Origin of the sequence: Pseudomonas moorei, assembly GCF_042846945.1 — a bacterium.
Classification (GTDB): Bacteria; Pseudomonadota; Gammaproteobacteria; order Pseudomonadales; family Pseudomonadaceae; genus Aquipseudomonas; species Aquipseudomonas moorei.
Genome location: NZ_AP035776.1, coordinates 1,883,164 through 2,344,536, shown reverse-complemented (window position 1 = coordinate 2,344,536; position 461,373 = coordinate 1,883,164). Strand labels below are relative to the sequence as shown.

398 protein-coding genes, 5 tRNA genes, 3 rRNA genes, 1 other RNA gene and 4 pseudogenes (1 of these 411 only partly in view) are annotated in these 461,373 nt (G+C 59.3%); 200 read left to right on the top strand and 211 right to left on the bottom strand.

What is annotated here, in order from left to right:
- Nucleotides 1-235: 235 nt before the first annotated feature.
- The 10 genes from ACGJAX_RS10840 to ACGJAX_RS10795 form a co-directional block, all read right to left on the bottom strand.
- Complete coding sequence (locus ACGJAX_RS10840; protein ID WP_090316378.1) at nt 236-1,036, bottom strand: N-acyl homoserine lactonase family protein; 801 nt, start codon at nt 1,034-1,036, stop codon at nt 236-238.
- Between the two features lie 14 nt (nt 1,037-1,050).
- Nucleotides 1,051-2,010, bottom strand: a complete 960-nt coding sequence (locus tag ACGJAX_RS10835; RefSeq protein ID WP_390958838.1) for a diiron oxygenase — start codon at nt 2,008-2,010, stop codon at nt 1,051-1,053.
- Between the two features lie 66 nt (nt 2,011-2,076).
- A complete protein-coding gene (locus ACGJAX_RS10830; protein WP_390958836.1) occupies nt 2,077-2,835 on the bottom strand; it encodes a TauD/TfdA family dioxygenase in 759 nt (252 codons plus the stop codon).
- A gap of 21 nt (nt 2,836-2,856) precedes the next feature.
- Nucleotides 2,857-3,729, bottom strand: coding sequence for a branched-chain amino acid aminotransferase (locus ACGJAX_RS10825; protein WP_390958834.1), 873 nt, complete (start codon nt 3,727-3,729; stop codon nt 2,857-2,859).
- 31 nt (nt 3,730-3,760) lie between these two features.
- The gene (locus ACGJAX_RS10820) at nt 3,761-5,113 is read right to left on the bottom strand and encodes a KamA family radical SAM protein (protein WP_390958832.1); all 1,353 of its coding nucleotides are present in this window, start codon (nt 5,111-5,113) and stop codon (nt 3,761-3,763) included.
- 30 nt (nt 5,114-5,143) lie between these two features.
- Nucleotides 5,144-5,788, bottom strand: a complete 645-nt coding sequence (yfcF, locus tag ACGJAX_RS10815) for a glutathione transferase (protein ID WP_390958830.1) — start codon at nt 5,786-5,788, stop codon at nt 5,144-5,146.
- A gap of 207 nt (nt 5,789-5,995) precedes the next feature.
- A complete protein-coding gene (locus tag ACGJAX_RS10810; RefSeq protein ID WP_248914396.1) occupies nt 5,996-6,481 on the bottom strand; it encodes a cupin domain-containing protein in 486 nt (161 codons plus the stop codon).
- A gap of 83 nt (nt 6,482-6,564) precedes the next feature.
- Nucleotides 6,565-7,059 carry an Atu1372/SO_1960 family protein gene (locus tag ACGJAX_RS10805; RefSeq protein ID WP_390958828.1) on the bottom strand — a complete coding sequence of 165 codons (495 nt, stop codon included), beginning with the start codon at nt 7,057-7,059 and terminating at the stop codon, nt 6,565-6,567.
- 61 nt (nt 7,060-7,120) lie between these two features.
- Nucleotides 7,121-8,401, bottom strand: a complete 1,281-nt coding sequence (locus ACGJAX_RS10800) for an acetyl-CoA carboxylase biotin carboxylase subunit family protein (RefSeq protein ID WP_247255958.1) — start codon at nt 8,399-8,401, stop codon at nt 7,121-7,123.
- Nucleotides 8,402-8,443: 42 nt separating this feature from the next.
- On the bottom strand, nt 8,444-9,544 hold the full coding sequence (locus ACGJAX_RS10795) for a hypothetical protein (protein WP_390958826.1): 1,101 nt from the start codon (nt 9,542-9,544) through the stop codon (nt 8,444-8,446).
- A 151-nt stretch (nt 9,545-9,695) separates the two neighbouring features.
- On the opposite strand from ACGJAX_RS10795, the gene ACGJAX_RS10790 reads away from it, so the two are divergent.
- Both ACGJAX_RS10790 and ACGJAX_RS10785 read left to right on the top strand, forming a co-directional pair.
- Nucleotides 9,696-11,114 carry a PLP-dependent aminotransferase family protein gene (locus ACGJAX_RS10790; RefSeq protein WP_090316351.1) on the top strand — a complete coding sequence of 473 codons (1,419 nt, stop codon included), beginning with the start codon at nt 9,696-9,698 and terminating at the stop codon, nt 11,112-11,114.
- A gap of 330 nt (nt 11,115-11,444) precedes the next feature.
- Nucleotides 11,445-11,723, top strand: a complete 279-nt coding sequence (locus tag ACGJAX_RS10785) for a DUF3077 domain-containing protein (protein ID WP_390958824.1) — start codon at nt 11,445-11,447, stop codon at nt 11,721-11,723.
- A gap of 99 nt (nt 11,724-11,822) precedes the next feature.
- Here ACGJAX_RS10785 and ACGJAX_RS10780 read toward each other — a convergent pair whose 3' ends face one another.
- The 9 genes from ACGJAX_RS10780 to hmpA all read right to left on the bottom strand — a co-directional run bounded on the left by ACGJAX_RS10780 (nt 11,823) and on the right by hmpA (nt 20,798).
- Nucleotides 11,823-12,275 (bottom strand): hypothetical protein, encoded by a 453-nt coding sequence (locus ACGJAX_RS10780; protein WP_248914393.1) that lies wholly within the window; start codon nt 12,273-12,275, stop codon nt 11,823-11,825.
- Nucleotides 12,259-12,897 (bottom strand): DUF6036 family nucleotidyltransferase, encoded by a 639-nt coding sequence (locus ACGJAX_RS10775; protein ID WP_248914392.1) that lies wholly within the window; start codon nt 12,895-12,897, stop codon nt 12,259-12,261. The genes ACGJAX_RS10780 and ACGJAX_RS10775 overlap by 17 nt, the downstream gene beginning before the upstream one ends.
- A 231-nt stretch (nt 12,898-13,128) precedes the next feature.
- Nucleotides 13,129-14,016, bottom strand: coding sequence for a heme o synthase (cyoE, locus tag ACGJAX_RS10770; protein WP_090316345.1), 888 nt, complete (start codon nt 14,014-14,016; stop codon nt 13,129-13,131).
- An 11-nt stretch (nt 14,017-14,027) separates the two neighbouring features.
- Nucleotides 14,028-14,369 (bottom strand): cytochrome o ubiquinol oxidase subunit IV, encoded by a 342-nt coding sequence (cyoD, locus tag ACGJAX_RS10765; RefSeq protein WP_090316342.1) that lies wholly within the window; start codon nt 14,367-14,369, stop codon nt 14,028-14,030.
- On the bottom strand, nt 14,370-14,996 hold the full coding sequence (locus tag ACGJAX_RS10760) for a cytochrome o ubiquinol oxidase subunit III (protein WP_090316339.1): 627 nt from the start codon (nt 14,994-14,996) through the stop codon (nt 14,370-14,372).
- Between the two features lie 3 nt (nt 14,997-14,999).
- Nucleotides 15,000-17,030: a cytochrome o ubiquinol oxidase subunit I gene (gene cyoB / locus ACGJAX_RS10755; protein WP_090316337.1), complete on the bottom strand. Its 2,031-nt coding sequence runs from the start codon at nt 17,028-17,030 to the stop codon at nt 15,000-15,002.
- Nucleotides 17,031-17,033: 3 nt separating this feature from the next.
- Nucleotides 17,034-17,978, bottom strand: coding sequence for a ubiquinol oxidase subunit II (cyoA, locus tag ACGJAX_RS10750; RefSeq protein WP_090316334.1), 945 nt, complete (start codon nt 17,976-17,978; stop codon nt 17,034-17,036).
- Between the two features lie 840 nt (nt 17,979-18,818).
- On the bottom strand, nt 18,819-19,328 hold the full coding sequence (locus tag ACGJAX_RS10745; protein WP_090316329.1) for a disulfide bond formation protein B: 510 nt from the start codon (nt 19,326-19,328) through the stop codon (nt 18,819-18,821).
- Nucleotides 19,329-19,616: 288 nt separating this feature from the next.
- Nucleotides 19,617-20,798, bottom strand: a complete 1,182-nt coding sequence (gene hmpA / locus ACGJAX_RS10740) for an NO-inducible flavohemoprotein (protein WP_390958821.1) — start codon at nt 20,796-20,798, stop codon at nt 19,617-19,619.
- A gap of 156 nt (nt 20,799-20,954) precedes the next feature.
- On the opposite strand from hmpA, the gene norR reads away from it, so the two are divergent.
- The 5 genes from norR to ACGJAX_RS10715 all read left to right on the top strand — a co-directional run bounded on the left by norR (nt 20,955) and on the right by ACGJAX_RS10715 (nt 25,261).
- Nucleotides 20,955-22,505, top strand: a complete 1,551-nt coding sequence (gene norR, locus ACGJAX_RS10735) for a nitric oxide reductase transcriptional regulator NorR (protein ID WP_090316322.1) — start codon at nt 20,955-20,957, stop codon at nt 22,503-22,505.
- Between the two features lie 150 nt (nt 22,506-22,655).
- Nucleotides 22,656-23,558, top strand: a complete 903-nt coding sequence (locus ACGJAX_RS10730) for a chemotaxis protein CheV (protein WP_090316320.1) — start codon at nt 22,656-22,658, stop codon at nt 23,556-23,558.
- Between the two features lie 27 nt (nt 23,559-23,585).
- Nucleotides 23,586-24,044: a GNAT family N-acetyltransferase gene (locus tag ACGJAX_RS10725; RefSeq protein ID WP_090316317.1), complete on the top strand. Its 459-nt coding sequence runs from the start codon at nt 23,586-23,588 to the stop codon at nt 24,042-24,044.
- Nucleotides 24,045-24,106: 62 nt separating this feature from the next.
- Nucleotides 24,107-24,433 (top strand): hypothetical protein, encoded by a 327-nt coding sequence (locus ACGJAX_RS10720; RefSeq protein ID WP_390958818.1) that lies wholly within the window; start codon nt 24,107-24,109, stop codon nt 24,431-24,433.
- 78 nt (nt 24,434-24,511) lie between these two features.
- Nucleotides 24,512-25,261, top strand: coding sequence for a YkgJ family cysteine cluster protein (locus tag ACGJAX_RS10715; protein ID WP_390958816.1), 750 nt, complete (start codon nt 24,512-24,514; stop codon nt 25,259-25,261).
- A 61-nt stretch (nt 25,262-25,322) separates the two neighbouring features.
- On the opposite strand, the gene ACGJAX_RS10710 is transcribed toward ACGJAX_RS10715, so the two are convergent.
- On the bottom strand, nt 25,323-25,580 hold the full coding sequence (locus tag ACGJAX_RS10710) for a hypothetical protein (protein WP_103405249.1): 258 nt from the start codon (nt 25,578-25,580) through the stop codon (nt 25,323-25,325).
- A gap of 167 nt (nt 25,581-25,747) precedes the next feature.
- On the opposite strand from ACGJAX_RS10710, the gene ACGJAX_RS10705 reads away from it, so the two are divergent.
- The gene (locus ACGJAX_RS10705) at nt 25,748-26,722 is read left to right on the top strand and encodes an NAD(P)-dependent oxidoreductase (protein WP_390958814.1); all 975 of its coding nucleotides are present in this window, start codon (nt 25,748-25,750) and stop codon (nt 26,720-26,722) included.
- A gap of 164 nt (nt 26,723-26,886) precedes the next feature.
- A complete protein-coding gene (locus ACGJAX_RS10700) occupies nt 26,887-27,396 on the top strand; it encodes a DUF2165 family protein (RefSeq protein WP_390958812.1) in 510 nt (169 codons plus the stop codon).
- Between the two features lie 25 nt (nt 27,397-27,421).
- On the opposite strand, the gene ACGJAX_RS10695 is transcribed toward ACGJAX_RS10700, so the two are convergent.
- Nucleotides 27,422-28,324, bottom strand: a complete 903-nt coding sequence (locus ACGJAX_RS10695; RefSeq protein WP_390958810.1) for an EamA family transporter — start codon at nt 28,322-28,324, stop codon at nt 27,422-27,424.
- Nucleotides 28,325-28,462: 138 nt separating this feature from the next.
- On the opposite strand from ACGJAX_RS10695, the gene ACGJAX_RS10690 reads away from it, so the two are divergent.
- Nucleotides 28,463-29,338 carry a helix-turn-helix domain-containing protein gene (locus ACGJAX_RS10690; protein WP_390958808.1) on the top strand — a complete coding sequence of 292 codons (876 nt, stop codon included), beginning with the start codon at nt 28,463-28,465 and terminating at the stop codon, nt 29,336-29,338.
- Nucleotides 29,339-29,468: 130 nt separating this feature from the next.
- Here the strand turns inward: ACGJAX_RS10690 and ACGJAX_RS10685 are convergent, their stop codons facing one another.
- From ACGJAX_RS10685 to ACGJAX_RS10665, 5 genes are all read right to left on the bottom strand, one after another.
- Complete coding sequence (locus ACGJAX_RS10685; RefSeq protein WP_390958806.1) at nt 29,469-31,895, bottom strand: TonB-dependent siderophore receptor; 2,427 nt, start codon at nt 31,893-31,895, stop codon at nt 29,469-29,471.
- 179 nt (nt 31,896-32,074) lie between these two features.
- Entirely contained in the window at nt 32,075-33,064 is a 990-nt protein-coding gene (locus ACGJAX_RS10680; RefSeq protein WP_390958804.1) for a FecR domain-containing protein, read from the bottom strand.
- On the bottom strand, nt 33,061-33,633 hold the full coding sequence (locus ACGJAX_RS10675; RefSeq protein ID WP_390958802.1) for a sigma-70 family RNA polymerase sigma factor: 573 nt from the start codon (nt 33,631-33,633) through the stop codon (nt 33,061-33,063). Before ACGJAX_RS10675 ends, ACGJAX_RS10680 begins: the two co-directional genes overlap by 4 nt.
- Before the next feature lie 331 nt (nt 33,634-33,964).
- Nucleotides 33,965-34,375: an HPF/RaiA family ribosome-associated protein gene (locus ACGJAX_RS10670; protein WP_090316280.1), complete on the bottom strand. Its 411-nt coding sequence runs from the start codon at nt 34,373-34,375 to the stop codon at nt 33,965-33,967.
- 214 nt (nt 34,376-34,589) lie between these two features.
- Entirely contained in the window at nt 34,590-35,537 is a 948-nt protein-coding gene (locus ACGJAX_RS10665) for a LysR substrate-binding domain-containing protein (RefSeq protein WP_090316277.1), read from the bottom strand.
- Nucleotides 35,538-35,672: 135 nt separating this feature from the next.
- On the opposite strand from ACGJAX_RS10665, the gene ACGJAX_RS10660 reads away from it, so the two are divergent.
- Both ACGJAX_RS10660 and ACGJAX_RS10655 read left to right on the top strand, forming a co-directional pair.
- Nucleotides 35,673-37,049 carry an L-serine ammonia-lyase gene (locus ACGJAX_RS10660; protein WP_390958800.1) on the top strand — a complete coding sequence of 459 codons (1,377 nt, stop codon included), beginning with the start codon at nt 35,673-35,675 and terminating at the stop codon, nt 37,047-37,049.
- 327 nt (nt 37,050-37,376) lie between these two features.
- Complete coding sequence (locus tag ACGJAX_RS10655) at nt 37,377-37,694, top strand: DUF3509 domain-containing protein (RefSeq protein ID WP_390958798.1); 318 nt, start codon at nt 37,377-37,379, stop codon at nt 37,692-37,694.
- Here the strand turns inward: ACGJAX_RS10655 and ACGJAX_RS10650 are convergent.
- Nucleotides 37,691-38,191, bottom strand: coding sequence for a phosphate-starvation-inducible protein PsiE (locus ACGJAX_RS10650; RefSeq protein ID WP_090316269.1), 501 nt, complete (start codon nt 38,189-38,191; stop codon nt 37,691-37,693). The genes ACGJAX_RS10655 and ACGJAX_RS10650 overlap by 4 nt on opposite strands.
- A 281-nt stretch (nt 38,192-38,472) precedes the next feature.
- On the opposite strand from ACGJAX_RS10650, the pseudogene ACGJAX_RS10645 reads away from it, so the two are divergent.
- Nucleotides 38,473-38,712: pseudogene (locus ACGJAX_RS10645) on the top strand (YebG family protein); the annotation flags it as partial.
- Between the two features lie 185 nt (nt 38,713-38,897).
- On the opposite strand, the gene ACGJAX_RS10640 reads toward ACGJAX_RS10645, so the two are convergent.
- Nucleotides 38,898-39,917: a Glu/Leu/Phe/Val dehydrogenase dimerization domain-containing protein gene (locus ACGJAX_RS10640; protein WP_090316263.1), complete on the bottom strand. Its 1,020-nt coding sequence runs from the start codon at nt 39,915-39,917 to the stop codon at nt 38,898-38,900.
- Nucleotides 39,918-40,100: 183 nt separating this feature from the next.
- On the opposite strand from ACGJAX_RS10640, the gene ACGJAX_RS10635 reads away from it, so the two are divergent.
- Nucleotides 40,101-40,904, top strand: a complete 804-nt coding sequence (locus tag ACGJAX_RS10635; RefSeq protein WP_090316261.1) for a SirB1 family protein — start codon at nt 40,101-40,103, stop codon at nt 40,902-40,904.
- Between the two features lie 35 nt (nt 40,905-40,939).
- Here the strand turns inward: ACGJAX_RS10635 and maiA are convergent, their stop codons facing one another.
- The 3 genes from maiA to hmgA are packed head-to-tail and all read right to left on the bottom strand — an operon-like array spanning nt 40,940 to nt 44,200.
- Complete coding sequence (maiA, locus tag ACGJAX_RS10630; protein WP_390958796.1) at nt 40,940-41,575, bottom strand: maleylacetoacetate isomerase; 636 nt, start codon at nt 41,573-41,575, stop codon at nt 40,940-40,942.
- Between the two features lie 12 nt (nt 41,576-41,587).
- On the bottom strand, nt 41,588-42,892 hold the full coding sequence (gene fahA / locus ACGJAX_RS10625; RefSeq protein ID WP_390958794.1) for a fumarylacetoacetase: 1,305 nt from the start codon (nt 42,890-42,892) through the stop codon (nt 41,588-41,590).
- A 3-nt stretch (nt 42,893-42,895) separates the two neighbouring features.
- Nucleotides 42,896-44,200 (bottom strand): homogentisate 1,2-dioxygenase, encoded by a 1,305-nt coding sequence (gene hmgA / locus ACGJAX_RS10620; protein ID WP_090316252.1) that lies wholly within the window; start codon nt 44,198-44,200, stop codon nt 42,896-42,898.
- A gap of 166 nt (nt 44,201-44,366) precedes the next feature.
- Between hmgA and ACGJAX_RS10615 the strand changes: the two genes are divergently transcribed.
- On the top strand, nt 44,367-45,182 hold the full coding sequence (locus ACGJAX_RS10615) for an IclR family transcriptional regulator (RefSeq protein ID WP_090316249.1): 816 nt from the start codon (nt 44,367-44,369) through the stop codon (nt 45,180-45,182).
- 33 nt (nt 45,183-45,215) lie between these two features.
- Here ACGJAX_RS10615 and ACGJAX_RS10610 read toward each other — a convergent pair whose 3' ends face one another.
- The 4 genes from ACGJAX_RS10610 to ACGJAX_RS10595 form a co-directional block, all read right to left on the bottom strand.
- Nucleotides 45,216-45,542: a hypothetical protein gene (locus ACGJAX_RS10610; protein ID WP_390958791.1), complete on the bottom strand. Its 327-nt coding sequence runs from the start codon at nt 45,540-45,542 to the stop codon at nt 45,216-45,218.
- A gap of 143 nt (nt 45,543-45,685) precedes the next feature.
- Nucleotides 45,686-48,238 (bottom strand): LuxR C-terminal-related transcriptional regulator, encoded by a 2,553-nt coding sequence (locus ACGJAX_RS10605; RefSeq protein ID WP_390958789.1) that lies wholly within the window; start codon nt 48,236-48,238, stop codon nt 45,686-45,688.
- A 139-nt stretch (nt 48,239-48,377) separates the two neighbouring features.
- Complete coding sequence (locus tag ACGJAX_RS10600; RefSeq protein WP_090316240.1) at nt 48,378-49,745, bottom strand: DUF1329 domain-containing protein; 1,368 nt, start codon at nt 49,743-49,745, stop codon at nt 48,378-48,380.
- A 23-nt stretch (nt 49,746-49,768) separates the two neighbouring features.
- Entirely contained in the window at nt 49,769-51,562 is a 1,794-nt protein-coding gene (locus ACGJAX_RS10595; RefSeq protein WP_390958787.1) for a DUF1302 family protein, read from the bottom strand.
- A gap of 836 nt (nt 51,563-52,398) precedes the next feature.
- Here ACGJAX_RS10595 and ACGJAX_RS10590 point away from each other — a divergent pair.
- The gene (locus tag ACGJAX_RS10590) at nt 52,399-53,169 is read left to right on the top strand and encodes an N-acetylmuramoyl-L-alanine amidase (protein ID WP_390958785.1); all 771 of its coding nucleotides are present in this window, start codon (nt 52,399-52,401) and stop codon (nt 53,167-53,169) included.
- 49 nt (nt 53,170-53,218) lie between these two features.
- Here the strand turns inward: ACGJAX_RS10590 and ACGJAX_RS10585 are convergent, their stop codons facing one another.
- From ACGJAX_RS10585 to ACGJAX_RS10570, 4 genes are all read right to left on the bottom strand, one after another.
- Nucleotides 53,219-54,130, bottom strand: a complete 912-nt coding sequence (locus tag ACGJAX_RS10585) for an SDR family NAD(P)-dependent oxidoreductase (protein ID WP_390958783.1) — start codon at nt 54,128-54,130, stop codon at nt 53,219-53,221.
- Nucleotides 54,131-54,316: 186 nt separating this feature from the next.
- Nucleotides 54,317-55,219, bottom strand: coding sequence for an alpha/beta fold hydrolase (locus tag ACGJAX_RS10580; protein ID WP_390958781.1), 903 nt, complete (start codon nt 55,217-55,219; stop codon nt 54,317-54,319).
- Nucleotides 55,219-56,001 carry a class II aldolase/adducin family protein gene (locus ACGJAX_RS10575; protein ID WP_090316226.1) on the bottom strand — a complete coding sequence of 261 codons (783 nt, stop codon included), beginning with the start codon at nt 55,999-56,001 and terminating at the stop codon, nt 55,219-55,221. Before ACGJAX_RS10575 ends, ACGJAX_RS10580 begins: the two co-directional genes overlap by 1 nt.
- Before the next feature lie 233 nt (nt 56,002-56,234).
- A complete protein-coding gene (locus ACGJAX_RS10570) occupies nt 56,235-56,690 on the bottom strand; it encodes a flavodoxin (protein ID WP_390958779.1) in 456 nt (151 codons plus the stop codon).
- 101 nt (nt 56,691-56,791) lie between these two features.
- Here ACGJAX_RS10570 and ACGJAX_RS10565 point away from each other — a divergent pair, with 101 nt between their 5' ends.
- Both ACGJAX_RS10565 and ACGJAX_RS10560 read left to right on the top strand, forming a co-directional pair.
- Nucleotides 56,792-57,250 carry a PAS domain-containing protein gene (locus ACGJAX_RS10565; protein WP_090316220.1) on the top strand — a complete coding sequence of 153 codons (459 nt, stop codon included), beginning with the start codon at nt 56,792-56,794 and terminating at the stop codon, nt 57,248-57,250.
- A 72-nt stretch (nt 57,251-57,322) separates the two neighbouring features.
- Nucleotides 57,323-57,928, top strand: coding sequence for a hypothetical protein (locus tag ACGJAX_RS10560; RefSeq protein ID WP_090316218.1), 606 nt, complete (start codon nt 57,323-57,325; stop codon nt 57,926-57,928).
- 2 nt (nt 57,929-57,930) lie between these two features.
- Here ACGJAX_RS10560 and ACGJAX_RS10555 read toward each other — a convergent pair whose 3' ends face one another.
- The gene (locus tag ACGJAX_RS10555; protein WP_390959845.1) at nt 57,931-58,890 is read right to left on the bottom strand and encodes a MerR family transcriptional regulator; all 960 of its coding nucleotides are present in this window, start codon (nt 58,888-58,890) and stop codon (nt 57,931-57,933) included.
- 212 nt (nt 58,891-59,102) lie between these two features.
- Between ACGJAX_RS10555 and ACGJAX_RS10550 the strand changes: the two genes are divergently transcribed.
- The 7 genes from ACGJAX_RS10550 (at nt 59,103) to ACGJAX_RS10520 (ending at nt 63,735) form a co-directional block, all read left to right on the top strand.
- Nucleotides 59,103-59,672 carry an antibiotic biosynthesis monooxygenase gene (locus tag ACGJAX_RS10550; protein WP_390958776.1) on the top strand — a complete coding sequence of 190 codons (570 nt, stop codon included), beginning with the start codon at nt 59,103-59,105 and terminating at the stop codon, nt 59,670-59,672.
- Between the two features lie 182 nt (nt 59,673-59,854).
- Complete coding sequence (gene folM / locus ACGJAX_RS10545) at nt 59,855-60,565, top strand: dihydromonapterin reductase (protein ID WP_390958774.1); 711 nt, start codon at nt 59,855-59,857, stop codon at nt 60,563-60,565.
- A gap of 20 nt (nt 60,566-60,585) precedes the next feature.
- A complete protein-coding gene (gene folE, locus ACGJAX_RS10540; protein WP_090316205.1) occupies nt 60,586-61,161 on the top strand; it encodes a GTP cyclohydrolase I FolE in 576 nt (191 codons plus the stop codon).
- 2 nt (nt 61,162-61,163) lie between these two features.
- Nucleotides 61,164-61,535, top strand: coding sequence for a dihydroneopterin triphosphate 2'-epimerase (gene folX, locus ACGJAX_RS10535; protein WP_008026970.1), 372 nt, complete (start codon nt 61,164-61,166; stop codon nt 61,533-61,535).
- Between the two features lie 69 nt (nt 61,536-61,604).
- The gene (locus ACGJAX_RS10530) at nt 61,605-61,901 is read left to right on the top strand and encodes a DUF1244 domain-containing protein (RefSeq protein ID WP_047537806.1); all 297 of its coding nucleotides are present in this window, start codon (nt 61,605-61,607) and stop codon (nt 61,899-61,901) included.
- Nucleotides 61,894-62,232: a HopJ type III effector protein gene (locus ACGJAX_RS10525; protein ID WP_090316202.1), complete on the top strand. Its 339-nt coding sequence runs from the start codon at nt 61,894-61,896 to the stop codon at nt 62,230-62,232. Before ACGJAX_RS10530 ends, ACGJAX_RS10525 begins: the two co-directional genes overlap by 8 nt.
- A gap of 252 nt (nt 62,233-62,484) precedes the next feature.
- On the top strand, nt 62,485-63,735 hold the full coding sequence (locus ACGJAX_RS10520) for an aminotransferase class III-fold pyridoxal phosphate-dependent enzyme (protein ID WP_390958771.1): 1,251 nt from the start codon (nt 62,485-62,487) through the stop codon (nt 63,733-63,735).
- A gap of 178 nt (nt 63,736-63,913) precedes the next feature.
- Here the strand turns inward: ACGJAX_RS10520 and trxB are convergent, their stop codons facing one another.
- Complete coding sequence (gene trxB, locus ACGJAX_RS10515; RefSeq protein ID WP_390958769.1) at nt 63,914-64,870, bottom strand: thioredoxin-disulfide reductase; 957 nt, start codon at nt 64,868-64,870, stop codon at nt 63,914-63,916.
- Between the two features lie 315 nt (nt 64,871-65,185).
- Between trxB and cysZ the strand changes: the two genes are divergently transcribed.
- Together cysZ and ACGJAX_RS10505 are read left to right on the top strand one after the other, a co-directional pair.
- Nucleotides 65,186-65,938 carry a sulfate transporter CysZ gene (cysZ, locus tag ACGJAX_RS10510; protein WP_390958768.1) on the top strand — a complete coding sequence of 251 codons (753 nt, stop codon included), beginning with the start codon at nt 65,186-65,188 and terminating at the stop codon, nt 65,936-65,938.
- Between the two features lie 40 nt (nt 65,939-65,978).
- Nucleotides 65,979-67,178, top strand: coding sequence for a glycosyltransferase (locus ACGJAX_RS10505; protein WP_390958766.1), 1,200 nt, complete (start codon nt 65,979-65,981; stop codon nt 67,176-67,178).
- Between the two features lie 68 nt (nt 67,179-67,246).
- On the opposite strand, the gene ACGJAX_RS10500 is transcribed toward ACGJAX_RS10505, so the two are convergent.
- From ACGJAX_RS10500 to ACGJAX_RS10490, 3 genes are all read right to left on the bottom strand, one after another.
- Nucleotides 67,247-68,350, bottom strand: coding sequence for an NADH:flavin oxidoreductase (locus ACGJAX_RS10500; RefSeq protein ID WP_390958764.1), 1,104 nt, complete (start codon nt 68,348-68,350; stop codon nt 67,247-67,249).
- A gap of 220 nt (nt 68,351-68,570) precedes the next feature.
- A complete protein-coding gene (locus tag ACGJAX_RS10495; protein WP_090316182.1) occupies nt 68,571-69,053 on the bottom strand; it encodes a glutathione peroxidase in 483 nt (160 codons plus the stop codon).
- Between the two features lie 123 nt (nt 69,054-69,176).
- Nucleotides 69,177-69,662 carry a peptidylprolyl isomerase gene (locus ACGJAX_RS10490; RefSeq protein WP_008054392.1) on the bottom strand — a complete coding sequence of 162 codons (486 nt, stop codon included), beginning with the start codon at nt 69,660-69,662 and terminating at the stop codon, nt 69,177-69,179.
- On the opposite strand from ACGJAX_RS10490, the gene ACGJAX_RS10485 reads away from it, so the two are divergent.
- The 3 genes from ACGJAX_RS10485 to ACGJAX_RS10475 all read left to right on the top strand — a co-directional run bounded on the left by ACGJAX_RS10485 (nt 69,631) and on the right by ACGJAX_RS10475 (nt 73,057).
- The gene (locus ACGJAX_RS10485) at nt 69,631-69,957 is read left to right on the top strand and encodes a DUF3565 domain-containing protein (RefSeq protein ID WP_390958761.1); all 327 of its coding nucleotides are present in this window, start codon (nt 69,631-69,633) and stop codon (nt 69,955-69,957) included. The two genes, ACGJAX_RS10490 and ACGJAX_RS10485, sit on opposite strands and share 32 nt — an antisense overlap.
- A gap of 94 nt (nt 69,958-70,051) precedes the next feature.
- Nucleotides 70,052-72,151 (top strand): phosphate acetyltransferase, encoded by a 2,100-nt coding sequence (pta, locus tag ACGJAX_RS10480; RefSeq protein WP_247255989.1) that lies wholly within the window; start codon nt 70,052-70,054, stop codon nt 72,149-72,151.
- Entirely contained in the window at nt 72,152-73,057 is a 906-nt protein-coding gene (locus ACGJAX_RS10475) for an acetyltransferase (RefSeq protein ID WP_390958759.1), read from the top strand.
- A gap of 329 nt (nt 73,058-73,386) precedes the next feature.
- On the opposite strand, the gene ACGJAX_RS10470 is transcribed toward ACGJAX_RS10475, so the two are convergent.
- From ACGJAX_RS10470 to ACGJAX_RS10445, 6 genes are all read right to left on the bottom strand, one after another.
- On the bottom strand, nt 73,387-74,181 hold the full coding sequence (locus tag ACGJAX_RS10470; protein WP_390958757.1) for a hypothetical protein: 795 nt from the start codon (nt 74,179-74,181) through the stop codon (nt 73,387-73,389).
- A gap of 3 nt (nt 74,182-74,184) precedes the next feature.
- Nucleotides 74,185-74,769 carry a 2OG-Fe(II) oxygenase gene (locus ACGJAX_RS10465; protein WP_390958755.1) on the bottom strand — a complete coding sequence of 195 codons (585 nt, stop codon included), beginning with the start codon at nt 74,767-74,769 and terminating at the stop codon, nt 74,185-74,187.
- Nucleotides 74,759-75,301 (bottom strand): hypothetical protein, encoded by a 543-nt coding sequence (locus ACGJAX_RS10460; RefSeq protein WP_390958754.1) that lies wholly within the window; start codon nt 75,299-75,301, stop codon nt 74,759-74,761. The genes ACGJAX_RS10465 and ACGJAX_RS10460 overlap by 11 nt, the downstream gene beginning before the upstream one ends.
- A 396-nt stretch (nt 75,302-75,697) precedes the next feature.
- Nucleotides 75,698-77,596, bottom strand: coding sequence for a sulfate adenylyltransferase subunit CysN (gene cysN, locus ACGJAX_RS10455; protein WP_247255994.1), 1,899 nt, complete (start codon nt 77,594-77,596; stop codon nt 75,698-75,700).
- Between the two features lie 9 nt (nt 77,597-77,605).
- Complete coding sequence (cysD, locus tag ACGJAX_RS10450) at nt 77,606-78,523, bottom strand: sulfate adenylyltransferase subunit CysD (protein ID WP_090316153.1); 918 nt, start codon at nt 78,521-78,523, stop codon at nt 77,606-77,608.
- Between the two features lie 261 nt (nt 78,524-78,784).
- Nucleotides 78,785-79,543 carry a Nif3-like dinuclear metal center hexameric protein gene (locus ACGJAX_RS10445; protein ID WP_090316150.1) on the bottom strand — a complete coding sequence of 253 codons (759 nt, stop codon included), beginning with the start codon at nt 79,541-79,543 and terminating at the stop codon, nt 78,785-78,787.
- Nucleotides 79,544-79,646: 103 nt separating this feature from the next.
- Between ACGJAX_RS10445 and algW the strand changes: the two genes are divergently transcribed.
- Nucleotides 79,647-80,807 carry a Do family serine endopeptidase AlgW gene (gene algW, locus ACGJAX_RS10440; RefSeq protein WP_247255995.1) on the top strand — a complete coding sequence of 387 codons (1,161 nt, stop codon included), beginning with the start codon at nt 79,647-79,649 and terminating at the stop codon, nt 80,805-80,807.
- Nucleotides 80,808-80,920: 113 nt separating this feature from the next.
- On the opposite strand, the gene hisC is transcribed toward algW, so the two are convergent.
- The 10 genes from hisC to ACGJAX_RS10390 form a co-directional block, all read right to left on the bottom strand.
- The gene (hisC, locus tag ACGJAX_RS10435; RefSeq protein WP_390958751.1) at nt 80,921-81,973 is read right to left on the bottom strand and encodes a histidinol-phosphate transaminase; all 1,053 of its coding nucleotides are present in this window, start codon (nt 81,971-81,973) and stop codon (nt 80,921-80,923) included.
- A 2-nt stretch (nt 81,974-81,975) separates the two neighbouring features.
- Nucleotides 81,976-83,301 carry a histidinol dehydrogenase gene (hisD, locus tag ACGJAX_RS10430; protein WP_390958749.1) on the bottom strand — a complete coding sequence of 442 codons (1,326 nt, stop codon included), beginning with the start codon at nt 83,299-83,301 and terminating at the stop codon, nt 81,976-81,978.
- A gap of 125 nt (nt 83,302-83,426) precedes the next feature.
- On the bottom strand, nt 83,427-84,062 hold the full coding sequence (gene hisG, locus ACGJAX_RS10425) for an ATP phosphoribosyltransferase (RefSeq protein WP_008018703.1): 636 nt from the start codon (nt 84,060-84,062) through the stop codon (nt 83,427-83,429).
- Nucleotides 84,063-84,188: 126 nt separating this feature from the next.
- Nucleotides 84,189-85,454 (bottom strand): UDP-N-acetylglucosamine 1-carboxyvinyltransferase, encoded by a 1,266-nt coding sequence (murA, locus tag ACGJAX_RS10420; RefSeq protein WP_390958747.1) that lies wholly within the window; start codon nt 85,452-85,454, stop codon nt 84,189-84,191.
- 22 nt (nt 85,455-85,476) lie between these two features.
- A complete protein-coding gene (locus tag ACGJAX_RS10415) occupies nt 85,477-85,716 on the bottom strand; it encodes a BolA family protein (RefSeq protein ID WP_047537750.1) in 240 nt (79 codons plus the stop codon).
- Nucleotides 85,717-85,830: 114 nt separating this feature from the next.
- Nucleotides 85,831-86,136 (bottom strand): lipid asymmetry maintenance protein MlaB, encoded by a 306-nt coding sequence (locus tag ACGJAX_RS10410; RefSeq protein ID WP_247255997.1) that lies wholly within the window; start codon nt 86,134-86,136, stop codon nt 85,831-85,833.
- Nucleotides 86,133-86,786: a phospholipid-binding protein MlaC gene (locus ACGJAX_RS10405; protein WP_247255998.1), complete on the bottom strand. Its 654-nt coding sequence runs from the start codon at nt 86,784-86,786 to the stop codon at nt 86,133-86,135. The genes ACGJAX_RS10410 and ACGJAX_RS10405 overlap by 4 nt, the downstream gene beginning before the upstream one ends.
- Nucleotides 86,787-86,797: 11 nt before the next feature.
- On the bottom strand, nt 86,798-87,265 hold the full coding sequence (mlaD, locus tag ACGJAX_RS10400) for an outer membrane lipid asymmetry maintenance protein MlaD (protein WP_247255999.1): 468 nt from the start codon (nt 87,263-87,265) through the stop codon (nt 86,798-86,800).
- On the bottom strand, nt 87,265-88,062 hold the full coding sequence (gene mlaE / locus ACGJAX_RS10395) for a lipid asymmetry maintenance ABC transporter permease subunit MlaE (protein ID WP_090316126.1): 798 nt from the start codon (nt 88,060-88,062) through the stop codon (nt 87,265-87,267). Before mlaE ends, mlaD begins: the two co-directional genes overlap by 1 nt.
- Nucleotides 88,062-88,871, bottom strand: coding sequence for an ATP-binding cassette domain-containing protein (locus ACGJAX_RS10390; RefSeq protein WP_090316124.1), 810 nt, complete (start codon nt 88,869-88,871; stop codon nt 88,062-88,064). Before ACGJAX_RS10390 ends, mlaE begins: the two co-directional genes overlap by 1 nt.
- A gap of 273 nt (nt 88,872-89,144) precedes the next feature.
- On the opposite strand from ACGJAX_RS10390, the gene ACGJAX_RS10385 reads away from it, so the two are divergent.
- The 10 genes from ACGJAX_RS10385 (at nt 89,145) to ACGJAX_RS10340 (ending at nt 96,171) form a co-directional block, all read left to right on the top strand.
- Complete coding sequence (locus tag ACGJAX_RS10385; protein WP_390958743.1) at nt 89,145-90,119, top strand: KpsF/GutQ family sugar-phosphate isomerase; 975 nt, start codon at nt 89,145-89,147, stop codon at nt 90,117-90,119.
- Nucleotides 90,119-90,643, top strand: coding sequence for an HAD family hydrolase (locus tag ACGJAX_RS10380; protein ID WP_090316116.1), 525 nt, complete (start codon nt 90,119-90,121; stop codon nt 90,641-90,643). Before ACGJAX_RS10385 ends, ACGJAX_RS10380 begins: the two co-directional genes overlap by 1 nt.
- Before the next feature lie 7 nt (nt 90,644-90,650).
- Entirely contained in the window at nt 90,651-91,223 is a 573-nt protein-coding gene (gene lptC, locus ACGJAX_RS10375; protein ID WP_090316112.1) for an LPS export ABC transporter periplasmic protein LptC, read from the top strand.
- Nucleotides 91,210-91,758, top strand: coding sequence for a lipopolysaccharide transport periplasmic protein LptA (gene lptA, locus ACGJAX_RS10370; RefSeq protein WP_390958741.1), 549 nt, complete (start codon nt 91,210-91,212; stop codon nt 91,756-91,758). The genes lptC and lptA overlap by 14 nt, the downstream gene beginning before the upstream one ends.
- The gene (gene lptB, locus ACGJAX_RS10365; RefSeq protein ID WP_090316106.1) at nt 91,758-92,483 is read left to right on the top strand and encodes an LPS export ABC transporter ATP-binding protein; all 726 of its coding nucleotides are present in this window, start codon (nt 91,758-91,760) and stop codon (nt 92,481-92,483) included. The genes lptA and lptB overlap by 1 nt, the downstream gene beginning before the upstream one ends.
- A gap of 183 nt (nt 92,484-92,666) precedes the next feature.
- Nucleotides 92,667-94,160, top strand: a complete 1,494-nt coding sequence (locus ACGJAX_RS10360; protein ID WP_090316103.1) for an RNA polymerase factor sigma-54 — start codon at nt 92,667-92,669, stop codon at nt 94,158-94,160.
- 74 nt (nt 94,161-94,234) lie between these two features.
- Nucleotides 94,235-94,543, top strand: coding sequence for a ribosome hibernation-promoting factor, HPF/YfiA family (gene hpf, locus ACGJAX_RS10355; protein WP_007941242.1), 309 nt, complete (start codon nt 94,235-94,237; stop codon nt 94,541-94,543).
- 12 nt (nt 94,544-94,555) lie between these two features.
- On the top strand, nt 94,556-95,020 hold the full coding sequence (gene ptsN, locus ACGJAX_RS10350; RefSeq protein ID WP_090316100.1) for a PTS IIA-like nitrogen regulatory protein PtsN: 465 nt from the start codon (nt 94,556-94,558) through the stop codon (nt 95,018-95,020).
- 2 nt (nt 95,021-95,022) lie between these two features.
- Entirely contained in the window at nt 95,023-95,880 is an 858-nt protein-coding gene (rapZ, locus tag ACGJAX_RS10345; protein WP_090316097.1) for an RNase adapter RapZ, read from the top strand.
- Nucleotides 95,881-95,895: 15 nt separating this feature from the next.
- A complete protein-coding gene (locus tag ACGJAX_RS10340; protein WP_248914335.1) occupies nt 95,896-96,171 on the top strand; it encodes an HPr family phosphocarrier protein in 276 nt (91 codons plus the stop codon).
- A gap of 89 nt (nt 96,172-96,260) precedes the next feature.
- Here the strand turns inward: ACGJAX_RS10340 and pmbA are convergent, their stop codons facing one another.
- The gene (pmbA, locus tag ACGJAX_RS10335; protein ID WP_090316094.1) at nt 96,261-97,607 is read right to left on the bottom strand and encodes a metalloprotease PmbA; all 1,347 of its coding nucleotides are present in this window, start codon (nt 97,605-97,607) and stop codon (nt 96,261-96,263) included.
- 108 nt (nt 97,608-97,715) lie between these two features.
- Between pmbA and yjgA the strand changes: the two genes are divergently transcribed.
- Nucleotides 97,716-98,240: a ribosome biogenesis factor YjgA gene (yjgA, locus tag ACGJAX_RS10330; protein WP_090316091.1), complete on the top strand. Its 525-nt coding sequence runs from the start codon at nt 97,716-97,718 to the stop codon at nt 98,238-98,240.
- Nucleotides 98,241-98,288: 48 nt separating this feature from the next.
- Here the strand turns inward: yjgA and tldD are convergent, their stop codons facing one another.
- From tldD to mreB, 8 genes are all read right to left on the bottom strand, one after another.
- On the bottom strand, nt 98,289-99,731 hold the full coding sequence (tldD, locus tag ACGJAX_RS10325; protein WP_247256003.1) for a metalloprotease TldD: 1,443 nt from the start codon (nt 99,729-99,731) through the stop codon (nt 98,289-98,291).
- A gap of 12 nt (nt 99,732-99,743) precedes the next feature.
- Entirely contained in the window at nt 99,744-100,598 is an 855-nt protein-coding gene (locus ACGJAX_RS10320) for a nitrilase-related carbon-nitrogen hydrolase (protein WP_390958736.1), read from the bottom strand.
- A 70-nt stretch (nt 100,599-100,668) separates the two neighbouring features.
- On the bottom strand, nt 100,669-104,472 hold the full coding sequence (locus ACGJAX_RS10315) for a YhdP family protein (RefSeq protein WP_390958734.1): 3,804 nt from the start codon (nt 104,470-104,472) through the stop codon (nt 100,669-100,671).
- 75 nt (nt 104,473-104,547) lie between these two features.
- The gene (rng, locus tag ACGJAX_RS10310; RefSeq protein WP_047537689.1) at nt 104,548-106,005 is read right to left on the bottom strand and encodes a ribonuclease G; all 1,458 of its coding nucleotides are present in this window, start codon (nt 106,003-106,005) and stop codon (nt 104,548-104,550) included.
- Nucleotides 106,006-106,062: 57 nt separating this feature from the next.
- Nucleotides 106,063-106,659 (bottom strand): Maf family nucleotide pyrophosphatase, encoded by a 597-nt coding sequence (locus tag ACGJAX_RS10305; protein ID WP_390958732.1) that lies wholly within the window; start codon nt 106,657-106,659, stop codon nt 106,063-106,065.
- 44 nt (nt 106,660-106,703) lie between these two features.
- Complete coding sequence (mreD, locus tag ACGJAX_RS10300) at nt 106,704-107,195, bottom strand: rod shape-determining protein MreD (RefSeq protein ID WP_090316072.1); 492 nt, start codon at nt 107,193-107,195, stop codon at nt 106,704-106,706.
- Entirely contained in the window at nt 107,195-108,289 is a 1,095-nt protein-coding gene (gene mreC / locus ACGJAX_RS10295; RefSeq protein WP_245706666.1) for a rod shape-determining protein MreC, read from the bottom strand. Before mreC ends, mreD begins: the two co-directional genes overlap by 1 nt.
- Before the next feature lie 178 nt (nt 108,290-108,467).
- Nucleotides 108,468-109,505, bottom strand: coding sequence for a rod shape-determining protein MreB (gene mreB / locus ACGJAX_RS10290; RefSeq protein WP_002555108.1), 1,038 nt, complete (start codon nt 109,503-109,505; stop codon nt 108,468-108,470).
- Nucleotides 109,506-109,716: 211 nt separating this feature from the next.
- On the opposite strand from mreB, the gene gatC reads away from it, so the two are divergent.
- From gatC to ACGJAX_RS10260, 6 genes are all read left to right on the top strand, one after another.
- Nucleotides 109,717-110,004 (top strand): Asp-tRNA(Asn)/Glu-tRNA(Gln) amidotransferase subunit GatC, encoded by a 288-nt coding sequence (gatC, locus tag ACGJAX_RS10285; RefSeq protein WP_047537661.1) that lies wholly within the window; start codon nt 109,717-109,719, stop codon nt 110,002-110,004.
- Nucleotides 110,005-110,020: 16 nt separating this feature from the next.
- The gene (gene gatA / locus ACGJAX_RS10280) at nt 110,021-111,472 is read left to right on the top strand and encodes an Asp-tRNA(Asn)/Glu-tRNA(Gln) amidotransferase subunit GatA (protein ID WP_390958728.1); all 1,452 of its coding nucleotides are present in this window, start codon (nt 110,021-110,023) and stop codon (nt 111,470-111,472) included.
- Between the two features lie 149 nt (nt 111,473-111,621).
- A complete protein-coding gene (gatB, locus tag ACGJAX_RS10275) occupies nt 111,622-113,067 on the top strand; it encodes an Asp-tRNA(Asn)/Glu-tRNA(Gln) amidotransferase subunit GatB (protein WP_090467156.1) in 1,446 nt (481 codons plus the stop codon).
- Between the two features lie 191 nt (nt 113,068-113,258).
- Nucleotides 113,259-113,633, top strand: a complete 375-nt coding sequence (locus tag ACGJAX_RS10270) for a septal ring lytic transglycosylase RlpA family protein (RefSeq protein ID WP_090316063.1) — start codon at nt 113,259-113,261, stop codon at nt 113,631-113,633.
- 50 nt (nt 113,634-113,683) lie between these two features.
- Nucleotides 113,684-114,745: a calcium/sodium antiporter gene (locus ACGJAX_RS10265; RefSeq protein WP_390958725.1), complete on the top strand. Its 1,062-nt coding sequence runs from the start codon at nt 113,684-113,686 to the stop codon at nt 114,743-114,745.
- Entirely contained in the window at nt 114,742-115,122 is a 381-nt protein-coding gene (locus tag ACGJAX_RS10260) for a carboxymuconolactone decarboxylase family protein (RefSeq protein ID WP_047537646.1), read from the top strand. Before ACGJAX_RS10265 ends, ACGJAX_RS10260 begins: the two co-directional genes overlap by 4 nt.
- Before the next feature lie 124 nt (nt 115,123-115,246).
- Here ACGJAX_RS10260 and ACGJAX_RS10255 read toward each other — a convergent pair whose 3' ends face one another.
- The 9 genes from ACGJAX_RS10255 to ACGJAX_RS10215 all read right to left on the bottom strand — a co-directional run bounded on the left by ACGJAX_RS10255 (nt 115,247) and on the right by ACGJAX_RS10215 (nt 126,822).
- Entirely contained in the window at nt 115,247-116,188 is a 942-nt protein-coding gene (locus tag ACGJAX_RS10255) for an AEC family transporter (protein WP_248914330.1), read from the bottom strand.
- 185 nt (nt 116,189-116,373) lie between these two features.
- On the bottom strand, nt 116,374-117,927 hold the full coding sequence (gene garD / locus ACGJAX_RS10250) for a galactarate dehydratase (RefSeq protein WP_390958723.1): 1,554 nt from the start codon (nt 117,925-117,927) through the stop codon (nt 116,374-116,376).
- 11 nt (nt 117,928-117,938) lie between these two features.
- Nucleotides 117,939-119,306 (bottom strand): D-galactonate transporter, encoded by a 1,368-nt coding sequence (locus tag ACGJAX_RS10245; protein ID WP_390958721.1) that lies wholly within the window; start codon nt 119,304-119,306, stop codon nt 117,939-117,941.
- Nucleotides 119,307-119,471: 165 nt separating this feature from the next.
- Nucleotides 119,472-120,917, bottom strand: coding sequence for an aldehyde dehydrogenase family protein (locus ACGJAX_RS10240; protein WP_390958719.1), 1,446 nt, complete (start codon nt 120,915-120,917; stop codon nt 119,472-119,474).
- Between the two features lie 75 nt (nt 120,918-120,992).
- A complete protein-coding gene (gene kdgD / locus ACGJAX_RS10235) occupies nt 120,993-121,904 on the bottom strand; it encodes a 5-dehydro-4-deoxyglucarate dehydratase (RefSeq protein ID WP_247256014.1) in 912 nt (303 codons plus the stop codon).
- 409 nt (nt 121,905-122,313) lie between these two features.
- A complete protein-coding gene (locus tag ACGJAX_RS10230) occupies nt 122,314-123,063 on the bottom strand; it encodes a FadR/GntR family transcriptional regulator (RefSeq protein ID WP_174552465.1) in 750 nt (249 codons plus the stop codon).
- A 118-nt stretch (nt 123,064-123,181) separates the two neighbouring features.
- A complete protein-coding gene (locus ACGJAX_RS10225) occupies nt 123,182-124,909 on the bottom strand; it encodes an ABC transporter ATP-binding protein/permease (RefSeq protein ID WP_090316046.1) in 1,728 nt (575 codons plus the stop codon).
- Nucleotides 124,910-125,006: 97 nt separating this feature from the next.
- Complete coding sequence (locus ACGJAX_RS10220; RefSeq protein ID WP_047537624.1) at nt 125,007-125,567, bottom strand: response regulator transcription factor; 561 nt, start codon at nt 125,565-125,567, stop codon at nt 125,007-125,009.
- Nucleotides 125,560-126,822: an ATP-binding protein gene (locus tag ACGJAX_RS10215; protein ID WP_090316043.1), complete on the bottom strand. Its 1,263-nt coding sequence runs from the start codon at nt 126,820-126,822 to the stop codon at nt 125,560-125,562. The genes ACGJAX_RS10220 and ACGJAX_RS10215 overlap by 8 nt, the downstream gene beginning before the upstream one ends.
- Before the next feature lie 303 nt (nt 126,823-127,125).
- Here ACGJAX_RS10215 and ACGJAX_RS10210 point away from each other — a divergent pair, with 303 nt between their 5' ends.
- The 9 genes from ACGJAX_RS10210 to ACGJAX_RS10170 all read left to right on the top strand — a co-directional run bounded on the left by ACGJAX_RS10210 (nt 127,126) and on the right by ACGJAX_RS10170 (nt 139,105).
- Nucleotides 127,126-127,842, top strand: coding sequence for an SIMPL domain-containing protein (locus ACGJAX_RS10210; RefSeq protein ID WP_247256015.1), 717 nt, complete (start codon nt 127,126-127,128; stop codon nt 127,840-127,842).
- Between the two features lie 471 nt (nt 127,843-128,313).
- The gene (locus tag ACGJAX_RS10205) at nt 128,314-129,939 is read left to right on the top strand and encodes an ABC transporter substrate-binding protein (RefSeq protein ID WP_090316037.1); all 1,626 of its coding nucleotides are present in this window, start codon (nt 128,314-128,316) and stop codon (nt 129,937-129,939) included.
- Nucleotides 129,940-130,243: 304 nt separating this feature from the next.
- On the top strand, nt 130,244-131,845 hold the full coding sequence (locus ACGJAX_RS10200) for an ABC transporter substrate-binding protein (RefSeq protein WP_090316034.1): 1,602 nt from the start codon (nt 130,244-130,246) through the stop codon (nt 131,843-131,845).
- Nucleotides 131,846-132,017: 172 nt separating this feature from the next.
- On the top strand, nt 132,018-133,451 hold the full coding sequence (locus ACGJAX_RS10195) for an OprD family outer membrane porin (RefSeq protein ID WP_390958714.1): 1,434 nt from the start codon (nt 132,018-132,020) through the stop codon (nt 133,449-133,451).
- Nucleotides 133,452-133,528: 77 nt separating this feature from the next.
- Entirely contained in the window at nt 133,529-135,124 is a 1,596-nt protein-coding gene (locus tag ACGJAX_RS10190; protein ID WP_390958712.1) for an ABC transporter substrate-binding protein, read from the top strand.
- A 73-nt stretch (nt 135,125-135,197) separates the two neighbouring features.
- On the top strand, nt 135,198-136,208 hold the full coding sequence (locus tag ACGJAX_RS10185) for an ABC transporter permease subunit (RefSeq protein WP_090316025.1): 1,011 nt from the start codon (nt 135,198-135,200) through the stop codon (nt 136,206-136,208).
- An 11-nt stretch (nt 136,209-136,219) separates the two neighbouring features.
- Nucleotides 136,220-137,146: an ABC transporter permease subunit gene (locus ACGJAX_RS10180; protein ID WP_090316022.1), complete on the top strand. Its 927-nt coding sequence runs from the start codon at nt 136,220-136,222 to the stop codon at nt 137,144-137,146.
- 10 nt (nt 137,147-137,156) lie between these two features.
- Nucleotides 137,157-138,125: an ABC transporter ATP-binding protein gene (locus ACGJAX_RS10175; RefSeq protein WP_047537600.1), complete on the top strand. Its 969-nt coding sequence runs from the start codon at nt 137,157-137,159 to the stop codon at nt 138,123-138,125.
- The gene (locus ACGJAX_RS10170) at nt 138,125-139,105 is read left to right on the top strand and encodes a peptide ABC transporter ATP-binding protein (RefSeq protein ID WP_247256019.1); all 981 of its coding nucleotides are present in this window, start codon (nt 138,125-138,127) and stop codon (nt 139,103-139,105) included. The genes ACGJAX_RS10175 and ACGJAX_RS10170 overlap by 1 nt, the downstream gene beginning before the upstream one ends.
- Nucleotides 139,106-139,294: 189 nt before the next feature.
- Here ACGJAX_RS10170 and ACGJAX_RS10165 read toward each other — a convergent pair whose 3' ends face one another.
- Together ACGJAX_RS10165 and ACGJAX_RS10160 are read right to left on the bottom strand one after the other, a co-directional pair.
- Complete coding sequence (locus ACGJAX_RS10165; RefSeq protein ID WP_090316014.1) at nt 139,295-139,552, bottom strand: hypothetical protein; 258 nt, start codon at nt 139,550-139,552, stop codon at nt 139,295-139,297.
- 323 nt (nt 139,553-139,875) lie between these two features.
- Nucleotides 139,876-141,459 (bottom strand): peptide chain release factor 3, encoded by a 1,584-nt coding sequence (locus tag ACGJAX_RS10160; RefSeq protein WP_090316009.1) that lies wholly within the window; start codon nt 141,457-141,459, stop codon nt 139,876-139,878.
- Nucleotides 141,460-141,928: 469 nt separating this feature from the next.
- Between ACGJAX_RS10160 and ACGJAX_RS10155 the strand changes: the two genes are divergently transcribed.
- From ACGJAX_RS10155 to ACGJAX_RS10140, 4 genes are read left to right on the top strand one after another with little or no spacing between them, the layout of a single operon-like run.
- Nucleotides 141,929-142,645, top strand: a complete 717-nt coding sequence (locus ACGJAX_RS10155) for an ABC transporter permease subunit (RefSeq protein ID WP_390958709.1) — start codon at nt 141,929-141,931, stop codon at nt 142,643-142,645.
- Between the two features lie 20 nt (nt 142,646-142,665).
- Nucleotides 142,666-143,559 (top strand): glycine betaine ABC transporter substrate-binding protein, encoded by an 894-nt coding sequence (locus tag ACGJAX_RS10150; RefSeq protein WP_390958707.1) that lies wholly within the window; start codon nt 142,666-142,668, stop codon nt 143,557-143,559.
- A 13-nt stretch (nt 143,560-143,572) separates the two neighbouring features.
- Nucleotides 143,573-144,226 carry an ABC transporter permease gene (locus ACGJAX_RS10145; protein WP_090316001.1) on the top strand — a complete coding sequence of 218 codons (654 nt, stop codon included), beginning with the start codon at nt 143,573-143,575 and terminating at the stop codon, nt 144,224-144,226.
- The gene (locus ACGJAX_RS10140) at nt 144,223-145,380 is read left to right on the top strand and encodes a betaine/proline/choline family ABC transporter ATP-binding protein (protein ID WP_390958704.1); all 1,158 of its coding nucleotides are present in this window, start codon (nt 144,223-144,225) and stop codon (nt 145,378-145,380) included. The genes ACGJAX_RS10145 and ACGJAX_RS10140 overlap by 4 nt, the downstream gene beginning before the upstream one ends.
- A gap of 88 nt (nt 145,381-145,468) precedes the next feature.
- Here ACGJAX_RS10140 and ACGJAX_RS10135 read toward each other — a convergent pair whose 3' ends face one another.
- A complete protein-coding gene (locus ACGJAX_RS10135) occupies nt 145,469-146,032 on the bottom strand; it encodes a hypothetical protein (RefSeq protein ID WP_247257590.1) in 564 nt (187 codons plus the stop codon).
- Between ACGJAX_RS10135 and ACGJAX_RS10130 the strand changes: the two genes are divergently transcribed.
- A complete protein-coding gene (locus tag ACGJAX_RS10130) occupies nt 146,031-147,194 on the top strand; it encodes a type III PLP-dependent enzyme (RefSeq protein WP_090315995.1) in 1,164 nt (387 codons plus the stop codon). The two genes, ACGJAX_RS10135 and ACGJAX_RS10130, sit on opposite strands and share 2 nt — an antisense overlap.
- A 203-nt stretch (nt 147,195-147,397) precedes the next feature.
- On the opposite strand, the gene ACGJAX_RS10125 is transcribed toward ACGJAX_RS10130, so the two are convergent.
- Together ACGJAX_RS10125 and ACGJAX_RS10120 are read right to left on the bottom strand one after the other, a co-directional pair.
- Entirely contained in the window at nt 147,398-148,099 is a 702-nt protein-coding gene (locus ACGJAX_RS10125; protein WP_390959843.1) for a tetratricopeptide repeat protein, read from the bottom strand.
- A 57-nt stretch (nt 148,100-148,156) separates the two neighbouring features.
- Nucleotides 148,157-148,837: a Fe2+-dependent dioxygenase gene (locus tag ACGJAX_RS10120; RefSeq protein ID WP_390958702.1), complete on the bottom strand. Its 681-nt coding sequence runs from the start codon at nt 148,835-148,837 to the stop codon at nt 148,157-148,159.
- A 207-nt stretch (nt 148,838-149,044) separates the two neighbouring features.
- On the opposite strand from ACGJAX_RS10120, the gene ACGJAX_RS10115 reads away from it, so the two are divergent.
- Both ACGJAX_RS10115 and ACGJAX_RS10110 read left to right on the top strand, forming a co-directional pair.
- The gene (locus tag ACGJAX_RS10115; protein WP_390958700.1) at nt 149,045-151,363 is read left to right on the top strand and encodes a TonB-dependent siderophore receptor; all 2,319 of its coding nucleotides are present in this window, start codon (nt 149,045-149,047) and stop codon (nt 151,361-151,363) included.
- Between the two features lie 259 nt (nt 151,364-151,622).
- Complete coding sequence (locus ACGJAX_RS10110; RefSeq protein ID WP_390958698.1) at nt 151,623-154,151, top strand: PepSY domain-containing protein; 2,529 nt, start codon at nt 151,623-151,625, stop codon at nt 154,149-154,151.
- A gap of 126 nt (nt 154,152-154,277) precedes the next feature.
- Here the strand turns inward: ACGJAX_RS10110 and ACGJAX_RS10105 are convergent, their stop codons facing one another.
- Genes ACGJAX_RS10105 through ptsP form a run of 3 tightly spaced genes read right to left on the bottom strand, consistent with a single transcriptional unit; the run spans nt 154,278 to nt 159,831 of the window.
- Nucleotides 154,278-156,017, bottom strand: coding sequence for a PTS fructose-like transporter subunit IIB (locus ACGJAX_RS10105; RefSeq protein ID WP_090315984.1), 1,740 nt, complete (start codon nt 156,015-156,017; stop codon nt 154,278-154,280).
- Nucleotides 156,018-156,028: 11 nt separating this feature from the next.
- Nucleotides 156,029-156,970, bottom strand: coding sequence for a 1-phosphofructokinase (pfkB, locus tag ACGJAX_RS10100; protein WP_390958695.1), 942 nt, complete (start codon nt 156,968-156,970; stop codon nt 156,029-156,031).
- Nucleotides 156,970-159,831, bottom strand: a complete 2,862-nt coding sequence (ptsP, locus tag ACGJAX_RS10095; protein ID WP_090315978.1) for a phosphoenolpyruvate--protein phosphotransferase — start codon at nt 159,829-159,831, stop codon at nt 156,970-156,972. Before ptsP ends, pfkB begins: the two co-directional genes overlap by 1 nt.
- 293 nt (nt 159,832-160,124) lie before the next feature.
- On the opposite strand from ptsP, the gene cra reads away from it, so the two are divergent.
- Together cra and ACGJAX_RS10085 are read left to right on the top strand one after the other, a co-directional pair.
- Nucleotides 160,125-161,120, top strand: coding sequence for a catabolite repressor/activator (gene cra / locus ACGJAX_RS10090; protein WP_390958693.1), 996 nt, complete (start codon nt 160,125-160,127; stop codon nt 161,118-161,120).
- 3 nt (nt 161,121-161,123) lie between these two features.
- On the top strand, nt 161,124-161,900 hold the full coding sequence (locus ACGJAX_RS10085) for a TatD family hydrolase (RefSeq protein WP_390958691.1): 777 nt from the start codon (nt 161,124-161,126) through the stop codon (nt 161,898-161,900).
- On the opposite strand, the gene ACGJAX_RS10080 is transcribed toward ACGJAX_RS10085, so the two are convergent.
- From ACGJAX_RS10080 to ACGJAX_RS10060, 5 genes are all read right to left on the bottom strand, one after another.
- On the bottom strand, nt 161,901-162,290 hold the full coding sequence (locus ACGJAX_RS10080; RefSeq protein ID WP_090315969.1) for a hypothetical protein: 390 nt from the start codon (nt 162,288-162,290) through the stop codon (nt 161,901-161,903).
- Between the two features lie 231 nt (nt 162,291-162,521).
- Nucleotides 162,522-163,226: a methyl-accepting chemotaxis protein gene (locus tag ACGJAX_RS10075; RefSeq protein WP_390959841.1), complete on the bottom strand. Its 705-nt coding sequence runs from the start codon at nt 163,224-163,226 to the stop codon at nt 162,522-162,524.
- 1,500 nt (nt 163,227-164,726) lie between these two features.
- On the bottom strand, nt 164,727-165,563 hold the full coding sequence (ampE, locus tag ACGJAX_RS10070; RefSeq protein ID WP_090315963.1) for a regulatory signaling modulator protein AmpE: 837 nt from the start codon (nt 165,561-165,563) through the stop codon (nt 164,727-164,729).
- Complete coding sequence (gene ampD / locus ACGJAX_RS10065) at nt 165,560-166,135, bottom strand: 1,6-anhydro-N-acetylmuramyl-L-alanine amidase AmpD (protein ID WP_390958689.1); 576 nt, start codon at nt 166,133-166,135, stop codon at nt 165,560-165,562. Before ampD ends, ampE begins: the two co-directional genes overlap by 4 nt.
- Before the next feature lie 64 nt (nt 166,136-166,199).
- The gene (locus tag ACGJAX_RS10060) at nt 166,200-168,383 is read right to left on the bottom strand and encodes a DUF1631 family protein (RefSeq protein WP_390958687.1); all 2,184 of its coding nucleotides are present in this window, start codon (nt 168,381-168,383) and stop codon (nt 166,200-166,202) included.
- Nucleotides 168,384-168,628: 245 nt separating this feature from the next.
- Here ACGJAX_RS10060 and nadC point away from each other — a divergent pair, with 245 nt between their 5' ends.
- Nucleotides 168,629-169,477, top strand: a complete 849-nt coding sequence (nadC, locus tag ACGJAX_RS10055; protein ID WP_247257600.1) for a carboxylating nicotinate-nucleotide diphosphorylase — start codon at nt 168,629-168,631, stop codon at nt 169,475-169,477.
- Between the two features lie 63 nt (nt 169,478-169,540).
- On the opposite strand, the gene ACGJAX_RS10050 is transcribed toward nadC, so the two are convergent.
- The 17 genes from ACGJAX_RS10050 to rlmE form a co-directional block, all read right to left on the bottom strand.
- The gene (locus tag ACGJAX_RS10050; protein ID WP_090318312.1) at nt 169,541-169,846 is read right to left on the bottom strand and encodes a DUF6388 family protein; all 306 of its coding nucleotides are present in this window, start codon (nt 169,844-169,846) and stop codon (nt 169,541-169,543) included.
- A 337-nt stretch (nt 169,847-170,183) separates the two neighbouring features.
- A tRNA-Thr gene (locus ACGJAX_RS10045) sits at nt 170,184-170,259 on the bottom strand.
- 139 nt (nt 170,260-170,398) lie between these two features.
- Entirely contained in the window at nt 170,399-172,504 is a 2,106-nt protein-coding gene (gene pnp, locus ACGJAX_RS10040; protein WP_090315948.1) for a polyribonucleotide nucleotidyltransferase, read from the bottom strand.
- A 196-nt stretch (nt 172,505-172,700) separates the two neighbouring features.
- On the bottom strand, nt 172,701-172,970 hold the full coding sequence (gene rpsO / locus ACGJAX_RS10035; protein WP_046820615.1) for a 30S ribosomal protein S15: 270 nt from the start codon (nt 172,968-172,970) through the stop codon (nt 172,701-172,703).
- A gap of 117 nt (nt 172,971-173,087) precedes the next feature.
- Nucleotides 173,088-174,005: a tRNA pseudouridine(55) synthase TruB gene (gene truB / locus ACGJAX_RS10030; protein ID WP_047537524.1), complete on the bottom strand. Its 918-nt coding sequence runs from the start codon at nt 174,003-174,005 to the stop codon at nt 173,088-173,090.
- Between the two features lie 3 nt (nt 174,006-174,008).
- The gene (rbfA, locus tag ACGJAX_RS10025; RefSeq protein WP_034148332.1) at nt 174,009-174,410 is read right to left on the bottom strand and encodes a 30S ribosome-binding factor RbfA; all 402 of its coding nucleotides are present in this window, start codon (nt 174,408-174,410) and stop codon (nt 174,009-174,011) included.
- A 159-nt stretch (nt 174,411-174,569) separates the two neighbouring features.
- A complete protein-coding gene (gene infB, locus ACGJAX_RS10020) occupies nt 174,570-177,092 on the bottom strand; it encodes a translation initiation factor IF-2 (RefSeq protein ID WP_090315942.1) in 2,523 nt (840 codons plus the stop codon).
- A gap of 27 nt (nt 177,093-177,119) precedes the next feature.
- On the bottom strand, nt 177,120-178,601 hold the full coding sequence (gene nusA, locus ACGJAX_RS10015) for a transcription termination factor NusA (RefSeq protein WP_047537517.1): 1,482 nt from the start codon (nt 178,599-178,601) through the stop codon (nt 177,120-177,122).
- 47 nt (nt 178,602-178,648) lie between these two features.
- The gene (gene rimP / locus ACGJAX_RS10010) at nt 178,649-179,107 is read right to left on the bottom strand and encodes a ribosome maturation factor RimP (protein ID WP_149972091.1); all 459 of its coding nucleotides are present in this window, start codon (nt 179,105-179,107) and stop codon (nt 178,649-178,651) included.
- A gap of 139 nt (nt 179,108-179,246) precedes the next feature.
- Nucleotides 179,247-179,323: transfer RNA gene (locus ACGJAX_RS10005), tRNA-Met, on the bottom strand.
- 97 nt (nt 179,324-179,420) lie between these two features.
- Nucleotides 179,421-179,506 (bottom strand) — tRNA-Leu (locus ACGJAX_RS10000).
- Between the two features lie 22 nt (nt 179,507-179,528).
- Nucleotides 179,529-179,912 carry a preprotein translocase subunit SecG gene (secG, locus tag ACGJAX_RS09995; RefSeq protein ID WP_047537514.1) on the bottom strand — a complete coding sequence of 128 codons (384 nt, stop codon included), beginning with the start codon at nt 179,910-179,912 and terminating at the stop codon, nt 179,529-179,531.
- A gap of 4 nt (nt 179,913-179,916) precedes the next feature.
- Nucleotides 179,917-180,672 carry a triose-phosphate isomerase gene (gene tpiA / locus ACGJAX_RS09990; protein ID WP_090315936.1) on the bottom strand — a complete coding sequence of 252 codons (756 nt, stop codon included), beginning with the start codon at nt 180,670-180,672 and terminating at the stop codon, nt 179,917-179,919.
- 66 nt (nt 180,673-180,738) lie between these two features.
- Complete coding sequence (gene glmM, locus ACGJAX_RS09985; protein WP_090315935.1) at nt 180,739-182,076, bottom strand: phosphoglucosamine mutase; 1,338 nt, start codon at nt 182,074-182,076, stop codon at nt 180,739-180,741.
- Nucleotides 182,077-182,092: 16 nt separating this feature from the next.
- Nucleotides 182,093-182,944, bottom strand: a complete 852-nt coding sequence (folP, locus tag ACGJAX_RS09980; RefSeq protein ID WP_390958683.1) for a dihydropteroate synthase — start codon at nt 182,942-182,944, stop codon at nt 182,093-182,095.
- Nucleotides 182,945-182,952: 8 nt separating this feature from the next.
- Nucleotides 182,953-184,863 (bottom strand): ATP-dependent zinc metalloprotease FtsH, encoded by a 1,911-nt coding sequence (ftsH, locus tag ACGJAX_RS09975; RefSeq protein WP_390958681.1) that lies wholly within the window; start codon nt 184,861-184,863, stop codon nt 182,953-182,955.
- Between the two features lie 201 nt (nt 184,864-185,064).
- Nucleotides 185,065-185,694 (bottom strand): 23S rRNA (uridine(2552)-2'-O)-methyltransferase RlmE, encoded by a 630-nt coding sequence (gene rlmE, locus ACGJAX_RS09970; RefSeq protein ID WP_390958679.1) that lies wholly within the window; start codon nt 185,692-185,694, stop codon nt 185,065-185,067.
- 101 nt (nt 185,695-185,795) lie between these two features.
- On the opposite strand from rlmE, the gene ACGJAX_RS09965 reads away from it, so the two are divergent.
- Nucleotides 185,796-186,104, top strand: a complete 309-nt coding sequence (locus ACGJAX_RS09965; protein ID WP_020796529.1) for a YhbY family RNA-binding protein — start codon at nt 185,796-185,798, stop codon at nt 186,102-186,104.
- Nucleotides 186,105-186,113: 9 nt separating this feature from the next.
- Here the strand turns inward: ACGJAX_RS09965 and ACGJAX_RS09960 are convergent, their stop codons facing one another.
- From ACGJAX_RS09960 to grpE, 8 genes are all read right to left on the bottom strand, one after another.
- The gene (locus tag ACGJAX_RS09960; RefSeq protein ID WP_390959839.1) at nt 186,114-186,518 is read right to left on the bottom strand and encodes an MFS transporter; all 405 of its coding nucleotides are present in this window, start codon (nt 186,516-186,518) and stop codon (nt 186,114-186,116) included.
- A 34-nt stretch (nt 186,519-186,552) separates the two neighbouring features.
- Nucleotides 186,553-187,029 carry a transcription elongation factor GreA gene (gene greA / locus ACGJAX_RS09955; protein WP_047539307.1) on the bottom strand — a complete coding sequence of 159 codons (477 nt, stop codon included), beginning with the start codon at nt 187,027-187,029 and terminating at the stop codon, nt 186,553-186,555.
- A gap of 2 nt (nt 187,030-187,031) precedes the next feature.
- A complete protein-coding gene (gene carB, locus ACGJAX_RS09950; RefSeq protein WP_090315914.1) occupies nt 187,032-190,253 on the bottom strand; it encodes a carbamoyl-phosphate synthase large subunit in 3,222 nt (1,073 codons plus the stop codon).
- Nucleotides 190,254-190,371: 118 nt separating this feature from the next.
- The gene (carA, locus tag ACGJAX_RS09945) at nt 190,372-191,508 is read right to left on the bottom strand and encodes a glutamine-hydrolyzing carbamoyl-phosphate synthase small subunit (protein ID WP_090315910.1); all 1,137 of its coding nucleotides are present in this window, start codon (nt 191,506-191,508) and stop codon (nt 190,372-190,374) included.
- 259 nt (nt 191,509-191,767) lie between these two features.
- Nucleotides 191,768-192,574 (bottom strand): 4-hydroxy-tetrahydrodipicolinate reductase, encoded by an 807-nt coding sequence (gene dapB, locus ACGJAX_RS09940; protein WP_090315906.1) that lies wholly within the window; start codon nt 192,572-192,574, stop codon nt 191,768-191,770.
- Nucleotides 192,575-192,583: 9 nt separating this feature from the next.
- A complete protein-coding gene (gene dnaJ / locus ACGJAX_RS09935) occupies nt 192,584-193,708 on the bottom strand; it encodes a molecular chaperone DnaJ (protein WP_090315903.1) in 1,125 nt (374 codons plus the stop codon).
- 298 nt (nt 193,709-194,006) lie between these two features.
- A complete protein-coding gene (dnaK, locus tag ACGJAX_RS09930; protein ID WP_090315900.1) occupies nt 194,007-195,923 on the bottom strand; it encodes a molecular chaperone DnaK in 1,917 nt (638 codons plus the stop codon).
- A 102-nt stretch (nt 195,924-196,025) separates the two neighbouring features.
- Nucleotides 196,026-196,592, bottom strand: coding sequence for a nucleotide exchange factor GrpE (gene grpE, locus ACGJAX_RS09925; protein ID WP_090315897.1), 567 nt, complete (start codon nt 196,590-196,592; stop codon nt 196,026-196,028).
- 241 nt (nt 196,593-196,833) lie between these two features.
- Between grpE and recN the strand changes: the two genes are divergently transcribed.
- Nucleotides 196,834-198,507: a DNA repair protein RecN gene (gene recN, locus ACGJAX_RS09920; protein ID WP_390958675.1), complete on the top strand. Its 1,674-nt coding sequence runs from the start codon at nt 196,834-196,836 to the stop codon at nt 198,505-198,507.
- A 75-nt stretch (nt 198,508-198,582) separates the two neighbouring features.
- Here recN and fur read toward each other — a convergent pair whose 3' ends face one another.
- Nucleotides 198,583-198,987: a ferric iron uptake transcriptional regulator gene (gene fur, locus ACGJAX_RS09915; protein ID WP_003197684.1), complete on the bottom strand. Its 405-nt coding sequence runs from the start codon at nt 198,985-198,987 to the stop codon at nt 198,583-198,585.
- Nucleotides 198,988-199,084: 97 nt separating this feature from the next.
- On the opposite strand from fur, the gene ACGJAX_RS09910 reads away from it, so the two are divergent.
- A complete protein-coding gene (locus tag ACGJAX_RS09910; protein WP_247257608.1) occupies nt 199,085-199,618 on the top strand; it encodes an outer membrane protein assembly factor BamE in 534 nt (177 codons plus the stop codon).
- A gap of 59 nt (nt 199,619-199,677) precedes the next feature.
- Here ACGJAX_RS09910 and ACGJAX_RS09905 read toward each other — a convergent pair whose 3' ends face one another.
- Genes ACGJAX_RS09905 through ACGJAX_RS09895 form a run of 3 tightly spaced genes read right to left on the bottom strand, consistent with a single transcriptional unit; the run spans nt 199,678 to nt 201,830 of the window.
- The gene (locus ACGJAX_RS09905; protein WP_248914307.1) at nt 199,678-199,992 is read right to left on the bottom strand and encodes an RnfH family protein; all 315 of its coding nucleotides are present in this window, start codon (nt 199,990-199,992) and stop codon (nt 199,678-199,680) included.
- Nucleotides 199,985-200,419, bottom strand: coding sequence for an SRPBCC family protein (locus tag ACGJAX_RS09900; RefSeq protein WP_390958673.1), 435 nt, complete (start codon nt 200,417-200,419; stop codon nt 199,985-199,987). The genes ACGJAX_RS09905 and ACGJAX_RS09900 overlap by 8 nt, the downstream gene beginning before the upstream one ends.
- 7 nt (nt 200,420-200,426) lie before the next feature.
- The gene (locus tag ACGJAX_RS09895) at nt 200,427-201,830 is read right to left on the bottom strand and encodes a sodium-dependent transporter (protein WP_390958671.1); all 1,404 of its coding nucleotides are present in this window, start codon (nt 201,828-201,830) and stop codon (nt 200,427-200,429) included.
- Between the two features lie 118 nt (nt 201,831-201,948).
- Here ACGJAX_RS09895 and smpB point away from each other — a divergent pair, with 118 nt between their 5' ends.
- Complete coding sequence (smpB, locus tag ACGJAX_RS09890) at nt 201,949-202,431, top strand: SsrA-binding protein SmpB (RefSeq protein ID WP_090315874.1); 483 nt, start codon at nt 201,949-201,951, stop codon at nt 202,429-202,431.
- A gap of 159 nt (nt 202,432-202,590) precedes the next feature.
- Here smpB and ACGJAX_RS09885 read toward each other — a convergent pair whose 3' ends face one another.
- Entirely contained in the window at nt 202,591-203,358 is a 768-nt protein-coding gene (locus ACGJAX_RS09885) for an FCD domain-containing protein (protein WP_090315870.1), read from the bottom strand.
- A 263-nt stretch (nt 203,359-203,621) separates the two neighbouring features.
- Between ACGJAX_RS09885 and ACGJAX_RS09880 the strand changes: the two genes are divergently transcribed.
- The 9 genes from ACGJAX_RS09880 to ACGJAX_RS09840 all read left to right on the top strand — a co-directional run bounded on the left by ACGJAX_RS09880 (nt 203,622) and on the right by ACGJAX_RS09840 (nt 214,198).
- Nucleotides 203,622-205,316 carry a lactate permease LctP family transporter gene (locus tag ACGJAX_RS09880; RefSeq protein WP_248914306.1) on the top strand — a complete coding sequence of 565 codons (1,695 nt, stop codon included), beginning with the start codon at nt 203,622-203,624 and terminating at the stop codon, nt 205,314-205,316.
- A 151-nt stretch (nt 205,317-205,467) separates the two neighbouring features.
- Nucleotides 205,468-206,292 (top strand): heterodisulfide reductase-related iron-sulfur binding cluster, encoded by an 825-nt coding sequence (locus ACGJAX_RS09875; protein ID WP_390958668.1) that lies wholly within the window; start codon nt 205,468-205,470, stop codon nt 206,290-206,292.
- On the top strand, nt 206,289-207,743 hold the full coding sequence (locus ACGJAX_RS09870; RefSeq protein WP_390958667.1) for a LutB/LldF family L-lactate oxidation iron-sulfur protein: 1,455 nt from the start codon (nt 206,289-206,291) through the stop codon (nt 207,741-207,743). The genes ACGJAX_RS09875 and ACGJAX_RS09870 overlap by 4 nt, the downstream gene beginning before the upstream one ends.
- On the top strand, nt 207,743-208,414 hold the full coding sequence (locus ACGJAX_RS09865; RefSeq protein ID WP_390958665.1) for an LUD domain-containing protein: 672 nt from the start codon (nt 207,743-207,745) through the stop codon (nt 208,412-208,414). Before ACGJAX_RS09870 ends, ACGJAX_RS09865 begins: the two co-directional genes overlap by 1 nt.
- Nucleotides 208,411-211,236 (top strand): FAD-linked oxidase C-terminal domain-containing protein, encoded by a 2,826-nt coding sequence (locus tag ACGJAX_RS09860; RefSeq protein ID WP_390958663.1) that lies wholly within the window; start codon nt 208,411-208,413, stop codon nt 211,234-211,236. The genes ACGJAX_RS09865 and ACGJAX_RS09860 overlap by 4 nt, the downstream gene beginning before the upstream one ends.
- Before the next feature lie 190 nt (nt 211,237-211,426).
- On the top strand, nt 211,427-211,702 hold the full coding sequence (locus ACGJAX_RS09855) for a hypothetical protein (protein ID WP_390958661.1): 276 nt from the start codon (nt 211,427-211,429) through the stop codon (nt 211,700-211,702).
- A gap of 293 nt (nt 211,703-211,995) precedes the next feature.
- Nucleotides 211,996-212,247, top strand: coding sequence for a hypothetical protein (locus tag ACGJAX_RS09850; protein ID WP_390958659.1), 252 nt, complete (start codon nt 211,996-211,998; stop codon nt 212,245-212,247).
- A 114-nt stretch (nt 212,248-212,361) separates the two neighbouring features.
- Nucleotides 212,362-212,759: a transfer-messenger RNA gene (gene ssrA / locus ACGJAX_RS09845) on the top strand.
- 185 nt (nt 212,760-212,944) lie between these two features.
- Nucleotides 212,945-214,198 carry an integrase domain-containing protein gene (locus ACGJAX_RS09840; protein ID WP_265069300.1) on the top strand — a complete coding sequence of 418 codons (1,254 nt, stop codon included), beginning with the start codon at nt 212,945-212,947 and terminating at the stop codon, nt 214,196-214,198.
- A gap of 330 nt (nt 214,199-214,528) precedes the next feature.
- Here the strand turns inward: ACGJAX_RS09840 and ACGJAX_RS09835 are convergent, their stop codons facing one another.
- The 3 genes from ACGJAX_RS09835 to ACGJAX_RS09825 are packed head-to-tail and all read right to left on the bottom strand — an operon-like array spanning nt 214,529 to nt 220,448.
- Entirely contained in the window at nt 214,529-217,162 is a 2,634-nt protein-coding gene (locus ACGJAX_RS09835; RefSeq protein WP_390958658.1) for a helicase-related protein, read from the bottom strand.
- Nucleotides 217,159-219,150 (bottom strand): hypothetical protein, encoded by a 1,992-nt coding sequence (locus tag ACGJAX_RS09830; RefSeq protein WP_390958656.1) that lies wholly within the window; start codon nt 219,148-219,150, stop codon nt 217,159-217,161. Before ACGJAX_RS09830 ends, ACGJAX_RS09835 begins: the two co-directional genes overlap by 4 nt.
- A complete protein-coding gene (locus ACGJAX_RS09825) occupies nt 219,147-220,448 on the bottom strand; it encodes a hypothetical protein (protein WP_390958654.1) in 1,302 nt (433 codons plus the stop codon). The genes ACGJAX_RS09830 and ACGJAX_RS09825 overlap by 4 nt, the downstream gene beginning before the upstream one ends.
- Before the next feature lie 432 nt (nt 220,449-220,880).
- Between ACGJAX_RS09825 and ACGJAX_RS09820 the strand changes: the two genes are divergently transcribed.
- The 8 genes from ACGJAX_RS09820 to ACGJAX_RS09785 all read left to right on the top strand — a co-directional run bounded on the left by ACGJAX_RS09820 (nt 220,881) and on the right by ACGJAX_RS09785 (nt 232,652).
- A complete protein-coding gene (locus tag ACGJAX_RS09820; RefSeq protein WP_390958653.1) occupies nt 220,881-221,303 on the top strand; it encodes a hypothetical protein in 423 nt (140 codons plus the stop codon).
- A gap of 71 nt (nt 221,304-221,374) precedes the next feature.
- Nucleotides 221,375-223,132, top strand: coding sequence for a dynamin family protein (locus tag ACGJAX_RS09815; protein ID WP_390958651.1), 1,758 nt, complete (start codon nt 221,375-221,377; stop codon nt 223,130-223,132).
- Nucleotides 223,129-225,366, top strand: a complete 2,238-nt coding sequence (locus ACGJAX_RS09810) for a dynamin family protein (RefSeq protein WP_390958649.1) — start codon at nt 223,129-223,131, stop codon at nt 225,364-225,366. Before ACGJAX_RS09815 ends, ACGJAX_RS09810 begins: the two co-directional genes overlap by 4 nt.
- Nucleotides 225,363-227,936 (top strand): dynamin family protein, encoded by a 2,574-nt coding sequence (locus ACGJAX_RS09805; RefSeq protein WP_390958647.1) that lies wholly within the window; start codon nt 225,363-225,365, stop codon nt 227,934-227,936. The genes ACGJAX_RS09810 and ACGJAX_RS09805 overlap by 4 nt, the downstream gene beginning before the upstream one ends.
- Nucleotides 227,937-228,018: 82 nt before the next feature.
- A complete protein-coding gene (locus ACGJAX_RS09800) occupies nt 228,019-228,357 on the top strand; it encodes a DUF1232 domain-containing protein (protein ID WP_390958645.1) in 339 nt (112 codons plus the stop codon).
- Nucleotides 228,358-228,481: 124 nt separating this feature from the next.
- On the top strand, nt 228,482-229,132 hold the full coding sequence (locus tag ACGJAX_RS09795; protein WP_054920560.1) for a HEPN domain-containing protein: 651 nt from the start codon (nt 228,482-228,484) through the stop codon (nt 229,130-229,132).
- A gap of 302 nt (nt 229,133-229,434) precedes the next feature.
- On the top strand, nt 229,435-231,525 hold the full coding sequence (locus tag ACGJAX_RS09790) for an AAA family ATPase (RefSeq protein WP_390958643.1): 2,091 nt from the start codon (nt 229,435-229,437) through the stop codon (nt 231,523-231,525).
- 95 nt (nt 231,526-231,620) lie between these two features.
- The gene (locus ACGJAX_RS09785) at nt 231,621-232,652 is read left to right on the top strand and encodes a WYL domain-containing protein (RefSeq protein WP_390958641.1); all 1,032 of its coding nucleotides are present in this window, start codon (nt 231,621-231,623) and stop codon (nt 232,650-232,652) included.
- Nucleotides 232,653-233,230: 578 nt separating this feature from the next.
- Here the strand turns inward: ACGJAX_RS09785 and ACGJAX_RS09780 are convergent.
- From ACGJAX_RS09780 to ACGJAX_RS09770, 3 genes are all read right to left on the bottom strand, one after another.
- Nucleotides 233,231-233,791 carry a hypothetical protein gene (locus ACGJAX_RS09780; RefSeq protein ID WP_390958640.1) on the bottom strand — a complete coding sequence of 187 codons (561 nt, stop codon included), beginning with the start codon at nt 233,789-233,791 and terminating at the stop codon, nt 233,231-233,233.
- Nucleotides 233,788-234,303: a hypothetical protein gene (locus tag ACGJAX_RS09775; protein ID WP_390958638.1), complete on the bottom strand. Its 516-nt coding sequence runs from the start codon at nt 234,301-234,303 to the stop codon at nt 233,788-233,790. The genes ACGJAX_RS09780 and ACGJAX_RS09775 overlap by 4 nt, the downstream gene beginning before the upstream one ends.
- 87 nt (nt 234,304-234,390) lie before the next feature.
- The gene (locus ACGJAX_RS09770; RefSeq protein WP_017528827.1) at nt 234,391-234,666 is read right to left on the bottom strand and encodes a hypothetical protein; all 276 of its coding nucleotides are present in this window, start codon (nt 234,664-234,666) and stop codon (nt 234,391-234,393) included.
- Between the two features lie 102 nt (nt 234,667-234,768).
- Here ACGJAX_RS09770 and ACGJAX_RS09765 point away from each other — a divergent pair, with 102 nt between their 5' ends.
- The 3 genes from ACGJAX_RS09765 to ACGJAX_RS09755 all read left to right on the top strand — a co-directional run bounded on the left by ACGJAX_RS09765 (nt 234,769) and on the right by ACGJAX_RS09755 (nt 236,645).
- Nucleotides 234,769-235,644: a WYL domain-containing protein gene (locus tag ACGJAX_RS09765; protein ID WP_390958636.1), complete on the top strand. Its 876-nt coding sequence runs from the start codon at nt 234,769-234,771 to the stop codon at nt 235,642-235,644.
- A 145-nt stretch (nt 235,645-235,789) separates the two neighbouring features.
- A complete protein-coding gene (locus ACGJAX_RS09760) occupies nt 235,790-236,455 on the top strand; it encodes a hypothetical protein (RefSeq protein ID WP_390958634.1) in 666 nt (221 codons plus the stop codon).
- Nucleotides 236,456-236,480: 25 nt separating this feature from the next.
- Nucleotides 236,481-236,645 carry a hypothetical protein gene (locus ACGJAX_RS09755; RefSeq protein WP_017528830.1) on the top strand — a complete coding sequence of 55 codons (165 nt, stop codon included), beginning with the start codon at nt 236,481-236,483 and terminating at the stop codon, nt 236,643-236,645.
- On the opposite strand, the gene recD (ACGJAX_RS09750) is transcribed toward ACGJAX_RS09755, so the two are convergent.
- The 4 genes and pseudogenes from recD (ACGJAX_RS09750) to ACGJAX_RS09735 form a co-directional block, all read right to left on the bottom strand.
- On the bottom strand, nt 236,633-238,726 hold the full coding sequence (gene recD, locus ACGJAX_RS09750) for an exodeoxyribonuclease V subunit alpha (protein ID WP_390958632.1): 2,094 nt from the start codon (nt 238,724-238,726) through the stop codon (nt 236,633-236,635). The genes ACGJAX_RS09755 and recD (ACGJAX_RS09750) overlap by 13 nt on opposite strands.
- Nucleotides 238,723-242,400, bottom strand: coding sequence for an exodeoxyribonuclease V subunit beta (gene recB / locus ACGJAX_RS09745; RefSeq protein ID WP_390958630.1), 3,678 nt, complete (start codon nt 242,398-242,400; stop codon nt 238,723-238,725). The genes recD (ACGJAX_RS09750) and recB (ACGJAX_RS09745) overlap by 4 nt, the downstream gene beginning before the upstream one ends.
- Complete coding sequence (recC, locus tag ACGJAX_RS09740) at nt 242,397-245,879, bottom strand: exodeoxyribonuclease V subunit gamma (protein WP_390958628.1); 3,483 nt, start codon at nt 245,877-245,879, stop codon at nt 242,397-242,399. Before recC (ACGJAX_RS09740) ends, recB (ACGJAX_RS09745) begins: the two co-directional genes overlap by 4 nt.
- A gap of 457 nt (nt 245,880-246,336) precedes the next feature.
- Nucleotides 246,337-246,576 (bottom strand): annotated as a pseudogene (locus tag ACGJAX_RS09735) (ATP-binding domain-containing protein); the annotation flags it as partial.
- Nucleotides 246,577-246,823: 247 nt separating this feature from the next.
- Between ACGJAX_RS09735 and ACGJAX_RS09730 the strand changes: the two are divergent.
- The 5 genes from ACGJAX_RS09730 to radC all read left to right on the top strand — a co-directional run bounded on the left by ACGJAX_RS09730 (nt 246,824) and on the right by radC (nt 250,857).
- A complete protein-coding gene (locus ACGJAX_RS09730; RefSeq protein WP_390958626.1) occupies nt 246,824-247,153 on the top strand; it encodes a hypothetical protein in 330 nt (109 codons plus the stop codon).
- Between the two features lie 71 nt (nt 247,154-247,224).
- Nucleotides 247,225-248,193: a DUF932 domain-containing protein gene (locus ACGJAX_RS09725; RefSeq protein WP_390958624.1), complete on the top strand. Its 969-nt coding sequence runs from the start codon at nt 247,225-247,227 to the stop codon at nt 248,191-248,193.
- Between the two features lie 110 nt (nt 248,194-248,303).
- The gene (locus tag ACGJAX_RS09720; RefSeq protein ID WP_390958622.1) at nt 248,304-249,308 is read left to right on the top strand and encodes a lambda-exonuclease family protein; all 1,005 of its coding nucleotides are present in this window, start codon (nt 248,304-248,306) and stop codon (nt 249,306-249,308) included.
- 79 nt (nt 249,309-249,387) lie between these two features.
- On the top strand, nt 249,388-250,308 hold the full coding sequence (locus ACGJAX_RS09715; RefSeq protein WP_390958620.1) for a hydrolase or metal-binding protein: 921 nt from the start codon (nt 249,388-249,390) through the stop codon (nt 250,306-250,308).
- A gap of 51 nt (nt 250,309-250,359) precedes the next feature.
- Nucleotides 250,360-250,857, top strand: a complete 498-nt coding sequence (radC, locus tag ACGJAX_RS09710; protein WP_390958618.1) for a DNA repair protein RadC — start codon at nt 250,360-250,362, stop codon at nt 250,855-250,857.
- A 182-nt stretch (nt 250,858-251,039) separates the two neighbouring features.
- Here the strand turns inward: radC and ACGJAX_RS09705 are convergent, their stop codons facing one another.
- The 9 genes from ACGJAX_RS09705 to ACGJAX_RS09665 all read right to left on the bottom strand — a co-directional run bounded on the left by ACGJAX_RS09705 (nt 251,040) and on the right by ACGJAX_RS09665 (nt 265,235).
- Nucleotides 251,040-254,183 (bottom strand): DEAD/DEAH box helicase family protein, encoded by a 3,144-nt coding sequence (locus ACGJAX_RS09705; RefSeq protein WP_390958616.1) that lies wholly within the window; start codon nt 254,181-254,183, stop codon nt 251,040-251,042.
- Between the two features lie 10 nt (nt 254,184-254,193).
- Nucleotides 254,194-256,128: a DNA methyltransferase gene (locus ACGJAX_RS09700; protein ID WP_390959836.1), complete on the bottom strand. Its 1,935-nt coding sequence runs from the start codon at nt 256,126-256,128 to the stop codon at nt 254,194-254,196.
- A gap of 93 nt (nt 256,129-256,221) precedes the next feature.
- On the bottom strand, nt 256,222-258,915 hold the full coding sequence (locus tag ACGJAX_RS09695) for an ATP-binding domain-containing protein (RefSeq protein WP_390958614.1): 2,694 nt from the start codon (nt 258,913-258,915) through the stop codon (nt 256,222-256,224).
- Nucleotides 258,912-259,613 carry a DUF4391 domain-containing protein gene (locus ACGJAX_RS09690; protein WP_390958612.1) on the bottom strand — a complete coding sequence of 234 codons (702 nt, stop codon included), beginning with the start codon at nt 259,611-259,613 and terminating at the stop codon, nt 258,912-258,914. The genes ACGJAX_RS09695 and ACGJAX_RS09690 overlap by 4 nt, the downstream gene beginning before the upstream one ends.
- Nucleotides 259,610-262,909: a helicase-related protein gene (locus tag ACGJAX_RS09685; protein WP_390958610.1), complete on the bottom strand. Its 3,300-nt coding sequence runs from the start codon at nt 262,907-262,909 to the stop codon at nt 259,610-259,612. Before ACGJAX_RS09685 ends, ACGJAX_RS09690 begins: the two co-directional genes overlap by 4 nt.
- Nucleotides 262,896-263,105, bottom strand: coding sequence for a hypothetical protein (locus tag ACGJAX_RS09680; protein WP_044268719.1), 210 nt, complete (start codon nt 263,103-263,105; stop codon nt 262,896-262,898). Before ACGJAX_RS09680 ends, ACGJAX_RS09685 begins: the two co-directional genes overlap by 14 nt.
- A gap of 476 nt (nt 263,106-263,581) precedes the next feature.
- Nucleotides 263,582-263,782, bottom strand: a complete 201-nt coding sequence (locus ACGJAX_RS09675) for an AlpA family transcriptional regulator (RefSeq protein ID WP_348130568.1) — start codon at nt 263,780-263,782, stop codon at nt 263,582-263,584.
- A 271-nt stretch (nt 263,783-264,053) separates the two neighbouring features.
- Nucleotides 264,054-264,710 (bottom strand): inovirus-type Gp2 protein, encoded by a 657-nt coding sequence (locus ACGJAX_RS09670; protein WP_390958608.1) that lies wholly within the window; start codon nt 264,708-264,710, stop codon nt 264,054-264,056.
- 363 nt (nt 264,711-265,073) lie between these two features.
- Nucleotides 265,074-265,235 (bottom strand): AlpA family phage regulatory protein, encoded by a 162-nt coding sequence (locus ACGJAX_RS09665; RefSeq protein WP_390959834.1) that lies wholly within the window; start codon nt 265,233-265,235, stop codon nt 265,074-265,076.
- Nucleotides 265,236-265,695: 460 nt separating this feature from the next.
- Between ACGJAX_RS09665 and ACGJAX_RS09660 the strand changes: the two genes are divergently transcribed.
- From ACGJAX_RS09660 to ACGJAX_RS09645, 4 genes are all read left to right on the top strand, one after another.
- The gene (locus tag ACGJAX_RS09660) at nt 265,696-266,562 is read left to right on the top strand and encodes a hypothetical protein (RefSeq protein ID WP_390958606.1); all 867 of its coding nucleotides are present in this window, start codon (nt 265,696-265,698) and stop codon (nt 266,560-266,562) included.
- A gap of 728 nt (nt 266,563-267,290) precedes the next feature.
- Nucleotides 267,291-268,697 carry a DUF2252 family protein gene (locus ACGJAX_RS09655; RefSeq protein ID WP_390958604.1) on the top strand — a complete coding sequence of 469 codons (1,407 nt, stop codon included), beginning with the start codon at nt 267,291-267,293 and terminating at the stop codon, nt 268,695-268,697.
- Between the two features lie 170 nt (nt 268,698-268,867).
- Nucleotides 268,868-269,455: a ribosomal protein S5-alanine N-acetyltransferase gene (rimJ, locus tag ACGJAX_RS09650; RefSeq protein WP_390958602.1), complete on the top strand. Its 588-nt coding sequence runs from the start codon at nt 268,868-268,870 to the stop codon at nt 269,453-269,455.
- Nucleotides 269,456-269,540: 85 nt separating this feature from the next.
- Complete coding sequence (locus tag ACGJAX_RS09645) at nt 269,541-270,980, top strand: phospholipid carrier-dependent glycosyltransferase (protein WP_390958600.1); 1,440 nt, start codon at nt 269,541-269,543, stop codon at nt 270,978-270,980.
- Between the two features lie 52 nt (nt 270,981-271,032).
- Here the strand turns inward: ACGJAX_RS09645 and ACGJAX_RS09640 are convergent, their stop codons facing one another.
- Nucleotides 271,033-271,863 carry a phosphatase PAP2 family protein gene (locus ACGJAX_RS09640; RefSeq protein WP_248914290.1) on the bottom strand — a complete coding sequence of 277 codons (831 nt, stop codon included), beginning with the start codon at nt 271,861-271,863 and terminating at the stop codon, nt 271,033-271,035.
- 26 nt (nt 271,864-271,889) lie between these two features.
- A complete protein-coding gene (locus ACGJAX_RS09635; protein ID WP_390958598.1) occupies nt 271,890-272,561 on the bottom strand; it encodes a histidine phosphatase family protein in 672 nt (223 codons plus the stop codon).
- Nucleotides 272,562-272,817: 256 nt separating this feature from the next.
- Here ACGJAX_RS09635 and ACGJAX_RS09630 point away from each other — a divergent pair.
- Together ACGJAX_RS09630 and ACGJAX_RS09625 are read left to right on the top strand one after the other, a co-directional pair.
- Nucleotides 272,818-273,831, top strand: a pseudogene (locus tag ACGJAX_RS09630) (methyl-accepting chemotaxis protein); the annotation flags it as partial.
- A gap of 42 nt (nt 273,832-273,873) precedes the next feature.
- Nucleotides 273,874-274,737, top strand: a complete 864-nt coding sequence (locus ACGJAX_RS09625) for a methyl-accepting chemotaxis protein (protein WP_390959832.1) — start codon at nt 273,874-273,876, stop codon at nt 274,735-274,737.
- Between the two features lie 92 nt (nt 274,738-274,829).
- On the opposite strand, the gene ACGJAX_RS09620 is transcribed toward ACGJAX_RS09625, so the two are convergent.
- From ACGJAX_RS09620 to ACGJAX_RS09585, 8 genes are all read right to left on the bottom strand, one after another.
- Nucleotides 274,830-275,198 (bottom strand): glyoxalase superfamily protein, encoded by a 369-nt coding sequence (locus ACGJAX_RS09620; RefSeq protein WP_390958596.1) that lies wholly within the window; start codon nt 275,196-275,198, stop codon nt 274,830-274,832.
- A 118-nt stretch (nt 275,199-275,316) separates the two neighbouring features.
- A complete protein-coding gene (locus tag ACGJAX_RS09615; protein ID WP_390958594.1) occupies nt 275,317-276,774 on the bottom strand; it encodes an amidohydrolase family protein in 1,458 nt (485 codons plus the stop codon).
- A 1-nt stretch (nt 276,775) separates the two neighbouring features.
- Nucleotides 276,776-277,636 carry an SIS domain-containing protein gene (locus ACGJAX_RS09610; RefSeq protein ID WP_390958593.1) on the bottom strand — a complete coding sequence of 287 codons (861 nt, stop codon included), beginning with the start codon at nt 277,634-277,636 and terminating at the stop codon, nt 276,776-276,778.
- A 15-nt stretch (nt 277,637-277,651) separates the two neighbouring features.
- Nucleotides 277,652-279,001 carry a GntP family permease gene (locus ACGJAX_RS09605; protein ID WP_090315789.1) on the bottom strand — a complete coding sequence of 450 codons (1,350 nt, stop codon included), beginning with the start codon at nt 278,999-279,001 and terminating at the stop codon, nt 277,652-277,654.
- 188 nt (nt 279,002-279,189) lie between these two features.
- Nucleotides 279,190-280,635, bottom strand: coding sequence for a SulP family inorganic anion transporter (locus tag ACGJAX_RS09600; RefSeq protein ID WP_247257637.1), 1,446 nt, complete (start codon nt 280,633-280,635; stop codon nt 279,190-279,192).
- Nucleotides 280,636-280,832: 197 nt separating this feature from the next.
- The gene (locus ACGJAX_RS09595; RefSeq protein ID WP_390958590.1) at nt 280,833-281,726 is read right to left on the bottom strand and encodes an NAD-dependent epimerase/dehydratase family protein; all 894 of its coding nucleotides are present in this window, start codon (nt 281,724-281,726) and stop codon (nt 280,833-280,835) included.
- Nucleotides 281,727-281,829: 103 nt separating this feature from the next.
- Nucleotides 281,830-282,741, bottom strand: a complete 912-nt coding sequence (locus tag ACGJAX_RS09590) for a LysR family transcriptional regulator (protein ID WP_090315777.1) — start codon at nt 282,739-282,741, stop codon at nt 281,830-281,832.
- Nucleotides 282,742-282,963: 222 nt separating this feature from the next.
- Nucleotides 282,964-283,554 (bottom strand): NAD(P)H-dependent oxidoreductase, encoded by a 591-nt coding sequence (locus ACGJAX_RS09585; protein WP_390958588.1) that lies wholly within the window; start codon nt 283,552-283,554, stop codon nt 282,964-282,966.
- Between the two features lie 164 nt (nt 283,555-283,718).
- On the opposite strand from ACGJAX_RS09585, the gene ACGJAX_RS09580 reads away from it, so the two are divergent.
- The gene (locus ACGJAX_RS09580; RefSeq protein ID WP_247257641.1) at nt 283,719-284,033 is read left to right on the top strand and encodes a putative quinol monooxygenase; all 315 of its coding nucleotides are present in this window, start codon (nt 283,719-283,721) and stop codon (nt 284,031-284,033) included.
- On the opposite strand, the gene ACGJAX_RS09575 is transcribed toward ACGJAX_RS09580, so the two are convergent.
- Nucleotides 284,023-284,787: a TSUP family transporter gene (locus ACGJAX_RS09575; RefSeq protein WP_390958586.1), complete on the bottom strand. Its 765-nt coding sequence runs from the start codon at nt 284,785-284,787 to the stop codon at nt 284,023-284,025. The genes ACGJAX_RS09580 and ACGJAX_RS09575 overlap by 11 nt on opposite strands.
- Before the next feature lie 287 nt (nt 284,788-285,074).
- Between ACGJAX_RS09575 and ACGJAX_RS09570 the strand changes: the two genes are divergently transcribed.
- Nucleotides 285,075-285,959 carry a LysR substrate-binding domain-containing protein gene (locus ACGJAX_RS09570; protein ID WP_390958584.1) on the top strand — a complete coding sequence of 295 codons (885 nt, stop codon included), beginning with the start codon at nt 285,075-285,077 and terminating at the stop codon, nt 285,957-285,959.
- Here ACGJAX_RS09570 and ACGJAX_RS09565 read toward each other — a convergent pair.
- The 3 genes from ACGJAX_RS09565 to kynU all read right to left on the bottom strand — a co-directional run bounded on the left by ACGJAX_RS09565 (nt 285,900) and on the right by kynU (nt 290,090).
- Nucleotides 285,900-287,339: an amino acid permease gene (locus ACGJAX_RS09565; RefSeq protein ID WP_390958582.1), complete on the bottom strand. Its 1,440-nt coding sequence runs from the start codon at nt 287,337-287,339 to the stop codon at nt 285,900-285,902. The genes ACGJAX_RS09570 and ACGJAX_RS09565 overlap by 60 nt on opposite strands.
- A gap of 86 nt (nt 287,340-287,425) precedes the next feature.
- Nucleotides 287,426-288,736 carry an OprD family outer membrane porin gene (locus tag ACGJAX_RS09560; protein ID WP_390958580.1) on the bottom strand — a complete coding sequence of 437 codons (1,311 nt, stop codon included), beginning with the start codon at nt 288,734-288,736 and terminating at the stop codon, nt 287,426-287,428.
- 103 nt (nt 288,737-288,839) lie between these two features.
- Nucleotides 288,840-290,090 carry a kynureninase gene (gene kynU, locus ACGJAX_RS09555; RefSeq protein WP_390958578.1) on the bottom strand — a complete coding sequence of 417 codons (1,251 nt, stop codon included), beginning with the start codon at nt 290,088-290,090 and terminating at the stop codon, nt 288,840-288,842.
- A gap of 175 nt (nt 290,091-290,265) precedes the next feature.
- On the opposite strand from kynU, the gene ACGJAX_RS09550 reads away from it, so the two are divergent.
- Nucleotides 290,266-290,739, top strand: a complete 474-nt coding sequence (locus ACGJAX_RS09550; protein ID WP_090315751.1) for an Lrp/AsnC family transcriptional regulator — start codon at nt 290,266-290,268, stop codon at nt 290,737-290,739.
- Between the two features lie 16 nt (nt 290,740-290,755).
- On the opposite strand, the gene ACGJAX_RS09545 is transcribed toward ACGJAX_RS09550, so the two are convergent.
- Nucleotides 290,756-291,769, bottom strand: a complete 1,014-nt coding sequence (locus ACGJAX_RS09545) for a helix-turn-helix domain-containing protein (protein WP_090318299.1) — start codon at nt 291,767-291,769, stop codon at nt 290,756-290,758.
- A gap of 409 nt (nt 291,770-292,178) precedes the next feature.
- Between ACGJAX_RS09545 and antA the strand changes: the two genes are divergently transcribed.
- The 4 genes from antA to ACGJAX_RS09525 are packed head-to-tail and all read left to right on the top strand — an operon-like array spanning nt 292,179 to nt 296,549.
- Complete coding sequence (gene antA, locus ACGJAX_RS09540; RefSeq protein ID WP_390958575.1) at nt 292,179-293,570, top strand: anthranilate 1,2-dioxygenase large subunit; 1,392 nt, start codon at nt 292,179-292,181, stop codon at nt 293,568-293,570.
- Nucleotides 293,570-294,061, top strand: a complete 492-nt coding sequence (gene antB, locus ACGJAX_RS09535) for an anthranilate 1,2-dioxygenase small subunit (RefSeq protein WP_090315743.1) — start codon at nt 293,570-293,572, stop codon at nt 294,059-294,061. Before antA ends, antB begins: the two co-directional genes overlap by 1 nt.
- A gap of 18 nt (nt 294,062-294,079) precedes the next feature.
- Nucleotides 294,080-295,102, top strand: coding sequence for an anthranilate 1,2-dioxygenase electron transfer component AntC (gene antC / locus ACGJAX_RS09530; protein WP_390958573.1), 1,023 nt, complete (start codon nt 294,080-294,082; stop codon nt 295,100-295,102).
- Between the two features lie 43 nt (nt 295,103-295,145).
- Entirely contained in the window at nt 295,146-296,549 is a 1,404-nt protein-coding gene (locus tag ACGJAX_RS09525; RefSeq protein WP_090315735.1) for an amino acid permease, read from the top strand.
- Between the two features lie 46 nt (nt 296,550-296,595).
- Here ACGJAX_RS09525 and kynB read toward each other — a convergent pair whose 3' ends face one another.
- A complete protein-coding gene (gene kynB, locus ACGJAX_RS09520) occupies nt 296,596-297,240 on the bottom strand; it encodes an arylformamidase (protein ID WP_390958571.1) in 645 nt (214 codons plus the stop codon).
- Nucleotides 297,241-297,527: 287 nt separating this feature from the next.
- Between kynB and ACGJAX_RS09515 the strand changes: the two genes are divergently transcribed.
- On the top strand, nt 297,528-297,872 hold the full coding sequence (locus tag ACGJAX_RS09515) for a cupin domain-containing protein (protein WP_007900627.1): 345 nt from the start codon (nt 297,528-297,530) through the stop codon (nt 297,870-297,872).
- Nucleotides 297,873-298,042: 170 nt separating this feature from the next.
- On the opposite strand, the gene mmsB is transcribed toward ACGJAX_RS09515, so the two are convergent.
- Together mmsB and ACGJAX_RS09505 are read right to left on the bottom strand one after the other, a co-directional pair.
- Nucleotides 298,043-298,930 carry a 3-hydroxyisobutyrate dehydrogenase gene (gene mmsB / locus ACGJAX_RS09510; RefSeq protein WP_390958569.1) on the bottom strand — a complete coding sequence of 296 codons (888 nt, stop codon included), beginning with the start codon at nt 298,928-298,930 and terminating at the stop codon, nt 298,043-298,045.
- Between the two features lie 10 nt (nt 298,931-298,940).
- Nucleotides 298,941-300,467 carry a CoA-acylating methylmalonate-semialdehyde dehydrogenase gene (locus ACGJAX_RS09505; RefSeq protein ID WP_090315715.1) on the bottom strand — a complete coding sequence of 509 codons (1,527 nt, stop codon included), beginning with the start codon at nt 300,465-300,467 and terminating at the stop codon, nt 298,941-298,943.
- Between the two features lie 150 nt (nt 300,468-300,617).
- Between ACGJAX_RS09505 and ACGJAX_RS09500 the strand changes: the two genes are divergently transcribed.
- Nucleotides 300,618-301,565: a LysR family transcriptional regulator gene (locus ACGJAX_RS09500; protein ID WP_090315712.1), complete on the top strand. Its 948-nt coding sequence runs from the start codon at nt 300,618-300,620 to the stop codon at nt 301,563-301,565.
- On the opposite strand, the gene recD (ACGJAX_RS09495) is transcribed toward ACGJAX_RS09500, so the two are convergent.
- The 10 genes from recD (ACGJAX_RS09495) to ACGJAX_RS09450 all read right to left on the bottom strand — a co-directional run bounded on the left by recD (ACGJAX_RS09495) (nt 301,562) and on the right by ACGJAX_RS09450 (nt 319,786).
- On the bottom strand, nt 301,562-303,655 hold the full coding sequence (gene recD, locus ACGJAX_RS09495; protein WP_390958567.1) for an exodeoxyribonuclease V subunit alpha: 2,094 nt from the start codon (nt 303,653-303,655) through the stop codon (nt 301,562-301,564). The genes ACGJAX_RS09500 and recD (ACGJAX_RS09495) overlap by 4 nt on opposite strands.
- A complete protein-coding gene (recB, locus tag ACGJAX_RS09490; RefSeq protein WP_390958565.1) occupies nt 303,652-307,344 on the bottom strand; it encodes an exodeoxyribonuclease V subunit beta in 3,693 nt (1,230 codons plus the stop codon). The genes recD (ACGJAX_RS09495) and recB (ACGJAX_RS09490) overlap by 4 nt, the downstream gene beginning before the upstream one ends.
- Nucleotides 307,341-310,793, bottom strand: coding sequence for an exodeoxyribonuclease V subunit gamma (recC, locus tag ACGJAX_RS09485; RefSeq protein ID WP_390958563.1), 3,453 nt, complete (start codon nt 310,791-310,793; stop codon nt 307,341-307,343). Before recC (ACGJAX_RS09485) ends, recB (ACGJAX_RS09490) begins: the two co-directional genes overlap by 4 nt.
- Before the next feature lie 220 nt (nt 310,794-311,013).
- Nucleotides 311,014-311,129, bottom strand: a 5S ribosomal RNA gene (rrf, locus tag ACGJAX_RS09480).
- A gap of 137 nt (nt 311,130-311,266) precedes the next feature.
- Nucleotides 311,267-314,155 (bottom strand): 23S ribosomal RNA (locus ACGJAX_RS09475).
- A 245-nt stretch (nt 314,156-314,400) separates the two neighbouring features.
- A tRNA-Ala gene (locus tag ACGJAX_RS09470) sits at nt 314,401-314,476 on the bottom strand.
- A gap of 30 nt (nt 314,477-314,506) precedes the next feature.
- Nucleotides 314,507-314,582: transfer RNA gene (locus tag ACGJAX_RS09465), tRNA-OTHER, on the bottom strand.
- 80 nt (nt 314,583-314,662) lie between these two features.
- Nucleotides 314,663-316,198, bottom strand: a 16S ribosomal RNA gene (locus ACGJAX_RS09460).
- The 16S, 23S and 5S rRNA genes sit together here with 2 tRNA genes alongside, the layout of an rRNA operon.
- Nucleotides 316,199-316,766: 568 nt before the next feature.
- Entirely contained in the window at nt 316,767-318,260 is a 1,494-nt protein-coding gene (locus ACGJAX_RS09455) for a CoA-acylating methylmalonate-semialdehyde dehydrogenase (RefSeq protein ID WP_390958561.1), read from the bottom strand.
- A gap of 176 nt (nt 318,261-318,436) precedes the next feature.
- A complete protein-coding gene (locus ACGJAX_RS09450; protein ID WP_390958559.1) occupies nt 318,437-319,786 on the bottom strand; it encodes an aminotransferase class III-fold pyridoxal phosphate-dependent enzyme in 1,350 nt (449 codons plus the stop codon).
- A gap of 139 nt (nt 319,787-319,925) precedes the next feature.
- On the opposite strand from ACGJAX_RS09450, the gene ACGJAX_RS09445 reads away from it, so the two are divergent.
- The 6 genes from ACGJAX_RS09445 to ACGJAX_RS09420 all read left to right on the top strand — a co-directional run bounded on the left by ACGJAX_RS09445 (nt 319,926) and on the right by ACGJAX_RS09420 (nt 326,321).
- A complete protein-coding gene (locus ACGJAX_RS09445) occupies nt 319,926-320,846 on the top strand; it encodes a LysR family transcriptional regulator (protein WP_090328816.1) in 921 nt (306 codons plus the stop codon).
- A gap of 92 nt (nt 320,847-320,938) precedes the next feature.
- Entirely contained in the window at nt 320,939-321,589 is a 651-nt protein-coding gene (locus ACGJAX_RS09440; protein WP_248916864.1) for a TetR/AcrR family transcriptional regulator, read from the top strand.
- A gap of 7 nt (nt 321,590-321,596) precedes the next feature.
- Nucleotides 321,597-322,178 (top strand): YigZ family protein, encoded by a 582-nt coding sequence (locus tag ACGJAX_RS09435; RefSeq protein WP_248916865.1) that lies wholly within the window; start codon nt 321,597-321,599, stop codon nt 322,176-322,178.
- A 533-nt stretch (nt 322,179-322,711) separates the two neighbouring features.
- On the top strand, nt 322,712-324,277 hold the full coding sequence (locus tag ACGJAX_RS09430) for an ATP-binding cassette domain-containing protein (protein WP_390958556.1): 1,566 nt from the start codon (nt 322,712-322,714) through the stop codon (nt 324,275-324,277).
- Nucleotides 324,278-324,288: 11 nt separating this feature from the next.
- Nucleotides 324,289-325,395 (top strand): ABC transporter permease, encoded by a 1,107-nt coding sequence (locus ACGJAX_RS09425; RefSeq protein ID WP_248916867.1) that lies wholly within the window; start codon nt 324,289-324,291, stop codon nt 325,393-325,395.
- Nucleotides 325,395-326,321: an ABC transporter permease gene (locus ACGJAX_RS09420; RefSeq protein WP_390958554.1), complete on the top strand. Its 927-nt coding sequence runs from the start codon at nt 325,395-325,397 to the stop codon at nt 326,319-326,321. The genes ACGJAX_RS09425 and ACGJAX_RS09420 overlap by 1 nt, the downstream gene beginning before the upstream one ends.
- 62 nt (nt 326,322-326,383) lie before the next feature.
- Here ACGJAX_RS09420 and ACGJAX_RS09415 read toward each other — a convergent pair whose 3' ends face one another.
- Nucleotides 326,384-326,836 (bottom strand): hypothetical protein, encoded by a 453-nt coding sequence (locus ACGJAX_RS09415; RefSeq protein WP_390958552.1) that lies wholly within the window; start codon nt 326,834-326,836, stop codon nt 326,384-326,386.
- Between the two features lie 82 nt (nt 326,837-326,918).
- Here ACGJAX_RS09415 and ACGJAX_RS09410 point away from each other — a divergent pair, with 82 nt between their 5' ends.
- The 3 genes from ACGJAX_RS09410 (at nt 326,919) to ACGJAX_RS09400 (ending at nt 329,532) form a co-directional block, all read left to right on the top strand.
- On the top strand, nt 326,919-327,269 hold the full coding sequence (locus tag ACGJAX_RS09410) for a MerR family transcriptional regulator (RefSeq protein ID WP_247258164.1): 351 nt from the start codon (nt 326,919-326,921) through the stop codon (nt 327,267-327,269).
- 23 nt (nt 327,270-327,292) lie between these two features.
- Nucleotides 327,293-327,982: an SDR family oxidoreductase gene (locus tag ACGJAX_RS09405; protein WP_090328802.1), complete on the top strand. Its 690-nt coding sequence runs from the start codon at nt 327,293-327,295 to the stop codon at nt 327,980-327,982.
- A gap of 191 nt (nt 327,983-328,173) precedes the next feature.
- Nucleotides 328,174-329,532 (top strand): 8-oxoguanine deaminase, encoded by a 1,359-nt coding sequence (locus tag ACGJAX_RS09400; RefSeq protein WP_090328800.1) that lies wholly within the window; start codon nt 328,174-328,176, stop codon nt 329,530-329,532.
- A gap of 115 nt (nt 329,533-329,647) precedes the next feature.
- Here the strand turns inward: ACGJAX_RS09400 and ACGJAX_RS09395 are convergent, their stop codons facing one another.
- Complete coding sequence (locus ACGJAX_RS09395; protein ID WP_390958550.1) at nt 329,648-330,739, bottom strand: calcium:proton antiporter; 1,092 nt, start codon at nt 330,737-330,739, stop codon at nt 329,648-329,650.
- A 286-nt stretch (nt 330,740-331,025) separates the two neighbouring features.
- Between ACGJAX_RS09395 and ACGJAX_RS09390 the strand changes: the two genes are divergently transcribed.
- From ACGJAX_RS09390 to ACGJAX_RS09380, 3 genes are all read left to right on the top strand, one after another.
- Nucleotides 331,026-332,108, top strand: coding sequence for a BMP family ABC transporter substrate-binding protein (locus ACGJAX_RS09390; protein WP_090328796.1), 1,083 nt, complete (start codon nt 331,026-331,028; stop codon nt 332,106-332,108).
- Nucleotides 332,109-332,250: 142 nt separating this feature from the next.
- On the top strand, nt 332,251-333,216 hold the full coding sequence (locus ACGJAX_RS09385) for a 2-oxoglutarate and iron-dependent oxygenase domain-containing protein (protein WP_390958548.1): 966 nt from the start codon (nt 332,251-332,253) through the stop codon (nt 333,214-333,216).
- An 81-nt stretch (nt 333,217-333,297) separates the two neighbouring features.
- A complete protein-coding gene (locus ACGJAX_RS09380; RefSeq protein WP_103403227.1) occupies nt 333,298-334,251 on the top strand; it encodes an adenosine deaminase in 954 nt (317 codons plus the stop codon).
- 55 nt (nt 334,252-334,306) lie between these two features.
- On the opposite strand, the gene ACGJAX_RS09375 is transcribed toward ACGJAX_RS09380, so the two are convergent.
- From ACGJAX_RS09375 to ACGJAX_RS09365, 3 genes are all read right to left on the bottom strand, one after another.
- Nucleotides 334,307-335,689 (bottom strand): MFS transporter, encoded by a 1,383-nt coding sequence (locus ACGJAX_RS09375; protein ID WP_247258145.1) that lies wholly within the window; start codon nt 335,687-335,689, stop codon nt 334,307-334,309.
- A gap of 136 nt (nt 335,690-335,825) precedes the next feature.
- Nucleotides 335,826-336,560, bottom strand: a complete 735-nt coding sequence (locus ACGJAX_RS09370) for a helix-turn-helix transcriptional regulator (protein ID WP_247258146.1) — start codon at nt 336,558-336,560, stop codon at nt 335,826-335,828.
- A gap of 315 nt (nt 336,561-336,875) precedes the next feature.
- Nucleotides 336,876-337,805 (bottom strand): LysR family transcriptional regulator, encoded by a 930-nt coding sequence (locus ACGJAX_RS09365; protein ID WP_090328786.1) that lies wholly within the window; start codon nt 337,803-337,805, stop codon nt 336,876-336,878.
- Nucleotides 337,806-337,920: 115 nt separating this feature from the next.
- Between ACGJAX_RS09365 and ACGJAX_RS09360 the strand changes: the two genes are divergently transcribed.
- The 3 genes from ACGJAX_RS09360 to ACGJAX_RS09350 all read left to right on the top strand — a co-directional run bounded on the left by ACGJAX_RS09360 (nt 337,921) and on the right by ACGJAX_RS09350 (nt 339,564).
- On the top strand, nt 337,921-338,214 hold the full coding sequence (locus ACGJAX_RS09360; protein WP_248916872.1) for a putative quinol monooxygenase: 294 nt from the start codon (nt 337,921-337,923) through the stop codon (nt 338,212-338,214).
- Nucleotides 338,215-338,245: 31 nt separating this feature from the next.
- The gene (locus ACGJAX_RS09355) at nt 338,246-339,259 is read left to right on the top strand and encodes a zinc-binding alcohol dehydrogenase family protein (RefSeq protein WP_247258149.1); all 1,014 of its coding nucleotides are present in this window, start codon (nt 338,246-338,248) and stop codon (nt 339,257-339,259) included.
- A gap of 134 nt (nt 339,260-339,393) precedes the next feature.
- Nucleotides 339,394-339,564 (top strand): hypothetical protein, encoded by a 171-nt coding sequence (locus tag ACGJAX_RS09350; protein ID WP_162842403.1) that lies wholly within the window; start codon nt 339,394-339,396, stop codon nt 339,562-339,564.
- An 8-nt stretch (nt 339,565-339,572) separates the two neighbouring features.
- On the opposite strand, the gene ACGJAX_RS09345 is transcribed toward ACGJAX_RS09350, so the two are convergent.
- Complete coding sequence (locus ACGJAX_RS09345) at nt 339,573-340,769, bottom strand: Bcr/CflA family efflux MFS transporter (RefSeq protein ID WP_390958544.1); 1,197 nt, start codon at nt 340,767-340,769, stop codon at nt 339,573-339,575.
- Nucleotides 340,770-340,862: 93 nt separating this feature from the next.
- Nucleotides 340,863-341,060: a heavy-metal-associated domain-containing protein gene (locus ACGJAX_RS09340; RefSeq protein ID WP_090328778.1), complete on the bottom strand. Its 198-nt coding sequence runs from the start codon at nt 341,058-341,060 to the stop codon at nt 340,863-340,865.
- A gap of 161 nt (nt 341,061-341,221) precedes the next feature.
- On the opposite strand from ACGJAX_RS09340, the gene ACGJAX_RS09335 reads away from it, so the two are divergent.
- From ACGJAX_RS09335 to cueR, 3 genes are all read left to right on the top strand, one after another.
- Nucleotides 341,222-341,605: a hypothetical protein gene (locus ACGJAX_RS09335; protein ID WP_390958542.1), complete on the top strand. Its 384-nt coding sequence runs from the start codon at nt 341,222-341,224 to the stop codon at nt 341,603-341,605.
- A 190-nt stretch (nt 341,606-341,795) separates the two neighbouring features.
- Nucleotides 341,796-344,189 (top strand): heavy metal translocating P-type ATPase, encoded by a 2,394-nt coding sequence (locus tag ACGJAX_RS09330; protein ID WP_390958540.1) that lies wholly within the window; start codon nt 341,796-341,798, stop codon nt 344,187-344,189.
- Nucleotides 344,186-344,599 carry a Cu(I)-responsive transcriptional regulator gene (gene cueR, locus ACGJAX_RS09325; RefSeq protein WP_390958538.1) on the top strand — a complete coding sequence of 138 codons (414 nt, stop codon included), beginning with the start codon at nt 344,186-344,188 and terminating at the stop codon, nt 344,597-344,599. The genes ACGJAX_RS09330 and cueR overlap by 4 nt, the downstream gene beginning before the upstream one ends.
- A 120-nt stretch (nt 344,600-344,719) precedes the next feature.
- On the opposite strand, the gene ACGJAX_RS09320 is transcribed toward cueR, so the two are convergent.
- On the bottom strand, nt 344,720-345,613 hold the full coding sequence (locus tag ACGJAX_RS09320; protein WP_090328771.1) for a PA4780 family RIO1-like protein kinase: 894 nt from the start codon (nt 345,611-345,613) through the stop codon (nt 344,720-344,722).
- Nucleotides 345,614-345,958: 345 nt separating this feature from the next.
- On the opposite strand from ACGJAX_RS09320, the pseudogene ACGJAX_RS09315 reads away from it, so the two are divergent.
- Both ACGJAX_RS09315 and ACGJAX_RS09310 read left to right on the top strand, forming a co-directional pair.
- Nucleotides 345,959-347,101 (top strand): annotated as a pseudogene (locus ACGJAX_RS09315) (cache domain-containing protein); the annotation flags it as partial.
- Nucleotides 347,102-347,239: 138 nt separating this feature from the next.
- The gene (locus ACGJAX_RS09310) at nt 347,240-348,007 is read left to right on the top strand and encodes a methyl-accepting chemotaxis protein (RefSeq protein ID WP_390959830.1); all 768 of its coding nucleotides are present in this window, start codon (nt 347,240-347,242) and stop codon (nt 348,005-348,007) included.
- A gap of 90 nt (nt 348,008-348,097) precedes the next feature.
- Here ACGJAX_RS09310 and ACGJAX_RS09305 read toward each other — a convergent pair whose 3' ends face one another.
- Nucleotides 348,098-348,889 (bottom strand): helix-turn-helix transcriptional regulator, encoded by a 792-nt coding sequence (locus ACGJAX_RS09305; RefSeq protein ID WP_090328766.1) that lies wholly within the window; start codon nt 348,887-348,889, stop codon nt 348,098-348,100.
- Nucleotides 348,890-349,080: 191 nt separating this feature from the next.
- Nucleotides 349,081-350,358, bottom strand: a complete 1,278-nt coding sequence (locus ACGJAX_RS09300) for an acetyl-CoA C-acetyltransferase (RefSeq protein WP_090328764.1) — start codon at nt 350,356-350,358, stop codon at nt 349,081-349,083.
- 262 nt (nt 350,359-350,620) lie between these two features.
- Here ACGJAX_RS09300 and ACGJAX_RS09295 point away from each other — a divergent pair, with 262 nt between their 5' ends.
- Complete coding sequence (locus ACGJAX_RS09295) at nt 350,621-351,973, top strand: 3-oxoacyl-ACP reductase (protein ID WP_390958535.1); 1,353 nt, start codon at nt 350,621-350,623, stop codon at nt 351,971-351,973.
- Nucleotides 351,974-351,975: 2 nt separating this feature from the next.
- On the top strand, nt 351,976-352,830 hold the full coding sequence (locus tag ACGJAX_RS09290) for a MaoC/PaaZ C-terminal domain-containing protein (RefSeq protein WP_390958533.1): 855 nt from the start codon (nt 351,976-351,978) through the stop codon (nt 352,828-352,830).
- Between the two features lie 138 nt (nt 352,831-352,968).
- Here ACGJAX_RS09290 and ACGJAX_RS09285 read toward each other — a convergent pair whose 3' ends face one another.
- Nucleotides 352,969-353,382 (bottom strand): response regulator, encoded by a 414-nt coding sequence (locus ACGJAX_RS09285; RefSeq protein ID WP_090328758.1) that lies wholly within the window; start codon nt 353,380-353,382, stop codon nt 352,969-352,971.
- 71 nt (nt 353,383-353,453) lie between these two features.
- Nucleotides 353,454-353,660 (bottom strand): Flp family type IVb pilin, encoded by a 207-nt coding sequence (locus ACGJAX_RS09280; protein WP_247258156.1) that lies wholly within the window; start codon nt 353,658-353,660, stop codon nt 353,454-353,456.
- A 324-nt stretch (nt 353,661-353,984) separates the two neighbouring features.
- On the opposite strand from ACGJAX_RS09280, the gene cpaB reads away from it, so the two are divergent.
- The 9 genes from cpaB to ACGJAX_RS09235 all read left to right on the top strand — a co-directional run bounded on the left by cpaB (nt 353,985) and on the right by ACGJAX_RS09235 (nt 362,546).
- The gene (cpaB, locus tag ACGJAX_RS09275) at nt 353,985-354,938 is read left to right on the top strand and encodes a Flp pilus assembly protein CpaB (protein ID WP_390958531.1); all 954 of its coding nucleotides are present in this window, start codon (nt 353,985-353,987) and stop codon (nt 354,936-354,938) included.
- A gap of 21 nt (nt 354,939-354,959) precedes the next feature.
- Nucleotides 354,960-356,222: a pilus assembly protein N-terminal domain-containing protein gene (locus ACGJAX_RS09270; protein ID WP_390958529.1), complete on the top strand. Its 1,263-nt coding sequence runs from the start codon at nt 354,960-354,962 to the stop codon at nt 356,220-356,222.
- Entirely contained in the window at nt 356,219-357,403 is a 1,185-nt protein-coding gene (locus ACGJAX_RS09265; RefSeq protein ID WP_248916881.1) for a pilus assembly protein, read from the top strand. The genes ACGJAX_RS09270 and ACGJAX_RS09265 overlap by 4 nt, the downstream gene beginning before the upstream one ends.
- A complete protein-coding gene (locus tag ACGJAX_RS09260; RefSeq protein WP_247258159.1) occupies nt 357,403-358,683 on the top strand; it encodes a CpaF family protein in 1,281 nt (426 codons plus the stop codon). The genes ACGJAX_RS09265 and ACGJAX_RS09260 overlap by 1 nt, the downstream gene beginning before the upstream one ends.
- A gap of 10 nt (nt 358,684-358,693) precedes the next feature.
- Nucleotides 358,694-359,578: a type II secretion system F family protein gene (locus tag ACGJAX_RS09255; RefSeq protein WP_390958526.1), complete on the top strand. Its 885-nt coding sequence runs from the start codon at nt 358,694-358,696 to the stop codon at nt 359,576-359,578.
- Complete coding sequence (locus ACGJAX_RS09250; RefSeq protein ID WP_248916884.1) at nt 359,575-360,465, top strand: type II secretion system F family protein; 891 nt, start codon at nt 359,575-359,577, stop codon at nt 360,463-360,465. Before ACGJAX_RS09255 ends, ACGJAX_RS09250 begins: the two co-directional genes overlap by 4 nt.
- Nucleotides 360,466-360,475: 10 nt before the next feature.
- A complete protein-coding gene (locus tag ACGJAX_RS09245; RefSeq protein WP_390958524.1) occupies nt 360,476-361,195 on the top strand; it encodes a tetratricopeptide repeat protein in 720 nt (239 codons plus the stop codon).
- 12 nt (nt 361,196-361,207) lie between these two features.
- Nucleotides 361,208-361,483, top strand: coding sequence for a DUF3613 domain-containing protein (locus ACGJAX_RS09240; RefSeq protein ID WP_090328739.1), 276 nt, complete (start codon nt 361,208-361,210; stop codon nt 361,481-361,483).
- A 193-nt stretch (nt 361,484-361,676) separates the two neighbouring features.
- Entirely contained in the window at nt 361,677-362,546 is an 870-nt protein-coding gene (locus ACGJAX_RS09235) for a hypothetical protein (protein WP_390958522.1), read from the top strand.
- A 188-nt stretch (nt 362,547-362,734) separates the two neighbouring features.
- Here the strand turns inward: ACGJAX_RS09235 and ACGJAX_RS09230 are convergent, their stop codons facing one another.
- Nucleotides 362,735-363,526, bottom strand: a complete 792-nt coding sequence (locus ACGJAX_RS09230) for a response regulator transcription factor (RefSeq protein WP_090328736.1) — start codon at nt 363,524-363,526, stop codon at nt 362,735-362,737.
- A 62-nt stretch (nt 363,527-363,588) separates the two neighbouring features.
- A complete protein-coding gene (locus ACGJAX_RS09225; RefSeq protein WP_090328735.1) occupies nt 363,589-364,098 on the bottom strand; it encodes a prepilin peptidase in 510 nt (169 codons plus the stop codon).
- A 75-nt stretch (nt 364,099-364,173) separates the two neighbouring features.
- On the opposite strand from ACGJAX_RS09225, the gene ACGJAX_RS09220 reads away from it, so the two are divergent.
- The gene (locus ACGJAX_RS09220; protein WP_390958519.1) at nt 364,174-364,614 is read left to right on the top strand and encodes a TadE/TadG family type IV pilus assembly protein; all 441 of its coding nucleotides are present in this window, start codon (nt 364,174-364,176) and stop codon (nt 364,612-364,614) included.
- A complete protein-coding gene (locus ACGJAX_RS09215) occupies nt 364,611-367,352 on the top strand; it encodes an ATP-binding protein (protein ID WP_390958517.1) in 2,742 nt (913 codons plus the stop codon). The genes ACGJAX_RS09220 and ACGJAX_RS09215 overlap by 4 nt, the downstream gene beginning before the upstream one ends.
- Here ACGJAX_RS09215 and ACGJAX_RS09210 read toward each other — a convergent pair.
- From ACGJAX_RS09210 to ACGJAX_RS09190, 5 genes are all read right to left on the bottom strand, one after another.
- Nucleotides 367,349-369,319 carry a pilus assembly protein TadG-related protein gene (locus ACGJAX_RS09210; RefSeq protein WP_390958515.1) on the bottom strand — a complete coding sequence of 657 codons (1,971 nt, stop codon included), beginning with the start codon at nt 369,317-369,319 and terminating at the stop codon, nt 367,349-367,351. The two genes, ACGJAX_RS09215 and ACGJAX_RS09210, sit on opposite strands and share 4 nt — an antisense overlap.
- A gap of 194 nt (nt 369,320-369,513) precedes the next feature.
- Nucleotides 369,514-370,071, bottom strand: coding sequence for a DUF4136 domain-containing protein (locus ACGJAX_RS09205; protein WP_247257136.1), 558 nt, complete (start codon nt 370,069-370,071; stop codon nt 369,514-369,516).
- Nucleotides 370,072-370,125: 54 nt separating this feature from the next.
- A complete protein-coding gene (locus tag ACGJAX_RS09200) occupies nt 370,126-370,743 on the bottom strand; it encodes a DUF4136 domain-containing protein (protein WP_247257137.1) in 618 nt (205 codons plus the stop codon).
- A gap of 12 nt (nt 370,744-370,755) precedes the next feature.
- Complete coding sequence (locus ACGJAX_RS09195) at nt 370,756-371,505, bottom strand: methyltransferase (protein WP_390958513.1); 750 nt, start codon at nt 371,503-371,505, stop codon at nt 370,756-370,758.
- Complete coding sequence (locus tag ACGJAX_RS09190; RefSeq protein ID WP_045060320.1) at nt 371,505-371,807, bottom strand: MazG-like family protein; 303 nt, start codon at nt 371,805-371,807, stop codon at nt 371,505-371,507. Before ACGJAX_RS09190 ends, ACGJAX_RS09195 begins: the two co-directional genes overlap by 1 nt.
- A gap of 194 nt (nt 371,808-372,001) precedes the next feature.
- On the opposite strand from ACGJAX_RS09190, the gene ACGJAX_RS09185 reads away from it, so the two are divergent.
- Together ACGJAX_RS09185 and ACGJAX_RS09180 are read left to right on the top strand one after the other, a co-directional pair.
- Nucleotides 372,002-372,295, top strand: a complete 294-nt coding sequence (locus tag ACGJAX_RS09185) for a hypothetical protein (protein WP_090328721.1) — start codon at nt 372,002-372,004, stop codon at nt 372,293-372,295.
- 165 nt (nt 372,296-372,460) lie between these two features.
- Nucleotides 372,461-373,807, top strand: a complete 1,347-nt coding sequence (locus tag ACGJAX_RS09180; RefSeq protein WP_390958511.1) for an MATE family efflux transporter — start codon at nt 372,461-372,463, stop codon at nt 373,805-373,807.
- Here the strand turns inward: ACGJAX_RS09180 and ACGJAX_RS09175 are convergent.
- From ACGJAX_RS09175 to ACGJAX_RS09145, 7 genes are all read right to left on the bottom strand, one after another.
- Entirely contained in the window at nt 373,801-374,676 is an 876-nt protein-coding gene (locus ACGJAX_RS09175; RefSeq protein WP_390958509.1) for an alpha/beta hydrolase fold domain-containing protein, read from the bottom strand. The genes ACGJAX_RS09180 and ACGJAX_RS09175 overlap by 7 nt on opposite strands.
- A gap of 14 nt (nt 374,677-374,690) precedes the next feature.
- Nucleotides 374,691-375,491 carry a DUF4123 domain-containing protein gene (locus ACGJAX_RS09170; RefSeq protein WP_390958505.1) on the bottom strand — a complete coding sequence of 267 codons (801 nt, stop codon included), beginning with the start codon at nt 375,489-375,491 and terminating at the stop codon, nt 374,691-374,693.
- Nucleotides 375,488-376,810 (bottom strand): contractile injection system protein, VgrG/Pvc8 family, encoded by a 1,323-nt coding sequence (locus tag ACGJAX_RS09165; RefSeq protein WP_390958503.1) that lies wholly within the window; start codon nt 376,808-376,810, stop codon nt 375,488-375,490. The genes ACGJAX_RS09170 and ACGJAX_RS09165 overlap by 4 nt, the downstream gene beginning before the upstream one ends.
- Before the next feature lie 231 nt (nt 376,811-377,041).
- Nucleotides 377,042-378,955, bottom strand: coding sequence for an arginine decarboxylase (gene speA / locus ACGJAX_RS09160; RefSeq protein WP_090328711.1), 1,914 nt, complete (start codon nt 378,953-378,955; stop codon nt 377,042-377,044).
- Nucleotides 378,956-379,173: 218 nt separating this feature from the next.
- Nucleotides 379,174-379,545, bottom strand: coding sequence for a translation initiation factor Sui1 (locus ACGJAX_RS09155; RefSeq protein WP_247257143.1), 372 nt, complete (start codon nt 379,543-379,545; stop codon nt 379,174-379,176).
- A 278-nt stretch (nt 379,546-379,823) separates the two neighbouring features.
- The gene (locus ACGJAX_RS09150; protein WP_390958501.1) at nt 379,824-380,381 is read right to left on the bottom strand and encodes an NUDIX domain-containing protein; all 558 of its coding nucleotides are present in this window, start codon (nt 380,379-380,381) and stop codon (nt 379,824-379,826) included.
- Nucleotides 380,382-380,384: 3 nt separating this feature from the next.
- On the bottom strand, nt 380,385-381,452 hold the full coding sequence (locus ACGJAX_RS09145; RefSeq protein ID WP_390958500.1) for a DUF2333 family protein: 1,068 nt from the start codon (nt 381,450-381,452) through the stop codon (nt 380,385-380,387).
- Nucleotides 381,453-381,967: 515 nt separating this feature from the next.
- Here ACGJAX_RS09145 and gcbA point away from each other — a divergent pair.
- The 14 genes from gcbA to ACGJAX_RS09075 all read left to right on the top strand — a co-directional run bounded on the left by gcbA (nt 381,968) and on the right by ACGJAX_RS09075 (nt 400,629).
- A complete protein-coding gene (gene gcbA / locus ACGJAX_RS09140; protein ID WP_390958498.1) occupies nt 381,968-383,638 on the top strand; it encodes a diguanylate cyclase GcbA in 1,671 nt (556 codons plus the stop codon).
- Between the two features lie 50 nt (nt 383,639-383,688).
- Nucleotides 383,689-385,635 (top strand): methyl-accepting chemotaxis protein, encoded by a 1,947-nt coding sequence (locus ACGJAX_RS09135; protein WP_390958496.1) that lies wholly within the window; start codon nt 383,689-383,691, stop codon nt 385,633-385,635.
- Between the two features lie 165 nt (nt 385,636-385,800).
- A complete protein-coding gene (locus tag ACGJAX_RS09130; protein WP_390958494.1) occupies nt 385,801-387,543 on the top strand; it encodes a protein-disulfide reductase DsbD in 1,743 nt (580 codons plus the stop codon).
- Between the two features lie 132 nt (nt 387,544-387,675).
- Nucleotides 387,676-388,128, top strand: a complete 453-nt coding sequence (gene aroQ / locus ACGJAX_RS09125) for a type II 3-dehydroquinate dehydratase (protein ID WP_090328693.1) — start codon at nt 387,676-387,678, stop codon at nt 388,126-388,128.
- Between the two features lie 48 nt (nt 388,129-388,176).
- Entirely contained in the window at nt 388,177-388,644 is a 468-nt protein-coding gene (gene accB, locus ACGJAX_RS09120; protein ID WP_090328691.1) for an acetyl-CoA carboxylase biotin carboxyl carrier protein, read from the top strand.
- Nucleotides 388,645-388,661: 17 nt separating this feature from the next.
- The gene (gene accC / locus ACGJAX_RS09115; RefSeq protein ID WP_056852463.1) at nt 388,662-390,020 is read left to right on the top strand and encodes an acetyl-CoA carboxylase biotin carboxylase subunit; all 1,359 of its coding nucleotides are present in this window, start codon (nt 388,662-388,664) and stop codon (nt 390,018-390,020) included.
- A gap of 287 nt (nt 390,021-390,307) precedes the next feature.
- A complete protein-coding gene (gene prmA / locus ACGJAX_RS09110) occupies nt 390,308-391,186 on the top strand; it encodes a 50S ribosomal protein L11 methyltransferase (protein WP_247257147.1) in 879 nt (292 codons plus the stop codon).
- A 30-nt stretch (nt 391,187-391,216) separates the two neighbouring features.
- Nucleotides 391,217-392,443, top strand: coding sequence for a DUF3426 domain-containing protein (locus ACGJAX_RS09105; RefSeq protein WP_390958491.1), 1,227 nt, complete (start codon nt 391,217-391,219; stop codon nt 392,441-392,443).
- 185 nt (nt 392,444-392,628) lie between these two features.
- Nucleotides 392,629-393,639, top strand: a complete 1,011-nt coding sequence (gene dusB, locus ACGJAX_RS09100) for a tRNA dihydrouridine synthase DusB (RefSeq protein ID WP_056852460.1) — start codon at nt 392,629-392,631, stop codon at nt 393,637-393,639.
- Nucleotides 393,636-393,956, top strand: coding sequence for a DNA-binding transcriptional regulator Fis (gene fis, locus ACGJAX_RS09095; RefSeq protein ID WP_015093301.1), 321 nt, complete (start codon nt 393,636-393,638; stop codon nt 393,954-393,956). The genes dusB and fis overlap by 4 nt, the downstream gene beginning before the upstream one ends.
- A gap of 81 nt (nt 393,957-394,037) precedes the next feature.
- The gene (gene purH / locus ACGJAX_RS09090) at nt 394,038-395,645 is read left to right on the top strand and encodes a bifunctional phosphoribosylaminoimidazolecarboxamide formyltransferase/IMP cyclohydrolase (RefSeq protein ID WP_248915362.1); all 1,608 of its coding nucleotides are present in this window, start codon (nt 394,038-394,040) and stop codon (nt 395,643-395,645) included.
- A gap of 149 nt (nt 395,646-395,794) precedes the next feature.
- Nucleotides 395,795-397,090: a phosphoribosylamine--glycine ligase gene (purD, locus tag ACGJAX_RS09085; protein ID WP_090328683.1), complete on the top strand. Its 1,296-nt coding sequence runs from the start codon at nt 395,795-395,797 to the stop codon at nt 397,088-397,090.
- A gap of 99 nt (nt 397,091-397,189) precedes the next feature.
- Entirely contained in the window at nt 397,190-399,967 is a 2,778-nt protein-coding gene (locus tag ACGJAX_RS09080; protein WP_390958488.1) for a hybrid sensor histidine kinase/response regulator, read from the top strand.
- Nucleotides 399,968-400,032: 65 nt separating this feature from the next.
- Nucleotides 400,033-400,629, top strand: coding sequence for a MarC family protein (locus ACGJAX_RS09075; protein WP_090328679.1), 597 nt, complete (start codon nt 400,033-400,035; stop codon nt 400,627-400,629).
- Nucleotides 400,630-400,738: 109 nt separating this feature from the next.
- On the opposite strand, the gene ACGJAX_RS09070 is transcribed toward ACGJAX_RS09075, so the two are convergent.
- The 6 genes from ACGJAX_RS09070 to cobG all read right to left on the bottom strand — a co-directional run bounded on the left by ACGJAX_RS09070 (nt 400,739) and on the right by cobG (nt 406,176).
- Complete coding sequence (locus ACGJAX_RS09070) at nt 400,739-401,242, bottom strand: hypothetical protein (RefSeq protein WP_390958486.1); 504 nt, start codon at nt 401,240-401,242, stop codon at nt 400,739-400,741.
- A gap of 45 nt (nt 401,243-401,287) precedes the next feature.
- Entirely contained in the window at nt 401,288-401,554 is a 267-nt protein-coding gene (locus ACGJAX_RS09065) for a hypothetical protein (RefSeq protein WP_390958484.1), read from the bottom strand.
- Between the two features lie 240 nt (nt 401,555-401,794).
- Nucleotides 401,795-403,504, bottom strand: coding sequence for a precorrin-3B C(17)-methyltransferase (gene cobJ / locus ACGJAX_RS09060; RefSeq protein WP_390958482.1), 1,710 nt, complete (start codon nt 403,502-403,504; stop codon nt 401,795-401,797).
- Nucleotides 403,504-404,235: a precorrin-2 C(20)-methyltransferase gene (locus ACGJAX_RS09055; RefSeq protein ID WP_090328675.1), complete on the bottom strand. Its 732-nt coding sequence runs from the start codon at nt 404,233-404,235 to the stop codon at nt 403,504-403,506. The genes cobJ and ACGJAX_RS09055 overlap by 1 nt, the downstream gene beginning before the upstream one ends.
- A complete protein-coding gene (locus tag ACGJAX_RS09050; protein ID WP_247257153.1) occupies nt 404,235-404,861 on the bottom strand; it encodes a precorrin-8X methylmutase in 627 nt (208 codons plus the stop codon). The genes ACGJAX_RS09055 and ACGJAX_RS09050 overlap by 1 nt, the downstream gene beginning before the upstream one ends.
- Complete coding sequence (gene cobG / locus ACGJAX_RS09045; RefSeq protein ID WP_390958480.1) at nt 404,854-406,176, bottom strand: precorrin-3B synthase; 1,323 nt, start codon at nt 406,174-406,176, stop codon at nt 404,854-404,856. Before cobG ends, ACGJAX_RS09050 begins: the two co-directional genes overlap by 8 nt.
- 285 nt (nt 406,177-406,461) lie before the next feature.
- Between cobG and ACGJAX_RS09040 the strand changes: the two genes are divergently transcribed.
- The 27 genes from ACGJAX_RS09040 (at nt 406,462) to ACGJAX_RS08910 (ending at nt 431,318) form a co-directional block, all read left to right on the top strand.
- Entirely contained in the window at nt 406,462-407,112 is a 651-nt protein-coding gene (locus ACGJAX_RS09040; protein WP_390958478.1) for a hypothetical protein, read from the top strand.
- Nucleotides 407,113-407,276: 164 nt separating this feature from the next.
- Nucleotides 407,277-408,488, top strand: coding sequence for a precorrin-6y C5,15-methyltransferase (decarboxylating) subunit CbiE (gene cbiE, locus ACGJAX_RS09035; protein WP_390958476.1), 1,212 nt, complete (start codon nt 407,277-407,279; stop codon nt 408,486-408,488).
- A complete protein-coding gene (locus ACGJAX_RS09030) occupies nt 408,481-409,578 on the top strand; it encodes a cobalt-precorrin-5B (C(1))-methyltransferase (protein WP_090328663.1) in 1,098 nt (365 codons plus the stop codon). Before cbiE ends, ACGJAX_RS09030 begins: the two co-directional genes overlap by 8 nt.
- Nucleotides 409,575-410,303 carry a cobalt-precorrin-6A reductase gene (locus tag ACGJAX_RS09025; protein ID WP_390958474.1) on the top strand — a complete coding sequence of 243 codons (729 nt, stop codon included), beginning with the start codon at nt 409,575-409,577 and terminating at the stop codon, nt 410,301-410,303. Before ACGJAX_RS09030 ends, ACGJAX_RS09025 begins: the two co-directional genes overlap by 4 nt.
- A gap of 194 nt (nt 410,304-410,497) precedes the next feature.
- Nucleotides 410,498-410,800, top strand: coding sequence for a type II toxin-antitoxin system RelE/ParE family toxin (locus tag ACGJAX_RS09020; protein WP_390958472.1), 303 nt, complete (start codon nt 410,498-410,500; stop codon nt 410,798-410,800).
- Between the two features lie 3 nt (nt 410,801-410,803).
- The gene (locus tag ACGJAX_RS09015; protein WP_390958470.1) at nt 410,804-411,094 is read left to right on the top strand and encodes an addiction module antidote protein; all 291 of its coding nucleotides are present in this window, start codon (nt 410,804-410,806) and stop codon (nt 411,092-411,094) included.
- A gap of 100 nt (nt 411,095-411,194) precedes the next feature.
- Nucleotides 411,195-411,593, top strand: a complete 399-nt coding sequence (locus tag ACGJAX_RS09010; protein WP_390958468.1) for a DUF2946 family protein — start codon at nt 411,195-411,197, stop codon at nt 411,591-411,593.
- Between the two features lie 48 nt (nt 411,594-411,641).
- Nucleotides 411,642-412,121, top strand: a complete 480-nt coding sequence (locus ACGJAX_RS09005) for a copper chaperone PCu(A)C (RefSeq protein WP_090328654.1) — start codon at nt 411,642-411,644, stop codon at nt 412,119-412,121.
- Nucleotides 412,122-412,142: 21 nt separating this feature from the next.
- The gene (locus tag ACGJAX_RS09000) at nt 412,143-412,589 is read left to right on the top strand and encodes a DUF2946 family protein (protein ID WP_390958466.1); all 447 of its coding nucleotides are present in this window, start codon (nt 412,143-412,145) and stop codon (nt 412,587-412,589) included.
- 108 nt (nt 412,590-412,697) lie between these two features.
- Nucleotides 412,698-414,815, top strand: a complete 2,118-nt coding sequence (locus ACGJAX_RS08995) for a TonB-dependent copper receptor (protein WP_390958464.1) — start codon at nt 412,698-412,700, stop codon at nt 414,813-414,815.
- A gap of 106 nt (nt 414,816-414,921) precedes the next feature.
- Nucleotides 414,922-416,301 carry a PepSY domain-containing protein gene (locus tag ACGJAX_RS08990; RefSeq protein ID WP_390958462.1) on the top strand — a complete coding sequence of 460 codons (1,380 nt, stop codon included), beginning with the start codon at nt 414,922-414,924 and terminating at the stop codon, nt 416,299-416,301.
- Nucleotides 416,302-416,486: 185 nt separating this feature from the next.
- The gene (locus tag ACGJAX_RS08985) at nt 416,487-417,281 is read left to right on the top strand and encodes an ATP-binding cassette domain-containing protein (protein ID WP_390958460.1); all 795 of its coding nucleotides are present in this window, start codon (nt 416,487-416,489) and stop codon (nt 417,279-417,281) included.
- Nucleotides 417,278-418,237 (top strand): ABC transporter substrate-binding protein, encoded by a 960-nt coding sequence (locus tag ACGJAX_RS08980; protein ID WP_390958458.1) that lies wholly within the window; start codon nt 417,278-417,280, stop codon nt 418,235-418,237. Before ACGJAX_RS08985 ends, ACGJAX_RS08980 begins: the two co-directional genes overlap by 4 nt.
- Entirely contained in the window at nt 418,234-419,244 is a 1,011-nt protein-coding gene (locus ACGJAX_RS08975) for an iron chelate uptake ABC transporter family permease subunit (protein WP_390958456.1), read from the top strand. The genes ACGJAX_RS08980 and ACGJAX_RS08975 overlap by 4 nt, the downstream gene beginning before the upstream one ends.
- 197 nt (nt 419,245-419,441) lie before the next feature.
- Nucleotides 419,442-419,864: a hypothetical protein gene (locus tag ACGJAX_RS08970; protein WP_390958454.1), complete on the top strand. Its 423-nt coding sequence runs from the start codon at nt 419,442-419,444 to the stop codon at nt 419,862-419,864.
- Between the two features lie 281 nt (nt 419,865-420,145).
- Nucleotides 420,146-421,411: an urea ABC transporter substrate-binding protein gene (gene urtA / locus ACGJAX_RS08965; protein ID WP_090328640.1), complete on the top strand. Its 1,266-nt coding sequence runs from the start codon at nt 420,146-420,148 to the stop codon at nt 421,409-421,411.
- Between the two features lie 155 nt (nt 421,412-421,566).
- A complete protein-coding gene (gene urtB, locus ACGJAX_RS08960; RefSeq protein ID WP_390958452.1) occupies nt 421,567-423,069 on the top strand; it encodes an urea ABC transporter permease subunit UrtB in 1,503 nt (500 codons plus the stop codon).
- Nucleotides 423,069-424,148 carry an urea ABC transporter permease subunit UrtC gene (urtC, locus tag ACGJAX_RS08955; protein ID WP_390958450.1) on the top strand — a complete coding sequence of 360 codons (1,080 nt, stop codon included), beginning with the start codon at nt 423,069-423,071 and terminating at the stop codon, nt 424,146-424,148. The genes urtB and urtC overlap by 1 nt, the downstream gene beginning before the upstream one ends.
- The gene (gene urtD, locus ACGJAX_RS08950; protein ID WP_090328634.1) at nt 424,145-425,014 is read left to right on the top strand and encodes an urea ABC transporter ATP-binding protein UrtD; all 870 of its coding nucleotides are present in this window, start codon (nt 424,145-424,147) and stop codon (nt 425,012-425,014) included. Before urtC ends, urtD begins: the two co-directional genes overlap by 4 nt.
- A 133-nt stretch (nt 425,015-425,147) precedes the next feature.
- Complete coding sequence (gene urtE / locus ACGJAX_RS08945; RefSeq protein WP_008031204.1) at nt 425,148-425,846, top strand: urea ABC transporter ATP-binding subunit UrtE; 699 nt, start codon at nt 425,148-425,150, stop codon at nt 425,844-425,846.
- A gap of 30 nt (nt 425,847-425,876) precedes the next feature.
- A complete protein-coding gene (locus ACGJAX_RS08940) occupies nt 425,877-426,713 on the top strand; it encodes an urease accessory protein UreD (protein WP_390958447.1) in 837 nt (278 codons plus the stop codon).
- Between the two features lie 122 nt (nt 426,714-426,835).
- On the top strand, nt 426,836-427,138 hold the full coding sequence (gene ureA, locus ACGJAX_RS08935) for an urease subunit gamma (RefSeq protein WP_007907366.1): 303 nt from the start codon (nt 426,836-426,838) through the stop codon (nt 427,136-427,138).
- Between the two features lie 9 nt (nt 427,139-427,147).
- A complete protein-coding gene (locus ACGJAX_RS08930; RefSeq protein ID WP_390958445.1) occupies nt 427,148-427,681 on the top strand; it encodes a GNAT family N-acetyltransferase in 534 nt (177 codons plus the stop codon).
- Between the two features lie 6 nt (nt 427,682-427,687).
- On the top strand, nt 427,688-428,221 hold the full coding sequence (locus tag ACGJAX_RS08925; protein WP_390958443.1) for a GNAT family N-acetyltransferase: 534 nt from the start codon (nt 427,688-427,690) through the stop codon (nt 428,219-428,221).
- A complete protein-coding gene (locus ACGJAX_RS08920) occupies nt 428,221-428,526 on the top strand; it encodes an urease subunit beta (protein ID WP_247257175.1) in 306 nt (101 codons plus the stop codon). The genes ACGJAX_RS08925 and ACGJAX_RS08920 overlap by 1 nt, the downstream gene beginning before the upstream one ends.
- Nucleotides 428,527-428,665: 139 nt before the next feature.
- The gene (gene ureC / locus ACGJAX_RS08915) at nt 428,666-430,366 is read left to right on the top strand and encodes an urease subunit alpha (protein ID WP_390958441.1); all 1,701 of its coding nucleotides are present in this window, start codon (nt 428,666-428,668) and stop codon (nt 430,364-430,366) included.
- Between the two features lie 592 nt (nt 430,367-430,958).
- Nucleotides 430,959-431,318, top strand: coding sequence for a DUF6124 family protein (locus ACGJAX_RS08910; protein WP_390958439.1), 360 nt, complete (start codon nt 430,959-430,961; stop codon nt 431,316-431,318).
- A gap of 141 nt (nt 431,319-431,459) precedes the next feature.
- Here the strand turns inward: ACGJAX_RS08910 and ACGJAX_RS08905 are convergent, their stop codons facing one another.
- Nucleotides 431,460-436,517, bottom strand: coding sequence for a dermonecrotic toxin domain-containing protein (locus ACGJAX_RS08905; RefSeq protein ID WP_390958437.1), 5,058 nt, complete (start codon nt 436,515-436,517; stop codon nt 431,460-431,462).
- 440 nt (nt 436,518-436,957) lie between these two features.
- Between ACGJAX_RS08905 and ACGJAX_RS08900 the strand changes: the two genes are divergently transcribed.
- Nucleotides 436,958-438,085 (top strand): ATP-binding protein, encoded by a 1,128-nt coding sequence (locus ACGJAX_RS08900; RefSeq protein ID WP_390958435.1) that lies wholly within the window; start codon nt 436,958-436,960, stop codon nt 438,083-438,085.
- Nucleotides 438,086-438,153: 68 nt separating this feature from the next.
- Here ACGJAX_RS08900 and ACGJAX_RS08895 read toward each other — a convergent pair whose 3' ends face one another.
- Complete coding sequence (locus ACGJAX_RS08895) at nt 438,154-438,459, bottom strand: chaperone modulator CbpM (RefSeq protein ID WP_090328616.1); 306 nt, start codon at nt 438,457-438,459, stop codon at nt 438,154-438,156.
- 23 nt (nt 438,460-438,482) lie between these two features.
- Nucleotides 438,483-439,427, bottom strand: a complete 945-nt coding sequence (locus ACGJAX_RS08890; RefSeq protein ID WP_090328614.1) for a DnaJ C-terminal domain-containing protein — start codon at nt 439,425-439,427, stop codon at nt 438,483-438,485.
- Between the two features lie 298 nt (nt 439,428-439,725).
- On the opposite strand from ACGJAX_RS08890, the gene ACGJAX_RS08885 reads away from it, so the two are divergent.
- On the top strand, nt 439,726-441,000 hold the full coding sequence (locus tag ACGJAX_RS08885) for an Hsp70 family protein (RefSeq protein WP_390958433.1): 1,275 nt from the start codon (nt 439,726-439,728) through the stop codon (nt 440,998-441,000).
- A 130-nt stretch (nt 441,001-441,130) separates the two neighbouring features.
- On the opposite strand, the gene ACGJAX_RS08880 is transcribed toward ACGJAX_RS08885, so the two are convergent.
- From ACGJAX_RS08880 to ACGJAX_RS08865, 4 genes are all read right to left on the bottom strand, one after another.
- Nucleotides 441,131-442,144 (bottom strand): AI-2E family transporter, encoded by a 1,014-nt coding sequence (locus ACGJAX_RS08880; RefSeq protein WP_390958431.1) that lies wholly within the window; start codon nt 442,142-442,144, stop codon nt 441,131-441,133.
- Nucleotides 442,145-442,376: 232 nt separating this feature from the next.
- Nucleotides 442,377-442,685: a PsiF family protein gene (locus tag ACGJAX_RS08875; RefSeq protein ID WP_090328606.1), complete on the bottom strand. Its 309-nt coding sequence runs from the start codon at nt 442,683-442,685 to the stop codon at nt 442,377-442,379.
- Nucleotides 442,686-442,775: 90 nt separating this feature from the next.
- The gene (locus ACGJAX_RS08870; RefSeq protein ID WP_390958429.1) at nt 442,776-447,203 is read right to left on the bottom strand and encodes a dermonecrotic toxin domain-containing protein; all 4,428 of its coding nucleotides are present in this window, start codon (nt 447,201-447,203) and stop codon (nt 442,776-442,778) included.
- A 104-nt stretch (nt 447,204-447,307) separates the two neighbouring features.
- Nucleotides 447,308-448,090, bottom strand: coding sequence for a helix-turn-helix transcriptional regulator (locus ACGJAX_RS08865; protein ID WP_090328604.1), 783 nt, complete (start codon nt 448,088-448,090; stop codon nt 447,308-447,310).
- Nucleotides 448,091-448,185: 95 nt separating this feature from the next.
- On the opposite strand from ACGJAX_RS08865, the gene ACGJAX_RS08860 reads away from it, so the two are divergent.
- Nucleotides 448,186-449,073 carry an EamA family transporter gene (locus ACGJAX_RS08860; protein ID WP_390959828.1) on the top strand — a complete coding sequence of 296 codons (888 nt, stop codon included), beginning with the start codon at nt 448,186-448,188 and terminating at the stop codon, nt 449,071-449,073.
- Between the two features lie 74 nt (nt 449,074-449,147).
- Here the strand turns inward: ACGJAX_RS08860 and ACGJAX_RS08855 are convergent, their stop codons facing one another.
- The 3 genes from ACGJAX_RS08855 to ACGJAX_RS08845 form a co-directional block, all read right to left on the bottom strand.
- On the bottom strand, nt 449,148-450,038 hold the full coding sequence (locus ACGJAX_RS08855; RefSeq protein ID WP_090328600.1) for a triacylglycerol lipase: 891 nt from the start codon (nt 450,036-450,038) through the stop codon (nt 449,148-449,150).
- 108 nt (nt 450,039-450,146) lie between these two features.
- Nucleotides 450,147-450,452, bottom strand: coding sequence for a multidrug efflux SMR transporter (locus ACGJAX_RS08850; RefSeq protein ID WP_090328598.1), 306 nt, complete (start codon nt 450,450-450,452; stop codon nt 450,147-450,149).
- Entirely contained in the window at nt 450,453-451,091 is a 639-nt protein-coding gene (locus ACGJAX_RS08845; protein ID WP_090328596.1) for an FMN-dependent NADH-azoreductase, read from the bottom strand. It lies immediately after the preceding gene.
- A 110-nt stretch (nt 451,092-451,201) separates the two neighbouring features.
- Between ACGJAX_RS08845 and ACGJAX_RS08840 the strand changes: the two genes are divergently transcribed.
- The 3 genes from ACGJAX_RS08840 to ACGJAX_RS08830 all read left to right on the top strand — a co-directional run bounded on the left by ACGJAX_RS08840 (nt 451,202) and on the right by ACGJAX_RS08830 (nt 453,858).
- On the top strand, nt 451,202-452,140 hold the full coding sequence (locus ACGJAX_RS08840; protein WP_390958426.1) for a LysR substrate-binding domain-containing protein: 939 nt from the start codon (nt 451,202-451,204) through the stop codon (nt 452,138-452,140).
- Between the two features lie 201 nt (nt 452,141-452,341).
- Nucleotides 452,342-453,112 carry a hypothetical protein gene (locus ACGJAX_RS08835; protein ID WP_390958424.1) on the top strand — a complete coding sequence of 257 codons (771 nt, stop codon included), beginning with the start codon at nt 452,342-452,344 and terminating at the stop codon, nt 453,110-453,112.
- Nucleotides 453,113-453,174: 62 nt separating this feature from the next.
- Complete coding sequence (locus ACGJAX_RS08830; protein ID WP_390958423.1) at nt 453,175-453,858, top strand: hypothetical protein; 684 nt, start codon at nt 453,175-453,177, stop codon at nt 453,856-453,858.
- 73 nt (nt 453,859-453,931) lie between these two features.
- Here the strand turns inward: ACGJAX_RS08830 and ACGJAX_RS08825 are convergent, their stop codons facing one another.
- Nucleotides 453,932-456,001, bottom strand: a complete 2,070-nt coding sequence (locus ACGJAX_RS08825) for an AsmA family protein (RefSeq protein WP_390958422.1) — start codon at nt 455,999-456,001, stop codon at nt 453,932-453,934.
- Between the two features lie 386 nt (nt 456,002-456,387).
- Between ACGJAX_RS08825 and ACGJAX_RS08820 the strand changes: the two genes are divergently transcribed.
- From ACGJAX_RS08820 to ACGJAX_RS08790, 7 genes are all read left to right on the top strand, one after another.
- Nucleotides 456,388-456,882: a hypothetical protein gene (locus tag ACGJAX_RS08820; protein WP_390958421.1), complete on the top strand. Its 495-nt coding sequence runs from the start codon at nt 456,388-456,390 to the stop codon at nt 456,880-456,882.
- 172 nt (nt 456,883-457,054) lie between these two features.
- Nucleotides 457,055-457,687, top strand: coding sequence for a TetR family transcriptional regulator (locus tag ACGJAX_RS08815; RefSeq protein WP_090328584.1), 633 nt, complete (start codon nt 457,055-457,057; stop codon nt 457,685-457,687).
- 249 nt (nt 457,688-457,936) lie between these two features.
- Nucleotides 457,937-458,437, top strand: coding sequence for an urease accessory protein UreE (gene ureE / locus ACGJAX_RS08810; RefSeq protein WP_247257186.1), 501 nt, complete (start codon nt 457,937-457,939; stop codon nt 458,435-458,437).
- Nucleotides 458,434-459,108 (top strand): urease accessory UreF family protein, encoded by a 675-nt coding sequence (locus tag ACGJAX_RS08805; RefSeq protein WP_390958420.1) that lies wholly within the window; start codon nt 458,434-458,436, stop codon nt 459,106-459,108. The genes ureE and ACGJAX_RS08805 overlap by 4 nt, the downstream gene beginning before the upstream one ends.
- 23 nt (nt 459,109-459,131) lie before the next feature.
- Complete coding sequence (gene ureG, locus ACGJAX_RS08800; protein WP_390958419.1) at nt 459,132-459,746, top strand: urease accessory protein UreG; 615 nt, start codon at nt 459,132-459,134, stop codon at nt 459,744-459,746.
- Nucleotides 459,747-459,775: 29 nt separating this feature from the next.
- The gene (locus tag ACGJAX_RS08795) at nt 459,776-460,348 is read left to right on the top strand and encodes a HupE/UreJ family protein (protein ID WP_390958418.1); all 573 of its coding nucleotides are present in this window, start codon (nt 459,776-459,778) and stop codon (nt 460,346-460,348) included.
- A gap of 191 nt (nt 460,349-460,539) precedes the next feature.
- Nucleotides 460,540-461,373 carry the 5' portion of an AGE family epimerase/isomerase gene (locus ACGJAX_RS08790; RefSeq protein ID WP_390958416.1) on the top strand. It continues 300 nt past the right edge of the window, so 834 of the gene's 1,134 nt are visible here — the first part of the coding sequence; it begins with the start codon at nt 460,540-460,542; its stop codon lies off the right edge, out of view.

Genomic DNA, 461,373 nt, shown 5'->3' with positions numbered 1-461,373 from the left:
ACTGGGGGGGCTGGCTTGCCAGCGATGGCGGAGTGTCAGGCGGCATTGATGCTGAATGTGCCGGCCTCATCGCGGGCAAGCCCGCTCCCACAGTGTTCGTGGATGTACGCCGAGTCCGTGAACGGCCCAAATTTCTGTGGGAGCTGGCTTGCCAGCGATGGCGTCGTGTCAGACACATCCATGTTGAATGTGCCGCCATCGCGAGCAAGCTCGCTCCTACTGGTTTGGGTGATCTTCAGGTCGGGGACTGGTGCAGGCTGATGATGTGCGGGTCGTCGTTCCAGTGCGGGAAGCGTTCGGCGATCAGTGGGTCGTGACCGGGAATCACGTGGTCTTCGCTGTCGGCCAGGCGGTCGATTTCGCTGAAGGCTTCAAGGGTCTGCGCCAGGTCGTCGAGGATCGGGAACGGGCTGCGCTCACGGATGTTGACCCACAAATGCGCGGCGTCCGAGGCCAGCACGATCCATCCTCGCGCGGTATTGACCCGCACCACCTGACTGCCGGGCGTATGCCCACCCACCGGGTGCAGCGTCACACCGGGCATCACCTCGACCGTACCGCTGTGCAAGCGCATCCGCCCTTCGAACAACGGCGGCAGCGCCGACATCACATCGTCGACCTCGTAGGTTTTATTCACCGTGCGATGAGCCATTTTCGGCCCGGTGCAGAAGCGCAGTTCCGCTTCCTGCAGATGCACCGTGGCCTTGGGGAACAGCGCGAGATTGCCGGCATGGTCCCAGTGCAGATGCGTCAGGATCAGGTGCTCGACCTGCGCCGGATCGATGTCCAGTTGCCGCAGGGATTCTTCCGGCAGGCGATACATCTGACGATTGCGCCGATCCGCCGTGGCCGGTTGAAAACAGGTGTCGACCACGATCACCTGCTGCTCGTTGCGGATGACCCAGAAGTAGTAATCCAGCGGCATCGGCGCATTGGGATCACCGCAGCAGGCGTCGTAAAGGAAATTCTCCCGTGCGGTGCGCTGGGCATTGGCGCCGACACGGATGGCGAACACTTCGTACACAGGAACTGACATGGGCGCCTCCGGGTTCAGGCCGCTGCGGTGGTTTTGAGGGTCGGACGAAAATCGAAATCGATCTGCTCGCTGATGCCCAGATCCTGCGCCAGACGATGCAGACCGCTGTAGTCGCGCATGATGGTGGCGTTCTTGTTGCTCTCGCGGGTGTCGGCAATGATCTGCGCGGCGTCTTCAACCCCAAGCTGCGTCAGAATCGCCTCCCACATCGAGTAGTCCTGGGCGATAAAGGCACTCAGCGCTTGCGACAAAGTACGAGCGAAAAATGCCCGCTGAGGCGGCTGCATGTTGCCGTACATCACCTTGGCCACTTCGGCCAGCACCTTGCTGTGGGCGTACTCGTCGCGGTTGTGCTGTTCGGCCACGCGACGGTTTTGCGGCTGGATGGTCTGGTCGTCCGCCAGCAGGTCCAGATAGGCGTTGACGCTGATCTCGGCCACCACCGCAAAGGTGATCGCCGCCAGATCCTTCTGCCACGGCTCGGTCAGCGTTTCACGCAGGGCCAGCAGGCGCAGATAAGTGACGGACGGCGGCAAGTCCAGATCCTGATCCAGCGCCCGCTCCAGCCTGGTCCGTTCGATGGCCCGCAGGTGCATCAGCGTGTGGTAATGCTCGTCGATCAGGGTTTGCTGCATCGCCTCGCGAAAATGCCAGTCGTCCTTGCCCAGGTACTGGTTGGCAATGACGCTCAGCGCCGGATTCACGACGTGTTCTTCGGCGGTGACGGTGCGCAGGTTGTAGCCGATCCAGCCCCAGGTCACCACGCGGCTCTTGAGCGCTTCGCTCAAGGCCTGGAATTTGGGGTGATGGAAAAACGGCACCATGCCCTCGGGGTAATCCGGGCGCGCCGGGTCGAACACTTCATCGACCGACCACTTGTCCGGCGAGCAGACGGTGGCGCGCCGGGTCCAGGCCTGATTGAGCCGCACGATCAGTTGATGATCGACCTTGGCGATCTCGATTGCTGTTTGCATGACGCGATACCTGTAAGACGCGTACCCACAAGGGGTACGCCAAAAGAATGAAGGGCGACGGAAAAATCAGGCCAGCCAATAGCGGGTCAGGTGGCGCGCCGGGTCAGTGTAACGGCTGCGGGCGTGGATCATCCGCCAGTTATCCCAAATCAGCATGCACCCGTCGGGTATCAGCACTGGAATGTTGTGCTCGACGAAATACGCCTCGCCGAGTGCTGCAAATCGGGCCAGGGGCGAGGTGCTGTTGGTGACCCTGGATTGCTGCAAGGCTTCCTTGGAAGGATTCACATCGCCGTAGTGAAACTGGTTGTAACTGAAGCGGAAAATGTCGCCCTCCTCTGTCGGCGTGAGGATGTACTCCTTGACCCGGCACTGCGCGGGTTCGCCGGGTTTGGCGGTGGCGACGAACTCCACCGGCGTGTCATTCAACCACTCGCGCAACTCCGGTTCACTGTGTTCCAGGGACTTCAGGAATTCGTAACCGTCCACCAGCCCGGTGTGCCCGCCACCGCAGGTCGCCTGCTTGTGACAATGCAGGGCCAGGTAACGCGGTGGCGGTCCGTATACCGGCGCTTCGGTATGGGGGCCGATGCCGTTCATGCTCTGGGAGTACGGCAAGTCTTCGTAGCCCGGCTTGCGGGTAATGGCAAAGGCCACTTGCCCGTTGAACTGCGGAATGACCGGACCGAACTCATGCAATGTGCCGGTCACGTCATGGGCGAATTCGCCGGGGGTCAGGACAGTCCAGCCACGGGTCGACAATTCTTCATGGCGATGATCGAGTGAGACGTAAGGTTTGGACGCAACAATCCCTTGATTTGGCATGGTGTGATTCCTGGCGGTTGATCAGGCGTTTACGGTTGAGGTGTACGCGGCAATGAACTGGCGACAGGCTTCACCCGGTCGATAGTGCTGCTCATCGATGCTCTGCACGGGGGTGATTTCGGCGGCGGTGCCGGTGAGAAAACACTCATCGAAGTCGCCCAGTTGCGCAGGCAGAATCGTCGCTTCGACTACCTGGTAATCCAGGGCCCTGGCCAGCTCGATCACGGTCTGCCGGGTAATGCCGTTGAGGAAACAGTCGGGCATCGGCGTGTACAGCGTCCGGCCTTTGACGAAGAACACGTTGGCGCTGGTGGCTTCGGCGACGTGGCCGCGCCAGTCGAGCATCAAGGCGTCGTGGTAACCGCTGTTTTCCGCGTCGTGCTTGCTCAGTGTGGCGATCTGGTAATGCCCGGACGCCTTGGCCTCAAAAGGACTGCTGCTCGGCGGTGGACGTCGCCATGTGGCGGTCTTCAAACGGATACCGGCCATGCGCGCCGCCGGATCGAAATAGCTCGGCCATTGCCAGCAAGCGATGGCCACATGCACACGGTTGAAGCGCGCCGAGGTGGAAATCATCTCGCTGCCACGCCAGGCCACGGGTCGCAGGTAACCGTCGCTGACGTTGTTGCGTTGCAGCAGTTCATGGCTGGCCGCTTCCAGTTCGGCCAGTTCGAACGGAATGGCGAAATCCATCAATTGCGCCGAGCGATACAGACGCTCACTGTGTTCGCGCAGCTTGAAGATCTTGCCGTTGTAGACGCGCTCCCCCTCATACACCGTGCTCGCGTAATGCAAGCCGTGACTGAGCACATGCAGGCGCGCTTGCGACCACTCGACGAACTCGCCGTCGAGCCAGATCCATCCTTCGCGTTGATCAAACGGGATACCACTCATGTCCTTGTCTCCCCAGTGTTCAAGATTCGTCCTACGCCGTTTGCAGCAGGACCGGTATCAATTCGGGCGCTGACTCAAGCAACCGCTCAGGCTCGTTCTGAAAGAAAAACCTTCGCTCGCCAAAGGCGGGTTGCAAGTCATCGAACCAGGTCACCTGCGGGTCGAAGCGTGCGTAAAAGGTGCGCAACACCCATTGCGGATCGCGGGCCTGGAGGAACTGCAGGACAAAGACTTTTTCCCCGGCGACGGTCTCGATGCCGTTGATCAGCACCTTGCCGTAGAAGGTGCTCATGGACGGCCCGCGCACCGTGCGCGCCAGGCCCGACACCGTGCGGTACGCGGCCTGGAAGATTTCGAATGCCCGGGCCAGCGGCATCGCGAAGTAATGGCTGGGGCCGGTGTCGCGCTCGACGAACATGTAATAAGGCACCGCCCCGAGCCGAACGCCTTCGGTCCACAGCGCCGCCCAATCGGCAGGGTTTTCGTTGATGTGGCGGATCACCGGCGCCTGCATGCGCAGGGTCGCGCCCGTGGAGCGGATGCGTTCGACAGCCTGACGGGCGATGTCCTGGCGGATCTCCACCGGGTGGTTGTAGTGGCCCATGATCGACAGGTTTTTCCCTGCCGCGACGATCCGTTTGAACAGCGTCAGCAGCTGCGGCGCGTCCTTGTCGCTGACGAATCGTTGCGGCCAATAGGCCACCGACTTGGTACCGATGCGGATGCTTTTCAGGTGGGGCAGTTCCAGCAGTGGCTCGATGTACCCGGCCAGGGATCGGCTGTTCATGATCAGCGGGTCGCCGCCGGTGATCAGCACATCGGTGACCTCGGTGTGCACTCGCAGGTAACTCACCAGTTCCTGGGATTCACGCGCATTGAACTTGAGTTCTTCTTCGCCGATGAACTGCGCCCAACGGAAACAGAAGGTGCAGTACGCATGACACGTCTGACCGGCACCGGGGAAAAACAGCACGGTCTCGCGGTACTTGTGCTGAATGCCCGGCAGGACTTTTCCGTCGAGGGTGACGCCGTTGTGCGTCAGTTGCCCTGCCGGGTGCGGGTTCATGCGCAGCCAGATCGCCTCGATCCTTCGCTTGATGGCCGCGCTGTCGTCCTGCTCGATCAACTGCTTGAGCGATTGGTACTCGTCTGGCAGCAGCATGTCCTTGTGGGGAAAGGTCATGCGGAAAATCGGATCGTCCGGAATGTTGTTCCAGTCGATCAGTGCTCCCAATACGTATTCGTTGGTGCGAAACGGCATGACCCGGGCCACCACGGTCATGGCCTCTTGCAACGCCGGCGTCAGCCGCTGCCAGTAAGGCGTGTCGCGGATGGTGCGGGAATTATAGGGTTTGTATCTTTCGTGCTCCGACAGTCCTTGCATGGCAGCGCTCCTGGTCTGTGCTGGCGGTGGTTACTGGATGGCTGGCGCTTTGCGCTCTATGTCCATCCAGGCCCGGACGCTGTCGCGATCCCATTGGCGCTGCACATACGCCGCCAGGCGCGCCGGGACCGGATCACCATTGGCAACCAGTCGGTTGAGCATGATCGCCAGGTCGGTGTCGGCAATGCTCCAGTCGCCAAACAGGTGCTCGGCGCCCTCCTCCAGCAAGCGGTCCGCCACAAAGAACAACCGGTCGACCGCGGCCCGGGCCTCGTCGGACAGCGGATTGTCTTTTTTGCCGAAGTACACAAGATCGAACGGGCGCTCCCTGCGCACCACGAGCAGATCGCTGCGCAACCAGGCCTGCAGTTGACGGGCCCTGGCGCGTTGCTTGATGTCTTGCGGGTAAACTCTTTTTGAACCTGGAGCGAGCTCCTCCAGATATTCGGCAATGGCTGAAGATTCCGAAAGCGCAAAACCTTCGTGAACAAGCGCAGGGATTTTGCAAGTTAGAGAAAGATTTCTATAACTTTCGAGATAGTTTTCACGCGCCTTTAAATCCAGCGTGATCAAGTCAAATGAAAGTTGCTTCTCCTTTAAAGCCACAAACGCCGACATGGCAAAAGCGCTGACATAATCCGCACCCAGATACAGCTTTAACTTCGTACTTTCCATAGAACGCTCCCTTGCATCAAACACATTAATCCGTTGCATTTGAAGCGATCGTAGTAAGTTGATTAAGCGCTGAACAGATACAGAAATTACCTGTTTCTATCGATACAGAAATCAGCGCACATCAATCGCCAAAGAGCATTTTTGAGGTATACAAACAAAAAAGGGAGTCAGCGTAGGCGGACTCCCTGGTGTGCAACTGAGAAGAAATTACAGCGGGCGAGGTATCAGGCCAACGTTGGCGGCGTGATTGGATAGCAATGCCATCTGCGGCATGTTGCTGAGGTTGAGCATGGCCAGCGGCTCGGTGGTGCTGGTGTTGACGAAGCCGTGACGGGTCCAGGCCGGCACCAGCAATACATCCCCGGGGCCGATGTTTACCTCCTCTGCATCCCCCAGGGACAAGGCGCCGCTGCCGGACTGGATGATAAACAGATGCCACCAGGCATGGACATGGCCATCGAGCGTTGAACCCGGCACCAGCCATTGCATGGACACCGCCATGCCGGGTGTCAGTTGGCAACCTTCGACAGTGTTATCGTGGGCCAGCGCAACAATATCGACGTCGCTGGCCTCAAGGGCCTGACGCATATCGCCAAGTTCAGCACTTTTCCACACACGAGGTTTGATCGGCTGCCGATCCAGACTTTGGCGAAAGTCCTTATATGAAAAAAACGCACCCTGAACGTTATTCATTAGCTGCTTCCAACTTATTCTGCCGAATTGAGTCACCCGACCTTAGGCCAACCCTTCAACAGTGTAAAGCCGGACAACTTCATTTATAACGGCGACGGGCGCAGCGCCACGATCATATCAACTTCAATGGCCGCATTTTTCGGCAATTGATAAACACCGACTGTGGTGCGTGTATGTTTCCCGGCATCACCCAGTACATGACTGAACACATCCGACGCACCGTTGGCGACTTCACTGAGGTCGACAAAATCGGCCGTGGACTTCACATACACTGTTATCCGGATCAAGGATTTGATCTTGTCCAGCGAACCAATGGCATCCACGATCAGCGCCAATCCCCGCATTGCACTGATGCTGGCGGCCGCTTGCGCATCCGCCATGTTGAGATCCAGTCCGACCCGTCCCGGGTAGTGGATTTTGCCGTTCATGCGCGGCACCAGACCGCTGATATACAGTTCATCGTGATGACGAATCAGCGGCGCGTAATGCCCGCCTGCGGTGTTCTCGCCGTAGATGTCGTAGTCGAATTCCCGTGCCAGAGCGATGAAGCGCTCATCACAGGTCATGTGTTCACTCATTGACGTAACCCTCTTGATCAATACTGCAAAAAACATCGATCGCTGCTGCTTGATCCAAGACTCAACCCACAGCCCTTGTCGGCGCTGCCAGGCCGGTGATCCCAACACTTGATTCAATGGCCTCGGCCAGACGTGACAGGTCCAGGCTGAGGCGCTCGTACTGCTCGTTGAACAACACGATGTGGCCGATGAACGAGAAGTTGTCTTTCACCAGTGCACTGACCGAATCACCGATGCGCTTGGTCAGCACCGCTTCCACCAGTTCGATGTTCAGCGACCGGGCCAGCGACTGGATGTCCGGTACATCCCGCAGGATGCCGCCAGCGTTCGCTCGCAACAGGCGTATGCCGCAGTAGCCGCGCGGCACGGGATCATGGCTGTCGACGTGGCCTTCCACGGCCCAGCGGACCCAGCGTTCCCACGGGTCGAAATCGATGAACGCCTTACGTGCCAGGTCCCAGATGTGCATGCCACCCGGGCGCATGTTGGTTTCCACGGCCGAGGTGCGGTGATTGGCCCTGTGGAAGACTTCGTTGTGCCAGGCCCCGTTGTGCTGCGATACCAACCCGGCCATGTGCCGGCCGGCGGCCATCAGCCGAGCCTGCGCGTCCGCCGGCAAAGGCGCGGGCACCACTTGCTGGATCTCGGCGCGGTAGGCGCCGTCGGTGGTGGTTTTCTCGGTGATCCAGGTACTTCCCGCGACATGGTCCCAGCTGTATTCCCGGGCGTTCTGGATCAACTCTTCGAGCACGATGCCGCCCTCGCGATAGGGCTTGAGGGCCTGCCATGCCTCGTCGCACTCGGACGGGTGGCGAATGACCCGGCAACCGCGGCTGGCACCTTCACAGGCAGGCTTGATGAACGCCTTGCCGCCCATTTCGATCACGCGCTGACGCAGTTCCGGAAGGCTTGTGATCCGGGTGGAAACGATCGGCCGATAATCCTCGGGTGCGGCAGTCGCCGTCGCTTCGAGTTGGCGGAAGATCTGTTTGTCCAGGCCCGCCCGCGCCTCGGCCGGGGTGATGCCGGGCAGGCCGAAATGACTGGCCAGCGCCGCACCGAGTACTACACCACGATCGGAAAACGGCAGCACGCCGATGAGTTTCCAACGATCGGCATTCAGGCAACCGACCACCAGTTCGAGAGAGGCCGGAACGTCTTTCTCGGCCAGCGATGTACTGCACACGTGATCGGCGACCTGATCGTCCCCGGGCTGGATCTTCTCGACCAGCAGGATGAGCCGCGCGTTGTACAACGACTTGCACAGTTCGCGCAGCTTCGGGATATCGTGGACCCGACTGCCGTTGTACCCCACCACTACTACGCATGAAGTCGTATTCATAAAATCCCCGACTTGCAAAATGAAAACCGAAACGGCGATGACTCAGTCATGCAGCGACGCGATTGATTTACGGTTGAGCCAGTACCAGACCAGAATCCCGCCCGCGCCGATGGCCGCCAGCACCAGCGCGTTGTAGGGAGGCGGCATGACCCGCATGATCAACACGGTCAACCCGGCGCCGACCCCCAGGGACACTTCCTTGACGAACATGTTGTTCTGCTTGACCGAGAAATAGTCGAGGTGACTGAACGCACATTCGGCGATGGACAGTACCGCCACCCAGACCAGCGCGCCGACCAGGGTTTCGACGTGGAACGCCGCCGGTGAAGACAGCACCGCGAAACCGATGACGATGATGGCGATCACTGTCAGCACCTTGAAGCGTCCGGTGCGCTCGATCAGTTTCATGACCGGCACTTGCGCGAACACCACCACGGCGCTGTTGAGGATCAGCATCAGCCCGTACCAGCCCGGCAGTTCGCCGGTCTTGAGCAGGATCGCTTGCGGCAGGATCGAGAACACGCCAAACAGCTTGATGCCCATGATGACGCCGGCGATGACCCACGGCAGTTTGTTGCGCCAGCCGCTGCCTTCCTGGCCGGCGGGACGGGCCACCACGGGGTCGCAGGTGAAGGTCGCCCCCATGGCGATGGGAAGGCAAAGCAGGACAAAACCGGCGGCGCCGAGGAAAAACATGGCCGGGGTCAGCAGTGGCGACAGCAGGATCAGCCCTGCCAGCAGGCTGCCCATGTTCATGGCAACCCGGTTATAGGCCGCGCCTTCCTTGGTCTGTGCCGCTTCGCTCTTGATCAGGTAACCGGCAATGGCAATGCCGTAGGCAAACAACGCCGCGGCAAACATGACCACGCCCTGGTTGTGGGTGACGGCCAACAGCACCAGGCCGGCGGCAGCGCACAACAGCGTGACGCTCAAGGAACGGCGACCGAGCACCAGTAACGTCAACGGCAGCAGCAGCAACAAGGCCCGATACCCCAGGGCCAGAATGCTGTTGGTGGCGGTGTCGAGCCAGACGTTGGCCTTGCCCAACACCGCGAACAGCGCAACGGCCGTGATGATTCGAACGGTGAACAACCGCAGGTTGATCACCGGTTTCGCTACGACAACGGTTGTTTCCAAACTCATGCAGCACCTCACAAACCTTGGCGACTGAACGACCGGCAACAGGTCGACAATCCGAAAACTCTCCAAAGCGATGGTAGAAAGAGATGCTTGTCTTGATCAGAGCAAGTTCGTATAGAATCAAACGAACTTTACTGCCGGAGAGACCAGTAAAATGCAGGCTCAGCGAGCAGTGATCGCCGCTATCGAGTTCCAGCCAGGTGTGCCGCTGGTCCAGCAAATCGTCGATCAACTAACCGTGGCGATCAGTCAGGGCGGCCTGCCCCACGGCTCCAGGCTGCCGCCGATTCGCGAACTCTCCGACTTGATGCACGTGGGCAAGTCCACGGTGGTCGACGCCCTGGACCGCTTGCGGGCCAAGGGCCTGGTGGTTTCCCGCCAGGGTTCCGGGCACTACGTGCACCGTTCCAGCAGCACCCTGCCAGCCAACGCCGGGCCGGACCTGCTCCCGCAAGACACCCTCAGCGTGGTCCGCCGCGCGGTGCTACTGGACAATGGCAAGCTGCGCCCGGGGGCCGGTTTTCTGCCGTCCTCGTGGTTGCCTGCCGAAGAATTGCTCAAGGCCGTGCGCGGAACGCTGCGCGCGACCAGCTTGCGCATGGGCGAATACGGCAACGCCAGCGGTTACCTGCCACTGCGACAGGCCTTGCGGGTCAAGATGTCGACCTTGGGCATTGAAGCGCCAGTGGAACAGATCATCACCACCGCCAACACCGTCCAGGCCATCGACATGCTGATGCGCCTGCTGGTCAAACCCGGTGACACGGTGCTCCTCGACGACCCGTGTTACTTCACGATGCACACCAATCTGGCCTGGCATGGCGTGAAGGTCATTACCATCCGCCGCGAGTGCGACGGCATGGACCTGGACGCGTTCGAGCAATTGCTGATCACCCATCGTCCCGTGCTCTACATGACCAACAATGCCCTGCATAACCCGACCGGGCACTCGTTCACCTCGGCCCAGGTTTACCGCCTGGTGGAGCTGAGCCATCGCTACAACTTCCACATCCTCGAAGACGATTTGTACTGCGACATGCAGCAACGCCGAACGCCGCGCCTGGCCGCGAGCGGGCTGGACAATGTCTCTTACGTCTCCGGGTTTTCCAAGACCCTGACCGCCAATAGCCGCGTCAGCTTCGCGGTGCTGTCACCGCAACTGGCGGCGCGGATGGTGACGCTGAAAATGGCCTGCGGCGGCATGACCTCGGAGATGGCCGAGCAGATCATCTGCACCATGCTCAGCGATGGCAGCTACGCCAAACACATGCGCCGCACCGTGGACCGGCTCTATGAGTCGAACAGCCGGGTGGCGGCATGGCTGGGCGAAGCCGGGTGTTCGGTGTCGTCGCTGCCGGGGGAAGGGTTGTACATCTGGACCCGATTGCCGGAAGGATTCAAAGCCGAGTGCCTGGCCAGAAAGGGTCTGGAAATTGACTTGGTACTGGCACCGGGAACCATGCTCAGCAAAGCGGCGGATGCCAATCAGTTTCTGCGCTTCAACGTGGCACACAGTGATCATGTGCAGGTGCGGGAGCGGTTTTTCCGGTTGTTGGACATGCCGCACAAGTAACTGACTGTCTTCGATCCTGTGGGAGCGGGCTTGCCCGCGAAAGGGCCGTCACATTCAGTTTCAATGTCGCCTGCCCCACCGCCATCGCGGGCAAGCCCGCTCCCACAGGGATTGCGGTGTCCAATCGCATCGCGGCCAAAACAAGGCCACGATTGTGCAATTCAATATCCACACGCTACCTTCGCCCGTCGCTGCCAATTCAGCGACCGGGCCTGAGAACTCGAACTCGATATGGGCACATTCGGTGTTTTCCTTATGCATGCCAGCTATCCGTTCCAAATTTATGCTTTTGCACTCAACACCTCCCAACCCAACAGGAGGTGAAGCCCAATGACCATTCCACAAGACCTCAAAACCATAGGCCTCACCCCCTTCTCCTACCACGCCAACGCCCCGCTGTTCCGCATTAACGCCGGCGTCCCGGTAATCGCCGCCCTCTCCCACGCTTTCGACCTGCTCCACCTCGCCAAACTCCTCGCCTCAGACGCCACCATGGTCCGCGACTCGGACCGACACGCCTGGGCCTCGCACTTCTTGCAGGACATGAGCAAGGTCATCATCGATGACGTGGTGAAGGTACTTGATGCACCGTGCAACAACCGCGCATAAATGAAAAAGCCCCGCGATTCTTTTGAATGCGGGGCTCTGAAGCAGCGAAACGTTGTCATTGCAGGACGAGTGATGCAGCCGCATTGATGCAAGCTGGGCTCAGGAAAACGTCGCGCGCTGCTCAGCTTCGTAGTGCCGGGTTTGAAAAGGCAGGAGGATTTGGGCTTTCAGGCCAAGACCCTCACTCAATCCCCAAGAGACAGCGAGCTCATCACGACGTCGACGCAGTGGTGTGACGGTTCTTGGGGTCACGGGTTGTCCGCAAGTCCAATGTGCAACAAGTTCGAGGGCGTTGAGGGTTTCTGACACGCGGAGATCGGATACACACGTAAAGCGAGTGAATCGCTCGAGCAGATAGCCGGCACGCCGAACCTCAACCTCGTCAGTGTGACTATTCAAAAAAGCGACTAACTCGCCCTCCAGATCTGAGTTCGAATACCAGACAGCTTTGGCGGCACTCACAAGCGCAACGTCATCCGCTTGATTCAATGGTCTTTTTACCAGCGTGTCCAAAGCGGATGAGAGGACGTGGCCGTCAAGGGGCTTCGTCATCAGTGCTCTCCAGGTAATCGTGCAAAATATTCGTAAGAACGGAGATGGGTGGTTCCTTGTTGCCAACATATACATCAATCGCCTGTAACGCCAGCCGACGGAACTCGCTGGTCAGTATGAAACCAGCCCTGAGAAGTGCCTTGATATCACCGATGTCCTGATCGGTCGCTCTGCCCAGCTTGGAGATAGCAATGTCGACAGGCGCTGCGATATGTACGTGGAGTGGGGACTCAACCGCAAACTCTGCAAAGGGAAGGCTCCGCTCCCAATAGTCCTCATGGATTGGGCCAAAACTGGTGTTGTACTGAAGGTCGTAGTTCAGTTCCATCAATCGACCGGATCGCTCATCAACAAACTGCTCGGGTATTTCTGCCAGCATGGTTTGCAAGTGCAAACCTTCGGGAACATGTGCCTCATAAATCTCGGCATCCACATCAGTGGAAACGCGATGATGGGTATATAGGTGTACTGCGCAGCCGCCGAAAACGATCACTTTGACAGCCCCCGGTCCTGCGCTCTGAAGTTCCAACTCCGCCTCAACAGATTTGAACATCGAAATCAAAGCCTGCCCCAACGCAGTATCCGTTTTAACGCGGGGGGTGATTACCTCTGGCAATTCCATCGTAGATCCTCTGGGATGCTTGTAATAACGGCATCCCGAGGCTAGAGAGACGACTTCCGACCCTCAACCTGAAAACTCCGTGGGAAAATTCAGGTAAATCCTTAAGTATTTTTGCCTGCAAAGTCGCCCCATCCAAGCGAGCGTGCTCGCAATAGCGACACCAGAAAAACCCCCAACAAAAAGCCCCGCGCTTCTCTCGAAGGCGGGGCTTTTCAATTCAGCTTCTGAACCTTAAGGCGCGTACGTCAGCAACAGCTCGGTCGGCACTTTGAAGTCCAGGGACATCATCACGCTCAACGCGGTAATGGTGAAGATCGAGAACACGAACAGCTTGCGTGCCCAGACCGTGTCATCCACTGCCTTGTAGCCGGTCCAGGCCATGTACAGCCAGTACATGCCCATGGCCGCGGCGACGGCGAGGTAGCTCATGCCGGCGTAGCCGCTGAAGGTCAACATCAAGGTCGCCACGAGGAAGGCCAGGATGTAGATCAGGATGTGCTTCTTGGCCACTTCGATTCCGCGCTTGACCGGCAGCACCGGGATCGATGCGGCCAGGTAATCGTTGAAGCGGAAGATCGCGATGGCGTAGGAATGCGGCATCTGCCACAGGCTGAACATCACCAGCAGGGTCAGCGCAGCCATGTCGAAGGTGTTGCTCACGGCCACGTAACCGATTACCGGCGGCATGGCGCCCGACAGACTGCCCACCAGCGTGCCGTGAACCGACTTGCGCTTGAGGTACAGGCTGTAGAAGCCGACGTAGATGACGAAACCGATCACCGCGAACAGCGCAGCCAACGGGTTGGCCACCTTGTACAACAGCGCAACGCCGGCGACACCCAGGACGGTCGCGTAGATCAGGGCCAGTTTCAGGGAGATCAGGCCCTGGACCAGCACCCGGTTCTTGGTGCGTTCCATCTTCAGGTCGATGTCGCGGTCGATGCAGTTGTTGAACACGCAACCGGAGGCGACCACCAGGGACGTGCCGATCATGGCGGCCAGGAAGATGGCCAGATCGACATGCCCTTTGGAGGCCAGGAAAAATCCGCCTGCCACAGAAAGCACGTTACCGAAAATGATCCCCGGTTTGGTGATTTGGATAAAGTGCTTAAAGGACATCCGGACTTACCTCACTTCGCCATCATGAACGTGTGGATGCTGAACATGATCCACAGCGACAGACCTACCAGCAGGACAATCACGATCGCGGCGAAAACAAACGCAATCACGTTGTTACGCTGCGCGGCCGAACGGTCCAGGTGCAGGAAGTACACCAGGTGCACCAGCACCTGGATGACGGCCATGGCGACGACGATCATCAGGGTGATCGACTTCGGCAGCGTCGGGAACATGACCAGACCGAACGGGATCAGGGTCAGGATCACCGACAGGATGAAGCCGATGCCGTAGGACTTGACGCTGCCGTGACCGGCGTCGTCGTGACCATTGTGGGAATGAGCTGCGTTAGCCATTTACATAGTCCCCATCAGATAAACAACCGTGAATACGCAGATCCACACCACGTCCAGGAAGTGCCAGAACAGGCTCAGGCAGCTCAGACGGGTCTTGTTGGTCGCCGTCAGGCCGTTTTTCTGCACCTGATACATCATGATCGCCATCCAGATCAGACCGCTGGTCACGTGCAGACCGTGGGTGCCGACCAGGGTGAAGAACCCGGACAGGAAGCCCGAACGGTTAGGGCCGTAGCCCTCGGAGATCAGCATGTGGAACTCGTTGATCTCCATGCCGATGAAGCCGGCACCGAACAGGAAGGTCATGGCCAGCCAGCCCAGGACCTGCTTCTTGTTGCCACGGAAGAACGCCAGCATGGCGAAGCCGTAGGTGATCGAACTGAACAACAGCAGAGCGGTTTCGCCCAGCACGTATGGCAGTTCGAAGATGTCGTGGCCCGACGGGCCACCCGCTACGTTGTTAACCAGTACCGCGTACGCTGCGAAGATCGACGCAAACAGAATGCAGTCGGTCATCAGGTAGAGCCAGAAACCGAATACGGTCATCTCGCCCGAGTCGTGGTGGTGGTCATCGTGCCCATGGTCATGACCATGGGCGTGTCCAACATTGGTCACTAAGTTCGACATGGTTTAAGCCTGTTCCAACGAGGTTTCAACACGGGTGGCGGTGGCCGGGATTTTCCCTGCCGCTACCAGACGCTTGTGCTGCTCGGCTTCGATGCGTTCGATCACGTCGACCGGCACGTAGTAGCCTTGATCATCACGAGCGGCGTGGATCGCGAAGTAGATCACGGTGCCGGCCAGGCTAGCGATGGCCAGCCACCAGATGTGCCAGATCATTGCGAAACCGAACACGGTCAACAGAGCGCCCATGACCACACCGGTGGCGGTGTTGTTTGGCATGTGGATCGGCTCGTACTTGGCCGTAACCTTGTACGCAGTGCCGTTTTCCTTGGCTTCGGTGAACGGATCGACAACATCGGCCTTCGGCAGCACGGCGAAGTTGTAGAACGGAGGTGGCGACGAAGTCGACCATTCCAGGGTGTGTGCATTCCACGGGTCGCCGTGGTCGCACATGTTTTCCGGCTTGTTGCGGTCACGCACGCTGACGTACAGCTGGATCAACTGGCAAGCGATACCCACGGCGATCATCACCGCACCGAACATGGCGACGTACAGGTACGGCACCCACTCAGGGTTGGTGGTGGCGTTCAGACGACGGGTCATGCCCATGAAGCCCAGTGCATAGAGCGGCATGAACGCGACGAAGAAGCCGCTGATCCAGAACCAGAACGCTGCCTTGCCCCAACCTTCGTGCAGCTTGAAGCCGAACGCTTTAGGGAAGTAGAAGCCGAAGCCGGCGATGTAACCGAATACCGCGCCGCCGATGATCACGTTGTGGAAGTGCGCGATCACGAACAGGCTGTTGTGCAGAACGAAGTCAGCACCCGGGATGGCCAGCAGTACGCCGGTCATGCCGCCGATGGCGAAGGTCACCATGAAGCCCAGGGTCCACAGCACCTGGCTGGTGAAGCGCAGACGGCCCTGGTAGATGGTGAACAGCCAGTTAAACAATTTCACACCCGTCGGGATGGAAATCAGCATCGTCGCCAGACCGAAGAAGGCGTTGACGCTGGCACCCGAACCCATGGTGAAGAAGTGGTGCAGCCAAACCATGAAGCCCAGGATCGAGATCGCGCCCGATGCGTAGATCATCGAGTGGTGGCCGAACAGTTTCTTGCCGGTGAAGGTCGAGATGACTTCGGAGAAGATACCGAATGCCGGCAGGATCAGGATGTACACCTCAGGGTGACCCCAAGCCCAGAACAGGTTGACGTACATCATCGGATTGCCACCAAGTTCATTGGTGAAAATGTGGAAATCCATGTAACGGTCAAGCGTCAGCAGTGCCAGGGTAGCGGTCAGGATCGGGAACGAAGCCACGATCAGGACGTTGGCCCAGGTGCAGGTCCAGGTGAAGATCGGCATGTCCATCAGCTTCATGCCAGGGGTACGCATTTTCAGCACGGTGGCCAGGAAGTTGACCCCCGTTAGCGTCGTACCCAGACCCGATAGCTGTAGCGCCCAGATGTAGTAGTCCATCCCCACGCCAGGGCTGTACTGCAGACCCGACAACGGCGGATAGGCAACCCAACCGGTCTTGGCGAATTCGCCGACGCCCAGGGACAGGTTGATCAGCACCACGCCGGAAACCAGCAGCCAGAAGCTCAGGGAGTTCAGGAACGGGAAGGCAACGTCACGCGCGCCGATCTGCAGCGGCACTGCAAGGTTCATCAGGCCGGTGAAGAATGGCATCGCCATGAAGATGATCATGATCACACCGTGAGCGGTGAAGATCTGGTCATAGTGTTCAGGTGGCAGGTAGCCCGGCGAACCCTCGGTGGCCATGGCCAACTGGGTACGCATCATGATGGCGTCGGCAAAACCGCGCAGCAGCATGACCATGGCGACGATGATGTACATCACGCCGATTTTCTTGTGGTCGACCGACGTCAGCCACTCGGTCCACAGGTAGGTCCACTTCTTGAAGTAGGTGATTGCAGCGAACAACGCCAGACCACCGAGCGCGATCATGGAGATGGTCACCATGACAATCGGCTCGTGGAACGGGATCGCTTCCCAACTTAATTTACCAAACATCGTTTACTCCTCTGCCCCGGCAGCTGAATGCGAACTCGAGTCCATCCCTTCCATTTGGGCCACTTCTTTCTCTTCTTTCTCGTGCTTGACCTTAGGGCCCGGTTTCATGCCTTCGTACTTGTCGACGATGGTCTGGAACAGGTTTGGGGTCACCGAGGCGTAGAGCTCGACTGGGTTGTTCTGGCTTGGCTTGGAAAGGGCTGCGTATTCAGCTTGTTCAAGCTGTTTAGGTGCCTTTTTGACTTCACTTACCCAGGCGTCGAAATCTTCCTGGGAAGTTGCGATCGCTTTGAATTTCATACCGGTGAAACCCGCGCCGCTGTAGTTGGCGGAGATACCGTCCATTTCAGCGTTCTGGTTGGCGATCAGGTGCAGTTTGGTCTGCATGCCCGCCATCGCGTAGATCTGGCCGCCCAGAGCAGGGATGAAGAACGAGTTCATCACGGCGTCGGAAGTGATCTTGAAGTTGATCGGCGTGTGCGCCGGGAACACGATCTTGTTGACCGTGGCGATGCCTTGTTCCGGGTAGATGAACAGCCACTTCCAGTCCAGCGCGACCACTTCGATGGTCACAGGCTTGACGTCGGATTCCAGCGGCTTGTACGGGTCAAGGGCGTGGGTCGACTTGTAGGTGACATAACCCAGGGCAATGATGATCAGAATTGGAACTGCCCACACCGCGATCTCGATCTTGGTGGAGTGGTTCCATTTCGGGGTGTAGGTGGCGTTAGCGTTGGACGCGCGGTATTTCCAGGCGAACAGGAAGGTCATGACGATGACCGGAACCACGACCAACAGCATCAGCAGCGTTGCGGTGATGATCAGGTTTCGCTCGTCCAGACCGACCTGGCCCTTGGGATTGAGCAAGGTCATGTTGCAGCCTGACAGCAACAACGTGCCAATCAGCGGCAATAAGCCTAGTAGTCTGGGGTACCTGTTTTTACTCATCTCACGACCTCTAAAGCAGCTTGCGCAATGCAGTTGGGTTTTGATCGCCAACACTTCACCCTGCCAAGGGTTGGCATTTTTCTTGGATTGAATAAGGGCTGGCCCGTCGTGCGTCAGACGCGTTTCGACAAATCCTGAGCTAGCGTTGAGTTCTTATTCGAATTCGTGGTCAAAGGCCTTGTTACAGACCAATTCCATTTGGTGCGGATAATTGGAGGCACCGACACCAGGGGGTCGCATGAAGCCACCCGGCCTCTCGACACCCGGTTTCTGCTCATCCACCTGAGCCAGGGCGAGCAGAGTCGGGAATTCAGTGCGGGCGATTGTAGATATGTAGCGTTTTATAAACCATGTCTCATCCCGAAATAATTTTTATCCAAACCAGCAACAATCCTTACCGGTTTTCGCAAAAGTGGCGCATCTTATCGAAATTGATTCTCAACAAAAACACCAAAAAAAGTAGGGCTACCACCCGCGATTCAGACAGTATCGGCGCCTCCCAAGACGCCGCCGACCTGGCCCCAGCCCCGATATGACAAGGGTTCTGGCAAATTGCCAGGGTCTGTTAAAACTGCCTGTTCCGGCCTCGCCGATGCAAAACCGCCAGCCCGCCAATCGGGCCAGTTTCGTTGCGTGACGACGCACCAATCCGACGCCCTGGCGACCGCTGCGACACTCAAGATGTGACAACATGTCGCACACGTATCGCACCCCTCCTTGCCATACATCACGGCCTTTTTACAGGCCCACTGAAGCGCACGCTGCAAGACAAAAAAAGCCCCGGCGCCCTCATCGAGGACCGGGGTGTTTTCATGCATCGCGGTGAATGCGCCGCAGAACTCAGCGCAGGCTTTTGCGGTTACGCACGGTCAGCAGCGGCACCAGCACGACGACCAGCACGAAGGCCACCAGCGCCCATTGCGCCAGGGACAGACCGAGGATCGGCGGGTAGGGCGTAGAGCAGAATCCGTCGACCTGGAAGCCCAGGGGGAAGATCTTCGCCAGCGGCAGACCGTCCACAATCGGCTGCAACACATCGATGCCGCAACTGACTGCCGGATAAAACTGCGTGTAGACGTGATGCCCCGCCACCCCGACGCCTGCCAATGCGCAGATCACGACCAGGGTTTCAAACAGGGTGATGCTGCGGCGCGTGCTCATGGCAGCGCCAATGAAGGCGAAGAGCGCGATCAACAGCAGCGCATAGCGTTGCAGGATGCACAATGGGCACGGCGCTTCACCCAGCACGATTTGCATGTACAGAGCGCCGCCGATCAGCGCCAGGCAGATGATGCCCAGCAACACCAGGTAGCGTCGTTCACGGCCCAACCGCATTGTTTCCTCGCTCATCGCGTTTCCCTTGAAGGTTTCGATTGCCCGCCAGTCTACACGCTGCCCTGGTTTTTGAGAGCCTGGCGCGATCCGGAGGGATGTCGGGGGAATAGACGATAAGCGGGTTAAGAAGGGATTAACTTTTATGCGTTATTTCAATTCAAGACTGCGGAGCGGCATTCGCGAGCAGGCTCGCTCCCACAATGGATTTCGGTTGAACACAAATCTTGTGCTCCCCTCGGTCACTGTGGGAGCGAGCCTGCTCGCGAAATAGGCGACTCGATCTCCCGAGTCGCTTGCGGTGACTTACTCCAGCGCCGCAGCCGGCCCGAAGAATTCATAACGGCTTTGCTTCTCCGGCACACCCAAGGCCTTGAGGTGGCGCTTGATCGCCGCCATGAAACCTTTGGGGCCCAGGAAGTAAGCATCCACGTCGCGCTCTTGCGGCAACCACGCGGCCAACTGCTCCTGGCTCAACAACCCGACCTTGTGCGCTGCCGGGCTCACGCCATCGTCTTCGTCGTAGCAATAGAAGCGCTTGAGTTGCGGATGACGCTCGGCCAGACCGTCGATCCAGTCACGGAAGGCGTGAACGCTGCCGTTGCGGGCGCAATGAATGAAGTGCACCGGGCGTTCGGTCTCCAGCGCCGCTTCGAGCATCGCCAGGGTCGGGGTGATGCCGACGCCGCCGCTGATCAACACCAGCGGTTTGTCGCTGGCAGTCAGGGTGAACTCGCCCGATGGCGGGAACAGCTGGATGCTCGCGCCAACTTGCAATTGATCGTGCAGGTGGTTGGAAGCGCGACCGCCGGTTTCCCGCTTGACGCTGATGCGGTACTGACCTTTGTTCGCCAGGGCCGACAGCGAATAGTTACGACGAATTTCTTCGCCGTCGAGGATCAGTTTCATGCCGATGTACTGGCCTGGTTCTGCTGCCAGGATCGGGCCCTTGTCCGCCGGTTCGAAGTAGAACGAGATGATTTCCGCGCTTTCCTCGACCTTGGCCGCCACGATGAATTCCCGCGCCCCGCGCCAGCCGCCCGGTGCCTGTTCTTTCTGATCGTAGATGCTGGTTTCAGCACCGATCAGGATGTCCGCCAGTTGACCGTAAGCCGCCCCCCACGCCGCAATCACTTGCGGGGTGGCGATTTCCTCGCCCAGCACTTCAGCGATTGCGCGCAGCAGGCAGGTGCCAACGATCGGGTAGTGTTCCGGCAGGATTTGCAGGGCTACGTGCTTGTTGATGATCTTGGCCACCAGGTCGCCCAACTGGTCGAGTTGGTCGATGTGGCGGGCGTACATCAGTACGCCGTTAGCCAGGGCGCGTGGCTGGTCACCGCTGGCCTGGTGCGCCTGATTGAACAGCGGGCGCACTTCTGGATACTCGGAGAGCATCATGCGGTAGAAGTGAGTGATCAATGCCTCGCCACCGCTTTCCAGTAGCGGCACAGTGGATTTGACGATGGCACGGTCTTGGGCGCTAAGCATAAAGTGACTCCTGGGCAACAAGGTTTTTTCAACGTTTGCCCTATGCTTATCAGTTTCCATGCCAATATTTATTTCGTTATAAATCAACAAGTTAAATGATCGATAGTCATATCGACACGACCTGCTTTATAGTCATACCGACTACATGGAGTCACTATGACTGCAAAATCCCTTCTGACCGCCCTGCTACCACTGGTCTCGGACCTGTCCCGCGAACTGCCCGAAGGCGAGCGCTATCGGCGCTTGCTGGAAGCCATGCGCGCCCTGCTCCCCTGCGATGCGGCCGCCCTGCTGCGCCTCGATGGCGAATGGCTGGTGCCGCTGGCTGTCGACGGTTTGAGTACCGACACCCTCGGCCGCCGCTTCAAGGTCAGTGAACACCCGCGTTTCGCAGCCTTGCTCAGCGGTTCCGGGCCGACCCGGTTCGCCGCCGACAGCAACCTGCCCGACCCTTACGACGGCTTGGTCGAGGGCCTCGATGACCACCTGGAAGTCCATGACTGCATGGGCTGCCCGCTGTTTATCGACGAGCGCCCGTGGGGCCTGCTGACCCTCGATGCCCTTGATCCGGAACAGTTTCAGCCGATCGAGCTCGATTCACTGGAAGCCTTCGCCAGCCTCGCCGCCGCCACGGTCAATGCCGCCGAGCGCATCGAACGCCTGAACAATCGCGTCGAAGATGAACACCAGCGGGCCGAGGTCTACCGCCAGGCCAGCGGCCAGCAGAACCGCGAGATGATCGGCCAGAGCAAGGCGCACAAACGCCTGGTGGAAGAAATCAACCTGGTGGGCGGCAGCGACCTGACCGTGCTGATCACCGGGGAGACCGGGGTTGGCAAGGAACTGGTGGCGCAGGCCATTCACGCCGCCTCGGCCCGCGCCGACAAACCGATCATCAGCCTCAACTGCGCCGCCTTGCCCGACACACTGGTGGAGAGCGAACTGTTCGGCCATGTGCGCGGTGCCTTTACCGGGGCGTTGAATGATCGGCGCGGCAAATTTGAACTGGCCAATGGCGGCACCCTGTTTCTCGATGAAGTCGGCGAGTTGTCGCTGACCGTACAGGCCAAGTTGCTGCGGGTCCTGCAAAGCGGACAACTGCAGCGACTGGGGTCGGACAAGGAGCATCAGGTCGACGTGCGCCTGATCGCGGCGACCAACCGCGACCTGGCAGAGGAAGTGCGCAGTGGCCGTTACCGCGCCGACTTCTATCACCGCCTCAGCGTTTACCCACTATTAGTACCGGCCCTGCGTGATCGCGGGCGGGACGTTCTGTTGCTCAGCGGCTACTTTCTGGAACAGAACCGTTCGCGCATGGGCCTCAACAGCTTGCGCTTGAGCACCGATGCCCAGGCCGCGTTACTGGCTTACGACTGGCCGGGCAACGTGCGTGAGCTGGAACACTTGATCGGCCGCAGCGCCCTGAAAGCCCTGGGTAACTGCAAGGAACGACCCAAGATTCTCAGCTTGAGCGCGGCGGACCTGGATCTGCCCAATGCCAATGCTGAAGCACCCGTCGCGCCAACGGCCCCGGCCGCCGTGACGCTGGTCACGGGGGATTTGCGCGAGGCCACTGAAAACTATCAGCGCCAGTTGATCGGCGCGTGCCTGGAACGGCATCACAACAACTGGGCGAGTGCCGCGCGTGAACTGGGCCTGGACCGGGCGAATCTGGGGCGCATGGCCAAAAGGCTCGGCATGAAGTGACGCCGGGCTTGCCACCTCACCGCAGGAGTCGTGCTAAAACCAATGGATTGGTATTGGCCCTAAAGCCTGCCCGCAACAAGTCGATAACCCGGCATCGAAGTTGTTGGCGATCCTCGCGATCGCCCATCACCTTTTCCCAAGAAGGTACTTATGTCTTCCACCAAAGCCCGCGCAGATTCACTTTCGCTTTTGCTGTTTACCTTGCGCAGCGGCAAGTTGATGGCAATCAACCTGCTCAAAGTGAGTGAAATCATCCCCTGCCCGCCGCTGACCAAGCTGCCGGAGTCGCACCCTCACGTCAAAGGCATTGCCACGCTGCGTGGCGCGTCGCTGTCGGTGATCGACCTGAGCCGGGCCATCGGCGAACGACCGCTGGAAGACCCGAACGGCGGCTGCCTGATCGTCACCGACGTCAGTCGCTCCAAGCAGGGCCTGCACGTTCAGGCGGTGAGCAAGATCGTTCACTGCCTGACCACCGATATCCGTCCACCGCCCTTCGGCTCTGGCGGCGTGCGCTCGTACATCACCGGCGTGACCTCGGTCGATGGCACCCTGGTGCAGGTACTGGACATCGAAAAGGTCATCCACGGCATCGCCCCGGTGCAGATTGAATCCGCACCGACCGAACTGAGCATGGAAGACGCTGAGTTGTTGGGCAACGCACGGATTCTGGTGGTGGATGACAGTCAGGTGGCCCTGCAGCAATCGGTGCACACATTGCGCAATCTCGGCCTGCAATGCCATACGGCCCGCAGCGCCAAGGAAGCCATCGACTGCCTGCTGGATCTGCAAGGCACCGCCCAACAGATCAACCTGATTGTCTCCGACATCGAAATGTCTGAAATGGACGGCTACGCCTTCACCCGAACCCTGCGCGAAACCCCGGACTTTGCCCACCTCTATGTGCTGCTGCACACCTCACTGGACAGTGCGATGAACAGTGAAAAGGCGCGCCTGGCCGGTGCCAATGCGGTGCTGACCAAGTTCTCCTCGCCAGAACTGACCCAGTGCCTGATCACGGCTGCCAAGGCTGTGGCTGAACAGGGTCATTGAGTCTTGGCCGAGGACTTTTGCTTTTTGATGCGGCGCAACCTCGCCGAGGCTGTGCTGGCCATCCCTTGGCCAAGCGATCTTCAATTGACCCGCTACCGTCCTGAACTCGCCGAAACCGTCCACCAGCTGATGGCGCTGGGTTACCGCGAGGGCGGTGGTCGCGTACCGGAACTGGAGCGCTGGCAACGGCAATTTGAAACCGACCCCGAATACGATCCCGAGCTGTGCTTTATTGCCCAGGATGCCGAAGGCGTGGTTGCCGTGTGCCAGTGCTGGACCAGTGCCTACATCAAAGACCTGGTGGTGCATCCACGGGCTCGACGACAAGGGTTGGGACGCGCCTTGCTGCTGCATGCGTTCACGGTGTTCCAGCAACGCCGCGAGGGCTTTGTGGATTTGAAAGTGCTGGAGGACAACCTGCGCGCGCAGCGGTTGTATGAAAGCGTCGGGATGTATGTGGTGCGCCGGGAAGCGGTTCCAGCCTGACGATCACTCTCAATCATTCAGGCATAATCCGGTCCTTCGCCCTCCAAAAGGATTTCCGGCCCATGAAAAACGCAGCCCTGACCCTGCTCTGCCTCACCGCCCTCGCCACCCAGGCCCACGCTTCCAGCCCCGACGCCTGGGCTGCCTACGACAAAACCGTACTCGTCAGTTGCACCAAGGCCAGTGGGCTGAAGAATGCCAAACCCGTCGGCAACGCCGCGCAGTTCGATGACCGGGTCGGTTACAGCGCGCTTCTGCTGCAAGGTCAGTACCCGCAAAAACACATGAAAGGCGCACAAGGCACCGAACTGTGCCTCTACAACAAAAAAAGCAAAACCGCGTATATCACCGAATGGGACTCGATTCGCCCCGCCGTCCAGGCACAGTGAGTGGCGCATAACTTGCTTCGGCAGCGCACTTCACGGTGACATTCTGTCGCCGCTTCCCTCGACGCGACCGAGCGCCCAATGAATACGACGTTTTCCTGCGTAGGCTGTGGTAAATGCTGCAACGATCACCATGTGCCCCTGACCCTGGCCGAAGCCCGGATGTGGGCGGCCGATGGCGGGCAGGTGATCGTGCTGGTGGAGGCGTTCCTGGGCAACGGCCTGGGCCTGCCCGCACAGCAACGCGACCACGCCGAACGCCGCTCGGCAGTGGTTCACAGTGGCGAATCCAAGGCGTTCGTCGCTATCACCTTTGCCGCCTACAACGTCGGTCCCTGTCGGAATCTTGACGAGGACAACCTCTGCCGCATCTACGAGCGCCGGCCGCTGGTGTGCCGCATTTATCCGATGGAAATCAATCCGCACATTCCCCTAAACCCGGCGATCAAGGAATGCCCGCCCGAATCGTGGGAAAAAGGACCGGACCTGATCGTCGGCGGTGAGTTGGTCGACCGTGAGCTCATGGCGCTGATTCAACGCTCCCGTCAGGCAGATCGCGATGATATTCAGATGAAGGATGCGATTTGCGCGCTATTGGGCATTCGCACGACGGCGCTGAAGGGGGATGGATTTACCGCCTATCTGCCGGACATGGCCGAGTTTGCCACGATCATCGATGACCTGGCCGGGCAGACGCTGCCGCAGTGGGACAGCGAGTGGCTGTTCCATGTGTCTGGTGAGGATATCGCCAGACAGGTCGTGGATGCCGGAGGGCAATTGGCCACGCAGGCGCCGGCGAACTACTCGTTTATTTCGTTGCGGGTGGCTTGAGTCTGGAAAATGTGTCGCCTGCTCGCGATGACGGCAGGCCTGACACCGCAAAGCCTGAAACCTAGCGCTTGCCCATCGAACGCCGCGTCCCCGGCGGTGCCATGCCCGGGGTCTTGGTGTGGCCGTTCTTGGCGCCGTTCTTGTACCACGGCTGATTGGCGTTCTTGGCGCCGGCCAGTTCTCCTGGCTTGAACGGGAACTTGAACGCGGGGATGGCGGCTTTGGTTTCGCTGTCGGCGCTGGAGTCGACGCTGTCTGGCAGCTCTGCCTGCTCGTCGCTCAAGGTGTCGGCGACCGGCGGTTGTTTCGGGGAAGTCATGAAAGCTCCGGGTGGTGCGTAAAGTGTCGGGCCCGGTCAGCGAGCCACGAAAGGCGGCAGTATAACTGGATGAAGCGCTGCAAGCTGCTGTTAAGCGACTCGCACAAATCCCGGGAAGAATGTTAGCGTGCTCAGCATTCTCCACCGCCCAGACGAGCCCTGCGCCCATGAAAAAGACCGTCCTCGCCTTCAGCCGCGTCACGCCTGAAATGGTCGAACGCCTGCAACAAGACTTCGACGTGATCGTGCCGAACCCGAAAAACGGCGACATCAATGCCCAGTTCAACGAAGCCTTGCCCCATGCCCACGGCCTGATTGGTGTCGGTCGTAAACTGGGACGCGCCCAACTGGAGAACGCCGCCAAACTGGAAGTGGTGTCCAGCGTTTCGGTGGGCTACGACAACTACGACGTCGCCTATCTCAATGAGCGCGGGATCATGCTCACCAACACCCCGGATGTGCTCACCGAAAGCACCGCCGACCTGGCGTTCGCGCTGCTGATGAGCAGTGCCCGTCGTGTCGCTGAACTGGATGCCTGGACCAAGGCCGGTCAATGGCAAGCCACTGTTGGCGCACCGTTGTTCGGTTGCGATGTGCATGGCAAGACTCTGGGCATCGTCGGCATGGGCAACATCGGCGCGGCCATCGCTCGCCGTGGGCGCCTGGGTTTCAACATGCCGATTCTCTACAGCGGTAACAGCCGCAAGACCGCGCTGGAACAGGAACTCGGCGCACAATTTCGCAGCCTGGATGAACTGTTGGCCGAAGCCGATTTTGTCTGCCTGGTGGTACCGCTCAGCGAGAAAACCAGACACCTGATCAGCCATCGCGAACTGGCGTTGATGAAGCCAGGCGCAATCCTGGTGAACATTGCTCGCGGCCCGGTGGTCGACGAGCCGGCGCTCATCGAAGCCCTGCAGAACAACCGCATTCGCGGTGCCGGGCTGGATGTGTACGAAAAAGAACCGCTGGCCGAATCGCCATTGTTTCAACTGAAAAACGCGGTGACCCTCCCGCACATTGGCTCGGCCACCCATGAAACCCGCGAAGCCATGGCCAATCGCGCCCTGACCAATCTGCGTAGCGCCCTGCTGGGTGAGCGCCCACAGGATCTGGTCAACCCGCAAGTCTGGAAAGGCTGAATAAAAACGGGCAGGCGTTACAGTCGCCTGCCCGTTCACATTAATACCCACGCATCCAACTTACCGATACATATCCTGCAATTCAGTTCACGGCCAAATAAATAATTCGCCGTATAAACTCCAGACTAAAACACCCCGACAGTTAGTTTTGGAGAACATAGACCTTGAGCCTAATCACAACCAACCACGTCATTAAATTCAGCAAAGCCACACTGATGCTATTCTTCAGTTTCTTCGGCTTGCTGGTGATGTACAGCAATATTACCGACTACGCGACCAACTATGAGTACCTGTCACACATCCTGAGCATGGACACCGTCGACGCAAGCTCCAGGTACAGCAGGCGAGCGATTACCTCCCCCATACTCCAGCACCGGATTTACTGGCTGATCATTACATTTGAAGTCATGTATACGACCTTCTGCATCCTGGGCACTTACAATCTGTACAAAAACATAAACTCCAGCAGCAAGAAATTTCACGAAGCGAAGAAGTTCGCCATTATCGGCTTATTGATTGCACTCTTTCTTTATTACCTCGGCTTCCAGGTCATTGGTGCCGAGTGGTTCAATATGGACCAATCAAAACAATGGAACTACAAAGACTGGGCCCAGCACATTGTCGACTTCATGTTGCCATCGTTGTTGTATCTGGCGATCAGGATCGAGCGCTGAAGACGCACTCGACCCTGATGCAACTTCAAGCCAACTTGCCAACGCCCTGCAGGATCGGCGCCTTGGGTTTACGGAACACCAGGACGTTGCCCAGCATCACCAGCACCAACCCTGCCAGGGCCGGCAACGTCCATTGGTAACCCTCGGCGAACGCCGATACATTCAGCGCCACCACCGGGAACAGCACCGTGCAATAGGCGGCGCGCTCCGGCCCCATGCGCCCGACCAGCGTCAGGTAAGCCGTGAAACCAATCACCGAACCCGGAATGACCAGGTACAGCAGCGAACCGATGTAGCGGGCACTCCATTCCACATCGAATGGAATCCCTTTGACCAGACACCACACCGACAGCATCGCTGCGCCATAGGCCATGCCCCAGGCGTTGGTGGTCAGCGGCTTGAGCCCGGCTTTCTGTTGCAAGCTCGATAGCATGTTGCCCGCCGAGAAACACAGGGTGCCGCACAGGGCCAGGCCCAGACCCAGCAGGGTTTGCGGGCTGGCGGTATGGCCGACCAGTTCCGGCCAGAACAACAGGCCCAGACCGGACAAGCCCAGGGCACCGCCCATCAGCACGTTACGGGCGATTTTCTGGCCGAAGAACACCCGAGCATTCAAGGCATTCCACAGCGTCGCGGTGGAGAACACCACGGCGACCAGACCACTGGGAATCCACTGACTGGCCGTCAGGAAGCACATGAAGTTAACGCAAAACAGGCACAGACCTTGGGCCAGGCATATCAAATGCCCACGACGGTTCATCACCTGTAACCGCCGGCTGAGCAGCAACATCACGAACAGCACCAGCGCGGCGAGCCCAAAGCGATAAACGATCGACACGGGAATCGCCACCACGCCCAACTGCCATTTCAGGGCAATCCAGGTGGTGCCCCAGATCAGCACGGTCAGCAAATACAATGAAAGGTTCATGACAAAGGCTCCTCGATAGGTGCCCAGTGTCCGGCGTCGCGCCGTGGCGCACTTGCATAAACTTGCGCTTTTGTCGCGCCACCGGCTGGCAGGCGAACGCCTACGGAGTAGGATGCAAGGCGTTGGAGAGAACTGATCATGCCCGCACTGGAAACCCTGCAAGTCTTTCAAGCCCTCAACCGCTCGCCCAATGCTCGCCTCGAGCACAGCGCCGAGCTCGGTGACGGCATGGCTGCAGCCTTGTGGAGCAATCATCATGACGCCCAGGATTACGAGGCGCCGAGCCACCACACGCTGTCCTGCTATATCGCCGGCGGCACGGGCACCTTTCGCCGCGATCAGCCCGGCAACAAGGGGGGCCCGGACAAACTGTGCATCCTGCCGGCCGATCATCAGTCCGGCTGGGTGATCAACGGTGATATTCGCCTGGCCCACCTCTATTTCAGCCCCGAACAATTCGCCCTCGGCTGCGTCACGCTGCTGGACCGCGAACCTCGTGAAGTGCAACTGCGTGAAGGCACGTTCCTCGACGATCCACTGCAATCCCGACGCTTTCGGCAGATGATCACGCTCAATTGGGATGAACCCGGCGAACGCCTGCTCACCAGCAGCCTGGCTCATGAAATGCTCAGCCATGCCTTGCTCGGTCAGGTCGGCCTGCGCGACGGATTGCGACTCAAGGGTGGGTTGGCGGCACATCAGCGTCGTCAACTGGTGGAGTACATCGACAGTCAGTTGGCCGAAGCCATCAGCCTGGGACAACTGGCAGCGCTGTGCGCCTTGTCGGAATACCACTTTGCGCGGATGTTCCGCGAAAGCTTCGGCCTGCCGCCGCATCAATATGTGCTGGCACGGCGACTGGGCCGGGCGCGGGAGTTGTTGCGCTCCACGTCGCAGCCGCTGGGGGACATCGCGCTGGCCTGCGGGTTTGCCAGTGCCAGTCACTTCACCAATCGGTTTCGCCAGGTATTGGGTGGGACGCCTGGCGAGTATCGGCAGGCGTTTTTGCGCTAGGTCCGGGATGTTAAGTGGCTGTCAGACCGCCATCGCGAGCAGGCTCGCTCCCACAGGGGACCGCACTCTTTATTGAGAATACGATCAAGTGTGGGAGCTCGCTCGCGAAGAACGATGACGCGGTCTTCCGTTAGAACTCCAGCGTACTGGACAAGGTCACCTGCCGCGAATCGCCCATCGACACAAAGAACCGGCTCGCCGCCGAGGTGTAGTAAGTGCGGTCAAACAGGTTCTTCACGTTGAGCTGAAACTTGACCTTTTGCCCGTCGAGTTGCGTGTCGTAGGTGGCGAACCCATCGGCGACTGTGTAGCCCGGCAGCTCGAAATCGTTCACTGCGTTGCCCTCCCGCTCCCCGACATAACGCGCCCCCGCGCCAACACGCAGTTGATCGCCACCGATGACACTGCCGAAGTCGTACACCGCCGATAGCGAACCGCTGTTGCGGGCCAAGTTTTGCAGTTCATTGCCCTTGTAGTCCGGGTCCTCGGTCACTTCGGCATCGGTGTAGGCGTAACTGCCGATCATGCTCCAGCGGTCACTCAGTTGACCGCTCAGGTCCAATTCAAGACCACGGGAACGCACTTCGCCGGCCGCGCTGTAGATCGTGACCGGGCCTTCAGAGTTGGCCACCAACACGTTGCGTTTCTTGATATCGAACAGGGCGATATTGCCCGTTATCCGCCCCGGCATGTCGAGCTTGGCACCGATTTCCCAGGACTTGGCTTCTTCCGGCGCAACGCTGCCATCAAGCACGGTGCTGCTGCCGCTCAGGGGGGCGATGGTCGAGTTGGGTTTGAAGGATTCGGTGTAGCTGCCGTAGAACGACAGCTCATCGGTGTAGCGATAGACGAGGCCGGCGCGCGGCACCCATTTCTGGCCGTTGCTGTCGGTGTTGGCCTTGAACGGCACACCTTTGCCGGCGTACTGGTCGTACGTCTGGAAACGCCCGCCCGCTACAAGAATCCACTGGTCGGTGAGGTGGATCGAGTCCTGCACAAACACCGAATCGCTGCGCAGCAAATCGGTCTGGGCGCTGTCGGCCGGGCTCACCGCGCTGCCTTCGACTTCACGACCATAGACCGGGTTGAGGTAGTTGAACGTGCTCAGGCTTTTCTGGCGGATCAGGTCGGCGCGATAGATCTTGCGGTACTCGTCATCGATACCGATTACAAGGTCGTGGCGCATGCCCGCAACATCGACCTTGCCTTCAAGACTGGCCGTGGCGAACCGGTCGGTGCTGATCGCATTCTGCGTGCCGTCCATGCTGCGGGTCAGGGTGCCCTTGCTGGTGTCGATGGCGGTGACACGCACTTGACTGGCGTCGTAGGTTTCGCGGTTCCAGCTATAGCCGAAGTGGGCGCTCCAGTTGTCGTCGAGTTCGTGATCGGCCTCGAAGTGATAGAGGTCCGAGCGCCCTTCCATGTCGTTGAACGGCTCGTCGAGGCGCTCATTGCGCGAAATGTCCAGCGGATGGTTGGTGCCTGGATCAATCACCGTGCCACGGTCGAACGGGGTGAGGAATTCACGGTGCTCATAGGCCAGCAGCAGCTTGGTTCGCTCGCCGAACCAGGCCAGCGACGGCGCCACCAGTGTCTCGCGATGCACGCCATAGTTGCGCCAGTAATCTTCGTCTTCGTGGTCCAGCACCATGCGATAGGCCAGCCCGGAAGTGCCCAGGGCGCCGGTGCTGTCGAAGTTGCCGCCGCTGCCGTTCTTGCCGTCGCCGTAAGTCGAGCCACGCAGGGTCAAGGCGTTGTACTGCTCAAGCTCTGGTTTTTTGCTGACCATGTTCACCACACCGCCCGGGTCCTGAATCCCGTAGAGCAACGAAGCCGGCCCTTTGAGCACTTCAACCCGGTCCACCGTGGCGTTCATGCCACGACCCTGCACCAGCGGCATGCCATCGCGCATGATCGAGCCGTTGCGGTTGTCGCCGAAGCCGCGGGTCATGACTGAATCCTGAGTACTGCCCAGCGTATTGCCTTGGGTAATGCCGCTGACATTGGCCAGTGCGTCATCCAGATTACGGGGTGCCTGATCGCGAATGACCTGGGCCGCAACCACGTTGACGGTCTGCGGGATCTCCTGAATCGGCGCGGAGGTGCGCATGACCGAACTGGTGGGGGGCGGCTGGTAGCTGGTGGATTGATCCATCACCGAAGTAATGGTGGTCGCCCCCAGGTTCAAGGCCCCCGCCGTGGGCTGCGGTTCCAGTGCGATGGTGTGATCGTCGGCGCGACGGAAGGTGAAACCTGAACCACTGAGCAAACGCTGCAGGGCCTGTTCAGCAGTCATCTGACCGTTGATCGCCGGGGCATTGAAGCCGTAGGGCGCTTCATCGGTGTAGACCACGCTGATGCCGGTGACACGGCTGAAATCGCTCAGGGCCTGGGGAAGCGGTTTGGCGTCCATCGAAAAACTGAACGGCGCGTATTGCCGGGCACCGATGTCTGCGGCCCTTGCAGCACTCAGCGGCAGCAACGCCAAGGCCGAAAAGCTCAACGCAGAAACACCTAACCATTGTTTGACCGAACCCGATTTTGCCCTGGACTTCATGACTCATGACCTGTGTAGAACCGCAACGGATGCGAATGACTCGCAGTTTCAGTCACTACACGGATGGCATTCGGTTTTACCTCAGTAGAATGTTGAAAATAATCTTAGTGAGGGTGATTGGGTGCCTGAGATCGCGTTTTACCGCATGAACCGGCTTGTCAGCGAAGACGTCATAAAGGTTAGCGCAAAATAATCAAATGCCCCGAAAGCTGGTGCTGTTCAAATCCCAACACGCCCTGCAACGAACTCAACACCGCCTGCGGGTCCTTGCTTGGAAAGCTGCCACTGACCCGGCGCTTGGCCAGTTCATCGTTGAGCAGCACGATTCTACCGGGGTAATAACGCCCGAGATCCCACACCACATCGGCCAACGGCGCCTTGTAGTAATTGAGCCAACCCTGGCGCCACGCCAACTGCGCTTCACTGTCCACCGCGTGGAGTTTCTGCCCCACGCCTTCGCCGTATGCCACTTGCTGGCCGGCGGTGAGTATCTGCTGTGCGGCATTCTTGTCCGCCAACACGCCAACGCGACCGGACAATACCGTGACCTGCGCGCCATGGGATTGCAGGCGCACCTCGAACTGCGTGCCCAGGACCCGAGCCTGGCCCTTCTCGGCGTCCACCATGAACGGCTCGCCGTTGTGGGTCACGCTGAAAAAACCGGCACCGCGCCGCAACTGCACCCGCCGCTCGCCACGACTGAAATCCACCGCGATGGCACTGTCGGCATCGAGGGTGACCTGCGACTGATCGGCCAGTGTGATGGTGCGAATTTCCCCCGGCGCCGATACGTAATCGGCACCCAGGTCGTCGATCCAGCGCGATGGTTGCCAGCCCGCGCCGAGGCTGATCATCAGCAACAGGCACGCCGCCATGGCCAACGCCCCGGACCCGCTCCGAAGGCTGCGGCGGCGTGGGCGGTTCATGGCGTCGAGATAACCTTGCAGGGCCACTGCCTCTTCATCCGCCAGGGTCCGTGCCGGGACTTCGCTCAACTCCCAGACCACCTGCGCTCGGGCATAGGCCTCGGCATGCGCCTGATCGGCCTGCAACCACCGACTGAAAGCAGCCTGATCAGCGCTGTCGGGCTGGTCACGCAGGAGACTCAACCAGGCGAGCGCCGCCTGTTCCTGAGCGGGCGTCGGGATCACGCGTTCGCAGTCTTTCACTTGGCGTGCCCCGCCGCGCGCAGTTGAGGCTCGCGCAGGCTGGCCTTGCAGGCCTCGAGCGCGCGCATCATGTGTTTTTCAACCGCACTTTGGGACAGCCCCATCGCTTTGGCGATCTCGGCGTACTTGCGGCCATGGATGCGATTGAGCAAGAAAATCTGCCGCGTACGTTCGGGCAATGCGCGCAACGCTGCCTCGACATGACGCAAATCATTGCCCGCCTCCAGCGCCGCCTGTGGCTCACTGTCCACGCCGTCCGACGATTCCGCCATCAAGCCTTCACTGGCCCGGACCCGCGTGGCCTCACTGCGCAGATGGTCGATGGCAATGTTGCCGGCGCAGCGCAGCAGGTAGGTGCCGAGTTCTTCGACCTGCACCAGCGGCCGTCGCCAGAACCGCAGGAACAAGTCCTGCACCAGGTCCGCGGCCGTCGCCCGGCAACCGACCCGGCGACTGACCAGCGCTTCCATTTGCGACCGTTGCGAAAGGAACACATGAAGAAAATGCGCACGGTCGCCGCGCAGGTCATCGCGTTGGATTTCGTGGGGCTTGGGAGGAGGAGTGATCATCGAGCCAATGCTGCGTCAATGCGTCCATTGGCCTGGCCAGCCGCCTCATCGCGGCCGGACGCCGGCGATACGGCATCAACATCAGCAGCACCGCGCCGAGCATCAACGGTGAAGCGAGAGAATGTGCTGGTGTTGCCCTTCATGTCGCGACCTGGAAACCGATGAAGCCGCGTGAATGTCACGGGCCTGCAAGGCCGCCAATACTAATGATAAATATTCTCATACGCAAAAATAATGGTTGAGCCCTCACTCCAAAGTCGACAACGCTGAAAACGAAACGGGCCTGCAATGCAGGCCCGTTCAAGTGGGAAGTTAAAAAGTGGATCAAGCTTCAGCCGTTTTGCGCTGCCTGTTCGTTTTCAAGAAACTCTTCCTCCAGCAACTCATCCGCGTGAGCCCTGCGCTCGAACGGCACGACGGCGGCGCGGGGTTTGCCTCGCAATTTGCCGAACAGGTGTTCCAGCGCGTGCTCGAGTTTCTCGGCAGCTCCGTCGATCGCCAGTTCCAGGCTGGCGGCTTTATGGGTAACGGAAATCGGTTGGTGGCCTTTTGGCCGCGCTTCCAGCTGGCAGCGTAGATCGTGGGGACCGGGCTTGTCGCCGTTCTCGTCCCGCAGGTGAACCTCCACTCGGGTCAGGTTCTCCTCATAACGTTCGAGCGTGCTCTCAATGGTAGTACGTACCCACTCCTCCAGTCGGATGCTGCTTTGAATATGGTTATCGCTATTGACTTGGATTTGCATAGTTCATCCCTTATTTCAGCTAGCTCGCGAGAGGCCGGTCAGCTAAGCCCTTGGGCGTCATCACCGTGACCTCTTGATTACACAATCGGTCTGTACGCTGAACAATTCAACCCCTAAAAAAAGATAAAGTTTTAATCGCAAAAAAAGCCGGACAATGGGCAAAAGCGCTGTTAATGTCGGGAGTTGAGTCGCCCCGCGCCTTTGTCATATTTGCTCACATCTGCTGGTCCGCCAGTGGGTGCAGGCTGCGAAAAATCCCCGCCTCCTCCACCAGCCAGTCATGCACCGCCCGCACGCCCGGATGGCTCAGCGCACCTGGTGCATAGAGCAGCATGTAACGCTTGTGATTGGGCACCGCCAGGCCGAACGGCACGATCAATGCGCCGCGCTCCAGCTCGTCGTTGAGCAATGTGCGCCGCGCAATCGCCACGCCCATCCCGGCGATCGCCGCCTCAATGGTCAAATGATTGCGATTGAAGGTGTGCCCGCGCCGGACATCCGCGCCTTCGAAGCCGATGGCATTGAGATAGAACTCCCATTCCGCATATTCGTAGCTGCCACGCCAGGCGGTGATGTCGTGCAACAGCGGAAAATGCATCAGGTCCGCCGGACCATGCAGGGGTGGGCGTCCGCGCAACAAGCCCGGCGCACACACCGGAAAAATCTGTTCGTCGAGCAGGGCTGTGGATAACAGCCCGGGATAACTGCCGTCGTTCAGGTCGATGGCCAGATCGAAGTCGCCCTCGTGCAGTGGCACGCTGCTGTCCTCGGCCACCAGGCGCAATTGAATGTCCGGAAAACGTTGCTGCAATCGCGGCAGGCGTGGGGTCAGCCATTTGCTCAGGAACGAGGGAATCGAACGTACCCGCAACGTCCCGCTGATCATGCCGGCGTCCAGTCGGCGCAATTCCGCATCGATGCTGCCATAGGCCTCGTTGACGGTGATGGCCAGTCGCTGGCCTTCGGCGCTCAATTCCACGCCTCGGGCACGCCGGTGAAACAGGCGAAAACCCAGGCGCTCCTCCAATTGGCGGATCTGCTGACTGACCGCCCCCGGCGTGATGTGCAGTTCCTCGGCACAACGGGTGAACGACAAGTGCCGCGCGGCGCAGGAAAACACCTGCAGCCACACGTAAGTCTGGGCATGCAATTGTCGGCTCATCGTTTAGTCCTGCTAAAGGCTGTCTTAGGAAGTTTCGTTGGTCACGTAGGACCGAGGGAGGCAGTATCGCTGAAAGTGCGCTTGTCCTACAAAAATGGCAGCGATTTATCTTCCATTGCAGGAATAGGCTTTAGCATGGCTATCAGTGTTTTCGATCTCTTCAAAGTCGGCATCGGCCCATCCAGTTCCCATACCGTCGGTCCGATGCGCGCCGCCGCGACCTTCGCCCAGGCGTTGGTCGACCAAGCTTTTCTGCCGGACGTTAGACGAGTGGAAATACGTCTCTACGGCTCTCTGTCGGCGACCGGCGTCGGCCACGCCACCGACCGCGCCTGCATCATGGGCCTGATGGGCGAATGGCCTGACCGAATCGATCCCGCCACCATCGACAGACGAATCCACACCCTGCGTGAAACTGGCGAACTGCTGCTGGCAGGGCAAGTGGCCATCGCCTTCAATTGGTCGCGCGATCTCCTGCTGCTCGACGAAAGTTTGCCCTACCACCCAAACGCCATGTCCTTGACCGCCTTCGGCGAAACCGGTGAGCTGTTCGAGCAGACGTACTACTCGGTCGGCGGCGGTTTCATCATCGAAGCGGCCGAAGCCGAGTCAGGTGTTGCGCCCGCCAGCGATGTGGTGCTGCCGTACGATTTTTCCAGCGCCGTCGAATTGCTCAAGCTCTGTAACGAGCATGGCTTGCGGGTTTCCGAATTGATGATGGCCAACGAACGGGCCTGGCGCAGTGACGCCGACATTCGTCAGGGACTGCTGCACATCTGGTCAGTAATGCGTGAGTGCGTCGAGCAAGGACTGGAACATGAAGGCATCCTGCCCGGCGGTCTGAATGTTCCGCGCCGCGCCGCGAAATTGCACCGCAGCCTGTTGGAAATCGGCAAGCCGAACGTCATCACCTCGACCCTGTCGGCCATGGAATGGGTGAACCTGTTCGCCCTCGCCGTGAACGAAGAGAATGCGGCAGGCGGGCGCATGGTCACGGCGCCGACCAACGGCGCGGCGGGGATCATCCCGGCGGTCCTGCACTACTACATGAAATTCAATCCGGACGCGTCTGACGATGACGTGGTTTCGTTCTTTCTGGGCGCGGCAGCGGTTGGCATTCTGTGCAAGAAAAACGCCTCGATCTCCGGCGCCGAAGTCGGCTGTCAGGGCGAAGTGGGTTCGGCCTGCGCCATGGCCGCCGCCGGCCTGGCCGAGGTGCTGGGCGCCACGCCGGAGCAACTGGAAAACGCCGCCGAAATTGGCCTGGAACACAATCTGGGCCTGACCTGCGACCCGGTCGGCGGGCTGGTGCAAGTGCCGTGCATCGAGCGCAACGCGATTGCCGCCGTGAAGGCGATCAACGCCACGCAAATGGCCCTGCGCGGTGACGGCAAGCACTTCATTTCCCTGGATCGGGTGATCCGCACCATGCGCGATACCGGTGCCGACATGCACGATAAATACAAGGAAACATCACGGGGCGGCCTGGCGGTGAATTGGGTCGAATGCTGACCGCTTTGGAGGCATACCCGGATTTATTGCCCTGAAACGGGCAGAAAAATAAACACGGTCCCTGTAGGAGCGAGCTCGCTCGCGAAAACCCCACCAGCACCGCGAAACAGCTGGTTAGACGCGTGATCATTCACGTCCATCGCGAGCAGGGCTCGCTCCTGCATGCTGTAAATATTGTCCGACAATCTTTACGGCATGCCCCTTGCTACACCCCCTGTTGCAAGCATTGATGGCGATGTGGCCATGAAGGCCGATGGTCCGGTGTTGCGAACTAATCCCGATATCGACCGGTCAACAACTGCACGTTCAATCAGGCGGTGACGCATCATGGACAACCCTTTCCAGCTCATTACCGATGCTTTTGCAGCGGATTATCAGATCAACCTGAGCATTCAGGGACTCGATGGCAGCATCATGCTGACCCTGTCCAATAACGGCCATGTGGTGGCCAAACGCATGATCAGTGCTGACCAGCGCAACGACCCTGAACGCCTCAAACGCCTGGTGCAAAGCATTCAATTCGGTATCGCCATCGAACAGGGCCACAGCGCTGTGGCAATCCTCGAAGCCATGACCGATGGCGACACCCGCAACCTGCCACCTCCACCCGCCAAAGGCCGGCCTCGACCCGCCATGAGGTTTTAAAGCTCGCCCTTCTCCACTTCCGGGTGCTCACTGGAGCCCGCGCCGGTCTTGCGGTGCGGGTTTTCGATTTTCACCGATGGGAATTGCGACGAGGCGTAGCGCACCACCAGAATCGAAAACGCCAGCAGCAGAATCCCGCCACACAGGTAGATGATCCCGATGTCCGGCGGGTTGTGGTGCGAGACGTTGGAAATCAGCAACCGAGTCAGCGCTGTGATCGCCACGTAGATCAGGAAACGCACCGGCATGTGGTTGGTCTTGAAGTAAATCCCGACCATCGCCCCCAGTTCCAGGTAGATGAACAGCAGCAAGATGTCATCGATCTTGATGTGCCCCTGTTCGATCATCCCGAGAAATTCCATCACCGCGGCCCATGCGGTCACCGCACCAATGGCGAACAGCGCCATGTAGTGGAAGGTTTCGACGAACAGGTTGCCCAGGGACTCGGCCAGTTCATGCACGTTCTGCCGCAGGTTTTCTGCCCAGTTGATTTTCACGATGATGCTTCCTTAGGTCGGCTCGACCGGATAATGCGGGTTGGACATGACGATTGTTCTGCATGCAGAAACAAGGCCACGCCATGATGGCCGGGCGCTCTGGAACGCGCTCCGTGGCGTTTGGTCGCACCCACCTGTCTTGTCAGGGCCTGACAAACCCTGTTTTCGGTCTAGATTAAAAAGCCACTACCCAAACCCCTGGGTTTCGCTTATCCTTTTCGCTGTATATAGATACAGTAGTCGAATCAGACAACCAAATGTGAAGGCATGTGAGGTGGTGAATGGCCGTCGAAGTGGTATACCGCAGCAGCCGAGATCTGGAGCGCTTGTTCATGGATAAAGCCGAAGCTGACCGTCATGACAAAATGCTCGAACTGGCCGAGTTGCTGGCGGAAGTGTTGCAAAAAGCCGTTCCGTCCCTGACCGAGCAGCAAGTGGAAGAAGCCGGGATCTACATGGCGAAGAATCGCGATGTGTTTGCCAAGGCGTTCAAGAGCCAGCCGGACGCCTTGTCCGAATTGCTCAGCGCACCTGTCGAAGTCGCGGAACCGGTTGAAGTGGAGACGCCCGTCGAGGAGCCAGTTGCCGAGCCGATCGCCCCGGCGAAGCCAGCCAAGGCCGCCAAAGCCGCAAAGTAAGCAACGCCCGAATTGAACAGGCCCTGAGTCCGATGGAGTCAGGGCCTTTTTCATGCCGGGAAATCCGCTCAGCGATACAAGACTTTCTCCGCCAATTCATCCGCCACCCGGGCCGGCGAACGTTTTTCCGCCTGGGCATGGGCGAAGACCTCCGTCAGGCGCGAGCTGATTTTTGACAGGTGGGCCGTGATGGTCGGCAGCTCTTCACCACGGTGTTTGAGCGAAACGTAGATCAGCCCGCCGGCATTGATCACGTAATCCGGCGCATACAGAATGCCCCGCCGCTCCAACTGATCGGCGACATCCAGATGAGTCAACTGATTATTCGCCGAACCGGCCACGGCCGAGCAGCGCAGTTGCGTCACGCTGTGGCTGTTGAGCACACCGCCCAGACCGCACGGGGCGAGTATGTCGCATGGGGTGCTGAGCAATGCATCGTTAGCGATCGGGTGCGCGCCGAGTTGCTCCATGGCCAGTTGCACCTTGCCGTGGTCGATGTCGCTGACCAACAGTTCTGCACCCGCAGCGTGCAGTTGTTCGGCCAGCGCAAACCCGACATTGCCCAGGCCTTGGATGGCCACCCGTAAACCCTCGAGGTTATCGCTGCCCAGTCGCGCCATCGCGGTGCTGCGGATGCCGGTAAAAACCCCCATCGCCGCATGGGGCGCAGGGTCGCCCGCCGAGGTGGTGCTGGTGACATGTTGGGTCTGCTGGGCGATGCAATCCATATCCGCTACCGACGTGCCGCTGTCGATGGCGGTGATGTAACGGCCGTCGAGCTGCTCGATGCAGCGCCCAAAGGCCTCGAACAGCGCCGCGCGGTTGGCCACATGGGCCGGCCGAATGATCACCGCGACGCCACCGCCCTGGGCCAGGCCGGCCAATGCGGCTTTGTAGCTCATGCCTTTAGCCAGGCGCGCCGCATCCTCGACCGCGGATTCGTCGCTGGGGTAGGCAAGGTAACGACAACCCCCCAGGGCAGGTCCCAGTCGGCTGTTATGAATGGCAATGACCGCCTTCAACCCGGTGACCGGGTCGACGCTCAGATGCAGCGATTCAAGGCGAGTGCTTTGCATGAGAGCGAACATCGTAAGGCTCCCGAATCACTTCTTGTAGTCGCCAGTATAGGCTTGCGCCCAAAAATTGCAGAAGCGCACCGGAATAAGCGAAGGCTTGATGCAAGCTTTCGGAAATAACCTGTTTCAGCCTCTGCACGACACTGGACGAATGCTGGCGACGGGGCTAAAACGAGGCATTGCCCGGAGATTCTGATGACACCGCGCCAATCGTTTTTCGCCTGTCTGCAACGTTCACCGCCCGCGCTGTTCGAGGCGGCGCTGTGGATTGCGGCCGAACATGACAGCGAGGTAAACCCCGAGGCGTTGCTCCAGGATTTCCATGAGTTGCAACAGCGTGTGAGTTACGGCTTGCCGATGTTGCCGGTCAACGAGCTGGCGCAACCCTTGTTACGCCGCATGAATGACCTGGGTTTCGCCCAGGACGACTTCAGCCCATTGCGCCCACAGGTGGCCTTGCTCAACAAAGTGCTGGCATTGCGCCGCGGGCAACCGCTTTCCCTGGGGCTGATTGCCCTGGAACTGGCCAGGGGCCTGGAAATCCCCTTGGTCGGGGTTAACTTCCCGGGGCATTTCCTGTTGCGCGTGCCGGGGGCCGATCACTTGCTCGACCCGTGCGGCGGCCGTCGGCTATACCCCAACGATTGCCGGGAATTGCTGCAACGCCAGTACGGCCCGAACATGAAACTCAGCGCCGAACACCTGGTCACCGCCGATCCCGTGCAGATGCTGCAACGCCTGTCGCGCAACCTGCGTCAACTGCACCTTTCCCACGACGATTACATCGGCGCCTTGATCGACGCCGAACGTGTGCTGGAACTGGGCAATGGCAATGCCGCCGACTATCTGGCCCGCGCCAGCCTCTACCAAAGGCTGGACTGCCCGAACGCCGAACGCTTCGACCTGGAACATGCACTGTTGCTCAGTGATGATCCGATCCAGCGAATTCGCCTCACTGAACGACTGGGGCATTTGCCGCCCAATTCCGTCGTCCATTGATCGCCCGCTCCCGCAGGGGATAGTGGTGGGATGAGTTATGGCGTATCAGGCTGATTCGCCGGATGCGCCTTGATGAACGCCGCATGTGTCGCCGCCAGCGCCGCCACGCGACGGATGCGTGGATAGGCCTCAAGCGCAATATTGAAGCGTTCGGCCGCATACAGCTGCGGGATCAGGTAGACGTCGGCCAGACCTGGCTCAGGCCCGAAGCAGTAACCCTCGTCGCCGATCAACTGCTCCACCGTCGCCAGCCCCTGGCTTATCCAGTGCCCGATCCACTCCACCACCTGCGGCTCGTCGTGGCCCAACTGGCGCAGCCTGTTAAGCACGCTGACGTTGTGCAATGGATGCACATCGCAGCCGATCACCGCCGCCACGCCACGTTCATGGGCGCGGGCCGCGAGGTCTTTCGACAGCAGCGGCGCGTGTTGATAACGCTCTTCCAGGTACTCGATGATCGCCGGTGACTGGATCAGCAGCTCGCCTTCATCGGTGCGCAAGGCCGGCACGCGGCCCTGCGGGTTGATGGCCAGATACGGCGGCTGGCGGTGCTCGCCACCCGGCGGCGCGATCAGGTTGACCGGCAGCGCCTGGTAATCCAGGCCTTTGAGCGCCAAAGCGATACGCACCCGATACGACGAGGTCGAACGGTAATAGGTATAGAGCTGCATGACCCGTTCCCCTTAGCGCGCCGGCAACACTTTGCCGCGGCATTCGCCGAAACCGATGGACGCAAAACCTTCACGGCGGCAACGGCCACGAAGAATGATTTCATCGCCGTCTTCGAGGAATTTGCGCACTTCGCCCGATGCCAGTTCGATCGGCTTTTTACCGCCCTCGGTGATTTCCAGCAGGCTGCCGAACTGACCATTTTCCGGCCCGGACAAGGTGCCCGATCCGAACAGGTCGCCGGCCTGCAACTGGCAGCCGTTGACGCTGTGGTGCGCGACCATTTGCGCCACGGTCCAGTACATGTGTTGTGTGTTGCTCAGGGTCAGGCGATGGGCTGGCAGGTTCTGCTCGCGCATGGCTTCGGTCAGCAGCAGCACTTCCAGCTCGATGTCGAAGGCGCCAGCGGCCTGATCACGCTTGTCGAACAGGTACGGCAGCGGCTGCGGGTCGCCTTCAGGACGCGCGGGCTGGGCGCGACGGAACGGCTCCAGCGCTTCGGCGGTGACGACCCACGGCGAGATGCTGGTGATGAAACTCTTCGACAGGAACGGCCCCAGCGGCTGGTATTCCCAGGCCTGGATATCCCGTGCCGACCAGTCGTTGAGCAGGCAGAAACCGGCGATGTGATCGGCGGCGTCGCCAATGGCGATGGAGTCGCCCATCTCGTTGCCCTGACCGATCCAGATGCCCAGTTCCAGTTCGTAGTCCAGGCGCGCGCAAGGGCCGAAAGTCGGTTCGCTCTGACCGGCCGGCAAGGTCTGGCCTTTCGGGCGACGCACGTCAGTGCCGGAGGGGCGAATGGTCGAGGCGCGGCCGTGGTATCCGATCGGCACGTACTTGTAGTTCGGCAGCAACGGGTTGTCCGGGCGGAACAGTTTGCCGACGTTCTGCGCGTGTTCGATACCGACATAGAAGTCGGTGTAATCGTTGATTTTCGCCGGCAAGTGCATCACGCAATCCGCCGCCAGTGGCAGGAGTTTTGCGCCCTGGGCTTCGATCTTGCCGCGCAGGCTGCTGCCTTCCTCTAGCAACTCGATCAAACGTTCACGCAAGGCCACGCGAGCTTCACGACCGAGTTCGAAGAACGCATTCAACTGACCGCCACGGGTGGCTTCGACGGCGGCTTTTGCTGAGCCATCGAACAGGCCGGCCTCGAGCGCCGCCTCCAGATCGAAAATATGCTCACCGATGGCCACGCCACTGCGTGGCGCCGAACCCTTTACGCTGAAGACGCCCAGCGGCAGGTTTTGCAAAGGGAAATCCGTATGGCCGTTGGCGGAAGCAACCCAACTGCGAGGAATGGAAGTTTGCGTCATGGGTTATCTCCGTGTCGGGTCGAAAGTCGCGGGCAATGTGGCCCAGCAGGCATCGTAGTTGGTTTGCAGTTGCGGGCAATCGAGGGCGAACCGGCTCGGACGCAGCACCTGGCTGGTCTCGAACATGAAGGCCATGGTGTTGTCGATTTTCACCGGCTTGAGGTCAGCGTTGATGGCCTTGGTGCAGGTTTCGCCATCCGGGCCGTGCGCGCTCATGCAGCTGTGCAAGGAAGCACCGCCGGGCACGAAGCCTTCAGCCTTGGCGTCGTACTCGCCTTTGATCAGGCCCATGAATTCGTTCATCAGGTTACGGTGGAACCATGGTGGACGGAAGGTGTTCTCGGCCACCATCCAGCGTGGCGGGAAGATCACGAAGTCGAGATTGGCCAGGCCGTGGACGCTGGTCGGCGAGGTCAATACGGTGAAAATCGACGGGTCCGGATGGTCGAAGCTGACGGTGCCGATGGTGTTGAACCGGCGCAGGTCATATTTGTACGGCACGTTGTTGCCGTGCCAGGCGACCACGTTCAGCGGTGAATGATCGAGCTCGCAGCCCCACAGCTGTCCGAGGAATTTCTGCACCAGCGTGGTCGGCTGCTTAAGGTTTTCATAATGGGCCACCGGGGTCAGGAAGTCCCGAGGATTGGCCAGGCCGTTGCTGCCGATCGGCCCCAGATCCGGCAGGCGAAGCGGCGCGCCATGGTTCTCGGCGATGTAACCGCGGGCTTGCGGGTCGAGCAGTTCGATGCGGAATTTCAAACCGCGCGGTAGCACGGCGATTTCCAGTGGTTCGAGTTCGAGCACGCCCAGTTCAGTGGCAATGCGCAGACGGCCCTGCTCCGGCACCAGCAGCCATTCGCCGTCGGCGTTGAAGAACACCCGTTCCATGGAGCGGTTGGCGCGGTAGCTGTAGATGCTGATCCCGGCCGGTTTGTCGGCGCTGGCGTTGGCGGCCATGCTCACCAGGCCGTCGATGAAGTCCGTCGGTTCGGCGGGAATATCCAGCGGGTTCCAGCGCAGCCGATTAGGGGTCACTTCACCCAATGGGCCACCGGCCAGTTGCCGCTCGAGCTTGACGAATGCCGGATGATTGGCTGATGGCTGGATGCGGTACATCCACGTACGCCGCGCTTCACTGCGGGCCATGGTGAACGCGGTGCCGGAGAACAGTTCGGTGTAGAGGCCGTACGGGGCTTTTTGCGGCGCGTTCTGGCCGACCGGCAACGCACCGGGCAATGCCTCACTGCTGAATTCGTTGCCGAAGCCTGACTGGTAAGCCAGCGCTGGCGCCGTTGAATCGAGGTTCATGGAGCCTCCTGAACAGGGAGTGGGCAGTGGCCTGTCGCTCCATTGCAGAGGTCTGGGACACGCCGGGGTTATTTTTATCGTAATTCAATTACGCTTAACGTAATTTGATTGGTATTGACCGTCAAGCTATAAAGACGCCCATTCGTCCCGGGATCACACCGCCTCCATGGAAAAGCCAGACAGCAACGGTAAACAGAAAGTACGCTCGGCCGAGGTGGGTACCGACATCCTCAAGGCCCTGGCGCAGTTGTCCCCCTCGACTTCGCTCTCGCGCCTGGCCGAGCACGTGCAGATGCCGGCGAGCAAGGTTCACCGCTATCTGCAGGCGCTGATCGCCAGCGGTTTTGCCGAACAGAACAGCGTCACCAACCATTACGGCCTGGGCCGCGAAGCCTTGCGCGTCGGGCTGGCCGCACTCAATAGTATGGACGTGCTGAAAGTCGCCGCCCTGCCCTTGGCCGAGTTGCGCGACGACTTGAACGAAACCTGCTTCCTGGCGGTATGGGGCAATCAGGGGGCAACCGTGGTGCACATTGAGCCGGCGGTGCGCGCGGTGACCGTTGTGACGCAATTGGGCTCGGTGCTGCCGTTGCTAAGTTCGTCGACGGGACTGGTCTTTGGCGCCTACCTGCCCAAGCGCGAGACCGCGGACCTGCGCGAGCAGGAATTGCGGGGCCAATCAGCCCACGCCCTGGCGGATGACCCAACCTATGCCGCCATGTGCGAACAGATCCGCGCACGCGGCCTGCATCATGTGCATGGTTTGTTGATGCCCGGTGTGGATGCCTTGTCGGCGCCGGTGTTCAATGCGATGGGGAAAGTGGTGGCCGTGCTGACGGTGGTGGGTCCGGCGTCGCTGTTTCACGCCGACGAAAACGGCCCGGCGGCGCAGCGATTACTCGCGGCATCGCGGGCCGTCAGTTGGCGCATGGGTTACGAGAGTCCCGCCCGCTCAGAGGTGCTGGAGGGAGCACGCAAATAACATTCATACCCACTGCCGCGGGTATCACTGCTTTCAACCGTTTACGGAGCCACCCAGAAAAACCTGGGCGATGTCTACGCCCATTCTGTTTAGCTCGTCAAAATCGAGACCTTTGAAACGAAAGTCCGGGTCGAATGTGTAAGGCTCGGTAAACAACCCCAGGTGCTCTCCTTCAAAGTAGGGAGTCTCGCGATCCTGCAACTGCAGAAGGAACGCCCACACCAGTGTTTGGGAATAAGTCACCAGCGGTTCGTCAAGTTTATTAATGCCATTCACATACACTTTATCGACATTGATACCACGCCCGCTGAGTCTTGCATGCAACATGGCACGCACCCGTTCAATATTCAGCTCTTCCATGATTTAACTTCCTTGCTTGCCAATTAATGAATCTTCGTTAGTTGTTGCCGGAAAGCATACTAGGCAAATTCACATACCACGCACGCAGTAGAATGTTTCGCTATCTTGCAGGTAATACTTAACCCACTTTAAGAGCACCTGTTTCATCCTGATGATATGAGCCCTAACTTCTTCGCAGTGGCCACGGCTTGGGTACGACGCTCGACACCCAACTTGCTGTGTATTCGCCGCGCATGTGTCTTCACGGTATGCAATGAAATAAACAACTGTTCGGCAATCTGTTGATTGGAGTTGCCTTGGGCGATCAGGCTCAGCACCTCCAGTTCTCGTACGCTCAATGGATTGGCGTCCAGCGTTGACGGTGCCAGGGGCTCCTCCTCACCCAAGCGACTGAGCAATGTCGGCTGTCGCAGGCGCAGTTCGCACAAGGCTTGTTGCAAATGGCAGCGTTTCACCAGTTCCAGCCCGGCCTGCAAGGCCGACTTCGCCAGTGCCGTCTCGCCCATCAGATCGGCCACTTCGCAAATCGCCAATTGCAGCTCCGCTTCAAGCGCCAGCCTGGCATCACGTTGCGCTTGATCAAGCAACGCCTTGAGCCGCTCCAGAGGGTGCTTCGCCTGTTGCAGATACGTCTCGGCGATCACCAGCTGGTATTCGATCCGCGCGATCAGTTCGATGGTGGCCGGAGGTGCCTGGCGGGCCTGAGGTCCACGGTAGTGCCGCAGGACTCGGGTCAACGCTTCACAAGCCAATGTCGTGCGACCTTGCTGCAACCAGAAGTGACTGCTGATCTGCAGCAGTGCGCTGCGATAAACCGTGTCGGGAATCTGCCGCTGCTGCATCAACCGTTCGGCATCACGTAACCGGTCAAACGCCTGTGCGTAATCGCGCTGATTGGCGGCCACCTGTGCCAACCCGAGAAAACCATACAACGCGCGTTTGTCCTGACTGTGCAGGCAGTCCTGCAGACCGGACTGGAAGAACCGGGATGCCAGGCCATCCTGCCCCTGGCAGAGCGCCAGACGTCCGCGTCGCAAGGCAATCCGCCCCAGCAGCGGCGTCGGGCGATCGGCCTGCCGACACAGTAATTCATGGATATCCGCCAACAAGCTTTCGGCTCGCTGGGGAGCACCGCGCTGCTCCAGCCACTGGGCATGATCGAGTTCGAGCAAGCCTTCAAAGAGCAGCGAACCCTGCGCCCGCGCCAGACAAAGCGCCTCACGATTGAAGGCCTGTGCGCCATCAAGGTCGGCGGTGAGCAGCGCTTGCTGGGTCAGCCCGGACAGGCATAACAAGCGCGCGGCCCAAGCGTCGGAGTCCAACTCGGCCAGCGCCTCGATAAAGTGCGTGCGCGCCGCTTCCATCCGCCCCTGCAAATGCAGCAACCAGCCCTGCTGAGCCTGCCAGCGCGCCAGCAGTTGCCGTTGCAGGGCCGCCGTCGGCTGCGGCGTGAACCGCACCAGTTGCTCGATGCACGACGCGGCCTGATCGAATCGCCCGGCAAACAACAACGCCGCGGTGATCAAACCCACCAATTGCGGCGTACCAAGGGTCAATTCTTCACCTTGGCGCTCATGCAGACTGAGCAACAGACGCACATTCTCCCGGCGGAACAAATGCTCAAAGCTGAAGTGCTGCAACAGGCTGACCGCCACCTCGAACTCTTCGGCCAACAATGCCTGCTCGAACGCGCCCTGCCAGTCCTCCTCGGCGGTGAACCACTGGCAGGCGCGCCGGTGCCAGGAGCGCCCTGCCGAACCTTGTTCCTCGCGCATGGCCCGGGCCAATGGCACGAACACCCGCAACCAGTCGGGCGAGTCCTCCCAGGGTTCGATGAAACACCCCATGTCCTGCAAGGCGTGCAACCACTGCGCGCCCTCACCGGCGCCAAACAGATGCTCGCACAGGCTGGCATTGAAGCGCGGCAGGTGCGCCAGCACTTGCCAGGCTTCCACCAGTTCTGGCGGCAAGGTGTTGAACAGTTCATGTTGCAGGTAATCGAGCAACGTCGCCGATCGCCCCTGCCTGCCCTCCCCGGCCGCCCACTGACAACCGTCGAGCAAGGCGATGCGCACGCCGGCGCACCAGCCACCGCTACGCTGGATGATCCTCCTGGCCGTATTGGCTGACTGCGGCGGCACGACATGGACGAGCAATTGTTCGATGTCCGATTCGTTGAATGCCAGGGCGCGCGCCTCACATTCGTACAACTCATCGTCGAGCAACAAGCGTGGCCAGTTGCATGATGGACGCCGGCGCGAACCCAGCCACCAGTTCAACAGTGGATTTCTGACAGCCAGTAAACGGTCCAGCAAGCGGTCGAGCTCAGGATTGGGCACGCGACAGTAATCATCGAGAAACAGCCAGGTGGGCGTTTGCAGCCTGGCCAGAGCCTCCAGCAAAGCAAGCTCATCCGCCCCAGGCAGCCCCAGTGTGCAGGCCAGCCGTTGCTGGAACTCGACGACACTCAAGGACGCCCCCGTCAACGACAGCCAATAAACGCGGCAGTGCTTCGGAGCACGCAACAGACACTCGGTGAGCAGTGCGCTCTTGCCGCTGCCGGCCGGTGCGCAAAGCAACTTCACTCGCGCCGACGAGGCCAGCAACGGTTCAATTAAACGGTCGCGAGACAGGTGGTGAGAAGACAAACGTGGCAGGGGTCCAGGACGGTCCAGACCCAGGGTCATGGCAGTCATTATGAGGCGCCTTTTTATAGTTGTGGCGCCACCCTAGACCTCTCCCGAACGCTTGTTGAAGAAGTATTCAGCAGACTGATTTACACCCATAAAAAAGGTGACCGCGAGGTCACCTTTTTGTGTAAAGCCTGTAGGAAGACTACTTCACACCTGTACTCCTCAAGGCTGCAGGCGTGTAGTCCCCGGCTTTTGCCGCGATGTTGAATTCAAAGCTGCGCTTCTCTTCGTTTTTCATCCCCAGGGCGATGTAACGACCGGCAATCAAGTCATACAGCGCTTCGACGGTATAGGCCGGAACCTGATGATCGTAGTAGAACTGGGCATGCCCCTCGGCCACACGCCAGAGCTGTCCGCGACCGTCGTAGTGATCGGCCAGGGCCACTTGCCAGGTGTCTTCGTCGAGGTACATGTGGCGCTTGGCGTATATGTGCCGCTCGTTGGGCTTGACCGTGGCGACAACCTCCCAGACCCGGTGCAACTCATAGCGGGTCAGGTCCTGATTGATGTGCCCGGCCTTGATCACATCGGTGTACTTCAGGTCAGGCGAATCGAGCTTGTAGCTGTTGTACGGGATGTACATTTCTTTCTTGCCGATCAGTTTCCAGTCGTAGCGATCAGGCGCTCCGGAAAACATGTCGAAGTTGTCGGTGGTGCGTAGCCCGTCCGACGAGGTGCCGACGCCGTCATAGGCCACTTGCGGTGCACGCCGCACGCGGCGTTGGCCAGCGTTGTAGATCCACGCCTTGCGCGGCTCCTGGACCTGATCGAGGGTCTCGTGAACCAGCAACACGTTGCCCGCCAGCCGCGCCGGTGCGGTCACCTCCTGCTTGAAATAGCTGAGCACGTTTTCATCGCTGCCCGGTTTGTAATCCCCCAGCAGGGACGGTACGGCCACCTCGTCCTTGAAGCGGATGACGGTGAAATCACCATTCGATTGCGGCGTTGCCTGGGTAATGGTGCGTCGCAGATTACCGCCGTGATAACGGGTGATGTGGTTCCAGATCACCTCGACACCGTTCTTCGGAATCGGGAACGCGTAGTAGCGATTGCCGGTGAAGTTGGCCAGACCGTTACCGTCGTTGATCGGGGTTACATTGAGCGCGCTGCGCTTGGCCGACTCGTAGATTTCCGGTGGCAGAGCCGCAGTGCGGTGCGTCGGATATACCGGGATTCTGTAAGTCTCGGGATAACGCTTGAACATCGCAATCTGCCCATCGGACAGCTTGTCCTTGTACTTGTCGACTGTCGCGGCCGTGATGACGAACAAGGGCTTTTCATTGGCGAATGGATCGGCCAGGAACCCCTTGCTGTCCACCGCACCGGCGTTTTTCGGGAGGCCGCCGGTCCAGGGTGGAATCGAACCGTCGGCGTTGCCGGCCTTCTCCGCACCGAGCGGTGTAAGGCTGGTGCCGAGTTTGTTGGCTTCTTCCGGCGTCACCGCCGCCATCACGTTGGCGGCCAGCAGACCGAGGGCCAGGGCACCGCATTGCAGAATCATCTTGCGCATGGAAATCATCCTTCTCAGCCAGATCAGAAGTTCACGCCAAAGCTCAACGCCACGAAGTCGCGGTCTTCGAGGGTGTTGTAGTCACCCCCGAAAAAATCGGTGTAACTGAGGCTTGCGGTGTAGGTATTGCGATAGTCGGCATCGACGCCGAGGCTGATGGCCTTGGCACCTTCGTTGAACAGCCCGTTGGGGCCGTAACCGCTGACGTCGTGGGACCACGACAGGTTGGGTTTGATGTTGATGCCGGCGATGAGGTTGTTGTAGTCGAGGATGGCCCGTGCGCGATAACCCCAGGAGGTCGAGGTCACGAAACCATCGGTATCGCCGCCGAAACCATACTGCCCGTACACCGAGTCGCGGCCGTAGCGCAGCTTGCTGCGGGCTTCCAGGCCACCGACGTGAACCACCGCGGCCTCGCCCACCAGGGTCAGGCGATCAGCGCCCATCACCTGATCGACGAAGTGCGTCAGGGTGCTTTGGACCTGGGTGATTTCCTTGCGCCGATAGCCCTTGTTGTCGGCACCCGGACTGGATGCAATGGGCGATGCCGCGCCGCCGGCAATCGGGTTGAGCATGGCCAGCGTCAGGTCGTTGGTGTTGACCTGCACCGGCGCGTTGGGCCGATAGCTGATCTCGCCGGTCCATGCGGTACCGGTGGGCAAGGTGGTGGAGAAACTTGCGCCGTACAGGCGAATGTCTTCCGGGTAATCGAGGTAGTACTGACCGCGCCCGAGCATCACACTTTGCGCGAGCCCCGAGCCACTGCCGGGCGCAATCCGGTTGGCCGTGGTCACGATCCCCGGAATGCTCGCCAGCGTGCTGGCACCCGCGGTGACGGTGCCCACCGTCGGCGTGCGACTGTGGTAGTTCATGAAGTACAGGCCGTACTCGGTATCGTCGCCAAGCCAGCGCAGCGCCGTCCCCCATTGCCCGGAATCGCGGGCATCACGGTCACTGCCACGGGGCACGATCACGCCCTCCTTGCTGACTTCAAACCCCTGGCCAAACGCGGCAGCTATCGGTTGCAACGGGGCGATCGCCGGACTGGCGACGGTGTAGTTCTTGTTGCAACCGTCCGCTGCCACATCGACGCCGAAGAAGGTCCCGCAGTTGTCGAGGACGGTCTGGTCCCATTCCAGCTGGTAGAAGCCTTCGACGGTCAATTTGTCCGTCAGGCCCTGGGAAGCGAACAGCATGTTCACCGGAATCAGGCCTTCCTTGATCTCGGCACCGGGACGGCGGAAGGCGGACACATCCACCGGGTTGATGCTGTTGATCGAGTTGCCGATGAACGTGCTTTCGCCCCAACTGACCACCTGCTTGCCCGCACGCACCGTGCCCGGCAAGTCGGCGATGGCGTAGTTGTGATAGACGAAGGCATCGAGGATCTGTCCACCGGAAGACTTGGCACCCTCCTGGCGGCCCTCGTCGCTGATGGGCTTGAACTCGCGGTTTTCGTCCTTCAGTTCGAAGTCGTACCAATATTTTCCACGGACGAACACACCGGTGTCGCCGTACTTGAGCTCGAGGTCATGGATGCCTTTGAAGATCTTCGAAAACGTCTCGCCCTTCTTGAAGTTCAACCGCCCGTCATCGCCGGTCGAGGACTGTCCGGAACCGCCATTGACCGTGCCCACCAACGAATCTTCGGCATCGCGCATGCCCCAGCTCGCGCCCACTGACAGTGACGAGTCAAACGTCCCCTCGATCTCGCCGATGTTGAATGAAATGGCCTGCGCCTGGGCGCAGCAACCCAAGACCACCGCAGCGACCAAAGCCTGCGGTGTGAAGATGGCGCGCATTGTTGTTTTTGTCATGCGTCTTCCCCGGTGAGTGACAGAAGGCCTCACCCTACTGCCGCCCGCCAGGGGCGATAAGCGCACCAAGGAGGTATTCGTGGTGTACCTCTAAGGGATGACAGGCCGCATGGCAGGGCGTTTTGCGCGAGGCATGGATGAGCTGGATGCAGGACCATCATCCATGCGCATATCGTGGGGGGTCTGAATGGGAGGGGCAAAAACGGCACTGTTGCGCGGGCTGTAACACTGCATGTCGCGAATCGCTGTTTTTCCTTTGCCAGCAAACACTTATTCTGGCCTGGCTTTCACGGGAACCCACCTGGAAGCACGAAGCAACGGTGTGTGATCCGACCATTCCGTTCATGACAGTTTTCAGATGAGATCGACGGTTTCGACTTATCGCCCTGTGTTCACTGACGTTGATTTGTAGCTCCTGATCCAACGTCTTACCTTGGCCGCTGCGTTTGCAGCGGCCTTTTTTATGGGCGCCGTTTTTGTAGGGCCGACTGGATCCACTTGAACCACGGTCGACAGATAGACTTCCTGATATTGCATAAGTAATATTTTTTTACGCAAAGATATATTTCATACAACCATTTCGCCGCCCCACTAATAACTACACATGAACGACACACTTTCCACCTTTATTATTTTAATCTTTAGTAACTTTTAAATTACCTCCCCTTACACTCAAACGCGCACTAGCCAAAAAACAGCTTTCAACCTACATCAAGCTCAGAAAACACCTACAGAACTTTGTAACTACCCGGAGCACTCCAGCGATTAAGCTAAATCGCAGGTCAGACACTTCCCACAATCAGCTGACCTCTTCCCGATTCATTGCGAGTGCTTTTATGAAACCCATCAGCTACAACAAATACCGTTCAAGTAAAAGTTACAACAGCCGAATACGCTTTCTTATCTTCCACTACACAGCCGGCAACTTCTCCAGCTCGGTGAAGATTCTGACAGGGCCGAGCGTCAGCGCCCACTACCTGGTTCCGGACATCACTGATCCAAGTTACCTGAGCGAAGGTTTTACCGCACAGGAAGTCTTCAACCTGGTGGATGAGTCCCATCGGGCCTGGCATGCGGGCGTCAGCCAGTGGGGCAGTCGCAGCAATCTGAATGACACCTCCATTGGCATTGAAATCATCAATCTTGCGACGGATAACAACGGCGATTTCACTTTCCCGCCGTATCATCCCGAACAGATCGCTGCCATTGAAGAACTGGCGCTGAATATCCTCAAGCGCTACCCGGACATCACTCCGACCCAGGTATTAGGACACTCGGATATCGCGGTTGGACGAAAAAGCGACCCGGGACCTGTGTTTCCCTGGCATGCTCTTTACCTCAAAGGCATCGGCGCCTGGTTCGATGAGGCCACCCGGGACGACTTTCTGCAGCGATACAACGCCAGCGCCATTCCATCGCGCAGCGAGTTGTTGGCGCTATTCAAGTCCTACGGATATGACATCTCAGGCGCTGAGACCGAGCAAGGTTTTAAACAACTGGTCAGGGCCTTTCAGATGCATTTTCGCCCGGAGCGTTACGATGGGGTCATGGATGCGCAAACAGCCGCAACCCTGGCGGCGCTGGTATCCAAGTACTTTCCTCGATAGCCCATAAACACAATCGGCAAGGTCATTCAACATGACCTTGCCTGCTGCGTTACAACGCATACTTCTGCAAATTCCCCATCATTTCCTTCAGCGCTTCAATGTTGTCCTTCGGATGCGCCGCGCCCTCGAAATCACAAATCTGCTGCCAGTGCGCCGCCACGTCTTCCGGGGAGAAACCCACTCGCGGGTCGAACCCGGCGCCCAGGCTGCGCTCCCAGCGCACCTTGCCCATCCAGCCGCCGCCGACTTCGAACAGGCCGGAAGTTTCCTGGCAGTTTTCGCTGGCCAGGTACACCACCAGCGGGCTGACCAGTTCCGGTTTGAGTTGTTCGAACACTTGCGGCGGGATCAAGCCTTCGGTCATGCGCGTACCGCCGGTGGGGGCGATGGCGTTGACCAGGATGTTGTTCTTGCGGCCTTCGATGGCCAGGGTACGGGTCAGGCCGTAGAGGCCGAGCTTGGCCATGCCGTAGTTGGATTGGCCGAAGTTGCCGTAGATGCCCGAGGTGGACGCCGTGAAAATCACCCGGCCATAGTTTTGCTCGCGCATGTGCGGCCAGGCCGCTCGGGTGACTTTATAGGCGCCTTCGACGTGGACGCGGTACACCAGGTCCCAGTCGGCGTCTTCCATTTTGTGGAAGGTTTTATCCCGCAGGATGCCGGCGTTATTGACCACCACATCGACACGACCGAAGACGTCGAGGGCATGTTGCACGAGCTTGTCGCCATCGGTGACCGAGTCGTGGTTGGCCACGGCGGTGCCACCGGCGTCACGGATTTGCGCGACCACACGGTCGGCGGCCGACGCATTGGCGCCTTCACCCTGGGTCGAACCGCCGAGGTCATTGACCAGCACCTTGGCGCCCTGTTGAGCGAACAACAGCGCGTGCGCCCGTCCCAGGCCGCCACCCGCACCGGTGATGATCACGACTTTATCTTCGAAGCGCACAGATTCATTCATGGGAGAACTCCAACAGGCCAGGGACATTGCCTTGGAGTTTCAGGCACGGCGCAGCGGGTCACAATGAACTGAGGGGAGGCTGAATGGTGCGCGATAAGGCTGGGGGATGATGAACGTCAGACAACGAGGACTTTGTGGCGAGGGAGCTTGCTCCCTCTCCACAAGGTGTTCAGCGTTCAGCCGGACTCAGGAACACGCCACCTTGAGCGGCGGCAGTACCTGCTGATCGCGAAACGCCAGATAGTGCTTGAGCACCTCGCACGGCGCCTCGATCTGCGGGTAATGGCCGATGTCGGTCAGGAGCACCGCATCCGGGTTGGGAATCAGCTCCCGATAGCGCGCGACCATGTGCGCGCCGGAGATCGGATCGACCTCGCCATCAATCACTCGCAACGGCACTTCACCGCACTGCATGGCGGCGACCCACCGATCGCGCTGCACCCGCCGCTCAGGGATGTAACCGATCAGCTTGTGCATGACTCGCGGCCCGTGATTGCTGTCGATCAGGCTCCAGAAGTCATCCATTTGGCTTTCAGTGGGACGTGTCTGCGGGCCGAAGATCTGGCGGAAACTCTTCACCAGGCCATCACGACTGAACGCGCGACCAATCATCCAGCCCAAGGGGCTGAGCAGAAGTTTTTGCATCAGCACCGGACGATGGGTTTCCGGGAACAGGCCGCCGTTGAGGAACACGCAACTGGCGACGTGAATACGGGCTTCATAATGCCGGGCCAGCAACTCCTGAGCCACGCTGTCGCCGTAATCATGCGCCAGCAGGTGCACGGGCTGCTCGACACCCAGTTGGGCCAGCAGCGCCTGTTGCAGATCAGCCTGCTCCAGCAAACTGTACGAGTGGTTGACCGGTTTGGCCGAGTCTCCGAAACCGAGCATGTCGCAGGCTATCACCCGATAGCGCTGAGCCAGCGGCTGCCACAAGTAATGCCAATCCCAACTGGCGCTCGGGAAGCCATGGATGAGCAGCAACGGCTCACCCTGCCCTGCCGTCCAGTAACGAATGGTCTGGCCACGGAAGACGAACGTCTGGCTGCGCTTGCGCCAGATACACAGCGGAATCTCAGCGAGTGCCATTAGAGTTTATAACCCGGGTCTTGTTTATCGAGTTTGCGCAGCAGCGCTGGCCAGGCCAACGCTCCGCCCATGCCTTGAGCACTTTTGGTGACACCGGCGATCATCGCCTTGGCACCCGCCAGAATCTGCGGTTCGATGGCGATCAGTTCGGCGCCACCGCCCTGCGCCATGACCTGGATATCGCAGGCGCGCTGGAAGGTAAACATCATCAGAAAGGTGTCGGCGATGGTGCTGCCGCAGGTCAGCAACCCGTGGTTGTGCAGCATCAGGAAATTGTTTTCCCCGAGGTCGGCCTGCAGTCGCGCCTTCTCTTCGTGGTTCAGCGCAACACCTTCGTAGGCGTGATACGCCAGGCTGGAAAGGACAAACAACGACTGTTGGCTGATCGGCAAAATGCCTTGTTTCTGCGCCGAGACCGCAACACCCGAGGCAGTGTGGGTGTGCAGCACGCAGACGACATCATGACGAACCTCGTGCACCGCGCTGTGGATGGTATAGCCGGCCGGATTGATCTCGTAGGGGCTGTCCATCAGCTTGTTGCCGGCCTGATCGACCTTGACCAGGCTTGAGGCGGTGATTTCGTGAAACATCATCCCGAACGGGTTGATCAGGAAGTCTTCGGTGCCGGGCACCTTGGCCGAGATGTGGGTGAAAATCAGATCGTCCCAGCCGTGCAGGGCAACCAGGCGGTAACAGGCCGCCAGATCGACCCGGGTCTGCCACTCGGCGGCACTGACCTGGTCTTTGACGCTGTTGGAGGATTGGACGGGGGCTACGCTCACGGCAAGGAACCTCTGTTTTTATTATGGAGTGTTTCCAATGACTACCGAGTCTAGACACCCCCAAAGGTTCGCGTAGTTGCATTAGCAGCCAGCTTGATGGCCGAGCGAGTCAGTCGCCCCATGAAATGGGAGCCACGTCAAAGTACCGCCGCCAGAGAAGACGAGGCGGCCCCTGTCTGCCGCCCCGTCAGCGTCCTGACAATCGATGTTTACAAGCGTCGAGCGGTGCCTGGTCAGCCTCGCAGAGCGCCGACCAGCTCAGCCAGCCAAGGCTCGGCGTCCGATTCCGGCGTGACGCTTTCACTGGCGTCCAGGCGCAACATTGGCAGGACTTCGCGAATGCCGAGCTCACCGAACAACTCGCGCATCAGCTCGCCACCGCCGCAGAAGGTATCGCCATAGCTCGCATCGCCCAAGCCGATCACCGCGCCCGGCAACCCACGCCAGGCTGCCGGCAATTGGTCACGGATCGCGAAATACAGCGGTTGCAGGTTATCGGGTAACTCACCCATGCCGGTGGTCGAGGTCACTGCCAGGAAGGCCTGCGGGCCAAAGGCCTGGACATCGGCCAGACTTGCACGGGCGTTGTGAAAGGTTTCGAAACCCGCGGCTTGCAAAAGGCTGGCGGCGTGACGGGCAACCTCTTCAGCCGTGCCGTACACCGAGCCGGAAATGATGGCGACTTTCATCAATCTGATCCTGAAGCTGAGTAAAAGACCGGGATCTTAACAGCACGGTCTTTATTGTTCTTTTAGAATCCCCGGACAACCGACAAGGAAGGGTTCCGCCCATGATCAACGCGAAACTGCTGCAACTGGTGATCAACGCCTCCAACGACGGCATCGTGATTGCCGAAAAAGAAGGCGATCAAGACAAGATCCTGATTTACGTCAACCCTGCCTTCGAACGCCTGACCGGTTACACCAGCGAAGAAATCCTCTATCAGGATTGCCGCTTCCTGCAATCGGGCGACCGCGATCAGCCAGCGTTGTCAAAGATCCGTGATGCATTGAACAACGAAGGATCGTGCCGGGAAATCCTGCGCAATTACCGCAAGGACGGCACACCGTTCTGGAATGAGCTGTCCATTTCGACGGTGAAAAACCCGAGCAACGGACTGGTTTATTTCATCGGTGTGCAAAAAGACGTGACGGTGCAGGTCAAGGCCCAGCAGCGGATTGTGCAGCTTGAAGCGCAGTTGGCCGAGGTTCAGGCCGAACTGGCAGCGCTCAAAGCGACGAACGGTTAAAACAAAACAGCGAACCAATTGTCTTTAACTACAATCACCGAACGCTTTGTAACTAATTCTTTCGAGCCTGCCATGCAACGCGACGCGCTCCTCACCCAGGATGAGCTGGATTTTATCCAGACCATGCAACACAACCCGCAGCTCAATGTGCGGGACGCGACGTCGAGTCTGCTCGTCAATGGCGGTTCGCAAATCCGTGACTTGCTCACGCGCCTTGCCGCACACGAACAAGTCACCATTCAAGCCAACTTCGAAAACCAGCAAATAACTTTCCCGCTGCACCTGGTGGAAGACGAGTTTCATGCGTTGCATTTACGTCTTGGCGTCCCCAGCATTTATGAGGACGGCCCCTTGGTTCGCCCTTGGCGACTGGTGCTCGACGAACCGGTGGCGCTGGAGAACTCCCAGGGACAACCCGGCACGATGTGGGTGCACGAAGTCTCGTTCAAAGGGGTTTTGCTGGAGGTCCGCAACAAGACCAAGGCACCGAAGCATTTCGCGCTGTGGTTCAGCCCTTCAGGCTACGAGCGAATTGCGCTGCGCGGCACCTTGGAGAAAGAAACCGAAAATGGCTTCTACGCTTATCAGTTGAGCCAGAGCGACACCGATGAAACCGAGCGCCTGCGCCAATACATCCTGCAGCAACATCGGTTGACTCATCCTGCGCTGCATCTCTGAACTCAAGTATCCAGATCGCCCGCCAGGAACTGTTTCAGACGCTGGCGCATCACCACACCTTCGTTCCCCAGGCAACCGATCGACGATCCGGCCAGGCTTTCCTGTGCCAGGTCGGACGCATCACCGGCCAACAGCAACGGACACTCCAGGCCCATAGCCAGGCGATTCAAGCGCCGTGGCAATTCGGGGGCTGGTACGTGATTGGAAAAAAGCACCAGCGCCTGGGGCTTGATCCTTTCGCACACCAGGGTCAACTCGTCGAACGGCTGGCCGATGGTCAACACACGCACGCCTGTTTGCCCACTGCTCAGGAACAAGGCCGCTACCAGCAATTCCAGTTCCCGGCATTGGCCATCCAGGGCGCTGACGATGACTCGCCTTGGCTGCTTGTCACGGATCAACAGCAGCCGCTGCAATACCCGAGAGCGCAGAAAGCCGTCCAGGAACAGCCACTCGCTGGTTCGGCCGAATGAATCCTGGCGTTGCAGCAATTGCTTCCAGAGCGGGAGAAGGATGTCCTGAAACACGACCGGCTGGCTGTAGCTGGAATAGATCTGTCCATAGACCTGTTCGAGTTGAACGTCATCAAACGCACTGACGGCGGCCTGGACCTGTTGCTGCCATTGCGCGTAATCCGCTTGCACGAGGTCGTTGGGGATAATGTGGGACAACGCCTGCAGCGGCTCGGACCTGGCCAGAATCTTGCCAATCTTGCTGACCGCGACACCGCGTTCGATCCAGCCGAGAATGCTGCGCACACGCTCGATATCGGTCATCGAATACAGGCGATGCCCACTTTCGGTGCGCGTTGGCACGATCAGACCGTAGCGGCGTTCCCACGCACGTAGCGTGACCGGATTGACGCCGGTCAGGCGCGACACTTCGCGAATGGGAAAAAGCTCTTGCTGCTCAAGAGATACAGTCTGCGGTACGCCTGAAGCAACATCAGTGAGTACGGGCATCTGGAGTTCGACGTCCATGTGTGGTTCGGACCTCATTCTAACTCCCCTTCCCCATCCCCATTCAAGCGATGTGTGATCGAAAAACAACAAATACGAAAACAGTTAGAATACGGAACAATCCTTGCTTGACCCGATACGCAGCCCTCTACCCCGGCACTGCGTTTGGCGAAGTTCCTATCCGGAACGACGCAAAGTCTTAATGGAGATACACAATGTCTACCTCACCCGTCACGCTGATGGTGGCGCGTCGCGTCGCCGATGGGCGCTATCAGGATCTGATTGCCTGGCTGCGCGAAGGCGAACAACTGGCCACCGACTTCCCCGGTTACCTCGGCTCCGGCGTGCTCGCTCCGCCGCCCGAGGATGACGAATTCCAGATTATTTTCCGCTTCGCCGACGAACAGACCCTGCACACCTGGGAGCACTCCGCCTCGCGGACTGCCTGGTTGGCGCGCGGCAGCGACCTGTTCGCCCATCCGACAGAGCATCGGGTCAGTGGCATCGAAGGCTGGTTCGGCGCAGCCGGCCAACGTCCGCCGCGCTGGAAACAGGCGGTGGCGATCTGGCTGGCGTTCTTTCCGGTGTCGCTGCTGTTCAACTTTGCTCTCGGACCGTTGTTGGGCGAAATGAGCCTGCTGCCGCGGATATTGGTCAGCACGCTGTGCCTGACGCCGTTGATGGTCTACTGCTTCATTCCACTGTCGACCCGGCTGCTGGCGGGTTGGCTCAATAGCAAACCTGTGCGCCGGTTGTCCGCCGAGCCAAGCCCTCAAAGCCGCTGATCTCCTCCTGTAGGAGCGAGCCAGCTCGCGATGAGCCCAAGAACGCTGCGGGGTATCAGGCTCCCAGCGTTCTCGGGCTCATCGCGAGCAGTCGAGCGTCGACCGGCTGCTCCTACCGGGGGCGTAGGTGAACGCCGCATTGCGCTGTTATAGTTTTGCTCTTACCGCAAAGCGAGCCGTTCATGACCTCTTGCGCAGCCCCAATCCTCATCACCGGCGCCGGCCAGCGTGTCGGCCTGCATTGCGCGCAGCGCCTGCTCGAAGACGGCCATCGCGTGATTTTCAGCTACCGCAGCGAACGCCCCGGCGTGCAAACCCTGCGCGATCTGGGGGCGACGGCGCTGTTCGCCGATTTCGCCACCGAAGGCGGAATCCTTGCCTTCATCAGCGAACTGAAAACCCATACCGACAGCCTGCGGGCGATCGTGCATAACGCCTCCGAATGGCTGGCCGAAACCCCGGAGACCGAAGGCGAAGCCTTCACCCGCATGTTCAGCGTGCACATGCTGGCGCCCTACCTGATCAACCTGCATTGCGCCGAGCTGCTCGAACGCTCCAGCCCCGCCGACATCGTGCACATCAGCGATGACGTGACCCGCAAGGGCAGCAGCAGGCACATTGGCTACTGCGCCAGCAAAGCCGGGCTCGACAGCCTGACGCTGTCATTCGCCGCAAAATACGCGCCGGGCATCAAGGTCAACGGGATCGCCCCGGCCCTGCTACTGTTCAATCCTGATGACGACGCGGCCTACCGCGCCAAGGCGTTGGCCAAATCCGCGCTGGGTATCGAACCCGGCAGCGAAGTGATCTACCAGAGCCTGCGCTATTTGCTCGACAACCCTTATGTCACCGGCACGACCCTGACCGTCAACGGCGGAAGGCACATCAAATAAGTGTCCCGCGAGGATTTTCCATGACGTTATCCCTGCCTCAGAACGCTTTGTCTCAGAGCTATCGCGAGATCCTCATCGGTCTCGGTGAAGACCCCGACCGCGAAGGTCTGCTCGACACGCCGGTGCGCGCGGCCAAGGCCATGCGATACCTCTGCCACGGTTACGACCAGAGTGTCGAAGAAATCGTCAACGGTGCGTTGTTCGCGTCCGACAATGATGAAATGGTCATCGTCGACAACATCGAGCTCTACTCGCTTTGCGAACATCACCTGCTGCCCTTCATTGGCAAGGCGCATGTGGCTTATATTCCCACGGGCAAGGTGCTGGGCCTGTCGAAGATCGCACGGCTGGTGGACATGTTCGCCCGACGCCTGCAAATCCAGGAAAACCTCACCCGGCAAATCGCCGACGCGGTGCAGCAAGTGACCGGCGCGGCGGGCGTGGCGGTGGTCATCGAAGCCCAGCACATGTGCATGATGATGCGCGGCGTCGAGAAACAGAATTCGACCATGAACACCTCGGTGATGCTCGGCGCCTTCCGCGAGTCGAGCAACACCCGCCAGGAGTTCCTGCAATTGATTGGACGGAGCAAGTAGTAATGCCACAACTTCAACCAGGCATGGCACGCATCCGGGTCAAGGACCTGTGCCTGCGCACCTTCATCGGCATCAACGAGGACGAAATCCTCAACAAGCAGGATGTGTTGATCAACCTGACCATCCTCTACGCGGCCCAGGAAGCCGTGCGTGACAATGACATCGACCACGCGCTGAACTACCGGACCATCACCAAGGCCATCATCGCCCACGTCGAGGGCAATCGCTTCGCCCTGCTTGAACGCCTGACCCAGGAGATTCTCGATCTGGTCATGGCCAACGAGTCGGTACTGTATGCCGAGGTCGAAGTGGACAAGCCCCACGCCCTGCGATTCGCCGAGTCGGTGTCGATCACCCTGGCGGCGAGTCGCTGAGTGCGTCTGGCGGATTGCCCGCCAGACTTTTATCATCCCGCGCCACGACTGGATTTCACAGAGCCCGCCATGAACGATCAACAACGCCTGGAACTCGAAGCCGCCGCCTTTCGCCGGCTGGTGGCCCACCTGGACAGCCGCAAGGATGTCCAGAACATCGACCTGATGAACCTCTCGGGTTTCTGCCGTAACTGCCTGTCCAAGTGGTACAAGGCGGCGGCCGACGAACGCCAGATCGAGGTCAGCCTCGACGAAGCCCGCGAAGTGGTTTACGGCATGCCGTACGCCGACTGGAAAGCCCAATTTCAGCAAGAAGCCAGCGCCGAACAACAAGCGGCGTTTGCCAAAGGAAAACCCAATGAGTGATTTGAACACCCTGCGCGCCAGCCTCAAAAGCGGCGAACACGCCTTCGCCGATACCCTGGCGTTCATCGCCGCCGGTTACGACTACCAGCCACAGGCGTTCAACAACGGTGGTGTGGAAAACGCCGCCGGACAGAACGAAGGTTCGTGCAAGACGCTGGGCCTGGCACTGCTGGAAGGCTTGAGCGATGAAGAAGCCCTGCTGGCGTTCGGCGAACACTACCGTTCGGTGCTGGCGACGCCTGAAGGCAGCGATCACGGCAATATCCGTGCGTTGATGGCCCATGGTCTGGCCGGCGTGAAGTTCGCTCAACAGCCCCTGACCCGCCGCTGATTTAACTTGCAGGAGCAGTCGATCGACGCTCGACTGCTCGCGATGGACGACAGGGCACCGCGGGGTGTCAGGTTGACAGTGTTATCGTTGACCACCATCGCGAGCAGGCTCGCGCCTACAAGTTCAGCGTTCAAGGCGCCCGAACCACGTCCTGACTTTTAAGATTGATCCCGCCACTTTATTTCGTTTGCCCGCCAGTGCTGCTCACGGCTTAGATAAAAGGAAGTCCTCCTTCTTCCGAGCCGGTCATTCATGAGCAGCGAAAGCATCAGCCAGTCGATCAACGTCGTTCACCCTGTCACCCTCAGCCACGGTAAAAACGCCGAGGTCTGGGACACCGATGGCAAACGCTACATCGACTTCGTCGGTGGGATTGGCGTACTCAACCTCGGCCACTGCCATCCGCGCATCATCGGAGCCATTCGTGAACAGGCCACCCGGCTGACCCATTACGCGTTCAACGCGGCGCAACATGAACCCTACATCGCCTTGATGGATCGCCTGAGCGCGTTTGTCCCGGTGGATTACCCTGTCAGCGGAATGCTCACCAACAGCGGCGCCGAGGCGGCGGAAAATGCCCTGAAGATCGTGCGCGGCGCCACCGGCCGCAGCGCCGTGATCGCCTTCGATGGAGGCTTCCACGGTCGTACGCTGGCCACCCTCAACCTCAACGGCAAAGTCGCGCCCTACAAACAGAAAGTCGGTGTGTTGCCAGGCCCGGTGTATCACCTGCCCTTCCCGAGCCAGGACAACGGCGTGACCTGCGCCGAGGCGCTAAAGGCGATGGAGCGGCTGTTCAGCGTCGAGATCGATGTCGAAGACGTGGCGTGTTTCATTGTCGAACCCGTGCAGGGCGAGGGCGGTTTCCTGGCGATGGACGTTGAGTTCGCCCAGGCATTACGGCGCTTCTGCGACGAGAAAGGCATTGTGCTGATCGCCGATGAAATCCAGTCCGGTTTCGGCCGTACCGGCCAACGCTTCGCCTTCTCGCGACTGGGCATCGAGCCTGACCTGATCCTGCTGGGCAAAAGCATCGCAGGCGGCGTGCCGCTGGGTGCGGTGGTCGGGCGCAAATCACTGCTCGACAACTTGCCCAAGGGCGGACTCGGCGGCACCTACTCGGGCAATCCCATCGCCTGTGCTGCCGCACTGGCGACCCTGGATGAAATGACCGATGCCCATCTGCAAGCCTGGGGCTCGCAGCAGGAAGAAGCGATTGTCAGCCGCTACGAATCCTGGCGCACGAACAAGCTGTCGCCGTACCTGGGACGACTGACGGGCGTCGGGGCGATGCGCGGCATCGAAATGATCAAGCCCGATGGCACGCCGGCAGCGGCGCAGTTGACGCAATTGCTGGCCCTGGCGCGGGACGCCGGTTTGCTGCTGATGCCCAGCGGTAAATCGCGCCACATCATTCGGCTGCTGGCCCCGTTGACCACGGAGGCAGCGGTGCTGGAGGAAGGGTTGGATATTCTCGAAGCGTGTCTGAAGAAATTGGTCTGAACACCTCCCTTCCCTGCAGGAGCGAGCCTGCTCGCGATGGACGACAGGGCACCGCGGGGTGTCAGGTTGCCAGCGTCATCGTTGACCACCATCGCAAGCGTGCTCGCTCCTTCAGGAATGAGATTTTTTCGAGGCAATAAAAAAACCGGCCGAAGCCGGTTTTTTTACGATCGCAGAATCAAGCGTTCTGCAGATTGTCCAGATAACGCTCGGCATCGAGTGCCGCCATGCAGCCCGCACCGGCCGACGTGATGGCCTGACGGTACACATGGTCAGCCACGTCACCGGCCGCGAAGATACCTTCGAGGTTGGTCGCCGTGGCGTTGCCATCACGGCCACCCTGCACAACCAGGTAGCCGTCTTTCAACGTCAGCTGACCTTCGAACAACGAGGTGTTCGGGGTGTGGCCGATGGCGATGAATACGCCGTCGACTTTCACTTCGTCGAAGCTGCTGTCGTTGTTCTTCAGACGGGCACCGGTCACACCCATGTTGTCGCCCAGGACTTCGTCCAGGGTCGCGTTCAGTTTCAGAATGATCTTGCCTTCGGCCACGCGGGCGTTGAGCTTGTCGATCAGGATTTTCTCGGCGCGGAAGGTTTCACGACGGTGAATCAAGGTCACGGTGCTGGCGATGTTGGCCAGGTACAGCGCCTCCTCCACAGCGGTGTTGCCGCCACCGACCACAGCCACTGGCTTGTTGCGGTAGAAGAAACCGTCGCAGGTCGCACAGGCCGAAACGCCTTTGCCCATGAATGCTTCTTCGGACGGCAGGCCCAGGTAGCGGGCGCTGGCACCGGTGGCGATGATCAGCGCATCGCAGGTGTAGGTCGCGCTGTCACCGGTCAGGGTGTACGGCTTGGCAGCGAAGTCCACGGCGTTGATGTGATCGAAAACGATCTCGGTTTCAAAGCGCTCGGCGTGCTCTTTCATCCGCTCCATCAGCGCCGGGCCGGTCAGGCCGTGGACATCGCCCGGCCAGTTGTCGACTTCGGTGGTGGTGGTCAGTTGACCGCCGGCCTGCATGCCGGTGATCAGCAGCGGCTTGAGGTTGGCACGGGCGGCATAAACCGCGGCACTGTAACCGGCAGGGCCGGAACCGAGAATAATCACTCGCGAATGACGGACTTCAGACATGACCTGCTCCTGTTGACCGGCCCGGAACACCTGGCGCGGAACGCCGGCTTGCCGGCGGGAATTAAAAAAGGACCATTGAAAGCCTTGGGGAAGGCTGGAACTCGACAGTCCTGTAAAAAGATTGGGTGCAGCGTATCGAGGGGGCGAAGATTAAGGAAATACGGTTTAACAATCCAGCTCATAGGTGGTCTCTATCCGATCACCGTGATTATCAGGACGCCTTTGTTACAGTTAATGTCGATGCCGCTACCGCGCTTTCGCCCGTCAGGCAAAGCCGGTAAGGTCGGCGCCTTTTCCCTCTGCTCGGAGCACGTTATGCCCGCCCCTGTTCTGTCCGGCCCGCAATACCTGCGCGAAGGCCTGAAACTGGTTCTCAGCCCCAGCCTGCGCCTTTTCGTAATACTTCCACTTGCGATCAACATGGTGCTGTTCGTCGGATTGATCTATCTGGCCGGCCATCAATTCAGCCTGTGGGTCGACACCCTGATGCCGTCCCTACCCGACTGGCTGAGTTTCCTCAGTTATGTCCTATGGCCGCTGTTCGTGGTGCTGGTGGTGTTGATGGTGTTCTTCACCTTCACCCTGCTCGCCAACGTCATCGCCGCGCCGTTCAACGGCTTTCTGGCGGAAAAAGTCGAAGTGGTGGTACGGGGTACCGACGACTTCCCGGCATTCAGCTGGGGCGAGCTGATCGCCATGATCCCCCGTACCCTGGCCCGGGAAATGCGCAAGCTCGGTTACTTCCTGCCACGGGCGATCGCTCTGTTCATTCTTTCGTTCATCCCGGTGGTGAACATCATCGCCGCGCCGCTGTGGCTGCTGTTCGGGGTCTGGATGATGGCGATCCAATACATCGACTACCCGGCGGATAACCACAAGCTGGGCTGGAACGAAATGCTCGCCTGGCTGCGCCAGAAGCGCTGGCAGTGCATGAGTTTCGGCGGCATCGTTTATCTGGTGCTGCTGATTCCGGTGGTCAACATTCTGATGATGCCGGCTGCGGTGGCCGGGGCGACGCTGTTCTGGGTGCGTGAGCGCGGGGTTGAGAACCTGGTGACCCAGCGCTGAGACGGTCACAAATCCATCATGCAAACGCCATAACGCCGACATGGCCTCAGCCGACACTGAGGTCATGACGACAGCTCTGCATATCACCCTGATCACCGAAACCTTCCCTCCCGAAATCAACGGCGTGGCCAATACCCTTGGTCGCTTGTGCGACGGTTTGCGCGCGCGTGGACATCAGGTGGAGTTGGTTCGACCACGTCAGGGCTGCGATCAGCAACTGGGTAGCGACGATGAATTGATGCTGTGCCGGGGCTGGCCGCTGCCGGGCTATCCCGGACTGCAATGGGGTCAGTCGTCGATGCACAAGCTGTTGCGCCGCTGGAAGCGCCATCGCCCGGACGTGCTGTATATCGCCACCGAGGGGCCATTGGGGTTATCGGCACTGCGAGCGGCACGGCGCCTGGGGATATCGGTGGTCAGCGGCTTTCACACCAATTTCCAGCAGTACTCCAACCCATATGGGCTCGGCCTGCTGACGCGGCTGCTGACCCATTACCTGCGCTGGTTCCACAATCGTTCGACCATGACGCTCGTGCCCAGCGTCAGCCAGCGAATGGAACTGGAACGGCGTCACTTCGAGCGCCTGGCCTTGCTTTCCCGAGGGGTCGACAGTCAATTGTTTCACCCGGCCAAACGCTTGAACGCCCTGCGCGAGCAGTGGGGATTGACTGAGGCAGACATCGCGGTCATTCATGTCGGTCGCCTGGCCCCGGAAAAAAACCTGGGATTGCTCAAGCGCACCTTCGACACCCTCAAGACCAGTTATCCACAGCGCACCCTGAAGCTGATCGTAGTCGGCGACGGCCCACAGCGCCAGGAACTGGAGAACGAGATGCCCGAGGCGATTTTCTGCGGCACTCAGCGCGGTGAAGCCCTGGCCTGTCACTATGCGTCAGGGGATGTATTTCTGTTTCCGAGCCTGACTGAAACCTTCGGCAATGTCGTGCTCGAGGCGCTGGCCTCGGGGCTGGGAGTAGTGGCCTACGATCAGGCGGCGGCAGCCCAGCATATTCGCCATGGCTACAACGGTGTACTGGCGATGCCGGGGGATGAAAGCGCATTCTGCGATGCGGCAGCGTGGTTGCTGGAAGAGCGGGAAACATTGCGCAATGTGCGGCTCAACGCGCGCCAGCATGCCAGTCGCCAGGGTTGGGCGACCATCATCGAGCAGTTCGAGGGGCAGTTGCGCGGGGCTTGTGTACAGCGACAGGCATTGCCGGATGCTGCTCTGTTGCCTTGAAAAGCTTCGCTGGCAAGCCAGCTCCAGGATTTGTGCAGTCCCCACAGGAGCTGGCTTTGAAGACGCCGTTAGACCAGCGTCATCAACGCATCACGGCTAAACGGCAGGATGTCCTGTTCACGACCTTCGCGAACTTTCTGCGCCCAGTCCGGATCGACCAACAGCGCGCGACCGACCGCTACCAGGTCGAACTCGTCGTTGTTCAAACGCTCCAGCAGTTTTTCCAGGCTGGCCGGTTGCGCGACCTTGTCGGTGTTGACCATGAACTGAAGGAACTCGCCATCCAGGCCAACGCTACCGACGGTGATGGTTGGCTTGCCGGTGAGCTTGCGGGTCCAGCCCGCCAGGTTCAGCTCGGAACCGTCAAATTCCGGCTCCCAGAAACGGCGTGTCGAGCAGTGGAAAATATCCACGCCGGCGTCGGACAGCGGCTGGAGGAACTCGCCCAGCGCCTCCGGGGTTTGCACCAGACGCGCGGTGTAATCCTGCTGTTTCCACTGCGAAAAACGGAAGATGATCGGGAAACCTTCGCCGACCGCTGCACGCACCGCCTGGATCAACTCGATGGCGAACCGCGAACGGTTGGCCAGACTGCCACCGTATTCGTCGGTACGCTGGTTGCTGCCTTCCCAAAAGAACTGGTCGATGAGGTAGCCGTGGGCACCATGGATTTCCACGCCGTCCATGCCGATGCTTCGGGCATCCTTGGCGGCCTGGGCGAACGCGGCAATCACGTCCTGAATATCTTGTTGGGTCATGCCATGAACCACGACCTGACCGTCCTTCACTTTCTCCGATGGGCCATAACCCGGCACGCTGGCGTCCGGCTCGGTGCCGATGCGACGCACGCTGCCCACGTGCCACAGTTGCGGAACGATCTTGCCACCTTCGGCGTGTACGGCGTCGACGACTTTCTTCCAGCCTGCCAGTGCGGCCTCACCGTAGAAGTGCGGCACGTTCGGGTAGCCGTTGGAAGCCTTGTGACCGACCGTGGTGCCTTCGGTGATGATCAGGCCAACGCCAGCGGCCGCACGACGACGGTAGTACTCGATCACTTTGGAATTGGGTACACCACCCGGAGAAAAAGAACGGGTCATCGGTGCCATGACGACGCGGGTCGGCAGTTCGAGATTGCCGAGATGGAACGGTTTGAACAGGGCTTTGACAGGCATGGGGACGCTCCACGAAGGATGACTTTATGACGACGATAATATGGAGGTGCCCACGCGCTGGATAGCACTATTGATTTGGGTGATTAAGGAGCAAAAGGCTAGGAATAACCTTGTAGGAGCGAGCTTGTTCGCGATGGACTTGAGAACGCTGCGGGGTGTCAGGTTTCCCGCGTTATCGTTCACAACTATCGCGAGCAGGCTCGCTCCTACAGGGGGGAGATCAGCTCAGGGCTTTTTCAATTGCCTGAATGACGCTTGGATCGTCCGGCGGAGTCCGTGGCGAGAACCGCGCCAGTACACGTCCGTCTTTGCCGAGGAGGAATTTTTCGAAGTTCCAGGTGATGTCACCCGGGAATTCCGCGCCCTCGCCCGCCAGCAGTTTGTAAAGCTGGTGGCGTTCGTGTCCGTTGACTTCCAGCTTGCTGGACAATGGAAAGGTCACGCCATAGTTGAGGCTGCAAAACGCCTGGATTTCCTGTGCGGAGCCTGGCTCCTGTCCGGCAAACTGGTTGCACGGCAAGCCCAGCACGCTGAAACCCTGGCCCTTGTATTGCTGGTAAAGGTTTTCCAGCGCCGCGTACTGTGGGGTCAGGCCACATTTGGAAGCCACGTTGACCACCAGCACTACGTGCCCTTTGAACGGCGCCAACGGTAGCGCCTGACCATCAAGGGCTGTCAAATTTAGGTCGTGAAAAGCACTCATGACGAACTCCAGATTCTCGTGTTCTTCTCGAAACAGCCACTTATCGGTGTTGCCTGGGACAGCCGCAGACTAAAAAGGCGCCCTCGGGGCGCCTCTCCAGTTCTCGAAAGCTTAGCGCAGAAATCAGTGGTGATGGCCACCTTCGCCATGGACGTGGCCATGAGCGATTTCTTCCTGGCTGGCATCACGGATATTGATGATCTTGACCTGGAAATTCAGGCGCTGGCCGGCCAACGGATGGTTGCCGTCGACAGTCACGTCGTCGCCGTCCAGATCGCGGATGGTCACGATCTGCATCTGGCCGTCCGGAGCGGAAGCGTGGAACTGCATGCCCACTTCCAGCTCGTCAACGCCTTCGAACATGCTGCGGCTCAGGGTGCTGACCAGTTCGGCAGCGTACTCGCCATAGGCATCTTCAGGTTCAACGGCTACGGTCAGCTCGTCGCCGACTGCTTTGCCTTCCAGTGCCTTTTCCAGGCCCGGAATGATGTTACCTGCGCCTTGCAGGTAGACCAGCGGCGCGCCGCCGGCGGAGCTGTCGATGACCTCACCAGCGTCGTTGGTCAGGGTATAGTCGATGGAGACAGCCTTATTGGCGGCGATCAGCATGGGGCGAGACCTTTTGCATAAGAATATTGAAAGACCAAGTTTAGCGAAGCAATCGCCCGAAAGCGAACACAACCCGGACAGACGGATTGCGACGATCACCGGCTTCCATCAAGACGAGGACGGGCACTGGGTGGCCGAGCTTTCCTGCGGCCACACACAGCACGTGCGGCACCAGCCGCCCTGGCAATCCCGCGCCTGGGTCACGGACCCTGCGCAGCGCCAGGAAAAAATAGGCCAGCCCTTTGATTGCGGTTGGTGCGCACAAGGCTCGGTTAGCGATAACCTTGGCGACTGAATTCCGGTAAATCGTCAGTTATAGATGATCGCCTGGCGGCCCGTATGGCCTTTGCGCCACCCCGGCCGCCCACATGCACCCTCAGAGAATCCGCATGCAAACTTTTTTTATTGCGCCCACCGATTTTGGCGTGGGTCTGACCTCCATCAGCCTCGGGCTGGTGCGCACCCTTGAGCGGGCCGGTCTCAAAGTCGGCTTTTTCAAACCGATTGCCCAGCCGCATCCCGGTGATACCGGCCCTGAGCGTTCCACCGAACTGGTCGCCCGTACCCACGGCCTCAAGCCACCCAAGCCCCTGGGCCTGGCCCATGTCGAGCGCATGCTGGGCGATGGCCAGCTGGACGAGTTGCTCGAAGAAATCATCACCCTTTACCAGCAGGCCGCCATCGGCAAGGACGTGCTGATCGTCGAAGGCATGGTCCCGACCCGCAGCGCCAGCTATGCCGCACGGGTCAACCTGCACCTGGCCAAGAGCCTCGACGCCGAAGTGATCCTGGTGTCGGCGCCGGAAAACGAAGTGCTGACCGAGCTCTCCGGTCGCGTCGAGTTGCAGGCGCAATTGTTCGGTGGCCCGAAAGATCCGAAAGTTCTCGGCGTCATCCTCAACAAGGTGAAGACCGACGAAAGCATGGAGGCCTTCGCCGCCCGCCTGAAGGAGCATTCGCCGCTGTTGCGCAGTGGTGATTTCCGCCTGCTGGGCTGCATTCCGTTTCAGCCGGAACTGAACGCCCCGCGCACCCGCGACGTCGCCGACCTGATGGGCGCACAAGTGCTCAACGCCGGCGACTACGAAACCCGGCGCATGTCCAAAATCATTATCTGCGCGCGCACCATGCGTAACACCGTAGAGCTGCTCAAACCGGGTGTACTGGTGGTGACCCCCGGCGACCGCGACGACATCATCCTCGCCGTCAGCCTCGCCGCCATAAATGGCGTGCCCCTGGCCGGCCTGTTGCTGACCAGCGACACCCTGCCCGACCCAAGGATCATGGACCTCTGCCGCGGCGCCTTGCAGGCCGGCCTGCCAGTGTTGTCAGTGAGCACCGGTTCCTACGACACCGCCAACCAATTGAACGGTCTAAACAAGGAAATCCCGATCGACGACCGCGAACGCGCGGAAATCATCACCGATTTCGTCGCCAGCCATCTGGATGCCAACTGGCTGCACCAGCGTTGTGGCACACCACGGGAAATGCGCCTGTCGCCGGCCGTGTTCCGCTATCAGTTGATTCAGCGCGCGCAGAACGCCAACAAACGCATCGTCCTGCCTGAAGGCAGCGAGCCGTTGACCGTTCAGGCCGCAGCGATCTGTCAGGCCCGTGGCATTGCCCGTTGCGTGTTGTTGGCCAAACCGGCAGACGTTGAAGCCGTCGCGCGCGCCCAAGGCATCGAGCTGCCACCGGGGCTGGAAATCCTCGACCCGGACCTGATCCGCGAGCGCTATGTCGAGCCGATGGTCGCCCTGCGCAAAAGCAAAAGCCTCAACGCGCCCATGGCCGAGCAACAACTGGAAGACACCGTGGTGATCGGCACCATGATGCTCGCGCTGGATGAGGTGGACGGCCTGGTGTCGGGGGTCATTCACTCCACCGCCAACACCATTCGCCCGGCCCTGCAGCTGATCAAAACAGCACCGGGCTGCACGCTGGTGTCGTCGGTATTCTTCATGCTGTTCCCGGAAGAAGTGCTGGTCTACGGCGACTGCGTGATGAACCCGCACCCAAGTGCCAGTGAACTGGCCGAGATCGCCCTGCAAAGCGCCGATTCGGCAGCAGCGTTCGGCATCACGCCCCGTGTGGCGATGATCAGTTACTCCAGCGGTGAATCGGCCAGTGGCGAAGAAGTCGAAAAGGTTCGCGAGGCGACGTTGCTCGCCCACGAGCAGCAGAACTCGCTGTTGATCGACGGCCCGTTGCAATACGATGCCGCCGCCAACGAAACCGTGGCCCGGCAACTGGCACCGAACAGTCAGGTCGCCGGTCGCGCCACGGTGTTTGTGTTCCCCGACCTGAATACCGGCAACACCACTCACAAGGCCGTGCAACGCAGCGCCGACTGCGTCAGCCTCGGTCCGATGCTGCAAGGGCTGCGCAAACCGGTGAATGACTTGCCGCGCGGTGCGCAAGTCGATGACATCGTCTACACCATCGCGTTGACCGCGATCCAGGCAGCCAACCGACCTATGGATGTTTAAATGCTGGTTTTTCTACCTGGCGCCGCACGCGGCGTCATTGCTTCATTGCTGTTGGCACTCAATACAATCCTGCTGTGCTCATTCCTGTTCTGCGTGGCGCTGATCAAGGTCCTGCCTTTCGCCTTCACCCAGCGCATCGCCGGATGGTTGATGAGCCATACCCACGAAGCCTGGATCAGCATCAACAAAGGCTGGATGAACCTGGTCCGTCGCACCCGCTGGCACATCAGCGGCCTGCAAGGCCTGGACTATCGGCACTCGTACCTGATCACCAGCAATCACCAAAGCTGGGTCGACATCCTGGTGCTGCAATACGTGCTCAACCGCCGCATCCAGCCGCTGAAGTTCTTTCTCAAGCAGGAGCTGATCTGGGTCCCGGTGATCGGTCTGGCGTGGTGGGCCCTTGGCTTTCCGTTCATGAAGCGCTACTCCAAGGCCTATCTGGAGAAACACCCGGAAAAGAAAGGCAAAGACCTGGAAACCACCCGCAAGACCTGTGCGAAGTTCCGCAATAATCCGGTGGGGATTTTCAACTTCGTCGAAGGCACGCGCTTCACCGAGGGCAAGCACGCCCAGCAGCAATCACCATTCAAATACCTGCTCAAACCCAAGGCCGGCGGCATTGCCTTTGTGCTGGATGCCATGGGTGAACAGCTGGAATCCATCGTCAATGTGACCATTCACTACCCCGCCGGGCGTCCCGGTTTCTGGGATTTGCTGTGCGGGAACGTTGCAGACGTGGTGGTGCATTTTCAGGAACTGAAGATCCCGCCGCAGTTCATCGGCAAGAACTATGACCAAGACGGTGAGTATCGCCTGCAGTTTCAGGGCTGGATCAATCAGCTTTGGGAAGACAAGGATGCGTTGCTGGGGCGGATGCACCGCGAATATCCAGACAAACGCTGATCCCTTGTGTGCGAGCCTGCTCGCGAATGCAGCGGATCAGCCTACATCAATGTTGAATGACACACCGTATTCGCGAGCAGGCTCGCACATTTGATCGAATCAATCTGAAAAAAACCCGCCGATGATCACTCATCGGCGGGTTTTTCATTACCGGCTAATGCTCACTGCCTGCATGGCAAGAACTTGATATTCGGATAGGCTGGCCTCTATAAGTAATGAGCTGCACGCCCCAGTATGACGCGAACTTGAATCGACTCGCACTCAATCGCGCTTTTATCCAAAACCAAGGATTGTTTGCTTAAACACCACTAGCCTTGCAGTGCGGTCTGTTAAATATAACCATCACTACCGCTTGTACAGCACCCATATTCGTCACCGGTATCATCAGGGTTACCACCTATTTCAAGTGGCCCGATCGTTACTGTTGCGATATTTTCAGGTGGCGGTGGTGGAGGAACAAAAGGCGCAGGAGCATAAGAACCCCCTCCCCCGATATTTTCGTTGAATACAGCTATCGCAGAAGGCAAAAATTCGCCGGTTGCAGAAAACCAATTACAAGAAAGCATCTGATTACCGTACGCCACCCTCAGAGTTTCCTTGTGCACTATCTTCATATCGGGTGCACAAACGTAATCAAGGTAGTTATCCAAATCATTATTTCTAAAGAAGTCTGCAGCACTCTTTAAAACCTCCTTGAAAATGCCTGAGTCACTAATTGAGTACAAACCAGCGGCGACCCCTACAACACTAGCGGTACCTATGACTATGAATGGTGCTTCGACTAAAACAGCAAAGACAGCAATCACACCTGCAACATTCCCGATAAGACTAATCACATCACCATAACTAAATCCTTTGCCATCCCTGACATCCACTCCAATTTTCAGGAAAGTAATAGTACCGGCAACCATATTGGCTGGAATGCTCACAATCGGCACATAAGGTCCTGCCAGCTTGCTGACTGACGTCACGCTCGCTATTACAGCACCGGTTTGCGCCGTTTGGCTCACCAACACCATTCCAGTCCCATTCACTAAAAACTGGTCTGCCACCGCAGTCGCACCCGAGCCAACAGTTACACCATCGCTTACTACACCTACAATTATCTCGGCCTTCCCAGCCATATATTACTCCTTGATCACAGTTTTAAACGCAAGTGTCATTCTTACCTGATCACACTTGACGGAAGGTGATCTCGCCGCATGTGGAATTCGCCCATCGAAAACCACCACACGACGAGATTTTGGAAGCACGGCCTTAATGACATTTTCTTTCGCATCATCATAGAAAACGAGCTCTCCTCCCCAGGACGTGGGCCAGTGCTCGTTGCAGAAAACGATAACAGTCAATCCCGGATGGGTTTTGTTATCACGATGAATAATGGTGTCTTGCCCGAACGTCTGTCCGTTTGCGTAAACACCTAACAACGTCATATTGAAATCATGTAAATCTGAAAATCGCTCCCAGAAACCAACCAGAAAACGCCATGATTCATTGCCGTTCAATTCTTCCAGGCAGGACTGCCGCTCAGGGCGTCCTTTACCCGCAATGAACACGTGCCAGCAGGGCCTGACAAAGGGCAGCTCTTCATAATTTGGCCAGTTGTATCTCCAGACACCCCCCTTGAGCAAAAGGTTTATGGCGACTTCTTCGCTTTCCGTCAAAAAGTCATCAATCACATATATTCCATTATCAATGTGTTCAATTTTCATACGCTCTCCTTTTCGCTACAACCCTGTTCCAAATTCCATTCCGAACAATTATCAACAGCAAGCAAGACAATATAATTGACCACCCAATCAATACAAAATAACATCCAATGTTATTTGACCTTATCCAAAGCAATATATCTTTACGACTGATCAACAAATTGGTATCAACATCATAGACCCACCAAACAAACCGTTTAGTCCGATCTGAATCCACAGCAACCCACAATTTTTTCCCCTTCCTCAAATTCAGGTGCTGAATGTCACTCGCAGTAGCTTCAATAATGTAGTTATAGGCATCTTCACCCAGCCCGACCCTCAAATATAAAGATGACGTAGCTCTTGACTGCGAAACATCTCTATACAAATAAGCTTTTTCCATAACCAGCCGTTCCGGCAAGGGAGGAATCTCCTGTATTTCCCCATACATAAAAATAGAAGCAACAACCAGACCAACAAACAAAAATAGTAAAAGAACAACCTCACCGACCCCGGCAATATATCCAGGAGGGATATATAAATTTTTTGCACGCACACCCACCTCCAGACGCCTATCAAAAACAACATTAAACACTCACACCTGACAGGGATTGGCACCGCTCGAAACTCAGATTTTTCTCGCCGAGAAATCCAACTCTTTAAACTTTAATATTTCAGAGCGCTTAAAATTCAAAAATCCTGCGTTTTGTATTTTCTTTTCGCCCAAAAGAAACCGGAACAGATATCAACCTCATATCTGCTAACAACAATATCTCCCTATGCAAACAAATGTAACTTACCGATTTCCGATATCCCTGTAGTCCGTTTCCCAAGCACCAATAACGCTGGCCATTCACGCGTTTTTCCGAGCACAAAAAAAGCCCGCAGACAGTTACCTGTCTGCGGGCTTTTTCTTGCAGCTTGAAGCTAGAAGCTTGCCGCTGCTTTGAGCTTAGATCGCACCACGCTTGCGCAGCAGATCCAGCACTTGCTTGACGCTTTCCTCCAGCGACAGCGTTTGGGTGTCGATCACCAGATCGGCATCCAGCGGTACGTCGTACGGGAAGGACTCGCCCGGGATGTTATCGCCGGCCGCCGCGTACAGGCCTTGTGGATCTCGCTCGGCACAGACCGCAGGCGAAGCCTGGACGTAGACCGTCAGCAGACGCTCCTTGCCGATCAGTTCCTTGGCCTGTTCACGACCTTCGGAACTCGGTGCGACGAACGCCGCCAGGGTCAGCAGACCGGCTTCGTTGAACTGACGCGCAACGTGCGCGGCACGACGCCAGTTTTCGGTACGCCCGGCGCGATCCTGTGGCAGACCTTTGTTCAGGTCGTGGCGCAGGTTCTGGCCATCGAGTACAAACACCGCACGGCCCATGTCGAACAGCTTGCGCTCGACGGCATAAGCCAGGGTGCTCTTGCCAGCACCCGACAGGCCGCTGAACAACACGGTGGCCGGTTGCTGGCCGAAGCGCTGAGCGCGTTCCTCGGTGGCGACGTGGGCCAGCTTGCCGTGGTGCGTGGCGCTGCCGTGTGCCAGAGGTTGGGCGACGATCATGCCGGCGCCCACGGTGCCGTTGGTCAGGCGGTCGATGATGATGAACGCGCCGGTGGTGCGGTTGCTGTCGTAACCGTCGAGGGCAATCGGCGCATCGAGCGCGATCTTGACCTTGCCGATTTCGTTCAGCTGCAACGCGCTGGCCGGGCCTTCCTCAAGGGTGTTCACGTCGACCTTGTTGACGATGCTGGCGATGGAGCCCGGCACGTAACTGGTCGCGCGTTTGATGTCGTACTTCTTGCCCGGCAGCATCGGCTCTTCCGCCATCCACACCAGCATCGCTTCGAAGCTGTCGGTGACAGGCGGCACGTTATCGGCGTGAACCAACAGGTCGCCGCGAGAGATGTCGATTTCGTCTTCCATGGTCAGCGTCACCGCTTGACCAGGACCGGCGTGCTCCAGCTCGCCTTCGAAGGTGACAATGGATTTCACGCGGCTGCTCTTGCCCGACGGCAGGACCACGACTTCGTCGCCTTTCTTGACGATGCCGCTGGCCAGGGTGCCGGCGAAACCACGGAAGTTCAGGTTCGGACGGTTGACGTACTGCACCGGGAAACGCAGGTCGGTGAAGTTGCGATCGCCCGCCACTTCCACGGTTTCGAGAATTTCCATCAGCGACTGGCCGGTGTACCACGGCGAGCGCTCGGACTTGTTCACCACGTTGTCGCCCTTGAGGGCAGACATTGGCACGAAGTGCATGCTCGTCGGCTTCATCTTCAAGCCTTCGGCGAACTTCAGGTAGTCGGCCTTGATCGACTCGAACACGCCCTGATCGAAGTCCTTGAGGTCCATCTTGTTGATGGCGACGACGATGTGCTTGATGCCCAACAGCGAGGCAATGAAGCTGTGGCGACGGGTCTGGGTCTGCACGCCGTAACGGGCGTCGACCAGGATGATCGCCAGGTCACAGGTGGATGCACCGGTGGCCATGTTGCGGGTGTACTGCTCATGGCCAGGAGTGTCGGCGATGATGAACTTGCGCTTGGCGGTGGAGAAATAGCGGTACGCGACATCGATGGTGATGCCTTGCTCACGCTCGGCCTGCAGGCCGTCGACCAGCAACGCCAGGTCGATGTCTTCGCCGGTGGTGCCGACTTTTTTCGAGTCGCGGGTAATGGCTTCCAGGTGATCTTCGTAGATCATCTTGGAGTCGTGCAGCAGGCGCCCGATCAGGGTGCTCTTGCCGTCGTCGACGTTACCGCAGGTCAGAAAGCGCAGCAGCTCTTTACGTTCGTGCTGGCCCAGGTAGGCGAGGATGTCCTCGCTGATCAAATCAGATTGATGCGACATGACAGCCCCTTAGAAATAACCTTGACGTTTCTTGTCTTCCATCGAGCCGGCGCCATCGTGGTCGATGACACGGCCCTGGCGCTCGGAAGTTCGCGTCAGGAGCATTTCCTGAATGATGTCCGTGAGGCTTTCGGCCTCGGACTCCACCGCGCCCGTCAACGGGTAGCAGCCAAGGGTACGGAAACGCACTTTCTTTTTGACGATGCGCGCTTTGTCTTCATCGCTCAGGTGTTCGAGGATGCGCTCGTCGTCGATCATGATCAGCGTGCCGTTCTTCTCGATGACTTCACGCTCGGCGGCGAAGTACAGCGGGACGATCGGGATGCCTTCAAGGTAGATGTACTGCCAGATGTCCAGTTCGGTCCAGTTCGACAACGGGAACACACGAATGGATTCGCCCTTGTTGACCTTGCCGTTGTAGACGTTCCACAGCTCCGGGCGCTGGTTTTTCGGATCCCAGCGGTGCTTGCTGTCGCGGAACGAGTACACGCGCTCCTTGGCGCGGGATTTCTCTTCATCGCGACGGGCACCACCGAAAGCGGCGTCGAAACCATATTTGTCCAACGCCTGCTTCAGGCCTTCGGTCTTCATGATGTCGGTGTGCTTGGCACTGCCGTGGGTAAACGGGTTGATGCCTTGCGCCACGCCGTCCGGGTTCACATGAGTGATCAGGTCCAGGCCCAGCTCGGCGACCATCTTGTCGCGAAAGGCGTACATCTCCTGGAATTTCCAGCGGGTGTCGACGTGCATCACCGGAAACGGCAGCTTGCCAGGGAAAAATGCCTTGCGTGCCAGGTGCAGCATCACGGCGGAGTCTTTACCGATGGAGTACAGCATCACCGGGTTGTCGAACTCGGCGGCCACCTCGCGGATGATGTGGATGCTTTCCGCCTCCAGCTGTTTCAGATGCGTCAGTTTGTCGACCATGGCTACTCACGAAAGCTTTCTTATGAACGGCCAGCGGGCCGTGTTCGAGCGGGGAATCCTAGCACAGCGTCCTCTTCTAATCAGGACGCCGACTAGATCGAAAGAGCATATGAATATGCCCGCCTGTTTGGGCAGAACGCGCTCCCCTGCAGGAGCGAGCCTGCTCGCGATGAACCTGAGAACACCGCGGGCTGTCAGGCCCCCGGCGTTATCGTTGACGAGCATCGCGAGCAGGCTCGCTCCTACAGGGATAGCGTTTCGTCAGATGGGATTGGGGCAATCGATGAAGATGTGTTCGAGGGCAAAGCGTCGCGCCAGGTAATCCCCCAGCGCCTGAACGCCATAACGCTCGGTGGCATGGTGACCGGCGGCGATGAAGCTGATGTCGTTTTCCCGTGCGCTGTGGAAGGTTTGCTCGGAAGCCTCGCCGCTCAGGTACAGATCGACACCCGCCAGAATGGCCTGATCGATGTACCCTTGACCGCCCCCCGTGCACCAGCCGACCCGACGAATCATCTCGCTGCCCTCAATCAGCAATGGCTCGCGCCCCATGACTTCCTGGACCCTGCGGGCAAAATCCCGAGGCATCATCGGTTCACTCAATGAGCCGACCAGACCGACAATCTTCAGGTTGTCCGGATCCAGCGGGCCTTCGACGGTGATGTCCAGCTGCCGGGCCAACTGCACGTTGTTGCCGACGTCCGGGTGCAGATCCAGTGGCAGGTGATAGGACAGCAGGCTGATATCGTGCTTGAGCAACGTCTTCAAGCGACGTTGCTTCATGCCGGTGATGCACGGATTTTCGCCCTTCCAGAAGTAGCCGTGATGCACCAGCACCAGATCGGCGTTGGCTTGCACGGCAGCATCGAGCAATGCCTGGCTGGCGGTGACGCCACTGACAATGCGCATCACTTGCGGCCGGCCTTCGACCTGCAGGCCGTTGGGGCAGTAATCGGCAATTTTCGAACTGCTGAGGTAACGGTCGGCTTCTTCGACCAGGGTGCTCAGAGCGACGGCCATAAAAGACTCCTAAATATCCCGTTCAGAGGCACGCGCGGCCTCGTATAATGCGCGTCATTATGGGCGGTCCGATACCGCCTGCAACCCTCTCAGGACATGCTTAATGCTCAAGGCGCTGCGTTTTTCCGGCTGGCCGCTACTGGCCGGCGTGCTTGTCGCTCTTTTGATAATCCAGCGTTACCCGCAGTGGGTCGGGTTGCCAAGCCTCGACGTCAATCTGCAGCAAGCTCCGCAAACCACCAGCGTGCAGCAAGGTCCGGTGTCCTACGCTGACGCGGTGACCATTGCCGCGCCATCCGTGGTGAACCTGTACACCACCAAAGTCATCAACAAACCCAGCCACCCGTTGTTCGAAGACCCGCAGTTCCGCCGTTTCTTCGGCGACAACTCGCCCAAGCAGAAACGCATGGAGTCGAGCCTGGGGTCGGGCGTGATCATGAGCCCGGAAGGCTACATCCTGACCAACAACCACGTGACCAGCGGCGCCGACCAGATCGTGGTCGCGCTCAAGGACGGTCGCGAAACCCTGGCCCGGGTGATCGGCAGTGACCCGGAAACCGATCTCGCGGTGCTGAAGATCGATTTGAAGAACCTCCCTGCGATCACCGTAGGCCGTTCCGACAGCATCCGCATCGGCGACGTGGCCCTGGCCATCGGCAACCCGTTCGGTGTCGGCCAGACCGTGACCATGGGCATCATCAGTGCGACCGGGCGTAACCAGTTGGGCCTGAACAACTATGAAGACTTCATCCAGACCGACGCCGCGATCAACCCCGGCAACTCCGGTGGTGCGCTGGTGGACGCGAACGGCAACCTGACCGGCATCAACACGGCGATTTTCTCCAAGTCCGGTGGCTCCCAGGGCATCGGCTTCGCGATCCCGATCAAACTGGCGATGGAAGTGATGAAGTCGATCATCGAACATGGCCAGGTGATTCGTGGCTGGCTGGGTATTGAAGTGCAACCGTTGACCCAGGAGCTGGCGGAGTCCTTCGGTCTGTCCGGACGCCCGGGCATCGTGGTCGCCGGGATTTTCCGAGACGGCCCGGCACAGAAGGCCGGCCTGCAATTGGGCGATGTGATTCTCAGCATCGACGGCGAGCCAGCAAGCGATGGCCGTCGCTCGATGAACCAGGTCGCACGGATCAAACCGACCGACAAGGTCGTGGTTCAGGTCATACGCAACGGCAAGGAACTCAAGCTCACCGCGGAAATCGGCTTGCGTCCGCCGCCAGCGCCGGTCAAAGAGAAAGAAGAGGAGTGATACTGTCCTGGCGAGTCCTGCGGGAGCGGGACTTGCCCGAGAGGAACAATAACGCGGTGAACCAGAGACACCGCGCCGTTCCCATCGTGGGCAAACCACGCTCCCGCGGGGGTTTAGAGCTCGCCCAGGCCGTCGATCAGCGCCTGATTCTGCTCTGGCGTGCCGATCGAAATCCGCAGGAACTGGGCAATCCGCTCCTGCTTGAAGTGCCGCACAATCACACCCTGCTCACGCAGCTTGGCCGCCAGGCCCGCCGCATCGTGATTGGGGTGACGGGCGAAAATGAAGTTCGCTGCCGACGGCAACACTTCAAAACCCTTCGTCTGCAACTGTGCAATCACCTGCTCGCGATTCTCGATGACCAGCCGGCAGGTCTTGTCGAAGTACTCACGATCTTCAAACGCAGCCGCCGCGCCGACATTCGCCATCCGGTCCAGCGGGTAGGAGTTGAAGCTGTTCTTGATCCGCTCCAGCGCCTCGATCAGGTCCGGATGCCCCACCGCCAGGCCAACCCGCAGACCGGCAAGTGAACGGGACTTGGACAGTGTCTGGGTCACCAGCAGGTTTGGATAACGATCTACCAGGCTGATTGCCGTTTCGCCGCCGAAGTCGATGTAAGCCTCATCCACCACGACCACCGAATCCGGGCTGGCCTTGAGGATCTGTTCAATGGCATCGAGGGCCAACAGGCAACCGGTTGGCGCGTTCGGGTTAGGGAAAATGATCCCGCCGTTCGGCCTGGCGTAGTCCGCCGGATTGATCTGGAAATGTTCGTCCAGCGGCACCGCATCAAACTGGATGCCGTACAGGCCGCAGTAGACCGGATAGAAGCTGTAGCTGATGTCCGGGAACAGCAGCGGCTGATCGTGCTGCAGCAAACCGTGGAAAATATGCGCCAGGACTTCATCGGAACCGTTACCGAGGAACACCTGGTTGGTCTGCACGCCGTAATACCGGGCGACCGCGCACTTGAGCAGATCGCTGTTCGGATCCGGGTACAAACGCAAATTGTCGTTCAGCTCCGCCTGCATGGCGGCCAGCGCTTTGGGCGATGGACCGTACGGGTTTTCGTTGGTGTTGAGCTTCACCAGTTTTGCCAGTTTCGGCTGTTCGCCCGGTACGTACGGCACCAGATTCTTGACGAACGGGCTCCAGAATTTACTCATGCTCAGTTCCCCTTCTTGTCGACAAGGATGCGGTATTCGGCGCTGCGGGCGTGAGCGGTCAGCGACTCGCCACGGGCCAGCACGGAAGCGGTTTTGCCCAGCTCGGACGCACCCTGCTCGGAGCAGAAGATGATCGACGAACGTTTCTGGAAGTCATACACCCCCAGCGGCGAAGAGAAACGTGCAGTGCCGGAAGTCGGCAGCACGTGGTTCGGGCCGGCGCAGTAGTCGCCCAGGGCTTCAGAGGTGTGACGCCCCATGAAGATCGCACCGGCGTGACGGATCTGCGGCAGCCAGGCTTGCGGATCGGCCACCGACAACTCCAGGTGCTCCGGCGCGATACGGTTGGCGACTTCGATGGCTTGGGCCATATCGCTCACCTTGATCAACGCACCCCGACCATTGATCGAAGTTTCGATGATTTGCGCGCGTTCCATGGTCGGCATCAGCTTGGCGATGCTGGCGGCCACTTTGTCGAGGAATTCGGCGTCGGGGCTGACCAGAATCGCCTGGGCGTCTTCATCGTGTTCGGCCTGGGAGAACAGGTCCATGGCGATCCAGTCCGGATCGGTCTGACCGTCACACACCACGAGGATCTCGGACGGCCCGGCGATCATGTCGATGCCGACCTGACCGAACACGTGGCGCTTGGCTGTGGCGACATAGATGTTGCCCGGCCCGACCACTTTGTCGACCTTCGGCACGCTTTCGGTGCCGTAGGCCAGCGCGGCGACAGCTTGTGCGCCGCCAATGGTGAACACACGGTCAACGCCAGCGATGCAGGCGGCGGCCAGCACCAGCTCATTGATCTCGCCACGCGGAGTCGGCACCACCATGACCACTTCGGTCACACCGGCAACCTTGGCCGGAATGGCGTTCATCAATACTGACGACGGGTACGACGCCTTGCCACCCGGCACATACAGGCCGGCGCGGTCCAGCGGCGTGACCTTCTGGCCCAGCACGGTGCCGTCGGCTTCGGTGTAGGTCCAGGAGTCCTGTTTCTGCTTTTCGTGGTAGCTGCGCACGCGGGCCGCGGCTTTTTCCAGGGCTTCGCGCTGCGCTACGGTGATGCGGGTGAGCGCCAGTTCCAGACGTTCGCGCGGCAGAATCAGATCGGCCATGGAGGCGACATCGAGCCCATCGAACTGACGGGTGAATTCCACCAGCGCGGCATCGCCACGCTCGCGCACGGCCTTGATGATGTCCAGCACCCGCTGATTGACCGAGTCGTCAGACACACTTTCCCAGCTCAGCAGATGATCCAGATGATGTGCGAAATCCGGGTCAGCAGCGTTGAGTCGGCGAATTGCAGTCGGTGCGGTCATAGCGAGAGCCTCATAGGATTGGCAAAAAACTCAGGCGCCCGAAGCTAACATTCGATCCGCTTGGGCACCTGAGAATTCTGGCTATGAGGCGGATAGACGGCGCGACTCAAGGTCGCGCAAGTGAATCAGCCGCGGTGTCGAGACTCCACTGCCTTGCGCAGGGTGTCGATCAACGCCTGGATACGGGCGTGTTGCATCTTCATCGAAGCTTTGTTGACGATCAGCCGAGAGCTGATGGCAGCAATGAAATCCTGTGGCTCCAGGCCATTGGCCCGCAGCGTGTTACCGGTGTCGACCACGTCGATGATCTTGTCGGCCAGGCCGATCAGCGGCGCCAGCTCCATCGAACCGTATAGCTTGATGATGTCGACCTGACGACCCTGCTCGGCGTAGTAACGCTTGGCAACGTTGACGAACTTGGTGGCGATACGCAGGCGACCCTTGGGCTCGACTGCGCCGACCTTGCCAGCGGTCATCAGCTTGCACTGGGCAATTTGCAGGTCCAGTGGCTCGTACAGGCCCTGGCCGCCGTATTCCATCAGCACGTCCTTGCCGGCGACACCCAGGTCGGCGGCCCCATGCTCGACATAAGTCGGCACGTCGGTGGCACGCACGATCAGCAGGCGTACATCTTCCTGGGTCGTGGGGATGATCAGCTTGCGGCTCTTGTCCGGATTCTCGGTCGGCACGATGCCCGCTTCGGCCAGAAGCGGCAAGGTGTCGTCAAGGATGCGGCCCTTGGACAGTGCAATGGTCAACATGGGAAACGTCAGTCCTTATCAAGGTACTCATGTCCGGTCGCAAACGGCGCCGGACACACGTCGAGCCGGAATCCGGCTCGACTTCAACAATTCAACGGGCATGTCCTTATGCCCATGCAGCAGGAACTAGCCCGGTACGCGGCGGATCCTGGCGCCGAGCATCTGCAGTTTCTCTTCGATGCATTCGTAACCACGGTCGATGTGGTAGATGCGATCGATCAGGGTGTCGCCTTCGGCGATCAGCGCCGAGATGACCAGGCTGGCCGAAGCACGCAGGTCGGTCGCCATGACTGGCGCGCCCTTGAGTTTTTCGGTGCCGGTCACGATGGCGGTGTTGCCCTCGACCTGGATCTTGGCGCCCATGCGGTGCAGTTCGTAAACGTGCATGAAGCGGTTTTCGAAGATCGTCTCGATCACGGCGCCCGTGCCTTCGGCAATGGCGTTGAGGGAGATGAACTGCGCTTGCATGTCAGTCGGGAACGCCGGATACGGCGCGGTACGCACGTTGACGGCTTTCGGCCGCTTGCCGTGCATGTTCAGCTCGATCCAGTCTTCGCCGCAGGTGATTTCGGCGCCCGCTTCGCGGAGTTTTTCCAGGACGGCTTCGAGAATGGTCGGATCGGTGTCCTTGACCTTCACGCGACCGCCAGTCACGGCAGCGGCGACCAGATAGGTGCCGGTCTCGATACGGTCAGGCATCACTTTGTAAGTGGTCGGGTGCAAACGCTCGACGCCATCGATGGTGATGGTGTCGGTGCCGGCTCCGGAAACCTTGGCGCCCATGGCGTTCAGGAAGTTCGCCAGGTCGACGACCTCAGGCTCGCGTGCGGCGTTGGCCAGTACACTGCGGCCATTAGCCAGAGCGGCGGCCATCATGATGTTCTCGGTACCGGTCACGCTGACGGTGTCGAAGAAAAAGTGCGCGCCACGCAGGCCGCCTTCCGGTGCCTTGGCCTTGATGTAGCCGCCTTCGACGTCAATGACCGCGCCCATGGCTTCGAGGCCACGGATGTGCAGGTCCACCGGACGCGAACCGATGGCGCAACCGCCAGGCAATGCGACTTCGGCTTCACCGAAACGGGCAACCATCGGACCCAGTACCAGAATCGACGCACGCATGGTTTTCACCAGTTCGTACGGAGCGATCAGGGTCTTGATGGTGCGCGGGTCGATTTCGACGGCCAGCTTCTCGTCGATGACCGGCTCGATGCCCATGCGACCGAACAGCTCGATCATGGTGGTGATGTCGTGCAGGTGCGGCAGGTTGGCCACAGTCACAGGGCCATCGCACAGAAGCGTCGCTGCCAGGATCGGCAGGGCAGAGTTCTTTGCCCCGGAGATGCGGATTTCGCCGTCAAGACGAGCTCCACCAGTAATAATCAATTTATCCATAAGAATCTCGACGCCCTTGGGCTCAGGTGCGCTCGGCCCAGGCCGCGCTGCTGAAAAATTTCATAGTGACCGCATGGATGCTGCCGTCGGTGATCCACGGGTTCAAATGGGCATAGATCTGCTGCTGACGCTTGACCGGGCTCAATGCCGCCAGTTCATCGCTAATCACGTTCAGCTGGAAATTGCAGCCTTCGCCCTCAACTTCTACCTGAGTTCCTGGCAACTTTCCTTCAAGGAAGCTCTTCACTTCGGTGGCCTGCATGCTCAACCTCAATCGGCGCCCTGTGCGCGCGGGTCGGACATCATACAAAAAAGCCCCGCGCCTGCGAACCCCGCGAAGCAGGACTCTGACGGGGGGCTTCTTTATCGATGCGGGTTACGGATGCGCCAACAGCTCGGTCAGCTCACTGACCTGGGCAATTTCGCGCATGTCTTCGGGCATCCCGCGGATGCTCAGCGCCTTGCCGGCCGCCTCGGCATCACGCATGAAGCACAGCAGCAAGGACAGGCCGACACTGCTGGACTTCTCTACCGCCGAACAGTCAACCACCAACGCCGCAGCCTTGCTGGACTTGATCAGCGCCTGCCCCTGCTTGCGCAGGTCAGGGCCGGTGCGGTAATCCAGCACGCCGCTGAGCTTCAGCTCGCCGGCTTCGTCCATCTGGACTGCCGACTCACTCATTGCGCTTGCTGCCCGGAGGATTTCTCGGTGGATTCCTTGGCTTTGGCGACTTCGCCGGCCCAACCGTTGATCGTCTTGTCCAGGTTGTTGCCATTGCGCTGCATCGCATCGGCGAACTGATCGCGGAACAGCTTGCCGATGTTGATGCCGTTGATGATGACGTTGCGCAGCTTCCACTCGCCATTGATCTTCTCGAGCGTGTACTGCACTGGATAAATCGCGCCATTGCTGCCCTTGACGGTCATGCCGACGCTGGTGCGATCGCCCGACTCATCCTTGGCCGGGTCAACGACGATCCCCTGGTTGTTGTACTCAAGCAGCGCATTGCCGTAGAACTGGAACAGACCTTTCTTGAAGTTTTCTTCAAAGGTTTTCATCTGTTGAGGTGTCGCTTTACGCGAATACTTGACCGTCATGATGCTCTTGGAGATGCCCTCGGCATCCACCACGGGGCCGACGATGGTGTTCAGCGCCGTATAAAAGTCATTCGGGTCCTTCTTGTACTTTTCTTTATTGGCCGCCAGGTCGGCAAGCAACCGATTGGTGGTGTCCTGTACCAGATCGTGCGCGGAAGGCGCCGCCACGGCGTTAGCTACCAACGGCAGCGCCGCGAGCAATACCAACAGGCCACGTCGCAAGATAGAGATCATTTAACAACTCCTCATTTGGCGTCTTTGCTAACGGTATTGAGCAGGAATTTACCGATCAGGTCTTCCAGCACCAGCGACGACTGGGTGTCATGGATGGTCCCGCCATCCTTGAGCAGGGCTTCTTCCCCGCCCACGCTGATACCGATGTACTTCTCGCCCAACAGGCCAGCGGTCAGGATGGATGCAGTGGAGTCGACCGGCAGGTTATCCACGCGCTTTTCCACCTGCATGGTCACTCGACCGGTGAACGTGTCGCGATCCAGATCAATTGCAGTGACCTTGCCGATGGTGACACCGGCCATGGTCACTTTGGCTCTGACCGTCAAACCGGCGATATTGTCGAAGTATGCATAAAGTTTATAGGTATCGGTGCTCGGGCTTGGCGACAGCCCACTGACCCGCAGCGCCAGCAACAGCAAAGCCAGGATGCCAGCCAGCAAGAAAAGGCCGACACCGATTTCCAGGGTGCGGTTTTGCATCAGAAATCTCCAAACATCAAGGCGGTCAAAATAAAGTCCAGGCCGAGCACTGCCAAAGAGGCATACACCACGGTCTTGGTAGTGGCACGACTGATCCCCTCGGAAGTGGGCTCGCAGTCATAGCCTTGGAATACGGCGATCCAGGTCACGACAAAGGCGAAGACGATGCTCTTGATGATGCCGTTGAGCACGTCATCAGAGAACGTCACGCTGTTTTGCATGTTCGACCAGTAGGAGCCTTCATAGACGCCCAACCAGTCGACGGCCACCCACGAACCGCCCCAAATGCCCACCACGCTGAAAATCATTGCCAGCACCGGCAGGGAAATGAAGCCGGCCCAAAGGCGCGGGGCAATGATGTACTTGAGCGGGTCGACCCCGATCATTTCCAGACTGGACAGCTGTTCGGTGGATTTCATGTTGCCGATTTCCGCCGTCAGCGCCGAACCGGCACGCCCGGCGAACAGCAAGGCAGTCACCACAGGCCCCAGTTCGCGCAGCAACGTCAGCGCCACCATCTGGCCGACCGCCTGCTCCGAACCGTAGCTGGACAGAATGTTGAAACCTTGCAGCGCCAGCACCATGCCGATGAACACGCCGGAGACCACAATGATCACCAGGGACATCACGCCCACCGAGTGCAGCTGCTTGACCAACAGGCCAAAACCGCCACCAATACCGCCTCGCCCCAGAAGCGCGTGAAACAGAAACAGTGCCGAACGTCCGAACACCGCCAGCACGTCGATGCCGGCCTGGCCGAATCGGCGCACTCGTTCCAGTAATGAAATCTTGCGCATCAACGCTTCCCCAGAAGATCTGCGCGGTAGTCCGTCGCTGGAAAGTGATAGGGAACCGGACCGTCCGGATCGCCAGTCATGAATTGACGGATACGCGGCTCCTCAGAGTTCATCAGTTCGTCAGGCGTGCCCTGCCCCAACACCTGCCCGTCACCCACCACATAGATGTAATCGGCAATGCTCGCGGTTTCGGCCAGGTCATGGGAAACCACGATACTGGTGATACCCAGCGCATCGTTGAGCAAGCGGATCAGGCGCACCAGTACGCCCATGGCGATAGGGTCCTGGCCAACGAAAGGCTCGTCATACATGAGAATTTGCGGATCGAGTGCAATCGCCCGGGCCAGCGCGACACGGCGTTTCATGCCGCCGGACAGCTCGTCGGGCATCAGGTCGATGGCGCCCCGCAGGCCGACGGCCTGCAATTTGAGCAGGACGATATCGCGGATCATTTCGTCCGGCAGCTCGGTGTGGACACGCAGCGGAAAAGCGACGTTCTCGAACACATCGAGATCGGTAAACAGTGCGCCGCTCTGAAACAGCACGCCCATGTGCTTGCGGGCGTCGAACAGATCGCTGCGCGACAGCTTTGGCAGGTTCTGGCCATTGACCCAGACTTCGCCGATGGTGGGCCGCAATTGCGCGCCCATCAACCGCAAGAGCGTGGTCTTGCCACACCCGGAAGGCCCCATGATGCCGGTGACCTTGCCGCGGGGAATACGGATATCGACGTTATTGAAAATGCTGCGCGCACCGCGCTTGAAGGTCAGTCCCTTCAGCTCGACCGCGTAGGCGTTATCGGCACTCATCTAAACTCCTTGCGATGCAGCCTCTCACTCGGACGCCTGGCTTTCTGACAAAAGCACATCTCCCCGGGCGGGCCGAACTGGCGGCGAACTATATCACTGCAAAGGCCACGCGCCCAAGGCCAATGCCGGGCCTTATTCAGCAAGATGACAGGTGAGAATGCTTATTTAGAGGGATTGGAGAGCCGGGAATGATAATGCGCGACGAACTTGCGTGAGGGTTTCGATCATAACCGCTATAATCGCGGCCTTTTCATCAGGCTATACGATTCCGACATGAGCCAATCCAGCGACCTGATTCAATCTGCACAACGCACCATCCGCCTCGAGGTCGAAGCCGTACAAGGCTTGCTGCCGCATATCGACGCGGATTTCGTGCGCGCTTGCGAGATGATTCTGGCCAGCAAAGGCCGCGTAGTCGTGGTCGGCATGGGCAAGTCCGGGCACATCGGCAACAAGATCGCCGCTACCCTGGCCAGCACCGGCACCACGGCGTTTTTCGTCCACCCGGCCGAAGCCAGCCATGGCGACATGGGCATGATCACCCGCGACGACATCATTCTGGCCCTGTCGAACTCCGGCTCCACCCATGAAATCATCACCCTGTTGCCATTGATCAAGCGTCTGGGCATCCAGTTGATCAGCATGACCGGCAACCCGAACTCGCCGCTGGCCAAGGCCGCCGAGGTCAACCTGAACGTTCACGTCGAGCACGAAGCCTGCCCGTTGAACCTGGCCCCTACGTCTTCCACCACCGCCGCGCTGGTCATGGGTGACGCCCTGGCCGTCGCACTGCTTGAAGCCCGTGGATTTACCGCCGAAGACTTCGCCTTTTCCCACCCGGGCGGCGCACTGGGCCGACGCCTGCTACTGAAGGTGGACAATGTCATGCACGCCGGACAGGATTTGCCGCAGGTCCAGCGTGGAACCCTGCTCAAGGACGCGCTGATGGAGATGACCCGCAAGGGCCTGGGCATGACCGTCATTCTCGAAGCCGATGGCAAACTGGCCGGGATCTTCACCGACGGTGATTTGCGTCGCACGCTCGACCGCAGTATCGACATCCACAGCGCCACGATTGATCAGGTCATGACCGCCCACGGCAAGACCGCCCGCGCGGAGATGCTCGCCGCCGAAGCCCTGAAAATCATGGAAGACCATAAAATCAACGCACTGGTCGTGGTCGACAGCGAAGACCGACCGGTTGGCGCCTTGAACATGCACGATTTGCTGCGTGCGGGAGTAATGTAATGAGCACGGACCTGCTGCAACGCGGCCAACAGATCAAACTGGCCGTATTCGATGTCGATGGCGTCCTGACCGACGGCCGCCTGTATTTCCTCGAAGACGGTAGCGAATTCAAGACCTTCAACACCCTCGACGGCCAGGGCATCAAGATGCTGATGGCGGCCGGTGTGCAGACCGCGATCATCAGCGGTCGCAAGACCCCGGTAGTAGAGCGACGAGCAAAAAACCTCGGCATCGGGCACCTCTATCAGGGGCGCGAAGACAAACTGGTGGTGCTCGACGAGCTTCTGGGCCAACTCAACCTAAGCTATGAACAGGTCGCCTATCTTGGCGACGACCTGCCCGACCTGCCGGTGATTCGGCGCGTCGGCCTGGGCATGGCTGTGGCCAATGCCGCAAGCTTTGTGCGCGAACACGCCCATGGCGTGACTCACGCCCGCGGCGGCGAAGGTGCCGCCCGAGAATTCTGCGAATTGATCCTGCGCGCCCAGGGCCGCCTCGATGCGGCAAACGCCGCGTACCTGTGAGCCAAACATGTCGTTGAAAAAAATTCGCAACATCCTGGTGTTTGGTTGCATCGCCGCGATTTTTGCCGCGGTCGGCTATTGGAACATCAGCCCGGAACGCTTCCTCGACAAGCAAGTGGCACCCGTCGACGAAAGCCAAATCGACTATTACGCTACCAACGCCCACAGCGTGCAGTTCCTGCCCGATGGCAGGCTTCAATATGAAATGACGTCTGACAAGGTCGAGCACCTGAAAGCAACCGAGGTGACGTTGCTGACCAACCCTGACCTGAACATGTTCCGCGGCACCGAGTTCCCGTGGCACGTCCAGAGCGAAAAGGGTGAAGTCAACCCGGACGGCACGCAGGTTGAACTGATCGATTCGGTACGCATCACGCGTTTCGACGAAAAAAACCGCAGAACGCTGATCACCACCACCCGCATGACGGTGTTCCCGCAGCAGCAATATGCGCAGACCGAGCAACCCGTTAGAATCGACGGCGCTGGCGGCGTATCGACTGGTACCGGAATGAAAGCGTATTTGAAAGAAAGCAGGATACACCTGCTTTCGAACGTAAGAGGACAGTATGAGGCTCGTTAAAACCCTCCCTATTTTGCTCAGTCTGGGCGCAGCACTGGGAAGCGTGAGCGCCTGGGCTCTGCCGAACGATCAAGAGCAGCCTATCCGCATTCAAGCCGACGACGCCCAACTGGACGACAAGAATGGCGTTGCCACCTATAAAGGCGATGTGATCATCACCCAGGGCTCGATGATCGTTAAGGGCAACACCGTAACCATCACCCGCACCCCGACTGGCGACATCGATGTCGTGACTTCGGTGGGCAACCTGGCCTACTTCGAACAGCTGCAAACCCAGGGCGACACCAAGCCCGTCCAGGGCTGGGGTGTGACCATCCAGTACCACGCCTCGCAAAACCGCGTGGTGCTGATCGATCGCGCCAAAGTCATCGACAAGGACAACAACACCACCCAGGGCGAGAAAATCGTCTACGACACCGTCAAGAAGCTTGCGAGCGCTGGCCGTGCAACAGGCAACAAGGTCACCGAAGCGCGTCCGCGCATCGACATGGTGATCCAGCCGAAGAAGAAAACCGACGAGCAAAAGGCCCAGTAATGGCAACTCTGAAAGCTCAGCATCTGGCCAAGAGCTACAAGAGCCGCCAGGTCGTGCGTGATGTCAGCCTGTCCATCGACAGCGGTCAGATCGTCGGCCTGCTGGGCCCTAACGGCGCCGGCAAGACCACCTGCTTCTACATGATCGTAGGCCTGGTACAGGCCGATCAGGGTCGCGTACTGATCGACGATCTGGACGTCAGCCACCAACCCATGCACGGCCGCGCGAAGGCCGGTATCGGCTATCTGCCGCAAGAAGCGTCGATCTTCCGCAAACTGTCGGTCGCCGACAACATCATGGCCATCCTCGAGACCCGCAAGGAACTCGACAAGGCCGGTCGTCGCAAGGAACTGGAAAGCCTGCTCCAGGAGTTCCACATCAGCCACATCCGTGACAGCCTCGGCATGAGCCTGTCCGGTGGCGAACGCCGCCGTGTGGAAATCGCCCGTGCCCTGGCAACCAACCCGAAATTCATCCTGCTCGACGAACCCTTCGCCGGCGTGGACCCGATTTCGGTGGGTGACATCAAGCAGATCATTCATCACCTCAAGGCCAAGGGCATTGGCGTGCTGATCACCGACCACAATGTCCGCGAAACCCTGGACATCTGCGAAACCGCCTACATCGTCAACGATGGCCAATTGATCGCCGAAGGCGACGCTGAAACCATCCTGGCCAACGACCTGGTCAAGGAAGTGTATCTGGGCCATGAGTTCCGCCTGTAAGCACTGAGGTGTCTGGCTAGTCGACGGGCGCTTGTCTCGATAAAAAATCAACATTTTTTTATTGTTACAGCGCTCTAGGCAAACACTTCAGTTTCGGGCATATAATTTGCTTATGTTTGGCGCTCCGGCGCCCTGTAGTGGATGGCGCATGTGCGCCGGCGAATAAGGTGTTAAGCCCCTGCCATGAAACCATCGCTAGTCTTGAGAATGGGCCAGCAGCTGACGATGACACCGCAGCTGCAACAGGCCATCCGCCTGCTCCAATTGTCGACCCTGGACCTGCAACAGGAAATCCAGGAGGCCCTGGAGTCCAATCCGATGCTCGAACGCCAGGAAGACGGCGACGACTTCGATAACACCGACCCCCTGGCCGACAACGTCGAACAGAAGCCCAACCCCGACATTCAGGAACCCTCCTACCAGGAAAGCGCACCGACGGTTGATAACCTCGAGGAAGGCGACTGGAACGAGCGCATTCCCAATGAACTGCCCGTCGACACCGCCTGGGAAGACGTCTACCAGACCAGTGCCAGCAGCCTGCCGAGCAACGATGACGACGAGTGGGATTTCACCACCCGCACATCGGCCGGCGAAAGCCTGCAAAGCCACCTGCTGTGGCAATTGAACCTGGCGCCAATGTCCGACACCGATCGCCTGATCGCCGTGACCCTGATTGATTGCATCAACAATCAGGGCTATCTGGACGAGACGCTCGAGGAAATCCTCGAAGCCTTCGATCCGGAACTGGACATCGAACTGGACGAAATCGAAGCTGTTCTACACCGCATCCAGCAATTCGAACCCGCCGGTATTGGTGCCCGCAACCTGGGCGAATGCCTGCTGCTGCAATTACGTCAGTTGCCGGCCAAAACCCCTTGGCTGAACGAAGCCAAGCGCCTGGTCACCGATTTCATCGACCTGCTCGGCAGCCGCGATTACAGTCAACTGATGCGCCGCATGAAGCTCAAGGAAGACGAACTGCGCCAGGTGATCGAACTGGTTCAGAGCCTTAACCCACGCCCAGGCTCGCAGATCGAGTCCACTGAAGCCGAATACGTCGTTCCCGACGTGATCGTGCGCAAGGACAACGAACGCTGGCTGGTGGAGCTCAATCAGGAGTCGGTTCCACGTCTTCGGGTCAACGCCCAGTACGCCGGTTTCGTGCGTCGCGCCGACACCAGCGCCGACAACACCTTCATGCGCAATCAGTTGCAGGAAGCCCGCTGGTTCATCAAAAGCCTGCAAAGCCGCAACGAAACCCTGATGAAAGTAGCCACCCAGATCGTCGAGCATCAACGCGGCTTCCTGGAGTACGGCGACGAAGCCATGAAGCCGCTGGTTCTGCATGACATCGCCGAGGCGGTCGGCATGCACGAATCGACGATTTCACGCGTAACCACACAGAAATTCATGCATACCCCTCGGGGCATATATGAACTGAAATACTTTTTCTCCAGCCATGTCAGCACCTCCGAAGGTGGCGAATGCTCGTCCACGGCGATCCGCGCGATCATCAAAAAACTGGTTGCTGCGGAAAATCAGAAAAAGCCGTTGAGTGACAGCAAGATCGCTGGTTTACTGGAGGCACAAGGCATTCAGGTGGCTCGCCGCACCGTCGCCAAGTACCGCGAATCCCTGGGGATCGCGCCTTCGAGCGAACGCAAGCGGTTGATGTAGAGCCACGCCACAGCGTTCCAGTGGTAGATCATCTGATCTACCGCTTTATGCACTGGCAACGAAGGAGAAGCTGTATGCAAGTCAACATCAGTGGACACCAACTGGAAGTGACCGAACCTCTTCGCACCTACATCGGCGAAAAACTCGAACGATTAGAGAGGCATTTCGACAAGATCACCAACGTTCAGGTCACGATGACCGTCGAAAAGTTGAAGCAGAAAATCGAAGCCACGCTGCATATTCCCGGCAATGAAGTGGTCGCTAACGCGGAACATACCGACATGTACGCGGCGATCGACGCACTGACCGACAAGCTGGACAAACAACTCAAAAAGCATAAGGAAAAGACCCAGAGCCTCCTTCAGGGCGCTACGGGTCGTTAACACTCCCAACCCATGATCCGACTTGAAAGTATCCTGACCCCCGGCCGTTCCCTGGTGAACGTGCCGGGCGGCAGTAAAAAGAAAGCCCTCGAGCAAATTGCCAACCTGATCGCCCGGGAAGTGCCGGATCTGGAGATGCAAGATGTCTTCGAGGCTTTGATTGCCCGCGAAAAACTCGGCTCGACCGGTTTTGGCAACGGTATCGCCATTCCCCACTGTCGCCTGAAGGGTTGTACCTCGCCCATCAGCGCTTTGATGCACCTTGACGCCCCCATAGATTTCGACGCCATCGATGGCGCACCGGTTGACCTGTTGTTCGTTCTGTTGGTCCCGGAAGCTGCTACCGATGCGCACCTGGAGCTTTTGCGCCAGATCGCCAGCATGCTCGACCGCAAGGAAGTGCGCGAAAAACTGCGCAGTGCCCCGAGCAATGAAGCCTTGTATCAGGTTGTCCTGAACGAGCAAAACGGTCAGTAATCATGCGTTTGATCATCGTCAGCGGCCGCTCCGGCTCGGGTAAAAGTACCGCCCTCGATGTGCTTGAGGACAACGGCTACTACTGCATCGACAACCTGCCTGCCGGGTTGCTGCCGGAACTTGCCGAACGCGCGTTGATTCACACCGAGCTGGTACAGCCACTCGTTGCTGTCTCCATCGATGCACGCAACCTGCCGAGCCACCTGTCGCGGTTTCCCGAGCTGCTGGAAGAAGTCCGCAGCCGGCATATCCAGTGCGATGTGCTGTACCTGGACGCTGATGAAGAAACCCTGCTTAAACGCTTTTCCGAAACCCGTCGCCGTCATCCACTGAGCAGTGCCAATCGCTCGCTGGCCGAGGCGATCAACGATGAAACCAGCTTGCTCGGCCCCATTGCCGACCTCGCCGACCTCAAGGTCAATACCACCAACCTTAACCTGTATCAGTTGCGCGATACGATCAAGCTGCGCCTGCTGAACCAGCCGGAACCCGGTACGGCGTTTCTGGTGGAATCCTTTGGCTTCAAGCGTGGCATGCCGGTGGACGCCGATCTGGTGTTCGACGTGCGCTGCCTGCCCAATCCCTACTGGAAACCCGAGCTTCGGGCGCTGTCCGGGCTTGATCAACCCGTTGCCGAGTACCTTGCTGCCCAGCCGGATGTGGAAGAAATGTTCCAGGACATTTCTACATATCTGCTCAAATGGTTGCCCCGCTTTGCCGCCAGCAATCGCGCCTATGTCACTATTGCCATTGGCTGCACCGGCGGGCACCACCGGTCTGTCTACCTGACCGAACGCCTGGGCAAGACGCTGCAACAATCCCTGAAGAACGTCCAGGTTCGCCACCGCGACCTCAGCTAAAGGATTCACACCGCGATGCCTGCTCTGGAAATCGAAATCATCAACAAACTCGGCTTGCATGCCCGTGCTTCTGCAAAATTCGTCGGGGTCGCCGGTGAGTTCAAGGATTGCACGATCAGAGTAGGACGCACTCCGGAATCCACGGTCGACGGCAAAAGCATCATGGCCATGATGATGCTCGCTGCGGGCAAGGGAACCAAAATCTATATCAACACCGAAGGCGAAGACGCGCAAAGGGCACTGGATGCGTTGAAAGACTTGATCAACCGCTATTTCGACGAAGGCGAGTAGACGCCAATCCAGGCTAAAGCTGCTCTGTAGCCCAATAAAAAAGGCGCACCACCCGATCAGGTGGCGCGCCTTTTTTGTGACGAGCGGGTTTAGCTGCCCGCCACCGTCATTCGCTCGATCAGCACAGAACCCGTACGAATGTTGCTGCGCAGTTCCAGGTCATTACCCACGGCAACGATCTGCTTGAACATGTCGCGCATGTTGCCGGCGATGGTGACTTCCTGGACGGCAAACTGGATTTCGCCGTTCTCTACCCAGTAACCCGCCGCGCCACGGGAGTAATCGCCAGTCACCATGTTCAAGCCCTGGCCCATCAACTCCGTGACCAGCAAGCCGCGCCCCATACGACGCAACAAGGCTGCCTGATCCTCGTCGCCATGGGTAACGAACAGATTGTGCACCCCGCCGGCATTCGCGGTGCTCGGCATGCCGAGTTTGCGACCGGAGTAAGTACCTAGGATGTAAGACACCAGCTCGCCCTTTTCGACGAACGGCTTGGCGTAGGTCGCCAGTCCATCACCATCGAACGCCGCGCTGCCCATGGCTCGCATCAAGTGGGGCCGCTCGTCGATGGTCAGCCATTCCGGAAACAGCTTTTGCCCCAGGGTGCCTTCGAGGAACGATGATTTGCGATAAAGACTGCCGCCGGAAATCGCCGACAGGAAGCTACCGAACAAACCACCGGCCAACTCCGCGGAAAACAGCACAGGCACTTCGCAGGTCGGCACCGGACGTGCCCCAAGACGACTCGCTGCCCGTTGCGCGGCACGCTGTCCGATGCTCACCGGATCAGCCAGCAAATTGCCCTGACGGTTCACGTCATACCAGTAATCGCGCTGCATCTGGCCATCGGCCTCGGCGATCATTACACAGCTCAGGCTGTGTCGGGTCGAAGCGTAACCGCCAACAAACCCGTGGCTGTTGCCGTAAACACGGCAACCTTGATGGGTGCTCAGCGTAGTGCCGTCGGCATTCTTGATCCGGCTGTCGGCAGCAAACGCGGCCGCTTCACAGGCCAGGGCCTGCTCGATTGCCTGCTCTGGCGTGATATCCCATTGGTGGAACAGGTCGAAATCCTGAATGTCACGAGCCATCAAAGCGGCATCCGCCAGGCCCGACGCTTCGTCTTCAGAGGTGTGTTTGGCAATGGCCAAGGCGGCGGCCACGGTTTCACGAATCGCCTCAGGACCGCTGGCCGAGGTGCTGGCCGAACCCTTGCGCTGGCCAACGTACAAGGTGATGCCAAAACCCTGATCACGGTTGAATTCGACGGTTTCAACTTCGCGCTGGCGCACGGTGGTCGACAGGCCCTGCTCCAGGGACACCGCCACTTCACAGGCACTGGCCCCCTGACGCTTGGCTTCAGCGATGATTTGCTCGACTTGTTCTTGCAGTGCCGGCAACGCTTGCGGGCCGACGCTTTCAACTGCACTCATGCTGTTCTCCACTCAAATTCTGCTTTCGGTATAGGTCATCGAGCGACCGGGCCGGACAAGCGGCCCCCGACTGGTTATCATGGCGGCGTTTCTTTGCGGACGGCCACCATGGTTGATTCTTACGACGACTCCCTCGATACGGGAGAAAAAAGCAAATCCCAGGTCAAACGCGAGCTGCATGCTCTGGTTGACCTTGGCGAGCGCCTTACAACACTCAAGCCTGACTTGCTGGCAAAACTGCCCTTGACCGACGCGTTGCGCCGGGCCTTGGCCGATGCGCCCAAGCACGTTGCGAACATCGCGCGTAAACGGCACCTTCAGTTCATCGGCAAACTGATGCGCGATCAGGACACTGACGCCATTCTGGTTTTGCTCGATCAACTCGATGCCTCCACTCGCCAATACAACGAACGCTTCCACAACCTGGAGCGCTGGCGTGATCGCCTGATCGCCGGCGACGATGCAGTCCTGGAGAAGTTCGTCATCGACTACCCGGAGGCTGATCGCCAGCAATTGCGCTCCCTGATCCGTCAGGCCCAGCACGAATTGGCGACCAACAAGCCACCGGCATCGAGCCGTAAAATCTTCAAGTACATCCGTGAGCTGGACGAGACTCAACGCGGTCTGCGCTGAGACTCTGATCGGGTGAGTCGCCTGGCGGCTCACCCGCAGTTCCACGCCTTACGCGCCCGTGCCACCCACCGTGATCGCATCAATCTTCAGCGTTGGCTGGCCGACACCCACCGGCACCGACTGCCCATCCTTGCCGCACGTCCCCACACCGCTATCCAGCGACAGATCGTTACCGACCATCGACACTTTGCTCATGGCTTCCGGCCCGTTACCGATCAGGGTCGCGCCCTTGACCGGAGCGGTGATCTTGCCGTCTTCGATCAGGTACGCCTCGCTGGTGGAGAACACGAACTTGCCGCTGGTAATGTCCACCTGGCCGCCACCAAGGTTGGCGCAATAGATACCGCGCTTCACCGAGGCGATGATTTCCGCCGGATCGCTTTCACCGGCGAGCATGTAGGTGTTGGTCATGCGCGGCATTGGCAGGTGCGCATAGGATTCACGACGGCCGTTACCCGTGCGGGCAACGCCCATCAGGCGCGCGTTGAGCTTGTCCTGCATGTAGCCTTTGAGTACGCCGTTTTCGATCAATGTCGTGCACTCAGTCGGCGTACCTTCATCGTCAACGCTCAAGGAGCCACGGCGTCCGGCCAGGGTGCCGTCATCGACGATGGTGCAAAGCTTGGATGCAACCATCTCGCCCATGCGTCCGCTGTAGGCCGAACTGCCCTTACGGTTGAAGTCGCCCTCCAGACCGTGGCCAACCGCTTCGTGCAGCAGCACACCCGACCAACCGGAACCCAGCACCACCGGCAATGTACCGGCCGGTGCCGGAATGGCCTCCAGATTGACCAGCGCCTGTCGCAGCGCTTCACGGGCATAGCCCATGGCGCGATCTTCAGCGAGGAAATAACGGTAATCGGTGCGGCCGCCACCGCCGTGACCACCGCGCTCACGACGGCCGTTCTGCTCAACGATCACGCTGACGTTGAAACGCACCAGCGGACGAACATCTGCTGCCAGACCGCCATCGGTGGACGCCACCAGAATCCGCTCCCAGACACCGGCCATGCTCACGGTAACTTGCTGGATACGGGGATCGAGCGCGCGGGTCGCGGCATCGATACGCTTGAGCAGATCGACTTTCTCGGCACGGGTCAGCACTTCCAGAGGATTGTCTGGCCCGTACAGTTGCGCGACGTCCTGAGTGGTGAATGCCTGCACAGTGCCGTTTTGCCCGGCACGGGAGATCGAACGGGCGGCACGGGCCGCCGCACCCAAGGCTTCCAGCGTGATGGCGTTGCTGTAGGCAAAACCGGTCTTTTCACCCGATTGCGCCCGCACGCCCACACCCTGGTCAAGGTTGAAGCTGCCTTCCTTGACGATGCCGTCTTCCAACGCCCAGGACTCGGAAATCTGCCCTTGAAAATACAGGTCGGCGGCATCGATACCCGGGCCGGCCAGGTCGCCGAGCACACCCTGCAGGCTCTCGATCGTCACGCCACCGGGAGCCAGGAGATGATCACTGACTGAGGACAACAACTCGCTCATATGCTTTACGCCTTAAATTCGTCGTTCTGATGCAGGTCGCTCAGCGCCCTGCGAGAAAAAGCGCCGGTGACTGGACACCGGCATCCGCGCCCTGATGGACGCCTGTTCACTGCAGTCTCGTTCAGCCAGCAGCACGGCCTCACCCTGATCCTTTTGTGCCAGCACACGCCCCCATGGATCGATGATGGCGGCATGCCCCCAGGTTTCCCGCGGTCCCGGATGGGTTCCGCCCTGGGCGGCCGCGAGCACATAACACTGGGTTTCGATGGCCCGCGCGCGAATCAACACGTCCCAGTGCGCGGCACCGGTCACCGCAGTAAAGGCGGACGGCGCGGTAATCAGCTCCGCGCCGGCAGCACGCAATTCGCTGTACAGCTCCGGGAAGCGCAGGTCATAGCAGACCGTCAGGCCCACTCGCCCCACCGGTGTGTCGGCGACCACAACGCCACTGCCATAAGCATAGTCATCGGATTCGCGATAACGGCCGCGATTGTCTGCCACGTCCACATCGAACAAATGCAGCTTGTCATAACGCGCGACCGTCTCACCCTGATCATCGACCAGCAACGAACAAGCGTGCACCTTGGCCATCGGCTGATCCACGGGCGGTAATGGCAAGGTGCCGGCCACTATCCATAACTTGAGGTCGCGAGCGGTCTGTTTCAACCAGGGCAGGATCGGGCCTTCGCCCAGCGCCTCGGCGCGGCCGATGTCGGCAATGTCACGCCGCCCCATGGCCGCGAAGTTTTCCGGCAGCACGGCAAGCGCCGCACCGCCGGCCGCCGCTTGCTCGAGCAATTGACGGGCCTGGGCCAGGTTGGCCAGCACATCACTCTGACTGACCATTTGAATCACCGCTACAGACATGGCGCGCTCCTGAATGGATAGGCGTCCATGCTACTCCATAGGCTTGGAGTGTGGGTTCTGAAAAAGAGCGTCAAAAAGGCTTGTCATAGGTGATTTTCGGCTCTTTCCATGGCCCCTTGACGGTGTACTTCACACTGGCAAAGCGGGCCACGCGGTCACCGATCAACTTGTCGATCAGGAACAGAGCGCCACCGACGGCAGGCGCGCCCACGATCAGGGCGGCAATCGGCAGGTTGTTGGTCACCGGCAACGTCACCATCAGCTTGGCGTCGATCTGATCACCCACCAGGTTCAGGGTGCCGTCGAGTTCAACATTGCTCGACGGACCGGTCATCTGGATGGGTTCACGGGTCACGTAGACGCCGTTGGTCGCCACCAACAGACCCTTGACCCGGTCATAGCTCAAGCCCTTGCCGAACAGGTCGGAAAAATCCAGGCGCAATCGCCGGCCAATGGAGTTGAAGTTGAGCAGGCCGAACACCCGCAATGCCTGGGCGCCTCCTTCGACTTCAACAAACTGGCCCTCACTCATTGAGGCATTGAGGGTCCCGGAGAAACGCTTGCTGGCCAGCCAGGCCGGCGAACCGGGCCAGCGACCATCGACATCCATACGGAACTCCTGGCTGGTCACGCTCGGTGCAAAGCCCCATCCCTTGAGCACATCCGCCAGGTTCTTGCCGCTGATCCGCCCCTTGTACCAGCTTGTGCTGGAACCGGGCGCGCCTTCCCAGCCACCACTGCCTTGCAACAGGATGCCCTTGAGGCCCATATCCAGTGAGTTGAGGGCGATCCCCTTGGCAGTCGGACGAACCTTGAGCGACCAGGCACCGACCAGATCATTGCCCTGGAACAGTTGGTTGATGGTGATATCCAGCGCCGGGATCTTCGTCGGGTCCACGGAGGCCAGCGGGTCCGGCGAGTTTTCGTCGGCAAGGACCTTCGGATCGGGTGCCGGCAAACGCACGTACTGCAGATTAATGACCATCGGCGCGGCTTTCGCATCGGGAATGCTGGCGGTGCCCTTGACCTGCTGACTGTCGAGCTGCAAAGCCCAGGCGGCCGGTTTGCGCGTTAACTGCACGGATGCCTGATCCAGGGTCGTTCCCAATGCGCTGAGCTTGCCGACCTTGAAATCGGCACTGCTGAGCAACTGTTTGGCACTGCCGCCCGGGTCTTGCCCGGCGTATTTGTTCACCAGATCCTGCCAGGGGCCGACATCCAGCTCCGACAACACGCCGCGCACTCGCAAGCCCTTTGCACCAGGTAATACGGCATTGCCATTACCGAGGAACAACTCACCGCGACCCTCGGCAAAATTTCCGGGAGGTGCGGCAAAGGTGAAGTTCGCCAATTCGCCGTAATTCACCCAGTAGCGTCGCTCTGCCCCTTGCAAGGTCATGCGGAACGTCGTGTCACGCCCGGTTTCGACTGACATGCCGAAGGGAGCCGGCAAATCGACGGCGACACCTTTGAGATTGGAGTTGACCATCAACTGGCTATCGCCGCCATTGAGGGTCAGTTGCAATTGATAGGGGATCACGCCGCTCGCCGGCAACGGCTGAGTGACGCTCAGCCAGTTCGCAAGTTTCTTGACTTCGACCTGCCCCGAGGCCGTGACACGGGTATTGAGCTTGCCTTCACGACCATCGGCAAATATCTGTGCACTCACCGGTTTGTCGAACGCTTTTGCCGTGATGTTCTGGCCGCTCAACCCTTTGCTGCTGTCGAAACGAAAATCACCTTTGAGCTGAGTCAGTTCAAGAGGAGGCTCGGGCAATTTCAAACGGGCCTTTGCCGTTTTGAAATCGACAATGATCTTCGGCTGCTCGCCTTTGACCAACGGAATATCCAGCTTAAGTTTGCCTTGCAGATCACCCTCACCTTCCCAGCCGGCAAAAGTATCGGCAGTGCCGATCGGCGCTTCCTTGAGAATTTTCAGGCCATCACCCAAGCCGCCGGCAAACCCGCCGTCGAGGAACAGATGAATACTCTGCCCTTCCGGAACATGAGGAATGTTGACGTAAATATCGCTGACCTGGGTGTCGAGCAACTGCCCCTTGCTGGCCAGAATCCGCACGCCGCTGTCCTCGACGAACACGTCCCCCGTGACCTTGCTGACATGCGGCCAGCCCGGTTGAAACGCCAACTCGGCATCGTGCACTTTGAAAAACAGACTGATGCTGCGGGCGGCATCTTCGGCACCGTGGTTCAGCGACCCCTGGTACTGGAAGAAACCCTGATCGACTGCCCCCTTGAGAATCGCTGTACGCAGCCATTCGTCGAGTGCCGGGCTGAGGACGGCTGGTAAATACTTGGCGGTATAGCGTCCATCCCCTTCGACCATGCCGACCCGCAGGTCCATGTAGTCTTCCTGGTTGTGGTCGAAATGCAGCCGGATCAGGAAGTCACCGGCAATCTTGCCTTCCTCGCCCAATACCTTCAGGTACGGCGCGATCAGGGTGAAACCTTCTTTATCGAGTTTCCAGGTCAACCGGGCATTGGCCTGGATGTATTGCCAGGGCTTGGCGAAAATCGGGTCCAGGTGGAGCATGAAATCCTTGCTGTCCATGCGCAGCTCACCGTGGCCCAGGTCGCCGCTGATACTGCCGCTGACATTCCGTGCCGCCGGAGCGCCGTGATAGGCATCGAAACCTACCCGATCGAGGTTGGCGGCAAAGCTGAACTTGCTGTCGTCAGTAGCATTGGGCCGCACATCAATCAGAACGTTGCGCAAGCCACCGATCACCTTGAGTCGCTCGACCACCGTGGCAAAGCCTTCAGGTAATGGCGCCAGGGCATTGAGCAACGGCGTGAGCGGAGTGAGCTCGAGGCGGTCGGCTTGCAGGTGCCAAGCCTCTTGCGCCTTGTCGGTGGCCGCGAGCTGCTTGAGCTGCAAGCGTGATTCCCAGCGAGTCTCGCCCAGGTTCATGGCCAGAGAATCCAGGGTGACCAACATGCCTTCGTTGCTGCGCTGAAAATAGCCGTTGAGCGCCAGATTATTGATCTGGACCGGCTTGCGCTCGGCATAGGCCCCTTTGATTTGAGGCGCATTCAACCGAATAGCGGCGCTTTGCAAGGTTCCTTGGCCCCAGGTCGCCCACAGCTCGCCACCGGCCTTGATCTGCGAGAAATTCCATTGCTGGGAAACGCTTTCGGGCAGCCATTTAGACCAGTCACTTTGCGGCAGGCTCAGGTAGACGTCCGCCTCACCTTCCTTCCATTGACTGGCCTGAATGCGGGTACGCAGGCTCATCGCCACTGGCTGACCATCGGGCAGGGTCAAGCGGACATCGAGCCGCTGGCGGTATGCACCGGTTTTCAGATTCAGACCAACGTAAGTCAGGCTCAGCGGGGACTCACCCCAGGGCTGCAACGTGATCTGACTGTCGAGCACCGACAACTGCTGGACCATTTGCAGGCCATTGAGCAACTGCTCCGGGTCGAGGGGCTGATCGTTTTTTACCGGCAAACCTTCCAGCGCCCACTGACCATCATTGCCTTGTTTGAGGCTGATCTTCAGGCCATTGAGTTCCAGGTGGGCAATACGCACTTCGCGCGCCAGTAGACTGGCCCAGAGGTCCGGCACCGCCCGCACTTTGTCCAGGTGCAGCGCATTCGCACCCTCGCCGACCGTCACATCATGGGCCGACAATATGGGTGCGAAGCCGCTCCAGTTGCCTTCAAGTTCGCCAATCTGCAGCGGCATGCCCAAGGCGTCGCTGGCCCTGGCCTGAACCTCGCCGCGGTACTCGGCCACCAGTGGCGCCAGCTCACGGCCCAGACTGACGTATAACGCCATCAACACCAAAGCCAACGCGCACAGGCCAAGACCCCAACGGGTCAATGCGGCCAAAATGCGTGTCAGACGCTCCATGTCAGTTGGCTCCCATGGCAAAAGTTTTGCAAAAAGCTGAGGCCAGCCGTTCAGGAAAAGTTAAAACACAGCAGTTCAGAGCAGCACCACGTCGTATTGTTCCTGGGAATACATGGTTTCCACCTGGAACCGAATCGTGCGGCCGATAAACCCTTCAAGCTCGGCGACATTGCCTGACTCCTCATCGAGCAGTCGATCGACAACTTTCTGGTTCGCCAATACACGATAGCCTTCCGCCTGATAGGCGCGAGCCTCTCGGAGAATTTCCCGGAAGATTTCGTAGCAAACGGTTTCCGGGGTCTTCAACTTGCCGCGGCCCTGGCAACTGCTGCACGGCTCGCACAAGACCTGCTCGAGGCTTTCACGGGTGCGTTTACGGGTCATCTGCACCAGGCCCAACTCGGTGATGCCGATAATGTTGGTCTTGGCGTGGTCACGCTCCAATTGTTTCTCGAGTGTGCGCAGCACTTGACGCTGGTGCTCTTCATCTTCCATGTCGATGAAGTCGATGATGATGATCCCGCCCAGATTACGCAGGCGCAATTGCCGAGCAATCGCGGTGGCGGCCTCGAGATTGGTCTTGAAGATGGTTTCTTCCAGATTGCGATGACCGACGAATGCCCCGGTGTTGACGTCGATGGTGCTCATGGCTTCCGCCGGGTCGACCACCAGATAACCGCCGGACTTCAGCGGGACTTTGCGTTCCAGTGCTTTCTGGATTTCATCTTCGACGCCGTACAGGTCAAAAATCGGCCGCTCGCCGGGGTAATGTTCCAGACGATCGGCAATCTCCGGCATCAGTTCGGCGACGAACTGCGTGGTTTTCTGGAAGGTTTCCCGGGAGTCGATGCGAATTTTTTCGATCTTCGGGCTCACCAGGTCACGCAAGGTACGCAACGCCAAGCCGAGATCTTCGTAAATCACACTCGGTGCGCTGATGGTTTTGATCTGCGCATTGATCTGATCCCAGAGTCGGCGCAGGTAACGGATGTCCATGAGGATTTCATCGGCACCAGCGCCTTCCGCGGCGGTACGCAGGATGAATCCGCCCGCCTCCTTGATGCCTTCTTTGGCGACGCAATCGGAGACCACCTGCTTGAGACGCTCACGCTCGGCTTCATCTTCGATTTTCAGTGAAATGCCGACATGAGCCGTGCGCGGCATGTAGACCAGATAGCGCGAAGGAATCGACAGTTGGGTGGTCAATCGCGCGCCTTTGGAGCCGATCGGGTCCTTGGTGACTTGCACCACCAGGCTCTGGCCTTCATGAACCAGGGCGCTGATGCTCTCGACCGCCGGGCCTTCGCGCAGGGAAATTTCCGAAGCATGAATGAACGCGGCACGATCCAGGCCAATGTCGACGAAAGCGGCCTGCATACCGGGTAATACCCGTACGACCTTGCCTTTATAGATATTGCCAACGATGCCGCGCTTTTGCGTACGTTCGACGTGGACCTCTTGCAGGACACCGTTTTCAACCACCGCCACGCGCGATTCCATCGGCGTGATGTTGATCAGGATCTCTTCACTCATGGCAGGGTCTCGTTCAGGCATGTTCACGGTAATGGCCACATCTGGTCAGTACGACGCTCAACGCGCGTTATAGGTTTGCCAACAGGGTATGCCGAAATGGCCCAGCAGTTCTGCGGTTTCGCACAGCGGCAAGCCAACCACCGCTGAGTAACTTCCATTGAGCCCGGCGACAAACACCGCACCCAGTCCTTGTATTCCATATCCACCGGCCTTGTCCCTCGGCTCACCGCTGGCCCAGTAGGCCGCCGCCTCATCGCCGCCTATCGGACGAAAACGCACCACGCTACGCACCACCCGTGACTCGCAACGCTCACCGTCGAGCAAAGCGATCGCCGTCAGGACTTCATGCTCACACCCGGACAACATCATTAGCATGGCGCAAGCGTCAGCTTCATCAACCGGCTTGCCAAGAATTTTCCCGTCCAGCACCACGGCGGTATCGGCCCCCAGCACGCAGAACGGAAGGTCGGACTGCACGACAGCGCGCCCGGCCGCAGCCTTGCCGCGCGCCAGGCGCTCGACATAGGCCGATGGGGATTCGTGGGGTAATGGCGTTTCGTCGATGTCCGCACTGACGGCGGAAAAGGGTACGCCGATCTGCGTAAGCAGTTCACGTCGACGCGGTGAGCCAGAGGCGAGGTACAGCGGCTTCATCAAGACATCTCCCTTGTCATGGTGTGGGCAAATGCCTGACCGAATCAGTTGATTTTGTAGCGTCGACGCAATCCGCGCAAACCGTAGCTGACCCAAGGCCAGAGCAAGGCGCTGACCAGTGCCGGCAACACCAGTGCCAGCGTGGGTTGGCGATTGCCGGTCAGGGCACTGAGCCATAGCTGAACCAGCTGTGCGAGGCCGAAGATCACCAGGATAACCAGGCTTTGTTGCCACATCGGGAACATCCGCAAGCGTTGTTGCAGCGCCAGCACCAGGTAGGTGATTAACGTCAGGATCAAGGCATTCTGCCCCAGCAGCGTGCCATAGAGCACATCCTCGGTCAGGCCCAGGCACCACGCGGTGACCATCCCGACTTTCTGCGGCAGGGTCAACGCCCAGAACGCCAGCAGCAAGGCCAGCCACAGAGGACGAAGGATTTCCATGAATTGCGGCAGCGGCGATACGCTGAGCAGCAAGCCGATGGCGAAGGTCAGCCAGACGATCCAGCCGTTTCGGGAGGCTTTGACACCAGCCATTATTCTCGTCCCCCAGGGGTAGCCGGCGCGGAGACAGCCGGTTTTGCCGCAGGCTTCACCACGGCGGGTTGAGCCGTCGGCGGCTTGGATGGCGCCGGTGCCGTCGCGGACGGCTTCGGATGTTTAACCCCAGGTTTGGCCGGGGCTGTGGCCGCCGGCGCGGTGGCTGGCGCTGCCGGGGTCGCCGGGGCAGCCGGAGCCGGAACGATGGCCGGTTTGGGCACGGTCGCCGGAATGATCGGCCCACCGCCCTGCGCATCCAGGGATTCCTGCGCCTGGGCAGCGTCGTTGGCACGCTCTTCCGGGGTACGGGTGTCGCTGAACACCAGCAGCAGGTAACGGCTGCGGTTCAGCGCAGCCGTCGGCACGGCGCGAACAATGGCGAACGGCTGGCCGGAGTCGTGAATCACTTCCTTGACCGTTGCGACCGGGTAACCGGCCGGGAAGCGCTGGCCAAGGCCGGAGCTGACCAGCAGATCACCTTCCTTGATGTCAGCGGTATCAGCCACATGACGCAGCTCCAGGCGCTCCGGATTGCCCGTGCCGCTGGCGATCGCCCGCAGGCCGTTGCGGTTGACCTGCACCGGAATGCTGTGGGTGGAATCGGTCAGTAACAGGACGCGGGAGGTGTACGGCATCAACTCGACCACTTGCCCCATCAGGCCGCGGGCATCGAGCACCGGCTGGCCGAGGACCACGCCGTCACGCTCACCTTTGTTGATGATGATGCGATGAGTAAAGGGATTGGGGTCCATGCCGATCAGCTCGGCCACCTCGACCTTCTCGTTCACCAGCGCCGAAGAGTTGAGCAACTCGCGCAGCCGAACGTTCTGCTCGGTCAGGGCGGCAAGCTTTTGCATGCGCCCCTGCAACAGCAGGTTCTCGGTCTTGAGCTTTTCGTTTTCGGCGACGAGTTCGGTCCGGCTGCCAAACTGGCTGGCCACGCCTTGCCATAGCCGCTGCGGCAGGTCGGTGATCCAGTAGGACTGCATCAACACCAGCGACATCTGGCTACGCACTGGCTTGAGCAGTGTGAAGCGGGCATCGACCACCATCAGCGCGATCGAAAGCACGACCAGCACCAACACGCGCACGCCCAGTGAGGGACCTTTGGAGAAAAGCGGTTTAATAAGCCGCTCCTCCCAGGCAAATGTTCTCTTTACTCATACGGCATCAAACCGGCCTGGATGCAGACGACAGAAGATAAACGCGAACAGGCAGCACTGCAAAGTGCCGCCTGCGCGCTCAACAGCATAGAGGCAATCCGGCGACTTATTCGCTGGAGAGCAGGTCCATGGTGTGTTTATCCATCATTTCCAGGGCACGGCCACCGCCGCGAGCAACGCAGGTCAGCGGGTCTTCGGCGACGATCACCGGCAGACCGGTTTCCTGGGCCAGCAACTTGTCGAGGTCACGCAGCAAGGCGCCACCACCGGTCAGGACCAGGCCACGCTCGGCGATGTCGGAAGCCAGTTCCGGAGGCGATTGCTCCAGCGCGCTCTTCACGGCCTGAACGATGGTGGCCAGGGACTCTTGCAGAGCTTCCAGCACTTCGTTGGAGTTCAGGGTGAATGCACGTGGAACGCCTTCAGCCAGGTTACGGCCACGTACGTCGACTTCACGCACTTCGCCGCCCGGGTAGGCCGTACCGATTTCCTGCTTGATGCGCTCGGCAGTCGATTCACCGATCAGGCTGCCGTAGTTGCGACGCACGTAAGTGATGATCGCTTCGTCGAAGCGGTCGCCGCCCACACGCACGGATTCGGCATACACCACACCGTTCAGGGAGATCAGGGCGATTTCAGTGGTACCACCACCGATATCCACGACCATCGAACCGCGAGCTTCTTCAACCGGCAGGCCGGCACCGATCGCAGCGGCCATTGGCTCTTCGATCAGAAATACTTCACGGGCACCGGCACCGAGGGCCGATTCACGGATGGCACGACGCTCAACCTGGGTGGATTTGCACGGAACGCAGATCAAAACACGAGGGCTGGGCTGCAGGAAGCTGTTTTCGTGAACCTTGTTGATGAAGTACTGCAGCATCTTTTCGCAGACGCTGAAGTCGGCGATCACGCCGTCTTTCATCGGACGAATGGCAGCAATATTGCCCGGCGTACGGCCCAACATGCGCTTCGCTTCGGTGCCGACAGCAACGACACTTTTCTGGTTACCGTGTGTCCGAATAGCCACAACGGAGGGCTCATTCAGGACGATACCGCGCTCGCGCACGTAAATAAGGGTGTTGGCAGTGCCCAGGTCAATGGAAAGATCGCTGGAAAACATGCCACGCAGTTTCTTGAACATGGGAAAGGGACCCTAGGCAACGCGTGGGTAAAAAAGTGCGGCAAACTCTAACAACGACAGGGATTTTGGGCAAGGCGCCAATATGTTAAATTGGCCGCTTTTCTGTGCACCAAGCCCCACAATCGCGGCCTTATGACCGTAGAAGTGCGGTAGTGTTCCGACAATCTAACACACGGACGCCGTCCGTTCTGTTTTCCACTGGAGAATCCCAATGGCGCTTGAACGCTCCGACGTGGAAAAAATCGCTCATCTGGCCTGTCTGGGCCTCAATGAAGCCGATCTTCCACACATCACTTCGGCCCTCAACAGTATTCTCGGGCTGGTCGACGAAATGCAGGCGGTCAATACCGACGGTATCGAACCGCTCGCCCACCCACTGGAAGCCAGCCAGCGCCTGCGTGCAGACGTCGTGACCGAGACCAACCATCGCGAGGCTTACCAGTCCATCGCACCAGCGGTCGAAAACGGCCTGTACCTGGTTCCGAAAGTCATCGACTAAAGGGAAAGAGCCTGCAATGCATCAATTGACTCTGGCCGAGATCGCCCGCGGACTCGCCGATAAAAAGTTTTCTTCCGAAGAGCTGACCAAAGTCCTGCTGGCGCGCATCGCCCAGCTCGATCCACAGCTCAACAGTTTCATCAGCCTCACCGAGGACCTGGCGCTCACGCAGGCGAAAGCCGCTGACGCCCGCCGGGCCAATGGTGAGAGCGGTGCCCTGCTCGGCACGCCGATCGCCCACAAAGACCTGTTCTGCACCCAGGGCATCCGCACCAGCTGCGGCTCGAAGATGCTCGACAACTTTAAAGCACCGTACGACGCCACCGTCGTCGCCAGGCTGGCCGCCGCCGGGGCCGTGACCCTGGGCAAGACCAACATGGACGAATTCGCCATGGGTTCGGCCAACGAGTCGAGCTACTACGGCGCCGTGAAAAACCCGTGGAACCTCGAATACGTGCCTGGCGGCTCGTCCGGCGGTTCGGCCGCGGCCGTTGCCGCTCGTCTGTTGCCGGCAGCCACCGGCACCGACACCGGCGGCTCCATTCGTCAGCCCGCCGCATTGACCAACCTTACCGGCCTGAAACCGACGTACGGTCGCGTTTCGCGCTGGGGCATGATCGCCTACGCCTCAAGCCTCGATCAGGGTGGCCCGTTGGCGCGCACTGCCGAAGACTGCGCAATTTTGCTGCAAGGCATGGCCGGTTTCGACCCGAACGACTCCACCAGCATCGACGAGCCCGTGCCGGACTACAGCGCCAGCCTCAACGGCTCGCTGCAAGGCCTGCGCATTGGCGTGCCTAAAGAGTATTTCGGCGCCGGTCTCGACCCACGCATTGCCGACCTGATCCACAACAGCGTCAAGGAGCTGGAAAAGCTCGGTGCCGTGGTCAAGGAAATCAGCCTGCCGAACATGCAGCACGCGATCCCTGCGTACTACGTGATCGCCCCGGCAGAGGCCTCTTCCAACCTGTCGCGTTTCGACGGCGTGCGCTTCGGCTACCGCTGCGAAAACCCGGTCAACCTGATGGACCTGTACAAACGCTCCCGTGGCGAAGGCTTCGGGCCGGAAGTGCAGCGCCGGATCATGGTCGGCGCCTACGCACTGTCGGCCGGTTACTACGACGCCTATTACTTGAAAGCGCAGAAGATCCGTCGCTTGATCAAGAACGACTTCATGGCGGCCTTCAACGAGGTCGACATCATCCTCGGCCCAACCACGCCGAACCCGGCCTGGAAGCTTGGCGCCAAGAACAGCGACCCGGTCGCTGCGTACCTGGAAGACGTCTACACCATCACCGCCAACCTCGCTGGCCTGCCGGGCTTGTCCATGCCTGCCGGTTTTGTCGATGGCCTGCCGGTCGGCGTGCAATTGCTCGCTCCGTACTTCCAGGAAGGTCGCCTGTTGAACGTTGCCCACCAGTATCAGCTACACACTGACTGGCACACCCGCACCCCGCAGGGGTTTTGAAACTGCTGCGCTCGGTAATGCTGCGTTGAAAACTGGCTCGTAATGCTCATTGACTAAAGTCAACTCCGCTTACTCGCCAGTTTTCGCCTTGCCTTATCTTCGCTCGCGACGTTTCAAAATCCCCTGCCTAGGCTTCTGAGGAGACACACATGCAATGGGAAGTCGTGATCGGGCTGGAGATTCATACCCAGCTCACCACCCGGTCGAAAATCTTTTCCGGTAGTTCCACCACGTTCGGCTCCGAGCCGAACACCCAGGCCAGCCTGATTGACCTGGGCATGCCCGGCGTACTGCCGGTGCTGAACCAGGAAGCGGTGCGCATGGCGGTGATGTTCGGCCTGGCGATTGACGCCGAGATCGGCCAGCACAACGTGTTCGCCCGCAAGAACTACTTCTACCCGGACCTGCCCAAGGGCTATCAGATCAGCCAGATGGAGCTACCGATCGTCGGCAAGGGCCACCTGGACATCGCCCTGGAAGACGGCACGGTCAAACGTGTCGGCATCACCCGCGCGCACCTGGAAGAAGACGCCGGCAAGAGCCTGCACGAAGAGTTCAACGGTGCCACCGGCATCGACCTGAACCGTGCCGGCACGCCGCTGCTGGAAATCGTTTCCGAGCCGGACATGCGCAGCGCCAAGGAAGCCGTGGCCTACGTCAAGGCGATCCACGCACTGGTGCGTTACCTGGGCATCTGCGACGGCAACATGGCCGAGGGCTCGCTGCGTTGCGACTGCAACGTGTCGATCCGTCCGAAAGGCCAGGCCGAGTTCGGTACTCGCTGCGAGATCAAGAACGTCAACTCGTTCCGCTTCATCGAGAAGGCGATCAACAGCGAAATCCAGCGTCAGATCGAATTGATCGAAGACGGCGGCAAAGTGATCCAGCAAACCCGCCTGTACGATCCGAACAAGGACGAGACCCGTCCAATGCGCAGCAAAGAGGAAGCCAACGACTACCGTTACTTCCCCGATCCGGACCTGCTGCCGGTCGTGATTGAAAACGCGTTCCTCGACGACGTGCGCGCCACCCTGCCGGAATTGCCCCCACAGAAACGCGAGCGTTTCCAGGAGCAGTTCGGTCTGTCGGTATACGACGCCAACGTGCTGGCCACCAGCCGCGAGCAGGCGGACTACTTCGAGCAAGTCGCAAGCATCAGCGGCGACGCCAAGCTGGCCGCCAACTGGGTGATGGTCGAATTGGGCAGCCTGCTCAACAAACAAGGCCTGGACATCGAAGCGTCACCGGTTTCCGCCGAACAACTGGGCGGCATGCTGCTGCGGATCAAGGACAACACCATCTCGGGCAAGATCGCCAAGGTGGTGTTTGAAGCCATGGCCAACGGCGAAGGCAGCGCGGACGAGATCATCGACAAGCGCGGCCTGAAGCAAGTGACCGACACCGGTGCAATCTCGGCGGTGCTGGATGAAATGCTCGCGGCCAACGCCGAACAGGTCGAGCAGTACCGTGCGGCAGACGAAGCCAAGCGCGGCAAGATGTTCGGCTTCTTCGTCGGCCAGGCCATGAAAGCCTCCAAAGGCAAGGCCAACCCGCAACAGGTGAACGAATTGCTGAAAAGCAAACTCGAAGGCTGATAGAAATGGTGCCAGCATTTTTTACTGGCTCCGCGTCCTGTGGCGAGGGAGCTTGCTCCCGTTGGCCTGCGAAGCAGGCCCAGATCGGTAAGCGCATTTTTTCGACAAGAGTGCATTGGCTGATTTTGCGACCGTTTCGCGGCCGAGCGGGAGCAAGCTCCCTCGCCACAACTATTTTGGAAGCCTTTGAAATGAAACGTTTGCTCGGCGCCTGCGCCCTCCTTTCCCTCCTCGCCGGCTGCGCCAGCAACGATATCGTCGACCCACACGGCTACGACAAGACCGGCATGGCCTCGTACTATGGCGCCAAACACCAGGGTAAACGCACCGCCAGCGGCGAGCGTTTCGACAAGAACTCCCTGACCGCCGCCCATCGCCAACTGCCGTTCGGTACGCGGGTGAAGGTCACCAACCTGAATAACGACAAATCCTGCGTGGTCCGCATCAACGATCGCGGGCCGCATACCCGTGGGCGCCTGATCGACCTGTCCCACGAGGCCGCCGAACGCCTGGGCATGCTCAAGAGCGGCACCGCACGGGTTCGCGTGCAAGCCCTCGACGACTGACAAACGGAGCACCAACCATCTTCGGATTAGCCGATTTACCCCTGATCAGCGTGATCGAATTGCTCAGCGGGCTGGTGCTGTTGATTGCCGGCGCCGAACTGATGGTACGTGCCGCCGTGCGCCTGGCCGCGGGCCTGCATGTGCGACCGCTGATCATCGGCCTGACCATCGTCGCCCTTGGCAGCAGCGCACCGCAGATGGCCATCAGCCTGCAAGCCACCCTGGCCCATAACGCCGACATCGCCGTCGGCAGCGTGATCGGCAGCAGCATTTTCAATATCCTCGTAACCCTCGGCCTGTCGGCGCTGATCATCCCGCTGCGGGTCTCACGGCAACTGGTGCGCCTGGATATTCCGCTGATGATCGGCGCCAGCCTGCTGGTGTTCGTACTGGCCTGGAATGAAGAGCTGACCCGCGCCGATGGCATCATCCTGCTGACAGCCTTGCTGCTGTACCTGGGCCTGTTGCTGCGTCAGTCAAAGCACTCGGCGCGTCCGCAGTCGACTCATGAGCACCCTGGCCAAGCGCCATGGTTGAAAAGCCTGCTGATGATCGGTGGCGGTCTGGCGATGCTGATCTACGCCGGTCATTTGCTCTTGGGTGCAGCCGTCGCGGTCGCCACTGATCTGGGACTGTCGGAGCGAATCATCGGCCTGACCATCGTTGCCATCAGCACGTCCCTGCCAGAGCTCGCGACCTCGCTGATCGCCGCGTTGCGGGGTGAACGGGAAATTGCCGTGGGCAACGTCATTGGCAGCAACCTGTTCAACCTGTTGGGCGTCCTGGGCTTTACGGCATTGATTGCGCCGACACCGCTGTCGGTATCGCCCAATGCCCTGGATTTTGACCTGCCGGTGATGCTCGGCGTCGCCGCGCTGTGTCTTCCGGTGTTCTATTCCGGCTACCGGGTGACCCGCGCCGAAGGCCTGCTGTTTTTGGGTTTGTACCTGGCTTACGGGCTGCACGTAGTGTCGTTCACCACGGGCATGCCATTGGCGGGCACGCTTGAACACCTGATGCTGTTTTTCGTCCTGCCGGCGCTGATGGCGTTTTTGCTGTTCACGTCGCTGCGCGCCTGGCGTCGCCAACACCACAAGAGGGAATTGCCATGACCGAGAATAAAAAGACTGGCGTTGAAGTACGCCGCCAAGTGATGGGCGACGCCTTCGTCGACCGCGCGCTGGGCAATGCCACCGAGTTCACCCAGCCACTGCAGGATTTCGTCAACGAACACGCCTGGGGCAGTGTCTGGAGTCGCGAAGGCTTGCCGCTTAAAACCCGCAGCCTGATTACCCTCGCCGCCCTGACTGCACTGAAGTGCCCGCAGGAATTGAAAGGCCATGTGCGCGGTGCGCTGAACAACGGCTGCACCGTGGAAGAAATTCGCGAAGCGCTGCTGCATTGCGCGGTGTATGCCGGCGTGCCGGCGGCGATCGATGCGTTCCGGGCGGCGCAGGAAGTGATTGATACCTACCAGAAGCCGGAATGAAACCGCGAACAATGCGGTGATTGATCGACCGTTATCGCGAGCAGGCCCGCTCCCACAGGGGGATGCATTCCAAATGTGGAGCATGCTCGCGATGACCCCCTGAAGAGCACTGCCTCTTCAGCGACTAGATCCACCCACCCCACTGCAACAAAAAGATCCCGATGTTGGTGGTGACCGCCGCCATCAGCGTGGTGATGACGATGATCGCCGCCGCCAGTTCATGATTGCCATTGGCCGCACGGGCCATGACAAAACTGGCCGCCGCCGTCGGGCTGCCGAAGTACAGGAACAGAATCCCCAGCTCGGCGCCACGAAAACCCCAGAGCCACGCGCCGAATGTCGCCAGTATCGGCAGGCCGAGCATCTTCACCAGGCTTGAACTCAGCGCCATCGAACCGCTCTTGCGCATTGCCGCCAGCGACAGCGTGCCGCCAATGCAGATCAACGCCAACGGCAGGGTGGTCTGCGCCAGGTACTGGCCGGAGGTTTCCAGCCATCCCGGCAACCCGATCTTGAAGTAGGCAAAAGGTGCCGCCGAGATCACGCTGATGATCAGCGGATTGCTGAACACGCTTTTGCAAATGCTCCACGGATCGGACTTGATCACCGGGCTATAGACAGCCAGCACGATGGTCGACAGCGTGTTGTAGAACAGGATCACCAGCGCCGCGAGAATCGCCCCCAGGGAAATGCCGTAATCGCCGTACATGCTCGCCGCCAGCGCCAGGCCAATGACCCCGTTGTTACCGCGAAAAGCACCCTGGGTGTAGATCCCGCGGTCTTCGCGCGGGCACTTGAATATCGCCCAGCCCCAGGCGATGGCAAAGCCCACCAGGGTGGCGAGGGAGAAGTAGATGAGCAGCGCCGGCTGCAGCGCGGCGTGCAGGTCGGCATGCAGGATGCCGAGAAACAGCAACGCCGGCATGCTGACGTTGAACACCAGCGCCGACGCAGTGTGGATGAAGTTATCGTTGATCCAATTGATGCGCTTGAGCAGCACCCCCAGAAACAGCATGGCGAACACCGGGGCGGTGATATTCAGGGTTTCGAGGAAAATGGCCAGCATGCCGGAGTGGACCTTGAGGTGGGCGTCGTTAGGGGGCTAATGATAAGCCAGCAAGTCCCTCGGCGTCTGGTAGAACGCTATCGCTGGCAAGCCAGTTCCCACAGGTTCCTCGGTGTTCATACGTCTTATGCAACGCAGAAGATTCCTGTGGGAGCTGGCTTGCCAGCGATGCAGGCAACGCGATCTCAGGTAATCGGCGCCGGATTGAACAAGGTGATGTCGTTATGCAGCTTGTGCTTTTCGGCCCACGTCTGCTTCTTGCCACTGGCCACGTCCAGGTAGTAGTGGAACAACTCCCAGCCCAGCTCTTCGATGGAGGCGCGTCCGGTGGCGATTCGCCCGGCGTCGATGTCGATCAGATCTGGCCAGCGCTGCGCCAGTTCAGTCCGGGTCGATACCTTCACCACGGGCGCCATGGCCAATCCATAAGGTGTGCCACGACCGGTGGTGAACACGTGCAGGTTCATACCCGCCGCCAGCTGCAACGTCCCGCAGACAAAGTCGCTGGCCGGCGTTGCGCAGAAGATCAGGCCTTTGTCCTTGAAACGCTCGCCAGGGCCGAGCACCCCAGTAATCGCGCTGCTGCCGGATTTGACGATCGAGCCCAGGGATTTCTCGACAATGTTCGACAAACCGCCCTTCTTGTTGCCCGGCGTGGTGTTGGCGCTGCGATCCGCTTCCCCCTTGGCCAGGTAACGGTCATACCAGTCCATTTCCCGAACCAGTTCCTGAGCGACTTCCCTGGTTTGCGCGCGCGAGGTCAGCAAGTAGATCGCGTCGCGCACTTCGGTGACTTCGGAGAACATCACCGTCGCCCCCGCACGCAGCAGCAAGTCCGAGGCGTAGCCCAGGGCCGGGTTAGCGGTGATCCCGGAGAACGCATCACTGCCGCCGCATTGCATGCCCAGGATCAGTTCGGACGCCGGCACGGTTTCCCGACGGCGCTGATCGAGCTTCTTCAAACGGGTTTCGGCCAGCGCCATGATCTGCTCGATCATCTCGGTAAAACCGTGGCTGGAGTCCTGCAGGCGATACAACCAGGGCTCGCTCAAATCCACCGAACTGTCGTTCTCGTGCATCACCTGCCCGGCCTGCAACTTCTCGCAGCCCAGGCTGATCACCAACGCCTCGCCACCCAGGTTCGGGTTGCGCGCCAGATTGCGCACGGTGCGAATCGGGATGTAGGCATCGGTGGCGGTGATCGCAACGCCGCAGCCGTAACTGTGAGTCAGCGCCACCACGTCATCGACGTTCGGGTACTTGGGCAGCAGTTCGTCCTTGATGCGCTTGACCGCATGGTCCAGCACGCCGGTGACGCACTGCACCGTGGTCGTGATGCCGAGAATGTTACGCGTGCCAACCGTACCGTCGGCGTTGCGATAACCCTCGAAGGTAAACCCCTCCAGCGGCGCTTGCGCGGCCGGCACTTCGGTGGACAGCGGCAGGCTGTCCAGCGGCGGCGCGGTGGGCATGCGCAGTTGGTCTTCCTTGACCCAGCTGCCGCGCGGGATCGGCTGCAAGGCGTAGCCAATGGTCTGGCCGTAACGAATCACCTGGCCACCCTCGGGAATATCTTCCAGGGTCACCTTGTGGCTCTGTGGCACGAAATCCACGGTGACCAGGCCATCGGCAAACTCGGTGCCGGCCGGCACGCCCTGATCGTTGACCACGATCACTACGTTGTCCCGCTCGTGCAGGCGGATGTAGCGCGGCGAGTCGGAATGTTCAATCAACTGCATGACGCCGCTCCTCAGGAATGCGCTTGAGACAATTTGTTATTCATTTCAGGACCGCCCATCGGTGGTTCTTTGAGTACCACGCGTTTAATCGGACCGACGATGACCAGATAGCTGAACACCGCAACCAATGCGTTGCAACCGACAAACACCAATGCCCACTTGAACGATCCGGTCGAACTGATGATGTAACCGATCACGATCGGGGTAGTGATCGAGGCGAGGTTGCCAAACATGTTGAACAGGCCACCGCTCAAACCGGCGATCTGTTTCGGTGAAGTATCGGAGACCACCGCCCAGCCCAGCGCGCCCACACCCTTGCCGAAGAACGCCAGCGCCATGAAGCCCACGACCATCCATTCGATGTCGACGTAGTTACACGCCACGATACTGCTGGAAACCAGCAGGCCGGCAATGATCGGCGCCTTGCGGGCGAACGTCAGGGAGTGGCCCTTGCGCAGCAGGTAGTCGGAAATAACCCCGCCGAGCACGCCACCGATGAAGCCGCAGATCGCCGGCAACGAGGCAATGAAACCGGCCTTGAGGATGGTCATGCCGCGCTCCTGCACCAGGTACACCGGGAACCAGGTCAGGAAGAAGTAAGTGATGCCATTGATGCAGTATTGCCCCAGGTAAACACCGAGCATCATGCGGTTGGTCAACAGCTGGCGAATGTAGTCCCACTTTGGCCCGTCGACCTTTTTGCCTTTGCCTTTGTCCTGATCCATGTCGACCATGCCGCCGTTCTCGGCAATGTGCTTGAACTCGGCGTCGTTGATCATCGGGTGCTGGCGCGGGCTGTGGATAACTTTCAGCCAGATCAGCGAGAACACGATGCCGATGCTGCCCATCACGACAAACACGTGCTGCCAGCCAAAGGTGTAGACGATCCAGCCCATGAGCGGCGCGAACAGCACCGTGGCGAAGTATTGCGCGGAGTTGAAGATCGCCGATGCCGTACCGCGTTCAGCGGTCGGGAACCAGGCCGCCACGATGCGAGCGTTGCCAGGGAAGGATGGCGCTTCGGCCAGGCCCACCAGGAAGCGCAGCATGAACAGCGCCACGATTGCCGTGGACATGCCGAACTCACCGACATAGCCCTGCAGGACGGTGAACAGCGACCAGGTGAAGATGCTCAAGGCATAGATTTTTTTCGAGCCGAAACGGTCCAGCAACCAGCCACCGGGAATTTGCCCGGCCACGTAGGCCCAACCGAATGCAGAGAAGATATAGCCGAGGGTGACCGCGTCGATGCCGAGGTCTTTTTGCAGGCTGGAGCCGGCAATGGCGATGGTAGCGCGGTCGGCGTAGTTGATCGTGGTCACCAGGAACAGCATGAGCAAGATCAAATAGCGGACGTGAGTCGGCTTGGTCGATGGCATGTAGATGTACTCCCACTGATTATTTTTATGCGCGGGTGAAACGGGTACGGTCCCTGTAGGAGCGTGCCTGCTCGCGATGGTGGCCAACGATGACGCGGGGTATCAGGTTGTGCGTCGCGTCCCGGAGACCATCGCGAGCAAGCTCGCTCCTAAAGGGGTATTGCGTTATGAGCCGATGTAACTGGTCTTCACGACCGTGTAGAACTCTTGCGCATAGCGCCCTTGCTCACGCGAGCCATAGGACGAACCTTTACGCCCACCGAACGGAACGTGGTAATCCACGCCAGCGGTCGGCAGGTTGACCATCACCATCCCGGCCTGGGAGTGGCGCTTGAAGTGGTTGGCGTACTTCAACGAAGTGGTGGCGATGCCCGCCGACAGGCCGAATTCGGTGTCGTTGGCCATGGCCAGTGCCGCCTCATAATCAGCGACGCGAACCACGTTGGCCACCGGGCCGAAGATTTCTTCACGGCTGATGCGCATCGCGGCTTCGCTGTCGGCAAACAGGGTTGGCGCGAGGAAGTAGCCCTCGGTGTCGCAGGTCACCAAACCACCGCCGCTGACCAGACGCGCACCTTCGGACTGGCCGATGTCGATGTACTTCATGTCCTGTTCAAGCTGGGCTTGCGAAACCACCGGACCAATGTCGGTTCCCGATTTCAAGGCGTGGCCGACCTTGATCGACTTCATGCGCTCGGCCATGGCTTCGACGAACTTGTCGTGGATACCGGCGGTGACGATGAAGCGGCTCGATGCAGTGCAACGCTGGCCGGTGGAGTAGAACGCGCTCTGCACCGACAGCTCGACCGCTTGCTTGAGGTCGGCGTCATCGAGAATGATCTGCGGGTTCTTGCCGCCCATTTCCAGCTGGACCTTGGCCTGGCGCGATACGCAGCTGACAGCGATCTGACGACCGACACCCACGGAACCGGTGAAGCTGATGCCGTCGACTTTCGGGCTGTGGACCAGTGCATCGCCGACTACGCGGCCGCTGCCCATCACCAGGTTGAACACGCCGGCGGGGAAGCCTGCGCGGGAGATGATTTCCGCCAGGGCCCAGGCGCAACCGGGCACCAGGTCCGCAGGCTTGAGCACAACGCAATTGCCGTAGGCCAGGGCCGGGGCGATTTTCCACGACGGGATGGCAATCGGGAAGTTCCACGGGGTGATCAGGCCGACCACACCCAATGCTTCGCGAGTGACTTCAACGTTGACGCCCGGACGCACCGACGGCAGGTAGTCGCCCGACAGGCGCAGGCATTCACCGGCGAAGAACTTGAAAATGTTGCCGGCGCGGGTCACTTCGCCAATGGCTTCGGGCAGGGTCTTGCCCTCTTCCCGAGCCAGCAGGGTGCCGAGCTCTTCGCGACGAGCGAGAATTTCCGTGCCGACTTTATCCAGGGAATCGTGACGCGCCTGAATGCCGGAAGTGGACCACGACGGAAACGCGGCACGGGCAGCATCGATGGCGGCATGGACCTGGGCCAGGTCAGCCTTGGCGTAGTCGCCGATGGCATCGCTCAGCTCGGACGGGTTGATGTTGGTCGAGTAATCGCTGGCCGCGACCCATTCGCCGTTGATGTAGTTGTCGAAACGCTTTGCATTTGCCACGGGACTGCCCTCGAAACAAAAAGATCTCACGCAAAAGGCCGCTGAATGCTCAGCGGCCCCGTTAAATCAGATGTGTTACTGCGCGCCCTGCTTGTCGATCAGCGCGGCGAGCATTTCGAACTCTTCGCCCGTCAGATCGGTCAGCGGCGCACGCACCGGACCTGCGTCGTACCCGGCAATTTTTGCCCCGGCCTTGACGATGCTCACGGCGTAACCGGCCTTGCGGTTACGGATGTCCAGGTACGGCAGGAAGAAGTCGTCGATGATCTTGCCAACGGTGGCGTGATCGTCACGAGCGATCGCGTGGTAGAAGTCCATCGCGGTTTTCGGGATGAAGTTGAACACCGCCGAGGAGTAGACCGGCACGCCCAAAGCCTTGTAGGCAGCCGCGTAGACTTCGGCGGTCGGCAAGCCGCCCAGGTAGCTGAAACGGTCGCCGAGGCGGCGACGGATCGACACCATCAACTCGATATCACCCAAGCCATCCTTGTAGCCGATCAGGTTCGGGCAGCGCTCGGCCAGACGTTCCAGCAGCGGCGCGTTCAGGCGGCAAACGTTGCGGTTGTAAACCACGACACCGATGTTGACCGATTTGCACACGGCTTCAACGTGAGCGGCAACGCCGTCCTGGCTGGCTTCGGTCAGGTAGTGCGGCAGCAGCAACAAGCCTTTGGCACCCAGGCGCTCGGCTTCTTGTGCGTATTCGATGGCTTGACGGGTCGAACCGCCAACACCGGCCAGGATCGGTACGCTGGAGGCGCAGGTGTCGACGGCCGTCTTGATGATTTCCGAATACTCGCTGGCCGCCAGCGAGAAGAACTCACCGGTGCCGCCTGCGGCGAACAGAGCCGAGGCGCCGTATGGGGCCAGCCATTCAAGACGTTTGATGTAGCCAGCGCGATGGAAGTCGCCCTGAGCATTGAAATCGGTGACCGGGAAAGACAACAGGCCGGAGGAGAGGATGGACTTCAGTTCTTGTGGATTCATTATTCGAACACCCTGGGTAACGACGTTTGTGTGTGAGGAAAACCGTTCAGCTTTCGCCGAGTTGTAGGTCATCGTACAACTTAAAAAATAACCGTCAACTGCATTTCATCGCTGCGGGTGAAAATTGTTCGACAAGAAGGGTAACAAGCCCGCGTTTAAGGGCCTTTCGGCGTCAAGAGGAGAAATGGAATGCGCGACCGACTCACAGCATAGGAGATATGTTGTCGGAAGATTCGTCAGCGACTGGCTAAAAAATGCGGCGTGCTTGCGACCCAATCGCGAGCAGGCTCGCTCCCACAGGGGATCGCCTGCGCACACAAAAATCGGTGAACATTCGCAATCAACTGTGGGAGCGAGCCTGCTCGCGATGACGGCTTACCAGACGGATGAGTCGCCCGAAGCCGTAAGACTACCCCCGCTGCGCCTCAGCCTCTTCATGGGCATGACGCAACCGTTCACGGCTGTTGGTCAGGTGCAGGCGCATGGCGGCACGGGCCGCATCGGAATCCTGGCGGGCAATCGCATCGTAGATTTCTTCGTGCTCGCGGCTCAGGCGATTCATGTAGTGCTGCTGGTCGTCATGGGCCAGTCGCGCGGAATTGAGGCGGGTGCGCGGAATGATGCTGGTGCCCAGGTGGGTCATGATGTCCGTGAAGTAGCGGTTGCCGGTCGACAGAGCAATTTGCAGGTGGAACTGGAAGTCCGAGGCCACCGCATCGCCGGCGTGGGAGACGCTTTCATTCAAGGCATCCAGTGCCGCGCGCATCAACGCCAACTGCTCGGGGGTACGGCGCTGTGCTGCCAGCCCGGCGGACTCCACCTCCAGACTGATGCGCAGCTCCAGAATGGCCAGCACATCACGCAAGGTCACTACTGTCGCCGGATCAATGCGAAAACCGCTCGGGCTCGGGGTATCGAGGACGAAGGTGCCGATACCGTGACGGGTTTCCACCTGCCCCGCCGCCTGCAGACGGGAAATCGCCTCGCGCACCACGGTGCGGCTGACGCCATGGGCATCCATGATCGCCGACTCGGTGGGTAACTTGTCACCACGCTTGAGGTGACCGTCGCGGATCTGCTCGGACAGCACCGTCACCAGCTCCTGCGCGAGACTGCGGCGCTTGCGAGGGAGGCGTGGTGCGTCGTTCGGGTTTTCCATGGTGAACATCTGTCTCGAAAAATTCGGTTGAAACCGCATCATAGCTCAACGCGGTTGTACGATCACCCATCCCCCTGTGCAGGAGCGAGCAGGCTTGCTCCTGCAGGACGTGTGGTGTTTATGCGGTCACGGCCTGGTCCACCAGGTGGCCATTCTCGATACGAATGTGCCGTGGATGGAAACGCTTGAGGCTGCTGCGATGGCCGACGCTGATGATGCTCAGTCCCGGCAACTCGTCGATGAGGGCCTGATACAGCGATGCTTCATCCTCTTCATCCATCGCCGAGGTCGCTTCGTCCATGTACAACCATTGCGGCGCATAAATCAGGGCGCGGGCAAAGGCCAGGCGCTGCTGCTCACCGGGCGACAGCAGGCGCTGCCAGTGATTGGCTTCATCAAGCCGAGCGACCAGATGGGGCAGGCGGCAAGTTTCCAGTACGTGCACGTAGCGCTCGTTCGGGTAGGTATCGCCGGCCTGTGGATAACTCAGCGCCTCACGCAACGTGCCAATCGGCAGGTAGGGTTTTTGCGGCAGGAACAGGTAACGCGCCGCCGGCAGGCGGATACTGCCGTGGCCCGCCGGCCACAAATGCCCCATCGCCCGCAGCAAGGTCGACTTGCCGCTGCCGGAGCGACCGCTGAGCATCACACGCTCGCCCTCCTCCACATTCATCTCGGCATTGGTCAGCAGGTGGCGACCGTCAGCAAGATCAAGGCCGAGGTTGTGCACCCGCAATGCGTCCCCTTGATTCTGCACGTCGATGGCCGGGACACGCTCTTCGTTGTCGGCCATGGCCTGACGGAAGCTCAACAAACGATCACAGGTGGCGCGCCATGAGGCGAGGTCCTGGTACGCACTGATAAACCAGCTGAAACTCTCCTGAACGTTGCCGAAAGCCGAGCTGATTTGCATCAGTTCACCGAGCTCGATCTTGCCGGAGAAGTAACGCGGCGCGGCAACCATGAACGGAAAGATGATCGCTATCTGGGTGTAACCGGAAGTGAAGAACGTCAGGCGCTTGGACACCTTCATGATGTCCCAGAAGTTATGCCAAACCATCCCGAAACGACCGCTCAGGCGGCGGTTTTCGTTGGGTTCGCCGTTGTATAACGCAATGCTTTCGGCATTTTCACGAACCCGGACCATGGAGAAACGCAGGTCGGCTTCGAAGCGTTGTTGTTGGTTGTTCAGGCCGATCAAACGACGACCGATCAAATGCGTCAGCCAACTGCCGACCGCGGCATACACCAGCACGCACCAGAACATGTAGCCGGGAATGGTGAAACCGAGCACTTCAATGCTGCCCGATACGCCCCACAGGATGATCGAAAACGACACCAGGCTGACGATGTTACGAATCAGCCCTAGGCCCAGGCTCAGGGTGTTTGAGGTGAAGTTATTGAGGTCTTCCGATATCCGCTGGTCCGGGTTATCGGTGTAACCGCCCTGCTCCAGCCGATAGTAATTTTTGTCGCCGAGCCAGCGGGCGAAATACTTTTCGGTGAGCCAGGCCCGCCAGCGAATGGTCAGCATCTGGGTCAGGTAAAGGCGGTACACCGCACCGATGATCGCCACGGCGGCAATGGCGCAGAAATACAGAATCAGGGTCCAGAACGACGCCTCATCCTTCTTCTGCAGGGCGTTATAGAAATCCTTGTACCAAGTGTTGAACCACACCGAGATCCCGACGCTGATCAGCGAGAGTGCAATCACGGCGATCAGCAATGTCCAGGCCTTGCCCTTCTCCTCGCTACGCCAGTAAGGCGTGGTCATCGCCCACACTTTGCGAAAAAACTGCCCGCGCACCGCATCGTTGACCGCGGAATATTCAGCGTTCTGATTCATGAAAAAGGCTCGATAAAGAAAAGAACATGCTCGAACCGATCATAGATGATCGGTTCGATTTGTCGCGAGGAGCGGCCGGCATTCATTCAGCACAGGTTCAGCGACGAACGGGGCGCTTCTGCAATTTGCGCTGCAGCGTGCGACGGTGCATGCCAAGGGCGCGGGCCGTTGCGGAAATGTTGCCTTCGTGTTCGGTCAACACGCGCTGGATGTGCTCCCATTGCAGACGGTCGACCGACATCGGGTTCTCCGGCACCAGGCTGTCGAGGTCGGCGTGTTCGGACAGCAGCGCCGCCAATACGTCATCGGCATCCGCCGGTTTGCACAGGTAGTTGCAGGCGCCGCGCTTGATCGCCTCGACGGCGGTGGCGATGCTCGAGTAACCGGTGAGGATCACCACGCGCATTTCCGGGTCCATTTCCAGCAACTTGGGCAACAGCACCAGGCCCGAGTCACCGTCCATTTTCAGGTCCAGAGCGGCGTAATCCGGCAGATCGGCCTGGGCCATCGCGAGGCCTTCTTCGGCGGAACCGGCGGTGCTGACGCGAAAACCACGGCGAGCCATGGCGCGGGCCATGACGCGGGTAAATGTTGCATCGTCATCGACCAGCAGCAAATGCGGCAGCTCTTCGCCTTCGACTTGGATTTCGTCACTCATGTTGGTCTCCTCGGGCGACACGGGGCAGGCGCAGCTCGGTGAGCGTGCCGCCTTCCTCATGACTGTAGAGTTTCACTGAGCCGCCCGCGCGTGTCACGCTGGCCTTGCTCAAAAACAGGCCCAGGCCGAAGCCTTTGCCCTTGGTGGTAAAAAACGGCTTGCCGATCTGCTCGGCAATGGCCAACGGCACCCCGGCGCCGTGGTCGCGGATGCTGATCGTCAGGTTTTCCGCATCCCAGTCCAGCGTCACTTGCAGGCCTTCGGGGCAGGCATCCGCTGCATTGTTGAGCAAATTCAGCAGGGCCTGGGTCAAGTCCGGGGGGGGTGCCATGCGCGGCACTTCGCCCTGACCCAGGCGCTGGAAGCGATAGCTGGCCTCGGGACGCATCAGATGCCAGCGATTGAGCGCCTCGTCGAGCCAGTCGGTCACGTCCTGCATTTCCACCGCCAGGCGGCGATTGGCTTCCGCCGCCCGAACAAGCTGCTGCAAGGTTTCCTTGCACAGCTTGACCTGATCCTGCAACACGCTGAGGTCGTCCTGCAACATCGGGTCGTGGTGGTCTTGACGCATCTCCTTGAGCAACACGCTCATGGTCGCCAGTGGGGTGCCCAGTTCATGGGCGGCACCGGCTGCCTGGGTGGCCACGGCCAGCAATTGCTGATCACGCAGCCCTTCTTCCCGGCGAATGGCGCGCAGTTCTTCCTGGCGACGCAATTCTTCGGCCATGCGCGCGGCGAAGAAAGTGATCACCGCCGCGGCGAGGGCAAAACTCAGCCACATCCCGTACACCTGCAGGTTTTCCCGAGCGATCGGGAAGGTTTGCAATGGATAAAAGCGCGCCAGCAACAGGGTGTACATGGTCAACGCGATACCGGACAGGATCACCGAATAACGCCACGGCAAGGTCACCGCCGCGATGGTCAGTGGCACCAGGTAATAGGACACGAACGGGTTGGTCGAGCCACCCGAGAAGTACAGCAAGGCACTGTGGATAAACAGGTCGCAGGCCAGTTGCACGGCGTATTCGAGTTCTGTCACCGGCCATGAGGTACGCAGGCGAATCGCCGTGAACGTACACAACAACATTGAGCAACCGAGGGTCGCCGCCAGCTGGAACCAGGGCAGCGGCAGCAATTGAAGCCAGTAGGCCAGGCCCACCGAGCCGGCTTGGGCGGCCAGCACCAAAGTGCGGATGAACGTCAGCCGCCAGAGATTCTGGCGAGTTGCGGAGGTGATTTGAACGGGGGCGAGCATGAGCTCTCCTGATGAGCGCTCCAGGCGGATCGCAGGGAGTATAACCAAGCACGGGGGCTGACAGGCAAAAGTGCGGCAAACGGCCACATGCAGGAGCGAGCCTGCTCGCGATGGTCGTCAACGATGACGCTGGAAACCTGGCACCCCTCGGTGCTCTCAGGTTCATCGCGAGCAGGCTCGCTTACATGGGGCATGTGTATCTGTATAGAAGTTGTAACTGTGCGAACCGGATCGTAGCGGCTAGAGTCTGATGGTTTCACGCAGGCCCGGAACACACCCCTGCGCATCACCCAAGGAGCCTTCATGCACACATTCCGCCGCAGCGCCGCCCTTCTCGCCCTGAGCATTGGCACGATCGCCAGCCTCCCGGCCCTGGCGGCCGATGAGCTTCATTACAACCAGATTTCCCTGCGCGCCGAAGTCAGTCAGGAAGTGGCTCGCGACCTGATGATCGTGACGCTCTACACCGAAGAACAAAACAGCGACCCGGCCAAACTCGCCGCCGACGTCAGCACCACCATGAACAAGGCGCTGGCCCAGGCCAAGCAGGTCAAAGACATTACCCTGCGCCAGGGCAGCCGCAACAGCTACCCGATTTATGACACCAAGGGTCAAAAAATCACGGGCTGGCGTGAACGCGCCGAGCTGCGCCTGGAAAGCTCGGACTTCGCCGCACTGTCGAAACTCACCGGCGAACTGCTCACCGATTTGAAAATGGGCGGCATGGACTTCGCCATCGCCACGCCAACCCGCAAGGCCAGTGAAGACGCCCTGCTCAAGGAAGCCGTGACTGCGTTCAAGGCCCGCGCCCAATTGGCCACCGACGCGCTGGGTGGCAAAGGCTACAAAATCGTCAACCTGAACCTCAACAGCAACGGCTACCCGCAACCCTATATGCGCGCCCCGATGATGATGAAAGCGGCAGCCATGGATGCGGCGCCGGTGACGCCGGATGTTGAAGCCGGAACCAGCCAGGTCAGCATGACCGCCGATGGCTCGATTGAAGTGCTGATGCCTTGATTCGATAAACGGCACGCAAAACGGCGACCACTTCGGTGATCGCCGTTTTTTTTCGGACAGCTTTTACAAGTGAGCTATAAATGAATAGGCAAACAGCGCGACATCGCTGGTTGCACCGAGGTACAACTCAAGATCATCCGCTAACGTTGGAGTAACTATAACCAGTCGCACTTGGGCCATACCCACCCCAGGTCCGGGGTATATATAAGTAACACCCGCCCCAACCGGGAGCATTCAGAGATTTAAAATGCACCGAAAAAGGGCACGGTTTGTGAGGTAAAAATACTGCGCAAACGGTCAAATGCGTCAAAATTTATACCAATGCGACATTAAGGTACGTTCGTGCCACTGTTTAACGCCTGTAGTCGCTCTGGATCTTGCATTGGGTATGGCCCCTGCATAAGTATCCGCAGGCACGACTCACGAGGTCGTCCTCAAAATCAAAAAATGACAACAAATCATGAGGCCACCATGCTTAAACACGCGGTCATTCCGTTTCTATTAGGTGCCGGCTTACTCGCTGCCGCACCTTTCGCCCAAGCTGCGACTAACCTGGTGTTCTGCTCCGAAGGGAGCCCGGCCGGTTTCGATCCGGGTCAATACACCACCGGAACCGACTTCGACGCCTCTGCAGAAACCATGTTTAACCGTCTGACCCAGTTCGAGCGCGGCGGCACCGCCGTAGTTCCTGGGCTGGCGACCAAGTGGGATGTCTCCGAAGACGGCCTGACTTACACCTTCCACCTGCGTGAAGGTGTCAAGTTCCATACAACCCCGTACTTCAAGCCGACTCGTGAGTTCAACGCCGACGACGTGCTGTTCACCTTTAATCGCATGATTAACAAGGATGACCCGTTCCGCAAAGCGTACCCGACCGAATTCCCGTACTTCACCGACATGGGGATGGATACCAACATCACCAAGATCGATAAAGTCGACGACCACACCGTCAAGTTCACCCTCAAAGACGTCGATGCCGCGTTCATCCAGAACATGGCCATGAGCTTCGCCTCGATCCAGTCCGCCGAGTACGCTGCCCAGCTGCTCAAGGAAGGCAAGGCCGCCGACATCAACCAGAAGCCGGTCGGCACTGGTCCGTTCGTGTTCAAGAGCTACCAGAAAGACTCCAATATCCGCTACACCGGGAACAAGGACTACTGGAAGCCTGAAGACGTCAAGATCGACAACCTGATCTTCGCCATCACCACCGACCCGTCGGTACGCATTCAGAAGCTGAAGAAAAACGAGTGCCAGGTCACGCTGTTCCCGCGTCCGGCCGACCTGAAGGCGCTGCGCGAAGACAAGACCCTGAAGCTGCCTGACCAGGCGGGTTTCAACCTGGGTTACATCGCCTACAACGTCATGGACAAGATCAAGGGCAGTGATCAGCCAAACCCGCTGGCTCAACTGAAAGTGCGTCAAGCACTGGACATGGCGGTCAACAAGCAACAGATCATCGACTCCGTGTACCAGGGTGCCGGTCAATTGGCCGTCAACGCCATGCCGCCGACCCAGTGGTCCTACGACACCACCATCAAGGATGCGCCGTACAACCCTGAGAAAGCCAAAGAGCTGCTCAAGGAAGCGGGCGTCAAAGAGGGCACCGAAATCGTGCTCTGGGCGATGCCGGTACAGCGTCCATACAACCCGAACGCCAAACTGATGGCAGAAATGCTGCAGTCCGACTGGTCCAAGATCGGCCTCAAGGTCAAGATCCAGAGCTACGAGTGGGGCGAGTACATCAAGCGCTCCAAAGGTGGCGAGAACCAGGCAATGCTGATTGGCTGGAGCGGTGACAATGGTGATCCGGACAACTGGCTGAACGTGCTGTTCGGTTGCGACTCGCTGGAAGGCAACAACTTCTCCAAGTGGTGCTACAAGCCGTTTGACGACATCGTCAAGCAAGCCAAGCGCACCTCGGATCAGGCCAAGCGCACCGAACTGTACAAACAGGCGCAACACATCCTCAAAGATCAGACTCCAATGACACCTATCGCTCACTCGACGGTGTTCCAACCCATGCGCGCCGAAGTGCAGGACTTCAAGATCAGCCCGTTTGGCTTGAACTCCTTCTACGGTGTCAGCGTCAGCAAATAAGGTTCGGCGATGGCGACGTTTTTGACGTCGCCATCGCTTTATCTTCCGAGAAAGCAGGAATCTGCCTACATCCAAATCGTCTGCTGACTACAGCAGTCCGTTAGGACGCGTCGTCTTTTCCTACGAGTCTTTCAGGCTCTACGCATTTACTGCCAGACCCACGGCCCATACCGTCGGGATCTGACCAGTTCATGCGTGGGCCATCGGTTTTCGGCTGCACGTCATGGCTTGAAATCAGTGACGCCTCCACGTCCCCGGACGGGACGAAGGCTCATTGTCAAAACACTGAACGAGAGGGAGCGTTATGCGCCATACCTTGGTTTTATCCGCCTTGCTGGGCACCGGCCTGTTGGCCGCCACTTCCATGAGCCAGGCTGCCAACAACAGCCTGGTGTTCTGCTCCGAAGGCAGCCCCGCTGGCTTCGATACCGCGCAGTACACGACCGCGACCGATAATGACGCCGCCGAGCCGCTGTACAACCGTCTGGCAGAGTTTGAAAAAGGCGCGACCAATGTCGTACCGGGCCTGGCCACCAGTTGGGATATTTCCGAGGACGGCCTCAAATACACATTCCACCTTCGTCCTGGTGTGAAATTTCATACAACCAAGTACTTCACACCGACTCGCGACTTCAACGCTGATGACGTGTTGTTCACATTCAATCGAATGCTCGATCCGCAACACCCTTTCCGTAAGGCTTACCCGACCGAATTTCCGTATTTCAACGGCATGAGCCTGAACAAGAACATTGCCAAGGTCGAAAAGACCGGGCCGCTGACCGTAGTCATGACGCTCAACAGCGTCGACGCCGCGTTCATCCAGAACATCGCGATGAGTTTTGCCTCTATTCTCTCCGCCGAGTACGCCGACAAGCTGCTGGCCGAAGGCAAGCCGAGCGACATCAACCAGAAGCCGATCGGCACCGGGCCGTTCGTGTTCAAGAGCTACCAGAAAGACTCGAACATCCGCTACACCGGCAACAAGCACTACTGGGACCCGAGCCGGGTCAAGCTCGACAACCTGATTTTCGCCATCAACACCGATGCGTCGGTACGCGTGCAGAAGCTCAAGGCCAACGAGTGCCAGATCACCTTGCACCCGCGCCCTGCCGACGTCGCCGCGCTGAAAAACGATCCGAAGCTGCAACTGATCGAGAAGCCTGGCTTCAACCTCGGCTACATCGCCTACAACGTGCGCCACAAACCGTTCGACCAGCTTGAAGTGCGCCAGGCGCTGGACATGGCGGTCAACAAGCAAGGCATTCTCAACGCCGTTTACCAGGGCGCAGGGCAACTGGCCGTCAACGCCATGCCGCCGACCCAATGGTCCTACGACGACACCATCAAGGACGTCGCCTACAACCCGGAAAAAGCCAAGGAATTGCTCAAGGCGGCCGGTGTGAAAGAAGGCACCGAAATCACCCTCTGGGCCATGCCGGTCCAGCGTCCGTACAACCCCAACGCCAAGTTGATGGCCGAAATGCTCCAGGCTGACTGGGCGAAGATCGGTCTCAAGGTCAAGATCGTCAGCTATGAGTGGGGCGAGTACATCAAGCGCACCAAGAATGGCGAGCACGACATCAGCCTGATCGGCTGGACGGGTGACAACGGTGACCCGGACAACTGGCTGGGCACGCTGTACAGCTGCGATGCCATTGGCGGCAACAACTATTCCATGTGGTGCGATCCGGCTTACGACAAGCTGATCAAGCAGGCCAAGGTCGTGACCGATCAAGGCCAGCGCACCGTGCTTTACAAACAGGCGCAGCAGTTGCTCAAGCAGCAAGTGCCGATCACGCCTATCGCTCACTCGACGGTCAACCAGCCGTTGAGCGCCAAAATCGAAGGGTTCAAGGTGAGCCCGTTCGGTCGCAACGTGTTCTCGGGTGTCAGCATCGATAAATAAAACCGTGTAGTTGAAAACGCCGGGGGCGCATGTCGCCCTCACGCCAGCGTGTTGCCGTAATTCGCCCATAAGGCGTACAGCAAACGTTTGCGATGCGTGCAATGAGTTCCAAAGCAATAGCCGATTCATCAAAAAAGAACGGCATAAAAAAAGAAAGTAAGGAGCTTTACCCATGAAACTGAGCAGCACCGCGATACTGGCCTTGGCCATCAGCAGCGTAACCGCCACGGCTTACGCAGAAACCCAGAGCCAGGCGTACACCCCGGTTACTGTGAATGAGAAAAGTGCTCAAAGCGAAGCCACTGGTTTTGTTGAAGGCCAGTCGATTAGCGGCACTACCCGTAACTGGTACGCCAACGAGCAACTGCAACGCGGTGGCAAGTTCCAGTACAAGAAGGATGGCGTTTCGACCCCGACCGACCGCCGGATCAACTGGGTTCAGGGCACCATCGTCAAGTACAACTCGGGCTTCACCGAAGGCACTGTCGGTTTCAGCACTGAAGTGGCGGCCTACAACGCCATCGCACTGGATCGTGACCGCAAGGACCTGGCCTCCAACAACGGCGGCGCACCGGGCACTCGTCCAGGCGCGGGTAACAACCGTACCCTGACCACCGAAGGCGGCGACGCTCAAGGCCAGTGGAGCAAAATGGGCCTGGCCAACGTCAAGGCCCGTGTCTCCAACACCACCCTGACCGCTGGCCGCATGAACTTCAGCAGCCCGATGGTCGACGTAATCGGCAACCGTGCGCTGCCTTCGAGTTTCGAAGGTGTGGCGATTCACAGCGAAGAGCTGAAAAACCTGACTTTCGACCTGGCCACGTTCGATCGCAACTCACCGCGTACCGAAGAAAGCCAGCGTAAATTCCGCACCGAATACGCCAACGGCATCGTTGAAACCGACCACGTCTACACCGGCGGTCTCACCTACACCCCGTTTGCCAGCCTGACCACCAGCCTCTGGGCCACCCAGGCCGAAGACATCTGGAACCAGTACTACTTCGGCGCCACCCACGTGCTGGGCGATAGCCAGGACCTGAGCCTGACCACCGGCCTGAACTACTACAAGACCAAGGAAGAAGGTAAGGCGTTGATCGGCAAAATCGACAACGACACCTACTCCCTGTCGCTGGGTCTGACCCACCAGGCCCATAGCCTGACCTTCTCGTATCAGGAAGTGAACGGTAACGAGTACTTCGACTACCTGCATGAAACCAACGGCATCTACCTGGCCAACTCCCTGCTGTCGGACTTCAACGGCCCGAACGAAAAATCGTTCCAGATTGCCTACGGTCTGAACATGGCCGAATACGGCGTGCCAGGCCTGAAGTTCAACATCTACCAGGCTCGCGGCTGGGGCATCGACGGCACTCACTACACCGGCAACGGTGGTGTAGCGGGCAAAGGTTACGACGGCATTCAGTCGATGGACGGCGAAACCCATTACGAATACGGCATCGGTGCTTCCTACGCCGTACAAAGCGGTCCGCTGAAGGCCACCACCGTACGCGCGACCTACACCGCTCACCGTGCCAGCGAAAACCAGGCTGACGGCAGCATCAACGAGTTCCGTCTCGTGACCACCGTTCCGTTCAACATTCTGTAAACACGCCTACCCGACGGCTGGCTCGTGAGGAGCCGGCCATCGGGTTTTCCTGATCAACCGATTGCAGAGGGTTCTTGATGAAAATGCTTCCCCTACGTGCGGCCATCGCCGCCGCGTTGCTGAGTGTCGCGGTTGGTGTGTCGGCCAAACCCCTGGTCGTCTGCACCGAAGCCAGCCCCGAAGGCTTCGACATGGTCCAGTACACAACTGCAGTCACCGCCGATGCAGTGGCCGAGACCATCTTCAATCGCCTGGCTGACTTCAAGCCCGGCACCACCGAAGTGATTCCGGCACTGGCCGAATCCTGGGACATCAGTGAAGACGGCCTGAGCTACACGTTCCACCTGCGCAAAGGCGTCAAGTTTCACACCACCGAATACTTCAAGCCGACCCGCGACATGAATGCCGACGACGTGGTCTGGAGCTTCCAGCGTCAACTGGACCCGAATCACCCATGGCACAAACTGTCGAGCGTGGGCTTCCCGTACTTTGAAAGCATGGGCTTCAAGGAACTGCTCAAAAGCGTCGAAAAAATCGACGACAACACGGTCAAGTTCACCCTGACCCGCCGTGAAGCGCCGTTCCTGGCCGACATCGCCATGGCCTTCTCGTCGATCTACTCCTCCGAGTACGCCGACCAGTTGCTCAAGGCCAACAAGACCGGCGACCTGAACAACAAACCAGTGGGCACCGGCCCGTTCGTCTTCCAGCGCTACAACAAGGACGCCCAGGTTCGCTTCAAGGCCAACCCGGACTACTTCCGTGGCAAGCCGCCAGCCGAGGCGCTGATCCTGGCCATCGCCACCGACAACAACGTACGCCTGCAGAAACTCAAGGCCAACGAGTGTCAGGTCGCGCTGTATCCGAAGCCGGATGACATCCCGAGCATCAAGAAAGACCCGAACCTGAAAGTCGACGAACTGAACGCCATGACCGTTTCGTACGTCGCCATGAACACCACGCACAAATACCTGAGTGACGTGCGCGTACGTAAAGCCATCGACATTGCCTTCGACAAGGAAGCCTATGTCAACGCCCTGTTCGGCAAAGGCAATGCGACAGCGGCGGTCAACCCTTACCCGGACACCCTGCTGGGCTACAACCACAGCCTGAAGAACCCGGCCCACGATCTGGACAAGGCTCGCGCCCTGCTCAAGGAAGCCGGCGTACCGGAAGGCACGACATTCACCCTGTTCACCCGCAACGGTGGCGGCCCGACCAACCCGAACCCGATGCTCGGCGCGCAGATGATGCAGGCTGACCTGGCCAAGGTCGGGATCAAGATCGACATCCGCGTGATGGAATGGGGGGAAATGCTCAAGCGCGCCAAAAACGGCGAACACGACATGGTTTCCGCCGGATGGGCGGGCGATAACGGCGACCCGGATAACTTCCTGACGCCTATGCTCAGTTGCGAAGCCGCGAAGAACGGCGAAAACTACGCCCGCTGGTGCAATGACAAGTTCCAGGCACTGATTGACCAGGCCCGAGAAAAGACCGACCCGGCCGAGCGTGCAGCCTTGTACGAACAGGCTCAGGTTATTTTTAATCAGGACCAGCCATGGATCAGCATGGCGCACACTAGAATGTTCACAGCAATGCGCAACAAAGTAGAGGGTTATCACATTAGCCCGCTCACCACGAATAACTTCGCCACCACCCAGGTGAAGTAGATAAGAAACTCCCGGCATTCCTGAACCCAGGCATGCCGGGCACGCCTAACCGGCTGATGAGGTACACCACACGATGTTTAGTTTTATTGCCCGCCGACTGGGGTTACTGATCCCCACGTTCTTCGGCATCACCTTGCTGACTTTCGCGTTGATTCGCATGATCCCTGGCGACCCCGTGGAAGTCATGATGGGCGAACGCAGAGTCGACCCGGAAATGCACGCTCAGGCAATGGAACGCCTAGGTCTGAACAAACCCCTGTATGCCCAGTACCTGGATTACATCGGCAAACTGGCTCACGGCGATCTCGGGGAATCCCTGCGTACCCGTGAAAGCGTCTGGACCGAGTTCACCTCTCTCTTCCCCGCGACCCTGGAGCTGTCCATGGCCGCCCTGTTGTTCGCCGGCATCCTGGGCCTTCTGGCCGGGGTGATCGCGGCACTCAAGCGAGGGTCCCTGTTCGATCATGGGGTCATGGGTGTCTCGCTCGCGGGATACTCGATGCCGATCTTCTGGTGGGGCCTGATCCTGATCATGTTCTTCTCGGTCTCCCTGGGCTGGACCCCGGTATCCGGGCGGATCGACCTGCTGTACGACATCGAGCCGCGCACCGGTTTCATGCTCATCGATACCTTGCTGGCCGATGACGTCAGCGCCTTCTTCGACGCCCTGCATCACCTGATTCTGCCGGCCATCGTGCTCGGCACGATCCCGCTGGCGGTGATCGCGCGGATGACCCGCTCGTCGATGCTCGAAGTACTGCGTGAGGACTACATCCGTACCGCCCGCGCCAAAGGCCTGTCGCCATCGCGCGTGGTGTTCGTGCACGGTCTGCGTAACGCGCTGATTCCGGTGCTGACCGTGGTCGGCCTGCAAGTCGGCACCCTGTTGGCCGGTGCGGTCCTGACCGAAACCATCTTCTCCTGGCCGGGCATCGGTAAATGGCTGATCGAAGCCATTGGCGCCCGGGACTACCCGGTTGTGCAAAACGGCATCCTGTTAATCGCCTGCCTGGTGATTCTGGTCAACTTCGTAGTGGACATCCTCTACGGCTTTGCCAACCCACGCATCCGTCATCAGCGCTGAGGTCAATACCCATGAGCACTCCAACTTCCTCAGTAGCCGCCACCGCCTCCGCCGCGGATCAAAGCCTGCTGTACCCGTCGCCGTACAAAGAATTCTGGCAAGCGTTTTCCAAGAACAAAGGTGCCGTTGCCGGCCTGCTGTTCATGCTGCTGGTGATTTTCTGCGCCATCTTCGCCCCGTGGGTCGCGCCGCATAACCCGAGCGAGCAATATCGCGACTTCCTGCTGACCCCGCCGGCCTGGCTGGAAGGTGGGCAGATGCAGTTCCTGCTCGGTACCGATGAACTGGGTCGTGACCTGCTGTCGCGCCTGATCCAGGGTTCGCGCCTGTCCTTGCTGATCGGCCTGTCGTCGGTTGTCATGTCGCTGATCCCGGGGATCCTGCTGGGTCTGTTCGCCGGGTTCTTCCCGCGCGTGGTCGGCCCGACCATCATGCGTCTGATGGACATCATGCTGGCCTTGCCGTCCCTGCTGCTGGCCGTGGCGATCGTCGCCATCCTCGGCCCAGGCCTGATCAACACCGTGATCGCCATCGCCGTGGTGTCCCTGCCGTCCTACGTTCGTCTGACCCGTGCTGCGGTGATGGGCGAACTGAACCGCGACTACGTGACCGCCGCGCGCCTGGCCGGTGCCGGCCTGCCGCGCCTGATGTTCGTGACCGTGCTGCCCAACTGCATGGCGCCACTGATCGTTCAGGCGACCCTGAGCTTCTCCTCGGCGATTCTCGATGCCGCCGCACTGGGCTTCCTCGGCCTTGGCGTACAACCGCCAACCCCTGAGTGGGGCACCATGCTGGCCTCGGCCCGCGACTACATCGAACGCGCCTGGTGGGTCGTCAGCCTGCCTGGTTTGACCATTTTGCTCAGCGTGCTGGCAATCAACTTGATGGGTGACGGCCTGCGCGATGCGCTGGACCCGAAACTCAAGAACGCCGCCTGAGGAGATTCCAATGTCCCTGTTAGAAATCAAGAATCTCAACGTTCGCTTTGGCGACAAGAACGCCGTTCCCGTGGTCGATGGCCTCGACCTGAAAGTGGACAAGGGCGAAGTCCTGGCCATCGTTGGCGAATCGGGTTCCGGCAAGTCCGTGACCATGATGGCGCTGATGGGCCTGATCGAGCATCCGGGGATCGTCACCGCCGACGCCCTGAATTTCGATGGCAAGAACATGCTCAAGCTCAGCAACCGTCAGCGTCGGCAAATCGTCGGCAAAGACCTGGCCATGGTCTTCCAGGACCCGATGACCGCGCTGAACCCTAGCTACACCGTCGGTTTCCAGATCGAAGAAGTGCTGCGCCTGCACCTGAAAATGTCCGGCAAGGCCGCGCGCAAGCGTGCCATCGAACTGCTGGAAAAAGTTGAAATCCCGGGTGCTGCCAGTCGTATGGACGCCTACCCGCATCAACTGTCCGGCGGTATGAGCCAGCGTGTTGCCATCGCCATGGCCATTGCCGGCGAACCGAAACTGCTGATCGCCGACGAACCGACCACGGCCTTGGACGTAACGATTCAGGCGCAGATCATGGACCTGCTGCTGGCGTTGCAGAAAGAGCAGAACATGGGCCTGGTACTGATCACCCATGACCTCGCGGTCGTGGCCGAAACCGCTCAGCGCGTGTGCGTGATGTACGCCGGTCAAGCGGTCGAAGTCGGCCAGGTGCCCCAGTTGTTCGATATCCCGGCGCACCCGTACAGCGAAGCGCTGCTCAAGGCGATCCCGGAACACAGTCTGGGGGCCTCGCGCCTGTCGACCCTGCCGGGCATCGTGCCCGGTCGTTATGACCGTCCGCAGGGCTGCCTGCTGTCGCCGCGCTGCCCGTATGTGCAGGACAACTGCCGTGCGCAGCGTCCGACCCTTGACCCGAAAAGCAACAGCCTCGCCCGCTGCTTCTACCCGCTGAACCAGGAGGTGGCGTAATGGCCGTCGTTCTTACCGCCCGCGACCTGACCCGTCACTACGAAGTGTCCCGTGGCCTGTTCAAGGGTCACGCCACCGTTCGCGCCCTCAACGGTGTGTCGTTTGAGCTGGAAGCCGGCAAGACCCTCGCCGTCGTAGGCGAGTCCGGTTGCGGCAAGTCCACCCTGGCCCGTGCCCTGACACTGATCGAAGAGCCGTCCTCGGGCTCCTTGAAAATCGCCGGCCAGGAAGTGGCCGGCGCCGACAAGGCCCAGCGCAAGCAACTGCGCAAAGACGTGCAGATGGTGTTCCAGAGCCCGTACGCCTCGCTGAACCCACGGCAGAAAATCGGTGATCAACTGGCCGAGCCGCTGCTGATCAACACCAACCTGTCGGCCACCGAACGTCGCGAGAAAGTCCAGGCGATGATGAAGCAGGTGGGTTTGCGCCCCGAGCACTACCAGCGCTATCCGCACATGTTCTCCGGCGGTCAGCGCCAGCGGATCGCCCTCGCCCGCGCCATGATGCTGCAACCGAAAGTGCTGGTGGCGGACGAACCGACCTCGGCGCTGGACGTATCGATCCAGGCCCAGGTGCTGAACCTGTTCATGGACCTGCAGCAAGAGTTCAACACCGCCTACGTGTTCATCTCCCACAACCTGGCGGTGGTGCGCCACGTCGCCGATCACGTGATGGTGATGTACCTCGGTCGTCCGGTGGAAATGGGTCCGAAAGAGGACATCTACACCCGTCCTCTGCATCCCTACACCCAGGCGCTATTGTCGGCGACGCCAACCATTCACCCGGATCCGGACAAGCCGAAGATCAAGATCGTCGGCGAACTGCCCAACCCGCTGAACCCGCCGCCCGGCTGCGCGTTCCACAAGCGTTGCCCATACGCCACCGAGCGTTGCAAAACTGAAGAGCCGGCCCTGCGCCTGCTGGACAGTCGTCAGGTGGCTTGCCACTACGCCGAGCAATTCCTCGACGGCGCGGCATAAAAACTGTAGGCGCGAGCCTGCTCGCGATGACGGCCTTTCAGTCAGTATTTTTATCGACTGATACACCGCTATCGCGAGCAGGCTCGCTCCCACAGGGATTGAGTAACTCAAGCAATTGAGCGTTATCCCAACCCCTTCCGCCTCGACTGCGCATCAGTCAAGTGGAAGGGGTTTTCTTTTGTCTGCAACTTACGACTGGCTATCGCCTTCCTCGTCGTCACTGGAATCCGGTTCGTCGGTGGTCGAGTCATCACCGTTATCCGCGCCGCCCTGGCCCTTATCACCCGCCTCCGATTCGGACTTGGCGAGCATCATTCCACTGTCTCCGCCCTGCCCGCTCATCGCCTGGGTAGCGTGGTTCTCACACTCGGCCCAGACCGCCGCACTGCCGAGGGACAGCATCACGAAAACCTTCAACAGCAATACAACGCGTAGCAACCTGTTCATAGCCGATTCCATCCTTTCGCAGGTGAAACTCAAGTGCCTGGCTGGCGCTGAGTAAAATCTAGTTCCGATCAGCCGGGTTCTCCAGACTGGAGGGTATCGACTCGGCGGAAATGCCATAGGCGTGGAGATTGGTTTGCGATAAAGGTTATGCCGAAAAGATAGCTAGCGCGCTCGCGATGGGGGTCAACGATGATGCGCACCTCCTGACTAAACGCGGCGCGGCTGGAATCATCGCGAGCAGGCTCGCGCCTACAGGGAATGCAACAGGTAACAAAAAACCCCGCAGCTCTCGCAACGGGGTTTTGGGTGTTTCAACTCAGCGCTTAGTGATGCTCGCGCGTTGCACGGAATTTCACGTCCGGCCAGCGCTCTTCCATCAGCGCCAGGTTGACCCGCGTAGGCGCGAGGTAGGTCAGGTGACCGCCGCCGTCCAGGGCCAGGTTTTCCACAGCCTTGTTGGAGAATTCCTCGAACTTCTTCTTGTCACTGCATTCGACCCAACGCGCCGAGTAAACGGTGATCGGCTCGTAGGAACACTCGACCTTGTATTCCTCCTTCAGGCGGCTGGCGACCACATCAAACTGCAGCACACCGACGGCGCCGAGGATGATGTCGTTGCTGCGTTCCGGGAAGAACACCTGGGTCGCGCCTTCTTCGGCCAGTTGTTGCAGGCCCTGGCGCAGTTGCTTGGATTTCAGCGGGTCCTTCAGGCGTACGCGGCGGAACAGTTCCGGGGCGAAGTGCGGAATACCGGTGAAGCCCAGGGTTTCGCCTTCACTGAAGGTGTCGCCGATCTGGATGGTGCCGTGGTTGTGCAAACCGATGATGTCGCCGGCGTAGGCTTCTTCCAGTTGCTCACGTTCGGAGGAGAAGAAGGTCAGCGCGTCGCCGATCCGCACGTCTTTGCCGGTACGCACGTGGCGCATCTTCATGCCTTTTTCGTACTTGCCGGAGCAGATGCGCATGAAGGCGATGCGGTCGCGGTGTTTCGGGTCCATGTTCGCCTGGATCTTGAAGATGAAGCCGGAAAACTTCTCTTCCACCGGCTCCACGGTGCGCTCGTTGGCCACACGTGCCAGCGGACGCGGGGCCCAGTCGACCACGGCGTCGAGTACATGGTCGACACCGAAGTTGCCCAGCGCCGTACCGAAGAACACCGGGGTCAACTGACCGTCGAGGAATTCCTGCTGGTTGAACTCGTGGCAGGCGCCCTGCACCAGCTCCAGCTGTTCGATGAAGCGTTCGTACTCGTCACCCAGGTGGGCGCGGGCTTCGTCGGAATCGAGTTTCTCGATGATCTTGGTTTCGGTGCGCTCGTGGCCGTGACCGGCGGTGTAGACGATGATGTAGTCGTCGGCGAGGTGATACACGCCTTTGAAGTCGCGGTAGCAACCGATCGGCCAGGTGATAGGCGCAGCCTTGATCTTGAGGACCGCTTCGATTTCGTCGAGCAGTTCGATCGGGTCACGGATGTCACGGTCGAGTTTGTTGATGAAGCTGACGATCGGCGTGTCACGCAGGCGGCAGACGTCCATCAGGGCGATGGTGCGTGGCTCTACACCCTTACCGCCGTCGAGGACCATCAACGCCGAGTCGACCGCGGTCAGGGTACGGTAGGTATCTTCGGAGAAGTCTTCGTGGCCCGGGGTGTCGAGCAGGTTGATCATGTGCTCGCGATACGGGAACTGCATGACCGACGTGGTAATCGAGATACCCCGCTGCTTTTCCATTTCCATCCAGTCGGAGGTGGCATGGCGGTCGGATTTGCGAGATTTCACCGTGCCGGCTACCGCAATCGCCTTGCCCATCAGCAAGAGCTTCTCGGTGATGGTGGTTTTACCGGCATCGGGGTGGGAAATAATGGCGAAAGTGCGGCGTTTCGCGACTTCGGCGGCCTGTTTGGTCATGGGAAATCGCCTGGCAGGTGATTCAAAAAAGGGCGGCGAGTATAGCGCAAACCGTCCATCACAGACCACCGCTCGGCCCGTCGACTGCGGTGATCAACAGATCCCTGCAGGACACTAAAGGTGGCCAGAGGCTGCCAATTATGGAACCTTTTAAAAGGTGGAGGCGTCCACTCCCCTGTTACGGTTTTCGTCAGGGGCTGAAAAATCAGCAAGTTAGCCTGACGAGGCTGCGCTTATGGCTCGATGAGCCGTACGCGTTCCGCCTGTAGGAGCGAGCCTGCTCGCGATGGACGTCAACGATAACGCGGGGTACCTGAATGTACGCGTTGTCTGGACGTTTTTCGCGAGCTCGCTCCTGCAGTGGAATGCGCCCGGCATGAGCTGCTTCTCGCGAACGTTGATTTCCCGGCAGCCAGGAATGGCATGCCACACGGGACTGCGTTCGCCGACTGAAAAAAGGAGTCCGCCTGTGGCTATTCGCTATGGCAAAGGGCTGACAGGAGGCGCGCTGGTCATCGCCCTTCTGGCCCTGCTGATCCACTGGATCGGCATCAACACGATCGAACACTACCGCGACGATTTGATGTTTTACCTGCAAGCTCATCTGATTCTCGTCCTCGCTTCCATGCTGGCCGCCCTCGTCGTGGGCATCCCCGCCGGCATCTACCTCAGCCGCCCGACCATGGTCGGCCGCGCCGAACGCTTCATGCAGGTCTTCAACATCGGCAACACCGTCCCGCCCCTCGCCGTGCTGGCCATCGCCCTGGGCATCCTCGGCATAGGCAGCGGTCCCGCGATCTTCGCCCTGTTCCTCGCCTCGCTGCTGCCGATCGTGCGCAACACCTATGAAGGCCTGAAAAACGTCCAGGGTTCGCTCAAGGAGGCGGCCGTCGGCATCGGCATGACCCCGCGCCAGGTGCTGTGGAAAGTCGAATTGCCCAACGCCGTGCCGATCATCATCGGTGGCGTGCGCGTGGCACTGGCCATCAATGTCGGCACGGCGCCACTGGCGTTCCTGATCGGCGCCAACAGTCTCGGCAGCCTGATTTTCCCCGGCATCGCCCTGAACAATCAGCCGCAATTGCTACTGGGCGCGGCCTGCACGGCCCTGCTGGCCCTGCTGCTCGACGGTCTGGTGACGCTGGCCAGCCGAACCTGGCTCGAACGCGGCTTGCGCCCGTCTTAAGTCTCGGCAAAGGAACTCTCATGAAGACATCTAGCTTTTTATTAGGCTGCGTCCTGCTGTGCGCAGGATTTGCCCAAGCGGCGGACAAACCGCTGATCCGCATCGGCGCCCGCGTGTTCACCGAACAGACCCTGCTGGCGGAAATCACCTCCCAATACCTGCGCACCAAGGGTTATGACGTGCAAGTCACCGGTGGCCTGGGCAGTAATCTGGCCCGCAGCGCCCACGAAAGCGGTCAACTGGACATGCTCTGGGAATACACCGGCGTGTCGCTGGTGGCCTACAACCATGTGACTGAAAAACTCGACAGCGAACAGTCCTACGCCCGGGTGAAAGAACTCGACGGAAAAAAAGGCCTGGTCTGGCTGACACCGTCGAAATTCAGCAATACCTATGCCCTGGCGCTGCCGAAGAACGTCGCCGATGAGTACCCGCAGATCACCACCATCAGTGATCTCAACAGGGTGCTGCGGGACGAGGCCAAGACCAACCACCTGGTGGCTTTGGACACCGAGTTCGCCAACCGTTCCGACGGCCTCGATGGCATGGTCAAGCTGTACGGCATGAACCTGACCCGTACAAACATCCGCCAGATGGACGCGGGCCTGGTTTACACCGCGCTGCGCAACGGTCAGGTATTTGCCGGTCTGGTCTACACCACCGACGGTCGCTTGAACGCCTTCAAACTCAAATTGCTCGAAGACGACAAGCACTACTTCCCCGACTACACCGCCGCCCCGGTGGTGCGTCAGGCGTATCTCGATGCGCACCCGCAACTGGCTGAGCAACTCAAGCCACTGGCCGAACTGTTCGACGACAACACCATGCGCCAGCTCAACGCGCGCGTTGATGTCGACCACGAAAGCCCTTCCGCCGTGGCCGCCGATTTCCTGCGCCAGCATCCATTGAACTGAACGAGGAAAAGCCATGGAATTCTTGAACGCCTTTTCCCATCTCGATTGGCCGCAGGTTTTGCACCTGACCTGGCAGCACATCACCCTGGTCGGCATCGCCGTGACCCTGGCGATACTGGTGGGCGTACCACTGGGCATCCTGATGACCCGCTTCCCGACGCTGGCCGGTCCCTTGCAAGCCAGCGCCACGGTCCTGCTGACCGTGCCGTCGATTGCCCTGTTCGGCCTGCTGCTGCCCTTCTATTCCAGATTCGGCCAGGGCCTGGGCCCGATGCCGGCGATCACCGCCGTGTTTCTCTACTCGCTGCTGCCGATCATGCGTAACACCTACCTGGCCCTGACCGGCGTCGAACCGGGCATTCGTGAAGCCGCGCGCGGTATCGGCATGACCTTCGGCCAGCGCCTGCGCATGGTCGAACTGCCCATCGCCGTGCCGGTGATCCTCGCCGGCGTACGCACCGCCGTGGTCATGAACATCGGTGTCATGACCATCGCCGCGACCATCGGCGCCGGCGGCCTCGGCGTGCTCATCCTCGCTTCCATCAGCCGCAGCGACATGTCGATGCTGATCGTCGGCGCCGTGCTGGTCAGCCTGCTGGCCATCTTCGCCGACCTGCTTCTGCAATGGCTGCAACGTTCGCTGACCCCAAAAGGATTACTCAAATGATCGAACTTCAAAACCTCAGCAAGACCTTCCAAAGCAACGGCAAAGATGTGAAAGCCGTGGATTCGGTGAGCCTGACCGTCAATGAAGGCGAAATCTGCGTGTTCCTCGGGCCATCGGGTTGCGGCAAAAGCACCACGTTGAAAATGATCAACCGCCTGATCAAACCGACCTCGGGCAAGATCCTGATCAACGGCGAAGACACGACGGCCCTCGACGAAGTGACCCTGCGCCGCAATATCGGCTATGTGATCCAGCAGATCGGACTGTTCCCGAACATGACCATCGAGGAAAACATCACCGTGGTCCCGCGCCTGTTGGGTTGGGACAAACAGAAATGTCACGACCGCGCTCGTGAACTGATGAGCATGATCAAGCTTGAGCCCAAGCAGTATCTGCATCGTTACCCTCGGGAATTGTCCGGTGGCCAGCAGCAACGCATCGGGGTGATTCGCGCCCTGGCGGCCGATGCTCCGCTGCTGCTGATGGATGAACCGTTTGGCGCGGTCGACCCGATCAACCGGGAAATGATCCAGAACGAGTTTTTCGAGATGCAGCGGGCGCTGAACAAGACCGTGATCATGGTCAGCCACGACATCGACGAAGCCATCAAGCTGGGCGACAAGATCGCGATTTTCCGGGCCGGCAAGCTGTTGCAGATCGACCATCCGGACACCCTGCTCGCCCATCCGGTGGATGACTTTGTCAGCAACTTCGTCGGCCAGGACAGCACCCTCAAGCGCCTGTTGTTGGTGAAAGCGGAAGATGCGGCGGACAACACGCCGTCGGTCAGCCCGCACACCCCGGTGGCCGACGCGCTGGAACTGATGGATGAGCATGACCGGCGTTACGTGGTGGTCACCGACGGCGAGAACAAGGCGCTAGGCTATGTTCGTCGTCGCGACCTTCACCGTCAGGCCGGCACCTGCGGGCAATACTTGCGCGAGTTCAACGCCACTGCGGCGTACGACGAACATCTTCGCATCCTGTTGTCGCGGATGTACGAGTTCAACCGTTCGTGGTTGCCGGTGATGGATGCCGAGCGGGTGTTCTTGGGTGAGGTGACACAGGAGTCGATTGCGGCGTACCTGAGTTCGGGGCGTTCGCGCGGGATGAAGACCAATATCGTCTCGCCGGCTGAGGCAGTAGTTGCCTGATAATCGAGTAAAAAACACAAATCTCTGTGGGAGCTAGCCTGCCAGCGATTGGGGAATACCAGTCAACACTGTTTTGATGATGAAATTGTCATCGCCAGCAGGCTGGCTCCCACAGGTTCTGTGCGATTTTTGAGTGATTCACAGGCCGGAAAAAAATATCAACAGTAGAGCCTGCAAAAGCCATCCACAAACACACACTTAAATAATCAAATTCCCTCTCAGCCCAGATTCTCGCAGCCAACGTCGCCGAAGTTGACGACATTGCACTTTCTAGCGACTTGGCGCACAAAAGCGTCGAACGTGCAGGTATTTTTAACACTTCATAAATCATGCGGAACATCCGGCTGTCATCTGTGTCAGTTAAAAAGGACTGTGCCGTTGCCGTGCGACAGACGAGTGCAAAAACGCGACATTTTTTGTTGATCTCAAGCCCCTCACGCCCTAAAGTTCGCGCCGAACGTCCATGCTGGAAACGATCCATCCGGCTCAAGTACTGACGACGAGACAGCAAGGCCAAGGGAAGCAACGCTACCCATGGCCTTTTTGCTTTCGGCGACATGCCTTGGGAAGTAGGCGAACCAAAGTGGGGATACGGAGGACGTTCATTTGCACCCATTGATAATTTTAGTTTGCCAGTAGGAGTTCCCAGCATGTCGATCCAGGTCGAAGACTATTTCGCGCGCGAAACCTTTCAAAAAATGAAAGCGTTCGCCGACAAGCAAGAAACCCCGTTCGTAGTGATCGACACCGCAATGATCAGCCAGGCCTATGACGACCTGCGCGCCGGTTTCGAATTCGCCAAGGTCTACTACGCGGTCAAGGCCAACCCGGCCGTGGAAATCATCGACCTGCTCAAGGAAAAAGGCTCGAGCTTCGACATCGCCTCGATCTATGAGCTGGACAAAGTGCTGAGCCGTGGCGTCAGCGCCGACCAGATCAGCTACGGCAACACCATCAAGAAATCCAAGGACATCCGCTACTTCTACGAGAAGGGCGTGCGTCTTTACGCAACCGATTCCGAAGCGGACCTGCGCAACATCGCCAAGGCTGCCCCGGGTTCGAAAGTCTATGTGCGCATCCTGACCGAAGGCTCGACCACCGCCGACTGGCCACTGTCCCGTAAATTCGGCTGCCAGACCGACATGGCCATGGACCTGCTGATCCTCGCTCGCGACCTGGGCCTGGTGCCTTACGGCATCTCCTTCCACGTCGGCTCGCAACAGCGCGATATCAGCGTCTGGGACGCGGCAATCGCCAAGGTCAAAGTGATCTTCGAGCGCCTGAAAGAAGAAGACGGCATTCAACTGAAGCTGATCAACATGGGCGGTGGCTTCCCGGCCAACTACATCACCCGCACCAACAGCCTGGAAACCTACGCGGAAGAAATCATCCGCTTCCTCAAGGAAGACTTCGGTGACGACCTGCCGGAAATCATCCTGGAACCAGGCCGTTCGCTGATCGCCAACGCCGGCATCCTGGTCAGCGAAGTGGTATTGGTCGCGCGTAAATCCCGTACCGCTGTAGAGCGTTGGGTGTACACGGATGTGGGCAAGTTTTCCGGCCTGATCGAAACCATGGACGAAGCCATCAAGTTCCCGATCTGGACCGAAAAGAAAGGCGAGATGGAAGAAGTCGTCATCGCTGGTCCAACCTGCGACAGCGCCGACATCATGTACGAAAACTACAAGTACGGCCTGCCGCTGAACCTGGCCATCGGCGATCGCCTGTACTGGCTGTCGACCGGTGCCTACACCACCAGCTACAGCGCCGTTGAGTTCAATGGCTTCCCGCCGCTGAAATCGTTCTACGTGTAAGTACGTCACGCAGAAAGCAAAAAGCCCATGACGCGTCATGGGCTTTTTTGTGCCTGGAATTCAACTTAGAGCCACAATCCGCGACTCCCCCTTGTGGCGAGGGAGCTTGCTCCCGCTGGACTGCGCAGCAGTCCCGTTTTTGGGGGCCGCTGCGCGACCCAGCGGGAGCAAGCTCCCTCGCCACAGTTGCCGTGCTGATCCATCTATTCCGGGCTCAACTCTTGAATTCGCTGCTGATATTCAGCCACCAGCACGCGAACCCTTGGGTCGGCCGATGCCGACAATGCTTCACTCGCCACCCGCAGGAAATTCGGATTCCCTCCGGCCAGCGCCTTGCGCAGCCAGACCAATGCGTCGTCGATATTTCCCTCTTCGGTCAACACCGCCGCAAAGCTGAATTGTCCGCGAAAGTCCCCGCCTTCGGCCGAACGTCGATACCAGTCGCGAGCGGCTACCAGGTCCCTCGGGCAAACCCGCCCCTCTTCCAGATAACGCCCCAGCAGGTTCATCGATTTGGCGTGTCCAAGTTCGGCGGCGTCCTGATAAAGCTTCAGAGCCTGCACTTGATTCTCGACGACCCCGCGTCCGGTCGCCAGGAGGTTGGCGTAGTTGTACATCGCCCAATCCAGCCCGGCTTCGGCTGCAATTCGATAGTGCCGCGCGGCAACGGCAGCATCGGCAGCGCAACCCCAACCGTGTTCATGGCAGCGACCGAGCATGTTGCGCGCCATCAAATGCCCACGTCGTGCAGCGATCTCAAACCAGCGCACCGCCAACGGCTGATCCCGGGCGATGCCCTGCCCGTCCAGCAGTATCTGCCCGAGCAACGCCTGCGCATCGAGGATGCCTTCGCCGGCGGCCATCAGAATCGCCTGGGCCGCACGCGCAGGACTTTCGTCGAGCATGGCTTTTAGCCGATCACCGTCGAGGACTTCTTCGCGGCGCAATCGAAAATCCGCCACTTACACCTCGACCCAGCGGCGCAACAGGTTGTGATAGGTGCCGGTCAGACGGATCAGCGAAGGGTGGTCGGGCATATCCTGGGTCAGTTGGCGAATCGCGCCGTCCATTTCAAACAGCAAGGCGCGCTGGCTGTCTTCGCGCACCAGGCTTTGGGTCCAGAAAAAAGAGGCGTAGCGGGCCCCGCGAGTGACCGCGTTGACCTTGTGCAGACTGGTGCCCGGGTACAGCACCATGTCACCGGCCGGCAGCTTCACGCGCTGGGTGCCGTAGGTGTCCTGGATTTCCAGTTCGCCGCCGTCGTAATCCGCAGGCTCGCTGAAAAACAGCGTTGCCGACAGATCAGTGCGCACCCGTTCAATGCTGCCCTTGGGCTGACGCACTGCGTTGTCGATATGGAAGTCAAAACTGCCACCGGCCGTGTAACAGTTCAGCAACGGAGGAAAGACCTTGTGCGGCAATGCGGCGGACATGAACTGCGGATTTTTCCACAGACGCTCCAGCATCGCCGCGCCGATCTCCTTGGCCAGCGGATGGCCTTCGGGCAATTGCAGATTGTGCTTGGCCCTGGCCGACTGATAACCGGCAGTGATCTTGCCGTCCGCCCAATCGGCCTGCTCCAGAGCCTCGCGAATGCGCCGCACTTCTTCTTTTTCGAACAAGCCGGGGATGTGCAGCAACATGGGCATGGCACCAGAAATAGAAAGGGCGCCAATGGTATTGATTCTTATTGCCAATGTAAAACCCGCCAGACGTACGAGTCGGTAAAAACAGTAAGGGTAAATTGTAAAGAATGTAAATTCGGTGCGAATAGTAATATTTCGCAATTGATACGAATACGTATTTACCCTATATTCCGCCGCCTCAAATCCTTGGGGAGGGGAATAAAAATGTCACGCCAGCAACCACAATTACCTGTCAGCTCACCGCGTTTACTCGCTTCTGCAATTGGCGTGGCGATCACCGCCGGCTCCGCGGGCCACATGGTTTTCGCGGCTGAAAAGACCGATGAAAAAGCGCCGGGCAACACCATTTCCCTGGGCGCGACCGCCATCACTGGCGAAGCACAGGACCAGACTTCCTACAATGTCGAAAAAGCCTCCTCGCCCAAGTACACCGCGCCGCTGGTAGACACACCGCGCTCGATCACCGTGATCCCGCAGCAAGTGCTCAAGGACACCGGCGCCCTGAACATGCAGGACGCCCTGCGCACCGTTCCAGGCATCACCTTCGGTGCCGGTGAAGGCGGCAACCCACAGGGCGACCGTCCATTCATTCGTGGCTTCGATGCCCAGGGCGATACTTACCTGGACGGCGTGCGCGACACCGGTTCGCAGAGCCGCGAGATCTTTGCCGTTGAATCGATCGAAGTCAGCAAAGGCCCGAACTCGGCCATCGGTGGCCGTGGCGCGGCGGGCGGCAGCATCAACCTGGTGAGCAAAAAGGCGCACCTGGGTGACTCGTTCGACGGCGGCTTTACCTGGGGTTCCGACCAAACCCAGCGCTACACCATGGACGGCAACTATCAGTTCTCCGACACCGCCGCCGGGCGTCTGAACCTGATGAGCCATGAAAGCAACGTCGCCGGCCGCGACAGCGTCGATTACGATCGCTGGGGCGTCGCCCCCTCGCTGGCCTTTGGCCTGGGCACCGATACCCGGGTCAACCTCGATTACTACCATCTGGAAAGCAACGACACCCCGGATTCGGGTATCCCCTACTCCATCCCGGCTGCCGGCTCGGCTGCCCGTACCAAGGCCAACCCGGACAAGCCGAACGACGGCGGCGACAGCAGCAATTTCTATGGCCTGGATAACCGCGATTTCCGCAAAGGCCGCACCGACACCGCGACCTTCGCCATCGAGCACGACCTGAACGACTCGCTGACGGTCAAGAACACCCTGCGCCACGGCACCAGCATGCAGGACTACATCCTGACCCAGCCGGACGACAGCAAGGGCAACGTCAACAACGGCAGCGTCTGGCGTCGTGCCAACACCCGCGTGAGCAACACCGAAACGACCACGAACCAGACCGACCTGTTTGGCGATTTCCATCTCGCAGGCTTCAAGAACAGTTTCGCCACCGGTATCGAGTTCACCCACGAGGAGAACCAAAAATCCTCGTACAACGTCAACACCGACACCACCCCGGGCACAGCGGCGGTGACCACCAACTGCAACCCGGGTCTGATCGGCGCGGCGAGCGGCTACAACTGCACCTCGTTGTCCAATCCGACCCCAAGCGATCCGTGGAACGGAGCGATCTCGCGCAACTACGCCGGCACCGACACCAAGGCCGACACCTATGCCTTGTACGTGTTCGACACACTTGAGCTGTCCGAACAATGGCTGGTGAACATGGGCCTGCGTTACGACCATTTCGACACTCGCTACAAGACCTACACCGCCGCCGGCGCCACCACGTCCAAGGGTGACGACGTCAGTGAATTCGTGACCGGTCAATTCGGTGTGGTCTACAAACCGGCGGAGAACGGCAGCATCTATGCGTCGTACGCGACTTCCGCCACGCCACCGGGTAATACCCTCGGCGACGGTCAGGAAGGCAACCCGCTAGGCGGCACGCCTGATCGCAACGGCAATCTGCTGAGCAGCGACATGGAGCCGGAAACCACCAAGAACTACGAAATCGGCACCAAGTGGGACCTGATGAACGATCGCCTGTCGTTGACCGCCGATATCTTCCGTACCGAGAAAGAAAATGCTCGGGTACAGACCAACACCACGTCCTATGAAAACGTCGGCAAAACCCGCGTTCAAGGTGTCGAACTGTCGGCGACCGGCCGCATCACCGACAAATGGCAGGTCTTCGCCGGTTACGCCTACATGGACAGCGAACAGGTCGATGGCGGCCCGCTGGGCGCGGTCAACGACGGCAACGAACGGCCGAACACGCCGAAAAACAGCGCCAGCCTCTGGACGACCTATCAGGTCACGCCGAAGCTGACCATCGGTGGCGGCGCGTTCTATGTCGATGACGTGTTCGGCAGCGTGGCCAACACCACCATGGTCGATTCCTACGTTCGTTACGATGCCATGGCGGCCTACAAGCTGACCAAAAACATCGACCTGCAACTGAACGTGCAAAACCTGACCGACGAAACCTACTACGACAAGGCCTTCTCGACTCACTTCGCCAACCAGGCGGCGGGCCGTACTGCGTTGCTGAGCACCAACTTCCACTTCTGATGGAAACGTGAAATCGCTACCTCTATAGGAGCGAGCTCGCGATGGACTTGAGAACGACGCGGGGTTCCAGGATTTACGCGTTATCGTTGACGACCATCGCGAGCAGGCTCGCTCCTACAGAAGGGTGAAGGCCGAAACAGGGCCATGCCCCGTTCATCCAGATGAACGGGGTTTTTGCGTGTAAAAAAGAATGCTTCTCGACAACCCACGGCATAATGCGCGCCGTGATGATGACTTTTGAACGAACAAGGCGAGCGACGTGTTGAAGAAAACCCTGTTCCAGTTGCACTGGTTTTTTGGCATCAGCGCCGGACTCGTCCTGGCCCTGATGGGCATCACCGGGGCGACGGTATCGTTTCAGGATGAAATCCTGTATGCGCTGAACCCCTCTGTGCTTCAGGTCCAGAAGCAGTCCGCCGGTGTGCTGCCGCCCGCCGAACTGGTGGAGAAAATCGAGACGGCCACGGGCAAAAAAGTGACGGGGCTTTCGGTCGACATCGACAGCGGAATCGCCGCAAAAGTGTTTTTCACCCCGCCACCGGGCGAGCGGCGCGGACCGATGCGTTACTTCGATCCTTACACCGCCGAGCTGCTGGGCGACGCCACTGGCCAGGATTTCTTCGGCCTGATGCTGCAATTGCACCGTTTCCTCGCCTTGGGCGATACCGGTCGGCAGATCACTGGTGCCTGTACCCTGATCCTGGTGTTCTTCTGCCTCTCCGGCCTGTACTTGCGCTGGCCCCGCCAGTGGAAAAGCTGGCGTGCCTGGCTGACCCTCGACTGGAAGAAAAAAGGTCGCAGCTTCAACTGGGACCTGCACTCGGTCGCCGGCACCTGGTGCCTGGTGTTTTACCTCCTTGCCGCCTTGACCGGGTTGTCCTGGTCCTACGAGTGGTACAACAAGGGCCTGACCCGTTTGCTCTCCGACTCACCGCAGAACGAGCGTGTACGCGGTGGTCGTGGCCCGACGCCCGATGGTCCGGCGCCGACGGCCGATTACTCGGCCATGTGGCTGAGCATCTATAGCGCCGCCGGCCCCGGCCTGAGCTTCTACAACACGCGCATGCCGCCCGTGGCCGGTCAACCGGCGACCGTGTTCTACCTCTTGAAAAACTCCCCTCACGACCGCGCGCTGAACCAGATCACCCTCGATCCGGTCACCGGCGATATCAAACGGCATGAGCGCTACAGCGACAAGAGCTTCAAGGCGCAACTGCTGACCAGTCTCTATGCGCTGCATGTCGGCAGCTACTTCGGCATCGTCGGGCGGATCATTCTGACGATCACCGCGCTGAGCATGCCGCTGTTTTTCGTCACCGGCTGGTTGCTGTACCTCGATCGCCGACGCAAAAAACGCCAGATCAAGGATGCCCGCAAGGACCTCGCCCAACCCGCCAGCGACGCGCCGGCGTGGCTCATCAGCTTCGCCAGCCAGAGTGGCTTTGCCGAGCAACTGGCCTGGCAGACCGCCGGTCAATTACAGGCGGCCGGCCTACCGGTGAAGGTGCAACCGCTGGCGACCGTCAGCGAGCAAGACCTGCGTAACTCGAGCAACGCACTGTTCGTGGTCAGCACCTTCGGCGACGGCCAGGCGCCGGACAGCGCCCGTGGTTTTGAACGCAAGGTGCTGGGCCGGGCGTCGAGCCTGGAGCGTTTGAACTATGCCGTGCTCGGTCTCGGCGACCGGCAGTATCAACACTTCTGCGGTTTTGCCCGACGCTTGCACACTTGGCTGGGCGAACACGGCGGCAAGACCCTGTTCGCCCCGGTGGAAGTCGACAGCGGCGACCCTTACGCGTTGCGTCACTGGCAGCAACAACTGGGCCTGCTGACCGGGCAAGCACCGGTCGACACCTGGCAAGCGCCGAGCTACGACCACTGGCCGCTGATTCGTCGCGAGTTGCTCAACCCGGACAGCAGCGGCTCACCCGTGTATTTGCTGGGCCTCAAACCGCCCACCACCAGCAGTTGGCTGGCAGGCGACCTGGTGGAAGTGTTGCCTCGCAATGGTTCCTGGGCGATCGAGCATTTCCTCGACGGCCTGGGGATTGACGGTCGCGCCACGATTGAACTCGATGGCCGGGCGCAGCCGCTCGAGCAAGCACTCGCCAGCCGCCAGCTGCCGACGAATCGGGCGCATCTGGTCGGTCTGCATGCCCAGGCGCTGGTGGATGCGCTGGTGCCCCTGGCCATGCGCGAATACTCCATCGCCTCGATTGCCGCCGACGGCGTGCTGGAGCTGATCGTTCGCCAGGAACTGCACCCCGATGGCAGCCTCGGCATCGGCTCCGGATGGCTGACCGAACATGCGCCGGTGGGCAGCACCATCAGCCTGCGTGTGCGCCGCAACAGCGGTTTCCATCTGCCGTCAAACCCCGTGCCGATGATCCTTCTGGGTAACGGCACCGGGCTGGCCGGACTGCGCAGCTTGCTCAAGGCGCGGATTGCCGACGGTCAACAACGTCACTGGCTGCTGTTCGGCGAGCGCAATCGGGAACACGACTATCTATGTCGCGACGAGCTGGAAGAGTGGTTGATTTCGGGTGATCTGCAGCGCCTGGATCTGGCGTTCTCGCGGGATCAGGCGGAGAAAATCTACGTTCAGGATCGCCTGCGCGAATCAGCCGAGGAACTGAAGAAGTGGCTGGCCGAAGGGGCCGTGATTTACATCTGCGGCAGCTTGCAGGGCATGGCCTCGGGGGTCGATCAGGCACTCAACGAAGTGCTCGGCGCTGCCGAAGTGGAACGCCTGATCGAACAGGGCCGCTACCGCCGCGACGTTTACTGACACCTAAGATTTCCCTTGTAGGAGCGAGCCTGCTCGCGAGGGTGGTCAACGATAACGCGGGGTACCTGATAGCCCCGCGGCGTCTTTGAGTCCATCGCGAGCAGGCTCGCTCCTACAGGGTGCAAGTCAGGCGCTGACGGGCTCGATCGCCAACTCCGTCACCTCAGGCCGCTTGACCAGCGCATACACCACCGCCGTCAACAAACTCCCCGCCACAATCGCCAGCAAATACAGCAACGCATGGTTGATCGCATTCGGGATGGCCAGCACGAATAAACCACCGTGGGGCGCCATCAGCTTGCAGCCGAAATACATCGACAGCGCACCGGTCAGCGCACCGCCGGCGATGCTCGCCGGAATCACCCGTAGCGGGTCCTTGGCGGCAAACGGAATCGCCCCTTCGGAGATGAAGCACAACCCCAACACCAGCGCCGCTTTACCGGCCTCGCGTTCAGTCTGGGCAAACTTGCGCCGGGCGATGAACGTGGCAATGCCAAGGCCGATCGGCGGCACCATGCCAGCCGCCATGGTCGCGGCCATCGGTGCATAACTCTGCGACGCCAGCAGCCCGACCGAGAACGCATAAGCGGCCTTGTTGATCGGCCCGCCGAGGTCGACGCACATCATTCCGCCCAGCAACACGCCCAGCAGAATCGCATTGGTAGTGCCCATGCTGTCGAGGAAATGCGTGAGCCCTTCGAGCATCCCGGCCACGGGTTTGCCGACCACGTAGATCATCACCAGGCCCGTGAACAGACTGGCCAGCAACGGGATGATCAGGATCGGCTTGAGCGCCTCAAGGCTTTGCGGCAACCGTGCATAACGATTGATCGCCTGGGCGGCGTAGCCGGCAAGGAAACCGGCAATGATCCCACCGATAAAACCGGCGCCGAGGGAGCTCGCCAGCAAACCGCCGATCATCCCCGGCGCCAGACCCGGACGGTCGGCGATGGAGTAAGCGATATAGCCCGCCAGCAATGGCACCATCAACTTGAACGCGGTCTCGCCGCCGATCTGCATCAACGCCGCCGCCAACGTGCCGGGCTCCTTGAACGCAGTGATGCCAAATACAAACGACAAGGCAATCATCAGACCGCCCGCCACCACCATCGGCAACATGAACGAGACACCGGTGAGCAGGTGTTTGTAGATGCCGGTCTTCTCGGCCTTGACCGGGCCGCTGGCACCGCTCGCGACGCTTTCCTGCGAGCCTTCGGCCAGCGCTTTGTTCAGCGTGGCTTCGGCCTGCTTGAGGGCAATGCCGGTGCCGCAGCGATAAATTCTCTTGCCGGCGAAACGCTCGGTGGCGACTTCGATATCGCACGCCAGCAGCACCACATCAGCCTCGGCAATCGCTTGCGCACTCAGCGGATTACGCGCGCCGACGGAACCCTGGGTTTCCACTTGCAGCTCATACCCCAGGCGCTTGGCTGCTTGCTGCAAGGCTTCGGCAGCCATGAAGGTGTGGGCGACGCCGGTCGGGCAAGCGGTGATCGCGACCAGGCGCGGTGCGTTTTTGCTTACCGCAACAGGTTCTGCGACGGCTTCAGGCGCGACGTACACCCGGGCCTCTTCGGCGCCACGGCGCAACACCGCCTCGACGTCCTGCAGGGCTTGCGCCGGGGTACTCTGGAATACTCGCTTGCCGACGAATCGCGACATGTCCACCGGGGCGCTGGTCACCAGCAATACCCATTCGGCAGCCGCGATCGTCGCCGCCGACAATTGCCGTTCAGGATGCGCCGCATCGTTCACTTCGACACTGGTGCTCCAGCCCTGACGCTGGGCCGCTGCATCCAGCAGACGGGCGCACAGCACACTGGTGACCATGCCGTTCGGGCAGGCAGTAACAATGGCTAATTTCATGACCAACCCTCTTATTGTTCTGTCAGGGGGCGCACGCGCACACCCTGTTCGAGCCGCGCCAATTGCGCTGCATCGCTGATACCGAAACCGATCTGGGTGACGGCCATCGCGGCAATTGCCGTGGCGCTGCGCAAGGTCTGCTCGGGCAGATCGGCGCTGACCAGGCCGTGGAGCATCCCCGCCAGCAACGAGTCCCCAGCGCCCACCGTACTGGCGACGCTGACTTTAGGTGGCGTGGCATGCAGCGCCGAACCGACACTGAACCAGTTCACGCCATCGGCTCCGTGGGAAATCACCACATGCTCGATACCCTGCGCGTGCAGGCGGTTCGCCGCTTCGGCCTGGGCGGTGACAGAAACCACCTCGCCACCCAGCACTTCAGCCAGCTCTTCAGTGTTCGGCTTGATCAGCCATGGACCGGCCTTGAGCGCGGCGCGCAAGGCATCGCCGCTGGTGTCGAGCGCGACCTTCAAACCGAGATTTTTCAAGCGCAGAATCAACGCCTGCAACCATTGCGGGCTAACGCCCTGTGGCAGGCTGCCGGCGACGACGACGGCGTCATGCCCCGGAGCGATCCGGTCAAGACGATCCAGCAAGGCCTGCTGTGCGCTCGCGCTGACCTGCGGCCCCGGGCCATTGATGTCGGTGATGCGGCCATCGCTTTCCGCCAGTTTGATATTGCTGCGGGTCTCGCCCGGCACGCGGATGAACGCGTCGACAAAGCCGCGCATGGCGAACAGGGTTTCGAAGGCCTGGAGGTTGTCTTCGCCGAGAAATCCGCTGACCGTGAGTTGATGCCCAAGGTCTGCCAACACCTGCGCCACGTTCAACCCTTTGCCTGCGGCGTGGGTGTGCATCGCATCGCTGCGATTGACCTGACCCGGTTCCAGGCGCGGTAACTGGACGGTGAGGTCCAGCGCCGGGTTGAGGGTCAGGGTTAATATCCTGGCCATTACAGGGCCTCCACTAATGCGCGCACTTCGTTGGCGCTGCCCACGGCGAGCGCCGCTTGGGCAAGGGTTTTCGTCTGGCTCAGGCTGAGTTCACGGATCCGCGCCTTGACCTCGGGAATGCTGCGCCCCGATACGCTCAACTCGTCCACACCGAGCCCGACCAGCACCGGCACCGCCAGCGGGTCGGCCGCCAGTTCGCCGCAGACACCGACCCACTTGCCATGGGCATGGGCGGCGCGCACGGTGATGTCGATCAGTTGCAACACCGCCGGATGCAGGCCATCGGCCTGGGCCGACAAGGTCGGATGTCCACGGTCGATGGCCAGGGTGTATTGCGTCAGGTCGTTGGTGCCGACGCTGAAGAAGTCCACCTCTTTGGCCAGCACCGGCGCCAGCAATGCCGCGGACGGCACTTCGATCATGATCCCCAGTTGCAGATCCGCGACCGGAATTTCCAGGCGCAGGCGTTCGGTCATGTCCCGGGCCTGGCGCCACTCATCGACGCTGCCGACCATCGGGAACATGATCCGCAGCGGACGGTTGTCCGCTGCTCGCAACAAGGCGCGCAACTGCGCTTCCATGATGTGTGGCCGTTGCAGGGTCAGGCGAATGCCACGTACTCCGAGAAACGGGTTTTCTTCCTTGGCGATCGGCCAATAGGGCAGCGGTTTGTCGCCGCCGACATCAAGGGTGCGCACCACCAGGGGTCGGCCTGCCAGGCCATCGAGGACACGCCGGTATTCGACCTCCTGGGTCGCCTCGTCCGGGGCTTGCGGGTGCGCCATGAAAATCAGTTCGGTGCGCAACAGGCCAATGCCTTCGGCCCCCTGCTCCACCGCACCGGTCACGCCAGCGCTTTCACCGATGTTGGCAAACACTTCGACCGCATGGCCGTCGCGGGTCACGGCCGGTTGATGGCGCTGTTCAGCGGCCACCTTCAATCGTTGTTCACGGGTGTCGCGTTCTTCAGTGGCCCGTTGCAGCGTTGCGCTATCGGCGTCCACATGCAGGCGACCGCGTTGGCCATCGATCAGCAACGGCGTGCCCGGCGCCAGCAGCAACACGGCCGGACCGGCACCGACCAATGCCGGAATACCGAGCGCCCGGGCAACGATCGCACTGTGGGCAGTAGCGCCACCGCGAGCGGTGAGGATGCCTGCCACGCGAGTCGGGTCCAGACGCGCAACGTCGGATGGACCGACTTCGTCCATCACCAGAATGTACGGTTGCTCGGGTTCGCTCGGGGTTTCGATTCCGCAAAGCGTCGCCAACACCCGACGACCGATATCACGCAAATCGGCAGCGCGTTCGGCCAGCAAGGCGTCCTGCAGCGCTTCCTGCTGCCGGGCCGCCGCTTCGATCACCGACATCCAGGCCGCTTCCGCGCTTTCGCCCTGCTTGAGACGGGTGTCGACTTCATCGGTCAATTCCGGGTCGTCGAGCATTTCCTGGTGGGTGACGAAGATCTCGCGAATGGCCTTGGCCTTGCTGCGCTCGATCAAACCACCGATGTCGCGACGCACATCCGCCAGCGCCTGCTTGAGACGATCGCGTTCAATGGCGGCGGACTCACCGCGCAGCGGGTAGTCGATGGCTTGCAACACTTGAATATGCGCCGGGCCGATGGCGATACCCGGTGCGGCGGCGATGGCTTGAATCACGCTACCGGACGCCGGGGCGAGCAGCACCTGGGCGGTCTCGACAAACTCTTCGCGCGGCTGGCTGACGGGTGGCAGCGGCTCGATTTCTTCACCGAGGCCTTCTTCGATGGCAGCCAACAACGCCGGCAGGGCATCGGCGGCAATGCTCGGCTCGGCGATGATTTCCAGCACCTGACCACGACGGGCGCCCAGGCTGAGCAACTTGCTCAGGCTCTTGACCGACACCGCGCTGTCCTGACCATCGACGATGCGGATGCGAATTTCACCTTCAAAACTCTTTGCCAGTTGCGCGAGGATCTTCGCCGGCCGCGCATGCAAACCGTGGGCATTGGCCAGGGCGATCCGAGCATTCGGCCAGTCCGCCGGCAGTTCACCGCCGAGGACTTCAAGCACCGCGCGGCAACTGGTGGCACGGCCCAATTCGTGGCCGCGACCTTCAATCAATAACGCGCACAGTCGCTCCAGCAAGGCTTGATGGGCCTCACCCAGGCTGGCCAGGCAGAACAACCCGTGCAGCGGCTGACCGAGGTAGCGCAGCGGTTTGTCCGGGGTCACGAACGCCAGACCGGGGCGTTTCACTGTTTGCTCACTGTGCAGCCACCACAGCCCATCGCCCAGGGGCAACGCCTCGACCTGTTGCAACACGGCGGAGAAACCGTTGCTGACGCAGTCGGCCTGACGCAACAAACGCGCACCGCGCCAGACCAGCTCTTCGAAATCTTCGGCCGCCACACCCAGGCCAATCATCTGCGCATCCAGCGCCAATTCCTGCGGCGCGCCTTGCAGCAGTTTCAGCAGCGCCTCGGCGGAACTGGCGCGACGCAGGGCCTGGCCCAGATCGGTCTCGCCGAGGGCGCGGGTCAGCAATTGCAGCAGGCGCAGGTGTTCATCGGATTTGGCGGCGATGCCAATGGCCAGGTAGACAATCTGCCCGTCGCCCCAGTCAACGCCATCGGGAAACTGCATCAGGCGCACACCCGTGGTGAACACCTGATCGCGGGTCTCCGGGGTGCCGTGGGGGATGGCGATACCTTGACCGAGAAAGGTCGAGCCCTGGGCTTCGCGCGCCTGCAAGCCCGCGAGATAACCATCGGCAACCAGACCATCGGTAACCAGATGCCGGGCCAGCAACTGCAAGGCTGCGGACTTATCCACAGCCGACTGGCCCATGGATATCTGCTCTATGGTGAGCTCGAGCATGCTTTCTCCTTTTGGCACCTGTTGGCACCAGGTATTGTTTTGATTGATTCAGCTTAGGCGCTTGTCCTGCGACAGTCTTCAGCGGTTTCGTGGCAGAACCGGCCAAAGGCGCCCATAACGTAGAAAATACGCTTGCTGAAACGTTTAATCTAGATTGATTGGCACGTTACTCGATAATGGCCCATCCTTGAAGTCCAACTTGTCGGCTGCGTGAAGGCGGGATCGCCTGCGCGAATCGGTTAGGATTGGCAAAAAATGTCGAGGCAAGCTCGAAAAAACAAGGAAATCCCGGGTTGAAACTCAGTGATATTGCCCAGTTGGCCGGTGTGTCCGTTACCACCGCCAGCTACGTCATCAATGGCAAGGCCGAACAACAGCGCATCAGTAGCGCCACCGTAGAACGCGTACGTGCAGTCGTCGAACAACATGGCTTCACGCCCAATCCCCAGGCCGCCGGGCTGCGCAGCCGGCACACCCGCACCCTGGGGTTCATTTTGCCGGATCTGGAAAACCCCAGTTACGCACGAATCGCCAAACTGCTGGAACAAGGCGCACGCGCTCGCGGCTATCAGTTGCTGATCGCCAGTTCCGACGACGCGCCGGACAGCGAACGGCAATTGCTGAAACTGTTCCGCGCCCGCCGCTGCGATGCCCTGATCGTTGCCAGTTGCCTGCCGCCGGGCGATGACAGCTATCGCCAGTTGCAAGCCAAGGGCATTCCCATCATCGCGATCGACCGGGTCATGGAGCCTGAGCACTTCTGTTCGGTGATCAGCGACGACCGCGAAGCCAGTTTGCAATTGACCCGCAGCCTGCTGGACCCGCTGCCCAAGCAGATCGCCTTGATCGGTGCCCGCCCGGAACTGAGCATCAGCCAGGAACGCGCCGCCGGTTTCAAAGAGGCCTTGAAGGGCTTTAACGGCGAGGTGCTGATCGAACAGGGCGAGTCGTTCAGCCGCGAATGCGGCAAACAACTGATGGAAGAGTTACTTCAGCGTGTAGGGCATTTACCCGAAGCGCTGGTGACCACGTCTTATGTGCTGTTGCAGGGCGTGTTCGATGCCCTGCACGACTTCCCGCTGAAAAACCGCCCGTTGCGCCTCGGCACGTTCGGCGACACTCAGTTGCTGGACTTCCTGCCTCTGCCGGTCAATGCCATGGCCCAGCAGCATCAGCTGATTGCCGACAAGGCCCTCGCACTGGCCCTGGCTGCCATCGAGCAGTCCGATTACCAACCCGGCGTGCAGGCCATCCCGCGCACCTTCAAGCAGCGTATCCGCCAGGACTGAACCGTGGAGCTGATCGACAGCCACACCCATCTGGACTTTCCCGATTTCGACCAGGATCGTCAGGCACTACTGGCGCAAAGTCGCGCCCTCGGGGTACGGAGGATGGTGGTGCTGGGGGTTTATCAGGGTAATTGGCAGCGCGTCTGGGATCTGGTGCAAAGCGATCCCGACCTGCATGCCGCATTCGGCCTGCATCCCGTGTATCTGGACGATCATCGGCCCGAGGATCTAAGCGAGCTCGGTGAGTGGCTGAGCCGTCTGGCCGGTCACCGACAGTTGTGCGCAGTGGGCGAGATCGGCCTGGATTACTTCATCGAAACACTCGACCGCGAACGCCAGCAAGTGTTGTTCGACGCACAGCTGCAACTGGCCGCGGATTTCAATCTGCCGGCGCTGATCCATGTGCGACGCAGTCATGCGGCGGTCATTGCCACGCTCAAACGCTTTCGCCTGCCACGCGCCGGCATCATCCACGCCTTCGCCGGCAGCAAGGAAGAGGCGCGTGAATACATCAAGCTCGGTTTCAAGCTCGGCCTGGGCGGCGCCGCCACCTGGCCCCAGGCATTGCGCATGCACCGGGTCCTCGCCGAGCTGCCGCTCGAATCGGTGGTCCTGGAAACCGACTCACCCGACATGGCACCGGCCATGTATCCCGGCCAACGCAACAGCCCGGCGCACCTGCCTGCCATTTGTGCAGCACTGGCTGGCATCATGGCGATCAGCCCCGAGCAACTGGCGGCTGTCAGCACGGCCAATGCCTGCGAGTTGTTCAACTGGTAATCAGTCGGCGTGAGCCTTGGCGGCCTCAAGCGTCAACGTCATGTGCTGACGCTGACGGGCAAAGCGGACGGAGATGAAGTAGACGAAAACCGCCAGTAGCGAGCAGTTGAGCTGCTCCCAAACGCTGATCCTGCCCAGCCACTCCAACAACAACGCCACCATCAATACGGTGCAAACCATGATCAACAGACTGGCCTTCAACATGGCCAGGGAATCAAGCGACCTGAAGCGCTTGATCTGTTTCGGGTCGTTCAGTTGCAAGGCTTTTCGGCAGTGTGTGCAGCTGAAGGCTTCGTTGATTGCGATGGCATTGATCTGCCAGCACTCAAGTAGCAGCGTGCGCTGGCAATGGGCGCAGCGTCCCTGGATTCCAAGTGTTGCAACAGACATAGAAAGGCCTCCTCCATGTGGGCACTGAAATGAAACTCCGTTCATTGAAGATGAAAAACAGGAACATGCTGAAAAACAGCAGGTTCCTGACGAAATTTGGGAAAGGTATTACAGCGTTTTCAGCAACTGATAGAACCCGTGAGACCGGACTTGCTCGCGACAGTGGGGTGCCAATCGACAACATTGACCATCACGCCATCATCGCCAACAAGCGAGCCCACAGGGGCCTATCTAGACCCGGAATGCGCTAATCAGCTGCTTGAGTTCCATCACCTGAGCCGACAACACGCGACTGGCGTCCTCGGTCTGGTGCGCACCTTCAGCGGTTCGTTCACCGGCACGATTGATCTCGACAATGTTCTGGTCGATATCGTGGGCAACCGCCGTTTGCTGTTCCACGGCTGCGGCAATCTGCTGGTTCTGGTCGACGATCATGCCGACGGCACCGAGGATGTTTTCCAGCGCCTGCTGGACCTTTTCCGATTGTCCAACCGTGCCATTGGCCATTTCATGGCTCACACCCATCGCCTTCACGGCGGCGCCGACACCACTGTGAAGCTTAGCGATCATCTGTTCGATTTCTTCGGTCGATTGCTGGGTACGCTTGGCCAGTGTCCGGACCTCGTCTGCCACCACCGCGAATCCACGCCCCTGCTCGCCAGCCCGCGCGGCTTCGATCGCAGCATTGAGCGCCAACAGGTTGGTCTGTTCGGCAATGCTCTTGATCACCTCCAGCACGCGGCTGATGGACTGGCTATCACTGGCCAGTTGATTGATCACCCGCACCGACTGATCTATTTCACTGGCCAGTGCTGCGATGCTGCCTTGCTGGGACTCCACCAGTCCACGCCCGCTAATGGTTTCGTCGTTGACACTGTGGGCACTGCTGACCGCCGCGGCGGCACTGCGCGCCACCTCGAGGGAGGTGGCCGACATCTGGTTCATTGCCGTGGCGACTTGCTCGATCTGGCTGCGTTGCCCAGCCACGGCATGGTTGCTTTGCGCAGACACATTCTCGACTTGCCCAGCCTGGCGTTCGACCTCGCTGACGGTTTGCCCTACGCGCTCGATCAGGTCATGGATTTTCTTCACGGTGCCGTTGAACACCTCGCCCAACTCGCCCAGTTCATCGCGGCTGTTGGCGCTGAACGTCACCGTCATGTCGCCGGCCGCGACTTTATCCATCACCCCGCCAAGGCGTTTGAGGGTGGTGCGGGTCGAGGCGTAGAAGCCGCCATAGAGATAAAAAATCAGCACAAACACCACCGACAGCGCCACAGCCTGCAAAACCATGTGGGTGCGGTTCTGATCCAGGCGTTGCTGCAATTGGGTGCCAAGAAATTTCAGAGTCGCTTCGTTGAGTTGATACGTCTTGTCCATCAGGCCGGTGACCTGATCGTAGAAACCCTGCCACGGTGCATCGAGGGTGTCGGCCATCACGACCTGTTCTTCGAACAGTTCACTGGCCTTTTTCAATGTCGCCCGGCTGCTGTCGGCCTGCGCGGCCAGGGTTTCCCGCGCCGCTTTGCTGGAGCCCAATGCGTCCTGCAACTTCAGGCCATATTCGCCCTGTAATTTTTCGATCTGCGCCAACAGCTCATCGAAACGGGTACTCGAAGCCGAATTGAGAAAGCCCTGCCCCAGGGAGAAAGAGCCCGTGGCGCGGCCTTCCCCCAGAAGCTGAGTGACTGGCGGGGTGACATTGGTAATGAGCTCGCTCAACTGGCGCATGTCGCTCTCGGAATCGCGGCTCAGTCCGGCCTGGCTGGCGACGATCTGGCTGAAAACCTGCGCACTGCCCAGCAACTTGCCGATCATCCCGCTTTTGCTTTGCAGGGAAGTTTCGCTGTGTTGCGCCTTGAAGGCCGCGATCATTTCATCGCGCTTGGCATCGAACACGGTGATTTGTTCGGGGTCCGTGCTCATCGCGGTCAGCCCTTGCAAGCGGGTCAGAAGGCTTTGCTCCAGGGCTCTGATCTGCGACTCGACATTGCCCGCCTTGCCCGACTGGCCAAGGGTGACGTTGATCTGCACCAGGTTGTTGAGGGTTTCCAGATCGCGCCGCAACGCCAGGCTGCTGCCCAACAGGTCGAGGCTTTGCAGTTCGATACGGGTGCCCTGGAATTCGCGATAGGAGTCACGCACCAGGTAGAAGTTGGTCACCAGCATCGGCACCAGGAACAACACGCTGATCAAGCTGAACTTCATGCCAAAGCTCAGGCGATTCATAAGCGCGACGGCGGGATAGAGCAAGCTCTTCACTGGAAGTCTCCCATTGATTTCTTATTTTTATTGGCAGGCGCAGACCGAGAGCAAATAGCCACTAACCGGCGCTATCTCTGTATAACTTAAATCGACGGGAGGTTTTGTAACTAAAGGTTAACGAGAAAATTCGCAGCCATCACTGGCTGCGAACTTTGGGTCTTCAGGACCCGATCAGGGCAGTACCGTCCACAGGGCAAATCCCGCATACCAGAGCACTGCGGCTCGCAGAAGCAACTCCCAGATGCGGTCGAGGTTGTTAATGCCTTCAGGTCCGACCACCGGCGCCGGAATTTCACCGGCCACCAGCCCGGCCTTTTCGATCAATTGAGCGGCGCTGATGTTCCAGTTCAGCAGTTCGTGCAACATCACACGACCGACCGCGACAAAGTTGCCAACCAGGGCGAAACTCGCCGCCAGCAGGCGCACCGGCACCCAATCGAAGGCGTGACGCAGTTGTTTGGCGCGCTCGACCACGGCCGGGTTTTGCCCGTGCTCTTCGGCCAGCGCCAGCAATCGATAGCTCAGGGCCGCCACCGGGCCCAACAGGAAGTACCAGAAAATCACCGCGAAAAAGCTCTGGTAGGCCTCCCACAGCAAATGCCCTTCCACTCGCTCCAGCAGTTGTTCACCGCTGTCGGCGCAGATATCCACATCGCGTTTGGCGACGAGGGCCGCGGCTTGCAGGTCCTCCCGGCGCCAGGCATCGCGAAACGGCCCGAGACCAGCCAGCAGATCACCGCGCCCCAGGCTGTAAATCACCACCAGCAGGTGCACGGGCAATGCGAACAGACCGTAGGCCACCGGGGTCAGCACCAGCAACAGCAAACCGAGCAGCGCCACCGGAAACAGCACCATCACGGCCAGGATCAGCCAGGGTCGATTGACCAGACGCGTGCTGACCTCAAGCCTGGCCAGTTCACGCAGCCAAAAACCGTCGCGCTGTACACGGTGGCGCAAGGCCGAGAATTTCTCGATCCAGACTGCCAACAGCAACACCAGAAAGCTCATCGTTGCTCCTTTTTTCCCAATGTAGTCTTTGCCAGGGCCGCGCGGTAGCGTGCCCAGTCGAACGCCGGTCCCGGATCGGTCTTTCGTCCGGGCGCAATGTCGCTATGCCCGCAGATACGCTGTGCCGTGATGGCCGGGAAGACGCTTTGCAGCTGCAAGGTCAGGCCCGTCAACGCGTCATATTGGGCGTCGGTGAACGGCAGATCATCCGTGCCTTCGAGTTCAATGCCCACGGAAAAATCGTTACAGGTCTCGCGCCCCTCGAAAATCGAAACCCCAGCGTGCCAGGCGCGCTCCAGGCAAGAGACAAACTGGGTGACGGCGCCATCACGCTCAATCAGAAAATGCGCCGACACCCGCAGATCGGCAATCCCTTCAAAGTAGGGGTGCTCCGTGACATCCAGGCGATTCTGGAAAAACTCCTGCACCTTGCCCGTGGCAAATTGCGCTGGCGGCAGGCTGATGTTGTGGATCACCAGCAGGGAAATTTCGCCCGAGGGGCGCTCGTTGAAGTTGGGCGAGGGGCAGAGGCGCACGTCCTGACACCAACCGCTTGCGGGGTCCAACTGCATAAAGGTTCCTTCAACGACGACTGTGTGAGTGACCAGTATGCCGCGATAGCCCCTCGGGACGCGATCACTTGCCGCGATTGAGACGCCGCAGATGGCCGATCACCGACTCAAGGGCCCGATCAAACAATAGGGTGTCATCGAGTGTGCGCACCGAACCCTGGCGAAATTCCAGAGCCAGGCTCGTGCGACTGCGTTCCAGTACCTTCATGCCGGTACGGTTGATGAAGATGAATTGGCCGGTGCCCTCGATGATCGCCGCCAGTTTGCAACGCAGGGTGTTTGCCGGATCCTCCTGGAATTCGACCCAACAGCCCGGACGCAACTGATCGACCTGACGCAATCCTGCATCGCCCACCGGCAACCGTACCGAATTGCCTTCCACAGGGCCTACATCGGCGCTCGGCAAAACGATTTTTTCCCGCACTTCGATCAACAGCGGCGTGCCGGCAGGCGAGCCCGGCAGATGCTCGAACGACTGCACATGCAGGTTTTGCAGCTCACTGAAAAATTCGCTGGTGGCGAACGGGTCGAATGCCGAACCGCTCAAACCTTCGCGCAAGGCCTTGAGCAAACCCGGTACCAACGCCAACAGTTGTGAACGGGCGTCGGGCTCGTCATGGCGCTGGACGCTCCAAATCAGTTGCTCCATGGTTTGCACATCGGCGTGCCACTGTGCGGACTGATCGCCCTGTTTGAGGCAGGTCAACAGCAAGACTTTGCTCCAGGCATCCCGGACAAACGCAAACACCGTTTTCGGTAATACCTTGCCCAGTAAAGCCTGATTCAACACTTGCTCGACACATTGACGGGCCAACACGGTTCTGACGCGACCTTCTTCGGCGTCACGGATACGTTGTTCCAACAATTCGCTGCGCCGACGTTCATCACAGGTGAATGCCAGGAAATCGGCCAATAGCTCGGCGAATATCGCCGGGTCGTCGCTAAATTCGCTCAACAGACGCTGTACCACCTGCTCGATCCGTATGTACAGGCTGTCACGTTCATGGTCATCACACTCGCCCCAACCCAGGGCCGCGTTGGCGATTTCGTTGAGCAGACGCCGGGCCGGATGGCTGCCGCGGCTGAAGAAACTCTTGTCGAGCACCGCTACTTTCACCATCGGGATCTGCAGACGGCCCATAATTGCCTTGAGCGAGACGGGCAAATTACGGTCGTCGAGCATGCATTCGAACAACATGAGGGTCAGATTGATCGCGTCCTCATCCGCCGCACCGACAACACGCGACTTGCCGCTTTTGACGCTGCTGCGCGACAGCAACTGTGCCAACCGCGTGCGTAGATCAAAGTCGTCGTGGTCACCCGGCGCAGGCGCATATTGCTGCAGGTGCGAGAGCAGACACAGCAGGTCGCGGCTGGAGATCGGCTGGGTCAGGGTATTGGCTTCGAGGTTCGGCGTCATGCTGCCGCGGACGTGGGACAGCAGTTCCTGCAACGCAGCGAATACTTGCGGCACGCTGTCGTATTCGCCTGGCACTTCGCCGGACTCAGGGGCGACACCAACGGGCGCCTGATCCGCGAAACGACACGTCGGGGCAGGCTTGAGATCAGGCAGCACGCCGGTGGCGATCAAGAGTTGGTTGGCTTGTGCGTAGAGCTGTTCGGCGCCATTGAGCACATAGCGATCAAACAGCTTGAGGATGATCAGCTTGACCTTGATCTCCACCCCGAGGTTGCGCGCGGCTTGCAGGAAAAACGCGCAGAGCATCGTCGGCCCCATGGGGTTGTGCTGCTCGATCAGCGTTCGGCCCAGCAACGTACTGAGCCGCGCGGTGAGTTGATCGAGGGCGAATCCGTCGCGATTGAGCACCTTGTTGGCCATCGACGCCACCGCCACATGACGCTCAAGCTCGTCATCCGGCACCGCAGCAGGGGAGTCGACCGGCAATGCCCTATCCATGAGGGTATGAGTGGCGTCGTAACGGGCGAGACCGATGAATGCCTCGAAGAACTGTTCGAAAAAAACCCGCTCGATACTTTTGCGCTTGAGGCGCAAGTCGCGCATCGCCTGAAAGAAAATGTTCTGCTCGACGTCGGTGCGAGCGCGGTCGGCCATTTCGAAAAGCATGTCGTCGGCGTTATCGAACAGCTCCTGCAAACCCTGCCGAAGTTGTTGCGTGGCCTTGTCGCGAACCTGAAGCAGGATCACAGGCAAGCGGGCGAGCGGCGAAGGTGTCGCCTGATCGGTAGTCGCCTTGCGCAAAGGCACTACATTCCCGTCTTTGAGCATCCGGCCTCCTGAAAATCCAGCTCGTCAAAGTCATGACGTCAAATACAAGGCGAATTATCTTGTAAAAGATAGCGCTTGTGCCAGAGGACTCTTCAGCTTCTGCGCAAATAGCCCCCCCCTTGAAGACAGGCAGGCCTGGGGAATCGACCAAATGCAGGCATCTGAGCGATGGCGACAGCTCGGATGCCTTGGGTTGCCTCGCACCATGGCCCTATAATCGGGCCACTTTGTTTGTGGAGTCCGTTATGCCGAATCTACGTCTCGCCGATTTGACCGCCGAAATCGAAGCCAACGTGCGCCGCGCGTTACTCGAAGACATCGGCAGCGGCGACATTACCGCCCAGTTGATCCCGGCCGAACGCCTGGCCAAAGCCACCATCATTACCCGCGACGCCGCCGTTATCAGTGGTACCGCCTGGGTCGATGCCGTATTTCGCCAACTGGACCCACGGGTTGCGGTGCACTGGCAAGTTGCCGATGGCGAACGGGTCAAACCCAATCAGGCGTTGTTCCACCTCGAAGGCCCCGCTCGCTCGTTGCTGACTGGTGAACGCAGTGCCTTGAACTTCCTGCAACTGCTGTCCGGCGTGGCTACTCGCGCGCAATACCTGGCGGACTTCGTCGCACAGACCCAGGTCAAGCTGCTCGACACTCGCAAAACCCTGCCGGGCCTGCGTCTGGCGCAAAAGTACGCCGTGACCTGTGGCGGTTGTCACAATCACCGCATCGGCTTGTATGACGCCTTCCTGATCAAGGAAAACCATATCGCCGCCTGCGGAGGTATCCCACAAGCCATTGCCGCCGCTCACAAAATCGCCCCGGGCAAACCGGTCGAAATTGAAGTGGAAAGCCTGGATGAGCTGAAAGAGGCTTTGGCGGCCGGTGCCGACATCATCATGCTTGATGAATTGAGCCTGGATGACATGCGCGAAGCCGTGCGCTTGAACGCTGGCAAGGCAAAACTGGAAGCCAGCGGCGGCATCAACGAAAGCACGTTGCTGCCCATCGCTGAAACCGGCGTGGATTACATTTCGATTGGTGCAATGACCAAGGATGTGAAGGCTGTCGATCTGTCGATGCGTCTGAGTCTCTGATCAGACGCAATGAAAAACTGCAGGAGCGAGCTTGCTCGCTCCTGCACCTGGCGGGCGCTTTTTTCAGACCACCAGATTATTCATCTCGCAGTACTCTTCCCACTCGACGCCCAACACTTCAGCCGCCTCCTTGTGCAGAGCCAGGCGCGCGGCCTCGTACTCTTCCGGGCTCGATGTGTACTTGAGCGTCAATTCCCACGGCTGCAGGCCCTGGGCTTCAGCCTCATCCTCGAAGGCCCACTGGATCTGGTCTTTCTGATCGTCGGCTGGCAAGTCCTTGATCTCTTCGGCTAGCTGGGGCGAATCCAGCAAATACTTCTTGAGTGCCTCTTCGTGCCGGGCTTCCTGGCTCAATTCTTTAACGGTCATGGTGTTCTCGCTGATCTGGGGAATGGAAGATGGATCTGGATCATCAAGGATCTCTCTGACGCAAATAACCGTGTTCAACCCGGTTTGTCTGGCCTTCAGAACCATTCGGGATCATCTGAAAACTGCAGGGCCAAGCTCATGCAGGTTCCGAATATAGGATGTTTATCAGACGATTTACACGACTCTTTACATCAATCCACAAATAAACCGCCCTCACCTTCAGTCTCGCCCACGGACATACCGGCAGCTGTTCCAGCGAAAGCGCCGACAGCAACGCAAGGGACGAACTAAAAAGTACCATCGAGGATTTGAGCAGAAAGGCGAAACAACAGGGGGATGGTGCCCGAGACAGGAATCGAACCTGCGACCTTCGCGTTACGAGTGCGCTGCTCTACCGACTGAGCTACACGGGCGGTGCGCTAAACCTAGCATCGCCAAGGCATACCGGCAACTTTAGCCAATGCATCGATTGTTTACAGGCAAAAAAAGACCCCGTCGTTTTCACGGCGGGGTCTTTTTTACAACGTTGAAGCGGTCAGGCTGGAGAGCAGATTAAACGCCCGAAGCCTTGGCAGCTGCCACGTCTTTGATGGACAGCTTGATACGGCCGCGGTTATCCACGTCCAGTACCAGTACTTCCACTTCCTGACCTTCCTTGAGGATGTCGGTCACTTTCTCAACGCGAGCATCGCTCAGCATGGAGATGTGAACCAGGCCGTCCTTGCCAGGCAGGATGTTGACGAATGCGCCGAAGTCGACGATGCGCTCAACCTTACCGATGTAGATCTTGCCGATCTCGGCTTCTGCGGTGATACCCAGAACGCGCTGACGTGCCGCTTCAGCTGCTTCCTTGGTTTCGCCGAAGATCTTGATCGAGCCATCGTCTTCGATATCGATCGAAGCCTTGGTCTCTTCGCAGATCGCACGAATGGTCGCGCCGCCTTTACCGATGACATCACGGATTTTGTCGGTGTCGATCTTCATCGCGATCATGGTCGGAGCGTTTTCCGACAGCTCGGTACGCGACTGGCCAATGATCTGGTTCATCTGGCCGAGAATGTTCAGGCGCGCTTCCAGGGCTTGGCCCAGAGCGATTTCCATGATTTCTTCGGTGATGCCCTTGATCTTGATGTCCATCTGCAGCGCGGTCACGCCTTTGGCGGTACCGGCTACTTTGAAGTCCATGTCGCCCAGGTGGTCTTCGTCACCCAGGATGTCGGTCAGGACGGCGAACTTCTCGCCTTCTTTAACCAGACCCATGGCGATACCGGCAACTGGCGCCTTCATCGGCACGCCGGCGTCCATCAGAGCGAGGGAGGCGCCGCAGACCGAAGCCATCGAGCTCGAACCGTTGGATTCGGTAATTTCCGATACGACCCGAATGGTGTACGGGAACACGTCAGCGGCCGGCAGCATGGCCTGAACCGAACGACGGGCCAGACGGCCGTGACCGATTTCGCGGCGACCGGCACCACCCATGCGACCACACTCGCCTACCGAGAACGGAGGGAAGTTGTAGTGCAGCATGAACGGGTCTTTTTTCTCGCCTTCGAGGGTGTCCAGCAGCTGTGCGTCACGGGCAGTACCCAGTGTTGCTACAACCAGAGCCTGGGTTTCGCCACGGGTGAACAGCGCCGAACCGTGAGTCTTCGGCAGTACGCCGACTTCGATGTTCAGCGGACGTACGGTGCGGGTGTCGCGGCCATCGATACGCGGTTTGCCGTTTACGATGTTTTCGCGAACGATGCGGTATTCGATTTCACCGAAAGCAGCTTTGACGTCAGCAGCGGAAGGCTGGCCTTCTTCGCCGGACAGCTTGGCAACGACCTGGTCCTTCAGTTCACCCAGGCGAGCGTAACGGTCGGCCTTGACGGTGATGGTGTAAGCCTGGGAGATCGCTTCGCCGAACTCGGAGCGGATAGCGCCCAGCAGTTCAGTGGCTTCGGCTTGCGGAGCCCAGGTCCAGGTTGGCTTGGCAGCTTCGGCGGCCAGCTCCTTGACGGCCTGGATAACGGCCTGGAATTCGTCGTGGGCAAACAGTACAGCGCCCAGCATCTGGTCTTCGGTCAGCTCTTTGGCTTCCGATTCAACCATCAGAACGGCTTCCGAAGTACCGGCAACGACCATGTCCAGGCTCGAAGCTTTCAGTTGTTCGTAAGTCGGGTTCAGCAGGTAGCCGGTGCTTTCGTGGAACGCAACGCGGGCAGCGCCGATCGGACCATCGAAAGGAATGCCGGAGATGGCCAGTGCAGCCGAGGTACCGATCATCGCAGCGATGTCCGGATCGGTCTTCTTGCTGGTGGAAACAACGGTGCAGACAACCTGCACTTCGTTCATGAAACCTTCTGGGAACAGCGGACGGATCGGACGGTCGATCAGTCGGGAAGTCAGGGTTTCTTTCTCGGAAGGACGGCCTTCACGCTTGAAGAAACCGCCAGGGATCTTACCGGCTGCGTAAGTCTTTTCCTGGTAGTGAACAGACAGAGGGAAGAAGCCCTTGCCTGGATCGGCTTGCTTGGCACCCACTACGGTCACCAATACGGTGACGTCGTCGTCAACGGTGACCAATACTGCGCCGGAGGCCTGACGGGCGATACGGCCAGTCTCGAGGGTAACGGTCGACTGACCGAACTGGAATTTTTTGATTACCGGGTTCACGGTGTCCTACCTTCTTTGTGGCTCTTGGGGGAACTGGTTTCTTGCGAAATTCTTGGGCAACGCCGGGAATCGGCCCGACTCGATTGTCCAGGGTAAAACGTGTATCCAGATAAAACTTGAGGCTGGGAGCCTGCCATGTGCCAACGGGAAACCCGCTGACGCACGACAGACAACCAACCTCTAGCGCAATCGCTTATTAGCGACGCAGACCCAGGCGACCGATCAGAGCGCTGTAACGGCTCACGTCTTTGCCTTTCAGGTAGTCCAGCAGCTTACGACGCTGGTTTACCATGCGGATCAGACCACGACGGGAGTGGTGATCTTTACCGTTGGCCTTGAAGTGACCTTGCAGTTTGTTGATGTTGGCGGTCAGCAGTGCAACTTGCACTTCTGGCGAACCAGTGTCACCAACAGCTTGCTGGTAGTCAGCTACGATTTGGGCTTTTTCTTGAACGTCGAGAGCCATGAGGCAATCCTTTTATCAGGAAACTGTTTCAGAAAAACAGTTTCAACAGGCCAGGGACAAATCCCTGTATCTAAAAATGAGTAGTGACCGTGCCTGTTGACAGCCACCCTCGTCCGGTCATTCTGACCGAATCAGTCGACGCGGCGCGATGCGCCCGTCTTCGCTCACTTCACCGATACCGATGAAGCGACCATTGTGATCCTGTACCCGGACCATACCGAATTTCGGTGCGTCCGGAGCTCGTACCGGCTGGCCGTTAAGCCAGTAGAACGAACTATGTTCCGAGAACTGCAACAGCGGCCAATCCAGCAGACCGCTGTCCGATGGCATCAGGAAGCGATCGACTGCTTCGTTGCCGCCTTCGGCATGTACCGCTTCCAGCTCTTCCAGGGTGACCGTCTGGGCCAGCGTGAAAGGCCCGGCCTGGGTACGTCGCAGTTCTGCAACGTAAGCGCCACAACCGAGTTGCTCACCGATATCCTCCACCAGGGTACGGATATAGGTGCCTTTGCTGCAATCCACTGCCAGCCGCGCAGTATCACCTTCGAAAGCCAGTAATTCCAAGCGCGTAATAGTAACAGAACGCGGTTCGCGCTCCACTACTTCGCCAGCACGAGCCAACTTGTACAGCGGCTGACCATCACGCTTGAGAGCCGAGTACATCGGCGGTATCTGACTGATTTGCCCACGAAAATTCGGCAACACCGCTTCAATATCGGAGCGACCAACGGTCACGGGACGCTCCTGCAAAACTTCGCCCTCGGCATCCGCCGTGGTCGTGGTTTTACCCAGTTGCGCCAGGGTTTCGTAACCCTTGTCGGAATCGAGCAGGTACTGCGAGAACTTGGTGGCCTCACCGAAGCACAACGGCAACACACCGGTGGCCAGCGGGTCGAGACTGCCGGTGTGTCCGGCTTTCTCGGCGTTGAGCAACCAGCGGACCTTCTGCAAGGCCGCGTTGGAGGTGAATCCCAGCGGCTTGTCGAGCAAGATGATACCGCTGACGTTACGACGGATACGTTTGACCTGAGCCACCGATTACTCCTTGGTGTCTTCGGCTTCTGCCGCAACCGGATGCTGATTGTCTTCAGCCACTGCGCGCTCGATCAATGCCGACAGGTGCGCACCACGAACGACGCTTTCATCGTAGTGGAAGTGCAACTGTGGGACGCTGCGCAGTTTCATCTCGCGAGCCAACTGCATGCGCAGGAAACCGGCGGCGGAGTTGAGCACCTTGATGCTCTGTGCGATGTCTTCGGCGCTGTCCTGCCCCATCACAGTGATGAAAATCTTGGCGTGACCGACGTCACGGCTGACCTCCACGGCGGTAATGGTGACCAGGCCGACGCGCGGGTCTTTGACTTCACGACGGATCAGTTGTGCCAGCTCGCGCTGCATCTGATCGCCGATACGTTGGGTACGGCTATATTCTTTTGCCATGTCTTGTTACCTGTTACTGCCCCACGGCGAAACCCGTGAGGTCTGAAAGCGGCAAACGCCCGGCCTGACAGAAGCCAGACCGGGCGTTGCGTTTAGAGTCCGGGTGATGCGCCGTGCATTTGCATGCGGCTGCCCATCACGGCTCTTGAAGTGCGCGAGTTAGAGGCTGCGAGCAACCTGAACCTTCTCGAAGACTTCGATCTTGTCACCGACTTTGACGTCGTTGTAGCTCTTCACGCCGATACCGCATTCCATGCCGGCACGTACTTCGGAAGCGTCATCCTTGAAGCGGCGCAGGGATTCCAGCTCGCCTTCGAAGATAACGATGTCTTCACGCAGTACACGGATTGGACGGTTACGGTGAACAGTACCCTCGATCACCATGCAACCGGCGATCGCGCCAAACTTCGGCGAACGGAACACGTCACGCACTTCGGCCACACCAAGGATGTTCTCGCGAACATCGCTGCCAAGCATACCGGTCAGGGCTTTCTTGACGTCTTCGATGATGTCGTAGATCACGTTGTAGTAACGCATATCCAGACCTTCCTGCTCGACGATCTTGCGAGCGCCGGCATCGGCACGCACGTTGAAGCCGAACAGTACAGCGTTGGAGGCCAGTGCCAGGTTGGCGTCGGATTCGGTGATACCACCGACACCGCCACCGACAACACGCACCTGCACTTCATCGTTACCCAGGCCGTTCAAGGCACCGTTCAACGCTTCCAGCGAACCACGGACGTCGGATTTGAGGACGATGTTGAGCGTCTTCTTCTCTTCCTGACCCATGCTTTCGAAGATGTTTTCCAGCTTGCCTGCGTGAGCACGGGCCAGTTTGACTTCGCGGAACTTGCCTTGACGGAACAGAGCCACTTCACGGGCTTTCTTCTCGTCGGCAACCACGCTCATCTCATCGCCAGCGTCCGGAGTACCGTCCAGGCCGAGGATCTCGACAGGGATGGCTGGACCGGCTTCCTTGATGGCCTTGCCGTTCTCGTCGAGCATGGCGCGAACACGGCCGTAGTTGGAACCGACCAACACCATGTCGCCTTGACGCAGGGTGCCGTCCTGAACCAGAACGGTCGCCACCGGGCCACGGCCCTTGTCGAGACGCGATTCAACCACCACACCACGGCCAGGAGCCGAAGGCGTAGCTGTCAGTTCCAGAACTTCGGCTTGCAGCAGAACGGCTTCGAGCAATTCATCGACACCGGTACCCATCTTCGCCGAAACCGGTACGAATGGCGTGTCACCACCCCACTCTTCCGACGTCACGCCGTGTACCGACAATTCGCTACGGATGCGATCGAGATCGGCGCCCGGCTTGTCGATCTTGTTCACCGCCACAACCAGCGGAACGCCCGCGGCTTGAGCGTGTTGAACAGCTTCGATGGTTTGCGGCATCACGCCGTCGTCCGCTGCAACGACGAGGATCACGATGTCGGTCGCCTTGGCACCACGGGCACGCATCGCGGTAAACGCGGCGTGGCCCGGGGTGTCGAGGAACGTCACCATGCCACGGTCGGTTTCAACGTGGTAGGCACCGATGTGCTGAGTAATGCCGCCGGCTTCGCCAGCTGCAACCTTCGCACGACGGATGTAGTCGAGCAGGGAAGTCTTACCGTGGTCAACGTGGCCCATTACGGTCACGACTGGCGCACGGGCAACAGCCTCGCCTTCAAACTTCAGGGACTCGGCCAGGGAGTCTTCCAGGGCGGTGTCGCTGACCAGGGTCACTTTGTGGCCCAGCTCTTCAGCAACCAGTTGAGCAGTTTCCTGATCGAGAACCTGGTTGATGGTCGCTGGAGTACCCAGTTTGAACATGAACTTGATGATTTCAGCTGCCTTGACCGACATCTGCTGGGCCAGATCGCCCACAGTGATGGTCTCGCCGATCTTCACTTCGCGCACGACAGGGCCGGTTGGGCTCTGGAAACCGTGGGCGTTGCGCTTCTTCAGCTTGGCCTTGCCGCGACCACCACGACGGAAGCCATCGCTTTCTTCGTCGGTAGTACGAGGGGCAACGCGTGGAGCAGGCGCTTTTTCCTTGACCGAAGCACGATGCGGAGCGTTTTTGCGCTCACCATCGCCGCCACCGCGACGATTGTTATCGTCGGCACGTGGTTTGTCCGGACGGCGCTGTTCGTCACGCTTGCGGGTGTCGGCAGCCGGTGCGGCAGCTACAACCGGAGCGCTTTCACGCACAGGCTCGGCCACGGCAACGGGTGCAGCGGCAACAGGTTCGGCTGGAGCGGTCGGCGCAACAGCTGGCTGGCGACGCGCTTCTTCTTCGGCGCGACGCTTGGCTTCTTCTTCAGCCTTCTGACGAGCAGCATTTTCTACTGCGCGACGCTCTTCCAGTTCACGCTTGCGCTCGGCTTCGATTTCTTCCGGGCTGCGCTGTACGAAGACTTTCTTCTTGCGTACTTCAACGCTGATGCTTTTGCTGCCAGCAACACGCAGGGTGCTGGTGGTTTTACGCTGCAGCGTAATCTTGCGTGGTTCTTCCACTTTCGCCTTGTGGCTGCTTTTCAAGTGAGTCAGCAACGATTGCTTCTCACTGTCAGTCACACTTTCTTCGGCGGCGGTGTGCGGCAGACCTGCCTCACGCATCTGCTGCAACAGGCGCTCTACCGGTGTTTTGACCTCATCGGCCAGTTGTTTCACCGTGACTTGCGTCATGCACTTCTCTCCTCAGGCCGCGCCTAATTACTCGAACCAGTGGGCTCGGGCGGCCATGATCAACTTGCCGGCACGATCATCGTCAATGCCGTCGATGTCGAGCAGATCGTCAATAGACTGCTCGGCCAGGTCTTCGCGGGTAATTACGCCGCGCACCGCCAGTTCCATCGCCAAATCCTTGTCCATACCCTCAAGCGAGAGCAGGTCTTCGGCCGGATGGGCGTCTGCCAGCTTTTCCTCAGTAGCGATGGCTTTGGTCAACAAACGATCCTTGGCACGAGCGCGAAGCTCGTTGACGATGTCTTCGTCAAAGCCGTCGATGTTGAGCATTTCTTCCAACGGTACGTAGGCAATCTCTTCCAGGCTGGTGAAGCCTTCATCGACCAGCACCTGGGCCAGTTCTTCGTCGACTTCCAGCTCGTCGATGAAGTTGCGCAGGATGTCGCCGGTTTCTGCTTGCTGCTTAGCCTGGATGTCCGATTCGGTCATCACGTTCAGGGTCCAGCCAGTCAATTGGCTCGCCAGACGCACGTTCTGACCACCGCGACCGATGGCCTGAGCCAGATTGTCTGCGCCAACGGCGATGTCCATTGCGTGGGCATCTTCGTCAACGATAATTGCTGCAACCTCGGCCGGGGACATGGCGTTGATTACGAATTGAGCCGGGTTGTCGTCCCAGAGAACGATATCAACACGCTCACCGCCCAACTCACCCGACACTGCCTGGACGCGCGAACCGCGCATACCGATGCAAGCGCCCTGCGGGTCGATGCGTTTGTCCTTGGAGCGTACGGCGATCTTGGCGCGCGAACCCGGGTCACGGGATGCGGCCATCACTTCGATCAAGCCTTCAGCGATTTCCGGCACTTCGATGCGGAACAACTCGATCAGCATTTCCGGCGCGGTACGCGACAGGATCAGCTGCGGGCCGCGGTTCTCGGTGCGGATTTCCTTGAGCAGCGCACGCAGACGCACGCCAACCCGGAAGGTTTCGCGAGAGATGATGTCTTCACGAGCCAGCAACGCTTCAGCGTTGTTACCCAGATCGACGATCACGTTATCGCGGGTCACTTTCTTCACGGTGCCGGAGATGATTTCACCCAGGCGCTCGCGGTAAGCGTCCACAACCTGAGCACGCTCGGCTTCGCGGACTTTCTGCACGATGACTTGCTTGGCAGTCTGTGCAGCAATACGGCCGAATTCGATCGACTCGATTTTTTCTTCGACGACGTCACCCACCTTGGCACCTGGATGCGTTTCAGCAACCTTGCTCGGCCAGGTTTCGATGGCCGGATCGTCCAGGTCGGCTTCTTCGACGACCGTCCAGCGACGGAAAGTCTCGTAAGCACCGGTGTGGCGGTTGATTTCCACACGCAGATCAACTTCGTCCTCGAAACGCTTTTTGGTAGCAGTGGCCAGAGCCAGCTCCAGCGCTTCAAAAATTACGTTTGCCGGTACGCCCTTTTCATTGGATACCGACTCAACAACCAGCAGTACTTCTTTGCTCATCGTACGCCTCGCCTTTCGCAAGCCATTGGATCCGCGGGATCCGCGTCTCAGTCAAAACTGGGAATAATGTTGGCCTTGTCGATCATATCGATCGGCAACAGGAACTCATGGTCTTCTACCTGCACCACGACATCCTGTTCTTCTACACCGCGCAGAAGGCCCTGAAAGTTGCGTCGACCTTCAAAAGGCGAGCGCAGCTTGATCTTCACTTGTTCACCGGCAAATTTTGCAAACTGCTCAAGAGTGAACAGAGGGCGTTCCATGCCAGGCGAGGAAACTTCAAGGGTGTATTCAACGGAAATTGGATCTTCAACATCCAGGACACCGCTGATCTGACGGCTGACAATGGCACAATCGTCCACCAGCACACCGCCTTCTTTATCGATATAAACGCGCAACAGTGAGTGGCGACCTTGAGCCGAAAACTCAATACCCCAGCATTCATAGCCAAGGGCCACGACCACCGGGGCCAACAAGGCCTGCAACTGTTCTAGCTTGCTCGACACCTGAACCCCCTCGTGCATGTAAATGCATGCTATGCAAAATAAAAAAATGGGCGAAACGCCCATCCCTGAAACGCCGTCGAACAGCGGCGTTATAAAGTGTCCAGCTAACAAAAAGCCCCTGAAAAGGGGCTCCTTAAACTGGTTGCGGGGGCCGGATTTGAACCGACGACCTTCGGGTTATGAGCCCGACGAGCTACCAGACTGCTCCACCCCGCGACAAAGCTGGGGCGGAAGTATACGACCGATCCCTGACAGGGTCAATGTAACCTTCCACCTGCAAGAAAGCCCGCAACAGCGGGCTCTCCTGACTAATTGGTACCGAGAAGGGGACTCGAACCCCTACACCCTATGGGCACAACCACCTCAAGGTTGCGTGTCTACCAATTCCACCACCTCGGCAATACTACGTTTGAAACCCTTCTTACTTCTGCTCTTGAGCTGGAGGCACGTCAGTCGCACTGTTGGCCGACTTTTGCTCTTGAAGCACCGGGACATCATCAGAAGCCGGTTGTTGCTTTGGAACTTCCAACACTGCCGGGTTTGGCAAACCTACTTGAGTCAGCTGGTGAGCTTTCTCTTTAGCAAAGTAACCTAACCCTAAGCTGGTTATGAAGAAACCTGCGGCAAGTATAGCAGTAAACTTACTAAGAAAGGTAGAGGAACCTTGGCTTCCGAACACAGTATTTGAAGCACCTGCTCCGAAAGACGCGCCAGCATCCGCACCTTTACCCTGCTGCAGCAATACGAGAGCAACTACGCCCAATGCACCCAGCAGATGAAAAACGACTACGACTGTTTCCAGCATTTTTTCAGTTTCCCGCGGCGCGACAAATCGCACCGAACTCATCTGCATTCAGGGAAGCTCCACCAATGAGCCCCCCATCGATATCCGGCATGCCGAACAGTTCGACCGCATTGGCCGCCTTCACGCTGCCGCCGTATAGAAGCCGCACACCTCGTGCGACTTCAGAATTCTCTGCCGCCAACTGCGCGCGAATGGCTGCATGCACATCCTGCGCTTGTTGTGGCGAAGCAGTCAGCCCGGTGCCAATGGCCCAGACCGGCTCGTAAGCGATTACCGCCTTCGCAAATGCACCGACACCCAGCTCCTCAATGATGCTGTCAAGCTGACGCGAGACAACTTCAAGAGTCTTTCCAGCTTCACGCTGCTCAAGGGTTTCCCCAATGCACAACACCGGAATCAAGCCACATGCCTGAGCTGCTGCGAACTTTCGGATCAGCATTCCGTCCTGCTCGCCCATTACCTGACGACGCTCGGAGTGCCCGACAAGCACCAGTGAACAGCCCGCATCCACCAACTGACTCGGAGCAACCTCACCAGTCAACGCACCTTGTGTGGACTCCACCGCAGAATTCTGCGCGCCGACTGCAATCGACTTTCCTTTCAAGCCATCAATCACTTGATTGATATGCAGGCAAGGCGGGAATACCGCTACATCAACACCGCTCGGCAAGGCCAAATCACAAAGGCCTTTGATCAGCTCAGCGACGCTGGCGCGGGTACCGTGCATCTTCCAGTTACCAGCTACCATAGGGCGACGCATGCTGTACCTCGTCGGTCAAAGTGGGCGCAGATGTTACCCAACACAATCATGGCTGGCAAGCCGAATTCAGGCAGAAACTTCACTAACCAGTTTTGCCAGCTCTTCGGCGTAGCCACGAACCTGCGTTTCGTCTTCGCCCTCGACCATGACGCGAACCAGCGGCTCTGTTCCGGACTTGCGCAAAAGCACCCGCCCACGACCCGCCATAGCCTTGGTCACACGCTCACTGGCTTCCTTGACGGAAGGATGATCAAGGGGACTAGCACCACCACCAAAACGCACATTGATCAGGATCTGAGGGCATTTACGCAACGCCTGACGAGCCTGGGCGAGCCCTTCCGATCGAGTCTTGAGCGCTTTCAACACCTGCAACGCGGCAACGATCGCATCACCCGTAGTGGTGTAATTGAAACAAACGATATGCCCCGAGTTCTCACCACCCACCAGCCAGTTACGCTCCAGCAGGTCAGCAATGACATAACGGTCGCCGACATTGGCACGCACGAACGGAATCGCCAGATCTGCGAGAGCCAGCTCCAGGCCCAGGTTACTCATCAGCGTACCGACCACACCGCCCTGCAGCTTGTCACGCTCATGCAGGTCGCGCGCAATGATGTACAGCAGCTCATCGCCATCAACGATGGTACCGGTGTGATCGACCATCAGAACGCGATCACCATCACCGTCAAATGCGATCCCAAGATCGGCGTGCTCGGCGAGAACAGCAGCCTGCAGTTGCCCCATATGAGTCGAACCGCAATTATCGTTGATGTTCAATCCGTTGGGTTGCGCTGAAAGAACTACCACCTCGGCCCCTAGCTCGCGAAACACGCTAGGCGCAACCTTGTAAGTCGCACCATGGGCACAGTCGATGACGATTTTCAGGCCGGAGAAGCTGGTCCCCGTCGGTACGCTACTCTTGCAGAACTCGATGTAACGACCCGAGGCGTCGTTGATTCGCGTGACCTTGCCGATCTTGCTCGACTCAACCACGGTCATTGGCGTATCCAGCAACTCCTCGATCATCAGCTCGACTTCATCCGGCAGCTTGGTGCCCTTTCCGGAGAAAAACTTGATGCCATTGTCGTCATGAGGATTATGCGACGCACTGATCACGATACCCGCTTCAGCATGAAAGGTACGCGTAAGATAGGCGATGGCTGGCGTTGGCATTGGCCCCAGTAACATGACATCGGCCCCCGCCGAAGTCAGTCCGGCTTCCAGCGCAGACTCGAACATGTAACCGGAGATCCGGGTGTCCTTGCCGACCAACACCTTGCAGGCACCCATCTTGCGAAATGCCATGCCTGCAGCCCAGCCAAGCTTGAGCATGAAGTCAGGAGTAATCGGATATTGACCAACTCGACCACGAATGCCGTCGGTACCAAAGTATTTCCTGCTCATAAACACTCCATCATTCTTATTCGGCTGACGCCACTGCGGTGATCATCCTCACCACATCGACAGTTTCAGCGACATCATGGACGCGCAATATACGCGCCCCCTTGTGCGAAGCCAGCGCAGCAAGGGCAAGACTGCCATACAAGCGCTCGCCCACCGGACGATTCAATGCCTGCCCGATCATGCTCTTTCGCGAAACCCCGACCAACAGGGGCCGCCCCAAGGCATGCAAGGCATCCATATGCTTGAACAAGCTTAGGTTGTGCTGCAATGTTTTGGCGAAACCGAAGCCTGGATCAAGAATGATCCGCTCAGCCGCGATCCCTACCGATGCGCACTGTGCCATGCGCTCGACAAGGAACTCACCGACTTCCCTGGTGACGTCCTGATACTGCGGATTGTCCTGCATATCGCCCGGCTCACCGAGCATATGCATCAGACAGACCGGCAGACCGGTCGCCGCCGCCGCATCCAAGGCACCATCGCGACGGAGTGCACGCACGTCATTGATCAACCCGGCGCCCAGTCGTGCGGTTTCACGCATGACAGCCGGCGTGGAGGTATCGACCGAGATGATCACGTCCAGCTCGCGGCTGATCCGCTCGACAATCGGCGCTACGCGCTCCAGCTCTTCCAGTGGCGAAACCGCCCTGGCACCCGGTCGCGTCGATTCACCACCCACATCAATCAGCGTCGCGCCAGCCGCCACCATGGCTTCTGCGTGCCGTAGGGCAGCATCAAGCTGGCTGTATTGACCGCCATCGGAGAAAGAATCGGGGGTGACATTGAGAATGCCCATGACATGAGTCCGGGCCAAATCAAGAACCCGGTTGCCGCAAGGCAACCGGGTCGAGGACAGAACAGAAGTCATTTCAAACCTTAAACGTCGGCAGCCGGACCGCCAATCGGTGTTTCCGGACGCTCTTCGTGCACCACCGGAGGGGTTCCGGAAGTGCCGGTGCCACCGGACCAGTCGCGAGGTTCGCGAGGCGTACGACCCGCCATGATGTCATCGATCTGATCAGCATCGATCGTCTCGTACTTCATCAGGGCATCGGCCATTGCATCCAGCTTGTCACGGTTGTCCGTAAGGATCTGCTTAGCTGTGCCGTAGCATTGATCAATAATGCTGCGCACTTCGGAGTCGATCAGCTTGGCCGTCTCGCCGGAGAAACTTGCATTCTGACCACCGCCGCCGCGACCAAGGAAAACCTCACCTTCTTCTTCGGCGTACATTAAAGGACCGAGTTTCTCCGAAAGCCCCCACTTGGTCACCATGTTCCGCGCAATCTGGCTGGCACGCATAATGTCGTTGGAGGCACCGGTGGTTACACCATCGAAGCCCAGCGTCATCTCTTCAGCGATACGACCACCGTACAGCGAGCAAATCTGACTGATCAGCGCTCGCTTGGACAAGCTGTAGCGATCTTCTTCCGGCAGGAACATGGTCACACCCAAGGCGCGACCGCGCGGAATGATCGACACCTTGTATACCGGATCATGCTCGGGCACGACACGACCAACAATGGCGTGACCCGCCTCGTGGTAAGCCGTGTTCTGTTTTTCTTTCTCGGACATGACCATGGATTTGCGCTCGGCACCCATCATGATCTTGTCTTTGGCCAGTTCGAATTCCTTCATTTCGACAATGCGCTTGCCAGCACGGGCGGCAAACAGCGAAGCCTCGTTTACCAGGTTGGCCAGGTCGGCACCGGAGAAGCCAGGCGTACCACGAGCGATAACGGCCGGAGCGACGTCGTCACCCATTGGCACTTTGCGCATGTGGACCTTGAGAATCTGTTCGCGGCCACGGATATCCGGCAGACCCACTACAACCTGACGGTCGAAACGGCCCGGGCGCAGCAGCGCAGGGTCCAGTACGTCTGGACGGTTGGTGGCGGCAATCACGATGATGCCGTCATTCATTTCGAAGCCATCCATCTCTACCAGCAACTGGTTGAGCGTCTGCTCGCGCTCGTCGTGACCGCCACCCATGCCGGCGCCACGATGGCGACCGACGGCGTCGATTTCGTCGATGAAGATGATGCATGGCGCGTGTTTTTTGGCCTGCTCGAACATGTCACGAACACGGCTGGCACCCACACCAACGAACATTTCGACGAAATCGGAGCCGGAAATGGTGAAGAACGGCACCTTGGCTTCGCCAGCAATCGCCTTGGCCAGCAAGGTTTTACCGGTACCCGGAGGACCAACCATCAGCACGCCGCGGGGAATGCGACCGCCCAGACGCTGGAACTTGCCCGGATCACGCAGGAACTCGACCAGCTCACCGACCTCTTCCTTGGCTTCGTCACAACCGGCAACGTCAGCCAACGTGGTCTTGACCTGATCTTCAGACAGCAGGCGCGCCTTGCTCTTGCCAAAACTCATTGGCCCGCCCTTGCCTCCGGCGCCGCCCTGCATCTGCCGCATGAAGAACATGAACACGGCAATGATCACGAGGATCGGGAAGCTTGCGACCAGGAGTTGAGTCCAGATGCTTTGCTGTTCAGGCTGCTTGCCTTCGACCACGACGTGGTTATCCACCAGGTCGCCGATCAAGCCATTGTCCTGGATCGCCGGACGAATGGTCTTGAAACTGTCGCCATCGTTGCGCTTGCCGGTAATCACGTAGCCATCAACCGCCACGCGCTCGACCTTGCCATCCTTGACCTGCTGGATGAAGTCGGAATAGTTGAGGGTCTGCGGCTCGTTAGGGCTGGAGAAGTTGTTCATCACCGTCACCAGGACAGCCGCGATGATCAACCACAGGATCAGATTCTTTGCCATATCGTTCAATTAACTACCCTCTGAAGCAAGCGCCGCTGATGGCGCGCGCTTCGCATGATATTCACCGGCCTAACTTACTACATTACCTACGACTTGGCAGGCGCCGTCTGTAACCCTTTGTGAAACACTTCCTACACAATATTCGTTATTTCCCACAGGGCGAAATACGAAAATCCTATTGCCCCGCAAAAAAACCTCGCTTTATTCACTCCGACCACGATAGCCCCAAGCCAGCATGTACTGCTCACGGGAACTGCCACGGGACGAATCCGGCTTGATCATCTGGACCTTGTCGAATTTCTTACGAGCGTCCTTTACGTAAGCATCGAACCCTTCACCCTGAAAAACCTTGATCACGAAATTACCACCCGGCTTGAGTATCCGAGCGGCCAGATCAAGAGCCAGCTCGCAAAGAAACATGGCTTTGGGCATATCTACGGCAGGCGTACCACTCATATTGGGGGCCATATCGGAAATCACAAGGTCCACCTGCGAATTACCCACAGCCTCAAGGATCCGGGCAAGCACTTCGTCCTGGGTGAAGTCACCCTGGATGAAAGTCACGTCGGGAATGCTGTCCATTTCCAGGATGTCCGAGGCGATCAGACGTCCCTGCCCCCCAATCAGCCGGCTAGTGACCTGCGACCAGCCACCAGGCGCCGCACCCAGGTCGACAACGCTCATGCCCGGACGGATCAGCTTGTATTTCTCCTGGACCTCCAGAAGCTTGTAACTCGCACGCGAGCGGTAGCCATCCTTCTGCGCCTGCTTCACATAGGGGTCATTGACATGTCTTTTCAGCCAACCAAGGCTTGTCTTGGAACGCGCCATTGGGCACCTCGTTGATAAGGGTCGTGATTAATTGGGCGGATCCACGAACCCTCGGGTAAAATGGCCGCCATTTTACAGAATCCAGACGAAAGGGTCAGATTATGCCGCTCACTCAAGAGCAGAAGAAACAGTACAAATCCATTGGCCACCACCTGAAACCAGTTTTGATTGTGGCTGACAATGGTTTGACTGAAGGTGTTTTAGCCGAATTTGAACGCGCTTTGGCGGATCACGAGCTGATCAAAATCAAGCTCAACATCCTGGATCGCGAGTCGCGCCTGGCGTCCATTGCAGAACTGTGCAAGGTTGGCAAAGCGGATCTGGTTCAGGTCATCGGCAAGATGGCACTGATTTACCGCAAAAACTTCAGCGTCAACAAGCAGCTGTCGAACGTCCATCGCTTCAAGTGATGGCAAGGGTCAAGGGTGTGCTTCGCGCACCCTGCCACTCCACCCAGGCACCGGCTGTATGACCAGCACCAGTCCAGAAAAGCCCAGGACAAGATAACTGAACACCTGCCAACGCACCGCGTCGGGCCACCCGACACGCACCGCGAAGTGCATCGCGCACGCGCCCAGCCCCATCAGCAACAGCTGCCCACGAATATCGCACCATAGACTGGCAAGGCCCTCGGCCTGAATCAGCACCAAAGCCTGAAAAACCAGACACACCGTGGCAAAACCCACCATCAATGCATTCAGCATGCCTGCAATTTCGTCGATCAGCAGCGGTGCCAGGCCAATCAGCCCCAGCACCGGCAACAGACCGATATGCAACAACCACAGGCCGCCAACCCACAACATCTGAGTCAGCTGCCAAAGCACCGCGCCCGCACGAAGCAGGCGCCTGCTTTTACCTTCAGATGTGGCGAACTTCGACAATCTCGTACTCGATGACGCCGCTCGGCGTCTTGACCGCGACCACGTCACCCTCTTCCTTGGCAATCAGGGCGCGGGCGATGGGTGAACCGACAGAGATCTTGCCGAGCTTGATGTCTGCCTCGTCCTCACCAACGATCTGGTAGGTCACGCTTTCATCAGTCTCGACGTTGGCGATCTCAACGGTCGTGCCGAAAATCACCTTGCCAGTATGTGCAATGGTCGTGACATCAATCACCACTGCATTTTGCATGCGGCCTTCGATGTCACGGATCCGCGCCTCAACCATACCTTGCTGCTCGCGAGCAGCGTGGTATTCGGCGTTTTCCTTCAAGTCACCCAACTCGCGGGCCGTACCGATGTCCTGGCTGAGCTTCGGACGAACGACCTTGGTCAGGTGAGCATGTTCTTCTTCCAGGGCGCGAGCGCCCTGAACGGTCATTGGGTACTTCGTTATGCTCATGCCTTCAATCCTGCGTGTAGATCCTGCAAGCGGCGTACGGTCTTCTCGGGACCGAACTTCAGCGCTTCGCAGATCGCTTCGCCAGCAGCAATGGTCGTGGTGCAGTAGATCTTGTGCTGCAGGGCATTGCGACGAATGGAATAGGAGTCGGCGATCGACTGACGACCCTCGGTGGTGTTGATGATCAAGGTGACTTCGTCATTCTTGATCATGTCGACCACGTGTGGACGACCCTCGGTCACCTTGTTCACGCGGCGCACTTTCAGGCCTGCGGCTTCGATCAGCTTGGCAGTACCGGCAGTGGCGACCACTTCGAAGCCCAAGTTGATCAGATCACGGGCCACGCCTGCAACCAATGGCTTGTCGTCGTCGCGCACACTGATGAACGCAGTACCGCCGGTCGGCAGCACTTCGCTGGCACCCATCTGGGCTTTGGCAAACGCTTCGCCGAAGGTATCGCCCACGCCCATCACTTCACCGGTGGACTTCATCTCTGGGCCGAGAATCGGGTCAACACCCGGGAATTTGGCGAACGGGAATACCGCCTCTTTCACGCTGTAGAAGTTAGGAATGATTTCCTTGGTGAAACCGATTTCCTTCAGGGTTTTACCGGCCATGACGCGAGCCGCGATCATCGCCAGGGAAACACCGATGCACTTGGACACGAAAGGCACGGTACGCGATGCACGCGGGTTGACTTCAATCACGTAGATGTCGTCGCCCTGCAGCGCCAACTGTACGTTCATCAGGCCGACCACACCCAGCTCCAGGGCCATTTTCTTGACCTGCTCACGCATCTCGTCCTGGATATGCGCAGGCAGCGAGTACGGTGGCAGCGAGCATGCGGAGTCACCGGAGTGAACGCCAGCCTGCTCAATGTGCTGCATGATTGCGCCGATCACCACGTCTTTGCCGTCGCAGACCGCATCAACGTCCATTTCGATGGCGCAGTTAAGGAAGTGGTCCAGCAGCACCGGGCTGTCATTGGACACTTGAACCGCTTCACGCAGGTAGCGCTTGAGTTCTTCTTCTTCGTAAACGATTTCCATCGCACGACCGCCCAGCACGTAGGACGGGCGCACCACCAGCGGGTAGCCGATCTTGGCAGCCGCACGAATCGCTTCGTCTTCGCTGCGTACGGTGGCGTTTGGCGGCTGACGCAGGTTCAGTCGCTGAACCATTTGCTGGAAGCGCTCACGGTCTTCGGCACGGTCGATGGCGTCAGGGCTGGTGCCGATGATCGGCACGCCGGCGGCTTCCAGGGCACGGGCCAGTTTCAACGGGGTCTGGCCGCCGTACTGGACGATCACGCCTTTCGGTTTCTCGACGCGGACGATTTCCAGCACGTCTTCCAGGGTCACTGGCTCGAAGTACAGGCGATCGGAAGTGTCGTAGTCGGTGGATACGGTTTCCGGGTTGCAGTTGACCATGATGGTCTCGTACCCGTCATCGCGCAGGGCCAGTGCCGCGTGTACGCAGCAGTAGTCGAACTCGATGCCCTGGCCGATACGGTTCGGACCGCCACCCAGGATCATGATCTTGTCGCGGCCCGATGGAGCGGCCTCACACTCTTCTTCGTACGTGGAGTACAGATAAGCGGTATCGGTGGCGAACTCGGCGGCGCACGTGTCAACGCGCTTGTAGACCGGGAATACTTCAAGCTTGTGGCGATGGGCACGCAGGCTCTTCTCGGTCACACCCAGCAGCTTGGCCAGACGCTGATCGGAGAAGCCTTTGCGCTTGAGGCGGAACATCAGGTCACGGTCGATGCTGGTCAGACCCAGGGTCTTGACCTTCTCTTCGTCCTTGATCAGATCTTCCATCTGCACCAGGAACCAAGGATCGATCATGGTCATGCCGAAGATATCTTCAACGCTCATGCCGGCGCGCATTGCGTCCGCCACGTACCAGATACGCTCGGCACCCGGCACGGTCAGCTCGCGTTTGAGGATGCTCATGCTTTCCGGATTGTTCAGGTCAACCTTCTCGTCCAGACCGCAAACGCCTACTTCCAGGCCGCGCAGCGCTTTCTGCAGGGATTCCTGGAAGGTGCGGCCAATGGCCATGACTTCGCCGACCGACTTCATTTGCGTGGTCAGGCGCGCGTCTGCCTTGGAGAACTTCTCGAAGGCGAAACGCGGCAGCTTGGTCACGACGTAGTCGATGGACGGTTCGAAGGACGCCGGGGTCTTGCCGCCGGTGATGTCGTTCGACAACTCATCCAGGGTGTAACCCACGGCCAGCTTGGCCGCGACCTTGGCAATCGGGAAACCGGTGGCTTTCGACGCCAGGGCCGAGGAACGGGATACACGCGGGTTCATCTCGATGACAACCATGCGACCCGTGTTCGGGCAGATGCCGAACTGGACGTTGGAACCACCGGTTTCCACGCCGATCTCGCGCAGTACCGCCAGGGAGGCGTTACGCAGGATCTGGTATTCCTTGTCGGTCAGGGTCTGTGCAGGCGCCACGGTGATCGAGTCACCGGTGTGCACGCCCATCGGGTCGAAGTTTTCGATGGAGCAGACAATGATGCAGTTGTCCTTCTTATCGCGGACAACCTCCATTTCGTATTCTTTCCAGCCGATCAGGGATTCGTCGATCAGCAGCTCTTTGGTCGGCGACAGGTCCAGACCACGGGCGCAGATTTCTTCGAACTCTTCACGGTTGTAAGCGATACCGCCGCCGGTGCCGCCCATAGTGAAGGACGGACGGATGATGCACGGGAAGCCAAGCTTCTCGAGGACCGCATTGGCCTCTTCCATGCTGTGAGCGATACCGGAGCGCGGGCACGCCAGGCCGATGGATTTCATGGCCTTGTCGAAACGCGAGCGGTCTTCAGCCTTGTCGATGGTGTCGGCGTTGGCACCGATCATCTCTACGCCGAACTTCTCCAGAACGCCTTCGCGCTCCAGGTCCAGGGCGCAGTTCAGGGCGGTCTGGCCGCCCATGGTTGGCAGCAGCGCGTCCGGACGCTCTTTCTCGATGATCTTGGCGACGGTCTGCCACTTGATCGGTTCGATGTAGGTAGCGTCGGCCATGGCCGGGTCGGTCATGATGGTGGCCGGGTTGGAGTTTACCAGGATGACGCGGTAACCCTCTTCGCGCAGGGCTTTGCAGGCCTGGGCGCCGGAGTAGTCGAATTCGCAGGCCTGGCCGATCACGATCGGGCCAGCGCCGAGAATCAGGATGCTTTTAATGTCTGTACGTTTTGGCATGGGTTTGTCACTCAAATCCGCAGGTCAGTCGGCAAGCCGTCTTGTTCAATCTCTGAAGCCTTGAGAGGGCCACCGGTATCGGGACCGCCCTCAAGCTTTGCAACATCAGGGCGAGCGATCAGCGTCGCTTGGCCATCTCGTTGATGAAGCGATCAAACAAAGGCGCTACGTCGTTCGGGCCAGGGCTGGCTTCCGGGTGACCCTGGAAGCTGAAGGCGCTCTTGTCGGTACGCTCGATCCCTTGCAGGGTGCCGTCGAACAGCGATTTGTGAGTCGCACGAACGTTGGCCGGCAGGGTGGCTTCGTCTACGGCAAAACCGTGGTTCTGGCTGGTGATCATCACTACACCGGTATCCAGATCCTGAACCGGGTGGTTGGCACCGTGGTGGCCGTGACCCATTTTCAGGGTCTTGGCGCCGGAGGCCAGGGCCAGCAGCTGGTGACCAAGGCAGATGCCGAATACCGGAATTTCGGTTTCCAGCACGTCCTTGATCGCCTGGATCGCGTAGTCGCAAGGCTCCGGATCGCCAGGACCGTTTGACAGGAACACGCCGTCCGGCTGCAAGGCGAGGACATCGGCGGCAGGCGTTTGAGCCGGTACCACGGTGACGCGGCAACCGCGCTCGACCAACATGCGCAGGATGTTCAGCTTGACGCCGTAGTCGTAGGCAACCACGTGGTACGGCAGCTCGGAGGCTTCGATGGTGGCATGGCTGTCGGTTTTCAGATCCCAGACCGTCGAACGCCACTCGTAATTCTCAGTAGTGCTGACGACTTTCGCCAGGTCCATGCCTTTCAGGCCAGGGAAGCCCTGGGCGGCGGCAATGGCGGCCTCATCGGAAATGTTGTCACCGGCCATGATGCAGCCGTTCTGTGCGCCTTTTTCACGCAGGATGCGGGTCAGGCGACGGGTGTCGATACCGGCGATTGCCACAACATTGTTGGCTTTCAGGTAGTCGGACAAGGACATGGTGTTACGCCAGTTGCTCGCAACCAGTGGCAGGTCACGGATGACCAGGCCAGCGGACCAGACGCGGTTGGACTCGGCGTCCTCCGGCGTGGTGCCGGTGTTGCCGATATGCGGGTAAGTCAGGGTAACGATCTGTTGGGCGTAGGAAGGATCGGTAAGGATTTCCTGATAGCCGGTCATTGCGGTGTTGAACACCACCTCACCAACGGTTTGACCGTCGGCTCCAATGGCTTCGCCGCGAAAAATGCTGCCATCAGCAAGGGCGAGTATGGCTGGCTTAGTCAAGAAGACCTCCCGTAAATAAAGCCTGAAAGGGCGATCGCAGGTTGTAAAAAAGCGGAGTGACGTATGGACACGTCACCCCGCTTCTTCACTGAATTATTCTGCGCGCTTTTAGTGGACACACTAAAGCTGTAGCTTACAGAAAAAGGCATTTTTGGTCTACCGCCAATGAGCCCGAAAGGCCAGAGAATGCGACAGGACGTCGCTTGGCGGTGTAAAACCGGACGCTAGCAGATTGCTCGGGCCCGGTTTCAATAGCGTTTTATCGCAGGTCGAGCACGTCTTGCATGTCGTAAAGACCAGGCTCTCGACCATCCAGCCACAAGGCAGCACGTACCGCGCCTTTGGCGAAGGTCATGCGACTGGAAGCCTTATGGGTGATTTCCAGGCGCTCCCCTTCACAGGCAAACAGCACCGTGTGATCCCCCACCACATCACCACCGCGAACAGTGGCAAAACCGATGGTTTCACGCTCGCGCGCGCCGGTATGCCCCTCGCGACCATAGACCGCAACCTTCTGCAGGTCACGATCCAGGGCACTGGCGATGACCTCACCCATGCGCAACGCCGTGCCGGAAGGCGCGTCGATCTTGTGCCGGTGGTGAGCTTCGATAATTTCGATATCCGCCTCGTCGCCCAGCACACGAGCCGCCATATCGAGCAATTTCAGCGACAGGTTCACACCCACGCTGAAATTGGCCGCGAACACGATAGGGATGTCTTTGCCCGCCTCGGCCAGCAACTGCTTTTGCGCAGCGTCCAGCCCCGTCGTGCCGATGACCATGGCTTTACCCGCCTTGCGGCAAAAGGCCAGGTTTTTCAGCATGACTTCCGGCAGGGTGAAGTCGATCAACACGTCGAACTCATCCGCCACCGCATCCAGGTTACCGGACAACGGCACGCCGATACGCCCCAGCGAAGCCAGCTCACCGGCGTCCACACCAATCAGCGTACTGCCGGGGCGAACGATGGCGGCTGTCAGACCGGTGAGCGGCGCGCGTTGCTGCACCGCCTCGACCAGGATCTTGCCCATGCGCCCGGCAGCGCCCATCACAGCTATACGTCGCATGACCACTCCTTACAGATCGCCGAAGAAGCGCTTCACGCCTTCGAACCAGCCAGTGGTTTTCGGCGAGTGACTGTTGTCATCCGCCAGCGAGCTGCGGAACTCTTCGAGCATTTCACGCTGACGACGACTCAGATTCACCGGGGTTTCGACCGCCACGCGGCACATCAAGTCACCGGCACCGCCGCCACGCACAGGCGCAACACCCTTGCCACGAACGCGGAATTGCTTGCCGGTCTGAGTCCCTTCGGGAATCTTCAGTTTGACCCGACCATCGAGGGTCGGAATCTCCAGTTCACCACCCAACGCCGCATCGACGAAGCTGATCGGCACTTCGCAGAACAGATGCTTGCCGTCACGCTGGAAGATCGCGTGTTCGCGCACATTGATCACGACATACAGGTCGCCGGTCGGCCCGCCTTGCGCACCCGCCTCGCCTTCGCCAGACAGACGAATGCGGTCACCGGTATCAACACCGGCCGGCACTTTCACCGACAGGGTCTTGTACTCTTCGACGCGACCTTCGCCATGGCAGGAGTCGCATGGATCGGAAATGATCTTGCCCTGACCATGGCAGCGCGGACAGGTCTGCTGCACCGAGAAGAAACCTTGCTGCATGCGCACCTGGCCGATACCGCCACAGGTCGGGCAGGTCACCGGAGAGGAGCCTTTCTTGGCACCCGAGCCATCGCACGGCTTGCAGTTGACCAGCGTTGGAACGCGGATATTCACGGTCGTGCCGCGCACCGCCTCTTCCAGATCCAGCTCCAGGGTGTAACGCAGATCACTGCCGCGCTGAGCGCCGCCACGGGAACCACCGCGACCGCCACCGAAGAAGTCACTGAAGACATCGCCAAAGATATCGGAGAAGTTCTGACCGCCAAAACCGGCACCGCCGCCACCCATGCTCGGGTCGACACCGGCATGACCATACTGGTCGTACGCCGCACGCTTGCTGGAATCGGACAGTACTTCGTAAGCCTCGTTGGCTTCCTTGAATTTCTCTTCCGACGCTTTGTCATCGGGATTACGGTCCGGGTGGTGCTTCATCGCCAGGCGACGGTAGGCCTTTTTCAGGTCCGCCTCGCTTGAGCCTCGTTCAACACCCAATACTTCGTAATAGTCACGCTTTGCCATAAGTCTTTTGCACTCTTAAGGACGTTCGGCAAACCTCTCCTGAGCCTCGCCAAACCCGTTGAGCCCCAATGCAGGCCCGGACCCAACTCACGTCAATTCAACGATCCTGGTCTTTGATTCGATGCGGTACTTGCGGCTCAGAAAGCAGGAGCATTCCCGGCCATACCATCAGCACGCGAACGTTGTCGCATACTGTAAAAATTCGCTTACTCCAGACATGCCAACGCGGGAGCAAGCTCCCGCGCGGCGACATCCTACCAGTCACCGCCTCAAGGCAGTCAACCGGCCGACCAACAACTTACTTGTGGTCTTTGACTTCTTCGAACTCAGCATCGACGACGTCATCAGCCTTTCCAGCCGACTCAGCGTGCGGTGCAGCGCCTTCAGCTGGCTGAGCCTGCTCGGCGTACATCTTCTGAGCCACTGGCGCGGAGACCTTGGACAGCTCTTCAACCTTGGCTTCGATCGCAGCCTTGTCGTCACCTTTAACAGCGGCTTCCAAAGCAACTACAGCCGCTTCGATTGCAGTCTTCTCTTCGGCACTCACTTTGTCGCCAGCGTCGGCCACCATTTTACGTGTCGAGTGAACCAGTGCATCGCCCTGGTTACGAGCAGCAGCCAGCTCTTCGAACTTGCGATCTTCCTCGGCGTTGGCCTCGGCATCACGCACCATGCGCTCGATCTCTTCATCGGACAGACCGGAGTTGGCCTTGATCACGATCGACTGAGTCTTGCCAGTGGCCTTGTCTTTGGCGCCTACGTGCAGGATGCCGTTGGCGTCGATGTCGAAGGTCACTTCGATTTGCGGCACGCCACGTGGTGCTGGTGGAATCTCGGCCAGGTCGAACTTGCCCAGGGACTTGTTCTGTGCTGCTTGCTTACGCTCACCTTGCAGCACGTGAATGGTCACGGCGCCCTGGTTGTCGTCGGCAGTCGAGAACACTTGCGATTTCTTGGTAGGAATCGTGGTGTTTTTCTCGATCAGCGCAGTCATCACGCCACCCATGGTTTCGATACCCAGGGTCAGCGGGCTGACGTCGAGCAGCAGAACGTCTTTCACATCACCGGCCAGTACCGCGCCCTGGATAGCAGCACCCATGGCAACCGCTTCGTCCGGGTTAACATCTTTACGAGCTTCTTTACCGAAGAACTCGGTAACCAGCTTCTGCACCAGCGGCATACGAGTCTGACCGCCCACCAGGATCACGTCGTTGATGGCGCCAACGTCGATACCGGAGTCTTTCAGAGCAATGCGGCAAGGTTCGATGGTGCGTTGAACCAGGTCTTCAACCAGCGCTTCCAGCTTGGCGCGCGAGATTTTCACGTTCAAGTGCTTAGGACCGGTCGCGTCTGCAGTGATGTACGGCAGGTTCACGTCGGTCGACTGAGCGGAAGACAGCTCGATTTTGGCTTTTTCAGCAGCTTCTTTCAGGCGCTGCATCGCCAGCGGGTCACCCTTCAGATTCATACCGCTTTCTTTCTTGAATTCGTCGACGAGGTAGTCGATCAGACGAATGTCGAAGTCTTCACCACCCAGGAAGGTGTCACCGTTGGTGGCCAACACTTCGAACTGGTGCTCGCCATCGACTTCAGCGATTTCAATTACGGAAACGTCGAAAGTACCGCCGCCCAAGTCGTAAACGATCACGGTGTGATCGCCCTTGGCCTTGTCCATGCCGTAAGCCAGCGCAGCTGCGGTGGGTTCGTTGATGATACGTTTTACGTCCAGACCCGCGATGCGGCCGGCGTCTTTGGTGGCTTGACGCTGGCTGTCGTTGAAGTAGGCCGGAACGGTAATCACCGCTTCAGTCACTGACTCGCCCAGGTAGTCTTCGGCGGTCTTCTTCATCTTCTTCAGAATTTCAGCCGAGATTTGTGGCGGAGCCATTTTCTGGCCGTTCACTTCAACCCAGGCGTCGCCGTTGTCAGCCTTGGCGATTTTGTACGGGACCATCTTGATGTCTTTCTGTACGACTTCTTCGTCGAACTTGCGACCGATCAGACGCTTCACCGCGTACAGGGTGTTGTGCGGATTGGTCACTGCCTGACGCTTGGCCGACTGGCCAACCAGGATCTCGCCATCGTTGGCGTAAGCGATGATCGACGGCGTGGTACGCGCGCCTTCGGCGTTTTCGATAACTTTCGCTACGCCGTTTTCAAGTACGGAGACGCAGGAGTTGGTAGTCCCCAGGTCGATACCGATAATTTTGCCCATGTTCACTCTCCCGAAACTTTGGATTTGGTTGCCGCAGCAGTGGTGGCTAACTGCGGTAGCAATTAAACACTTGACTTCTAAATGGGGGCCTTGCGGCTAATTTCAAGCCTGCTCGTCAATCGAAGGCGAAACAGGCGCCGGCGTCTTGCTGACCACGACCATCGCCGGGCGCAGCAGGCGTCCGTTGAGCTGGTAGCCCTTCTGGAACACCTTGAGCACGCTGTTCGGCTCAAGGTCGGCGCTTTCCTGCATCGCCATTGCCTGATGAAGAACGGCATTGAACGGTTCGCCGTGCGGATCGATCGCTTCCAGTTGATAACGTTTCAGGGTGTCCTGGAACATTTTCAGGGTGAGCTCGATGCCTTCGCGCATCGGACGGATGCTTTCGTCATCCGGACTGGACAACTCCAGGCCACGCTCCAGGCTGTCGATGATCGGCAGCAGGTCGCCAGCGAATTTTTCCAGCGCGAATTTGTGAGCCTTTTCTACATCCTGTTCGGCGCGACGGCGGACGTTCTGCAGATCGGCGGCTACACGCAAAGCCTGATCCTGCGCACCTGCCAGTTGCTCTTCGAGCACTTGTACACGAGCCGTCAGGTCATCACCCGAGGCTTGGGAGGCCTGATCGGCGTCTAGATTTTGCGTATCCACTGTCTGTTCGTCAGCCATAGAATTCTCCTTTCAATATCGTCCGCGAGCCTTAACTCGCGCTTCTGCCCACCTATATGGGGCCGCAAAATCCTGCTTCAAGGGGTGTCCGCGTATTAACCCTACAAAAACACCTGCATTGTCATTCCGGGACGCACTAACGATTTCGTCGGATCAAGCAAATCGAGCTAACGAGGGGCATTGTCAGCCAGAAACAAAACACTGTATAAATAACCAGACCTAATGCCTGGGAGCGGCCTTCATGCTGGTGCACCTGTCAGTACATAACTACGCCATCGTTGAACATCTCGATCTCGAACTCGATCGCGGGATGAGCGTGATCACAGGAGAAACCGGCGCCGGCAAGTCGATCATGCTGGACGCCCTGGGCCTGACCCTGGGCGATCGCGCCGACAGCGGTGTGGTCCGACCCGGTGCAGACAAGGCCGATATCCTTGCCACCTTCGATCTGGTCGACATTCCGGAAGCACGTACCTGGCTTGCCGAACGCGACCTTGAAAATGAAGGCCCGTGCATCTTGCGCCGCGTGATCACCGCGGAAGGACGCTCGCGTGGCTACATCAATGGCACACCCTGCCCACTGGGCGATCTCAAGGCACTGGGTGAACTGCTGATCGATATCCACAGCCAGCATGAACACCAATCCCTGCTCAAGACCGATACCCACCGTCGCCTGCTCGACGAGTACGCCGGCGCCACGGATCTTGCCCGCCAGGTACAGCTGGCGGCCCAACGCTGGCGCCAGACGCGCCAGGAACTGGAACGCCTTTCCAACTCAGGCGATGAGCAGCGAGCTCGCCATCAATTGCTCAGCTATCAACTCGAAGAACTTGAAAACCTGGGCCTTGGCGACAATGAACTGGAGCAGTTGGAGCAGGAACACAAGAACCTGACCAACGCTGAAACCTTGCTGGGCATCTGCCGGCAAGTCGTCGAACAGTGCAGCGAAAGCGATTCGGGCAATGTCTTGAACGCCCTGACCGCCAGTCTCAACCGCCTGTCGAGCGTGAACAACTCGATTGGTGCTCTGGGCGAGGCCAGCAGCCTGTTGACCAGTGCGCAAATCCAGGTCGAAGAAGCCGTCGGCGAACTGAATCGCTTCCTTGATAATTTCGACGCCGACCCATCGCGTCTTCAATATCTCGAAGAACGACTTGATTCGATCTACACCTTGGCGCGTAAACACCGCATCCAGCCGACCGAAGTCGCCGAGATGCAACAAAAGCTACTGGATGAGATTGAAACGCTGAATGCCAACGACGAATCCATCGAACGACTGAGCGATGAGTTGGCCGCTTATGCGCGTCACTACCAGGAAAAAGCCCGAGAGCTAAGCGACCTGCGCCACCAGGCCTCAAGCAGCCTGGCGAGCGCTGTAGAGCAGGAAATTCAGCGACTGGGAATGCCGGGTGGTCGCTTTACCATTGAGCTACGCCCCAATAGCGGTGACGAACTGCTGCCCAACGGACTTGAACAGGTCGAGCTATTGGTCAGCGCCAACCCCGGGCAGCCCTTAAAAGCACTGGCAAAGGTAGCGTCGGGCGGCGAATTGTCCCGAATCAGCCTTGCCATTCAGGTGATCACCGCACAAACCTCCCGCGTACCCACCCTGGTATTCGACGAAGTGGACGTGGGCATCGGCGGACCGACAGCCGAAATCGTCGGCCAGCTTCTACGTCGACTGGGGGAACGAGGACAGGTTCTGACCGTTACCCACTTGCCACAAGTAGCAGCACAAGGTCATCAACACCTGTTTGTTCACAAGGTGCGCGGCGAAGACGCCACCCGCACCGCCGTCTCCAGACTAAGTAAAAATGATCGTGTCGAAGAAGTCGCACGGATGCTGGGAGGTATCGACCTCACCAAGGAATCCCTGGCTCACGCCAGGAAAATGGTCGTAACCGCGAAGATTTAAGTTCGGCAGAAAGCACGAAGGCGACCCTTGGGTCGCCTTCGTTCGTTTCGCGAACCTCAGGTTCGCGCGACTTGCTTACTTTTTCTTGCGTACATACAACACAAGATTGTGATCAACCATTTCGAAGCCATATTTGTCGACGATGGCTTTCTGCAGGCGCTCGATTTCTTCGTCGAAGAACTCAATCACTTCACTGGTCTCGACGTTAACCATATGGTCATGATGCTTGCCGTCGTCCAGCTCGAAGACCGCATGGCCTCCGTCGAAGTTGTGCCGCACCACAAGGCCAGCTGCCTCGAACTGAGTCAGTACACGGTAAACCGTGGCCAAACCGACATCCTCGCCAGCCTCCATCAGTGCCTTGTAGACATCTTCAGCACTCATATGACGCTGCTCGGCGGAATCGAGCATTTGCAGAATTTTGACCCGTGGAAGGGTCACTTTGAGGCCGGCTTTGCGTAGTTCGCTATTTTCAACCATGGTCAGCTTTCTCGCGATGCTGCTTCGCAGCTTCTCTTAATGCGGGTATGATCGGCGTTTACGTTGTCCCAGCCAAGATAGTGGAAGTCGCCCACCGATGCAAAACACCAAGCTCTTGCTAACCAGTTTCACCTTTGTGGGACTGCTCGCACTCGCCGGTTGTTCATTCCCCGGGGTTTACAAAATCGACATCCAGCAGGGCAATGTCGTCACGCAGGACATGATAGACCAGTTACGCCCGGGAATGACCCGTAAGCAAGTAAGGTTTATCATGGGCAACCCTCTGCTGACCGACACGTTCCACGCCGATCGCTGGGATTATCTGTATAGCCTGCAACCGGGTGGTGGTGAACGCCAACAAGAACGCATTAGCGTCATCTTCAACGCAAATGACCAGCTTGTCAGCCTCTCCGGAGACTTCATGCCGGGCATGAGCCGCGACGAGGCGATTCTCGGCAAGGACACCGCCACGACAGTGGCTGCCCCTGTAGAAAACACCGAGAAGCCGAAACCAAAACCTGAAAAACCGGTCAAGCCAGGCTCGCTACTGGACCAGATCCAGAAGGACGTTGACGGTGTAGAGACCGCTCCGGTCCCGACGCCAGAACCTCTGGATACTTCGCCGCAATAATCTGCAACGCAATAAAAAACCCGGCATGCCGGGTTTTTTATTGCGTGAGTTTTAACGCCTCACTGATTCCGCGCCTTGGCCTCGGCAGCCTTGGCTGCACGCAACCTGCGAACTTCTTTCGGGTCCGCCAGCAACGATCGGTAAATCTCGATTCGATCTCCCGGTTGAACCGGACGACTGTCAGAATCGTTTAACGCCTTTCCAAAGATGCCTACCGGGCACTCGGTCAAGTCCAGCTCCGGAAAAGCCAGACCTATACCCGATGCCAGCAATGCCGCCCTGACGGTCGTTCCGGTTGGCACTGACACCGACAGAAGCAGTTGCCGATCAACAGCGGCATACACCACCTCGACCTCTATCAGCACCTCATCCATACATTTGCTTGGCCCGCTGGCAGAATGCATCCACCAGCGTGTTGGCGGCCTGATTGAACAGCGGGCCCAGAGTCGCCCGAACAATCGGCCCTGCGTAGTCGAACGACAGGTCCAGACTGATCTTGCAGGCCTTCTCGCCCAATGGCTTGAACACCCAGATACCGTGCAACTGAGTGAATGGCCCCTCTTCGAGATTCATTTCAATCGACTGACCGGGAACCAGGGTGTTACGCGTCACGAAATGCTGACTTAGCCCACCCTTGGCCACTCCAACACTGGCACGCATATGCTCGAAAGAGCTTTCCAGGACTTCGGCCGTTGAGCACCACGGCAAGAATTCCGGATACCGCGCTACATCGTTGACCAGGTCATAAAGCGCTTGCGCCGGATAGGGCAGCAAGGCCGAACGTGAAATATGTGTCGTCATGTCAGCGTCACTTCCACAGCTGTGCGGCAAACACTACGAGAATGCCGATGGGCGCCACATAGCGCATCAAGAACAAGGACAGGGCGAACAACGCAGGGTTGCGGATCGACAACTCGTCGCGCACCGCTTCACGCCCCATCACCCAGCCTGCAAACACCACGAAACACAAACCACCGAGTGGCAACATGATCCGTGAGGTGAAGAAATCGATGACTCCAAAAAAATCCAGACCGCCCGCGGCTCCCCATTGGTAGAGGTGGAACAAACCGCCTTCGTTCACGAAAAACTTGGCTTGCTTCCAGATATTGAAAGAAAACACCGTACCGAGACCGACAAACCAGCAGGTGAACGCCAGCCAGAAGGTTACCCAGGCGCGGCTGACTTTCGTCCGTTCGACCAGGTACGCCACCATCGGCTCAAGCAGCGAAATGGCCGAACTCCATGCCGCAATCGCTACCAGTACGAAAAACACTACGCCCATCAATTGGCCGAAGACTACGTTACCAAAGGCAAATGGCAAGCTGACAAACATCAGGCCGGGGCCTTCGCTTGGATTCAAGCCTGCGGCGAACACAATCGGAAACAACGCCAGACCGGCCACCAGCGAAACGAAGGTATCGAGCAGCGCCACGCCAACGACAGTCCCGGAAATCGACGAATGCTTCGGCATGTAAGCGCCATAAATCATGATCGAACCCACACCGACGCTCAGGGAAAAGAACGCATGCCCCATGGCTGGCAACAAACCATCGAGGACCTTTTCCGGATGGAAGTCGAACATGAAATGCACGCCTTCCATGAAATGCCCGGTCGTCATGCTGTAGCCCAGCAACACCAGGATCATCACAAACAGCAGCGGCATCATGATCCGCAGACTGCGCTCAAGACCTGCCACCACCCCTTTGGCAATCACCAGGGCTGACAGCAGCATGAAAATCGAGTGCCAAAGTGTCAGACGCCATGGATCGGCGATCACATTACCGAAGTAGGCGCCCACCTGATCCGGTGTCACACCCTGGAAGTCGCCCCGGCCCATGTCGACGATGTAATCCAGCGACCAGCCGCCCACGACACTATAGAAAGACAGGATCAACAACGCCGTGATCATGCCGGCAAAGGCCCCCCAGGACCATTTACCCGAATGCCCGGCTTCCTGCGCCAGCACCTTCAGCGCATTGGCCGGACTCTGCCGGGCACGCCGGCCGATCAGGGTTTCCGCCAGCATGACCGGCACTCCAATCAGCGCAATACAGGCCAGGAACATCAGCACGAAGGCGCCGCCGCCATAGACGCCAACCATGTACGGGAATTTCCAGATACTACCCAGGCCCACGGCCGAACCGGTCGCGGCGAGTATGAAGACCCAGCGGCTAGCCCAACTGCCGTGGACAGAAACCTTGTCTGTCGACATCGTTATTACGACCAAGCATTCAAAAAAGAGCGCGCATTGTCCGGGATTCAATCAACCTGCTCAAGCACGCAGCAACACCGTAGCCGACTCGCGTGCAACTCCCTATAATGCCGCCCCTATGGCTAAACAGAAGAAACACCCAACAGGGACCATCGCGCAAAATAAAAAGGCGCGGCACGATTACTTCATCGAACATCGGTTCGAGGCTGGTCTGGTCCTGGCCGGCTGGGAAGTAAAAAGTCTGCGGGCGAGCAAGCTGCAACTGGTCGACAGTTACGTGCTGCTCAAGGATGGCGAAGCCTGGCTGCTCGGCAGTCACATTACGCCCCTGACAACCGCCAGCACCCACGTCATCGCTGACCCGACCCGCACCCGGAAGTTGCTGCTGAACCGGCGCGAGCTGGACAAGCTGTCTGCCGCTGTGCAGCAAAAGGGTTACGCCTGCGTATGCCTGTCCTGGTACTGGAGCAAGCACATGGTCAAGTGCGAGATCGCTCTGGGCAAGGGCAAGAAGGAATACGACAAGCGTGATACCGAGCGTGAGCGCGATGCCGGCCGCGAGTTGCAGCGCGCGGTGCGCAACAAGGGCAAGGAAGATTAATCTTCCGACCTGATCACTGCTTTTGTGGCGAGGGAGCTTGCTCCCGCCCGGCTGCGCGGCCGTCGCCAATGCATTCGTGACAGCTACGCCAAAAGCCAGGGCCGCTTCGCACCCCAACGGGAGCAAGCTCCATCGCCACATTGAATCTCATTGCAACCGTTACATCCCCTTGCGCCGCTCCGCCCGAGCTACGCGTTGCACTTCCTGACGCACTTCCTCCAGCACTTCCTGCACATACAGGATATGTCGACTGGAGACTTCCCGCGCTTGCTCCGCACGACCTTCGACAATCGCCTGGTACAACTCGCGATGCTGGGTGATCAGCATGTCCCGGGTTTCCGTGCGCTGCTTGTACATGCCGCCAATGTTGGTCACCACATTGCGCTTGAGCAGATCGAATAACCCACGAATGGTGTGCAACAACACGGCGTTGTGACTGGCTTCGGCGATTGCCAGATGGAATTTCGCATCTGCCGCGCCCTCTTCCGCGCGACTTACGTCATCGTGACGCGAATAGCAGTCCTGCAATTCGTTGAACGCCGCCGTCAACCGCTCACGATCAACATCCGTGGCGCGTAACGCAGCGTAATAGGCGCAGGACGCTTCGAGCGTATGTCGAAACTCCAACAGATCGCGCTGCGCTTCAGGATTGCTTTCCAGCAGATGCAGCAATGGATCACTGAAGGTCGTCCCCAGCGATTCCACCACATAATTGCCGCCACCCTGCCGACTGACGAGCAAGCCCTTGGCCGCCAGTTTTTGAATGGCCTCGCGCAACGAAGGGCGTGACACGCCGAACTGTTCGGCCAATACGCGCTCAGCTGGCAAGCGCTCACCCGCCTTCAGCGTGCCCTCAAGGATCATGCCCTCAAGCCGCTCGACAATATCGTCAGACAAACGGCGCTGCCGAATCTGATCAAACCCCATAACTCAATTTCTCCACGATCCCGACGACTCGCCGGGGCTCTATTCTGGCCTATCGGCGCAGCGCCGACACCTGCCAGACAGCAATTGCTTGAACAGACCAGACGACCTGAATACGCAGGCATTCGACAAAAGTTTTAGAGCGGCAAATTGACACACCGCCCACAAGGCTTTTACCCTAGCCAACAGCGATTGTAAATTGGTATTACCAATTAGCCAAGAACGCTGATCAGTGCCTGACCAACAACAATTAGGGGCCACCCCATATGCAAACCTGGCAACAGCTCTACAGCCCGCTCGGCAGCCTCGGCTTGTCCGCCCTCGCGGCCGTTATTCCCATCGTGTTTTTCTTCCTGGCCCTGGCCGTCTTCCGCCTCAAAGGCCACGTGGCTGGCAGCATCACCCTGGCCTTGTCGATTCTGGTGGCAATCTTTGCCTTCCAGATGCCGGTCGACATGGCATTCGCCGCCGCCGGGTATGGCTTCGCCTACGGTCTGTGGCCGATCGCGTGGATCATCGTGGCCGCCGTTTTCCTCTACAAACTGACGGTCAAAAGTGGGCAGTTCGAAATCATCCGCAGCTCCGTGTTGTCGATTACCGACGACCAGCGCCTGCAAGTGCTGCTGATCGGCTTCTGCTTCGGTGCCTTCCTGGAGGGTGCAGCCGGTTTTGGCGCGCCAGTCGCGATTACCGCCGCGCTGCTGGTAGGGCTGGGCTTCAATCCGCTGTACGCCGCCGGCCTTTGCCTGATCGCGAACACCGCTCCAGTGGCGTTCGGCGCACTGGGCATCCCGATCATCGTCGCCGGGCAAGTGACCGGCATCGACGCGTTCAAGATCGGAGCCATGGCCGGCCGCCAACTGCCCCTGCTGTCGCTGTTCGTGCCGTTCTGGCTGGTGTTCATGATGGACGGCCTGCGCGGCGTCCGTGAGACCTGGCCAGCCGCACTGGTGGCCGGCCTGAGCTTTGCCGTCACCCAGTTCTTCACCTCCAATTTCATCGGCCCGGAACTGCCGGACATCACCTCGGCGCTGGTTTCCCTGGTTTCACTAACCCTGTTTCTGAAAGTCTGGCAGCCGAAGCGCGCCGCCGGCCAACACATCGTCGGCGCCGTTTCGGCGTCCGTGGTAACCGCCAGCACCGGTGGTTTTGGCCAGAAGCGCACCACCGTGGCTTCGCCTTACAGCCTGGGTGAAATTTTCAAAGCCTGGTCGCCGTTCCTGATCCTGACCGTACTGGTCACCATCTGGACCCTGAAACCGTTCAAGGCCATGTTCGCCGCCGGCGGCTCGATGTACAGCTGGGTGTTCAACTTCGCCATTCCGCATCTGGATCAAATGGTGATCAAGGTTGCACCGATCGTGGCAGCGCCCACGGCTATCCCGGCGGTATTCAAGCTTGACCCGATTTCCGCGACCGGTACGGCGATTTTCTTCTCGGCGCTGATCTCGATGCTGATTCTGAAGATCAACATCAAAACTGGTCTGACCACTTTAAAAGAGACCTTCTACGAGCTGCGCTGGCCGATCCTGTCCATCGGCATGGTGCTGGCCTTCGCCTTTGTCACCAACTACTCGGGCATGTCCTCGACCATGGCCCTGGTATTGGCCGCCACTGGCGCCGCGTTCCCGTTCTTCTCGCCATTCCTCGGCTGGCTCGGTGTGTTCCTGACCGGTTCGGACACTTCGTCCAACGCCCTGTTCAGCTCGTTGCAGGCGACCACCGGGCACCAGATCGGCGTTAACGACACCTTGCTGGTCGCGGCGAACACCAGCGGCGGCGTGACCGGCAAGATGATCTCGCCACAATCGATCGCCGTGGCCTGCGCCGCGACTGGCCTGGTGGGCAAAGAGTCGGATCTGTTCCGCTTCACCCTCAAGCACAGCCTATTCTTTGCAACGATCGTCGGCCTGATCACCTTGGCCCAGGCCTACTGGTTCACCGGCATGCTGGTGCACTAAACGCCACAAGCGGCATGGAAAAAACCGACGCCGGACCACGACTCCGGCGTCAGCTATTCACCACCCGGTCTGTAAGGCTGCTGAAAGAATCACTCTCTATATTCAGCAGCCTCAGCGGACGGATAACCGGGATCACCCGGAGACACGCCTGATGAGCGAACTCTTTTACAACGCTGTGCCGAATGCGACCCGTGTCGCCCCGCCACTGCCCGAGCCTCGGCAATACCCCAGCGAGAAACCGCAAAGGGTCTACCTGTTCGGGACCTGCGTAGTGGATTTGTTCTACCCGGAAGCCGGAATGGACGCGATCCACTTGCTGGAACGCGAAGGCATCCGTGTCGAGTACCCGCAAGGGCAAAGCTGCTGCGGCCAACCGGCCTACACCTCGGGTTACACCGAGCAGGCAAGGACTGTGGCACGCTCGCAACTGGCGCTGTTTGCCGGGGATTATCCGGTGGTGGTGCCATCCGGTTCTTGCGCAGGCATGTTGCGTGAACACTATGCCGACTTGTTCAAGGACGAACCGCAAACGTTGAAACAGGTTCAGGCACTGGCTGCCAGAACCTACGAACTCGCCGAATTCCTGCTGCATGTCTGCAAGGTGCAGCTCAAGGACAGCGGCGAGCCTGTAAAAGTGGCGTTGCACACTTCGTGCTCGGCACGTCGGGAAATGAACACCCATTTGCATGGCCGCGCGTTGCTGGCGCAGTTGAGCAATGTGGAGCGAGTCGAGCACAGCCACGAAAGTGAATGCTGTGGCTTTGGTGGGACTTTCAGCGTCCGTATGCCAGACATCTCCGGCGCGATGGTGGCCGACAAGACCCGGTCGTTGAAGGAATCCGGTGCGCACAAGGTACTCAGTGCCGACTGCGGTTGCCTGATGAACATCAATGGCTCGCTGGAAAAACAAAAGGAATCGCTGCGCGGCCAACACCTGGCCACCTTCCTTTGGCAGCGTACCGGAGGTGCCCAATGAGCACTTCCACGATTATTCCTACGATTGCCGTAGAAGAAGATTTTCGCACCCGTGCTCACCAGGCGCTGGGTGATGCGCAATTGCGAAACAACTTTCGCAAGGCGATGGATTCACTGATGACCAAACGGGCAGCGGCGTTCAGCGATGCCCATGAAAGAGAACATTTGCGAGCGCTGGGCAACGCTGTCCGTGCCCGAGCATTATCCAAGCTGCCCGACCTGCTCGAGCAACTTGAACAGAACCTGACCCGCAACGGTGTGAAAGTGCACTGGGCGGAAACGGTGGACGAAGCCAATGGCATCGTCCTCTCGATCATCCGCGCTCACGAGGGGCGGCAAGTGATCAAGGGCAAATCGATGGTCAGCGAAGAAATGGAGATGAACCATTTCCTCGCTGATCAGGGCATTGAATGCCTTGAATCGGACATGGGCGAATACATCGTCCAGCTCGACAACGAGAAGCCTTCACACATCATTATGCCGGCGATCCACAAGAATGCCGGTCAGGTCGCGTCCTTGTTCCACGACAAACTTGGCGTGGAATACACCAAGGACGTTGACCAACTCATTCAGATCGGTCGCAGGGTCCTGCGGCAGAAATTCTTCGAAGCGGACATCGGTGTCTCCGGCGTCAACTTCGCCGTGGCCGAAACCGGCACCCTGTTGCTGGTGGAAAACGAAGGCAACGGCCGCATGACCACCACCGTGCCGCCGGTACATATCGCCGTCACCGGTATCGAGAAAGTCGTGGAAAACCTGCGCGACGTGGTGCCGCTCTTGTCGCTGCTGACCCGCTCGGCCCTGGGCATTCCGATCACCACTTACGTCAACATGATCTCCGGCCCACGCAAGGCGCATGAACTCGACGGCCCGCAGGAAGTGCACCTGGTGCTGCTCGACAACGGTCGCAGCCAGGCCTTTGCCGACAGCGAATTGCGCCAGACCCTGAACTGCATTCGCTGCGGCGCCTGCATGAATCACTGCCCGGTCTACACCCGAATCGGCGGCCATGCCTACGGCGAGGTTTACCCTGGCCCTATCGGAAAAATCATCACCCCGCACATGGTCGGCCTGGCGAAGGTTCCGGACCACCCGAGTGCCTCTTCCTTATGCGGTGCTTGCGGAGAAGTGTGCCCGGTAAAGATTCCGATCCCTTCATTGCTGCGTCGCCTGCGGGAAGAAAACGTCAAAGCCCCGGACAGCCCCCATCAAGTGATGCGCGGCCAGGGCAGCAAGTATTCGCGCAAAGAGCGATTCATCTGGAACGCCTGGGCGAAGCTCAACAGTTCGCCGACGCTGTATCGCCTGTTCGGATTCTTCGCCACACGGCTGCGTGCCCTCACACCGAACAATGTCGGTCCGTGGACACAAAACCACAGCGCACCGAAACCCGCCGCCCGCTCATTGCATGACATGACCCGCGAGCATCTGGCCAAACAGGGAGATCGTTGATGAGCGCCAAGCAAAACATCCTCGCCAAACTGCGTAAAAGCCTGACAGGCACTACGCCGGTTGCCGACAACTTCGACGTCGATCTGGTGACGCAGCCCTACACCTACGCCCCTGAGCAACGCATTGCGCAACTGCGAAAACTGATGGAAGCGGTGCACACGGAAATCCATCTGACAACCGACGAAGACTGGCCAGCGCTGCTGGCAAAACTTCTGGGGGACCGTCAGTTGCCAAGCCTGTTGATCGCGCCAACCACCGTTCATGGTCAACGCATCACTCAACACTGGGCGAATAATCCGCACCTGCCGGCACTCAAGGCCTACGACCGTCCGGTAGAGGAATGGAAAGCCGAACTGTTCAATGACACACCTGCGAGTCTCACCACCACCCTCGGCGCAATCGCTGCCACAGGCAGCTTGATTCTCTGGCCGACCCGGGAGGAGCCGCGATTGATGAGCCTCGCGCCACCGGTGCATTTCGCCCTGCTCAAGGCCAGCGCAATTCGCGACAACTTCTATCAGGTACAGCAAGAGTTCGAATGGGCCCAGGGCATGCCGACCAATGCTCTGTTGGTGTCCGGCCCGTCGAAAACCGCCGACATCGAGCAGGTGCTGGCCTACGGCGCCCACGGTCCGAAAGACCTGGTGGTATTGATCCTGGAGGACCAATGAGTCTACCGGCCGCTTTTCTGCGTGATGCACAGCAACTGATTCCCCGGGAACGACGCTTCGACGACCCGTTGTCGACGCTGGCCTTCGGCACCGATGCCAGTTTCTACAGACTGATTCCGCAGCTGGTGATTCGCGTCGAATCCGAAGAAGAAGTCGTCACGCTGCTGAAAATGGCCCAGCGTGACCGAGTGCCGGTGACGTTCCGCGCTGCCGGCACCAGTCTCTCTGGCCAGGCGATCAGTGATTCAGTGTTGATCGTGCTCGGGGATAACTGGAACGGTCGCGAGATCCGTGGCCAGGGCACACAAATCCGCCTGCAACCTGGCGTGATCGGCGCCCAGGCCAATGCCTGGCTGGCACCGTTCGGGCGCAAAATCGGCCCTGATCCGGCCTCGATCAATGCCTGCAAAATCGGCGGCATCGTCGCCAACAACGCCAGCGGCATGTGCTGCGGCACGGCGCAAAATACCTATCACACACTGGCCGGGATTCGTCTCGTACTGGCCGACGGCAGTCGTCTCGATACCGAAGATGCCGCCAGCGTCGCGGCGTTTCGCCAGAGCCATGCAGCGCTGCTGGAGCGCTTGGCGACATTGGGTCGCGAGACACGCGCAAACACCGAACTGGCAGCAAGGATTCGCCACAAATACCGCCTGAAAAATACCACCGGCCTGTCACTCAATGCCCTGGTGGATTTCGACGAGCCTGTGGATATCTTGAGCCACTTGCTGGTGGGCTCCGAGGGCACCCTCGGTTTCATCAGTGCCGTGACTTACGACACCGTGATCGATCACCCGAACAAGGCCTCGGCGCTGATTGTGTTTCCCGATGTGGAAACCTGCTGCAACGCGGTTACCGTGCTCAAAAGCCAACCGGTGTCGGCGGTGGAGCTGCTGGACCGCCGCAGTTTGCGCTCGGTACAGAACAAGCCCGGCATGCCGGCTTTCGTACAGCAGCTGTCGAATAACGCCTGCGCCCTGCTGATCGAATCCCGCGCCGCGTCGTCCACACTGCTGCATGAACAATTGGCGCAGATCATGGCGTCCCTGGCGTCGTTCCCGGTGGAGAAACAGGTCGATTTCACGGAAGACCCACTGGAAAACGCCCGTCTCTGGGCGATCCGCAAAGACACCTTCCCCGCCGTCGGCGCGGTGCGCAAAACCGGCACCACGGTGATCATCGAGGATGTGACCTTCCCGGTGGAACAACTGGCCATCGGCGTGAACCGGCTGATCGAGTTGTTCGACAAACATCACTACGACGAAGCGATCCTTTTCGGACACGCGCTAGAAGGCAATCTGCATTTCGTCTTCACCCAAGGCTTCAATAACCCGGAAGAAGTCGCACGCTATCAGGCGTTCATGGATGACGTGGCGCAGTTGGTTGCGGTGGAGTTTGGCGGTTCGCTGAAGGCCGAACACGGTACCGGGCGCAACATGGCACCGTTTGTCGAACTGGAATGGGGCAGCGATGCCTATCAGTTGATGTGGCAACTCAAACGCCTGCTCGATCCCAACGGCATTCTCAACCCGGACGTTGTGCTCAGCGAAGATCCGCAGATCCACCTCAAGCATCTCAAGCCCTTGCCGGCCGCCGACGAGATTGTGGACAAGTGCATCGAATGCGGTTTCTGCGAGCCGGTTTGCCCGTCGAAAGGCCTGACCCTCAGCCCTCGCCAACGCATCGTGATCTGGCGTGACATTCAGGCGAAGAAACGCGCGGGCGTGGACACCACCGAACTCGAAGCGGCTTACGAGTATCAAGGTATCGATACCTGCGCCGCCACCGGGCTCTGTGCACAGCGTTGCCCTGTAGGCATCAATACCGGCGAGTTGGTGAAAAAGCTTCGCGGACGCCACGCCACGCATAAGAAAACCGCCAACTGGCTGGAAGGCAATTTCGCCACGGCGCTGCAAGGTGCACGTTTCACACTGCACGTCGCTAACGGCGCGCGGATGCTGTTGGGAGCGCCGCGCCTGGCGAAGCTGTCGGCGACGCTGACAAAACTGTCCAAAGGGCAGGTCCCGCAATGGACCAACGCCATGCCACAGCCGGAAAAAGCCATTCGCTTCAGCCCGACCGTGTCGGACGAACGCCCTCGGGTGGTGTACCTCGCAGCGTGTGTGTCGCGGGTCATGGGCCCGGCGGCAGGTGATGAAGAGCAGATGTCGCTGTACGACAAAACCCGCGGACTGCTGGAAAAAGCCGGTTACCAAGTGATCTTTCCGGACAATCTGGACAATCTCTGCTGTGGCCAGCCATTCGCCTCCAAGGGCTATGCCGAACAAGCCGAACACAAACGACAGGAACTGATTGGCGCCTTGCTGCACGCCAGTCGCGGCGGGCTCGATCCGATCTACTGCGACACCAGCCCCTGCACCTTGCGCCTGACCCAGGACCTGGGCGATGTCCGCCTGGACCTGTACGACCCGGTGCGTTTCATCAGTACGCACTTGATGGATCGACTGGACTTCACCCCACAGGACACGCCGATCGCGGTGCATGTCACCTGCAGTACCCAGCACCTCGGGGAAAGCCAGGCGTTGATCGATCTGGCACGCAAATGCAGCAAAACCGTGATCATCCCCGAAGGCATTCACTGCTGCGGGTTTGCCGGCGACAAGGGTTTCACCACCCCCGAACTCAACGCGCACTCGTTGCGCACCTTGAAAGACGCCGTGCAGTACTGCAGCGAAGGCATCTCCACCAGTCGCACCTGCGAGATCGGCCTGAGCCAGCACGGCGGGATCGATTATCACGGGCTGGTCTATCTGGTGGACCGCGTGACCCAGGCACGTCCGTCAGGGCGATGGATTGAATAAGGGGCGTTTTTTGCCCCTTAACTCATGCGCAGTGATGTACACCGGCAGTCACCCGTCCAGCAAAAAAAAACCGAATTCCTGCGCCCGGCTATAGTCATTTAGCTAGGCCCACGTGAAAGGGCTTATAACCACCTCGGCCAGCGGCCCGAATTACCGGCAGCACCGAGCCCTCATGTGCAAGGAGATACCCATGAAGCACTCTGCAATTGCTGGATTGTTCATCACTGCTGCACTGTTGGCGTCGCCGGTATTCGCGGCAGACAAGGATCTTTGTGTAGCGAACATTCAACAAATAAGCGATTTCGTGGACAGTGCGCCCTCCATACCGGAAGGTTCCCTGAACAACGTCAAAGATGCGCTGGAGAAAGCCAAAGCAGCTCAGGCGGCCGGTAACGACAAGGATTGCGTGGAAATCTCCTCCGGCATGATCACCAAAATGCAGATTCGAAACCCGACCCGGAACTGATGCCAGACAAGGGCCAACCTTCGGGTTGGCCTTGCCGACGTACTGGCTCCATCCAGTACGAAGCAAATCCAGAACCCGCCAAATTGCGGGTTTTGGTGCATCTGGGGCTCGGTAAACCTGTTTAGTACCATTGGGCCTGTCGCGCAGTTTTTTCATCGCTTTTCTGCCAAGACCGAATTACTTTGCTGCGCCGCAGTCTTTTAGATAAGCCCAATCAACGTGGCTGATTTTTAGACTCGGCCGAGCCCCCGCCCATACAGCAGCACCGAGCCCATCAGTTCGAGGAGATCCCCATGAAACGTACCTTAGTCGCTGGCCTGTTCATTTCTGCTGCCATGTTGGCCTCTCCCGTATTTGCCGCGGACAACAACCTGTGTACGAGCAAGCTGCAAGAGCTCGAAGCCAAAGTGAATTCGCTGCCAGCGACCTCCACCAATGCACCCGAGATCAAAAGGCTGTTGGCCAGCGCCAAAGCTTCACAAGCCGCCAAAGATGACAAAAAATGCGCCACCGAGGCCAGCCAGGCATTGTCTATGGCAAATTGACCAACGAACCAACCCATGATCAATCGAGGCCAACCTTGCGGGTGGCCTTCTGAAGCGTGTTGGCGTACACTGTGCAGGCTTGTTGCTCACTTTGATTCACCGAGTAACAGGCTCGGGGCCGTTTAGGATTCGACGCCGGTCGCGAAACTTTAGGTGCATGCCGAGTTGGTAACAGAACTCGTAAATCCACTGTTGCAACTACTTATAGTTGCCAATGACGATAACTACGGCCAGGAATTCGCTATCGCTGCGTAAGCAGCCTTAGAGCCTGAGCTTCTGGTACCTTCGGGTCCAGCAATCATCAGGGGATGTCTGTAAACCCAAAATGATTGTCATATAGAACAGAATCGCCGTGCAGTACGTTGTGGACGAAGCGGCTAAAACTTACACAACTCGCCCAAAGCACCCTGCCCGTCGGGTCGCTGAGGGTTAACTTAATAGACACGGCTACGCATGTAGTACCGACAGCGGAGTACTGGCGGACGGGGGTTCAAATCCCCCCGGCTCCACCAAATAATCATCTAAAGACGTCCACGGACGTCTTTTTTTGTGCCTTAAATCCAGCAAATACAAGGCTTTAGCGTCCATTAGGGTCCACGGACGTTCGACAGAATCCACATCACCTGGTATTCCACATGGTATTCCAAGCCCTTCAGTGGTAATTTTTGGAATACCGAATGATGTCATGGAATACCTCATGTGCGCCCAAGCCACCCGCCTCTCTGATCGCCAGCTCAAAGCTGTAAAACCGAAAGACAAGGACTACGTCCTCAGTGATGGGGATGGTCTACAGCTGCGAGTGAGAATCAATGGCTCTACGCTATGGAACTTTAACTATCGGCAGCCGGTTACCAAGAACCGTATCAACATGGGCCTCGGCACCTACCCAGAACTTTCGCTCGCGCAAGCCAGGAAGAAAACGGTCGAAGCCAGAGAGCTTCTCGCGCAGGGCATCGACCCGAAAGAACATCGTAGCGCGCTGGAGCAGACAAAAAAGCAGGCAACTGAGCACACATTCGAGAACGTGGCGTCCGCTTGGTTTGAACTGAAAAAAGATTCCGTCACTCAGGCTTATGCCGAGGACATCTGGCGTTCGCTCATACTGCATGTTTTTCCAACGCTAGGAACAACACCTATCTCGCAGATCAATGCCCCGACGGTCATCGAGCTGCTGCGCCCTTTGGAAACCAAAGGCAGCCTGGAGACAGTGAAGCGACTGACTCAACGCCTCAACGAGATCATGACCTACGGCGTGAACTCGGGAATGATCTTTGCCAATCCGCTCAGCGGCATCCGGGCCGTTTTCAAAAAGCCGAAAAAGCAGAACATGGCAGCCCTCCGCCCCGAAGAACTGCCAGAACTGATGGTTGCCATCGCCAATGCGAGCATAAAAAGAACAACACGCTGCCTGATCGAATGGCAGCTCCATACCATGACCCGCCCTGCAGAAGCTGCCACGACCTCCTGGGCTGACATCGATCTAGATAAGAAAACCTGGACGATCCCAGCGGAGCGGATGAAGAAGCGACGCGCTCACGTCATACCACTCACCGAACACGCACTGGCTCTACTTGAGACGATCAAACCCTACAGCGGCCACAGAGAGTATGTATTCCCCGCCGATAGAGACCCGCGGACTCACTGCAACAGCCAGACAGCAAACATGGCCCTGAAGCGAATGGGCTTTGAAGGGCGCTTAGTGAGCCACGGCATGCGTTCGATGGCTAGTACTATCCTAAACGAACAAGGATGGGATCCGGAGCTGATCGAGGTCGCACTTGCACACGTGGACAAAGACGAAGTGCGTAGCGCCTACAATCGTGCGGATTACATTGAGAGAAGACGCCCGATGATGGCTTGGTGGAGCGAGCATATACAGCAAGCGGGGATGGGTAGCCTTTCACTGTCCGCAATGCAAGCCCATAAAAGAGGCAGGCTAACACTCGTATAGTCCGCAGGAGAAAAGAGAAGATACTCACGTGCAGTTTACAGTTACTCCTCATTCGGATTTGTGTCCCAGATACATCGCAGGCGGCTATGACGCTTGACCACCGCGAGTGTTCAACTTAGTCAAGCCGCTAATCAACGGCCAGCCAGATTGCCGCGAAGCTGTTCACTGCTGAAAAACTCATAGTGCTCACTCCCTGCGGACAGATAAAAACAATCGCAGCGCACTGTAAACCCGGACTCAAAACACTCAACCCGAGTGCCAAGCCATGATCAAGCTCTCGCCAACCCCATACAAGTTACCTTCAGGGGCCGGTGGAGAACTGAGACCGATTTAAATTTTTCGCCCCAACGGTGAAAAACAAGGCGCTCCGGCCTTCAATTCAGCCAACACTTCCTCATACCCCAAGTCCCCCTCCGCCTCCCGAGCAGGAATCACTTCTCCATGTAACTGAGCACGCAGGTCATCCCAACGTTCCAACAGGACCTTCCAGTTATGCTCGTCGTAAGTCCCTCGAAAGATCACCGGATGCACATCAATGCGCGGCAGCTCTGACGCTGGACTCCCCCGCTCCAGCGCCTCACCCAAACGCCGACTCCAATGACTGCCCACTCGATCGACTCGGCCGATCTGTTGTTCGACTACCCCTGGGTTCCATTCCGGGTGCATGAGGATGACTGTCTTGCATGCCTGATGCAGGTTGAGGCCTTCGCGGCCGACGGTGGATTGGGCCACGAGAACACGGGGAAAGCTGTTCGGGCGGTTGAAGGCCAGTTGCAACAAGCGGCGGGTAGATTGTTCAGTGCCTCCGTACATCAGGCGAGCGAAACCACCCTCCTGGTGGGAAAACTCAGGCTGCAGACGGGCGAGTAGCAGCTCCCATTGCAACGCAATTTCGCCAGTATCCGGTGTGTGGGGATTGTCGTCCGTGTGCTGGTCACCGGCAGCGTTCAGCAGTTGGCAAAAGGCGGTGCACACTTGCTCAGGTGTCAGATGTTCGACGTCCTCACCAGTGAGGTCGAGGATCGCCCGGGTAAACAGCGCCACGGGATGTTTCTCGGCGGTGCCCACCAGATCCTTGTTGAGTTCGGCCTCCTGAAGGTGTTTGAACATCGCGCGGGGTACCTGCTCATGTCCGGGCAGTCCCGCATCCAGCCAGCCGAGCAGACGCCGGCGCAGTTGCTCCCGACGTGTGCTGTGGGTGCTGTATTGATTGGCCAGCAGCTCAGAGATCGAGTTGAGTTTCAGCCGGCAATTCAGCTGACGATGCGCGATCTCCACTGCTGCCCATTCCGAATGGTCATCGGGCTCGTCGGCACGAGCCTGGATAACGCTCTGCGGCCAGTAACGGCCGGCCTCAAGGCTACGTAGCATTTCACGTGCGTTCAGCAGCCGGATCAAAGCCCGCATGGGTGCGGTGAAACGGCCGAACACCAGCACCTTTTCTTCTTGCTCGTGTGCGGCTTCGATGGCCGTGATGGTGGCCAGGATTGCCGGGTGCTCAAACAAGTGGTGAGGGCTCTGAAACGCCTGTGCAGCTGTCTTCAACCACCACTGCACGCGTTGCTGGCGCTTGTCATCGACCGTGCTGGAATGTCCGTCATCCGGCAGGGCAGACGGCTCCGCTGGTTCGTTGATCTGCGCCAGGAGGTCGGCGATGCCATGCCCATTGGCCAGGGTCAATCGCAGGCGTTTGGCCGTTGAATTTTCGTCCAGTCGCGAGGCCACGGAAAGCGCCTCAGTTGCGCACACGGCCTGTCGCCAAGGTAACTTCAGCGCGCGTACATCCACACTGACGGGCTTTTGGGTGTTTCGATAGCTTTCCCCCTGAGCTTCTTGGGCGAAGCGTGAAACGTCGGCGTCTTCACGTTTGTCCCGGCGCAGCAAATAGGGGCTCAACGTCGATTGAAAGGCACTGGCTGCAGCCTGATATTGTTGACGGGCCGTGTCGCTAGAACGCCAATGAACACGCAGATGACGGATGGCCTGCGCAAAGTCGTTGATCACAGGCTGAAGTTGATCGCGCACTTTTTCGTCGAGACCAAGCCGTTCAAAGGTTTGCCGCCATTGCTCGACATCCAGCTCCACAGGAGTCGCTGTCATGCACAAGCGACGGCTGTGCTGAGCTCCCTGCACCACGTTACCGAGCAACCGGCTCAGGCCGCTGTCGGTGCCGCGACTTTTGTGGGCCTCATCGATCAACAGCAGGTCGAAGGAGCCCAGTCCAAGCCCGACCACCTGTTCAAGCCAACCGCGATGAGAAGTACCACGGCGGTAATCGGTGTGAGTATCGGGATTTGGCCAGGCATGCCCGGTCGTGACGTCAGTCAACCAGGTGTAAGCGGGTTGCGCGGCGTCTTCGCTGATACGCCCCACAATACTGGCGGCTGCTCGCTTGACCCATTCATCATAAGGGCCTGACAGGTGGTAGCCATTTGGATACTTGAAACCTGTCTCCTTCCGCCAGCGTGCGAAGACTTCCGGCACCAACTCTCTGCGCCAGCGCATTGCGTTCTCACCCATACGCCAGTTGGCAAAGGTATGGGACAGCACCAGGGTTGGCTCCTGAAACCATGGTTTTTGATTGATGATCTCTTCGGCACTCCAGGCTTCAAAGTAGCCGAGCAGACCACGCAACATAGCGGGAGTAGCGACGCCTCGCAGTTTCAACTCAGCTTGCCACTGATAACCCAGGCCTGGCGGGGCGATGACGGCGGCTCGACCGCCAGCGTCGTTGACTGCGCGAATCAGCTCGACAGCGATACGAGTCTTGCCCATACCCACTTCGTCGGCCAGCACTACCCCGTGTTGGCCAATACGATCGGCCAACGCATGCAGGCTGGCTCGCTGGCCTGGATTCAGGTGCGCAGCCGACTCACCTGCGTCATCTGCATGTTGTTGCTGTTGCATCGCCCGTTCGCGCAGTGAAGCCGCAACGGTTGCCCAACTGAAGGCTATCCGCTTCATGGCAGGACTCCCAGGGGATGTGAGGTGTCGAGTTTCCAATGGGCCTCGATATTGCTCAGTGCGGCTTCGTAGCGCTGCCCTTCCGGATGGTCCGCTGTCTCGGCAAAACAAGGCCTGAACGCAGGTTGACGCAAAGCATGGATGGGGTTGATTTCGAGTGTCAGAAACTGCTGCAACAACTCGCAGCCAGCAGCCTGAATGAGCGATTGCTCCAGTCGGGCACACCACACCGGCCAATCCCGAGGCTCCAGCGCAGTTTGTTTCGCGGCGATGCCTTCGATCAGTTCCATCATTTTCCGAATCGGGTAACGCGCCGCTTCTTTTCCTGCTGCTATGGTTCCCTGCCTGTCGGCAGAGCGCTTGCTGTCGTCGAATGCGTTGGGCAGTTCCTCTTCGCTGGGCGACTGTGGAAAACTGTCGAGTTGCATCCACGCATCCTCCAGGCTGATTTCTGGCAGCTCGGTGGCAGCCAATCGGCCAAACCCGTCCAGCACCGGTACCGTCATGACATGCGTTGCACCCGCCTCTTGCCAACTGACAACCACCTGCCGCGGTCGTGGTCCGCGCCAGGCAAAGCCTTGACCCTCAACATATGCACAAGGCTGTCGCGACGTATCCAGCACTGAGTAATCACTCCGAGAGCGATCATCGGCGCTCAACCAGCCTTGCTCTGGTGTATCCGTGCCCCGCCACATCAAGTAAGCCACGGGCGCTGCGCTGAACACTTCACTCCCCACCTCAAGATCCTTGCCTTGCTGCAGCGTCTCAGGGACGCATTCCTGCTCCCACTGAATCGGCAGGTAATAACCAATCGATTCGGGATCAGAACTCCCCGATTTTGCCGGGTACCAGTTCAAAGGCGTCGGAGCGAATACCACCCCGGCCTCAAGGTTGCCCGTCGATCGCCCCATCTTCAGGGTGAAGCCTTGCCGGGTGAGATTGCCCGAGCCAAGGTACAGCCATGGGCTGGCTGTTTTTTCCGAATGCCCGGTCTCGCTGGCGCTGAAAATGAACTTGGCATGCAAGGTGCGTTTTTGCACGTCAGGAAAGTAGGCCGGCTGAGCCGCAGGTCGTACGCTGACGCTGGCAGCCGTCAAGTTCGCGGCTGCCGCTGCAATGCCCTGGCAGCTCGCCTCGTTGACAAACAGATCTACAGTGCTGGTCGCCGTAAGCAGACGCGGTTCTCCTTCTTCACCGCGCAAGCGCCTGATGATGCTCAACGGGACCGATGCATGCTCTCCGGGCATTGAAGACTCATAATAACCCGAGCCCATGGCCAAGTAGTTACGCGCCGTTTCTCGACCCGAGGCATAAACGACTTTGGCTGGCAGTTGGGCGAGCAGCGACGCTTTTCGGTTATCGAAGAAACGCGCGTTCAATCCGGTAGCTTTCGGCTTGACCTGCTTGAGTAGGATCGCATCCATATCCGCCACGGCCTTGGCTGTCAGCGGGTTGGCGAGCAGCGCACGGTCGTCGTAATGCTCACGTAGCCAAAGCAGTAAACTCCAGGCGCTGCAGATATCTGTCCGGTCCTGCTCCGTTGCCTCGGTGGGTGCTACCAGTTCGTCGCTGCACAGGTCCAGGCGCCAGATCAGATCAAGGCTCTGCTCTAATGTCTGCCGGGTCCAGTTGCCGGTGGACACAAGCAAACGCAAACACCAGGCGTCGCTCTTGTCAGTGCTGCGGTAACCCAGCACCGCGACCTTGGCGTGCATAAGGTTGAATGGCAAATCGGCTTTCGCCCAAGGTAAATGCAATAGGCCCGGCACTTCGACCGGGGTAATCTGGATCGCGCGCGGGTCCAGCATCAGTGCAAATAGCGTTTCCCCGGCATAGGCACGCTGATTGGCTTGCTGGTGGCTGAAACGCTCAAGCGCATCGTTGAGAAACCTGTCCTCAGCCGAAAAGCCGCAAAGCCAACCGAAGTGGCCAGTAAAACCGTCCGGCGTTTCGAAGTGTTGGGCCAGAGAGGCAGGAACCTGACTCATAGACTTACCTCTTCAATGGCTACTGCTGGAGCTGGGGTGAGCCAGGCGCTCAATTGGCCCTGGAGATCCAGGTCCAGTCGATGCAAGCGATCTACGCGATGGGAAATCCAGGCTGGCAGAGCGGCTTGGAAAGCCTCTCCTTGGGCCTCGATAACAGTCTGGCCAATATCGACCTCCAAAACCTGATGCTGGAACGCACCTCCAGGCAGAATGTCCTTGCCTTGCAGGCGCAGAACCCGACCGTCGCGGCTCACCAGACTGGCCAACAGGCTCGAACTATCAGGATCTATACACTCATGGCAGAAGGTCGAGGCGACAGGATCGGTTCGCTGCCGCTGAGGGTTATCCAGGAACAATCGGGCCATTTCGCGCAAATGAGTGATGTGCGTCGAGATGCGTTCGGGCAGGACACTCCCTAACTCGAACCTCTGCGTGCTCAACACCGCCATGTGTTGCTCCACAGCGTTCAGCATGTTGTAGGCGGCATCCTGCACTTGAAAAAACAGAGCGCCATAATGCAAGTCGTTCCAGTGTTCGGGGGCGATTTCATCGGGTCGCTCGGCCCAATCGAACACGGCTTCCGGCTTGGCGTGACGAGCCCGTACCCAGCCACGTATGGCTGCGCGTCGCAAGCCACCGCTGTCTACGGAAGGTTCAGCATCTATGCGGCGAGACAACAGCGCACGGGCCTGTTCAGGTAAGACTTGTAAAGGCGAGAGCAGCCCAGAAGCGGGGCCTTTCAACCTATCTACAGAATCGCCTCTTTGTGCCCACTGCACCAACTCCTCTAACAGCTCTCCGTCATCCTCACAGCAGGCGTTAACGAATTCATGACCAAAGGCCGTGCAGGTAAAGGCATTGAATCGTTCACCTTGCGCGCGCACCAGCCCCAGGGCCAACAATGCCTGGCCTGTCCCCATTCGCATTGGTTGGCTGACATAAAAACCTGGCTTGCACAGGGTCTTGAAGTCGAAATTTGCCTTGCCGCGCAGCTTCTCCGAACCCCGTACCCTGGCATCACCGTGACCTTTGTTCTGTTTGAGCGCGTAGTAGCAGCCCAACGCTTCAATGGCGTTGGCCGCGTCAATGTTCGAGACATTCGACTTGCGCTCACGCAACTTCTGCGCGAGCGCGATACCCAGCATCGCCAAAAGCAACTGTTTGGCGTACCACACTCCGCCCATGCCAGGGACAGCGCGCTCGTTGTACTCGCGCACTGCGGCGCCAATATCAAGCGTGCGGGTGCGTCTCTCGCCGCCCAATTGTTCAGGGCCAGAGAGACCCCAGATCATGTTCATAAGCGGCTTCCTTTCCATTTGTGGCGAGTCAGTATTTGAACTGGCGCATGGAAAACGACGGTAGCAAAATGCCACAATCGCGTCCATGTTGGCTTCGGCGGGATACCCATGTTCGTTAATTTAAGTCCCAATTAAAGCTTGTCTGATCCATGCCGATATCTTGCAGTAGAACACTCTCGCAGGCACTCACGCCTACACGCACAAGGAAGTTGCGAATGTCTGTGGCCATTCTGATTCATCCTCACCTCATCTCTATTCTTTTACCCCGCTGCCCTGCCGCTGAACGACTGGCCACAATCCGGCTGACTTCGTGGTGAGTGCTACACACCGCTGCTTATACGATCCAGATGTCGCGCGCGACACAATATGTCGTGGGCTTGTTCGACATTTACTCGTCTTGTTTTACCTCTGAACCAGCGAGAGTTATTCCCCATGCAAGAGTCCTTCTATCCGTCGCAAAAACGCTCGAAGCAGCCCACCTTGTTCCTGGCCATCGACATGTGGGGGATTGAAGGTGAGTACGCCGACGGAAACTGGCATGTCCTGCTTCACAGGTTCGCTCTGGACTGGAGCAAGAAACACCCAGACCAGGCAACGGCGACGCTATGGTCAAGTGTTCAACCCTGCAGCCTTTTCGCCAATGGATCGTCTTGCTACGTCTCCGGCAGCGCCAGGTTGCCCGATGCGTTTTTTCAGCAACTGGAGAGCTTCCTACGCTCAGAGTTCGGTAACTGCGCCCGTATTGGTGGAGAAATCCAGGTCAATCCGGACGAGTGGCGGGTGTACCTGCACTTTGAGAACGGCGCAGTCTGGGAGAAATACAACGGCTATGAATGGAGGGAGCTCAAGTTGTGAAGCGACTGGAACCCTTCACCCACAACGACGCCCATAAACTTTTTTGATATACGCAAGGATTCGTACTGATCATGTTGAAAACCCAAAGCACCTACCTCAACTATCTGAAATCCATTCTGCCGCTCATTGTAGAAACCTCGATCCAGCCCGATGAGGTGACGCGGCTGCAGAACGATATCGAACATACCGAACTGCTCGTCCCCGTCATTGGTGCGTTCAGCGCTGGCAAGAGCAGCTTGCTGAACGCTTTCCTTGGCGAAAACGTCCTGGGTATTGGCCTGACGCCCGAAACCGAGTTAGCCACTGAGTTGCGCTACAGCAATGACCCGCATCTCCTGGCCATTCGCCTGGATGGCGGCAGTGAACGCCTGGACGTCAACGCTCTTGCCGGTATCAAGACTCGCGCCAACGAGTTCACCCACCTGCAGTTGTACCTGGATAACCCGCGACTCAAAGCCTCGCCCTCACTGGTGCTGGTTGACATGCCGGGGTTCGGCTCCTCATTGGCCAACCACAACAAAGCAATCGCGCACTACCTGCCCCGCGGTGTGCACTTCATCGTGGTGACCAGCGTGGAAGACGGCAACATCACTCAGTCGATGTTGCGTCAACTGGATGACCTGCAGACTTACGGGCGTGATTTCACCTTCCTGCTCAACAAGGTCAACCTGCGCTCGGACGAGCAAGTGCAAGAAGTCGCGGAACTGATCGACGAGCAGATCCGAATCAACTTTGTAGATACGCGCCCCCTGGTCAAGGTAGGACTCGACGGAGATGTCCAACTGGCCGAAGTGCTTGCGCGTCTGCAACCCGAACAAATTGTTCGCCAGGTGTTTGAAGATCGATTGAAAGATCTGACACATTCACTGCTTAACCAGATCAACCTTGCGCTGACCTCGCTGAAAAAGAACCAAGCCGAAAATCAACATGCCCTGAGCGAGCTGGCCAATGGTATTCGGCAGATCGAGCGCAAGCGCGACGGCATTCTTGAAGACCTGCGCGACAAGCAGCTGGACCGCGCTGTAGACAGCTGTCTCAATGCGGTCGGCCGTGAACTTGATAACGCTCAGTCGGAATTGGTCAGCGCCGGCCTGGCGGGCAATCAGGATGCTTTCTCGCGGATCGTATCTGAAGTGGTCCGAAGCTCGATGACCCGTACCATCAAGGAGCAGATGGACATTCTCAGCCGCTCCGTCGTCACCGACTTTGCGCAAGCCGTGGGTGACCTGGGTAAAAGCATGGGCCAGTTCAGCAACGATCCTAACTGGCTGGGCCAGATCACCGACAGGATCAACCGCACACTGCAAAAAACCGGAGAGACCCTGGGCCATTGGAGCAAATCGCTGGCCGAGCGCAATACAAACGAACTGGAAAGACTGAAAAAAGAAGGCGGCTGGAAGGAAGGAAGCCCGCTCCCCAAAGTGAGCTATCAAAGCCTGGCCACCGTGCTGGCAGTCACTACGTCGGTAGTCAATCCGCTGATCGAGCTGGCCATTATCTTTCTTCCGCAAATTCTGGCCTTCTTCAATGAGGGGCGCCAGCGCGAGCAACTCCGGCAAAAAGTGATCAATGAAATCATTCCTTCGGTTAAACGCGAGTTGCGGGATCGACTGCCGGTCCTGCTCGCCGAACAGATGGAAGTGCTGGTGACGCAAGTCAGCGTGGAGTTCGAGCGCGAAATCGGTGAAAAGCAGAAGCTCATCGATGAACTGGTCGCCAGCCGCAATCACGATGCCGAAGCGGCCGATCATCAGATCGCGCTACTGACCCGCGCCAGAGAACAACTGCAACAACTCGCCAAACAAGCCCTCTACGAGTCGCAGCAATGAACGCACAACACGTCCTGGATCTAAACCAACGCCTCCATCAATGGATGGAAAAGTACAACCCAGAGCTGGAAAAAGACATCGCGCAATGGCTGCGCAAGCACGCCATAGACAGCACCGAAGACCTGGACAAAGCCTTCAGCCAGTTGGTCGAAGAGAATCGCCTGCTGCAGATCGGCGTCGTGGGTCGAGTCAAAGCCGGCAAGTCTTCATTGCTCAACGCTCTGATATTCGACGGCCATGCGATTCTGCCCAGGGCTGCCACCCCAATGACCGCAGCGCTGACCACCCTGACCCATGGCGACACCTTCGGGGCCGAGGTTCAGTTCTATAGCGTGGCAGATCGGGAAAATATCGAGCAAAACGCCCTGCGTTACGAGCAACGATTTCGCGAAGAAAAGTCTCGCGCCTACGAAACGCTAAGCCAGCGTCGTCAGCGCAGTGGCCGACACGTAGAAGACGAGCAGTTCCATGCCGACGTCGAGAAAACTGCCCGGCGAGCCCTGCAAGGGGAACATTCACTGGCGGCTGCCCATGACCAGTGGCAGAGCATTCGCAACTCCAATGTGGATTTTAAATCCCTCGACAGCCTGGGCCGCCTGCAAGCAACGGATGCTCAGTCATTGGCCGACAAGTTGCTGGATTATGTCGGCGTCGGCGGCAACTACATGCCGTTGACCAAAAGCGTCGATATCTTCCTGCCGCTGGACTCGTTGCGTAACGTGCGCATCATTGACACCCCGGGGCTGAACGACCCTGTGCAGTCCCGCGAAGAACGCACGACAGCCTTGCTCAAAAATTGCGATGTGGTCTTTATCGTCAGCCCTGCCGGCCAGTTTCTTAGTGAGCAGGACATCGAGATGATGAGCCGGATCACCCAGAAAGAGGGTGTCCAGGAACTGGTGTTGATCGCCAGTCAGGTCGATAACCAGCTGTACGGCAGCGACACACGCCAACCCACGCTTCAGGGATCGCTGGACAAGATCACCCAGACGCTCAGTACGCACATGGTCGACACCCTGCAACGCTTGAAGGTCCAGCATCCGGAGATCGGTGCGACTTTCGACAACCTGATTGATAAAGGCGCCGGCAAAGTCCTGCATACCTCAGGCATGTGCCACAGCCTTTCGGTACGTTTTGACCAACAGAACGAATGGGACAGTGGCGAGCAGAAGGCGTGGGAAAACCTTCAAGCGAATTACCCTGACTTCTTTACGCCAGAGCACGCCGAACGTTGCCGAGGCAATCTCGACCTGCTGGCCAACACCGAAGCGCTGCGGGCGGTGCTGGACAGTGTCCGCGCGCAGAAGGACCGCATTATCGAAGATCGGCGCGAAGAGCTGATCCGCGCCAAGTCCTCGGCACTGGAAGCGTTCCGGGCCGACTTGCTGAACTTTACCCAGGCCAAGTATCAGGAAGTCCGCAATGCCGATATTGAGGACCTGAAGGCTCAGCGGCGCAAGCTGGACAGCCTGATGGTAGTGGGCACCTACGAGCTCGATAGCGTATTGAACAATTGCGCAAAAGAGTTTTGCGAGGATCTGAAAAAGGATCTCACAAAGGAACTTGAGTCTGCCTATCGCTCCACGCTTAAGGAGGTCGGTGCATCAGCTAGTGAAGAGTCGAAATCCAGAGAGGTGGTGCGCGACAGCATTGTGGCAAAATTTGCCAACTGGGGTTGGGGTGGCGGCACGGAAACTCACCACTACACAGTATTCAAGTTGTACTGGCGCCAGGTCTGCAACGAGCTGGAGGAATTTGCCGAAGGTCTGACAGGCACCCTGAAGAGCACAAGCGATGCCCTGACCAAAAAGTTTCGCGATAACCTGGTCAAGGAGTCGACTTCAGTCGCCAGGCGTCACCTTGGTGATGATCTGGACACGGCGTTGATCATCCGAACCAACCAGGGTCTGGCTGCCCGCCTCAAGCTCCCCGTCTTTGAACTCAGCAGCCAGGAACTCAGCAAACTCAAAGGCACCGGCAGTTACCTGTTGGACGATGAGGCACGAGATTTCCTGCACAAAGCCCGGCATCTTCTGGACGACCTCAAGGGACAGGCCAAAAAGCAAATCCGTCATTTGACGGATGACGTGACTGAAAAGCTTCCACACTCCTATGGCAGCGCATTTTTCCAGGATATGCAGGCGCGGATGGAACAGCTGGAAGAACAGGTCGGCAATGCGCTTCTAACCCTGGACCGCCTGCAACGCATGGCCAAGGAACTGGAGGCGGCATGAAGACTGAATTGTTTCCTCCGGCACTGATGACCCAACTGGATAAACTCGGCCAGTTGTTCATCCGGCGTCGCAAGCTATTGAGTGACGGTATTGTTGAAACACTCCAGGCTGCGGATGGTCAGCACGACGCGTTGACCCGCGAATATCAGGGCACAGTGGCGCGCCTTGAGGCGCTGACTTCCGACCATGGGCAACTGATCGAACACCAGGCTAGCACCGCCGCCGAGCTGGCCGATACGCGGCAAGCCTTGCACGGGGTGCAGCAGTCGCTGGAGCAGGCCAATACTGAGCATATGCATGCTCAGCAGACAGCGCGGCTACGCTTCGACACCTTGTCGACGCGTCATGCGCAACTGGTGCAGGAACGTAACAGCATTGAAGACGCTCGCCAGGTCCTCGAACAAAACATTGAGCAAGCACGCCTTGAACTGCAAGCCGGTGCCGAAGCGCTCAAGACGGCGGGTGAGCGTCACGAGGCGCTGACCCAAGAGCACCAGAACAGCCTGGAGCGCCTTGAAAAACTGACAGCGGAACATGGACAACTGACCGAATGCCAGGCCAGCACCGCTGCCGAGCTGGCCGACACCCGGCAGACACTCAAAGGTGTGCAGCAGTCGCTGGAACAGGCCCTCGACCAGCATCAGCGCGACCAGGAACAGGCGCGCGGGCGCTTCGACAGCCTGTCGATGCAACATGCCCGACTTGAACAGGAACGCAACTACGTAGAGTCGCAATGTCAGGCTTTTGAGCAGGCGCTGGAACAAACTCGCGTGGAACTGCAAGCTCGTGTCAAGGCGCACAAAACACTGCAACAGATCTATGAAGAGGAACGTAATAGCATTGAGGACGCTCGCCAGGTCCTCGAACAAAACATCGAGCAAGCGCGCCTTGAACTGCAAGCCGGTGCCGAAGCGCTCAAGACGGCGGATGAGCGTTACGAGGCACTGACCCAAGAGCACCAGAACACCCTGGAACGCCTTGAAACACTGACAGCGGAACATGGACAACTGACCGAGCGTCAGGCCAACACCGCTGCCGAGCTGACCAACACCCGGCAGACTCTCGAAGGTATGCAGCAGTCGCTAGAAGATGCCATTGACCAGCATCAGCGCGACCAGGAGCAGGCCCGCGAACGCTTCGACAACCTGTCGATGCAACATGCCCGACTCGAACAGGAACGCAACACCATAGAGTCGCAACGCCAGGCTCTTGAGCAGACGCTGGAACAGATGCGCCTGGAACTGCAGGTCAGCCTCAAGGCGCACGAAACACTGCAGCAGCGCCATGAAGAGGAACAACAACAGCACGCTCAGTTGGCGGACGAGTTTCAGGCGTTGAATCAACGCCACGGGGACACCTGGACGCGCTTCCAGCTCATCTCCCGGCTGCTCGCCGCTCGCCCACGGGAAAGTGCTGGCCTGGCCCGTTTCAGAGAGTTGCTGGCGAACGATTACATGGTGTTCGCAGACAATGAATCGTCCCTGGCTGCTGAAGCCAAGGCCCTCACGATGTTGCAGTCGATCCAGCAGGAACTGGCCTTACTCGTAGGCTTTCCAGACGTTCATGAGCGCACCATCGTCGGCATTGTCGGTGGCTTCAGCAGCGGCAAGTCCGAGTTCATCAACAGTTTTATCCGTGATCCAGAAGTACGCCTGGCAGTCGGCATGCAGCCAGTTACCGCGATCCCTAGCTACGTGCTGGCGACTGACGAGCGGATGATTCGCGGGTACTCGGCAAACGGCGGCCATATCAACCTGGATGTGGACTTCTACAAAAGCATTTCCCATGCCTTCATCAACTCATTCAGCTTCGACTTGAAGAGCTTGATGCCATTCATGTGTGTGGGTGTTCAGATGGACCCTGAATACTTCCGCGACATTTGCTTCATCGATACCCCCGGCTATAACCCACCGGCGACGGCAGCCGAACACAGCCAGGGTGACAAACGCACCGCCATCCAGTTTGCGCAGCAGTCCGACGCGATCATCTGGCTGATCGGCCTGGATTCCAACGGCACGGTGCCTGACTCAGACCTGGATTTTATCCAGCAGATCGGCGTCGAGCAGCGGCCGGTGTATATCGTTTTGACCAAGGCCGACCTCAAGTCCGAAGACGACATCGAGTACGTCATGGATGAGGTCCAGGACATCCTGCAATCGGAGGGAATTTCGGTTGTCGGGATCAGCGCATACAGCTCTACCCTGCGCAACGAAGTGGCTTATCGCGACGTGCCGCTGCTGGAGTTTTTTTCCCAGATCAACCAGCAGGGTGATGCGCGGCAACATCTGGATGGGCGTCTGCGGGAGGTTTTCTCGATGTATGACGAAGCCATCAAGGCGGATATCGCCACGATACGCGCGCAAAAAACAGCCATTAACGGACTTCGGCTCGACAGCCTGGAAATTGGTGGCAAGGACGTCTACGAGCGAATGCTCGGCCCCATCGATAAGCTCGACAGCAAGCTGGACATCGCGCCTCTGGAGCGCTGGCTCAAGGAATCACGACGACTGTTCGAGGCCTTCAGCGATGCGGTTCGGCTGACCGCAGAAATACCTGAAACAGAGGTGTGAAGCCGGTTTGGCGAAAACCGCCCCAACGCCCCTACTAATCACACACACCTCGTCAAAACCAAAAAATCGTAGAGAGTAAACCATGTCAGACAGCGCATTTGAAAAGGATTACTCAGACGACTCGTTCTGGGACAAAGTAAAAAACTATGCGAAATCCGCCGGCGAGGCAGCACTGGAACCGGCGTTGAAGATGTACTACGCCGCAACCGACTCAGATACCCCGACCTGGGCAAAAACCACCATCTATGGTGCGCTCGGCTATTTTATCTCTCCGATCGACGTCATACCCGACATCACGCCAATCGTGGGCTATTCCGACGACATCGGTGTTTTGTGCGCAGCGTTGGCAGCGACCGCTACCCATATCAAAGCCGAACACGTGGCTAAGGCGAAGGAAACATTGAAGCAGTGGTTTTCCTGATATGAGTGGAAACCTTACTTCGGTCCCGTTTGGAAGTAAGGCTTCACTATGAACAGATACAACCATCAGCGTCATGGCATGGCCCTGAACCATGCCCCCCCACTCCTCCTGCAGAGTCAGCCCCATGGATTACCAAACCCTCAAGGCGCGTCACCGACTTGAACGCGACAACCATCACGTTAACCTGACATTGCGTGTGCACCGATCCTTGAGCTGGTTGCAACGCGCCGAACAAGCTGACGATCCGGACGGTCGCTTCGTGTTCCTATGGATTGCCTTCAACGCCGCTTACGCAACTGACATCGACGAGAACTATCGGCTATCCGAACAGGAAACCTTCCGCGCCTTTCTGCGCAAGCTTTGCGATCTGGATCGCGAACGGCAGATAGAGAAACTGGTCTGGTCCGAGTTTTCGGGAAGCATCCGCGTGCTGCTGGATAACCCGTACGTTTTCCAGAGCTTCTGGGATCATCAAAACGGCAAGATCACCGAGCAACAATGGAGCGAGCGTTTCGCCGACGGCCGACGCAGAGCGCAGTCTGCCCTGGCACAACGCGATACCGCCGATGTACTTGCGGTGCTTTTCAATCGCATCTACACCTTGCGCAATCAAATCATGCATGGCGGTGCGACCTGGGATAGCAGTATCAACCGACCACAATTGCGCGATTGCGGCAAACTGCTCGGCAAGCTGGTGCCATTGATTATCCATCTGATGCTGGAAAATCCCGATACGCTCTGGGGTGACGCCTGCTATCCAGTCGTGCAGTCCTGAGTGTCAGGGTTAATCAATCCCTGCCACTGGCTGCCTTGCGCCAAACATCGTTCTCTCGCTCCATCTGCTTGTACTTCTGGTAAAGATCAAAGCTCTTTTTGAGTACCACGACCAAACCCACGGTTGCCAGTACGTTCTTTAGCATTGCCCATCTCTCTCTGGTCCATTTTGTGGATTTCAGACTAAGACTCAGGCACGACAGATTGTGTCGAGCCTGGATCATCACTGGCCACAATTACCACGACACATTTTGACCACCCCTCGCCCCATCCTGTCTCCTCCACAGCATCAGGACATTCAGCATGGGAACCCGCCTCACCCCCTTCGCCCACGACAGCCGCCGCGCTTGCGACACTTGTGCACTCTCGCTGAAGTGGAGTTTCCAACTGCTGCTGGACCTGGGGGGGCATCAGAATTTAATCAGTCGACACGGGTTCAACGATGATGATCTGGCCCGTGAGCTAGGCCTGGCTAAATGGGTAGACCGAGACGAGTACAGCCCGCCGCAGGCCTTATCGGCCCTGCGTCGAGCCGCTCGCGCTTTCGAGGCAAGCCATCCGGATACACCCTACCCGGATCGCCTGGGGAGCAATCTTGAAGCATTGGGGACTTTATTGGGGCTGGGAGAGTCAGAGTTGCGGGTACTGGGGTTCTGCGTACTGATGCATATCGACCCGGTGCTCAGTGATGCTACCGATCAGTTGGGCATGGTGGGATTCAATCGCGCCATGAAAGTGCTGGCGGTATTGTTGGGCCTGCAGCTCCCCGAGGTCGAGGCTTGCCTGGCGAGTAACAGCCCCCTGATCCGGGCAGGCTTGCTGGAGGTGGGGAGCAATTCCCGCGCCTCTACAGCGCTGAGCTCGATGTTATCGGTGAGCAATCAGGAGCTTCCTGGACTGCTGCGATTCAGCAAGGGCACATCGCTGGAGTTGTTTGCTTATGCCTTCCGTCTGAGTCCGCCAGGCAGCCTGAGCCTGGAGCACTACCGACACATCAAGCAGCCACTGAACATCGCTGAACGCTACCTGGCCAAAGCCTTGGCACAGGGCCGTCAAGGCGTAAACATTCTGCTTTATGGCCCACCAGGCACCGGCAAGACTCAGCTCAGTCGACTGCTCGCAAAGAGCCTGAGCAGCGCGCTCTATGAAGTGGCCTGCACAGACAGCGATGGCGACCCCGTGCAGGCAAAACAGCGTCTGTGCTCCCTGCGTGCGGCCAATAGCGTACTGCGCTCGCAACGGGCCCTGCTCGTACTGGATGAGATCGAGGACATTTTTCAAACCTCCAGCACCGACACACATAGTCGCTCGCAGAAGGGCTGGATCAATCGCATGCTGGAGGAGAATGCGCTGCCGTGTTTCTGGTTGAGCAATAGCATTGAGGCTATCGACGCGGCACATATACGTCGCTTCGATCTAGTGATCGAGATCCCCAATCCGCCCTTGGCGCAGCGCAAGCAGGTGCTGCGTGAGTGTGGCGGAGGCAAATTGAGCGATCAGTTGATCGAGCACCTCAGTGCCCATCAACAAGTAACACCGGCGGTGCTGGAGCGAGCCGTGCGCGTAGGCCGCAGTGTAGGAAACCGTACCAGCAAGACGTTGGACACGACGATCCGATGCATCCTCGACGGTACGTTGAAAGCACAGGGCCTCGATAAACTGCAACATGACGGCGCTAGCGGCTTACCTACCTTCTACTCTCCACAATGGATCAACGCCGATCACGCTCTTGACGGACTGGTTGACGGACTGCGCGCCCATCCCCAGGCACGCCTGTGCTTCTACGGTCCGCCTGGCACTGGCAAAACTGCCTTTGGCCAGTGGCTGGCGCAAGAGCTGGGCAAGCCGTTGATGGTCAAGCGCGTCTCCGACCTGGTTTCTCCCTATGTCGGAATGACGGAACAGAATCTGGCGGGCGCCTTTGAGCGCGCGCAACAGGAAGACGCAGTGCTGCTGCTCGATGAGGTTGACAGTTTTTTACAAGACCGGCGCAAGGCGCGTCAGAGCTGGGAGGTGACCGCGGTCAATGAAATGCTCACGCAAATGGAGAGCTATCAAGGGCTGTTCATTGCCTCGACCAACCTGATTCGGGACCTGGACGAGGCTTCCTTGCGGCGCTTCGATCTGAAGATTCATTTCGGCTACCTGGGCCCAGCCCAGGCCCAGGCATTGTTTGCCGCACACTTGAAAACGCTCGCATTAAAAGACCCGCAGCACAGCGCCGCCAATCGCTTGCGAGGTGAGGCACAACTGACCCCGGGTGATTTTGCAGCAGTAGCTCGCCGAGGGCGTTTCAAGCCATTCGCCAGTGCCGACGAGTTGGCGGGGGCGCTGCTGGCCGAGTGCCGACTCAAATCCGTCGGGCAGCAGCGCCCCATCGGCTTCATGCATTAACCAGACTAAAGGTTGCCGGGTTGTCGCCGATAGGCAGACAACCCGGCAAATTTGCTAGCCACAGGCCAGCTTCAACACTACAAGGATGAATTCTCTTGCCTTCAGCCAAGACCCATACCGCGTTGAGTCGTCAATGGGAGCTGCTGCAACAGCTGCCCAAACGCGCCCCTGGTATCACAGTGAGTGAATTGCTGACCCGTCTGACGGCGGCAGGCTACTCCATCAGCCGCCGCAGTATCGAGCGCGACCTGCGTGATCTGTCCCTGGTGTTTCCATTGCAGTGCAACGATGGTGGAACGCCCTTCGGTTGGTATTGGAAACCGGGCGTGAGCGTCGAGTTGCAGGGCATCACCTTAACTGAAGCTGTCAGCCTGGCGCTGGTCGAAGACGCCGTGCGTCCGCTACTTCCGGGCAGCATGTTGAGCGTGCTGGAACCGCGCTTCGAGCATGCCCGGCAAAAACTCAAAGGCCTCGAAGACGGTAACCCCGCCGCTCGCTGGCCCGACAAAGTTGCGAGCGTTCGGCCGGATTTCAATCTTCGAGCTCCGGAAATCCAGGCAGAAACGCTGGAGGCACTGCAGCATGCCCTGATCAGCGAGCAGCAAGTTCATTGTCAGTATTACTCGGCACACACCGACAAACTCAGTGAACTGACTCTCAACCCCCTGGCGATTGTCCAACGTGGGCTGATCACCTATCTCATCGCCACTGCCGCGCCGTATACCGATGTCCGTCAGTTCGCGGTGCATCGCTTTCGTGAAGTAACGGTGCTCGACACGCCATGCCAAGGGCTGGAGACGTTTGAACTGCAAACCTACCTGGCCACCGACGCTTTGCAGTTTGGCAAACCGGAGAAGATCCGGCTCAAGGCTTGGGTAAGTGAACGTCAGGCAAGGATGATTCGAGAGACGCCGTTGAGCACAGACATGGTGCTGGAGGAGCTGTCGGATGGTTTTCAGGTGCAGGCGACCGTCAACAATACCTGGCAACTGCACTGGTGGATTTTGTCATTGGGTGATTCGTTGATCGTGCAAGAACCGACGGAGCTGCGCCAGCAGATGGGAGACACATTGCGGCGGGCGGCTGCAGCGTATGGACATACAGAAGGCAAGGTGAGCGCGATGTAATCCGTCAGGATGGAGCTCCAGCCTGGGGGGGGTAACAGCGAATAGTCTACCTAGTGGAACGGTCGCGTCAGCCTGGCCTTAAAGATTTCCAGACCGGTAGCAGGCCGGACATTCAAAGCGGTGTGCTGGCATGAGGGGCAGTTGGAAAACCAGTCTACTCCCTCACGCAGCGCATCGCTGAGTGGCAGTGTAGTTTTGCGCCAGTGACATTGGGGACAGGTGAATGTGAAGGGATGCGGTGGCCAAGGCATGGAAGTACGCCTGTCAGTAGTAGAAAAAAACGAGTAGCCGACACCGCTCTGTGTCAGGCCGAATCACCGGCGCGTTTGTCCAGTTCCTACTTCATCTCGTGGTATTCGCGGAAGAACTCGTAGCCCTTTTTTACAACGACGATGGCGCCAATGACTGCAAATAGATTTTTCATGCTACGGCCCCTTACTGGTTGGCTGATTTGTGCAGTTCGGATGGTGTAAACCATTCGGCCTAGCGCTGAGGCGAGCATGAGGGGCCACCGCGACAAGACGCGTCGTGATCGGATGAGCCATCGGCTTTTTGGTGAAAATCGCACCCTGCATGCACTACTTCTGCAAGAGCCCATTCACCAATCGATAAGCCTCAGGCAATTCCATCCTCCCGCCTTCCACCGCCTCAATCAGGCGCAGCGCCTTGTCTGCACTGATGACATCTTTCTCAATCACCTCTCGAAGTGACGAAATAAATCCGCACTTATCCAACAGTGTGACAGCTCCCATGCGCTCCTTGGCCTCCATCTCAGCCAACCGCTCCTGATAGACCAGCAACAACTCCTGCTTGCGGCCCTCTGACATCGCACCGCCGCGAATCCAGCGCGAGACGCTGTAGGCCAGAACGCCACCGGCTGCCGCAGCGCCTAGTGCCCAGCCAACTGGCGTCGCAGCCACGGCAGTGACACCCACCCAACCGGTGGCTGTGGTGAGGACCGGAATACTGGTCGCACCCGCGATACTCGCCACCGTACCTGCTGCAGCGGCGCCGAGGCCAATACCGAGCGTGCTGATGCCCACCTCCCCCAGGATGCGTACACGATCGTGGGGCCTGCGCTCAAGCTCATCAATGACCTGGAGTAATTGCTTCTTGCTGACCTTCGGTGGCCGACTCATGATGTTTTCGCCGATACAAATTCAGCCAGGATGATCTGCAACGTCTCAATGAACAGATCAAAGTACGTCCGAGCGATCTCGATCAGGTTCTGTGGAAGCTCCAGTAGGTTCACACCTGCGCCGCTCCCGGTCGGCTGCTTATCGCTTTGATGACCGGAGACCGCGATGGTCAGGCCAAGCAGTGCACCCAAAGGCGCCAAAATAGAACCGAGCAACGGAATCGCCGCAACCAGCGAAGCAATAGCCGCACCCAATACGGTGCCAATGGCCAGGTTTTTATGCGCCGTGATGAAGTCGCGCAACTTCATCACGATCAGCTTGCCGATGGAAACAACCTTGTTACCGATGCGCTGAGTCACGTTAACCAGCTCTTTGAGCCGTACGGCGATTTCGGGCGACAGACCGCATTCCCGCAACCAGATATAAAGATCGCTACTGACCATGGAATCACTTTCGGCTTGCATGAGTGCAAGCTCCAGCTCCGCTTGAGCCTTTGTAAAAATTGCTGTCATCGCACTTCCTTTTTGAGCGTGCTATCTACGTTCACTGTATCGGCGCCAAACACGGGGACCTTGAATCAAGGCCCCCATACCTCACACCTAAGGCAGTAAAGCCTGCAGAATCTCAACTTTGCGCTGCAGCTGCTCCACATGAGCCTTCTCTGCCCGCAGCGCCGATTTCAACTCGCGATTTTCTTCGGCATGCCAGCTCAGCCGTTGCTGGCGCTCCTTTGTGGTCGCATGCCAATGCTCGAGCAATCTCCAGGCTTTGTTAGTCTGCAGATACTGCACCAAAAGCATTAGCAGGATCATCAACAGCATCAGCATCGCTACCGACGCCGTCCAATCCCAACCATCCATAAACATGTCCCTCATGTCGTCAACTCCAAACTTGCCAGAGTCACGATATGTAGTGTTAAACGACACGTCTAGAATGTAGACTTATACAGGTAAAGTATTCACTCACATGGAGGCGACATGAAACGCAAGCAAACCATCGCGCAGGTCCGTTGGGACCTCGCCCTTCGCTACCGACTGATCGAAACGGTCGCATGGTGGGAAGGCCGGCTGACCACGGTGCACTTGATGCAGAGCTTCGGCATCAGCCGTCAGCAGGCATCCAAGGACATCAACACCTACATCACCGAACATGCGCCCAAAAACCTTACATATGATCGACAGATCAAGGGTTACGTGCCGAGCAAACAGTTCAAGCCTCTGTTCATCGACGACAGTGCCAGCGCTTACCTGCACCTCCTTTACCAGAACAATGCCCGAGCGCCTCACGTCGAGGGGCTGGCGTTGGCCTACGCCCATACCAAAGTGTTGGAGGTGCCGAATCGCTCGATCAAGGCTGAGATACTTCGCCCCCTGCTCAAGGCTTGCCGGGAGCACCTGCGCCTGGACATCGACTACGTTTCACTGAACAGCCCCAAGCCTGAAGGGCGAACCATCGCGCCGCATACACTGGTCTACACAGGCATGCGCTGGCATGTGCGTGCCTACTGCGAAAAAAACCGCGAGTACCGGGACTTTGTATTGAGCCGATTACGCGGTGCCCCTGAGTTGATGGACGGTGAAACCGAGAATGGCATCTCGGACGACGACCAATGGAATAGCGAAGTCAATGTCATCATCAAGCCAGATGAACGCCTGACGCTAATGCAGAAAGCGATAATCGAAGGGGATTTCGGGATGGTCGATGGGCGACTGCAGATTCCCTGCCGCCAAGCGCTGGTCAAGTACGTGTTGCAGCGATATCAAATTGATCCAAAGAACATGGACCCGAAACCTGAGGCGCAACAGATCGTGGTGGAGAACCTGAAGGAGTTGAAACCCTGGCTGTATGACTGATACCGGTCCCTTTCGACTGCCCTGTTCGCGACAAGCTTGCCGCTGGCACTCGACTCCAAAAAATACCGAGCCCTGACGCAGTGCGACATGATCTGTCGCACGAGTGAATCAAGCTCTGCATCAGACCCCACGAGAGAACGCGATATTGAATAATCTGGAAGCTTTGAAGCTGGTGGAAACCACGTTCACCGAGATACTGAACGCCGACAAAGTGTCCGATCTGAAAAAGATACTGACTTCCGATCCCCTGCTGGAAAAATGGCAGATGGACCGCAACAAGTACCCAGAATTGCAGTTGAAGTTGACGGACCACGACATCAGTTCCCTCATGAACAAGGTTGGCAACGATCTTCGCTTGCATATGGACCTCAGCGCCAAACTGGAAACGCCTTTGGAGAAGCTGCTCTACGCCCTGGTCTGGAAAAACGGCGACCTGCAAAAAGTGGCTCACATCATCAAAGGTGCAGCCGATGTCAGACCAACTTCGCTGACTAACGGCCCAGGCCAGGTATTCAGACAGTTCGGTCGGCATCTAGCTGATCGCTCGGAATCCATTGTCGATCAGCACGTGCTTCGAGCCTTCGAACTCTATGAACAGGTCAACGACCCGGACTCTGCCAAGGTCAAGAGCATTCGCAAGAAGATCAACTGGGACAACAATGTCGACTGCATCGAACGCTACAAACGCTGGCTGTGCGTGCACTTTAAAAAGCGTCAGGATGCCGAATCTGGATACGTGGTGAACATCGACATGGTGCTCTTCGCACTTGGTCGAGCAGTAAAGATCACCAGCAAGCGTGGTGAAGCGTAATCCCATCGCCATCGAGGACAGCGCCATGAAAACCTACAAAGCCTTCATGCAACGTGTGGTTGCTACCGCCGGCCCCCAAGCCAACTTCACCATCACGGTTCAAGCGGTGACCTCTGCCATGGCAAAGGTCACCGCTGAAGCCCAGTACCCAGGCTACAAATGCCTGAACGCCCCCACTCAGGTGCGTTGAAGTTTTGCCAGCTCATCTTGCAGTTGCAGCGCCAGTCCACTGGTTCGCTGCACATTGCGACTCACCGCCCCTTCAAATACGCCCGGACTGGCTTCAACCAGGCTGAACCATTGCTTGGCACGGGTGATGGCAGTGTACAACAGCTCCTTGGTCAGCACAGGGTTCAGCACATCGGGCAATACCAGAGCCGTATGGTTGAACTCCGACCCCTGGGACTTGTGCACCGTCATGGCGAAAACGGTCTCAACCTCCACCAGCCGACTCGGCATCACGAAACGTACGCCGCCGCTGCCATCGTTTCGCGGGAAGGCCACACGTAGAACCCGTTCTGCAGAGGGACCCGGTACCCAGAGAGCAATGCCGATGTCACCATTCATCAAGCTCAGGCTGTAATCATTGCGGGTGACCAGTACCGGTCGCCCTTCGTACCACCCCTGGTCCCCCGACAACAACTCACAGCGGCGCAGTTCAGCGGCCACTCGTTGATTCAGTCCCTCGACACCCCAAGGCCCGCGACGCAGCGCACAGAGCAGACGGAACTCATCAAATGCGCCCAATACTTTGCCAGCCCAACCGGCCCAGAGGGCACTGTCCCAGGGAGTGTCTTTCGCAGGACGCTGGTCTCGTAGCTGCTCAAGGTAATGGCGATAACCAGGAGCATCGCCTTTGCCGTTGATAATCAACTCGGTGAGTGCGGCATCATGCTCGCCTCGCAACTTGAGGTTGAACAGCTGAGGCAATTGCTGATCAAGCAGGCTTCGTGCTTCGGCGGCATTTTTCTCATTGACCAGTTTGGCCAGACGCCCAATGCCCCGCTGGGCGTCGAAGCGTCGGGAGTAGCGCAGCATGACGGTTTGCTGGGCCAGCGGATCGCCAGCACCGACTGCCGTTTGCAACCCCGGAGCGCTGACCGACTCGCCACTGTGGGCTTCCAGCCAGGCCACTGTTTGCTCGCTATAGCCGCCGGCTTCAGCGTTGCGACAAAGGTCGCCCAACACGGAGCCTGCATCCACCGATGACAGCTGATCCTTGTCACCCAACAGGATCAAGCGCGCCTGCCGAGGCAAGGCATCGAGCAGGCAAGCCATCATTTCCAGGTCAATCATCGACGCTTCATCGACCACCAATACATCCAGCTCCAGTGGCTTATCCCGGTGGTGAATGAAGTTGCGCGAATCCGGTCGACTGCCCAACAGACGGTGCAATGTGGAAACATCCGTCGGGATCGCCTCCTGCACCGGGGCGCTGACCGGCAGCTCACGGACGGCCTTGCCAATGGACTCGGACAAGCGTGCTGCTGCCTTGCCGGTGGGGGCGGCGAGACGAATTCGCAGCGGCTTCCCTTCCTCCACGGCCGGTGTTTGCAACAGCCCCAGTAAGCGCACGACCGAGGTGGTCTTGCCGGTGCCGGGGCCGCCGGTGATGACGCTGAAGTTACCTCGTGCCGCCAGCGTACAGGCAATTTTTTGCCAGTCGCTACGGCGTTCACCGTTAACTTCGAAGGTGTCAGGGAATAAGGCATCGAGCCGACCGGAAAGTTTTTCCGGTGTTACCGCGTCCACACTCAAACGGGCGCTCAGCGCCTGGGCAATGCTGCGCTCATAGTTCCAGTAACGGCGCAGGTACAGACGCTGTCCGGTCAACACCAGCGGCCGCTCCGGGAATCGCTGCGGCTCGTCCCGATCCTCCACCATCGTGCTCAAGCACAACGCCCGGCGCCATTGCGCGACATCCAGGCCCAGCAACCATTGCGACGGTAATTGGCCGCCCTCCTCCCCTTCAGGAGGTAACGACAACACAAAGTCAGGCGCTTGCAGGGTAGCAACCAGATCCAGGCAGGAATGCCCGCGACCCAGTTGATGACTGGTCATCGCGGCGGCCAGCAACACACTGGCCTGAGCCTGGGGATCCTGTTCAAGTATGAAGGTGGCGAATGAGCGATCCAGTGCGCGCAACCAGCCTCGGTTCACCCAATTGTCGAGTTGATGCAGCAGCTCGCTGCTGTCGGCATCGCCAACGAACAACAGCGGGTGATCAACGTTGCGCTGGCTGTTGCTCAGCTGCTTAAGGGTCTGGCTCATGCGCTGGCCTCCGCGTGTTGCCCCATGAAGAGTTGGTCAAGCTGTTCAATCAACTGCCGTGGCGGCCTTTCGAAATGCACGCCATGGGTGGGCGCCTGGTGCCCACGGACGAACAGGTACACCGCCCCGCCCATGTGCTGTTCGTAGTCATACTCCGCAAGGCGCAGCTTGAGTTGGCGATGCAAGGCCAGCAGGTACAGGCACAGTTGCAGGTCGTAACGCTTGTCCAGCATCGTCTCGATCATCGCTTCGGCGTCGTAGGCCTGGTCGTTGCTGCCCAGCCAGTTGGATTTGTAGTCCGCCACGTAGTAGCGACCCTGATGTTCAAACGTCAGGTCGATGAAGCCTTTGAACATGCCGTTCAACTCATTGGGCGCCAGCACAGGGCGCGGTGCACCACCCAATGTATGTTGGCGCACCAGGGCATCAAGACGCTGAACGTTCACGGAGCGGCTGGAAAACCAGAACTCCATCTCTACTTGATAGGTGCTCAGAGTCGAGAGTTTGCACTGGGTACCGTTGAATCGCAGTGCCGCATTCAGATAGCTGCCAAGCCAAGCGGAAAGTGGCTCGATCCAGGTTTCCCAATCACGCAGGTTGCAGCGTCGGGCAACGGTGTTATGCAGGGTGATCGGATCTCCAGCAGCCTTGGCGAAACCTTCGCGCCCGGCCCATTCGAACAGCCCGTGCAGAAAGGTGCCCGGTCCTGCGCCCCGAGGGAAACCGTGAATCCCGGTCCCTGCAGGCAAGGCTTCAGCTTCACCTGCTTCCTGAAAATTGGCTTCCAGCGCAGTCGCCGGCTCAAGATTGGCTCCCGGTTCCGCCCCCATCAGGACATTACCGTCGGCAATGGCTAACGCCGAGTAACTGGCAATCCACCAGTTCGCCGCGAGCGTGTTCAGGGGACGCAATGCCGGCCCCACCAGCGGTGGTGTCGGCGTCGTATACACATCGTCGGTCGGCACGGGGGCCGCGCACACGTCTACGTCATTGCAGTTTTTTGCAAAAGTCTCGACCACGCTGAGAAGCTCATCGGGAGTGACTTGCTTCTCACCTGCCAACATGTAACCCAGGCCTGTTTTGTGCAAGTGCGTCGTTTTACTTCTGCGATCCGATGCTTGGGCTGCCATGCAAATCCAGGTGGCATAACGAGCTCGAGTCAAGGCGACGTAGAGCAATCGCATCTCCTCTCCCATACGCTCATCGTTAGCCCGAACTTGTGCAGGTTTTGCCGAATCACCTTTTACCAATTCAATCACCAACGAATCATTTTCATCGTGAAACATTGGCGGGGTTTTGCTTTTGCCATCGATCTCCCTTGCGCTGCAGGCAAACGGCAGCAGCACCAAGGGGTATTCCAGGCCTTTGGACTTGTGCACGGTGATCACCTTGATCAGGTCCGAATCGCTTTCTAGTCGCAGGATTTCTTCTTCGCTCTGACCATCGACCTGCTCGGCCAGGTGGCGGATCAACGCATGCTCGCCATCGAGTTCGGCAGCGCTGCGCTGCAGCCATTCGGCCAGGTGCAACAGGTTGGTCAGGCGACGCTCACCTTGATCCTCGAGAAGCAAACGGGCCGGTACCTTGAACGTGGCCAGCAGCTTTCGCAGCATTGGCAGAACACCTTGTTGCTGCCACATGACACGCAAATCCCTGAACAACAGCACCTGTTGCTCCCAGAACAACTCATCCTGGTTCAATTGCTCCAGCGTCTGCCATGGCAGCCCGACGCTACGGGTCGCCATCGCCGCTCGCACTAGCCGATCGCTGGTCGGTTGAGCGCACGCTCGCAGGATATACAGCAGGTCTTTGGCCTCATCGCTTTCGAAGACCGAGTCCCTGTCGGAGAGATAGACACTGGCCAATTGGCGCTGCGCCAGGGCTTTGCGGATGGCTTCTGCCTCCTTGCGATTGCGTACCAGAATGGCGATATCGGCGGGCCGCAAGGCGACGAATTCACCCTTATTGCTCAGTAAACCGGACCGTTTGATTGCAGCTGGATCGAGCCAGGCCTGAATTGCCGATGCCGAGGCTTCAGCGGCTTTGCGCAAGTACGTGGCGTTATTGATTACGCCCGGCGTTTCCAGATGCCAGAACGTCAGGGCCGGTTGATCCGTGCCGTTGATCTGCAAAATATCGTCGCGCCCGTTGGCTTGCACGGTGTTGAACGGCACCGGATTGCCCTGGTCTTCCTTGGCAAAACGAAACGCTCCACGCGGCTGTAATTCGGCGAACTCGAAGCAGTGGTTGGCTGCATCGACCATCGCCTGGGTGGAACGATAATTGGTGCCCAGCGTGTAATGACGGCCAGCCGTGGCCCCTCGCGCCTGCAGATAAGTGTAAATATCCGCGCCACGGAAGGAGTAAATCGCCTGTTTTGGATCGCCGATCAGGAACAGCCCGCAGTCATCCAGGTTCTCGCTGATGCGGTAGATGGTTTCAAAGATCCGGTATTGAACCGGGTCGGTGTCCTGGAACTCATCGATCAAGGCAACCGGGTACTGCTTGCGAATGGTCTCGGCCAGACGAGGGCCGGACGAGCTCTGCAGGGCGTGGTCAAGGCGATTGAGCAGGTCGTCGAATCCGATTTCAGCTCGACGTCGCTTTTCTTCGTCAAAGCGCTCATGCACTTCATGCAAGGCATGCAGCAGCACCTGCGCCTTGATATCAACCTTGGCGTTACGTTTTTCCAGCCAGGCATCAATGGCCTGTAGAACCTCATGTTGGGGAACCTTGTCTTTACCAGTGAGCCTCAAGCCGGATTGACTGAATGCTTTTATTTTTTCAGGTGCAGGTTGTCCCCGGCTCCACTGTTCCAAGTCGCGCAAGTAGCCATTGAATACATCATCCTGGCCTGCATTTTTATAGGTACCTCCATGCATCCGGGCCCGAACACTTTGCAGTAAGGCCTCTACCTCGACCTGATGCTGCTGCCACAACTGGCGAGCATTACGCTCCAGTTCGCCGACTGTTGCGTACCATTCACCCGGTTCCTGGAGTAATGCCTGCAAAGACCCAGGGGCTTCAAGAGGCTGGGCTTTGTATTGATAGGTCGCGTCCTGGCGTGTCAGCAACGAACCGAGCGCATCCCCCAACTCCTGAGGGCTTTTGAAACAATCACCGATCGCACGTGCCTGTTCCACCGGCAACTCATAGAAATGCCGACGCCAATAATCCCGGACCACTTCGGCCAGCAACTCGCTCTGGTCAGTTTCTAGCGTCTGGGTAAATAGACTGCCACTGTCGAAGGCATGCTCACGCAGCATCCGATAACACCAGCCGTGAATAGTCGAGACCGCGGCCTCATCCATCCACTCTCCGGCCAATTGCAATCGTCTTGCGCAGTCGGGCCATTGCTCCGATGGGCATTCGTCACGCAGTTGCTGCAGCAACTTGTCATGTTTGCGATCCGGCTCCAGAAAGCACTGTGCCGCTTCAGTCAACCGTGCACGAATACGGTCGCGCAGCTCCTGGGTAGCCGCGTCCGTAAAGGTCACCACCAGGATTTGCGGCGGTGTAAGCGGTGTCTTGAATGCGTTTTCGCCACCATGCCCCAGCACCAGACGCACATAAAGCAAAGCGATTGTGAAGGTTTTGCCCGTGCCGGCACTGGCCTCGATCAATCGGCTGCCATGCAATGGAAAGTCCAGGGGATTGAGATTAACTGGGCTCATTGGTCGCTCCCTGCGTGGCTGGAAGAAAGGTGTTTGAACAGTCCGCCATACAACCGCTTGGACCATGTGCCAAAATCACCGCTAGCGCATAGCTGGTCAAAGTCCGCGTAGGCGCGGCGCAAGGCGAAGGAGCCCTCTGCTTCTCCGGTGTGCTTGTAGCCACCCTCGAATGTCTCACGGGCCTTGTCCGAGGCCGCGTCTTTGTCTTCGCCATCCGCCCCCGCTTCCTCAAGCCATGCAAATGCGCTTTTGCAGGCGACCGGCAGCGGTTCACGCATGCCCGCCACCCAGGCGTCGAGCAGCGATTGCAACTGCGCCTGCGCCTCTTGCACGGGCATTGGCCGGAACACCACATCACCGTTCAAACTTACCAGAATCGTGGTGCAGCCCGAACCGCTCAACTGCAACGCCAAATGTCGCACCCAGGGTCGAACCAGGTTGTGCCAGCGCCAACTGTCGTCGTTGCACAGTTTCTTGCTGTCGAGTTGCAAATACACCCGCTCACCTTGGGCATTACAGCGAATGCCGCCTAACCAGTCATTTAATCCAGGTATCGATTCGCACGCGGCAATCGTTGCGGCAGTCTGGCCGTCCTCGATTTCAGGCCATGCCTGCAGCTGCGCGTGGTAACGCTCCAGCATGTCCGGTAGAGGCTCGGCCAATGCCGATGCGCTCAAGGTTCCGAAGCCACCCAGGGGCAACTTGCCTTCGCGCTGCAATCGCTGAACGTGCCTATCGAGCTCGGCCACCGCATTCTCGGGTCGGTAATCTTCTTCAACCCAGCGCTTGAGCGCTTGGCTGAGCCGGTCCTGGTGCTGCCAGTTTTCGAGGCCGTCGAGCTGAAAGGTTTCGTCGTCGCGGCCGGTGAGTTCGTCATTGTCGAAATTGACCTTGAGCCGTTGCTGGAAAAATGCTCCGACGGGATCACGGACAAACCCGGCCAGTTGGCGCAGGGTCAACGGAGAGTCTTGAGCAAGCGCTGACAACAAACCCGTCGATAGTTGCCTGGCTTGTGAATCATGCACTTCGCGCCATTCGTGAGAATACGTGAACAGCCCGTCGGGCCCAGGTTTATCGGCAAAGTAGGCAGGGCTGAAAGGCTGGAGCGGATGTTCCTGAGTCAATGCATGGAGCAGCGCATCAGGCCTCGCATCGGGCTGCGCCAAACGCCAGCCACTGGCCAGATGATCGCGCAGTTGACCGATCAATACCGAAGGTACGCGCTCGCTGTTGTCGCGAATATTGCGACCGACCCAACTGACGTACAGTTGTTCCCGGGCTGATAACAGCGCCTCAAGCAACAGGTAACGATCATCCTCGCGTCGCGAGCGATCGCCCGGACGGTAATCGTTGCGCATCAGATCAAAATCTACAGGCGGTTGTTGGCGCGGGTAGTCGCCATCGTTCATGCCCAGCAGGCACACCACCTTGAATGGAATTGCACGCATCGGCATCAGCGTGCAGAAGTTCACCGCGCCGGCAAGAAACCGTTGTGACAAGCCGCCCTCTTCAATGCCAGCCATCCAGGTTTCATGAATCACACTCAGCGGCAGCGGTTCGTCGAACTGCGCGGACTCACATGTGCGCAACCAGTCGTCGAGCAACTTGAGCAGTTGGTTGACCAACAAATCTTCCCCATCACCCACCGGGCGGAAGAACACTTTCAGCAGCGATTGCAGACGCTCAACCCAGAGTACCGGTGTGGCTAGCTGTTGCAGGTCTTCGCGGGCAATTTCCAGGTGATCGAGCAAGGTCAACAGCGGCCCGGCCAAGGCGGCTTCCAGTCCCGACACTTCATCGTACGGTTCGATGCCATTCAGTTCAGGTCCCTGGCCTGTCGCGTAGCCCAGCAACATGCGACGCATGCCGAAGCGCCAGGTGTTTTGTTCCAGGCCCGCCGGCATGTCCAGGCTCTCCCGCTGCTGCGCATCGAGTCCCCAGCGCACACCGGCTCCGTCAATCCAACGCTGCAGGATCGGCACATCCGCTTCCTTGATACCGAAGCGCGCGCGCAGCGCCGGTACGTCCAGCAGGTCGAGAATGTCGCTGACGGCAAAGCGGCTTTGCGGCAGTTCAAGCAGGTGTTCGAGAGCGATCAGCAAGGGCTGGCGCCCACGCTGTCCCTGGTCGGCCAGGGTAAAGGGCAGATAACGAGGATCATGACGCGACACCTGACCGAACACGGCCTCGATATGCGGTGCATACGCATTGATGTCCGGCACCATCACAATCACATCGCGCGGGCTTAGCCCAGGATTGGCACTGAAGCGAGCAAGCAACTGATCGTGCAGCACCTCCACTTCGCGCTGGGCACTGTGGACTACGTGAAAGCGCACGGAGCGATCCTGTGCCACGTCGACCGGGGCCCACACTTCGCGAGTTTCAGCCAAAGGACGCAATTCAAGAATGTCGCTTTGCAATTGACCTAGGAGGCTTGAAGGTGGCTCGTCATTGAACAGGTCGATACGCCCGCCGTTTAAGCCCTCGAAAAGGTGTCGATAACTCGCTGGCTCGTCATAGTGGTCGAGCAAATTGATGTAGTCGCGACCTTGCTTACCCCAAGCGGCGAGCAATGGCTGGCCATGTTGGCTCGCCACCATAGAAGCACTTCTGTTTGGCTGACGGCGATAGGCATGGCCCAACAAGTCTTTGTCAGCGACGATATCGCCCCAGTGATGGCGGCAAGGGTTGTGCACGCACAGCAACACCTGGCTGTAGCGCGAGAGTATGGCCAAGGCTTCCAAAACCTGTGCAGGCATAGATGAAATGCCAAACACCACCACACGCCGAGGTAAACCATTCGGGGGCTGCCCTGCTTCACGCAAGTGTGCGACAAAACGCTTGTGAACACCGGCACGGCTCTGCTCAAGAGCGCCCGCGCCTACATCCGCCAATACTTCACGCCACAGCTCCGCCTGCCACAGGTTGTCCAGATCCAGCGGTTTCACACCGCCTTTGATGTGCTTTAGCTGATCACGCCCGGCCGCCCAGTCCTCCAGCCAATCGGCGCGATAGACCTGATATTGGTCAAACAGGTCCGCCAGACGTTCGGATAGTTGATGGCGCTTGCGCTGATCGTCATCGTCCTGAAGGAATCGCCGCAAACTGCTGAAATTGGTTTTACTTAGTAATTGAGGCAGCAAGCGCATGAGTCGCCAACTCAGTGCCGCCTTGTCCAGCGGGGAGGTCTCTGGTGTCGTCTCAGCCCCCAATACAGACCTGTAGGCTTGCCAAAGGAAACGCGCAGGAAGTTGCACATCCAACGCTGCTGCGATACCGCAGCCACCGTTATCCGGATCTTCAGCCAGCGCCAGCTTCAACCATTGAGCAATGCCGTTGCTGTGCACCAGCACGACTTCGTTTTCCAGAGGGGCCAACGGGTAGCGCTGCATCCAGCTCACCGCTAGCTCACGTAAATCGTCCAAGCGATTGCCGTGAATAATCATGAAGCCGGGCTTCAACGAGTCCGCATCCTGCATACGCCACCCTCAGATCTGAATACGCAGCTCTGTGGTACAGAGCAGCAAAAGGCCATCACTTTAAAACGATATTGTTACACGCCACCAGCCCGAAGAAGGTCGCCACAACCATCTACAGGGGCCGAGCATAGGTTGCCCAAGGAGGAGAGCAAATGCTGGGGGTTTGCACAGGTCAACTACTCACGCACATCCCCAACCGTTTCTGCTGAGGCGACAGTTAGAAACAAATGAAAAGGCGTAAAAATCTGTGCTGTTTGTTGACAGTCCACGGGGTTCATCACCACTCACTTGAGCCTGCCCCCATGAAAACCTACCTAACCTTCATGCAACGTGTAGTTACTACCGCCGGCCCTCAAGCCAACTTCACCAATACCGTACAAGCAGTGAGCTCAGCCATGGCTGGCCAAGGTCACTGCCGAAGCGCAGTATCCCGGTTACAAGTGCTTCAACGCCCCACTCAGGTTCGCTGATGCTTTTCCAGCTCAACCTGCAATTGCAGCGCCAGCCCGCCGGTACGCTGCACATTGTGACTCACGGCACCTTCCCTCGGCCTGGCCTCGACCAGGCTGAACCAGCCCTTGGCTCGTGTAATTACGGTGTATAAAAGCTACTTGGGCAGCGCGGGATTCAGCGCATCAGGCAATACCAACGCGGCATGGCTGAATTCCGAGCTTTGAGACTTGTGCACCGTCATCGCAACCTGCAGACAGGTTGTCGCGTGATACCAAATTCTTCATCGGCATGGGCGATTCGACTTAGAAAAAACAAATTATTTGCTCCAAGACAGTTTTTCGAGACGAGACGCTCCCTAATTCGATCTGAATTCAGTTCAAAAAAATTTCAAACCTATATCACCTCGATGAACACCCTACCGTATTGATTGCGGCAGGGAATTTGGCGTGCCTGCTTTTGGCTCAGCACGCTCATCATTGGAGGATTTGCGTATGTATGCCCCCTGCCCTAGCTGCAGCTCTGGACGTGTCGTCACGAAAAATATCGGTAAACAAGCGGGTGGATTAATTGGGGTCGCCGGCGGTGCCGCCAGTGGAGCCGCCGGCGCCTTATCGGCGGCGGAAGCCGGTGCGGTAATCGGTGTGGTCGGTGGGCCGGTCGGGATCACTATTGGCAGTATTGCCGGAGCGATTTTGGGTGGTCTGATCGGCGGGGTCGCCGGTGGGATTGCCGGCGCCACGCTGGGTGAACAAATGGATGACAAGGTACTGAACAACTTCCAGTGCCTAGAGTGCGGTTACAGCTTCAGCGTCAACCGTTAAGTCGTTGTGAACAGGCGTCGTGCCTCACTGAAAAGGCGCCGTCTCCCCTTTATTCGCAAGGAAACACTCCCATGGCACACCTGATCGAACAAATGGCTTACGTCGGTGCTACTCCCTGGCATGGTCTGGGCAGTCGCCTTTCCGAGAAGCAACCGCTGGAAATCTGGCAACGCGAAGCCGGTATGGATTGGAAGATTCAAGAAAGCCCAGTCCACTTCAAGGCTGACAGCATCGGCCCATTGGGAACCATCCACTCGTTCCCGGAACAAAAGGTGCTTTACCGCTCCGATACCAAGGCACCGCTCTCCGTCGTGTCCAACCGGTACCAAATCGTACAACCGCGTGAGGTCCTAGAGTTCTACCGAGATCTGACTGAAGTATCCGGCTATGAGCTGGAAACGGCGGGCGTGCTAAAAGGGGGTCGCAAGTTTTGGGCGTTGGCACGTACCGGACAAACGGCCGAATTGAAAGGCCATGACCAGGTAAACGGCTACCTATTATTGGCCACCTCCTGCGATGGAACCCTAGCCACCACAGCGACGCCAACCACAGTTCGGGTGGTCTGCAACAACACCCTGACCATCGCTCTTGATGGTACGACCCGTGCAATCAAAGTGCCTCATAACACCCGCTTTGATCCGCAAGTGGTGAAAAAGCAGCTGGGTATCGCCGTTTCGCAATGGGATGAGTTTATGTACCGGATGCGGAATTTGGCTGAACGCAAAGTGCAGTGGCATGAGGCAATGGGTTTCTTCATGAACGTGCTGTGTGACGTCTCCCCACACAGCAAATTGCCGGAAGTCCTCCCCAACGAACGGGCGCTGCGTAAAGTCCAAGAACTGTACGAAGGCCAAGGTCGCGGCGCAACGCTGGAATCATCTCGCGGAACGGCCTGGGGCTTGCTCAACGCCGTCACCGAGTACGTCGACCATGAACGACGGGCTCGGAGTAATGAGTACCGCATGGACTCGGCCTGGTTCGGCCAAGGGGCTGCGATCAAACAACGTGCCCTGAGCGCAGCCCTTCAGCTCGCCGCCTAGTGGGGTTACTCGCGGTTACTTTCGGCTCGTACGTCTCGTTCCTGTCACCTATTAAAACGCCTGATCAGCTTGCTGCTGGTCAGGCGTTTTTTATGCATTAGGAAATACTCATGACCTCTCAAACACTACCAAAAACGACCGTAAAAACCCGGCCAGCGTTACGCCTGGTTGGCACCAAACAACTGCCGCGTGAAGATTGGCTGGCGGTACGTAAAGGCGGCATAGGCAGCTCGGATGCAGCCGCCGCTGTCGGCCTCAACCCTTATAAGTCCCAGTTGGAACTGTGGCTGGAAAAAACCGGACGCGATGCCTCCTTGCCTAAGATCGATCCTGAGGACGAGGAGAGTCCGGCGTACTGGGGCAACGTCCTCGAACCCATCGTCGCCTGGCATTACAGCAAGCGCAGTAGCAATCGAGTGCGGCGAATCAATGCCGTGCTGCAGCATCCCGATCCAAAACTGCCCTGGATGCTGGCCAACATCGACCGCGAGGTGATCGGTGCCGACGATGTACAGATCCTTGAATGCAAAACCGCCGGTATCAACGGCGCTCGCCTATGGAAGGAGGGTGTGCCCGAAATTGTGCAGTTGCAGGTCATGCATCAGTTAGCCGTAACTGGCAAACAGGCGGCCGATGTCGCAGTACTGCTAGGTGGCCAGCACCTGGAGATTCACCGCATCGAACGGGACGAGTCGATGATTGCTCGGCTGATTGATCTGGAGCGGCTGTTCTGGGATTACGTGGTCAGCGATACCCCACCACCGGCCGATGGTACGGCCTCAGCGGAAGCGGCGTTACGCTGCCTCTACCCCGAGGACAACGGCCAGATTCTTGACTTTAGCCAGCACCCAGAGCTGGCCACCATCTACCTGGAGCTCAAGGCTGTCCGCCAGAGCATTGCCCAGCAGGAAACGCGTGAGGCGCAGCTCAAGCAAGTCCTGCAACAGGCCCTGGGCACAGCCACCCGTGCAGAGTTTGCCGATGGCTATATCAGCTGGAAGAAGTCCAAGGACAGCACCGGCTTGGATATCGAACAGATGCTCAAGGATAAACCCTACCTGCAGGCCCGCTACTCCAAGATCAAACCTGGCAGTCGCCGCTTTCTGATCGGCTGAATCCTCGCCTCTCGCCCAAGCCACCTGACCCTTCACGTCCCGGTGGCTTTTTTTCATTTCCAGATCAAGGATAACCACCATGCTCAAAGGTTTAGCGATCACCCCTCCGGTACTCGGGCGCATTTCCATCGGCAAGGTTGTTGAGAGAAACGGCAAGCGCCTGCCGGAGAAAGACGATCAGTTCACCCTCACCTCTCAAGTACAAAGCCGCGACGGCTGGTTGCTGCACCCGCTCAATGAGGAATTGCGCAACGGCCAGGACGGCAAGCTGCGCAGCATTCCGATCCGTTTACTGTTCAACGAGCCTGATCTGAATTTTCGTGCGGACTACAGCTTGTTCGACCGTAATACCGGCCGGCCACTGTGCGTCGGCAATGGTGAGACCTGCAAGCGTTTGACGAAGGACGGCATCCAGTCGCTGCCCTGTGCCTCACCGGATGGGTGTTCACTCGCTCAAGGCAATGCCTGCAAGCCTTACGGCCGGTTGAACGTAGTAATTGGCGATGACGATCCGCTGGGCAGCTTTGTCTTTCGCACCACGGGCTACAACAGCATCCGCACCCTGGCAGCGCGTCTGCATTATCTGCAAGCAATCTCCGGCAATCGCCTGGCCTGTCTACCGCTGGAGCTGCGTCTACGTGGTAAGTCCACTCGGCAAAGCCACGGTACACCGATCTTCTACGTGGACATCACGGTACGCAGTGGAATGAGCCTGGAAGACGCGTTGCTGGAAGCCAAACAGCGGGAAGAAACCAGACAAGCTTCCGGGTTTGACCAGAGCGCCTTGGATCTCGCGGCCCGCCAGGGATTTAAAAATGGAGCTTTTGAAGACAGCGAAGAGGACACCGGCGCCATCGTCGAGGAATTTTTCCCCGCCATTGAGGATCAGCTCAGCCTTGTAGCCCACCAAGTCCAACTGACAGCGCCTGCCAAACCCTCACTCGCTCAAAAACTGGATTCGCAAGCCACGCGGCACAACAGCAAGCCCACAGCCCAGTAACCCCCTCTCGACATTCCCAGCGTTCTCACGCATTTGTATAGGAATACCCGCATGAAATATCACAAGCTCAGAGCCGGTGAAGAAACCGGCACCTATGTCATGGACTCTCCGGTTACCGAAGCCGACATCCTGCAGATGGCGCAACAACTTGCGATGAGTCGTCTGTCTAAAGGTCGAGCACTGACTGAGCCAAGACACGTATTCAGTCATCTGCAAACACTGCTGCAGTACCATGAATACGAAGTCTTTGCTGTGCTGCTACTCGACAGCAAGCACCGGGTGATTGGTTTCAGGGAGCTATTCAGAGGCACACTGGACGGTGCCAGTGTGTATCCACGGGAAGTGGTCAAGATCGCTCTGGAGCATAATGCGGCAGCGGTGATCTTGGTGCACAACCATCCCTCTGGCGATCCGGAGCCCAGCCAAGCCGATCGCACGCTGACCACCACCCTCAAGAACACCCTCGACATGATAGGCACCCGGATATTGGATCATGTGGTGGTGGGCTGTGAAGGCTGCGTATCGCTGGCCGAACGAGGTTACTTGTAATCCCTAATTTTTCGCTTATGGGCATCAAACAACATCTCGTGGCCTTGGCTGGGATAAAAGAAAAGTCCTGTTTGAGCAACCCTTCTAGCGGCTCAAAACAGGACTTTCTTTTTTTTTGTCAGGAATACCCTGATAAGCGACAGATCATTATTGAGTTAGACCCGATTGGACGTAGATCCTGCTTACTTCACCAGCTCCATCAGCTTCCCGAAGCTGTTCACCACATCGTATTTGACGTTCTCGGGGGCGTACTTCTTATTGATCTCATTGAAAAACTTCCGTGCACATTCGATTTTGGTAGCCTCAATCGGACGCAAATCCATTGATGACATTGAGCCCTTGGTTTCAGCCACAAAGTACACATGCTTGATCGCTCCCTCCTTGAACGAAATCGCCCAGTCAGGGTTGTAATCGCCAACCGGGGTAGGGATCAGGAAGCCGCGCGGTAATTTGGCGTACACGACCACGTCGGTACAGGTGTCCAGCTCTTTCACAAACTCGCGCTCGATGCCAGAGTCGGTGATTACGTAGTCGTAGATATGGCGCTTCAGCTTATCACCGGCCTTGCTGAAGTCCTGCTTGGTCTGCCCTACGGTGAAGATGTCCAGATCGAACTTGTCCTCGACTGGGTCGTAGGCCAAATGCTCGATAATCATCGTCGCCTTCTGCTCATTGATCAACCGGACTGCTTCGGAGATGAAGCTCTCCGGATTGGTTCGGAACTGTGCAAACACCGCTACGCTAAGGCCTTTGAGGATGTCCGCAGTCGCGCGTCGTGTAAGTTGCGTGCCCTCAGCAACCTTACCAATGAGGTCGTATTTCACTGCCGAATGGACAGACTGATGGTTTTCGACGGGATCTGTCTTCGTTAGCTTGAAAGCACTACCGCTCTTAACATCGTCGTAAGTCACCTGTGCAGCCTGCTCGCCGGTCTGGATCGTGTACTGCAAAGGAGTCACGCGCAAGCACTTGTCCAGCTCTCCAACGGCTTTGTTAACCAGTTCAGCTGTATCAAAATTGACGCTGTAGGCAGCCTTGCGGTTGATCCGACTCCACAGTTCTTTAAACTCCTGCCTGTCGAAATTGGCATTGGTTTCAAGTTTCTTGGCTTTGCGGCCATCTTCCGGCTTGAATAGCTGGCTTTCGCTGAAAACACCATCGATTAGCTGGAAAACCTGTTCCGCATGAGCCTGCAACTCTGGTGGAAGCGGGGCCAGTGTGCCGTCCTGTTTGGCTTCGTGGTACGTGCCAGTAATGCGATCCGCATCGTCGCTATAGTCGTTTTTGAGCAGGTACTTGTAGATCTGCTTGGCAAGTTGCGGCGTGACTTCAACATCGCCTGTGGGGGTTTTGAGCACCTTACCGGTGAAATAGGCTTCGTCTGCCACCTTGGGGCGTTCCGACAAAGAGTTGCTGATGTCCTCCTGCAGTGCAGAGACGAAGTCCTTGTAGCTCTCACTCGCCACTACGGTCAGTACGTTGACGTCATGGACGATGGCCGGATGATCCATCCGATCACCGGTTTGATTGACTGACAATCGTAACCCACGACCGACTTCCTGACGGCGGGAGATGGTGTTGTCGCTGTGCTTGAGCGCACAGATCACGAACACGTTCGGGTTATCCCAACCTTCACGCAAAGCGGAGTGCGAAAAGATGAATCGTACGTTCTTTTTGTTTCTGGTGACGTCATCATCCGTTGGTTTTGGCAATGACAGAAGTGTTTCCTTGTCCTTCAGGATCAAGTCGTACGCATCCACGTCGTTCGACAACCCTGCGTTCTCACCACGCTTTTCAATATCAGGATCGGCGAGCCGCTTGGTCTTCTTGTCGATGGAGAAATAGCCGCTGTGCGTCCTGCCTGCATCGATACCCTTTAGGTACTTAATGTACGGTGTTTCATCCAGGTCCAGCACCTCATTCAGGTATTGGCGGTATTCCTCTTCGAAGATACGTGCGTAGTCACCTTTCTCGTCCGCAACCGAGTAGTCGCGGTACTTGGCCACTTCATCGATGAAGAACAAGGTCAATACCTTGATACCTTGCTGGAACAGCGCCTGCTCCTTGTCGAAGTGCGCATTGATCGCCTCCCGAATCTGAATGCGACGCAGCGACGCTTCGTTCACGTCCCCAGTGGCTTCGCCAACAAAAAGCTCAACGCCGTTTGTGAAGCTCAAGATGTCGGTATTGGCATTGATGTCCGCAACCACATAGCCACGATACTGATCCAGCTCGTTTGAAAAACCATCGGAGAAGAGGTTGTCGCCCTTGGAGAGTTTGCGCACCACGCGCTTGATCTCGCCGCTTTTCAGCTTCTGCTCGAACTCAACACGAGCCACAGGTGCCTTGCTCGAAATCTCGATGGACTGCAGGTACAAATAAGCATTGGTGCCCGCCAGCCCCTTCACTGAGATGCCGCGCACTGCGATTTTCTTCACCAGCTTCTGGTTGTAGGCGTCCAACGCGTCCAGCCGATGGATCTTGTTGTGCGTGGTCTTGTGAGTGGCCGAGTAGCGCAACACCATCAGCGCCTTGAATTCCTCCAAGGACTTCAGGGTTGCCGCACCCTCCATTTTTTGTGGCTCGTCCAGGATCAGAATCGGCCGATTGGCGCTGATCACATCAATCGGGCGGCGCGACTGAAAATCATCGAGCTCGTCATAGATGCGCCGGTTATCAGCGCCACGGGCAGCAAACGCCTGCACGTTGATCACCATCACATTGATACCAGCATCCGACGAGAAGCTCTCCAGATGGTGCAACTGCTTGGAGTTGTAGATGAAGAAGCGCGCCTTCTTGTGGTACGTCTCCAGGAAATGCTCTGCGGTGATCTCCAGTGACTTGGCCACGCCTTCACGAATGGCAATGCTGGGCACCACTATGATGAACTTGCTCCAGCCATACTGCTTGTTCAGTTCGAAAATGGTCTTGATGTAACAGTAAGTCTTCCCGGTTCCGGTTTCCATCTCGATATCAAGATGCAGCCGTGATACTGCTTTGGCAGTTACCTTGTATTGCGCTGTTGCCGCAACACGCTCCCGATTGCCATTGAGCGTAAAAAAATCGGTCAATGAGCTCGATAGTGGTAGGTTCTGCTGATGCTGCACCTGGGTGACGTTTTCCAGCAAAGTGGCGTCCGTGAGCTTCAGGTCGGCGTTCTTGAACCCACCCTCTGCAAACAGGTCTTCAACCCCTTTCTTGGCCTTGCCCGGATCGATGCGGTAACTGATAGCCTCCGGTGTTACGGGCGGTTGACCTTTGAAGCAGTCGACCACGGCTTGCACCGCCGCTGTCTGATAAGACTGCGTCTTGAATTTAAGTTTCATCGCGTGCCCCTCAGATGCATTTGACTTCGGTAGCTGGCGACAACAGCTTGAAAATCTGCTCAACATTGATTTTGACGGAGCTGTCTTTGTAGCCTGCATCGCGGAACACCACACGAAGGGGCTGCTGCTTGGCCAGCTCCTTCACAAAGTCTTCGTCAATACTGCCGGTGGCGTCGAAGCAGGCGGCAAGCACATTGCCATCGACAAAAAACACGTCTTGGCCTTGAATGGACTGATTGGTGATGGGCAGGGCCAGATCGACGCCCCAGTCCAGCATCACCTGGAACAGCAAATCTTCTGGCGTGCGGTCGGGCTTAATGTTGTCAACGAACAGGTCGAAATTGGCTTTGTCCAGCAAATCGGGCACGTAGTAGACGTCGGCCATGTTGGACGTGTCGATCTTGAGGGCTCTGAACCCGATGTCCTGGTTCCATGCGTCATTTACTTCCCTTTCAAGGATCTTCTTCCCAGCGCGGCGTATGCGCTCTTTCCCTATATCCGCTATCGAAGGTAAACCTGCGTTTGAGGCTGAAGAATCAGCGCTTACTTGCTCAGGTAACTGAATCATGATGAATCTTCTATTTCCTCCATCGTCGGCATTAACCGCCATCACCGCTTCAGCGGTAGATGCCGAGCCAGAGAAGAAGTCCATGACTATTGAGTTTGAATGACTTCCAATACGAACAAGCTTCGCCATGAGTTCGGGGGATTTCGGAAAATCCATGACCGATGCGCCGAAAAGGTCCTTAATCGCTTTTCTGCCATAGTCGTTTGTTATTTCCTTGTCCGTCCAGAGCGACTTCACTAAGGTCTTTGCGACTTCACCGTTATCGCTGTGCAAGTAGTCTTTTCGGTAAATGCGCCATTCGTCACCAGTCCGCTCTGCGCAAAGAAGAGCCCCCTCTTTTCCGACCTTTTCTTTACCCCACGTCCAGCATGTTTTTACCCCGTTAGGCGCATCAGGCCAGACTTCAGCTTGATGAGCGTCATCCCTAAAGAGGGAAACTCCGCCTGTTGTATTATTGACGTACAGCGGGTAATAGAGTTTTGGACGCGTTGTTGGATTGAACGCCTGGTTCCGGTTTCGCAACCCAAGTAGTCGATAAGGGCCTTTGTCATCTTTCTTGTTGTATTCCTCAACCATTCGCCCTTCTTTTTCGAGGCCTTGAATCGATGCGACGTTCAGACCATCTTTGACGAATACGAGAATTACCTCATGCGTTTTGGCGACGAAGCGATCAAGATGCCTTCCTCTTGGATTCAACTGCACAGCGAGTTGCGCCACAAAGTTTTCAGATCCAAATATCTCTGAGCAAATCGAAATAAGGTTGTGTGCTTCGTTGTCGTCAATACTCACAAAGAGCACACCATCGTCAGTAAGCAACCGGTTAGCAAGACGAATTCGGGAGTACATCATGGTTAACCAATCGGAATGGAATCGGCCATTGGCTGCCGTGTTGGCTACCAGTCTGTTGCCTTCTTCATCCTTTTGATTTGAGCGGCGCAAATAATCGTCAGCCCCTTCAGCAAAGTCATCTTCGTAGATGAAGTCATTCCCCGTGTTGTACGGTGGGTCGATGTAGATCATCTTGACCTTGCCGAGGTAGTTCTCCTGCAACAGCTTTAATGCATCAAGGTTGTCACCTTCTATGTAGATGTTCTTGGTGGCATCGAATTCCACGCTTTCCTCGCGGCAAGGCCGCAGCGTTTTGGCAATCGGCGCATTGGCAGCCAATAGCGCCTCGCGTTTTCCTGGCCAGTTCAGGTGGTACCGTTCCTGTGGTCCCTCGACAATCGACTCAGCAAGTTCTTGCCGCAGCTGGTCAAAATCCACTGCCAGCTTCACGCTGCCGTCTTCACCGACAGTCTCGGTGACGCAGCCCGGAAACAGATCACGAATGCGGGCGACATTGTCTCGAGTGAGGTTGGGCGAGTGCATTTTCATTTTTTCCACATTTTTTTCCTCTTGCAGCCGTGCTTCCGTGAAAGAAGCTCAACTGCCCATTTGTTCAAGTTCGTTTTGATAAATTCAGTCGTCTTATTGCCAGTCTTGGCAAAAGTGCACGCGCAGACTCTCGATAGCTAATGGCAAGGTACCCTCACATGTCACGCCCAGATAAGTGGCCGCACGAGTGGTGCCCACGTACAAGTATTTGTCGAAGAGCGCAGGATGTAGCTCGGCAAGCTGGTCGATGCCAATAAAGAACACAGCCTCGAACTCCAGGCCCTTGATGTGCTGGATATCGAACACGCGCACATTGCTTTCCTGCCCGACGGCCTGGCCCTCGCGGCAGGCGATGACCTGAATGTTGTGCTCGGCCAGGGCGGCATTCAGAGCCTCAGCTACCGGGGCCACGTCGTTTTCGGTATTCACAAAAATGGCGGTGGACGGCAATTGGCCTACAAAGCGCTCAATCTCACGAATGCGATCTGCGAGCCAGCTCACAACGACCGCTGTCTCGTCGGCATGCTCCAACAAGGCAGGCGCCACACCCGAGCTATCCATATTCGCGGGTAGGCTGACGTTTTGCTCGGTGCCAGCGACGGCGCGGATCATGGCACGGGCCAAGTCGTTCAGTTGCTTGCTCTGACGGTAGGAGACGGTGATCTCCTTGATGACGAAGTCGGCAAAGACCCACTTCAAGTCGTCAGCGGAACGCGCGCCCCAAGTAGTCAGGCGCTGGTTGAAGTCGCCGCAGGCAAAGAACGAGCGCAGTTGTGGGTGAGCCAATGCTGCCATGCAGGCGAGCTGAATGGGCGAGAAATCGGTCGCCTCGTCCACCAATACTTGGTTGCGGTAATGCCCCAGGATGGGCTGGAGCGATGACCAAGCGGGGCTGTCGATATCGCGCAGGACGCTGGGCCGGCTGATAAGGTCGCCTGCGACGCGCAAGATGGCCAGCAGCACAATATCGAGTTCGAGTGGATGGATGTCTCGTGCCTCGAAGCCCTCGTTGCGATACCAGTTTCCGGTTTCTTGGCGTTCTCGCCGAAACGCACGGTAGTGTTTGGGAATGCCGTCGAGGTAGCGCTTAACCGGGCTCACGAAGCGTCGAGCGTTGGTCTGCACCAGAAGACTCGCTCCCACATCTACACGGTCGGTCTCTGCCAGGCCACGATCGGCTAGCCACTCAATAATTTTGCCGTTGCGAGAGGTCTTGTTCAGCATACGCTTGGAGGCTGCTGACCGAGCCTGGGCACGCACGGCTTGCATGTAGGCGTTGAGAGCAGCCGCGCGCCCCGTGCGCGATGTTGTGGTGTCTTCTTCCTCGTCGGCATCGAAATCGTCTTGCTCGTCGGTCTCAGTTGCCTGCGCCTGCTGCAAGCTGTCGATGACACGAGCTAACTCATCTAAAAATGCCCGGTTGCGGTTGAGCTGCAGGTTGAGCGCAGCTTTGATCTTGCCGTCAGAGGCTTCCTTCAGGCTGGTGACGAGCGCCTGCACTTTGGGGAGTTCTGCGGCCAATGATCCGAATGTGGAGGCCAGAGTGCCATCACCGGCCCGCGCTAAGATGTCTTGTAAACGTGCGCCCAAGCTCTTGACGTCGGGAGACTTGGCATCATGGAGTAGAGCCGCAGCTTCATGCAGCTCCTGCACGTAGGCGCTGCGTTGCCATGCATCGAAATCGTCAAACCACTGAATGGGTCGGTCGAACGCAGCTTCGCTAAGGCTTGGCAAGCTCTCTTTCAGGACGAAGGTGCCGCCGCCAGAAGCAGTTCTGAGAACGCCAAAAGCGTTTCTGGCCAGCTCGCGCCGATAGTCCTGCCAAGTTCTGATGCGCAGATCTGAAGCAGGAACGCCTTCTCGGGCAAAAGCCTCTTTAAGGTACTGCTTGAGCAGTTCGGTAGGCGTGAACATCAGCCAGCTGTTGGAATGCGCAACGCCTTGCGCTACAGAAACCGTCTCAACCAGGCGTTGCTCGCCTTCTTCTAAAAAAGCGGTATCGAGCTTTTGGCCGAGGCGCCGGATCAGGGTCGTCGTTTTGCCGGTACCAGGTGGACCCAAGATTAGCAGCCGCTTGTCGAGAGGAAGACGGAAAATCTCGTCCTGGTATTGATCGAGTACGGGCTGATCCCGCAACCCCATCTTGGTGATAACGCTGCGGCGAACGCCGTCGATGATGTTGGCCTTGACGGTCTCCTCCGCCAGCAATTGGCCCAGGATATCTTCTGTGACTTCTTCCCCGGCGACCTCAGTCAGCAGAGCTCGCAGCGACTCGATGGTGAGCGGCCCAAAATGCTCGGCTTCAACCACGGTGTCACGAGAGTCCCACCCATCGGCGAGTGCGCTCGGCCGGAGCTGAGCTCGCTCAAGAACCTCAACAACGGTTCCATTGGGAAGCGTGAACTCTGCACCAATCGCCAATGAGGCCAATCGTCCAACAGGAGCCCGGTAGCTGGCCAAATTGGGAAAGCCCGATACCGGCGTAGTGCGGCAGATGTAGTAGGTTTTCTCTTCGCCCTCTTCATCAACCACCACAACGCGAGCAATGGCGGGCTCTGCCACCAATACCCGGTAGCTTTCACGGTTCGCCTGGCTGATCTGATCCAACCTTTGGATAGCCGGACTGGACGTCATCGTATTGATGCTTGCCAGGGCATCGGATCCCAGTGTTCGTCCATCAAGAAGCTTGCTCTTGGAGGCTTCGGCGATGCTTTCGAGTTGCGCTAACGCCTCGCCCGCGACCTGCTCGATGTGTCTCTTCGATTCGTCATTCAGGCTCTGCGTCATGCGCTATCCCTACCGGTCAACTGTTCAAGTTCGTTTCTTAGCTGTCGCAAGAGCGCGTTGATCTCTACCTTGCGGTTGAATTGCTTTTCTTTGGCAAGCTTGCTCGCGGCCCTCTCGACCTCACGCTGCTTCGCCGCAACCTGTTCGACACGAGCGACCAAGTCACCAAGGCCTTCTTGCTGGCGCGCAGGTGTTGGAATCAGGCGGTGAAGCAACTGTTCGTACAAGCCACCCAAGTCGAGCGCCAATGGCATGACGGCGCGCTCCACATCGCTCGGTAACCACGCCGTCGCAAAGTAGTCGCTCAACACCCAACGGCTCGCGTCTGATTCGTTCGGGCGCTTGAACGCGGCGACTACCTGCGTTCGGCCGTCAAAGCTCAGCTCGAAGATGATGGGGAACTGCACCGCACCATCTATGCAGCGCAACACATCCAAATTCAGCTCCGAGGTCTTGAGCTGGATGGCGAAGATCTGAAGCTCCGGCACATTGGGTCTAGCGGGCAGGTTGATCGTTTCCGGAGCCAGCTTGTATTGCCAGACGATCTGTTCCACTTGCTCAACGAACAAGTCTTTCAGCCGTGTGTTGGCTCCACTGTGTTCGTAGATCTTGTTCTTTGGCAGGTTGCGGCCAAAAGCGGCCTGCTTCGGGTAGCTGATGAACGCGGCGTTCGACTCCCCTGGAGAGATATGACTCATCCGGCCTCCTGAATTATCAAGAAGGTGATGAGCTCGAAGTCATCCAGTCCGGCAATAGTGTTGACCAGCGCAGTGGTTTTGCCGCTGCTGAACAGGCTGTCCAGATCCTTCTCTTCCTTAACCTCAATCATCGAACGAATGGTCTTGCCAAGCAGGTCGGAATACACCTGCATCTGCCGCCCGTCAGCAGTTTCCTTGTTAAACAAACTGCAAGCCTCCGGAATGGGCTGCGCTTGGCCCTTGCAGCAACTGCGCACCAGATCGAGCAGGCGTTTGACCTCGGTGTGATCATGAATGACCTCACCCTCACGACTGATGTAGACGAGGTAATACGGGTGCAGACGGTTATGTTGGCTAACGCTGACGCTCGAGTTGCGGTTCCGCAGTGTAAAGATCACGCCTGGACGCAGGCCAAGCTCAGGTTTGGCTGACACAGCGGCGTGCATGCCGCTCGGTACGTTGCTCAACTCGCCATTGGCTTTGACGTAGTTGAGCAAGTCCATGCGGAAGTCATTAAGCCCCAGATCTGTGATCGAAACGCCCGTTTTCAGGTCTTCCAGCTCGATGACTTCGTCTTGTAGGCGGCGCAGCTGCTCCTTGCGGTAGGACACGTCGTTGGCTTGAGCGCTCAACACGTTGTCGTCGCCCGTGGCAGTGACGTCGGCAATCATCATCCGGCTCTCGACACGTTCCTTGAGGTTGATGTACTCGTCGAGCGAGATGTCGGGCCAGTAATTGACCAGTTGGATGCTGCTGTTGGGCGACCCGATGCGATCCACTCGACCGAAGCGCTGAATGATGCGCACGGGGTTCCAGTGGATGTCGTAGTTGATGAGGTAGTCGCAGTCCTGCAGGTTCTGGCCCTCGGAAATGCAGTCGGTGCCAATCAACAAGTCGACCTCAGCCGATTCGTTTGGCAGGACAATGGCCTTTTCTTTGGAACGCGGCGAGAAGAGGGTGAGCAGCTCCTGAAAGTCGTAGCTTTTCTTTTGAGCTGAGTTTTTTAGCGTCGACTGAGGCGAGCTACTACCAGTGACCTTCGCTGTATGCAGGTTCTGATTGGCGAGCAGCTCAGTGGCAAGATTGTCATAGAGGTAATCGGCCGTATCAGCGAAAGCCGTGAAAATCAGTACTTTTTTATTCCCGGGATTAATGGGATTGGCAATCTTGTCGAGCACTAGCGATTTCAGGTGCTGCAACTTGGCGTCTTCGGCTGGCGTGATTTTGCTCATGGAGACCAGTAAGGCGGAGATAATTTCCAGGTCAACCTGGAGTTCATGCTCCCAAGAAGGCAGATCCATATCTGCCAGCTTTATCCGAATTGTGTTGCCGATTTCTAAGTCATGAAACGACGGAATACCGTCTTCTTCAGCGTCAATTGAGCCCATGGCTTCTGTAAGGCTGGCGACCTCTGTTACACCGCCCCGGCTCTCGAACTCCTTAATCAGGCCGAGAACGCGCTGGTGGTTTTCCTTCAAAGAATTAAGTGTGCTGCGGAATGCATAAACAGAGCTTTCAAGGCGCTTCAGCAAATTCGTTGTCATCAGCGCTACCAGGCTTTTTTCCCGATCAACCTGACGTAGCTTGCCTCGACCGCCTTCAACCTGCGTGTCGTACATCTCTTCATACTTCGCCAATCTGCTAGGCAAGATGTAGCTGATGGGGGCATATACCGCGAGCTTGAGCAGAGACAACTGCTCGAAAATCTCGTTGAAACTCATTACATCCGTTCGCTGCTCAGCACCCACAACCAGTGGGCTACGGAACGACAAGGGCTTGCGCCGTTCAGGAAAGTGCCCGATATCCGTGGTGTCGTAGTAGGTCTGAATGTGCTTTCGCGAGCGTGCAATCGTGACGCTGTCTAGCAACTCGAAGAAATCGAAGTCGAGCGAGTCCAAAATAGCGCGCGCCGTGCGTTCCTCGGGCGGAAGTTTTGACCAAGCGTTAAAACTGGCCTGCGCACCACGGAAAATTTCCTCGACAGTTTTGCCAGTTCTCAGCTTCTTGCTTAGGTTTTCGGAGTTGCCTTCGTAAGCTAGCGCGAGTTGGTTGCGCAGGTCATTGAAGCGGTTGTTCACTGGGGTCGCTGAAAGCATCAGTACCTTGGTTTTTACACCCTCTTTGACGACTTTGTTCATCAGTTTCTGGTATCGGGTTTCCTTGTCCTTGAAGGCATCGTTATTGCGGAAGTTGTGCGATTCATCGATGACGACGAGGTCGTAGTTACCCCAGTTGATGCGGTTGAGCGGAGTGCCAAACGACTCTCCACTGGTGCGAGTGAGGTCGGTGTGGCACAGCACGTCGTAGCTGAATCGGTCACGGGCAAAGATGTTGGTTTTGAGGTTACGGTTGTAGTTGAGCCAGTTGTCCGCCAGCTTTTTGGGACAGAGCACCAGCACCGACTTGTTACGCAGTTCGTAATACTTGACGACGGCTAGGGCTGTGAAGGTTTTCCCCAAGCCAACGCTGTCCGCCAGGATGCAGCCACTATAGGTTTCTAGTTTGTTGATGATCCCGGTGGCCGCATCCTTCTGATAGTTGAAGAGCTTGCTCCAGATTAGCGTGTCCTGGTAGCCGGTACGGTCGTTGGGTAAAACGTCCTCATCGATGTCGTCCAGGAACTCGTTGAAGATGTTGTAAAGCATCAGGAAATAGACGCTCTCGGGCGAGTTCTCCTGGTAGACAGCCTCAATGTGATCGCAGATCTGCATGGTGACGTCTTCCAGTTTTTCCGAGTCGCTCCAGATCTGATTGAACAGGCTTAGGTAAGTTGCCGTGAAGGTTGGTTCGTCCATTTTGTTGACGAGGTTGGAGACAGCATTACCTTGCTGGTAACCGAGATCGACGGCTGTAAAGCCGTGCAATGGCATGTAAGAGGTGCCCGCTTCAGCAGATTGCACGCAGGCGAACTGCTGCATTGGGGCCTTGCTGCGATTGGACTTGAAGGTCGCCTTGCGCCGCATCCATTCTGCGCACTCTTTGGCAACCGCTCGCTGGGTGAGCTTGTTGCGCAACTGAATCTCGAACTCGCTACCGTACAGACTGCGCTCACGATCCAGCTTCGGGATGTGGAATTCCTTTCGCTCTTTGCGGACCTTGTCGGCAACCTCGCTGGCAACGAACGTCGGTGAGGTGAAGATGAAGTTCAGCTCGTCGATCTTTTCTAGCTCAGCTTTCAGCGCTTCGAATGCATACATCGAAAAACAAGACGCCGCGATACTCAGGCGGGAACCGGGTTTGAGCGTCGCTTTGAGGTCGTCACCCAGCAGCCTTGTAATATTGTCAATGAGCTCCATCGTTTCCCTTACCTTTTTTCGTCTCTTCCACTGACGGCGTTTCTGCCTGCAGACCCTGTTCCTGAGCATATTTCAGGATTAATACCTCAATCATCGAGGCAATGGAGCGTCGCTCTCTTTCCGCTGCAATTCGCAGCAGTTGTTTGATGTCACTCGAGGTACGAATGGACAGGGTTTCGTCCTTGGGACGCTTCATGACTCAGTCCTGCAGTTTTTGTGCTGCAAATGTACTGCGTCGTGCCATCAATAGCGACTCAAAAAATCCAGAACCAGGCGAACTGCTATTCCCACGCACTAAATCTAAGATTAGGGTCGTGATCGACACAGCAGCCGCAGCTTGCAGGCTCTCAACAAATTCATACAAGACAGGTCACCAACTGCTCCACCACACGCTTAGCTCGGCACTGCTGACGAATACATCAAAGCGCTGCAGCACTTGCTCCAGATAGTCTGCATAGTCAGCTAATGCCATTTTGGTAACGGCAGCGTTGCTGGTGCCTCCCCGAAGTGCGTGAGTCAAATTCGTAGCTTTTGGTTCATGTGGTAGTGAGCTCAACCGTCTCGTCCAACATTTCAGATTTGACGCCCTAGAAATAAAAGGAAGATTTGGGCCACACAGCCAGCAGCAACTGCCGACCGCATGACTTGAAGAAATCTCAGTCAATTAGCTGATCACGCCGTGAGAGACTCGTGAACATCCCGCGCCTCGATCCTGGCCATGACCCAATCCATCACCTCACTTTCAACCCAGCCGACAGCCCTGTCGCCCAATGACACGGGTTTTGGAAAGCTTCCCTCGCTGATGTACTTGTAGATTGTGGACCGACCTAGGCCGGTGGAATGCTGGACATCTTTCAGGCGAATGATCCTCATGAACTGGCTCCTCTTATCCGTTCAGAGGATTGGCGTGCTGGTAAAGAAGTACCTATTTGAGCGTCACCTCGCGGCTTGGCTGATTCAGCAAGCCATAACCATCCTTTTAAATAATTCGCCGCGAGTAGTGATAGCAACGTGTCATTATGCGAACAGGGTTACCTGCTACTCCTAGGCTGACACTCGCCGATAGGCTGCCCTTGGCTCACACCAGGGCAGTCAAGTGCACGGCGACCTCTCACTTATTGGTTGCACTCCCCATCTGGTGCGCTCAGCTCCTACTACAACCAAAACCATGACTGCCATCACCAAAGACTTTCGTCGCTGACTTGCAGAGGTAGCTTGCTCTGTAAAAGAATGCAGCCTGTCCTTCCGATTCACCGCGATTAAGGTAGTAGAATGGATTGGTGGGAATCTCGACCAAGCCGCTGACAGCCTCTATTGGCAACCCCAAGGCACTGGCCCAAGCGCCTTCTAGGCGATTAAACATGTTGTCCCTGCCAGCCTCGAACTTACCCAAGGCCGTAAACGCATCTCGGTTGAGCAAGATTGCCAGGTGATAGTGGGGCTTACCATGCTGCCCCAGCTCCCGCGCCCAGACGTAGCGGACCTTGCTGTCATGGGCATGCTTGTTCAATTTCCGAGCCTGACTACGGTTATGCTTAATCTTGGCTTTAAACGATTCAATGAACCGTTCAATCACTTCATTGGTAAAAGTGTAATCGGGCAACTGAGCCTGGGCAGGAAGCCGTAGATCAACCCTAAATGCAAATACACGACTGTATTGGATAAGCGCCCGCCCCACCGTTTGATGAAGGCGGTTTAGGTATTCACTGATGAATGGGCCTTTAGCCTCCTGCACAGCCAAGCCTAGGTAAGTAGATCCTGCATAGAGAGTTAGATTAGTGTTTTGATGATGTCGGGCCATGATGGTGCTCCAAGTATGTGGGCTCATACCATCAGCACGCCTAGTACAACTTTACTGAAAATCAGAAACAAGCATAGCCCTACGACTACTTACACCCCCATCCTCTTCCCCGTCGCATATCGCCATACACTGACAACAGCCAACACCGAAGACCAACTAACTCAACAAAAAGCAATCACACAAATCAATACACCCTCCATGGGCACACCAGCAACAATTACTAGCCCTATAGTCATCAATGACACACATAAAAGCATATTACCAATACCGAGGACTTACCGAGATTTCTCGCGACTAAAACACCAAGTGAAATCATTACACAAACACGAAAATCAAGAAGGCAGGCACTCCGATAAAAAACCATCATGACTGAGTAGACCAGACAGGATAGGCGCCATCACCGACATCCCCACCAAAGCCTTTAATAAAAAATTCTAGCCAATAATTACCCCTCCTGACTTTTCCTATAATCCATTCCCGCACCTCACTTTCCAGCCAATCTACACATCGCTCGCCCAGCGGCATCGGACTGCCCACAGATAAATTCATAAACTCTCAATCGAACCAGGCCGATCGACTCGATGACTTTTTAGGACGAATAATCTTCATGAATGGGACTCTTTCTATTCGTTCAGAGGGTGGACTGCACGGTAAAAGTTAACGGCCATCATCGTACCCCCCTACAAAGTAATACAGCTAGACCCTGACTCCTTGAACTCACTTTCAGGAATTATCGAACGTCTGGGCGGACGAGCTGACCGTGAGCGCCAAGAGGAGCGCGCGCCCTGCATGCGTCACCCCCTTCAGGATGGAAGTACCAAACGACGTATTTTTTTGTAGAAAATCTAGCTGAATCCCAGTAAATGATGACCACTCAAGAATTTCATCTACTAGAGATATTCTAGAAAACAACCTAACAAATTAGAAAATACTTCTTTAACAATTAAATAAATGTTATATATAACCTCTATATTTAGGAGGCGATATGGCGATACATCTCAATGACCGGCTAGCACGTATACTTGATGATACGAGCCACAATCGCAGACATGACATTTGGCTATGGATTCAGCTAACAACTAATAACGTTCAATTATCCGGAGACGTTAATCAGCCGGGAATGCGATCCACGATGACACACGTCATATCCAGCACCTCTGGTCTTTCCGAAATAATCAAAAACAAAGAAACCGAACAGCTTCTTCCAGAGAAATGTCTTGAATGGATAAATGAAGGAAAGCGACAAGTTGAATGGTTAAGTTCAAAGCTCAGAGAGCGCATGAATCTTAGTGACTCCATAGCGCCATTAAAATCAGGATTAACTGGAAAGGATTTACTGATCGCAAGCATTGACTTATGGACCATCAACATCAAACAGAAAGGTTCATTTTTAAATGAGTTAGAAACCAGCTGGAACGAACACAAAAAAGGCGACAAACAGTTTAAGTGGTTCGAAGATGATGAGCAAAAATGCATACTAGCCGGGAAGCTGATCAATAAACACATCCCATTGGATGGGCTTCTTTCGATAACGCTATCAGCATACCAACCTATTGAAAACCACGAAAACCTGTTGATTTTTTTCGACCACGCCAACCTTGATAAAAACCAAAAAAGCTTGTTCATAGAAAGAGTTAAAATAAGCTGGCGCCAGCAAAAGTATCGAAAAAACCTGACTGGAAAAGGGCAGTACAACTTCATCCTCTCCGATAAAGCGATAGCACGCCTTGACAAACTTTCCGAAACTTACGAACTCAGCCGTGCAAAAATTTTAGATATTTTATTAAAAATGGAATCCGAACAAAACAGATATATACCTGAGCGAATAAAACTGCTAAAAGACGAGTCGTAACTCGTCGTACAATCACGATTTAAACATCGCTGTCAATATGACTTCCAACCCCGGGACTCAGAGCACTAACTCCATGACTTTTCTATCATTTAAAATTAGCCGTTATCCCGCAGAAGGTGGACTGACAGTTGCGAGACGGTCTACACCATGATCGACACCCTGCTTTTGCAAGCACACCAAGCCAGCTCGTAAAGCTCGCTCCAGACTGAAGTCATCCGACATCGCAAAGCTTTGACCCGTCGTACATCGGACCGAAGATCTTGCCCCTGCGCTCAGACCCAGCATCCGAGACGGTCGCAGGTTCGAATCCCAAGCGAAGTAACGCTTAGGAAAACGGTATTCCAAATGGTATTCCACAACAAAACTCAAACCGTAAATATCATTAAAAATCAAAAAGTTATGATTTAAGTTCAGATTACCCCGGCCCACCAATCAAAACCCAACGAAGCCCGCCCAGTGCGGGCTTCGCTGCATCTGCACTCTTGAATTTTGCCGTGAGCAGTTGCGGATTCACGCCGATCCCAGCGCCTTTTCAGCAACCTCCCTTTCCGGCGCTTTGCCAGCGCACCATTCCTTCGATCCCAAGCATGGCCCGATTGGCGCCCCCGCATCAGTGCTGCCGATTGCCTGCATTTTCAGGCCATTAACCTGGAGGCAGCAGGCACGGCGCTTTCAACTCCTTCTACACTCACTTGGCATACATTCCACACCCTGCCGATAGAGCCCAAATGACGACCCTCAAAGATCGCTTGAAACAAGGCAAGGACGCTCGCAAGAAATGCTCGCGCAGCGCACAGGCAACGCTGGGTAAAGGCAACCGTGATCCGATTCCGCTGATCAAGGCGTCAAGCGAGGGGCGGGTCAAGTCGCTGGTCGAATTGCGCTATGGGCGCATGCTGGTCTCACCCTTCACTTTCTTTCGCGGCAATGCGTTGCTGCAAGCGCACGATCTGGCGGGCACGCCGAACATGGGCCTGGTGTCGCCGATCTGTGGTGACTGTCACTTGATGAATTTCGGCGGCTTCGCCACCCCCGAGCGCAATCTGGTCTTCAGCGTCAACGACTTCGATGAAGCGCATCCCGGGCCCTGGGAGTGGGACTTGAAACGCCTGGTGGCAAGTTTTCTGGTGGCCGCCCGCGACCTGCGTCACGGCAGCTCGGTCGAGGAAGCGGTCTGCCATGAAGCGGTGCGCGCTTATCAACAGACCATGCTCGAATGCGCTGAACAAAGCACTCTGGAGACCTGGTACGAATCCATTTCCTATGACGACTTGCGCGAGCAGGCGCGTAAAAGCGCACTTGAGCATGTAGAGCGCGCCATCGAAAAAGCCGAACGTCGCACCCACGCCGAACTGCTGCCGAAAATCAGCGAGCGTGATGCCCAGGGTCGCCTGGTCATTCGTGATGACTTGCCGGAAATCTTCCACCTGCACGACAACACCACCCTGCTGGATGCCGAGGATGACTGGCTGCGCCTTTCCGACTGGCAGCCGCTGTATGAAACGTTCATGCGCGACTACCGCGCCACCTTGCAGACTGACCGCCGGGCACTGTTGTCACGCTTTCAGGTTCACGACATGGCGTTCAAGGTGGTGGGTGTCGGCAGCGTTGGCACCCGATGCCTGGTGGCTTTGCTGACCGACGAACAAGAGTTCCCGCTCTTCCTGCAATTCAAGGAAGCACGCCAATCCGTGATCGCCAATTACGTCAAAAGCAAGTCACGGACACGGCATGAAGGGCAGCGAGTCGTCGATGGCCAGCGCCTGATGCAATCGGCCAGCGACCTGTTCCTTGGCTGGACCACCGGCCCGAACGGTCGTCATTTCTATGTGCGTCAGTTGCGCGATATGAAAGTCTCCGCAGAGCTCGAAACGTTCGACGCCGAGACCTTTGCGGCCTACGGCAGGGTCTGTGGTCGTGCCTTGGCCAATGCCCACGCCAAGTCGTCAGGCTACGCCGCGCACATCACTGGCTACATCGGCAAGGGAGACGCATTGGCTGATGCACTCCACCGATACGCCAAGGGTTATGCCGAACAGAACGAACGCGACTTCATGCGCTTCCAGCAGGCCTGTCGCAAGGGCCGCTTGCGCGCGCGGTCGGAAGCGGATTTTGCGGCAGATCATTTGCCTTAGCCTCGGGCGCGCCGGCCATCGCCGGACAAATGAACATTTCTTCACCCCTGGTCCTGGTCGCAACCTGTACATTTCCCTCGCTCATTCAAGAAACTACGGTTTGCCCGCCCTCCCGCGGGCTTTTTTTTGCCTGTAGATTGGTCATCGTCCACCGCAACCCGGAACACTCGATGACAATCCTCACCCTGCCGTACAAACGCGTGACGCTGGCCATCCTCAGCCCCAGCCAGGCGCCACTGGAAAGCGATTTCTACCAACGCAACCAGGCCCACCTTGCCCCCTGGTCGCCGGTTCGGCCTGACGATTACTACAGCCCGGAAAAAATCCGCTCGCGCCTGGCGCAACAGGCCTTTGCCTTTGAAGACGGCTACGCGGTGCACTTTGCCGTGCTGGATCGCAACAGCGAGCAGATGATCGGTGCGTGCAATTTCAGCGGCATCATTCGCGGGGCATTTCAGGCGTGCTACCTCGGCTATCACATCGACCAATCCCGCCAGGGCCAGGGTTTGATGCATGAAGCCCTGCAAGCGGGCATCCGCTACATGTTCGAAACCATGAACCTGCACCGGATCATGGCCAACTACATCCCCGACAACGAGCGCAGCGCCCGGTTGCTGGAGCGCCTGGGTTTCGAGCGCGAAGGCTATGCCAAGGCGTACCTGAACATCGGCGGGCGTTGGCAGGATCATGTACTGACGGCGCTGGTCAGCAAGGTCTATGAAGACCCTGATCAGTGCTGGTCCAGACAGTTATCCTAAGCTTTCACACCGCGTTCACGCTTTGTTAAGGATTCGCTTTGTATGCTTGAAAGCTCTACCCCCCCTCTTCGGCTACCAACATCTCATGTCACGCTACTCTTCTTCACTTTTTCTGCTTGCCGCGCTGCTATTTTTCTTCGCCCTGGGCAATCACCAGTTGCAAGGTTCCACCGAACCGCGGGTCGCCGGCATTGCCATGGAAATGCACCTGGACAATGACTGGGTGACGCCCCACCTGTTCGGCGTACCCTTCCTGGAAAAACCACCCCTGAGCCTGTGGCTCGATGCCGGAGCCATTCGCATCTTCGGCGGCACGTCGTGGGCAGTGCGACTTGCCTCGGCATTCGCCGGATTGTTCAGCGTGATGCTGTTGTTCACGATGCTGCGGCGGTTCGGCCGGCCGACAATCCTTGCCTGGACTGCTGCTCTTCTGCTGGCGACCATGGCCAGTTACTGGAGTAACGTGCGCAGCGTCGGCGAAGACGCGTTGCTCGCCTTCGGCGTGACACTGACGCTACTGGCGTTCTTCCAGGGCCACCGCCAATCGAGCCTGGGCAATGCACTGCTGTTCGCCCTGGGCATCACCATCGCTACCTTGAGCAAAGGCATCCTGGGACTGGCAATGCCGGGGGTGGTGATCTTCGCCTTTTTGCTGGCAGAAAGCCTGATGGACAAGCGTCTGTACCTCTCGCACTGGGTACGTCCGGGGCTGCTGACAATGCTGGGGTTGCTGCCACTGATGATCTGGCTGGCGCTGCTGTATCAGCGCGGCGGCATCCAGGCAGTGACGGAGCTGCTGCTGACCAACAGCGTCGGACGCTTCAGTGGCTCCTTCGTGGAAGCCGGTCATCACGAACCGTTCTACTACTATCTGGCCAAACTGCCCCAGGCGTTTTTGCCCTGGAACATTCTGGTGTATCTGGGGTTGTGGCATTTCCGCAAAAGCCTGATGGCCAACCGTTACCTGCTGTTCTTCACCCTGTGGATCCTGGCCCAGTTCGTCATGCTGACGTTGGCGTCGACTAAACGCACTGTGTACCTGATGTCGATGACACCGGCGGCAGCTGTCATCGCCGCCGAGTACGCGAGCGTCCTGTACGCAAGACTGAAGGCGCGGCAAGACGCCCCGCCCCTGATGAGCAGCATTATCCGGCATCGTCGCAGCGTGGTGGTTGGCACGCTGTCCGTGGTGATCGTCAGCTACCTCGCCGCTGCACAATGGGTGTTCCCCCAGGCCGATCGCAAATTGTCCTTCCTGCCACTGACCGAGCAGATCCAGACCCTGCAAGCCAACGGTCAGCAGGTCGCGCTGTATCAGGCCAGCGAACGCCTGGGCGGCGCCAGTGTGTTCTATACCCACCGCGTGCTCAAAGGACTGGATACCGAGGCGCAGCTGCATGAGTTCCTGACGGCGTCGCCTTCCAACGTAGCGGTCATGGCTGCCAATGAAGAACCGCCCGCCCCCTTGAAAGTGCTCAAATCCATGAAGGTCGGGAAGCAGGATTACTACTTTGTAGGGCAATAAAAAAAACCCGTGATCCCTGGGGAATCACGGGTTTTACATTTCGACATCTGGATTAACTGGCTGCCTGAGCCTGCGCTACAGCTACCCGCCGTTCATGCTTTTGCAGAACCGGCTGATCCAGCCGCGCTCGGCCGTAAAACGCCAGCGCCGTCAGCAAACACGCCAGCCATACGAAGATCCCGGCCCAGAGGGTGTGGGACATGTAGTGCCAGCCTTGCAGCACTCGCGTGGTGCCGTAGACGAAACCCAGCAGCAGCGACCCGTACATCACCGCTTTGGAAAAGCGCCACTGGTAGCGACGCGCAACGAAATACAGCGCCAACATGGTAAAGCCCCCGGAGGCATGGCCACCCGGCCAGCAGCGGCCGTCGCCTGCTTCCCTGAACAGCTGGAAATTCTCGTACCACTCGACGTGGGCAATTTTTCCACCGTAGAGCGTCGTTTCAATCGGGCAGTACACGCTGGTATGCGACTTCAGGAAATGAATCACCCCGGTGCAAATTGCGAACGCAAACACCACAAACAGAAAATCCCGACGATGGTCCCTGGCAAATCGAAGCACAGGGGCGGCTTTGGTCCGCTCCAGGAAGTTGCCCAGTCGCGGATGTTTTGGCGGATTGAGCAACGGCCAGACAAACGACAGGATTGCCCCAATCAACGCAATTTCAGCGGTCCAGTTGGGAATGATCCGCGCCCACTTGTGGGTCAGTTGCTCAAAGAGGCGAACATGGTCGATTGGAAAGGTCTGGGAAATTGGATCAAAGAACAGATTGCTGAACGCGCGGTCGATTGAGGTCATGTCGAACATCAGGAAGACCACGGCCGCGCAGGCCAGGGGAATGCCGAAATTCAGCCAGTAAAAACGGTGGGAAGTACTCTGCATCGTGTGTCCTGATCAAAAAGATGAATTCATTTGCCCGTCACCGATTGCCAGTCCGCGGCGTCGATGAAGCCCAGCATGCGAGGTGTCTGTGGCGTTTCGGCGGAAATAAACAACGAAGCGCCGTAGCCCAAAGTGGAGCCTGACAACTTGAGGTCTTTCTCGAGCTGCTCCATGCATTCGCTGTGGGTCACCAGAATCAGGTTGCGTCCGGCCACTTTGTGCGCCAAAGCGTCGCGCAGCATAGTGCCCTTGCAGCTGATCAGCCAGTCCTCACCGGTGCCGACCTTGTTGAACATGTAGGCTGCTGTCTGTGCCGTTCGCAGCATCGGGCTGTTGTAGATGTCGGCCTTGTTCAGCCCCAACTGTTCGAAGTGCGCACCGACTGCCACCGCGACGCTACGCGAACGTTCGGTAATACCGTCGTTGCCCACCAAACAGGCGGCGCTGGAGTGATCACAACGTTCGACATGGCGTACCAGCACGATCATGTCGCCCTTGGCCCAACCGGCCAGCAATGCCTGGGCACCGGCCACATTGCCATGGGCCAGGTCCGGCACGCCGGCGGGCCGCAGGAGAAATATTGTCAGGGGTATCACCAGCAACGCCGAGGCCAGCACCACGATTGCATTGCGATGACGGGCCAGCCCGCTCAGATCGATCGAGCGTTTTACGCCGAAAAGACTCAGTCTCAATACCACATCAGGCCGCCTCGCCGGCATGCACCACTCAAAATAGTGCCATGAGACTAGACAGGAGGGCGTCGACTCAAAGTGAAACGATTGTGAAAAAAAGCTCAAAACCCTGCAAAAACCTTGTTACAGATCCCCTGAAAAAACCTTTCAGCTCTCATGTTTGCGGCCGATAAACACTTGCTACACCGCTTGCTGGCCCTAAAAACAACAATCTTCCAGCCAACCGACGATCAAGAAGCAACACGTTCCTGGAGGAATTTTGATGAATAGCTGGTTCGGCAACATCAGCGTGAACCTGAAACTGGGCCTGGGCTTTGGCCTGGTCCTCGCCTTGACCTGCGTGCTCGCCCTCACCGGCTGGACCAGCCTGGGCAGTTTGATTGACCGCAGCAACTGGATGAGCGACATCACCCAGCTCAACGCCAGCCTGACCAAACTACGGGTCGCGCGCCTGCAATACATGCTGACCAACGGCGACGAAACCACCGCCCAAAGCGTGCAGACCACCCTCGAAGCCTTTTCCGCTCAACAACAAGCGCTGCTGGTGAAGTTCAAGAGCCCGGAAAACCTCAAGTTGCTCAAAGAGCAAGGCGCCGTCATCGACGCCTACAAGACGTCCCTGAACAAGATGCGTGGCGCCTACCGCGCCGGCAACAGCGCCCGCGATGCCATGACCGCCAATGCCGAAACCGCCAACACGCTGATCAACGACCTCAACACCCGCGTGCAACAACTACCGCCGAGCGATCAGCGCTTCGAACAGTTCCAGGCCATCACCGCTGCCAGGGAAGCCTTCTTGCTGGCCCGCTACGAAGTACGCGGCTACACCGCGACCACCAATGCCGACACCGAGCAAAAAGCCGTCGCCCAACTGGATGCCGCCATCGCCAGCCTGAAACAGCTCAATGTGCATTTCGCCGACGTAGAGCCAGATGCCCTGCGTCGACTGGAAACCGCCCTGGGCAACTACCGCAGCGCGTTACAAGCCTACAAAACCGCGAGTAACGAGGTGGTGCAGGCACGCAAGGAAATGACCGAAGAGGGTGCCGCCATCGTCAGCCTCAGCGATGCGCTGTACCAGATTCAACTCGACCGCCGTGATGCCGAAAGCGCCAAGGCCCGCACCCTGCAACTGGTCAGCACGTTGCTGGCATTGTTGGTCGGTGTCATTGCCGCCGTCATCATTACCCGGCAGATCACCGGCCCGCTGCGCGACACACTGGCCGTGGTCGATCGCATCGCCAGCGGCGACTTGACCCACGACGTCCGGGTGACACGCCGCGATGAACTGGGGGTGTTGCAGCAAGGCATCGCGCGCATGGGCGTAACCCTGCGCGACCTGATCAGCGGCATCCGCGATGGCGTCACCCAGATCGCCAGCGCCGCCGAGGAATTATCGGCCGTGACCGAACAGACCAGCGCCGGGGTCAACAGCCAGAAAGTTGAAACCGATCAGGTCGCCACCGCCATGCACGAAATGACTGCCACCGTGCAGGAAGTCGCACGCAATGCCGAGCACGCTTCGCAAGCGGCAGCCGCGGCCGATGGTGAAGCTCGCGAAGGTGACAAAGTGGTTGGCGAAGCCATTGCCCAGATCGAACGCCTGGCCAGTGAAGTGGTGCGCTCCACCGAAGCCATGAGCGTGCTGCAACAGGAAAGCGACAAGATCGGCAGCGTGATGGACGTGATCAAGGCCGTCGCCGAACAGACCAACCTGCTGGCACTCAATGCCGCCATTGAAGCGGCACGTGCCGGTGAAGCCGGACGTGGTTTTGCCGTGGTGGCCGACGAAGTCCGCGGCCTGGCCCAGCGCACACAGAAATCCACCGAAGAAATCGAAGGTTTGGTGGCGGGTCTGCAGAACGGTACCCAGCAAGTGGCGATGGTGATGAACAACAGCCGCGTCCTGACCGACAGCAGCGTGGCCCTGACCCGCAAGGCCGGCGCCTCACTGGAAAGCATCACCCGCACGGTGTCCAACATTCAGTCGATGAACCAGCAGATCGCCGCCGCCGCCGAACAGCAAAGCGCCGTGGCCGAAGAGATCAGCCGCAGCATCATCAACGTGCGCGACGTCTCCGAACAGACGGCTGCGGCCAGCGACGAAACGGCAGCATCCAGTATTGAACTGGCGCGCTTGGGGAATCAGTTGCAGGCGATGGTGAGTCACTTCCGCGTCTGACGTACGCTCAAACCGGGGGCAAGCCCACACAGGTATTCACCGAGCCCTGTGGGGCTTGCCCGCGATGGCGATCCGACTGTCACCGCAGATGCTCAAACACTGATCGCATTGGTAAACACCAACCGATTGCCAAACGGATCCGTCACGGTCATGTCCTGGCTGCCCCACGGCATCGCCTGAATTTGCGGGTGAGCGAAGGGGTATTCCCTGGCCAGCAATTGCTGCTGGAACACTTCCAGTTCATCGGTCTCGATGCGCAGGGCCGAGCCCGGGGTGCTGTCCCCGTGGTGTTCGGACAGATGCAGCACGCATTCACCGCGCGATACCTGCAGGTACAACGGGAAGCCGGGTTCAAAACGATGCTGCCAGTCGACCTTGAATCCGAGGAAGTCGACGTAGAACTCCATGGCCGTGATCTCATCGAAGATCCGCAGGATCGGGGTGGTTTTGCCGAGGCTCATCGCGTTGCTCCCAGACGGAAATGGCCCGGAGTGGAGTCGGGCTGTACGTCAGCAATTCGGCTGGGGCATGGCATTCTTTAATGTCAATGCGCCATCATTGTGACGCAACCCCCAATCCTCACTCAAACCCGTCTCGCAGATCCCCTTCCCGCGCCAGAAACCGCCCTTCCCTGCGCCCGTTCGCCTGACCGTCGCAGTAACTCAGAATGCCGTTGATCCACACACCGTCGATGCCTTCTGCGGCCCGTTGCGGATCATTGAAGTCCGCCACGTCGCGGATGGTCGCCGGGTCGAACAACACCAGGTCGGCCCAATGCCCTTCGCGGATCTCGCCCCGCTCCTTCAAGCCGAATCGCGCGGCGGATAGCCCGGTCATTTTGTGCACGGCGGTGTGCAGCGCAAACAGCCCTAAGTCACGGCTGAAATACCCCAGCACTCGCGGGAACGCGCCCCACAGGCGTGGATGCGGGAATGGATCTTCCGGCAAGCCATCGGAGCCGATCATCGACAGTGGATGCGCAAGGATTCTGCGCACATCCGCCTCGTCCATCCCGTAATACACCGCGCCGGCCGGCTGCAGTTGGCGGGCGGCATCGAGCAACGACAGGTTCCACGCGGCGGCGATATCCATCAGGTCGCGGCCCCCCATCTCCGGGTGCGGCGTCGACCAGGTGATGGTGATGCGATGGGCATCGGTGACTTGCTTGAGGTCCAGGGTCGAAGAGCTCGCCGCATAGGGATAGCAATCGCAGCCCACCGGATGGGTTTGCGCGGCACGCTCAAGGGATTCCAGCAACTGCGGGCTGCGGCCCCAGTTACCGGCGCCAGCGCATTTGAGGTGGGAAATGATCACCGGGGATTTCGCATGGCGGCCGATCTGGAACGCCTCGTCCATGGCCTCCAGCACCGGTTCGAATTCGCTGCGCAAGTGGGTGGTGTAGACGGCGCCGAATGCCGTCAGTTCTTCGGTCAACTGCATCACTTCGTCGGTGGACGCCGAGAACGCGCTGGCGTATGCCAGGCCCGTGGACAAGCCCAGTGCACCCGCCTCCAGGCTCTCGCGCAGTTGCTCGCGCATCGCGGCAATTTCGTCGACCGTGGCGGTGCGAAACAGATCGTCGAGGTGATTGCTGCGCAGCGCGGTGTGGCCCACCAGCGCGGCGACGTTCAGCGTCGTGTTCGCCGCTTCGACGGCCGCGCGGTAATCGCTGAACGTCGGATAAACAAAGGCGGCGCGGGTGCCCAGCAGGTTCATCGGATCCGGTGGGTCGCCGCGCAAACTCACGGGCGAAGCGCTGATGCCACAGTTGCCGACGATCACTGTGGTCACGCCCTGGCTGAGCTTGGGCAGCATCTGCGGCTGGCGGATCACCACGGTGTCGTCATGGGTGTGTACGTCGATGAAACCCGGCGCCAGCACGCGACCGGCAGCGTCGATCTCCTCGGTGGCGCGGGTATCGTGCAGGTCGCCGATACGCTCGATGCGTCCGTTCAGAATCGCCAGGTCGGCGGGGTAGCCGGGGCGGTTGCTGCCGTCGATGATCAGCGCGTTGCGAATCAGCGTGTCGTACATCATGTCAGTCTCCCAGCGGCAAGTGATCATCGCCGCCGCGGTAATCGTCCAGGGCGAGTTTGATCCGCCGCAGACGTTCTTGATTGTCTTCAGGATTGGCCAGTGCCAGTTCGGTGGCAAGTACGTCGATGGCCAGCAGCATGCCGTAGCGCGCGGCAGTCGGTTTGTAGATGAACGAGGTCTCGGCACTTTGCAGCGGCAGCACGATGTCGGCCAGTTGCGCCAGCGGCGAATCACCCCGCGTGATCGCCAGAATGCGCGCGCCGTAGTTGCGCGCCAGTTCCACGGTTTCCAGCAATTCGGGGGTGATGCCCGTCAGCGAACAGACGATGACCACCTGTTCGGCGCTGAGGCTGGCGGCGGTGACCCGCATCATCACCGCGTCATGACACGCTGTGATCGGATAACCGAGCCGCACCAGGCGCACCTGCAACTCATCGCTGCACAGGGTCGAGCAGCCGCCCATGCCGAAGGCGTGAATCATCCGCGCCTTGCCCAGCAGTTTCACCGCGTCGGCAAAGCGCGACTCGTCGAAGGCCGACAGATGCTGACGCAATGTCGACTCGATATCGCCGACGATCTGCCCATAAAACGCCGACTGCTCGGGCGTCCCCGCCGGATCGAGAAAACGGCTGCCGACGCCACTGGCCTGGGCCAGTTGCAGGCGCAGATCACGCAAGTCGCGACAGCCGACCGTACGGGCGAAACGCGACAGTGTGGCGGTACTGACTTCCGCCCGCTGTGCCAGCTCGTCGAGGCTGGCCGACGCGGCAACCCCTACGTCGTCGAGCATCAGGCGGGCGATCCGTCCTTCACCGGCGCTGAAGGAATCCTGGCGAGCGCGAATCTGGTAGAGGATGTCCATGGCGGGCGGCTCCGGCTAAATCAGGTAAGAAAGACCCACGGTCAAACCGAAGGCGACGAGCGAGATCAGGGTTTCAAGCACGGTCCAGGTCTTGAAGGTCTGGGCGACCGTCATGTTGAAGTATTCCTTGATCAACCAGAAGCCGCCGTCGTTGACGTGGGAAAAAATCACCGACCCCGCGCCCGTCGCCAGCACCAACAACTCCGGGTGCGGGTAACCCAAGCCAATCGCCACCGGCGCGACCACACCTGACGCGGTGGTCATGGCCACGGTGGCCGAACCGGTGGCGATGCGCATCAGCGCGGCGAACAGCCAGCCCATCAGCAGCGGCGACAGGTGGAAGTCGTGGGCCAGGCCGACGATCTGGTCGGTGACGCCAGCGTCCACCAGAATCCGGTTCAGGCCGCCACCGGCACCGACCAGCAAGGTGATGCTGGCGGTCGGTGCCAGGCACTCGTTGGTGAATTTCAGGATCGCTTCACGGTTGAAGCCCTGGGCCAGGCCTAGGGTCCAGAAGCTCAGCAGCGTCGCCAGCAACAACGCGATCACCGAGTTGCCGATGAACAGCAGGAACTGGTTGAAACCGCTGCCCGGCGTGGAAATAAGGTTGGCCCAGCCACCGATCAGCATCAGCACCACCGGCAGCAAAATGGTCGCCATGGTGATGCCGAAACCGGGCAGGCTGTCGCGCGGCTCGCGTTCGAGGAACTGCCGCTCCAACGGGTTTTGCGCCGGTAACTGGATACGCGGCACGATGAATTTGGCGTAGAGCGGGCCGGCGATGATCGCCGTCGGGATACCGATCAGGATGGCATACAGCAGGGTCTGCCCCACCGACGCCTGATAGGCCTGCACCGCCAGCATCGCCGCCGGGTGCGGCGGCACCAGGGCATGCACCACCGAGAGCCCGGCCACCATGGGCAAGCCGACCATCAGAATCGACACCCCCACCCGCCGCGCCACGGTAAACGCAATCGGCACCAACAACACGAAACCGACTTCGAAGAACAGCGGCAGCCCGACCAGGAAAGCGATGCAGACCATCGCCCAATGGGCGTTTTTCTCGCCGAAGCGTTCAATCAGTGTACGCGCCATCTGCTCCGCGCCGCCGGACTCGGCCATCATCTTGCCGAGCATCGTCCCCAGCGCGACCACCAGCGCGATGTGCCCCAATGTCTTGCCCACACCAGCTTCATACGCGCCGACCACACCGGACGGCGGCATACCGGCGACCAGCGCCAGACCGATGGAAATCAGGGTGATGACAATGAACGGATTGAGCCGGTAGCGGGCGATCAGCACGATCAGCGCGATGATGGCGACCGCGGCGTACACCAGCAGCCAATAGCCGAAGGACGGGGTCATGCGGTACTCCTCGAGAGGGTCACGTCGAAAGTTTTGTGAAACTCTTAAAACATTTCGAGACACGACATTCAAACGAGGTGAAAGTAATTTTCGTGCAGAGACAAGGCGTGTCGCGCAGAGGCATGTCTTGTCGCGAATAATGAAAATCAGGCAGGCGGATTTACATCGCGCCTGCCACGGGCGGGGTCTCAGTCGTGTTGCACGCGTGCCCGCTTGAGCAGTTTCTTGCAGCGCTCGGATAAATGCAGCACGCGCAGGTGCTTTCCAGCCTTTTCATAGCGCTCGCGCAGTGTCTTGAGCGCGGCGATGGCCGAGTAATCGACAAAGCTCAGGTGGCGACAATCGATGGTCACCACGGACGGGTCGTTGGCAGGATCGAACTGATTGAGAAAGGGTGTGGTCGAGGCGAAGAACAGCGTGCCATGCAGCAGGTACAGCTTGCTGCCGTCGGCTTCGACGTGAGTGTCGGCATACAACTCACGGGCCTGCTGCCAGGCGAAGTTGAGCGCCGCAATGATGATGCCGCACAGCACGGCTGTCGCCAGATCGGTGAACACCGTAATCACCGTCACTGCGATGATCACCAGCACGTCATTGAGCGGCACCTTGTTCAGCACCCGCAGCGAGGCCCAGGCAAAGGTCTGCTGCGACACCACGAACATCACCCCGACCAGGGCCGCTAACGGAATGCGCTCGATCAGCGGTGACAGAAACAGAATGAACAGCAGGATCGCCACCCCGGCGACCACACCGGACAAACGACCGCGACCACCGGAACTGAGGTTGATCACGGTCTGGCCGATCATCGCGCAACCACCCATGCCGCCGAACAGACCGGACACCACATTGGCCGCGCCCAGCGCCACGCATTCGCGATCGGGGTAACCGCGGCTCTCGGTGATTTCATCGGTGAGGTTCAGGGTCAGCAGGGTTTCCAGCAAACCGACCAGCGCCATGAGGATCGCGTAGGGCGCGATGATGCGCAGGGTCTCCAGGTTCCAGGGAAGGTCCGGCAGGGCGAACGTCGGCAGGCCGCCGGCGATGTGCGCCATGTCACCCAGGGTACGGGTCGGCAGACCGAGCAGATAAACCGCCAGGCCAACGCCCAGAATCGCCACCAAGGCTGGCGGGACCGTGCGGGTCAGGCGCGGCAGCACATAGACAATCACCATCGTCACCGCGACCAGCCCGACCATCATGTACAACGGTGCACCGCTCAACCAGGCCTCACCGCTTTTGAAATGCTCCAGTTGCGCCAGGGCAATGATGATCGCCAGGCCGTTGACGAAGCCGAGCATCACCGGGTGCGGCACCATCCGCACCAGTTTGCCAAGTCGCAGCAGCCCGAACGCCAGCATGACCAGGCCACCGAGCAACACCGTGGCCAGCAAGTACTGCACGCCGTGTTGCACCACCAGCGCGACAATCACCACCGCCATCGAACCCGCGGCCCCGGAGACCATACCCGGTCGACCACCGAACAGCGCAGTCAGGGTGCAAATGATGAACGCGCCGTACAGGCCCATCAGCGGATTGAGGTGCGCCACCAGTGCGAAGGCGATGCATTCGGGCAGCAAGGCGAAAGACGTGGTGAGGCCGGCCAGGGCATCGGCGCGTAGGTGTTTTGGTTTCATGGGGGACCGCATGCAGGGAGTAGCAGGAAAGAGTGTGCGGATGTTACGGAATCGAGGGCGGCCCGGCCAGTTTATGAGATTTCAGAAACGCTATCGCGAGCAGGCTCCCCACAGTGAACCGCGCTCTCCATACCGGCGCGGTCTAATGTGGGAGCGAGCCTGCTCGCGATGAACGATGACGCGATCTAATAAAGACTTCACACCATCTCGTTAAGAATCCATTCAACCACCGACGTGCGCTTCGGTGCCCAGCCCAGCAATTCCCGCGCCTGCTTGCCGCGAACCCGGCTGTTGGAGCCCAGTCCATAGTTGGCCATCTCATAACCCCACTCGGCTTCGGCGTCTTTGAGCGGCCAGTCTTGCGGCTTGCCCAGATTCAGCGCCTCGGCCATCGCCGTGGTCATGTCGATGAACGACGCTTCGCCGCTTTCGACAAAGTAGAAGGTGCCGGGAACGTTTTTGGTGAGCGCCAGCAGGTACAGGGCCACCACGTCTTCGATGTGCACGTTGGACCAGATGTTCTGGCCGGTCCCGACGTGACGCACCACGCCGCTTTTACGCGCCTGTTTCAGCAAACGCGGCAACTGCACGCTGTCGCGATGGACGCCCAGGCTGTGGCCATAGATCAGGGTGTTGCAGATGACCGCCGAATTCACGCCGTCCCTGGCTGCCGCCAGGATCAGGTTGTCGATGGCCACCCGTGCAGCCTTGTCGACGGTCGGTTCCGGCAGGTTGTCTTCGTAGTAGATGACATCACTGGACTGACCGCCCGACGCATCACCGACGATGCTCGAACCGCTGGTGTGCAGGAACACCTTGTTGGAACCGCGCAGGGCATCGAGCAGGACTTGTACTGCACTGCGGTGGTCGCTGCTGGCGGCGTTGATCACCGCGTCGGCGGCGCGGGCCTGGTCGGCCAATAGTGCGCTGTCGTCAAGAGTGCCGATGACCGGGGTGATCCCCAGCGCTGTCAGTTCTTCCGCTTGTTCGACGCTGCGCACCAGACCGCTGACCTGGTGGCCGGCACGGATCAGGCCCGTAGCGATCGAGCCGCCGATGAAGCCGGCGGCGCCGGTGACGAAGACATTCATGGAGGAGCTCCCTGCGTTGATAAGTGATGCAATGAGTATCAAGCAGCGATCCCTGACGAAAAATCCCTGCCGGCCCAAATCACTCTTGCGCAGAAGTCACGAATCAGTCGTTGAAATCGTCAGTGGCGTAAAGCGCCAATTTGCCCTGGATGAAATCCAGGAAACATTGAATTCGCAGGGCCAGTTGCGAGTTGCGGTAATACACCGCGTTGATTGGCTGGCGGTAACCACTGTTGAATTCGGCCAACAAAACTTTCAAGCGTCCGGCACGGATGTCCTCGATGGTCATGTAATGCGACAGGCTGGCGATGCCCTGGCCTTCCAGCGCCAGGTGGCGGATGGTTTCGCCGCTGGAGGCACTGAGCGAGGCCTGGATCGGCCAGCGGTCACCGTGCACGTAGCGCAGCGGCCATTGGTTGAGGCCTTCGTTCTGGGTGAATCCGAGTAGCGTGTGGCTGGACAGATCGGCCACGGCCTTTGGCGTGCCGTGCTTTTCCAGGTACGCCGGACTGGCGACGATGTGCAGCGGACTGCAGCCCAGGGAACGGGCATGCAGGGTCGAGTCGGCCAGGGTGCCGATGCGGATGGCGATGTCGGTGCTCTGCTCGAGCAGGTCGATGATCAGATCGTTGCTGTTGAGTTCCAGCTGGATCTCCGGGTAGAGCCGGCGGAACTCATCGATGTAGGGCACGATCGCGTGCAGCATGAACGGCGACGCGGCGTTGATGCGCAATCGCCCGGACGGGGTTTGCTGGCGCGAGGAGAGGCGCTCTTCGAGTTCGTCCATCTGATCGAGAATCAGCTTGGCCTGCTCGAAGAAGTACTTGCCCTCCTCGGTCAGGTCCATGCGCCGCGTCGTGCGGTTGATCAAGGTGGTATCGAGCTTGGCCTCCAGCCGCGACAGCGTGCGGCTGACCGCCGATGGCGTCTGCCCCACCTGCTCGGCCGCCGCAGAAATCGACCCGCATTCAATCACGCAGACGAAAATCTGCAACTCATCGGATCTGGCTTTCACGTGGGTTCCTTATCGATAGTCCTGCACAGGTCTGCTGTGTGGGCAACCCTTTGTGGCGAGGGAGCTTGCTCCCGCTGGTGCGCGAAGCGAACCCAAACCCTGCAGACGCGGTGATTCAGGTTGATCTCGCTGGCTGATCTTACGACGGCTTCGCCGCCGAGCGGGAGCAAGCTCCCTCGCCACAGGTCAGGGCCCGCTCCAGACATCGATAGTAGCCGAGCGTCAAGCCTTCAGGCCAAACACCTCAATCAGATGCTGCTCATAGCGCGCCACATCGGCTTCGATGTTCGGGCGCTTCATCACGTCAACGCAGAGAAAGGTCGGCAACCCGGTCATGCCGAGGAATTCGTTGGCCTTGTGGAACGGAAAGTACACCGCATCCACACCTTTGGCTTCGAAGAAGTCGCTTGGGTCATCAAACGCTTGCTGCGGTGCGTTCCAGGTCAGGGACAGCATGTACTGTTTGCCCTGGATCAGGCCGCCGCTGCCGTACTTCTGCGACGCATCGGAACGGGTGCGACCGTCGCTGGCGTAGAGGCTGCCATGGCCTTCGGTGAACACTTCATCGATGTACTTCTTCACGGTCCACGGCGCGCCCATCCACCAGCCGGGCATCTGGTAAATGATCACGTCGGCCCAGAGGAATTTGGCGACTTCTTCCGCGATGTCGTAGCCCTCGTCGATGAACGTGGTTTTGATATCCACGCCGCCACGGTCCAGCACGCTCAATGCGGTTTCGTGGAGGGTGGTGTTGTAGCGGCCATCGGAGTGGGCGAATTTTTTGCCGCCATTGAGCAACAGGACTTTTTTCATGGGTGGTCTCGCAAAGGTCAGAAAATTGAATGGCGGCAGAGTAACGATCCACCTCGCGCGGAATAAGCGCCTCCTCCGCAAAATTCATTTGACCCATACGCAAGAATCAACCAGCGATTGTTGCCTTAGACTGCCCCCCCATTCTGACTTGAGGAGACTTTCCAATGAGTGAACTGCAAGGGTTCATCCTGCACGCCAAGACCCGTCCGGAAAAATCCGACGCTTTCGAAGCGTTTTTCAGTGGCTATGTCGAAGCCAGTCGCGCCGAGCCCGGCTGCATCGAGTACCACATGCTGCGCGACAAGCAGGACCCGACCCTGTTTATCTTCTACGAAATCTGGCAGTCCCGGGCGCATCTCGACGTGCATTCGAACCTGCCGCACATGAAGCAGTTTCTGGATCAGCGCTTTGAATACCTGGAACGAGACTTCGAGATCCGCGACATCGAGATGATCAGCCCGTCGTCTGCTAACCGCTGATCAACAAGTGGCCGCCGAGCACGCCGAGGCCAATGAAAAAAACGCGCTTGAACAACACCGCGCTGATCCGCTGGCGCAACCATTGCCCCAGCAGCATGCCCGACACCGCCGGGATCAGCGCCAGCAATGATGCACCCAACTCTTCACCGCCCAAGGCGCCGCGCCAAAACAGCCCGGCGGCCAGGGCGAGGGTCGAGACGGTGAATGACAGGCCCAGCGCCTGCACCAGCTCATCCTTTTTCAAACCCAGCGCTTGCAGGTAGGGCACCGCCGGAATCACAAAGACGCCCGTGGCTGAGGTGATCACACCCGTCAGTACACCGCACGACGGACCGAGCCAGCGCTCATTGGGCGCACCGATGCGCAGGGTCGGCAGAAACAAGCCGCTCAAGGCATAGAGCAACAGCGCTGCCCCCAATCCCCGCACCACCCAGCGTCCACCGGCCATGCCGATCCACAGCGTCCCCGCCTCCGTGCCGACGAAAATCGCCAGCAGCATCGGCCAGAGTCGTTTGATCAAACCGCGCAAATGCCCGCCGAACGCCAGTTGCCAGACGTTGGTCAGCGTTGCGGGAATGATCAATAACGCAGCAGCCTGCGGCGGCGCCATAGCCAGACCGAGCAAACCCATGGCGATGGTTGGCAGACCCAGGCCGATCACGCCCTTGATCATGCCGGCCAGCAGGAAAGTCGCCATGACCAGCAATGACAGAGCAAAACCAAGATTTTGGTAAAACGGGGCGAGTGTATTCATGGGGCCATGGTGAGCCCGCCGTGGTCGCTTGAAAATCTGCCATATACTGAGTGTGCCTCTCTCCTGACAAGAGGCTGAGGAATGAGGCGCAACGTCCCCTGTAGGAGCGAGCCTGCTCGCGATGGTCGTTAACGATAACGCATGTTTACTGGCTAAACGCGGCGCTCTTGAGTCCATCGCGAGCAGGCTCGCTCCTACAGGGGGCCTGCGAACGACACCCATCCCTTGTGGGAGCGGGCTTGCCCGCGATGGGGCCCTTCCAGACAACTGATATCCAAAGGCCGCCAATGCACTTCGACCTGACCGACCTGCGCCTGTACCTGAACATCCTCGACAGCGGCAACATCACCGCAGGTGCCGCGCGCAGTCACCTGTCGCTGGCGGCAGCGAGCGCACGAATCCGTGCCATGGAAGCGTCGATCGGCATCGATTTTCTCGAGCGCGGACGGCGTGGCGTTACCCCCACGCCTGCGGGAAAGGCCCTGGCTCAGCACGCCCGACGCTTGCTGCAGCACGCCGAACGCATGCAGCAGGACCTGGCCGAATACGCCAACGGCGTCAAAGGTCAGGTGCGGCTGTTGTGCAACACCACCGCGATCACTGAATACCTGCCCGAGCTGCTGGCAGACTTTTTGTGCGAGCATCCCAACCTCGATATCGACCTGCAGGAGTTGCCCAGTGCCCGCATCACCCATGCCTTGCGTCAGGGTGCCGCCGACCTTGGCGTGATCTCCGATGCGGTGGACACTCATGGCCTCGAAACCCTGCCCTTTTGCGACGATCCGCTGGCGCTGATCATGCCACTCGGGCATCCGCTGGCCGACGGTGCAACACCGAGCTTCAACGATACGTTGCGACACGACTTTGTGGGCCTGGCCAGCAACAGTGCACTGGCCGTGTACCTTGAAGAACAGGCATTGCACGCAGGTATCCGCCTGCAAATCCGCATCCGTGCGGAAGGCTTCGACGGGGTGATACGCATGGTCTCGCGCGGCGCCGGGCTGGCGATCGTGCCGCTGGCGGCAATCCAGCGCCAGGCAGTGAGTCAATCGATCAAAAGCTTCGCCCTGAAGGAAGACTGGGCACAACGAAAACTACTGCTGTGCGCCCGCTCATTCACTGGCCTGCCCGGTTATGCCAGAACCTTGCTTGAGGCTTTGCGCGCTAAGTGAGATCGACTTGGCCTTCCTGAAAAACAGGCCATAGACGATCGACAGAATCACCAGGAACGGCACACCGAACACCAACGTCATCTTGAACGCGTCGGTGAAGTAAGTGGTGATCATCACCGCGCCCATCAACAACAACCCCAACAAGGTGCTGTAAGGAAACAGGCGCATGCGGAACGACAGTTTTCGCTCGCCATTGCGCTCGTGGTAGCGACGGAAACAGTAGTGCGTCAGGAAGATCATGAACCAGGTGAAGATGGCGCCGAACATGGAGATCGCCATCATCAGGGTGAACGAGCTTTCCGGGTACAACACGTTGAGCAGGGTCGCCAGTGCAATGCCCGAACTCGACAGCAACAAGGCGTTCAGCGGGATTCCGCTCTTGCTCAACACGCCCATGGACTTGGGTGCATAGCCGCCACGAGAGAGGCTGAACATCATGCGCGTGGTGATGTAGAGCTGACTGTTCATGGCCGACAACGCCGCTATCAGGATCACGAAATTCATCACCCCGGTCGCGCCGGGAATGCCGATGGTTTGCATGACCGTGACGAACGGGCTTTGGGCATGACCGGCCTGAACCCACGGCACGATGGCCAACATCAGGGCCAGGGTCAGCAGGTAAAACACCACCAGCCGCACGATAGTCGCGCGAAAGGCTTTCTTCACGGCGCGCTCGGGGTCCTGCGCTTCACCGGCCGCCACCGCGATCATTTCCACGCTCAGGTAGCTGAAGATCGACACGATCACCGCAACCCACATGCCTTGCAGGCCATTGGGGAAGAAGCCTCCATGGGCGGTGTAGTTGTGCACGCCGTATTGCGGGTTGCCGGAACCGAACACCACATACACCGCCAGGATGATGAAGCCGACAATTGCACCGATCTTGATGGTCGAGAACCAGTACTCAAACGTGCCGAATGTCTTGACGCTGATGGCGTTGAGCACGATCAGCATGCTGGAAAACGAGACGATCCATATCCACTCCGGCACGTTGGCAAACCAGTACTTCATGTACATCGCCACCGCCGTCACTTCCGTACCGACCGCCAGCACAATCGCCGCCCAGTAGGCATAGCGCACCAGGAAACCGGCCAACGGGCTGACATAGAATTCGGCGTAGGCGCCGAAGGATCCCGAGGTCGAATGGGCCACGGTCATTTCCGCCAGGCAGCCCATCAACAGCAAGGTGATGATCGCACCGATGGCGTAGCTGAGCAGCACGCTCGGTCCGGCATAGCCAATGGCGTAGGCGCTGCCCATGAACAGCCCGGTGCCGATCGCACCACCAATGGCGATCATGCTCATTTGCCCCGACGTCAGTTGCCGCCGCAGGCCGTGTTCACGGTTGGATATCGTTTCAAAACCGGCGTTATCGGTCATTTTTATGTCCTCTGAATATTGTCTTTCTTGAAGAGCACGTCGTGGGTTTTACGGGTGGGGATCAGCCACGCACAGCAGGACACGGATCAGAAAATACTCAGTGGATACTCGATGATGACGCGGATTTCGTTGTTGTCCGTGGTGTCGGCCTGCGCCACTTGTGCGGTCGAACGCACGCTGGCCTGGCGCACCCTCACCGACAGGTCCCTGGCCTTGCCCGACTGCACGACATAGCGCGCTTCGATGTCGCGTTCCCAGCGCTTGCCATCATCGCCATAACGCCCATAGGCGCCGTTGGGACCGCCGTCGTAATGGCTGTCGTCGATATGGTCACCGCTGACGTACCGCGACATGAAGCTCAGGCCCGGTACGCCAAACGCGGCCATGTCCAGGTCGTAGCGCAGTTGCCAGGAGCGTTCGTTGGGTGCGTTGAAGTCCAGCACCTGCACCGAGTTGGCCAGGAAGATCGAAGTACCGGGTTGCTGATCGAACCCCAGGTAGTCGAACGGCTCGTCGCCATCGACGCGTTGGTACGCCAGGGTCAAGCGATGGGCACCGAATTTGTAGGCGGTGGCCAACGACCAGGTGGTGTTGTCGATCTTGCCGGCCAGGCTCTGGCCGTCGTCATTGGTACGGTAAATATTGAAATCCAGGTTCAACGACTGGCCTTCGCTCAGCGCAAAGGTGTAGTTGGTGTTGGCGTAGTACTGGCGCCAGATGTCGGTGAACCGCGAACCGTAGAGGCTGACGCTCAGTTGATCGCTCAGGGCGTAGCTGCCGCCCAGGTAGTCGACGCTACGGGTTTCCACGCCGGCATACAGGGCCTTGAGGGCGCCATCTTTATTCGTCGAATTGCCGTCGTTGCCGGAGGTGAAGTGCCCGAGGTCGAGTTGCAGCGCTTTCAGTTCGTTGCTGGTCAGCTGAAAGCCGTTGGCCAATGGCGTAAACAGGCGCGCATTGCCCGTGCCGAACACCGGGTTGAACGGTGCCAGGTTGCCGTACTTGAGTTCGGTGCGGGAGATCCGCGCCTTCAACGCACCGCCCGCTTCGGAGTACTCATCCTCGGGTCGGCCATCGGAGTCGACCGGCAGCAAACCGGTGCCGGTCCGTCCCTTGCCGCTGTCGAGCTTGAGACCCAATTGCGCATGGGCATCGACCCCGAACCCGACAACGCCTTGGGTAAAACCGGAGCGATAATCGAGCAGGATCCCGTGGGCCCATTCGTCCCGATAATTCTGGCCACCGGGATTGTTGAGGTTATTGCGGTAGAAATAGAAGTTACGGTTGGTCAGGGTCAGGCTGCTGTCTTCGACAAATCCATTGTCGGCAGCGCAAGCCCATTGACTCAGACAACTGCTGACGGCGAGCGACAAGGCGGGCCAGAGGGACAGTTTCATTCTGCGTGCTCCTTATTATTGTGTTTGCACAGAACTTTTATTGAGGCGACCGAAGGCCTGCTGCCGGGAAAAGCGGCAGCAAGACAAGGGCATCCGGGGCGTATCAGGTCACGCTGTGGCGGACCTGGAATTGCGCTTGCGACCAGGTTTTGCGGTCCAGGATTTCACCGAGAATCTGCACCGCGTCCCAGACTTCGGTGAAGGTTGTGTACAGCGGGGTGAAGCCGAAACGCATGATCCGCGGTTCGCGGTAGTCACCGATCACGCCCCGCTCGATCAGGGCCTGGATCACCGCATAACCTTCGGGGTGCTCGAAACTGACATGGCTGCCGCGCCTGGCATGTTCACGCGGGGTGACCAGCGTTAGCTCATGGGCGGCGCAGCGCTGCTCGACCAGCTCGATGAACAGGTCCGTCAGCGCCAGGGATTTGCGGCGCAGGGTGGCCATGTCGGTCTGGGCGAAAATATCCAGACCGCATTCGACCATCGCCAATGAGGTGATCGGTTGAGTGCCGCACAAGTAACGCGCGATGCCGCTGCTCGGCTCGTAATGGGACTCCATGGCAAACTGCCGCGAATGCCCGAACCAGCCTGACAGCGGCTGCCCCACCAGGTCACACAACTGCGGATGGACCCAGACAAACGCCTGCGAACCGGGACCGCCGTTGAGGTATTTGTAGGTGCAGCCAATTGCATAGTCGGCTTGCGCCTGATGCAGATCGACCGGCACCGCACCGGCGGAATGCGCCAGGTCCCAGATGGCCAGCGCGCCACATTCGTGGGTCAGCGCGGTCAGAGCCTGCATGTCGTGCATGTAGCCGGTCTTGTAGTTGACGTGGGTGAGCATCACCACGGCGGTGTCCTGGTCAATCGCCTGCGGCAATTCTTCCGGGCTATCGACCAGACGCAGCGTGTAGCCTTGCTGCAGCATGTCGGCCAGACCTTCGGCGATGTACAGGTCGGTGGGAAAGTTGCTGGATTCGGTGACGATCACTCGGCGCGCCGGCGACCGTGCAGCCTGCACGCGTAGGGCGGCGCTGAGTACCTTGAACAGGTTGATCGACGTGGTGTCGGTCACCACCACTTCGCCGTCACGGGCGCCAATCAGGCCGGCCAATCGATTGCCCAGACGCTCGGACAGCTCACGCCAGCCGGCACTGTTCCAACTGCGGATCAGGCCATTGCCCCACTCTTGGGCGACCACCTCCTGAGCACGCGCCAATGCGGCGACCGGTCGAGCGCCCAGCGAATTGCCATCGAGATAAATCACGCCCTCCGGCAGGGCAAACTGCTGGCGTAGCGGCGCGAGAGTGTCCTGGGCATCACGCGCCAGGCAATCGTTTCTTGTTGTCATCGGGTGTCCTGTTCTTGGAAGGTCGTAGCGTTATTTCAGGCGTTGTCGGCCCCTTTTCCGTGGAGAGATAATGAACGAAGCTTTGGAGAATTTTCGTGCAAAGTGAGCGCAGAAAGCGTAGTTATTTCGCATAAAATTCGAATCCATCACCCATAATCGCGGATTTATACGAACCATGAATCTTGACTCGACAGACCTGCGAATCCTCCATCAATTGCAGCTCGATGGCCGTATCAGCAACCAGGAACTGGCAGAGAAAGTCGCCCTGTCGCCGTCGGCCTGTCTGCGCCGATTGCGCCTGCTGGAGAGCGAAGGAATCATCACCGGCTATCGCGCCGTGCTGAATGCCGAACGATTGGGCATCGAGCTGGAAGCCATCGTCCATGTGTCGTTGCGACAGGACGTCGAGGACTGGCACGAGACCTTCATCAAGAAGGTTCAGCTGTGGCCGGAAGTGGTCACGGCCTATGTGATTACCGGGGCGAGCAACTATGTGCTGCGAGTCCAGGCGCGCAACCTCAAACACTTCTCCGATTTCATCGTCAACCACCTGAACCGCACGGCGGGGGTCACCGACATCCGCTCGGAAATCGTCCTGCAGAAAATCAAGGAGCGCGACGATCTGCTGGATTTGGTGGTGCGCAAGTAAGGGGCAAAGCCTGACCTCAGAAGCCGCGCAGGCGCCTGGCTTCGTTGCGCTGCAGGGTCATGCTCGGGGATTCGTCGAACAGCTTGCGGTACTCGGCGGAAAAACGCCCGAGATGGGTGAAGCCCCAGCCCATGGCGATCCCGGAAATATTGCGCGCCGAACCGTGCTCGAGAATCTCCTGGCGCACGGCGTTCAGGCGGTATTTTTTCAGGTAGACCATCGGCGACAGGGCAAAGTACTTCTTGAACGCCTCGAACAATTTGAAGCGCGACACCCCGGCCGCCGCTTCGATGTCCTCAAGGTGCAGCGCTTCCCGGGCGTTGGCGTGAATGTACTGCCGGGCCCGGACCAGATAGTGCGGCAACTTCACGCCCAGCACTGCCCGAAGCTCTTCTGAATAGTTGTTCGGCTGGGCGAGGATCAAGCCTTTGATCAACGAGCTTTCGATGTCCCGGGTGAAGGCCACTTGCTCATAGAGCTCGCTGCTGCGTTCCAGCTCGGCGATGAAATAGCGCGCCATGCGCCACCAGGAGGCCGATGCGCCGTCGACCGCATCCATCACCGGTTCGAAGCGCAGCGGTTCATCCAGCGGCCGTTGCAGCAAGCCCTCCAGGGATTCGCTCATGGCGACGCGGGTGATCACCACCTGAACCTTGCGGCAATCGCCGGAGATCGCCAGCAACTGGTTTTCATTCGGGGAAATGATCACGCCTTGATCACGATCGGACTTGAGCACACTGCCGTTCTTGCTCAACTCCTGCTCGCCCACCAACGGCAAGCTCAGGCTGTAACTGCTGAAGTGCTCGGGGTCTTCGATATCGATGGTGACATCGGTGCCGTATTCGATGGTACCCAGGGTGGTGGCCATCGATTTGAACATGTTGGCGCTGTGGTGAAAGCGGATCCGCTCGGGTGTCGCGGTCACGAGTCGATGGGGCCCGCAGATGCCGGACATCCAGCTTCTCGCGGCCTCAAGGTCATCGCTGTCGACACGAATGTCGCGACACTGCGGATCAGTTTTGCTGTTCATCACGGTGCACTCGCAGGCTTCTTTTAGCGCGCTCTGACGGCGCGTCTCCGGCTGGAAAAAGGCAAGTACCAAGCCATAAAACGCCAAGGCCAACTGAATGGATAGCAATCCCTGACTAAGTGGATAACGGCGTGAGTCAGGGGCAGGGAAACGCTATCAAACGGCACTCGACGTCCGACAAAACAGTAACTCATTGCTGCAAATGGGTGCAGCCGTTCATCGCCTGGTGCGCGGTTTGAGTCGTCCCTGCCCAACGCGTTACACGGGTGTTACCCGAACGGGCCAGCACCTGTGTCGTCCGCTACCAATTTTATGGACTGCCTTCGCCCACAAACCGGATAGACCCCTGCCCGCCCCACTCCCTCTAATGAGCACACCGATTAGCCCCAACAAAAACAGGTACACACCCATGAGTGGCGAAAAGAACGTCGAGCAGTGGAAAGCGTTTATCCAGGGCTGCCTGGATTTCCGTCCGGCAGAAGGCGTGTTCCGCATTGCCCGGGACATTTTCACCGAACCGCAGTTGTTCGATCTGGAGATGGAACTGATCTTCGAGAAGAACTGGATCTACGCCTGCCACGAAAGCGAGCTGGCCAACAATCACGACTTCGTCACCATGCGCGCCGGCCGTCAGCCGATGATCATTACCCGCGACGGCGACGGTCAACTCAACGCGCTGATCAACGCCTGCCAGCATCGCGGCACCACCTTGACCCGGGTCGGCAAGGGCAACCAGTCGACCTTCACTTGCCCTTTCCACGCCTGGTGCTACAAAAGCGACGGCCGCCTGGTGAAGGTCAAGGCGCCTGGCGAGTACCCGGAAGGTTTCGACAAGGCCACCCGCGGCCTGAAAAAAGCCCGCATCCAGAGCTACAAGGGTTTCGTCTTCATCAGCCTGGACGTGCATGCGGACAACAGCCTGGAAGACTTCCTCGGCGACGCCAGGGTGTTCTTCGACATGATGGTCGCCCAGTCGCCCACCGGTGAGCTGGAAGTACTGCCCGGCAAGTCGGCCTACACCTACGACGGCAACTGGAAACTGCAGAACGAAAACGGCCTCGACGGTTATCACGTCAGCACCGTCCACTACAACTACGTGGCCACCGTGCAGCATCGCCAGCAGGTCAACAGCGAGAACGGCACCGCCGCTGGCAGTACCCTCGACTACAGCAAACTCGGTGCCGGCGATGCCAACACCGATGACGGCTGGTTCGCGTTCAACAACGGTCACAGCCTGTTGTTCAGCGACATGCCGAACCCGACCGTACGCTCGGGTTACGCGACGATCATGCCGCGCCTGATCGAAGAACACGGCCAGCAAAAGGCCGAATGGATGATGCATCGCCTGCGCAACCTGAACATCTACCCCAGCCTGTTTTTCCTCGACCAGATCAGCTCGCAGCTGCGCATCATCCGCCCGGTGGCGTGGAACAAGACCGAGATCATCAGCCAGTGCCTGGGGGTGAAAAACGAGTCTGACGCCGACCGCGAAAACCGCATTCGCCAGTTCGAGGACTTCTTCAACGTCTCGGGCCTCGGCACGCCGGATGACCTGGTGGAATTCCGCGAAGCCCAGCGCGGCTTCCAGGCACGCCTGGAGCGTTGGAGCGACATTTCCCGTGGCAGCCACCGATGGGCTACCGGCGCCACGCCCAACAGCGAGGCGATCGGCATCGCCCCGGCCATCACCGGCACCGAATTCACCCACGAAGGCCTTTACGTCAACCAGCACAGCAACTGGCAGAAATTCCTGCTCGATGGCCTGGATGCGAAATCCCTGAAACTCCGTGAGGTGCAATGATGAATGCGCAATTGCAGTACCAGATCGAACAGTTCTTCTATCGCAAATCCGAACTGTGCGATGCCCAGGATTGGGACGCCTATATCAAGCTGTTCGACGAGCAGAGCGAATTCCACCTGCCGCAATGGGATTCGGAACACGTCTACACCCGCGACCCCAAACGCGAAATGTCGCTGATCTACTACCCCAACCGTTCAGGCCTGGAGGACCGCGTGTTCCGCCTGCGCACGGGCAAGTCTGCGTCCTCGACACCGATGCCGCGCACCTTGCACCTGATCAACAACGTGCGGATCGACGAACTCGAAAACGGTGAGCTGGAAGTGCGCCTGAACTGGCACACGCTGTTCTATCGCCTGGCCACGTCGGAGCAGTTCTACGGCCGCGCGACCTACCGGCTCAAGCCCCACGCCGACAGCTGGCTGATCAGCCGCAAGCATGTGTTGTTGCTCAACGACACCATCAACTCGGTACTCGACTTCTACCACCTCTGAATCCCGGGAGACCGAGGCATGAATCACAAAGTAGCGTTCAGCTTTGCCGACGGCAAAACGCTGTTCTTTCCCGTGCAGGCCAACGAAATCCTGCTCGACGCCGCCCTGCGCAACGGCATCAGCATTCCCCTCGATTGCCGCGAAGGCGTCTGCGGAACCTGTCAGGGCCGCTGCGAATCAGGCGATTACAGCCAGGATTATGTGGACGAGGAGGCGCTCTCCAGTCAGGACCTGCAGCAACGCAAAATGCTCACCTGCCAGACCCGGGTGAAGTCCGATGCGGCGTTCTATTTCGACTTCGCCTCCAGCCTGTGCAATGCCAGCGGCCCTGACCGTCTCAAGGGTACGGTCACGGATGTGCGGCAGATTTCGGCCAGCACGGCGATTCTGCACCTGGACCTCGGCACCGCAGCCCAAGCTCTGGATTACCTGCCGGGGCAATACGCGCGACTGAGGATTCCGGGCACGGAAAGCCTGCGCTCCTACTCGTTCGCCAACCGCCCAAGCAGCCGCAATCAGTTGCAATTCCTGATCCGCCTGCTGCCCGACGGCGTCATGAGCAACTACATTCGCGAACGCTGCCAGGTGGGCGACGAAATCGCCCTGGAAGCACCACTGGGCGCCTTCTACCTTCGCCACGTCGCCAAACCGTTGATCCTGGTCGCGGGCGGCACCGGACTCTCGGCACTGCTGGGGATGCTCGACGAATTGGCCGAGCGCGGCTGCGAACAACCGGTGCACCTGTACTACGGCGTGCGCGACGCGGCCGATCTGTGCGAACGGGCACGCATCGATGCCTATGCCGAACGCATTCCAGGCTTTCGCTACACCGAAGTGGTCAGCGACCCGTCACCGCAATGGAGCGGAAAACGCGGCTACATCGCCGAGCACTTCAATGCCAGTGAACTGCGCGATGGCGAGGCCGACATGTACGTCTGCGGGCCACCACCGATGGTCGAATCGATCAAGACCTGGCTGCAGGAGCAGGCCCTGGACAACGTTCACCTGTATTACGAGAAGTTCACTGAGAGTAATATCTGACCCTTCAAATCATGCCTGACAACAATGACCAGAAGGGAACGCGATGGCGGATGAAATCTTGCAACAGGGGACGCTCAAGCGAGGGTTGAAAAATCGACACATTCAACTGATCGCGTTGGGTGGAGCCATCGGTACCGGGCTGTTCCTGGGCTCGGCCGGCGTGCTCAAGTCCGCCGGGCCATCGATGATCCTCGGCTATGCGATAGCCGGCTTCATCGCCTTCCTGATCATGCGCCAACTGGGCGAAATGATTGTCGAGGAGCCGGTGGCCGGCTCCTTCAGTCATTTTGCCCACAACTACTGGGGTAGTTTTGCCGGCTTCCTGTCCGGCTGGAACTATTGGGTGCTGTATGTGTTGGTGGGCATGGCCGAACTGACGGCCGTGGGTAAATACATACAGTTCTGGTGGCCGGAGGTGCCGACCTGGGTCAGCGCGGCGGTGTTCTTTGTGCTGGTCAACCTGATCAACACGCTCAACGTGAAAATCTTCGGCGAAATGGAGTTCTGGTTCGCGATCATCAAGGTCGTGGCCATCATCGGCATGATTGCCCTGGGTTGCTACATGCTGTTCAGCGGCACGGGCGGCCCGCAGGCAGCGGTGAGCAACCTGTGGAGCCATGGCGGTTTCTTCCCCAACGGCTACAGCGGCTTGCTGATGGCGATGGCGTTCATCATGTTCTCTTTCGGTGGCCTGGAGCTGGTCGGCATCACCGCCGCTGAAGCCAGCGAGCCGAGAAAGGTCATTCCCAAGGCGATCAACCAGGTGGTTTACCGCGTGCTGATCTTCTACGTCGGCGCCCTCACCGTATTGCTCTCGCTGTATCCGTGGGACCAACTGTTGCAAACGCTGGGCGCATCGGGCGATGCCTACAGCGGCAGCCCGTTCGTGCAGATCTTCTCGCTGATCGGCAGCAACACCGCCGCGCAGATCCTCAACTTTGTGGTGCTCACCGCGGCGCTCTCGGTCTATAACAGCGGCGTGTACTGCAACAGCCGCATGCTCTACGGCCTGGCCGAACAGGGCGATGCACCGAAGTCGCTGATGAAATTGAACAAGCAGGGCGTTCCGGTACGGGCGCTGGGCGTATCAGCCCTGATCACCATGCTGGCGGTGCTGGTCAACTATGTCGCCCCGCATGAAGCGCTCGAATTGCTGTTCGCACTGGTGGTCGCTTCGCTGATGATCAACTGGGCGCTGATCAGTCTCACGCACCTGAAATTTCGCAAGGCCATGGGCCAACGCGGCATCGTGCCAGGCTTCAAGGCATTCTGGTCGCCCTACACCAATTACCTGTGCCTGCTGTTCATGGCCGTAATCATCTGCGTCATCTGGATGATTCCGCCGGTACGCGCGTCGGTTTACGCCATGCCGGTCTGGGTGTTGTTCATCTACGGTTGCTACCGGATACGCATGGCCAGGCATCGGAACTTGCCAGTGGCTGAGTAGCCGCACACAAAAACGCCCCGGTATTCCATGAATGCCGGGGCGTTTTTTATTCGCGGGTCAGCGGACGCAAAATCGCCCTCACCGGGCTGGCGTCCAGGTTGGCAAAGCGCAACGGCAGCGCGATCAACTCGTAATCCCCTTCCGGGACGTCATCGAGCACGATGCCCTCAAGAATGGCCATGCCGTGGCGCGCCACTGCGTTGTGCGAATCCATGGTCTTGGATTGCTGCGGGTCCAGCGATGGGGTGTCGATACCGATCAGGCGCACGCCGAGACTGGCCAGCAGGTCGACGGTGTCTTTGCCGACGGCGGTAAAGTCCGGGTCCCAGGTGGTCAGTGGCGCCTGGCGATAGGTGCGCAGCAGGACGCGTTCGGGCAGGTTGTGCAAACGACCCTGCAATTGCCCGGGCTGCACCAGGCGGCCGCTGTCCAGGCAGTGCAACACGCGGCACGGCCCGATGTAGATGTCGAGCGACACATCGCCAATGGCCGCACCGTCCGCGCTGTAGTGCAACGGTGCATCGACATGGGCGCCCGTGTGCGGCGACAGGGTGATGCGCCCGACATTCACCGGGCACTCCGGCCCCAGGCTCCAGACGCGCTCTTCCTGAAACGGCGTATCACCCGGCCAGGTCGGTGTTGCAGTGCTCAAGGGCGGGCTGATATCCCACCACGACATTGTTTTTTTCATTGCCACGCTCTCGGCCTTTTCCGAGATCAATGATACGAGCGATGGTTGTGCAGGTTCTTGCGAAAACCTGCGGCAATGCCGGGTGCTTTCGCAAAAAATGCCGGGAATCGATGGTTTCCCGACAGGAAATTTCAACGCCAAAAACAGCGGCCTTCATCCATCGGGATGTGCGCGAATGGATGCTGGCCGCTGCGTTTCTGGATACCTCGATGTCGAGCACAGACAACTGACGCACAACCAAGCCCTATAGGGTGCGACTTCAGTTCTCCCTAACGCTCGGAGTCATCATGACCGCACCGATTACAGTTCTTCGCGACACTCACCCGCTGCCGGTGCTCGACGCCTGCAAATGGGAAAAGCTCGAAGGCGATCCGCATACCGTCAACCTCAACGCCTACACCAGCGAAGACGGCAGCAAGATCATGGGCACCTGGATCTGCACGCCGGGCAAGTGGTACGTGGAATACGTGAAGTGGGAGTACTGCCACTTCCAGGAAGGCTACTGCATCATCACACCGGAAGGCATGGCGCCGATCCACCTGCGCGCCGGTGACATTTTCGTCATCGAGCCAGGCATGAAAGGCACGTGGGAAGTGGTGGAAACCGTACGCAAGTATTTCGTGTTTGCCTGATACAAAAAAACCGGGGGATCACCCGACGTGATCTCCCGGTAAATGTCGATAGGTACATGCTGCCCCTGTGGGAGCGAGCCTGCTCGCGATGGCGGACTCACATTCAACATTTTCGTCGACTGTCACACCGCTATCGCGAGCAGGCTCGCTCCCACAGGTTTTCCGCGCGATTATTGCGGTTTGCGATAGCTGTTGATGATCGCCGAGAAGTCGTTCCCGCCTTCCCCACGCAAACTCATCGCCTGATACAGCTGCTGGGCCACCGCGCCGAGCACCACCGGTTGATGTGCCTGACGTGCCGCTTCGGTGGCCAGCCCCAGGTCCTTGAGCATCAGTTCGGCACCGAAACCGCCGGTATAGCCCCGTGACGCAGGCGCCGTTTCGACGATGCCCGGCCATGGGTTGTACATCTCCGAACTCCAGCAACGCCCGGTGGAGCTGTTGATGATGCCCGCCAGCACCTTGGTGTCGATCCCCAGGGCATCGCCCAGGGCCATGGCCTCGCTGACGCCGACCATGGAAATCCCCAGCAGCAGGTTGTTGCAGATTTTAGCGATTTGCCCGGTACCGACCTCACCGCAATGGACGATGTTGCGGCCCATCTGTGCGAGTACCGGTTGCAGGGTGGCGAACAGTTCCGGGGTGGCGCCGACCATGAACGTCAGCGTCCCGGCGGCGGCCCCACCCGTACCGCCGGACACCGGGGCATCGGCCATGGCCACGCCCTGTTTGGCGGCAGCGGCGGCCACGTCACGCGCGGTTTGCGGGTCGATGGTGCTGCAATCCACCGCCGGTACGCCTTGGCCGATACCGGCCAGAACGCCGTCTTCTCCCAGCCAGACGCTGCGCACATGCACGGCCGCCGGCAGCATGGTGATCACCAGCTCTGCACCCTCCGCCGCTTCCCGGGCCGAGGCGCTGATGCTGCCGCCCAACTGTTCAAGTTCCGCCAGTACGGCTTTGTTCAGGTCGACCAGGCGCAGGGCATGGCCGGCCTTGATCAGATTGCGCGCCATCGGCGCGCCCATGTTGCCCAGACCGATAAAAGCAATTTTCATGTCCGGCTCCTTAACGCAAGTTGATGGTGGTGTTCACACCGTCATTGACGCTGTCGTCATCGAACCAGCGACTGGTGACAGTCTTGGTCTGAGTGTAGAACTGCACCACTTGCTTGCCGTACGGGCCGAGGTCGCCGAGTTTCGAACCACGGGAACCGGTGAAGCTGAAGAAGGGCACCGGCACCGGAATCGGGATGTTGATACCGACCTGGCCGACGTCGATTTCACTCTGGAATTTGCGCGCCGCCGCACCGCTCTGGGTGAACAGGCCGGTGCCGTTGCCGAACGGGTTGGCGTTGACCAGGGCGATGGCCTCGTCAAGGGTATTGACCTCCAGCACCACCAGCACCGGGCCGAAGATTTCCTGGGTGTAGATCTGCATGTCGGTGGTCACCCCGGAGAACAGTGTCGGGCCGACAAAGTTGCCCTGCTCGAAACCGGGGACCTTGATGTCACGACCGTCCAGCTCCAGTTTCGCGCCTTCCTTGATGCCGCTTTCGATCAGATCGAGAATCCGCGCCTTGGCCTTTTTCGAGATCACCGGCCCTACGTCGGTGCCCGGCTCACTGCCCGCATTGACCTTGAGTTTTTGCGCCAGCGCCTTGAGGTCAGGCAGCCACTGCTTGGCCGCCCCCACCAGCACCACCACCGAGGTGGCCATGCAACGTTGACCGGCCGCGCCGAAACCGGCACCGACCAGCGCATTCAGCGCTTGTTCGCGATTGGCATCCGGCAGCACCACGGCGTGGTTCTTGGCGCCCATCATCGACTGCACGCGCTTGCCGTGCTTGCCGGCCAGGTCGTAGACGTGAGTGCCGACTGCGGTCGAGCCGACGAACGAAACCGCCTTGATATCCTTGTGGGTGCAGAGCGCATCCACCACGTCCTTGCCACCGTGCACGACGTTGAGCACGCCCGCCGGAACGCCGGCTTCGATCGCCAGTTCCACCAGCAGCATGGTCGACAGCGGGTCCTGCTCGGACGGCTTGAGTACGAAGGTGTTGCCGCAAGCGATGGCCATCGGGAACATCCACAGCGGAATCATCGCCGGGAAGTTGAACGGGGTGATGCCGGCGCAGACGCCGATCGGTTGACGCAGGGTATAGGTGTCGACCCCACCGGCCACGTTTTCAGCGAACTCGCCCATTTGCAGGGTGCCAATGGAGCACGCGTGTTCGACCACTTCCAGGCCACGGAAAATGTCGCCCTCGGCGTCGGCAATGGTTTTGCCTTGTTCGTTGCTCAGCACCACGGCGATACGTTTGGAATGTTCGCGTATCAACGCCTGCAGCTTGAGCATGATGCGCATCCGCGCGCCGATTGGCGTCAGCTTCCAGGTCTGGAAGGCGCGATGGGCGGCGCTGATCGCGGCGTCGACTTCTTCGGAGGTGGCAAACGGCACCTTGGCCAGCACCTGTTGGGTCGCCGGGTTGATGATGTCGTGCCATTCAGTGGTCTTGGATTCGACCCACTCGCCATCGATCAACAGCTTGACCTTGTGCAGCGTGGTTTCGTTAGGCGTAAGCGAAGCGTTCATGTGGGTCTCCGGATGTTTGTTTTTATCTTGGGAGCCAAGGCGAAAAAGTCGCCTTGCGATGAGGCGTGTGCCGCGAATTGGTTGTGGGACTGTTTTTGGAGTATAGATGTGCAAACTTCTAATAAGAACGCACATAAAAGCCGGTCCATCATGCAAAAAAACATCACGTCTTTAGGTTCGCTGAACTGGGATGACCTCAAGTTTTTCCTCGAAGTCGCCCGGACCCGCAAGGCCAGCACCGCGGCCAAACGCCTGGCCGTCGACTACACCACCGTGTCGCGGCGCATCAGTTCGCTGGAAGCCTCATTGGGGACGCTGCTGTTCGAGAAATCCCGGACCAGCGGTTTCGTCCTGACCGCCGAAGGCCAGCGACTGCTGGGTTACGCCGAGTCGATCGAAAGCACGTTGCACATGGCCTGCGAGCAGGTGTCCGGCTCTGGGGTGGCGTTGTCCGGGCATGTGCGCATGGGCTGTACCGAAGGGTTCGGCAGTTTTTTCATCACCCCTCAGCTTAGCCATTTCGTCGACGCCTACCCGGCCATTTCGGTGGACATCCTGCCGCTGCCGCACTTCATCAGCCTGTCCAAGCGTGAGGCGGACATCGTCATCGCCCTGGAGCGCCCGGAACACGGGCCGTACGTGTGCTGCAAGCTGACGGACTATCGCCTGCAGCTGTATGCGACCCAGGAATACCTCGACAAACACCCGGCGATCCGCCGCCCGGCCGACCTCGGCAAGCACTCATTCATCAGCTATGTCGACGACCTGGCGTTCAGTTCGGAGCTGCTGTACCTGGCCAACGTCTTGCCCGGCGCCAGTGCCAACCTGCGCAGCACCAGCGTGATCGCGCAATTCGTGGCAGCACAGCAGGGCCGGTCACTGGCGATCCTGCCGTGCTTCCTCGCCGCACAAGACCCACGCTTGCTGCCGGTGCTGCCGGAGGACATCAACATCACCCGGCAGTTCTGGATGTACTGCCGCGAGGACCTGAGGAAGCTCAAGCGGATCACCCTGTTGTGGGATTACATCCGTTCGGTCACTGAGCAGAATCAGCGGCTGTTGATGGGGGAAAGCCGGGAGATGCTGTTCGCCGATTAATCGCTGCCGAGCTCCAGCATCAGCCCGCTCAAGCGTTTGACCTTGCGCCGCACCGCTTCTTCAAAGACCCCGGCGCGCGGCTCGATCAAGGTGAACCAGTCCTTGGCCCGGGTAATCCCGGTGTAGATCAGTTCCTTGGTCAGCACCGGGTTCAGGGCATCGGGCAAAATCAACGCGGTGTGGGTAAATTCCGAGCCCTGGGATTTATGCACGGTCATGGCGTACACGGTCTCGACGTCGTTCAGGCGGCTGGGCAGGACAAAGCGCACGCCGCCCTGCCCGTCGTTGCGCGGGAACGCCACGCGAAGCACCTGCTTGCCGGCGTCCGGACCGTCCCGTTCGGGGAGTTTCAGCGCAATGCCGATGTCGCCATTCATCAAGCCCAGACCATAGTCGTTGCGGGTCATCAGCACGGGACGCCCCTCGTACCACTGCTGGTCGCTGTCGATCAGGCGGGCCTTGAGCAACGCGTCGGTCACTCGCCGGTTCAAGCCCTCGACACCCCACGGCCCTTTGCGGACAGCGCACAACAATTGGAAAGCGTCGAAGGCTTTCAGGACTTCCCGCGCCCAATCCATCCAGCACGCATCATCGAGCGGACGGTCGATTGCCGGCCGCTGGTTGCGTAACAGGCTCAGGTAATGCCGATAACCTTGTGGCCCTTCACCATGGCCATCGAGCAACAAACGCTCCAGCGCCCGGTCCTGTTCGTTCTTGAGGGACAGGGAAAACACATCGTCATGGCTTCGCGCCGCCAGCAATTTACGGGCTTCATCGGGCTGCTGTTGATTGACCCAACGGGCGAGCTGACCAATGCCGCTGCCCTCGCCAAACCGCCGCGAGTGACGCAGCATCACCACTTGCTGGGCCAGTGGATGAGCGCCCTGGGTGTCTTCCTGCAAGCCACTGGCCGCCAGGCTTTCGCCACTGACCGCTTCCAGCCACTGCCGTGTTTGCGGGTTGTACCAGCCGGCCTCGGCATCGCGACACAAATCGCCCAGCACGGCACCGGCCTCCACCGAGGCCAGTTGATCCTTGTCCCCCAGCAACACCAGGCGCGCATGGGGTGGCAGCGCATCAAGCAGGTTGGCCATCATTTCCAGGTCGATCATCGAGGCTTCGTCCACCACCAACACGTCCAGCGGCAAGCGATTGCCCGCGTGGTGACGGAAATGCCGCGTACCGGGACGGCTGCCGAGCAGACGGTGAACGGTGGTGACATCCGAAGGGATTTTCTGGCGTATGGCGTCGCTGACTTTGAGCGTTCTGACTTGCTGACTGATGGACTCGGTCAGGCGCGCCGCCGCTTTGCCGGTCGGGGCGGCGAGACGAATGCGCAGCGGTTTGCCCGCCTCTACCGCTGGCGCCTGAAGCAACGCCAGCAAGCGCACGACAGTGGTGGTCTTGCCGGTTCCCGGTCCGCCGGTGACGATGCTGAAGGCGCCTCGGGTAGCGAGGGCGCAGGCGAGTTTCTGCCAGTCGATCACCTCCCCCGGCTTGGCCGCACCGAACAATCCGGTAAGACGCTCGGGCAAGTCGCCCGGCGTTGCTTCATGTTCGGCCAGGCGTTGGCGCAACGCGTTGTCGATACGGCGCTCGTAAGCCCAGTAACGGCGCAGGTACAGGCGCTTGCCCGACAACACCAGTGGACGGCTGTGCACCGCCTCACGCCCGTCGGCCGCCAACGCGACCAGACTGCTGGAGGCCAGCACTTTGCACCAATGGGCGCCGTCCAACGCGACCAACAGCTGCGACGGCAACACCATCACGCCACTGTGCAGATCACCTTCCGGTGGTAGCGACAGGGCGAAGTCCGGCTCCTTCAATGTCTCGAACACGTCGAGGCAAACATGCCCGTGGCCCAACTGGTGACTGGTCAATGCCGCGGCCAGCAGCACCAAGGGGTCGTCATCCGGCGCCAGTTCATGAAGGAAGGTCACGAAGGCCTTGTCCAGCGCGCGCAACCAGCCACGCTCGACCCAGCGGGTGAGCAGCAACAGCAAGTCGTCAGCACGGCTCAGGGGGGCAAGCTCGGCGAGACTCTCGTCGGCCAATGAAGTGGGCAACAGGTCAGCGAAGGTGCGGCTCATAGCAATACTCCCTGTTCCCAGGCGGGTTCGGCCTTGGGTTCTGGCTTACCTTGAAACAGCCGGTCCATTCGTTCGATCAGCTCCTTTGGAGGGCGGGCGAAGTACACGCCCTGGCTGGATGCACGCGTGCCGCGCAAGAACAGGTACAACGCGCCGCCGACATGCCGGTCGTAGTCGTAATCGGCCAGCCGTGCCTTGAGCTGTCGATGCAAGGCCAGGAGGTACAACACGTATTGCAGGTCGTAGCGGTTGTCGAGGATCGACTGTTCCATGGCCTGTTCGGTGTAAGCCGCGTCGTCGACGCCGAGCCAGTTGGATTTGTAGTCAGCGACGTAATAACGACCGTCGTGCTCGAAGGTCAGGTCGATGAAACCCTTGAACATGCCATTGAGCAATACCGGTTCGGCCGCCACCCGCGCTACGCCCTTGTGCGTGTATTGGCACACCAGCGCATCGAGCTTGAGCACGTCGACCTTGTGGCTGGCGAACCAGAACTCCATTTCGACCTGGTAATGCGTCAGTTGCTCCAGGACCACCGGGACCTGCCCGGCCCCTGCCGGCAACGGCGACTTGAGCAGATGCTGCAGCCAATCGCTCAGTGTAGTGATCCAGCCTTCCCAGCCTCGGCGGTTGCATCGGCGGGCAATGGCATCTTCCACAGCGTTCGGCGTGGCCACAAAACCCTCGTCGCCGGCCCACTCGAGCAATCCATGAAGAAAGGTGCCCGGATTCGGACCGCGCGGGAATCGATGGAGATCGGCCCCCCCGGCGACCATCTCACGGGGCGCTTGCGGATCGAGGCGTTCGTCGTCGAAGAGCTTCTGCGCCTGCGGGCTCTCTGGTGCCTCATCACTGCCGACACTCAGGATGTCGCTGATTCGCAGGGCACTGTAAGAGGCAATCCACCAGTTTTCGCTGGCCTTGCGCTTCGGAATCAATGGCGCGAGCAATGCCGCTTCGTTCTGCGGCGGGTGGTAATGCTCGGCGGTGGCTTCAGGCATTTCGCCGTAAGCCAGCGCAGCGCAGCCCTGTTGCAGGTCCTCCAGCCAGCGCTTCAAACCCGCCGATTCAAGCAATGCCGCGCCACCGCCCAACAGATAACCCAGCGCCGAAAGGTGCAGTACCGAGCTGTTGTTATTGCCACGCTTGAGATCCGTGACACCCAGCCAGCAGGCATGCTGCGCCCGTGTCAGCGCGACATAGAGCAAGCGCAAATCTTCGGCCAGACGCTCGTCGTCGGCCAGGGCAATCAACTCGGCGGTCGGGCTCAAGGTCACCTGGGCCTTGCCCGTGGCGTCGTGGTAATGCAACGGCAGTCGGCTGCCATCCACCGGTTTCGCCGAACAAATGAACGGCAGGAACACCAAGGGATACTCCAGCCCCTTGGACTTGTGGATGGTCACGACCTTGACCAGCTGTTCATCGCTTTCCAGACGCAGGATCTGCTCTTCACCGGCCTGGCCGGACAACGCCAGGTGTTCGGACAAATGCCGGATCAGGGCCTGCTCGCCATCCAGTTCGGCAGCGGCCTGCTGCAGCAACTCGGAGAGGTGCAACAGGTTGGTCAACACTCGCTCGCCATCGCTACGTGCCATCAACGCCTGGGGCAACTGGAAGTCATGCAGCAAACGTCGCAACATCGGCAACACGCCCTGCTTGCGCCAAATCTCGCGATAACTGCGGAACTGCATCACCCGCGCTTCCCACGCCAGTTCGTCCTGGTTCAGTCGCTCCAGTTCCGTCAGTGACAGATCCAGCGTGATGCAGGCCAAGGCGGCGCGCAGCGGCCGCTCGACATCCGGTTCGGCACAAGCCTTGAGCCAGGTCAGCACGTCGTGTGCTTCCTGAGCGGCGAACACCGAGTCTTTGTCCGACAAGTAAACGCTGCGTACGCCCCGGGCCGAGAGTTCGGCACGCACAGCCTGCGCTTCCTTGCCATCGCGGACCAGGATCGCAATGTCCGCTGGCAACAGGCCTTTGAACCCCTGGCCTTCTCGGATAAACCCTGCACGACCGTGCTGGCCGCCATTGAGCAGCCCGGTGATCTCGCTGGCACAAGCGGCAGCCAGTTGTTGCCGGTACACCGCACCGGACAACGGCTGCTCAGTGGACAGGTGCCAGAGGTTCAGGGCGGGCACGACCTGACCATCGATGCACAGGACTTCTTTGCGGCCCTGGGATTCGACCGGCAGAAACGGCACCGGGTTGTCGCCATTCGCCTCCCGGAAGAGGAAGGCACCACGCCCGGATTCACGGGACTCCGCGCGCTCGAAGACATGGTTCACGGCAGCGACCATGCCATGACTGGAACGGAAATTGGTGCCCAGGGTATGCAGCCGGCCAGCAGTGGCCTGACGCGCGCGAAGGTAGGTATAGATGTCGGCGCCACGGAAGGCATAAATCGCCTGCTTCGGGTCGCCGATCAGGAACAGACCGCTTTGCGGGTTGTTGTCTTCGATGCGATAGATGCTCTCGAAGATCCGGTACTGCACCGGGTCGGTGTCCTGGAACTCATCGATCAGCGCTACCGGGAACTGCTCGCGGATCAGGGCGGCCAGGCGCTCGCCGCCATCGGATTGCAACGCCGCATCGAGACGCAGCAACATGTCATCAAAGCCCATTTCCGCCCGTCGACGTTTCTCTTCTTCGAAGCGCGCACCGACCCAATGGGCAGCGTGCTGCAGCACGGCGGCATCGGGCGTCGGCAATTGATCAAGCGCGGTCTTCAGGCCGGGCATTGCGTCCAGCCCAGGATGACTGGGCACGTCGCCCTTCTTCCAGGCTTCGGCCATACCGTCGGGTGTCAGGCGCGTGAAACCGGTACCGATATCCAGTTGCTCGAGGGATTCATCCTCGGCCCAGGCTTTGAGTTTCTCGAACCACGGCTCGAAGTAACGTGCCTGCATCTTGCGACCATCGACATTTTTGCTGGCGACCCCCTCGTGGCAGATGGCGAGCAACTCGTCCGCCCACTGACGCCAGGGCATCTTCAGTTCGAGCAAGGCCGCCCGTCGTTGCTGCAGACACTCGGTGATCAGTTCGACAGGCTCTTTACCTTCAACACTGTCACGCTCACTGGCGAACAGTCCGCGAACGCGCGGCAACAGTGCGGCCGGGCCACCCCAATTGTTGCGCACCCAGTTCAGGGCATCGCCTTGCATCGGGTAGCAAAACAGCCGCCAGTAATCGCGCAAGACCTCGCCGAGCAAATCGCTGTGGTCGGTTTCCAGGGTCTGGGTAAACAGGCTGCCACTGTCGAACGCGTGTTCGCGCAACATGCGCTGACACCAACTGTGGATGGTCGAGACGGCGGCTTCGTCCATCCACTGGGCGGCGATGTCCAGGCGGTTTGCGCAACCGGGCCACTGCTCGGGCGGGTACTCGTTACGCAACTCGGCGATCAGGGCGTCCGGGGCGGGCGTTTCATCGCGGAAAAAGCGGGCGGCTTCTGCAAGCCGTGTGCGAATCCGTTCGCGCAGCTCTTTGGTGGCGGCATCGGTGAAGGTCACAACGAGGATTTGCGGAGGCAACAGCTCGCGCCCGAAACCACTCGGTTCGCCGCCATGGCCAAGGACAAGACGCAGATACAGGGCAGAAATGGTAAACGTCTTGCCGGTCCCGGCACTGGCTTCGATCAGTTGACTGCCGCGCAGCGGGAATGCCAGGGCCAGAGGTGTCTTGCTGGTCATGAGCGTGCCTCCTCGCTGGACAATGAGCGCCAAGGCGCCTCAAGTAGCGGCCGATACAAGGCGTTGCACCAATCGACGAACGTTTCATCGGCGGTTAGCGCATCGTAATCGGCGAATTGACGGGCCAGTGCCACGCTTTCCCGGCGCTCCCCGTCCGTGGTCAATCCATCGCCTTCGTAGGCTTTGCGCGCAGCCATTGCGGCTTTGACCAGATCGGTCTGACCTAACCAGGCGAACGCCGTCTTGACCGCGATCGGCAGTGGCTGACGCATGCCCGATTGCCAGGCCAGCAACAGGTCACCCAGAATCCGTGATGCTGACTCCTGCTCCATCGGCTCAAGGATCAGGCTGTCGTCACTGGCCACCAATGCGGTGGTCATGGCCAGGCCGCTGGCGCAGGCGACCAGATGATCGACCCAGGGTCGCGTCAGGCGATGCCATTTGCGCGATTTGATCGAACCGATGCTGTTGGGGATGGTTGTGATCGAGAGCAAACCGCCATCGGCGCGTTGGTGCAGCCCGCTGAGCCAGCCCTCGACGCGCAGATCATGCAACGCCAGGTTCACCGGCAGGGCACTGGTCAGCGGCGTTGGCCATAACGCCAGGAGCTGGTCGTAGCGTTGCAGCAGGTCCGGTAACGGCTCAATCAGTTCCCGCTGAAGGCATTCGCCGAATCCTGCCATTGGCAGCAGTCCACTGTTTTGCAGGCGTCGTGCCTGCAATGCCAACGCTTGATCAACGTCTTCCGGGGCTGCCAGAGCCGCTTCGAGCAAACTGTCGCTGAGGCTATAGCGTTGCAGTGCGTCGAGCACAAAGGGCTCCTCATCGGCCAGGGGCACTTCGGCGGCCTCGAAGAACACTTTCAAGCGCTGACTGAAGAAATGGCGCACAGGGTTACGCAGGAAATCCTGCAATTGGCCGAGACCCAGGGGCTCTTCTTGAACGTGGGCATCCAGCACTTCGATGTCCATCGCGTGCTCGGTCGCGTGATGAAGCGCCTGCCATTCCGTGGCGTAGCTGAACAGTGCGTCGCCTTCATGGAAGTAACGAGCACTGAAGGGCTGCAAGGGGTGCTCCTGAGTGATGGCCTCAAGCAGGTCCTCTTCGGCGTCGGTCAATCGCCAGCCGCTGGCCAGGTGGTCACGGAGCTGGCCGATCAGTACCGATGCCGGGCGCTCGCTGTTATCGCGAATACTACGACCGACCCAACTGATGTAGAGCTGGTCACGGGCCGACAAGAGCGCCTCCAACAGCAAGTAACGGTCATCTTCGCGTCGCGATCGATCACCGGGGCGGTAGTCACTGCCCATGAGGTCGAAGTCCAGGGGCGGTTGTGCTCGCGGGTAGTCACCGTCATTCATGCCAAGCAGGCAGACCAGTTTGAACGGGATCGCTCGCATGGGCATCAAGGTGCAGAAGTTAACCGCACCGGCCAGAAAACGCTGAGACAAGCGCCCCTGATCGAGCCCGGCCAGCCAGGCTTCGCGGACGACGGTCAGTGGCAGTTCGTCTTGCAAACCGACCGACTCACAATTCTCGAGCCAGGTTTCACGCAACGCTTCGAGTTCGCTCAGCAGGTAGTCGTCATGCTCGTTACTGGCCTGGAAGAACAACGACACCAAGGCCTGCAAGCGCGAACTCCATTGCCGGGGCGATGCCGGTTGCGTGAGTTCGTGATGGGCAATCTCCAGCGCATCGAGCAACGCGACCAATGGGCCGATGAGCGCGGCATCCAGTCCACCGATCTCGTCATAGGGTTCAATGCCTTCACAAGCACTGCCACTGCCCACGGCATAACCCAGCAACATCCGGCGCAGGCCAAAACGCCAACTGTTTTGCTCCAGCGCCTGCGGCAGACCCAATCCTGCCCGCTGCTCGGCATTCATGCCCCAGCGAATGCCCGCGCCTTCAATCCAGCGATGAAGGGTCGGCAGGTCGCGCTCCTCTACACCGAAACGAGCGCGCAGTGCCGGGACATCCAACAGATCGAGAATTTCGCTGACAGGGAAACGGCTGTCCGGCAGTTTGAGCAGATGTTCGACGGCGATCAGTAATGGATCACGGCCACGCTGCCCCTGGTCCGCCAGGGTGAAGGGAATGAATCGCGGATCCTGGCGCTCAAGCTGGCCGAACACCGCCCGAATATGGGGTGCGTAACTGTCGATATCCGGGACCATGACAATCACATCCCGTGGTCGCAGGTCTGCATCGGCGCTGAAGCGTGCGAGCAGTTGATCGTGAAGGATTTCGACTTCGCGCTGGGCACTGTGAGCGATGTGAAAACGGATCGACTGGTCTGCCTTCTGATCCACTGCCGGCCAACGGTCGCGGGTTTCGTTCAAGGGACGCAACTCAAGGATGTCGTCCTGCAACTGGTTGAGCATGTTCAGTGGCTGGCTGTCGCTGAACAGGTCGATGCGACCGTCGCGAAACGCAGAGCGATAGCTATTTGGATCGTCGTAGCTGTCGAGCAGGTTGATGTAATCCCGCCCCTGCTTGCCCCATGCGGCCAACAACGGATGGGCATGCTGATGAAGGGTTTGCGGGTCGAGCACAACCGGCATACCGCTCTTGCGAGCCTGTCGCTTGTATTGATGTCGCAACAGGTCCTTATCGGCGACGATGTCCGCCCAATGGTGGCGACACGGGTTATGCACGCACAACAGAACCTGACTGAATCGAGCCAGCCCGGCCAAGGCTTCCAGGGCTTGTGCGGGTAGCGACGAAATGCCGAAAACAATGACACGGGAAGGCAGCCCGACAGGGGCAATATCGAGACTGTTGATCCGCTCGATGAACCGCTGGTGTACGCCGGCGCGGCTTTGCGCCATGCCCTCTTCACCGACATCCAGCAACAGAGCGCGCCACAATTCCGCCTGCCAGCAATTGGCCGGCGTCAGCGGCTTGGCTTCCCCTCTGCCGTTGCGTAATTGATGCCGACCTTCTGCCCAGTCTTCGAGCCAGTCGGCCCGGTACACTTGATATTGGTCGAACAAATCCGCCAACCGCTCAGCCAATTGATAGCGTTTGCGCAAATCGCTGTCATGGGTCAGGAAGCGTTGCAGGGGCTCGAAATGCGGTTGATTGATCAGTTGCGGGAGCAGACGCATGAGACGCCAGGTCAAGGGAGCCTTATCAAGCAGGGATTTGACCGGAATTTCGTCACGACCAAGAACCATGCGATACAGCTGCCACATGAAGCTGCCGGGTAACTGTACATCGATGGCCGCAGCGATCCCGCAACCACCCATATCGTCTTCTTCAGAGTCTTCAGCCAGTGCCAACTTGAGCCATTGTGCAATGCCATTGCTCTGCACCAGGGCGATTTCATTTTCCAAGGGGGCCAGCGGGTAACGCCGCATCCAGCTCACCACCAGGCTACGTAACTCGTCCAGGCGATTACCGTGAACCACCATAAAACCAGCACTGAGGGATGTTGCGTCCGGCATAAAGGCTTCCTTGGAAAGCGCAAATCGAGGGACGACTTTAGCATTGAAGGCGACTTGCTTCATTGCAGGAGCGAGCTCGCTCGCGGAGAACTGCAGGGCTGCGGGTGGCCTCAGATAGTTAACGTCATCGTTGACGACCATCGCGAGCAAGCTCGCCCTTGCAGCCGCGCAAAAAACAAAACCCCTACCTGCATACGCAGATAGGGGTTTCGGAATTTAATCTTGACGATGACCTACTCTCACATGGGGAAACCCCACACTACCATCGGCGATGCATCGTTTCACTTCTGAGTTCGGGATGGGATCAGGTGGTTCCAATGCTCTATGGTCGTCAAGAAATTCGGGTACCGAACCGTCTTTCGACGCTTCAGCAAATTGGGTATGCGATAGTTTGTGTGTTGTGCGAACTTTCGGTTCATTGCGTCTTCACACACCGCAATCTGGCTTTTAAGCGCAAATTGCTTGGGTGTTATATGGTCAAGCCTCACGGGCAATTAGTATTGGTTAGCTCAACGCCTCACAGCGCTTACACACCCAACCTATCAACGTCGTAGTCTTCGACGGCCCTTCAGGGGACTCAAGGTCCCAGTGAGATCTCATCTTGAGGCTAGTTTCCCGCTTAGATGCTTTCAGCGGTTATCTATTCCGAACATAGCTACCCGGCAATGCCACTGGCGTGACAACCGGAACACCAGAGGTTCGTCCACTCCGGTCCTCTCGTACTAGGAGCAGCCCCTCTCAAATCTCAAACGTCCACGGCAGATAGGGACCGAACTGTCTCACGACGTTCTAAACCCAGCTCGCGTACCACTTTAAATGGCGAACAGCCATACCCTTGGGACCGGCTTCAGCCCCAGGATGTGATGAGCCGACATCGAGGTGCCAAACACCGCCGTCGATATGAACTCTTGGGCGGTATCAGCCTGTTATCCCCGGAGTACCTTTTATCCGTTGAGCGATGGCCCTTCCATACAGAACCACCGGATCACTAAGACCTACTTTCGTACCTGCTCGACGTGTCTGTCTCGCAGTCAAGCGCGCTTTTGCCTTTATACTCTACGACCGATTTCCGACCGGTCTGAGCGCACCTTCGTACTCCTCCGTTACTCTTTAGGAGGAGACCGCCCCAGTCAAACTACCCACCATACACTGTCCTCGATCCGGATAACGGACCTGAGTTAGAACCTCAAAGTTGCCAGGGTGGTATTTCAAGGATGGCTCCACGCGAACTGGCGTCCACGCTTCAAAGCCTCCCACCTATCCTACACAAGCAAATTCAAAGTCCAGTGCAAAGCTATAGTAAAGGTTCACGGGGTCTTTCCGTCTAGCCGCGGATACACTGCATCTTCACAGCGATTTCAATTTCACTGAGTCTCGGGTGGAGACAGCGCCGCCATCGTTACGCCATTCGTGCAGGTCGGAACTTACCCGACAAGGAATTTCGCTACCTTAGGACCGTTATAGTTACGGCCGCCGTTTACCGGGGCTTCGATCAAGAGCTTCGCGTTAGCTAACCCCATCAATTAACCTTCCGGCACCGGGCAGGCGTCACACCCTATACGTCCACTTTCGTGTTTGCAGAGTGCTGTGTTTTTAATAAACAGTCGCAGCGGCCTGGTATCTTCGACCGGCGTGGGCTTACGCAGCAAGTGCTTCACCCTCACCGGCGCACCTTCTCCCGAAGTTACGGTGCCATTTTGCCTAGTTCCTTCACCCGAGTTCTCTCAAGCGCCTTGGTATTCTCTACCCAACCACCTGTGTCGGTTTGGGGTACGGTTCCTGGTTACCTGAAGCTTAGAAGCTTTTCTTGGAAGCATGGCATCAACCACTTCGTGTTCTAAAAGAACACTCGTCATCAGCTCTCGGCCTTAGAATCCCGGATTTACCTAAGATTCCAGCCTACCACCTTAAACTTGGACAACCAACGCCAAGCTGGCCTAGCCTTCTCCGTCCCTCCATCGCAATAACCAGAAGTACAGGAATATTAACCTGTTTTCCATCGACTACGCTTTTCAGCCTCGCCTTAGGGACCGACTAACCCTGCGTCGATTAACGTTGCGCAGGAAACCTTGGTCTTTCGGCGTGGGTGTTTTTCACACCCATTGTCGTTACTCATGTCAGCATTCGCACTTCTGATACCTCCAGCAAGCTTCTCAACTCACCTTCACAGGCTTACAGAACGCTCCTCTACCGCATCACCTAAGTGATACCCGTAGCTTCGGTGTATGGTTTGAGCCCCGTTACATCTTCCGCGCAGGCCGACTCGACTAGTGAGCTATTACGCTTTCTTTAAAGGGTGGCTGCTTCTAAGCCAACCTCCTAGCTGTCTAAGCCTTCCCACATCGTTTCCCACTTAACCATAACTTTGGGACCTTAGCTGACGGTCTGGGTTGTTTCCCTTTTCACGACGGACGTTAGCACCCGCCGTGTGTCTCCCATGCTCGGCACTTGTAGGTATTCGGAGTTTGCATCGGTTTGGTAAGTCGGGATGACCCCTAGCCGAAACAGTGCTCTACCCCCTACAGTGATACATGAGGCGCTACCTAAATAGCTTTCGAGGAGAACCAGCTATCTCCGAGCTTGATTAGCCTTTCACTCCGATCCACAGGTCATCCGCTAACTTTTCAACGGTAGTCGGTTCGGTCCTCCAGTCAGTGTTACCTAACCTTCAACCTGCCCATGGATAGATCGCCCGGTTTCGGGTCTATTCCCAGCGACTAGACGCCCTATTAAGACTCGCTTTCGCTACGCCTCCCTATTCGGTTAAGCTCGCCACTGAAAATAAGTCGCTGACCCATTATACAAAAGGTACGCAGTCACAGAACAAAGTCTGCTCCCACTGCTTGTACGCATACGGTTTCAGGATCTATTTCACTCCCCTCTCCGGGGTTCTTTTCGCCTTTCCCTCACGGTACTAGTTCACTATCGGTCAGTCAGTAGTATTTAGCCTTGGAGGATGGTCCCCCATATTCAGACAAAGTTTCTCGTGCTCCGTCCTACTCGATTTCATGACTAAGAGACTTTCGCGTACAGGGCTATCACCCACTATGGCCGCACTTTCCAGAGCGTTCCGCTAATCTCAAAGCCACTTAAGGGCTAGTCCCCGTTCGCTCGCCACTACTAAGGGAATCTCGGTTGATTTCTTTTCCTCAGGGTACTTAGATGTTTCAGTTCCCCTGGTTCGCCTCTTAAGCCTATGTATTCAGCTTAAGATAACCATCTTATGATGGCTGGGTTCTCCCATTCAGACATCTCCGGATCAAAGTCTGTTTGCCGACTCCCCGAAGCTTTTCGCAGGCTACCACGTCTTTCATCGCCTCTGACTGCCAAGGCATCCACCGTATGCGCTTCTTCACTTGACCATATAACCCCAAGCAATCTGGTTATACTGTGAAGACGACATTCGCCGAAAATTCGCATTGCTCAAAGAGCAACTCACAAATTTTACCTTAGCCTGATCCGTTACCAGTGAAAGTAACGTTCAGTCTATCTTTCTATCACATACCCAAATTTTTAAAGAACGATCTAGTCAAAGACTAGAAATCAACATTCACCATCGGCTCGATGGAATGCTCATTTCTAAGCTTTCAAACTTCAGAAGCAGTAGTGGTGGAGCCAAGCGGGATCGAACCGCTGACCTCCTGCGTGCAAGGCAGGCGCTCTCCCAGCTGAGCTATGGCCCCGTATTTCTACAGGCGTTTCCCACACAAAATTGGTGGGTCTGGGCAGATTCGAACTGCCGACCTCACCCTTATCAGGGTGCGCTCTAACCAACTGAGCTACAGACCCAATTTCGGGCTGCTTCTATCGTCTTCTTCAATGAATCAAGCAATTCGTGTGGGAACTTATGGAGCAGCTGAGTCGTCGATTAAGGAGGTGATCCAGCCGCAGGTTCCCCTACGGCTACCTTGTTACGACTTCACCCCAGTCATGAATCACACCGTGGTAACCGTCCTCCCGAAGGTTAGACTAGCTACTTCTGGTGCAACCCACTCCCATGGTGTGACGGGCGGTGTGTACAAGGCCCGGGAACGTATTCACCGCGACATTCTGATTCGCGATTACTAGCGATTCCGACTTCACGCAGTCGAGTTGCAGACTGCGATCCGGACTACGATCGGTTTTATGGGATTAGCTCCACCTCGCGGCTTGGCAACCCTCTGTACCGACCATTGTAGCACGTGTGTAGCCCAGGCCGTAAGGGCCATGATGACTTGACGTCATCCCCACCTTCCTCCGGTTTGTCACCGGCAGTCTCCTTAGAGTGCCCACCATGACGTGCTGGTAACTAAGGACAAGGGTTGCGCTCGTTACGGGACTTAACCCAACATCTCACGACACGAGCTGACGACAGCCATGCAGCACCTGCCTCAATGTTCCCGAAGGCACCAATCCATCTCTGGAAAGTTCATTGGATGTCAAGGCCTGGTAAGGTTCTTCGCGTTGCTTCGAATTAAACCACATGCTCCACCGCTTGTGCGGGCCCCCGTCAATTCATTTGAGTTTTAACCTTGCGGCCGTACTCCCCAGGCGGTCAACTTAATGCGTTAGCTGCGCCACTAAGAGCTCAAGGCTCCCAACGGCTAGTTGACATCGTTTACGGCGTGGACTACCAGGGTATCTAATCCTGTTTGCTCCCCACGCTTTCGCACCTCAGTGTCAGTATCAGTCCAGGTGGTCGCCTTCGCCACTGGTGTTCCTTCCTATATCTACGCATTTCACCGCTACACAGGAAATTCCACCACCCTCTACCATACTCTAGCTTGTCAGTTTTGAATGCAGTTCCCAGGTTGAGCCCGGGGCTTTCACATCCAACTTAACAAACCACCTACGCGCCTTTACGCCCAGTAATTCCGATTAACGCTTGCACCCTCTGTATTACCGCGGCTGCTGGCACAGAGTTAGCCGGTGCTTATTCTGTCGGTAACGTCAAAATTGCAGAGTATTAATCTACAACCCTTCCTCCCAACTTAAAGTGCTTTACAATCCGAAGACCTTCTTCACACACGCGGCATGGCTGGATCAGGCTTTCGCCCATTGTCCAATATTCCCCACTGCTGCCTCCCGTAGGAGTCTGGACCGTGTCTCAGTTCCAGTGTGACTGATCATCCTCTCAGACCAGTTACGGATCGTCGCCTTGGTGAGCCATTACCTCACCAACTAGCTAATCCGACCTAGGCTCATCTGATAGCGCAAGGCCCGAAGGTCCCCTGCTTTCTCCCGTAGGACGTATGCGGTATTAGCGTTCCTTTCGAAACGTTGTCCCCCACTACCAGGCAGATTCCTAGGCATTACTCACCCGTCCGCCGCTGAATCAGAGAGCAAGCTCTCTTCATCCGCTCGACTTGCATGTGTTAGGCCTGCCGCCAGCGTTCAATCTGAGCCATGATCAAACTCTTCAGTTCAAACATCTTTGGGTTTTGAGAAAACCCTAAACTTGGCTCAGCAATCGTTGGTTACATCTTTGATTTCTCGCGGAGTAACTTGTGATGCTGATAATCTGTTGACTAGCAGTCTGACTCCACAAGCACCCACACGAATTGCTTGATTCAGTTGTTAAAGAGCGGTTGGTTAAGAGCTTTGTCTCAACCGAGGCGCGCATTCTACAGCAGCCTCATTTGCTGTCAAGTGATTATTTTCAGAAGTTTTCAAGGAATCCTTAACAACTTCAACCACTTGCGCTTTCGATCTCTCGTCAGCGGGAGGCGAATTCTACAGCGTTACTCGCTGCTGTCAACACCTCTTTTTCAACTTCCTTTCGGCTTCGATGACCTGAAGCAACCCGCTGCCGAAAACTTCATAACTCATTGTTTATCAAGGAGTTTTCCGTTTCGACTGCGCCGGAAGTGGGGCGAATTATAGGCTTCTAAAATTCGCCGTCAACACCTATTTTCATAAATTCGTCATATAGGTCAAAAAAGCCCTGAAAACAAAAAGGCCGACCCAATGGGTCGGCCCTCTATCCCCTTCTACTTACAAGCTCGGGAATGCGAACTGCGACGCTTCGTGGCTTGCACGCTGCGGCCAACGCTGAGTGATGGCCTTGCGACGGGTGTAGAAGCGCACACCATCCGGACCGTAAGCATGCAGGTCGCCAAACAGCGAACGCTTCCAGCCACCAAAGCTGTGATAAGCCACTGGCACCGGCAACGGCACGTTGACGCCGACCATGCCCACTTCGATCTCATCGCAGAACAACCGCGCCGCTTCCCCATCACGGGTGAAGATGCAGGTGCCGTTGCCATACTCGTGATCGTTGATCAGTTGCATGGCCTCTTCCAGGCTGTTCACTCGAACCACGCACAGCACCGGCCCGAAGATCTCTTCTTTATAGATGCGCATCTCCGGGGTGACGTTATCGAACAGGCAGCCACCCAGGAAGAAGCCTTCCTCGTGACCGGCCACGCTCAGGCCACGACCATCGACCACCAGCTTCGCGCCGGCTGCAACGCCGTCTTCGACATAACCGCTGACCTTGTCGCGCGCCTGACCAGTGACCAGAGGCCCCATGTCCAGGCCGCAAGTGGTGCCGGCACCGATTTTCAACGCCTTGATTTGCGGTACCAGTTTGGCCACCAGCGCATCCGCCACCTGGTCGCCAACGCAAACGGCCACCGAAATCGCCATGCAACGCTCGCCGCAGGAACCATAAGCTGCGCCCATCAGTGCGCTGACGGCATTGTCCAGATCCGCATCGGGCATCAGCACCGCGTGGTTCTTCGCCCCGCCCAGCGCCTGAACGCGTTTGCCGCGCTTGGTGCCTTCGGCATAGATGTATTCGGCAATCGGCGTCGAACCCACGAAGCTCAGCGCTTTGACTTCCGGCGCTTCGATCAGCGCGTCCACCGCCGTCTTGTCGCCGTGCACCACGCTCAGCACGCCTTTTGGCAGGCCGGCTTCCAGCAGCAATTGTGCGATCAGCAGCGTCGAGCTCGGATCACGCTCGGAAGGCTTGAGGATAAAGCAGTTGCCGCACACGATCGCCAGTGGATACATCCACAGCGGCACCATGGCCGGGAAGTTGAACGGGGTGATACCGGCCACTACGCCCAGCGGCTGGAAGTCAGACCAGGCATCAATGTTCGGCCCGACATTACGGCTGTACTCGCCTTTGAGGATTTCCGGCGCCGCGCAAGCGAACTCGACGTTCTCGATGCCACGCTTGAGTTCACCGGCCGCATCTTCCAGGGTCTTGCCGTGTTCTTCGCTGATCAATTGAGCGATGCGGGCTTCGTTCTGCTCCAGCAGTTGCTTGAAGCGGAACATCACCTGGGCACGCTTGGCTGCAGGCGTGTTGCGCCAGGCCGGGAATGCAGACTTGGCGGCGTCGATGGCGCTCTGGATGGTTTCGCGGGTCGCCAATGGCAACTTGTGAATAGCCTGGCCCGTGGACGGGTTGAACACATCAACCGCGCGACCGTTCTCGGTCACCAGTTCGCCATTGATCAAATGCGGAATAACGCTCATGGAAGCTCCTGAAAAGTTGTCCACAGGCGCCCATCGAGAGGCACCTGCCAATTACCTATATATGTAGGAGCAAGCTTGCTCGCGAAAAACGAGAGAGCGCCGCGTTCATCCAGGCGACCCTCCTCATCGTTTACGTCCATCGCGAGCCAGCTCGCTCCTACAAGTTTTTTTCAAAATCAGTCGATTTTGCTCAGCACTTCACCCACCGCATCGAACAGACGATCAAGGTCTTGCGGCTTGCTGTTGAAGGTTGGGCCGAACTGCAGGGTGTCGCCGCCGAAGCGCACGTAGAACCCGGCTTTCCACAACGCGATGCCCGCTTCGAACGGACGCACGATGGCGTCGCCGTCACGCGGAGCGATCTGGATCGCACCGGCCAGGCCGAAGTTGCGGATATCGATAATGTTTTTGGTGCCCTTCAGCCCGTGCAACGCATTTTCAAAATGCGGTGCGACTTCAGCCACGCTCTGCACCAGGTTTTCCTTCTGCAACAGGTCGAGTGCTGCCAGGCCCGCGGCGCACGCCACCGGGTGTGCGGAATAGGTATAGCCGTGCGGGAATTCCACCGCGTATTCAGGGGTCGGCTGATTCATGAAGGTCTGGTAGATCTCGGAGCTGGCAATCACCGCGCCCATCGGGATCGCACCGTTGGTGACTTGCTTGGCGATGCACATCAGGTCCGGGGTCACGCCAAAGGTGTCGGCACCGAACATGTTGCCGGTACGGCCGAAACCGGTGATCACTTCGTCGAACACCAACAGGATGCTGTGCTGATCGCAGATTTCGCGCAGACGCTTGAGGTAACCCTGTGGCGGAACCAGCACGCCAGCGGAGCCGGCCATTGGCTCGACGAATACGGCGGCGATGTTCGACGCGTCATGCAGTTCGATCAGCTTCAGCAGTTCGTCTGCCAGGGCGATACCACCCTGCTCCGGCATGCCACGGGAGAACGCATTGCTCGCCAACAATGTGTGCGGCAAGTGATCGACGTCCATCATCGCCTGGCCGAACAGTTTGCGGTTGCCGTTCACGCCGCCGAGGCTGGTGCCGGCGATGTTCACACCGTGATAGCCACGGGCACGGCCAATCATCTTGGTCTTGGTCGACTGGCCTTTCAGGCGCCAGTAAGCACGCACCATCTTCACGGCGGTATCGGCGCATTCGGAACCCGAGTCGGTGAAGAACACGTGGTTCAGGTTACCCGGTGTCAGATCCGTAATTTTTTCCGCCAGCTGGAACGACAGCGGATGGCCGTACTGGAAGCCCGGCGAGTAGTCGAGGGTGCCCAGTTGCTTGGCGACGGCTTCCTGGATTTCCTTGCGGGTGTGCCCGGAGCCACAGGTCCACAGACCGGACAGCGAGTCATAGACTTTGCGGCCCTTGTCATCGATCAGCCAGCTGCCCTCAGCGCCGACGATCAGACGCGGATCGCGCTGGAAGCTACGGTTAGCGGTGTACGGCATCCAGTGAGCATCGAGCTTGAGCTGGCTGGCCAGAGAAGTCGGGGCGTTTTCGGGCAAGTTCATGAGCGAAACCTCGCAAGGCAATAAGCGGCGTAGGGATTGAAAACCGTTGTTGCAGCTAAGTTGCCACGGCGATAAAGTCGGTGAAATGCAACTTTTGTAACCTTCAGTCTGCCATTCACTAAACATTCGAGTAGCCCGCATGAGCATTCGCCGTCCCGATCCACTGGCTCAAGTCAGCGACTTCGATATCCGCCTGTTGCGGATTTTTCGCAGCGTGGTCGAATGCGGCGGCTTTTCCGCGGCTGAGAGCGTGCTCGGCATCGGGCGCTCGGCCATTAGCCAGCAGATGAGCGACCTGGAACAGCGCCTGGGCCTTCGCCTGTGCCAACGCGGTCGCGCCGGTTTTTCCCTGACCGAGGAAGGGCGCGAGGTCTACCAATCGGCATTGCAGCTATTGAGTGCACTGGAAAGTTTCCGTACCGAGGTCAATGGCCTGCACCAGCACTTGCGCGGTGAATTGACCATCGGCTTGACCGACAACCTGGTCACTCTGCCCCACATGCGTATCACCCACGCCCTCGCGCAACTGAAAGAGCGCGGCCCGGACGTGCAAATCCAGATCCGCATGATCGCGCCCAACGAAGTGGAACAAGGTGTACTCGACGGTCGCCTGCATGTCGGCGTGGTGCCGCAGGCGAGTGCGTTGTCCGGGCTGGAATATCAGCCGCTCTACAGCGAACGCTCGTTGCTCTACTGCGCGGTCGGCCATCCGCTGTTCTATGTCGATGACAAGCAATTGGATGACGAACGCCTCAACAGTCAGGACGCCATTGCCCCGACCTTTCGTTTGCCGGCAGAAATCCAGGCCCATTATCAGGCGCTCAACTGCACCGCCAGTGCCTCCGACCGCGAAGGCATGGCGTTCCTGATCCTGACCGGGCGCTACATCGGTTACTTGCCGGATCACTACGCCAGCCTCTGGGTGCAACAAGGCCGATTGCGTGCCCTGAAACCCAGCGCGCGGTTTTATGACCTGAGTCTCGCCTCGGTTACGCGCAAGGGGCGCCGCCCTCATCTGGTGCTGGAAAGCTTCCTCGAAAGCCTGGCCGCCACGCGCTGAACAAACGCAAATCCTGCGACGGGGCTTGTCTGGAGCCCATGGGTGCGCTATCAACGCATTGGTTGCACCCACCTACCTGTTCGGAAGTGCCTATGACCTTTGAAGTCCCAGCCCACGGTGGCAAACCCACCAGCCGCATTCGTCAGAAGAACGAAGAGACCATCATCAAAGCCGCCGAAGACGAGTTCGCCCGTCACGGGTTCAAAGGCACCAGCATGAACACCATCGCCCTGAAAGCCGGGTTGCCGAAGGCCAATCTGCATTACTACTTCACCAACAAACTCGGTTTGTACGTGGCGGTGCTGAGCAACATCCTGCAATTGTGGGACAGCACCTTCAACACCTTGACCGCCGAGGACGATCCGGCTGAAGCACTGACCCGTTACATCCGCGCCAAAATGGAATTTTCCCGGCGCCAACCGCAGGCCTCACGCATCTTCGCCATGGAAGTCATCAGCGGTGGGGAATGCCTGACCGAGTATTTCAACCAGGACTATCGCACCTGGTTCCAGGGCCGGGCCGCCGTGTTTCAAGCCTGGATCGACGCAGGCAAAATGGACCCGGTCGATCCGGTGCACTTGATCTTCCTGCTGTGGGGCAGCACCCAGCATTACGCTGACTTCGCCACCCAGATTTGCCGGGTCAGCGGGCGCAGCAAGTTGACCAGGCAGGACATGGAAGACGCCGGCAACAACCTGATCCGAATCATCCTCAAGGGCTGCGGCCTGACTCCGACTATTTAAGACACCTATGCCTTTTACCCTCAGTGGTTTTTGCGAACATCGCGAAGAGATTCGCAAAAGCCGCTTCATTACCTTCGCCGCACCGATCACCAGCCCCGCTGAAGCCCAGGCGTTCATCGAGCAACACAGCGACTTGAATGCCACGCACAACTGTTGGGCATGGAAAATCGGTGATCAATACCGCAGCACCGACGACGGCGAACCGGGCGGCACGGCTGGCCGCCCGATTCTGGCCGCAATCGAAGCGCAGGATTGTGACCAGGTCGTGGTGCTGGTGATTCGTTGGTACGGCGGCATTCAACTGGGCACCGGCGGACTCGCCCGGGCGTATGGCGGCGGTGCGAACAAATGTCTGCAAGCGGCACCGAAGATCGAGTTGATCAGCCGGGTGCCATTAAGTTGCGCCTGTGCCTTTGGTGAGTTGGCCCTGGTGAAGCTGCGGGTCGCGGAACTTGGTGGCCTGGTGGTGGAAGAAAGCTTCACTGCCAATGGCGTGGAACTGCAGTTGGCGGTCGGTGCCGGGCAGATTGATACCCTGCAATCGCAGCTTGCCGATTTGAGTCGCGGGCGCATTTTGTTGCAGCGTTGAGCCTGCAATCTTTTGGGGCACGCCGCTTTTCCTCTTATTCCATACTTGCCCACATCTGCTGTGCACCCGGCTGTGGATAACCTGAGCACATACCGCTGTAACCCTTCTATCATGCGGCTTTGCGGGCTTTGCTCATTTTTCGTCCAATTTGTGATCCAAAACGCTAAATCCACGTAAAAACAAATAGTTAGCGTGGTTTAGTACCTTTAGAAGATAGCCGCCCTGCGCTTATGCCCTCCCATTGAGCTTGCACACAAATACTGTGGAGCAATCTGTGGATAACCCGTTCATGGCTGTCGCGGCCCCATACCGGACATGGCTTACGCTCAACTGCTCAAATTTTGATCAAATACCGACGAGCGAAACCGGAGCCTGATCAATGGCTTTGCCCTTAAGTGGTGCCGAATAAAAGGGGATGCCGAGCGAAGCGGCGGGCTCAACGCCTTCACTCATACCGGTTTGAATATTTCCTGACCCAATGGCCAGAAAATTGCTTTATCCACAGGCACAAGTCCAATCGCATCGAGCCTGTCATGCCCAACCCCGCGCCAGATTCCCTTCAAACGCCTCGTCTGCAACTGCGCAGAATCAGCAAACGCTATCCCGGCTGCCTGGCCAACGATGACATCGACCTGAGCATCGCGCCGGGAGAAATCCACGCCCTGCTCGGCGAAAACGGCGCGGGCAAAAGTACGCTGATGAAAATCATCTACGGCGTCGTCCACGCCGACGCGGGGGAACTGATCTGGCAGGGGCAGCGCGTGAACATGCGCAATCCGGCCCAGGCCCGCAGTCTCGGGATCGGCATGGTGTTCCAGCATTTCTCGCTGTTCGAAACCCTCAGCGTGGCGCAGAACATCGCGCTGGCCATGGGCAAGGCGGCCGGCACTCCAAAGCAACTCGAACCGAAGATTCGTGAAGTCTCACAGCGTTATGGCATGGCGCTGGAACCGGAGCGACTTGTCCACAGCCTGTCCATCGGCGAACGGCAACGGGTGGAAATCATTCGCTGCCTGATGCAGGACATCCGCTTGCTGATCCTCGACGAACCCACCTCTGTATTGACCCCACAGGAGGCCGACGACCTGTTCGTCACCCTGCGCCGACTCGCCGCCGAAGGCTGCAGCATTCTGTTCATCAGCCACAAACTCGGCGAAGTCCGCGCCCTGTGTCACAGCGCGACCGTATTGCGTGGCGGGCGGGTGGCCGGGCATTGCGTGCCGGCCGAATGCTCAGACCCGCAATTGGCGCGGTTGATGGTCGGCGAGGCCGCCGAGCTGATCGCCGATTATCCAAAGGTGCGCGGCGCTGAGGCCTTTTTGAAGGTGAAGGACTTGTCCTGGCACAACCCGGACCCGTTTGGCTGTTCACTGAAGAACATCAACCTTGAAGTGCGCAGCGGCGAAATCGTCGGCATCGCCGGGGTGGCCGGCAATGGCCAGGACGAATTGCTGGCCCTGCTCAGCGGTGAACAACAGCTGAGCCGAGACGACGGCACAACGATCCGTTTCGGCAATGAAGCTGTCGCTCATTTGCGCCCCGACGCTCGACGCCAGCGCGGCCTGGCGTTCGTCCCCGCCGAGCGCCTTGGCCACGGTGCCGTGCCAGAGCTGAGTCTGGCGGATAACGCCCTGCTCACGGCATTTCAACAAGGGCTGGTCAGCAACGGCCTGGTGCAGCGCGGCAAAGTCGAAGCGCTGGCCGAAGAAATTATCCGTCGCTTCGGGGTCAAGACACCGGACAGCCATGCCTCGGCCCGCAGCCTGTCTGGCGGTAACTTGCAGAAATTCATCCTCGGACGGGAAATCCTGCAGCAACCGAAACTATTGGTGGCCGCGCACCCGACCTGGGGCGTGGATGTCGGTGCCGCTGCCACCATTCACCGGGCGTTGATTGCCTTGCGCGATGCCGGGGCGGCGATCCTGGTGATCTCTGAAGACCTCGACGAGTTGTTCCAGATCAGCGACCGCCTCGCCGCCCTGTGCGGCGGACGACTGTCGCCACTGCGCGCGACGGTCGACACCCGCCTGATTGATGTCGGCGGCTGGATGGCCGGCCGCTTCGACGCCCCTCAATCCCCTGCATCCGCAACGCTTTAACGGAGTGTCACATGCTGCTTTCCCTTGAACCCCGTGGCCAGCAATCGCGCCTGATGTTGTGGTGCTCGCCGTTGCTGGCAGCCGTCCTGACGTTGGGCTGTGGCTCGCTGCTGTTCATCGCCCTGGGGCATGATCCGCTGCCGACGCTACACACCTTGCTGATCGCGCCAGTCAGCGACGGGTATGGCGTGTCCGAATTGCTGGTCAAGGCCTTGCCCATTCTGCTCTGCGCACTCGGTTTGGCGGTGGCCTATCAGGCGCGGATCTGGAATATCGGTGCCGAAGGACAACTGCTTCTCGGCGCGCTGGCCGGCAGTGCGCTGGCGGTGAACATCATCGATATGCAAAGCCGTTGGGCGCTGGTGCTGATCCTGTGCAGCGGTACGCTGGCCGGCGCCGCATGGGCCGGGCTGACCGCGTGGTTGCGCACACGCTTCAACGCCAATGAAATCCTCACCAGCATCATGCTCAATTACATCGCCCTGAACCTCTTGCTGTATTGCGTTCACGGCCCGCTGAAAGACCCGGAAGGCTTCAACTTTCCGCAGTCGGCAATGTTCGGCGATGCCAGTCGCTTGCCGTTGCTGATGGAGGATGGGCGAGTGCACGCCGGGGTGTATTTCGCCCTGCTCGCGCTGGTGGCGGTGTGGGTGTTGTTGCAGAAAAGCTTCGTCGGCTTCCAGATCAAAGTGCTTGGGCTGGACAAACGCGCGGCTGGTTTCGTCGGCTTTCGCGAAAAGCGCCTGATCTGGCTGGCGCTGTTGATCAGCGGCGGTCTGGCGGGGCTGGCCGGCGTTTGCGAAGTCACCGGCCCGATCGGTCAATTGGTGCCGCAAGTGTCGCCCGGTTACGGCTATGCGGCGATTACCGTGGCCTTTCTCGGCCGGTTAAACCCCATTGGCATCCTGTTTTCCAGCCTGTTGATGGCACTGCTGTACATCGGTGGCGAGAGCGCACAGATGAGCCTGAATTTGCCCCAGGCGATCACGCAGCTATTCCAGGGGATGATGCTGTTTTTCCTGCTGGCCAGTGATGTGCTGATTCTCTATCGCCCGCGTTTGAACCTGCGCTGGTCCCGCCGCGCCCCCTCCACCGTCGTACACGCAGGAGCGCTGTGATGGATATCGATCTGCTGAGCAATATTTTCTACGCCATGGTGCGCTGCGGCACGCCCTTGCTGCTGGTAGCGCTGGGTGAACTGATCTGCGAGAAAAGCGGCGTACTCAACCTGGGCCAGGAAGGCATGATGCTGTTTGGCGCGGTGATCGGCTTCATCGTCGCGTTCAACAGCGGCAACCTGTGGCTGGGGGTGCTTCTGGCGATGCTGGCCGGGATGCTGTTGTCTTCGCTGTTTGCGCTGGTGGCGCTGGTGTTCAACGCCAACCAGGTGGCCACCGGCCTGGCGCTGACGATTTTTGGCGTGGGCCTGTCAACCTTTGTCGGCGCCGCGTGGGTCGGTAAACCACTGGCGGGTTTCGAGCCCCTGGCGATCCCTTACTTGAGTGAAATCCCGCTGATCGGGCGGATGCTGTTCGCCCAGGATCTGCTGGTGTATCTGTCGTTCGCACTGTTTGCCCTGGTGGTCTGGGTGATCCTGAAAAGCCGCGTCGGGCTGATCATCCAGGCGGTCGGGGAAAACCCGGACGCGGCCAGCGCCATGGGCTTGCCGGTGCTGGGTGTGCGCGCATTGGCGGTGTTGTTTGGCGGTGCGATGGCCGGATTGGCCGGGGCCTATCTGTCCCTGGCGTACACGCCGATGTGGGCGGAAAACATGAGCGCCGGTCGCGGCTGGATTGCCCTGGCACTGGTGGTGTTTGCCAGTTGGCGCGTGTGGCGTCTGCTGCTTGGCGCGTACCTGTTCGGACTCGCCAGCATCCTGCACCTGGTGGCACAGGGATTGGGGCTGGCGATTCCGTCGAGCCTGCTGGCGATGCTGCCGTATGTCGCGACCATTGTGGTGTTGGTGCTGTTGTCCCGGGATGCGCTGCGCACCCGGTTGTATGCGCCGGTATCGTTGGGGCAGCCGTGGCAGGCGGGGCATTAAGCCGTGACCGAGCGAGCCGCTTCGCGAGCAGGCTCGCTCCCACCTGACAGCGTCTTGCGCAATTACTGTGTCTGACGCACACCCTGTGTGCGAGCTTGCTCCGGGCGGCGTTCTGACGATGGCGTCCGCACAGGCAAAACCTGAGCAACGCCCCACGCCAGTTCAAAGATCAAGAAAACAACCAACAATGAACTCGCACCATGAGCCAAGGCATAAGCCTGCCAGGCCGCAAACAGGAATCGGCCCGCCGCGTCATACCGACCGAACATCAACTGCGGATCACGTATCCGCAGCACCGCCCACACGCACACAATCGAGCCCAACAGATTGGCCATCAACAGGTGCACGGGCTCGAACGGTGGTAACGAACCTGGCAAATCGAAAGCCTGACTCACACTGACCATCACCGCATGCAACGCCGCAAAACTCCACGGTGTGGCGAACGCCGCCGTCACGATCAAGTCATACCAGGCACTGCCGCGCACCAGTCGGCGATATTGCGTAGAAGTCCACATCGGCGTCGCTCCATAAATTCAGGGAGCAACAAGGCTAAAGCCTGGAGTATGCTCCAGGGTCAAGCCCCTTTGAGACCTCATGATGCGCATCGGTGAATTAGCCCAGGCCAGCGCCGTCAGCCGCGACACACTGCGTTTTTACGAGCAGCGCGGATTGATCGCCGCGCAACGCAGCGCCAACGGTTACCGCGACTACCCCGCGGACATGGTGCAACTGGTGCTGTATATCAAGACCGCTCAAAGACTGGGTTTTACCCTCAGCGAGATCGGCAACAGCGTCGCCGCCTTGTGGCAGTCCCCCGACCCGGACAGCGCCGTCACACAATTGCTGCATGACAAACTCAAGCTGATCGAAGCCCGCATGGCTGAACTGGGCGCACTGCGCAATGAGTTGCAACAACGACTCGGTCAACGCTGTCCACTGAATCCATGACCCAACTGAACAAGGAGCCCCTCATGTCCACGGCAAAAACCGCACTCATTATCGGCGCCTCCCGGGGCCTGGGCCTCGGGCTGGTGAAAACCCTGCTGGCCGACGGCTGGCAAGTCACCGCCACCGTGCGCAACCCGCAGAACGCCGCAGCCTTGCAGGCCTTGGGCAAGGTGCGGATCGAGAAACTCGACATGGACGACCCGCAACAGGTCAACGCATTGAGTCAACAGCTCAAAGGCGAAGTGTTCGACTTGTTGTTCGTCAATGCCGGGGTCAAGGGGCCTGATGTCCAGACGCCGAATGGCGGCGCGACGCTGGCCGACGTCGGTCAGCTGTTTTTCACCAACGCCGTGGCGCCGATCAACCTGGCTCAGCGTTTCGTCGGGCAGATCCGGCCGGACACCGGCGTGCTGGCGTTCATGAGTTCGGTGCTGGGCAGCGTGACCATGCCGGACGCGCCGGAACTGGCGCTGTACAAGGCCAGCAAAGCGGCGCTGAACTCCATGACCAACAGCTTCGTCACGCAACTGGGCGAGCAGAAGCTGACCGTGTTGTCGCTGCATCCGGGCTGGGTGAAGACTGACATGGGCGGCGAAGGCGCCGACATCGACGTCGAAACCAGCACCCGCGGCCTGGTTGATCAGGTGAATGCGTATGTTGGCAAGGGCGGGCATCACTTTGTGAATTACCGGGGCGAAACCATTCCCTGGTAATACACATCCCCCTGTGGGAGCCGGGCTTGCCCGCTCCCACAGGGGTTCCGGTTGCTCTGTCGGACGAGGCTTGCCGGGAAAGCCGTTTTGTTCGAAACTTCGCACCTCGCCTCCCCGGCGACCCTGGATCAGCAGACAGGGCAACACTGAGCTGGCAACCCTGAACCCCACTTTCAGAGGAGCCGGCCAACATGCCTGCGACCCGTACCTGGTTAAAAAATCCCCTCGCCATTTTCACGGCCAACGGTCTCGATGCCCGTGGCGGTCTGGTGCTGCAAGACGGCGTGATCGTCGAAGTGCTCAGCCTCGGTCAACAACCTTCGGCACCGTGCAATGACGTGTTCGACGCCCGCGAGCACGTGATCCTGCCGGGCCTGATCAACACCCATCACCATTTCTATCAAACCCTGACCCGCGCCTGGGCGCCGGTGGTCAACCAGCCGTTGTTCCCTTGGCTGAAAACCCTGTACCCGGTCTGGGCCCGACTGACCCCGGAAAAACTCGCCCTCGCCACCAAAGTCGCGTTGGCCGAGTTACTGCTGTCCGGTTGCACCACCGCAGCCGATCACCACTATCTGTTCCCCGAAGGCCTGGAAAACGCGATCGACGTGCAAGTCGAAACTGTGCGCGAACTGGGCATGCGCGCCATGCTCACGCGCGGCTCCATGAGCCTCGGTGAAAAGGACGGCGGCCTGCCACCGCAACAAACCGTGCAGGAAGGCCAGGTGATCCTCGACGATAGCCAGCGCTTGATCGCCGAGTACCACGAACGCGGCGACGGCGCACAAATCCAGATCGCCCTGGCGCCCTGCTCGCCTTTTTCCGTGACCCCGGAAATCATGTCCGCCAGCGCCGAACTGGCCAACAAACTCGACGTGCGCCTGCACACTCACCTGGCCGAAACCCTCGACGAAGAAGACTTCTGCCTGCAACGCTTCGGCCTGCGCACCGTGGACTACCTGGACAGCGTCGGCTGGCTCGGCCCGCGTACCTGGCTGGCCCACGGCATCCACTTCAACCCGGATGAAATCACCCGCCTCGGCGCGGCTGGTACCGGCATTTGCCATTGCCCGAGCTCGAACATGCGCCTGGCCTCCGGCATCTGCCCGACCATCGAACTGACCGACGCTGGTGCACTGCTCGGCCTTGGCGTTGACGGTTCGGCGTCCAACGATGCGTCGAACATGATGCTCGAAACCCGTCAGGCGCTGTACATCCAGCGCCTGCGCTACGGTGCCGAGAAGATCACCCCGGAACGTGTGCTGGGTTGGGCGACCAAAGGCTCGGCGAGCTTGTTGGGCCGTACCGATATCGGTGAGATTGCCGTGGGCAAGCAAGCCGACCTGGCGCTGTTCAAGCTCGACGAGCTGCGCTTCTCCGGTAGCCATGATCCGGTATCGGCACTGCTGCTGTGCGGCGCGGATCGCGCGGACCGGGTGATGGTCGGCGGCAAATGGCGAGTGATTGATGGACAGGTCGAAGGGCTGGACCTGAAAGGGTTGATTGCCGATCACAGCCAGGCGGCACGGCAGTTGATCGCCGGCACCTGACACACCACCCATCGACTGTAGGAGCGAGCCTGCTCGCGATGGAGGATCAGTTGCATGGATGTTGACTGACACACCATCGCGAGCAAGCCCGCTCCTGCAAGGGATTTGTGGAGATTCAAAGTCCGAGCAGCGACAACATGATAAACGTCGCAAACAACACAAAGTGGGTCATGCCTTCGATGGCGTTGGTTTCGCCATCGTTGAGGTTGATCGCGCTGACGATCAGGGTGATGAAGATCATCACGGTCTGCACCGGGGTCATGGCCATCTGAAACGGCTGGCCGGTGTAGAGCGCCATCGCTTCCATCACCGGTACCGTCAGGATCACCGTCGACAGTGACGCGCCCAGCGCGATGTTGACCACCGACTGCATGCGGTTGGCCAGCGCCGCGCGCAACGCAGTCAAAATCTCCGGCGCCGCGGAAATCGCCGCTACCAGAATTGCCGTAACCACCGGCGGCGCGCCCGTCCCTTCCAGACCCAGATCAAGGGTCTTGGACATCACTTCGGCCAGTGCGCCAATCACCACCACCCCGAACACCAGAATGCCGATGGACAACGTCAGGTTGATCGGTGCCGGTTCACTTTCCTGAGACTCCTTCTTGCGACGCTTGTCCGGATAGCTGTAGCTGAAAAAGTAACTATGCGGCCCGACCTGCATACGCAGGAACAAGGCATACAGCAACACCATCGCACCGATGGTGAAGGCCGAGTAGAGCTTCCAGTTGGCCTCGGGAATGAATTCCGGCACCACCATCGACACGCCCATGGCGGTGAGGATCATCACGCTGTAGCTGCGCGCCGAATCATCGTTGTAGGACTGTTCGCCATGTTTGAGCCCGCCCATCAACGCCGCCAGACCGAGGATGCCGTTGATATCGAGCATCACCGCCGAATAAATCGTGTCACGCACCAGGGTCTTCGAGGCTTCGTTGCTCATCATGATCGCCAGGATCACCACTTCCACCAGCACCGCAGCCAGGGTGAGGATCATCGTGCCGTAGGGGTCGCCGACTTTCTCCGCCAGCAATTCGGCCTGATGAGCGACGCGCATGGAGGCAGCGACTATGAACGCGATCAACAGCAGTCCGCCGGTCAGCGCGACGGCCTGGCCGCTGTGCAGCAACCAGTGCTCCAGCGCGAAGGCGACAACAGCGGCGATCAGGGCCAGCAGCAGAAAGGTTTCTTGCTTGAGGACGGTGAGCATGTCGAGCCTATTGCCGTGGGGAGCGTATGAGCTACTGACTGTGGAGCGGCGCCAATGGTTCGTTACACCTTATCGCACCAGAGGATGGCAGCCGTGCAAGCCCATGCACTTTTATTGGCCCTGCCGGCCTCTTCGCGGGCAAGCCCGCTCCCACAGGATTCGCGGTGCTTTTGTGGGAGCGAGCTTGCTCGCGATGGCTGTTAGGCGATTCAGAGCGATTTGTTGTCTTGTTGGTCAGCAATTTGCATTGGCCTGCCAACCACACAACAACATGGAGTTCCAATTCATGCACAAGCGTCCGTTGAAGAAGCTGCTTTGCGCCATTACGGCGGCCATCGGTCTGAGCGCCAGCCTGTCCGCCAGTGCCACCGATCCGCTGAAAGTCGGCTTCGTCTATATCGGTCCGATCGGTGACCACGGCTGGACGTATCAGCATGAACAGGGACGCAAGGCACTGGCGGAAAAATTCGGTCCGCAGATCACCACCAACTACGTGGAGAACGTCGCCGAGGGCGCCGATGCCGAGCGGGTGATCCGCAACATGGCCAAGGACAAGTACGACCTGATTTTCACCACCTCTTTCGGCTACATGAACCCGACGCTGAAAGTCGCCAAACAATTTCCCACGGTGACCTTCGAACACGCCACGGGCTACAAACAGGACAAGAACCTCGGCACCTACCTGGCGCGCACCTACGAGGGTCGCTACGTCGGCGGCTTCCTCGCGGCGAAGATGACCAAGACCAAGAAGATCGGCTACGTCGCGTCCTTTCCCATTCCGGAAGTGATCCGCGACATCAACGCCATTCAACTGGCCCTGAACAAGTACAACCCCGGCACCGAGATCAAGGTGGTATGGGTCAATTCGTGGTTCGATCCGGGCAAGGAAGCCGATGCCGCCAACGCACTGATCGACCAGGGCGTGGACGTGGTGTTCCAGCACACCGACAGTCCTGCACCGATCCAGGCCGCAGAACGTCGTGGCGTGTATGCCGTCGGCTACGCTTCGGATATGGCGCACTTCGGGCCCAAGGCGGTGCTGACGTCCATCGTCAATGACTGGACCTCGCACTATATTCAGGCAACCCAGAGCGTGATCGACCATGACTGGAAATCCCAGGACTACTGGGGCGGCTTGAAAGAAGGCACGGTTGAACTGCCGATCAGCGACTTGGTGCCTGCACCGGTGAAAGCCGAGGCCGAGCAGATCATCGCCGACATCAAGAGCGGTGCGTTGCAACCGTTCACCGGGCCGATCAAGGATCAGGCCGGAGTCGAGAAAATTCCGGCGGGCGTGAGCGCAACCCATACGGAACTGGCGTCGATGAATTACTACGTTGAAGGCATGAAGGCCGAGATACCGAAGTAATTCCAATGCCCAACACAAAACCCTGTGGGAGCGGGCTTGCCCGCGATGGCGGACATTCAGTCAACAACGATGCTGGATGTGCTGACGTCATCGCGGGCAAGCCCGCTCCTACATTGGACCTTCAGTGCTTTCAGGATTGTGTATGACCAGCCTTCCCATCATCGACATCGCCCCGCTCTACAGCGATGACCAGAACGCCTGGCCAGCCGTGGCCACGCAAATCGACCACGCCTGCCGCGAATGGGGGTTTTTCTATATCAAGGGCCACCCGATCAGCGCCGCGCGCATCGATGCCGTACTCGACAGTGCCAGGCACTTCTTCGCCCAGCCCGCCGAAGAAAAGCTCAAGATCGACATCACCCAGACCCGCCACCATCGCGGTTACGGCGCCATCGCCACCGAGCAACTCGACCCGAGCAAACCCAGCGACCTCAAGGAAACCTTCGACATGGGCCTGCACCTGCCGGCCTGTCACCCTGAAGTGCTGGCGGAAAAACCCCTGCGCGGCCCCAACCGTCACCCGTCGCTGCCCGGCTGGGAAGCACTGATGGAGCAGCACTACGTCGACATGCAAGCCCTTGCGCAGACCCTGTTGCGGGCGATGACGCTGGCCTTGGGCATCGAGCGCGATTTTTTCGATACGCGCTTCAACGAACCCGTCAGTGTCTTGCGAATGATCCATTACCCTCCGCGCCACACGGCCAGTTCGGCCGAACAGCAAGGTGCCGGCGCCCACACTGATTACGGTTGCATCACCTTGCTCTATCAAGATGCCGCTGGCGGTCTGCAAGTCCGGAACGTCAACGGTGAATGGATTGACGCGCCGCCCATCGACGGCACGTTCGTGGTTAACCTGGGCGACATGATGGCGCGCTGGAGCAATGACCGTTATCGGTCGACCCCACACCGGGTAATCAGCCCGCTGGGCGTGGATCGCTATTCGATGCCGTTCTTCGCCGAGCCACACCCCGACACGCGCATCGAATGCCTGCCCGGCTGTCAGGATGAGCTGCACCCGGCGAAATATCCGACCACCACCTGCGCCGAATTTCTGCTCTCGCGCTTCGCCGATACCTACGCCTATCGACGGGAACAGCAAGCGGTGTGATGAACCGCTCGGTCAGGTTTTACCAATTGTTGCAGCGAGCACCTGTAGAATGGCGGCCATTGCACCTGATGAGAACAGACTATGTACGACTGGCTGAACGCCCTGCCCAAGGCAGAACTGCACCTGCACCTTGAGGGTTCGCTGGAACCCGAACTGCTGTTCGCCCTGGCGGAACGCAACAAGATTGCCCTGCCGTGGAGCGACGTCGACACCCTGCGCAAGGCCTACGCCTTCAACAACCTGCAAGAGTTCCTCGACCTGTATTACCAGGGCGCCGATGTGTTGCGCACCTCCCAGGATTTCTACGACCTGACCTGGGCTTACCTGTTGCGTTGCAAGGCGCAGAACGTAATTCACACCGAACCGTTCTTCGACCCGCAGACCCACACCGACCGTGGCATTCCATTCGAAGTGGTGCTCAACGGCATCGCCGCCGCGTTGAAGGACGGTGAACAGCAACTGGGGATCACCAGCGGTTTGATCCTGAGCTTCCTGCGTCACCTGAGCGAAGAACAAGCGCAAAAAACCCTCGACCAGGCACTGCCATTCCGCGACGCGTTCGTCGCCGTCGGCCTCGACAGTTCGGAGATGGGCCACCCGCCGAGCAAGTTCCAGCGCGTGTTCGATCGTGCCCGCGGCGAAGGCTTCCTCACCGTTGCCCACGCCGGTGAAGAAGGTCCGCCCGAGTACATCTGGGAAGCCCTCGACCTGCTGAAAATCCAGCGCATCGACCATGGCGTACGGGCCATCGAAGACGAGCGCCTGATGCAACGCATCATTGATGAGCAAATCCCGCTGACTGTATGCCCGCTGTCCAACACCAAGCTCCGCGTGTTCGATCACATGTCGCAGCACAATATTCTCGACATGCTTGAGCGTGGCGTGAAGGTGACCGTGAACTCCGATGACCCGGCGTACTTCGGCGGTTACGTCACCGAAAACTTCCATGCGTTGTACACCGATCTGGGCATGACCCAGGACCAGGCCAAGCGGTTGGCGCAGAACAGCCTGGATGCACGTTTGGTCAAACCGTAAGCGCACCGCAAAACCAATGCAGGAGCGAGCTTGCTCGCTCCTGCAGAGTCAGCATTTAGCCGATGGATACCGGCTCGCTTAACTCCTCCAGCGTCTTGCCCCGCGTCTCCATCCCGAACATCCAGACCACCAGCGCCGCCAACGCAAAACACAACGCCCCCAGGGCGAACACCCCACCCTGCCCCGTTATCGGGAACACCAGCCCGGTCACCATAGGCCCGAGCAGCGAACCCACGCGACCAATTGCCGAGGCAAAACCCGAGCCGGTGGCCCGCGCCGATGTCGGGTACAGCTCCGGGGTGTAGGTGTAGAGCACTGCCCACATGCCGAACAGGAAAAACTGCATCAGCAACCCGGAGGCGATCAGCAGGCTGACGTTGCCGCCAAACACCGCACTCTGCCCATAAAGAAACGCCATCACCCCGCCGCCGAGCAGCGTCACGACGCACACCGGCTTGCGTCCCCAGCGCTCCACCAGCCAGGCCGCCATCAGGAAGCCGGGAATCCCGCCAAGGGAAATCAGCACCGTGTAATACACCGACTGAGTCACGGCAAACCCCGACTGTTGCAGCAAGGCACTGAGCCAGGAGGTCAAGCCATAGAAGCCGAGCAAGGCGAAGAACCAGACGCTCCAGATCATCATCGTGCGCTGGCGATACAGCGGCGACCAGATCTGACTCAGCGCCGAAAAGAAGTTGCCGGGTTGACTGGCCACCCGTGGCAGGCGAATCGGCTCGGGCAGGTGCGAATGACCCAATGAAGCCCTGACGCGCTCCTCGATACGCCGCAATACAGTATCCGCCGCCTCATGGTGACCGGCCTGCTCCAGCCAGCGCGGTGACTCGGGAATGAAAAAGCGGATCGCCAGGACGAACACCGCCGGCACCGCCAACACCAGAAAAATGTCCCGCCAACCGATCACCGGCAACAGGAAGTAGGAAAGCACCCCGGCGGCGACGAAGCCCAGCGGCCAGAAACCGTCCATCAATGCGATGTAGCGTCCGCGTCGCTTGGCCGGAATCAGTTCGGACAGCATCGACTGAGCAATGGGAAACTCCATGCCCATGCCGATTCCCAACAGGATTCGGAACAACGTCAGCGTCTCTATCGTTTGCGCCGTGGAGCACAGGTAGCTGGCGAGCCCCCACAACACGATGCTCCACTGGAACACCGGTTTACGCCCGAAGCGGTCGGCCAGCATCCCGGACAGCGACGCGCCGACCACCATCCCGAAAAAACTCGAACTGGCCAGAAAGCCCGCCTGCGCGGTGCTCAGGCCGAACTCGGCTTTGATCGAGCCGAGCAGGAACGTCATCATCGCCAGGTCCATGGAGTCGAAGAAAAACGCCAGGGCAATAATGATGAAAATGACGCGGTGATAGCCGCTGATGGGCAGTCGTTCCAGACGTTCTGCCGCGCTGTAGCTTCGTGTGTCCATACCGCATACCCCCAATCCAGGAAATCCCCGGATCGAGTGTGCGTGATAGCCATGGGGGGTTATTGCTGGATGCGACCTGTCCGGACCTCTGAACGACGTCTGGCGCCATAAGCCCAGACGTCAGCCTGAAAACGCCCTAGAACGCCAGTTCCAGCTCGGTTTCCTTGGCAAAACGATGAATTTCACGCTGCCCGGCGGCTGTGACCTGCAAGGCACGCGATTCGTTGGGCAGGCTCAACCAGCCGGACTGCAAGAACAGCTGCAGCAACGCCGCGCCCAATGCCCCGCCCATGTGCGGGCGTCTTTCGCTCCAGTCTGGACAGGCGCACGCCGACCGGCCATTGCGATGGGCCAGAGCCTGGATGTACACGCCACGCGCCGCCAGTTCCGTAGAGCCCTTGAGCGTGATCGTGACACGCTGATCGAATTGTTCGATCCAGCCCGCATCCAGTAACCGCTGATACAGATCGGCGGCCAGCGTACCGCCGAGATGGTCATCGCAAAGCCGGGCGCGCAACAGCGACGAACGTGCCGGCTGCGGTTTGGCGAGGGGGGCGGTGCGTTTGAAGATCTCGGGGATATTCTGTGGCGCGCTGGCAATCGTCGCACTGGCCAGGGCTTCGATCGCGGCACCGATTTCGGGGGCCGCCAGGCGGAAGAACCGCTTGCGCCCGCGCGGCTCGACCTTCAACAGACCTCCGGCGGCCAAACGCCCCAGATGCGCACTGGCCGAAGAGGGTGACAGACCCGCCAGCAACGCCAGCTCTTCGGTTTGTCGCGCCGAGCCATCCATCAAGGCCCACATCATTGCGCTGCGCTTTGGGTCAGCCAGCAAGTTGGCTATCTGGCTGATGCAAGGTGCATGTTCCATGTATTCACTCCCTGTTGAATCGTTTCGTCTACTGCTCGCGGGACATCTTGAGCAGTAATGTGTCGTCGGCCAAGACGCGATAACCGCCATTCACCGGACACAACCATCGCTCACTCAAGCCCTCATCGGACAAGGATTGCAGAGGGCAGGCGACGGGGTATGGGGCAAGGTCGGCTCCAGCGAGGCCTTGCCATTCGGATCGACGGTGCGGACATGAGGCGAGCGCTAGTATAGGCGGGTTGGCGGACGGTTCCTGTCCTCCGCCAAGGGTTGGTGCTGATAGTTCCTGAGGGAAATTTCGCTTTTTTCCTGCGATTAATGATCGATGCCCGCCACCCCCGGAAAATGGCTGCTCAACCGCGCGCATCGGCTGGCCAGCATTTCTCGCAAAAGGTTCACCGGCTTACTCAATTGGGCGCGATGGGCGCACAGCAAATTCAGCGGTGCGCGCTCACAGAGCAGCTCGGGCATCAGCACTTTCAAGCGCCCGGCGAGTACATCGGCCGCCACATCAAGCCAGGATTTGTAGGCGATTCCGGCCCCCGCCACCGCCCACAGACGCACCACATCGGCATCGTCACTGAAACGATCGCCGCTGACCGTCAGGCTCATCTCGCGCTTGCCATCGTGGAAACTCCAGTGGTCGTGGACGCGGCTGCCGAGCATGAACAGCAGGCAATTGTGTTGGGCCAGTTGTTCCAATTGCCGCGGCTCGCCATGCCGGGCCAGGTAACCCGGCGCAGCGCAGAGAACACGACGGTTCTGCGGGGCGATGGGCAATGCCACCAGACTGGAGTCTTCCGGCTCGCCATACCGCAAGGCGATGTCCACCGGCTGACGAAACAGATCGGCGATGCGGTCGCCCAGCAACAGGCGCACGGTGAGCTTCGGGTGCTCGCGCTGGAACTCATCGAGCCAGGGCAGCAACAGGTTGCGACCGAAGTCCGAAGGTGCCGACAACTGCAACACGCCGCTCACTTGATCCTGGCCGCTGGCCAACAGCCGTCGGCCCTCGTCGAGATTGCTCAGGGCCGCCCGTGCGTATTCGAGAAAACCTTCGCCCTCGGCGGTCAGGCGCAGGCTGCGCGTGGAGCGGGCCAGCAGGCGGGCGCCGAGCTGCTGTTCGATGCGTTTCAACGCGGCGCTGGCCACCGCTGCCGACATGTCCATGCCCCGCGCAGCCGCTGACAGGCTGCCCAGGTCCGCCGCCCGGACAAACAACTGCAAGTCATCGAAACGCAGCATTTGAAGCCTCGATTATCAAAAAATTGTTGAAAGAGACTGCTCTTTTAGCGGGTTTTATCTTCAGGAGAAATAGCCAATCATCTCTTCATCGAAATCACCCCGCCCGGAGTCGCAGATGTCCCAGCCTTTTACCGCTATCGCCACCCTGATTGCCAAACCCGGCCAGCAAGACGCCCTGGAACAGCACTTGCGGGCGCTGGTGGAGCCGACCCGTGCCGAGGCCGGTTGCGGGCAATACGATCTGCATCAGGACCAGGCCAACCCGCTGGCTTTCTACATGATCGAGCACTGGAGCAGCGAAGAAGCCCTGCAAGCCCATGATGCCAGCGCCCATATCCAGCACTTTCGCGACCAGGCCGGTGATTTTCTCGAACACTTCGAACTCAAGCGCCTGCGTGCCCTCGCCTGATTCTTTCTTCCATTCGTTTGCGGAGCCCTCCATGAAAGCCATCGCCTATTACGCCTCCTTGCCGATCAGCGACGAAAAATCCCTGCAAGACATCGAACTGCCGGAGCCCGTCACCGGTCCCCGCGACCTGTTGGTGGAAGTCAAAGCCATTTCGGTCAACCCGGTGGACACCAAGGTCCGCCAGAACGTCCAGCCTGAAGACGGCGCGGCAAAGGTGCTGGGCTGGGACGTGGCCGGTGTGGTCAAGGCTGTTGGCAGCGAAGTCACGCTGTTCAAGACCGGCGACAAGGTGTTCTACGCCGGCTCCATCGCCCGCGCCGGCGGCAATAGCGAACTGCACGTGGTGGACGAGCGGATCGTCGGCCACATGCCAAAAACCCTGGGTTTCGCTGAAGCGGCCGCCCTGCCGTTGACGGCCATCACCGCTTGGGAACTGCTCTTCGAACGCCTGCAAGTGCGCGAAGGCAACGTGGATGAAGGCCAGAGTCTGCTGATTGTCGGCGCGGCCGGGGGTGTCGGCTCGATCCTCACGCAACTGGCGAAACAACTCACTGGTTTGAACGTCATCGGCACCGCTTCGCGTCCGCAAACCCAAAGCTGGGTCAAAGCGTTGGGCGCCGATCTGGTGGTCGATCACAGCCAGCCGCTGAGCGAAGCACTCAGACACGCCGGTGTTGATCACGTGACTCACGTTGCCAGCCTGACCCAGACCGATCATCACCTCGATCAACTGGTCGAGGCCCTGGCCCCTCAAGGCAAGCTGGCACTGATCGATGATCCGAAGTCCCTCGACGTGACCAAGCTCAAGCGCAAGAGCCTGTCGCTGCACTGGGAGTTCATGTACACCCGTTCACTGTTCGAGACTGCGGACATGATCGAGCAGCACAACCTGCTCAATCGCGTGGCGCAACTGATCGATGCCGGGACGCTGAAAACCACGGTGGGCGAGCACTTCGGCACGATCAACGCGGCGAACTTGCGCCGAGCCCATGCGCTGCTCGAGAGTGGAAAGTCCAAGGGCAAGATTGTCCTGGAAGGGTTCTAGGCAAGTGGCATCGGTGTCGCCCGACGACGGGCGACACCGTCAGTCTGAAGCTTGACCCTTGTCACAATTGCGATCGTATTCAGGACTACAATCGACTCCTCTGCGAGGCACATTTTTATCTGAGGAGGTCAGCAATGAAGATCCTGATAAAAGAATTGGCAAAGTCCCAGTGGCAAGTTCGCCTGGACCAACATGCAGTGACGTTCCGCAGCGAAGCCGAAGCCCGCGCCTTCACCAACACCCTTGAAGCGCGCTTGCAGGCTCCCCACCAGATTCCCGACCGCCAGCAGCGGGCTGTTGGCTGAGTCTGTCCTCAGGCCTGGGCTTGCGCCAACGCCCGGGCATTTTGCAGTCGCCGGGTGAGCATCGCCGCACTCACCACCAGAATGCCGCACAGGCTGATGACCATGGCCATCGGCATTGCACTGCCGTCGTGTAACACACCGACCAGCGCGGCGGCACCGGCAGCGACACTGAATTGCAGGCAACCGAGCAGCGCCGAAGCACTGCCGGCGCGTGCACCCTGCCCGTTCATCGCGCAGGCCGAGGCGTTGGGCAGGATGCAGCCCAGGCTGGCGATACAGACGAACAACGGAATCAGTAGCGGCCAAAGCTGCACGGTGTGCAGTGCACTGACGGCGAGCAAGGTCAGGCCGGCACCAAGGTAGATCCACACCGTGCGCGCCAGCAGGAACGCCGGGCCGCGTCGAGCCAACAGCCGTGCATTGACCTGGGCCACCAGAATGAAGCCCGCCGCGTTGGCACCGAAGAACCAGCCAAAATGCTCGGCCGGGACGCCATAGAGTTTGATCAGGACGAACGGTGAACCGGCGATGTAGGAAAACATCCCGGCGATGGCGATGCCGCCGGTCAACGCGTGGCCAAGGTAGATCGGGTCTTTCAACAACCGTCCGTACTGACGCAATGCCCCGGACAAGGGTGGGCGCGGCAAATGCGCGGGCATGCTTTCCGGCAAGCCGAGGGCCACGGCCAGACCGGCCACCGCACTGAAACCGGTCAGCGCCAGGAAGATCGACTGCCACCCCGTGGTGTTGACCAGCAATCCACCGAGCATCGGCGCAAGGATCGGCGCCAGGCCCATGACCAGCATCAACTGAGAAAAGACTTTCGCTGAACCCACCGCATCGCATTTGTCGCTGACCACCGCCCGCGAGATCACCATGCCCGCGCAACCGCCCAGCGCCTGAATGAAGCGCGCGCCGATCAGCCATTGAAGGTTCGGCGCATAGGCGCACGCCAGCGAAGCGGCGGTAAACAGCCCGACACCGATCAACAGGGGAATGCGTCGGCCAAAACGATCCGCGACCGGACCGTATCCCAACTGGCCGATGGACAGACCGAGGAAGTAGGCCGCCAGCGTCAGTTGAACGTGTTGTTCGTCAGTGCCAAAAGCGAGCGCCATGGCCGGAAAGGCCGGCAGGTAAAAATCGATCGCCAGCGGACCGAACGCGCTCAAAGCGCCGAGAATCAGGATTGTGCGGAAATTCATCAGGCATCCAGTTGGGCAGAAGTCAGCAGCCCGACAGTCTAGCCGCGCGTGGATGCCTTGAACATTCCGGTAGCTCGCTAACTATCAAAAAGATCAGGCCAGCCTGACGCCGTAGCCTTCTTCGCTGATCGCCGCGATCACCTGTTCGGCGCTCAGCGAACTTTCCACGCCGACCTCTTTCGCAGCCAGATCGACGCGCACACTGGCGGCCGCGTCCCTGGCCTGTAGCGCAGCCGTGATGGCCTTGACGCAGTGACCGCAGGACATGCCTTCAACCTTGAACACTTGCATGGGACAACTCCTTACATGGGGGCTTTTGAATGGGACTGTGTGCAGTGTCGAGCTTGCCATCATGGCAAGGTCAAGTTCTGGAATGATCTGCCGGGCTGGCAATCGGCGTCGCGCTCGGCCAAGCTGCGTCCATCTATGACTCGATCTCAGGAGATTCAGCCATGCGCTGGTCAGCTTTCAGCCTGTTTGGCTTTCTCAGCCTTTTCGCCGCCATGCCTTCGGCCAATGCTGCCGGAGAGGATTATGGCGTGCTGATCATTTCCCGCGAACGGCTGGAAGTGTCGACCAACTGCGAGATCGGCGTGTACATCCAGGATCAGTTGTCGGCGCGTCTGTTCCAGGAGCAAAGCACCTCGTTCAACCTGCCGCCGGGCAATGTCTCGCTGCGCCTGAAACTGCTACCGGGCCAGGCGCCGGGCTGCAATCCGGGCATGCTGGCGCCGGGCTCGCAGAACATCACGCTTCGGGCCGGGGACGTGCTGAAGTTCAGGATTGCGATGACGCAGGAAGGGATGTATCTGAAGCCAGCGGCCCTCGGTTACTGACCTACCTTCCTTGTGGGAGCTTGCCTGCTCGCAAAAGCGATCTGACGGTCACATCCATGTTAAACGTACCGCCGCCATCGCGATCAGGCTCGCTCCTACAGTTGAATTGCGGTGAGTTTCCAGATGGCGCTTGACCTTGCCCGCATGGCAAGGTTGATCCTGTGGTCATCCACTACAGGGAGCGTGACCCATGTCCGAATCCATTACCTTCGATCTGCCCATTGCCGGCATGACCTGCGCCAGTTGCGCCGGGCGGGTCGAGCGTGCCTTGAGCAAAGTCGTTGGCGCCACGGCTGTCAGCGTCAACCTGGCCACTGAGCAGGCCCGGGTTCAGGCACCCGCCGACAGCCTGCCGGCCTTGATGGAGGCGGTGCAAAACGCCGGCTACAGCGTGCCCCAGCACAGCCTGGAATTGAGCATCGATGGCATGACCTGCGCCTCTTGCGTCGGTCGCGTCGAACGGGCACTGAACAAGGTCCCAGGGGTGAAGAGCGTCAGCGTCAACCTGGCCAACGAGCGCGCCCATCTCGAATTGCTCGGCCAGATCGACCCGCAATCCCTGCTCGCCGCCGTGACCAAGGCCGGATACAGCGCCAGCGTCTGGCAAGCCGAACAGCCACAAACCGACAGCCAGCACACGCGTCTGCACCGCGAGCGCTGGGCCTTGCTCGCGGCCATCGCCCTCGCCTTGCCGCTGGTGCTGCCAATGCTGCTGCAACCGTTCGGCGTGCACTGGATGCTCCCGGCCTGGGTGCAATTCGCGCTGGCCACGCCAGTGCAGTTCATCTTTGGCGCGCGCTTTTATGTCGCTGCCTGGAAAGCGCTGCGGGCCGGGGCCGGCAACATGGATTTGCTGGTCGCCCTGGGCACCAGCGCCGGCTATGGCTTGAGTCTGTATGAATGGGCCACTACCGCCGGGCGCATGCCGCACCTGTATTTCGAAGCCTCTGCGGTGGTGATTGCCCTGGTGCTGCTGGGCAAGTACCTGGAAAGTCGCGCCAAACGCCAGACCGCCAGCGCCATTCGTGCCCTCGAAGCACTGCGCCCCGAGCGCGCCATTCAAGTCATCGACGGTCGTGAGCAGGACGTCGCCATCAGCGCCCTGCGCCTGGATGATCTGGTGCTGGTCAAACCCGGTGAGCGCTTCCCGGTGGATGGCGTCGTGATCGAAGGCCAGAGCCATGCCGATGAAGCGCTGATCAGCGGCGAAAGCCTGCCGGTGCCGAAACAGCCTGGCGACAAGGTCACCGGCGGCGCGATCAATGGTGAAGGTCGGTTGCTGGTCCGCACCCAGGCACTCGGCGCGGAAACCGTACTGGCACGCATCATCCGTCTGGTGGAAGACGCTCAAGCGGCGAAAGCACCGATCCAGAAACTGGTGGATAAAGTCAGCCAGGTATTCGTGCCCGTGGTTTTGCTGCTGGCCCTGGCGACGCTGATCGGTTGGTGGCTGTACGGCGCGCCGATGGAAACCGCGTTGATCAACGCCGTAGCGGTGTTGGTGATCGCTTGTCCCTGCGCCCTCGGTCTGGCGACGCCGACCGCGATCATGGCCGGCACCGGGGTGGCGGCGCGCTATGGGATCCTGATCAAGGATGCCGAGGCGCTGGAGCGTGCCCATGAAGTCAGCGCCGTGGTGTTCGACAAGACCGGCACCCTGACCTCGGGTGCTCCGCGTATCGCCCATTTGAGCGCCGTCGACGGGGACGAAGCCGCTCTGCTGCAAATGGCCGGTGCCCTTCAACGCGGCAGCGAACACCCGCTGGCCAAGGCCGTGCTGGACGCGTGCACAGAACGTGGCCTGACCGTGGCCGATGTCAGCGACAGCCAGTCCCTGACCGGACGCGGCATTGCTGGCAACCTTGAAGGGCGGCGGCTGGCCCTGGGCAATCGGCGGTTGCTGGAAGAAAGCGGTTTGAGCGCTGGCCCCCTGGCCGAATCGGCAAGCGCCTGGGAAACCGAAGGCCGAACCCTGTCCTGGCTCATCGAGCAAAGCCCGGAACCACGGGTGCTGGGCCTGTTCGCCTTTGGTGACACCCTCAAGCCCGGCGCATTGCAAGCGGTGCAACAACTAAGCGCACGGCACATCAGCAGTCACTTGCTGACCGGCGACAACCGCGGCAGCGCCAAAGTAGTGGCCGAAGCCCTGGGCATCACCGACGTGCATGCCGAAGTGCTGCCAGCCGACAAGGCCGCCACCGTCACGGCACTGAAGAAAACCGGCGTGGTGGCGATGGTCGGTGACGGCATCAACGATGCGCCGGCGCTGGCCGCCGCCGACATTGGCATCGCCATGGGCGGCGGCACCGATGTGGCCATGCACGCGGCCGGCATCACCCTGATGCGCGGTGACCCACGACTGGTGCCCGCCGCGCTGGAGATCAGCCGCAAGACCTACGCGAAGATCCGGCAGAACCTGTTCTGGGCATTCGTCTATAACCTGATTGGCATTCCATTGGCCGCGTTCGGTTTCCTCAACCCGGTGCTGGCCGGTGCCGCCATGGCGCTGTCGAGTGTCAGCGTGGTGAGCAATGCGCTGCTGTTGAAAACCTGGAAGCCCAAGGACCTGGAGGACAACCGATGAACATCGGCCAAGCAGCACGCCACAGTGGCCTGAGCGCCAAGATGATCCGGTATTACGAGTCAATCGGCCTGCTCAAGGCCGCCCATCGTACTGACAGCGGCTATCGGATCTACAGTGACGACGATTTGCATACCCTGGCGTTTATCAAGCGCTCCCGGGATCTGGGCTTTTCCCTGGAAGAAGTCGGCAAGTTGCTGGCGCTCTGGCAAGACCGCCAGCGCGCCAGCGCCGATGTGAAAGCCCTGGCCCGTCAGCATATCGAGGAGCTGAACCAGAAGATCCGTGAACTGGGTCAGTTGCGCGACACCCTGCAGGACCTGGTCGAGCACTGCCATGGGGATCACCGGCCGGACTGTCCGATTCTCAAGAACCTGGAATCGGGGTGCTGTGCTGGACCTGCTTCTGCCTGACACCTTGATGCTGGATGCACTGACGCCATCGCGGGCAAGCCCGCGAAGGCCGACGATCATCCATATTGAATCTGTAACCCTACAAAAAACCCGGCCGAAGCCGGGTTTTTCTTTAGCTGATTACTGCATCCACGGCGGTGGTGGCTCTTCGGCCTTGCCCGGTGGCGCGTCATCCGCGGCACGCGCCGCTTGCTTGCGCTCTTCATCGAGCCGTGCAGCCTCGATCTCACGCATGATGCCGCTCACGTCAGCCAACTCTTCCGGTTCGTCGAACTCACCGGTCAAGACGCTGGCCGGGTGCAAGGTGCCGGCCTCGTACAAGGCCCACATTTCCTTGGCGTACCGGGTCTTTTTCAACTCCGGCGCGAACCGCCCGAAGTAGGACGCCATGTTGCCCACGTCCCGCTCCAGCATGCTGAACGCGTGGTTGTTGCCCGCCGCGTCCACCGCTTGCGGCAAGTCAATGATCACCGGACCGGTCGGGGTCAGCAACACGTTGAACTCGGACAAGTCACCGTGCACCAGACCGGTACACAGCATCAGCACGATCTGCGAAATCAGAAAGGCGTGATACTCGCGAGCCTGATCCGGTTCCAGCACCACGTCGTTCAGACGCGGCGCGGCATCACCATACTCGTCGGCCACCAACTCCATCAGCAGCACGCCTTCGAGGAAGTCGTACGGCTTGGGCACTCGCACACCGGCATTGGCCAGACGGAACAGCGCCGCCACTTCGGCGTTCTGCCAGGCGTCTTCGGTTTCCTTGCGGCCGAACTTGGAGCCCTTGGCCATGGCGCGGGCCTGACGGCTGTTGCGCACCTTGCGGCCTTCCTGGTACTCGGCCGCCTGACGAAAACTGCGTTTGTTCGCCTCCTTGTAGACCTTCGCGCAACGTAACTGGTTACCGCAGCGCACCACATAAACAGCTGCTTCTTTACCACTCATGAGTGGGCGCAGCACTTCGTCGACCAGACCGTCCTCGATCAGGGGTTCAATGCGTTTTGGAGTCTTCATCAGCTTTTATTGTGGGTCCTTTATTACCAAACACGCGAAAGTCATTCGTTATACGGCAATCCACTCACGGGGGGGAGGGGGTGCCGACCTATGAACGTCGAGGATGCACACAATGTGCCGGATTCATCACGAAAACCTGACGACCGTTACCGGCCGCCGCGGATCATAGCCGAGCCCGCAGCACCTGTTGCCTACAGGTCACAAGGTCATTTGTGACAGAAGCTGACATCCCGGTTTCATACCCTTCGTAGGATTTTTCAGATTAGCCCTCAATTTCCACCGACAACTGCCGAAGTCCTCAGTGACAAACTGATTTGTCCGACAATCGTTCGCACAACAAAAACGATGCCGCACTCACGGAACCGGGTTGAAAACGAACGTTTACGGCTGCCAATAAACCGCGAGTCATCTGCACTTCGTGGGCCTACAAGAAAATCTGGAGCGCGGATGAACATCAAACAGAAGTTGACCTGGGCGTTTGCAATCATCGCCTGCCTACCCGTGGTGCTGGTCGCCACCCTCGTTGTGCTGAACCTGCGCAGTGATGCCAAGGACGAATTCGTCGACAGCAGCGGTCGCGAAATCCGTCAGGTCAGCAATGCCATGCAACTGTTCTTTGACGGCATCAGCCAGAACGTCGAATACCTGGCCAAGCAACCGCTGATCAAAAACTCCGACGACAGCCTCAAGACCTACATGGCCGCCAACGCCGAAAGCGTTCCCCAAGGCGAGATGGACAAGAAAGTCTTCGGCCTGCTCCAGGACCTGGGTAACAGCCATCCGTCCTACGCCTACGCCATTCTCGGCACGGCGGCAGGCGGTTATGTGTCGTGGCCGGACGATCCCAAGCTGAGCAACTACGACCCGCGCCAGCGTCCCTGGTACAAGGCGGCCCAGGCCAAACCGGGCAAGCCGTTCCGCACCGAGGCTTACTACTGGGCCCAGGACGACTCGACCTACGTCAGCACCGTGCGCACCATCGACAACAAACTGGGCACCAATGGCGGCGTGGTCAGCATCGACGTGACGCTCAAGCAGCTCACCGAAATCGTCAAACAGATCAAGCTCGGTGAAACCGGCTACCTGATGTTGCTGGAAAATACCGGCACCGTACTGGTCGACCCGAAACAACCGGAGCACAACTTCAAGGCACTGAACAGCCTCGGCGAGGGTTACGCGCAACTGGCCAAGGCCGGCAAAGGCCTGGTCGAAGTCGAGCTCAATGGCGAGCGCTACATGGCCAACGTCTGGCCATCGGAGCAACTGGGCTGGACCTTCATCGGCCTGATCAAACAGAAAGACGTGATGAGTTCCGCGACCCAACTGACCTGGTTGATCGCCATCATCGCCGCGGTACTGGCATTGATCTTCGCAGTCGTCGGCGCCAGTTTCGCCAGCGTCATCGTGCGCCCGATCCGCAGCGTGGCTGACGGCCTGGAAGGCATCGCCCAGGGCGAAGGCGACCTGACCAAAAACCTGCAAATCCGTGGCAGCGACGAAACCGCGCAACTGGCCAACTGGTTCAACCAGTTCCTGACCGCGATTCGCAACCTGATCCAGAACATCGGCGGTGCCGCGACCAGGATCCTGGCCACTTCCAAGAGCTCGACCCAGGTCTCCAGTGACATGGCCGAAGCCGCCGGGCGCCAGCGTGAGGCGGTGGACATGGTGTCCACGGCGTTCCACGAAATGGTCGCCACCGCCAACGAAGTGGCCCGCTCTTGCAGCCAGGCCGCCGAATCGGCCGACAGCGGCCAGCGCCAGGCCCGTGAAGGCCAGCAACAGATTGACGCAGCGGTGACCAGCGTCGATCGCCTGAGCCAGGAAATCGAACAGTCGGCCCAGTCGATGCAACAGCTGGAGCGCGACAGCAACGACATTCAGTCGATTCTCGGGACCATTCGTTCGATTGCCGAGCAGACCAACCTGTTGGCACTGAACGCCGCCATCGAGGCTGCACGCGCCGGTGAGCAAGGTCGTGGTTTCGCGGTGGTCGCCGATGAAGTGCGGGCCCTGGCCAAACGCACCGCCGACTCCACGGCGGAAATCGACGGGCTGCTGGGCAACCTGGCCAAGCGCACCAGCCAGGTCACCCAGCAAATGCATGCGAGCCTGGAAGTGTCGCAGCAATCGGTCACGCGCATCGGCGAAGCCCGCAGCAGCTTCGGGCAGATTCGCGAGTCGGTGGACGTGATCCGTGACATGAACACCCAGATCGCCACGGCGGCTGAGCAACAGCATCAAGTGGCCGAAGACATCAACCGGCACATCAGCCAGATCCATGGCGATGCGCAGTTGGTGGCGGAACTGGCGAACTCGGCGCGCCTGGATTCCCAGAGCCTGGCCGGGTTGTCGAATGAGCTGGACGGGTTGGTGCGCCGCTTCCGCACCTGACCGGCGACCGCTTCGCGGTCGATCGCTGGCACGCCAGCTCCTACAAGATTTGCGTCACCTGTGGGAGCTGGCTTGCCAGCGAAGGCTTCATCACTGCCGAAACAACTCTCCCGGCGTAAACCCGAACAGACCTTTGAACGCCGCAATAAACGCCGACGTCGAGTCATACCCACAGGCCAGCGCGGCATTGGTCACGCTGTCGCCCTCCTCCAGCAAACTCAACGACGACAGCAACCGCATGCGCTGGCGCCAGCTGCGGAAGCTCAACCCCGTTTCGCGCTGAAACAGGCGCATCAGGGTTTTCTCCGAAGTGCCCAAGCGCTCTGCCCACGCCTGCAACGTCACGTTCTGCTCGGGATTTTCGATCAGCTCGTTGCACAACCCCAGCAACCGTTGATGCCGGGGCAACGGCAGGGAAAACCCGACTTCCGGCAACGTCGCCAACTGATCCAGCAGCACACTCACCAGCCGCGCCTGCGGGCTATCGCCCTGCGGATACTCCACCGGCAGCAGGCAAAAACTCTTGATCAGTTCACGGGCCAGTGGCGTCACTTCCAGCACCCGGCAACGCCCGTCCGCCCACTGACAATCCTCGCGACGCACGTAGAGGCTGCGCATCTCGGCGCGCATCGACGTCACCACTTGATGCTCCAGATCCGCCGGAATCCAGATCCCCCACTGCGGCGGTGCGAAGAAACTGCCCTCGGCGGTGTGCACGCCGAGTACGCCACTGATCGCATAGGAAAACTGCACCCAGTCGTGGCGATGGGACGGCGTCCACGAACCGGCATTGAGGCTCTCCACCCGCGCATACAGCGGACGCGGCAACGTCTTGAGGGGTGGAATGCTCCGTTCGAGGGTGATTTGTCCGTTAGTCGGCATTGACTGGCCTTATGTTGCAAGACGGCTGATGGGGCCGACGTTAGGCCATGTCACACATCTATTCAACACCGGTGGTCCTTGTGGGAGAGGGCTTGCCCGCGATAGCGGTATGTCAGGCAACAGAGATGTTGAATGTGCAGCCCCCATCGCGGGCAAGCCCGCTCCCACAGTTTTTTCGCTGACTTCAAAAATCAGCGCTCGATGATGGCGGTGACGCCCTGCCCTCCCGCAGCACAGATCGAGATCAGGCCCCGGCCTTTGCCTGCCGCATCCAACAGCTTCGCCAGGTTGGCAACGATGCGTCCGCCCGTGGCGGCAAACGGGTGCCCGGCCGCCAGCGAGCTGCCTTTGACGTTGAGCCGGCTGCGATCGATCGAGCCCAAAGGCGCATCGAGGCCGAGGCGGGTCTTGCAGTAGTCCGGGTCCTCCCAGGCTTTCAAGGTGCAGAGCACTTGCGCGGCGAAGGCTTCATGGATTTCGTAGTAATCGAAGTCCTGCAACGTCAGGCCATTGCGCGCCAGCAAGCGCGGCACCGCATACACCGGTGCCATTAACAGCCCTTCGGCGCCGTTGACGAAGTCCACCGCCGCCGCCTCGCCGTCGCGCAGGTACGCCAGAATCGGCAAGCCACGTTCCCTGGCCCACGCTTCACTGCCCAGCAGCACCAGTGATGCACCATCGGTCAGCGGCGTGGAGTTGCCCGCCGTCAGGGTACCCTTGGCACTTTTTTCATAGGCCGGTTTGAGTGCGGCAAGCTTTTCCAGCGTCGAGTCCGCACGCAGGTTGTTGTCACGGGTGAGACCGAGGAAGGGTGTCATCAAATCGTTGTGCCAGCCTTCGGCATAGGACGCGGCCAGTTTTTGATGGCTCTCCAGGGCCAGTTGATCCTGTGCTTCGCGAGGAATGTTCCAGGTCTGCGCCATCAATTCGCAGTGCTGCCCCATGGACAAGCCGGTTCGCGGCTCGCCATTGCGCGGGAATTCGGGGATCAGGTCACGGGGACGCAACTGCAGAAAGGTTTTCAGTTTGTCGCCGGTGGTTTTGGCGCGATTGGCTTGCAGCAGAATCTTGCGCAGGCCCTCACTGACGCTGATCGGCGCATCCGACGTGGTGTCGACCCCACCGGCAATGCCACAGTCGATCTGGCCCAGGGCAATCTTGTTCGCCACCAGCAACGCGGCTTCCAGTCCGGTGCCACAGGCTTGCTGGATGTCATAGGCAGGCGTCATGGGTGACAACCGCGAGCCGAGCACGCATTCGCGGGTCAGGTTCATGTCCCGCGACAGCTTGAGCACCGCCCCGGCAACCACTTCCCCGATGCGCAGGCCATGCAGGTTGTAGCGCTCGATCAGGCCTTCGAGGGCAGCCGTGAGCATGGCCTGGTTACTGGCGGTGGCGTATGGACCGTTGGAGCGGGCGAAGGGAATCCGGTTACCGCCGATGATCGCGACGCGGCGCAGCTGAGTCATGAAAAGCTCCCTATCAACATCTGAAAGTTAAATCCGCCCCTGTGGGAGCGAGCCTGCTCGCGATGGCGATTGTTCAGTCACATCAACGTTGAATGTGCTGCCGTCATCGCGAGCAGGCTCGCTCCCACACGGACTGCGTTCCACATAAATCCGCTGTTCAATCTAATCTGCTGTGGTCAAGCGTAGGCCTTATCTCGTGGATCGAACGACTGATCGCCATTCGTGGTCCACACTTTGAACCTCAGCTGCTGGAGCGCGTTCCATGTCTGACCGCTATATCGACTTCGCCAATTCCTCCATCGGCCATCGTCTGGTCGGGGCCTTGGGCCTGCCTTCGCCGGTTCGCCTGGAGCGCTGGCAAGCCGGCCGCCTGCGCCCGGTCGAGGGTGCGCTGCTGATCGGCGGCGGGCCGCTGGCGGAAAGCGTCAGCGCCTTCGCCAATCGCCTGACCGACGCGATCTACAGCTACGGCACCGAGCCTTCGCTGGCCACCGGCTGGATTCCCGGCCATGGACCCAAGCTCAAGGCCGTGGTGTTCGATGCCTCTCATCTGGTGCACACCGATCAACTCAAACAGCTGCGCGAGTTCTTCCAGCCCCTGTTGAAGAACCTCGACCACTGCGCACACCTGGTCATTCTCGGGCGTGAGCCGCAGACCTTGAGCGACCCTTTCGCCGCCAGTGCCCAGCGTGCGATTGAGGGGTTCAGCCGTTCACTGGCCAAGGAACTGCGCAGCGGCGGCACCTTGCAGCTGATCCATGTCGGCGAAGGCGCCGAAGATCAACTGGAAGGCCCGCTGCGGTTTTTCCTCTCGCCCAAAAGCGCTTTCGTCTCCGGGCAAGTGATTCGCCTGAACGCCTGCGACACCCAGGTCACGGACTGGACCCGGCCCCTGTCCGGGCGCAAGGCGCTGGTTACGGGTGCAGCACGCGGCATTGGCGCCGCCATCGCCGAAACCCTGGCTCGTGACGGCGCCGACGTCATTCTGCTCGACGTGCCCCCGGCCAAAACCGATCTCGACGCCCTCGCTGCACGCCTGGGCGGGCGCAGCATCACCCTCGACATCTGCGCCGAGGACGCCGCCACGCAACTGGTCGAACAGTTGCCCGACGGCATCGATATCGTGGTGCACAACGCCGGCATCACCCGCGACAAAACCCTGGCCAACATGACGCCGGAGTTCTGGGACGCGGTGCTCGCGGTCAACCTCAATGCCCCGCAAGTCCTGACCAAGGCCTTGCTCGATAACGGCACCTTGCGTGACCACGGCCGGGTCATCCTGCTGGCGTCGATCAGTGGCATCGCCGGCAATCGCGGACAAACCAACTACGCGGCGAGCAAGGCCGGGCTGATCGGTCTCGCGCAGGCCTGGGCGCCGCTGTTGCAGGCCAGGGGCATCAGCATCAATGCGGTCGCGCCGGGGTTTATCGAAACCCAGATGACCGCACATATTCCCTTCGGCCTGCGCGAAGCCGGACGACGCATGAGTTCCCTGGGCCAGGGCGGTCTGCCGCAAGACGTCGCCGAAGCGGTCGCCTGGCTCGCCCAACCGGGCACGGGTGCGTTCACCGGGCAAGCCTTGCGCGTCTGTGGACAAAGTGTTCTGGGGGCTTAGGCATGATCACTGACTGGCACACACTCAACCGCGAGCCGAGCCTGCCGGGGCTGTATTTACGCGCGGCGACGCGACGAAAAATCACTGGCACCACCCTGCCCGACTCCGGTTTGCGTTGCTGGGTCGATGTCGATCCGCAACGCCTGGCGGCCTATCGCAACGTCTGCGGCTACGCCGACAACGGCTTGTTGCCGCCGACCTATCCACACATCCTCGCCTTCGCCTTGCAGATGCAACTGCTGACGGCCAAAGACTTTCCGTTTCCGCTGCTCGGGTTGATTCACCTGAGCAATCGCCTCCGCGTGCTGCGCCCCATGGGGGCGGTCAATCGGGTCCGGGTCAGCGTGCAAGTGCAGAACCTGCAGCCCCATGCCAAGGGGGCGACCTTCGATCTGGTGACGACCCTGGGCGATCAACTGGGATCGCTGTGGGAAGCCGAAAGCCGGATGCTCTGTCGCGGCGTCAAGCTTGAGGGCGAACCCGTCGAGCAAGTCTTGGACTCGACCCTGCCGCTGAGCGAAGTCGCGCACTGGAAAGCCCCTTCGGATATCGGCCGGCAGTACGCCAGGGTGTCCGGCGACTACAACCCGATTCACCTCAGTGCAGCCAGCGCCAGACTGTTCGGGTTTCCTTCGGCCATCGCCCACGGCTTGTGGCTGAAGGCACGCACGCTGGCCGCGCTGGTCGATCATCTGCCGGCGGCAAGCCTCGAAATCATGGTGCAATTCAAGAAACCGGTACGTCTGCCCAGCGAGGTGACGTTGCTCGCCAGTGCGGCGGGGTCGAGCGGCGATCTGCGCTTGATCGGCGCCGGGGAGCTGGAGCACATGACTGGCCATTGGCGGCCGCTTGCCTGAGAAAATCTGTGGGAGCCGGCGGGCTGGCGAAGCATTCTGGATGGTGCCGTGTTTTTTAGGTCGCCTTCTCCAGCTAGCCAGCGCCTACCGGGGACACGCCGTTACCGAAAAAATGAATTCACGCGCCATCAGCAACGTTCAGGGGTAAACCAACTGAAGCCTCGGCTGAGGAAACAGGTTGTTCAACGTCTCCAGCAGCCGCACGTGATAGATCGGCTTGCGAAACAGATCCAGCACCTGCAACCGCAACATGTCACTGACATCCTCCATGCCTGCATGCCCGGACATCACAATCACCGGCAAATGCTGGCGCGACGTGTGTTCGCGCAAGCGCTTGATCAACGACATGCCACTCTCCTCCGGCATGCGCAGGTCGGTGATGACCAGTGCGATATCCGGATGGAGTGTCAAATGCTGCAACGCCAGTTTGACCGACGTCGCGGTAAAACAGATAAAGCCCTCGCCCTCCAGCAATTCTGCCAATTCAAGTAACGCATCTTCCTCGTCGTCGACCAGTAGAAGTTGCTGGCGCGAAAGCACAGGAGCGTTCATAGGAAACACCTGGAATGGGTTAGCGCTGACATTAAAATCAGTCGTTCTACATTGGAAAGTTGCTCAGTGCCTCAACTACCACCCAATGCCGTCGAAATTTTGCCAAAGATATTCGTGATCGTAGTTCCCATGCCTGCACTTAGCCCGGCAATGACCACCGCCACCATCGCCGCCACAATGGCGTACTCAATACCCGAAGCCCCTTCGGTATCTTTGGCCAGACTTTTATAGAAATCGATCTCGGATTTGATCTTCTGAACAACCTTGGCGAAAGACATGACGTTCTCCTTGATGACTGCGGGTGTTGCACCGACGCAACATGATTCCCCTATGCCAGCACCAGCATTGTCGGCATTTCCCCGGTCATCAACTATAAGAACGCATTAATACGAAAGTATTAGTCATTTGGTTGGCGTCAAAGAACCTGACATTTCAGGTTAATCGTTCACTTTTATCAGATATTTCGGTGTCCGTAATGGCATTTTGCACTAGCTGCGCTAGGGTCAAATAGCGAATCAGTCCAATGTTCATAGCTGCCTTATTGCAAAGTTTTCTCGTTCTCCAAGACGGGATTTGTGCGCAGCAGGAAAGGGAGAGCCGTCGTGAACAGTCGTGCCATTCTGGGTCTTGCCGGACTGTCTCTGGTGGGCGCTGTCATTGCCGGTTATTGGGGCTTCACCCTGAGCCGACAACCGGCCGCCGAACCTGTGGTTGCGCAACCTCAAATCGTAACCCCGTCCCCTGCCACTCCCCCGGCAGCGGCGCCACAGGAAGAAGACACCCGCCAACCCGTCGTCGTGCTGTTGCATGACATCGCTCCATTCGTGCAAATCACTGCTGCCGACGTGGCCGTGGAAAAACTCCGCACTGCCCCTGCCGGCAGCTTCACCCGTCTCGATCAAGCGATCGGTCGCACGCCTTGGCGCAGCCTGCGCGCCGGTACCTGGCTCAGTGACGAAAGCTTCGAAGCCGGCAGCAAACTGGCACGGATGATTCGTTCGGACGAACGCGCGCTCGCCGTTTCAGTCGATGAAGTCATCAATGCCGGCGGACAACTGGCACCGGGGGACTATGTCGATGTCTTACTGTTTTTGCGCATGGACACCATCAACCTCCAACCCTCCGCGCAACTGGTGATCCCGGCAGTGCGCGTGCTGGGGGTGGGCGAACAGTTGGGCCTGACCAACGATGGGCAACCCACCAGCCCGGCCTACAGCAACGATGAAAAGCTCAAGCAGGAACAACAGCGCGTCAGCGCCCGTACCGTCCTGCTCGCCGTTCCCGCGCCACTGGTGAGTCGCCTGATGCTCGCCACCCAGGCCGGGGTATTGCGCCTGGCCGTGCGCAGTGCGGATGAAAAACGCCTGGCCCGCTATTGGGCCGGCGAGAGTGATTCCCCGGCCAACCTCGCCAACGCCAATCGCGAGTTGATCCAGTTCAATCAACTGGCCATGACCGCACCGCCCAAACCCGTCGTCGCCAGTGCCCCCGCCGCACCGAGAAAATCGGGCGTGGAAGTCATTCGCGGCAATGAACTCACTCAACAGACCCCCTGAATCGAGCAAGGACGGCTTTCCATGCGCAGACGTATTATTCCGTTATTCAACGGTTTGATCTGGGCCATCTTTCTGGGCAGCCTGCCGTTGACGGCAGCCATGGCGGCAGGCGGAAACTGCGCCGCGCTGGGCCCGTTACCCGCCACCGTGGAAGTCGGCGAAGGGCAGCAACAGGAACTGCAATCGCCCGTTCCCATCACCCGCCTGGCCGTGGGCGACCCGAAAATCGCCGACGTGCGGGTCAACGGCAACCAGGCGTTCCTGCTCACCGGGATGGCCCCCGGCACTACCAGCCTGATGGTCTGGACCGCCTGCGCCAGTGCTCCGCGCCAAAGCATGGTGTTCGTCCAGGGGCGCGCCACCGCCGCCATGACCAGCGCTGCGCGGCTGCCATCGGATAATCCGTTACTGCCGTCGCAGGTGCAGACCGACATCCGCTTCGTCGAAGTCAGCCGGACCAAACTCAAGGAAGCCAGCACCTCGATCTATGGCAAAAACTCGAACTTCCTGTTCGGCTCTCCCGGCACGGTGCCCAATACGGCGGTGACCCCCCGCGTGCTGCCGCTGCGCAACATCGATCCGCGCATCGCCGTCCCCAGCATTCCCCTGGCCAACGATGTGTTCAATATCGTCGCCGGTGGCGGCAACTTCCTCGCCATCATCAATGCCATGGAAAGCAGCGGCTTCGCCTACACCCTGGCACGCCCGAGCCTGGTAGCCCTCAGCGGACAGAGCGCGAGCTTCCTCGCCGGTGGTGAAATCCCGATCCCGATCCCCAGCGCCAACAGCAACAGCTACTCCATCGAATACAAGGAGTTCGGCATCCGCCTGACGCTCACGCCGACGGTGGTCAGCAATGATCAGATCGCCCTCAAGGTCGCCCCCGAGGTCAGCGAACTGGACTACAACAATGCCGTGACCATCGGCGGCACCACGGTGCCGGCGTTCACCATCCGCCGCACGGACACCAGCATCTCCCTGGCCGACGGCGAGAGCTTTGTCATCAGTGGTTTGATCAGCACGCAAAACGGCTCGCAGGTCAGCAAGTTTCCGGGCCTGGGTGACATTCCGATTCTCGGCGCGTTTTTCCGCAGTTCTTCGATCAGCCGTGAAGAGCGCGAACTGCTGATGATCGTCACCCCGCACCTGGTCCAGCCGCTGGCCGCCAACGCGCAATTGCCATCGTTGCCCGGGGAAAAACTGCGCAACTACGACCCCAACTGGTATCGCCTGTATTTCCTCGAAAACGGCGACTTCGATAAACGCAGCGGGTTATCGCAATGAGCCAGAACCTGAGCCAGACCTTCCTCGCGATCACGCGCAACCACACTGACCTGGAGTGGCTGCAGGGTGCCCTGGCGCCGCTGGGACAAGTGGTCAGCGCCGGCTCCGGCAGCCTCGACGAGCTGCTGGCGCTGGTGGACGTGACCTGCGCCAGCCTGGTGTTCGTCGGCCTCGACCGCGAACACGTGGTGGCCCAATGCGCGTTGATCGAGGGCGCCCTGGAAGCCAAGCCGATGCTCGCGATCGTCGCCCTGGGCGATGGCATGGACAACCAGCTCGTGCTCAATGCCATGCGCGCGGGTGCGCGGGATTTCGTTTCTTATGGGTCGCGCTCCAGCGAAGTCTCGGGGCTGGTGCGACGTCTGAGCAAACGCCTGCCGGCCGTGTCACCGAGTACCCAACTGGGTGGCCTGACCGTGCTGTATGGCGTGCAGAGCAACGCCGACGGCGCACTGCTGGCCAATCACATGGCGCAAGTGGTGCAGAAGAGCGGGCAGCAAACACTGTTGCTCGACCTCGGGCTGCCGCGCGGTGACAGCCTGGCCTTGCTCGGTCTGGAGAGTTCGTTTCACTTCGGCGATGCCTTGCGGCATATGCGCCGGCTCGACGCGACCCTGATCGACAGCGCCTTCACCCGTTGCGAAGTCGGGCTGCGGATCCTTGCCTACGCCGATAACGACGAACCGCTGGAACACACCAGCGCCGCCGAGTTGTACATGCTGCTCAGCGCCCTGCGCCAACACTTCCAGCACATCGTGGTGAACCTCACCGGGCAGCCGGACAGCGAAGCCCTGCGCACCTTCGTCAGCCACTGCGACAAGCTGTTGTGGTACACCGATCAGAACGTGCTCGACTGTCGCCGCAATCTCGCCGTGCTCAACCTGTGGCGCGAAAAAGGCATGAAGCTCGATCACGCCAGGCTGTTGGTGGACCGTTACCTGCGCAGCGTCGCACCGGACTCCGAGGCCCTGGGCAAAAGCTTCGGCATGGAAATCTTCGCCACCCTCGCCTACAGCCCGGAAGTGCGCCTGAACGCCAAGAATCAGGGGGTGACCCTGTTCGAACTGGCACCACGGGAAATCCTCACGCAAAGCCTGCGAACCCTCGGTGAGCGCCTGGCCAAGCGCTCTGAAACCCTGGCCAAACCCAAATCCTGGTTCAGCCGTTTGAGAGGTGTGTGATGAGCGGCGAAAAACTGTTCGGCGCAACCCAGCGCAGCGTGGCCGGCAACTCCGACCACGAAGGTCTGAAACTGGTGCTGCACCGCTACATCATCGATGCCATCGAAGAGTCCGGTCAAAACCTGCTGGAAGGGTCACGCCAAACGCTGTCGCAGTTCGTCGTCGACAAAGTGGCCGAATACATCGCGCGCCTGCATTTGGCGATTTCCCGTTATGAGATGGAGCGCCTGGCCGAGGAGATCGTCGACGAGCTCACCGGTTTCGGCCCGCTGGAAGTGTTGTTGCGAGATTCGGCGGTGACCGAAATTCTGGTCAACGGCCCGCACCGGGTGTTCATCGAGCGCGACGGTTTGCTGCACCAGAGTGATTTGCGCTTCATCGATGCGCACCACGTCGAGCGCGTTATCCAGCGCATTCTTGCGCCCCTCGGTCGGCGGCTCGACGAATCGTCACCGATGGTCGATGCGCGCCTGCCCGATGGCAGCCGGGTCAATGCGATCATTCCACCGATTGCCCTCGACGGCCCGTGCCTGTCGATCCGCAAATTCCGCCAGGACATGCTCAACAGCACCGACCTGATGACCATGCAAACCATCGATCAGGCCATCTTCGACTTCCTCAAGGAGGCGGTGGGCAAGCGCTGCAACATCCTGATCAGTGGCGGCACCGGCACAGGCAAGACCACGCTGCTGAACATTCTCAGCCAGTTGATCAATCCCCACGAACGGCTGGTGACCATCGAAGACATCGCCGAACTGCAATTGGGCCACCCCCATGTGGTGCGCCTGGAAACCCGTCCGCCGAATGCCGAGGGTCACGGCGAAGTGAAGTCCAGCGACCTGATCCGCAACGCCCTGCGGATGCGCCCGGACCGGATCATCCTCGGCGAGATCCGCGGCGTCGAAGTGGTCGACGTGCTCACCGCGATGAACACCGGCCACGACGGCTCCATGAGTACCGTGCACGCCAACAATGCCCAGGATGCGCTGTTGCGCCTGGAAACCCTGGTCGGCCTGACGGGCCGCAGCATCGCCGAACGGACCTTGCGCCAAATGATCTGCGCGGCGCTGGACGTGGTGATCCAGTTGACGCGCCTGCCCGACGGCCGCCGTTGCGTCAGCGAAGTGGTGGAGGTGATCGGCATTCGTGAAGACGTGTATGTGACCAATACGCTGTTCCGCCTCGACCGCCGCAGCGGCTTCGGTTTCATGCGTGAGGCCACCCACCCTGCCGGTGACAAACTGCGTCGCGAGTCGACACTCTCTCCCTTGGCGTACTGAAGGTTACGGCATGTTCAAACCGCTGCTGCTCATCCTCGTTAGCCTGGCCTTGCTTGGTCTGTCGGCTCGCCTGCTTTATCGCGGGTTGCGCCAGCCCGGCACCCAACGCGTTCTGGAGCGCCTGACCCAGGGACAACCGGAGCGGGTGACGCAGAAATCGTCCTGGGTGGCACTGGATCGCGCCTTTTTGCGTGCAGGCCTCGCGCGGCCGACAGAGCGCCTGAAGCTTTGGCTGGCACTTTGGGGCCTGGCTGTTTTGCTCGGGTTCGCGGCGGCCGGCTGGGTCGGTCTCATTGCGCTGCTACTGATGCCTCCCCTGCTCCTGCGCCTGTACATCAATTGGCGCTATCAACGCCGGCTCAAGCGCATGATCGAACAGTTACCGACACTGCTTGACCATGCGGTGCGCAGCCTGAAGTCCGGACGCACCCTGGCCGATGCGGTGCTGGGCGCCGTGAATGTGGCGGAGGACCCACTGAAAAATGCCATGGGCCGGATACAGCGCAGCGTACAACTGGGCGTCAGCCTGCCGGACGCCGCCACGGATTTCGCCGAGCTGTACGACAAAGACGAACTGCGCCTGTTTGCCCTCGGCCTGAAGGTCAACCACCGCTATGGCGGCAACGCCAGCGAGCTGCTGGAAAACCTGATCAAGCTGATCCGCGAACGCGAGCAAGCGGCTCGTCAATTGAGCGCCATGACGGGTGAAACCCGCGTCACGGCGGTGGTCCTGGCGCTGTTGCCGGTCGCCGTCGCCGGCTACTTCTTGGTTTCTAACCCGAAGTACCTGCTCAGCATGTGGAACGACGGCTCCGGGCAATTGATGCTGGTGAGCGCGTTCGCTTTGCAGGTGTTCGGCTGTCTGGCGCTGTGGCGGATGTTGAAACACCTATGAACCTGTCGATGCTGCTGAGCTCACTGCTGTTTCTGTTGGCATCGCTGCTGCTGTTGAGCGTCGTGCTGGAACTGCGTCGGCGCGCACGGCAAGTGGTGCAACGACTGGACGGCAAAGCGCCGAGCGAACCTCGCTTCAGCCAGTGGTTGCTGGCCTTGGGCACCAGCCGGTTGGGGCAGCAGTCGGTCAAACTCGACAACGAAACCCAGACACTGCTCAACCGCCTCGGCTGGCGCACCGCGCGCAAACGCGCCTTGTATGCGGCATTCCAGGTGGGCGTGCCGCTGCTGGCACTGGCCTTGAGTGTGCTGATTCAAGAGCTGTTCTTTGCGCAGGTCGTCAATCGCTGGATCGCGCCGACGTTTGCCACCGGCATGGGTTATCTGCTGCCCAAACGTCTGCTGGCGGCGGCTGCGCAACGTCGGCAAAAAAAACTGGCGATCGAGATTTCGACCTTTATTCCGCTGCTGCGCATCCTGTTCGAATCGGGCATGGCCGTGGAGCAATCGCTACGCGTGTTGAGCAACGACGGCAAACAGCTGTTGCCGACGCTCACCCATGAGCTGCGCCTGGTATTGGCCCGGGTCGATTCCGGCCTGGAGCTGGGCGACGAGCTGAACAAGGCGAGCCGCTTGCTGGCGGTGGACGAGTTCACCGACACCTGCGTGATTCTGCAACAGCTGATCCACCAGGGCGGCGGTGCGATGAAGTCCTTGCTGGCGCTCAAGCTGTTGCTCGATGACCGGCGCCTGACGCGCCTGCAGGAGCACGTCTCCAAGATGTCCGCCAAAATGTCCGTCGTGATGATGTTGTTCCTCTTCCCGGCGTTATTGATCGTACTGGCCGGCCCGGGCTTCACCGCCCTCGCCCGGGCTTTTGCTTCCTAGGGGGTTTGTGATGAAAGCAATGATTGCCGGTTTGAGTCTGCTGTTGCTGGGCGGTTGCGCGAGCAATGGCCAGACACCCTGGAGCGCCCTGACCGACTCCGCCAGCTGCGGCAAATTGAACTCTGAAGAACAGCTGTCACTGAACCTTGCCGACGAAATGGCCAACGACGGCAAGCTGCACGCCAGCCTGGCCAACCTGCAGAACCTGCCGGACAACCTGGCCGACGTGCGTTTGCGCAAGGCCAAGGTTTATCGGCTGCTGGGCCGCAGCGAAGCCGAGCCGCTGTACCGCAGCCTGCTCGGCGGCTGCAAGGCCGCCGAGGCCGAACATGGCCTGGGTCAACTCGCCGCCGCCCGGGGCGACAACGGCCAGGCTCAGTCCCACCTGCAACGGGCGGCGCGCCTGGCGCCCACTGACGAAAAAATCCGCAATGACCTCGGCGTGGTGTACCTCAATCAATTGCGTGTCGAAGACGCCCGGTTCGAATTCCTCACCGCCCTCGAACTCAAGCAAAACAACACCCTGGCAGGACTGAATCTGGTGACCTTGCTGATCTATCAGGATGACTGGAGCCGCGCCGCCGAACTGGTCAGCCGCCTCGGCCTGAGTCCCGCCCAGGTCACCGAGGCTCAGGCACGCGCGGAAAAACTCAAGACGCCAGCCAAGACCGGCCCGACCGTCGCCGCGCAAGTCGCCATCGCCACCGCACCCGCACCCGCCCTTCAGTAGGGAGAGCCCAGGATGAAAACAACCACCTTCTGCTGCCTCGGCCTGCTGGCCCTGCCCCTCACCAGCCACGCCATCGACCCCGGCCCGAACTCGCCACAACAACAGGAAACCGAAGGCTGGCTGCAACTGCAAACCAACAAGACCGCCGCCTCACAAAAACTGCAAACCGCTACCGCAACCGAACGGGAACTTACGATGCAGCGCTGGTTGAAAACTTATCAGCACGAGATCCCGCAGTTCTTTGATCAGGATGCGGGCGGGAAGGTAAGTAGCGGATCGGGGAATTAGCTTGGTTGATAGCGGCTGTAGGGCCGCGCGCGCTCGCTCATAGCTGTGCATGGTCGCAAGGATTGTGATCTATGAAAATCACGCCACTCATAACCACTTCCAGGAAGAGAACTGTCAAGTTTGACAGTAGACGCCTCTTTTCATTTGGGCGGAGCATTGGTCTCCCACTCATTGACCCTGGAAGGGCAGAAAAATGCGCAATCGAACTGACGACAAAGCACCCACATTAGAACCACCGGCCTTCAACACACCTCGTAATGGAGACAGCTTTCCAACAAACAAAATTCCCGTTTCAGGCACCAGTTACCTGCGCCCGCCAACCAAGGTCTGGGTGCTTTTTGATAAAGGTCATTGGGAACCGAATACGGTTTTTGAGGTTGACGAAAATGGACGCTGGGGAGGAACGCTGGACTGGGGATACGCACTTGAGCCAGGTACTAACAAAATCGTAGCCAGGCATGAACGCGGTGCTGAATACTCCAATGACAGCGCGCCAGTGACATTCAACATAGAAATGCCCGCTATTTTCATCGAAACTCCCACAGAGGGAAGTGAAGTTCCCCCCGCTACCGCATTTACAGGGAGAGGGGTACCTGGTGCCACGGTGAAAGTCGTCATGGCGGAAAATGAAAGTGAAGTGGTAGCGACCGGGGATGTTTACTCGGGAGGGGACTGGAGAGTCAGTGGACAGAATGACTACTTACTTCCACCAGGTAACGTGAGTGTCAAAGCGAGGTTGGTCTATAACGACGGCTTATCTCCATGGAGTGAACCCCGTAGTTTCATCGTCACGATTTATCCACCGCAAATTCTGGTTCCTGCTTCTAACGCCGTAGTTCCCAGCCGTACGGAGATCTCAGGTCGAGGATTTCCGGGCGCCCTCGTGGAAGTCAAGACGGCCGATACCCCTGCGATCAGTCTTGGCACGGTAAAAGTCGGCGATGACAAGACATGGCTTTTGCCTGTTGTTCTCGACCAGGGCATTTATGAGATTGAAGCGTTCCAGACCAACAGGGGAATGACTTCAACGCCAAGCAGAAAGGTTCGCTTCACGGTGAGCTGATAGGCCTTGTGTATTTTGCAGGCCCCCTTCGCCAGTGCAAGCCAGCTCAGGTGCCGCGGTACTTGGGGTGAGCGTCATGCTGTAGCAGCTAGCTGGTTTGCTGGCGAAGGATTCTGGATTAGGTGGTGGTTTGCAGGAAGCCCTCGCGGGCAAGCCAGCTCCCACAGGAAAGCTGCATACCGGGCTATTCACTGCGCCGTAACCCGCTGCCGCAACCCGGAACCATTCGGCGAAAGCGCCAACGCCAACTGCGTCCGATTACGCATATGGGTCAACCGCAGCACCTGCGACACATACAACTTCACCGTGTTCTCGGTGATCCCCAGCTCACAGGCAATCTGATAATTGGTCTGCCCCTTGCCCACCAGCCGCGCTACCTCCAGCTGCCTGGGTGACAGTTGATTGAAAATCGACGGAATTTCCACCCGATCCGTGTCGCCGACAGCCTCGTCAGCCGAATCCGCCGCCCCCGAGGAAAGCGGAGCCCGGCGAACCTTGTCCAGGTCCTGATACAGGTCCTCGATCGACTCGGACAGGTATTGCAGCTTCTGATCCAGATGCCCCAGTTGCAGCGCCTTGTTCCGTTCCTGCAAGACGATCTCCTGACGTTGCAGGCCTTCGAGCAGCTCCCTCAGATCAATCGGCTTCTGGTAGTAGTCGGCAAAACCGGCACGCAACGCCTTGATCACATCCTGTTTGTCCGCATACCCGGTCAGCATGATCGCCTCGAACGCGCGGTGTTTGCCGGACAGCCGTTGCAGTTCCAGAACCAGTTGAATCCCGTCCAGGCCCGGCATGTGCAAATCACAGAGCACCAAACCGATTTCAGGGTCTTCGTTGAACCGTTCAATGGCTTGATGACTGGACACGCAGGCATCGCAACGGTAGCCGCGGCTCTCGAGAAATTCGCAGAGTTCTTCAACAATGGATGGTTGATCGTCGACCACAAGGACTTTTACTGCCGAAGTAAGCTTGCTCACGTGCAACTCCCTGCCAGGTCAAAGGCTGACCGTTCCTCGACTCATAGCTCAAGGCTGTAAAACTACTGAATGAAAGTAGTCGCACTTTCTGACTCTGTAAAAAAACCGAAGACGGCCAACGTCAGCAACAACCCCACCAGCAAGAAAGGTGCGAAGGGTTGTTTCCTTGACACTCCCGGCTCCAGATAACGCAGATGTCCTCTAAGGCCCTGACCGATATGGAGCCAGACGCTTGGCGCCAACAGCAGCCAACACACACTGGCCAATCCGGCACCGATGAAGACGCCCAGCACGTGCCGACCATCGGTCGCGAGCCCCAGTGCGGTCATGAGTTTCACGTCACCGGCGCCCAGGCGTCGCATCGCAAAACCGGGCAAGGTGAACGCCAGGGCCAACAGCGCCGCCCAGCCACCCTGCTCTGCCGCTGCGCCCAGCCAGGTGGTTCCGCTCCAGAGCATCCAGGCCAGGGCCAATGCCCCGGCGCCGAGGGTCAGGACGTTAGCGATGTGCCGCTCACGGGCATCCTGCGCTGCGCATAGCGACAGCCAGATCAGTAGGACAAGGCTCTGCATCCGGTAAAAAACGTCCGTTTTGGCTGAATGATTCTATGCTGACATTACTAATGTGATGTCAGGGTAGACGCACTCATGAAATCCAGCCTCCCTCGCAAACAAAAAGGCGCCGCCGCGATTGAATTTGCCTTGGTATTCGTCATTTTTTTCGCGGTGTTTTACGCAATTGTCACCTACAGCCTGCCGCTGTTGCTGATGCAGTCCTTCAACCAGTCGACTGCGGAAGCCGTGCGCCGCAGCGTGGCACTGGATCCGAACACCCCCGGGTACAGCGCCGCGCTGATCAGCGTCGCGACGCAAGAGTTGACCCGGCAGCTGGCGTGGATTCCCGCCGGGCTGAATTTCAATGTCGCCACCGATGCAACGGCCACTTACACCGGCGGCGTACTGAAGGTGACCATCAACTACCCGACCAATAAATTGAATGCCGTCATCCCCTTTCTGAACCTGCCGGGCATCGGGCAGGTACCGAATTTGCCGGCGACACTCACCGCCAGTGCGAGCCTGCAATTTTGAGTGCCGGGGACAAACTGTTCGGGCGCCTGCTCAATCGCCATCCACCACCGCCCCTGGAGACCTTGCAGGCTCCGAGCATGCCCGGTGTCGGCTTGCAGATGCATCTGGACGCCGACGGTCGTGTGTTGCACCTGACCGGGCCGCTGCGTCATGTCCTGGCCCAGCAGACTCCCGGTGCCCGGGCGCCGCACCTGCTCGATTTTTTGCTGCCGCACTGCAGCCTCGTCGTCGAAGGCACCCCCTCTGACTGGCAGGGCCAGGCCCTGGACCTGGACTTTTACACCCTCAGTGGTCAAACCCTGCACCTGCGTGGCTGGGTCCAGCCGTTGGCCGAAGCCTGGCTGCTGCAACTGCTGGACATCGGCGATCTGCTACTCGAGCGCCGGCAATCGCAGGTGCGCGAACAATGCCAGTTGCTCGCGCTGCAGATCGGCGAGCAGTTACGCCTGTGCAGCCTGACCCGCTTGCCTGAAATGCTCACCGAGCAGTTGCAATGCCTGGCCCAGCGTTTTCACATCCCCTGCATCGCCCTGGCATTGCTCGACGAGCAAGAACAGGGGTGGCAGATTCACCAACACTTTTCAGGCTTCGATGCTCCACAACTGTGGCAAACCGGACAGCGGCTGGGGACCGGTCTCGACAGCCTGAACGGCTCCGCCCCGCAGCATTTGAATCCCCTTGAGCACCCTCGTCTGCAAGGCATCTTTGCCAATGCCGAGGGCTTCGTCGTGCCTTATCACGATGCGCAAGGCGTGGCGGCCTGGTTGCTGTGCGGTTGCTATCCGGTGCAGCAACGGGCGCCCGATGTCAGCGAGCGCGATTGGCTGCAGTTCGCCGCAGCGCTCGCCGGTCCCTTGTTGGAACGCTCGCGCGAGCACCGGCACCACCTGCAAATGGAGCGCCTGGAATCGCTGCAGGCGTTGCTGGGCACCGGCTGGTGGGAAATGTTCAGCGACAGGGCCGAAGTGCAACTGGCACCCTCGCTGGCCAGCGCCCTGAACCTGGCCAGCGAGCGTTTAGCGCTGAACGACTGGCTTGATCAAGTACATCCCGCCGACCGCGAAGAGCTGCGCAGTCGCTTGCAAGACCTGCTGGATGAAGGCACGCCGTTACTGCTGTGCGTGCGTTCGTATCGCCCCGACGCCGCGCTGCCGCCGAGCTGGTATCGCCTGCAAGGCCAGGCCTTGGGTGTCGGCCGGCATCGGCGCCTGGTGGGTTTCATGCTCGACATCAGCGACATCAAAAACCAGGAGCAACACGCTGCCGCCGCACACGCGCGCCTGGACAATCTGATCGCCAGTTCACCTGCGGTGATTTACGTGCAGCGCTATGTGGAAGGCGCGCTGCAACCGACCTTCTTCAGCGACAGCCTGCTGCCGTTGCTCGGCTGGACGCTCGACGATTGCGCCACGACTGCGCTGGTTGAACGGGTGCACCCCGAAGACCGTGATCGTTATTTCGAGCGTACCCGGCAACTGCTACGCGAAGGCTCGGTACGCGCCCGCTATCGACTGCGTGACAGCCGCGGCGATTACCATTGGTTGCTCGATGAGGCCAAGCTGCTGCGCGATGATCTGGGTTTGCCGGTGGAAGCCGTGGGTCTGTGGCTGGATGTCACCGAAGCGACAGTAGCGGCCGAACAGGTCAAGCAAAGCGAGGAGCGCTATCGGATATTGGTGGAAGACTCCCCGGCGATGATCTGCCGCTATCGTCCCGACCTGTCCTTGAGCTTCGGCAACCGGCCGTTGGCGGCGTATCTGGAGTGCACCCCCGAGCAACTGCCGGGGCTGAACCTGGGTAACTGGATGTCGGCGCAACAGCGCGAGTCATTCATCCAGCGCCTTGCCCGTCTCAGCCCGGAGTTTCCGGTCAGCACCGCAGAAATCAATTTGCAGTTGCCGGGACGGGAGCATGCCTGGTGGGTCTGGGCGGATCGCGGGGTGTTCGACGAACAGGGCCAGTTGCTGGAGATTCAGGCCGTGGGCCGCGACAACACCGAAGTCCGGCGCTCCCAGCAGCAACTGACCCAAAGCGCGAAAATGGCCACCCTCGGCGAAATGGCCACCGGCCTGGCCCACGAAATCAACCAGCCACTGAACGTGATGCGCATGGCGATCATCAATGTGCTCAAGCGTCTGGGCAACGGTGATGTGCAGGTCGATTACCTGACTGACAAGCTCAATCGCATCGATGCGCAGGTCCAGCGCGCCGCGCGGGTGGTCGATCACATGCGAGTGTTCGGCCGCCGCTCGGAGATCGAGCAACAACCGTTCAATCCGGCCCAGGCCATCGAAGGCACGCTGTCGTTACTGGCCGAAGGCATGCGTGGCAAAGGCGTCGATCTGCGCATCAGCGAAACCGGGTTCGACGTGCAGGTGCGCGGTTACGTCGATCAGCTTGAACAAGTATTGATCAACCTGATGGTCAACGCGCGGGATGCATTGCTGAGCAAGCGCGAAACCAATCCCGAATTCAAACCGTGGATCGCGGTGTACGCCGAACGGGACCCGCAATGGGTACGACTGTGGGTCGAGGACAACGGCGGTGGCATCGACCCGCGACTGCTGGAGCGGATTTTCGAGCCGTTCTTCACCACCAAGCCGGTAGGCGTCGGCACCGGTCTCGGGTTATCGGTGAGCTACGGCATCGTCGAAAACATGGGCGGCAAACTGAGCGTGCGCAACTCGACCGAGGGTGCGCGGTTCTGTATCGAGTTGCCGGTTGTGCAGGAGGACTAAATCGCCAGGGAAGGCCTTCCTGGCGGTTTGCAACTGAGGTTGGCGCCCACATCGACCTTGTTCAGCGTGATCCCGAGATTGGCCAGCAACCCATCGAGAATGGGATCGACCAGGGGACTGAGCAGGCTCTGCAACACGACGCCCAGGGTGCTCTGGACGCCATCAAGAGTGCCAGCCGCCACTACCAGCAAATCGCCCAACAGGCTCGAACCGGTCGGTTTATAAGCCAGCACCTGCACCCCGCCCAAAGTCGATTTCAGGCTGCTGACGATGCCCTGCGTGCCCAGGCTGTAGAACAGCGGCGGCTGCTTGATCTCCGGCGGCTGGTTGTAAACATGCGTGCTCTGGGTGCTGGCGACCGAGGTATCGATTTTCACCCCCAGGCCGCCGCCATAAAACGGCACGCGCGTGGCAGGATTGCAAATCCAGAATACGCAACTGATCTTGCCGATATCGATCAGCGCCAGGGGCTGCACGACGACATCAGCCGACGAGGAAAGAGCATTGGCGGTGTCGATCTGGCCAACCTTGAGCTTCACCAGTGACGTGTTGGTCTGGGTGGTGAGGGTTTTGGTCGCATCACTGGCGCAGCTGTAACCGGTGACGTGGCTATCGGCCGCAGCCACCTCCAGGACGATATCGATGGTCGGCGTCGGGAGGATCTTCAGGTCGGTTTTGTCGCAGGTTCCCGTCAGCGTGCAAAGCAGCGAGCTCAGCGTACCGGCCAGGTTCAGGTGCAGCAGATTGTCCAGCGTATCCGTCAACCCATTGAGCAGGGTGTTGCTGGCGAGCGCGCTGACAAGGCCTGTGACACCGGACAGTACCGGCAAATTCAGCGACAACACCGTGCGCACCTGGGCGGTGCGCACATAGATCCGGTTGGGATCATTGAGCTGGCCATTGACCAGCGCCGGGTTGCCGATGGCCGATAACTGTGGGGGCTCGATGACCTTGACCTTGACCACGCCATTGGCCAGGCCCGGGATGTTCAGCGGGATACTGGCGATGGCGGCATTCTGGCTGTTGGCCAGTTGCACAAACGCCTCGATCAGTTGAAAGACCTGCAAATTGGTATCGAGTGCGGAAGAGGCCGCGCCCGTCTGCAATTGCAGCAGTTGCCCCAGAACAATCGACGTATTGCCAGCCGCCGCCTTGACTCCGATCAAGCCATTGACCGCGACACTGGCGGTCGGGCCACCGGCCTGGAGTACCGTGATCGCGGAGTCCAGCAGTTGAGTCAGGGCGATGTTCATGCTCAGTAACTGGGTGTAGTTCCCGGTGCTGACGTTCACGTCGAGGGCCAACTGATTCAGGTAACCCAATAGATTGATTTGGTTATCGACCAGGCCTTGCCAGCTCGCGACGCTCAAATTCAGAGTGCCGCCGAGCATCTGCCCCAGCAACAGGTTCAAGGCCGCCGATTTGCTGGAGTCGACCACCAGTGCCGTACTGCCGATGGTCAACATCGCCAGGGGCGGCAGGGGCGCCGGGGCGCTGACCGCTGTCGCGGTGAGTTGGGTCGTCAGATTGAGCGGGCCTTGGCTGAACAGTGCGTAGATGCCCGCCGCAATACTGGTCGGCACGGTGTGGGTCACCACGACGCGAACAGCCTCCTTTTTGCTGGCATCGACGCTAAAGGCCCGCAGGTTGTTGGCCCCGGCCTGCAACGAGCCGCAAGTGGTGTTCAGGGTCATGCCATCGGTGGCGTTGTAGCCGTTGCGGGTAGCACTTTCGAGAGCGAAACCCGCAGCGCTGAGCGTCGGGGTCAGGCAGTCACCATTGCGGCTGACCGCCTCCAACGCGGCAACATCAGCCATCCGTTGCAGCTTGCGCTGCTCCAGGTAAAGCCTGCCGCTGTCGACCACCAGCAAACTGAAACACAGCGCCAGCGCCAACGTCCCGGCAGCCATCAACCCAATCGCCCCCCGTTGCCGGGCCGGGCCGCGAAACTGCAAGCAGGGAGACATCGAGCACTCCTTTGCCGGCGCACTGCCGAGCGCTACCTCCGTTGGTGTGGAGCAGTGTAGACAAGGGACATCAAGACTGCTGGCAACTCGCCAGTGCAGACAACAAAAATTCCTGTGGGAGCTGGCTTGCCAGCGAAGAGGCCCTCAAGCGCTCTGCACGACTCAAGGCCGGCTCCAACAGGTGGGTGTTGTATTTATCTTGGCGGATAGTTGGACAGTATCCGGGTGACCGTTTCGCGTATCGCATCGCTACGGTCCGAGGGGTTCGGTGTGCGGCTGAGTATCTGCTCGTCACTGCCGCGCCACACCAGTTTGCCGTCCTTGCCATCGAGCAGATCAATCTGGAGGGTGGCGACCTTGTAAGGAACCACGCGGGTTTCGTTGTACATCGGCGCGCCCCAATAGCCGTTCCACGGGTTGCCCCAACCGCCACCATAGTTGGTGGTGACCTGCTGCTGACGTTCCTCGACTATCAGGTAGGTCTGCACGCTCAAATCGCCCTTGGTACCCGCGGCGGCGGGGCGCAGGCCGCGCTGATCCAGTTGATCGGCCACCGACTGGCGCACGCGCTGTTCGGTCAAATCACTCTTGATCCGCGGGTCATCGGGGCGATATTGCAGGGCAGGTTCTTTCCAGCTCCAGCTGCGATAGGCCGAGAAGTCGCGGCTGGCGTCGTAGTCATGATTGACCTGGTTGGCGGCGCAGGCACTGAGCAGTACGGCCGCTGCCAGTAAAACGAAACGGCGGAACATGATGATTCTCCGGTAGAAGACATGAACCTGCGGAGTGCTCCTCAACCACAGAAGCTAACTGGGAGGATACGCCGACATTGCCTTTTCTACAGCCTCCCGTATGGCGTCAGCCTGTTCGGTCTGCGTGCCCTGGCTCCGGGTTTCTGCGCTGGCACTCCAGACCGGTTGACCGCTTTGCCCGTCGAACAGATCCACCTGCACCACCACGACTTGCTCCTGATAAGTGCGGATGATCGGTACCGTGTTGTACATGCCAACGCCGTTACCATAACCGTGGTGACCGCCGTAGTAGCCACCGCCGTAATAACCGTAGTCATCCTGGACCTGACGCAGGCGGGTTTCCAGGCGCAGGTTGGCGCTGACAAACAGATCCGCCGGACGATTGTCATGCAGAGGGCGCAAGCCGCGTTGATCGAGGGCATTGCTCACCGCTTCGGCGACCTGCGCCGAGTCGGCCCAGACACTGCCCGGCGGCAGTTGCCCGTTGAGCCAGGCCCAACTGCGGTAGCGACCGTAATCACGTGGAGCAGCAGGGTAGGCGCTGCGGTCGAAGGTGTGGGCTGCCTGAGGCGGCGCCGGTGGCAAAGGGTTGGAGGTTGCCACATACGGGTTGCTGCTCTGACAAGCCGCCAACCCCAGACACAGAACTAACAACCCGGAACGACTGTTCATTTTTTACTCCGCTCAGACCGGCCGACAAATCCAGTGCAAATAACGCCCAAGCCCGGCAAAGCCTGGATGGCGACGGTGGGCCAGTTCCATTTCCAGCAAGTCCACCAGCTCGGCGCGGGCCTGGAATTCCACCGGCATGTAATCGTGAAAAACCCGCACGCCACTCTGGGTTTCGACCCGCCACAAACCATCAAGTTGCGCCGCCAACTCCCGTGGATCAAGGGGTTGTTGCGGGGTGAGGCTTTGCTTCTCGCCGGCCATATCGTTCTTGCGCATCTTGCGGAAATGGCCCTTGAGCAAATTGCGGTAGATCAGTGCATCGCGGTTATAAAAGGCCAGCGACAGCCAGCCGTCGGCCTTGGTCAGCTGATGCAGCACCGGCAGGATCGCGTGGGGTTCGGCCAGCCATTCCAGCACCGCATGGCAGAGCACCAGATCGTAAGGTTCGGTGAGTTGGCCAAGCAGATCCTGCCAGGGTGCCTGGATAAACGTTGCCTTTTGCCCGGCGTCGGCGAAACGCTGGCGGGCGCCTTCGAGCATGGGCTCGGCAGGCTCGGCCAACGTCACCTCATGGCCGCGTTGCGCCAGCCACAGCGACATGTGGCCAAGGCCAGCGCCAATGTCCAGCACCCGTAGCGGGCGATCCGGCAAGGTTTCGGCCAGATCCGCCTGCAGCACCGCAAGCCGGATCGCACCTTTGGCGCCGCCGTAGATTTTTTCGGCGAAGCGGGTGGCCAACTGATCGAAGTGACGGTCGCTCATCAGCTGAACCTCCGTTCGCTGTCCGCCAGTTTGCTGCGCACCACTTCATTCATGTCCAGACCCAACTCGCTGCACAACAGCAATAGATAAAGGACGATATCGCCGACTTCCTGTCCGGCATGGGCCAGTTTTTCCGCCGGCAACTGGCGCGACTGGTCTTCGGTCAGCCACTGGAAAATTTCCACCAGCTCGGACATTTCGACGCTCGCGGCCATGGCCAGGTTTTTCGGACTGTGAAATTGCCGCCAGTCATTGCGGTCACGGATGGCGTGCAGGCGTTCGGTCAGTTCAACAAGGTTCATCGGGTTCTCCTGAAGGCGTATAGCTTCGGGGGGATGACGGATGAAGGCAAGCGGCAGAGTTTGAGTCATGGTGATGGGGTCGTTCCCACAGTTGCAGGACAACCCTCTATGCTTGTGGGGAACTCGGCGCCGCAATCGACAGCCCAAGGCTCAACTCCGGCAACCCGCCTCTCATTGATCAGGACGTTCATTCCATGCAGGTAGAAGGTTTTTTCGAATGGCTCGGCCAGGCCCTCGGTTCAGTCATCCGTTTCATCGTTGATGGCCTCAGCGGCTTGTTCCAGATGATGAGCCGCGCCAGCAGCAATTTTGTCGATGGCCTGTCCCGCGCCCTGGGCATGGACACGTCGATCATCAGCATCGCCACGCTGATCCTGGGATTGGTGGTGTTGTGGTCGGCGATCCGCGCGTTCATGAACGCCTCGTTCATCATGGGGATCATCTGGTTGATGCTGGGCCTCTGGTTGTTGAGCTGGGTGGTTCACTAAGCCCCTCCTGCAGGAGCGAGCTTGCTCGCGATTAACCTGAGAATACCGCGCAGTTACAGGCCCTCAGCGTTATCGTTAACGACATTCGCGAGCAAGCTCGCTCCTACAATGGATCGCGGCAATCCAAAATGTGTCGCTACAATGCCCGCTCCTCAAGGAGCCCGCATGTCCAACCTGATCGCCGACTGGCGCGACCGCCCTACCCATCGCCGGGTCTGGGCGCTGGCTGCGCCGATGACTCTCTCGAACATCTCCGTTCCCCTGGTGGCGCTGGTCGACAGCACCGTCATCGGCCACCTGCCCCACGCCCATCAACTCGGCGCCGTGGCGGTCGGGGCCAGCCTGTATACCTTTCTCGCCTGGGCCATGGGTTTTCTGCGCATGGGCTCCACCGGGTTCGCCGCCCAGGCGGCCGGGCGTGGCGATGGCGCGGCTTTGCGGCAGATCTTGTTGCAAGGGCTGTTGCTGGCCATGGGACTGGCTGTGGTGTTGGGTGCGCTGGGTGTGCCGTTGAGTGGCATCGCTCTGCATTTCATGCAGCCGTCGGCGGAACTGGACCAGATGACCCGCGTGTTTTTCCATACGCGGCTGTTCGGCCTGCCAGCGGCGCTGGCCAGCTACGCCCTGGTCGGCTGGTTCCTTGGCACGCAGAACGCCCGCGCGCCGCTGGTGATTCTGCTGAGCACCAATCTGGTCAACATCGCGCTGAACCTCTGGTTTGTCCTCGGTCTGGAATGGGGTGTGGTCGGTGCCGCCCGGGCATCGGTCATTGCCGAGTGGACCGGCGCCCTGATCGGCCTGCTGATGACCCGCCGCGCCCTGCGCGCCTATCCTGGGCACATCGCCTGGGCCGCACTGGCGCTATGGCAGAGCTGGCGCCCTCTGCTGGCGGTCAATCGCGATATCTTCATCCGCAGCCTGGCCCTGCAATCGGTGTTTTTTCTGATCACGGTACAAGGTGCACGGCTGGGGGATGCCACCGTCGCCGCCAACGCCCTGTTGCTCAACGGTCTGCTGCTGACCGCTCATGCACTGGATGGTCTGGCCCACGCCGTCGAAGCCCTGTGCGGCCATGCCATCGGCGCTCGCGACCGTGAAGCCCTGCGCCGCTCATTGGTGGTGGCCTGCGGCTGGTCGTTGCTGGCGAGCCTCGGTTTTGCCGCTTTGTTCCTGTTTGCCGGGCATCTGTTCATCGAGATGCAGACCGACATTCAAAGTGTGCGCGACACCGCGTTCATCTATCTGCCCTATCTCGCGGCGCTGCCGTTGATTGCGGTCTGGAGCTACCTGCTCGATGGCCTGTTCATCGGCGCCACCCGCGCCCGGGAAATGCGCAACGGCATGCTGCTGACGGTGGCCTTGCTGGTGCCGTTCGGGTGGGCGTTGCAAGGTTTTGGCAACCATGGCCTGTGGATAACGTTCCTGCTGTTCATGGTGTTGCGCAGCCTGACCCTGGGCGCCATTGCCTGGCGTCTGCGGCGCAACGATGGCTGGTTCGCCCGTGCTCACTGAGGCGGGGTTGCCCTGACGAACGAAGTGACCTCGTCCAGCACCGGCGCCAACCCGCGCATGGGCCGCGACAACGCCGCCACCAGCGTGGCGTGGCCGGTGCGAGAGAAATAGAGATCCTGCACCGGCACACCCGCCTCTCGCAACTTGAGCGCCAGGCCGCCGGTGTTGCGCGTCGGATTGACCACGTCATCGTCCGTCGATGCCATCAACAGCGCCGGCGGTGCGCCGCGACTGACGTGATTGATCGGTTGCGATTGGGGCGGTGAGTCGGGCCAGAAAAACACCGGGCGCACATCCGGATTCTTGATCGGCAGGAAATCATAAGGGCCGGCCAGACCGATCCAGCCACTGAGGTCGTGCGGCGACAGGCCCACCGCCCCCAGCAGTCCGGGGTCCAGTGCCAGCATCGCAACGTTGTAGGCGCCGGAACTGTGACCCATCAGGTACAGACGCTGCGGGTTGCCGGCATATTGACGGATGTGATCATGGGTCCAGGCCACCGCCCCGGCGGCGTCTTCGAGAAACTGCGGATATCGCACCTGCGGATACAACCGATAGTCCGCCAGCACCGCGACCATTCCCCGGGACGCCAGCGCCTCGCCGACAAAGCTGTAGTCGCTGCGTGAGCCACTGTTCCAGCTGCCACCGTAGAAAAACACCACCACCGGCGCATTGACCATCGGATGACGCGGCACATAGACATCGAGCTTTTGCCGCGGATCGCTGCCATAGGCAATGCCCTCGGACCTGTCGAACGTGCCATCGGGCGTCAGGGCGTTGAGCATTTTCAGCGGCGAACAGGCCGTTATCGCGAGCAGCGATACAGCCCCCGCAATCAACCCTATCAACCGCCAGATCCTGTTCGCCATCAGTGTCGTACCTTCTATCGGGGTTGCTGGTCTTGCCAACGATTGCGCAGGCGTTCGAGGCGTTCTTTCTGAGTGACGCCCGGCAGCGGCAGGTCGGGCACAGCCTCCGGGTACTGCAAGCGTAGCCATAGCCAGCCATCGAGCACCGCACGCTCGCTGAAACCCAGTGTCAGCCCTTCCTGGAGATGGGACCACAGCGTGCGGTAATCGGTGCCGGTGGACTGGCACCATTGCCAGGTGTGGTGCTCCAGCAGGCAGGTTTGCAGCCTTGTCTTCTGATGGGCACTGAGTGCTTCCTCGATCGCCAGCGGGCTGACTGCAAGCCCCGGATTGAGCAACCGTTGCCAGCCCTGGCTGCCGTTTGCCCGGTCCGCCCAGGTGCCGCCGAACCAGCACAACTGACTGATCGGCCCCAGCCAGCGACTCAGTTCCCCGGCATCGCAGGCATCGAAGAAGTAACTGGCGGTGCAAGGGTTGTAGTAACTCAGCAAGGCGCGGTGATGTACGCCGAAACCGACCGTGAGCATGCGCCGCAGGTGCGTCAGCAAGGCCGATGCCGGTGCCTCGCTGCCCAACAGCAATCCACGCCAGTAAGGCGCCTCGCGCTGACAAAGTTCGGCCAGAGCCGGGCAAGTCCGCAGATCGATCAGCACCGGACCTTGTTTGCGTAGCGCATGCCACTCCGTGCCTTCGAACAACCAGAACCACCGGGCATGAGCAAACCGGTGCTGCAGGATTGCGCCCGTTTGCGGGGCGCCCGGTTTATCCAGCAACAACCATTGCGGGAGCGAATCGGGTGTGTCCACGCCGATCATGCCGCACCGCTCTGGCCAAGCCGTGCCGCCGCCCGACAGGCACAGAAAGCCTGGGCACAATGATTGAAACTGCCGCCTCCGGGCAGCAGGCAAAGCAACATCAAGGGCTCGCCGGAACGCAACCAGTCCGTTACGCCCTCAGGCGGGCAATCGTCGAGGGGTAACGAAGCGGGCATTTCTTCCTCTTCGAGCAACTGTGGCGGATGGAGAAAACCGGTGATCAACGGTTGATCCGGGTCCCCCTCAATAAAGCTCACCACCACTTCAGTGCCTTCACTCAACCCTGTGACATTCTCGGCCTCCAGCGCCGGCGCGAGCGGCAACCAACAGTGACTGGGGGCCGCGCCCTCGCCCTGATACAACCAGTCAAACTGCACCGCCACGGGCCTCGCGGGATCAGGCGCGGATTCATCGACGCCCACCACCCACGCCCGCTGCAGGCTGTGCATGGCCGGTTTCTGCGCAGAATGGGACGACTCGAATGGCGCCTCCCAACGTATGGCGCGCAGCTGGTTGCTGTAGGGCTCGTTCGGGTCCTGACTGCCCTGATGCTCGACATGGGTCAGTAGCCACGGTTGATTACACTCGGCAACCGGATGTCTGGCGAGCGGCATCAACTGGCCGCTGCGCAGCGTCGGCAGGTCCGTATGGCACTGCACAGTCTGCGCCGCGTTGTCCGCGCATCGCTGCACCTCGAGACGACGCACGGCCGGTTGCTGGCCATCCGCGCAGAACACCGCCGCATCGCCGTGACGAAAATGCCCGTGTCCATCGGCAATCACCACGCAATGCCCCCGTGCCCCGTGCTCGAAGTGGTAATGCAGCCGCTCCTGGGCGCACAGGCGCTGGACAAACTGCAGATCCGATTCGCGGTATTGGGTACAGAAATCGCGGGCAGGGTAATCGCCGCTCAACTCGAAGCGGCGCGCCTGGCCGACGATACCGTGCTCCCTGAGCACCTGATCAAGGATTTGCGGCACCGTGCGGGCGCTGAAGATGCGTTGGCTGAACCGCTGGGAAAGACAAGCCAGCCGTGGACCCAGCCGTACATGACAGAGCCTGGATGCCGGACCATGGTCACGCTGGACCAGCTCGTGCAATTGGCCATGCACGCAGTTTCCCGCTGGCCCGAAGTGCAAAGAGGCTGAACGGTACAAAAGGCTGGAAAGGTCAAGGGTCAGGTCATCGATCAGCAACTCCACGTCAAAAACGAACGGCTCGCTGATGGATTCTCTACCGGTAAAGGCCAGGACCTCTAAGGCGTCGGACAGACCAGCTACGTCCAGACGAAATGCGGGTTCGTTGACTGGATCGAACATCGGCGATTCTCTACAGGAGGGGCGGCCGGGGATTCTCGCCGAGAGACATGGCCGAGTAGAGAGGCGAAGTACAACTTAGGAAATGACCTACGCGAAAAGAGGACTAAATGGCCTGATGACCGAAGACGCAGGTTTTTTCGCCTGGAAAAAGAGAGACGTCGCACCAGGTCATCTGAAATTTCCGAAGCGCACGGAAAATTTTCAGACAACCTGATGAGAACGGGGCTTACCTCAAGAAGAGAGGTAAGACGAACGGGTCAGACCCAGACGCAAGGCATCGAGAAACTGGGTGCGCTCGCTGGAACTGATGCGCGCACTGGCGCACTTGTCGCGGTAGTGGGTCATCAACTCTTCCGGCGACAAGTGCACGTAACGCAGCATGTCTTCGATGGTGTCGTGGGTTTCAATACCCGCGTGATACACACTGCCATCGGCGTTCTGGTAGATGTTCACCGAGTCGGTGTCACCGAACAGGTTGTGCATGTCGCCGAGAATTTCCTGGTAGGCACCGACCAGGAACACGCCCAGCAGGTAGTCCTCGCCTTCGTTCAACGCGTGCACCGGCAGGCTGGTTTCGATGCTCTGCTCATCGACGTACTGGTTGATCTTGCCGTCGGAATCGCAGGTCAGGTCTTGCAGCACCGCACGACGCATCGGCTCTTCGTCGAGGCGATGCAGCGGGATGATCGGCAGGACCTGGTCGATGGCCCAGGTGTCCGGCAGGCTCTGGAACACCGAGAAGTTGCAGATGTACTTGTCGGCCAGCTTGTCATTGAGTTCGTCCAGCACCTGACGGTGGGAACGCTGACGCGCCTTCAGCGAGTTGTGCAGGCGACGGCACACGGCGAAGTAGCATTGCTCGGCCAGGGCCTTTTCGGCCAGGGTCAGCTTGCCGTCGGCGTACTGCGAGGCGACATCGCTCATGTAGTGCGTGGCGCGCCAGTAGGTTTCGGTGACCATCTCGATGTCGGTCGGACCCAGCAGGTCCACCAGCCACTGCACGGTCTCCGGCAGCGCTTCTTTATTCTCGATCTGCGGCACGTCGTCGTTGTGCTTCTCGACGTCGGTCACCTGCACCACCAGCATCGCGTGGTGCGCGGTCAGCGAACGGCCGCTTTCAGAGAAGATATGCGGGTGCGGCAGGCTCTGCGCATCGCAGAATTCCTTGAGCATCCCGACCACGACACCGGCGTAGTCATCCATGTCGTAGTTGATCGAACTGGCGTTACGCGAGTGCGTACCGTCGTAGTCGACACCCAGGCCACCACCGACGTCGATGTGATCCACCGGCAGGCCAAGGTTGCGCAGCTCGCCGTAGTAGCGGATCGCTTCCTTGAAACCGTGCTGGTAGTCCGCCAGGTTGGCGATTTGCGAACCCATGTGGAAGTGCAGCAGGCGAATGCCCTGATCCAGGCCGGCCGCACGGAAACGCTCGACCACCGACAGCAGTTGCGCCGCCGACAGACCGAACTTGGACTTCTCGCCACCGGTGTCGGCCCATTTGCTCGACGCCAGGGACGACAGGCGCACGCGCAGGCCAACCTGCGGCTTGACCTTCAGCGACGCCGCTTCTTCGATCACCAGGCCGACTTCGGATTCTTTCTCGATCACGATGAATACGTTGTGCCCGAGCTTCTGGCCCATCAGCGCCAGACGAATGAACTCACGGTCCTTGTAGCCGTTGCAGACGATGGTGCCACCCTTTGGCGCCAGTGCCAGCACCGCCAGCAACTCGGGCTTGGAGCCCGCTTCCAGACCAATGGATACGTTCTGAGTGGCGATGATGTTTTCGATCACCGCTTCCTGCTGGTTCACCTTGATCGGGTACAGCGCGGTGTACTTGCTCTGGTATTCCAGGCGCTCGATGTTGGCGTCGAACGCGCCGGTCAACTGACGCACGCGGTCTTGCAGAATGTCCGGGAACCGTACCAGCAGCGGCAAGGACAAGCCGCTTTTACGCAGCTGGTCGACCTGCTCGAACAGATCGATAGGCGAGCTGCTCGGGCCGTTCGGACGAACTTCGACGCGACCGGCGTCGTTGATCGCGAAATACCCGGCCCCCCAATGGCGAATCCCGTAAACACTGCGGCTGTCCGCAACTGTCCATTGGCTGCCATCGTCTTTGCGTGTGCGTCGTACGGACATCGAAGTCCCCTATAAAGAAGTCATGGTGCGTCGCCTGGATTCAGGCCGGCGCAGTCTAAAGAATGAAAATGACGGTTCGTCAACGAGGAATAGACCCCGCCGACCGCAGTGAGTTTAGAAACCGGTCATGAACAGGCTCTGTGAAAACCATGGTAACGACGCCAGACCTGAAGGCCATCAGGACTGGATCAAGCCGCAGGTGGTTTTCACAGAGGCTGCTAGCCGCCGGACTTCTTCGCTTTGAAACCGTGCTTGATCAATTCGGCCAACAGTAGCTCGACATGATCGCCCTGGATTTCAATGACCCCGTCTTTCAACGCCCCGCCGGTGCCACATCGTTTCTTCAATGTAGTCGCCAGCTCCTTGAGCGCGTCTTCGGCCAGCGGCACGCCAGTGATGGTCGTCACCGTCTTGCCGCCACGGCCCTTGCTTTCGCGACGCACGCGAGCAATGCCATCACCGGCCGGGATAACGGTCTGTTTGCAGATGCAGGCGTCCACCGGTTTACTGCAATCCGGGCAATGACGACCTGCGTCGGTGGAAAATACCAGGCCACCAAGGGCGGCGAAGGATGCGGCTTTTTTGGCCACCGGCAATCCTCTTGGGAGGACAAAGACTGGTCGCAGCACTTGGGAAGGCTATCGACCGCGAAGCCCCACTCAGGCAGGGGCAGCGCTAATGAAACAGTACATCACTGCAGGAGCTGGCTTGTCGGTTCGCCGCATCGCAGCGATGGACGTCAACGATGACGCGCGGCATCAGGCAGCACGCGTCGTCCTTGCGTTTTTCGCGAGCAGGCTCGCTCCTACAAAAGGTCGCGCAGTGTAACGGCAAAAACGCCGATTGCTAAGAGCCAATCGGCGCCAATTTACAGCTCTTTTGCGACGTCTTCGCCGCGAGCCCTGAGATAGCGTTTCAGCGCTGCCAAAGAGTCCGGGCAATAAGGCTTTTCGTCGATTTCCCGAAGCACGTCGACGATCGGCAGGAAACGTGCCTCAAGCACCTCCTCCGGTTGCAGGATCAAAGGGCCGTCCCACACCGCCGAAAACGCCGAACACCAGAGCCGGTTGCCAGTGTCCTCGAAGAAGAAATGGTCATGGGGGGTCAATTCCACGCCGCTCACGCCAAGCTCTTCTTCCAGCTCGCGGGCCGCTGACTCGGCATAGCTTTCGGTGGCCAGCACCATGCCGCCCGCCGCCACGTCCCAATATCCGGGATAAATCGCCTTGCTCAGGGTACGCCGGTGCACGCAAAGCTCACCGGCAGAGTTGAACAGCATGATGTAGGTGCCCCGCCCGATCAGCCCGCGCTCGCGCAGATCGGCACGGACCAGGGCACCGAGCAGGTTGTCCTGCTCGTCGACCCAGGCAATCTGTTCCGCATCCGAGGCTGCACGGTGGGCAGCCTCCTTGGCACTATCGACCATGACTCAGCCCTGATTCAGCAGTTGACGCAAATCGATCACCGCCGCATTGGCGCGGGAGATGTAGTTGGCCATGACCAACGAGTGGTTGGCCAGCACGCCGAAGCCGCTGCCATTGAGGATCATCGGGCTCCATACCGGTTCCTGCGAAGCTTCCAGCTCACGGATGATCTGACGCACGCTGACCGTGGCGTTCTTCTTCGCCAGTACATCGGCGAAGTCGACCTCGATGGCGCGCAGCAAGTGCGACAACGCCCAGGCCTGACCGCGGGCTTCGTAGAACACGTTATCGATCTGCATCCACGGGGTCTCGACGATTTCCTCGTCGACTTGCGGCGCCACACCCGGCACCACAACCTCAGTCTTCAACGACGTGTTGAGCTTGACCCGGCCGACACTGGCCGACAGGCGTTGCGACAGCGAACCCAGACGTGTCCCGACGTCGCCCAGCCAGTTGTTCAGGTTGTCGGCACGGGCATAGAACAGCGCGGTTTTCTGGTTCGGATCCGACAGACGCGCCTGATAGCGACTCAGGGAATTGATGCCTTCCTGGTACTCGGACTCACTGGATGGCAGCACCCAGCTTTTATTGTCGAAGTTGAAACGCGGCTCGGCCTTCGCCAGATCGGCGTCTTCAGCGGACTGCGATTGCGAACGGGCGAAGTCTTTACGCAATGCACGGGTCAGATCGCGCACTTGCACCAGCACGCCATATTCCCAGCTCGGCATGTTGTCCATCCACAGGCCCGGCGGGAAACGATCATTGGAAATGTAGCCGCCCGGCTTGTTCAGCAATGTCCCGGCTACGGTCTTGAGGGTTTCGACCGTGGTATAGCCGACCACCATCTGCTTGCCTTCTTTCTCGGCCGCCATTTGCGCATTCTGCTGCACCGGAAACAAGGCGGGCTCCTCGCTCCAATACCAGCCCAGGATGCCCGTCACCAGCAGGTAGATGCCCAGCAGTGTGGCCAGCGCCCGGCTGAACAACAGACCGCCCAGATAACTGCGGGTAGCCGACTTCGGTTCAGCGGCACGTTCAGGCGCGCTACCGGCGCGGTTCTTCCAGTCCAGCATGGCGATATCCTTTCAATCACTTGGGTTCGTTGGTTCGACCACAACCATACAACAACGTGCCTTGGCCCGGCACCCGCCGTTGGGTTGATGCTGAAAATTAGTCGCCCCGCATGCGAAAAACCAGGGTCTGTCGGACGCTGACAGCGAGGGCCCGGTATTGATCGGTTGTTTTTTGCGACGACAGCCCGGGGTCTGACAGAACGCCTCTAGGGGATTCCCCTACCCCCGAAAAACGAAAATCATCGTCAATTCACCCCGTCGATACGCCGCGAATCCCTGCCGGGCAAGGCTGAAAAACCACCTGGAGTCGGCACCACGCCAACCCGGAAAAACCCTGAAAGCCCCGATTCAAAAGGCCCTCACGAGAACAGCCATCCAATTAAAGACCACACAGTCACAAACTGAATGGAGGTGCTTTGCAGATTATTGCCTGACAACACTCATGCAATCGAAAAGAGGTGCTAGCATAGAGCCACCAGTCGACCTCAGTGTGCACCCTAACTAGTAGTCAGGATATGACCGAGCCAGAAGACCCCAGCCGCGAGCGCCTCAAGCATCACTTTGCCCAGCGGGTAATTCATCAAGCACGTCAGATTCTTGAGATATGGCAGCGTCTGCAGCGCAGCGAGTGGTCGATCAGCGACCTGTCGGAACTGAGCGAGGCCAATCTGCGCCTGCTGCGTTTTGCCGAACGTTTCGAGCAACCGGAACACACGCAACTGGCACGCCATATCAGCCAGTCGCTGGAGGCTGTCGACGCCAATCGCGGACGCCTGAGCAGCGGCCTGATCACCGACCTCAACCGTTTGATGCAGCGCCTGTCGCGCACCGGCCTGCGCCATGGCGATCAACTCGACCAAACCTTCCTGCCGCCTCTGCGCAAGCCGATCTACGTGATGCTGCAGGATCATGACCGTGGCGAACGCCTGGCCAAACAGCTTGAGTTCTTTGGTCTCAGCGCCCAGTCCCTGGACAGTGTGGCGGCGTTTCGCTCCTCGATGGTCGAGCGCCTGCCGGCGGCGATAGTCATGGATGTGGATTTCAGCGGCCCCGGCGTTGGCTTGCAACTGGCCGCCGAAGCCCAGGCAGGCCTCGATCATCGTTTACCGCTGTTGTTCTTCAGCCTGCACGAAACCGACACCCCGACCCGCCTGGCCGCCGTGCGGGCCGGTGGTCAGGAGTTTCTCACCGGCACCCTCGAAGCCTCGAGCCTGCTGGAGAAAATCGAAGTCCTGACCTGCGTCGCCCAGTACGAACCTTATAAAGTGCTGATCATCGACGATTCCCGCGCCCAGGCACTGCACACCGAACGCCTCCTTAATAGTGCAGGGATCGTCACCCGGACCTTGATCGAGCCGATCCAGGCCATGGCCGAGCTGGCGGACTTTCAACCGGACCTGATCATCCTCGACATGTACATGCCGGCCTGCACCGGGACGGAACTGGCCAAGGTGATTCGCCACAACGACCGGTATGTCAGCGTGCCGATCATTTATCTGTCGGCCGAGGATGACCTGGACAAGCAACTCGACGCCATGAGCGAAGGCGGCGACGACTTCCTGACCAAACCGATCAAGCCCCGGCACCTGATCACCACGGTGCGCAATCGGGCGGCTCGGGCACGTAACCTCAAGGCTCGGATGGTCCGCGACAGCCTCACCGGCTTGTACAACCACACCCACATTCTGCAATTGCTCGAAGACTGCTCGTTCCGCGCCCGACGCGAGAACAAGCCGCTGAGCTTTGCCATGCTCGACATCGACCACTTCAAACGGGTCAATGACAGCCACGGCCACCCCATGGGCGACCGCGTGATCAAGAGCCTGGCGCTGTTCCTCAAGCAACGGTTGCGCAAGACCGACTTCATCGGCCGATATGGCGGCGAAGAGTTCGCCATCGTCATGCCCGACACTGACCTTGAAGCGGCCTACCGGGTCCTCGATGAAATACGTCAGCGGTTTGCCGAAATTCACTACCCCGCTCAACCCCATGATCTTTGGTGCACCTTCAGTGCCGGGGTGGTCGAGTGGTGCGAACACTCGGACAGCCTGTTGATGGCCAGCCAGGCAGACGAGGCGCTCTACCGAGCCAAAGACGCCGGCCGTAATCGCGTGCAGGCGGCCAGGACGTCAAAGCAAAGTGCCACTTTTTCATCGCAAATCACTCCCTCAGTCATAACCCTGTAACAGAAACGCAATAAATTCAGGCGCTTACCATTCTGACGTTGGTAGACACGATGCGCCTGAAGCTGCTGACCAATCTCAATACCCTTCTTTTAGTCGCCGTCTGCGTCGCCCTTGGCGCCACGCTCTGGTGGTCGCAAAAAGCCCTCGAACGCCCCTATCTATTAATGGAGCGTTACCTCGGCCTGTCCCAGCAGTTTCAAAATGAAGTCGCGCGCAACGTCGAGGATTACCTCGCCAGCGGCGATGCCGTGCGCTTGAGCAGCGCCAGCCAGGCCATCGACGGCCTGCAAAAAGAACTCGGCGAATTGCCGCCAGCCCTGGCCGAAACTTTGCGTCCCAGCCTGTCGACCCTGGACGAATTCAGCAAAACCGATCTGCTGGCCGCCGGCAAACTCGCCGGCGACCCACAAGCCCTGCTGCTGCAAGCCGAACGGGAATTGAGCGCCAGCCTTGATCAACTCAGCCAATACGCCAGCGGCAACGCTGCCTATCTGACGCCGTTGCTCGCCGCCTCCCAGCACCTGGGCAAACTGTCCCTGGCCCGGGACAAACTGGTCAGCAGCGGTCGTAGTGAGCTGGCCGCCGATGTGGAGCGCGAAGTCGCCAGCATCCGTACCCAGGCTGAGCAACTGGATACCCTGCCGCTGCTGGGCGTGGCCGCCCGTGGTGAATCGAATACGGATGACTTCGCCGCGATGATGGGCCTGGAGAACACCGAGAAAACCGTCGTCGAAGATGCCGGCGTCGGCCTCAAGCGCGAACTGAACAGCCTCCTCACCCGCTACCCGGCGGAACTGGCGCGCACCCGCGAGCAGATCGAGAAACGCGCCGACCTCAGCACCGCGACCCACCTGAAAATCGCAGCCGTACAGCAAGCCATCGCTGGCCTGGAACCCGTGGTTCGTGCCCAGCACGGACAGATCCAGAGTGAAGTGCGATTGATGCAAGGCGTGATGATTGGTCTGATTTTGCTGATCGCCCTGCTCATCGACACCCTGCAACGACGCCTGGCCCGGACCCTGACCAATCTGGCGCCGGCCCTCTCGACCTGGGCCGAGGGCGATTTCAGCCGAAACATTGAACTGGGCAAGACCAACCGCGAACTGCGTGACATCGAGGCTTCGCTCAATCGTCTGCGCGCCTACCTGGTGGACCTGGTGGGCACCATTCGCCTCAACGCCGAGCAGGTTGCCGGCAGCAGCCGGACCCTGGCCGAGCTGAGCAACGACCTGCACAGCGGTGCCGAACATCAAGCCGGCGACACGGCAATGATTCGCGACTCGCTGAGCGAACTGGAAGCGACCATTCAACAAGTGGCCGGCGATGCCAGTCAGGCTGCCGATGCCAGCCGCCACGCGGGCCAGGCCGTCGCACACGGGCAGAAAGTCATTGGCCTGAGCCTGACCGGCCTGCATGCGCTGGTGGGTGAAGTGCAGGGCAATGCGCAGATGATCGAACACCTGGCCGAGGAGTCGGCCACCATCGGCGGCGTTTTAACGGTGATCCGTTCGATTGCCGACCAGACCAATCTGTTGGCCTTGAACGCGGCCATCGAAGCCGCTCGTGCCGGGGAAATGGGGCGAGGCTTTGCCGTGGTGGCCGAAGAAGTTCGTTCTCTGGCACAGCGCACCGCCGGCGCCACGGGAGAAATTCAAACCCTGATCGCCGGCCTGCAAACTGCCGCGCGGCAATCGGTCGAAGGCATGCGCGCCCAGGTCGAACACGCCGAAGCCACCGCCAGCCAGGCCCAGGCGGCTGATGGCGCACTGGATAAAATCGTCGGGGCGATCCAGACCATTTCCGAGACAGCCGTGCGCATTGCCGATGTCACCGCCCAGCAGAGTGGCGCTGTCAGCGAAATCCGCGATCACAGTGAGCGGATTCACCAATTGGGTGGGGATAACTTGCTGCGCATTGGCGAGGGGCGCGAACAAGGGGAGAACCTGCTGGTGCTGGGCGGGCAACTGCATACGGCCGTTCAGGCGTTCCGCGTCTGATAGATCGCCTTCGCGAGCAAGCTCGCACACGCTTGATTTGTGTACGCCGCAGATCCCCCCGTGTGAGCGACCCTGCTCGCGATAGCGTCATCACCTCCATCCTTGGCCCTGCATACCCGCCCGCCGTCCGCTATCATGCCCCCAATTCCGATACGCGAGATTGTCATGCGCCGTTTGCTCTGCCTGCTGCTTTTCGTGCTCGCCCTGCCGGCCACCGCCACCGGGCTGCTGGAGAACCGGCCCAGTTCGACGCTGGGTTCGATCAACAACAGCGCCGATTTCCTGCCGGTGCGCGAAGCCTTCCAGCTCAGCCTGGTGGAGAGCACGCCGCAATCAATCAAGCTGCGCTTCGTCGCCACCGAGGGTTATTACCTCTACCGCCACCGCTTTCAGTTCCGCGCCGATCCGGTCGACCTCACGCTCGGCCCCGCCCGGCTGCCCAAGGGCGAACAAAAGCACGACGAGTACTTCGGTGATGTCGAGGTCTATCACGGCATTCTCGACGTCGAACTGCCGCGCACAGACCAACGTGCCTTTACCCTCGCCGTGACCTACCAGGGCTGTGCGGACAAAGGCCTGTGCTATCCACCCGAGACCGAACGCCTGAGCATCAGCGGCGACGGCGCAACGCCAGCCCATGACTGGGGCTGGCGTGCACTGGCGCTGTTCTTTCTCGCCGGCCTGGGCCTGACCTTTACCCCCTGCGTACTGCCCATGCTGCCGATCCTTTCCGGCGTGGTGTTGCGCGGCCAGGTCGGTGGCTGGCGCGGGTTCAATCTGTCACTGGCGTATGTCCTGCCGATGGCCGCCTGCTTCGCCCTGCTCGGCGCATTGATGGGGATGTTCGGCGCGCAGCTCAATCTGCAAGCACGCCTGCAATCGGCCTGGGTGCTGGTGCCGTTCGCGATGTTTTTTGCCGTGTTCGCCCTGGCGATGTTCGGTGTGTTCGAACTCAAGTTGCCCTATGCGATCAGCAGCCGACTCGATCGCATCGCCGGACGCACCGAAGGCGGTTCATTGTGGGGCGCCGCCGTACTGGGCGTGGTCTCCAGCCTGCTGGTTTCGCCCTGTGTCTCGGCACCTCTGGCCGGCGCGCTGCTTTACATCAGCGCCAGCGGCGATGCCTTGGGCGGCGGCCTGAAACTGTTCATGCTCGGCCTCGGCATGGGCGCCCCGCTGTTACTGGTCGCCACCGGCGGCGCCGCCTGGTTGCCGAAGAGCGGCCCCTGGCTGATCTACGTGAAAAACGCGATTGGCGTGCTGCTGCTGGGGCTGGCGATCGGTTTGCTCAGCCGCGTCATGCCGGGGCAGATCACCTTGCTGTTGATCGGTTTGCTGGCCGGTGGCGTCGGACTGTTCATGGGCGCACTGGAGTTCGTCTACAAACCTCCTCGAAAACGCCTGGGTCAATTGCTCGGGATGTTTCTGCTGTTTTATGCGCTGGCCTGCTGGTATGGCGCGTTCAGCGGTCAGACCGACCCTTTCAATCCGATCGGCCAGACGCGCACGATTGCTGCCAACGAGACCGCGCCAAACACCCGAGCCTGGCAAACCGTCAACACTCCGGCCGACCTCGACCGCGTCCTCGCCGAAGCTCGCGCCTCCGGCACCCCTTTGCTGCTCGACTGGTACGCCGACTGGTGCATCAGCTGCAAAGTCATCGAACACGAAGTGCTCAACGACGCCACCGTGGTTGAACGGCTCAAGGGCTATCGGCTGATTCGTTTCGACATCACCGCCAGCAATGCCGAGCAACGCACCCTGCTCGACCGCTACAAACTGTTCGGGCCTCCGGCACTGATGTTTTTCGGCAAGGACGGCGTCGAGCGTGCCGAAGTGCGGGTGATCGGCGAGATCAATGCGGCGGACTTCGCCGAACGTGTCGCCAGGGCTAATGACCGGATTTAATCAAGCGGTCATATATTTCGCGCAAACATCGGTCATCGTGCTGCCTATTGCAGAGAACTGGACAGTCACAAAGGCTTTGCGGCATAGTCGCCGGGTTCTGACAACTGCACACGGATAACAAAGGAACAGCCGATGGCGACCCTACTGGTTCTGCACGGACCCAACCTGAACTTGCTTGGCACCCGTGAACCGGGCACCTACGGCGCCACGACGCTGGCGCAGATCAACCAGGACCTGGAACGCCGGGCCCGTGAAGCCGGCCACCATTTGCTGCACCTGCAAAGCAATGCCGAGTACGAATTGATCGACCGCATCCACGCTGCTCGCACCGAAGGCGTGGACTTCATTTTGATCAACCCAGCAGCTTTTACGCATACAAGTGTCGCATTACGTGACGCGTTGCTGGCGGTGAGCATCCCATTCATCGAAGTGCATTTGTCTAACGTGCACAAACGCGAACCTTTCCGCCATCACTCTTACTTCTCCGACGTAGCGGTGGGAGTGATCTGCGGCCTTGGCGCCAGCGGTTATCGACTGGCCCTGGAGGCCGCCCTAGAGCAGCTTGAAAAACAGGCAACAGCTTGAACAACAAGCGTTAAACGCCCCTGACCGACCCTTGGGAGTTGATGATTCATGGATATCCGTAAAGTTAAGAAACTGATCGAATTGCTGGAAGAGTCCGGCATCGACGAGCTCGAGATCAAGGAAGGCGAAGAGTCCGTACGCATCAGCCGTCATAGCAAGACCCCGGCTCAGCAGTACTACGCACCGGCTCCAATGCATGCTCCGGCTGCCGCGCCTGCCGCTGCCGCCGCTCCGGCTGCCGCTGCCGCCCCAGCAGCTGCTCCGGCCGCACCAGCGCTGAACGGCACCGTTGCCCGTTCGCCGATGGTCGGTACGTTCTATCGCAAGTCTTCGCCAACCTCGCCGTCCTTCGTTGAAGTCGGCCAGACCGTGAAGAAAGGCGACACCCTGTGCATCGTTGAAGCCATGAAGATGATGAACCACATCGAAGCTGAAACCAGCGGTGTGATCGAATCCATCCTCGTCGAAGACGGCCAGCCGGTTGAGTACGACCAACCGCTGTTCACCATCGTTTGAACCGCGGAGAGCCTTTGATGACTGCGAAGTTGGAAAAAGTTCTGATCGCCAACCGCGGTGAGATCGCACTGCGGATTCTGCGCGCCTGCAAAGAGATGGGCATCAAGACCGTCGCCGTTTATTCCAAGGCTGACAAGGAACTGATGCACCTGGGCCTGGCAGACGAATCCGTCTGCATCGGTCCGGCATCGGCTGCCCACTCTTACCTGCACATCCCGGCAATCATCGCCGCGGCCGAAGTGACCGGCGCCACCGCCATTCACCCTGGCTACGGTTTCCTCGCGGAAAACGCCGACTTTGCCGAACAGGTCGAGAACTCCGGCTTCGCCTTCATCGGTCCGAAAGCCGAAACCATCCGCCTGATGGGCGACAAGGTTTCGGCCAAGCACGCGATGATCGCCGCTGGCGTACCGACTGTTCCCGGTTCCGACGGCCCGCTGCCGGAAGACGAAGAAACCGCTCTGCGCATCGGCCGCGAAGTCGGTTACCCGGTGATCATCAAAGCCGCTGGCGGCGGTGGTGGTCGCGGCATGCGCGTCGTGCACAAGGAAGAAGACCTGATTTCCTCGGCGAAACTGACCCGCTCCGAAGCGGGCGCAGCGTTCGGCAACCCGATGGTCTATCTGGAAAAATTCCTGACCAACCCACGTCACGTGGAAGTTCAGGTGCTGTCCGACGGCCAGGGCAACGCCATCCATCTGGGCGACCGTGACTGCTCGCTGCAGCGCCGTCACCAGAAAGTTCTCGAAGAAGCGCCGGCACCGGGCATCGACGAGAAGGCTCGCCAGGAAGTCTTCGCCCGCTGCGTCAAGGCGTGCATCGACATTGGTTACCGTGGCGCAGGCACTTTCGAGTTCCTGTACGAAAACGGTCGCTTCTACTTCATCGAGATGAACACTCGTGTCCAGGTAGAGCACCCGGTTTCGGAAATGGTCACCGGTATCGACATCGTCAAGGAGATGCTGAGCATCGCCGCCGGCAACAAGCTGTCGTTCACCCAGGATGACGTGGTCATCCGCGGTCACGCACTGGAATGCCGGATCAACGCCGAAGACCCGAAAACCTTCATGCCAAGCCCTGGCACGGTCAAGCATTTCCACGCTCCAGGCGGCAACGGCGTTCGCGTCGACTCGCACCTGTACAGTGGTTATGCCGTTCCGCCGAACTACGATTCGTTGATCGGCAAGCTGATCACCTACGGCGCAACCCGTGACGAAGCCATGGCGCGCATGCGCAATGCGCTGGACGAAATCGTGGTCGACGGGATCAAGACCAACATCCCGCTGCACCGCGACCTGACCCGCGATGAAGGCTTCTGCAAAGGGGGCGTGAACATTCACTACCTCGAGCACAAGCTGGCAGGCGAGAAGCACTAAGCTTCGACCCGAACAACAAAGCCGCCTTCGGGCGGTTTTGTTGTTTCTGGATATTTCATTTAACGAATCACCACCGACCCTTTGGGAGCGGGCTTGCCCGCGATAGCGGTGAATCAGTCTACGATTGATATCGGATGTACCGGCTTCATCGCGAGCAAGCCCGCTCCCACAGGGCATGTGTTGATGCTCGGACCAACCTACTCCCACAAAACCCGCACTCTCGCGTAAACTTGCGCGCTTCTCGCAGCTCGCTAGGCTGCAATCAATATTTTTCAAAGGTGCCCGCCATGCCTTGGCTGCAAGTCCGTCTCGCCATCAGCCCAGAACAAGCCGAAACCTATGAAGACGCTTTCCTTGAAGTGGGCGCCGTGTCGGTGACCTTCATGGACGCCGAAGATCAGCCGATCTTCGAGCCGGAACTCAATACCACGCCTCTGTGGTCGCACACCCACTTGCTGGCGCTGTTCGAAGGCGGCACCGAAGCCGGCCCGGTACTGGCCCATCTGGAATTGCTGACCGGCAGCCCGCTGCCCGAGCATCACAGCGAAGTGATCGAAGACCAGGACTGGGAACGCAGCTGGATGGACAATTTCCAGCCGATGCGATTTGGCCAGCGCCTGTGGATCGTACCGAGCTGGCACGCGGCACCCGAGCCTGATGCGGTCAACCTGTTGCTTGACCCGGGTCTGGCGTTCGGCACCGGCACCCACCCCACCACCGCGCTGTGCCTGGAGTGGCTCGACGGCCAGGACCTGAAGGACTGCAATGTGCTGGACTTCGGCTGCGGCTCGGGGATTCTGGCGATTGCCGCCCTTCTGCTGGGCGCGAAGCAAGCCGTGGGCACCGACATCGACGTTCAGGCGCTGGAAGCCTCCCGCGACAACGCCGGGCGCAACAATATTGCCGAAGAACGCTTCCCGCTGTACCTGCCGGAAGACTTGCCGCAAGTTCAGGCCGACGTGCTGGTTGCCAACATTCTCGCCGGTCCGCTGGTGTCCCTGGCGCCGCAGCTGTCCGGGCTGGTCAGGACCGGCGGCCGCCTGGCGCTGTCGGGCATCCTCGCCGAGCAAGGCGAAGAAGTGGCCGCCGCCTACGCCAAGGACTTCGAACTGGATCCGATCGCCAATCGCGATGGCTGGGTGCGCATTACCGGTCGTCGGCGCTAGAATGAGCCTCTGCATAATCCGGATCGCCGCATGACCGACAGCTTCGTCACTCAGTGCCCGCATTGCCAAACCAGCTTCCGCGTCAGCCATGCTCAGTTGAGCGTGGCTCGCGGCGTTGTTCGCTGTGGCTCATGCCTGCAGGTGTTCAATGCCGCCAAGCAGCTGCTTGAGCAGGCCGGCAAGGAACCTGTCGCGCCGGTCGCCCCGGCCATCGTCGAAGCACCGGAACCCGCAGAACCCCGCGCCATCAGCCAAAAACAATGGACAGCCGCCGAGCTGGACCTCGACAGTCTCGACCTCGACGAAGAACTCGCCCGCCTCGAACAGCGGGAAATCCAGCCGACCACGGAGTTCACCCGGCATCGCGAAGACACGCTGAGTGCGCGTCGCGACACTGCCGAGACCGAAGAGCCCTGGTCCGACAGCCTGTTCAGCGAATCGGCTGCCGATTGCGCGCAGACCGACGGAGAGGATTTGCCGGAGCTGGAACTGGTACCGAGCAAACCCTCGCGCACCGAACCCTCGCTGTCCCTGGAACCCGTAGAACCGGAGGACGAAGCAGCGCCGCCACAACTGCGCCTGCACGACCCGCTCGACACGCCGGTTCATCATGAGCGCCTGTCGGCCACTGCAAGCGACGAGCATGACGACGACCTGCCCTCAATCGAGCCATTACGCAAGCGACGCGAGCGCAGCGAACCCGGCGTGCGCGCCGACGTGCTGCAGGACCTGACCGATGATCCGCTGCAACTCGACTGGCAAAAACGTCGCTCGCCATGGGGGCGCCGACTCTTCTGGTTACTGTTGATCGTGCTTGGTGCCGGTGCCCTTGTCGGCCAGTATGTTGCCTACCACTTCGATGAACTGGCACGTCAGGACCAATACCGCCCGTGGTTCCAGCAGCTGTGCCCGCAAATCGGTTGCACCGTGCCATCCAAGGTCGATATCGCGAAAATCAAAAGCAGCAACCTGGTGGTGCGCAGCCACCCTGAATTCAACGGTGCCCTGGTGGTCGACGCGATCATCTATAACCGTGCGCCCTTCTCCCAGCCATTCCCGCTGCTGGAACTGCGCTTTGCCGACCTCAATGGCCATCTGATCGCCAGCCGTCGCTTCAAGCCCGGCGAGTACCTGGGCGGCGACCTCGAAGGCATGGCCGAAATGCCCCCGCAGACACCAATCCACATCGCGCTGGACATTCTCGACCCAGGCGCCAAAGCGGTGAACTACAGTCTCAGCTTCCACTCGCCCGAGTGAACCGGCTCCCCCATCCTGAATTGACGACGGCTTTCTGACTGCGCACGCCGGGACCAAACCGCTGGCGATAACAGAATAACTGTTCAGATTTTGTTCAATTCAGCCTTTATCCAGTCATCGAGAGCGGGTATCATGCCAACCCTTTTTCGAACTCTCATGATCCGGCCCCACAACAGGGAAGTCCTATGTCGGCGGTACGCATCGGTCCATACACATTACACAACGGCTTGATTCTCGCTCCCATGGCGGGCGTCACCGACCAGCCCTTTCGTCAGCTGTGCAAGCGACTGGGCGCGGGACTAGTAGTCTCGGAGATGGTTACCAGCGACATGAGTTTGTGGAACACCCGCAAGTCACGCATGCGCATGATCCACGAAGGTGATCCCGAGCCACGCTCGGTACAGATCGCCGGTGGTGACGCACAGATGCTGGCGGATGCGGCCCGGGCCAACGTCGAGCTGGGCGCGCAGATCATTGATATCAACATGGGCTGTCCGGCGAAGAAAGTCTGCAACAAGGCTGCCGGTTCCGCGCTGTTGAAGGACGAGGCATTGGTTACCGAGATCCTGCAGGCGGTAGTGGCTGCGGTTGATGTGCCGGTGACCCTGAAGATCCGTACCGGCTGGGACCGGGACAACAAGAACGGCCTGACCGTGGCGAAGATCGCCGAGCAGGCAGGCATCACGGCGCTGGCGGTCCATGGCCGCACCCGCGCCGATCTGTACACCGGGGAAGCCGAGTACGACACCATTGCCGCGATCAAGCAGGCGGTGTCGATGCCGGTCTTCGCCAATGGCGACATCGATTCGCCGGAGAAGGCCCGATACGTGCTTGACGCGACCGGTGCCGACGGCCTGTTGGTAGGTCGGGCTGCCCAGGGGCGGCCATGGATTTTTCGCGAGATCGACCATTTCCTGCGTACCGGCGAGAAGCTCCCGGCGCTGGAGCTGATCGAGGTGGAACGCATTCTGCTAGAGCACCTGGCTGCGCTGCACGCCTTCTATGGAGACGTGATGGGCGTACGCATTGCTCGAAAGCATGTGGGCTGGTATCTCGCAACCTTGCCGGGCGCCAGGGAGTTTCGCGCCCACTTCAATCGTTTGGAAGATACGGAAGCACAATGCGCCAACGTTCAGGGCTTCTTCGCCGAACGTTACAAGAGCCTGACAGGGGACGGAGAGGGGGTGGCCGCATGACGATGATGACCGAGACTTTAGTGAGTGGAACAACACCCGTGAGCGACAACGTGAATTTGAAACAGCACCTCAATACCCCGAGCGAAGAAGGCCAGACCCTTCGTGGGAGTGTCGAGAAAGCGCTGCACAATTATTTCGCCCACCTTGAGGGCGCTGCCGTCACGGATGTGTACAACCTGGTGCTCTCCGAAGTCGAGGCTCCCCTGCTCGAGTGCGTGATGAACTACGTCAAGGGCAACCAGACCAAGGCCAGCGAGATGCTCGGACTGAACCGGGGCACGCTGCGCAAGAAACTCAAGCAGTACGATTTGCTGTAAGCATTCAATCAAACCAGAAAGGCGCCCGCGTAAAACCGGTCGCCTTTTTTGCTGACTCCTTTGCTTTTGATGGAAATTGAAATGACCGACCAGACTACCCGCCTGCCGATCCGCCGCGCCTTGATCAGCGTTTCCGACAAGACCGGGATCCTCGAATTCGCCAAGGAACTTGAAGCCCTGGGCGTCGAGATCCTCTCCACCGGCGGGACGTTCAAGCTGCTGCAGGACAACGGCGTTGCCGCAGTGGAAGTCGCTGATTACACCGGTTTTGCCGAAATGATGGACGGTCGGGTGAAAACCCTGCACCCGAAAATCCACGGCGGGATCCTCGGTCGTCGCGGTATCGACGACGCCATCATGAACGAGCACGGCATCAAGCCGATCGACCTGGTAGCAGTCAACCTGTATCCGTTCGAAGCCACCATCAACAAGCCAGGCTGTGACCTGCCGACCGCGATCGAAAACATCGACATCGGCGGCCCGACCATGGTTCGTTCGGCAGCGAAGAACCACAAGGACGTGGCCATCGTGGTCAATGCCAGCGATTACGCCAGCGTCCTCGAAAACCTCAAGGCCGGCGGCCTGACCTACGCCCAGCGTTTCGACCTGATGCTCAAGGCCTTCGAACACACCGCCGCCTACGATGGCATGATCGCCAACTACATGGGCACCGTGAACCAGGCCGCTGACACCCTCAGCACCGAAGGTCGCAGCGAATTCCCGCGCACCTTCAACAGCCAGTTCATCAAGGCCCAGGAAATGCGCTACGGCGAGAACCCGCACCAGAGCGCGGCGTTCTACGTGGAAGCCAAGCCTGCCGAAGTCGGCATCGCCACCGCGACCCAACTGCAAGGCAAGGAACTGTCGTACAACAACGTGGCCGACACCGACGCTGCGCTGGAGTGCGTGAAGAGCTTCGTCAAGCCAGCCTGTGTGATTGTCAAGCACGCCAACCCGTGTGGCGTGGCCGTCAGCCCGGACGCCGAAGGCGGTATCCGCAAGGCCTACGACCTCGCCTACGCCACCGACACCGAATCCGCGTTCGGCGGCATTATCGCGTTCAACCGCGAGCTGGATGCTGAAACCGCCAAGGCCATCGTCGAGCGTCAGTTCGTCGAAGTGATCATCGCCCCGAGCGTCAGCGAAGAAGCCCGCGCCATCGTGGCCGCCAAAGCCAACGTACGCCTGCTGGCCTGCGGCGAGTGGTCGGCTGACCGCGCGGCTGCCTGGGACTACAAACGCGTCAACGGTGGTCTGCTGGTGCAGAGCCGCGACATCGGCATGATCAGCGCCGATGACCTGAAAGTCGTGACCAAACGCGCGCCGACCGAACAGGAAATCCACGATCTGATCTTCGCCTGGAAAGTCGCCAAGTACGTTAAATCCAACGCCATCGTCTACGCCAAGAACCGTCAGACCATCGGTGTTGGCGCTGGCCAGATGAGCCGCGTGAACTCGGCACGTATCGCCGCGATCAAGGCGGAACATGCTGGCTTGCAGGTACAGGGCGCGGTCATGGCTTCCGATGCGTTCTTCCCGTTCCGCGACGGCATCGACAACGCGGCCAAGGCCGGTATCACCGCAGTGATCCAGCCAGGCGGCTCGATGCGTGACAACGAAGTGATTGCAGCAGCCGACGAGGCCGGCATCGCCATGGTGTTCACCGGCATGCGCCACTTCCGTCACTAAGCATACGTCCACTGACTGTAGGAGCGAGCTTGCTCGCGAAGAACGAATAGACGCCACAGTGTTTCAGACACTCCGCGTTATCGTTAACCACCATCGCGAGCAGGCCCGCTCCTACAGCCCCCAGATTTGCGTCATCCGAGGTTTTTGAAATGAATGTTTTGATCATTGGCAGCGGTGGCCGTGAACACGCCCTGGCCTGGAAAGTGGCTCAGGATCCGCGTGTGCAGAAGGTTTTCGTGGCTCCGGGCAACGCCGGCACCGCCATTGAAGCCAAGTGCGAGAACGTCGCCATCGACGTGCTGGCGCTTGAGCAGCTTGCAGACTTTGCCGAGAAAAACGTTTCCCTGACCATCGTCGGCCCTGAAGTGCCGCTGGTCGCTGGCGTCGTCGATCTGTTCCGTTCGCGCGGCCTGGATTGCTTCGGCCCGACCGCTGGCGCCGCTCAGCTGGAAGGTTCGAAAGCGTTCACCAAGGACTTCCTGGCCCGCCACAAGATCCCGACCGCCGACTACCAGAACTTCACCGAGATCGAGCCGGCACTGGCTTACCTGCGTGAAAAAGGTGCGCCGATCGTGATCAAGGCCGATGGTCTTGCCGCCGGTAAAGGCGTGATCGTGGCCATGACCCTGGCCGAAGCCGAAGACGCCGTGCGCGACATGCTGGCCGGTAACGCTTTCGGCGACGCCGGTTCCCGCGTGGTGATCGAAGAGTTCCTGGACGGCGAAGAAGCCAGCTTCATCGTCATGGTTGACGGCAAGAACGTCTTGCCGATGGCCACCAGCCAGGACCACAAACGCGTCGGTGACGGCGATACCGGCCCGAACACGGGCGGCATGGGTGCCTACTCCCCTGCTCCGGTGGTCACCAGCGAAGTGCATCAACGCGTCATGGACCTGGTGATCTGGCCGACGGTTCGCGGCATGGCCGAGGAAGGAAACGTCTACACTGGATTCCTGTACGCTGGCCTGATGATCGACAAGGCTGGTAACCCAAAAGTTATCGAATTCAATTGCCGTTTCGGCGACCCTGAGACCCAGCCGGTCATGCTGCGCCTGCAGTCAAGCCTGGTACTGCTGGTAGAAGCTGCCCTGGCCCAGGCGCTGGACAAAGTTGAAGCGCAATGGGATCCACGCCCTAGCGTCGGTATCGTACTGGCCGCAGGCGGCTATCCTGGTGACTACGCCAAAGGCGCGGCCATCAAGGGTCTGGATGCAGCCGCGACACTGGAAGGCAAAGTCTTCCACGCCGGTACTGCACTCAAGGACGGTCAAGTCGTGACGGCCGGTGGTCGGGTGCTTTGCGCCACCGCCATGGGCACCAGCGTCGATGCCGCTCAACAGCAGGCGTACAAGCTGGCAGCCAAGATTGATTGGGAAGGCTGTTTCTATCGCAAGGACATTGGCTACCGCGCCATTGCCCGCGAGCGTGGCGAAAATCAGGAATAAGCTACCCTTTCAGCCGGGCAAGGGCTTCGGGCCCTTGCCTGACTATTACGGCGCCGCGCATAGTTATATTCTGGCATCAACCTACGAAGGGATTTCGCCGTGCGCTGGCTCAGGATTGCCATAGGTTTCACCGTCACCTTGCTGACCTTGCTCTGCATGCTCCCGGCTCAGGCCGCGCAAGGCAGTGGCTGGTCCGTTTTGCTCGACGAACAGGGCGACCTGCAGCTGAGCGACATCCGTTCCGCACGCTACACCAATCAATTCAGCCCTATCGAACTCGACGAGCTCACCGCCGCCGCGCCCGATGGCGCGCTTTGGCTACGATTCCGGCTTGCTCCCGGCAAGCACGAGCAGTTGCTTCGGGTATTCGCACCCGATTTGCTGCACTTCAATATGTATGTGCTGGACGGCGACAAGCTGATCGAGCAATCGAAGACAGGCGGTGAACAACCCAATACCGATCGACCTTTGCCCAGCAGCGACTTGATGCTTCCGTTGCCGCAAAGCGACAAGCCTCTCGACGTCTACTTGCGACTGGTTTCCGAACACCAGCTGCGCCCCTACATCACGTTGCAATCAGCCATCATGACTGCAGCCAATCAGAGCCAGACGCTGATCTACGGCCTGCTGCTGGGCTGTATCGGCATGCTGATCCTGCACAACCTCATCCGCTACGCCTACACCCGCTCGCGCAGCAGCCTGTGGCTGGCGGCATCCGAAGGCTGCCTGATGCTCAGCCTGGTCCTGTTGTTGAACCTGGCAGGTCCCTGGCTTCCGGAGTGGCAAGCGGTGCAAACCCCGGGCGCGTACCTCGCCTTGTTACTGACCGCCCCCTGCGGCCTGATGTTTGCGTTACGCTTCTTCGCTCCCCTCGGTGTACATCCGCTGAACAGAGTGATCGTGGGCGAAATCCTGTTGATCATGATCTCGGGGTTGCTACTGCTGTTCGTCAACACGCTGCCGTTGAACTTCATCACCTACGGACTGGTGGCCCTCGCCGGCTTGACGATGCTGTTCGCCAGCGCCTTTCACTGGCAGAAAGGCTATCGCCCGGCGCGGCTGTTCGTGGCCGCCATGGTGGTGTTCAATCTCGGCATACTGATCATCCTGCCCGCACTGCTGGGGCTGACCCTGATCGAACCCCACGGCCTGATCACCACTCTACTGGCGTTCATTTGTATCAGCGGCCTGCTGATGAGCATCGCCCTGAGCGAGCGCCAGCGCAGTATCACCGAAGATCGCTTCAGCATCAGTCGTGACCTGGCCGCCAGCAACGCCGAGATCAACGCCAAGGCCGAATTCCTGGCAAAGATCAGCCATGAGATCCGCACCCCGATGAACGGCGTGCTGGGCATGACCGAACTGTTACTGGGCACACCACTCTCGGTCAAACAGCGCGACTACGTACAGACCATCCACAGCGCCGGCAACGAACTGCTGACGCTGATCAACGAGATCCTCGACATCTCCAAGCTCGAATCCGGGCAGATAGAACTGGACGATGTGCAATTCGACCTCAACGCCCTGATCGAAGACTGCCTGAGCATCTTCCGCGCCAAGGCCGAACAACAGAACGTCGAATTGATCAGCTTCATCCAGCCGCAAGTGCCGCGAGTCATCAGCGGTGATCCGACGCGTTTGCGCCAGACCCTGTTGAGCCTGGTTGAAAACGCCCTGAAAAAAACCGATGAAGGCGAAATCCTGATCGTCGTCGCTCTCGACGAACGCAGCCCCAAACCACGCCTGCGCATTGCCGTGCAGGACAGTGGCGAACCGATGGACGCCGAGGAGCGCGACGCGCTGATGCACGCCGAATTGCACAGCAAGCATTTCCTGTCGGCCAACCGGACGGGCGGAAATCTGGGCCTCGTCATCGCCCGTCAGTTGATTCGCCTGATGCACGGTGAATTCGGCATCAAGAGTGGCAACAACCAGGGCAGCACCTTGTGGCTGACCTTGCCGCTGGACCCTGACCGCCTTGAACACCCGACTTCCGACCTCGACGGCCCGCTGCAGGGCGCACGGGTGTTGGTGGTGGATGACAACGATACCTGCCGCAAGGTGCTGGTGCAGCAATGCAGCGCCTGGGGCCTGAACGTCAGCGCAGTACCGTCCGGCAAGGAAGCGCTGGCACTGCTGCGCACCAAGGCGCACCTGCGCGACTACTTCGACGTGGTCCTGCTGGACCAGAACATGCCCGGCATGACCGGCATGCAACTGGCCGCCAAGATCAAGGAAGACCCGAGCCTCAATCACGATATCCTGCTGATCATGCTCACCGGCATCAGCAATGCGCCGAGCAAGATCATCGCGCGCAATTCCGGAATCAAGCGCATCCTCGCCAAACCCGTGGCCGGCTACACCCTCAAGACAACCCTGGCCGACGAGCTGACCCAGCGCAACAAGGGCCTCGCCGTCATGCAGCAGCCACCCTCGGGTCCGCCCCTGCCGGTCAAGGTTCCCGCCGATTTCCGCATTCTGGTGGCCGAAGACAACAGCATCTCGACCAAGGTTATCCGCGGCATGCTGGGCAAGCTCAATCTGCAGCCCGACACCGCCAGCAATGGCGAAGAAGCCTTGCAGGCCATGAAGGCCCAGCGTTACGACCTGGTGCTGATGGATTGCGAAATGCCGATCCTCGACGGTTTCTCGGCGACCCAGCAGTTGCGTGCCTGGGAAGTCGGCAACCAGCGGACTCGGACCCCCGTGGTGGCACTGACCGCACACATCCTAACCGAGCACAAGGAGCGCGCGCGCCAGGCCGGTATGGACGGACACATGGCCAAACCGGTCGAATTGTCGCAACTGCGTGAACTGATCGAACACTGGGTTGCGCAGCGCGAACAGCAAAACCGCGCCACGACCCCAACGTCCTGAGCCGACAGGCTCCGCAACGCCTGATAGACTCCCCCCTCGACTTCCCTCGCCAGTGAGCCTGCACCATGCTCCACGTGTTGTTCAGTGTTTACCTGAAGATGCTGGTGCTCTACAGCCCGTTCTTCGTATTGTCCTGCTTCATCAGTCTGACCCGCGGCTACTCGCGCAAGGAACAACGTCGCCTGGCGTGGAAAGTGGCAATCGCCACGCTGGTTTCCAGTGTCTTGCTGTACTTGTTCGGACGGGTGATTTTCAGCGTGTTCGGCATCACCGTGGACGCCTTTCGTATTGGTGCCGGCAGCGTGCTGTTCATCTCGGCGCTCGGCATGGCGCAAGGCAAGTCGGCAGTGCAGACCGACAACGTGCAGCAGGACGTGACAATCGTCCCGCTGACCATCCCGCTGACGGTCGGCCCCGGCACTATCGGCGCCTTGCTGGTCATGGGTGTGAGCCAGCCGCACTGGGACGACAAGCTCACCGCGATCCTCAGCATTGCCCTGGCCAGTTTCACGGTCGGCGTGGTGCTGTACCTGGCCAATCACATCGAGCGCATTCTGGGTGACCAGGGATTGCAGATCGTCAGCCGGTTGATGGGGTTGTTCGTGTGTGCGTTGGCAGCGCAGATTATTTTCACCGGGGTCAAGGGCTATCTGGTTCCTTGACCGCCACTTCCCCCTCCGAGACTTCAATCGGGAGGGATAACTCCAGCATCAATCAAGGAGCTTTTTTCCAGGAGGGCCAGAGGCAGTGCGCGCCTCTGGCCCTTTTCTTCTACTTACGACGCCTGAAACGCTTGACCAAAATCTCCTTTCGATGCTCGCCAAGATACTCTTCGATGTCCGCCCTTATTTCCCCATATCGGGCAGGATTGAAGGTTACAAACGACTTCCCGTGAAAGATATCCAGCGAGGAAGTTTTCCAGTTAACGAACAGCACCCCACCATCATTGCCTCCGCCTTGATGGTCAACAGCGGCGATCGCAACCAGGATGATGCCATTGGACATTTGTTCGCAGGGAATCGTGGACAAGCGCACACCTTCAGCACTTTTCGCTCCAACATCCAACAAGTTGATTGCTTCGGGTTCTTTCTTTAGTGCGTCCAATGTTGAATTCGTCACCGCACTAAGTACGGCGGCGCCTGGGATAGCGGCCTTTGCGGCCTCAACGGCAGCCCGGACAATATCAACCATCACATTATCCATCGCCACCTTCAGCGAAGTTGCGCTGTACTTTGTGTAGCCCTTATCCGGAACAAAACATCCAAGGTCTTCCAAGCATTTCGTAAAGGCGTGATACCAGGCTTCGGGATCTTTATCTCCCTACACTTCGTCATTCGCCTCCAGTTTCGACATAGTGATCAAATTCTCAATAATCGCCATGTTTTCAATGCTTATATTGTCACCATAACCAACCAGGCTATTGCCGAGTACCAGCGCATCCAGCTCTTTTGTTGGACTGGTTACAACCGCCGACGGCAGCGATCTTTTGCGGCGCTTGCCCGCCACGGCTTTCTTGCGCCTTTCAACACGCGCCCTTACCAATTCAATACTTTCAGAAACACTTAAAGAACTTTCAAAATCACTCACATTAATATTCCTTTATTTATTAAAAATCGCCCTATCCGGGAGCGAATCAAATCTAACTCGACAAAACTCAACCAACAACCAAAACAAAATACAACATATGTAGCGCACCCCCATCAATCACGCGCACGACACAATAAAATCACCCTCCAAAGAAAAGCGCACAAAAAAACAACCAGACCGTCGTCAAACAAGAGTTCGGACGATCTGGTGTTATTCGATACGCAAGAAATTAAGCAGTGGTTATCGGGGAGGATTGAGCTTATCGCCATAGCTGCGCGGCGTGTACACCCAGGTACTACCATCCGGGCGAGGAATCACACGAGTCGTCGAAGAGCCAATGAGCACCATCGTCCGCATGTCCACTTGATCGGCAGTCAACTGCCCGAGTGTCGTCACTCGCAAGGTCTGACCTGGGCGACCGATATCGCGCCCCAGCACTACCGGCGTATCAGGTGTGCGATGCCTGGCGACAATGTCCAGTGCCAGGCCCAGTTGCCAAGGGCGCGAGCGCGAGATCGGGTTGTAGAACGCCAGGGCGAGGTCAGCCTGGGCCGACAGATCCAGGCGCTTTTCGATGATTGACCAGGGCTTGAGGTTGTCCGACAGCGACAATACGCAGAAGTCATGACCCAGCGGTGCGCCTGCTTGTGCAGCAGTTGCCAGCGACGCGGAAACACCCGGCAGGATCTCGAGATCGACGTTGTGCCAATTGACGTCCGTGGACTCGTCGAGCGCTTCCAGCACCGCCGCCGCCATGGCAAAAACACCCGGATCGCCGGACGACACCACCACCACCGACCGCCCTTGGGCAGCCAGTTCAAAGGCATGGCGCGCACGCTGCATTTCTTCACGGTTGTCCGTGCAATGCAGCACTTGATCAGCCCGGAATGGCCCGGCCATGCGTACGTAGGTTTCGTAACCCAACACATCATTGGCGCGCGCCAGTTCGGCCTTCACCGCCGGCACCATCAGCTCGGCCGCACCCGGCCCCAGACCGATCACTGCCAGGCGTCCACGAGTTCGGCCGATCTGCAGCGGGTCCAATGGCTGTTCGGCGACCGCTACGCTGATGGTCTCATCGCCAATAATGGAAACAGCCTGCCCGATGGCATCGCGGGCCAGCTCACCAAGCGATCCAACAGCGCTGGCAAAACGCAAGTGTACGCCCAATTCGCGTGCGGCCTCACGCAGTGTCGGATCAGCCATTTCCGTGTCGGCAGCCAACAGGCAAGCCAGCGATTGCCGGGCAATGTTGGCCTGATGCAAAACATCACCAATCACCTTCGGCAAATCCGCAACACCAGGTCCGACCGCAACCACTACGCAACGTGGGTAGATCAGCAGTTCATTAGCCGCCGTCGCACGCTCGGCATGGCCGACATGAACAGTCAGTCGCGCCTGCTCATCCTCAGGCAACTGCGCCTGCGCCAGCCAGGGCGCCGAACCTTCGATGCGAACCGATTCACCGGCCAGCAAGTCGGAGACAAAACGTTTGCCCAGCTCCAGGTCGCCCAAGGCATAACCGCTGGGTGGATTAAGCAGGCAAGTGCCAAAACGCAGTTCGCCACTGGTGGTGATCGCAGGCGCCACATCGAGATGAGCCGCAATCTCGCGCGCCAACACATTCACCCCGCCCAGGCCGCCGAGCAGAGGCACCACCGCGCTGCCGTCCTCGGCAACCGCCAGTACGGGGGGCTCGGCGCCTTTTTCCAGCAGCAACGGCGCCAGCGTACGAATCACGATACCGGCGGCGCACAGCGCAATGATCGGCGTGCCCTGTTGATAAAGCTCGCGCAGGGTCACACCGAACTCATGGTAAACGCGGTCTGCGCCGTCCACCCTTGCGCTCAGGCCGTGAATCAACGCACCAGGATAAAGCGTCTGAATACTGCGCGCGGTCGCGAGGCTGCCATTGCCGAGAATGACGATCGCCGGAACAGGTCGGATCATCAGCCTTGCCACCTTTCACCGGGAACGATAATCAGCGAGAAGTAGGGCGAGGACATTGGCTCGACCTCGTCCAGCGGCACAATTTTCTGGTTGGCCATGGTCGCGCGTTCGACGTACAGCGCGCGCTCAGCCAGACCGAGTTCTTCCAGCACCTGACGAACCTTGGGGAAATTGCGCCCCAGCTTCATGATTACTGCAGCATCGGCGTCGGCCAGACGACGCTTGAGTTCTTCGTGTGGCAGCACGCCGGACAATACCGACAAGCTCTGATTGCGATACACCAGCGGCGCACCGAGCACCGATGCCCCGCCGAGCATCGAGCACACGCCCGGCACGACTTCAGCGTCATAACGCTCGGCCAGACGGTCATGCAGGTACATGTAAGAGCCGTAGAAGAACGGATCGCCTTCGCAGATCACCGCCACATCGCGCCCCGCATCCAGATGCGTGGCCAATTGCTCACTGGCGGCATCGTAGAAATCGCTGATCACTTGCTCGTACGACAGCGGCGCCGGCAGTGCCTCGGTAGTCACCGGGTAAATCAGCGGCAGCAGGGTTTGCGCGTCCTGCAAATGGGCCTCGATGATACCGAAGGCATTGCCCTTCTTGCCCTTGGCGACGAAATACGCCACCACTGGCGATTCACGCAGCAGGCGCAGCGCCTTGACGGTAATCAGCTCGGGATCACCCGGGCCGACGCCAAGGCCGATCAAACGTCCGGTTTGCTGCATTATTCGATCTCCGTGGCGAGGGCATTGACGGCAGCGGCGGCCATGGCACTGCCACCCAGCCGACCTTGCATGATGACGAAAGGCACGCCGCGACTGTCAGCCGCCAGCATCGCCTTGGATTCGGCGGCGCCGACGAAGCCCACCGGGAAGCCGAGGATCAGCGCCGGTTTCGGGGCCCCGGCGTCGAGCATTTCCAGCAGATAGAACAGCGCAGTCGGCGCATTACCGATCACCACCACACTGCCTTCCAGATGCGGGCGCCACAGCTCGAGGGCTGCTGCGGAGCGCGTGTTGCCCAACTCACGGGCCAGCTCGGGCACGCTTTCATCGCGCAGGGTGCAAATGACCGGGTTGTTCGCCGGCAAGCGTGCACGGGTCACGCCTTCGGACACCATGCGCGCATCACACAGGATCGGCGCACCGGCCGCCAGCGCATCGCGCCCGGCCTTGCCCGCCCCATCGGAAAACTGCAAACCGTCGATGGCCTCGACCATGCCACAGGCGTGAATCACCCGTACCGCGAGTTTTTCCAGATCGGCCGGGATTCGCGCGAGGTTGGCCTCGGCGCGAATGATCGCGAAGGAGTTGCGATAGATCTCCTGACCGTCGCGGATGTAATCAAGCATCAAGGGGGCTCCGTGAGCGGGCGTCGAGCAAGGCGCCGACCGCGTCGATAGTAAGGTTGCGTGCGTGCAAGGCGCCGAATCCCGGCTGCGCTGCATCGCGAAAATAGAGGTCGTAATGACCGGGAGTAACCGCCAGCAAAGTGACCGGAGCAATATGCGCGGCAGCACAGGAGCGTGAGCAACCGCTCAGGTGCACATTCGGCACATGCCCATAGCGTTGCAACAAAGCGGCCAGTTGCAACGCGTCAGCCTTGGTGTCGGCCAGGCCTTTGCCGCAGCCGCTTGAGCCTGTGCAGGCGATCAATCGGGACAACGGTTGGCCGGCTTCGCACAACAGCCCAAGCTGCTCAAGGTGGCGAATGACCTTCGCGACCTGTCCATGCTGGACATTGGGCAACAAGAGACTTTGCCATGGCGTGAAACGCAGGCTCGCGTCGCCGAATTTTTCGGCCAGTTCGGCTGCGCCTCTGAGCATCGTCGGGTCAAGCCGTCCCAGTGGCGGAACCGCGCCAACGTAAGACAGGCCCGCATCGGCCTGAGGATGAGCGCCGATGTGCAGCGCCTCTGTCACCGAGGCGCGACGCCAACCTGCAACGGCTTTGATGGGCACACGTTCGCTCAGTCGGCGCAGAAAGTCTTCGGTCGGGTACTCGGCCAGCAAATGGCGCATTCGCGTTTGTTCCGCACGCGCCAGCTCCAGGAACAAGTCGAGCGTCGCAACGACCAGGCGGTGGCCATCGGCAAGGGCGACCGCACCGGCGGGGGAATCCGTGGGGCATCCCGCGAGGCCAAACGCCAACCAGGGTTCGCCGTCTCGTTCATAGGCCGACAGCCACAGATCATGGGGATGTTCGAGCATCGCCAGGCCTTCGCCGCCGTCGAGTTGCACGGCAAACTTGGCGCTGAGGTCGTGGAAACGTTCGTCTTGCTGCACCGTGGCAAGAATCTGCTGCGCCAGCGCACGCGTGTCGACCAGCATCAGCCGGTCGATCCCGGCGCTCGGGCTGAGCATCAGGTTACGCACATCATCGCCAGCCGCGCTTTGAGGCCCCAGGCCTGCGGCCAGCAACGCATCGATCAATGCCGTTTGTTCGTGGCCAATTCCGCGAATCTGCAGATTGGCGCGATTGGTCGCCTCAATCACCCCACTGGCATGTTGCTCGGCAGCATCAGCCACAGCGATCGCCTGCCGTGCCTGGATGGAGCCACCACTGAGTTTGATCCGGCAGATACCACCGTCCAGTGCCTGGACGACCCGCAACAACCCGGGACAAGCCGAAGGGCGCAAAAGGGTGCGTGTCTGATGTGGATTCACAGGATGACCGGTACGAGATGAAGGGCAGCATTATGCCTGCTTTGTCTGGCCGGATGAAAAGCCAACGCAGATTGACGACGAAAAGCGATCCCGGGTCCAGGTTGCGTCGATTCAAGCCTGTATTGCCCGTGGGCATTCAATCAGGAAACAACACCACGAAAATGCTTAACAGCAAGAATCAAATTTATAACCCACGCTCATTTCATCCACAGATAAATTTTTGCAGCTTCATTAACGATTGAAGCCAAATTTCAAAACACACCCACTACATCCAAGGAACAGAACATGGTTATGGAAAACCCCTACGGAACATTGACCGGCCCCAACCTGATTTCATGCATCAGTGAACTCTCACCATACGACTACGATGACTTTACTTCTTGCACACAAATAGCCACCCACTCCGCCGACCTGGTCGGCAGTCGTTTTACTGATTCGGCAAAATGGTTGGATGAGTATGTCGTAACCCTGAATTTTTTTGGCTGGTCTGTCTTTCAGGACAGCATCTTCACTCGCACGCGATACGAAATCTCGACAAGCATCGCAGACTTTCTGGTTCGGAGCGCACAAACCATGCCCGATTCCCGGCAGGGGAACGCGATGATCGATACCCTCGACGCATTAAAGCCCGACAAGCCGGCAATCGCTTCACTGGATAAAGAAAGCCTTAATGGCAAGCGACTTCAGGTTATCCCCGCGCGGTATGATTCAAAAGGGTTTCTTGAGATTGCAGTATTCAGTCTGGAATTGGTAGCTCACTTAAAAAAGAACAACTTCATATTCTGGAACTGGGAAGAGCAGACTGCAAAAATCATCCAGCATCGAGCCCTTCTTAAACTGGATAAAAGAATACTCGAGAGCAAAAGATCGCTGATTGCGAAAAAGTTGCTCGATATCAGAATGAAGCGGTTCGACCTGAGAAAGCGTCAGCAATAAATTAAACATTACACCCTCCCGTCGAGACCGCTGTCACCGCCAACAACGATTTCGCACGTCGCCACAGGCGAATGCAATCGCCGCCGCGTTATGATGCGCAACCCGCGTGAGTCGATACAGACCGCGCGGAGCGATTTGGCTTCGGTTTACAGAAGAGGAACGGCATGGCCCCCTGGCTGACGGTAGTAGGCATCGGTGAAGACGGTTTCAAGGGACTGGGCAAGAATGCCCGGCACGCCCTGTTGCGAGCCTCACGGATCTTCGGCGGCCAGCGGCACCTTGACCTGCTACCTGCGTGCATTGGTGGCGAGCGCCAAAGCTGGCCGAGCCCGTTTTCCATCGAGCCCGTACTGGCCCTGCGCGGTCAGTCCGTCTGTGTACTCGCCAGTGGCGATCCGATGTTTTTCGGGGTCGGCGCCAGTCTCAGCCGACAACTGACCAGCGATGACATGCAGATTCTGCCGGCGCCCTCCTCTTGCTCGCTCGCCGCCGCCCGAATGGGTTGGCCCTTGCAGGAGGTCGTCACGTTATCGGTGGTGGCCCGTCCCGTCGCCGCGATCAACGCGCAATTGTTCAGCGGCGTGCGCTTGCTGGTCCTGAGTAACGACGGTGGCAGCCCCGCCGCCATTGCCGCGCTGCTGCGTGAGCGCGGATTTGGCCCGAGTCGCCTCACCGTGCTGGAACACTTGGGCGGTGCTGCGGAACGGCGGATCGACGGTATTGCCAGCGAGTGGAGCGATCCCGCGATTGCCGACTTGAACCTGATCGCCATCGACTGCATCGCCGAATCCGGTACACCGCGCCTGTCACGATTGGCCGGTTTGCCGGACTCGGCGTTCAAACATGACGGCCAACTGACCAAGCGCGATGTACGCGCGATCACGCTCGCACGCCTGGCTCCGGTTCCCGGTGAACTCTTGTGGGATGTCGGTGCCGGCAGCGGTTCGATCGGCATCGAGTGGATGCGCGCCCATCCGAGTTGCCGCGCGTTGGCCATCGAAGCCGACGAGGGACGGCAACAGTTGATCGAACACAACCGCGATGCCCTCGGCGTGCCCGGCCTGCAACTGATTCGTGGCAGCGCTCCGCAAGCCCTGAGCGGACTGGAACGACCGGACGCGGTTTTCATCGGAGGCGGCGTGACGCGCGAAGGTGTCCTCGACACCTGCTGGGCGGCCCTCAAACCCGGCGGGCGGCTGATCGCCAATGCCGTCACGCTGCAAAGTGAAATGACCCTGATGGCCTGGCGTGACCAGCACGGCGGAGAACTGACGCGTATTCATATCGCTCAGGCGCAACCGCTGGGCGACTTCGATACCTGGCGCCAGGCGTTGCCGATCACCTTGCTGGATATGACGAAGCCTTTCGATGCGTGACGAAACCGCCGAACAACCCGCCCCCCTGCGCAGTGGCCTGACCACGGGCAGTTGCGCGACTGCCACCAGCCTTGCGGCGGCTCGCCTGCTGCTCAGCGGTGTGAGCTCGGATGCCGTGGAGATCATTCTGCCCAAAGGCAAGCAGGTGCAGATGCGCCTGGAGTTTTGTCGCCTTGCCGATGACGGCGCCGAAGCGGGCACCATCAAGGACGCGGGCGATGACCCCGATGTGACCCATGGTGCCTTGCTCTTTTCCCGGGTCCGCCTTGTCGGCGAACCGGGCGTCAGTTTCAAGGCCGGTCGCGGCGTCGGCACCGTCACACGTCCGGGGCTGGTGCTGGCCGTCGGCGAGCCGGCGATCAACCCGGTGCCGCGCAAGATGATCACCGATCACCTGACCCGACTGGCCGATGAGTTCGGCTACGGCGGCGGTTTCGAGGTCACGGTGAACGTCGAGGGTGGCGAGGCACTGGCGCTGAAAACCATGAACCCGCGCCTGGGGATTCTTGGCGGTTTGTCGATCCTCGGCACCAGCGGCATCGTCCGGCCTTTTTCTTGCGCGGCGTACATTGCCTCGATCCATCAGGGCATCGACGTCGCCAGGACCAACGGTTACCTGCACATCGCCGCGTGCACCGGCAACGCCAGCGAAGACACCATGCGCCGGGTCTACAACCTGCCGGAAATTGCCCTGATCGAAATGGGTGATTTCGTCGGCGCCGTGCTCAAACACCTGCGTAAAGTACCGGTGGAAAAACTCAGTCTTTGTGGCGGCTTCGGCAAGATCAGCAAGCTGGCGGCCGGGCACATGGACCTGCACAGTCGGCATTCGAGCATCGACCTGCCACAACTGGCCGAATGGGCGGCAGCGGTGGGCGCTGATGCGGCGTTGCAGCAGGGCATCCGCGAAGCCAACACCAGCCAACAAGCGTTGGCCATGGCCAGCGCTGCCGGGATCGCCCTCGGCGATGCGGTATGCCAGCACGCCCTGGAATTTGCCCGCAGCGTGGTGCCGGCGCAGGTTCAGGTCGAAGTGTTCGCCATCGATCGCCAGGGCGGGATCGTCGGCCATGCGGGAGCCTTCCAATGAAACGCCTGCTGTTGCTCGGAGGCGTCACCGAGGCTCTGGCGATTGCCCGAACCTTGGGCCCACAACACATCTACAGCCTGGCCGGTGTCGGTCGGGTGCCGACGGACCTGACTTGCCAGGTCCGCGTCGGAGGCTATGGCGGTGCCGAAGGCCTGGCGCAGTTTATCCGCGATCAAAGAATTGATCTGCTGCTCGACGCCACCCATCCCTACGCCGCCCGGATCAGCCAAAACGCCGCGACCGCCGCCCACTTGAGTGGCATTGCCTGCTGGGCGCTACGGCGTCCGGCATGGCAACCCCAGCCCGGGGATGACTGGCGTGAAGTCAGCGACTGGGCTGAATTGATCGAGGCACTCAAACCCTTCCGGCGACCGCTGTTCACCCTTGGACGCGAACCCTTGCAGCACCTGGACGAAATCCCTGCGGATCAATTCTGGACCCTGCGCGCACTGGATGTTTGCCCCGGCAACGAACGCTGCGAAGTCATCGGTGCCCGCGGACCGTTCCAGATCGACGATGAACGTGAGTTGTTCGAACGCCGGCAGATCGACGTACTGATCAGCAAGAACAGCGGCAGCACCGCCACCGAACCGAAGCTGGAAGTGGCGCGGGAGCGCGGGGTGCCTGTGCTGGTGTTGAAACGGCCGGTGTTGCCGGGGGTTGAGCGGGAGTTTGATTCGGTCGGGCAATTACTTGAAGCCTTGTCACTGTCAGACCATTCCTAAGATCTGCAAAAAACTGCGAATTTGCCGGCAAAATTCCAGGAAGAAGCTGGCTGTTACTCCAAATCGCTTCACCCCTATATTCGGATTCCTCTAAATCGATCAAGTCAACAGAGTAGCCACTCAAGAGGACACCCGGATTCATCCTCAGAAAGGCGCTGCTTGCCAGCTTGTATCCCAAGGAATACGATCCAGACATGATCGAATTTGAACGATCCCGAGCGTTTGCCGATTGGCTCGACTCATTGAAAGACACCATCGGCAAGGCTCGCATCATCGCAAGACTCCGGGCGGCTCAGCATGGAAACTTTGGTGATTGCATGCCAATAGGCGCGGCGGTTCATGAAATGCGCGTACACCATGGCCCCGGTTACAGGATCTACTTCACCCGTAGGGGGCAAGTGGTTTATTTGCTACTGGTAGGCGGTGATAAATCGACTCAAAAACGAGATATCAAACGTGCCATTCAAATGGCGCAAAACATCGGTAATGAGGAGTAAATCATGACCGAACAATTCACCCGTTTCGATGCCGCGGAATTTCTCAAGTCGCCGGAAGAAATGGCCGCCTATCTGGATGCCTGCTTTGAAGAAGATGCAGGTGACGGTGTACTGATCCGCGCGGCACTTAACGACATAGCCCGCGCGCAAGGCATGACACAAGTGGCCCGTGAAGCAGGGTTAGGTCGTGAGAGCCTATACAAGGCGTTGAGCAGCACTGGCAATCCAGAATTCGCGACTATCATGAAGGTCATGAAAGCGCTGGGTATGCGTTTGCATGCTGTTGCGATCTGATCTCACATGCGACACCAAACCGCACGCAGCCTTTTTACTTATCGGCCCTGATCAGGCTAAATAGCCCGCGCCTGATCGCCCACCCAACCGGATTTGTCCCATGTCCCGACAACGGCTCGCAATTGCCTGGATAGCCTGCTTCGCAGTGCTGTTCAACATGCTTGCCATGCCGATGTCCGGAGCGATGGCGCAGGCGGCCAAAACGCCTGCCGAACAAGTGTTGTGGGGCAGTTTCTGTTCGTCCAGCGGCACCAAAATGGTGGCGATCTCTCTGGGCAAGATTGAGCAGAAGGCGCCGCAAGGCGACGAACACTCCAATATGCAGCATTGCTGGTGCTGCTCCGGTTCCGCGCCGCTGGTGGCGCTGCCCGGGCATGAACCGCAGCTGTATTTCGCCAGTTTCGAATCCAATCGGAGCTTGCCTCTCTCTTCCCTCAACACCCCGACGCCGCGCCAGCAATGGCCAAGCCTCAACCCCCGCGCATCCCCTCTGGTGTGATTCCTTCTCGCAATTGAACTGCGTTTCGAATCGTTCCGGAGAACTGCCATGTTGAACAAACTCATCGTTCTGGCGGCTTTACTGCTGCCTGCCTGCTTTGCCAATGCCCACGAATACAAGGTTGGCGAATTGGAAATCGCTCACCCCTGGTCGCAGGAATTGCCACCCAACGCACCGACCGTTGCGGCGTACTTCGTGATTCACAACGAAGGCAAAACTGCAGACCGTCTGCTCAGCGCCGATACCCCCATTGCAGGCGAAGCTCAACTGCATGAGCACGTGATGCAAAACGACGTGATGAAAATGCAGCACGTACCCAGCGTGGAAATCCCCGCTGGCGGCGAGGTCACGTTTGCGCCGATGGCCTATCACGTGATGCTGCTGAACCTGAAAGACCGCAGCCTGCTCACTGACGGCAAACGCTTTCCGATGACCCTGCACTTCGAGAAGGCCGGTGACGTGAAGGTCGACGTCGCGGTGCAGAAGCAGGCGCCGGATGGCATGCAAGCACACGCGCATACCCCGTAATCGCCTGAGCTGAAAACGCCCATGCGCCTGCTTAGCGCCAGGCCATCCAGACCACGTCGTCAGCCATTGAGCCTGACACGTGGCAGCTGGATCAGCCTGTTCGCCATGTTGATGATTTTCATCGGCCCGCTGATTTCTCAGTCGATGCCGATGGATTCGCGCGCGGCCATGTCAATGAGCATGTCCATGGACATGAGCATGGATATGTCGGCAATGGAGCATGCCGACCACGGTGCGCAATCCGCTGCCGAGCACTGCCCGCCGCAAGCCGGGCATCATGTCCTCTGGGAAAAATGCGGCTATTGCAGCCTGCTGTTCAACTGCCCGGCGCTCACCGTTGGCGTGTCATTCGCCGCATTCGACACCCCGCCCGTCAATACTTTCACCCCACCTTCCCCACGCCTGGGCCATGCCCGGCAAACCGTCTTCCCCGGCGCCCGCACCCGCGCCCCGCCCGTCGTCGCGTAAACACCCACCACTGATTTCACACGGTCCGCCAGACAACCGAAGCTCGGTCCCACAGGGATTGCGCAGGCTGTCGGCCGTGTCGTTTACGACTGTTCGATGGAAATTGTCATGTCCAGGTTTTCTGCTGACTCACACTTGAGCCCTGCCCAGGCTTCTTTTGCCCTGAACGAATCCAGCATTCGTTTCAGGCACGCCACCGCCATCCTATGCGGCGCCCTTCTGGCGCCGGTAGCACTGGCCGATGAACACGCAGGTCTTGGCGAAGAACTGAGCCCGACGGTCATCACCGCCGTTGCGCCGAGTTCCCCGCTGACCGTCGTCACCAACCCCAAGGACCCGCGCCAACCGGTGCCGGCCAGTGACGGTGCCGACTACCTGAAAACCATCCCGGGATTCGCCATGGTGCGCAATGGCGGCACCAACGGCGACCCGGTCCTGCGCGGCATGTTCGGCTCACGACTGAACATCCTCACCGACGGCGGCATGATGCTCGGCGCCTGCCCTGGCCGGATGGATGCGCCCACCTCGTACATTTCACCGCAAACCTACGACAAGCTGACCGTCATCAAAGGCCCGCAAACCGTGCTCTGGGGGCCCGGCGCGTCGGCTGGCACCATCCTGTTCGACCGAGAGCCGGAAAGCTTCGGCGAACTCGGTACCCGGGTGAATGCCAGTGTGCTGGCCGGTTCCAATGGCCGGTTCGACAAGCTGGTGGACGCCGCTGCAGGCGGGCCACTGGGGTACGTGCGAGTGATCGGCAACACCGCACACGCCGATGATTATCAGGACGGCAACAACGACACCGTCGCGTCGCGCTACGACAAATGGAATGGCGACGTCGCGGTCGGCTGGACCCCGGACGCCGACACCTTGCTGGAACTGACCGCCGGCAAGGGCGACGGCGAGGCCCGTTACGCCGGGCGCGGCATGGACGGTTCGCAGTTCAAGCGCGAAAGCCTCGGCCTGCGCTTCGAGAAGTCGAACATCAGCGATGTGCTGGAAAAGCTCGAAGCGCAGGTCTACTACAACTACGCCGACCACGTGATGGACAACTACACCCTGCGCACGCCATCCGGCACCGGCATGATGGCCGGCCCCATGGCGGCCAACGTCGACCGTCGCACCCTTGGCGCCCGCATCAAGGCCACCTGGCACTGGGCCGACGTGCAGTTGATCAGCGGCATCGACGCACAGACCAGCGAACACCGCGAACGCAGCGCCATGGGCGTCGACACCTACCAGGACCTGCCCTACACCAAGGACGCCGCCTTCCATAATTACGGGATGTTCGGTGAGCTGACCTGGTATGCCGCCGAGCGTGACCGCTTGATCAGCGGCGCACGCCTGGACCGTGCCTCGGCCAAGGATTACCGGCAGACCATTGGTTCGGGAATGATGACCCTGCCCAACCCGACGGCCAACGACACCCGCGCCGACACATTGCCCAGCGGCTTCATTCGCTATGAACACGACCTGGCGGACAGCCCGACCACGCTGTACGCGGGCCTGGGGCACACCCAGCGTTTCCCGGATTACTGGGAGCTGTTTTCGCCAGACTCCGGTCCTGCCGGTTCGGTGAATGCCTTCGACTCGATCAAACCGGAGAAAACCACCCAGCTCGACGTCGGCCTGCAATACAGGACCGAAGAGCTCGAAGCCTGGGCCTCGGCTTACGTCGGCCAGGTGCGCGATTACATCCTGTTCGACTACACGCCCGGCATGATGGGCACCACCTCGCAAGCCGAGAACATCGACGCGCGAATCATGGGCGGTGAATTGGGCGCGGCCTACCAGCTCACCGACCACTGGAAAGTCGATGCGACCCTGGCCTACGCCTGGGGCAAGAACAGCAGCGATGGCAGTGCGTTGCCGCAGATGCCGCCGCTGGACGCACGTTTCGGCCTGACTTACAGCCAGGACAATTGGAGCGCCGGAGCACTGTGGCGAGTGGTCGCCGCGCAAAACCGCATCGACCAGAACAAAGGCAACGTCGTCGGCAAGGACTTCGACAAGACCCCGGGATTCGGCGTGTTCTCGCTCAATGGCGCCTACCGGATCAACCAGCACTGGAAGGTCAGCAGCGGCGTCGACAACCTGTTTGGCAAGGCCTACGCCGAACACCTGAACCTGGCTGGCAATGCCGGTTTCGGCTACCCGGCCAATGACCCGCAAGCCATCAAGGAACCGGGGCGAACGCTCTGGACCCGAGTGGACATGAGTTTCTAACCCTCGAGGGCAACCCGCTCCCTCTGTGGGAGCGAGCTTGCTCGCGATCGGTTGCACGGCAACTGCACCAGACAACTAAAAGATCCAGCCAAGCGGAGCACACACGATGAAACAGCCCAAAGTGAATTTCTACAACCTGGCCTGGCGTTGGCATTTCTATGCCGGCCTGTTCGTTGCCCCCTTCATGGTGATGCTGGCCCTGACCGGCACCATTTACCTGTTCAAGCCGCAACTCGATTCATTGATGTACAGCAGCCTGCTCAATGTCCCCGCCGGCCATCACACGGTCCCGGCCGATGACCTGCTCAAGCGCGTGAAGGATGCGTATCCACAGGGCACCATCAAGCAGTACCTGCCACCGGTCAACGCCGAACGCAGCGCTCAGTTTGTCGTGCTCAATGGCGGCAATGAACTGAATGTGTTCGTCGACCCGTACCACGGCGACATCCTTGGCGAGCAAGATGCCAAGAAGAACCTGCAAGCCATCGCCCGTGCGATTCATGGCGAGCTGATGATCGGCACCGTGGGTGATCGACTCATCGAACTGGCGGCCGGATGGGGCGTGATGCTGGTGGTGTCCGGCGTGTTCCTGTGGTGGCCGCGCGGCCAGGCGGCGGGGATTTTGTGGCCACGCCTGAACAGTCGCGGACGGGTGCTGTGGCGTGACCTGCATGCCGTCACCGGGTTCTGGGGCGCTTCGTTGCTGCTGGTGATGCTGCTCAGCGGCATGACCTGGACCGGATTCTGGGGCAAGCAATACGCCGAAGTGTGGAACGTGTTCCCGGCCGCGATGTGGGACAACGTGCCCAAGTCCGACGTCGAGGCGCGCAGCCTCAACAGCGCCACGCGCCAGACCGTGCCTTGGGCCATGGAAAACACGCCGATGCCGATGTCCGGCGACCATGCCGAACACATGGCCCACGGTGATGCGCACACCGGCCCTGCGGCGCCGACCATCAGCCTGCAAGACGTGCAGGACATCGCCGTGCAACGCGAGGTCGAACCCGGTTACAGCATCACCTTGCCGACCACCGCCACGGGTGTGTTCACCATCGCCGTGTTCGCCGATGACCCGCGCAATGACGCCACCCTGCATGTCGATCAGTACAATGGCAAAGTCCTCGCCGACGTGCGCTTCGAACAGTACGGCGCCGTCGCCCGCGCCACGGAAATCGGCGTGATGCTGCACGAAGGCAAGATGTTCGGGGTGTTCAATCAGATCGTCGTGCTGCTGATCTGCCTGATGATCCTGCTCAGCGCCGTCAGCGGCGTGGTGATCTGGTGGAAGCGCCGCCCGCAAGGCAAGTTCGGCGTGCCGCCACTGCGTCACGACCTGCCGAAATGGAAAACCGCGATGGTCATCATGTTCGCATTGGCCGTGGCGTTTCCGTTGGTGGGTGCATCGCTGGTGGTGGTCTGGGTGCTGGATCGCGTGCTGTTTTCGCGCCTGGGCCGGCAAACTGAATCGGCCTCATCTTCATCTTGAGGCCGGCGAGATGCGCGGGGTTGTCAGCACTGTAGACTGCCCCGCGCATCACCCTGGCAGTTCCGGTTTTTCTTTCGGGCCCCTTCGCTGGCAAGCCAGCTCCCACAGAATTTGCACAACACCTGTGGGAGCTGGCTTGCCAGCGATGGGGCCAGTCGCATCATCGACGTAACAAGAGCCATTGCATGACCTCGCTTCACCTCAACAACATCACCTGGTCCCCCCTGGGCCACGGCCACGGCCACTGTCATCACCAATTCCAGCTGCGTGATGCCTCGCTGCACGTGGCCGCCGGTGAATTCGTCGGTTTGATCGGCCCCAACGGCAGTGGCAAGACCAGCCTGTTGCGTTGCGCCTGGCGCTTCAGCAAACCGCAAAGCGGCGAAGTCAGACTCGAGCATCACAACGTCTGGAAACAGTCGTCACGCTGGTGCGCGCAACGCATCGCCGTGGTCCTGCAAGAATTCCCCGAGGCCTTCGGCCTGACCGTGGACGAAGTGGTCGCCATGGGCCGTACGCCCCACAAAGGCCTGTTCGATGGCGACTCCCTCGAAGACCGACACCTCGTCACCCAGACCCTGGAATCGGTCGGCCTCAAGGGTTTCGAGGACCATGCCTTTTCCACTCTCTCCGGCGGTGAAAAACAACGGGGGATCCTCGCCCGGGCCCTGGCCCAGCAACCGCAGTTGCTGATCCTCGACGAGCCGACCAACCACCTCGACCCGCGCTATCAGCTGGAGCTGTTGAGGCTGGTCAAGCGCCTGCAGATCGGCACCCTGGCCAGCATCCACGACCTCAATCTGGCCGCCGCATTTTGCGATCGGCTGTACGTGATCAATCACGGCCGCATCGTCGCCAGCGGCACGCCCAAAGAAGTCCTCAACGCCGCGCTGTTGCGTAACGTGTTCGGCGTCGAAGCGCTGATCGATGAACACCCCTTGCACGGCTACCCACGAATCACCTGGATAACCCGACCATGATTTTGCGCTCCCTGCTGCGCTGCAGTTTCACCCTCGCTCTACTGCTGGGCAGCGCCCACGCCTTGGCCGAGGCCACGCAGTACCCGTTGACCATTCAGAGCTGCAACCGTGAGGTGACGTTCCAGCAGGCGCCGAAACACGCGGTCAGTCATGACATCAACATGACGCAAATGATGCTCGCCCTCGGCCTCAAGCCACAGATGGCCGGGTACAGCGGTGTGACCGGCTGGAAGGCGGTGACGCCTGAGATGCAGACCCTTCTTGATGGCTTGCCGGAACTGGCGGCCAAGTACCCGTCGGTGGAAACCCTGCTCAATGCCAACGTCGATTTCTTCTTCGCTGGCTGGGATTACGGCATGCGCGTCGGTGGCGACCTCACGCCGCAAACCCTGCAGCCTTTGGGCATCAATGTCTATGAGCTGACCGAGTCCTGCGCCTTCGTGATGAAGCGCCCGCCGGCCACGCTGGAAGACACTTACAACGACCTGCGCAACCTCGGCAAAATCTTCGATGTGCAGGATCGCGCCAACGCCTTGATCGGCGCCATGCAGACACGAGTCGCCGAGATCCGCAAGGGTCTGCCCGCCGAAAAACCGCGGGTGCTCCTGTACGACAGCGGGGAAGACCGGGCCATGACCTCGGGCCGCCTCGGTATGCCGCAAGCCCTGATCGACGCCGCTGGCGGACGAAACGTGCTCGACGATGTCGAGGCAAGCTGGACGAGGGTCAATTGGGAAACCGTGGTCGAGCGCAATCCACAGGTGATCGTGATCGTCGACTACAGCGAGATCACCGCCGATCAGAAGATCCGGTTTTTGCTCAACAACAAAGCCCTGCAATCAGTGGACGCGATCAAGCATCGGCGCTTCGTTGTCATTCCCTACGTACAGGCCACGCCGGGGATCGACAACGTGCTCGCGGTCGCCACCCTGGCCAAGGGTTTCCACGGCGAATGATCAACCGTCGCTACCCCTGGTTGCTGATCGCGCTCGGCGCGCTGTTGCTGATGTCGGCTGTGATGTCACTGGGTTTCGGGCCGGCGCGGGTGCCGCTGGACGTCGTCTGGCGGATTCTGCTGCACAAGCTCTGCGGCCTCGGCCTACCGGACTGGAGCACCGGGCAGGAACACATTGTCTGGCTGATCCGCGTGCCGCGGATGTTGCTCGGCGCGCTGGTCGGTGCCGGATTGGCTTTGATCGGCGCGGTGCTGCAAGCGGTGACGCGCAATCCGCTGGCCGACCCGCATCTGCTGGGCGTGACCTCCGGAGCGACCTTGGGCGCGGTGATCGTGGTGTTGCATGTGGGTGAAATCGTCGGCCTGCTGACCTTGCCCATCGCGGCGTTTATCGGCGCCTTGTTGAGCATGCTGTTGGTGCTGATGATCGCCAACCGCCAGGGTCGGCTGGACAGTGATCGCCTGCTGCTGTGTGGCGTGGCGGTGTCCTTCGTGATGATGGCGATGGCCAACTTGCTGCTGTTCATGGGCGATCACCGCGCCAGTTCGGCGGTGATGTTCTGGATGCGCGGCGGGCTCGGATTGGCGCGCTGGGAATTGCTCGCGGTGCCGGCCGCCAGCGTTTTGCTGGGGTTGCTGTTGCTGCTCGGCATGGCCCGGCCGTTGAACGCGCTGATGGCCGGTGAACAAACCGCCGTGACGCTGGGGCTGAATGCGCGAACGGTCCGGTTGCGGGTGTTCGTGATCGCCTCGCTGATGACTGGCGTGCTGGTGTCCATCAGCGGTTCCATCGGCTTTGTCGGGCTGATGGTGCCGCACATTGGGCGGCGACTGGTCGGGGCCGAGCATCGGCGGTTGCTGCCGGTGTGCGTACTGCTGGGCAGCGTATTTCTGGTGTGGGTCGATGTTGCTGCACGGACAATGATCGCCCCCGAGGACCTGCCCATTGGTGTTGCCACCGCAGCGATTGGCGGCCTGTTCTTTATCGGTTTGATGCGTCGTCGCTAACTCAGCGACTTGTTAACGAAAAAACACTTTACGCGCTGATGTCACTTTGAAAGATCTTGTTTTAAGTAGAGCCTGAACAACAGAAAAACAAAACTCATAATCCGCAGGGTCGCGAGTTGAGCAACTAATAAAGCTCGCACTTTGCACAGAGTTTATTCCTACAACTTAAACAACAAGATCCTACAAAAGAGAATTCCATGTTCAGAAAAATCATCGCGTCGATTGCATTCATTTCAGTACCGGCCTGGGCCGCACAGCCACCCTTCACCGGCACCGACTATAGCGGTCACTATCAATGCACCGGCAAGGACAGCCATATCGGCGACTATGAAGGCGTTGTCGACTTGAAACTCAATCCTGAACAAAGTACCGGGGAATATGGCGCCTATAACTTCACCCTGACCCTGGCGGACAACGCTCGATATAACGGTTTCGCCGCTGGCCATCTGAACTCGCTGGCCATCTATTTCGCCTACACCGATCCAGCGCCGAAAGATTATGGCGTGGGTATTGCCGAAATGGTTTCAACCCCTGAAGGGAAAGTGTCCTTCACCAAGTACTATTACGCTCCGGAGTATCAGGGCGGCGGTCACGGTATGGAAACGTGCGTCAAACACTGACTTCTCCCTTAGCGTCCCGCTGAGCCATCGCTGGAACACCGATCAATGTGAGGGCGGGCAGATCCGCTCCCACCGATGAACTCGGTATTCGCCCCAATCTGGCGCAACTGTGCGCACCAAGGCATCAGACACGATCCTTCATGGTGCGCCATCAACCCGCGCAACCGCTCTAAACCGACATTTCCCTGCCTTTTCCCGACCGGGCACAGCCCTTGCTAAAGACCCTTCAGTAGTTCGCATCTGCCAACCAAGAAAATTCATAAGTTCATGGAGATCGCACAATGAAGCGTCGTAGCTTGATCAAGGCTTTCACACTCTCGGCATCGATTGCCGCGATGGGCATGACCTGGACTGTCCAGGCCGCCGAGACCATCAAGGTGGGCATTTTGCATTCGTTGTCCGGGACCATGGCGATCTCCGAAACATCGCTCAAGGACATGGCGCTGATGACCATCGACGAGATCAACGCCAAGGGTGGCGTGAACGGCAAGATGCTGGAGCCGGTGGTGGTGGACCCGGCATCGAACTGGCCGCTGTTCGCCGAGAAAGGCCGTCAGTTGCTGACCCAGGACAAGGTCGCCGTGGTGTTCGGGTGCTGGACGTCCGTATCGCGCAAATCGGTATTGCCGGTGTTCGAGGAACTCAACGGCCTGCTGTTCTACCCGGTGCAGTACGAAGGCGAAGAGATGTCGCCGAACGTGTTCTACACCGGCGCCGCGCCGAACCAGCAGGCGATCCCGGCCGTGGAATACCTGATGAGCGAAGAAGGCGGCAGCGCCAAGCGTTACTTCCTGCTCGGCACCGACTACGTCTACCCACGCACCACCAACAAAATCCTGCGCTCGTTCCTGCATTCAAAAGGCGTGGCGGACAAGGATATCGAAGAGGTCTACACCCCGTTCGGTCACAGCGATTACCAGACCATCGTCGCCAACATCAAGAAGTTCTCGGCCGGTGGCAAGACCGCCGTTATCTCCACCGTCAACGGCGACTCCAACGTGCCGTTCTATAAAGAACTGGCCAACCAGGGCCTCAAAGCCACCGACGTACCGGTCGTGGCGTTCTCGGTGGGCGAAGAAGAACTGCGCGGCATCGACACCAAGCCGTTGGTGGGCAACCTCGCGGCGTGGAACTACTTCGAGTCGGTGGAGAACCCGGTGAACAAAAAGTTCGTCGATGACTGGAAAGCCTACGCCAAGAAACACAACCTGCCGGGCGCCGACAAAGCGGTGACCAACGACCCGATGGAAGCCACTTATGTCGGCATCCACATGTGGGCCCAGGCCGCTGAAAAAGCCAAGTCGACCGACGTCGACAAAGTCCGCGAAGCCCTCGCCGGCCAGACGTTCGCCGCGCCGTCCGGCTACACCCTGACCATGGACAAGACCAACCACCACCTGCACAAGCCGGTGATGATCGGCGAGATCCAGGCCGATGGTCAGTTCAACGTGGTCTGGCAGACCGAAGGCCCGATCCGCGCCCAGCCGTGGAGCCCGTTCATTCCGGGCAATGACAAGAAGCCGGAGTATGCGGTGAAGAGCAACTAAGTCATTGGAGGTCGGGCCCGGCATGCAGGTCCGACACAAATCCCTGTGGGAGCTGGCTTGCCAGCGATGCAGACGACTCGATGTACCTGATGCACCGAGGTGACGCTATCGCTGGCAAGCCAGCTCCCACATTGTCCGCGTCAAGGCGACTCTCTATGCCCACTGCCCTTTACCGCTTCATCCTCGCCATCGCACTCCTGCTGCCCATGGCCACCCACGCCGGCGACGCCGAAGACTTCGTCGCCGCCAATCCCGTGCAGCAGGCCAAACTGCTGGAAGCCTGGGCCGCGCAGCCCGATCCGGGCCGTATCGAACTGATCAACGCCCTGCAAGAAGGTGAATTGACTATCGATGGCCAGCCGAAAACCCTGCGCCTGAACAACCGCCTGCGGGGCCTGATCGACACCGCGCTGGCCAGCCATCAACTGCTCGCCGCCGACGCCAGACTCCGTCTGGCCGCCGCGCAGCAATTGCAAAAAAGCGCCAAACCCGCGCAACTGAAATTCCTCGACCAGCAACTGGCCGGCGAAAAGGACGAAACCGTTCACGCGGCCCTCAGCCTGGCCCTGGCCAATCTGCAACTGGTCGACACCGACCCGGCCGTGCGCCTCGCCGCAGTGCGACTGCTGGGCGAAACCGGCGATCCGCTGGCCCGCACCCGCCTCGAAAGCTTGCTGGAACCGGGCGTCGAAAACGATGCCAACGTGCGCACCGCCGCCGAAACCAGCCTGGCTCAAGTCAAACGCAAACTGCTGGTCGGCGAGTTGCTCGGCCAGGCCTTCAGCGGCATGTCACTGGGCTCGATCCTGCTGTTGGCGGCGCTTGGCCTGGCGATCACTTTCGGCCTGCTCGGCGTGATCAACATGGCCCACGGCGAGATGCTGATGCTCGGGGCGTACTCGACCTACGTGGTGCAGTTGATGTTTCAGCGTTTCGCCCCGCAGGCCATCGAGTTCTATCCGCTGATTGCCTTGCCGGTGGCGTTTTTCGTCACGGCGGCCATTGGCATGGCCCTGGAGCGCACGGTGATTCGTCACCTCTATGGCCGCCCACTGGAAACCCTGCTCGCTACCTGGGGCATCAGCCTGATGCTGATTCAGCTGGTGCGATTGCTGTTCGGCGCGCAGAACGTCGAAGTGGCCAACCCGGCCTGGCTGTCGGGCGGGATTCAAGTGCTGCCCAATCTGGTGCTGCCGTACAACCGCATCGTCATCATCGCCTTCGCGCTGTTTGTGGTGGTGCTGACCTGGCTGCTGCTGAACAAGACCCGACTGGGCCTGAACGTGCGCGCCGTCACCCAGAACCGCAACATGGCCGCCTGCTGCGGCGTGCCCACCGGGCGCGTGGACATGCTCGCCTTCGGCCTCGGTTCGGGCATCGCCGGCCTCGGGGGCGTGGCCCTGAGCCAGATCGGCAACGTCGGCCCGGACCTCGGCCAGAGCTACATCATCGACTCGTTCCTGGTGGTGGTGCTCGGCGGCGTCGGGCAACTGGCCGGTAGCGTGCTGGCGGCGTTTGGCTTAGGGATTGCCAACAAGATTCTCGAACCGCAGATCGGTGCCGTGCTCGGCAAGATCCTCATCCTCGCGCTGATCATTCTGTTCATCCAGAAACGTCCGCAAGGCCTCTTCGCACTCAAAGGACGGGTGATCGACTGATGAACCAGCCCCTGCTCGTTACCGCGACACAAAAAGCCGGCCCGACCGTCACGATTGCCGTGGGTGCGGTGATCCTCGTGCTGCTACTCGCATTGCCACTGCTGTCGCTGTTGTCTGCCGACAGCGCCTTTCACGTCTCGGCCTACACGCTGACCCTGGTGGGCAAGATCCTCTGCTACGCCATCGTCGCCCTGGCGCTGGATCTGGTCTGGGGTTACGCCGGGTTGCTGTCCCTCGGCCATGGCTTGTTCTTCGCCCTGGGCGGTTATGCGATGGGCATGTACCTGATGCGCCAGGCTTCGGGCGATGGCCTGCCGGCGTTCATGACCTTCCTGTCCTGGACCGAACTGCCCTGGTTCTGGATCGGCACCAGTAGCTTTCTCTGGACCCTGTGCCTGGTGGTGCTGGCGCCGGGGCTACTGGCGCTGGTGTTCGGTTTCTTCGCCTTCCGCTCGCGGATCAAAGGCGTGTATTTCTCGATCATGACCCAGGCCCTGACCTTCGCCGGCATGCTGTTGTTCTTCCGCAACGAAACCGGTTTTGGCGGCAACAACGGCTTCACCAACTTCCGCACGATCCTCGGTTTCGGCATCACCGAACCGGGCACCCGCGCCGTGCTGTTTTTCGCCACGGTGCTGTTGCTGGTAGCCAGCCTGTTCATTGGCTGGCGCCTGGCGCAAAGCAAGTTCGGCCGGGTGCTGACCGCACTGCGCGATGCGGAAAACCGTCTGATGTTCTGCGGCTACGATCCACGAGGCTTCAAGCTGTTTGTCTGGGTGCTCAGCGCGGTGTTGTGTGGCCTGGCCGGTGCGCTGTACGTGCCGCAAGTGGGCATCATCAACCCCAGTGAAATGTCGCCGACCAACTCCATCGAAGCGGCGGTCTGGGTGGCGTTGGGCGGTCGCGGCACGCTGATCGGCCCGCTGCTCGGTGCCGGCGTGGTCAACGGCATGAAGAGCTGGTTCACCGTCGCGTTCCCTGAGTACTGGCTGTTCTTCCTCGGCGCGCTGTTCATCGTCGTGACTCTGTACCTGCCCAAGGGCGTGATCGGTTTGCTGAAGAAAAGAGGTGAACAATGAGAGTCACTGCGACGGCTGAATTCATGCTCGAGCCAGCCTTTTTCCCCGTGGAGCCCAACAAGGACGCCGGCACCAGCCGCGACTCGATCGGCCTCGGCCAGCGCGCCGGCAAAGGCCTCAATACCCGGCACGGCACCATCCTGACCCTGGAAGACATCAGCGTCAGCTTCGATGGCTTCCGCGCACTGAACAACCTGAACCTGTACATCGGCGTCGGCGAGTTGCGCTGCATCATCGGCCCCAACGGCGCGGGCAAGACCACGCTGATGGACGTGATCACCGGCAAGACCCGTCCCAGCCACGGCAAGGCCTGGTTCGGCGAAACCCTGGACCTGACGCAGATGAGCGAAGTGCAGATCGCCCAGGCCGGCATTGGTCGCAAGTTCCAGAAGCCCACAGTGTTCGAGGCACTGAGCGTGTTCGAGAACCTGGAACTGGCGCAAAAAACCGACAAGTCGGTATGGGCCAGCCTGCGCGCGCGGCTCAATGGCGAGCAGAAGGATCGCATCGCCGAAGTGCTCGACACCATCCGCCTGACCACGTCGGTCAATCGCCCCGCCGGTTTGCTCTCTCACGGCCAGAAGCAGTTCCTGGAAATCGGCATGTTGCTGATGCAGGACCCGCAACTGCTGCTGCTCGACGAACCGGTGGCGGGCATGACCGACGCCGAAACCGAATTCACCGCCGAGCTGTTCAAGCGCCTGGCCGGCAAGCATTCGCTGATGGTGGTGGAACACGACATGGGCTTCGTCGGCTCGATTGCCGACCACGTCACCGTGTTGCACCAGGGCAGCGTGCTGGCCGAAGGTTCACTGGAGCAGGTGCAGGATAACGAGCGGGTGATCGAGGTGTACCTCGGTCGCTGATGGCTGAACACCTATTTAACTGTGGGAGCGAGCCTGCTCGCGATGGCGGCCTATCTGATAAAAAACCTGTCGCCTGACCCACCGCTATCGCGAGCAGGCTCGCTCCCACAAGGGATTCAAGGGGTATTTGAGAATGCTGCAAGTCGACAAGCTGCACCAGTACTACGGCGGAAGCCACATCCTGCGCGGCCTGACGTTTGACGTGAAGGTCGGCGAAGTCACCTGCCTGCTCGGACGTAACGGCGTGGGCAAGACCACCCTGCTCAAGTGCCTGATGGGCCTGCTGCCGGCCAAAGAGGGCGCGGTGAATTGGGAAGGCAAGCCGATCACCACATTCAAGCCGCACCAACGGGTGCATGCCGGCATCGCCTACGTGCCCCAGGGCCGGGAAATTTTCGGGCGCCTGACCGTGGAAGAAAACCTGCTGATGGGCCTCTCGCGCTTTCCCGGCTCCGAAGCCAAAGAAGTGCCAGCGTTCATCTACGAGTTGTTCCCGGTGCTGCTGCAAATGAAACAACGACGCGGTGGTGATCTGTCCGGCGGGCAACAGCAGCAACTGGCGATCGGCCGGGCCCTGGCCAGCCGTCCACGCCTGTTGATTCTCGACGAGCCCACTGAGGGTATCCAGCCGTCGGTGATCAAGGAGATCGGTGCAGTGATCAAGAAGCTCGCGGCCCGCGGCGACATGGCGATTTTGCTGGTGGAACAGTTCTACGACTTCGCCGCCGAACTGGCCGATCAATACCTGGTGATGTCGCGGGGCGAGATCGTGCAACAGGGTCGTGGTGAAAATATGGAAGCCGAGGGTGTACGCGGTCTGGTTACGATCTAATCTGTAGCGTCCTAACGATAATTAAAAAACATGAATCTACCTGCCTCTCTTTTGTTCACGCCCAGTTGGCACGCCGAGCTCGAATTGGCCTACGCCCGGTTCGGCGATACCTCGCGCCCGGTGCTGCGCCGCCACAAGGGCCCGCTGCGTGTACAAAAACATTTGTATGCCGAAGGACCTGAAGTCTGCCAACACATCATCGTCCACCCGCCCGGTGGAATCGCCGGCGGTGATCGGCTGGAGATTTCGGCCAGCGTCGAACGCGATGCCTGGGCGCAGATCACCAGTCCCGGCGCGGCCAAGTGGTATCGCGCCGCCGGCCCCGCTTATCAGCAATTGACATTGCGGGTGGCGGCCGGTGCGACACTGGAATGGTTGCCCCAGGAAACGATCATCTTCAGTGCGGCGCAGGCTGAGCTCAGCACCGCCATCGACCTTGAAGGCGATGCGCGGCTGTTCTACTGGGACGTCGTGGCCCTGGGTCGCCCGGCCAGCGGCGAACGTTTCGACCTCGGACACTTTCAGGCGCAACTGGATATCCGCCGCGACGGCCAGTTGCTCTGGCACGAACGCCAGCGCATTGTCGGGGCTGATGGTTTGCTCGACTCACCGATTGGCCTGGACGGACAACCGGTGTTCGCCACCCTGTTGGTGACCGGGGAAATCGAGAGTGACTTGCTGGAACGCTGCCGCTCGCTGCCCCATGCCGTGCGCGGGGATCTGACGCAATTGCCGGGGCTGTTGGTCGCCCGGTGCCTGGCCAGCGAGGCGCTGCTGGCCCGTGGCTGGCTGATTGATGTGTGGAGGTTGCTGCGCCCGGCACTGCTTGGCCGCGAAGCCATGCCACCGCGAATCTGGAACACCTGAACACCGATCCCCGTGGGAGCTTTTGCCGGCCTTGAGGTCCCCATCGCTGGCAAGCCAGCTCCCACAGGGGTTGTGTTGATGTACCCGAATACCTTTTTAATCTGCCCTGATGGATTGCACCAATGGACCTGACCCCACGCGAAAAAGACAAGCTACTGATCTTCACCGCCGGCCTGGTGGCCGAGCGGCGTTTGGCCCGCGGCGTAAAACTCAATTACCCGGAGGCCATGGCCTACATCTCCGCCGCGCTGCTCGAAGGTGCCCGCGATGGCCAGACCGTGGCCGAGTTGATGCACTTCGGCACCACCCTGCTCAGCCGTGAGCAAGTGATGGAAGGCATCCCGGAAATGATCCCGGAGATCCAGGTCGAAGCGACCTTCCCCGACGGCACCAAACTGGTCACCGTCCATCAACCGATCGCCTGAGACCACGCCATGACTTACCACATCCGCGATGCGGTACATGCCGACCTGCCGGCCATCCGCGATATCTACAACGATGCCGTGCTCAACACCACGGCCATCTGGAACGAACAGGCCGTGGACCTGGGCAATCGCCAGGCCTGGTTCAGCGCCCGGCAATCCCAGGCCTACCCGATCCTGGTGATCGTCAACGCCGAAAACCAGGTGCTGGGCTACGCTTCATTCGGCGACTGGCGGCCTTTTGATGGCTTCCGTCACACCGTCGAACACTCGGTTTACGTACGCAGCGACCAGCGCGGCCATGGCCTCGGTCCACGGTTGATGGAGGTACTGATCGAACGCGCCAGGGAATGCGGCAAACACGTGATGGTCGCCGCCATCGAAAGCGGCAACGCTGCGTCCATTCGCCTGCATGAGCGCACCGGCTTCGTGATCACCGGGCAAATGCCGCAGGTGGGCACCAAGTTCGGTCGCTGGCTGGACCTGACCTTTATGCAACTGACCCTCAATCCTGGCGCGCAACCACCGAGCGCCAACAAGGAGTGATACCCGATGAACCCCGCCCAACTGCGACGCGTCAATGTTGAAAGCTTTGCGCACTATCGTCAGGGTTTGATTGATCTGCTGCTCGACGCCGTGGGTTATGGCGCCAGCGTCGGTTTCATGGCCGACCTGGACGCTGCCGGGGCCCGCGCGTACTTCGATGAGGTTCAGGAAAACCTGAACAAGGGCCATGTGCTGCTGTGGGTGGTGGTCAAGGACGAACAAGTGCAGGCCAGCGTGCAACTGACCCTGTGCCAGAAAGCCAATGGCCTGAACCGTGCCGAGGTGCAAAAGCTGCTGGTGCGCGAACACGCGCGGCGCCGGGGGCTGGGCCAGCAGTTGATGAACGCTCTGGAGCAAGCGGCCCTGCAGAACAAGCGCGGCATGCTCTACCTCGATACCGAAGCCGGCTCTGTGGCGGAAGATTTCTACAAGGCCCTGGGCTACACCCGCGCCGGCGAAATCCCCGACTACGCCTGCGACCCGAGCGGGCGCTACAAGCCGACCGCCCTCTACTACAAGATTCTCCAAGGAGCCCATTGATGATTCCCGGTGAATACCAGATCCAGCCCGGCGACATCGAACTCAACGCTGGCCGTCGCACCCTGAGCCTGACCGTGGCCAACAGCGGCGACCGGCCGATCCAGGTCGGCTCGCACTACCACTTTTTCGAAACCAACGACGCCCTGACCTTCGACCGCACCGCCAGTCGTGGCATGCGCCTGAACATTCCCGCCGGGACTGCCGTGCGCTTCGAGCCGGGGCAGAGCCGGGAAGTCGAGCTGGTCGACCTGGCCGGGCATCGGCGGGTGTTCGGCTTTGCCGGGCGGATCATGGGGAATCTCTGATTAAGGCGGTGTCTGTTCCGGCCCCTTCGCGAGCAGGCTCGCTCCCACAGGGTAATGCGATCAACTGTGGGAGCGAGCCTGCTCGCGAAAGTGAGCGCAGCGAACGATTTCAAATTCAATTGAATCTCAAGGCAAACGAATGAAAATCTCCCGTCAGGCCTACGCCGACATGTTCGGCCCCACCGTCGGCGACAAGGTGCGCCTGGCCGACACCGACCTGTGGGTTGAAGTGGAAAAAGACTTCACCACCTACGGCGAAGAAGTGAAGTTCGGCGGCGGCAAAGTGATCCGCGATGGCCAGGGCCAGAGCCAGCTGCTCGCCGCCGACGTCGTCGACACCCTGATCACCAACGCGCTGATCATCGACCACTGGGGCATCGTCAAGGCCGACGTCGGCCTCAAGGACGGGCGCATCGCCGCGATCGGCAAGGCCGGCAACCCCGATGTCCAGCCCGATGTCACCATCGCCATTGGCGCCGGTACCGAAGTCATCGCCGGCGAAGGCATGATCCTCACCGCCGGCGGCATCGACACCCACATTCATTTCATCTGCCCGCAGCAGATCGAAGAAGCGCTGATGAGCGGCGTCACCACCATGATCGGCGGCGGCACCGGGCCGGCCACCGGCACCAATGCCACCACCTGCACGTCCGGCCCGTGGCATCTGGCGCGGATGCTTCAAGCCGCCGATGCCTTCCCGATGAACATCGGCCTGACCGGCAAAGGCAACGCCAGCCTGCCGGGGCCGTTGATCGAGCAGGTCAAGGCCGGTGCCATCGGTCTCAAGCTGCACGAGGATTGGGGCACCACACCGGCGAGCATCGACAACTGCCTGAGCGTTGCCGACCAGTACGATGTGCAGGTGGCGATCCACACCGACACCCTCAACGAATCCGGCTTCGTCGAAACCACCCTCGCCGCCTTCAAGGGCCGCACCATCCACACCTACCACACCGAAGGCGCGGGCGGTGGTCATGCGCCGGATATCATCAAGGCCTGTGGTTTCGCCAACGTGCTGCCAAGCTCCACCAACCCGACCCGGCCGTTCACCCGCAATACCATCGACGAACACCTCGACATGCTGATGGTCTGCCATCACCTGGACCCGAGCATTGCCGAAGACGTGGCCTTCGCCGAAAGCCGCATCCGCCGCGAGACGATTGCCGCCGAAGACATCCTCCACGACCTGGGTGCATTCTCGATGATCAGCTCCGACAGTCAGGCCATGGGCCGGGTTGGCGAAGTCATCACCCGCACCTGGCAAACCGCCGACAAGATGAAAAAACAGCGCGGCCCGCTGCCCGGCGACGGTGAAGGCAACGACAACTTCCGCACCAAGCGCTACATCGCCAAATACACCATCAACCCGGCGATCACCCACGGCATCAGCCATGAAGTGGGCTCGGTGGAAGTCGGGAAATGGGCCGATCTGGTGCTCTGGCGTCCGGCGTTCTTCGGGGTCAAACCGACGCTGATCCTCAAGGGCGGCGCCATCGCGGCCAGCCTGATGGGCGACGCCAACGCCTCGATTCCGACGCCGCAACCGGTGCACTACCGCCCGATGTTCGCAAGCTACGGCGGCTCGTTGCACGCCACCAGCATGACCTTCATCAGCCAGGCCGCACAGGCCGCCGGCCTGCCCGAAGCCCTGGGCCTGAAGAAAAAAATCGCCGTGGTCAAAGGCTGTCGCCAGGTGCAGAAAACCGACCTGATCCACAACGACTACCTGCCGAACATCGACGTCGACCCGCAGACCTATCAGGTCAAGGCCGACGGCGTGTTGTTGTGGTGTGAACCGGCGGATGTGTTGCCGATGGCGCAGCGGTATTTCCTGTTCTGAAGGTGAGCGGCTCGCCCAATAAAAAACCGAGGTGGGTGACCGCCATCGGGTTTTCTTTTTCTGCCGTACGCGTCAGCCGGCCCGGCTTTGCTGCCGGGCGATGATTGCGGCAATGGCGCTGATGGACAGCAGGTCATCCGAGGCATTGGCAAGGGAGGCAGCTGCGCGCAGGTTAGCAGACCGATGAGCCAAGAAATCGGCGCGCCGAAGCGCCCTGCGCACAGCCACCATCAAGTGCAGGGATGGGATACCTGACTGACAGAGGCAGTGTGCGTCTTGACATCAACGGGCTGCTAAATCCGACCACTGATGGGCAGTGGCCGCAAAACAATAGAGACCCGCACCAAGGCGCACAAGCCGGCGGATTCTGGCGCAACTGTAGGCAACGGCACAAGCTTTTGTAGCCCGAATGAAGGCATGCTGACAGCGCTTAAACAAACCCTTCGAGCACCGTTTAACCGACGGAAAAGAAACGTTTAGAAACGATGAAAACGCTTGAAAAATCGAGGAAGCATCCGACGTCTTTTTAGGGTTGGCCGTCGGAAGTCAGAGGGGTAGCGTGGCCACTCCAGACCTTCCACGGAGACTCCCCATGCCCAACGTCACCGATTCACCCGCTGGATCAGCCCCTCAAAACACCGATGCGCACCTCTGCACGCCGGCAAGAAAGCTACACCCCGCCGTCGACCGCGCACTGGACTATTACCTCAAACCCGACATCCCGGTGACGGCCGCCACGCGTACGCCCCGCACCATTTTTGTCGTTGCACCGGACGTCGACAACGAAACGCTGTTGGCCCATGCCTGCGAGTCATTGGCGTCGGCGAGTGTGATGGCGAGTGAATTTGCCGGGATGCTGGACGGCGCGAACCGCAACGCCATGCTGGCGCTTCAGCAGGTGATCATGCTCAGTGAGCTGGCGGTGAATCGGGTACTGGACAATCGCGCGTGAACCCGAAAAAGCGCTGTCCGTTCAGAACGAGCACCGTATCTGTGGCGAGGGAGCTTGTCGGATCGCCGCCCGGAGCAGGCTCGCTCGCCACAGGTTACTGATTGCTCGTTCTACCTCTTGAATGAACGTTCTGGTTCGCGGTTATTGAGCGGGCTCAAGCTCAAGCCGCGGTAATCGGGCACGTTCGATCGCTTGTTGAGTGATCAATTTCAACGTTTGCCGGATCTGCCGGTCGATGTCGGTCAACGCCTTGATGTAGTCCTCATCGCTCATGACCTGCCCTTCGCTGAAGGCGTTTTCGTCGCGGTTCAACTCACGGCAAAGCGCCTTGATCTCCACGTCCAGGTCCGCCCTGGCGGCCGGTTCCACAGTCTCTGACCGACGCTGCAGCGCATCCTGCAACTCCGTGGTCGCGTCGATCTGTCGCTTCAAACTGTCCAGTTCACCACCGCTGGAAGACTCCAGCCAGGTTTTCCACAGAGGCTGTTCAAGGATTCGATCCGTGAGCAAGTCACCCTCCTCCAGCGCCACGATTCGCCGGAACGCCGCGTCGATCATCTCCTTGGTCACACCGGCGATCTTGCGGAACTGCATGCCCCGGGCCTGCCACGGCAAATCCAGGCGCTGGGCCAGATCCGTCATGTACGCCAGGTGCACTTCCACTTCATCGATAGTGCCCGTGACATTGCCCTGGTCGTCGAGTCGCCGGAACCGCTCCCCAGCCGCCAGTCGTGACGCCACCCGTTGGCGGGCGATGGCGCCGAGCTCGTCGAGCCGCGACTTGCCCTGGGCCAACTCCAGCAGCCGAGTTTCGATCAGGTCCGCGCTGCCCAGGGCGTAGGCCTCATGAATCAGCACCTGCAGGCCCATGGCGTTGAACAGTTGCGTACCGCCGTCCACACATTCGGTGGGTGTTGCGGCCTCGTTGAACAGTTTGACCCGCAGCTCGCTGTCCTTGGCCATGGCTTCGAGCATGCGCCAGACCTTGGCGGTCAGGTCCGTCTTGTAGGCATCGCCCGCCGTGAAGTCGGCCGATTGAGTGAGTTTGCGGATTTCATTGAAGAACGGCACCGAGTCGAACTCATCCTCGACCTCGTTCCAGAATTCTTGTTTTTCCTGCCATTGCCGTTCGGTCATGCCCATCCACCAGTCGGCGCTGTCGAGCGTGCCGCGCGGCGGGTACGGTCGGTCAGGGTCCATGCCCACCGACTCGATGTAGGACTTGAGGGTGGCGAGGTTATCCGGCGAAATCCAGCGCGGCTCACGGCTGATCAAGGTGCGCGCCAGCAGTTCGGCGCGAAACGAACCGGGTGCGACCTCCGGGATCCGGGTGATCGGGTTGTGTCGCAGGTCGAGGTAAATACTGCGCGGCCGCGACTGGGAAAACAGTCCGACGGGCCAACTGTCCAGGCCTGTTTCATTGAGCAAGATGACCTGCAATTGCGGCATCCGACTGATGTTTGGCGTGAGCTTCAACGGGTTGCCCCGCAAGCCCAGCGACCGCAGATGAACCAGCCTTTTCAGGCGATCCACCGCCAATGCATCCAGTTCGATACGATTTTCATTGAAGGACAGGTCGGTGAGATGACTCATCTCGCTGATGGCCTCGGGAACGGCGGTCAGCAGGTTGTCTTGCAGGTTGAGATAACGCACCCGGCGAAACGAGGCGAGAAACCCCAGGTGCTCGTTGCGCAACTCGCCGCTACGCAGGCTCAGGCTGGTGACGTGATCGAAGTTGGCCTCCAGTTTCGGCAGCGTCTCAAGGATCCGACGGATCAAAGGAAAGTCGTCGAGCTGCAACCATTGCGGGTGCACCACCCCCGTCACTTGCACGCCCTCGGGTCCGGTGCGCTGCCAGCATTGCCGGATCGCCTTGTAGAAACGCTCGCGGGCGCGCATTTCGGCAATTCCTGACGGCGTGAAACGGAAGGACGCCGTTGGTGAATTCATCCAGTTTTGCATCGTCCGGTTCAACCGATCGAACTCGGCCTCCAGCGCGGACAGGCGATCATGGGGCGAACCACCGTTCTGAGTGAACTCGGTCAACAGTGTTTCGATTTCGTCCTGGCTAAAGCCCGGATACAACGAGCGCGCCCGGCGCCGCAATCCCATGCCGCGCGGGACTTGCGCATAACCCGGCATGCCACCGCGCAAGCGCATGACGCTCGGGTCGTAGGACGGTTTGAACAGCGGGTTGTCCCGCAGGATCGGCTCCAACATGGCTCGATCCAAAGGCTGTGCCTTCACCGCGCGCTCAAGCCCTGCCGCGTCATGGATTTCATAACCCAGGGCGATGCGCTGTGGGTCGGGTAAGGCGTGCAATACGGCGGCATAAAGCGAGTCCGCGCCGTGCAGGTGTTGATTGAGTGCGTCCCGTGCTTCATACCGGCCATCCTCCCCCCGGATCAGCACTTTGCGGATCGGCGCGTCATCCGGGCCGAGACTGTCGTGCAACCGCCCTGAAAATGAATAGTCCCGAATCTCCAGGCGCAGGTCCGCAGGCCAGCCAGGCAGGGCCGCCAGAGAGTGCAGCTCAAGGCGCTCGGTGTCAGTGTTGTGCAGTTCGTCGAGGTACAGGCCCTCATAGGCGCGCGCCACTCGCAACTGGTGCGCCGCTTCTCCAGCCTGTTGGGACAACCTCAAGGGCACGCGTTTTTTCTCGGCCAGGTGTTTCAGGTCCGAGGGGTCGGCATGATCCAGCAGCGCTTGCGCCACGCTGGTCGACAGCGACGACTCGTCGCCCTTGAGCAAGCTCACACGGGCATCGTCTGCACGTTCCCGGCGCTCGTACAGTTTGTCGAACAGACGCTTTTTACTGCCCCGCGTCTGATCGGCCAGGCGTTCGCGCAAGGCCTGGGTGCGCGCCTTTGCATCCCCGGCAAACCACTGCCCCAGCATTTCGCGAAGGGCCTGTTCGTCCACGAACCCGACCACCCGTTCCGGCAGCGCACCACCCAGCAAATCCTGCCAGGTCAGCTGCAAGGTGTCGGCCGGCAACGCATCGGCATAGCCCTCCTTGATCACCGCCCCCGACAGGCCCGGCCCCTCGAACACTTCGATGGCCTTGCCCTCGGGCCAGCCCGGCAGTTCAGTCATGAAGCGCACGGCATAATCGGCCCAATCCTGACCGATTCGACCGGCCAGTATCTGGTCTGCGCACGCCTCGGCTTCGGCGTACGCCTTGAAGCGCTTGAGGGTATCGGTCAGCAGGGCCGGTGCGGCTTCGTGTTCCACGTGCAGCCGGCGCAATGCATTTTCGTGAACGCCACTGACGGTCAGAATCTGCTCCAGGGTTTGATCCGTGAAACCATCCACCGAGGCGCCCAAACGCTTGAGCAATTGGCGCCGATCCCATTCCAGCGGCTGATCGAGCTCAGTCTTCCACAGGCCCGCGCCGTTATGCTCCAGCAAGGGCTGATAGGCGTTGGCGCGGGTGGGGTGTTGCAGGCGAGGCTGGCCCGTGTTCGGGTCCTCTTTGACTTCGTAGCATTTGTCATCAATGCGCAGCAGGTCCTGCTCCTGATGCCGGTACAAGCCCTTTTCACCGACGATGGCCTCCTTGGGCAAGGTGGCCGACTGTTCATACGGCGTCAGGTCCGGATTCCACAACCGCGGCTTGCCCGCGACCTCCACGGGCTTGAGCCCTTCGACGAAGGGCGAGACCTTGATCGGCGTCAGCTGGCCGGCTGGCACCCCATGACCGGCGCCCATCAGCGCCAACTGTGCAAAGTTGATCAGTACGCCATTGAAGTAGGCAGTGGCCTCTTCCTTGTCACCTTTGCTCCAGTCTTCGATACCCTCGGCCACTTCGGCGAGCATCTGCGCAATCATGATGCCCAGCATCGCTTCGCCCAGACCCGGCACCAGCATCGCGGCAAAGTTGAAGAGGTTCCAGCCGATGTCCAGGTAACTGGTCAGGCGCTTAAAGCGGGCGTTGGCGTCCTCGTCGTCGGTGGGCACCGCGATGCGTCGGGCATCGGCGATGGCCTTGTCGCGGCGTTCAATGAACAGGGTCGCCCACAGATCGCCTGTGATCTGGTTGGTGATGGGTTCTGCATCGGGATTCTCGACCGCCGTTTCACGCCACCACGGCCCCATGTCCAGCGGCTCGCGTTGTTGCCAGGTAACCGTTTTGAGGCGTTCGTTGACCCGGCTGAAAAACAGCCCCTTGTCCTTTTGCGCCACGAACCGGCTGAAAAAGGCCTGGTATTGCGAGTCGCGCAGCTGTCCGATCAGGGTTTTCATGAACGCGGTCAGGGACGGGTATTCCCTCAGTGGATGTTCCGGATCATCCGGTACATAAGCGATCAAGGGGCCGGACAAACGGCTCTGATGGTAGATGTCGTCCCGGCGCAACAGCTCATCGTTGAGCCCCTGGGGACCATTGGCGAAAAACGCCTGCAGCAGCTTGAACCGCTCGTACTCCGAGCCTGGCAGTACCGGGATGCGCTGCGACCACTCGCTCCAGAACTTCACTGAGTCAGGGGTCAAGGCGTCGATCGCCTGCTTGATCTGCGACGGATCGCTGATGGCGCTGAACAGCACGATGCCCGTCAACCGAAAGCCCAACAGCGACAATCGATGGCAGTGCAACGGCCGGTCGTACAGCGTGGCATCGGCCTGGCTCTGGTGCAGTTGCCCGAGCTGGCCGTAAGCATGGTCGCTGATATCGCCCTTCAATCGGGCGATCAGTGACGCCACCTGAAACGTGGCTTTTTCACTGGCCACCGATTCGTCCTGCAAGGCGCGCCGGGCTTCGGGTGTCGCAGGCAGCAAGATGGATTTGATGTGCCGCTGGTACTGCCCGCCAATGTCGAGGCGGCGGCACATCGATGCAAACCCGGGCAAGGAGACCCCAGGCTCAAGCGCAAGTGCGCCGCGCTCATCCTTGCGATAGATACCCGAGCTGCTGCGCCAGGCGTCTTCAGCGGTTTCCGATTCCTCGAAGTTGTGCAGCGCCGCCTCCAGCAACGTGGACTGCCGCACGCGACTGGCCCCGGTATCAATGACGAAGGCAATTTTGCTGGGCACTTCAAGCTGCGCACTCAAGGCGTCGATGTTCTCCACGCCATTGAAGTTCGCCTGCATCGACGCACTGAGCAGAGGTTCGGCGAAGGCCTTGATGTCGTGCTGCAAATCGCCCAGGGACTTGTCCAGCACGCCTTGCACGCGTGCCTGTTCTTCGATCAGTTCTTTCAAGTATTGGCGGTCTATTTCCCGTGCAGCGCTATACCACTCGGGGGTCTCTGGTCTCAGTGTTTCAAGGCTTTTCAGTCTCGACATCGAGGCCTTTTTGATTGCGCCGGGCATTACCTCGAGTACACGACTGTAATGAACCCCATTATTTTGCGCGGGCGTTGCCCGCAAGTTGCTTCCATGCAAATCAGACACTGTTCAATCACCTTGATGACAGGATAGGAAGCCACAGGTTTATTCACCGGCGCGTGAAAAAAAAGAGCAAATTCCTGTTGGGCCACCCCTCTGAAAAGGCGCGCATAGTTCGAAAATCAAAGAGCCATCGATAGGTATGTACCGCCACAAATGCTTCTGGTCATGCCGTCGCACCAGCGGTCGTATTTTTCCCGTCAAAGAGACTACTATTCGAATCGCTGACCTCGATTCATGCTCAGGTAACCGCCATGCGTCTTTCCGAATTCATCACCTTGAACGTTAATCGCATCGTCGATGAGTGGGAGCAATTCGCCAAAACCATCACCCCGGCCGCGCATTCGATGGATAGTGCCTCGCTGCGCGACCATGCGAAGTCGATCCTGCTGGCAGCGGCCAGGGACATGACAAAGCCTCAAACACCCAGCGAACAGGCAGCCAAAGCCCGTGGCGAAGGGCCGGAAAAGACCCCAAGCCTGGATGAGGCCGGCGCCAGTCACGGCGAATTGCGCCACAACGTGGGTTTTGATCTGGTGCAGATGACCAGTGAATTTCGCCATTTGCGTGCCAGTGTGATTCGTCTGTGGATCGGCAGCCTGAACAGCCCCGACCTGGCCTACTTCCAGGACATGATTCGCTTCAATGAAGCCATCGACGAAGCCCTGGCCGAGTCCACCGCGGCCTATGCCGAGCAGGTCAATCGTTCGCGGGACATCTTTCTGGCGATTCTCGGCCACGACCTGCGCGCGCCGCTGCAAGCAGTGAGCATGTCTACCGAACTGCTGCTGCGCAAAACCACACTGGAAGGCGACGCTCTGACGTGCGCCATCAACATCAAGCAAGGGGCGCGGCACATGGCCGCGATGGTCAGCGACCTGCTGGAACTGGTACGCAGTCGTCTGGGCAGGACTCTGCCGATCGAACCTGCGCCCATGGACCTGGCCGAAGCGGCACACGCGGCGATTGCCGAAGCCTGTGCGGGCAATCCGGAGTGCGATCCGACGCTGGAAGTACTGGGCGACGTACGGGGTGTCTGGGACGCGGGGCGCATCGACCAATTGTTGCAGAACCTGATCGGCAACGCCTTGCAGCATGGTTCGAACAAAGGCGAGGTGACGGTGACCCTCAAGGGCGAGCCGGAAACGGTTCAGCTCAGGGTACACAACCACGGCACACCGATTCCCGAGGACGCCATCGCCACCATTTTCGATCCGCTGGTACGCAGTGCCGACGAAGAACTGGGCCAGCCTTCAACCAGCCTGGGATTGGGGTTGTTTATCGTCAAGGAGGTGGTCACCGCCCACCAGGGGACGATTGAAGTCAGCTCGAATGAAGAGGACGGCACACTGTTTACCGTGGTGCTGCCCAGAAAGGTTTGAAGACGTGATGACCGGCGGGCTCTTGTGGCGAGTGAGCAAGCTCTCTCGCCACAGATTCGGTGTGCCGATTACTCCACCACCAACCGCCCCAACCGCTGTCGCAACATCCGGTTCTCCGCCCGCAGTTGCTGCACCTCTTCGAGCAAATCCAGCGCCAGGGCGACGCCTTCCCATTCCAGTTCCAGGTCACGCCGCAGTTTGGCGGCGCGCTTGGCCAGCGTCAGTTCGTAATCGGTGAAGCGCCAGTCCTTGGGCGCGCCCCCCTGGGGTTCGAGGATGCCGTGCTCGACGATTTCGATCACGTAGACGTCCGACAGGTCGGTCGCCTCACAGAATTCTGCCATGTCCAGTTGAACGATCAGAGGGCTGCTCATATCGGGCTACTCCGGGTCTTGGATCAGAAATGTTCTCTCGGGTCGAACGCGGCCTTCTTCGCCAGTTCCTGCCACAGGGCCTTGATCTCATCGTCCGATTTTTTCGGCATGACGGCCTTCAGTTGCACGAACAGGTAGCCACGTTCTCCCGCCTTGCTCAGCAGGCCATGGCCCTTGGCCCGCATGCGCTGGCCGTTCTGGCTGCCGGCCGGCACTTTGAGGTTGATCTTGCCGGTCAGGGTCGGCACCGCCACTTCGGTGCCCAGGGCCAGTTCCCAAGGGGCCAGCGGCAGCGTAATGATCAGGTTTTCGCCTTCGACATCGAATTTCGGGTGCGGCGCGAAACGGATGGTCAGGTACAGGTCGCCATTGGTGCCGCCACCGATGCCCGGTGCGCCCTGGCCTTTGAGGCGAATACGCTCACCGTCGGTCACACCGGCGGGGATCTTCACGTTCAGGCTTTTAGTGGTATTGCTGACATGCTGGCCGGCAGCGTTGTACTGCGGCACCTGGAAGGTGACCTTCTTAGATTCGTTCGAGAGGGTTTCCTCCAGGAAAATCGCCAGTTCCATTTCCACGTCCTGCCCCCGACGCCCGCTGCTGCGACGCGACTCTGCCCCACCAAAGCCGGGGCCACGGTTACCGAAGATCGAACTGAAAAAGTCCGAAAAATCGCCGGTATCCTGACCGCCGCCACCGAAACCGCCACGGCTTTGCCAGCCCGGTGGCCCCTGGAACGGTTGACCATGCTGGCCATAGCGGCGCAAGTCGTCGTATTCGGCGCGTTTGTCGGCGCTTTTCAACGCTTCATAGGCCTCGGAGGCATCCTTGAACTTGGCCTCGGCGTCCTTTTCCTTGCTGACGTCGGGGTGGTACTTGCGAGCCAGCTTGCGATAGGCGGCCTTGATCGCCTTGTCGTCTGCGGTCGGCTCCACGCCGAGAATCTTGTAATAGTCTTTGAAGTCCATCGCGGGAATCACCATCCGTTATCGAAATCGCGCCACCTGACACAGCATGCGCTTTTTTGCAGCACAGGGTTTGACCGATCTCAAGTTTGTGACCGGGCAGCGCTTCAGAAGTTTATCGGCAGCGGGCGGGGCGAATGGCGCCTGCCCCCTCGGCTGTCCGGTTAGATGCAGGGTAGTTTGGGGGCGATGGCGCGTCTTTCAAGCCATTGATCAGCAGATTTAGCAGATAGTCGGCCTTCGATTCTGTGCCGCACTGACATACACTGCGCGGCCGTTTTTTAACCGGAACTTGAAAGACATGAAAAACGCATCTCCAGCCCGTGCCTGTGGCATCGACTTTGGCACGTCCAACTCCACCGTCGGCTGGCTCCGGCCCGGCATGGAAACGCTGATCGCGCTGGAGGACGACAAGATCACCCTGCCTTCGGTGGTCTTCTTCAACATGGAAGAACGCCGCCCGGTGTACGGCCGGCTGGCGCTGCACGAGTACCTGGAAGGCTATGAAGGCCGCCTGATGCGCTCGCTCAAGAGCCTGCTGGGTTCCAAGCTGATCAAGCACGACACCAGCGTGCTGGGCACAGCAATGCCGTTCAAGGACCTGCTCGGGCTGTTCATCGGGCAGTTGAAGAAGCGTGCCGAGGCTGCCGCTGGTCGGGAATTTGATGAAGTGGTGCTGGGTCGCCCGGTGTTCTTTGTCGATGACGATGAAATGGCCGACCAGGAAGCGGAAAACACCCTGGTGGACGTCGCCCGCGCCATCGGCTTCAAGGACGTGTCCTTCCAGTACGAACCGATCGCTGCGGCATTCGACTACGAGTCGACCATCGAAAAAGAAGAGTTGGTGCTGATTGTCGACATCGGCGGTGGTACGTCGGACTTCTCGCTGGTGCGCCTGTCCCCGGAACGTCGCAACCACGACAACCGTCACGACGACATCCTGGCCACCGGTGGCGTGCACATCGGCGGGACCGACTTCGACAAGCAACTGAGCCTGCAGGGCCTGATGCCACTGTTCGGCTACGGCAGCCGCATGAAAAGCGGCGCCTACATGCCCACCAGCCACCACATGAACCTGGCGACCTGGCACACCATCAACTCGGTGTACTCGCAAAAGTCGACCCTGGCGCTGGGCAGCATGCGGTACGACATCGAAGACACCGGCGGCATCGATCGCCTGTTCAAACTGATCGAACAACGTGCCGGACACTGGCTGGCCATGGAAGTGGAAGAAACCAAGATCCAGCTGACCCATGCCGACAGCCGCCACGTAGCCCTGGACCGCATCGAAGCCGGCCTGAGCGTGGAGCTGAGCCGTGCCCTGTTCGAGTCGGCCATCGAGAACTTGCTGGAGCGGGTGCGCGACAGCGTGACCCGATTGCTGGCGGATGCCGATGTGCGGGTCGATCAGGTGGACACCGTGTTCTTCACCGGCGGTTCGAGCGGGATTCCGGCTCTGCGCAACAGTGTTTCGGCGATGTTGCCGAAGGCGCGGCATGTGGAAGGGAACATCTTTGGCAGCATCGGCAGTGGTCTGGCGATCGAGGCTGCAAAACGCTACGGCTCGATGGGCTGATCCGACACCAAGTCGCCTCCATCGCTGGCAAGCCAGCGCCCACAGGTACAGCGCCGTTCTCGCGGCTACGCCATATCTGTGGGAGCTGGCTTGCCAGCGATGACGTCAGATCAGGCAATACATTTCCCGATCAAACCATCCCCACCTGCTTCAACTCGCTCTTCAGATACGCGTAATAAATCGGCCCTGCCACCACCCCCGGCAGGCCGAACGCGGCCTCGAACACCAGCATCGCCAGCAGCAACTCCCACGACTTGGCACTGATCTGCCCGCCGACGATGCGCGCGTTGAGGAAATATTCGAGCTTGTGGATAAAAATCAGATAACCCAGCGCCCCCACGGCCACCCAGATCGACAGCGACAAGCCGACGATGGTGATCAGGGTGTTTGACATCAGGTTGCCGATCACCGGCAGCAGCCCCAGCAGGAAAGTCAGCACGATCAGGGTTTTGGTCAGCGGCAGCTTGATGCCGAACAGCGGCAGGAGCACCGCCAGAAAAATCCCGGTAAAGAACGTATTGAGCAGGGAAATCTTGATCTGCGCGAACACGATGTTGCGGAACGCCTGAACCAGCAGATGCAGACGATCGAACAGCGCCGCGGCCAATGGTTTGCGCTTGGTCAGATCTGGAGCGCGCTGCAAGGCAATGATCGCGCCCAGTACCATTCCGATCAGCAGTGTCACAAACATGTGCGCGGCGTCTTTGCCCACCAGTTGTAACTCGCTGAGGTGTTTACTCATCCACTCGCCAATGGCCACTCGAAACTCGGCGGCGCTGGCCGGCAGGTAAGCATCGATGAACGGCGGCAGCTGTCCGCGAGCGCGGTCGACCACAAGCATGAATTTGTCGAGCGAAGCACCCGGGTTTTCCGCCTCGTGCAGCAGAAAACTGATGGCGCCGGCGAAAATCAGGCTCAGCACACTGACCACCAATGTCCCCAGCAAGGCCACGGCCAGCCAGCGTGCGCGTCGACCTTCGATCAATCGCTGCAACTGCGGGGTGAGCATGTTGACCAGTTCGAACACCAGCAACCCGGCCATCAGGCTGGGCAGCAACCGCAGCGGGAGCACCAGCAGCAGTCCGCCAAAAATAATGACCCAGCTGATGACCAGCAAAACATGACGCTGAGAAAACGTTGGCATACAGCCTCAAAACGAACGGCGTAAAAGGATGGGCAGTCTGCCAGCGATCCGGTGGCAGCACTAGGGATTGTGTGGGGCGACCTTGGTCTCAGGTTCAGGTTTTTTTGCAGTACCTTGCCCGTCCTCTTCGCGAGCTGGCTCCCACATTGAGTCCTGTGTGCTCAGTTCCATTGTGGGAGCGAGCCTGCTCGCGAAGAGGCCCTCACAGCTCCCCGCAATTTCAGCTGAGTGTTTATTTTTTCTTCAGGCAATCACTCATGAACGCCTTGCGCGCGTCACCCTTGAGGGCTTTGGCGGTTGCGTCGGCGTTGCAGGTTTTCATTTTCTCTTGCTGAGGGGTCAAGGCTTTGCCGGCATCGTTGGCCGCCGGCGCAGCCTTGAGGCAATTACTCATGAAGGCTTTGCGCTCATCGCCCTTGAGGTTTTTAGCGGTAGCGTCGGCATTGCAAGTGGTCATCTTGTTCTGTTGGTCAGTGGTGGCAAACCCTTGGGAACAGAGCAGCAAACCGATCATCAACAAAGGGACACGCAATATCTTCATGGAGTTATCTCCTTGTCGCCGCATCGAACGATGCGGCCTCCCCGAGGAGTGTAGTCAAGCCTGGTTACACCTTCCTCCAGTCATAAAGGATCATTGCGTCGGGGGTTCGATTGCGGGCTCTTCGGCCAACAAGTCCCTGAATGCCTGGTTATAGCCTTCCCACGACGAAATGCGTTTTTCGATCACGGAAACGGGCAATCGCTCGAACGACACCCCGACCTCCCCTGGCAGACTGTATTGCGTGCCCAACGCCTTCAAAGACGTGAACTGGGCGTAAGCCCCCGACTTGTACAATTTGTTGATTTTTATCTGCCGGAAGGTGTTGCTCTGCGAAACCTCCGGCAGCGCAGCCCGACCCGCCGGGACATCGTTGATAAAGGCGAATTCCGCGCTTGCCGGACCTGGCTCGAGGGTTTCAATGGGCGGCAGTTCGAACTGGAAATAGCCGTTGTCCGCCGTATGGGCGACAGGGAACTCCGGCCAGGAATCAGCAACGACCAGCTGCTTGAGATTGGTCAGGTCATCGCCGATCACCACGTACTGATGATCGAAGGCAGTGGCTTTGACGAGGTGGACCCGGGAGGTTCTCGGCTGGCTGGCCAACAGCGCAAAGGTCACCTTGGAGTTTTCCGAACAGTTACCCCCCTTGATTTCAATGGCTTTGCGCGCATGTTCGGCAATGGTCAAGCGTGCGGTGAATTCCCCTTCTTGCAGGTCCAGCCCTCGCAGCCCCTTGATTTTCGCGATCGCCGAGCCGCCGTTTTCCCAGATGCCCGGCAATTGGTTGCCCGAGAGAGGCAACAGTTCCCTGGCTCGATAGATGGCACGCTGTGCCTGGCGCAAATTGGCCATGACCTGGGGCGTCACTTCCGTTGGCTGAGCTGCCGTCGTGACGACTGATCGCACCTTGTCTGCATATTTTTCCAACTCGACCAGGCGCTCGCTGGACGTCGGAGTGTTGTCCCTCACAGCGCGTTGCAGCGTCTGATACGCCTCCAGGCGTCCGGTTTGCTCGAGATTGCGCGCGTGGGCACCCAGATTGCGCTCGGATTCCGTGAGCGCCACCAAACCATCCTCGGTGAACAGTCGCCCGATCAATGCGTCGTACTGTTCGGGCGACATCAGATTTTTAAGGTCAGGCAACACTTCGATGCTTTGTACTGTTCGCAGATTGGCCTCGGGGCCCTCCCCGTTCGCCTTGGAAAGGCCATGCCAGAGTGAGTCCCAGCAATCGAGGGACAAGCTGTCGTACATCAGCTTCAAGCCGCGCAGGTAGTCGTATCGTGCAATCGGAGGAACACTTGGATGGAATGCGCCGTTGACGAATTCCAGGCAGTCTTGCTCGACCTTTTGCAATTGCGCGAGTTCGCTCGCCTGCGTGGGGGCTCCCCCACGCAGGCGCATGATCGCCGGGTCGAAAGTCGGCGCTTTCAACTCCGGCAAATCGCCAAGAACACTTAACAGCCTGTAGGGTTTCAGGGCGTGCTGGCGCAATGCCGCTTTCAGGGCCGGGCCCTGGCCGATTTGAATCTGCAGCGCATTTCGCTCGGCATCGGGTAACGCCTGCAAGATCGAGGTAAACAAATCACCGCCTGAATGCAGGACATTGCCTCGCTCGTCACACGCCTGGAAAACCCCGTTGTCGCTCACCACAAGCGTTCGTCGAATCGCAGCGTCATCACGACCGATGCTGTCCAGTTTTTTCCCGTCGAAGCGGTAGTGACGCAGCTCAATCCTGACATCGGCATTCCAGCCAGGCAGGTTTTCCAGCGAGTGCAGCGCCAGGGCGTCGAAGTCCGGGTTGTCGACCGACTCCAGATAAAAGCCCTCGTACGCACGGCTGATTCGCACATCCCTGAGCGCCCAATGGGCGAAACCCTCAAGTCGTTCGGGAAGCCTGCGCAACTTGAGCGCCTGCAATTCCTCCGGACGCGCCAGCGCCACCAGCTCTTGTGCAACGACACCAGGCAATCCAGCGACCTGGTCCTGGATGAACCTCGCCTCGGCACTGACGGCGCGCCCGACGCTTCGGTAACGCCTGTCGAACAAAGACGCCTTGCGCTGTTCGGCCCGTTTCGCGAGCTGCCTCCTCAAACGCTCGGCATTCTGCATACGGCTGCCGACCGCTGCATCGGGTTCATCACCCAGCAGTTGCCGGGTCTGGGCATCATCGAGAAGCAACAGCAAGGCGTCGATAAGGTCGGTATCCGTCGCTTGATCCGCCGGGAAAGACACCGGCTCTTCACCGGCCCCGATGGCGTACAACACACGGCCATCGGCCCCCTTGAGCTCGATGGCTCTGCCGGGCCACAAACCGTCCAGCAGTTGAAACTGCCAGAGTGGATCGGCCTGCAGATAATCCTGTGCGCGAGCGCTGCCGATGTTTCGGATGAAGGTGTGGATATCCCGGTCGATGCTGAACCGGGTCACCGTATCGCTCAGCAAAGGGATTGCCCGTTCGTTATCGGCGTACATGCGTACAAGCGCACCGATATCCGCTCGGCTGACCGTGCGGATCTCACCGAGCCTGTCCGTCAAACCTTCTACCGACGGGCCGAGTCGCTTGATCAGCGTATCGGCATCCCAGGTATGGGGTTTCTCGCCCTCGATCACAAATGCGCCCGTGCCATTACTCTCCGCCACCGGCTGATAGGCCTCGGGGCGGGTCGGATGCTGAACGCGGTGCTTGCCGGTCCGCGAATCAACCTTGAGTTCGAAATGGCCGTCATCCAGAGGCAGAATCTGCCTGCCCTGGTGTTGATGCAGGCCGTAGAGGTCAGGTTTGGAGTCCGCCGCCAGACGCAGGTTCTGTTGCTGGTAGGGCCGCAGATTTTGCCCCCATAGCCGCTGCTCACCATTTCTCAGCGTCACGGGACGGGTCCCTTCAAGAAAGGACGACAACCGGGGTTTCACTACTTGGGTGGCAAGACCCCCTCCAACGGCAAGGGTGCCCAACTGAATGAGGTTTTCAGCGACGCCCAGCAGATGTTCTGCGGCTTCCACGTACTCGCCCTCGGCGAGCTCGACGACACCCTCCACGACCCCGTCAACCAGTTGATAGATGACGTACCCCAGCATGAGCTCACCCAGCACCGGCACAAATGGCGTGGCGACGAACAGGGCCACTTCCATGATGTCGGTGAGCATTTTTTCCAGGTTTTCTATCCAGGCCCATCGTGCGGCACTGTCCGCATCGGCGCTGGACACAGCCAGCGCACGCCCGTCAGAAAGGATCTTGTCCACCTGCCGCTGATAAAGATAAGACCAAAGGTCGCCGTCAAAGCGGTTGGCTGTATCGCTTTCGAACGACAGGGTGGTGAATCGCAGGTCCGGGCGTTCCACCCGGGTTTCGCGCCAGGCAGGCAAACTGGAGCCAGGCTGCGCACCGTGATAGGTGACTTGCCACAATTTCGCGTTGAGTGCGGCGAAAAAATGACCACGCTGCCCGTGGTCCACAAATCGACTGAAAAACGCCTGATAGTTTCGACGGGATGCAGGAGACGCCTGATCATTGCCCTGCAACTGGCGAGTCAGCTCCCGCACGAAGTCGACCGACGAGGCATACTCCTTCAGCGGATGCTCCGGATCGTGCGGTACATAGGCAATGACGCGTCGGACATTGGCACCGGGCGTGTCGATATCGGCGGCGATCAGCACAATCCCGGTCAGACGGGTGTCGAGCATGTTCAAATGATAGAAACGTGCAGGGGCGCCATCGAATATCAGGCCCTGCTTGCCCAGGACCATGTTCAATACCGTCAGGTACGCCTCGGCCCCGATGTCTTTTTTCATCAACGCCAGATGTGCTGCGGCTTTCATGGCGCTCTGCTGGCTGGCGATAATGTGCTTGCGCAGTAACGCCCGGGCAGTGGCTTCTTCGGGCATCAGATAACTTTGCAGATAGGTTTGGTACCGGGCGCCTATATCCAGCGTTCGGCACAACGCCTTGAACTGCTCGACCGTTATACCCAACTTTTTAATTTCAAAGCGGCCGACTTCGTCAGGCCTGGTGATAAAGGCAGAGTCGCCGGTAAATACTTCACTTTCGGCAAAGTTTTGCAGTGATGCATCAAGTAAAGAGACGGTTCGACTACTGACTCCCCCTGTGACGTTAATCGTCCATGGCGATGTTTTAGCCGGGTAATACAAGCGCAAAAAAGTTTCACGAACATCCAGCTTCAGACCGTACTGCTCATTGAGGGCACGGGTCAGCAATGGCTGGGCGAAGGACACCACATCTTGCAGTTTCCCAAGCATTTGATCGACCCGGCTCTGTGCCTGCCAACTGGCCTGCATGGCGTCTTTCGCGGCCAAATGCTCCAGGCAGGATGCCGTCTTGCTCCATTCGGGAAGCACTTTAGGGGCTGTGCGCAAATCGCCTATTCGCTGGAGAGAGGCACTGGTCACCCAGTCGGGAATAGCGCCTTTGATAAAAGTGGAATGAATACTTTCCCGGCGTTCAATATCGGGAATTTCCGGAACACGCTCGGAATTCAATAATAATTTTTTCACCATCATTACCCGCAAACTTATATAAAGAGCGCCGAAGCCTACAGCGCCTCAAACCTGCTCCTGTGCAGCTTGATTCGGATAATGCTGTATGAAACATCCCAATAAGTTGGTTAGAACATCTTGTTCCGCCGATAGTAATCGGGTGTACATCCCGCCTGGCGCTGAAACATCGCGATAAACGCCGAGCCTGTGCTGTATCCCAGATCGAAGGCGATCTCCTGAATGCTGCGGTGGCTGTCCAGCGCCTCAATCGCCGTCAGAAAGCGCAAGCGCTGGCGCCACTCACCGAAACTCATGCCCAGCTCGCGGACAAACTGCCGCGCCAGGGTGCGTTCGCTGACATGTATTTGCCCGGCCCAGTCCGCCAGTGGCCGGTTATCCCCGGGATCGGCTTGCAGCGCCTCGAGTATGCCCAGCAGCCCGGGACTGCTGGCGTAGGGCAAGTAGCACTCCTGCACCGGTGCCTGTTGCAACTGGTCCACCAGGACCTGGGCCAGGCGTTTGTCCGCTTCCCGCTCGGGGATCTTCACATCCCGGGCCGCGAAGTCCTTGAGGATCGCCTTGAGGATGTCGCTGATGGCCAGCGTGCAAGCCTGCCGGGGCAGATCGGCACAGACCGTCGGCGCCAGGCAAACGGCGCGGTAATTGATCGGCTGATGGCTGTAGAAACTGTGCTCGATTTGCGGCGGCACCCACACCGCGTATTGCGGCGGCGACATGAAACGGCTGCCGTCGACGTCCATGTGCAACACCCCGTGGGCCGCATACTCCAATGTGCCCCAAGGGTGACGGTGCGGCGCGGCGAATTCATGGGTATCGAAGTCGGCGTAACGGAAGTAGACCGCCGAAGGCAGTTCGCTGAAATCCAGCAGGTCGATGTGTTTACGGGTCATGCTGTCCGGATTCAGGGGCAGGTTGTCTGGATCGAAGTATAGGCTTGTATCCAGACAGAGGATAATTGCCCTCCATTAACGTTCTGGTTTACCCGATGCAATACGCTTATCCCCTGCTGGCCATCTTTATCTGGGCCGGCAATACCGTGATCACCAAAATGTCAGCCGGGGCGATCTTCCCCGCCGAGATCGGCTTTTACCGCTGGCTGCTGGCCGGCTTGCTGTTCACGCCCTTCATGCTCAAACCGGTGATCGCCCATTGGCCGGCGATTCGCCCGAACCTGGGCAAGATCTTTGTCCTCGGCGTGCTCGGCATGGCGGTTTACCAAAGCCTGGCGTATTTCGCCGCGAGCCTGACCTCGGCCACCAATATGGGCATCATCCTGTCGTTGATGCCCTTGATGTCACTGGCCATGGCAATCATCAGTCTGGGCCAGCGCTTGACCATCGGCGCACTGGCCGGTGCGGTGCTGTCGTTTGCCGGGGTGTTGGTGGTCGTCTCGTCCGGCAGCCTGGAGGTACTGCTCGAACATGGCGTGAACCTGGGTGACGCCATGATGCTGATCGCCACCCTGGCCTACGCGATTTACAGCACGCTGCTGAAAAAATGGCAGCTGCGTTTGCCGCCCTTGGTGCTGCTGTACTTGCAGGTGCTGGTCGCGGTGGTGGTGCTGTTTCCGCTGTTTCTCGCCTCCCCGAAAGTCGGCCTGACCCTGCAGAACATTCCATTGGTGCTGTACGCCTGCCTGCTGGCTTCGATGGTTGCACCTCTGGCGTGGATGCAGGCCGTGGTGCGCCTGGGACCGAGCCGGACCACGTTGTTTTTCAATTTGCTGCCGCTGATCACCGCGCTCATTGCGGCGGTGGTGCTGCATGAGCAGTTGGCGCTGTATCACTTGGTGGGCGGCCTGTTGACCTTGGGTGGGGTGATTCTGTCCGAGCGGTGGACCACGGTGCTGGGGCGCAAGACAAGCGTTGCCTGATCTGGCCTCATCGCGGGCAAGCCACGCTCCCACAGGGATCGTGCCATGTGGTCCGAGATAAACAAGAACGCGGTCTAAAGCCCTGCCGCGTTCAACCGTGCCGCATGTTCGACAAACAACCGGATCGGTTCGGCCTCCTTGCCCACCCATCCCCAAGGCTGATTGACGATGTCGAAATGATTCAGCGGAAACTCGTCGCCAATCACCATTCCCAGGTGCGAGCTGTAACGCCCGACCATCCCGTCGCAATACCCGGATTCGCGAACGAAGGTTTTGGCGAACAACCGGCAACTGCGATGGGTGCCATCAAGCGGATTGCGTCCCCGGTCGGTCTTGCCCGGTTGCAAGGTCCCGGACCAGGAGTAATAACGCACGCCGTTGACCTCTTCCGGTCCGTGCCCACCCCAGAATTCGGGCAGGCCTTGTGGATAACGTTGATTGAACAACGCCACGCCTGCGCTGGTGAGTGAATGATGGGACGCATGGATATCCACCGGCAGCTTCGGCCCGCGATAGCCGGTTTCGAGCAGGCTCATCAGCGCCGCGATCCAACGGAGCAGGCCGCTGAGCATGCGCCCTCTGACGCTGTCATGGGGATAGTGTTCGTGCAGATAGTCCGCCAGCTCCGAGCCATGATTCGGCCCTGCCACCGACGTCACTGAAGCAACCCGGTCAGGGCGCTTGGCGGCGGCGTACCGGGCGGTCAGCGAGCCCTGGCTATGACCGATCAGGTTGACCTTCTCGGCCCCTGTCTCGCGCAGGATCTCTTCGATCCGCGCCAGGAGTTGCTCACCACGCACTTCGCTGGAGTGCAGCGGCGAGACCTGCACCGCAATCACCACCGCCCCACCCTGACGCAGCGCGGAAATGATCCCGTGCCAATAGGGGTAGAGCAGCAACCGGACAAACCCGAGCATTCCCGGTACCAGCACCAGCGGGTAGCGCGGGGCAGAATCGTGCGACATGGGCGGACATCCTGATGATCAGTGAGCTGATGCAAGGCGCAAAGCAAAAAACTCGCCTAGCATCGCCAGCAAAGATGACAACTCATGCACCAGTTTATGCCATCCAGCCTACTTCAGCCCCACCACCCCGGCGACGATCAGCCCGACCGACAGCACTTTGAGCAGAGTCAGGCTTTCGCCCAACAGCGCAAACCCGAGAAACACCGTGCCCAATGACCCGATGGCGGTCCAGATCGGGTAAGCGATGCTCACCGGCAACTCGCGCATGGCCAGGGTCAGGAAATAGATCCCGCCCACCGCCGCCACGACGGTCACCAGCGACGGCCAAGGCCGGGTGAAGCCCTCGGCGTACTTCATGCCCATGGCAAAGGTCACTTCAAACCCGGCCGCGATCAGCAACCACAGCCAGGCCATCTAGAACGACCTGACCAGCGCCAGTAGGCGCTGTTCAGCCTCGGCGGCGGACACTGCGAAAGAGCGTGCTTCAGACTCTTCCCCTTCGGCGGCGACCACCGTGACGTCGGTAATACCGATAAATCCCAGCACCGTGCGCAGCAAGGTATCGGCATGGTTCATGGAGGCCAGCTCGCCGTCCGGGCCAAAACCGAACCCGCCGCGACTGGTGATGATCAGCGCCTTTTTGCCCTGCACCAGGGGTTCGTATTGGGCTACGCCGTTATCCAGCGAGTGATTGAACGTCAGGCCAAGGCGCACGATCTGGTCGATCCAGGCTTTCAAGCCGCTGGGCACGCTGAAGTTGTGCATCGGCGTGGAGATCACCAGCACATCGTGGCCCAGCAATTCGCCGACCAGTTCATCGCTGAGTGCCAGGTCCGCCTGCATCGACAAGGGGCGCGCTTCAGGCTCGGGGTAAAACGCGGCGGCCACGAAGGCTTCACTGACGGGAGGAATAAACGCCCGCCCGACTTCGCGGCGAGTCAGGTGCCACTGTGGATTTCGCGCCTGCAAGGCCGATAGAAATACCTCGGCCAGGCGCCGGGAGTGAGAACGCTCGCCACGGGGACTGGCATGAACCGCAAGAATTTTACTCATCTGAATATCCTCCAGGACTAAACTCAAACTGCTTACAGCTCTGAGCTTGAAGCTTGTAGCTGTCCCTCTTCAAATGAGCAAAAATCAGTTTGGTTGAATCCATTTCATCCATGGAGTACACAATGTTCGCTACGTTACCGCTGACGGCCCTGCGGGCCTTTGAGTCCGCCTCACGCCTGCTTAGCTTCAAGGCCGCCGCTGAAGAACTCTCGGTGACGCCAACCGCGGTATCGCATCAAATCCGCTCGCTGGAAACCTGGCTCGGCGTGCCGTTGTTCGAACGCCTGCCGCGGCAGGTGCGCCTGACCGAATGCGGCGAACGGCTGTTCCGCAGCTTGCACGGCGCACTGCTGGACGTGGCGCAAAGCATCGATACGCTACGCCCGCAACGCAGCGGCAGCAGCCTGACGATTTCCACCACCGCCGCCTTTGCCGCCCTGTGGCTGGTGCCGCGCCTGGGACGCTTTTATGCGCGACACCCGAACATCAGCCTGCGCCTGGACACCCATTGCGAAGTCATCGATTTGCATCAGGACGCCAGCGTCGATCTGGTGCTGCGTTACAGCCTGGCTGATTATCCGAACCTGTATGGGCTGTGCCTGTTCGACGAGTCCTTCGGCGTCTATGGCTCTCCCGAACAAGTGGCACTGGCCGCCCACCGCACGCCGACGCTGATCAGCGTGCGCTGGCACAACTCCCGACTCTATGCCCATGGCTGGGAAGCATGGTGTGCGCAGTCTGGCGAAACCTGGCTGGCCGGCCAGCCGACCATGCGCGAATACGACGAAGAGCATTACGCCCTGCAAGCGGCAATTGCCGGGCAAGGCCTGGTACTGGCGAGCAATATCCTGGTGTCCGAGAGCGTGGCCAGCGGGTTGCTGGTGGCTTATCGGGGGGAGGTTCAAGTGGATGGCGCTGGTTACAGCGCCTTGTGCGTGCCGGGACGCGAGCGGCATCCACCGGTGCGGGCATTTTTTGCGTGGTTGGAGGAAGAGGCATCATTGTCGGGACTATTGCCAAGATCACCGGCCTCCCCAGCGTCTATTTGAATGACGTGACTCGGACATGCTAAAAACTTTATAACTAACAACGAAAGCCTTAATACGCAGAAAACTTTAAAGCTCCAACCTACCAACTACCGACAATCTAATTTAAAGTTACAAACCGCACATAGACATTTTACAGCATGGTCTTATTCTAACACTCACAGCCACTTGGCTGTTTTAATAAACAAGTAAAGGACTACTTACATGCATATTGAAGAACGGCTTGAATTCATTGATTCCCTGGCACCTCTGCCGATTAAACCCACACCAAGAATCGGCGCATTTTCAACTGCTATTGAAACACCACCTCACGACCCCGCCAAAGCGGCCGCTACTGTTTTGCCGAACACTATCGACGTGTACATGCCCGGAACGCCTCAACAGATCATAGATGATGTCGATCTTTGCAAACTGATTATGCAGAACGACGCCACAAAACTGTACCCCGCCGAGTCACAGCTATCTGAATGGTACGAACATTACGTTAAGGGCCTTAGCATCCTTGGCTGGAGTATTTCAAACAAAAGCTTTCAAGAAGTCACCATCGAGCGAACTGGCCTGACAATCGATCAGGTAGCCCTGGATATTGCAAAGGGGTTAATCGGCGCCGATGCCGCTCAAACACTCGCAAGAGTCGGGAAGCTGGCTGTAGAAACGCTGCTAAAAAGTCCCGGCGCGATCGACATATTTGAAAAGGACAAAAAACTCGGTGTACAGACAAAGTTCGACATCGCGCCTGTCTGGGTTGACGAAAGCGGTAAAGCCAACATGATTCTGAATTGTATTTCCCTGGACGCACGTGAATCTAAAACTGGCATACTTCTCTGGAAATCCACTAAAAAGTCCACCACCGTTAAAACCGGCGCTGTACGCATTGACCTGAACAATAAAACTTTTTCGGATATCCGCGGAGCACTTCGTGACAAATACAAAACAAATGCCGAAAAATTTATCGCAAGCCTGGGTGATTTTTAATCACTTAAACCAACCAAAAAGTTAAAATCCAATTTTCATAATAACTCAGCGCAGGCTCAATGATGAGCAACCCTATATTTGATGTTTATCTGGTTAACGGTAACATTACAATTTTCTGCGGCGCGCATAGCGAAAGCTTCAAGAATGACATTCTTGATTCCAGCCTATTCGCTACACTCGAGACTGCGAAGCAAAGTAAAGCTCAAGAATTGTCATGGTCGACCTACACCGATTACCTGGGAAAGTTCGGCTGGCTACTTAACAGCCGAAGTACCCAAATGCTTGGATTCTGCAACAACAATCTTTTGGAGGTCGTGGAGCAAGGCATGGGCAGCGACTTGCCAAAAGCTGAACAGCAAGCAATCGCCGATGCCTTTTCGGCGCTGACCAGGCTTGAGAATGAGTCATGCGCCGTTAAAGCATTCATCAAGAAGCTTCAGCAAAATGCTACGGCCTCCACGGACTCGAGCGCATCGATTTCAACGGCGACTCTGCTGACGATTGTTTACAGCGACAAAACCCTGATGAGCCTGCAGATTGCATTCGAGACCAGTCCCCCACTCGAAATGGACATACTGGATAAACCTCGGTTAATCAGCATTGATAACGGAGAGAACAACTTCAGATTAATGCGCAGTTCACTGAATGAACGCCAGTACACCGAATTCAGAGCGATAATCCGGAAAAAGCTCGGCCAGAAAATTGAAACCGAACTGTTTCACATACCCCTGCCAACCGACGAGTAATTTCAAACAAGCTGCAAATCTGACCGCTCTCGAGTTTCTAATCGAGAGCGGTCAAACTGCCTGGAGGCACACCTCAGTTTTTCACGGTCTTGGGCGCCTTGCCCGCCTTCATTTGCTCCAGCAGCGGCGCACATTGATTCGGTTCTCCCCCACTCGGCGCCACCAGTGCCAGCAAGCCTGCGGCCGGCGCGGCGATCACTCCCAATGCGACCATCCCGGCGCCGCGCAACATCAGCGGCACGGCTTTGACCCCCGCATCAGGCTTGATGAACTTGCCACGCACGTACAGTGGCGAACGCAATGAGATCAAACGCCAGCCCTTGGATTCCGGGGTGATGGTCAGGTCCAGTTGCTCGGTGGCCATGTTCGCGGTGCCGTCGATGTAGACGATCGCGTTCTCGGTATCGAAGACGAACAGTCGCGTGGTGGCCAGACCGGTCTTGATGTCGAAGTCGGCGGCGGCGCAATTGATCTTCACTTCCTTGTCGCCAAAGATCCGCCCGACCACGTAGTTGCCGACGTTCAACCCGGCCAGCTCCATCAATTCGCGACTGATGGCGCCATCGTTGATCAGCATTTTCAGATTGCCGTTGGCGCTGCCCAGCAACCTGGCCACCGAGTTGCCACGACCGGTGATGTCGGCATCACCATTGAGTTCGCCGAAACTGGTTTTCATCGGTTCGAAGGTCGGGAACAACTGCTTGAGCTTGAACCCCCGGGCCGTGAGTTTGGCCTTGCCTTCCATTGGTTCGGTCTGACCGTTCAGGCGAATCTGCGCATCCAGTTTGCCCCCCGCCACACCGAATCGCAGCGGCTCGAGGCTGAGAACGCCATCGGTGAGCACCAGGTGTGTGTAGAGATCGTTGAACGGCAGTTTTTCACTGTGGACGATGCGCTTGCCGGTGAACTCGACGTCCGCATCCATATCGCGCCAGCGTTCAGTCTTGAACTCTTCAACCGGCAGGACTTTGTCCGCCGGCTGCTTGCTCTCACCGCCCCGGGCCTTTTGCTTGGCGTTGGAGTCGGCACCGATCAGTGGGGCGAGGTCGGCAAACAGCAGTTGGTTGGAAAGCAGTGAGCCACTGAGCTTCGGCCGGGGCTGGCTGGCGACGTAGGCCAGGTTGCCATGAATGTCACTGGCGCCGATCTTGCCGTTGAAGTCCTCATAGCGGAACTCCGCGCCGCCCGGTTCATGCAGTTTGGCGATCAAATGGCCATCGGTGGCGTAAGGCGGGGTATCCGGCAGGGTCACGCCGGTCAGAGGGTAGAGATTACCCAGGCTGGTGCCGGCCAGTTTCAGACGCAAATCGAGGGCTCCGAGATTCAGCGGGTCGGTCAGGGTGCCGGCGAGTTCAACGCTGGTGTCGGCGATCGACACCTGAGCGTGCAAAGGAAAGTGTCGGCTCGCATCCTGCAAGGCCAACAAACCGCCGATTTTGCCCTGACCCGCGAGTTTCTGGCCGTGGTACTGGCCTTTGACCTTCAAGGCGAACGCGTAGTCCTGGGGCGAACTACCTTTTTCCTGCGCGTTTTTCGCCGCCTTGTCGCCCACAATCTCGCTGAACGGAATCGGTTTGCCCAGCGGGTCGATCAGCAGGTCGAGCTGTGTTTTCAGGCTTTGATCGTCGAGGGTGACGTGCCCCTTGTCGAAGCCGATTGCGCCGATATCCACCCCCCACGGGGAAGGTGGAGCCTTCGGGTCTTTCGGGTCGAACTTGAAGGTCCAGTTGGCGCGACCGTCGGCCAGTCGCTGCAAATCGGCGTTGGGTTCGGTGAGGTCGATGCGCGGGATCACCACGCGCTGCGCCAGCAAGGCCAGGGGCGAGATGCGCAGTTCGACGCGCTTGAGGCTGGCCATCTGCGGCGCCTTCGACCAGTCCGGGTTGCCCAGGCTCAGGTCCTCGGCCACCACATGCGGCCACGGCACCCACGCCCGCCAGCCGCCCTCGTCGAGTTCACGCCGCCAGACCACCGCCAGGTTGCCGTTGATGGCGAACGGACGGTGCAGCTCTTCAGACACTTTGGCATTGAGGGGCGGTTTGATCCGGTTCCAATCGAAGAACACGATGATCAGAACCAGTATGGCCAGCAGTACGACAAGGCTGGTCACGGTCCAGGCGAGAATTTTACGAGTGCGCGTCATTGCACAGGGCTCCTGATACGGCTGAGCGCCTCGACGGCGGCGCACATGAAAACGCAGGGCCAGAACCGACCCGCTATGGAATCTACGACTGAAAAACCGTCCGCAGGTTTAATCGAAAAACCCATTTTGCCGCATTTGCGCGGGTCGACGGCTCTTTCTCCTGACAATACGCGTTACCGGCTCCGCCCTTTCCCGTGGCGCAAGTGAGTCGAAAATACCCACCGCAGTGCAAAAACACTTGCCGCAAAGGCCCGGTTTACAAGGGCTGCAGGGAACAATCAATTTCGTTGATTATTACCATTGCGTTTATGAACTTTTATATCGACTTATCGAGAGTAGCATTGCTCTCGTACCCATTTTATTGCCCACTTGCGGAGCACCCGATCATGAAACGCCAACTTCTGCTTAGCCTGACACTCTCTATGTTGGCCAGCACTGCATTTGCACTGCCGGCCGCTGACCAAGCCACTCCACAAGCGAAAGCCAGCCACTCGGTGTTCAGCCACACCCTCGCCGCTGACGGCTCCGACCGCACTCCAGGTCAAACCCTGGCCGAAGGCGGTAACGATCGCCTGAAAGAAAAAGGCCTGCTTACAGAAGATGGCTACGATCAGACCCCACAAGGCCAAAGTGTTGCCGCCGATGGTTCGGACCGCACACCTGGCCAAACCCTGGCTGCTGATGGTTCCGACCGCACCCCTGGCCAGACCCTGGCTGCCGACGGTTCCGACCGCACCCCTGGCCAGACCCTGGCTGCCGACGGTTCCGACCGCACCCCTGGCCAGACCCTGGCTGCCGACGGTTCCGACCGCACTCCTGGCCAAACCCTGGCCGAAGGTGGTGGTGATCGTGTGATCGAACGCAACAGCGCCATGAGCTAAGCCCATGGCGGCCTTGAAAAAAAGCCCAATCACCGGATTGGGCTTTTGATTTTTCTGGCTATTGATTTGATAGAAGTCTCATCTGTGCACTTGATCTCCTCTCGTCGTTCGACGCCGGCAAAGTCTATTTGCTAGAGTGCGGCGCTCTCCTTCTCCAGAAAACACCCCTGCGATGCTGCCCCGCGCCGAACAGAAACAACAAACCCGTAACGCCCTGATGGACGCTGCTCGCCATTTGATGGAAGGCGGCCGAGGATTCGGCAGCTTGAGCCTGCGCGAAGTCGCGAAAACCGCCGGGATCGTCCCCACGGGTTTTTACCGGCACTTCGCCGACATGGACGAACTGGGTCTGGTGCTGGTCAGCGAAGTCGGTCAGACCTTCCGTGAAACCATCCGCCTGGTACGGCATAACGAGTTCGTCATGGGCGGCATCATTGATGCCTCGGTGCGAATCTTTCTCGACGTGGTGTCGGCCAATCGCTCGCAATTCCTGTTTCTCGCCCGGGAGCAGTACGGCGGTTCGCTGCCGGTGCGTCTGGCCATCGGCCGCCTGCGCGAAAATATCAGCTCGGACCTGGCGGCCGACCTGGCCCTGATGCCCAAGCTGCAACACCTGGACATCGCCGGCCTGAGTGTCATGGCGGATCTGATCGTCAAAAGCGTATTCGCGACCCTGCCCGACATCATCGACCCACCGGCCGAGGCGTTGCCCGAACACCTGACGCCTCAGGCAAAAATTACCCAGCAACTGCGCTTTATCTTTATCGGCTTGAAACATTGGCAAGGTCTCGGCAGCACTGAGTAATGTTCGCGATGGCTTCTGCGTATCCAACATTTATACGGACTGTCTGCCATTGTCGCGAGCAAGCTCGCCCCCACCGCTAGCCACTACGCATCAATTTGGTGCGCGATAGAAAACCATGCACCAACATCATTCAAAACCCGCACTGAAACGGACCTTGTCCTACGCTTCCGACGGGCATTTCCTACACTTGTGTCGATTGGCAAGCCCCTTGCTCTAGCCTGAACATTGTCCATTGCTGGAAGCTTTCCGATGCTGGTGATTCATCGCAGAATCGACCCTCAACCCGTCTGGGCCGCCGAGTTGCACCTGACCTTCGAGGCCCGGAGCAAGAGCCGTTTGCGCTGTTTCAGTGCCGAGGGCGAAGACGTCGGATTGTTTTTGGAGCGTGGCCAGTCACCTCTTCATGACGGCGAATGCCTCCAGGCCGAAGACGGGCGCATCGTCCGTGTTTGCGCCCGCCCCGAACAACTGCTGCACGTCACCTGCGCCAATGCCTTCGAACTGACTCGCGCCGCCTATCACCTGGGCAACCGTCACGTCGCCTTGCAGGTCGGCGACGGATGGTTACGCCTGCTCGATGATTACGTGCTCAAGGCCATGCTCGAACAACTCGGCGCCACCACCGAGCCCATCGAAGCACCGTTCCAGCCGGAACACGGGGCTTACGGCGGAGGCCATCACCATTCGCGTCATGGCGATGAAGACTTCAACTACCCGCCCAAACTGCACCAGTTCGGCGTGCGCCCATGAACCCGGCCTGGGCGCTGCTGCGTCTGGCCAGTCCGCAATTGCCGATTGGCGGCTACAGCTATTCCCAAGGCCTGGAAATGGCCGTGGAGAACGGTCGTGTCCACGATCCGGACAGCGCTCGGCGCTGGATCAGCGACCAATTGCTGCTGAACCTGGCCCGCTTCGAGGCCCCGCTGCTGCTTGCCCACTGCATAGCAGCGGCCGAGGACAACTGGAGCGAACTGCTGCAACGCTGCGAAGAACACCGCGCCAGCCGGGAAACCCGCGAGCTGCATCAGGAGAGCCGGCAGATGGGTTACTCCCTGCAACAACTGCTCAATGGCTTGCCCGAACTCGATGCACCGGCCCGCAGCTTCCTCGAACAGCGTGCCGAACCGCATCTGGCCCTGGGTTGGGCGCTGGCCGCTCGGGCGTGGCAGATCAGCCCACAGGACGCGCTGGCCGCCTGGCTTTGGAGCTGGCTGGAAAACCAATTGGCGGTGCTGATGAAAACCCTGCCGCTGGGCCAGCAAGCCGCACAACGCCTGACCAGCGAATTGCTGCCGCTGTTGCAGCAAGCCCAGCAGAACGCCACCCGAATCAACCCCGAACACTATGGCAGCACCGCTTTCGGCCTGTCCCTGGCGTGCATGGCCCATGAGCGCCAGTACAGCCGTCTGTTCCGCTCCTAGGGTCCTTTATTTTGGAGAACCACATGAATACACAACCTCTGCGCGTCGGCATCGGCGGTCCGGTCGGCTCCGGCAAAACCGCCCTGACGCTGGCCCTGTGCCTGGCCTTGCGTGACCGCTATAACCTGGCGGTGGTCACCAACGACATCTACACCCGCGAAGACGCCGACTTTCTGGTGCGCAATCAAGCGCTCGCGCCGGAACGCATCATTGGCGTGGAAACCGGCGGCTGCCCGCACACCGCCATTCGCGAAGACGCCTCGATCAACCTCGAAGCCGTGGATCAACTGAACCGGCGCTTTCCGGGCCTGGACCTGATTCTGGTGGAGTCCGGCGGCGACAACCTGTCGGCCACCTTCAGCCCGGAACTGTCGGATCTGACCATCTATGTGATCGACGTGTCGGCCGGCGACAAACTTCCGCGCAAGGGTGGGCCGGGGATCTGCAAATCCGACCTGTTGGTGATCAACAAAATCGACCTCGCACCGCTGGTGGGAGCCTCACTGACCTTGATGGACAGCGATACCACACGCATGCGCAACGGCAAGCCGTTCGTGTTCAGCAATCAGAAAACCGGCCAGGGCCTGGAAGAGATCATCACCTTCATCGAGCGTCAGGGACTGCTGACGGCAGCCTGATCACGACTTATCAACAAGGAAGCTTACCCATGACACTCAACCGCATCCTCGGCACCCTGGCACTGCTGCTGACCCCGGCCATCGCCTTCGCCCACCCCGGGCACGGCGACAACGGCTTGATCGCCGGCATCAGCCACCCACTCGGCGGCCTCGATCACTTGCTGGCGATGCTGGCTGTCGGCCTCTGGGCGGCGCAACAACAAGGCGCCGCGCGCTGGGCGCTGCCGTGCACTTTCGTCAGCACCTTGTTGATAGGCGGGCTGCTGGGTTTTGAAGGCCTGAACCTGCCGGCGCTGGAAAGCGGGATTGCCGCGTCCGTGCTGGCGCTGGGCCTGGCCGTGGCGCTGGCGGTGCGTCCGCCGTTGAGCATGGCGGTGGCGGCAACAGCCTTGTTCGCGCTGTTCCATGGCGTGGCCCATGGCCTGGAACTGCCGGAGATGTCGAGCCCCTGGACCTATGCCGCCGGTTTTGTGGTGGCGACAGCTGCGTTGCATGCGGCCGGTTATGCCGTGGTGCGCGTGCTGCCCCGGGCGGCGGCGCCGTTGATTCGACTGACGGGCGCGGCTTCGGCGGCGACGGGCGTGTGGCTGTTGGCGGGCTGATTCTCTGTAGCCTGTAATGGCCTCTTCGCGGGCAAGCCACACTCCCACAGGTTTTGTGTTGTCGCACCCTTTGGGGGTCGGCACAAATCTTGTGGGAGCGAGCCCGCTCGCGAAAGCGGCCTGACAGACAACACAGCTCTCAGGCCTGCTAACATGTCGCGCAATCGCCCCTGCCGTGACGACGCCAGCCAATGCCGCATGTTTCCCGCTCCGCCTCCCAGCCTGAACTGACCGCCCTGTTCTCCTCGGTGCAACAGCACTTCCAGGACGTGATTGTGCCCCTCTGGCAAGGCCCCGGCTGGAACGCCGACATGGCGCTGCCCTACGAGGCGCTGGACGCCGAGCACCAGCCACTGCCCCCTCAGCGCTACCGGGCCATGGCCTGCGCGAGACAGCTTTACCTGTTTGCCAGCCTGATCGGCCAGGTGCCGGCTGCCGAAGAACGCGCGGCAGCGCTGTTCCGCTCCTTGCAGCGGCATTTTCACGACGCCGAGCATGGCGGCTGGTTCTACAGCATCGACCCGCACGGCGCGCCGCTGGATCAGCGCAAAGACCTCTACACCCACGCCTTCATCCTGTTCGCCTGCGCCCATTACTGGGACAAAGTCCGCGAGCCGCTGGTGGAGTCGGTGCTCAACGCCGCGCTGGAAGTGATCGCCCGGCGATTCGCCACGGGTGATGGCCTCTACGAAGCCAGCCTCGACCACGACTGGTCAGCCCTGGGCAGCGGGCCCCTGCAGAACCCGTTGATGCACCTGGCGGAAGCCTTTCTCGCCACCCTGTCAGTACGCGAAGACCACGCCGTGCAACGTGCACTCGTCGAGTTATGCACAGCCATGCAGAAGCACTTTATCGACGCGCAACATGGGGTGTTGATGGAAAAACCGCTGGGGGCTGTGGATAACTGGTTTGAACCGGGGCACCAGTTCGAATGGTATTTCCTGCTGGAATCATCGGAGCTGCTGCGCGGCTCGAAGCTGCATGCTTCCCTGGAACGCGCCTTCGCCTTCACCGAGCAACTGGGT

Coding starts and splice junctions, on each gene's coding strand:
- ACGJAX_RS10840 (WP_090316378.1), bottom strand. CDS start 1,036: ATGTCAGTTCCTGTGTACGAAGTGTTCGCCATCCGTGTCGGCGCCAAT.
- ACGJAX_RS10835 (WP_390958838.1), bottom strand. CDS start 2,010: ATGCAAACAGCAATCGAGATCGCCAAGGTCGATCATCAACTGATCGTG.
- ACGJAX_RS10830 (WP_390958836.1), bottom strand. CDS start 2,835: ATGCCAAATCAAGGGATTGTTGCGTCCAAACCTTACGTCTCACTCGAT.
- ACGJAX_RS10825 (WP_390958834.1), bottom strand. CDS start 3,729: ATGAGTGGTATCCCGTTTGATCAACGCGAAGGATGGATCTGGCTCGAC.
- ACGJAX_RS10820 (WP_390958832.1), bottom strand. CDS start 5,113: ATGCAAGGACTGTCGGAGCACGAAAGATACAAACCCTATAATTCCCGC.
- yfcF (WP_390958830.1), bottom strand. CDS start 5,788: ATGGAAAGTACGAAGTTAAAGCTGTATCTGGGTGCGGATTATGTCAGC.
- ACGJAX_RS10810 (WP_248914396.1), bottom strand. CDS start 6,481: ATGAATAACGTTCAGGGTGCGTTTTTTTCATATAAGGACTTTCGCCAA.
- ACGJAX_RS10805 (WP_390958828.1), bottom strand. CDS start 7,059: ATGAGTGAACACATGACCTGTGATGAGCGCTTCATCGCTCTGGCACGG.
- ACGJAX_RS10800 (WP_247255958.1), bottom strand. CDS start 8,401: ATGAATACGACTTCATGCGTAGTAGTGGTGGGGTACAACGGCAGTCGG.
- ACGJAX_RS10795 (WP_390958826.1), bottom strand. CDS start 9,544: ATGAGTTTGGAAACAACCGTTGTCGTAGCGAAACCGGTGATCAACCTG.
- ACGJAX_RS10790 (WP_090316351.1), top strand. CDS start 9,696: ATGCAGGCTCAGCGAGCAGTGATCGCCGCTATCGAGTTCCAGCCAGGT.
- ACGJAX_RS10785 (WP_390958824.1), top strand. CDS start 11,445: ATGACCATTCCACAAGACCTCAAAACCATAGGCCTCACCCCCTTCTCC.
- ACGJAX_RS10780 (WP_248914393.1), bottom strand. CDS start 12,275: ATGACGAAGCCCCTTGACGGCCACGTCCTCTCATCCGCTTTGGACACG.
- ACGJAX_RS10775 (WP_248914392.1), bottom strand. CDS start 12,897: ATGGAATTGCCAGAGGTAATCACCCCCCGCGTTAAAACGGATACTGCG.
- cyoE (WP_090316345.1), bottom strand. CDS start 14,016: ATGTCCTTTAAGCACTTTATCCAAATCACCAAACCGGGGATCATTTTC.
- cyoD (WP_090316342.1), bottom strand. CDS start 14,369: ATGGCTAACGCAGCTCATTCCCACAATGGTCACGACGACGCCGGTCAC.
- ACGJAX_RS10760 (WP_090316339.1), bottom strand. CDS start 14,996: ATGTCGAACTTAGTGACCAATGTTGGACACGCCCATGGTCATGACCAT.
- cyoB (WP_090316337.1), bottom strand. CDS start 17,030: ATGTTTGGTAAATTAAGTTGGGAAGCGATCCCGTTCCACGAGCCGATT.
- cyoA (WP_090316334.1), bottom strand. CDS start 17,978: ATGAGTAAAAACAGGTACCCCAGACTACTAGGCTTATTGCCGCTGATT.
- ACGJAX_RS10745 (WP_090316329.1), bottom strand. CDS start 19,328: ATGAGCGAGGAAACAATGCGGTTGGGCCGTGAACGACGCTACCTGGTG.
- hmpA (WP_390958821.1), bottom strand. CDS start 20,798: ATGCTTAGCGCCCAAGACCGTGCCATCGTCAAATCCACTGTGCCGCTA.
- norR (WP_090316322.1), top strand. CDS start 20,955: ATGACTGCAAAATCCCTTCTGACCGCCCTGCTACCACTGGTCTCGGAC.
- ACGJAX_RS10730 (WP_090316320.1), top strand. CDS start 22,656: ATGTCTTCCACCAAAGCCCGCGCAGATTCACTTTCGCTTTTGCTGTTT.
- ACGJAX_RS10725 (WP_090316317.1), top strand. CDS start 23,586: ATGCGGCGCAACCTCGCCGAGGCTGTGCTGGCCATCCCTTGGCCAAGC.
- ACGJAX_RS10720 (WP_390958818.1), top strand. CDS start 24,107: ATGAAAAACGCAGCCCTGACCCTGCTCTGCCTCACCGCCCTCGCCACC.
- ACGJAX_RS10715 (WP_390958816.1), top strand. CDS start 24,512: ATGAATACGACGTTTTCCTGCGTAGGCTGTGGTAAATGCTGCAACGAT.
- ACGJAX_RS10710 (WP_103405249.1), bottom strand. CDS start 25,580: ATGACTTCCCCGAAACAACCGCCGGTCGCCGACACCTTGAGCGACGAG.
- ACGJAX_RS10705 (WP_390958814.1), top strand. CDS start 25,748: ATGAAAAAGACCGTCCTCGCCTTCAGCCGCGTCACGCCTGAAATGGTC.
- ACGJAX_RS10695 (WP_390958810.1), bottom strand. CDS start 28,324: ATGAACCTTTCATTGTATTTGCTGACCGTGCTGATCTGGGGCACCACC.
- ACGJAX_RS10690 (WP_390958808.1), top strand. CDS start 28,463: ATGCCCGCACTGGAAACCCTGCAAGTCTTTCAAGCCCTCAACCGCTCG.
- ACGJAX_RS10685 (WP_390958806.1), bottom strand. CDS start 31,895: ATGAAGTCCAGGGCAAAATCGGGTTCGGTCAAACAATGGTTAGGTGTT.
- ACGJAX_RS10675 (WP_390958802.1), bottom strand. CDS start 33,633: ATGATCACTCCTCCTCCCAAGCCCCACGAAATCCAACGCGATGACCTG.
- ACGJAX_RS10670 (WP_090316280.1), bottom strand. CDS start 34,375: ATGCAAATCCAAGTCAATAGCGATAACCATATTCAAAGCAGCATCCGA.
- ACGJAX_RS10665 (WP_090316277.1), bottom strand. CDS start 35,537: ATGAGCCGACAATTGCATGCCCAGACTTACGTGTGGCTGCAGGTGTTT.
- ACGJAX_RS10660 (WP_390958800.1), top strand. CDS start 35,673: ATGGCTATCAGTGTTTTCGATCTCTTCAAAGTCGGCATCGGCCCATCC.
- ACGJAX_RS10655 (WP_390958798.1), top strand. CDS start 37,377: ATGGACAACCCTTTCCAGCTCATTACCGATGCTTTTGCAGCGGATTAT.
- ACGJAX_RS10640 (WP_090316263.1), bottom strand. CDS start 39,917: ATGTTCGCTCTCATGCAAAGCACTCGCCTTGAATCGCTGCATCTGAGC.
- ACGJAX_RS10635 (WP_090316261.1), top strand. CDS start 40,101: ATGACACCGCGCCAATCGTTTTTCGCCTGTCTGCAACGTTCACCGCCC.
- maiA (WP_390958796.1), bottom strand. CDS start 41,575: ATGCAGCTCTATACCTATTACCGTTCGACCTCGTCGTATCGGGTGCGT.
- fahA (WP_390958794.1), bottom strand. CDS start 42,892: ATGACGCAAACTTCCATTCCTCGCAGTTGGGTTGCTTCCGCCAACGGC.
- hmgA (WP_090316252.1), bottom strand. CDS start 44,200: ATGAACCTCGATTCAACGGCGCCAGCGCTGGCTTACCAGTCAGGCTTC.
- ACGJAX_RS10615 (WP_090316249.1), top strand. CDS start 44,367: ATGGAAAAGCCAGACAGCAACGGTAAACAGAAAGTACGCTCGGCCGAG.
- ACGJAX_RS10610 (WP_390958791.1), bottom strand. CDS start 45,542: ATGGAAGAGCTGAATATTGAACGGGTGCGTGCCATGTTGCATGCAAGA.
- ACGJAX_RS10605 (WP_390958789.1), bottom strand. CDS start 48,238: ATGACTGCCATGACCCTGGGTCTGGACCGTCCTGGACCCCTGCCACGT.
- ACGJAX_RS10600 (WP_090316240.1), bottom strand. CDS start 49,745: ATGCGCAAGATGATTCTGCAATGCGGTGCCCTGGCCCTCGGTCTGCTG.
- ACGJAX_RS10595 (WP_390958787.1), bottom strand. CDS start 51,562: ATGACAAAAACAACAATGCGCGCCATCTTCACACCGCAGGCTTTGGTC.
- ACGJAX_RS10590 (WP_390958785.1), top strand. CDS start 52,399: ATGAAACCCATCAGCTACAACAAATACCGTTCAAGTAAAAGTTACAAC.
- ACGJAX_RS10585 (WP_390958783.1), bottom strand. CDS start 54,130: ATGAATGAATCTGTGCGCTTCGAAGATAAAGTCGTGATCATCACCGGT.
- ACGJAX_RS10580 (WP_390958781.1), bottom strand. CDS start 55,219: ATGGCACTCGCTGAGATTCCGCTGTGTATCTGGCGCAAGCGCAGCCAG.
- ACGJAX_RS10570 (WP_390958779.1), bottom strand. CDS start 56,690: ATGAAAGTCGCCATCATTTCCGGCTCGGTGTACGGCACGGCTGAAGAG.
- ACGJAX_RS10565 (WP_090316220.1), top strand. CDS start 56,792: ATGATCAACGCGAAACTGCTGCAACTGGTGATCAACGCCTCCAACGAC.
- ACGJAX_RS10560 (WP_090316218.1), top strand. CDS start 57,323: ATGCAACGCGACGCGCTCCTCACCCAGGATGAGCTGGATTTTATCCAG.
- ACGJAX_RS10555 (WP_390959845.1), bottom strand. CDS start 58,890: ATGCCCGTACTCACTGATGTTGCTTCAGGCGTACCGCAGACTGTATCT.
- ACGJAX_RS10550 (WP_390958776.1), top strand. CDS start 59,103: ATGTCTACCTCACCCGTCACGCTGATGGTGGCGCGTCGCGTCGCCGAT.
- folM (WP_390958774.1), top strand. CDS start 59,855: ATGACCTCTTGCGCAGCCCCAATCCTCATCACCGGCGCCGGCCAGCGT.
- folE (WP_090316205.1), top strand. CDS start 60,586: ATGACGTTATCCCTGCCTCAGAACGCTTTGTCTCAGAGCTATCGCGAG.
- folX (WP_008026970.1), top strand. CDS start 61,164: ATGCCACAACTTCAACCAGGCATGGCACGCATCCGGGTCAAGGACCTG.
- ACGJAX_RS10530 (WP_047537806.1), top strand. CDS start 61,605: ATGAACGATCAACAACGCCTGGAACTCGAAGCCGCCGCCTTTCGCCGG.
- ACGJAX_RS10525 (WP_090316202.1), top strand. CDS start 61,894: ATGAGTGATTTGAACACCCTGCGCGCCAGCCTCAAAAGCGGCGAACAC.
- ACGJAX_RS10520 (WP_390958771.1), top strand. CDS start 62,485: ATGAGCAGCGAAAGCATCAGCCAGTCGATCAACGTCGTTCACCCTGTC.
- trxB (WP_390958769.1), bottom strand. CDS start 64,870: ATGTCTGAAGTCCGTCATTCGCGAGTGATTATTCTCGGTTCCGGCCCT.
- cysZ (WP_390958768.1), top strand. CDS start 65,186: ATGCCCGCCCCTGTTCTGTCCGGCCCGCAATACCTGCGCGAAGGCCTG.
- ACGJAX_RS10505 (WP_390958766.1), top strand. CDS start 65,979: ATGGCCTCAGCCGACACTGAGGTCATGACGACAGCTCTGCATATCACC.
- ACGJAX_RS10500 (WP_390958764.1), bottom strand. CDS start 68,350: ATGCCTGTCAAAGCCCTGTTCAAACCGTTCCATCTCGGCAATCTCGAA.
- ACGJAX_RS10495 (WP_090316182.1), bottom strand. CDS start 69,053: ATGAGTGCTTTTCACGACCTAAATTTGACAGCCCTTGATGGTCAGGCG.
- ACGJAX_RS10485 (WP_390958761.1), top strand. CDS start 69,631: ATGGAGACAGCCTTATTGGCGGCGATCAGCATGGGGCGAGACCTTTTG.
- ACGJAX_RS10490 (WP_008054392.1), bottom strand. CDS start 69,662: ATGCTGATCGCCGCCAATAAGGCTGTCTCCATCGACTATACCCTGACC.
- pta (WP_247255989.1), top strand. CDS start 70,052: ATGCAAACTTTTTTTATTGCGCCCACCGATTTTGGCGTGGGTCTGACC.
- ACGJAX_RS10475 (WP_390958759.1), top strand. CDS start 72,152: ATGCTGGTTTTTCTACCTGGCGCCGCACGCGGCGTCATTGCTTCATTG.
- ACGJAX_RS10470 (WP_390958757.1), bottom strand. CDS start 74,181: ATGGCTGGGAAGGCCGAGATAATTGTAGGTGTAGTAAGCGATGGTGTA.
- ACGJAX_RS10465 (WP_390958755.1), bottom strand. CDS start 74,769: ATGAAAATTGAACACATTGATAATGGAATATATGTGATTGATGACTTT.
- cysN (WP_247255994.1), bottom strand. CDS start 77,596: ATGTCGCATCAATCTGATTTGATCAGCGAGGACATCCTCGCCTACCTG.
- cysD (WP_090316153.1), bottom strand. CDS start 78,523: ATGGTCGACAAACTGACGCATCTGAAACAGCTGGAGGCGGAAAGCATC.
- ACGJAX_RS10445 (WP_090316150.1), bottom strand. CDS start 79,543: ATGGCCGTCGCTCTGAGCACCCTGGTCGAAGAAGCCGACCGTTACCTC.
- algW (WP_247255995.1), top strand. CDS start 79,647: ATGCTCAAGGCGCTGCGTTTTTCCGGCTGGCCGCTACTGGCCGGCGTG.
- hisC (WP_390958751.1), bottom strand. CDS start 81,973: ATGAGTAAATTCTGGAGCCCGTTCGTCAAGAATCTGGTGCCGTACGTA.
- hisD (WP_390958749.1), bottom strand. CDS start 83,301: ATGACCGCACCGACTGCAATTCGCCGACTCAACGCTGCTGACCCGGAT.
- hisG (WP_008018703.1), bottom strand. CDS start 84,062: ATGTTGACCATTGCACTGTCCAAGGGCCGCATCCTTGACGACACCTTG.
- murA (WP_390958747.1), bottom strand. CDS start 85,454: ATGGATAAATTGATTATTACTGGTGGAGCTCGTCTTGACGGCGAAATC.
- ACGJAX_RS10415 (WP_047537750.1), bottom strand. CDS start 85,716: ATGCAGGCCACCGAAGTGAAGAGCTTCCTTGAAGGAAAGTTGCCAGGA.
- ACGJAX_RS10410 (WP_247255997.1), bottom strand. CDS start 86,136: ATGAGTGAGTCGGCAGTCCAGATGGACGAAGCCGGCGAGCTGAAGCTC.
- ACGJAX_RS10405 (WP_247255998.1), bottom strand. CDS start 86,786: ATGATCTCTATCTTGCGACGTGGCCTGTTGGTATTGCTCGCGGCGCTG.
- mlaD (WP_247255999.1), bottom strand. CDS start 87,265: ATGCAAAACCGCACCCTGGAAATCGGTGTCGGCCTTTTCTTGCTGGCT.
- mlaE (WP_090316126.1), bottom strand. CDS start 88,062: ATGCGCAAGATTTCATTACTGGAACGAGTGCGCCGATTCGGCCAGGCC.
- ACGJAX_RS10390 (WP_090316124.1), bottom strand. CDS start 88,871: ATGAGTGCCGATAACGCCTACGCGGTCGAGCTGAAGGGACTGACCTTC.
- ACGJAX_RS10385 (WP_390958743.1), top strand. CDS start 89,145: ATGAGCCAATCCAGCGACCTGATTCAATCTGCACAACGCACCATCCGC.
- ACGJAX_RS10380 (WP_090316116.1), top strand. CDS start 90,119: ATGAGCACGGACCTGCTGCAACGCGGCCAACAGATCAAACTGGCCGTA.
- lptC (WP_090316112.1), top strand. CDS start 90,651: ATGTCGTTGAAAAAAATTCGCAACATCCTGGTGTTTGGTTGCATCGCC.
- lptA (WP_390958741.1), top strand. CDS start 91,210: ATGAGGCTCGTTAAAACCCTCCCTATTTTGCTCAGTCTGGGCGCAGCA.
- lptB (WP_090316106.1), top strand. CDS start 91,758: ATGGCAACTCTGAAAGCTCAGCATCTGGCCAAGAGCTACAAGAGCCGC.
- ACGJAX_RS10360 (WP_090316103.1), top strand. CDS start 92,667: ATGAAACCATCGCTAGTCTTGAGAATGGGCCAGCAGCTGACGATGACA.
- hpf (WP_007941242.1), top strand. CDS start 94,235: ATGCAAGTCAACATCAGTGGACACCAACTGGAAGTGACCGAACCTCTT.
- ptsN (WP_090316100.1), top strand. CDS start 94,556: ATGATCCGACTTGAAAGTATCCTGACCCCCGGCCGTTCCCTGGTGAAC.
- rapZ (WP_090316097.1), top strand. CDS start 95,023: ATGCGTTTGATCATCGTCAGCGGCCGCTCCGGCTCGGGTAAAAGTACC.
- ACGJAX_RS10340 (WP_248914335.1), top strand. CDS start 95,896: ATGCCTGCTCTGGAAATCGAAATCATCAACAAACTCGGCTTGCATGCC.
- pmbA (WP_090316094.1), bottom strand. CDS start 97,607: ATGAGTGCAGTTGAAAGCGTCGGCCCGCAAGCGTTGCCGGCACTGCAA.
- yjgA (WP_090316091.1), top strand. CDS start 97,716: ATGGTTGATTCTTACGACGACTCCCTCGATACGGGAGAAAAAAGCAAA.
- tldD (WP_247256003.1), bottom strand. CDS start 99,731: ATGAGCGAGTTGTTGTCCTCAGTCAGTGATCATCTCCTGGCTCCCGGT.
- ACGJAX_RS10320 (WP_390958736.1), bottom strand. CDS start 100,598: ATGTCTGTAGCGGTGATTCAAATGGTCAGTCAGAGTGATGTGCTGGCC.
- ACGJAX_RS10315 (WP_390958734.1), bottom strand. CDS start 104,472: ATGGAGCGTCTGACACGCATTTTGGCCGCATTGACCCGTTGGGGTCTT.
- rng (WP_047537689.1), bottom strand. CDS start 106,005: ATGAGTGAAGAGATCCTGATCAACATCACGCCGATGGAATCGCGCGTG.
- ACGJAX_RS10305 (WP_390958732.1), bottom strand. CDS start 106,659: ATGAAGCCGCTGTACCTCGCCTCTGGCTCACCGCGTCGACGTGAACTG.
- mreD (WP_090316072.1), bottom strand. CDS start 107,195: ATGGCTGGTGTCAAAGCCTCCCGAAACGGCTGGATCGTCTGGCTGACC.
- mreB (WP_002555108.1), bottom strand. CDS start 109,505: ATGTTCAAGAAACTGCGTGGCATGTTTTCCAGCGATCTTTCCATTGAC.
- gatC (WP_047537661.1), top strand. CDS start 109,717: ATGGCGCTTGAACGCTCCGACGTGGAAAAAATCGCTCATCTGGCCTGT.
- gatA (WP_390958728.1), top strand. CDS start 110,021: ATGCATCAATTGACTCTGGCCGAGATCGCCCGCGGACTCGCCGATAAA.
- gatB (WP_090467156.1), top strand. CDS start 111,622: ATGCAATGGGAAGTCGTGATCGGGCTGGAGATTCATACCCAGCTCACC.
- ACGJAX_RS10270 (WP_090316063.1), top strand. CDS start 113,259: ATGAAACGTTTGCTCGGCGCCTGCGCCCTCCTTTCCCTCCTCGCCGGC.
- ACGJAX_RS10260 (WP_047537646.1), top strand. CDS start 114,742: ATGACCGAGAATAAAAAGACTGGCGTTGAAGTACGCCGCCAAGTGATG.
- ACGJAX_RS10255 (WP_248914330.1), bottom strand. CDS start 116,188: ATGCTGGCCATTTTCCTCGAAACCCTGAATATCACCGCCCCGGTGTTC.
- garD (WP_390958723.1), bottom strand. CDS start 117,927: ATGCAGTTGATTGAACATTCCGACTCGCCGCGCTACATCCGCCTGCAC.
- ACGJAX_RS10245 (WP_390958721.1), bottom strand. CDS start 119,306: ATGCCATCGACCAAGCCGACTCACGTCCGCTATTTGATCTTGCTCATG.
- kdgD (WP_247256014.1), bottom strand. CDS start 121,904: ATGAATCCACAAGAACTGAAGTCCATCCTCTCCTCCGGCCTGTTGTCT.
- ACGJAX_RS10230 (WP_174552465.1), bottom strand. CDS start 123,063: ATGGAAAACCCGAACGACGCACCACGCCTCCCTCGCAAGCGCCGCAGT.
- ACGJAX_RS10225 (WP_090316046.1), bottom strand. CDS start 124,909: ATGAATCAGAACGCTGAATATTCCGCGGTCAACGATGCGGTGCGCGGG.
- ACGJAX_RS10220 (WP_047537624.1), bottom strand. CDS start 125,567: ATGAGTGACGAAATCCAAGTCGAAGGCGAAGAGCTGCCGCATTTGCTG.
- ACGJAX_RS10215 (WP_090316043.1), bottom strand. CDS start 126,822: ATGCTCGCCCCCGTTCAAATCACCTCCGCAACTCGCCAGAATCTCTGG.
- ACGJAX_RS10210 (WP_247256015.1), top strand. CDS start 127,126: ATGCACACATTCCGCCGCAGCGCCGCCCTTCTCGCCCTGAGCATTGGC.
- ACGJAX_RS10205 (WP_090316037.1), top strand. CDS start 128,314: ATGCTTAAACACGCGGTCATTCCGTTTCTATTAGGTGCCGGCTTACTC.
- ACGJAX_RS10200 (WP_090316034.1), top strand. CDS start 130,244: ATGCGCCATACCTTGGTTTTATCCGCCTTGCTGGGCACCGGCCTGTTG.
- ACGJAX_RS10195 (WP_390958714.1), top strand. CDS start 132,018: ATGAAACTGAGCAGCACCGCGATACTGGCCTTGGCCATCAGCAGCGTA.
- ACGJAX_RS10190 (WP_390958712.1), top strand. CDS start 133,529: ATGAAAATGCTTCCCCTACGTGCGGCCATCGCCGCCGCGTTGCTGAGT.
- ACGJAX_RS10185 (WP_090316025.1), top strand. CDS start 135,198: ATGTTTAGTTTTATTGCCCGCCGACTGGGGTTACTGATCCCCACGTTC.
- ACGJAX_RS10180 (WP_090316022.1), top strand. CDS start 136,220: ATGAGCACTCCAACTTCCTCAGTAGCCGCCACCGCCTCCGCCGCGGAT.
- ACGJAX_RS10175 (WP_047537600.1), top strand. CDS start 137,157: ATGTCCCTGTTAGAAATCAAGAATCTCAACGTTCGCTTTGGCGACAAG.
- ACGJAX_RS10170 (WP_247256019.1), top strand. CDS start 138,125: ATGGCCGTCGTTCTTACCGCCCGCGACCTGACCCGTCACTACGAAGTG.
- ACGJAX_RS10165 (WP_090316014.1), bottom strand. CDS start 139,552: ATGAACAGGTTGCTACGCGTTGTATTGCTGTTGAAGGTTTTCGTGATG.
- ACGJAX_RS10160 (WP_090316009.1), bottom strand. CDS start 141,459: ATGACCAAACAGGCCGCCGAAGTCGCGAAACGCCGCACTTTCGCCATT.
- ACGJAX_RS10150 (WP_390958707.1), top strand. CDS start 142,666: ATGAAGACATCTAGCTTTTTATTAGGCTGCGTCCTGCTGTGCGCAGGA.
- ACGJAX_RS10145 (WP_090316001.1), top strand. CDS start 143,573: ATGGAATTCTTGAACGCCTTTTCCCATCTCGATTGGCCGCAGGTTTTG.
- ACGJAX_RS10140 (WP_390958704.1), top strand. CDS start 144,223: ATGATCGAACTTCAAAACCTCAGCAAGACCTTCCAAAGCAACGGCAAA.
- ACGJAX_RS10130 (WP_090315995.1), top strand. CDS start 146,031: ATGTCGATCCAGGTCGAAGACTATTTCGCGCGCGAAACCTTTCAAAAA.
- ACGJAX_RS10135 (WP_247257590.1), bottom strand. CDS start 146,032: ATGCTGGGAACTCCTACTGGCAAACTAAAATTATCAATGGGTGCAAAT.
- ACGJAX_RS10125 (WP_390959843.1), bottom strand. CDS start 148,099: ATGCTCGACGAAAGTCCTGCGCGTGCGGCCCAGGCGATTCTGATGGCC.
- ACGJAX_RS10120 (WP_390958702.1), bottom strand. CDS start 148,837: ATGTTGCTGCACATCCCCGGCTTGTTCGAAAAAGAAGAAGTGCGGCGC.
- ACGJAX_RS10115 (WP_390958700.1), top strand. CDS start 149,045: ATGTCACGCCAGCAACCACAATTACCTGTCAGCTCACCGCGTTTACTC.
- ACGJAX_RS10105 (WP_090315984.1), bottom strand. CDS start 156,017: ATGAAATTAGCCATTGTTACTGCCTGCCCGAACGGCATGGTCACCAGT.
- pfkB (WP_390958695.1), bottom strand. CDS start 156,970: ATGGCCAGGATATTAACCCTGACCCTCAACCCGGCGCTGGACCTCACC.
- ptsP (WP_090315978.1), bottom strand. CDS start 159,831: ATGCTCGAGCTCACCATAGAGCAGATATCCATGGGCCAGTCGGCTGTG.
- ACGJAX_RS10080 (WP_090315969.1), bottom strand. CDS start 162,290: ATGTCTGTTGCAACACTTGGAATCCAGGGACGCTGCGCCCATTGCCAG.
- ACGJAX_RS10075 (WP_390959841.1), bottom strand. CDS start 163,226: ATGTCGGCCACCTCCCTCGAGGTGGCGCGCAGTGCCGCCGCGGCGGTC.
- ampE (WP_090315963.1), bottom strand. CDS start 165,563: ATGAGCTTTCTGGTGTTGCTGTTGGCAGTCTGGATCGAGAAATTCTCG.
- ampD (WP_390958689.1), bottom strand. CDS start 166,135: ATGCAGTTGGACCCCGCAAGCGGTTGGTGTCAGGACGTGCGCCTCTGC.
- ACGJAX_RS10060 (WP_390958687.1), bottom strand. CDS start 168,383: ATGCTCAAAGACGGGAATGTAGTGCCTTTGCGCAAGGCGACTACCGAT.
- nadC (WP_247257600.1), top strand. CDS start 168,629: ATGCCGAATCTACGTCTCGCCGATTTGACCGCCGAAATCGAAGCCAAC.
- ACGJAX_RS10050 (WP_090318312.1), bottom strand. CDS start 169,846: ATGACCGTTAAAGAATTGAGCCAGGAAGCCCGGCACGAAGAGGCACTC.
- rpsO (WP_046820615.1), bottom strand. CDS start 172,970: ATGGCTCTCGACGTTCAAGAAAAAGCCCAAATCGTAGCTGACTACCAG.
- rbfA (WP_034148332.1), bottom strand. CDS start 174,410: ATGGCAAAAGAATATAGCCGTACCCAACGTATCGGCGATCAGATGCAG.
- infB (WP_090315942.1), bottom strand. CDS start 177,092: ATGACGCAAGTCACGGTGAAACAACTGGCCGATGAGGTCAAAACACCG.
- nusA (WP_047537517.1), bottom strand. CDS start 178,601: ATGAGCAAAGAAGTACTGCTGGTTGTTGAGTCGGTATCCAATGAAAAG.
- secG (WP_047537514.1), bottom strand. CDS start 179,912: ATGCTGGAAACAGTCGTAGTCGTTTTTCATCTGCTGGGTGCATTGGGC.
- tpiA (WP_090315936.1), bottom strand. CDS start 180,672: ATGCGTCGCCCTATGGTAGCTGGTAACTGGAAGATGCACGGTACCCGC.
- glmM (WP_090315935.1), bottom strand. CDS start 182,076: ATGAGCAGGAAATACTTTGGTACCGACGGCATTCGTGGTCGAGTTGGT.
- folP (WP_390958683.1), bottom strand. CDS start 182,944: ATGACTTCTGTTCTGTCCTCGACCCGGTTGCCTTGCGGCAACCGGGTT.
- ftsH (WP_390958681.1), bottom strand. CDS start 184,863: ATGGCAAAGAATCTGATCCTGTGGTTGATCATCGCGGCTGTCCTGGTG.
- rlmE (WP_390958679.1), bottom strand. CDS start 185,694: ATGGCGCGTTCCAAGACAAGCCTTGGTTGGCTGAAAAGACATGTCAAT.
- ACGJAX_RS09965 (WP_020796529.1), top strand. CDS start 185,796: ATGCCGCTCACTCAAGAGCAGAAGAAACAGTACAAATCCATTGGCCAC.
- carB (WP_090315914.1), bottom strand. CDS start 190,253: ATGCCAAAACGTACAGACATTAAAAGCATCCTGATTCTCGGCGCTGGC.
- dapB (WP_090315906.1), bottom strand. CDS start 192,574: ATGCGACGTATAGCTGTGATGGGCGCTGCCGGGCGCATGGGCAAGATC.
- dnaJ (WP_090315903.1), bottom strand. CDS start 193,708: ATGGCAAAGCGTGACTATTACGAAGTATTGGGTGTTGAACGAGGCTCA.
- dnaK (WP_090315900.1), bottom strand. CDS start 195,923: ATGGGCAAAATTATCGGTATCGACCTGGGGACTACCAACTCCTGCGTC.
- grpE (WP_090315897.1), bottom strand. CDS start 196,592: ATGGCTGACGAACAGACAGTGGATACGCAAAATCTAGACGCCGATCAG.
- recN (WP_390958675.1), top strand. CDS start 196,834: ATGCTGGTGCACCTGTCAGTACATAACTACGCCATCGTTGAACATCTC.
- fur (WP_003197684.1), bottom strand. CDS start 198,987: ATGGTTGAAAATAGCGAACTACGCAAAGCCGGCCTCAAAGTGACCCTT.
- ACGJAX_RS09910 (WP_247257608.1), top strand. CDS start 199,085: ATGCAAAACACCAAGCTCTTGCTAACCAGTTTCACCTTTGTGGGACTG.
- ACGJAX_RS09905 (WP_248914307.1), bottom strand. CDS start 199,992: ATGGATGAGGTGCTGATAGAGGTCGAGGTGGTGTATGCCGCTGTTGAT.
- ACGJAX_RS09900 (WP_390958673.1), bottom strand. CDS start 200,419: ATGACGACACATATTTCACGTTCGGCCTTGCTGCCCTATCCGGCGCAA.
- ACGJAX_RS09895 (WP_390958671.1), bottom strand. CDS start 201,830: ATGTCGACAGACAAGGTTTCTGTCCACGGCAGTTGGGCTAGCCGCTGG.
- smpB (WP_090315874.1), top strand. CDS start 201,949: ATGGCTAAACAGAAGAAACACCCAACAGGGACCATCGCGCAAAATAAA.
- ACGJAX_RS09885 (WP_090315870.1), bottom strand. CDS start 203,358: ATGGGGTTTGATCAGATTCGGCAGCGCCGTTTGTCTGACGATATTGTC.
- ACGJAX_RS09880 (WP_248914306.1), top strand. CDS start 203,622: ATGCAAACCTGGCAACAGCTCTACAGCCCGCTCGGCAGCCTCGGCTTG.
- ACGJAX_RS09875 (WP_390958668.1), top strand. CDS start 205,468: ATGAGCGAACTCTTTTACAACGCTGTGCCGAATGCGACCCGTGTCGCC.
- ACGJAX_RS09870 (WP_390958667.1), top strand. CDS start 206,289: ATGAGCACTTCCACGATTATTCCTACGATTGCCGTAGAAGAAGATTTT.
- ACGJAX_RS09865 (WP_390958665.1), top strand. CDS start 207,743: ATGAGCGCCAAGCAAAACATCCTCGCCAAACTGCGTAAAAGCCTGACA.
- ACGJAX_RS09860 (WP_390958663.1), top strand. CDS start 208,411: ATGAGTCTACCGGCCGCTTTTCTGCGTGATGCACAGCAACTGATTCCC.
- ACGJAX_RS09855 (WP_390958661.1), top strand. CDS start 211,427: ATGAAGCACTCTGCAATTGCTGGATTGTTCATCACTGCTGCACTGTTG.
- ACGJAX_RS09850 (WP_390958659.1), top strand. CDS start 211,996: ATGAAACGTACCTTAGTCGCTGGCCTGTTCATTTCTGCTGCCATGTTG.
- ACGJAX_RS09840 (WP_265069300.1), top strand. CDS start 212,945: ATGTGCGCCCAAGCCACCCGCCTCTCTGATCGCCAGCTCAAAGCTGTA.
- ACGJAX_RS09835 (WP_390958658.1), bottom strand. CDS start 217,162: ATGAAGCGGATAGCCTTCAGTTGGGCAACCGTTGCGGCTTCACTGCGC.
- ACGJAX_RS09830 (WP_390958656.1), bottom strand. CDS start 219,150: ATGAGTCAGGTTCCTGCCTCTCTGGCCCAACACTTCGAAACGCCGGAC.
- ACGJAX_RS09825 (WP_390958654.1), bottom strand. CDS start 220,448: ATGAACATGATCTGGGGTCTCTCTGGCCCTGAACAATTGGGCGGCGAG.
- ACGJAX_RS09820 (WP_390958653.1), top strand. CDS start 220,881: ATGCAAGAGTCCTTCTATCCGTCGCAAAAACGCTCGAAGCAGCCCACC.
- ACGJAX_RS09815 (WP_390958651.1), top strand. CDS start 221,375: ATGTTGAAAACCCAAAGCACCTACCTCAACTATCTGAAATCCATTCTG.
- ACGJAX_RS09810 (WP_390958649.1), top strand. CDS start 223,129: ATGAACGCACAACACGTCCTGGATCTAAACCAACGCCTCCATCAATGG.
- ACGJAX_RS09805 (WP_390958647.1), top strand. CDS start 225,363: ATGAAGACTGAATTGTTTCCTCCGGCACTGATGACCCAACTGGATAAA.
- ACGJAX_RS09800 (WP_390958645.1), top strand. CDS start 228,019: ATGTCAGACAGCGCATTTGAAAAGGATTACTCAGACGACTCGTTCTGG.
- ACGJAX_RS09795 (WP_054920560.1), top strand. CDS start 228,482: ATGGATTACCAAACCCTCAAGGCGCGTCACCGACTTGAACGCGACAAC.
- ACGJAX_RS09790 (WP_390958643.1), top strand. CDS start 229,435: ATGGGAACCCGCCTCACCCCCTTCGCCCACGACAGCCGCCGCGCTTGC.
- ACGJAX_RS09780 (WP_390958640.1), bottom strand. CDS start 233,791: ATGAGTCGGCCACCGAAGGTCAGCAAGAAGCAATTACTCCAGGTCATT.
- ACGJAX_RS09775 (WP_390958638.1), bottom strand. CDS start 234,303: ATGACAGCAATTTTTACAAAGGCTCAAGCGGAGCTGGAGCTTGCACTC.
- ACGJAX_RS09770 (WP_017528827.1), bottom strand. CDS start 234,666: ATGAGGGACATGTTTATGGATGGTTGGGATTGGACGGCGTCGGTAGCG.
- ACGJAX_RS09765 (WP_390958636.1), top strand. CDS start 234,769: ATGAAACGCAAGCAAACCATCGCGCAGGTCCGTTGGGACCTCGCCCTT.
- ACGJAX_RS09755 (WP_017528830.1), top strand. CDS start 236,481: ATGAAAACCTACAAAGCCTTCATGCAACGTGTGGTTGCTACCGCCGGC.
- recD (WP_390958632.1), bottom strand. CDS start 238,726: ATGAGCCAGACCCTTAAGCAGCTGAGCAACAGCCAGCGCAACGTTGAT.
- recB (WP_390958630.1), bottom strand. CDS start 242,400: ATGAGCCCAGTTAATCTCAATCCCCTGGACTTTCCATTGCATGGCAGC.
- recC (WP_390958628.1), bottom strand. CDS start 245,879: ATGCAGGATGCGGACTCGTTGAAGCCCGGCTTCATGATTATTCACGGC.
- ACGJAX_RS09730 (WP_390958626.1), top strand. CDS start 246,824: ATGTATGCCCCCTGCCCTAGCTGCAGCTCTGGACGTGTCGTCACGAAA.
- ACGJAX_RS09725 (WP_390958624.1), top strand. CDS start 247,225: ATGGCACACCTGATCGAACAAATGGCTTACGTCGGTGCTACTCCCTGG.
- ACGJAX_RS09720 (WP_390958622.1), top strand. CDS start 248,304: ATGACCTCTCAAACACTACCAAAAACGACCGTAAAAACCCGGCCAGCG.
- ACGJAX_RS09715 (WP_390958620.1), top strand. CDS start 249,388: ATGCTCAAAGGTTTAGCGATCACCCCTCCGGTACTCGGGCGCATTTCC.
- radC (WP_390958618.1), top strand. CDS start 250,360: ATGAAATATCACAAGCTCAGAGCCGGTGAAGAAACCGGCACCTATGTC.
- ACGJAX_RS09705 (WP_390958616.1), bottom strand. CDS start 254,183: ATGAAACTTAAATTCAAGACGCAGTCTTATCAGACAGCGGCGGTGCAA.
- ACGJAX_RS09700 (WP_390959836.1), bottom strand. CDS start 256,128: ATGAAAATGCACTCGCCCAACCTCACTCGAGACAATGTCGCCCGCATT.
- ACGJAX_RS09695 (WP_390958614.1), bottom strand. CDS start 258,915: ATGACGCAGAGCCTGAATGACGAATCGAAGAGACACATCGAGCAGGTC.
- ACGJAX_RS09690 (WP_390958612.1), bottom strand. CDS start 259,613: ATGAGTCATATCTCTCCAGGGGAGTCGAACGCCGCGTTCATCAGCTAC.
- ACGJAX_RS09685 (WP_390958610.1), bottom strand. CDS start 262,909: ATGGAGCTCATTGACAATATTACAAGGCTGCTGGGTGACGACCTCAAA.
- ACGJAX_RS09680 (WP_044268719.1), bottom strand. CDS start 263,105: ATGAAGCGTCCCAAGGACGAAACCCTGTCCATTCGTACCTCGAGTGAC.
- ACGJAX_RS09675 (WP_348130568.1), bottom strand. CDS start 263,782: ATGAGGATCATTCGCCTGAAAGATGTCCAGCATTCCACCGGCCTAGGT.
- ACGJAX_RS09670 (WP_390958608.1), bottom strand. CDS start 264,710: ATGGCCCGACATCATCAAAACACTAATCTAACTCTCTATGCAGGATCT.
- ACGJAX_RS09665 (WP_390959834.1), bottom strand. CDS start 265,235: ATGCCGCTGGGCGAGCGATGTGTAGATTGGCTGGAAAGTGAGGTGCGG.
- ACGJAX_RS09660 (WP_390958606.1), top strand. CDS start 265,696: ATGGCGATACATCTCAATGACCGGCTAGCACGTATACTTGATGATACG.
- ACGJAX_RS09655 (WP_390958604.1), top strand. CDS start 267,291: ATGACGACCCTCAAAGATCGCTTGAAACAAGGCAAGGACGCTCGCAAG.
- rimJ (WP_390958602.1), top strand. CDS start 268,868: ATGACAATCCTCACCCTGCCGTACAAACGCGTGACGCTGGCCATCCTC.
- ACGJAX_RS09645 (WP_390958600.1), top strand. CDS start 269,541: ATGTCACGCTACTCTTCTTCACTTTTTCTGCTTGCCGCGCTGCTATTT.
- ACGJAX_RS09640 (WP_248914290.1), bottom strand. CDS start 271,863: ATGCAGAGTACTTCCCACCGTTTTTACTGGCTGAATTTCGGCATTCCC.
- ACGJAX_RS09625 (WP_390959832.1), top strand. CDS start 273,874: ATGGGCGTAACCCTGCGCGACCTGATCAGCGGCATCCGCGATGGCGTC.
- ACGJAX_RS09620 (WP_390958596.1), bottom strand. CDS start 275,198: ATGAGCCTCGGCAAAACCACCCCGATCCTGCGGATCTTCGATGAGATC.
- ACGJAX_RS09615 (WP_390958594.1), bottom strand. CDS start 276,774: ATGATGTACGACACGCTGATTCGCAACGCGCTGATCATCGACGGCAGC.
- ACGJAX_RS09610 (WP_390958593.1), bottom strand. CDS start 277,636: ATGGACATCCTCTACCAGATTCGCGCTCGCCAGGATTCCTTCAGCGCC.
- ACGJAX_RS09605 (WP_090315789.1), bottom strand. CDS start 279,001: ATGACCCCGTCCTTCGGCTATTGGCTGCTGGTGTACGCCGCGGTCGCC.
- ACGJAX_RS09600 (WP_247257637.1), bottom strand. CDS start 280,635: ATGAAACCAAAACACCTACGCGCCGATGCCCTGGCCGGCCTCACCACG.
- ACGJAX_RS09595 (WP_390958590.1), bottom strand. CDS start 281,726: ATGAATGTCTTCGTCACCGGCGCCGCCGGCTTCATCGGCGGCTCGATC.
- ACGJAX_RS09585 (WP_390958588.1), bottom strand. CDS start 283,554: ATGAAAAAAGTCCTGTTGCTCAATGGCGGCAAAAAATTCGCCCACTCC.
- ACGJAX_RS09580 (WP_247257641.1), top strand. CDS start 283,719: ATGAGTGAACTGCAAGGGTTCATCCTGCACGCCAAGACCCGTCCGGAA.
- ACGJAX_RS09575 (WP_390958586.1), bottom strand. CDS start 284,787: ATGAATACACTCGCCCCGTTTTACCAAAATCTTGGTTTTGCTCTGTCA.
- ACGJAX_RS09570 (WP_390958584.1), top strand. CDS start 285,075: ATGCACTTCGACCTGACCGACCTGCGCCTGTACCTGAACATCCTCGAC.
- ACGJAX_RS09565 (WP_390958582.1), bottom strand. CDS start 287,339: ATGACCGATAACGCCGGTTTTGAAACGATATCCAACCGTGAACACGGC.
- ACGJAX_RS09560 (WP_390958580.1), bottom strand. CDS start 288,736: ATGAAACTGTCCCTCTGGCCCGCCTTGTCGCTCGCCGTCAGCAGTTGT.
- kynU (WP_390958578.1), bottom strand. CDS start 290,090: ATGACAACAAGAAACGATTGCCTGGCGCGTGATGCCCAGGACACTCTC.
- ACGJAX_RS09550 (WP_090315751.1), top strand. CDS start 290,266: ATGAATCTTGACTCGACAGACCTGCGAATCCTCCATCAATTGCAGCTC.
- ACGJAX_RS09545 (WP_090318299.1), bottom strand. CDS start 291,769: ATGAACAGCAAAACTGATCCGCAGTGTCGCGACATTCGTGTCGACAGC.
- antA (WP_390958575.1), top strand. CDS start 292,179: ATGAGTGGCGAAAAGAACGTCGAGCAGTGGAAAGCGTTTATCCAGGGC.
- antB (WP_090315743.1), top strand. CDS start 293,570: ATGAATGCGCAATTGCAGTACCAGATCGAACAGTTCTTCTATCGCAAA.
- antC (WP_390958573.1), top strand. CDS start 294,080: ATGAATCACAAAGTAGCGTTCAGCTTTGCCGACGGCAAAACGCTGTTC.
- ACGJAX_RS09525 (WP_090315735.1), top strand. CDS start 295,146: ATGGCGGATGAAATCTTGCAACAGGGGACGCTCAAGCGAGGGTTGAAA.
- kynB (WP_390958571.1), bottom strand. CDS start 297,240: ATGAAAAAAACAATGTCGTGGTGGGATATCAGCCCGCCCTTGAGCACT.
- ACGJAX_RS09515 (WP_007900627.1), top strand. CDS start 297,528: ATGACCGCACCGATTACAGTTCTTCGCGACACTCACCCGCTGCCGGTG.
- mmsB (WP_390958569.1), bottom strand. CDS start 298,930: ATGAAAATTGCTTTTATCGGTCTGGGCAACATGGGCGCGCCGATGGCG.
- ACGJAX_RS09505 (WP_090315715.1), bottom strand. CDS start 300,467: ATGAACGCTTCGCTTACGCCTAACGAAACCACGCTGCACAAGGTCAAG.
- ACGJAX_RS09500 (WP_090315712.1), top strand. CDS start 300,618: ATGCAAAAAAACATCACGTCTTTAGGTTCGCTGAACTGGGATGACCTC.
- recD (WP_390958567.1), bottom strand. CDS start 303,655: ATGAGCCGCACCTTCGCTGACCTGTTGCCCACTTCATTGGCCGACGAG.
- recB (WP_390958565.1), bottom strand. CDS start 307,344: ATGACCAGCAAGACACCTCTGGCCCTGGCATTCCCGCTGCGCGGCAGT.
- recC (WP_390958563.1), bottom strand. CDS start 310,793: ATGCCGGACGCAACATCCCTCAGTGCTGGTTTTATGGTGGTTCACGGT.
- ACGJAX_RS09455 (WP_390958561.1), bottom strand. CDS start 318,260: ATGAGCGTTATTCCGCATTTGATCAATGGCGAACTGGTGACCGAGAAC.
- ACGJAX_RS09450 (WP_390958559.1), bottom strand. CDS start 319,786: ATGAACTTGCCCGAAAACGCCCCGACTTCTCTGGCCAGCCAGCTCAAG.
- ACGJAX_RS09445 (WP_090328816.1), top strand. CDS start 319,926: ATGAGCATTCGCCGTCCCGATCCACTGGCTCAAGTCAGCGACTTCGAT.
- ACGJAX_RS09440 (WP_248916864.1), top strand. CDS start 320,939: ATGACCTTTGAAGTCCCAGCCCACGGTGGCAAACCCACCAGCCGCATT.
- ACGJAX_RS09435 (WP_248916865.1), top strand. CDS start 321,597: ATGCCTTTTACCCTCAGTGGTTTTTGCGAACATCGCGAAGAGATTCGC.
- ACGJAX_RS09430 (WP_390958556.1), top strand. CDS start 322,712: ATGCCCAACCCCGCGCCAGATTCCCTTCAAACGCCTCGTCTGCAACTG.
- ACGJAX_RS09425 (WP_248916867.1), top strand. CDS start 324,289: ATGCTGCTTTCCCTTGAACCCCGTGGCCAGCAATCGCGCCTGATGTTG.
- ACGJAX_RS09420 (WP_390958554.1), top strand. CDS start 325,395: ATGGATATCGATCTGCTGAGCAATATTTTCTACGCCATGGTGCGCTGC.
- ACGJAX_RS09415 (WP_390958552.1), bottom strand. CDS start 326,836: ATGTGGACTTCTACGCAATATCGCCGACTGGTGCGCGGCAGTGCCTGG.
- ACGJAX_RS09410 (WP_247258164.1), top strand. CDS start 326,919: ATGCGCATCGGTGAATTAGCCCAGGCCAGCGCCGTCAGCCGCGACACA.
- ACGJAX_RS09405 (WP_090328802.1), top strand. CDS start 327,293: ATGTCCACGGCAAAAACCGCACTCATTATCGGCGCCTCCCGGGGCCTG.
- ACGJAX_RS09400 (WP_090328800.1), top strand. CDS start 328,174: ATGCCTGCGACCCGTACCTGGTTAAAAAATCCCCTCGCCATTTTCACG.
- ACGJAX_RS09395 (WP_390958550.1), bottom strand. CDS start 330,739: ATGCTCACCGTCCTCAAGCAAGAAACCTTTCTGCTGCTGGCCCTGATC.
- ACGJAX_RS09390 (WP_090328796.1), top strand. CDS start 331,026: ATGCACAAGCGTCCGTTGAAGAAGCTGCTTTGCGCCATTACGGCGGCC.
- ACGJAX_RS09385 (WP_390958548.1), top strand. CDS start 332,251: ATGACCAGCCTTCCCATCATCGACATCGCCCCGCTCTACAGCGATGAC.
- ACGJAX_RS09380 (WP_103403227.1), top strand. CDS start 333,298: ATGTACGACTGGCTGAACGCCCTGCCCAAGGCAGAACTGCACCTGCAC.
- ACGJAX_RS09375 (WP_247258145.1), bottom strand. CDS start 335,689: ATGGACACACGAAGCTACAGCGCGGCAGAACGTCTGGAACGACTGCCC.
- ACGJAX_RS09370 (WP_247258146.1), bottom strand. CDS start 336,560: ATGGAACATGCACCTTGCATCAGCCAGATAGCCAACTTGCTGGCTGAC.
- ACGJAX_RS09365 (WP_090328786.1), bottom strand. CDS start 337,805: ATGCTGCGTTTCGATGACTTGCAGTTGTTTGTCCGGGCGGCGGACCTG.
- ACGJAX_RS09360 (WP_248916872.1), top strand. CDS start 337,921: ATGTCCCAGCCTTTTACCGCTATCGCCACCCTGATTGCCAAACCCGGC.
- ACGJAX_RS09355 (WP_247258149.1), top strand. CDS start 338,246: ATGAAAGCCATCGCCTATTACGCCTCCTTGCCGATCAGCGACGAAAAA.
- ACGJAX_RS09350 (WP_162842403.1), top strand. CDS start 339,394: ATGAAGATCCTGATAAAAGAATTGGCAAAGTCCCAGTGGCAAGTTCGC.
- ACGJAX_RS09345 (WP_390958544.1), bottom strand. CDS start 340,769: ATGAATTTCCGCACAATCCTGATTCTCGGCGCTTTGAGCGCGTTCGGT.
- ACGJAX_RS09340 (WP_090328778.1), bottom strand. CDS start 341,060: ATGCAAGTGTTCAAGGTTGAAGGCATGTCCTGCGGTCACTGCGTCAAG.
- ACGJAX_RS09335 (WP_390958542.1), top strand. CDS start 341,222: ATGCGCTGGTCAGCTTTCAGCCTGTTTGGCTTTCTCAGCCTTTTCGCC.
- ACGJAX_RS09330 (WP_390958540.1), top strand. CDS start 341,796: ATGTCCGAATCCATTACCTTCGATCTGCCCATTGCCGGCATGACCTGC.
- cueR (WP_390958538.1), top strand. CDS start 344,186: ATGAACATCGGCCAAGCAGCACGCCACAGTGGCCTGAGCGCCAAGATG.
- ACGJAX_RS09320 (WP_090328771.1), bottom strand. CDS start 345,613: ATGAAGACTCCAAAACGCATTGAACCCCTGATCGAGGACGGTCTGGTC.
- ACGJAX_RS09310 (WP_390959830.1), top strand. CDS start 347,240: ATGGCCGAAGCCGCCGGGCGCCAGCGTGAGGCGGTGGACATGGTGTCC.
- ACGJAX_RS09305 (WP_090328766.1), bottom strand. CDS start 348,889: ATGCCGACTAACGGACAAATCACCCTCGAACGGAGCATTCCACCCCTC.
- ACGJAX_RS09300 (WP_090328764.1), bottom strand. CDS start 350,358: ATGACTCAGCTGCGCCGCGTCGCGATCATCGGCGGTAACCGGATTCCC.
- ACGJAX_RS09295 (WP_390958535.1), top strand. CDS start 350,621: ATGTCTGACCGCTATATCGACTTCGCCAATTCCTCCATCGGCCATCGT.
- ACGJAX_RS09290 (WP_390958533.1), top strand. CDS start 351,976: ATGATCACTGACTGGCACACACTCAACCGCGAGCCGAGCCTGCCGGGG.
- ACGJAX_RS09285 (WP_090328758.1), bottom strand. CDS start 353,382: ATGAACGCTCCTGTGCTTTCGCGCCAGCAACTTCTACTGGTCGACGAC.
- ACGJAX_RS09280 (WP_247258156.1), bottom strand. CDS start 353,660: ATGTCTTTCGCCAAGGTTGTTCAGAAGATCAAATCCGAGATCGATTTC.
- ACGJAX_RS09270 (WP_390958529.1), top strand. CDS start 354,960: ATGCGCAGACGTATTATTCCGTTATTCAACGGTTTGATCTGGGCCATC.
- ACGJAX_RS09265 (WP_248916881.1), top strand. CDS start 356,219: ATGAGCCAGAACCTGAGCCAGACCTTCCTCGCGATCACGCGCAACCAC.
- ACGJAX_RS09260 (WP_247258159.1), top strand. CDS start 357,403: ATGAGCGGCGAAAAACTGTTCGGCGCAACCCAGCGCAGCGTGGCCGGC.
- ACGJAX_RS09255 (WP_390958526.1), top strand. CDS start 358,694: ATGTTCAAACCGCTGCTGCTCATCCTCGTTAGCCTGGCCTTGCTTGGT.
- ACGJAX_RS09250 (WP_248916884.1), top strand. CDS start 359,575: ATGAACCTGTCGATGCTGCTGAGCTCACTGCTGTTTCTGTTGGCATCG.
- ACGJAX_RS09245 (WP_390958524.1), top strand. CDS start 360,476: ATGAAAGCAATGATTGCCGGTTTGAGTCTGCTGTTGCTGGGCGGTTGC.
- ACGJAX_RS09240 (WP_090328739.1), top strand. CDS start 361,208: ATGAAAACAACCACCTTCTGCTGCCTCGGCCTGCTGGCCCTGCCCCTC.
- ACGJAX_RS09235 (WP_390958522.1), top strand. CDS start 361,677: ATGCGCAATCGAACTGACGACAAAGCACCCACATTAGAACCACCGGCC.
- ACGJAX_RS09225 (WP_090328735.1), bottom strand. CDS start 364,098: ATGCAGAGCCTTGTCCTACTGATCTGGCTGTCGCTATGCGCAGCGCAG.
- ACGJAX_RS09220 (WP_390958519.1), top strand. CDS start 364,174: ATGAAATCCAGCCTCCCTCGCAAACAAAAAGGCGCCGCCGCGATTGAA.
- ACGJAX_RS09210 (WP_390958515.1), bottom strand. CDS start 369,319: ATGTCTCCCTGCTTGCAGTTTCGCGGCCCGGCCCGGCAACGGGGGGCG.
- ACGJAX_RS09205 (WP_247257136.1), bottom strand. CDS start 370,071: ATGTTCCGCCGTTTCGTTTTACTGGCAGCGGCCGTACTGCTCAGTGCC.
- ACGJAX_RS09200 (WP_247257137.1), bottom strand. CDS start 370,743: ATGAACAGTCGTTCCGGGTTGTTAGTTCTGTGTCTGGGGTTGGCGGCT.
- ACGJAX_RS09195 (WP_390958513.1), bottom strand. CDS start 371,505: ATGAGCGACCGTCACTTCGATCAGTTGGCCACCCGCTTCGCCGAAAAA.
- ACGJAX_RS09190 (WP_045060320.1), bottom strand. CDS start 371,807: ATGAACCTTGTTGAACTGACCGAACGCCTGCACGCCATCCGTGACCGC.
- ACGJAX_RS09185 (WP_090328721.1), top strand. CDS start 372,002: ATGCAGGTAGAAGGTTTTTTCGAATGGCTCGGCCAGGCCCTCGGTTCA.
- ACGJAX_RS09180 (WP_390958511.1), top strand. CDS start 372,461: ATGTCCAACCTGATCGCCGACTGGCGCGACCGCCCTACCCATCGCCGG.
- ACGJAX_RS09175 (WP_390958509.1), bottom strand. CDS start 374,676: ATGGCGAACAGGATCTGGCGGTTGATAGGGTTGATTGCGGGGGCTGTA.
- ACGJAX_RS09170 (WP_390958505.1), bottom strand. CDS start 375,491: ATGATCGGCGTGGACACACCCGATTCGCTCCCGCAATGGTTGTTGCTG.
- ACGJAX_RS09165 (WP_390958503.1), bottom strand. CDS start 376,810: ATGTTCGATCCAGTCAACGAACCCGCATTTCGTCTGGACGTAGCTGGT.
- speA (WP_090328711.1), bottom strand. CDS start 378,955: ATGTCCGTACGACGCACACGCAAAGACGATGGCAGCCAATGGACAGTT.
- ACGJAX_RS09150 (WP_390958501.1), bottom strand. CDS start 380,381: ATGGTCGATAGTGCCAAGGAGGCTGCCCACCGTGCAGCCTCGGATGCG.
- ACGJAX_RS09145 (WP_390958500.1), bottom strand. CDS start 381,452: ATGCTGGACTGGAAGAACCGCGCCGGTAGCGCGCCTGAACGTGCCGCT.
- gcbA (WP_390958498.1), top strand. CDS start 381,968: ATGACCGAGCCAGAAGACCCCAGCCGCGAGCGCCTCAAGCATCACTTT.
- ACGJAX_RS09135 (WP_390958496.1), top strand. CDS start 383,689: ATGCGCCTGAAGCTGCTGACCAATCTCAATACCCTTCTTTTAGTCGCC.
- ACGJAX_RS09130 (WP_390958494.1), top strand. CDS start 385,801: ATGCGCCGTTTGCTCTGCCTGCTGCTTTTCGTGCTCGCCCTGCCGGCC.
- aroQ (WP_090328693.1), top strand. CDS start 387,676: ATGGCGACCCTACTGGTTCTGCACGGACCCAACCTGAACTTGCTTGGC.
- accB (WP_090328691.1), top strand. CDS start 388,177: ATGGATATCCGTAAAGTTAAGAAACTGATCGAATTGCTGGAAGAGTCC.
- accC (WP_056852463.1), top strand. CDS start 388,662: ATGACTGCGAAGTTGGAAAAAGTTCTGATCGCCAACCGCGGTGAGATC.
- prmA (WP_247257147.1), top strand. CDS start 390,308: ATGCCTTGGCTGCAAGTCCGTCTCGCCATCAGCCCAGAACAAGCCGAA.
- ACGJAX_RS09105 (WP_390958491.1), top strand. CDS start 391,217: ATGACCGACAGCTTCGTCACTCAGTGCCCGCATTGCCAAACCAGCTTC.
- dusB (WP_056852460.1), top strand. CDS start 392,629: ATGTCGGCGGTACGCATCGGTCCATACACATTACACAACGGCTTGATT.
- fis (WP_015093301.1), top strand. CDS start 393,636: ATGACGATGATGACCGAGACTTTAGTGAGTGGAACAACACCCGTGAGC.
- purH (WP_248915362.1), top strand. CDS start 394,038: ATGACCGACCAGACTACCCGCCTGCCGATCCGCCGCGCCTTGATCAGC.
- purD (WP_090328683.1), top strand. CDS start 395,795: ATGAATGTTTTGATCATTGGCAGCGGTGGCCGTGAACACGCCCTGGCC.
- ACGJAX_RS09075 (WP_090328679.1), top strand. CDS start 400,033: ATGCTCCACGTGTTGTTCAGTGTTTACCTGAAGATGCTGGTGCTCTAC.
- cobJ (WP_390958482.1), bottom strand. CDS start 403,504: ATGATCCGACCTGTTCCGGCGATCGTCATTCTCGGCAATGGCAGCCTC.
- ACGJAX_RS09055 (WP_090328675.1), bottom strand. CDS start 404,235: ATGCAGCAAACCGGACGTTTGATCGGCCTTGGCGTCGGCCCGGGTGAT.
- ACGJAX_RS09050 (WP_247257153.1), bottom strand. CDS start 404,861: ATGCTTGATTACATCCGCGACGGTCAGGAGATCTATCGCAACTCCTTC.
- ACGJAX_RS09040 (WP_390958478.1), top strand. CDS start 406,462: ATGGTTATGGAAAACCCCTACGGAACATTGACCGGCCCCAACCTGATT.
- cbiE (WP_390958476.1), top strand. CDS start 407,277: ATGGCCCCCTGGCTGACGGTAGTAGGCATCGGTGAAGACGGTTTCAAG.
- ACGJAX_RS09030 (WP_090328663.1), top strand. CDS start 408,481: ATGCGTGACGAAACCGCCGAACAACCCGCCCCCCTGCGCAGTGGCCTG.
- ACGJAX_RS09025 (WP_390958474.1), top strand. CDS start 409,575: ATGAAACGCCTGCTGTTGCTCGGAGGCGTCACCGAGGCTCTGGCGATT.
- ACGJAX_RS09020 (WP_390958472.1), top strand. CDS start 410,498: ATGATCGAATTTGAACGATCCCGAGCGTTTGCCGATTGGCTCGACTCA.
- ACGJAX_RS09015 (WP_390958470.1), top strand. CDS start 410,804: ATGACCGAACAATTCACCCGTTTCGATGCCGCGGAATTTCTCAAGTCG.
- ACGJAX_RS09010 (WP_390958468.1), top strand. CDS start 411,195: ATGTCCCGACAACGGCTCGCAATTGCCTGGATAGCCTGCTTCGCAGTG.
- ACGJAX_RS09005 (WP_090328654.1), top strand. CDS start 411,642: ATGTTGAACAAACTCATCGTTCTGGCGGCTTTACTGCTGCCTGCCTGC.
- ACGJAX_RS09000 (WP_390958466.1), top strand. CDS start 412,143: ATGCGCCTGCTTAGCGCCAGGCCATCCAGACCACGTCGTCAGCCATTG.
- ACGJAX_RS08995 (WP_390958464.1), top strand. CDS start 412,698: ATGTCCAGGTTTTCTGCTGACTCACACTTGAGCCCTGCCCAGGCTTCT.
- ACGJAX_RS08990 (WP_390958462.1), top strand. CDS start 414,922: ATGAAACAGCCCAAAGTGAATTTCTACAACCTGGCCTGGCGTTGGCAT.
- ACGJAX_RS08985 (WP_390958460.1), top strand. CDS start 416,487: ATGACCTCGCTTCACCTCAACAACATCACCTGGTCCCCCCTGGGCCAC.
- ACGJAX_RS08980 (WP_390958458.1), top strand. CDS start 417,278: ATGATTTTGCGCTCCCTGCTGCGCTGCAGTTTCACCCTCGCTCTACTG.
- ACGJAX_RS08975 (WP_390958456.1), top strand. CDS start 418,234: ATGATCAACCGTCGCTACCCCTGGTTGCTGATCGCGCTCGGCGCGCTG.
- ACGJAX_RS08970 (WP_390958454.1), top strand. CDS start 419,442: ATGTTCAGAAAAATCATCGCGTCGATTGCATTCATTTCAGTACCGGCC.
- urtA (WP_090328640.1), top strand. CDS start 420,146: ATGAAGCGTCGTAGCTTGATCAAGGCTTTCACACTCTCGGCATCGATT.
- urtB (WP_390958452.1), top strand. CDS start 421,567: ATGCCCACTGCCCTTTACCGCTTCATCCTCGCCATCGCACTCCTGCTG.
- urtC (WP_390958450.1), top strand. CDS start 423,069: ATGAACCAGCCCCTGCTCGTTACCGCGACACAAAAAGCCGGCCCGACC.
- urtD (WP_090328634.1), top strand. CDS start 424,145: ATGAGAGTCACTGCGACGGCTGAATTCATGCTCGAGCCAGCCTTTTTC.
- urtE (WP_008031204.1), top strand. CDS start 425,148: ATGCTGCAAGTCGACAAGCTGCACCAGTACTACGGCGGAAGCCACATC.
- ACGJAX_RS08940 (WP_390958447.1), top strand. CDS start 425,877: ATGAATCTACCTGCCTCTCTTTTGTTCACGCCCAGTTGGCACGCCGAG.
- ureA (WP_007907366.1), top strand. CDS start 426,836: ATGGACCTGACCCCACGCGAAAAAGACAAGCTACTGATCTTCACCGCC.
- ACGJAX_RS08930 (WP_390958445.1), top strand. CDS start 427,148: ATGACTTACCACATCCGCGATGCGGTACATGCCGACCTGCCGGCCATC.
- ACGJAX_RS08925 (WP_390958443.1), top strand. CDS start 427,688: ATGAACCCCGCCCAACTGCGACGCGTCAATGTTGAAAGCTTTGCGCAC.
- ACGJAX_RS08920 (WP_247257175.1), top strand. CDS start 428,221: ATGATTCCCGGTGAATACCAGATCCAGCCCGGCGACATCGAACTCAAC.
- ureC (WP_390958441.1), top strand. CDS start 428,666: ATGAAAATCTCCCGTCAGGCCTACGCCGACATGTTCGGCCCCACCGTC.
- ACGJAX_RS08910 (WP_390958439.1), top strand. CDS start 430,959: ATGCCCAACGTCACCGATTCACCCGCTGGATCAGCCCCTCAAAACACC.
- ACGJAX_RS08900 (WP_390958435.1), top strand. CDS start 436,958: ATGCGTCTTTCCGAATTCATCACCTTGAACGTTAATCGCATCGTCGAT.
- ACGJAX_RS08895 (WP_090328616.1), bottom strand. CDS start 438,459: ATGAGCAGCCCTCTGATCGTTCAACTGGACATGGCAGAATTCTGTGAG.
- ACGJAX_RS08890 (WP_090328614.1), bottom strand. CDS start 439,427: ATGGACTTCAAAGACTATTACAAGATTCTCGGCGTGGAGCCGACCGCA.
- ACGJAX_RS08885 (WP_390958433.1), top strand. CDS start 439,726: ATGAAAAACGCATCTCCAGCCCGTGCCTGTGGCATCGACTTTGGCACG.
- ACGJAX_RS08880 (WP_390958431.1), bottom strand. CDS start 442,144: ATGCCAACGTTTTCTCAGCGTCATGTTTTGCTGGTCATCAGCTGGGTC.
- ACGJAX_RS08875 (WP_090328606.1), bottom strand. CDS start 442,685: ATGAAGATATTGCGTGTCCCTTTGTTGATGATCGGTTTGCTGCTCTGT.
- ACGJAX_RS08870 (WP_390958429.1), bottom strand. CDS start 447,203: ATGATGGTGAAAAAATTATTATTGAATTCCGAGCGTGTTCCGGAAATT.
- ACGJAX_RS08865 (WP_090328604.1), bottom strand. CDS start 448,090: ATGACCCGTAAACACATCGACCTGCTGGATTTCAGCGAACTGCCTTCG.
- ACGJAX_RS08860 (WP_390959828.1), top strand. CDS start 448,186: ATGCAATACGCTTATCCCCTGCTGGCCATCTTTATCTGGGCCGGCAAT.
- ACGJAX_RS08855 (WP_090328600.1), bottom strand. CDS start 450,038: ATGTCGCACGATTCTGCCCCGCGCTACCCGCTGGTGCTGGTACCGGGA.
- ACGJAX_RS08850 (WP_090328598.1), bottom strand. CDS start 450,452: ATGGCCTGGCTGTGGTTGCTGATCGCGGCCGGGTTTGAAGTGACCTTT.
- ACGJAX_RS08845 (WP_090328596.1), bottom strand. CDS start 451,091: ATGAGTAAAATTCTTGCGGTTCATGCCAGTCCCCGTGGCGAGCGTTCT.
- ACGJAX_RS08840 (WP_390958426.1), top strand. CDS start 451,202: ATGGAGTACACAATGTTCGCTACGTTACCGCTGACGGCCCTGCGGGCC.
- ACGJAX_RS08835 (WP_390958424.1), top strand. CDS start 452,342: ATGCATATTGAAGAACGGCTTGAATTCATTGATTCCCTGGCACCTCTG.
- ACGJAX_RS08830 (WP_390958423.1), top strand. CDS start 453,175: ATGAGCAACCCTATATTTGATGTTTATCTGGTTAACGGTAACATTACA.
- ACGJAX_RS08825 (WP_390958422.1), bottom strand. CDS start 456,001: ATGACGCGCACTCGTAAAATTCTCGCCTGGACCGTGACCAGCCTTGTC.
- ACGJAX_RS08820 (WP_390958421.1), top strand. CDS start 456,388: ATGAAACGCCAACTTCTGCTTAGCCTGACACTCTCTATGTTGGCCAGC.
- ACGJAX_RS08815 (WP_090328584.1), top strand. CDS start 457,055: ATGCTGCCCCGCGCCGAACAGAAACAACAAACCCGTAACGCCCTGATG.
- ureE (WP_247257186.1), top strand. CDS start 457,937: ATGCTGGTGATTCATCGCAGAATCGACCCTCAACCCGTCTGGGCCGCC.
- ACGJAX_RS08805 (WP_390958420.1), top strand. CDS start 458,434: ATGAACCCGGCCTGGGCGCTGCTGCGTCTGGCCAGTCCGCAATTGCCG.
- ureG (WP_390958419.1), top strand. CDS start 459,132: ATGAATACACAACCTCTGCGCGTCGGCATCGGCGGTCCGGTCGGCTCC.
- ACGJAX_RS08795 (WP_390958418.1), top strand. CDS start 459,776: ATGACACTCAACCGCATCCTCGGCACCCTGGCACTGCTGCTGACCCCG.